This window comes from Comamonas thiooxydans (assembly GCF_002157685.2).
Taxonomy (GTDB): domain Bacteria; phylum Pseudomonadota; class Gammaproteobacteria; order Burkholderiales; family Burkholderiaceae_C; genus Comamonas; species Comamonas testosteroni_H.
Genome location: NZ_AP026738.1, coordinates 4,548,457 through 5,001,836, shown reverse-complemented (window position 1 = coordinate 5,001,836; position 453,380 = coordinate 4,548,457). Strand labels below are relative to the sequence as shown.

Sequence of the window (453,380 nt, the reverse complement as noted above, 5' to 3'; positions counted from 1 at the left end):
GCATTGCGCTGTTTGCGCGCACCGGCACCGGTGTGGCGCACTGTCCATGCTCCAACATGCGCCTGGCATCGGGCATCGCACCCATCCGCAGCATGCGCGATGCAGGCGTGCCTGTGGCCCTGGGTGTGGACGGTAGCGCATCGAACGACGGTGCCCACATGCTGGGCGAGGCGCGCCAGGCCATGCTTCTGCAGCGCGTGGGCTACGGCCCGGCGGCCATGAGTGCCCGAGAGGCGCTGGAGATCGCCACGCTGGGCGGTGCGCGCGTGCTCAACCGCGACGACATCGGCGCACTGGCTCCCGGCATGTCTGCCGACTTCGTGGCCTTCGACATGGAGGCTGTCGGCTATGCGGGTGCCGGCCACGACCCCGTGGCGGCGCTGGTGTTCTGCACGCCGGCCAATGTGTCCAGCAGCGTCATCAACGGGCGTGTGGTGGTCGAGGACGGGCGTCTGCTGACCGCCGACCTGCCCGTGGTGCTGGGCCAGCACCGCAGTCTTGCGCGCAGCCTGTTCGAGCGAGCCGCAGCAGGGCATTGAGACTTTTCGGTGACGGCCATCGCTGGTCCATTGCGATGGCCGGACATCGGTGTGAGAGAGATTCCAAGCCTTTGTGGCGCTGGAAGAAAAGTGGGCTCGGGACTGGTGTCAGGTGACTTGGAGTGCCAGAAGTTTTTTCTCGATGCCGGCCGGGCTATACGGCGCCGCGCATGGGCTGTATCGGCAATGGCATATGAGAACTCCCGGTTGCGTGCTTAGTCTTGTGGCCTTCGCGGGGAAGCCTATTCCCCGGCGATTGCATACCTAAAAAACAGGAGACAAGACCATGGAAAAACTGCTTTACGGGGTGGAAGACCGTCCGCCCAGCCTCATCACCACCACGCTGCTTTCGCTGCAGCATCTGCTCGCCGCGCTGGGCGGCATCATCGCCGTGCCGCTGGTGTTCGGCGGTGCGCTCAAGCTGCCGGCCGACCAGATCGTGGCCCTGGTCAATGCGGCTTTGCTGGGCTCGGGCGTGGTCACCATCATCCAGTGCCGCGGCGTGGGGCCTGTCGGCATACGCCTGCCTTGCGTGATGGGTACAAGCTTTGCCTTTGTCGGCGCGGGCATCAGCGTGGGGCTGGAGCATGGCGTGCCTGGCATCCTGGGCTCCTCGCTGGTGGGCTCGCTGGTGATGATCGTCGGCAGCTTCTTCATGCCAGTGATCCGTCGCTTCTTTCCGCATACCGTAACCAGCGTGGTCGTGACCATGATCGGGCTGTCGCTCACGCCCGTCGCCGTGGACTGGGCCGCAGGCGGTGTGGGCAGCGGCAGCTACGGCGCCGTGGGCAATCTGGCGATCGCCGGCTTTGTGCTGGCGCTGGTGATCGGCTTTGTGCAATGGGGCAAGGGCGTGATTTCGGCATCGGCCGTGGTGCTGGGAATTGCCTGTGGTTATCTGCTGTGCCTGGCCCTGGGACTGATCGACTTCACCCAGGTGCGCGAGGCGCCGATCTTCGCGATTCCTCAGCCGCTGCATTTCGGCATGAGCTTTCCGGTATCGGGCATCGTTGCCATGTCCATCGCCTTTCTCGTGACGATTGTCGAGACCACCGGAACATTCATGGCCCTGGGAGCGGCAACGCAGACGCCGATCCGTGGCAAGCGCCTGGCCAGCGGCATGTTGTGCGACGGCGTGGGATCGGCCTTTGCCGCCGTGATGTCGAGCCCGCCGGTTTCCACCTTTGCGCAGAACGTGGGCGTGGTTTCGCTCACCGGCGTGGCCAGCCGCCATGTGGTGATGCTGACCGGTGTGATGCTGTTGCTGGCCGGTCTGTTTCCGGTGCTGGGAGCGCTCGATTCCCCAGCCAGTGCTCGGCGGTGCGGGCCTGATGATGTTTGCCATGATCATCCTGGCGGGCATCCGCATGCTCAGCGGCGCAGAGCAGACGCGTCGCAGCGGCCTGATCATTGCAGTCTCGCTGGGCTGCGGTCTGGCCGTGACGGTGCGTCCCGATCTGCTCTCCAAGATGCCTGCCTTTGTGCGCGAGGTGTTCGGCTCGGGTATTACCGTGGGTGCGCTGGTGGCCGTGGGCCTGAACCTGCTGCTGCCGGGGCGCGAGTTCGATGCCCACGAGGAAGAGCTGGAGTCCGCAACGGCAGCCCCGGTTGCAACCAGTTCCGCCGCCGCCTGAAGCGCAGGCCCTGGGCGCTTAGAGCGTCATCTTGCTGTCGATGATGACCTTGCGCCAGCGCGCAAGGTCCTTGACGATGAGATCGGCAAAGACCTTGGGCGTGCTGGGCATGGGCTGGGCGCCTTCGCTTTGCAGACGCTCGAGGATGGCGGGGCTTCGGAGTGAGGCATTGATCTGCTGATTGATCTTGGCGACCACGTCGGCGGGCATATTGGCAGGGCCGACCACGCCATACCATTGGTCGGCCTCAAAGCCGGGCAAGCCTGCTTCGGCCACGGTAGGCACATTGGGTAGTGCAGGGATGCGTTGAGGTGATGAAACGGCGATCGCCTTGATCTGGCCGGAGCGAATTTGGGCCAGCACGGCAGGGATGCCGGTGAACAAGGCCTGAACCTGACCTGCCACCAGGTCATTGACGGCCGGTGCCGTGCCTTTGTAGGGCACATGCTGCATCTTCAGCCCGGCTTGCAGGCTCAGATAGGCCATGGTCATATGCGCGGCACTGCCGTTGCCCCCCGAGCTGAAATTCACCGCGCCCGGGTTGGCCTTGGCGTAGCTGATGAACGATGCCAGATCATTGACCGGCAGCGATGGATGCACGACCAGCACGTTGGGCACGCGCGCCACCCAGGCCAGAGGCGTAAAGCTCTTGATAGGGTCGTAAGGCAGCTTGGGGTAGAGAGTGGGTGTAACGGCCAGCGTGCCGACATGGCCCATGAGCAGGGTGTAGCCATCGGCACTGGCCTTCGCCACGCGGTCCGCGCCAATGCTGCCGCCTGCGCCGGCGACGTTTTCCGGCACCACGCTCTGGCCCCAGGCGGTCGTCAGCTCATGACCTATGGCGCGACCCAGAATGTCGGCGGAGCCGCCGGGCGTGAACGGAATGACCATGCGTATGGCCTTGCTGGGGTACCTCGAGTCCTGTGCCAGAGCAGTACCGGTCAGACTGCCCAAGGTGGTGGCCGCAGCCCATTGGCTCCATTGGCGACGGTTCAGGGTGAAGGATTCACGTGCGGTGAAAGCGGGCATATTGTCTCCTCATGATATTTTGCAGACAGTCTATGAGATGGCGCTCTGCCTGGCTCTGGCGCAGCCGGCATAGCTGCTATGCAGTGACTGCCTGCCAAGCCTTGGACAGGCACAGGCTCGCTACACTGCAGTCATGACTACAAGTACAGACACCCCCGTGAATCGCCCAGACATCACCATTTTTCACAACAGCCGCTGCAGCAATTCGCGCGGCGCGCTGGCGCTGCTGCGTGAGCATGGCATCGAACCCAATATCGTCGATTACATCGCCACGCCGCTGACGGCGCCAGAGTTGGCAGAGCTGGTTGCACACCTGGGCGTTTCGGTGCGTGACTTGCTGCGTACCAAGGAAGCTCAGTTCAAGGAACTGGGTCTGGATAACGCAGCGGTCAGCGATGTCCAGCTGATTCAGGCCGTGGCTGCGAATCCGGTGCTGCTCAATCGACCCATTGTGGTCACTCCCAAGGGGGCCAAGCTTTGTCGCCCGCCGGAACTGGTGCTGGAGCTGATCTGAGCGAGGTGGGTTTCAGATTGAAAATGGCCTGAACTCATTGAGCTGCAGAGGCAAGCAGCTTCTGGTCCAGGTGCATTGGTGAATACCGCAAACGCCTAAGTCTCGCCTAAGTGTGGACGTTCAAACTTCCTTTCAACGACACCGATCCGGTGCTTTTTTGAAAGGATGACCATGAACACAATTCTGTCCACACCCCGCCGACTGGTAATGGCTCTGGTGGCTGCAGGTGCGATTGGCGCACTGGGCGCAACCGGCGCCGGCCTGGTGGGAACTCGCAGCGCTGCCCAGGCGCAGGTGACGCAATCTACAGTGGCTGCGCAGCCCGCAGCCCTTAACCTGCCTGCGGTAAATGCTCCCAATTTTGCGGATATCACGGCGCGTAACGGCGCGGCCGTGGTCAATATCAGCGTGGTGGGTTCCTCTCGTGCCATGAGCGACGATGAAGGCGACCAGGCCAGCGAACATCAGCAACAGGGCCCGGGCATCAGCCCTGACGATCCCTTCTTTGAATTCTTCCGCCAGTTCGGCATTCCGGGCATGCCTGGCGGGCAGGGCATGGGGCCACGTGCGCAGCAGCCCGATACACCCATGCGCGGCCAGGGCTCGGGCTTTATCGTCTCCAGCGACGGCGTGATTCTGACCAATGCCCATGTGGTGCATGGCGCCAAGGAAGTGACGGTCAAGCTCAACGACCGCCGCGAGTTCAGGGCCAAGGTGCTGGGAGCCGATCCCAAGACCGATGTGGCGGTACTCAAGATTGACGCTGCCGGGTTGCCCACGGTCAAGCTGGGCCAGACCAGCCAGCTGCGTGTGGGCGACTGGGTGCTGGCGATCGGCTCGCCCTTCGGCTTTGAGAACAGCGTGACGGCTGGCGTGGTGAGTGCCAAGGGGCGTTCTCTTCCCGATGATTCCTTTGTTCCCTTCCTGCAGACGGATGTGGCGATCAACCCCGGCAACTCTGGTGGCCCGCTGTTCAACGCACAGGGAGAGGTCGTGGGGATCAACAGCCAGATCTATACCCGCTCGGGCGGGTATCAAGGGGTGTCGTTTGCGATTCCCATCGAACTGGCAACCCGTGTGCAACAGCAGATTCAGGCAACGGGCAAGGCCCAGCATGCCAAGCTGGGCGTGAGTGTGCAGGAGGTCAATCAGGCCTTTGCCGATTCCTTCAAGCTGGATAGGCCCGAAGGTGCATTGGTGGCCAGTGTCGAAAAGAATGGCCCTGCTGCCAAGGCCGGACTGGAACCAGGCGATGTGGTGCGCAAGGTGGATGGCAAACCCATTGTTGGTTCGGGCGATCTGCCGGCCTTTATCGGCCAGGCCTTGCCGGGGCAGAAAGTGACGCTGGAAGTCTGGCGCAAAGGTGAATCCAAGACTCTGAGTGCGACCCTTGGCGATGCCAGTGACAAGACTGCGAAGGTGGCCAAGTCCTCTCCGGACGCTGACAAGGGAAAGCTGGGGCTGGCTTTGCGCCCCCTGCAGCCTGAGGAAAAAAAGCAGATTGGCGTGGACTCCGGTCTGCTGGTAGCTCAGGCCAGCGGTCCGGCAGCAGCAGCAGGTATCAGCCAGGGTGACGTGCTGCTGTCCATCAATGGCGCACCTGCCGGAAATATCGATGAGGTGCGGGCCGCAGTCGCCAAAGCGGACAAGACCGTGGCCGTGCTGATCTGGCGCGATGGCAACAAAATCTTTGTGCCGGTGCGCTTGGGTTGAGTTGATCCCCAGCCATATGAAAGACCGCATCCTGATGGGTGCGGTTTTCTTCTTTGCTTTTATTGATTTAAAACAAAAAATATCTGAATAAATGAATATTCGGGGGATTTCCACATGATGTTGTCATGTTTCCAGAGGTAACGAGTTGCTGGAGATGTAATGCCATAGACTGCCGGGCCAAAGCATTCATTCGTCTTTTTGACGCCGTGTGGTGGCGATTCGGCGTGACCGCAAATACATCGTGACGGCCCTCGGAGCAGGCGCTGCGAGGGGAGGATTTCTTGGATCAGCAATACAGTCTGCAGGTGCAAGGCCTGGGTGCTTCATATGGTCCACGCGTGGTTTTGGCCGAAGTGGATTTCACACTGCCGCAATCAGGCGTAACCGCATTGCTGGGCCCTGCGGGTACAGGAAAATCCACGCTGCTGCGCACGCTGGCCGGACTGAACGCGGTCAATCCGCGTTTTCGCAGCTGGGGGCAGGTGGTCTATGCCGCTCAGCCATTGCGTATGCCTTTGAGCGCCGACGGCGTGCAGGCCTTGCCACGCCTGGTACAGCAGCATGCCCGGCTTATGCGCGCCAGTACCCTGGATGCTCTGATCGAGAAAGCACGTCAGACCGAGCAGCGTGCGCCACTGGAGTGGCGTCGGTGGGTGACTGAACAGCTGCAGCGCTATGGCTTTGCCGAGCTGGCTCAGGCTCTGGACAAGTCCACCATGCTGTTGAGCGCGGTGCAGCAACGCGCTGTAGCCATTTTGCGCGAGGCCTGGGCCCGGCCTGCGGTGTTGATGATCGATGAGCCCACGGCCGATCTGGAAGGCTATGAGGCATTTTTGCTGCTGGACTTGATCAAGCAGATCGGCCAGCAGTGCAGTGTGCTGCTGGTCACGCACCATCAGCAGCATGCCCAGGCTGCTGCCCAGCAGATGTTGTTGCTCGCAGGCGGACGTATCCAGGAAGCGGCGGTAATGGCGGAGTTCATCCAGCATCCGCTCAGCGCTGCCGGTCAGCAGTTTGTGCGCAGCGGCAGCTGTGCCGTCCCCATGCCGGGAACGCCTGTGAATGAGCTTGCCGACGATGTGCTGCCGCCACCTCCCTTGCCTGCCGCAGCCTTGGAGGCCATTGCCGAATTTTCCGACCTGCCAGCATCTTCGGCAGCGGTGCGTGAGGTCGCAGCTCCCTTCAAATTGGAACCCGTGCTGCCTGTACCAACGTCGGTCTCTGCGCCTGAACCTGCACTGTCACAACCAGCAGCGGTCGCGGTATCTGGCCTGTCCTTTGCAAACCGCCACCAGCCTCGCCCCGTCAATGCGGCCGTGCTGATGGAAATGCAGCCATTGCTGGCCGCCGAGAACGCCGTGCCAGCCAGCCGTGGTCCGAGCGGATTTTCCTGGCTGGTGCCAGGGCGGCTGGCCGGTACTCCCTGGCCGGGCGTGGTGCACGACATGGACGCCGACCTCAAGGCCTTGAGCCGCTGCGGCGTCACCATGCTGATCACGCTGACGGAGAGGGACTTCCCGCAGGAAGCCTTGGCCCGCAATGGGCTCAAGAACTTTCACCTACCGGTCTATGACCACGAGCCACCGACAGTGGCACAGATGCAGATGTTGCTGGCACGTATGTCGGTCGCCCTACGCCGTGGAGAGGTGCTTGCCGTGCACTGCCTTGCCGGATTGGGCCGCACCGGAACCGTGCTGGCCGCCTGGCTGGTGCGCGAGGGCCTGACTGCCGAAGAGGCGCTGCGCCGTGTGCGATTGATTGATGCTCAGTATGTGCAATCCGGGGCGCAGGAAGCGCTTCTTTATGAATTCGAAAACGCATTGCTGCAAAAGATGGCGTGATGTTTTCAAGACCGTTATGACATGTTCCCTGTCGACTTGAAAGGGGTTCATGAAACAAAAGCTAAGCAATAAGAAAGTGAGAACCTAATGAGTTTGGATGCTGTGTTGACGCAGGCCGTGGCTTCGGTGCCTGAATGTCTGGCTGCAGGTTATGTGGATGCTGCTTCGGGCATGTTGCTTTCGATTCGCACCGTGGACTCCCATCCGCGTGACGTGATTGATCTGGTGGCGGCGGCTACGGCCGACCTGTTCAACGGCCCCAATGTTTCCATGATCGAGACCTTGTTTAAGCGTTCGCGCGGTATAAGCGATGATGGTCACCACTACTTTCAGGAAATCATCATCAACAGTGACAACCTGATTCACGTCTTTCTGCGCAGCAAGGTGATGCCGGATTACGTCGCCGTCTTCGTCTGCCGCCGTACTGCCAACCTGGGCATGGCATTGACCAAGGCACGCATGGCGATGCCGGGAATTGAGGCTGCGGTGTAATCGACGGCAGTTTCCCCGAGGGCGCGATAGCTTCGCTGCACGGCGGCGCTTGTCTGTTGCCTCTTGTTTGTTTCCCTTGCTTTTAGGGCGTGCCGGCTTTTTGCGGTGCGCCCTTTGTTTTTTGGTGCTGGGCGTTCCGGCCGCAGCGGCGCTATCCTTCTACCATGCGTTTACTGCTCGTTGAAGATGACACCATGATCGGCCAGGCCGTGCTGGCGCTGCTGCGCCGTGAAGGCTATGTGGTGGACTGGGTTCAGGATGGAGCCCAGGCCGATATGGCTTTGCGGGGGCATCAGTACGATCTGGTTTTGCTTGATCTTGGGCTGCCAAAGCTGGATGGCCTGCAGGTGCTGCGTCAGTTGCGGGCCCGAAAGGATGCCACGCCAGTGCTGGTTGCCACTGCACGTGATGCTGTACGTGATCGCATCGCCGGTCTGGATGCCGGGGCCGATGACTATGTCGTCAAGCCCTATGACATGGATGAGTTGCTGGCGCGTATGCGTGCGCTTGCGCGTCGTGCGGCCGGACACCTGGAGGCGGTGTACGAACATGGCGGCGTCATGCTGAACCCCAATACTCGCGAGGCCAGCGTGAATGGCCAGCCGGTCACGTTGTCTGGCCGTGAATGGGCAGTGCTGCAGGCATTGCTGGCAAGGCCGGGGGCCACGCTGTCACGTCAGCAAATCGAAGACAAGCTCTATGGCTGGGGCGATGAGGTCAGCAGCAATGCGGTGGAGGTCTATATCCATGGGTTGCGTAAAAAGCTCGGCGCTGCCGCAGTGCTCAATGTGCGCGGCCTTGGTTATATGGTGCCCAGGCCATGAGCAAAAACCAGGCATTGCAGTGGTTGAAGCTGCCCGGCTCGCTGGGCGGGCGTCTGCTGCTTTTCATCGGTATGGCGATTTTGCTGGTGGCCGTGCTGCAAGGGGTATTTGCCTATCGCAATGCACTGGCGCAGACCGATACCTTGTTCGACTACCAGATGCAGCAGACGGCGTTTGCACTGCGGGCGGGTCTGCCGGTCGATGCCAAAGGCAGACCGCAGGGAACGCCTCCCGAAGATGAAAACAACGAGTTCATCGTCCAGGTCTGGACCAATGAGGGACTGAGAATCTTCGAGTCGGCTCTGGGTGATGCCTTGCCCCAGATGGCGGTGCTGGGCTTTGCCGATGTGCCTGCGCGTGGCACGACCTACCGTGTGTTTTCACTGCAGACACGCTCTCAGGTGATTCAGATTGCACAGGACATGCGCGTGCGTCAGATCCTCGCGCGCGAAGCCGCCTGGCGCAGCTTGTTGCCTGTGGTGTTGTTGTTGCCGCTGCTGGCGCTGGCCGTGTGGTGGGTGATTCGTCGTTCACTGACTCCCGTGCAGCGGGTGCGCAGGGAGTTGGCCCTGCGTCAGCCTCAGGATCTGGCACCCGTGGCGGAGCATGATCTGCCGGATGAGATGCGCCCGCTGGTAGAGGAGCTCAACAGCCTGCTGCAGCGCGTACGGCAGGCTTTTGAGGCACAGCAGAATTTCGTGGCAGATGCTGCGCATGAGCTGCGCTCGCCGCTGGCCGCGTTGCAGCTGCAATTGCAGCTGCTGCGCAAAGCAACGGACAGCTCCGAGCGCGAGTCAGCGCAGGCCCGTCTGGCGCAAGGCATCGAGCGCGCCAGGCGACTGGTGGAGCAGTTGCTTGCATTGGCCAGGCAGGAAGCCAGGCCGCAGACTGAAGATGCGCCGCTGGCTGACTTGCGCGTGCTGGTCGAGCAGGCCCTGGCTGATGCCGCGCCGGCTGCCCAGGCCAAGGGGCTGGACATGGGTCTTAGTGAAGACCCGCAGCAGCAGTCCGCATTCAGCGTGGCCGCAGACGCCGAGGCACTGGCGGTGCTGCTGCGCAATCTGCTGGACAACGCCATCAAATACGTGCCCACCGGGGGGCGGGTTGATGTGGGCTGGTTGCAGGACGAGCACGGATGTGCACTGGTGGTGGAAGATTCGGGTCCAGGCATTGCACCGGCCGAGCGCCAGCGCGTCCTGCAGCGCTTTGTTCGCGGTCAGGGGGCTGGTGGCATGGCTGGCGGCAGTGGCCTGGGGCTGGCCATTGCGCAAAGCATTGCGCAAAGCAGCGGTGCCCAGCTGTGGCTTGACGAGTCGCCGCAACTGGGCGGTCTGCGTGTCAGGCTCCTGTGGCCTCAGTCCTAGTCTGACAGTCGATTGCTTGAAAATACAAGCGCTGGGATCTGGCTTTCATTGCATGATTGAACGATAGTCTCAGTCGAATGAAAGTGATGATGCCTAGGCTTTAGGCTTTGCTTGAGCTGCCGCATTTGTCGTGCGGCCGTACCCCCAAATTGCACCATGCCATCAATTATTCAACGCCTTTCCCAGACCGTCTCCGCATCTCAGAATCTGCCCAGCTTCACGCGACCTCTTCTGGAAATCATGGTGGAAGTGACTGATCTGGAGTCGGCCTATCTCACCACCGTGGATGAGGCTCGCGGTATTCAGAATGTTCTGTATTCCCTCAATACGGGAGGGATGAAGATCCCCGAAGGGCTGGAGGTGCCCTGGCACGACACCTTGTGCAAACGGTCGCTCGACGAAGGGCGTACCTTTACTGACAATGTTGGCGAGTGCTGGGGCGACTCGGATGCAGCGCGTCAACTGGGTATCCAGACTTATGTGAGCACGCCTGTGCGTTTTTCCAATGGTGCGCTGTTCGGCACTTTGTGTGCAGCCAGCGACCATTCCGTCGCGCTGGCAGCGGAGGCCGAGGATCTGCTGCGCTTGTTTGCCAAGATCATTGCAGGCTTTGCCGAGCGCGAGCAACTGGTGAGATCGCTGCAGCATGCCAACGAGGAGCTGGCCTCGTTGGCCATGCTCGATTCCCTGACTGGATTGCCCAATCGCCGCTGCGTGACCGAGGAACTCAACCGACTCATTGCTCATTGCCGCCGCACCCGTGAATGGGTGCTGGTGGGCTTTGTGGATCTTGACCGCTTCAAGCAGATCAATGACCTGTTCGGTCATGAGGCCGGGGATGCATTGCTGCGTGCCATGGCCGAACAACTGCGATCAGGACTGCGCAGCAGTGACATGCTGGCTCGTTTCGGTGGCGATGAATTCGTCATGGTCGGCGGGGGGCCTTTGCTGGATGAAGACGCTGAGGCCGTGATCAGGGAGATGCAGCTGCGATTGAGCAAAGCCTCTGTTGCCAGCTTGCAATTGGCCGATGGGCGTGAGATCGAGTACGCAGGAGCCAGCGTGGGAATGGTCTGCTTGATGCCCGATGACACCGATGTGGATGATGCTTTGCAGAAAGCCGATGCCGCAATGTACAAGGTGAAAGCCGCAAGGCAGAGATTGCCTGAGGTGATCTGACCTGAAAAGACTCCACAGGGAGTCTTTTTCATGGCGGAGAGACAGTCGATCGACTCTTGCAAAAGAGGGCTGAGTGCAGGCTTGAAGTCTCGGTAATAATCGTTGGCGGAGGTATCGTTTGTGAAAAATTCGCTCGCAGAAGGTCTGGACTTCGAGGATATGTTCAACTTGGCACCTGTATCGCTCTGGATGGAGGATTACAGCGGCCTGAAACAGATTTTCGATCAATGGCGGGCGCAGGGGGTGAGCGATCTGCTCAGCTTTCTCAAAGAGGATCCGGAACGGCTCAGGCTTTGCAGTCAGTCCTACAAGGTGCTGCGGGTCAATCAGTACACGCTGGACCTGTTCAAGGCCGAAGATGAGGAAACCCTGAAGAGCCGACTCAGCGAGGTCTTTCGCGGCGACATGCTCGACAGCATCATGAATGAACTGGTCGCTCTCTGGGAAGGGGTGCTCAGTTTCGAGACCCGTTCGGTCAACTATGCCCTGGATGGACGGCGGCTCGATGTGCAGGTGAGGGCGCGTGTACTGCCGGGCTACGAGCAAAGCTGGAGCCGGGTGCTGGTCTCCCTGGAGGATGTGACGGCAGAGGTGCAGAGCACGGTGAAGCTTCAGCGCAGCGAGCAATACGCCAGAGACCTGTTCGAGCACTCTCCGGTGTCGCTGTGGGTCGAGGACTTCAGCGTGGTCAAGCGCCTGATGGACGATGTGCGAGCGCGCGGAATCACCGATTTCCGGACTTTTCTGAAAGTGCATCCGGAATTCGTGACCCGTTGCATGCAGGAAATCCAGGTGCTTGATGTCAATCGCCAGACGTTGCAAATGTTCGGTGCCGAGAGCAAGCAGCAACTGCTGCAGAATCTGTCCAAGGTCTTCAGGGGAGAAATGTACGATTCGTTTGCCGAGCAGCTGATAGACCTCTGGGAGGGTAAGCTGGTGCAGCAGCGGGAAGTGGTGAACTACGGGCTGGCTGGCGATGTGCTCCATATTCACATGGAGTTCGCCATCATGAGCAGCCATGCGGAAAAGTGGGGCTTGGTTCTGCTGTCACTCGTGGATATCACCGCTCGCAAGAAGGCTGAGGCTTATCTTGAATATCTGGGCAAGCATGATGTGTTGACCCAGTTGCGCAACCGCGCTTTCTATACCGAAGAGCTCAACAGACTGTCGCGCAAAGGGCCCTGGCCCTTGTCCATGCTTGCCATAGATATGAATGGACTCAAGGTCGTCAACGATGAGCATGGGCATACTGCAGGCGATGCCATGCTGAGGCGTATGGGAGAAGTTCTCTCCAAGGCAGTGGATGCGCCGGCCTGCGCCGCCCGCATCGGTGGCGATGAGTTCGTCGTGCTATTGCCGGGAACCGATGAACGCGGTGCCGTGGCATTGCAGGAGCGCATCTTGTCCTTGCTGGAGCTGAACAATCAGTTCTATCCGGGTCACAGCATCCAGGTCTCCATGGGCCATGCCTGTGGCCTGGAAGGCACGCCGATAGAAAGCATTGTTCAAGGGGCGGACAAGGCCATGTATGCTGAAAAAGCACGCCTTTATCGGGACAAGGAGCGAGACAGGCGTGTGAGCTCAGCCTGAGCTCAGATATGCGCCAATCAAGTTCCACTTTGCTTTGCAGTCTGACTCGCTGGCAAGAGCTTGTACCAGGTTGGGACATCCCAATCTGTCGAGACAAAGGTGATCTGCCAAGTGTTGGAAGTGCCACCAGACACAAGCGTTCTTCATGGCTGCTTGAGTCTTGCCTTGAAATATCGCGGGAGAAGTCTATGAAAGTCATCGGACTTGCCATGTTCGCCACAATCGCCGTCAGTGCCTGCAGTTCTGCACCGTCTCAAGATGCAGACCGTGAAGTGGCATTCACCTGTGCAAACGGAGAATCCATTTCGGTGCGTTTCTCGCCTGCCAACAGCAAAGCAGTCTTGATACGCGGTGGTCAAGGCATAGAGCTCCCACAGCAGCCAAGCGGCTCCGGATTTATTTACAGCAACGGGCCCAATACCATCCGAGGAAAAGGACTGGATCTGACGGTAGAGGTCGGCCGCATGGTGCCGATCCAATGCAAGGCCCGGTAAGAGAACCTCTGACTATCGCCGGAATTCAACCGCATCCATGCGCATGTGCTCGGTTGCAGGCGCAGACCTTTGAGGCGCATTTGGCGTTCGCCGTCATCTGACAGTGGAGTTTTCTTGAGTGGTTGGCCTTTGCCTCAGGGTTATGGTGCCAGCTGTTTTTGCAACTCCTCGACGAAGCATTGCGTGCGTTCCGAAGGTGCCGAATGACCGGGCAGTGCCAGCACCACCTCTACCGAGCACTCGGGCAGGAACGGTTTGATGCAGAGGCTTGAGGCAAACGTTGCCGCCACATAGGGGTTCACGACGCCCAAGCCCGTACCTTGCGCAGCGAGGCAGCAGATGGTGGAGGAGTAAGTGGTTTCGACGGTTGAGCCGGGGCGGACGTCATGCTCGAGCATGGTTCGCTGAAGCTGCAGGTAGATGTTGTCGTCCGAATTCAAGGTCAGCAGCAGCTGGTTCTCCAGGTCCTTGACATGCAGGCTGGAGCGCTGCGCAAGCGGATGGTCTGGATGCATGACGCACACTGCCCGGGTCTGATGCAGCACGCTGGCGTTGAGTTCAGGTGAGCCAATGGCCATGGTACTGACGACCAGGTCAAACTGGCCGTACAGCAGTCCTTCCCGAAGATGTGTAGTGCCTAGCGTCTGCAGGCTGATGTGTGTACCCGGGTAGTGCGTCAAAAAATTGTGCAGGGCTGCAGGAACGATGGAGAGTCCCAGTGCTGGGGTGCAGCCTATGCGCAGAGTGCCTGCACCGAACTGCCGCAGCCCCTGAAGGTCACGCTCAATGCGGTCCAGACCTACGAAATGTTGCTGCACCGTCGAAAAGAGCTCCCGTGCCTCTGCAGTCGGGCGCAGCCGCCCTTTATGTATATCAAACAGCTTCAGGTCCGCGCCGGTCTGCATCTGAGCCAGCAGACGGCTGATGGACGGCTGCGTGGTGTGCAGCAGCTGCGCAGCAGCGGTCGTGGTGCCGGTTTGCATCACGGCACGAAATGCTTCAATTTCTTTAAAACTCAAAGGACGTGACATGGCGCAGGCGGTTTGATGCTGAGGGGAAAGGGTATACCAACTGCGTATAGATGAGTTTGAAAAATGAATTTTTCCGAGTAAGTTAGGCTTTCTACACTGACTTCCATACGAATAAGTGCATGCGTTTTCAGGAATTGAGGGCGCATCAATCAATCCAAGGAGTCATTAGATGGTTTGCATTAACGCTCGTCGCTCTCTGTGTCTGGGAGTGCTGGCTGCCGCAACGTTGGCGAGCGTCGGCTCGGCCTGGGCTGAAGGCAGCTCCGCATATCCCGATCCTGCTCGTCAAATTCGCATCATCGTGCCGTTCACTGCGGGTGGCAGCTCCGACGTGCAGGCCCGTATGCTTGCCGACAGGCTCGGCCGTATGTGGAATCAAGCCGTGGTGGTCGAGAACAAGCCTGGCGCAGGCGGCCATCTGGGTGGGAAATACGTGTCCGATCAACCGGCGGATGGCTACACGCTGATGGTGGGCTCCATCGGATTGCATGCTGCTTACGCGGTCTACAAAAAACTGCCTTACGACCCTGCCAAGGAGTTGCGCGTTGTCACCGTGCTGGCAGAAATGCCTCATGTGGTGGTGGCAACCCCCAATCTGCCGGTCAAGAATCTGCAGGAGCTGACCGCGTTGGCCAAGAAGGATCCAGGCAGCATCAATTTTGGCTCTGCCGGCGTGGGATCGTCGGTTCACATGATGGGAGAGCTGTACAAGCTCCAGTCCGGCGCTCCCATTGTTCATGTCCCCTATCGTGGAAGCTCTGCAGCGCTCAACGATTTGCTTGGCGGCCAGATCCAGCTGATGTTCGAGAACCCTCCGACAGTGCTGGCTCATGTCAAGGGCGGCAAGCTCAAGGCGCTGGCGGTGACCGGCAATGAACGCCTGGCGGCATTGCCGGATGTGCCGACGACCAGCGAGGCCGGAATGAAGGACTATGTGGCCACATCATGGACCACGGTCGCCGTGTCTTCCAAGGTGCCTCAGGCCGTGGTGCAGAAGCTCAGCGAAGATATCCGCAAGGTGGTCAATACGCCCGAATTCCGCAAGGGTCTGCAGGATCAAGGGATGAGTGCCGTAGCCAATACTCTGGCAGAAGCGCAAAGCTTTGTGGCCAGGGAAAAGCAGCGTTGGGACCAGGTGATCGCTGCCGGAAAGATTACGGCGAACTGACCAGAGCCGGGCTTCTTCATGCCCTGCATCGCTTTCGAGTCGCAGCCAGTGGCTGCGACGCTACTGCTTGATATCCAATGACGACCTCTTCTCATTCTTCTTTTGCTCCCTGCCGACGCGTGGGTGACGGCAGCCTTCATCACTTCTTTGGCTACTACAACAAGTCCAACTGGGACAGAAGCAATAGCCTGCTGGCGGCCCAACAAACACCCTGGATGGACATTTACCTGACGCCAGAGGTCAAGGCCACGATTGGCTATTTCGACACTCAGGACGGTGACCGCTTTCACGCAGTGGGCGAGACCGGTGCCTGGAACTTCCAGATGGGCAGCCAGCTGCAGTGGCTAGACGGCGAACCGGGCCGCAAGCTGATCTATAACGATCGCACGGGCGATATGTCCGCTCGTTACCCGGGCTTTGGCGCCGTGGTGGTGGATGTGGATACGCAAGAGCGCCGAGTTTTGCCCATGCCCGTGTATGTGGTGGCACCCAGCAGTGCCTGGGCGCTGTCGGTCAACTACCGGCGCCTGTACATCACGCACGAGACCATTGGTTACAGCGAGCCGGGCCAGCCTTTCGAATTGCCTCTGGCGCCCGCCGATGACGGCATCTGGCGCATGGAGCTGGCGACAGGTGATTCCCGGTTGCTGGTCAGCTATGAGCAACTCAAGGCATTCCATCATGTGTCGTCGATGGACAAGGCCATCCACTGGGTCAGCCATATGGAGATCAACCCGGCTTCTTCACGCATCCTGTTTTTGCATCGTTGGACAGAGCGTGTGAAGGATGAGACCTGCTTTCTGCATCGCCTGATCACCATGAACCCGGACGGTTCGGACATGCGCTTGCTGGAGTGCTCTGACCATCCGCTGCCTCAACTGGCTGACGACTTCGACCCCAATGCCGTAGGCACGTTTGACTATGAAAAGTCGGAATACCAGATCTCTCATCCTCTGTGGCAGGACAACGAGCACATCATTGTCTGGGGGCCGCATGCCGGCGAGATTCACTACCACCTCTATCACGATGTTGAAGGAGGCGAGGTGAAAGTGATTGGCCGCGATGTACTGGTGGAAAACGGCCATATGACGTTCTCGCCGGTGAGTACCCGCTGGATGCTGAGTGACACCTATCCGGATGACAGGACGCACGAGCGCTTTCTGTTCCTTTTCGACATGCAGACCGGCGAGCGTCGCAATCTGGGCAGTTTCTATGCCACTCCGGAGCTGAGCAAGGAAAACCGCTGTGACCTGCATCCACGTTGGAGTCGTGATGGCAAGCAGGTATGCATTGACTCGGTGCATGAGAGCCGGCGTCAGATGTATGTGCTGGATGTCTCGTCGATTGTGAAGGCGGCCTGAAGGTTGAAAGCAGCGCCATCGGTGATGATGGTTCTGGTGATCCGAGCTACGGTGTTCTTCAAGGGCGGAATTCCGGCGCTCGATGCCTTCATCTGCGCGAGAGATCTGCCGCGAAGGAGCTCTGGGCGTTGGAGGCGGAGATGCATTTCCTTGTGGCGCACAGCAAGTACGGCTCTGCTCCATGTGCTGGCGCTGCTCTTGGCAGCTGCAGACTTTGTCCTCGGCGTGCATGAGATCTCGGGCGACTGGGCTAGAATTTCCACATCGGGAAAGCAGCCTCCCGTCCCGCAAGGGTAGACGGTGTCCCGTCCAAGAGCTGGATATTCTCTATGGAGTTTTTATGGACACCGCTTTGCCCAGGCCCACCGACCCGGTTGCGCCGGCCTCTCTTTCGCTTTCAGAAGCGCTGCGCTTCTGGTTGAAGCTGGGATTCATCAGCTTTGGCGGCCCCGCAGGTCAGATAGCACTCATGCATGAGGAGCTTGTAGACCGCCGTCGATGGATTTCCGAGAAGCGATTTCTCCACGCCCTGAACTATTGCATGCTGCTGCCGGGGCCCGAGGCTCAGCAACTTGCAACGTATCTGGGATGGTTGCTGCACCGGACATGGGGCGGCATTTTGGCAGGGGTTCTTTTTGTCCTGCCATCGTTGTTCATCATCATTGCTCTGGCCTGGCTGTATATGGCCCACGGGGACATGCCGGTCATTGCAGGCATTTTCTATGGCATCAAGCCCGCTGTGACGGCGCTTGTGGCACAGGCAGCCTACCGAGTGGGCTCCAGGTCGCTCAAGAGCAGCTGGCATTGGGGAATTGCGGCTGCTGCGTTTCTCGCCATTTTCGCGCTCAATGTTCCGTTTCCGCTCATCGTCATTGCGGCTGCAGCCATCGGCTTCATCGGCGGTAAATTGCGTCCCGAGGCCTTTGGTGGCTCCAGCCATGAAAAAAGCAATGTGCGTGAGCCAGTCGGGGCCGCATTGATCGATGACGACACTCCCACTCCACCGCATGCGCAATTTTCCTGGCGAGGATTCTGGATGGTGTCGCTGGTCTGCCTGACGCTGTGGGGCAGCACAATGGGCGTGCTCGCCACGGCGTTTGGTCTGGAATCACCGCTGGTACAAATGGGATGGTTCTTCACCAAGGCTGCGCTGATGACTTTTGGTGGCGCATATGCGGTGCTTCCCTATGTTTACCAAGGTGCGGTGGAGAACTTCCATTGGTTGACTGCAACACAAATGATCGATGGCCTGGCTTTGGGGGAGACCACTCCGGGCCCTCTCATCATGGTGGTGTCCTTTGTAGCTTTTGTGGGCGGCTGGACAAAAGCGATCTTCGGTGTGGATTCGCTGCTGCTCGCTGGAATCGTCGCAGCAGTGATCGTGACCTTCTTCACTTTTCTGCCGTCGTTCTTTTTCATTTTCCTGGGTGGTCCCTTTATCGAGTCCACCCACGGCAATCTGAAATTCACTGCGCCATTGGTCGGAATCACCGCTGCGGTCGTGGGTGTCATCCTGAATCTAGCGGTCTTCTTTGCCTACCATGTAGTTTGGCCCCAAGGCTTCGCAGGACACATAGAGTGGCCGTCGATTGCCATTGGTCTGGCAGCCGGTATCGCGTTGCTCCGCTTCAAGATCAATGTCATCTACGTCATTGTGGCGGCAGGGCTGACAGGATTGCTTGCGCAGTTGCTGTGATTGCTCAAGTCCCTGGTCTGGGGGCGAAGTCATGGGGCATTTTGCGACTGCCATGGGCTGGGAGCTCTGGTTAAACTTGTCTTACCCCACCATCAACTAGGCTCCTGCCTCAATGCTATGAGTCGCGCTGATGCACATGTCGCATAGGACCAGGTGATGCCTACCGTCAAATCCATAATCCCGCTCGAACTTGCACCAACCCTGTTCAAGAGCGCCAAAGCCTTCGAGGCCTGGCTGAAGAAGAATCACGCTACTTCCGAAGGCCTCTGGCTCAAGATCGCCAAGCGAGGCTCCAACGAGCCCAGTGTCACCTACCCCGAAGCGGTGGAGATTGCGCTGTGTTGGGGCTGGATCGATGGACAGAAGAAAAGTCTTGATGATCAACACTATCTTCAGCGCTTCACGCCGAGGCGCGCGCGAAGTGTTTGGTCGAGAATCAATGTCAACAAGGTACAGGCACTCATTGAAGCGGGGCGTATGCAGGCTCCGGGTCAGGCTCAGATAGAGGCGGCCAAGGCTGACGGGCGCTGGGCGCGGGCCTACGACGGTGCGCGTACGTCCACGGTGCCTGAGGATCTGCAGGCTGCACTGGAGGCCGAGCCGGCGGCCAAGACCTTCTTTGCAAGTATCAATGCCTCCAATCGCTACGCGATACTGTGGCGTATCCAGACTGCCGCGAAAGCCGAGACGCGCGCCAGACGCATCGCTCAGTTGGTGGAGATGCTTGCCCGCAGCGAAACCATCCATCTCTTCAAGCCGCGTGCCAAGGCTTGACTGCGAAGTTCGCATGCGTATGGGCGTTTTGCATTGAGCGGCCCGCGTTCCTGTTGCTACCTGGGGAGAAAAGCATGACTCATATACCAGCCGCCAGACAAGGGCTGGTCGATATTCACGCCGATGCGGGCAGGGGGTGGGCGACGGGGGGATGAAGCCTGGGGGCAAGAACTGGAGGCAGTTGGAATGTGCCCCCAGTTTGAAATTTTGTGCCTCCAAATGTACCCCCAGACACCTTCGGATTGCGGCACACTTCCACGGACTTCGGCACACTTCAAATTGAGGTCTATAGAGGGAAAAAAGAAAAAGGCCGGAAGGTTATGCACCTTCGCGGCCTTGAATTTGGTCCCCCCGACAGGAATCGAACCTGTATCTGTCGCTTAGGAGGCGACCGTTCTATCCATTGAACTACGGGGAGGGACGCTGGATTCTACCCGTGTTGCCAGCCTGCGGATTCCAACCGACTTATTTATGTCAGCTCTGTACTGTTGACTTCGACAGAGACGTGGGTGAGTTCTTCGTGTACCGACAGCAACTGGCGGATGTAGTCGGGGGTGACCGTGGCTGCGCCCTCGACTGCGATGATGCAGGCATAGTGGTTCTTGCCTACGCGCCAGACATGCAGGTCGGTGATGGTGACGGGTTGCGGACCTTGCGCAATGGCTTCACGCACTTCTTCCACGACGGGGGCATCCATTTCGGCATCGAGCAACACGCGGCTGCTATCGCGCAGCAAGCTTAAGGCCCACGCAGCGACCATCATGGAGCCGACCAGGCCCATGACCGAATCCAGCCAGGCAAAGCCCAGGAGCATGCCGCCCAGCAACGCTGCGATGGCCATGACCGATGTGGCTGCGTCTGCAATCACGTGCAGATAGGCGGAGCGCAGGTTCAGGTCGCCATGCGCATGGTCGTGTCCATGGTGATGATCGCTGTGGTGCTCATGGCCGTGGTGATGGTGGTGTCCGTCCTTGAGCAGCCAGGCACAGGCCAGATTGACCAACAGGCCAAGAGTTGCCACGCCTATGGCCTGCTGATAGTGAATGGCGGCAGGCGAGAGCAGGCGTTGTATGGATTCAAAAGCCATCAGGGCGGCAACCAGCAGCAGGCAGATGGCGCTGGTGTAGCCCGCCAGGATTTCTATCTTCCAGGTACCGAAGCTGAAACGTCTGTCATTGGCCAGCTTGCGCGCAGCGGCATAGGCGCTGACGGACAGACCCAGCGCCAGCGCGTGTGAACTCATATGCCAGCCATCGGCCAGCAGGGCCATGGAGTTGAAGTAATAGCCAGCGGTGATTTCCAGCACCATCATGGACAGCGTCAGCAGCATGGCCAGCTTGGCATTTTTTTCACCCAGCGGATTGCCTTGGTCAAAGCTGTGGGAGTGCTGCCGGGTCAGGGGGGAGTCGGTGTATGAGGTCATGATTGGCGTGTTTTCATATACTCTACCCCAGTATATTTTCCATGCCGGCATGAGGACTACAATTCCTGCTTATGTCGCATACCGTTTCGAATCAAAAGCCACTGCTCGCGCGCATTCGCCGTATCAAGGGACAGACACAGGCCCTTGAGCGAGCTCTGGAAGAAGGGCAGGACTGTGCCGTGGTGCTGCAGCAACTGGCGGCTGTGCGCGGGGCCGTCAATGGTTTGATGCTGGAGTTGCTCGAAGGCCATGTGCGCGAGCATCTGGGTGCCGAGGCCGCGACGGCCGAGCAGCGTGAGCAGGACCTGGAGCTGGTCGTGAAGGTGCTGCGTTCCTACGTCAAATAAGGCGTGGCAGCAGGCCGCTGAGGGCCTGTATAGATGGATCAGGACTGCAGTTGCTCGGCCAGGGCATTGACGAATGGCTGCACCTCAGGATGGCGGCGTAGCCATTCCCTGCCCAGAAATTCTTCAATCGACTGCTGCTGCAGCCCCTGGATGAGCCGGCCGGCCGATGCGGCCACAAGCAAGTCATGGGCGCGGTTCATGACTTGCTCGCTGTCTTCCGCCGCGGGCTCGCCCAGCTCCTGCATCCATTCCTGCTGGATGCGAAGTATGAGCTTGCCGGCGGCTTGCTCCAGCGTGGTGCGGCTGCGTGGCATTTCAGAATTGATAGCTGTTATCGATTAACAGTAAAGGGATAGAGGCATATTTCATGCTTAGTCCTTGCGAACGGTATAGACGATGTCCATGGCGCTGGTCATGCCGGTCTGGGCGCGCAAGGTGACGCTGCGCGACAGGTCGTAGAAGATGTAGATGATGCCCATGGCTCCCGACAGGCTCTGCTCGTAGGTCAGATAGAGCTTGTCCGAGATGCGCTTGCCCATGGTCAGCGCAGCGCCCGCTGCATCCGTACCGTCCCCGCCCCCCTTGAAACCAACTTCATCGAGACCCAGGCTGCCCGCGATCTTGCCGCTTGAGCTGTTGCCGCCAGCCAGCAAGGCCATGGCGGCCTGCTGGAGCAGTGCGCTGCTGGCCCCGCCGGAGGCGGGGTCGCGGCCCATGACTACCCAGGAGAGCTTTTCCGCGTCGGGCAGGGCCGGGTCAGAGTACAGCAGCACGCGTGGCGCACTGGCCGTGCCCAGCACCTGTACACCGGCCTTGACGGCAATATTCGGGCGCAGCGCCAGTATGTCCAGCGAGGGGTTGTTGTAGGGGCCATTGAAGCGGATCAGCCCGGTTTCCACATTCAGCGATTGTCCCCAGGCACGGTAGCGACCTTGCTCGGTACGGATCTCTCCGGTCACGCTGGGCGGGCCGCCGATGTAGCTGGCACCTCGCACTTCAAGCTGGCCCAGCAGTCGCGTGGTGATGCCAAAGCCTTGCAGCGCAAAGTCACGGCCCATGTCGAGCTTGACGAGAATGTCGGGCACCTTGCGCGGCGTGGCTCGGGCCTGATCCTTGCGGGCCTGCTGCTCGGCGCGCTGGCGCTCTTCCTCTTCGGCCTTGCGCGATGCCGCCGAGCGCACCACCACATCCTTGTCCAGCGACGGTGCGGATTCTTCGGGCAGGATGATGGAAGCTCTGTCGACGCTGAGGTCTCCGCGCAGCGTGAACTGGCCTTGCTCCAGTCTGGCCTGCAGATCGCCGGAGACGCTGACCTGACGGTCGGCGCGCACAAGCACCTGCAGCTTGCTGGCCTTGGCCTGCAGATTCATGCTCAGGCCTGATTCGCTCCCTGTACCCGGCGGTGTGAACTGGGCATATCCCGTGCCGGTGAGCTGGCCGCCGTCTTCGGGTGCACGGGTCAGATTGCCGCTATATCCCAGAATGCGCGCCTGACTACCCTTTCCGCCCTTGAGGCGCAGTTCGGTGATGTCCAGCCTGGTGCCTTGCAGCTTGGCGCGCAGAATGCCGTCGCGCAGGTCTACGCCATCGAGCAGAGACACGATATTGAGCCCATCGGCCTTGATATCGCCCTGCCACTTGGGGTCCTGCAAGGTGCCGCTGATGCTGGCGTCCGCCGCCAGCGTGCCCTGAATGCGCCAGCCCGGTGGCGCAAACAGGGCCCACAGTCCCATGTCTGGCATATTTGCGTGCAACTGACCGGACAGAGGCGCCGTGGCGGGCAGCGTCCAGCCGTCTTGCTGATAGCTGAGCTGGGTGCGCAGGTCGGCGCTGAGCGTGCCTGCACGCTCGCTCTCCCAGAGTAGCTTGGCGTTGACCTGATTACCCAGTGCCTGTACGTTGAGGCGAACGTCCTTGATGCGCGAGCGCATGCCTGCGCCGCCGATCTGGCGCGTACGTGTCCCGCCGGCGCGTTTGGCGGTGGGGCCGGTAGTCTGGATGACGGTAGTGCTGGAGCCATCGTCCACTGCCAGCCGCAGATCGCCTGCGGCGCGCTCGACCGTGAGATCGGCCTTGAGATCCTTACCCAATGTGTCCAGGTTCCAGCGCGCGTTGAAGCTCAGGTCGCCGGAAATGCCGGCCGCTTCCAGCGGTGGCTCATCATCGCCCAGACTGAATGCATCGACCCAGGCCAGCGGAATTCCAAGGGCCCGCCCTGCGCTGCGCAGCCCCCACTGGCCGCTGCCGGTACGGGTGAAGGAGCCCTCATCCCATGCCAGCTGCACAGGTGCCAGCGGCTCACTGCTGGTACGTCTGATACCCAACTTCGGGGGCGTGATCTGCAGCTTGCCGGCGCTGAACTGATAGACGGTGCTCAGCACCGTGCTGCCGCTGGTGCGCTGCTTGATCTGCACGGGGGCACCGGCTTGCAACTGCGCCACCCAGGGGCCGGGCTTGTTCTTGTCGGGTGTGAACTGGGCCTGCAGCTTTTCCAGACTGACCTGCCAGTCCAGCGGTGCCATGGTCTTGCCGCCTGTAAGGCCGGCTTGCAAAGCGGTGTCGATCTGTATGCTCTTGCCAGCTTGCTGGGCTTGTGTGGTCAGACCGATCCTGGCATTTTCGGGGCTGCCGTCAATGTTCAGTGCAAGCGCGGGCAAGACGGCGCCCTGGTCGACTGCGGTGCCGGCAGGAAGATAACGAATTTTCTCGGCGCGCAGCTTGGCCTGAATCTGCAAGCCGCTGGCGGGAATGGCTGCACCATGGGGGGCGCTCAAGCGCTTGAGCAGATTTTCCCAACCGCCCTTCAGAGCCAGTTGTAGATCTGCGCTGCCATCGAGTTGAGCACCGCCCAGCGGATCCTTGACGCCCGGCAGCTTGCGCAACCATTGCGTGAGTGTCCTCATGGAGCTGAGCTGCAGCTGGCTTTGGACAGCGCCGCTGGCAGGACTCATCTGCCCGTCAAAGTTCAGCTGCGCACCGGGCGCCGTAGCCTTGAGTCGAGCCTTGGCCTGCTGGGTTTCGGTATTGAACTCCACGGACTGGGCATTGACGCTGGCCTGCAGGGCTTCCAGCTGCAGCTTTTCCAGCTGCAGCAGCGGGGCCTGCCACTGACCTTGGGCAGTCAGTGTCTGAATGCGCAGCGCCTTGCTGTCGCGCTTGCCGCCCGCTGCCTGCAGATTGGCGGCAAACACAATCTTGTTGGCAGCGGCATCGCCGCTGCCAGGTTCGGCTTGCACAGCCTTGGCGCTGATCTCGCCTTCCAGAGGGGCTGCTTCCAGAGTGCTGTAGAGATCGGCAGGGTTGAGCTGTTCCACAACAGCCAGGCCTTCAAACAACTGGGTGCTCGGGGTGAACTGGCCGCCGAGTGCGATATGGCCCTTGCCGATCTGGATACGAGAGTCGTCGACCTGCCATCGCTGGCCATCGAAATCGATCCGGGCTGTCAGCTCGGACACCGGCAGGCGCTGCCGGTCCCAGGGGCCGGGCAGCGCGTTGCTGAAACTGGTGTTCAGATTCCAGGGCTGGGCCTCCAGGTTCGTAGCTGGAGCTACCGTTTCGTCGGGGCCCGCCTGCAATTGGCCGGTCAACAGGGTGCGGGGTCCTTGAGGCCAGAAGGCCGAGACATCGAGATTGTGGAGTCTGGCCTTGGCTGCCAGCAGCGGCTGGCTGCGCCAGGGCATGATGCTGGCCTCCACATCCGCCTGCACGGGGGCTGTATCTGCTGCTGGCCCGGACGTCGAGACTGAGGGCTGCGGGTTGCCTTTGAGTTTGGGGTCGAGAGCTGTTTTTACTTGAGTGTCTGTGCCGGAGCCGGAGGTCTCTGCGCTGGCACTGGCCTTGATCTCCAGCCGGGCCGCTTCGGTGGCCAGCGTGCCTTCTGCTGTCACCCTGGCCTGCACGGCAACGGTGTTGACTGCGTCATCGCTTTTGTCCAGCGGGTTGGGCATTTGCACATCGCCTGTTGCCTCGGCCTGCAAGGACATGGGTGCGGCACCCTGCAATTTCAGCTGTGCCTGGTAGGCGCCCTGGGCAAAGCGCAGGCTGCTGACTTTGAGTTCGTGGTCTGTGCCCGTGTATTCATAGCGACCGCGGAGGTCCTGAACCACGGCTTCAGGCGGGCCTTGCCAGATGATCTGATCGATCCTGAAGGGCAGCTCTATCTTCACGGGCAGAGTCAGCGACTGCAGTGGTTCGCTGGCGGGTTTGTCGGGGTCGGGGGTGCTGGCAATGCGCAACTCGGCGATATGGACTTCGCCCAGCTTGAGCGTGCGCGACAGCAGCAAAGGTCTGAACTGCCAGCCGATCTGTGCTTCATTGACCTCGACCTGCATGGTCGGGCTTTGCCATTTCAGCCAGCCGATACGGCCGCCGTTCTTGACGCTGCCCGTGACCTCCTTGGCCACCAGGCTCTGGTCGGCTGGCAGCCAGCCCGCCACGCGCTGCAGTGTCTGGTTGAGTGAGTCATCCCTGCCAATCCACCACAGCAGGCTGCCAAGTGCCAGCACCAGGGCGAGCAGGGCCGCTGCAATAGTCCAGCCCAGTGCGCGCAGCCAGCGGCGCCGTCTGGGGGCTGGGGAGGAGGTCTTGGCGCTAGGGGTTGTGTCTTGTTCTGCCATGCTTAAAACGTGAAGCCCAGACGCAGGTGCAGGCGCAACTGCTGCTCCTGAGCGCCCCAGGCGAGATCTGCTTGAATCGGACCGACCGGGCTTTTCCAGCGGATGCCGGTGCCAAAGCCGACGCGGGTGTAGAGCCGGTTGATGTCATCGCCCACGGTGCCGGCATCGATGAAGACGGCGTGCTCGAAGTCCTGCGTATTTCCCTTGATGGTGATGGGCCGCTGCCATTCCACGCTGCCCATTGCCAGATAGCGGCCCGCAATCACACGGCCGTTGTCGGTGCGTGCGCCAATCGATTGATAGCCGTAGCCGCGCACCGTGTTGTCGCCACCGGTCAGAAACATGATGGTGGTGGGCAGATCCACATCTTTCTTGGCCATGACGGCGCCGACTCCCGCCTTGAGCTGCAGGCGGCTGTGGCGCCTGGTTTCCTCGTCGCGCTCGCCCAGCGGTATCAGGCTGAGCCAGCGGCCCGTGAGGCGCCCGAACGGCGAGCGCTGCGGCGTCAGCGTGGTGCCGGCACCGGCTTCCAGGGCCAGACCGAAGCCCGAGGTAGGCAACAGGTTGTTGTCGAAATAGCGGGCCGTCCAGCCATAGTTGGCCAGCAGCGAGGAGGCGCCGGGCGGAGCACCTGCTCCCTGGGTCTTGGCGTAGTCGTACTGCAGGTACAAATTGCGCTCTATGCGGTCTTCTGCCTTGGAGCGGCCAAAGCGCATCTGCGCACTATTGGTGTTGAAGTCGCCTGCTGGCGCACGCTCGAGCTTGCCGCTGGCAAACCAGCGCCAGAGGTCTTCACCGGGCAGGCCGACCAGCTGGGTGGAGATCAGCGGGTTCTTCCTGTCCAGCTGCAGCTTGCTGACGGCGCGCCAGTTCAGACCGGGAACCTTGTTGTAAGTGTGATCGATGGACAGACGAGGTCCGGTGTCCGTGCTCAGACCCACACCAAACACCCATTTCTGCAGCTTGGCCTCGCGCACCTTGGCAATCACGGGCGAGGTGATGGCTGTGCCCTGATTCTTGCGCTGCTCGTCGCGCTCGGCCTCGGTAGCAGCCTGTTGCGGCGAATCGGCCAGCGAAAGAAATACCGAGTCGTAGTAGCCGCTGCTGACCAGGCGCTGCTGCGCATCGAGCATGCTTTGCAAGTCATATTCCTGGCCTTCCGGAAGGCGTGCAATACGTGCCGTGCGCACCGGGTCGTAGCGCTCGGCACCATCAATCTGCAGCGGACCGAAGGTATAGGCCGGGCCGGGGTCGTAACTCACGCTGACCTGGGCCTTGTTGGTGTCGGCATCCACATCGGCCAGACTGGTATCTATGCGGGCCAGCGGATAGCGGCGCTTTTGCAGTTCCTTGAGACCACCGCTCTTGGCGCTGCTCCAGGCCGATTGCGAGAATTGCTCGCCGCTCTGCAGCGGCCAGGTTTCCTCGATCTGCAGGCGCTGAGAAGTCCCTAGCTCGTCGCTGGCATTGACGCCGGTAAACCGCACCTCGGATTTGTCAATGATGGTGGGCGGGCCCGGATCGACCTTGACCACCACTTTGCGCGGTGCGTCTTCCTCGGGGGTATCGGTCAGCTCCACGGTCACCGTGGGACTGAAATAGCCCAGGGTGCCTATCAGCTCGCGTACGTTGGCATCGGTTGCGCCAAGCAGGCGCGTCAGCTCGCGGCGCTGCAGATCGGGCTGGTGGCGAAAACGTTTGAGTTCAAGATGCTGCTCCAGCAGCGCACGGACTTGTTTTGGGGCATCGACTTCCAGCGTGAAAGCGGGGGGACCGCTGGTGTCGATGCCCATGGCTTCGGCTTCTTTGTCTTTGGGGGAAAGCAGGCTGCAGCCGCTGAGGAGCAAGGCGGCTCCCAAAAGCAAAGCCGGCCTCAAGGCCGGCTTTTTCAAGGGCAAGGTCTGGGGCATGCCCCTATTTTGACAGCATGCGCATGGCGTCTTCCAAGCCTTTGAGCGACAAAGGGTACATGCGGTCCCCCATCAACTGCTGGATGATGCTGATGCTCTGGCGGTACTGCCATACACCTTGTGGCTCCGGATTGATCCAGGCAAAGTGTGGGAAGGCGTTCGTCAGGCGCTGCAGCCACTCGGCACCGGGTTCCTCGTTCATGTACTCGACCGAGCCGCCGGGCTGCAGGATTTCATAGGGGCTCATGGTCGCGTCGCCGACAAAGATCAGCTTGTAGTCCTTGTTGTACTTGCGAATGATGTCCCAGGTCGGGAATTTCTCGGCAAAGCGGCGGCGGTTGTTCTTCCACATGAAGTCGTAGACACAGTTGTGGAAGTAATAGAACTCCAGATGCTTGAGCTCGCTCTTCACGGCGGAGAACAGCTCCTCCACGCGCTGGATATGTTCGTCCATGGTGCCGCCCACGTCCATGAGCAGCAGCACTTTCACATTGTTATGCCGCTCGGGAATCATCTTGATGTCGAGATAACCCGCATTGGCTGCCGTGGAGCGGATGGTGTCCGGCAGATCCAGTTCCAGTTCGCTGCCCTGGCGCGCAAACTTGCGCAGGCGGCGCAGCGCGACCTTGATGTTGCGCGTGCCCAGTTCCTGGGTGTCGTCATAGTCGCGGTAGGCTCGCTGCTCCCAGACCTTGACGGCGCTCTTGTTGCGCCCCGGCCCGCCAATGCGTATGCCCGCCGGGTTGTAGCCGCCATGACCGAAGGGACTTGTGCCGCCCGTCCCGATCCATTTGCTGCCGCCTTCGTGGCGCTCCTTTTGCTCCTCCAGGCGCTTCTTGAGCGTCTCCATCAGCTCGTCCCAGCCCATGGCTTCGATCTTGGCCTTGTCCTCGGGGCTGAGCTCGCGCTCCAGAAGCTTTTGCAACCAGTCCTGCGGAATTTCCTTGGTCAGGTCGGCCAGCATCTCCACACCCTTGAAATAGGCGGAAAAAGCGCGGTCGTACTTGTCGTAGTGCTTCTCGTCCTTGACCAGAATGGTTCGGCCCAGGTGATAGAAATCGTCCAGGCTCCAGCGATCCTCGCTCTTGGGGCCGATGATGCCCGCGTCCAGTGCTTCCAGCAGGGCCAGAAACTCCTTGACTGACACAGGCAGCTTGGCGGCACGCAGGGTATAGAAGAAGTCGATCAGCATGAAAAATGTCTCCAGCGCTTATGCAGCGGGTGCATGCTGCTCCAGAAGATAGAGCAGTTGTGCACGGGCTTCAGGCCATTCGCCACTGCGCATGCTGTACATCACGGTGTCGCGAATCGTGCCGTCGCGGCGCAGCGCATGGCCGCGAATCACGCCATCTTTCTTGGCACCCAGGCGCTCGATGGCGCGCTGGCTGGCGAAGTTGAAGTTGTCCGTGCGCCAGCCCACCACATGGCAGCCCAGCGTACCGAAGGCATGGGCCAGCAGCAGTAGCTTGGCCGAGGTGTTGACATGGGTGCGCTGCACGCTTTTGGCATACCAGGTGTAGCCAATCTCCACGCGGCGAATGGCGGGAACGATGTCGTGATAACTGGTCGTGCCCAGCACCTTGCCGGTGGCATCGTCGAGCACGGCGAACGCAAAGCGGTGGCCCTGGTCGCGGCCTAGCAGCGCGGTTTCGATATAGCTGCGTACCTCGTCAGGCTCGGGCACGGAAGTCACTCGAATCTTCCACAGCTCTCCATCGGCAGCGGCCGCTGCCAGTCCAGGCTCATGGCTCAGATCCAGCGGCTCCAGTCGCACGCCGCGGTCGCGCAAGGTCACAGGTTCTACAAAAGTCATGACTTGCTCACTCAAAGTGGATTGCGCTTGCTGCGCCAGAGTCGGGCCAGCTTGAGCCCCAGGCCTCCGCCCAGCCCCACCATGGCGATGGCGGCAATGCTGCCCGCACCATAGCCCTGGGCAAACAGGTCAAGGCCCAGCACATGGGACAGGCCCCAGCCCAGCAGGGCTCCACCCACAAAGCCGATGGCGTCGGAGCCGCCTTCCAGCAGCAGTTGTTGTGCGGTGCTCATGGGCTGTGTCTCCTCGGTTCTGAAGGAAGGTTAGCGGTTGCGCTGGTTCATGAAGACCAGCTTTTCAAACAGGCTCATATCCTGTTCGTTCTTGAGCAGTGCGCCAACCAGGGGCGGTACGCTGACCTTGCCTTCCTCGGATTGCAGGGCCGATGCAGGAATTTCCTCGGCGACCAGCAGCTTGAGCCAGTCGATCAGCTCGCTGGTCGAAGGCTTTTTCTTGAGGCCGGGCAGATTGCGCACATCGTAGAAGACCTTCATGGCGGCGTTCAGCAATTCACCCTGCAGCTTGGGGAAGTGCACGGCCACGATCTGGCGCATGGTGTCGGCATCGGGGAACTTGATGTATTGGAAGAAGCAGCGGCGCAAAAATGCGTCAGGCAGCTCTTTTTCGTTGTTCGAGGTGATGAACACCAGGGGGCGGTGTTTGGCGCGGATCATCTCGTGGGTCTCGTAGCAATAGAACTCCATGCGATCGATTTCGCGCAGCAAGTCGTTGGGGAACTCGATGTCGGCCTTGTCGATCTCATCGATCAGCAGGGCCACGGGGCGCTCCGCCGTGAAGGCCTGCCAGAGCACGCCCTTGACGATGTAGTTGTGAATGTCCTTGACGCGCTCGTCACCCAGTTGCGAATCGCGCAGGCGGCTCACGGCGTCGTACTCATACAGGCCTTGCTGGGCCTTGGTGGTGGACTTGATATGCCACTGCAACAGTGGCATGTCCAGCGCCTGGGCCACTTCCTCGGCCAGCATGGTCTTGCCCGTGCCGGGCTCGCCCTTGATGAGCAGGGGGCGCTGCAGGGTAGCGGCAGCGTTGACGGCCAGCATCAGATCTTGCGTGGCCACGTATTTGTCGGAACCTTGAAACTTCATGGGCGGTATCAGCGTAAGTATTGATAAGCGTGCGAAATTCTCACTGCCATAATCGTTTGCACTGCAGCAAGGCATTTGAGCACCCGTCTGAACTCTTGAAGGATTGTGCGCGCAAAATGATAAAAACTTGGACCACGGTATTGGCAGTAGTTGTCGCATCAGTGACCGGCATCGCAAACGCCCAGGCTGTCAAGGGCGATGCAAAGGCGGGTGAAGGCAAGATCGCCATGTGCATAGGCTGTCACGGCATCACCGGCTATCAGGCCAGTTTCCCTGAGGTTTACAAAGTGCCGATGATCGGCGGGCAGAACGAGGCCTATATCGTCTCGGCCCTGAATGCCTATAAAAAAGGCGAACGAAAACACCCCACCATGCGTGGCATTGCCGACTCGCTGAGCGAGCAGGACATGGCCGATGTGGCGGCCTTCTATGCAGGTCATGGCAAGGCCAAGGATGGCAAGGCCAAGGAGGCGAACTCTGCTGTCACGGCGCTGCTGCAAAAAGGTGCCTGCTTCTCCTGTCACGGTGAAGGCTTTTCGAAACCCATTGACCCGTCCTATCCCAAGGTAGCGGGGCAGTATTCGGACTATGTTTTCCGCGCCTTGCAGTCATACAAAACCGATGGCAATCCGCTCGTCGGGCGCAGCAATGGCGTGATGGCGGGTATTGCCAAGCAGTTCAAGAACGACGAGTTGCAGCAGCTCGCCAAGTACATCGGTGGCCTGGACAGCGAGATGCAGGTAGTGGCGCAGCCGCACTTCCGCCTGGGCCAGAAATAGACCTTGTCTCAGAAAAAGCAAAAGCCCGTGAAGACGGGCTTTTGCTTTTTCTGAGCGGGATGCAGCTCAGGGGGGCGGTACCCAGGGCTTGGGGGGCAGAGCTGGAGCCACCCTGCCGCGAGTGTGTCATCCCCCACCGGAGGCTGCGCAGCGCATCAGGGGGTACTTTTAAAACTGCCGTCGGTGGTGGCCAAACGCTGCACTCCGGCGACATAGGCCTCGCCATCGGGCGGGCGTCCCGAGCGCTGACTTTCCCAGAGCATCTGGCCCAGGCATTCCATGGCGGCGTGATGGGCATCATGCAGATCACGCTTTCTGGTCAGCAGTTCTACGGCCTGGCGTATGCCGCGTGGCGAGTCCACGCTGCACTGCTCGCTGATGGACAGATGCATGGACAGGTGCAGAAACGGGTTGGTGCGCTCGGTCTCCGCATCGTAGTTGCGCGCCACCGCGGCATCCACGTCGGAGAGCTCGTCGAAGTACTCGGGGTGCTCGTCTATCCACAGGCTGGCCAGCGTCTCGATGGCCTCCATGGGCGCGCCGCTGATCATCTTGGCGCGCACACCGCAAAAAAATCGCCGTACATCGGCTTGACTGGGGTTGAACATGATGGCGCGCAGCGTATCACGGCTGCCGGGCGTCGGCCGGACTGTGGTCTTGCTCGCTGGCCAGGGGCGTATCGGGTGCATCGGCGTTGTCGGCCAGCAGATCGGCACGCTCCTTGGCCATCTGCTCCACCAGTTGCTGGCGGCCCTGCTTGGCCACCGCAATCAGCTGGTTCTTGTCCTTGTAATGCGGGTACATGCGCTCGGCCAGTGCCAGATTGTGCTCCCTGAAACGTGCCGTGATGCGTTTGGCTTCGGCCGGACTCTGACCCAGCAGCTCCAGCACCGACTGGGCCGAGATCAGGCTGGACTCGAACACTTCGCGCTGGGCATGCTCGACTCCAAGATCGCGCAGTTGGAACCAGTGATTGAGATCCCGGGTGCGGGCCACGATTTCGAGGTTGGGGAAATGCTTGCGCACCTGACTGGCTATCTTGAGGGACTGCTCGGTGGTGTCGACGGCAATCACCAGCACATGGGCCTGGGCCGCGCCTGCGATGCGCAGCAGGTCCATGCGTGTGGCATCGCCGTAGAACACGCGGTGGCCGTAGATCTGCGCGGCCTCCAGCATTTCCACGCTATGGTCCAGGATGGTCGGGCGTATGCCCTGGGCCAGCAACACGCGAGCCACGATCTGGCCGTAGCGGCCAAAGCCGGCAATGATGATGGGCGAGTCCTGAGGCTCGGAGATTTCCTGGGCCTTCTCCATGCCACATTCCTCGTCACTGATGGTGGAGAAGCGGCGCAGCAGCAGTTTGTCCAGCAGCACCAGCAGCAGCGGGCCCAGCAGCATGGACAGTGCCACGGCCGCGACCAGCATGGACGAGACGCTGTGGCGAAACACCTTGTACTGCGCCGCCGTCTGAAACACCACAAAGGCGAATTCGCCACCTTGCGCCAGCATCAGCGTGAACACCGGGCGCTCGCGCCAGGGGATCTGCATGAATCTGGCCAGACCGAAGATCATCACGGCCTTCAGCGCAATAAAGCCCGTCACCATGGCCGCCATGGTCCACGGGGACTGGAGGATGACGCCGAAGTCGATGCTCATGCCCACGGCCATGAAAAACAGGCCCAGCAGCAGGCCTTTGAACGGCTCGATATTGGTTTCCAGCTCACTGCGGTACTCGCTGTCGGCCAGCAGCACGCCGGCCAGGAAGGCGCCCAGCGCCATGGACAGGCCCACCTGCGTCATCAGCATGGCAATGCCCACGACCAGCAGCAGCGAGGTGGCGGTGAAGATCTCGGGGGTCTTGCTGCGCGCAATCCAGCGCAGCAGCGGTTGCAGCAGCAATCGGCCACCGATGATGACGGCACCAATCGTGCCCACGGTCTTGAGAATGGCCAGCCAGACATGGCTGTCTCCGTGGCTCGCATGGGCGACCTTGTAGGCGCCGAGAATCGGAATCAGCGCCAGGATGGGGATGGCTGCCACGTCCTGGAACAGCAGGATGGAGAAGGCTGCCTGTCCGCTGGGAGTACGCATCAGATTGCGCTCGGCCATGATCTGCAGGCAGACAGCGGTGGATGACAGGGCCAGGCCCATGCCCGCAATCAGGCTGACGCGCCACGACAGCCCAAAGGCCCAGGCAGCCAGGAACAGAATACCGGTGCAGACCGCCATTTGCGCCATGCCCCAGCCGAAGATGGGGCGGCGTAGCTCCCAGAGGCGCTTGGGCTGCAGCTCAAGTCCGATCACGAACAGCATCAGCACCACGCCGAACTCGGCAAAGTGCAGGATGTCGTCCACATTGCGCACCAGGCCAAAACCCCAGGGGCCCATGGCAATGCCGGCGCCCAGGTAGCCGATGATGGCTCCCAGGCCCAGGGCTCTGGCGATGGGGACGGCCAGAACCGCTGCCGTAAGATAGATGAAGCCGTAAGTCAGCCAGATGGGAGAGCCGTGTTCCATGGGAATGTTATGTGGTGTTAACCCTAGAGATATTCCATTTTGGCACCCGTAGCCAAGCGTCAGATTTTTGACAGAAAGAAAAAAGGCACGAATGTTTACCTGGTGCTTATAGCGCCTGCTCAACCCTGCGTCTGCAAGTTGACAGCGCAACTTTTAAGATGGGCGCTTTAGATCGGCGTTTGGAGTGAGTATGGATCTGCACACCTGGTTTGCTTTTTTTGTGGCCTCCTGGATCATCGCGGTCTCGCCGGGGTCGGGGGCTGTGCTGTCCATGAGTCATGGCCTGTCCTATGGCGTGCGCAAGACCAGCGCCACCATCATGGGTCTGCAGCTCGGGCTGCTGCTCATCTTGTTGATAGCAGGTGCCGGCGTGGGCTCGCTGCTCATGGCGTCCGAGTGGGCCTTCAATGCCGTCAAGATCGTGGGCGCCGGCTATCTCATCTATCTGGGCATCAGCCAGTGGCGTTCGGGCGGCTCGCCGCTGGCTGCGCAAGAGGCCGTGCCCGAGGCCAGTCTCAAAAAGCGCGTGCTGACGGGCTTTCTGACCAATGCCACCAATCCCAAGGGCATCATCTTCATGGTCGCCGTGCTGCCGCAGTTCATGACCACCAGCCGTCCTCTGGCCCCTCAGTTGGCGATTCTGGCCGTGACCATGCTGGCCGTGGACACCACGGTGATGCACAGCTATGCCGCAGGCGCCAGCGCCTTGCGCGGCCTGATGCGCAGCGCACGCGCCATGCGCAACCAGAACCGCGTGTTCGGCGGCCTGCTGATGGCCGTGGGTACAGGCCTGTTTTTTGTTCAGCGTTCCAGCGAAGCCTGATCTGCTTTGAAAAGCATAGCTGCCAGCGTATGAATAGATTGAGTCAGCGGCATATTTGATCGAATGATCTAGGGTAAGCCCCTTGTCCCGCGTCAGACATGGCGCAGGGCAGGGGGCTTCTACATTGGGGGGCATGAAAACCTTTCGCTCCTACTCCGAAGTGCTGGCCTCGATTGGGCAGGAAGTCGCCGTCAGCGACTGGATCACCATCACACAGGCCCAGATTCAAATGTTTGCCGATGCCACGGGCGATCAGCAATGGATTCATACCGATCCCGAGCGTGCAGCCCAGGGGCCGTTCGGCGCGCCGATTGCCCATGGCTTTCTCACGCTGTCCCTGCTGCCTCAGTTTTTCGAAGGCACTTTCAAGATCGAAGGCGCCAAGATGGGGGTGAACTACGGGCTCAACCGTGTGCGCTTCATGGCCCCGGTGCCCGTCAACAGCCGCTTGCGGGCCCGCATGACATTGCAGGCAGCGGAGCGCATCGAGCCGGCTGGCATCCAGATGACCTGGCTGGTGACGGTGGAGCGCGAGGGCAGCGACAAGCCTGTGTGCGTGGCTGAGTCGCTGGCGCGCAGCTTTGGTGCTGCGGCCTGATTCGCGGCGCAGTTTTCAAGCCATGAAAAAAGCCCCTTGGCATCGGCCTTGGGGCTTTGTTATTGAGCCGCACCTTGCACAGCAGGGTGCTGCGCAGAGGCCGTCATTCGCCATAGTTGTCCAGCAAACCGGCCTTGCCTGCGGCAATGGTTTCCTGGCGCACTTGCTCACGGCTGAGGTTGCTGGATTGCTGTTGCTGGGACAGAGGCAGATAGGCATCGCCAACGGGCTGCAGCTGACCCCTGGCCATGGCGTCCTGCACCTGGGCCTTGACCTGGGCACGGGTCAGGGTGGACTGACCTGCAACTTCGGGAGGGTAGTGGTCGCCGGTGAAGTCAAAGCCTGCGGCCTGTGCAGCGGCGGCAGACATGGCCAGGGCGGCAACGATGGCAAAGCGGTTGGCGTATTTCATGATTCGTCCTTTGGGTACATCGGGCCTGCAGTCCTGGCGGATATCGTCGGTCGGCTGCAAGTCCATGAGTCGTACTTTAGGACGATCTAATTGCGAGAAAAACCCCCTGTTGCGCAACTTATTGTTCCGAAATTAGAGACAATAGGCGGGAACTTAAAGCGCAGTCTTTGGCTCTGCAAGGGCAGCACCCGCGAAACCCTGCTGGCGCCAGGCTTCGAACACCGTCACGGCCACGGCATTGGACAAGTTCAGGCTGCGTTGAGAGGCCAGCATGGGCAGGCGCAGTCGCTGCTCGTTGGGGAACTGGGCGCGCACCTCGGGTGGCAGTCCTTTGCTTTCAGAACCAAAGACCAGCCAGTCGCCAGCTTTGAATTCCATGGCATGGGCCGGGCTGCTGCTATGCGTGGTCATGGCGAACATGCGCTCGCGCTGCGGCTGACAGGTTTCGAGGAAGGCTTCCCAGCTGGCGTGGCGGGCCACATTGGCGTACTCGTGATAGTCCAGTCCGGCGCGGCGCATATGCCGGTCTTCCATGGAAAAGCCCAGCGGCTCGATCAGATGCAGGCTGCAACCCGTATTGGCGGCCAGACGGATGACATTGCCCGTGTTGGGAGGGATCTCGGGCGCCACAAGAACGATATGAAACATGGGGCGCTATTGTGCAGCCCGGCTTTGACCCACGCTGCCGCCTCCGCAGTTCCAGACTGGCGAATATGGGTCAAGGCGTGCGTGCCAGCACGACTGCGCTGACCGATGCTGCGCCGGCCGACAGCAGGCAGCCTGCCAGTGCATCCAGCGTGGCACCGGTGGTCATCACGTCGTCGAGCAGCAAAATCTCCCGCCCTTTTACCAGAGCCTGTCGAGCCGGGACGAGGCTGAAAATGCCGCGTAGCTGGCGCAGTCTTTGTTCCCGACTGGAGGCATGTTGGGGCAGCTCCAGATGTTGGCGTTGCACAGCCTCGCTCAGCAAGGGTAAAGGCCTGCCATATTGCTCCGAGAGGGAGCGTGCCAGCAGCAGGCTGTGGTCAAAGCCGCGCTCGCGCACGCGCTGTGCGGAGGCCGGCATGGGCAGCAAGGCATCGCAGGCCCTCAGCTGCTCCCTGACTTCGGGGTGACTGGCCATCAGCCTGCCCAGACTGCGCACCAACCCCAGATCGGCCTGAAATTTGTAGCGTGTGATGAGGTTTTGCCAGGGGTAGGCATAGTCCAGCGCGGCGGTGCAGCGCTTGAGTTGGGGTGGTTGCTTGAGGCAGTTGCCGCAGAGGCTGACCAGAGCGGGCAGCGGCAGGGCACAACTGTGGCAGCGGTGCTTGTGCTGAGCCCAGCGTGCATGGCAGTCGCGGCAGATGCGTGGCCCCGGCCAGCGTCCACAGACTGCGCACTGGCTGGGCAAGGCATCCAGCCAACGCTGCTGCTGGCGGCGCAGGTGTGAAAGCCATGTCGCATGAAGGTCGGGCATGGAATCAATATACTCGCGCCGCATTGATCTTCACTCCGGCAGTTGGTGAGCGGCTCGCTTGCTCGACTCTCTGCCTGCTTTTGTCTGCCCATGTCCCACGTCCTGCCTCCCACAATTGATTCTGCAGCTGCAAACCATTGGCAAATGGCCGCTCCGGCCGAATCTCCCTGGTTGCACGAGGAGGTGGCCAGCCGCATGCAGCAGCGCCTGGACTGGATCGTGAAGCCGCCCGAGACCTGGTGCCACTGGGAGCCGGTTCGCGGTGGCATGCAGGCACACCATCTGCTGCGCGAGCGTTATCCGCAGGCCGAATGCACGATCTATGAACCCGTAGCCCGCCGCGAGGCGGTGGCCCAGGACAAGCTCGGCAGCCGCTGGTGGCAGCTCTCGCGCTGGAAGGGGGCTGCCGTGCAGATGGGGGCGCCCGCAGATGCCAGCATGGACATGCTCTGGGCCAATATGCTGCTGCATACCGCAGCCGACCCGCAGACCCTGATCGAGCGCTGGCACAAGGCGCTCAAGGTCGATGGCTATGTCATGTTCTCCTGCCTCGGGCCGGATACGGTGCAGCAGCTGCACAGGCTCTACGCCGAACTGGGCTGGGGGCCGGCAGGTCATACGTTTACCGATATGCATGACTGGGGCGACATGCTGGTGCACTCCGGCTTTGCCGAACCGGTGATGGACATGGAGCGCATCACCCTGACCTTCGCCACGCCGCAGCGTCTGCTGCAGGAGCTGCGCGAACTGGGCCGCAATTTCCACCCCGGGCGTTTTGCCGGCCTGCGCGGCCGTGGCTGGAAGGCCGGGCTGTTGCAGAAAATTGAGCAGCACTGGGCCGACAAGCAGCCCGATGGACAGCTCTCGCTGACCTTCGAGATCGTCTATGGTCACGCCTACAAACCGCAGCCCAAGCTGCGTCTGGAAGCCAATAGCGCCGTGTCGCTGGAAGACATGAAGGCCATGCTCAAACAGCCGCGCAACACGGGTTTGCGATAGCACATCTGTCGTTTTCCGGTCATTGATTCGACACAAAGCTGCCTACAATTTCCCCTAGTTACTTCATGGATAGCAGCAGTTCTTCGGGCTTCTCTCCTGCCTGAAGGAAAACAGACAGTGCGGCCCAAGCCGCCAGGGGAGATATCGGGTGTTTCGCTTTGCCAAGGGGACTGGCCAGCGGGTTCGACAGCGGCCGGTTTTCGCATTTCATCATCACCACAAGCCAGCTTCCTGCTGCGCTGATGCATCCCTGTGCCCGGCGGTAGCCGCGGTACAGCAGCGTCCCATCTCCCCTCTTTCTGTCCTGGCTGCCAGACCAGTTTCAGCCATGTCCGGCGTTTGCCGTGAGATGCGCTTGCCAGTACGAGTTTCAAGTCCGGTCAGGCTTGCCTGTGCAAGCCCGGTTGGCATGGGTTTCCGGTACATGCATTAGTGAATGCGCGCAGACAGTGCTATCAAATTCTGGGGCATGCTGCGTTGAAGTTCGCGAGGTAGTGTGAGTGTCACAGCCTTCCGGCCGGCAGCGGCGGAAGCGGTGTGAGCGAGTGGACAACTGAGGCTTAGAGGTAAGTGAAAACGATGAAAAACATTTCCACCAAGCTGGTTCCCTGGAGTTTGGCCTTGGCGGCGTGGGGCAGTTCCATGGCCTATGCGGCGCAGGATCTGCCGGGAGGCCCTGCCGTCAACCAGCTCAATCTGCATCCGCCTGTGACACGCATTGCCGTGGAGCAGCACTGGCTGCACTGGATGATGCTCATCATCTGCACGGTGATCTTCATCGCGGTGTTCGGGGTGATGTTCTATTCCATCTGGAAGCACCGCAAATCCCAGGGAGCCAAGGCCGCGAACTTCCATGAATCGGTCAAGGTGGAAGTGGCCTGGACGGTGGCTCCCTTCATCATCGTGATCCTGATGGCGCTGCCAGCCACCAAGGTGCTGGTGGCACAGAAAGACACGACCAATGCCGACCTCACCATCAAGGCCACCGGCTACCAGTGGAAATGGGGTTATGACTATCTGAGCGGCGAGGGCGAAGGCCTGGGCTTTGTGTCCACGCTGGATAACGCCCAGCGCCAGATGTCCAACAGCGGCGATGTGAGCAACGCGCCCAGCGACTATCTGCTGAGAGTCGACAACCCGCTGGTCGTTCCCGTGGGCAAGAAGGTGCGCATCATCACCACGGCCAACGATGTGATCCACTCCTTCATGGTGCCGGCCTTCGGCATCAAGCAGGACGCGATTCCCGGCTTTGTGCGCGACACCTGGTTCAAGGCCGAGAAGACCGGCGACTACTACGGCCAGTGTGCCGAGTTGTGCGGCAAGGAACATGCCTACATGCCCATCCACGTGAAGGTGCTGTCTGCGGAGGCTTACAGCGCCTGGGTGGCCGAAGAAAAGAAGAAGCTGGCCGCCAAGGCCGATGATCCGAACAAGGTCTGGGTACTGGCCGATCTGGTGGCACGTGGCGAAAAAGTCTATGCCGCCAACTGCGCTGCCTGCCACCAGGCCAATGGCAAGGGAGCCGGTCCCATCAAGCCGCTGGACGGCAGTCCCGTGGTGCTGGGCCCCACGGCCGACATGATGCATGCCGTGCTCGAAGGCCGCGCCAACGGTGCCATGCCGGCCTGGAAGCAGCTGAGCGACACCGAGCTGGCAGCGGTGGTGACCTTTGCCAAGAACCACTGGAGCAACCAGACCGGCCAGCTGGTGCAGCCCGCCCAGTTTGTGGCTGCGCGCGGCGGCAAGTTCCCTGAAGGCGGCGGAAGTGCGGCACCCGCAGCTCCGGCTGCCGACTCTGCTGCTCCTGCGCAAGGTGCAGCCGCTGCCGCCAGCGATGCAGGCCCTTATCAGGTCTTTTTCGAGACCGGCAAGAGCGCGCTCGACGATCAGGCTCAGGCTGCGGTGAAGAAGGCGGCCGAGTACTGGAAGGCCCACAAGGACGGCAAGATTGCTCTGTCGGGCTTTGTGGACTCCACCGGCAACGCCGACAAGAACGCGGAGCTGGCCAAGGAGCGAGCCAAGGCCGTGGCCAAGCTGCTGGAGGACAGCGGTATTGCGGGAGACCGCATCGAGCTGCGCAAGCCCGAGACCATCACGGCTGCGGCAGGCTCGGACCAGCAGGCACGCCGTGTTGACATCACGGCCGCGAAGTAAGCCCCGGGTATAGAGACCGATTGGAGAAAAGAATATGAGCGCCGTAGTTCCTCCCGTCCACACCCATGAGGGCCATGGTCACGACCATGGGCACGATGACCATCACCACGCCATGCCCTCGGGCTGGCGCCGCTGGCTGTTTGCCACCAATCACAAGGACATCGGCACGATGTACCTGCTGTTCTCCTTCACCATGCTGATGGTGGGAGGCATTCTGGCCATGCTGATCCGTGCCGAGCTGTTCGAACCCGGCCTGCAGATCGTCAATCCCGAGCTGTTCAACCAGCTCACCACCATGCACGGCCTGATCATGGTGTTCGGCGCCATCATGCCGGCCTTCGTGGGCTTCGCGAACTGGATGCTGCCGCTGCAGATCGGTGCTTCCGACATGGCGTTTGCGCGCATGAACAACTTCAGCTTCTGGCTGCTGATTCCCGCCGGCATCATGCTGGTGGGCTCGTTCTTCATGCCCGGCGGTGCGCCTGCGGCCGGCTGGACGCTGTATGCGCCGCTGACGCTGCAGATGGGCCCGTCCATGGACACCAGCATCTTTGCCATGCACATCATGGGTGCCAGCTCCATCATGGGTGCGATCAACATCATCGTCACCATCCTGAACATGCGCGCGCCCGGCATGACGCTGATGAAGATGCCGCTGTTTGCCTGGACATGGCTGATCACCGCCTATCTGCTGATCGCCGTGATGCCCGTGCTGGCCGGCGCCATCACCATGACGCTGACCGATCGTCACTTCGGCACCAGCTTCTTCAATCCTGCAGGCGGTGGCGATCCGGTGATGTACCAGCACATCTTCTGGTTCTTCGGCCACCCCGAGGTCTACATCATGATCTTGCCGGCCTTCGGCATCGTCAGCCAGATCGTGCCCGCCTTCAGCCGCAAGAAGCTGTTTGGCTACACCTCCATGGTCTATGCCGTGGCGGCGATTGCCATCCTGTCCTTCATCGTCTGGGCGCACCACATGTTCACCACCGGCATGCCGGTCACGGGTCAGCTGTTCTTCATGTACGCGACCATGCTGATCTCCGTGCCCACGGCCGTGAAGGTGTTCAACTGGACGGCCACCATGTGGCGCGGCTCCATGAGCTTTGAAACCCCGATGCTGTTCGCCGTGGGCTTCATCTTCGTGTTCACCATGGGCGGCTTCACGGGGCTGATACTGTCCATGGCGCCCATCGACATCCAGCTGCAGGACACCTATTACGTGGTGGCCCACTTCCACTACGTGCTGGTGGCCGGTTCGCTGTTCTCCATGTTCGCCGGCTATTACTACTGGTCGCCCAAGTGGACGGGCGTGATGTATTCCGAGACGCGCGGCCGCATCCACTTCTGGGGCTCGCTGATCTTCTTCAACATCACCTTTTTCCCCATGCACTTCCTGGGTCTGGCCGGCATGCCGCGTCGCTATGCCGACTACCCCATGCAGTTCGCCGACTTCAACATGGTTGCCTCCCTGGGCGGCTTTGGCTTCGGCCTGATGCAGGTGTATTTCTTCCTGTTCGTCGTCTGGCCCGCGATGCGCGGTCACGGCGAGAAGGCGCCGCAAAAGCCTTGGGAAGCGGCCGAAGGCCTGGAGTGGGAAGTGCCTTCTCCGGCTCCGTTCCACACCTTCGAGACGCCACCCAAGCTCGATGAAACCGCCACCAAGGTGATCGGTTGAGGAGGCGCGAATGACGACACAGGAGCAACGCAAGGCGAACCGGAGGCTGGGGCTGATCCTGGCCTCCACGGCTGCCGTGTTCTTTATCGGCTTTGTGGTGAAGATGGCCTGGCTGCATTGAGGCAGGCCGATGGCAACCGAGTGAAGGAGCTTGAGGTGAGCATAGCCAAGGAAAACGCGAAGATGGTGGGCAAGCTGGCGATCGTTGCCCTGGGCATGTTTGCGTTCGGCTATGTGCTCATTCCCATCTACAAGCATATCTGCGAGCTGACGGGCATCAACATCCTGTCGCTGTCCGAAAAGCAGGTGCCCGGTGCCGGCGTGGCGGGCCGCGACGTGAAGCTTCCGCCCAACAGCCAGATCGACACCAGCCGCACCATCACCGTGGAGTTCGATGCCAATGCACGCGGACCCTGGGACTTCAAGCCGGCCAAGCGTTCGGTGCAGGTCCATCCCGGCGAGCTGGCCACGGTGATGTACGAGTTCCAGAACGTGCAGAACCGGCGCATGGCCGCCCAGGCCATCCCCAGCTATGCGCCGCGTCAGGCCACGGCCTTCTTCAACAAGATGGAGTGCTTCTGCTTTTCGCAGTACACGCTGGAGCCCGGCGAGAAGCGTGAGTGGCCGGTGGCCTTTGTCATCGATCCGCGTATCTCCAAGGATGTGAAGACCATCACGCTGTCCTACACCTTCTTCGAGGTGGGCGGCAAGACCCCCGCAGCGCCTGAAGGCAGCACGGCTGCAGTCGTCACGCCCGGAGGCAGTTCATGACGCAGGATGCCAAGAAGACAGGCTTCTGGCGCAGCATTGTGGCCGTCGCCTGGGCCATGCTGGGCGTGCGCAAGGGCAAGGAGTACGAGAAGGATTTCGCCAGCATCACGCCGCTGCATGTGATTGCCGTGGGGCTGGTGGCGATTTTTGCCTTGGTATTAGCGTTGATATGGATCGTCAACCTGGTCGTTTAGCCTCTGGCTGAGGACAGGTGTGGCGAATGCAGTGCCATTGATAGTGGAGCGTCGGTCAAAACAACGATCAACAGAGTCAGGAGCCGAGTGATGAGTGCAATCCCGCAGGGCGCAACCCCTTACTACTATGTGCCAGCCGAATCCAGCCACCCCGTGATGGCGGCCATCGGCCTGTTCTTCGTGATCCTGGGTGCCGGCACCTGGATCAACGGCCACGAATGGGGAATGTATTCCCTGTTCTTCGGCCTGGTCTGGTGGCTGGCCGTGCTCTTCGTCTGGTTCCGCGATGCGGCGCGCGAGAGCGAGGCCGGGCTCAACAGCCGCAAGATCGATCTGTCCTACCGCTGGAGCATGAGCTGGTTCATCTTCTCGGAGGTGATGTTCTTCGGCGCCTTCTTCACTGCACTGTGGTGGGCGCGCGCGCACTCGGTGCCGGCACTGGGCAGTCTGGCCAACGAGCTGCTGTGGCCCAACTTCCAGGCCGTGTGGCCCAGCGTGGCTCCCGGTGCCACGGCATCGCCCGCGAATATCGTCGAGCCGTTCAAGACCGTGGGACCGTTCTGGCTGCCCACCATCAACACGGCGCTGCTGCTGACCTCGGGCGTGACGCTGACCATCGCCCACCATGCGCTGCAGGTCAACAACCGCGCGCGCTGCATCAGCTTCATGTGGATGACGGTGATTCTGGGCTTCGTCTTCCTCTGCGTGCAGGGCTACGAGTACCACCATCTCTACAACGACTACAACCTCAAGCTCAACTCGGGCGTATTCGGCTCCACCTTCTACATGCTGACAGGCTTTCACGGTTTCCACGTGCTGGTCGGCATGCTGATGCTGTTCTTCATCACCATCCGCCTGATGAAGGGGGACTTTACCGACAAGCACCATTTCGGCTTTGAAGGTGCGGCCTGGTACTGGCACTTTGTGGACGTGGTCTGGGTCTTCCTCTACATCCTGGTGTACTGGATGTAAGACGCAGAAATAGAAGCGCCTTGCGCAAGTCCAGAATTGATTTCAGCATCGAATAATGCTGAAATCAAAGAATGGAAAGCGCAAGGCGCTTTTATTTTGGTAGCGCCAAAAGGCGCTGCGTAGCACCGGCTATTGCCCGGGCTGCCAGCCCGTGGGCTGTATCCATCCCATCTTGGCGGCCAGCAGAACGCAGAGAAACAGCGCAATCGACAAAGCCACGCGAAGGGCCAGGGCGCGGAACATCTTGCGGCTGCGCTCGGCGTCGTCGGCCGCCGAATCTTCGCTGCCGTCGCCCCTGCGCATCATGAAGAACAGCGCACTGCCAAGGCTCGCCAGGATGGCGAGAAAAGCGAGAATGATCACGAATTTCATGAACGGATTATCTGGTGCGCATTTCCCGATTTCCAGACCTCTGGCGGTTTCTCCTGATCTCCCTGGCGGCCTTGGCATGCGTGGCCGTCACTGCATCGCTGGGCTTGTGGCAACTGGGCCGGGCAGCGCAGAAGCAGGCTGTTTTCGATGCCATCACGCGCCAGCAGGCACTGGAGCCCTGGCACAACGCAGAGCTGGCCGCCGAGGTGGCTTTGGCGGCCGAATCCTCCGGCGAGGCACAGAAGGCGACGCTGCTGCATAGACCCGTGCAACTGCAGGGCCAGTGGCTGGCCGAACAGACCATCTTTCTGGACAACCGCCAGATGCAGGGCCGCGCCGGCTTCTATGTGCTCACGCCATTCAGGCTGAGTGCACCTCACGCGAGCAGGGTTGTCGTCGTGCAGCGTGGCTGGGCACCACGCAACTTCATGGACCGCTCGGTTCTGCCCGAAGTGCAGACGCCTGCAGGCACGGTCAGCATCGAGGGCCGGCTGGAGGCACCGCCGTCCAGGCTGATGGAGCTGGAAGCGGCCCATGGCGGGGCAGACCCTGATGAGCAAAAGTCGCGCATCCGACAGAATGCAGACATTGCCCTGTGGGCCCAGCAAAGCGGCTTGCCGCTGCTGGCGCTGAGCGTGGTGCAAAGCGGCAGCGCCAGCGAAGGCTTGCTGCGCGACTGGCCGCAGATCAATGCCGGTGTGCAAAAGCACTACGGCTATGCTTTTCAGTGGTTCGGACTCAGTGTCTTGGTGGTGTTGCTCTATGTCTGGTTTCAACTCGTCCGACGCTTTTACCCCCGCCGCCGCGCAGCGCAGCCCGAGGGATGAACCGCTGAGCTTTGCGGTCCACAGCCTGCCCGATCCCGCGCAGAGCCAGACACGGCAGATGCAGGCACGCAGCGGTCGCTGGAAGATGCTGGCCGTGCTGCTGGTCTGTGCGGCGCCGGTGCTGGCCTCCTATTTCACCTACTACGTGTTGCGTCCCTCGCAGCAGCGCAGTTATGGCGAGCTGATTGCCGAGCAGCCCGGCCTGCCCGATGTGCAGGCGCAGACGCTGGACGGGCGCAGCGTGAATCTGGGCAGCCTCAAGGGCCAGTGGCTGTTGATCAGCACCAGTGCCGGGGACTGCGGGCAGCGCTGCCAGGACCATCTCTATCTGCAGCGGCAGCTGCGTGAAACCCTGGGTCGTGAAAAAGACCGGCTGGACTGGGTCTGGCTCATCAGCGACCAGCAGCCCGTGCCTGAAAAAATCCTGCCCGCAGCCGAGCAGGCCACAACGCTGCGTGTGCCCGCTGCGGTGATCGGCAACTGGCTCAAGCCCGAGGCCGGGCATGCGCTGGACGAGCATCTGTATGTGGTCGATCCGCAAGGCCACTGGATGATGCGCTTTCCCGCAAGCATGGAAAAAGCCACGGCCGGCAAGGCCAAGCGTGATCTGGAGCGGTTGCTGCGCGCCTCTGCCTCATGGGACGAGGCCGGGCGAGCCACGGCTGACACGGCGGAGAAATAGCTGTTGAAACCCGCGATAGCTCGCTCTCGCAAGCGCTATCAGCGATCTGAGTCATGGTCAGCGAGGAGGGCCGCATGCAGGCAGACATCTCGGAGTTGAAAGCGCTTGTTCCAGACGCCATGGCGGCTCCCTCGCGCTGGGCGCAGTACTACGCGCTGACCAAGCCCAAGGTGGTGCAGCTCATCGTCTTCTGTGCCTTCATCGGCATGGTGCTGGCCGTGCCGGGCGTTCCCGGCTGGCAGGACTGGGGCCGCATGCTGGCGGCCTGTGCCGGCATCTGGCTGGTGGCTGCGGCGGCAGCGGCCTTCAACTGCCTGGTCGAGCGCAGCATCGATGCGCGCATGAAGCGCACGGCCTGGCGCCCCACGGCGCGCGGCGAGCTCTCGCATTCCCAGGCCTTGCTGTTTTCGGTCTTGCTCTGCGCAGCAGGTGCAGCCATCTTGTTGCTGGCCGTGAATGCTCTCACGCTGTGGCTGACGCTGGCCACCTTCATCGGCTACGCCGTGATCTACACCCTGGTGCTCAAGCCTCTGACGCCGCAGAACATCGTCATCGGCGGGGCATCGGGTGCCATGCCGCCCGTGCTGGGCTGGGCGGCGATGACGGGACAGGTCGGCCATGAGGCCCTGCTGCTGTTTCTCATCATCTTCCTCTGGACGCCGCCACATTTCTGGGCGCTGGCGCTGTACCGCGTGGAGGACTACCGCCGCGCCGGCCTGCCCATGCTGCCGGTCACGCATGGCAATGCCTTCACGCGGCTGCAGGTGTTTCTCTACACCCTGGTGCTGTTTGCCGGCTGTCTGCTGCCGTTTGTGGTGGGTATGAGCGGCTATCTCTACCTTTTTGCCGCAGTGATTCTGGGGTTGGGCTTTTGCGGTTATGGTTGGGCATTGCTGCGCAACTACTCGGACGCGCTGGCACGCAAGACCTTCCGCTTTTCCCTGATCCACCTGAGCCTGCTGTTTGCCGCGCTGCTGGTGGATCATTACCTGGCCTGACCGATCATGGATAAACGAGGTGCGCTGCGCGTACTCGGCGCTTTGGGCGCCGCAACACTGGCCGGTGCGGCCACATTGACATTGACTGGCTGCAAGGACGATAGCAAGCCCAAATTTCAGGGCGTGGATGTGACGGGCGCAGACTACGCCAAGGACATTCCGCTCACCGATGTCCACGGAAAAAAGCGCAGTCTCAAGGACTTCTCGGGCAAGGTGGTGGCCGTGTTCTTCGGTTATACCCAGTGTCCTGATGTCTGCCCCACCACGCTGCAGGAACTGCTTGAAGTCAAGCAGGCCTTGGGAGCCGATGGCGACAAGCTGCAGGCCGTGTTTGTGTCTCTGGACCCCGAGCGTGATACGCCTGAGGTGCTCAAGGCCTATCTGGCCAACTTCGACGAGAGCTTTGTGGGACTCAGCGGTACGGCCGACGAAATTGCAGCCGTGGCCAAGGACTTCAAGATCTTCTTCAAGAAGGTGCCAGGCAAGGTTGAAGGGACTTACACCCTCGATCATTCGGCCGGTACCTATCTTTTCGATCCCCAGGGCCGGTTGCGCGTGTACGAGCGCTACGGCGCGGGGCCGCAGTTGCTGACTCAGGACGTCAAGGCACTGCTGGGCTGAAGCTGTCGCGACCAGCAGCATTGGTCTCGGATTCTGAAATTTATTGTTACATGTTGGTGTTTGATATAGCGCAAAGAGAGCGTGCGATGTCGCGCGCATAGTGAGCGACTTCAAACACTTGGCAAGGCTCGATCCGGCTTTCTAGAGTTGGGCATGCAGGCCGTTGATGCAGCATGGGGAGTGGCTGCACGCAGGGACGCCAGAGTGGATATCTGGAGTCCGTATATGGCCGAGTGCCCTTTTTCTTCAATGCTCAAACCGGTGTCTGAACCGGAGCTGGCGGACTGCCAGCGCCGGTTGCGACTGGCCATGTCGGCCTGGCAGGAGGGGGTGAGTCTTTCCGTCATGCTGAGCCAGCGTGAGCAGCAGGCGCTGGATGCCGCTCCGGACGGCATTTTGCTGGTGGACCGCGACGGTAACATCGTGACGGCCAATGCCGCCATGCAGGCCATTTCAGGCTACGGGCGCGGCGAGCTCGAAGGGCAGGCGCTGGACATGCTGCTGCCGCCCGAGTTTCAGGCCGGGCACGGTCATTATCTGCGCAGCTACTTTGCCCAGCCATCGCGCCGGCCCATGGGGCTTGGTGGCGTGCTGTGGCTGCAGCGCAAGCAGGGCAATGCCGTACCGGTGGACATTGCTCTTGGCTATTTTGGCGATGACGACAAAGGCCTGGCCATTGCCTTTGTGCGCGATGTGACGGAGCTGCATCAGATGCAGCAACGCCTGAAGTTCCAGGCCACCAAGGACACCTTGACCGGCCTCAACAATCGCTGGCAATTCGGCCAGGAGCTGCAGGAGCAACTCAAGCTGGCGCAGGCCGACGGCGAAGCACTGGCCTTGCTGCAACTTGATCTCGACAACTTCAAGGCCATCAATGACGGCTACGGCCATGCCGCAGGCGATCAGCTGCTGCGGGAAGTCGCCAGGCGGCTGAAGTCCCAGTTGCGCAGCGAGGGCGTGCTGGCACGCCTGGGCGGCGACGAATTCATGGTGCTGCTGGTGGGTGAGAATGCGGCCCGATCCCGCTTCTGGAGCGAGCAGATACTGGCGGCGCTCTCCATCCCCTTCAAGCATGACGGGCTGGCACTGGATTTTGGTGCCAGCGTGGGCATTGCCCTTTATCCCGACGATGCGCAGACCGGTGACGACCTGATGCGTTTCGCCGATATGGCAATGTATAGCGCCAAGGCCCAGGGGCGCGGCCATGCGGTGTTTTTCGAACCCGCCATGGGCAAGGAAATGGCCGAACGCGTGCAACTGGCCGAGCGCTTGCGCATGGCGCTCAGCTATGGTGGCTTGCAACTGCACTACCAGCCTCAGGTCAAGGTCGAGAGTGCCGCAGTGGTGGCTGTGGAGGCCTTGCTGCGCTGGCATGATCCCTTGCTGGGAAATGTCAGTCCGGCGCGCTTTATTCCGGTGGCCGAGGCCTCGGGCCAGATCGTGGCTCTGGGCAACTATGTGCTCGACGCAGCCTGCAAGCAGATCGCCTTGTGGCTCAAGGCAGGTACGCCGCTGCGGGTAGCGGTCAATCTTTCTGCCTATCAGCTGCGGCAGGTGAATCTGGTCGAGCAGGTCAGCAGCTGCCTGCAGCGCTATCAGGTACCGCCGCAATGGCTGGAGCTGGAGGTGACCGAATCCCAGGCCATGATCAACCCGGCTCAGGGGAGCGAAGTGCTGCAGGGGCTGGCACGGCTGGGAGTGACGATTGCGCTGGATGATTTCGGCACCGGCCATTCGTCATTGGCCTATCTGCAGTATCTGCCGCTGCAGCGCGTCAAGCTGGGGCGGGAGTTTCTGTTTCCCTCGCCTTGTCGGGACAGGCTGATGGGCGGCATTGTGCATATGGCCCATGCGCTGGATCTGGAGGTGGTGGCCGAAGGTGTCGAAGAGGCCGATCAGCTGCAGCTGCTGCGCGACATCGGCTGCGAGTTCTTTCAAGGCTGGCTGCATTCGCGCGCCATGCCTGCCGAGCAGGTGGTGGACTGGCTGGCGGCATGACCGGGCGAGCGCGGCTACTGCTTCCAGTCAGGCTCGGGAAAATGCTCGTTGGATGCGGTGACGATCAGGTCCAGCTCCGGCTTGCCATCTTCGTTGAAGCGCACTCCGGGGCCCCAACGCGCCTGCTGGCGCTGGCCCGAGAACCAGAACAGCTTGCGCTCCCAGCTGCCGGGCTTGGGCGGCTTGCGGTTGGCCTGAATCAGGTGCTCCTGTATGCGTTGCAGGCCTGCCGTGAGGCGCCAGGGAGCCAGTTGCAGAAGCGCCGCTTGCAGCTCTTGCGCCCAGGGCTCTGGCGCGGGCGAGAAGCGCTGGAATGACTGACCTGCGGCAAGTCTTCGCACGCGTTCGTGCAGCTCGATACCATACAGGGAGCAGGCCTCGCTGATCCTGCCCTGCGCCATCAGCTGGCGTGCCTTGCGCTCCAGTGCCGAGCCCTTGGGGGTGTCTGCTGTCGACCACAGCCAGCGAGCATCGCTCCATTGGTGGCGGCAGTTGTAGAGAAACTCGGACGACACAAGCAATTGCCAGCCCGGCATTTTTGACTGCATGACGGATCGGACCAGCAGGCAGGGTTGGCGCTTGCGAGTGGCGGGGCCGTAGGCCGCGAGTACGGCGGTGGTGCGTGCTGCAAGGCGCCCGCGATCATCGCGCGGCCAGGATTGAAGCAGACGCATGGGCTCGACAGCGGCCACATCGGCCTTGAGCTGTTCAAGCGCCTGCTGAGCATCAGCGAGCTTGTCCAGCAGACCGAAGTTCAGGTCCTGATCCATCGACGGGACAGGGGCTTCGGTCTTCGCAGGAGATGGGCTGCAGGCCATGGCCCGGATGGTGACCTGCGCCGGTGCCGCATCGGGTGCCGTGCGCCATTCGTGCAGCAGCTGTGCAAAGCGCCCGGGGTTGCAGCTGACTTCATGGTGGATGACTTCCGCGACCGCATCGCGCAGCGTGATCCAGGCATGAAGCCGATGCTCCGCACTCAGCTGCATGGCCGCCTCATACCTGGTGGCCGAGAAAGCGCCGTTGCCACCGTGGTGCACAAAGAATTCGACATCCAGGGAGCCGGCTGCCGCGCTGCTGGTAATGCGTGTTCTGGCTGCGTCCTTGTGTTCGGCCCGGCAATCCGGCAGCTGTAGCCATTGCTGCGAAATCTGGGTAATGAAGTCTTGCATGAAGAAGGTGGAAAAGCGTCTGAGTTGTGTCAGTCGTCAAAAAGGCCGATGTAGCTCAGTCCGTTGTAGAGCTTGTCCGGATCGGTGATCGGTTCGCTGGGGTCGGCATAGACAAACATGGCGTTGGCTGTGTGCATGCCCTGGGCCGCGCAGGCCTGCACGATGAGCGCGAGGGATGTGTCGGAGTCCAGAGTGCTTTGTCCCACGATGGTGGCGACAGGGACCGGCTCGGGCAGCCAGATCATCAGCAGCAGGTCTTCGTCGAACAGAAATTGTCTGCCCAGATCCTGGCAGAAGCCGCAGCCCGTGACATCTTCGCTGCTGCTTTCGATATCTTCGACTTCCAGCTCCCAGTAGCTGTCTGCATAGTCGAAGTAACGGCCAAACTCCGCCTCGCCCAGCGGCGTATTGCCTATCCAGAAATGCAATGCAGAAAAAGGTGCGGGCGGCGGTGCCGGGCCCAGTTCCTCGACCCAGTCGAACAGGGTTCCGGGCTTGAGACGGTGGCGCTTTTCCAGTTCCGGAAACCCGCCGCCAGGTGTGCGGTTCAGCGCTTCGTCCACCAGAGCCTTGCGAAACGCCAGCGAATAGGTCTTGCCGGATTTGTTCTCAGATTTCATTGGGCGGGTCCGTAGTGCATGACCACCAGCTTGTTCAGTGGCTCCGGGTAGTCCCAGAAGGCTTCTTCGAGCTCCTGCAATTGCTCATGCTCGGCATCCATCAGCAGTGCAGGCAGATCGGAGTAGTCCACATTTTCTGACGTCTCCTCGAAGCGCCTGAGCACCGCAAACATGTCTTGCAGACATTGATGCGTGAGAGGGGCGCCTATGGCCTGCAGAGCCTGCAGGGTGAGCTGATGGTTTTCCACTCCCCAGTTGCCCAGAAACTGCAGAAAGCCACCGTTGTTGATATCGGCTTCCATGCGCCATAGAGCCACCAGCTCATGCTGGACCGGGGATATCCGCGTAACGTCCCATTGGGCGGCGAGCAGCGCGCCCATGGCCTGGTTGTAGAGCCTGTCCTGATCCAGGTCCCAGACGCTGACCATGCCTTCGGGAGATGGCTGCCACAACGCCGGCCAGTTCAGACCGTGATCCTCGTCGCTCAGAACCCAGTGCAGCCTTTGCTCGGGTGTGGCGCTTTCCAGGCGGATATGCCGCTTGATGGGCTCGGCCAGTTCACGTCCGTCCGCGAGTGCCAGCCAGATGGTCTGCTCGTCGATACGAACGCCTGTGATGCGGTTGCTTCGTGGGTCCATGGCTCAGCTTTGTGCGGCGGTCTGATCCATCGCCTTCTCGGCGGCCTGGTGCATCTTGGCCAGTTCGCGCGCGGGAATGGGGTGCTCGCCATTGGCCATGCGTGTCAGCAGCGAGTGCAGCATCTCGGTGGAGAGGCCGTGCAGCACCAGGCGGTAGGCCGCATACAGCGTAGACAAGGGCACCATGGGGTGTTTGTTGTTGAGCAGCACCAGATGCTCTGGCGAAGCCAGAATCTTGGCGCAGTAGATGGCAACGGTTTCGTCGAGCTGCAGCGAGTTGCTGGCGCGCCAGAAGTCGTTGTCGGTCAGCAGCAACTGGTAGATGGGCGTGTACAGCTCGATGGCGCTTTGCAGGTCGATGACGTTGAAGCGCCCGCGAGGCATGTCTTCGAGCCTGAGATCGGGCTCGCGGATCATGGAGAAGTCGGGCTCGGCCACGGGTACCAGTTCCTGTCCGTTCTCACGCAGTGCCTTGTTCAGGCGAATCACGAAGTTGAAGAGGTTGAGGTCGTGCTTGAGAAACAGCTCGTCCTTCACATCGTCGATTTCCATGGGCATCAATGGCGCGGTGCTGACCTTGGTCGGGGCATTGGCGGCGACGAAGGCCAGTACCTGGGAGCCCAGATGAAAGTGGCGCATGATGAGCCAGTTGGCCTCTGGCGAGAGAAACTTCTTCATGCCGAAGGCCAGCAGGCGGTGCAGCAGCATGGAGTGCGACCAGCGCTTGGGCAGAAAGATCTTCAGCGCCTGAATGATGATCATGGACAGCCGCGCCAGTGGTCGCATGGCCGGCAGAAAGAACTGGCGCGAGCTGCTGCTGCAGTCGCGCAGCCAGGCGGCCTTGACGTCATCGGGCAGAGGGGTGCTCTGGTCGAGGTAGAGCGCCAGCCAGGGGCTGGGGTCGCGCTCGTCCCAGACATGGTCGTTGAATTCGTTCTTCATGGCTCCTCGCGGTGCTTCTTGCTGTTTCTGGTTATTGCTCGGTCAGCACATGCTGAAACTGCATCAGATACATGGCAGCCGTGTTGCGTGCGGTCTGCAGTATGGCCTGCTGGGCCGTGCCTTCGCTGTCCAGCTCCAGCGCCATCTGCACGGCCAGCAGCCAGCGCTCCAGATGGTTCTCGTCGTTGGCACCGTGGTATTCGAGAAAGCGGAAGGCATCGGGCGGCAGCGGCAGGCTCTGGCGCAGCAGGGGCAGCAGGCTGGGAACGATGCGCTGACCCGTGCCTTCGATGATGTAGATGGCGCCCAGCAGGCCGATCGGGTTGGGCGTGGCAGCCAGGCTGTGCAGATAGGCATTGAGCGCTTCGCCGCCAGGGTTGCGGCGCAGGCGGTTGATATCGGTCTCGGTGCCGCCGGCCTTCAGATAATCGCTGTGCAGAATCTTGAAGTCGTTCTGCTCCTCGCCTGCATGCAGGTCGATCAGCGAGGCCAGCGTGGCATAGTCACCGGTCAGCGAGGCCGCACCTTCGCGCATCCACAGACTGCCTTCGCGCACCTGGGGAATCCAGTGGCTCATCCAGCGCAGATAGTCGGTGATCTCCAGCCGGCGCGTGCGCATGCGCTTGAGAAGAGGCGTGCGCCAGACATTGCTGCGGTAGTCCTGCCAGATGCTGGCCAGCTCGGTCAGCAGCGGCGCCAATTGCGCAGGAGCGGTGGCCGGGTCATGCGGTGCGGCGATGCTCGAAACATCGGGAAGCGCGTCATCGGCTTGCACCGCAGTTTGCACGGATTTTTGAGGGGAATCGGCCTCAATCGTTTTCTGTGCATGCGTATCCAGCTCTACTTCCCATAGCATGTAGCCTGCGGTGAAGCGGCCCGATTCGGGGATGAAGCAGAGCACGGTGTCGCCGGCTTTCAGGCTCTGGCCCTGTTTTTGCAGAAACTCCGACAGCATGATGAAGATGGACGCCGCACCCGTGTTGCCGCGCCATGCCAGATTGCTCCACCAGCGCTCGCGTGGAATGCCGAGCTGGGCCTTGTCCAGCAGCTCGTCGACCACGGGGATGAAGCGCTCCGACGAGTAGTGGCAGAGAAAGTGGTCTATGCCGCGTTCGGGCACCCAGCCCTGGTGGGCCAGGGCTGCATATTCGTGAATGCAGACATCGAACAGGTGCGGCAGCAGACGAATGTCCTGGCGCAGTGCCAGAGCGCCTGCGGCCTCGGCATCGCTCCAGGCGGGGAAGTCCAGATGACTTGTGCCACGATCGGCTGTCAGGCCCAGTTGCATGCACACGGGGTAGTCGCCGGCAAAGCTGCGCTGGTGCGTCCACTTGAGCTTGAGGCGCAGTCCGTTGGCCTGGGGCAGGGCCTTGGGACCGCCCAGCAGCACGGCGCCCGCGCCGTCGGACAGCATCCAGCGTAGGAAGTGGGCGTCAAAGTCGGTGTCATAGCCCTGGGCCGCAAAGCGTGAACGCTTGAACAGACGCGAGGGCATTTCGCTGGCCACCGACAGGGCCAGCGCATGGGCACCGCTTTCCACGGCCATGGCAGCGGCTTGCATGGCGCCCACACTGGCGGCGCAGACCCCGTGCACGGACAGCGTTTCCATGGGCGGGGCGGCCATCTCGCCCTGAATCATGCTGGCAAAGCCGGGCATCAGCGCATCGCCCCCCGAGGAGCCGCTGGACAGAAAGCCGATGTCGGAGAGCTTCTTGCCAGCCAGGGCCAGGGTCTCCTCGATAGCGCCGGCTGCCATGCGGGCGTTGCTGAATACCGTCTGGCCTTCGCCATTGATGGCGTAGTGGCGGGTCTGAATGCCGTTCTCGGCTAGGATGCGGCGCTTGATGCGCTCGGAGATGCGGTTCAGCGGTGCGACAAACGCATCCATGCCAGCATTGTCCACCGGGGCACCAGGCAGAAACATGCCGGCAGATTGCAGATAGACGTTGGAATAGGCGACAGGCATAGATCCTCAACAGGTTTTTACTTCACAGCGTCGGGCGGCATCTGCGGCTCGGTTCTTGCCGCGGGCCAGACCAGACCCAATACAAACACGCGTCCCATATAAGGCAGCAGGCCACCTTCGTTCAATGCAGGAGTGACCCGTTGGCGGTAAATGCGCTCATGCAGTCCGCTCAGTTCGGACCAGTGGGCATGCGGGCATTCATGGTGCGCGGTGTGCAGGCCAATATTAAAAAGCAGGGGGTTGACCAGGCCTTCAAAGTTGCGTGCGTAGTTCAGCTCGATACCCGGAGTACTGCGCTGTGCTCTGGTCAGTGGCCTTCCATCGGCATGGGCATGCTGCAGATAGTTGGTAGCCAGCAGCCAGTGCAGGCCGTGCAACTGGGGAACGATGATGAAGATCAAGGCCTTCTGCCAGTCCAGCCAGAGAAAAAAGCCCCAGCTGCCCAGCCACAGCAGGTATTGCCCCATGCAGTAGCGAAAGGCGCCAGGCCAGTGACGGCGCAGATTGTTCAGCCAGCGAAAGAACAGTGGATACAGCACGAAAGCCGCCTGAACCGGGTGAAGCAGATAGCCCCATAGATGATTGGTATCACCGCCCCATTCAGGCCGGTAGGTGCGTGCCAGATCGCGCGGCCCATGGCGAAATCGATGATGATTGGCCACATGGGCGGGCCAGAACACAAAGGTGGGGTGACCTTGAAGCAGGGTCAGCCAGTAGTCGGTGAAGCGGTTGGTCCAGCGCCCCCACCACATGCGCACATGGGTGTGGTTGTGGTGAATCACGCCTACGCCCAAGGTCAGAAACAGCTCGATGCTGTAGAGAATGAAGCTGAAGCCATGCCTCCATTGCCACCACACGAGCAGCGGCAGCAGAAGCATGTAGAAGACGGATTGCCAGTCGCGCCAATGGCGCAGGACGGGATAGCGGCGCCTGCTCATTCAGCGATGGGTGCTTTGGGGAGCGCTGTGTCCGTCACCCGCGTACGCATGAGCTGGTCCATGAAGGCCAGCGCAAAGCCATAGTTGCCTGCCGGGCGCGCGTGGTGCAGATGGTGACGGCGGCTGGCAGCCAGTGGATGGGTATCTGAGACTGAGGGGAAAAAATCGTAGTTGGAGTGGCCGATCAGATTCAGGATCAGGCTCAGCACCGGCACCGAGGCCAGTGACCAGAAATAGAAGTCATGCACCAGCATGGGCAGCAAGATGATGTTGCCCAGCATCAGCGCCTCGATAGGGTGAAAACTGTAGGTGGACCAGGGTGTGGTCACCACGGAGCGATGATGGTCGCCGTGATAGCGCACCAGGCGGCGCGTGTGCAGCAGGCGGTGGTTGATCCAGAAGTGCACATCGTTCCAGATCAGCAGCGCAAAGATCTCCACAGTGATGCGTCCAGCACTGGCTGTGGGCGAGAGCTGGGCCCAGCCCAGTTGCAGAAAGCCCCAGGGAACGAGCATGCCTATGCCGAAGATCAGTATGGAATGAAAGGACTGGCGCCATTCACGGTGCAACTGGTCGGGCTTGAGCGGACGGATATCCAGCGGCCTGCCAATACCGGCACGGGCAAGAGATGCCGTCAGAGCGCCCATGAGCAGGCCGCCCAGCAGATAAATACCCCCGAAAAAAAACAGGCCCAATGCCATGACTTGCCAGGCATTGAGTTGCGTGAACCAGGTACCAGCGTCCATGAAGGCTCCAAAAGCGGTGGCGCTGCCCTAGATACAACAATGCGCCCGACGGCATAGCGTAAACCCATGCCTGTCGGGCGCATGATAAAGGACGCCGCAGTAGCTTCAGCCGATACCCGGAGTAGTGCTCAGAGCTCGGGACGTCGGAAAACTGGAGCTGCCCCAACCGGGAGATGGCCAGCAAGGTCCGCCCCGCAGCAAAGGCCTTCGTCCCCCGCTGGGGGAGGACGCAAAGCGGCTCAGGGGGAGACTTTTATTGTGCCGTGATGCCCTGCTCGCGAATGATGGTGCCCAGGGCCTTCACGTCCTGCTGGATGCGGTTGCTCAGGCCCTCGGGCGAACTGCCCACGGCTTGCCAGCCTTGCATGGACAGCTTCTGGCGCATCTCTGACGTGCGCACGATCTCGCTGACGGCGGCCGCCAGCTTGTCCACATGGGCCTTGGGCATGGACCTGGGCGCTGCCACGGCGTTCCAGATTTCCAGGTCGAAGTTGTTGACGCCGAGCTCCTTGAGGCTGGGAAGGCCGGGAGCCAGCGGGCTGCGTGCTGCAGAGGTCACTCCAATGCCGTGCAGCTTGCCAGCCTGAATCTGTGCCATAGCCAGTGCCGGAGGGAGCATGGATAGCTTCAAATCGCCGCCCTGAATGCCGTTGAACACTTGGGGATAGCCGGTATAGGGCACGTGCACGGCCTTGATGGCCGAGCGACTCTTGAGCAGTTCCATGCCCAGATGGCCCACGGTACCGACACCGGGCGAGCCATAGCTCCATTTGTCGCCAGCCTTGGCGGCAGCTTCCATAAAGGCCTTGCCTTGTGGGGCCGATGCAGGGGCCACCAGTACCAGCGGAGCCACGCCGATCAGGCTCACGGGCTGCAGGTCCTTGATGGGGTCATAGCGCACGGCAGGGTTGAGCATCTTGGCAATGGTCATATTGCCGTTGATCATCACGCTGAAGGTATAGCCATCTGCCTTGGCGACATATTCGCCGGCGATATTGCCGCCGGCCCCCACGCGGTTTTCCACGATGATGGTCTGACCCAGCTTCTTCTCCAATGGCTCGGCCAATGCGCGGGCTGTCAGGTCGGGCGAGGAGCCTGCGGGGAAGCCCACGATCAGATGCAGGGGCTTGTCGGGCCAGTTGTCGGCTGCCAGGACGGCCGGAGCCATTGCTGTCGCCACCATGGCGACTCCTGCCGCAACCAGGCTGCGGCGGGACAGGTTCTTCAAGATGCGCGAAGTGCGAATAGGCATGGCAGGTCTCTTTTGAATTCTTGATAGGCGATCGGTGTGCATGAGAACATGCATCAATGCCGAAAAATAAAAAACCCGGAAATTATCCGGGTTTGAGGTTCAGCATTTCAGCCTTTTAAAGGCTTGGAGCGCAAGTTGGCGTTTACGCAAACTCGGCCAGCGCTTTTTTCATCTTTTTCATGGCGGCTACCTCAATCTGGCGAATGCGCTCGGCGCTCACACCGTATTCGGCAGCCAGCTCATGCAGCGTCATGCCGCCAGAGCCGTCGTCATTGACCTTGAGCCAGCGCTCTTCAACGATGCGGCGGCTACGGTCATCCAGGCCCTCCAGTGCCATGACCAAGCCATCGGTGGCCAGATGATCGCGCTGGCGCGATTCGAGCATGGCTGTAGGCTCGTGACTGGCATCAGCCAGGTAGGCGATAGGGCCGAAGGCCTGTTCTCCATCATCACTGGGAGAGGGATCCAGCAGCACATCGCCACCAGCCAGACGGGTCTCCATCTCGATGACTTCCTCACGCTTGACGTTGAGCTTGGCAGCGACCGCGTCAATTTCGTTCGAGGTCAGCGTCTCGCGCAGGGCCAACTCTTCGTCCGCCATGGCGGCATCGGACTTCAGGTCATGCTTCATCGAGCGCAGATTGAAGAACAGCTTGCGTTGGGCCTTGGTCGTGGCGACCTTGACCATGCGCCAGTTCTTCAGAATGTATTCGTGGATTTCCGCCTTGATCCAGTGCATGGCGTAGCTGACCAGACGCACGCCCTGATCGGGGTCGAATCGTTTGACAGCCTTCATCAGGCCCACATTGCCTTCCTGAATCAGGTCGCCGTGAGGCAGACCATAGCCCAGGTACTGGCGCGAGATGGAGACGACCAGACGCAGGTGGGACATCACCAGACGCCCGGCGGCGTCCAGATCATTGTGTTCTTTGAGCTTGCGAGCGTAGTCCTGCTCTTCCTCAAGGGTGAGCATTGGCATACGATTGACCGCCGAGATATAGGCATCCAGGTTGCCCAGCGGAGGTACCAGCGCCCAGGGGTTCGCGGGCGCCAAGGCAGTAGCAATGGAGCCGGAGGCAGTTTTCATTGCAGGTTTCCTTTCTTCCATGATCTTCATATTAGCACTCCGTTAGAGAGAGTGCTAAAGACAAAGTTCCCACAGCTTTTGTTGGTTTTTTGACGGCGCAGGCGGCTTGTGTCGATTCGTGGAGAATTTTTTACATTCCCTTCGACCTCTCTCTTTTCCGGAATCTGCAGCAGTGCTCTAGCTTGAATGAGAGGCCAGGTTGTGCAGGCTCGCTCTGATTAACGCCTCCAATGCCTTGGCCGCCGAGCTTCGAGGTGCGTGGCGGCGCGTCACTATGCCCAAGGGACGTTGAATTCCAGGGGCCGACAAAGGAATCTGCACAAGGCGGTCAGCTTGTAACAGCGATACGGCTGTTTCAGGCAGTGCACTGATGCCCAGACCGGCACTGACCAAGGCTCCAATAGTTGCAATATGGTCAACTTCAAAGACAGGTGCGAAATAAAGCCCTTTTGAGTGCAGATCCGCATCAATGTACTGGCGGACGCTGGCAGAACTGGGCATGGAGACATGCGGGTAGTCCAGAGTGGTCTCGATCGGGACGTGACCTGTCTGCCTGGATAGAGGGTGGTCATCAGGACAGATGAGAAAGAACTGGTCCTCCATCAATTGCTCATATGCGAGGTCTTCTTGCTTGGGATCTGCTGCAGTGAGTGCAAAGTCAACTTTGCCGTCACGAACGAGATCAAATGCAGGGCCTGATAAGGTATCAAGCAAGGACAAGCGTACCTCGGGATGAATCCGCGTGAATTCGGCAAAGACCTTTGGCAGCAGCGAGGCGGCCAAAGAAGGAAGTGCGGCAACAGTCACCGATCCCGTTCTGAGTTGGACGGTGTCCGTCACGGCTCGTAGGGCACGCTGCGTATCTCGCAAGATCTCCTGGGCATGGGAAATAAAAACATGCCCCGCATCGGTCAGCTCGACAGCGCGAGTGGTGCGCTCAAACAGTCTTGCTCCGATCTGGGCTTCTACACGCGCAATCAGGGCCGACAGCGCAGATTGTGAGAGGTGAACCAGGAGGGCGGCTTGACCAAAGCTCTTGGTCTGGCTCAGGGCTACTACCGCTCTCAGGTCTTTGGTTGATAGGTTGGCTTCCACCACAGCAGTATAGGTAGCGGAGCTGCAGCGTCCGCAGCTCCGTTATCTTCGCTTATTCAGCCTTGATGTCGCTGTCTTTGATCAATCGGGCCCACTTGGCGTACTCGGCGTTGATGATCTTGGCCGACTCGTCCGGCGTGCTGTAGGTAGCAATAGTGCCCTGGGCGAGCATGGAGTCCTTGACATCCTGCTTGGACAGAATCACTTTCAGCGCTGAATTGATCTTCTGAATGACTGCACCTGGAGTTCCTGCAGGTGCCGAAAGTGCAAACATGGAGCTGACCTGCATGTCTGGAAATCCAGCTTCCACGACAGTAGCGATGTCTGGAATCGAGGCAACGCGTTCTTTGGTCGTGGTGGCCAGGGCCCGGAGCTTGCCTGCCTTGATCTGACTTTGTGCGGCAGGAACGGTGTCAATCATGGCATTGATCTGACCGCCGAGCAGATCGGAAAGAGCGGGTCCGCTGCCTTTGTAGGGCACATGAACGACTTCAACCTGTGTCTGACGCTTGAACATCTCGATCGAGAGATGCTGAGGCGAGCCATTGCCTGCGGATGCAAACGTGATGCTGCCGGGGCTGGCCTTGGCAAGGGCTACCAGTTCCTTGACGGATTTCGCCTGAACACTGGGGTTGACCACAAATACCAGCGGAACGGTGCCCACGACCGAGATGTGAGAGAAGCTCTTATGGATGTCAAAAGGAGTCGCAGCAGGCGTTAGCGCTGCATTGATGGTGTGGCTTGTGAATGCACCCATCAGCAAGGTGTAGCCATCGGCAGGTGATTTGGCGACTTGACCTGCACCAAGGCTGCCGCCAGCTCCGGCGCGATTGTCGACGACGAACTGCTGCCCGAGTGCGTCTGAAAGCTGCTTGGCAAGAACGCGGCCGATGACATCTGTCGCTCCGCCCGGCGCATAGGGAACCACCAGCCTCACGGGTTTGGTGGGGTAGTCAGTTTGCGCACAGGCTGCTCCCGATGCACCAGATGCGACGAGGGCGGTTGCAACCAGGTTAATGAGCTTGCGGCGGCGCATGACCGGATCAACGAGTTCTGTGGGTTTCATGAAGTCTCCTTTAGGGTTTTCAGGTATGCGCTTTCTTGTTTGAGCGCTCGATTTTTTCTTTAATCAATAATATTATTAATAATCAGTGCATCAACAATGGTTAACCCTCCCATGACGAACAAGCCAGACCAGCAAGCCACGATTCATCCGGAAGCCGCTTCGAGCGGCATTTCCAAAGGACTCACCAACTACGGTGATCGCGGTTTCTCTCTCTTTTTGCGCAAGGCCTTCATCAAGGGGGCGGGCTATACCGACAAGGCTCTGGATAGGCCTGTGATCGGTATCACGAACACAGGCAGCTCCTACAACCCTTGTCACGGAAACATGCCGCAGTTGATCGAGGCGGTGAAGCGCGGCATCCTGATGGCAGGTGGCCTGCCCATGGACTTCCCGACCATCTCGCTGCACGAGAGCTTTTCTCAGCCGACCAGCATGTATCTGCGCAACCTCATGTCCATGGACACAGAGGAGATGCTGCGAGCCCAGCCCATGGATGCGGTCGTGCTGATCGGGGGGTGTGACAAGACAGTGCCGGCTCAACTGATGGGCGCCGCTTCGGTCGGACTGCCGGCAGTGCAACTGGTCACCGGCTCCATGCTCACGGGATCGCATCGAAGCGAAAGAGTGGGGGCCTGCACCGATTGCCGACGCTACTGGGGAAAATTTCGTGCCGAAGAAATTGATGCGGAGGAAATTTCCGACGTCAACAATCAGCTCGTCGCCAGTGTGGGCACCTGCTCGGTGGCAGGCACTGCCAGCACGATGGCCTGCATTGCAGAGGCTCTGGGAATTGGCCTTCCTGGCAGTGCGACCCCTCCAGCGGTCACTGCCGATCGCATTCGAATTGCGGAGCGATCCGGTGAGGTGGCCGTGCATATGGCGCGTGCAGGGTTGAGCATTGACAAGATTCTCACGCCTGCTGCCTTCGAAAACGCCATGCGCGTGCTGCTGGCCATGGGGGGCTCGACCAATGCCATCGTGCATCTGGCCGCGATCGCGGGTCGTCTGGGCTACGAGCTGGATCTCAAGGCCTTGGACGTCATGAGTCGCAATACCCCGGTGTTGCTCGACCTCAAGCCGTCCGGTGACCACTACATGGAGGACTTTCATGCAGCAGGCGGCATGCATACCCTGCTTCGAGAGCTCAAGCCCCTGCTGCACCTGGATGCACTGACCGTGACGGGGCGCACCCTGGGCGAGGAACTGGAGGCGGCAGGTCCCGGCTTCAAGCAGCATGTGGTCAAGACTCTGGATGCCCCCTTGTATCCACAGGGAGGCATTGCCGTGCTGCATGGCAATCTTGCCCCAGCAGGAGCCATCATCAAGCAGTCCGCAGCCAACCCCGAGCTGATGGAGCATGAGGGCCGTGCCGTTGTCTTCGAGAATGCGGAGGATCTGGCGGCGCGTATCGACTCGCCCGAGCTGGATGTTCGGGCCGAGGATGTGCTGGTGCTCAAGAACATCGGCCCCAAAGGAGCGGCGATGCCGGAAGCGGGATACCTGCCCATTCCCAAGAAGCTCGCTGCCCAAGGCGTGAAAGACATGGTGCGCGTCTCCGATGGCCGAATGAGTGGCACCGCTTTCGGCACCATCGTCCTGCATGTGACGCCGGAGGCGGCGATTGGCGGACCCTTGGCCTGGGTGCAAACCGGGGACAGAATTCGCCTGTCGGTGCGCGAGCGCTGTATTGAATGGCTGGTCAGTGATGAAGAGCTGGCTATGCGTCAGAATGCCAAGCCTGTTCAAGTTCCTGCAGCGGAGCGCGGTTACGCGCATCTGTTCAAGAAAACTGTTTTGCAGGCTGACCGTGGCGCAGACTTTGATTTCTTGACTGCGACGGAACGCAAGGGTTCGATTCCAAGGAGTTAAGTTCATATGCCGACGGGCGCTTTTGCCAAGGAGCGCCGTCCATCCGAGGACGGTGCATCCGTGATTGCCGCGACATTGGAGGAAGACATTGTTCTGGGCCTCTTGGCTCCCAGAGTGCGTCTTGTTGAAGATGAGCTGATGGAAAGATTCGCAGCCAAACGCCATGTGGTGCGAGATGCGTTGGCTCAGCTCGAGAGTGCTGGCCTGCTTGAGCGCAGGCGCAATATCGGCTCCATGGTGAAGGCTTTCAGCAGAGAGGAAGTCGTTCATCTCTACGAAATGAGAGAACTGCTTGAGCTGGAGGCGATGCGCAGAATTGTGCTGCCTCTGGACCGTGACGCTCTGGAGCAGCTCAGGCGCATTCAGGCCGGGCACGACGCAGCGATCCAGCAACAGGACCCGCGCGGCATTTTTCGGACCAACCAGGAGTTTCATCGGCTTTTGTTTGCTCAATGCGGCAATGTTTTCTTGTCGCAATCCATCGAAGACTTCGCCCGCCAAACGCATGCGATTCGATTTGGAACGCTGATGTCCAGAGAGCGTCAGCTGCAATCCCAACAGGAGCATCACGAGTTGCTGGCGGTACTGGCGCAGGGGGAGGGGTCGAGGGAGCGCCTGATCCGTCTGACGGCAGAGCATCTTGTGCCTCCAAGAGACCACTACTTGAAGACACAAGAGGCGCTGCTGCCTTGAAGTGCTGATCAGTTCAGGAACAGGCTTCGAATATCGTGAGCCGTGGCCAGCGGACGGCCCAGCGCTGCGGCCCCCTGGCAGACCTGGGCGACCAAGGCTGCATTGCTTGCCGCCGGCTCACCGCTCTTCAGGAACAGGTTGTTCTCGAAGCCGACGCGCGCATGCCCTCCAAGGCTGGCAGCAGCCATCGCGCATGCATTTTCCTGAGGGCCGAAGGCGCACATTGCCCATGGATAGGTGTCGTCATGGGCATTCAGGAACGGCAGCAGATCGATGGGCGAAGAGGTCTGACCGGCAGAGTAGCGGCCCAGTACGAAAAGCAGAAACCATTTGTTTTCCGGGATGACGCCGCCTGCAAGCAGGTGCTGCCAGGCCTGCACGTCCGCCACGTCATACAAAATGATCTGGGTCATCACATTGCTCTGCTTGAGCCATGTGAAGAAGGACCGGATATCCGTTTCGGGAACTTCAGGTTTGAGTATTTCGCGCAAGCCGACGGAGATCGCTTCCGGCGCTGTTTCTCGTGCGACCCGCATCTGCTCGTATGGCTGATAGACCTGAGCCGCTTCAGTGGTGACCTGAACCACCAGTTCCTGGCCCACCGCTTTGCGCACTGCAGCAGTGGCTTCAAGATAGGCGTGGGCATCGAGCAAATGCTTGCCGTCAGGCTTGCGCACATGCATATGGATCATGGATGCACCGGATTCCAGGCATTCCTTGGCCGTCTGTGCCAGATCGCGAGCAGTCAATGGAACCTCGGGGTGCTGCTCCCTGGTCTTGTAGGCTCCGTTGGGAGCGACGGTGATGATCAGAGGTGTATTCATCATGCGCTCCTCTTACTGCACGGCAGCGTCGCCCACGGAAGGCAATTCGCTCTTGAGAAGTTCGAGACCTGCCAGCAGCGTCTTCTGGTAGCGCTGTTTCTCCTGCGCGATGCTCTCTGGAGTCCACTTGAAAAAACCTTCTCCGGACTTCATGCCGAATTTGCCCTCAGCCACTCTTTGCGAAAGGCATGGGCTTGGCTCCTTGTTGGCCGCCAGCGATGGATACATCGTTGCTCCAGCGGCGCAGTGGACTTCCAGACCTGCATGGTCGCGCTGAAGCACGGGGCCCGCTGCAAGAAAGCGAAAGCCGAAGCCAAAGCGCACGGCTGAATCCACGTCTTCGGCTGATGCAATGCCCGCTTCAATCAGTGCAAAAGCTTCGCGAGCCAGCGCGTGCTGCAGACGGTTCGCCAAAAAGCCTGGCAAATCCTTCTTTACCAGCACCGGCACCATGCCGCACTGGCGCATGAAAGCATGAAGGTTCTCTGCACATTCCATGCGGGATGCCTCGCCGCACACCACTTCAACAAGAGGCGTCAGATGCGCAGGCATGAAGAAGTGCAGACCCAACATGCGTTCCTGCGTTGCAAGGCCTTCTGCAATTGCCGTAATGGGGAAGCTCGAGCTATTGCTGGCCAGCAATGCATCTTTGCGGGCGTGCTGCTCGAGTTGCTTGAAAAGCGCTTGCTTGATGTCCAGGCGCTCCGGGATGCATTCGATCACAAGATCCACAGAGCTCCAGTCGAGGTCGTCCAATGACGAGACGACGGACAGGTGGGCAAGCTGCTGCGGCGCATCCAGTTGGGTCAAGCCGTGATGGACCAGCCCAGGGACTTTGGCAGCCCGGTCGGGATTGGACTCGACAACAGTCGTTTTGCAAGCGCCTCGGCAGAGGACGACCGCGACATCGGCTCCCATAGTCCCGCCGCCAATAACAACAGCATGTGAACGCGAGGGGCGGAAAAAGTGCCCAGGCGCACTGAAAATCTTTTGCTCCAACTGATGTCTCCAGGTTCTATGAGTCTTGGAGGGAGTCTGGAGGGTTTCAATAAATTTGTTAAACAAATTTATTGGGATAAATATCCTGATTTTTAAATATATTGTGATGTGACTCTTCTATCTGTGAAGAGCCGCCAACACGATTCAGCAAATCGCAGGCGGTGCAAAGTACGGCAGTCTTTGATCGACTTGGAGTCGTGTCATGAATTTGCCGCAGCAACGCATTGGGAAGCTATGCCGCACGCTGGCGCTACCGTGGACGCTACCTTGAGTGCTGCACTGGCATTCACCAGGAATAGAAACAAGGTGCATGGTGAAGAGATGCACCAGAGCGGGAAAGGCAAGCAGTGGTACTTCGGCATGGATGCTGATTCTGGCCTGGTGCACACAGCAGGTGGCACGGCTGCCAATGCCTGCGATGTTGTCGAAGCCTGCGGCTTGCTGCCTAGGCAGGAAGTCGATGTCCATGGCAATGCAGGCAACCAAGTTGCAGATCAGCGAGCAGATGCTTGCCCATCGGCTTGGACTGCCATACAGGTCACCGTGCTGCTCTGCGACCCGAGAAGATCACAAAGCTGCCCAGTGCCAGCAGCCACACGGCGATGGCCGCATAGAGCATTACGCCGCCAAAGCTGTACACCAATGCCTCGCGGGCAATGTCTGTCAGTGCCTGTGGCGAAGTGACGGCGCCAGCACCTGCCTGCAGGGCTTGCAGGTTGCCCGAGGCAATGCCGTTGGCCATCTCGCGCAGCGCTGCAGCATCGACAGGGTCGCGCAATGCGGTTTGCAGGTGCTGCTGTACGCCATGCACCAGCAGGAAACCCATCAGCGCGATATTGATCGACAGCGTAATCATGCGGGCACTCATGTCGATGCCGGATGCCATGCCGGCGCGTGTGCTCGAGACCGCTGCCGTGGTGGTATTTGTCACCGGGGTGTTGGTGATACCCAGCCCTGCGCCGGCAATCATGCAGCCCGGCAGCACGTAAAGCCAGTGGCTGTGGGCGAGCTGGCTGCCAGCGAGCATCAGCATGAATCCAAGACCGATGGCGAATAGCCCCAGCGGAATGGCGATACGCGGGCCATAGCGCATGGCGATGCGTTCTCCGACCACCGGGAACACCAGCGTGGGAAGGGTGTAGGCTAGCAGCGAGACACCGGCGGCCGTGACATCCTGACCTAGCGCACTCTGAAAATAGATGGGCAGGTAGATGATGAACGCCCAGAAGCTGAAGTTCATGCCCATGGAGCCCAGCAGCGCACCGGAGAAATTGCGCACCCGAAAGACGGAAAAGTCGAACATGGGATGCAGGGCACGCAGTTCCACCCACACAAAGGTCGCAAAACTCAGCAGACCCACAGCCATGGCGGACAGCGCAGACATGCTGCCAAAACCGGTGTCGGAGCCTTGCGTCACAAAGAAAGCCAGGCCGAATACCGCGAGGGACAGCGTGATGATGCCCGCAAGATCCAGCGCGCCGGCCTTGGGGTCATGCGATTCCTGCACGGCGATGGCGGCCAGAAAGAAAGTCAGCGTGGCAATCAGCACATGTACCCAGAACACCCAGCGCCAGTCCGATAGGGCGACGATCATGCCGCCAATCAGCGGGCCAAAACCCAAGCCTATGCCGAGCATGACTCCCCAGGTGCTGAAGGCGCGGCTGCGCTCGGCGCCGTGCGGAAATTGGTGCGAGAGGACGGCTACCAGGCAGATCAGCATGGCGCCACCGCTGGCCCCCTGGAACACGCGGCTGGCAATCAGCATCGGTGTGTTCCATGCCAGGCCGCACAGCAGCGATGAAAATGCAAAGAGGGCTATGGAGATCAGAAAGACCCGCTTGCGGCCAAACCGGTCCGCCAGTGTCCCGGTGGCCATGAGCACCGAGACGCAGGCGATGGTGTAGGCATTCATGATCCACTGAATGCCTTTGAAGTCACTGTGCAGAACGGACTCCAGCGTGGGAAGGATTACAGGCACGCTGGAGATTTCAAGGCTGAACATCAGTGCGGCCAGACAGACCGATAGCAGTGCGATGCGATTGCGCCGGGTCGGTGCCAGCTCCAGGCTGCTGGTGTTCAAGAGATCAACATCATTCGAGGACATGGTTGCGCACTCCAGAAAAGGGAAACGGCGTTCTGGCGCAGAACGTTCAATGCGAGTCTATGGGAATAAAATTCTTAAATTAACGCATTGATTTCCCATTTTTGGGGAATGAAAGGATTCAATAGACATGGCTGTGCAAGACCCTCTGGAAGGAGTTTCCACCTTTGTGCAGGTGGTGGAAGCGGGCGGCTTCACCCCTGCTGCCCAGCGGCTTGGTGTGACGCGCTCTGCCGTGGGCAAGGCCGTTGCCAGGCTGGAGGCACGTCTGGGCACGCGGCTATTGCAGCGCAATACGCGTAGCCAGACCCTGACCGAGGAGGGGCAGATCTACTATGAACGCTGCACTCGGGCACTCAAGGAGCTGGATGCAGCCGAGGCAGATCTGGACAGTGGCCGCATGGAGCCCATCGGCCGCCTGCGGGTCAGCGTGCCAGAAGGCTTTGGGCAACTGTGCGTGGCGCCAATACTGCTGAATCTGACGCGTCTGTATCCGCAACTGAACATCGATCTGTCGTTCGGCGACCGTACAGTGGATCTGATCGAGGAGGGATTTGACCTGGCCATACGCATAGGCCCGCTGCATGACAGCGGCACCTTGTCTGCGCGCCTGCTTGGCACACAGCACATCAGCATCGGAGCTTCCCCGGCCTATCTGGCACGCCACGGCACGCCCAGCCTCCTGGAGGAACTCGATGGTCATGCGGTCATCAGTTACTCGCGCTCGGGTGTCGTCGCTCCGTGGAGTGTTTCGCCAGTTGCTGGGCGAGACGGCAGCTCAGACTACCGCCTGCAAGTGCGTTCCCAGATCAGCATGGACGATATCCAGGCCATTGCCGCTGCTGCCGTGGCGGGCTACGGCATTGCGTGGGTACCCTGCTGGCTGCTGAGCAGCTATGCCAGGCGTGGAGAGCTAGTACATATCCTGCCGGACTATCGGGCCCGCTCCTATGAGATCCATGCGCTCTGGCCACAGGCACGGCAATTACGTCGCAAGTTGAGGGTGGCCATCGACGCACTGGTGGCTGAAATTCCGGCTTTGCTGAATGCCGATGATGATGCGGTGGCAAAAAACGACAGTTCAATCCGTTCTCGGTAAGGGCTGCGCTTTTCCACTAGCGGAGCATGTCCCAGGCGGATGTGTTTGTGCCGCAGAAGGATCACAGTGAGTGAAATGCTTCGAAGTGGTCCTGGCGGCGAAACGCGGAATTTCGCTTGATTGATGCCAATATCCGTTTGACAACCAGACTGTCGCATCCAGTTGTGTTCAATCGGCAGCGGAGCCCGCCTGAGGCAGAGATGGTTGGGCCGCTGACCTGAATTCCTGCCCCGCATCCCAAACAAGCCATTGAGCTGTTGTCCATGCACGGCATTCATCTCAATGGCTTGCTCCCACTTCTTGCTGGTTCACTGGCCGGTCAGCGAGCGAGAAAGTCTTGAACCATATTGTTGAAGACTTCGGCGTGCTCCCACTGTGCCCAATGGCCGCACTGACTGAACACGTGGAATTCTGAGTTGGGAATGCCCCATAGCAGGCGCAGGCCTATGTCCAATGGCACAAAGCGGTCGTCACGGCCCCAGATGATCAAGGTCCTGGCCTTGATTTCAGGCAGGCGTGCGCCGTAGTCGCTGAACTGCTTCGGGTTGATCTGGGTGCTCTTGACGAAGTTTTCGAGGTGATCGCGGCGGGCCAGGATATTGGCCAGACGCTGCTGATACAGCTCTTCGGTCAGGCTGCTGCTGTCGTATACAAACACATTCATCATGCGCTTGAGGTTCTCCACCGTGGGGTCGCGGTATAGCGCGCCGATGAGCTTGATGCCTTCGGCGGGCATGGGAACGAAGGCGCTGGGTCCGCCGGTGCCGCCGCCCATGAGGATGAGCTTGCCCACCATCTCGGGATTGGCCAGCGCAAAGCCCACGGCGCTATGACCGCCCATGGAGTTGCCGATGATGTGAACCTTGGCGATGTCCAGCGCGTCCAGCACCGCCTTGAGACAGCGTGCGTTCAGATCCGAACGCGAGCCTGTGCTGACGATTGTGTCGCTTTTGCTCCAGCCGGGGCAGTCCAGCAAGATGACACGGTATCCCGCATCCACCAGCGGTTCGATATTGCGGTGGAAGTTGGCCCAGCCGCTGGCGCCTGGACCGGAGCCGTGCAGCATGACCACGACTTCGTTGCCGGAGCCGACATCGTTGTAGTGCAGCCTCAGGGGCTGTCCCGCTTCGGTGATAGTGACAAAGCGACTGCTGGAGGCTTCCGTGTGGGGTGCGTTCATAAATGACTCCGTGAAGGCGGCAGCCACGGCTGGCTGACCGCGAGGATGGTGAAAAGATCAGAAGGAGGCAGCTTCGCGTTGCCTCAGCAGGTCCAGGGCGACGTCGACAATCATGTCTTCCTGACCGCCAACCATGCGACGCTTGCCCAGCTCCACAAGAATGTCCACGGCCTTGAGGCCATATTTGGCCGCCGCAGCTTCGGAGTGACGCAGGAACGAGCTGTAAACGCCTGCGTAACCCAGTGCCAGCGTCTCGCGGTCCACGCGCACAGGACGGTCCTGCAGCGGGCGCACGATGTCGTCGGCCGCATCCATGAGCTTGTAGAGATCCGTGCCGTGGTTCCAGCCCAGGCGCTCTGCGGCTGCGATGAACACCTCCAGCGGAGCATTGCCGGCACCCGCGCCCATGCCGGCCAGGCTGGCATCCACGCGGTCGCAGCCTTCTTCCACGGCCACGATGGAGTTGGCCACGCCCAGGCTCAGGTTGTGGTGGGCGTGCATGCCGGTCTGGGTTTCCGGCTTGAGGATGTCCTTGAAGGCCCTGAAGCGATCGCGCACATCGCTCATGCCCAGGGCTCCGCCGGAGTCCACAACGTAGCAGCAGGTGGCGCCATAGCTCTCCATCAGCTTGGCCTGTTCAGCCAGGGCCTTGGGCGAGGTCATATGGCTCATCATCAGAAAGCCCACGGCCTCCATGCCCAGATGGCGCGCGTATTCGATATGCTGTCTGGACACGTCGGCTTCGGTGCAGTGGGTCGCCACCCGCACCACGCGGACTCCGGCTTCGTAGGCGGCCTTGAGGTCGTGGACGGTGCCGATGCCCGGCAGCAGCAAGGTGGTGATCTTGGCATGCTTGACCACGCTGGCCACGGCCTCTATCCACTCCAGGTCAGTGTGGGCACCAAAGCCGTAGTTGAAGCTGGAGCCTTGCAGGCCGTCGCCGTGAGCGACCTCGATCGAGTCGACCCGGGCCTCATCCAGGGCCTGGGCGATCTGTCTGGCCTGCTCCACGCTGTACTGGTGACGAATGGCGTGGCTGCCGTCGCGCAGGGTCACGTCGGAGATGTAGATTTTCTTGGTTTGCGTCATGGTGTGTCGTCTCCTCAGGCGGCCACGGCGAGCGTCGCCAGCATGCGCTCGGCCATATGCTCGGCGGTGCGCAGGCCGGCGCTGGTCATGATGTCCAGATTGCCGGCGTAGGCGGGCAGATAGTGGGCCGCACCCTCGACTTCCAGAAAGATCGAGGTCTTCAGGCCCGTGAGGGCGTTGCCCACGCCGGGAATGCGGATCGGGCTATCGATACGGTCGAACTGCACCTGCTGCTTCAGGCGGTAGCCCGGCACGTAGGACTGCACGGCAGCGGCCATCTGCTCTACCGATGCGGCAATGGCGGCCTCGTCGGCCAAAGCGCTCAGGGTGTAGACCGTGTCGCGCATGATCAGGGGCGGCTCGGCCGGGTTCATGATGATGATGGCCTTGCCCTTGGTGGCGCCGCCCACGACCTCGATCGCCTTGGACGTGGTCTCGGTGAACTCGTCGATATTGGCGCGGGTGCCGGGGCCGGCACTCTTGCTGGCGATCGAGGCAATGATTTCGCCGTAATGCACCTTGGCCACACGAGAGACGGCAGCCACCATGGGGATGGTGGCCTGGCCGCCGCAGGTGACCATGTTCACATTCGGCGCATCCAGATGCATGTCGCCGTTGACCACGGGAATGCAGTACGGGCCGATGGCCGCCGGCGTCAGGTCGATCATGCGGATGCCGGGCTTGAGGCTGCGCAAGAAGGCATCGTTCTTCACATGTGCGCCGGCGCTGGTGGCATCGAATACAAAGTCGATCTCTGCAAACCCGGGCATGCGCGTGAGGCCTTCCACGCCTTCGTGGGTGGTGGCCACGCCCATGCGGGAGGCGCGGGCAAGACCGTCGGAGTGGGGATCGATGCCGACCATGGCGCCCATCTCGATGTTTTTGCCATGGCGCAGGATCTTGATCATCAGATCCGTGCCGATATTGCCGCTGCCGATGATGGCGGCCTTGAGTTTGCGCGTCATAGCGTTTACCTTCAGAGAAAAATCAGTCGATACCAGCTCCGCTGGACTGGATCAGCGGTGCCCAGCGTGCGATCTCGCTGTGGATGAATTGCTTGAATTGCTCCGGGGTTTGCGGATAGGCCTGCATGCCCTGGCTTTCGAAGCGTTTCTGTATGCCCGGGTCCTGCAAGGCTGCGACCAGTGCACGGTTCAATGTCTGGACCACTGTGGCAGGAGTTCCGCTTCGCACGGCTGCACCGAACCAGACGCCTGCATCGATTCCGGACACTCCCAGCTCCGCCATGGTGGGAACATCGGGCAGCTGGGGACTGCGTCTCGCAGAGGCAATCGCCAGCGCGCGCAGCTTTCTGCCCCGGATCAGCGCTTCGGTTGAACTTGTGGGATCGAACATGAAGTCGACCCGGTTTGTCATCACGTCCTGCAGTGCCGGCACCGAGCCTTTGTAGGCCACATGAGACATGCTTCCACCGGTTCTGCTGCGAAACAGCTCCCCCAGCAGGTGGCCGATGGAGCCCAGGCCTTGTGATGCAAATGTCAGGCCTTGCTTGCTGCTGCGGGAAAGCGCCACCAGCTCGCTCAGCGTCCTGACAGGACTGTCGGCCGCAACCACGAGCACCAGAGGAGAGGTGACCAGAGACGTTATCGGCTCGAAGTCCTTGACGGGGTCGTAGGCGAACTTGCGAAACAGCGTCTGGTTGATGGCAAACATGGCGGTGCCAGCCACATACACGGTGTGACCATCGGCTGCCTGCTGAAGCACGGCGCTGGCCGCAATCTGCCCTCCTGCACCAGGCTTGTTGTCAACAATCACGGGCTTGCCCAGCTGATGGGCCATGTGCTGACCGAGGGCTCGGGCCATGACATCGCTGATACCTCCGGCGGAAAACGGCAGCACGAGTGTGATGGGCTTGCTGGGAAAGGCCTGTGCCGCGCTGAGGCCGCCGATCGTCAGGCTGCCCAGGCCCAGGGCCGACTGCAAAAGAGTTCTACGATGCAAGATTGGCTCCCTGCTCACTCGATCGAAGCGCCGCTGGCCTTGACCAGAGGACCCCATTTGGTCAGTTCCGACTGCATGAAGCTGCCAAACTGGGCCGGGGTTGAGGGGAAAGCCTGCATGCCTTGATCGGCAAAACGCTTGACCACTTCGGGGTCCTTCATGGCCTGGTGGATGGCATCGTTCAGACGTTCAACCACAGCTGCGGTCGTGCCTGTCTTGACCACAGCCCCGAACCACACACCGGCATTCACGCCGGATACGCCGAGCTCGGCCAAGGTCGGCACCTCAGGCATTTGTGGCGAGCGCTTGTCGGCCGCAATCGCCAGGGGCTTGAGCTTCTTGCCGGCCACCAGAGGGGCGGTGGTGATGACCGGGTCGAACATGAAGTCCACCTGCCCCCCCATCACATCCTGCAGCGCGGGTGCCGAGCCTTTGTAGGCCACATGATTGAACTTTCCGCCCACCTTGCCCCGGAAGGTCTCTCCGAGAAGATGTCCGATGGAGCCCATGCCCTGCGAGGCGAAGCTCAGTCCGTCCTTGCGGCTCTTGGCCTGGGCTATGAGTTCCTTGACGCTGGTCAGTGAACTATTGGCAGGAACGACAAGCACCAAGGGCGAAGCAATCAGCGACGTGACGGGGGTGAAATCCTTCAGCGGGTCATAGGAGAAATGGCGAAACAACGAGGGGTTGATGGCAAACATCTCGGTGGCACCGACATACAGGGTATGGCCGTCGGCCGCTTGCTGGCGCACATAGGCGGCCGCAATCTGGCCGCCACCGCCGGGCCGGTTGTCAACGATGACAGGTTTGCCAAGCTGCTCCCCCATCTTGCTGGCCAGCGCACGCGCCACCGCATCGGTGATGCCTCCGGCCGGGAAGGGGACGACCATGGTCACGGCCCGATTGGGGAAATTCTGCGCGATGGCGGGTACACCCACGCAGGCAGCGAGCGAAGCAGCACCGGCTGCGATCAATTGACGTCGGTTCCACATGATTTGTCTCCTGAATAATCGTTATGAGCAATGGAAAACGGGGCGGGGAATGCTTTCGAGAAGATCTAGCCTTCAAACTGCGCGCACACCGAGCCGATGCCGCTGATGCGGGCTTCGAAACGATCGCCGGCATTCACGGTGACCATGGGACCCAGGGCACCGGTCAGCACGAGGTCGCCGGCTCGCAGCGGCTGGCCAAGGTTGGCGAGTCTGCGGGCCAGCCACACGGCTGCATTCAGGGGATGGCCCAGGCAGGCGCCACCGGAGCCGGTGGAGACGACATCGCCATTGCGCGTCATCTGCATCTGGCATAGCTTGAGATCCAGCGCGTTGAGCGCAGTCGGTACGGCGCCCAGCACGACCAGACCGCTGGACGCGTTGTCGGCCACGGTGTCAATGAAGCGGATGTTCCAGTCGGCAATGCGGCTGCCCACGATCTCGATGGCCGGGAGCACATAGGCGGTGGCGCTGATGACGTCCACCAGCGTGGTGTCGGGTCGCTCCAGATCCTTGGCCAGTACCAGCGCCACCTCGGCCTCGACCTTGGGCTGAAGCGTCCGCGACAGGGGAACTGCCTCATCGTCGCCATAGAGCATGTCGGCGAACAGCGTGCCGAAGTCGGGTTGGTCCACGCCCAGCTGCTTTTGCACGGCAAGGGATGTCAGCCCGATCTTGCGACCCACGATCCGGCGGCCCTGGCTCTGCGCATATTGCACATTGACCAGTTGCACGGCATAGGCGCTGTCGTTGTCGGTGATCTCCTCGCGCAGGGGAGCAATGGGGGTGGCGGTGGCTTCCGCGTGGCGCAGGCGTTCGGCCCAGACCTGTATTTGCGTGGTGGTCGGCATGGCAGTCATGAAAGGATGAGGATCAGTGGTGCATGAACATCACTCCATAGCCCGCAATGAGCGATGGAATGGCGCGGTAGGCCCTTACCGGGCAAGACAGACGGGTGTTGGCAGGCAGGGCGGACCGCGCCACCAGCCAGGTCTTGGACTCATGTGCAGAGTTGCCGGCCATGGCGCCGATCGAGGCTTCGCTCATTGCACATAAGCCGTCCAGCTGGCCGCTGGCCATAGCGTCCATCCATTGCAGATCCCATTCGGGGTTGAGCGGCTTCATCCAGCTGTCGCCATGGGCCAGGGCCAGTCCAGCAGCCTTGACGCGTTCGGTCTTGAGCTCACGTTCCTGCTCCGTAGGGATGGAACGGACGGTGATGCGTTCACGTACGGCTGGGTCAGGATGGGCCAGTGTCGGCACGGGAGGCTCGTGCGACAGCCCGCCGGAGCCGATCAGCAGCGTGCGCAGAGGCAACTGGTCGAGAAAGCTGCCAACGCCTTCTCCCAGTGCCTTGCATCGGGCCATGCGCGCAATACCGGGCTGGGCCACTGCGTTCATGAAGATGGGGATCACGGGCGGCGTGTCCATCTCGTCCCCCCACAGGAACTGCAGGGCCTGCGAAAAGCCGTGATCGACCAGCATGCGCCGCGACACCGCGATATCGAAATGTCTGTCCATCAGATGGTCGGCCAGCGCTATGGCCAGTTCTCCAGCCACATTGAGGGGACCGGCGGGAGACAGATAGTCGCCCACGGCCGTTGCCTGGCTGCCGATGCAGAACGGCGGCATCAGCTCATTGAAGAAGCCGTTGTAGTGATCCGGCCCCAGCAGCACGATGAGCTCCGGGGCGAACTCATGAACGGCCGCACGCGCCGCCGCAATCGCCTTGTCGATGGCGATCTGATCGTCCGCAGCGACAGGGTTCAGTCCGAGCAAAGGCGAGTGCGACATGCCGAGAAATGCCCGGCGTGCAGTGGCGATGGCGCTACCACTCATCTTCAGGCCTCCAGCGGGGAGTGCAGTACCCGTGCCATCTGACGCGTGACAGCGCTGACCTCTTGCGGAGATGCCAGCGCCGCGACAAAGCGGTCCGGGCGCACGAACACCACCGACTTGCCCTGGGCGCTGAACCAGTCCTTCAGGCGGCCTTGTTCGTCGCCAACGGTCAGCACACCATCGCGGGTCGGTGTCGGGTGAAGCAGCTGGCCAGCGGGCATGGCACGAATGAAGCGGGCGCCAAGGCGCTGCCAGAAATTCAGAGCCTTTTCGTCCATGCCATAGCTGGGGTCCGTACCCCAGGCCAGAATGCAGAAATTCAGCCCCACAAAGTCATCCAGCAGGCCAGAGTGGCCATTCGCAGTGGCAACACGAGGCTGAATGAACATCCGGCCTACGGGGCTGGACGCTGCCGTCTCCAGGCCATGCACCAGACGCCCCACCAGAGACTCCTTCTTTTCCGCCATCAGGCCCAGGAGGCGGCCCAAGGGCGTGTTACCCGAGCGGTCCAGCAGGCCAGCGAACGGCGTCCTGGCTCCTTGATTGCCGGAGCCGGTGTGGTGCAGCACCACGCCCTGCTCGTAGCGCGGCATGGGCTTGAAACGCATCTCGGCGAAGTATTGCTTGACTGGCGGCACAGCGTTCAGGGCAAGCATCACCGTGTCGCGCACTTTGGCGGCAGTATGGCTTTCAGGGGCGAAGATGTCGCCTGCCACTTCCGACAGATGGATCATGCTGCGCGCATGGTCGCGGCGTTCCTGCTCGTAGCTATCCAGCAGATCGCTGCGGGCCTCTCCCTTGACGACCATGGCCAGCTTCCAGGCGAGATTGCTGGCATCGCGCATGCCGCTGTTGTAGCCCTGGCCCTGCCAGACGGGCATGATGTGCGCGGCATCACCAGCCAGCAATATCCGGTCGACCCGAAACTGCGCCGCCAAGCGTGCGTTGTGCGTGTATACGCGCTTGCGGATGTAGTCGACCTTGTCTGGATCGGCGACGACCTTGCGCATCAGCTGGGCCAGATTCTCCGGTTTGGAGAGTTGCTCTTCGGTCTCCCCGGGCATGACCATGAATTCGAAGCGGCGAATGCCATGCGGCAGGGCTGCAGAGACATAGGGACGCTGCGGATCGCAATGCATGTCGATATGGGGCGTCCCCAGCGGGTCATTGCGCACATCGACCACGATCCATTGGTTGGGTTTGGTGCGCCCCTCAAAAGGCACGTTCAGCATGCGACGCACCAGGCTATTGCCGCCATCGCTGGCGACCAGGTACTTGGCGCGCAGCGTGCGCTCTACGCCATCGGCATCCTTGAGGGTGGCTGTGATGCCCGCATCGTCCTGGGAGAAGCTGTGCAGCTCATGACCCAGCAGTACCTGAACCTGATCAAAGCGCTGCAGCCCCCGGTACAGGATGTCGTCTACCTGAGGCTGGATGAAGGCGTTGCGACGGGACCATCCGTATTCATCGGTGCGAGGCTCGATCGAGGCAAAGCACTGGCCGCTGGCGGTGTAGAAGCGCATCCAGTGATGGGGAGTGATGTGTGCCTGTACCTGATCGGAAAGACCCGCTGCCTGCAGCGTCCGCAGGGATTCGTCGTCAATGCCGATGGCTCGGGGATAGTCGATGATCTGAGGCAGCTTCTCTGCCACGATGACGCGCACGCCAGCCATCCCCAGAGTGTTTGCCAGTGTCAGCCCTACCGGGCCGGCGCCAATGATCAGGACATCGGCATCGTCTTGACTCGCTTGGTTTTCTTGGGGGGCGTTCATTTTCAGTCTCCGTATTTGGTGAGTGCATCGAGTGCTGTTTTGATAATTGTCAAAACACTCGAGGAGTCTGAAAATGGTGTGCACCTGGTGCACATATTGCTAGGTGCATACCCTTGCTGCCGATGTTTTCGCCGGCTATCTGTCGAGGCCAGGCCTGCCAGATGGTCTTTGGAGCGATGGATGGCAGGGCCGCGCATGGCTGAGCATCGGATTGAGAATATTCATTGCGCGCAGCAGCAGAGCGCCTCGCAATTGCGCCCCATGGCTTGCGGTATTCATACTTGGGCACTCCCAAGAAATCTTCACTTTTGAGCACAGTCCCATGAATGACTACAAGGATGTACGCAGCTTGTCGCGAGGCCTGGCTCTGCTGCAGGCAATGAATAGAGCCCCTGGCGGCATTGCTTCAACCACGGCACTGGCACAGGCATGCGATATTCACCGCACCACCGTCAAGCGATTGATGGAGACCTTGCGGGCGGAGGGATTCGTGCGCAGGGGGGAGAAAGACGGGCAGTACTACCTGACTTTTGCAGTGCGCAGCCTGAGCGAAGGGCTTGTCGATGATGCCTGGGTGGAGCAGGTCGCATTGCCGCTGATGCGTGCTGCGGTGCCCGAGCTGCTTTGGCCTTGCGATCTGGGCACCGTGGAAGGCGGCTTCATGGTTGTGCGTGAAAGCACGCACCGTTTCAGCCGCTTGTCTCAGCATCGCGGCATGATCGGAGAAAAGCTGCCGCTGTTCTTCACCGCGATGGGACGAGCCTATCTGGCATCCTGCTCCACCGATGAGAAGGAAGGCTTGCTCTCACTTCTCGCGCAACGTGACGATGCCACGGGGGCTATGGCAAGAGACAGAGCGTCGGTGGAGCGTTTGATTGAGGAAACGCGACAGCGCGGATATGGCATCAGCGATGGTGACTGGCATCAACAGGCGCCCTTTGGCGCAGTGGCTGTGCCATTGAAGTGCGGACGTCGCCTGATCGGAGGCCTGAATCTGGTCTTCCCCAAGTCTGCTGTCGCCAGGGAAGAATTGCTTGCCCGCTATCTTCCCCGACTGAAGAAGCTGGCTGTGCGCATGGGCAAGGATGTGGCGCCTTGGCTGGACTAGATGTTCAACCGGGAAGGTCTTGTTTTCGTGGAACTTCATATCTTTTCAAGCCGCTCTCGAGTCTTCGTGCAAAGCAACTGCCTGCCTAGGGTATTTCTATAGTTGTCGCACCTTCATTGAGAACCAGTCATCCCGCAGATATTCACAGCTGACCGCTTCAGGCAGGTTCAAGCGTCAAAGCGAATGGCAGCTGATGCCGATATCAGACATTGAGCGCAGCAAAGAAAAATTCGACAGTCGATAGATGACGATCGATCTACAAAAAGCGGCTCAGTTTCAAGTGCGTCGAAGTCCCGAGTGGAAGCAGGTCTGCCGAGGCGCTGTCTCCTTGGAGGCGCGAGAGAAAAAATCCCGAGGGACTGCCGCCATCTGGAACATCAGCTTCGGGGAGCAGTCTGTGCTTCCCGGCAAGGCGTAGGCTTCATTGTTTTATGAATGAGATTCATTCTCAATCATGGATACAATCCACGTCTTCATCATGTCCAGCGACCCTCAAAGTATCTTCATTGCCCATCGCCGGGAATTGCTGGCCTGGCTCACCTACCGCGTGCACGATATGCATGTGGCTCAGGACATGCTGCAGGAGATTTTCCTGCGCTTCATCGAGGCCACGGCAGTTGCACCTGTGCATGATGCCCGGGCGTATCTGTTCCAGATGGCGCGCAATATGCTCGTCGACATGGCCCGCCAGCAGGAGGCGCGCAAGACCGCAGCGGTTGCGCCAGAGGAGCTGGTGCACATAGCGGACACCGCGCCTGGTCCGGATCAGTCGGTGGCTGGCCGCCAGCGTCTGCTACAACTGGCTGAGGCTTTGAAGGAGCTGTCGCCGCTCACTCAGGACATCTTCATGCGCGTGCGGGTGCAGGAGCAAAGTTATCAGCAGGTGGCGGATGCGCTGGAGATCTCCACCAGCTCGGTGCAGAAGCATCTGGCGCGGGCCTTGGCCCACGCCATGGCGCGCTTGCCGCTTCACTGAAGCTTTGCAGTGTGTCAGAGCGCCAGATGCTTGCCTTGGATGAAAATTACTGGTTTGCCAATGCTTGAACGTCTTCCCATCATGCACTCCAATTGTTTGCATTCAGACAGCAGTTTTTTGTGAATCCTTCATCTCAATCCACATCCCTTCACGATGCAGCTGAAGACATCCGCTTGCAGGCTGCCGCCTGGCTGGTGCGTCGTGCGGACGAGGGCTGGCTGCCTGAGGATGAACAGGCCTTGCAGCTTTGGCTGAATGCAGAGGCTTCAAATCGCCAGGCTTATGCCCATGCCCAGCGCATCTGGGCCGAACTGGGGGCGCTGGGACAGTCGGGGCTGCTGCCAGCGCAGGGCGCAGAAATGGTTTCGGAGACAAAACCTTTGCTGCAAGGAACCGTGCAGCGGCGCATGTTGTGGAAAGGTGCAGGGGCAGCAGTATTTGCTGCAGGCGCCTTGTGGATGGGGGCCGGCAGCCAGATCATGCTGGCTTTTGAGGCTGATTACCGCACCGGGGTGGGAGAGCGTCGCGAAGTGGCGCTGCCCGATGGCAGCCGCGTGCACCTGGGCGGCGACAGCGCCGTGGCCGTGCGATACGACACGCGGCAGCGACATGTGGCTTTGCTTCGCGGCGAAGCCTTGTTCGACGCGAAGCCTGTGGATGTGTCCGGTGGGCGCGATGCGGAGAAGCGGCCTTTTGTGGTTGCTGCGGCCGACGGGCGTACCCGTGCTCTGGGCACCCGCTTCATCGTCGAGCGATTGGACGAAAGAACTCAAGTGACCGGTGTGTTCCACCAGGTGGCGGTGTCGCTGGACCATGCGCCGCAGGATGCCGTGGTGCTATCGCCAGGTCAACGCGTCAGTTATGACAGGCGGGGCATAACGCCTGTGCAGGATTTGAGCGAGGATGCCGGCCAGTCCTGGGAGCGTGGGCTGCTGGTCTTCGAGCGCATGACGCTGGCTGATGTGGTGGATCGTCTCAATCGCTATCACTCGAGCCGCATTGTGGTGCGTGACCAGATGCTGGCGCAGCGGCGCGTCAGCGGCGTCTTTCTGCAGTCCGATGCGGCAGGGGCGGTGCAGGCCATCGCTCAGGAACTGGGGGCGAAACTGTTGCAACTACCAGGGGTGGTAGTGTTCTTTTGAAGTATTGAAAATAATTTTGATTCGTATTTACTGAATCTTGCGCGTCAACCGTCTTCTCTGAAGAGAGGCATCGCAGGCTGCATCCAGGAATTGGGTGTTGCGTCTGCCTTGCGGTCACCGAACTTCAGAGGACGCCATGAACCGATGGGCAACAGGAGCCGACAGTGCTCTGCTGCAGACATACAGTCGCCAAGTCAACGAGCACGCCAAGGGGCGTCGCACAGCCATCGCCATAGCGATAAGCATGGCCTTGCTGGGGCAGGCCTGGGCTGACGAGAAGCCGGCCCGGCCTGCTGCAACGGCACAGGGCGATGTGGCTCAGGAACGTGTGGAGTTCGATCTGCCCGGAGGAGACCTCGGTCAGGCGCTGGTGGCTCTCGGTGCGGCAGCCGGACTGCGTCTGGTCTTCGATCCGCAAAAGTTGCAAGGTCTGTCCGCTCCGGCCGTACGGGGTGTGATGACGTCGGGCGAGGCACTGACCCGGCTTTTGCAGGGCAGCGGCTTCGCGCATGTGTTCACGGGCAACGGGGTGGTACGGCTGAAGCCTGTGTCTGGATCCACCGCAGACACTGCTGCTGCACCGGATGCCGAAGAGGGCGAACCACCAGGCCGCGTCATGCCAACCGTGCTGGTTCTGGCCGATGCTGAACGGGATGAGAAGGATCGGCAGTACCGCACGGCAGGCTCCAGCAATGTGCTCAAGCGCGAAGACATCGAACGCTTTCGAGGAACCTCGGTGGGCGATATCTTTCAGGGCACTCCCGGTGTGCTGATTGGCGAGAACCGCAACAGCGGCGGTCTGGATGTGAACATCCGCGGCATGCAGGGGCAGGGACGTGTGCCTGTGCTCGTCGATGGTGCACGCCAGGAAACCACGGTCTACCGTGGCTATGCGGGCGTCGCTTCGCGCTCCTATATCGACCCCGATCTGATCGGTGGGATACAGATCGAAAAAGGGCCTGTCATGGGGGCGCAGGGCACCGGTGCGGTGGGGGGACTGGTCAGCGCCCGGACCCTGAATGCCGATGACATCGTGCGGCCGGGGCAGACCTTTGGCATCCGTCTGCGCGGCAGCCTGATCGGGAACAACAGCGGCTCGGCACCCGCGCCGGGGACCAAGGCAGGCTTCAATACCGGAGGCAGTTCCAGCAACGGAACGGGAGGCGTCTATCGCACCAACTGCGTGATTGCCAGCCTGTGTGGCGGGCCATTCGACATCGCCAATGTGGTGCCACCTACCGAGAGCATGAACCGGCCCGGCCTGATGCAGCCCAAGAGCTGGGCGGGAAGCATCGCGCTCGCCAAGCGTTTCGAGAAGGCCGATATTGTCGCGGCCTACGCACGTCGCAGCCAGGGCAACTATTACGCGGGAACCAAGGGGCCGGTGCCCACGCTGGATCTTTCGGAAACCTATAACCGCGGCTTCTATACCGAGGTGGTTCCCAAGGTGGTGGGGGCCACGCGTTTCCGTGGCGGCGAGCGCATTGTCAACACCAACCACGAGAACGAGTCGGTGCTGCTCAAGGCGCGCCTGTACCTGCCCAATGATCAGGAGCTGGAAGCCGGCTATATGCGTTACACCAGCACCTATGGCGAGCTGATGCCGTCCCAGCTGCTGTGGCTGGGGCAGGTGGCCCAGACTTCCAACAGCAAGGTGACTGCAGATACCTATACCCTGCGTCACCGCTGGAACCCCGAGAACAATGACTGGCTGAATCTGAGCAGCAATTTCTGGCACACCAACACGGACAGCCTGAATCAGAACTACTCGGAAGAAACCGTCAACGAGATGTTCGGCGCCGGCTCCGAAAACTACAAGCGCTGGGGCTTCGACGTCAGCAACAGCATGCGCTTTGGCAGCTCCGGCGGTATCAAGCTGGACTACGGGCTTGCCGCGCAGCTGGAGAAAGTCAACGGCGTTGCCACCGGCAATATGCTCAGCTCAGGCGGGCGCATGGGACGGCGCACGGAATGGAGCCTGTTCACCGATCTCCAGTGGAAGCCGCTGCCCAGCGTGACCCTGGGGGCCGGTCTGCGCCATACCCGCTTTGAGTCGCGCGATGACAAGCCCATGATGGTCAGCCCCGACAGCGCTTACTGCGTGGACAGCAAGGGCACGGGAAGCTGTGATCCCCTGATGATGAACAGCCGCAACAACGGCACATCACCCATGTTCAGCGCGCTATGGGATGTCACGCCCAGCGTGCAGCTGTATGCACGCCATGCACGTGCCATGCGCATGCCCAGCCTGTTCGAGACCACGGCGGGCTACTCCGTCTCTCCCTCGCAGGACATCCACCTCAGGCCCGAGCGCACGCTCAATCGCGAGATCGGCATCAACTTCCTCAAGGATGGGGTCTGGCGCAGCAGCGACAAGCTGCGCGCCAAGCTGGCTTACTTCAGCAACACCACCAAGGACTATCTCACCCGCACCTTCCCCAACACCTGGGAAGAAGGCTCCGGTCGCCAGTTCTTCACCCTGCGCAATATCGAAAGCGTGAGCTTCGACGGTTTCGAGGTCTCGGGCTCCTACGACATGGGGCCGGTCTTCATGGAGGCCAGCGGCACGCGCTATACCTTCATCGAGACCTGCCACTTTGGCAGCTTCCGGCGCTACACCTGCACTGACTACGGCATCGCCAACAGCTATGTCAACAACATGATTCCGCCCAAGTGGCACGCCAGTGCCCTGCTGGGTGCCCGTCTGCTGGAGCGCAAGCTCACCGTCGGAGTGCGCGGCACCTTCATGGGCAAGCGCAATCCGACACCGGAATTCAACAACGAAACCGCCCAGGGCTTCAACCAGGTCGTGCCGTGGCACTCGTATGTCCTCTGGGATGTCTTCGCCAGCTACAAGCTCAGCGACCGCGTGAATGTGGACTTCAACGTGGACAACGTGACGGACCGCTATTACCTGGACGCCCTGAGCCTGGGCATGGTCCCGGCGCCGGGACGCACGGCACGCCTGAGCGTGACCATGCAGTTCTGACAGCGCATTGCACGCCTGTCTGCGCGCCTTTTTCGATTCTTACGCAGCATCAGCCTGCTTTATTGCAAAGGAAATTTCAGCCATGAAATTCTTGTCTCGCCATGTCCTTTGGGGGATTGGCCTTTCCATGCTCCTGGCCGCCTGTGGCGGCGGAGGAGGCGGAGGTGATGATGGTGGCGGCACGGGCAATCTCAACCGTCCCACAGCCCGAGTCACGGCCTCTGCTGCCACTGCTAGCGCCGGTGATACCGTCACTTTCGACGGCTCTGCCAGCACGCCAGCCAGTGGCAGCACACTGACCTATCAATGGAAGCTCACGGAGCGCCCCGCTGGCAGCACAGCCGTGCTGATGACGCCGACTGCCGCAACGTCGAGTTTCACGCCCGATCTGCCTGGCAACTACAGCATCAGCCTGGGGGTGAGCGATGCGGTGACGTCGAGCAACGAGGTCAGCGTCAAGCTGGAAGTCCGCAACCCCAACCCGGTGGCTGTGGTGTTGCCCGAGCTGGCGCAACTGGTCAATACCACGGTGCAGCTGGACGGCACGGCCAGTCAGCCGCCCGCCGGGGGAAGTGCCGCGGACATGCGCTTCAACTGGACGTTGGTGGAAAAGCCGGACGGCAGCAAGGCCGCACTGGACAACCCTCATCTGTCGCAGCCGCGCTTTGTGCCCGATGTGGTGGGCCTGTACCGCGCAACGCTGGTGGTCACGCATGGCAGCAAGAGCAGTCAGCCGGTGACGATCAGGATCAACGCCAATCAGATGCATACCGCTCCGGTGGCCAAGGCAGGGGCCAATATCGACAATGCGGTGCGCGGCCAGCGTGTTCAGCTGGACGGCTCGGCCAGCACCCATGTGGAGGGCAGCACCCTGCAATACCGCTGGTTCTTCGCACCTGCGGGCCGGCCCTGGGGTTCGCAGGCCGTCATCGAAGGCAGCAATACGGCCAGGCCGGTACTGATTCCGGATTTCGCCGGCACCTACCGCTTGACGCTGGTGGTGTATGACGGCACGACCACGGCTTTCAGCGGGATTCAGATCAAGGTCAAGAAGCCGGACGGCGCGCCCAACACTAAGCCCGTGGCCGTCATTTCCCGTCCCTTCGCCAAGTCTTTCGAAGCTGAGCTGGGCACCTCCATCATCCCCACCGGCGTTTATTCGCAGGACAAGGACGAGGACACACTGACGCGTGAATGGACGCTGGTGTCCGCGCCTGCCGGCTTTGATGCCGCCACCAAATTCAACCCTACCTGGGGCAATTTCACGGGAACGCATTACGGCAACTACGTGGTGCAGCTGCGCGTGAATGACGGCAAGGAGTGGAGTGATCCGGTGACGCAGGTCTTTACCGTGCTCAATGGGGCCAATCGTCCGCCGATGGCCAAGGCCGCAGTCATGGGTGGCGCGAGTGCCATTGGCGTGGGCACCACGGTCACGTTGACGGGCGAGGCCAGCACCGACCCCGACAACAACCGCATGAGCTATGCCTGGACCATGCTGGACAAGCCCGATGGCAGCACCGCCAAGCTCAGCAATGCGGCAGCCATGAACCCCAGCTTCGTGGCCGACAAACCGGGTCCGTACTCCTTCTCGCTGGTCGTGACCGATGAGCATGGGACGCCCAGCTCCGACGGCGTCTCCACGCTGGACACGCAGCTCAGCGTGAACGTCAAGACCAAGAACAACGCGCCCATCGCACGCCTGGCAGTGGACGCCTTCTACACCCAGGAGCAGCCCCTGGTCATCGGAAAAACCGGCAGGCAGCTGCGCTTTGGTGATTCGCAAGACGCTGCGGAGATCTGGAACAGCTTCCTGTTCAACGGCAACGGCTATGACCCGGACGGTGACATGCTGACCTATCTGTGGACTCTGTCGCGTGAACCTGCAGGCAGCAAGCTCCAGGTGCCAGAAAACACCTATATGTGCGGAAACACCGGCAGCAGCCAGTGGCCTGGTGCGACTGTCTCCGCATTTGCCAGCTGGATCGAGAAGAGCCTGGCCCTGCGCCAATGGACCTGTCCTGACCGCATCGGCATTGCGCCCACGGTGGCGGGTGCCTATGAGCTGCAACTGGCTATCAGCGATGGCATGGCGTTTGCCGGTCCTTTTGCCATGACGCTGCACGCCGTGGAGCGCCAGAACTACCCCAGCCTGCTGCTGGAATACCTGGGGGCACCCACGATCTCGGGCACGCTGGGCGAGCAATCGCATCCCAACCGCCTGCCACAGCAATTGTTCCCCTATGCGTCCGTGCAGAGCCCCTCATTCCCCATCTGGCAGCATGAGCTGACAGGCGGTGTGCCGATGGCGGTGCAGCGCTATCGCCTGACGGCCTATGGCGGTGACTACACCATCGCCGATCTGGCCGCCACTTCGGTGCAGAGCGGCTATGCACTGAGCTTCCAGGGTCTGCGCAATGCTCAGGTGATTCGCAAGGGTGAGACGGTGGAATTCAGCCTGGTGATGCAGGTGCCGTCGCCCGTTCCTGCGGCTGCTGACCTGAACAAGGCCAGCGAAGGCATGCAGTGGTCCTTCCGCATTGCCGAGAAGAGCGGCTGGACCTTCAGCCACAAGCCCTTCATCTTCCCCTATTGATGAAAGCGCAGGCGGGCACCGGACCTGGAGCAGGCGGTGCCCGCCTTTTTGACGGAAGTGAAATTTCCCATGGATACATCGTCGATAGAAGCCCAGGCGCTGAGCGCTCTGCTGCGCTCGGCATCCCAGGCCGGCCACGGCTTGCTGGATCAACGCCTCATGGCCGCCCAACCGTTTGCCAGCCGTGATCGCTATGCGCAATTTCTGCAGGTGCAATATCGCTTTCACCGCGATGTGGCGGCACTGTTTGACAACCCGGAACTCAATCGCCTGCTGCCAGGCCTGGCCGGGCGCCAGCGGCTGAATGCGGTCATCCAGGACCTGAGCGATCTGGACCAGGCCCTGCCACAGAATCTGGACGCGCCGGCATTCGCACCAGGTAGTGCCGTGGACCTTGCCACGGCTCTGGGCTGGCTCTATGTGGAGGAGGGCTCCAACCTGGGGGCGGCCTTTCTGCTCAAGGCGGCTGCAGGGCTGGAGCTGAATGCCGAATTCGGCGCGCGTCATCTGGCACCGCATGCCCAGGGACGAGCCCCGAGCTGGAAGGCCTTCAGCGCCCAGCTCGATGCCGTGCCGCTGGACCCTGCGGCCAGGGGGCGTGCGGCAGCAGCCGCGCGAGCTGCGTTTGAGACGGTGCATGGCTATGTGCAAACGCATTGCGAGATTCATGTCTAGGCCAACGCGGCTGCCGTCCTGGACCGTGCTGGTGTCTCTGGTGCCGCTGGCGCTGCTGATCAGCGTGGTTGCAAGCCCGCCGTTGCTGGCCCAGACTGCGCAGTGGCAGGGCTTGTACGACAAGGCATTGCGCCAGCAGAACGAGCAGGCGTATGGGCCAGCCGAGCAGAGCGCGCGTCAGGCACTGGAGCTGGCCGAGCAGCAGCGCCAGGGGCAGCGGCCCTATATGGCCAGCAGCCTGAATCTTCTGGGTCTGATCCAGCAGGCCCGAGGCCACAAGGCCGAAGCCGAACAGTCTCTGCTCAAGGCGCTGGAGCTGAATCAGGCCAGCCTGGGCACGCATGCCAATACCGCATCCGTGGCCTGGAATCTGGGCAATGTGCAAAAGGCCATGCAGCAACCGCGCAAGGCAGTGCAGAGCTATCGGCGGGCTCTCGGAGTGGCACAGGCCCTGCCGGCAGATGCCGTCTCGCTGGCGCTGCGCGAAAAAGCGCTTCAGGCCCTGGGTGATCTGCACGCGAGTCTGGGCGAGCATGACCAGGCGCAAACCTATCTGCAGCAACTGTCGACCCTGCCGGTCGATGCTGCGGCCCAGACCGATGTGGCGACCCGCGTGCAAGCCCTGTTGGCCCTGGCGCACAGCCAGGAGCAGCAAGACCGCTTGCAGCCAGCGCAGCAGGCTTTGGACCAGGCAATGGCGCTGCTGCAGCAGGCAGGCAACGGCAGCGGGCGTCTGGTGCCGGTTTTGCTGGCCCGCGCCAGGCTGCACCACCGAGAAGGTGACGATGCGAGGGCCGCCGCGCAGTACGAGCACGCCAGGGAGCTGCTGATGCAGCAGGATCCTCAAGCCCTGGTTCTGGCTCAGGTGCTTAACGAGCTGGGCCTGTGGCGGGCGCAGAACAAGGACTATGCGCAAGCTCATGCATTGTTTGAGCAGGCGCAGGCCATTGCCGACCGGCATGCCCCCGATGTGCGGTGGCAGGCGCATCTTCTGGCCAGCCGTGCGCGCATGGCCGAAGCCCTCCGCCACGAGGAGCAGGCGCAGACGCTATATGCCCAATCGCTGGCGCTGTACCGGCAGCAGGAAAATACCGAGGCCCGGGTGGGCGAGGCAGGCGTGCTCAACGGCCTTGCCGGCCTGGCGTACCGCAAGCGTCGTTTTCAGGAAGCACAGCCCATGTTCATCGAGGCCTTGGGTCTGATGGAGCAGGCGCTGGGCGGCAGCGATGCACGCCTGCTGCCGCTGCTGGATAATCTTGCCGCCTTGCACCGCAGTCTGGGCCGACCCGGCGAGTCGGAGCATGCGCGCCGGGCGGCGGCATTGCGCCGGGAGCTGGGCCTGGACGGCTAGTACCCTTCGGGCCTGGATGCGCAGCCTCGAAGCCCGGTGCCGACCCTTGTTCAGGCCGCTGCGTCGTGACGGTGCAGCAGATCCAGGAACATCTGTGCCGAGCGGCTGATGGGCCTGTCCTTGCGCACCAGGCTGCCGTAGGCCTCCAGGCTGTGCTTGGTCCGATACGGCAGGATATGCAGCATGCCGTGGGTGGCATGGAGATCCGCCACCGTGCGCGGAATCACGCCCACCATATTCGAGCTGCGCACCAGATTGATGGTGGTGAGTATGGAGCCGGTTTCGATCAGACCGCGCGGCAGCGGCAGACTGTGCTCGCGGAACTCCTGCTCTATCAATGTGCGCATGGGACTGCCGGGCGGTTGCATCACCCAGCCATGCCCCTGCAAGGCCTGCAGACCGGGCCGCTGCAGCGACAGCAAAGGATGCTCCTCCCGCACGATGAAGGCCAGTTGCTCGTCGTCGATCGGGCAAAAGCGGCAATCGCTGCCCGCTTCGTTCGTCATGCGCCCGACGACTACCTCCAGCACCCCCTCACGCAGCTGGGCCAGCAGGCGATCGCTGGTGTCCACGGCCACTTCCAGCTCCAGCAGGGGCAACTGCTTTTTCAGCTCCAGAAGGGCCTGGGTCAGCCGACCGGGTGATGCCGCCATGATGCTGCCCACGGCCAGCCGCCCGGAGCTTCCCTGGCGCAGCTCGCCCAGTTCGCGATTCAGGGCCTCGATATTGCCGCGCAGCGAACGGAAATACTCCAGCACCCGCTCTCCTGCCGCATTGCGCTGCAGCCGGCGGCCCACGCGCTCGAACAGCGATTGACCCAGAGCGTCTTCGAGCTCCTGCAGCATTTTGGTGGCTGCCGGCTGGGTCAGACCGAGCTCGGCCGCTGCCGCGCGCAAGGTCTGGCGCTCGTCGATGGCCAGTATCAAGGCCACCTGACGCATGCGCAGCCGGTTCAGCAGCTGGGGCGTGTTGTCGCGTTTGTCTATCGATCCCATGGCATGGCTTCTTATTGCTTCAGGTTATCGATTAATCAATAACTTTCAGTTTACGCATATCAGCGGCTTCCCTAGGATCGGGCTGCAATGAAATAAAAAAGCCAAGGAGACCAATGTGCAAAGACGTCATCTACTTTCCATAGCCGCTTTGTGCGGCGCCGCCGTGCTGCCCTGGCAGGTCCAGGCACAGGACGCTGCGAACTGGCCCGTCAAGCCCGTGCGCATGCTGGTGGGCTCTGCGCCCGGAGGCGGCACCGATGCCATGGCCCGCGCCGTGGCCGACAGGCTGGGGCCGCTGCTCAAGCAGCCGGTGATCGTGGAGAACCGGCCCGGCGTCTCCAACACGCTGGCCGTGGACATGACGGCCAAGGCCACGGATGGTCACACCATGGTCATGGGCGTGGTCACGGCCCATGCCATCGCGCCGCATCTGCTCAAGCTGGGGTACGACAACAACCGGGATCTGGTGCCCGTGGCCTTTGTCGGCTCGGTGCCCAATGTGCTGGTGGTGGGCCAATCCGTTGCCGCCAACACCGTGGCGGAGCTGGTGGCCATGGCCAGGAAGAATCCCGGTCAGATCAATTTCGCCAGCAGCGGCACGGGCAGCACCCAGCACATCGCTGCCGAGGTGTTCAAGGATGCCGCAGGCATTCAGATCACCCATGTGCCCTACAAGGGCAGCGCCGCAGCTCTGGTCGATCTGGTCAGCGGCCAGGTGCAGATGAGCTTCGACACCATGCCCTCGGTCATAGGCCAGATCAAGGCCGGCAAGCTTCGCGCCCTGGCGGTCACTTCGCCCCAGCGCAACCCGCAGCTGCCCCAGGTGCCGACCATGGCCGAAGCGGGTCTGCGCGATGTGGAAATCAGCGCCTGGTACGGCATCTACATGCCGGCCTCCACACCCAAGGCAGTTCAGCAAAAAGTGCATGACGAAGTCAACAAGGTCATCGCCATGCCCGAGACCAAGACCCGTCTCGAAGCCGTGGGTGCCGAGCTGCGGCCCATGGCCCAGGCCGACTTCGGCAGTTTTCACCTCGCCGAGTACAAGCGCTTCGGCGACATCATTCGCAAGAACAACATCAAGCTGGACTGAGCATGAGCAAGGCTTCTCTTCCCGTTGTCGCTCTGACCCTGGGCGATCCTTCCGGCATCGGCGCAGAACTGATTGCACGTTTGCTGGCCAGGCCGCAGGCCGTGCAACAGGCGAACCTGGTGCTTATAGGTGATCCCTGGCTCTGGGAGCAAGGTCAGCGCATCGCCGGACTGCAGGTCGCAACGGTTCCGCTGGCCGGCCTGTCCGCTGCGCGCGAGCGTGCCGATACGCGGCTGCCGGCCTTTGTGGCCGTGGACACCGTCGCCCAGGCCGATGTGGTGCAGGGGCAGGTGGGGGCGGCAGGCGGCCGCTCGGTGCTGCAGGTGCTCGACCAGTGCATGGATGCGGCCCTGGCCGGCGATATCGACGCCATCTGCTTTGCGCCCTTGAACAAGCAGGCCATGAAGCTGGGCGGCCTGCGCCATGAGGACGAGCTGCACCACTTTGCCGAGTACCTGGGCGTGACCGGCTACTTCTGCGAGTTCAACACGCTGGGCGATCTCTGGACCTCGCGCATTTCCTCGCATGTGCCGCTCAAGGATGTGGCCGGCTATCTGAGCCAGGAGCGCATCAGCCAGGCGGCCGAGCTGATCTACAACGCCTTGCGCGCCAGCGGCCTGGCGGCGCCCAAGGTGGCGATTGCCGGCTTCAACCCGCACAACGGCGACGGCGGCACCTGCGGCCGCGAGGAAATCGACATCATCGCGCCCGCCGTGCAGGCCCTGCAGTCGCGTGACTGGCCCAGCGATGCGCCGTTCCACGGCCCGTTCCCGGCCGACACCATCTTCCTCAAGGCCCAGGCCGGCGAGTACCAGGCCATCGTGACCATGTACCACGACCAGGGCCAGATAGCGATCAAGCTGCTGGGCTTCTCGCGCGGGGTGACGGTGCAGGGTGGTCTGCCGATTCCCATCACCACGCCGGCCCACGGCACGGCCTACGACATCGCCGGTCAGGGCAAGGCCAATGTGGAAGCCACCTGGCAGGCGCTGCAGATTGCCGCGCGCATGGGGGCTGCCCACCGCGATCGCCAGGCTACCCCAGCCGTCTGAGCCCGTTTTCCGGGCGGCTTGGGCCGCCTGTCCCACTCACTCTTTGCTTCCGAGGTCTGTATGAAGATCAAGTCCGTCCGCGCCCGTGTCTATGAATGGAAGGGCAAGACCGTTCCGCCCCAGGGCAACTTCTGCTCCAACGCCATGGATCTCGTCTACTCCAAGACCGAGTCCATGAGCACCTTCCGCTTCCATTCGTGGACCGTGGTCGAGATCGAAACCGATGACGGCATCATCGGCCTGGGCAATGTGGCCCTGGCGCCAAGAATAGCCAAAGCCATCATCGACGAATACCTGGCGCCGCTGGTCGTCGGCCAGGACCCCTGGGACTACGAATACCTGTGGCAGCGCATGTACCGCGCCACCCATGCCTGGGGCCGCAAGGGCGTGACCATGGCTGCCATCTCGGCCGTGGATCTGGCCATCTGGGACATCCTGGGCAAGAGCGTGAACAAGCCCGTGTTCAAGCTGCTGGGCGGGCGCACCAAGGAAAAGATCCCCTGCTACTACAGCAAGCTCTACCGCACCGACCTGAAAGAGATGCAGGACGAAGCCCAGAAATTCCTGGATCAGGGTTTCAAGGCCTTCAAGATGCGCTTTGGCTACGGCCCGGCCCATTTGCAGGAGGGCGTGAAAGAGAACCTCAAGTCCGTCGAAGCCATCCGTGAAGTGATCGGCTACGACACCGACCTGATGCTGGAGTGCTACATGGGCTGGAGCCTGGAGTACGCCAAGCGCATGCTGCCCAAGCTCGCCAGGTTCGAGCCGCGCTGGCTGGAAGAGCCCGTGATCGCCGACGACATCGACGGCTACGCCGAGCTGAACGCCATGAACATCGTGCCCATCTCGGGCGGCGAGCACGAGTTTTCGCTCTACGGCTTCAAGCAGCTGCTGGACAAGAAGGCGGTCTCCGTCGTGCAGTACGACACCAACCGCGTGGGCGGCATCACGGCGGCGCACAAGATCAACGCGCTGTGCGAGGCCTACAGCGTGCCGGTGATCCCGCACGCCGGCCAGATGCACAACTACCACCTGACCATGAGCACGCTGGCCTCGCCCATGGCCGAGTACTTCCCCATCTTCGACGTGGAAGTCGGCAACGAGCTGTTCTGGTACATCTTCGACGGCGAACCGGTGGCCGACAACGGCTTCCTGCAGCTGCGCGACGACGTGCCGGGCCTGGGCCTCACGCTCAAGACCGAGTACCTCGACCAGTTCCACATCATCGAGTGAGGAGACGCAGCATGCCCGGACTCTCCAATCCCCGTTACCGGGGCATCTTCCCCGTCGTGCCCACCACCTTCCACGAAGACGGCACGCTGGACCTGGCCAGCCAGAAGCGCTGCCTGGACTTCATGATCGACTCGGGCGTGGACGGCCTGTGCATCCTCGCCAATTTCTCCGAGCAGTTCCTGGTCTCGGACGAGGAGCGCGAAACGCTCACGCGCACGGCACTGGAGCATGTCGCCGGCCGCGTGCCGGTGATCGTGACCACCACGCACACCAGTACCAAGGTCTGCGCCGAACGCAGCCGCCGCGCGCAGGACATGGGCGCTGCCATGGTGATGGTGATGCCGCCCTACCACGGCGCCACCTTCCGCTTCGGCGAGGCGGCCGTCCAAAGCTTCTACCAGGGCGTGTCCGATGCCATCGACATTCCCATCATGGTCCAGGACGCACCGGCCGCGGGCACGCCGCTGTCGCCCGCCTTTCTGGCCCGCATGGCCAGAGAGATAGCGCAAGTCAGCTACTTCAAGATGGAAACCGCCGGCGCCGCCAGCAAACTGCGCGAGCTGATCGCGCTGGGCGGCGAAGCCATCGAAGGCCCGTGGGACGGCGAGGAAGCCATCACCCTGCTGGCCGACCTGGAGGCCGGCGCGACAGGCGCCATGACCGGCGGCGGCTTCGCCGACGGCATACGCCTCATCATCGAGGCGCATCGTGCAGGCGATCAGGACAAGGCCTTCGAGCAGTACCAGCGCTGGCTGCCGCTGATCAATCACGAAAACCGCCAGGCCGGTTTCCTGGCCGCCAAGGCGCTGATGAAGGAAGGCGGCGTGATCGCCTGCGATGCACCGCGCTCGCCCTGGCCGCCCATGCATCCCGAGGTGCGCCGCCAGCTCATCGACATCGCACGCCGGCTCGACCCGCTGGTGCTGCGCTGGGCCCGTTGAGTCGACTATGAATACAGGAGCTCGCTGCGCCTGCTAATTCGGGAATTCAGCTGCTTTCAATGCTGAGATCTATGAATAACAGGCGCAACAAGCTCCTTTATCAAGAGCATATCCATGACCCCACATCTCAACCTGATCAACGGCCAGTGGACGGCTGCTGACAGTTATTCCCCCAACACCAACCCCAGCGATCTGTCCGATGTGATCGGCGCGTACGCCCAGGGCGGTGCGGGCGACGTGCAGGCCGCCGTGGCGGCTGCCGCTGCCGCTTTCCCGGCCTGGTCGACCTCGGGCATCCAGGCGCGTTCCGATGCCCTGGACAAGATCGGCACGGAGATTCTGGCGCGCAAGGCGGAGCTCGGCGAGCTGCTGGCCCGCGAGGAAGGCAAGACCCTGCCCGAAGCCATTGGCGAAGTCGGCCGTGCCGGCCAGATCTTCAAGTTCTTTGCCGGCGAATGCCTGCGCCTGAGCGGCGAGACCGTGCCTTCGGTGCGCCCCGGCATTGGCGTGGAGATCACGCGCGAGCCGATCGGCGTGGTCGGTCTGATCACGCCCTGGAACTTCCCCATCGCCATCCCGGCCTGGAAGATCGCCCCGGCCCTGGCTTTCGGCAACTGTGTGGTGCTCAAGCCCGCCGACCTGGTGCCCGGCAGTGCCTGGGCCCTGGCCGACATCATCCACCGCTCGGGCATTCCCGCCGGTGTGTTCAATCTGGTCATGGGCCCGGGCCGTGTGATCGGCGAGGCCCTGGTGAATCACGCCGATGTGGCCGCCATCAGCTTCACGGGTTCGGTGGGCGTGGGTCGCGGCATTGCCGAGGCCTGCGTGAAGAGCGGCAAGAAGGTGCAGCTGGAAATGGGCGGCAAGAACCCCCAGATCGTGCTGGACGATGCCGACCTGAACCAGGCCGTGGAGCTGTCGGCGCAAAGCGGCTTCTACTCCACGGGCCAGCGCTGCACGGCATCGAGCCGCCTCATCGTCACCGACAAGATCTACCCGGCCTTCATCGAGGCTCTGCAGGCACGCATGGCCAAGATCAAGGTCGGCGATGCTCGCGCCGCCGGCACCGACATGGGCCCCGTGGTCAGCCAGGCCCAGCTGGAGCAGGATCTTTCGTATGTGGAAATCGCCAAGGCCGAAGGCGCGCGCCTGGCCGCCGGCGGCGGCCGCGTCGCCTGCCACACAGGCAGCGGCAAGCAAGGCTTTTACATGGCGCCCACGCTGTTCGTGGACACCGAAGCCGGCATGCGCATCAACCGCGAGGAAGTCTTCGGCCCCGTGGCCAGCGTGATCCGCGTCAAGGACTATGAAGAGGCCCTGGCCATGGCCAACGACACGCTGTTCGGCCTGTCGGCCGGCATTGCCACCACCAGCCTCAAGTACGCCACCCACTTCAAGCGCCACAGCCAGGCCGGCATGGTCATGGTCAACCTGCCCACGGCGGGCGTGGACTATCACGTGCCGTTCGGCGGACGCAAGGGCAGCAGCTATGGCCCGCGCGAGCAGGGCCGCTATGCCCAGGAGTTCTACACCACGGTGAAGACGGCCTATACGCTGGCCTGAGCGAGAGTGTTGATTGCTGCTTCTCTTTTGCCGGGCCTTGTGCCCGGTTTTTTGATGGGTACGCCGCCCATCAGCCCAGCAGCGCTGCCCTGATGGTCTTGACACCGTCGGCGTTGTCCCAGACCCCTTCTTCCAGCGCATCGTGAATGGTCTTGTCCAGCGCGGCAGCCAGTTGCACGCGCGTCTGGGCGGCCTGGGGGCTGGCGTCCAGCACGATGCGCAAGGCAGTGGCCAGTGCCGTGATCTGGGCTGTGAGATTGACGACGGTGGTGTTGGAGCTCATGAATCGGTCCTTGAAAATGCGATGAACAGGGCAGCTGGCATGGTGCGCAGTGCGGGGTGCCCAGCTGTCAACGGCCTTCAGTGTCGCGCGGGTGGATACTGCTGTTAACGTATCAACAATGAACAGCGGCCGCGAAGATCTCGCCTGGATTCAAGGGTGAAGGTCTTCGGATGCTTTGCGGTAAAGCACCAGCTGCTACTGTTTTTGAGATTGATATAAGACAGGAGAGACAAGAGCATGAGTTTGAAGAAAGTCTGTATCTACGGTGCCGGCGCCATTGGCGGCTGGCTGGGCGTGGCGCTGGCCAGGGCCGGCTGCGAGTTGAGCGCCGTGGCGCGGGGCCAGACGCTGGCAGCACTGCAGCACACCGGCCTGACGCTGGTGCATGGCGAGGAGCGCGAGACCGTGGCCGTCAATGCGCAGCAGGACCCGGCCGCCCTGGGCGTGCAGGATGTGGTGGTGATTGCCGTCAAGGCGCCGTCCATGCCCGATGTGGCGCGTGCCGTCGCACCGCTGATCGGCCCGCAGACCCTGGTGCTGACCGCCATGAACGGCGTGCCCTGGTGGTTTCTCGCCGGTGGCGTGGATGCCGGCCTGCGCGGCCTGCAGCTCAAGGCCGTGGATCCGCAGGGCGAGATTGCGCGCGCCATTCCTACCGGACAGGTGCTCGGCTCGGTGGTGCATGCCAGCTGCTCGCTCGACGCGCCGGGCGTGGTGCGCCGGCATTTCGGCAACAGCCTCATCGTTGGCGAGCCCACGGCCCTGCCCGGCGATGCGCCCACGCCGCGCCTGCTGGCGCTGGCCGAGCTGCTGCGTGCGGGCGGCATCGAGGTCAGGCTCAGCGACAACATCCAGCGTGACGCCTGGTACAAGCTCTGGGGCAATATGACCATGAACCCCGTCAGTGCGATCACGGGCGCGACCACGGACAGGATTCTGGGCGATGAGCTGGTGCGCAACTTCATCACGGCCGTGATGCTGGAGGCTCGGGAAATCGGCGCGCGCATCGGCCTGCCGATTGCCGACAGCCCGCAGGACCGCCATCAGGTCACGCTCAAGCTGGGCGGCTTCAAGACCTCCATGCTGCAGGACGTGGAAGCCGGCAAGCCGGTGGAGCTGGACGCCCTGGTGGGCGCCGTGCGCGAGATGGGCGCCATGTGCGGCATGACCACTCCGTTCACCGATGCGCTGCTGGGACTGACGCGGCTGCGTGCGCAGCAACTGGGTCTGTATCCGGTGTAGGGCTGTGGCGGGCAGGGCGGTCTTGGGCCTAGACTAGGCGACATGAGCACCACATCTACCCAGACCGCCACACTCAAGTCTGCGTCCGCGCAGGACAGCCATTGGGCCACGCTGTGCGTGGTGACGACGACCGTTGGGCACTCGGCAGAGGCCGAAGACATGGCGCGGGCACTGGTCGCGGCCAAGGCTGCGGCCTGTGTGCAGACCGAGCGCATCACCTCGTATTACGAGTGGGATGGCGTGCTGCAGACAGCCCCCGAATGGCGCCTGATCTGCAAGACCCTGCCCGAGGCCCTGCCGCGGCTGACCGCGCTGCTGCGCAGCCATCACAGCTATGAAGTGCCCCAGATCACCATGCGCACCGAGCGCTGCCTGAACGACTATGCCAAATGGCTCAAGCAGCAGGTGCAGTCTTGAACGCTGAATAATAAAGGAGCGCCTTGCGCGCTCCTTTATTGGGCTTCAGTGTTTAATCTATCTGAAAACTCGATAGATAAAGCGCTGGCAGCTATGGTTCTTGTGCTTCAGGACAGCAGGGCCTGGGCGAACTCGCGTGCGCTGAAGGTTTCCAGATCCTCGATCTTCTCGCCCACGCCGATGAAGTAGACGGGCACGGGGCGTTCCTGTGCAATCGCGGCCAGGACGCCGCCCTTGGCTGTGCCGTCGAGCTTGGTGACGATCAGGCCCGTGAGCTGCAGCGCATCGTCGAAGGCACGCACCTGGGTCAGGGCGTTCTGGCCGGTGTTGCCGTCAATCACCAGCAGCACCTCGTGCGGCGCCGTGCCGTCGGCCTTGTTCACCACGCGCTTGATCTTCTTGAGCTCTTCCATCAGATGCAGCTGCGTGGGCAGGCGTCCGGCCGTATCGACCAGCACCACATCCTTTTTGCGCGCCTTGCCGGCGGAGACGGCATCGAAGCTCACGGCGGCGGGGTCGCCACCGTCCTGGCTGATGATTTCCACGGTGTTGCGATTGGCCCAGACGCCCAGCTGCTCGCGCGCGGCGGCGCGGAAGGTGTCGGCGGCGGCCAGCAGCACGGACTGCTCGCCGTCGGCCAGATGCTTGGTCAGCTTGCCGATGGAGGTAGTCTTGCCCGCACCATTGACGCCGGCCACCATGATGACGGTCGGTGTGTGCTCGCCGATGGTCAGCGGCTTTTCCAGGGGCCTCAGCAAATCGGTCAGCGCATCGGCCAGCAGCGCCTTGACGGCGGCGGGTTCGGTGGTCTTGGTGTCCTTGACGCGGCGCTTCAGGTCTTCCAGCAGATGCTGGGTGGCCTTGACGCCGGTGTCGGCCATCAGCAGCGCGTCTTCCAGCTCTTCATAGAGCCTGTCGTCGATCTGCGTGCCGGTAAAGACGGTGGCGATGCTGGAGCCGGTCTTGCGCAGACCGGCTTTCAGGCGTTCCATCCAGCTTTGACGGGAATTTGGGGCTTGCGGCTTTGCGGTAGGCTCGGGGGCTGCTACAAAATCCTGAGTGGCAGACCGATCTTCGGCGGCCTTGGCCGTCGAGCTGCCACCAAAGGGTTTGCGCCACCAGGAGCTGCTGCCGTTTTCGGCAGGCGTATCCTGTGGAGCTGGCCCGGTTTGCGGGGCAGGAGCGGGCGCCGCGGCTGCCTCGGCAGCGGGCGTGGTGTTCACTGCATCGGGTGAACTGGGCTTTTTCTTGAAAAAACTGAACATTGGCGGGTTTTTAGAATCGCATCATTCTATGAAACATGTACGCGCACTCCCTGTACTGGGCTTAATGGCCTGTTTGAGCGCTGGGGCAGCCTTGGCTGCGCCGGGCGCATCGTCGCAACCTGTGCCTGCTGCCGCCACGGCGGCCGCGTCGCAAGTGCAGCAGTTCACGCTGAAGAACGGCATGCAGCTGATCGTGCAGCCCGACCGGCGCGCGCCCACGGCCGTGCACATGGTCTGGGTACGCGTAGGCTCCATGGACGAGGTCGACGGCACCACGGGCGTGGCCCATGCGCTGGAGCACATGATGTTCAAGGGCTCCAAAAGCGTCAAGCCCGGAGACTTCTCGCGTCGCGTGGCGGCGCTGGGCGGCCAGGAAAACGCATTTACCTGGCGTGACTACACGGGCTACTACCAGCAGATTCCGTCCAACCGTCTGGAAGACGTGATGAAGCTGGAGTCCGACCGTTTTGCCAACAACCAGTGGCCGGACTCCGAATTCAAGAAGGAAATCGAGGTCATCAAGGAAGAGCGCCGCATGCGCACCGACGACCAGCCGCGTGCCATGCTGATGGAGCAGCTGATGGCGGCAACCTTCATGGCCTCGCCCTATCGCCGCCCCGTGGTGGGCTGGATGAGCGATCTGAACTCCATGACGCCCGGCGATGTGCGCGACTTCCACAAGCGCTGGTATGTGCCTGCCAACGCCGCCGTGGTGGTGGTGGGTGATGTGAACGTCAACCAGGTGCGTGCCTGGGCCGAGAAGTATTACGGCAGCATTCCCGCGCGTGCTCTGCCTCAGCGCAAGCCGCAGATCGAACCCAGGCAGATCGGCGTGCGCCGCATCGAGGTCAAGCAGCCGGCCGAGCAGGCCTTTATCGCCATGGCCTATCGCACGCCCACCTTGAAGAGCGTGGACAAGCTGCAGGCAGAGGACAAGGACGCGCTGGCGCTGCTGGTGCTGTCCGCCGTGCTGGACGGTTATGACGGCGCTCGCCTGGAGCGCGCCCTGGTGCAGGGCGAAGGCCAGGCCAATGGTCGTGTGGCCGATAGCGCCGGCAGCTCGGCCAACATCATGGGGCGCGGGCCCAGCCTGTTCATGTTGACCGGCGTTCCGGCCCAGGGCAAGACCGTGGCCGATGTGGAAGCTGCTCTGCGTGCCCAGATCAAGAAGGTGGCTGATGAGGGCGTGCAGGCCGATGAACTGGAGCGCGTCAAGACACAGTGGATGGCCTCCAACGTCTATGAGCGTGATTCCGTCATGGGTCAGGCCCAGAACCTGGGCAATTACTGGATCCAGAACATGCCGCTGGATGCCGAGGACAAGCTGCTGGCCGAACTGCGCAAAGTCACCTCTGACGATGTGAAGGCCGTGGCCGCCAAATATTTTGGTGACGACCAGCTCACTGTCGGCACCCTGGTGCCTCAGCCTCTGCCCGCGGGTAGCAAGCCCCAGCGTCCCATGTCGGGCAAGGCGGATGCAGATAAATCCATGCACTGAGCGCAGCGGAGAAACCTATGAAAACTATGAAAAAGATAGCTGCTGGCGCCTTTGTAGTAAGCGCTGGAATGGGTTTTTTAACCCAATCTGCCTGGGCCTTGCTGCCGATAGAGCATTGGACCCAGCCCAGTGGCGCCCAGGTCTGGCTGGTGCAAAGTCCCGGCATTCCCATGGTGGATGTGCAGGTGGACTTCGACGCCGGCAGCCGCCGTGATCCCGAGGACAAGGTGGGCCTGGCGACAGCCGTGGCCATGATGTCCTCCAAGGGCATCAAGGCGGCAGGCGATGCGCCTGCGCTGGATGAAAACGGACTGGGTCAGGCCTGGGCCGACCTGGGGGCCAGCTTTGGCGCCAGCGCGGGGCGTGACAGCTTCAGCTATGGCCTGCGCACCCTGACCGAGCCCAATCTGCAGCAAAAGGCCGTGGCCCTGGCGGCACGCCAGATTGCCTCGCCAAGCTGGCCGGAAGCCGTGTGGCAGCGTGACCGAGAACGCTGGAGCGCCTCCATCAAGGAAGCCGACACCCGTCCCGGCACCGTGGCTTCCAAGGCCTTCCGCAAGGCGGTTTTCGGCAGCTCGCCCTATGGCTATCAGACCACGGTCGACAGCCTGTCCCGGATCGATGTTTCGGCCATGCAGGACTTTCACCGCAAGCTGATTGCCGCCTGCCGCGCCAAGGTCAGCGTGGTGGGGGCGGTCAATCGCCAGCAGGCCGATGCCATGGTCAAGCAGCTGCTGGGGCCGCTGCAGGCCACCAATGGCAATGACTGCCCGCCGCTTCCTGCCGTGAGCAAGGTGCAGGACCTGCAGCAAGCCAAGGTCGAGAACATCCCGTTCGAGTCGGCCCAGGCCCAGGTGCTGATAGGCCAGCCCGGCATTGCGCGCAACAACCCCGATTTTCTGGCCGTGATGGTGGGCAACCATATCCTGGGCGGCGGCGGCTTCACCTCCAGGCTGATGGAGGAGGTGCGTGAAAAGCGGGGCCTGACCTACGGGGTCTCCAGCGACTTCTCGCCGGGACTGGATCGTGGTGCCTTCATCATCGGCCTGCAGACCCGTCCCGACCAGGCGGCCGAGGCACTCAAGGTCTCGCAGGACGTGTTGCGCAAATTCATAGCCGAAGGTCCTAGCGACAAGGAACTCAAGGCGGCCAAGGACAATCTGATCGGCGGCTTTGCCTTGCGCATAGACAGCAATCGCAAGCTGCTGGGCAATGTGGCCAACATTGCCTGGAATGGCCTGCCGCTCGACTATCTGGAGCACTGGACCGATCGCGTTCAGGCTCTGACCACCAAGGACGTGAAGGAGGCGATGCAGCGCATGCTCCAGCCCGAGCGCATGGTCACCATCACTCTCGGAGCCAAGCCATGAGCCGCAGCGCCATCAAGCTACACACCCCCGCAGGCCGCAAGGCGCTGGACAAGATGATTCACGAGTCCGAGCGCAAGGCGCAGGAGCTGGCGGCCAGCCGTCCGGCCCGCCCCGGAGCCAAGGCCGCCCAGCCTGCCGCCGCCAAGCCGGCGGCCACCGGGGCCGGTGAAATCCGCATCATCGGCGGGCAATGGCGCCGCACGCGTCTGGCCGTGGCGCAAAAGCCTGGTCTGCGGCCCACGCCCGATCGCGTGCGCGAGACCCTGTTCAACTGGCTGGGTCAGGACTTGAGCAACTGGAAATGCGTCGATGCCTTCTCGGGCACGGGGGCGCTGGGCTTCGAGGCCGCATCGCGGGGCGCCAGCAGCGTCATCATGAACGAGCAGGATGCCGCCCTGGTGCAGCAGCTGCAGCGTCTGCAGCAGAAGCTCGATGCCAGGATGGTCAAGGTGCAGCGCGGTGATGCGCTGAGCTGCCTGAAGACCGTGGCGGGGCAGGATCTGATCTTGCTGGATCCGCCCTTCGGTCAGACCGAGCTGTTCGAGCCCGCGCTCAAGGCGGCCGTTGCGGCCTTGAACGACGGTGGCTTCATTTACCTGGAAGCTCCCGAAGCCTGGGCCGAAGAGCGCCTGCTGGAAATGGGACTGGAGCTGCATCGCTATCTGAAGGCCGGCGCCGTCCATGCGCATCTGCTGAAGAAGCAGTAGACCTTTGCTATTGAACCGGGAGCTGCAGGCGCTTCGAGCAGAGGCGTCAGCAGCTCTTTTTTGCGTGGGTCAGCGCTGTGCAGGCCTGAATGCATAATCTCTTTACGCTGCACTGCAGCAGCCCTTACCCTCATCAAGACCCGCAGGAGAGAGATAAGCCATGAGCCAGGACCTGATTGCTGTTTACCCCGGAACCTTTGACCCGATCACGCTGGGGCATGAAGATGTGGTGCGCCGGGCTGCACAGCTGTTTGGCAAGGTCATCGTGGCCGTGGCGGCAGGCCATCACAAAAAGACGCTGTTTTCGTTGGAAGAGCGCATTGCCATGGTGCGCGAGTCCTGCGCCAACTATCCGCAGGTGGAGGTGGAGAGCTTTGACGGGCTGCTCGCGCATTTCGTGCTCGCGCGCGGCGCCAAGGCCATGGTGCGCGGCCTGCGCGCGGTGACGGACTTCGACTATGAGTTCCAGCTTGCCGGCATGAACCGCACACTGATGCCCGAGGTGGAAACCGTGTTCCTCACGCCCAGCGATCGCTATCAGTTCATCAGCTCCACCTTTGTGCGCGAGATTGCCACGCTCAATGGCGATGTGGACAAGTTCGTCTCCAAGGGCGTGCATGAGCGCCTGATGCTCAAGGTCGGCCGCAAGGCCTGAGCTTTCAGCCTCCCTGGCTAGTCACCCTGCTGCGATAGCTGCTGATGGTCTCGTGGACGAAGCGCAGCTTGTCCCAGGCCGCGCCGGAAATGGCAAAGGGATAGGCGTCGCCATGGCCGAGGCCGCGATTCAGGCTGTTGTGCAGCAGGGTCAGCGGCACCCACTGGGATTGCATCACCGAAAAATCGGGTGGCACCGGCCCCAGCGGGTTCTGAATGAGTTGCTGGCCCGTGCTGGGGATGTCCGGCACGGTAATGCAGGTGCCATAGCTGGCAGCGGTCTCCAGCAAGTCCACCATGTGCAGATAGTGAGCCCAGGTCTCGGCCCAGTCCTCCCAGGGGTGGGCCGTGGCATAGGCGCTGATGAACTGACCGCGCCAGCTGTTGTCCAGCGGGTCCTTGCCGTAATGGCGCTGCAGTGCCTGGGCATAGTCCTGATTCTCATAGCCAAACAATGCCCTGAAGCGCTCCAGATGCACGCTGTTTGCTATCAGCTGATCCCAGTAGAAATGTCCCGATTCGTGACGCAGATGTCCTATCAGCGTGCGATAGGGCTCGTGCAAGGCCTGACGGCGTTTGGCGCGCTCATCGTCGTCTGCCTCGACCACGTTGAGCGTGATCATGCCGCTGGCATGGCCGGTCATGACGGGGTTCTGGCCGGGAAGATCCGCGAGCAGGGAAAAGCGCGGCTCGGCCACGCGGTGCCCATGAGGGTCCAGCAGGCCCAGCCTGGCCAGGGTGTAGAACAGCCTGCGCTTGGCGACCTCGATCTTGGCCCAGCGCAGCTCATTGGCGGGATCGCCGCCGTCCGGCAGCCATTCGGTCTGTCGGCAGGAAACGCAGAGCGGCTGCGGGTCTGAGGCCTCGATCGCAAAATTGCACAGGCTGATGTTGTGGCGGTGGGCGCAGGCGCGGTAGCGTGCGTCGGGGCCCCCGGCCAGGGGCAGAATGCCGACGCGCAACTGGTCGGGCAGAAAGGCCTGGCTGGCCCCGCAATGCACGCATTGCAGGCTTTCAAAATAGATCAGGTGGCCGCAGGCCTCGCAGTTGAAAACTTGCATGCGGACACTTTAATGGCGAAGTCAGCGACCCGGTTGTAGGAAAAAACAAAGCCAGCTCAAAAGCTGGCTTTGGGGCTGGAAGCGCAGCCCTCGGACAGGGCTTTGCTTCATGCGGGCAGATCAGGGTCTGACCACGATGCTGTTGCGCACTTCGCGCACATGCTTGGTCGTGCGGGCAATTTCGCCGGCACGGGCCTTTTCTGCTTCGGATTTGGCAAAGCCCGACAGCTGTACGGTGCCGTTCATGGTTTCCACGCTGATGGCGGTTGCAGAGACATTCTTGTCTTCGGCCATCTTGGCCTTCACCGCAGTGGTGATGCCGGCGTCGTCCACATAGGAGCCCACAGTCTGCTGGTCACGAGCCACCGAACAGGCCGTGGTACCCAGCACGGTCGTTGCGGCGACCAGACTGAAAGCCAAAGCGCGAGTCAGATCCTTCATATGGTTCTCCCTTGGTTTTGAAAAGGCGCAAAGAACGCTTGTGAAAAACAGCTCAGAGTGAATTTCCGCTCACTTCCTGCGCGAGCGACCCAGAAAGAAGGCCGTCGCCAGGGCTGCGCCGGTCGCGGCGGCGATCAGCACGGAGCGCCCGGGTTGTTCGGACACATACTTGGTGGTCGCATCCGCTGCGGTGTTGAACTGACGGCGTGCGCGATGTGAGCTGTCGGCCCAGAAGTTGATACTGCGCTCGGCCAGATCCTGTGCCCGGTTGGCCAGGTTGTCGATCAGCGGGTTTTCGCTGTCGTCGATATTGCGCATATGACGCCCCGTGGAGTCGATGGCCTCGGAGGCTGTGCGGCGTGCGCGGCGTGCGGCGTCATGAACCTTGTCGGCGACGTCCTCTGCCACGTCCTGAGCTTCATTCACCATTTTCTGGGCGGTCTGCTTGCCGGAGTCCACTGCATCTTCAGCGGCATCGGCCACCTTGTGGGCCACATTCTGGGCGGATTGGGCGGCATGCTTTGCAGAGTCCTTGGCATCGGCAGCCAGCTCCTTGGCAGCGTCCTTGAGATCTTCAACCGTGTCCTTGGCGTCTTTTACGGCTTGGCTCATTGTTTGGAACTCCCTGAAATCTAGAAATTATCGTGACAGCGTGAAGTAACGCCAGTCTTCGTAACCCGGCCTCTCGGAGGCAGAAGCTGAGAGCGATCATGGCGAATACTGGTGGTTTGTGCAATGTGCAGGAACAAAGTTCTACACATTTGGCGCCAGTGCTATTTCTTCACGAGGCCCATCAGGAAGGTGATGACGGCCATGACCAGAAACACGAAAAACAGAATCTTGGCGATACCTACGGCGCTGGCCGCGATGCCGCCGAAGCCGAACACTGCAGCGATCAAGGCAATCACCAGAAAGACAATGGCGTAGTGCAACATGGTTTTCTCCTATCGAATGCAGGCCGACAGGCATTGCCGTGCGGCCATGTATTGAATGTAGAGAACTGAGCCGCCCAGGCTTGACGGTGAGCTTCTGTCACCAGGGTCGGGGTATTTAGGGACAGTCATGTAGGACTGCGTTGACATGTACACCCAGTTCAGGTGCTTGCCATTGTCAAAGGAATGACTGCCGAGATAGTGGTTCCCTTGCCGAGCTGGGATGCCACGGTAAGCCTGCCGCCGACAGCTTCAACACGGTGTTTCATGCCTGCCAGTCCATGGGAGTTGGGGCGCATGCTGGCCGTCTCGAAGCCTTGACCATCGTCCTGGATCTGCACGGCCACATAGGTGGGATAGTTGTGTACCGTGACGATGACATGACTGGCCCTGGCGTATTTCCCGATGTTGGTGAGCGACTCCTGTACGACGCGATAGACCGTCAGCTGCGTGGATTCAGGCAGGTCCACTTGCTCCAGGCTGCATTCCACCTCGATGTTGCTGCGTTCACCGAATTCCCGTGTCAGGATTTCCAGCGCGGTGGTCAGGCCCAGGTTGGATAGAGAAGAGGGTCGGAGGTCTTCAATGATGCGGCGTTTGAGTGCAATCCCGCTGTTGAGCGTCTCGATCAGATGGGTGATGCGTTCGGAGACGTCGGGTGTCGAGGTGTCGATCTTGGACTTGAGGCGGGCAACGTCCAGTTTCGCTGCGGTCAGCAGCGAGCCCAGTTCGTCGTGCAACTCGCGTGCCAAGTGCGCTCGCTCATCCTCGCGTACTTGCTGCAAATGGGTTGCCAGCTCGGTGAGGGCCGCTGTGCGGTCGCGAACGACTTCCTCCAGACGATTGCGTTCATCGCGCTGAATCTCCTGCTCGCGCTGATGTGAGTGCTGCAGCGCATTGGCCTGTCGCAGGTACATGAAGAAGCCCAGAATCCCCAGAGCGGTCACTGTCGCAATTCCCAGGCGTGACAGACCCAGCGTTTGTTCGATATCCGCGAGATTGGACTTGACGCGCTGGTCGATGCTGTCCATCAGGGTCTTGATGTGGCCCCGTATGGCATCCATGTTCTCCATGCCTACGTCGGTAAACATCACAAAGCGCCACGCTTCATCGTTGCCCTGGCGATAAAGGCGCAGGCTCAGCTCCATTTCGCTGGTCTTGCGCTCTACCTGGCGGGCCAGCGGAGTAAAGGTTGCCAGCTCCTTGGGATCCATGATGAAGATGCCGCGCAGGTCATCCATGCTGCTGCTGATGGCGGCGGAGGCAGAGTTATAGGGCTCGAGATAGCGCTCCTCTCCCGTCAGCAGGTAGCCGCGCAGGCCGGTTTCCGCATCCAGCATTTGCTGCATCAGCAAATTGAGCTTGGCTCTGGTGGCTTGCGTCTTGGTGAGCGTGTCCAGAGCGTGCAGCGAGCGCTTATAGCCTGCTTCATTAATGCTTACCATTAAGACTGCCGCAATGACTGCGATCGTCAGGCTGACTGCAATTTTGCGGATATTGGTCCAACGCATCTACATCCTCTCACCTACAAGGCAATTACCTGATATTCTGCATAACCGTAGCGTCAACGACTGACATCATAGTGCGGGTCTTAAAATGTGATGCGCCCTGGAGATGAGCGCAGTTTCATGAAAAGAGGTGTTCATGATAAAAGTAGGCATAGTGGATGACCATGCGATTGTTCGCTCGGGATTACGCCAATTCCTGTCGGAACATGTAGATCTGAGGGTCGTGGGAGAAGCGGGCAATGGGCGGGAGGCCATTGACTTGGTTCGGGAGCATGAAATTGACGTGCTGTTGATGGACTTGTCCATGCCAGGGCAAAGCGGCATAGATGCCTTGGCCATGCTCAGGGCCAAAGCACCTGATATGGGTATCCTGATACTAAGTGGATACCCTGAGGAGCATTACGCAATCAACTTGATTCGTCAGGGGGCCAGCGGATATCTCAACAAGGAGTGCGATCCTCAGGATATTGCAGAGGCCATCCGGACTGTGGCTCTGGGAAGGCGTTACCTGACGCCGGCAGTTGCAGATCTTTTGGCCCAGCAACTCAACCGCAAGGATGATGTTCCGGCACACGAGCAATTGTCGGAGCGTGAGTTTCAGGTATTCCTGAAGCTTGCGCGCGGCGAGACGGCTGGAGACATTGCCAAATCGCTTTCGTTGAGCGTGAAAACAGTGAGCACTTACCGGACAAGACTCATGGAAAAAATGGGCCTTTCCTCAAATAGCGATCTGACATACTATGCGTTGAAAAATCGATTGATCGATTAATGGAGACTCCAATAAAAAAGGCTTGAGATATTCAAGCCTTTTTTATTTTCATTATTTTCAAGATTTACTGGTATTTAAATCGATACAGAAATCGATAAGCGCATCGATTTCGTTGGATTTGTCAAATACGGCATCTGCGCTGAGTTCAAGGCAGCGCTGTCGTATATCGGCGGTCGCGTAATTGCTCAACACGAGCAGCTTTTTCTGCGGTGGTCGATGTTGAAGGCTTGTGACGATGCCGAGACCGCTGCCCTCGCGCAAGAACAAGTCTACGATGACCAGGTCCCAGGCGTCAGGGTTGTGGCTGAGCCAGCGTACAGCATCGGCTTCGGTCTCTGCCACCCCGACCGCTTCCACATCGGCAAGCTCCGCCATCGTCGCAATCAGGTTGTCGCGAATCGTGGGATTGTCTTCAACAAAAAAGGTACGCAGTTTCACGACGGTAGCAAGCTGATGAGGTGGACGCCAAGGATCAAGCGGTGAGAGTCATTTCAATTCTCAATGTGGAAAATCAATTACGGCCCATGAAAAAATCATTGTATTGTCATTTTTTGTAATTTGTGTTTGGCGTTCCGCAGATATCACAGGTTTTAACCCTAGCAATTTTCATCCTACTCCACTCCATGGAACGCGCATCAAGCATTTGAAGTTGTCCGACAGAAGATCGGCCAAAACCGACAATCAGCTTCAGTGCTTCTGCAGCTTGCTGGGTGCCGATCAGTCCAACCAGCGGAGCAAAGACGCCCATGGTCGAGCACTGAACCTCTTCAAATTCAGCCTCTGGCGGAAAGACGCATGCATAGCATGGGCTGTCGGGGTTGCGTGGATCAATGACCATCAGCTGGCCATCGACACGGATGGCAGCTCCTTCGACCAGGGGTATGCCGTGGCGTACGCAAGCCGCATTGATGGTCTGGCGGGTCTTGTAGTTGTCGGTGCAGTCGAGCACGATGCTTGCCTCAGGCAGCAGTTCATCGAGCAGGGTCTCGGTTGCACGCTGCTGGATGCAGCGAATCTCGATCCCGGGATTGATGGCATGTACGGCAGTGCGGATCGAATCCACCTTGGGCATGCCTATGCGCTCGGTCGTGTGGGCAATCTGGCGCTGCAGATTGGTCATGTCCACGACGTCGTTGTCGACGATGGTGATGCGCCCCACACCTGCCGAGCCCAGATAGAGTGCGGCAGGCGAGCCCAAGCCGCCGGCTCCAATGATCACTGCATGCGCTGCCAGAATGCGTTCCTGGCCTTCGATGCCGATTTCGTCGAGCATGATGTGACGGGAATAGCGTAGCAATTGATCGTCATTCATCGGTTTGCTTCCATGGTTCCAAGAAAAAAGCCGGGCAAGCCCGGCTGATTTTGAGCGGGTTCCATAACCCGGTGCTTATTTTTTGCTCTTGTCGGATTCGCCTTTTTCGGGCGCTTTCTTGTCAGCGGGCTTTTTGTCCGCGGCCGTCGCGTCTCCGGGCTTCTCTTCGATTTTGCGCTCCGTCAGGGTTTTGCTGACCTTGACAGGTTGGCCTTTGAGCTTGTTCAGCGCCTGTTGCAGCTGAAAGTCCTTTTCGGACCCGAATTCCGGCAGGCGGCGTTCGGCGGCTGGCTTCTTGGCTTCCTCTTCCAGGCGTTTGCGCGCTTCTTCGCGGGCCTTTTCAAGTGAATCGTTCTTGACCTCCGCACCCTGTCCACTGGACAAATGCTTTTCAAGGTCTGCTTCACGCATGCTCAGCGCAGCAAACAAATCGCCGTCTGCAGTCTCATCCACCATCACATCAGGCACGATGCCCTTGGCCTGAATGGATTTTCCACTAGGCGTGTAGTAGCGCGCCGTCGTCAGTTTGAGAGCCGTATCGGGTCCCAGGGGGCGCACGGTTTGCACCGATCCCTTGCCAAAGGACTGGCTGCCCATGACGGTAGCGCGTTTGTGATCTTGCAGAGCTCCGGCCACGATCTCGCTGGCCGAGGCCGAGCCTTCGTTGACCAGCACCACCAGAGGCAGCTTTTTCAGTGCCGCAGGCAGGCGTTGCAAGGGGTCGCCAAAACCGCGCTGGGCGTAGAACTCGGGCGATGCCTTGTAGACGGCCTTGCTTTCGGCCAACTGGCCGTTGGTGGAGACCACGGGAACATCGGGTGGCAGGAAGGCTGCGGAGATGGCTACGGCCGCATCCAGCAAACCGCCGGGATCGTTGCGCAGGTCCAGCACCAGTCCCTTGAGATTGGGCTCCTGCTTGTAGATTTCCTCGACCTTGCGGACAAAGTCATCCACGGTGCGTTCCTGGAACTGGCTCAGGCGGATCCAGGCATAACCGGGCTCGATCACCTTGCCCTTGACCGATTGGGTCTTGATTTCTTCGCGGGTGATGGTGACGGGGAAGCTGCGGCTTTCATCCTTTCGCAGGATGTTCAGGCGCACCTTGGTATTCGGTTCGCCACGCATGCGCTTGACAGCGTCATTGAGCGTCAGGCCCTTGACGGCCGTGTCGTCGATCTTGGTGATCAGGTCGCCGGTCTTGAGACCCGCGCGGAAAGCGGGCGAGCCTTCGATGGGGGAGACGATCTTGATCAGCCCGTCTTCCATGGTGATCTCGATGCCGACGCCAACGAACTTGCCGGAAGTGCCTTCCTTGAATTCTTTGTAGGTTTTCTTGTCGAAGTACTGGGAGTGAGGGTCCAGGCTGGAGACCATGCCGGAGATGGCGTCGGTGATCAGCTTCTTGTCGCTGACCTGCTCCACGTAATCGGTCTTGATCAGGCCGAAGACGGCCGACAACTGCTGGATTTCTTCAAGTGGCAGAGGCGTCACACCCCCGCGAGCCAGCGTCTGCAGGGATACGGTGGTCAACGCACCGGCGACCACGCCCACAGAGATCCAGCCTGCAATTTTGATTTTTTGACCCATAGCACCCCTTAAACCATTCGCAATATACACCTTGGACGGCGGAAGGCCCATGAGGTTCCACAGGCCTTTTGCCGTGTCAGTCCTGTTCAGACTGCGCAAGCGGCCTGAACAGGAGCGGTGAAGAGGTCTCTCTCAGGCCTTGCCCTGGGCTGCAACTGCCGCTGCTGCCTTGGCGGCGGCTTCGGCATCGCCCAGGTAGTAGTGGCGGATGGGCTTGAGATCGGCGTCGAGCTCATAGACCAGAGGAATGCCGTTGGGCACGTTCACGCCCACGATCTTGTCGTCGGCGATATTGTCCAGATACTTGATCAGGGCGCGGATGGAGTTGCCGTGGGCGGCAACCACCACGCGCTTGCCGGCCTTGATGGCGGGGGCGATGGACTCGTTCCAGAACGGCACGACGCGCTCGACCGTGTCCTTGAGGCACTCGGTCAGCGGGATCTGCTCGGGCTGCAGCTTGGCGTAGCGCACATCGCTGCGTTCGCTGCGGGGGTCGGTGGCTTCCAGGGCGGGAGGCGGCACGTCGTAGCTGCGGCGCCAGACCAGCACTTGTTCGTCGCCATACTGCTTGGCCATATCGGCCTTGTTCAGACCCTGCAGACCGCCGTAGTGGCGTTCGTTGAGACGCCAGCTATGCACCACGGGCAGCCAGGTGCGGTCCATTTCATCCTGCACATGCCACAGGGTACGGATGGCGCGCTTGAGCACGCTGGTATAGGCCACATCGAAGTCATAGCCTTCTGCCTTGAGCAGTTGGCCGGCCTTCTTGGCCTGTTCGACGCCGGTGGCAGTCAGATCCACATCGGTCCAGCCGGTGAAGCGGTTTTCAAGGTTCCAGGTGGATTCACCGTGGCGGATCAGAACGAGCTTGTACATGGATTCTCTCAAAGTAGCAAAGCAGTAATGACACAAAGTCAAAACCGTGCATTTTAGGGGCAGGTCTTTGTCCGGGCTTGAGGCAAGGTAAGCCGGTCGGCTCCAGCGGCGGCCGCCAAGCTATTCCTGTTGGGCCCTTCGGGGATTGTGCAGAGCACTCACTTGCGGCGTAAGGCATATAAACAGAGGGTTTTGGCTTGCGAGAGGAGGGGCTGTGGTCCTCTGGCGCGATCCGCCGGCAAGCCTGCCTCTAAAATCGTTCGGTTTGCCATCCCAAGGAATGACGTGAAATTCATCATTGATAACTGGTATTTGATCCTGATTGCCGTGGCTTCGGGTGTGATGCTGCTGCTGCCCGCACTGCGCGGAGCGACAGGTGGTTCGCTGTCGGCAGCGGCTGCCGTGCACCTGATCAACCGTGAAAAAGCCGTGGTGCTGGACGTCTGCGAGCCTGAAGAGTTTGCGGCCGGCCATGTCAACGGAGCCAGGAACCTGCCCCTGAGCCAGTTGGAGGAAAAGCTGCCCACTACCGTCAAGAACAAGCAGCTGCCCGTGGTGCTCGTGTGCGCATCGGGCGCCCGTGCTGCGCGTGCCGAAGCCGTGGCCAAGAAGCTGGGTTACGAAAAGGCCCAGGCGCTGGCTGGCGGCATGAAGGCCTGGCGCGATGCCGGCCTGCCGGTTGAAAAAGCCTGATTCGGCCGCAACTGAGAACTCTGACGACTGCAGCACAGCATGCTGCATTGCAAAAACACCAAGGAAGTTGCTCATGCAAGCCGTGAAGATGTACACCACCGCCGTCTGCCCCTATTGCATTCGTGCCAAGCAGATTCTCAAGTCCAAGGGCGTGGAGCAGATCGAGGAAGTGCGCATCGATTTCGATACCGCTGCCCGCGATCACATGATGCAGGTCACCGGCCGCCGCACCGTACCCCAGATCTTCATTGGCGATACCCATGTGGGCGGTTGCGACGATCTGATGGCACTGGATGCCAAGGGCGGTCTGCTGCCCCTGCTGCAAAGCTGATTACTTGCCGTGCCGCTGCCGCCAAACGGCATGAATTTGCGCTTTGTGCTGCCTGCTACGACGCAGCCTCTGGCTGTCACTGCATAATGCAAAGCGCTATTTCATGGAAATGCCTGCTGTGAGGATAGCTGTGTGCTAGTCCTCTGCGCAGGCATTTTCATTTCCCTCTCAAGATTTTCTGAAAGACCTAGCTCATCATGGCCGAACAAGACAACAGCCCCGTGTTCCAGATCCAACGCGTGTATCTGAAGGACCTGTCCCTGGAGCAGCCCAACTCTCCCGCCATCCTGCTGGAGCAAGAGCAGCCCAGCGTGGACATCCAGCTGGGTGTGGAAGCCACTCCCGTGGCTGAAGGCGTCTACGAAGTGGCCGTGACCGCCACGGTTCAGACCAAGATCCAGGACAAGACCGTGTTCCTGGTCGAAGCCAAGCAGGCCGGCATCTTCGAAATCCGCAACGTTCCCGAAGACCAGATGGGCGGCGTGATCGGCATTGCCTGCCCCCAGATCATCTACCCCTATCTGCGCGGCAACGTGGCCGACGTGGTGACCCGCGCCGGCTTCCCTCCCGTGCATCTGGCCGAAATCAACTTCCAGGCCATGTACGAGCAGCAGCAAGCGGCTGCCGCAGCACAGGCCGAAGGCCAGCTGCCCCAGTAAGCTGACGGCAATTGCTGATTCCTGCGATGTGCAAGAATCGGCGGCCAGGCAAGAAAGAGGCCCTCGAGGCCTCTTTTTCTTGTGGGTTGTGCGCAAACTGCTATCAAAATTCAGGTATGAAAATTCTTGTCATCGGCGCTGGCGCCTGGGGTACGGCCATGGCCATCAGCGCGGCCACCCATCCGGAGCAGGGCAGCGTCAGCCTCTGGGCGCGTGACCCGGCGCAGGCGCAGCTCATGCAGGCCGAGCGCGCCAACAGCCGCTATCTGCCTGGCATCCGATTCCCGGATGCGCTCACGGTGGTCAGCGGAGATGTGATGGCCCATGTGGCGGATGCCGATCTGATTGTGCTGGGCACGCCCATGGCGGCGCTGCGCCAGTGGCTGGGCCAGCTCAAGGATTGTCGCCGGCCCGTGGTCTGGCTGTGCAAGGGCTTCGAGGCCGTGGCCGCCGATGCACCTGCCGGCAGCTATGGACTGATGGCGCATGAAGTCTGCCAGCAGGTGGCGCCGCAGCTGCAAAGCGGTGCGCTCAGCGGCCCCAGCTTCGCGGCAGAGGTGGCGCGCCAGCAGCCTACGGCTCTGGTGGCAGCCAGCGCCCACGAGGGTGTGAGCGAGCTGCTGGTGTCGGCCTTTCACGGCGAGGCCATGCGCGTCTATGCCAATCACGACATCGTGGGCGTGGAAGTCGGCGGAGCCGTCAAGAATGTGCTGGCCATTGCCACGGGTCTTTGCGACGGCCTGCAGCTGGGTCTGAACGCGCGCGCAGCCCTTGTCACGCGTGGTCTGGCCGAGATGACGCGTCTGGGCGTGGCCCTGGGCGCGCGGGCCGAAACCTTCATGGGCCTGTCCGGCCTTGGCGATCTGGTGCTGACCGCTACCGGCGATCTCTCGCGCAACCGCAAGGTGGGCCTGTTGCTGGCCGAAGGCAAGAGCCTGGAGCAGGCCGTGACCTCGCTGGGCCATGTGGCCGAGGGCGTGTACAGCGCCCGCACCGTGCTCGCCCGGGCGCGTCAGGTCGGCGTGGAAATGCCCATCACCGAAACCGTGGTTGCCCTGCTGGACGGCCAACTGCCGGTCACCGAAGCCGTGCAGCATCTGATGGTGCGCGATCCGCGCGGCGAATAAGCCCATAGAACGATAGCTGTTAGCGCTTGATATTCATTGATTTCAGATACTTTTCTATCTGAAAGTCAATGGATGCAGGCGGTAGCAGCTATTGTTTTCCATGGTGCTGGCCGACGGATTCCGGCGCGCCCGGCGAGCTACTTCGCCTCTCTGACGCTGAGCCAGGCACTCGCGGCCCCGCACAGCGCAATGACGACCATGCCCAGCACGGCCCATTGGTCGGGGATATGGCCATAGACCAGCCAGCCTGCCAGCAGTGCGCAGGGAATCTGGCTGTAGAGAAACGGCGTGATGGTCGCAGGCTCGGATTTTTCATAGGCCTTGAGCAGCATCAGATGTCCGACGGCGCTGCCTGCGCCCATGGCCAGTGCGGCCAGCCAGAGCGCGGCGCTGTCCGGCAACTGCCAGGACCAGGGCAAGGCCATGCAGCTCAGGCTCAGGGCCACTAGGCTGGTGTAGATCTGCGTGGTCAGCGGGCGCTCCTTGCCCGCCATGCGGCTGCTCAGGATCTGATAGGCGGTGTTGGCCAGCAGCTGCAGCGCAGGCCAGACCAGGGCCCAGCCGCTGAACTGGCCGCCGCCCGGTCGCAGGATGACCAGCGTGCCCGCAAAGCCCAGCGCCACCAGCACCCAGCGCAAGGGGCTGACCTGTTGACCCAGCCAGAGCGCGGCCAGCAAGGTCAGGGCCAGCGGCGTCAGTGCCACGATGGCCGTGAACTCCGCCAGCGGCAGATAGCGCAGGCTGAGCATGGCCAGCGCATTGCTCAGGCAAAACAGAATGGCGCGCAGACACTGAAAGCCCGGGCGCTGAGTGCGAAAAATCTCCAGCCCATGTCTCGCCACGCCAAAGCCTACAGTCAGCACCGACTGCAGCGCATAGCGCAGCCACAACGCCATCAGCAGCGGCAGCACGGCGCCCGCATATTTGGAGCCCGTATCGAGTATCGAAAAACAGGCGCAGGCCAGCACCGTGAAGCCGATGCCCGTCAGCGTATGGCGATGGACCGAGGAGGCGGAGTGCTGTGACATGGAAGAACTTGCCGGGCACTGGGCGGTGCCGAGAGAAAAGATTTCAGGTGATTTTGGCCTGAAGCCCTTTAAAGATAAGCGCTAGCTGCTATTTAACTTGAAGATGCAATTGCTAAAGGGCGCGGGCCAAACAAGAGCAGCCAAGCAAGGGCCGCCCCGCAGCGATGGCTGCGTCCCCCTCCCATAGCGCGCAGCGCGTAGAGAGAGGGGGAAGCCGCAAAGCGGCTCAGGGGGAGCTTACAAGCCCAGTTCCAGGGCCAGCAGTTCTTCCACCGTCTGGCGACGGCGAATCAGCTGGGTCTGTGCACCATCAATCAGCACTTCGGCGGCCAGCGGGCGGGTGTTGTAGTTGCTGGACATGGAGCTGCCGTAGGCGCCCGTGTCGTGAATCACCAGCAGGTCGCCCACACTGGCGCCGGCCAGCGAGCGGGGCAGCACCACGCCGCCGTCGCCCTGGGTGAAGACGTCGCCCGATTCGCACAGCGGGCCGGCCACCACGCTGTCCTGCGCGGGCAGGCTCTGGCCGTCGCGGCGCAGCACTTCCATGCCGTGGTAGCTGCCATACATGCTGGGGCGCATCAGTTCGTTGAAGCCGGTGTCGACCAGCACGAAGTGGTTGCTGCCCGCATTCTTGGTGGCGCGCACGGTGCCCAGCAGCACGCCGGACTCGGCCACCAGGAAGCGGCCGGGTTCCAGTTCCAGACCCAGGCTGTGGCCCACCAGGCTTTCGGCCTGCTTGCGCGCCGCATCCCACAGGCCGTGGTAGTGGTTGGTGTCGATGGTGGCATCGCCAGCACGATAGGGGATGGACAGGCCGCCGCCGGCCGAAATCGCGTGCAGGTCCACGCCCGCTGCCTTGGTGCGCTCGACCAGCTTGACCATGGCGCCGCAGACTTCCTGCAGATGGCCGTAGTCCACGCCCGAGCCGATGTGCATATGCAGGCCGGCCAGCACCAGGCCGCCGGCCTTGATGGCGTCCAGCGCGGCTTCCAGTTCGCTGTGCCAGATGCCGTGCTTGCTGTGCTCGCCGCCGGTGTTGGTCTTGTTGCTGTGGCCGTGGCCGAAGCCGGGGTTGATGCGCAGCCAGACATGGTGGCCCCTGGACACGGCGGCCATCTGGTGCAGCATGTCGATGGAGCCCGCGTTCACAGGCACCTGGTGCTCCACCACGGTGGCCAGCGTGGCCTCGTCCATCACGTCGGCCGTGAAGACGATGTCGGCAGGCTCGCCGAAGCCGGGCGTGAAGCCCGCCGCCAGCGCGCGCAGGACTTCGCCGCGCGAGACCGCATCCACCTTCACGCCCTGCTCGCGCATCAGCTTGAGTATGTGGATATTGGAGCAGGCCTTCTGGGCAAAGCGCACGGTGTCGAAAGCCTTGAGCTGGGCAATGCGCTCGCGGATGGTGGCGGCGTCATAGACCCACAGCGGCGTGCCGTACTGGTCGGCCAGGTTCCAGAGCTGTGCGGGAGAGAAGGGGTTTGCCATGGCGGTCTCTTGAAAGGGAATAGTTCCGCGCATCATGCACGCGGCTATCTATTCAGTCCAATAGCTTGATTTTTGAAGATCATTCAATATTGATATGCTTTGAACATGACTGATTCAGAAGCTTCGCAGCGCATCACCCATCGCCATATCGAGGTGTTCCGTGCCGTCATGACGGCGGGCAGCGTCACGGGAGCGGCGCAACTGCTCTATACCTCGCAGCCCACGGTCAGCCGCGAGCTGGCGCGCATGGAGCAACTGCTGGGCTATGCACTGTTCGAGCGCGTGCAGGGCAGGCTGCGCGCCAATGCGCGGGCCTTGCTGCTCTGGGACGAGGTGCGGCGCAGCTGGCAAGGCCTGGAGCGCGTGATCGACCGCGCCGTGGAGCTGGGGCGCCCGCAGGGCGCGAGCATCAGCGTGCTGTGCCTGCCGGCACTCAGCCATGCCTTGCTGCCGGGCGCGCTGGCGCGTCTGCAGGCCAGTCATGGCGCCGTGGCCGTGAGCGTGAGCACCCAGGAGGCACCGCTGCTGCAGGAATGGATGGCGGCCCAGCGCTTCGATTTGGGCCTGTCCGAGCTGGCCGAGGCGCCGCCGGGCACACGCAGCCAGCCCTTGCCGGCCATGGACGAAGTGGCTGTGCTGCCTGCCAACCACCCGCTGGCGCAGAAAGCGCTGCTGAGCGAGCGGGACTTTGAAGGCGAGTCCTTCATCAGCCTGGCGCGCGACGACCCCTACCGGGCCCAGATCGATGCGGTGTTTGCCCGCGCCGGCGTACAGCGCCGGCTGAGCCTGGAGACCGCCAGCGCCGTTGCCGTCTGCGCCATGGTCCAGCATGGCCTGGGTCTGGCCATCGTCAACCCGCTGACTGCGCGGGCCTGTGCCGGCCCGCAGCTGGTGGTGCGGCCGCTGGCGTTTTCGATAGCGTTCCAGGTGCACATGTTGCTGCCGCTGCACCGGCCTGCCGATGCGGGCCTGCCCTGGCTGACGACGGCACTGGAGCAGGAGGCACTCAGCCTGCTTGGGCACAGGCGCTGAATTCGGCGATAGGGCTTTCGCCGGTAAGCTTGCGCAAACTTCTATGTTGCAGTGCACAATAAAACGCCTGAATGCAAGGAGTTACACATGCCTGAATCCGCCATCCCCCACCGCACGGCCAGCGAGCTGCTGGACATCAGCATGGCCGTGCCTCAGGTCATCAACCACCGGCTCACGCGCATGGCGCTCAGCGGTCCGGTGCTCTCTGCGCGCGATCAGAAGGAGTTCACGCGCATGGTGGTGGAAAAGCAGGTCGCCTTCAGCCAGGCCTGGCTGACCATGGGGGCTGAAATGTTCAAGGTGCAGCAGCAACTGTGTCTGGCCTGGATGCGCAACCCCTGGACCATGAGCCAGAAGCTGCCCGTGGCGGCCGACAAGGTGGCGGCCAGAAGCCTGGCGCCGATTCGCCGCAAGGCCGTGGCCAATGCCAAGCGCCTGTCGCAGACCAGCCTGAAATAAGCGGTCAGCAGCCGCCAAACCTAGACCCTGATGCGCTCTACCAGTCGTTGACTGGTCTCGTCCAGCCCCGTCAGCTCCACGCGGCAGCCATGCTGGCGCAGACGCTCCATCACCTTGTCCAGCGCGCCCACGGCAGTGATGTCCCAGAAATGAGCGCCACTCACATCGATGCGGGCCTGCTTGCCGGCTGCGGCACGCACGTCGAAGGCTTCGATCAGGGCATCGGCCGAGGCAAAAAACACCTGGCCGCTCACCGTCCAGGTATAGATATCGCCAGCCTCGTCCAGGCTGCCCCGGACCTGCAGCATATGGGCCACCTTGAAGGTGAAGAACACGCCCGAGAGCAGCACGCCTGCCACCACGCCGGCGGCCAGATTGTGGGTGGCGATGGTGATGACCACCGTCACCAGCATCACCGAGCTGGACAGGCGCGGGTGGCGCACCAGATTGCCCAGCGACTTCCAGTCGAAGGTCGAGACCGACACCATGACCATGATGGCCACCAGAGCAATCACCGGCACCTGGGACACCCAGGGCTTGAGGGCGACCATGAGAATCAGCAGAAATACCCCGGCAAACAGGGTGGACAGACGACCGCGGCCGCCGTATTTCACATTGCCAACGGCCTGGCCTATCATGCCGCAGCCCGCAATGCCGCCGAACAGGCTGGCCGAGACATTGGCCAGGCCCAGGCCCGTGCACTCGCGGCTCTTGTTGCTGGGCGTGCCCGTCAGGTCGTCCACCACGGCGGCCGTGAGCACCGACTCCAGCAGGCCCACCATGGCAATGGCCAGGGCCGGCAGGGCGATGATGCGCAGCGTCTCCAGACTCGCGGGGATTTCGGGCAGGGCGAACAGCGGCAGGCTGTCCGGCAGATGACCCAGATCGGCCACGGCCTTGAGAGGCAGACCCATGAAGCTGCCCAGCAGCGTCAGCACCAGCACGCAGATCAGTGGTGAGGGAATGGCGGTCAGTGCCTTGAGCTGAAGCCTCTGTCCCAGCCAGGGCAGGCCGTAGATCAGGGCCAGGCCCAGGGCCAGCATGGCCCAGGTGGCGGTGTTGGCTCCCTGCAGATGCGGCAGCTGGGCTGAAAAGATCAGAATGGCGAGCGCGTTGACAAAACCCGTGCGCACCGAGCTGGAGACAAAGCGCACCAGGCTGCCCATCTTGCACAGGCCGAAGGCGATCTGCATGGCGCCGGCCAGAAGGCCCGCGGCCAGCAGATATTGCAGACCATGCGATGCGACCAGCGGGGCCGCCACCAGGGCCACCGAGCCGGCTGCTGCCGAGACCATGGCCGGACGTGCACCGAACACGGCAATCACGATGCTGATGATGAAGGAGGCATACAGCCCCACGGCCGGGTCCACGCCCGCGACAAAGGAAAAGGCAATGACCTCGGGAATCAGCGCAAACGTGGCGACGGCGCCGGCCAGCAGCTCACGCGGCACGCTGGGCGCCCATTCGGCGCGCCATCGGCTCAGGGAAAAATGGGGATTCATATCGCAGCAGCAAGTGAGGCGCTGCCCATGCAGAGCAGGCAGCGCCGGTGGGCGATATTAAGCAGTGCCCCGGACTTTTGCTGCGCGAGGGTCAGGCCGGGCGCTTGAAGCACACCATCTTGGGCCTGAAGCGCTGCAGCACCTCGCCACGCTGGTTCCTGGTGTGGGAGAGCACGCGCACCAGGGCCCGGTTGGGTTTGGACTGGGAGGGAATGATCTCCACGATTTCGGACTCCACCTGCAGCACGTCTCCGGGGCGCGTGGGCTGGGGCCAGGCCAGCTCTTCCATGCCGCCGCCGATCACACCGTCGGCCAGGGGAATGCTCTGCGTCACCAGCAGCATGCTGATGGAGGCTGTGTGCCAGCCGCTGGCGGCCAGACCCTGGAAGAAGGTGTTCTTGGCGGCTTCGGGGTCGAGGTGAAAGACCTGGGGATCGAACTGCCTGGCATAGGTAATGATTTGCGCCTCATCCAGCGGGTAGCCCTCGCTGATGAACTTCTGGCCTACGTACAGGTCATCCAGATACAGTTTCTCGCTCATTGGCGTCCTCTTTCATGCCGGTGTATGGGGTGGCTGACAGTATGCGCGGCGGCGGTCCGGGCCGCTGTTGCCAAGGTGCCATGGCGCTATGCTCGGACGCATGAATTTCGAGTTTGAAGATTCCGAGGTTGCGGCAATCAGCCTGCAGAACGGCGCACTGCAGATCCGCTTTTCCGCCGCCCGTGTGCATGACGGTGACCGAACCGGGGCCGGTGAGGGCCTGTGGCAGCCATTGCTATTGATATGCAAGCAAATTGCGCAGGCTGACAAAGGGCTGGAGGCGGATTTGACTCCAATATTGGTCGCCGTGGGCAGCGTCCGGCAAGCGCAACTGCATATTGCCGGGCAGCGCCTGCGCAGCCTGCCCCTGCCTTTTGTCAGCGATGCCGATTTTGTGCTGGAGCTGGAAATGGGCAACGGCCTGTTCTGCAGCCTGCAGGGTCGGGGCCTGGAGTTGAGGGCGCCGGCAAGCCAATGCTCCGTGGGCTCCTATCAGTGCTAAGACCGATTCGAAGCTGCCTTGTTCTTGATGCCTGACTCTGAATCAGAGACACGGGGCCAGGGCTTGATCCTTGGTTGGCCGCTTGGCAGCGGGTGTGCCGCCCGCTGCCAAGTGCCTAAGAGAGCTTAGAACTCCAGGTTGTCTATGAGCCTGGTGCTACCCAGGCGTGCAGCGCCCAGGGCCACCAGTTCGCCGCTGCGCGCATCGACAGGTGTCTGCAGATCGCTGCGCTGGCGCACGCTCAGATAGTCGGGCTCCCAGCCCTTGGCGCGCAGCGCGGCCATGGCCTGCGTTTCGAGATCGGCAAGATTGCCGCCCTGGCGCGCGGCATCGGCCAGGGCCTTGAGCGCCTGGGACAGCGCCATGGCCTGCACGCGCTGCTCATCGCTGAGGTAGCCGTTGCGCGAGCTCAGTGCCAGGCCACTGTTGGCACGCGCCGTGGCGCAGCCGATGATCTCTATGGGCAGGGCGAACTGCTGCACCATGCGGCGGATCACCATCAGTTGCTGATAGTCCTTCTGTCCGAAAACGGCCGTGCCGCCGCCCGTGGTGGCAAACACGGCCTGGAACAGCTTCATGACCACGGTGCAGACGCCGGTGAAGAAGCCGGGGCGGAAGTGTCCTTCCAGAATGTCGGCCAACTGTGCATCGGGCAGGACCTTGAAGGTCTGCGGCTCGGGGTAGAGGTCTTTTTCCCTGGGGGCGAAGACGATGTCGCAACCCTCGGCCTCCAGCTTGGCGCAGTCGGCATCGAAGGTGCGCGGGTAGCTGTCGAAGTCTTCGTGAGGCAGAAACTGCAGGCGGTTCACGAAGATGCTGGCCACGGTCACATCGCCGTGCTGGCGGGCCTGGCGCACCAGGGAGAGATGGCCTTCGTGCAGATTGCCCATGGTGGGCACGAAAGCAGGGCGGCCGCGACCGGCCAGGGCGGCGCGCAGGTCGGCGATGGTGTGAACGATTTGCATGACTCAAACAATGGGGAAAACAAAAACAAAAACCCGGACTCACCAGGCGTGCAGGGCATTGTCGGGGAAGCTGCCATTCTTGACGGCCTGCACATAGGCCTCCATGGCGCCCTTGACGCTGCCTGCATCGGCCATGAAGTTGTGCACGAACCTGGCCATCTTGCCCAGGTTCACGCCCAGCATGTCGTGCAGCACCAGAACCTGGCCGGCAGTGCCATTGCCCGCGCCAATGCCTATGGTGTGGCACAGCGGCAGCTCTTGGGTCAGCTGGGCGGACAGGGCTGCGGGCACCATCTCCAGCACCAGCATGGCGGCCCCGGCGTCCTGTAGTTCCAGCGCATGCTGGCGCAGCGTGGCGGCGGCCTGTTCGTCCTTGCCCTGGACGCGGTAGCCGCCCAGTGCATGCACGGTCTGTGGCGTCAGTCCCAGGTGGGCGCAGACGGGCACGCCGCGATCGACGAGAAAGCGCACGGTGGGAGCGGTCCAGCCGCCGCCTTCGAGCTTGACCATATGGGCGCCGGCCTGCATCAGCTGGCAGGCACTGCGCATGGCCTGTTCGGGACTTTCGGCATAGCTGCCGTAGGGCATGTCGGCAATCACCCAGGCCGTGGCCTGGGCGCGATGCAGGCCGCGCGTGACGCTGGCCGTGTGATAGGCCATATCCTGAAGCGTCACGCCCACGGTGCTGTGCAGGCCCTGGCAGACCATGCCCAGCGAGTCGCCGACCAGGATGCATTCGACACCGGCAGCATCGGCCACGGCGGCAAAAGTGGCGTCATAGGCCGTGAGCATGGTGATTTTTTCACCGGCCGCGCGCATCTGGGACAGGCGCGGCAGGCTGACGGGGCGGCGCTGGGGCTGGGGCGAAGAAGGGGGGATGGTGCCGTAAGGCGTGCCGGTAGCGGTCATGGGATGTCTCCTGGTCTTGTCTATGGCGGGCCCCGCAGAAAAGCCTGCAGGCAAATTTGCCCGCGAGTCTATGCGATGCTGCGCTGCAGCGCCACGTTGAAAAAGGGTAGGGCTGCTGTCGGCCACCTTACTATGCTGTGTGGCCATGCATTGCATGGCCCTGCGTTCTGAGGCCTTCCATTTCTTTTTGCACAAGGTTGTTCATGCCCATGCTCGAGTCCCCGCTGCCCTCGGTTTCAGCGCCTGTGCCAGCCGTTGCCTGGCAGGGATTGCGCAACGTGAGCTGGCTGGAGTCGCTGTCCGACGAGAGGCTGTCGGTGCTGGCGGGGCAATGCCTTTGGCACCGGCTGGAGTCGGGACAGGTGCTGCACGGGGCCTATACCGATGAGCGCATGTACATGCTGATCAACGGCCAGCTCAGTGTCGGCAGCTACAGCACCAGCGGGCGGGCCATGATTCTGGGTTATCTGGAGCCCGGTTTCTTTTTTGGTGCTTTCGCCCCCAAGCCTCTGGTCAGGCATGTGTCCGTGCAGGTGCAGGCCACGCATGAAAGCCTGGTGGCATCGCTTTCCAGTGCCGAGCTCGAAGCCTTGATCATGAGCGATGTCCTGGTCATGCGGGCCGTGGTCCAGCGGCTTAGCGAGCTGGCCGGGGTGCTGGCACGGCGTGTGGTCAGCCTGGGAACCCTCACGGTGCGGGGCCGCCTGCATGCCCAGTTGCTGGAGCGGGCCGAGATGGCGGGAATCGAGAACGACGAGGCCCTGCTGTCGCCGGCTCCGCGCCAGAACGATCTGGCCTTGATGCTGGGCACCAGCCGCGAAGAGGTCGCACGCGAGATGTCGCGGCTTACGCGCCTGGGCCTGCTCAGACGTGAAGGGCGCAATTTGCGTCTTTGCCGCGTCGATGGCCTGCGGCTGCTGCTCGAAGAAGCACATTGATTTTTCGTAATATGAAATGAGTTTTTGCGTGAGAAAACGCACAGACGGCCCCTGGGGGCAGGGCGCATAGTTCAGTCGTGCAGCACGCGGCAGGTCTTCTTTCCGCCGCTGCGCCTTTGAAAGGATTGAAAATGCGCTCCCTCACCCGTTTGTTGACCGCCGCCGTGCTGACCGCCAGCGCAGCGGTTGCCATGGCTCAAGACCTCCCCCAAACTTCCGTAACCTCCAGCAAAAGTCGTGCCGAAGTGATGGCCGACCTTGAGATGTACCAGCGTGCAGGCCTGGGCTATATGCCCACGCCTGCGGCTTATGTCGAAACAGAATTCAGCACCGAGTACCGCAAGGCTTATGCCGAATACCAGCGTCTGCTGGCCAGCCCCGCCTACACGGCTGCCGTGGCCAAGTACCAGTCGCAACTGGGCGGCAAGTAATAGAGTTCTCTCTTAGCCATCCGATAGAGGTGGCCCATTGGTGGATGCGCGCTGAGGGATTCCTTCAGCGCGTTTTTTTATGCCGGCAATGCCAGGCTGATGGATATAGCAAGTTTGATAGCATTCAGCGCATATTGATAGTGTGCTTGCAGGTGATCTGACTTGAAAACCGTTCTTGATTTCACCGCTCCCTGGCAGACGGATGCTGCCCGTTTGCAGCATGGCTTTGGCGAGCCCGAGAAGGTCTTGCAAGCGTATCGGCCCGAGGACGTGCCTGCCGTGCTGGAAGCCGTGCAGCAGGCTGCCGAGCAAGGCCTGTGGTGCGTGGGCTGGCTGGCCTACGAGGCGGCCAGCGGGTTTGATCGCGCCTATGCCGAGACCGTGCATAGGAATTCCGCTGGCCAGCCGCTGGTCTGGTTCGGCCTGCATCGCGCGCCGTCGGCTGCCTGTGGGCAGAACCCGCCCGTGTCTTCTGCGGCAATACATTGGCAGACGGCTCTGAGCCGCGAACAGTTCGATGCCCATGTGGCGCGCATTCATGCGGCCATTGCGGCGGGCGACTGCTATCAGATCAATTACACAGCCCCCTTGACTGCAGAGCTTTCGGGTGAGAAAGAGTCCGACACTTCCGCACTGGCCCAAGAGCTGTTTGCAAGGCTGCAGCAGGCCCAGCCCGGAGGCTATGCGGCGCTGGTCGACAGTGGTGACATGCAGGTGCTGTCGCTGTCCCCGGAGTTGTTTTTCGACTGGGACGGCGAGCGGATTCTGACCCGCCCCATGAAGGGCACGGCGGCGCGTGGCAAGACCCCCGAAGCCGATGCACGGGCTGCTCAAGCCATGCGCGAATCGGCCAAGGAGCGGGCCGAGAACGTGATGATCGTGGATTTGCTGCGCAACGACCTGTCACGCATAGCCGTGCCGCACAGCGTGAAAGTGCCACAGCTGTTTCAGGTCCAGGCACTGCCGGCCGTCTGGCAGATGACCTCGGATGTGGTGGCACGCACGCGCCCGGATGTGCGACTGGTGGATGTATTCGGGGCGCTGTTCCCTTGCGGCTCGATTACCGGGGCGCCCAAACGCCAGGCCATGCGCCTGATTCGCGAGCTGGAGCCCGAGCCTCGTGGCGTCTACTGCGGTGCGCTGGGCGTGGTGCGACCCGGGGCCAAGCCGGGGAGTATTCACGCAACTTTCAATGTTCCCATTCGCACGGTGGTGCTCAAGAACGGGCGCCTGAGCTGCGGCATAGGCAGCGGCATCACGGCCAGCGCCAATGCGGCTGACGAATGGATGGAATGGCAGCACAAGCAGGCTTTTCTGAAGGTGCTTGAGCAAGGTGTTGGAGCATGAACACGAATCTTGAGATCCTCGAAACCCTGGCGCTCAAGGAAGGCCGCTGGCAGAACTGGGCCTTGCATTGGGCGCGCCTGCAGATCACGGCGCAGCATTTTCGCTATCCCTTGATGCAGATGCAGCTGGAGTCCGATATGGAGCGCATGGCAAGACAGACTCATGCCATGGGCGAGTGGCGAGTGCGGCTGGCGCTTTCGATCACGGGTGAAGTGCAGATCACGGCCGAGCCCCTGCCGCCCACGGTCCAGCCGGTGGCGCTGCAACTGGCGCATCAACCCATTGCAAACGCGGTGGCGCATAGCGATGTGGTGCGTTTCAAAACCTCGGTACGTCAGCATTACGACGCTTTCAAGCCCCGGAGCGCCGGCATTTTCGATATCGTGCTTTTCAACGAGGACGGTCAGATCACCGAAGGCACGCGCGGCAATATTGCCGTGCAGCTGGATGGGCGCTGGGTCACCCCGCCGCTGCAATGCGGGCTGCTGCCGGGCGTGGGGCGGGCACTGGCCCTGTCCCAGGGCCGGCTGACAGAGCAGGTGGTGACGTTGCAAGAGGCAAGCCATGCCAGCGGCTGGGCCTTTATCAATAGCCTGCGTGGCTGGCTGGATGCTCGTTTGATCGCCTAGGCCTGGTTTGTTATCGTGCGGATGTAAGCAACCTGGAGGAGTCTCAGCCATGGATGACGACGACTTTGATGCCCTGTATCTGGACCTGATGAAGGAATTCCTGGCCACTGCCACGCCCCTTCAGTGGCTGGCCGTGGTCACCACCATGAACTACGACAACGGCAGCGCGTTGCCCGATTGGATCAGCAAGCATCCCAAGCTGGAGCCGGCCGTTGCCAAGGCCTTGTACTGGTATCAGCAGCCGGGCTACTTCCAGCACTATGCTTCGCAGGACAAGGTTCCCAGCATCAATCGCTCAGGCTGGGCCCGTGTGCAGGCTCTGAGCCAGCGCTTTGAACAGGGCAATCTTGCTCCCGCCACCATTGGCTGGGATCCGGCCAACGATCTGGCCTCGCCCACGGGCAATGAAAAGCATCCTGGCTATGACTGGACCAGCGAAGCCGTCAAGGGCGATGAAGCCAAATGGCAGATTCCGGCCATCATGCTGCAGGCCGTGCCCGGCGAGCAACCCGATATCTATGCCTATGTCGACGAGCATGGCTGGGAAGACGGGATGCCGCCCCATGTCCAGGAGGAGCTCAATGCCGCCATGGATGGAGATGAGGTCGAGGATGAGGATTAGCGCCTGAGAGCCTGGTTGCTGCGCTCATGCAGGTTTCTGCTTTGGGCACTACGGCGCATGAAGTGGCAGATGGCCGTGCTCCGGATGAAGCCGCTGCCGCCGGGTTCGTAGCTGGGCCGGTTCAGGCAATCCAGTGGCTGATGAGTGAAACAGCTCTTTGGGTATCTTCTAACGATACCTTGTGAAGAAACTCTTGGCTTGAGAGAATGGATTTTCTACTATCCGTTCACCACAACTTTCGAGACAAGCTCATGAACTCTCAAGCCGTCACCAGCCACAAGCCTTCAACCGCCTTTGTCGGAGCATCCTGGGCCGCCTTGCTGCTGGGTGTCGTAGCCTTCATGGCCGGGCTGTGGAATGCAGCCATGCAGCTCAACGAGAAAGGCTTTTACTTTGCCGTGCTGGTGCTGGGTCTGTACTCGGCCATCTCGCTGCAAAAAACCGTGCGCGACAAGCTCGAAGGCGTTGCCGTGACCGGCATTTACTTCGGCATCAGCTGGGTGGCGCTGATCATCGCGGTGCTGCTTCTGGGCACAGGTCTCTTCAACGCCACGTTGCAGCTCAGCGAAAAAGGTTTCTATGCCATGGCTTTTGCACTGGCTCTGTTTGGCGCGATTGCCGTGCAGAAAAACACCCGCGACAGCCTGAGCGCCGACGATGGAACAGCAGAGCGCAAGCGCAGCAAGAACGAGCGCAGCGGCCCCGCTCTGGTGGTGACCGATCCCGCCAAGCCCGCCGATGTGCCCGAGCAGGTGGCCAACAACCGCTAAGCCGGGAAAGCGTTTGACGGCTGAAACTCAGGCGCTCCTTTGGGGCGCCTGATTGCGTTGGCACAACTGAAGCTGCTGCGCCACAAACTGCTTGAAGACTTCCTGCAACACTGCATGGGCCGTCGCATCTTCGGGCCGGGTCTGCAGCTGTGCCAAGGCCAGGGTCGCAGCCTCGAAGCTGGAGAGCTGCCCGGGCAGATGGGCCTTGCGGATGGCGTAGCCGGAGTCCTCCACGTCGAGCAGGGGCAGGCGGGGCAGGGCCTGCAGTGCAGGATTGAGATAGAGCATCTTGCGGCTTTTGCGCCAGGTGCCGTCGATGACCACCAGCCGAAGGCGCTCTGGCGGCTGTGGCCAGGGCAAAGGCAGGGGGCTGGCCGCAGCCAGACCCAGGGCGGCATCCTGCTCTGCGGTATCGGGGTAGAGCAGCAGGCTGTGGCGTGGCGCAGTATCGGTATCGGCCCAGTTGCCCCATCTGCCATGCAGAGCCGCTTCCAGCTCGGCAGCATCGAATTCCTCGCCCACCATGACCCTGCTGTGCGGCAGGCACAGATGCAGCAGATGCCCCGTGCCCTTGGCTTCGTGCACTTCCATGGGGTGCATGAGGATCAGCACCTCCACCTGGTGCGCAACCGCCTGAGCCAGCGAGCAGATGCAGGTGCGCAGCGCTCGGTGACAGTCGGGGCAGCGGGGGCGAGGGTCAGGTCTGCTCATGATTCAAGAACTGTTTGAGCCTTTGGTGCAAGGTGATTTCTATTCAAGCCGATGTCCCTGATACAACAACGCCCGCAAGCAAGAGCTGCGGGCGCTGTGGCGGGAGTCGTGAAGGACTTAGAGGCGACCCTTGAAGTAGGTGGCCTTGTCCATATCGGATACGTCCACGCTCAGTTGCACCATCACCTCGGCAGGCTGGGGCACGAGGCGGCGCAGCACTTCGGCAATACCGTCCGACATCTGCTTCTTGGCTTCGGTGCTGCGGCCTGCCATCAGCTGCAGGTGCACATGGACAAAGCCGCGCTTTTCGGGCTGGGTACCGATATAGACATGGTCCATGTTCAGGCAGGCAATACGGGCCTTTACATCGGCTTCATCGAGAACGGTGGGGTGGGAGCAGACCACTGCGTTGATGTCGCGCATCAGTTCGCGCTCGTTCAGGCCGGTCAGGTTGTCGGTGTATTCAATATGCAGATGAGGCATGGAGTTCTCTCGCTCGGTGTTGGAGGCAAAAGCCGTTTTTACAGCATCTGGGTGGGCACTTTGTGGCGCAGCTCGACCTGTTTGTTGCTGTCGTCCACAAAGACCAGCTGGGGCTGGTGCTCGGCCACATCGCTTTCATGAACCTGGGCGAAGGCGGCAATGATGAGCAGATCGCCCACGCTGGCCCGGCGGGCAGCCGAGCCGTTGACGGAAATCATGCCCGTGCCGCGCTCGCCCTTGATGGCGTAGGTCACGAAGCGCTCTCCGTTGTCGATATTCCAGATATGGACCTGTTCGTTTTCAGCAATGTTGGCGGCATCCAGCAGATCCTCATCGATGGCGCAGGAGCCTTCGTAGTGCAGCTCGCATTGCGTGGTCTTGACGCGGTGGATCTTGGATTTGAGCAGGGTGCGGAACATGGTTGTCTCTCTGGGGCGCTTTGCGCGTTGCTGGAATGGGGCAGGCCTGTGCTTGCGAAAAATCACGCAAGTCTAAATGCGATCGGCAAAACCCATGTAGTTCATTGAGGGCATTGACAGGGAAATGCGGCGCTAGCGCATTCCCGATGTCGATAGGCTCATGTAGGACGATGTGACGATTGTCGTTGTGATTGTTGTTTTATTGCGACTTTAAGGGTTGTAACTAATGTTTCATTTTCACTTTGTTTAATGACTTCAGTCCCAGACGGGGCCCGTCCAAGGCAGGCCGTAGCCGTACTGCATGGGCTTTCTCATTTCTACAAACACAGTGAACAGCATGAAACGAACTCTTCTCGCCCTTGCCGCCCTGACCGTCTCCGCCGGTGCCCTGGCCCAATCCAGCGTTACCGTCTTCGGCGTGGCCGACGTGTCGGTGGCCCACATCTCCACGACCGGCAAAAGCGTTTCCGGCCTGGCCAACGGCGGCAACTCCAGCAGCCGTCTGGGCTTCCGTGGCGTGGAAGATCTGGGCGGTGGCCTGAAGGCCGATTTCTGGCTGGAAGGCAGCCTGAGCGTGGATGACGGCACGGCTTCCGGCTTCAAGTTCGATCGCCGCTCCACCGTCAGCCTGCTGGGCAACTTCGGTGAAGTCCGCCTGGGTCGCGACAAGACTCCCGCCTACCAGAACCTGGAGACCTTCCACGCCTTCGGTGACACCGGCATGGGTGCCATCAACGGCCATAACCTGATCAGCGGTTCGGCTGCAGGTACTTCCGAGGGCTCCAACCCCAAGCGCAACTCCAACGCCATCAGCTATCTGCTGCCCAAGCTGGGCGGCGTTTACGGTCAGGTGACCCACAGCTTTGGCGAGCAGGCCGACGACCACAGCCTGGCCAGCTCCACCGGCCTGCGACTGGGTTATGCCAACGGTCCTCTGAACGTTGCTGCAGCCTACGGCATCGCACGCGGCGGTACGGCTGCCGCTGGCATGGACTACAAGACCATGAATCTGGGCGCCTCCTACAACTTCGGCATTGTCACCCCCATGCTGCTGATCGCTTCCGATCGAGGCAACGGCAAGCGTGTCGACCTGTACAGCCTGGGCGTGAAGATGCCTCTGGGAGCCGGCGAACTGCGCGCGGCCTACACCTGGTACAAGGACAAGAAGCAAAACGATGCGGACTCCCAGCGTCTGGCTCTGGGCTATGGCTACAAGCTGTCCAAGCGAACCGAAATCTATGCTGCTGTGGCACGCATGAGCAACGACGACAAGGCTTCCCGCAAGCTGGGTTCGTCGCTGAGCCCTACACCCGCTGTGGGCAAGAGCCTGACGGGTTACGAAATCGGCCTGCGCCACAATTTCTAAGAGCATGGGCATCAGAGAGCTGCGGCGGCTGCCGCGCTCTCCTGCCTGATGATCTTGCCGAGTTAGGCCTCCTGGTGGGGAAGCCGTCTGACTCTCAGCAAGCTGGCCCCGCAATAGCGGGGCCTTTTTTTGGGTTTGTTTTTGGGTTGATGCGGCGGCTGTCTTCAGGACAGATCGAGCACGCAGCCGTCGCCAATGCTGTCGCGCCAGACACGGATGCGGCTGGGCGCAGGCTCAAGGTCGGCCAGGGCGTTGGCGATGAAGAGACTGAGGTTTTCCAGCGTGGGCTTGCCCAGGCCAGGCACTTCATCGAGAAAGTGATGGTCGAGCTGGTCGCGCAGCAGCTCCAGACGCGCGCGCAGGTGGCCGAGGTCGATGACCATGCCGTTGTCCGGATTGCGCGGCCCGGTCACGCTGACTTCCGCCCAATAAGTGTGGCCGTGAATACGGCGGCTGCCCTCGGTCTCGATAGCGCGCTCCAGGGTATGGGCGGCATCGAAGAAAAAACGCTGGTGAACGGTGAACTGCATATCAGTGATCGGTGGCGCTGAGCATTGCCTTCGGCCTTTGAGCTGGGAACAGACCCCATGGCGCACGGCCAGCAAGGGCCGCCCCGCAGCAAAGGTCGTCGTCCCCCTGGGGGGAAGGCGCGAAGCGACTCAGGGGGGTCATCTAATGCCCGTGAGCTTGTGGGTTTGCAGGCTCAGGCGCCAGCCGGGGCGCTGCATGCATTGCGCGATACAGGCGGCAATATTGCTGCTCTGCTGGGCATTGTCCATGGGCTGCAGAAAATAGTGCTGGAACTCGGTGCTGGCTTCAATGGCCGCCAGATCGAATGTGGGCTGAGGCCAGACCAGCTTGAGCTCCTGGCCGCTGCGCTGAATCCAGTCGGCACCGGCCTTGGGGCTGATGCACAGCCAGTCTATGCCTTCGGGTGCGGCCACCGTGCCGTTGCTTTCCACCGAGATACGAAAACCGCGCGCATGCAGGGCTGCGATCAGGGCCTGGTCGACCTGCAGCAAAGGCTCGCCGCCCGTCAACACCACCATGCGGTGCTGGCTGTCGTCGGCAGGCCACTGGCTCAGAATGCGCTCGGCCAGTTCATCGGCCGTGGCGAACTTGCCGCCAAGGGTGCCGTCGGTGCCGACAAAATCGGTGTCGCAGAATTGGCAGGTGGCGTTGGGCCGATCCTGTTCACGGCCGGTCCACAGATTGCAGCCCGCAAAGCGGCAGAACACGGCGGGCACGCCGGCCTGGCCGCCTTCGCCTTGCAAGGTGTAGAAGATTTCTTTGACGCTGTATGTCATGTCGAATGTGTCGCGTCAAAGCGCGGTGGAACAAGGGGCCGCTACGCAGCAGCCCTGGATGTGAATGTAAGCCCTTGCTGAACTTCTGGTGGGCCATAGGGTTACAGGGCTGTTGCCTTGCAACCGGTTTCAAGCCTCACACCGGGGTATAGGCCAGACGCACATAAATGGGCGCATAGGCTTCGGCCTGGGTGATTTCGATCAGCGTTTCCTTGGCCAGCTCCAGCATGGCGATAAAGGTCACGACCAGCACGGTCGAGCCTTTTTCCGGGTTGAAGATGCGCTCGAACTCCACGAAACGCTGGCCCTGCAACTGCTTGAGGATCTGGCTCATGTACTCGCGCACCGACAGCTCTTCGCGCGTGATCTTGTGGCTTTGTACCAGCTTGGCGCGCTTGAGGATGTCGCGCCAGGCGGCTTGCAGCTCGCCGATTTCCACATCCGGAAAGCGCGGTTGCAGGCTTTGCTCGATATAGACCGTGGCCTTGAGAAAGTCACGTCCGTAGGTGGGCAGCTGTCCCAGCTGCTGGGCGGCCAGCTTCATCTGCTCGTATTCGAGCAGGCGGCGCACCAGCTCGGCGCGCGGATCCTCGGCTTCCTCGCCGTCCTCCTGCTTCTTGGGCGGCAGCAGCATGCGCGACTTGATCTCGATGAGCATGGCCGCCATCAGCAGGTATTCGGCTGCCAGCTCCAGATTGCGGCTGCGCACCTCGTCCACATAGGTCATGTACTGGCGCGTCACGTCCAGCATGGGGATGTCGAGGATATTGAAGTTCTGCTTGCGGATCAGATAGAGCAGCAAGTCCAGCGGGCCTTCAAAGGCTTCGAGAAAGACTTCCAGCGCATCGGGCGGGATATAGAGATCCTGGGGCAGCGCAAACAGCGGCTCGCCGTACAGGCGTGCAAGAGCCACCTGATCGACGACCGAAGGCGACGGGTCAGGAGCGTCCGGGTTCTGGCCCGGCAACAGGGTCTGTTCTTCAGCCTCGCTCATGGTCTGCTATGGATTGCAGAGCTGAGCGCGCTTGATGAGTAAGCGCTTGAGGCTGATTTCATCGAAAAGATCAGGAGTGGTTGGTCTGGTACACGTAGGGCTGCTGCTCCACGCGGCCGGCACGCAGATCTTCCCAGACTTCATAGTTCACGTCCTTGTCCCACAGCAGGGCGCGACCGGCTTGCTGTTGCTTGTCCAGCTCGGGCTTTTGCTGCTTCAGGTCGTTGATGAAGTTGGTGGTGTCGGAACGGTAGTCGGGGCGACGGAAGAAAGACATATGTGTAAAACCTCTCAGAACAGCGGATTTTAGCCCGTCGCGGACGCCAGGCCCGCTCCGGGCCTTTAGAACGTGCTTGCAATCTCCTCGCGCCGCGACAGAGGCTTTGCGCGGATGGCGAGCCATCGCTTCGAACTCATCCCGCTTGCGCTCCAACGCGGCTGCGCAGAGATCGCAAGCACGTTCTTATAGATCCTTGAGACAGATCTGCGCGAACTCCTTGCAGTCGTCCGAGGCCAGCGGCGAATCGACGATCTTGCGCAGCACGGCGGCAAATTCGCCGGCTCCGACCGGGTTTGGGTCATTGCGCTGGAAGTCCTCGTCCACGCGCATGGTGCGGTCCAGCCAGCCTATTACCTGCACGCTGGGTTGTCGCTCCAGCGACGCCAGCAAGGCCGGGGTGTAGGCGGCCATGGGGTGCTCCTCGATCAGGCTGCCGAACGGGCCGGGGCCGCCGTAGTCCAGTTCGGGATAGGTTTCAATCAGCGTCAGGATATGCGGCAGAACCTGCTCCAGTGCGGCGTCCTGCAGTGTCTCCAGGTGCTCGTAGACGGGATCGATGATCAGCCATTTGTCCTGCTGATCCCGGGCCGCCTGCGCAGCGTTGGTGAATTGGGAAAACAGTTGCTCAAGGGTTGTACTCACGAGGGATGGCTCCGTTTTAACAAGCGTTTGCAAAAGTGGCGCGCGTGCGCGGGTGGCTTGCTGTCAGAATTCGCATTCTGTCTGGCAAGCATTGTGATTCAAGCCCATGAATATTTTTTCCCGTGTGACGGCGGCCCTGGCGGCGGCTGCGATCAGCACCCTGGCACTGCTGGGCTGCGACGAGCAGAAGATCAAGGAGCTGGAGGAAGGCCTGTCCACCGAGGCCGATGTGCGCGCGAAGTTTGGCGAGCCCGAACGCATCTGGAACGAAGAGGATGGCTCGCGCACCTTTGAATACAACCGCCAGCCGGCCGGAGCCAAGAACTACATGATCACCATAGGCGCTGACGGCAAGATGAGTGCGCTGCGCCAGGTGCTGGCCCCGCATGTGTTTGCCAGGATCGTGCCCGGCATGCCGGAAAACGAGGTGCGCCGCATGCTGGGCAAGCCCGCCAAGATGATGACTTACCAGCTCAAGCAGGAAACCGACTGGGACTGGAACTACATCGATCCGCCCACACGCGAGATGCAGTTCACAGTGACCTTCGGCTCCGATGGCCGGGTGCTGCGCACGCTCAACCGCGAACGCCTGCCCGACGAGTCGCGCGGCTGATCGCCAGCAAAGTCCATGGATTTGTTCAAAGCCCTGTTTGCGATGATGCAGACAGGGCTTTTTTGCCTCTGGTCTGGAGAGGGCCTGAATGCTGTGGTGACGGGGGAGTTGAGGTGCTTCTGAATTGATAGCTTTTGGCGCTTTCCCTGTAAGCGATGGATGCCGAAAAGCTTGAATGCACAACGGAGTTGCGCCTGAAATTCCCCTTCGAGATTTGTTGCGTTGCAGCAAATCATGTGCATACAGCATGAGTCCATCCGTAAAATTAAGGGGTTTCCCGGTGTTATCCGCACCGGTTCGCCCCGGTCTTTATCGAGATCATGGGCATCAATCTTGCTGTCTTACCCGACATGTCCACACCGCTATCTTCTTCCGCCAGCTCTGCTCTGGTCGGCAGCATGGATGCCGCCGCTGCTGCTGCACCGGCCACTTCGGGCCTGCGCCATGGCCGCTTCGAGGACGCGCAGGCTCTGTTCACGGGCTCGCTGTTTGTCTCCATCACCATGATGCTGTTTGCGCAGGCGGGGCTGCTCACGGGCAGCACGGCGGGCGTGGCCTTTTTGCTGCACTATGTGACGGGACTGCCTTTCGGTGCCATTTTCTTCGTCATCAATCTGCCGTTCTACTGGTTTGCCTGGAAGCGCATGGGCGCGGAGTTCACGATCAAGACCTTTGTCTCGGTTGCCATGCTGGCGCTGATGGCCGATGTGGGCCCGCGCTTCATTCATATCGACTATCTGAATCCGCTCTATGCAGCCGTGGCTGGAGGCTTGCTGATGGGATCGGGTTGTCTGTTTCTGGCACGGCATCATTCCAGCCTGGGCGGAGCCACCATCGTCTCGCTCTATCTGCAGGACCGCTACGGTATTCGCGCCGGCAAGGTGCAGATGATGATCGACTGCACTGTTGTGCTGCTGGCGCTGGCCATCGTGCCGCTGGAGCGTGTGGCGTATTCGGTGCTTGCGGCGGTGATCATGAGCATGTTCCTGTGGATCAGCCATCGCCCCGGCCGCTATCAGGGTAACTGAGGCCTGTCCTCCATGAAAAAGCCCCGCCCTGGTGCAAACCGGGCGGGGCTTTTTCATGGGGCTTGCCATCAGGCGACGCTGATCGTCTTCTGCGCACTCAGCGTCTGGCCCTGCTCGTCCTTCCACTGCATGTTGAGCTCGCCACTTTCCCGGGCGACAAAGGTGAACTCGATATAGGGGTTCTGGGCAATCGAGATGCCTGGCTCCCAGCTGAACAGCAAGGTGTTGCCCAACCGGGCTTCGAAACGGCTCACGATATTGCGCGGGCGCACCTTGCCCGTGGCCGGATCGGTGCGCAGACCGCTTTCCATGACATGTTCCATCTGCGCGCGCACGCGCAGCACTTCGCCTTTCTTGGGGTTGGCATTGCTGACCCATACGCGAGCTGGTTTGTTCATAGTTATGTTCCTCTCACATGCCGCAGCCGCTGGCGGCTACCGTCGTTGCTTGCTTTGCTACCAGCACCTTGCCGCTTTTCATGCGTGCCAGAGCATGCACGGTCTGCGACTGGGACAGGCGTATGCGGGCCGCCGCTTCGGCCGTTCCGGCCGCTGCGGTGAACTGCATGCGGCAGGCCAGCGGCGAGGGGTTGAGTTCGGCCAGCACGATGATCTCCTCGCACCAGTCCTGCTCGGTGATGGGCAGCGTCACCTTGACCTTGACGGGCACGGCACTGGGGTTGTCGGCCAGCACGGGCACATCGAGCTGCAGACCATCGGCCTGAGTGGCCTTGCCGCCGGTGAATTGCTCCATGAGCTTTTTGAACTCGGCTGGGTTCGGCGCCAGCGGCCCGACCAGGGGAGTCTTGGCTGCGCTGCTGGCTTGCGCCAGAGCCGATGCGGGCAGAGCCAGACTGGCCCCGGCTGCCGCCGCGTTCAGCACCATGCTTCTACGGGTGGTGTTCTTGAACATTGCTTCTCTTCAATCCAATTAACAAAACTTCAAAACTCGCACCGGCTCCAAGTGAGAGACGCCAAGCAAGAGCCGCCTCGCGGCGGGGGCGCCTAGCAGAGGGCGTCGTCCCCCTCCCGAAGAGAGAGGGGGAAGCGGCAAAGCCGCTCAGGGGGAGATTTAAGTGCCCAAGAAATCACCGAATTTGCCGTTGATCCAGGCAAAGTCTTCCTTGACCAGATCGGAGGTGCGCACGTCCATGTCGATCTGGGTCTGGTTGACCTGGCCGCTGGCGTCCACCTCGTATTCGAACTTCACCGAAATTTCCTCCTGAGGGTCGCCGTTGACCATCATGTAGCAGAGGTTGTCGGGCAGTCGGGCCACGACCTCCTTGCCGGCCACGCGCTCGGCAATGTTTCGGGCGACGATCTTGCCGACGTAGTTGGCCACATGGCCGCTCTTGGGGTAGTGGCCGAACTGGGGCGAGATCGCGCCCATCAGATCGCCGACAAAATACACGCGGTCGTCGCTCCTGGCATGGAACAGGCGGTTGTGCATATCAGCCCAGCCCGTGGGCTTGCCGGTGGCGGCATCCTTGCCGATAAGATCGGCCTTCCAGACCATGTCCGCGGCCTGGTGGGGCGGCATGAGGATGGCGTCGTCAAACTTGAAGTCACCCGCAGCGGTCTTGATCTGCTTGTTGAAGGGGTCCACTTCCTTGACGCCGGCATTGGGCACATGGGTGATGATGTCTGCGTACAGCTCCTCGAAAGCCTGCTTGTAGCCCACGCCGATGGGGGCGATCTTGGGCTTGGGGTCGAGGATCAGGATCTTGCCGGGAATCTTGTTCTTCTTGATATGCCAGGCGATCAGGCAGGCGCGCTCATAGGGCGAGGGCGGGCAGCGATGCGGTGGAGGCGGCAGCGTCATCACCAGCGTGCCGCCCTTGAAGTTCTTGACCTTGCTCTTGAGCGAGAGCATTTCCTGATTGGGAATGTAGGCGTTGGGAAAGTGGGTGCGCGTGTAATCGATGGCGCGCTGGTCGTTGCCGAACCAGGCCTCGTAATCGTTGCGAATGCCGCCCGAGAGAATCAGGAAGTCGTACTCGATCAGGCCATGGGCCGTGCGCACCAGCTTTTTGTCGCGCTCGAAACCCGTGACTTCGGTCTGCAGCAGCGTGTAGCCGTATTTGTTGGCCGGGTGCAGCATGTCGCGGTTCACGAAGTCCGTGCCTACTATGTCCACTAGCCACTTGTTGCTCATGGGGCCGGACCAGAAGGTCGGATTGCGCTCCAGCAGCACGACGTCGGAAGCGGGAATCAGCTCGCGCAGATAGCGTGCCGCCGTGAGGCCGCCCCAGCCGCCGCCGCAGATCACGATGCGCGGACCCTTGCCCTTGCGCGGCAGGATGGGCGACTGGCTGCTGATGATGGCGGGTGCAGCCATTGCCGGGCCGGCAGCGGCGCCCAGGGCGAGTGCGGGCGGAGTCCAGAGGAAATGGCGACGTTGCATGAGCATTGCTCCTGTAATGGGAATGGGGCCTGATCCAGGCCTCGGATTCGGGGGAGGGAAGCAAGCTTGGGCGCAGCGCGATGGGATTGCCTCTCAGCCGACACGCGGCACAAGCAGAGCTGGTGGTTGGAGATTCTAGGAGCAGGCCCTGATCCGGAATCGGCGAATACCCAAGCGAAGCCAGCGCTATTGCCGGCGCAGCAGGCGCAGGCTGAGAAGCGCTCCGAGCAGGATGCCGGCAACGGCCGCAAAACTGGCCAGCGACAGCGTGGACAGCCCGCTCAGCCCCTGGCCGATGGAGCAGCCTGCGGCCAGCACGCCGCCAACGCCCATCAGCAGGCCGCCACCAGCGCTGGCTGCCAGGCGGCTGGTGCTGTCAAAGCCTTCCCAGCGCGCAGTGCGGCTGCCCAGTGCTGCGAAAAATGCACCGGCGAGCACGCCCGCCGTCAGCGCCAGGCCTATGCCGGGCTCGCGTCCCACGGACAGTTGCAGATAGAGCAGGGCCTCGGCGATCGGGCCGATGAAGCTCAGCGAGGTGAGGCGGGCCGGCTCGAACTCATCGACCCCGATATGAGCAGTCAGCCACCAGCCTGCGGCCACCAGCAGGCCTATGAGCAACGCGCTGCCCCACTGCACGCGGCTTTGGCGCAGGCCGGGACGCAGCAGGGCATAGGCCAGCAGCAGCAAGGCCAGCGCAAGCGTCAGCAGCCATGTATTCAAGGAAGACAGATAGGCGGGCAAGGTGGCGTGAGCCAGCGTGAGGGGGCTGAGGGTCTGCAGCCACAGGCGCAGAGGCGTCAGCACACCGGTCATGGCCAGTTGCGCACCCAGTGCCAGAAACACGAGGGTGACCAGAGAGCGCAGATTGCCTCCTGCCAGCAGCACCAGGGAGCGTGCTCCGCAGGCGCGGGCCAGCACCATGCCGATGCCGAACAGCAAACCACCAATCAGCACGCCAGCCATGGAAAAGCTGGGCCGCGCGATGGCGGCCAGGCTCAGATTGAGCATTCCCAGAGCCTGCAGCCCCTGCGAGGCCAGCAAGGCCACGGCCAATGCCAGGGCAAAGGCCTGCAATGCAGGTGCCTGGCCGGGTGCGGCTTCCGCGTCCAGCCCCATTTGCTGGCGCAGCCCGCGCAGCAGACAAAACCGCCCCAGCCGCGCCGCCACACCAAAGGCCATGCCCAGCAAAAAAACAGACCACAACAACATATCAATGACTCAAGCAAGGCAAGCGGCAGCGCCGCCTTGAAATACAGCTGCTGCCGGCTTGGGACACGCAAGGGAGGGCCACCAAGCAAGGGCCGCCCTGCCGCGATGGTGGCGTCCCCTTCCCGCAGTGCGAAGCACGTACAGAGAAGGGGAAGGCGCAAAGCGCCTCAGGGGGTGAGCCAGTTAACTACCCCAGATATCCGCGCTGATCGCCTTGTACCAGGCTGCGCCGTAGTCGGCCTCGGCCTTGCGGAAGGCGGCATCGCCGTTCATGGGGCTCACGCCGCCGGATTCGGGTACTTCGATCAGCTTGCCCGCTGCCGTGCGGTAGACGCCGGCCACGGAAATGCCGTAGTCGGTGCCGATCAGGCTGTAGCAGGTGTTGGCAAAGGCCGCCGCAGGCAGGGGGCTGCCGCTCAGCTCGGCGGCAATCGCGGCAGCGGCCACCTTGCCTTGTGTATTGGCGGCAAAGCCGGACTTGGGCATGGGCGCAGCAATCGTAGCGTCGCCCAGCACATAGACATGCTGGACCTGGGTGGACTCAAAGGACTCTGGCTTGACGGGCACCCAGCCGCTGGCGTTGGTCACGCCGGCGCGGTCGGCGATAAAGCCGGCCTTCTGGGGCGGAATGACGTTGAGTACATCGGCCTTGTGCCTGGTGCCGAACGCGGTTTCCACTTCCAGGTTCTTGGCATCCACGCGTGTGACCTTGCCGTCATCGGCCTGCTTGACCCATTCGATCATGTCGCCATAAAGCGCCTTCCAGCCCTGAATGAACAGACCTTGCTTGGAGAAGGCATCCTTGTCGTCCAGCAGCAGAATCTTGGACTTTGGTTTGTGCTTCTTGAGGTAGTGCGCCACCATTGCCGCGCGCTCGTAGGGACCGGGCGGGCAGCGGAAGGGGTTGGCAGGGATGACCATCACGAACTTGCCGCCGTCGGGCATGGCTTCGAGCTGCTTCTTGAGCAGTTGGGTCTGCGCTCCGGCCTTCCAGGCATGAGGGGCGAGCTGCGCGGCCGCCTCGTCATAACCTTCCAGTGCATTCCAGCGCATGTCGATACCGGGCGAGAGTACCAGCTTGTCATAGCTCAGCGCCTGACCGTTGGACAGCAGCACGCGCCTGGAGTCGGTCAGTACCTGGTCGGCCCGCGCGTGGACCACGTTCACGCCAGCCTTGCGCAGACCGCCGTAGCCGTGGCCTATGCTGTCCCAGCTGCGCAGGCCGGCCAGGTACAGGTTGGAGAAGGGGCAGGTATAGAAGCGCTCGGCTGGCTCCACCAGCGTGACCTGGATATGCGGCGCGAACTGGCGCAGATAGCGCGCAGCCGTGGCTCCGCCAAAGCCGCCTCCGATCACGACCACGTGGGCCGAAGCTGCCTTGGCCTGCACGATGGCGGGCACGGCGAAGCTGGCTGCGCCGGCGGCAGCACCACCGAGAATTTGACGACGATTGATCTGCATTTACGGGCCCTTCTTGCTGAACCACTGGGCCAGCGCTTTGAGTTGCTCATCGTCGTAGCCCTTGGCCAGACGGGTCATGACGGTGGCGTCCTTGGCGGTGCCGGCCTTGAAGGCCTGCAGGCGCTGCAGCAGATGGGCCTCAGGCAGGCCGCGCAGCTGGGGAATGACACCCGTCGAGCGGCCGTCCGGGCCGTGGCAGTTGGCGCAGCTGGCGGCCAGCACGGCCACATCCTGCACACGCAAAGAGGTGGCGGCAGAGTTGGCCAGGCTGGGCAGCGGTGCTGCCAGGGCAAAAGCCAGCCATAGCGCAGAGTGCGCTGAAGTGAGCAAGGGTTTCGATCGCATGGGGCCTCCCGTTGTCCCCACGCAAGGCCGCGTGGGGGATTTATGACCTCGATGCCTGAATGTGCGCGGCCTTTGTTATGTGTGGCGAATGTCGAGCATTCTTCTGGGCAGGGGCGGAGCAGGCAGAGCTGATGCAGTCGGATTCTAGAAAGCGGCCCCGTCCTGGCAAGCTCAATATCCCGGTGGTGTAACAGGAAGTTATTGGTTATTTAGTTATGCGCTGCGCTTGTGCTTGCGGGCGCGCACCGGGGCATGAAAAAACCGCATTGTGCTATTTAATATGTAGCGCAATACGGTTTTCTGTGAATGAATGCAGGTGGTTTGTCAGTATTGCGGCGGCAGTCCGTCAGAGGGCGTGGAAGGCGTGGTGTTGGCGGTCGTTGCCGGCATTTCTGCCGCTGCGGGAGCGGTGGCTGACGGATCGCGGTAGCGAATATTCACGCCGCTGGCATCGGGCGGGTCGTCATCCATCAAGGCGTCAGCTGCCTTGCCCACGCCCTTGCCCACGATCTTGGCTGTGCCGATAGCGGCATCGGCTGCCAGACCCACGGCCCCGGCCGTCACGCTGATGGCGGTGCCGGTGACGGCGATCACGGTGCAGCCCGGGAGCGCCAGGCATAAAAAAACTCCAGCCAGCCAGAAGCCGCAGGAGCTTGAGGAAGCACGCCCCCGCGAGGAAACACCGGGCAAGAGCCTAAGGCGGCCCCGCCGCCTCGCGGCGAAGGTGTCGTCCCCCCGGGGGGAAGGCGCCGAAGGCGACTCAGAGGGGATCATGGGATCAATGAATCCGCATGCCGGGCATGGCGCCAGGGAAGGGTTCCAGCACATAGATGCCGGGATGGGCCTTCTCGTCGGCGTGGCTGGCGGCCAGCACCATGCCTTCGGACAGGCCGAACTTCATCTTGCGCGGTGCCAGATTGGCCACCATCACCGTCAGCTTGCCCTGCAGCTGCTCGGGCTGGTACATGCTGCTGATGCCGCTGAACACATTGCGGGTCCTGGGTTGACCGTTCTCGTCCTTCTCGCCCACATCCAGCGTCAGCTGCAGCAGCTTGGTCGAGCCTTCCACCGCCCTGCATTCCAGGATCCTGGCGATGCGCAGATCGACCTTGGCAAAGTCGTCGATGCTGATGGTCTCGGCCAGCGGCTCGCCGCCGGGGGCATTGGGGTCGATCACGGGCTCGGCCTTCTTGGCGGCCTTTTTCTCGGCCTTGGCGGGTTCGGCGGCGGGGGCTGCCTGGCCCGCGGGCGCTTCGAACAGGGCTTCGAGCTGCTTGGGATCGACGCGTTGCATCAGATGCTGGTAGATGCCGATCTGGTGGCCCGCGCCCAGGGGCTTGACCACGTCGGCAAAGCTTTCGGGCGGCACGATGAGGAAGTTGGCGACTTCTGCGGCCACGCCGGGCAGGATGGGGCTCAGGTAGATGGTCAGGATGCGGAAGGCTTCGATGCAGGTCGTGCACACATCGTGCAGGCGGGCATCCATGCCTTCCTTCTTGGCCAGCTCCCAGGGCTTGTTGGCGTCCACATAGCTGTTGACCTTGTCGCACAGCAGCATGATCTCGCGCGCAGCACGGGCCGAGTCGCGGCCTTCGTAGGCGGCGACGATGGCGGCTTGCTGCTCGCGCAGCGCGGCCAGCAGGGTCTGGCCGTCTTCGCTGACCACGCCCAGCCTGCCGTCAAAGCGCTTGCTGATAAAGCCTGCGGCGCGCGAAGCGATGTTGACGTACTTGCCGATCAGGTCGGAGTTGACGCGCAGCATGAAGTCTTCGGGGTTGAAGTCGATGTCTTCGTTCTTGCCGTTGAGCTTGGCGCCCAGGTAGTAGCGCAGCCACTCGGGGTTCATCTTGAGCGACAGGTACTTGAGCGGATCGAGGCCGGTGCCGCGGCTCTTGCTCATCTTCTCGCCGTTGTTCACGGTCATGAAGCCATGCACGCAGATCCTGGTCGGCGTCTTGCGGCCGCTGAACTTCAGCATGGCAGGCCAGAACAGCGTGTGGAAGGTGATGATGTCCTTGCCGATGAAGTGGTACTGCTCCAGATCGGGGTCGGCCATGTATGCGTCGTAGTCTTCGCCGCGCTTGTTGAGTAGTTCCTTGAGCGACGCCAGATAGCCTACGGGCGCATCCAGCCAGACATAGAAGTACTTGCCCGGTGCATCGGGAATCTCGATACCGAAATAGGGCGCGTCGCGGCTGATGTCCCAGTCGTCCAGGCCTTCGCTGGTCGAGCCGTCGGGGTTGGTGCGCACGCCGAACCATTCCTTGATCTTGGCCGCCACTTCGGGCTGCACATGCTTGCCGTTCTGCGTCCACTCGGTCAGGAATTCCACGGCGCGCGGGTCGGAGAGCTTGAAGAAGAAATGCTCGGACGACTTCATCACCGGGGTGGCACCCGACAGGGCCGAGAACGGATTGATGAGGTCGGTGGGCGCGTAGACCGAGCTGCAGACTTCGCAGTTGTCGCCGTACTGGTCCTTGGCGTGGCAGCGCGGGCATTCGCCCTTGATGAAGCGGTCGGGCAGGAACATGTTCTTCTCGGGGTCGAAGAACTGCTCGATGGTGCGGGTTTCGATGAAGCCGGCCTTCTTCAGGTCCAGGTAGATCTGCTTGGACAGCTCGTGGTTTTCGGCGCTGTCGGTATTGCTCCAGTTGTCGAAGGCGATGTGGAAGCCGTCGAGGTACTGCTTGCGGCCGGCGGCGATGTCGGCCACGAACTGCTGGGGCGTCTTGCCGGCCTTTTCGGCGGCAATCATGATGGGCGCGCCGTGGGCGTCGTCGGCGCCCACGAAGTTGACCGCATTGCCCTGCATTCGCTGCGCACGCACCCAGGTGTCGGCCTGGATGTATTCCATGATGTGGCCGATGTGGAAGTTGCCGTTGGCGTACGGCAGGGCGGTGGTGACGAATAGTTTGCGTGCGGTCATGAGGAAACAGCTTTCACAGAGAACCCGTCATTCTAGAAGGGCTTGGCTCCAGGCTGCGGGCGCGGGTTTTGCGTCAGTGCCCGCCAGGTTCGTGCCGGAACGGCAGTTGCTTTGTTTTTTATAGCTTATTGCGCAGTATTTATATAGTTTTCAATATTAAAACTATAGAAATTTTATGAATATAAAGCGTCGGCAGCTTCAATATTGGAAGCGATAGCCTTCGGCTGCGCTCAGCCCGCCGAAGGCCTTTTGTTGCGATACATATCCTGGTCGGCCACCTTGAGCAGGCTTTGCGCATCCTGGGCATCTCTGGGATACAGGGCCTGCCCCACGGATGCGCCCACGGTCACGGCTTCGCCCTCGGGAATGCCTTGCAGCGTGCCCAGCGGCTGCTGCAGCGCATGCTCTATCTTCAGGCGCACGGCCTGTACCTGCTCCTCGTCGCTGACGCCGCGCAGGATGAGGATGAACTCGTCGCCGCCCAGGCGGGCAACGACATCGTCGGGGCGCAGCAGATTGCGCAGGCGCAGGCTGATCTCGGCCAGCGCCAGATCGCCGTTGTCATGGCCCCAGCGGTCATTGAGCGGCTTGAAACGGTCCAGGTCCACAAACAGCAGGGCAAATGGGGTGGCCATGTTCTGGCCGGGCAGGGGGCGGGTGAGAGTGGTCAGAATATGCTGCAGTGCGCTGCGGTTGCTGGCTCCGGTCAGTGGATCGGTAAACAGACTGTGGCGCATGCGGTGGAAATTGTGGGCCAGCTCGCCAATTTCATCGCGGCGCTGCACTTCGATAGGCGTGTCGATCTCGCCCTGGCCCACGCTGCGCACGGCGCGGGTCAGCGAACGCATATCGTTGGCCACGGCGCCGAAGATGCGGGTGCCGATGACGACGGCCACGACCAGGGCCAGCAAGCCCAGGCTGCCCACCAGGGCCATATGGCGATAGACGCCGGCCAGCATGTCCTTGTGCGGTACGGCCACCACGGCCATCCAGTCCTGACCGCCTCCATTGCTCAGGCGCCGGTAGGCAATGCGAATATGGTTGTGCCTGTCATCTTCGAGCAGGGCCGTGCCGGGGCCGTCGCTGGACAGCGAGGACTGGAAGGCGCCCTGGATCTTGTCGTACACCGCCTGGATCAGCGGGTCCTGGCTATTGGCGGCGCTCATGCGCTCCAGTTGGCCGTCTTCGCGCTGGTGGATGTTGGGCATGCCGGTGGCGGCGATCAGGGAGCCGCCGGCCTCGATGATGAAGGCTCGGCCATGTTCGCTCAGGTGCAGCTGGTTGACGAATTCGTTGAGTGCGCGCAGCGAAATATCAGTGGCAACCACACCCTCGAGACTGCCCTTGCTGGAAAGAATGCGGCGTGCGCGCGTGAGCACCAGGTCCTTGGCGCTGAAGTCGATATAGGCAGGAGTCCAGATCACATCGGCCGACTCCGCCGCAAGCTTGAACCAGGGGCGCTGGCGCGGCTCGAACAGATTGGTTTCGGTGGATTCGTAGATCGGCTCGGCATGCATGCTGGCGACCTTGAAGTAGCTGCGATGCTCGCCGGGCTGAGTCTTGAGGCGCAACTGACCCAGTTCTGGCGCCACTCGCTTGAGAGCAATGCCCTGGCCAGCGATATTGGCGTAGTAGACATAGTCGTTGGGCCGGGTATGCAGCGAGGTCGCCACCCACAGCCGGGAGATCAGGTCGGGAATATGTTCGCGGATATCGGCAGCTACGGGCTGGCCGCTGGGAAACGCAGCCTCCAGCACGGCGCTGGACGGGTGCAGGTGGCGATCCACGATCAGCGCGATACGCTCGGCTTTCTCTTCCATCACCTGCTCGGACAAGGCGGACACCGTGTTGCTGCCCGTCCAGTACCAGAGCATGCCCAGGGCAGATGTCAGCAGCGCAATCAGGGCAACAAAAGGCAGGATCAGCGAGAGCTTGAGCGATTTGGAAGCGCGGATGGGCTGTGGGGATGGAGTCACTAGACAGTTGTCGAAAAGATGATGGAGATCATGCAAAGTGTCTCACGCATCATTTGCCTGGCTGCTTTCACATTATTAACATTTGTTACATTCTTGAGGCCAACCCAGAAAGGCGCACAGCTCCTCACTTCGGGCCAGCGCGTCTTTGCGGCCCAGCGCTATCAGTTCACGGGTATAGCCTTGCTCAAACAGCAGGTAGCTGGCCAGCGCGCCATCGCGCATGGGGTTGCCCGTGCCGGCGCGCACGCCCAGCGTGGCCAGCAGGGTGCGCACCGGCAGCGGCAGCTTGTCGATGTGGCGCGTGGCAATATCGTCGATGCGCTCGCTGGGGGTGATGGCCAGTACCTCGATAGGGCGCAGCCGGCTGTGAATGCGCTCGGCCGGCGAAATCAGGCTCAGCGTGTGATTGATGCGTTCGGCACGCTCTATGTCCACAGCCAGCGTGTCCAGAAAAATGCTGGACAGCGCGTGCCCGGCCACCTGGGCCAGTGTGGGATAGCTGGCATCGACCTGCGGCTGGCTGCTCACAGGCTCGTGGCGTCTGCCCGCGCCGACGACCAGCAGTTTGCTGGCGCCCAGGTGAATCGCTGGTGCCAGGGGCGCAGTCTGGCGCATGGAGCCGTCGCCGAAATGCTCGAGATGTCCGTCCATGGGCAGCGGCATGGCTGGAAATATGAAGGGCAGGGCCGACGAGGCCAGCAGGTGATCGGCGGTCAGCAGGGTCTGCACGGCCTTGCGCTGGTCGCGTACCCAGGGGCTCAAGGCCTCGCGAGTCTGAAAGAAAGTGATGTGCTGACCGCTGCTGTAGCTGGATGCAGTAATGGCCAGGGCGTGCAGATGACCGCTGTCGATGAGTTGTGGAATGCGCTCGAAAGGCATGAGGCCGCTGTTCATCAGGGTTTTGAGTGGAGCGTTGTCCAGCAGCGAGCGTGGGCGCATGCGGCTCCAGCGGGCCAGCGCCCAGCCCAGCGACAACAGCGTCAGCCAGCGTGCACCGCTGCGCAGCACGCTGAGCGAGTCGGCCTTGTAGATTTGCTCGGTATGCATATGGCCCCAGACATGCAGCATGCGCCGCACTGCGCTGTCAAAGGCATCGGCATGGCAAGCCAGGGCTGCGACATTGATGGCGCCTGCCGATGTGCCTGCAAGCACTGGAAAGGGATTGGGGCCATGCTGCAGACCGCGAGCGCGGCGCAGCTCGGCGATGGCGGCCAGCACGCCGACCTGGTAGGCAGCCCGGGCGCCGCCGCCGCTGAGCAACAGGCCGGTCTGCCCGATGCTGGAGCTAGGGCCTATGGAGCTCTGCCGCTCTGCTTCGGCAAGACTGGGTGGGAGGGTGGGAGAGAACTGCACTGCCGCCATGGTTGCAGTGTGCCCGGATTGGGTCGCGGGCGGTAGGTGGGCCGGGCCATCGAACGGGCCGGCGGCGGCCCTGGTGACAGTCTGCGGCGGCCGTCAGCTCTTTTTCTGGTTCTTGGCAATCAGCGTGGCGATGGACTTGGCATCCAGCACGACCAATTGATTCTGCGCGGCCCAGCTGGCGGCATTTTCGCCCAGAGGCTGCAGAGCCACGTAGACGCAGAGATCGGCTTCCAGCTTGTGTTGTGCGGCCTGCAGCTCGCGCAGCGGCTCCACACCATGGGCGGCGGCTTTCCAGCGGCGCGCGCCGACCACGCTGGTCTGGCCGTTGCGTGTCAGCAGCAGATCGGCGCCGGCCTGGTTCAGGCGCTGAACCTCATAGCCTTCGGCTTGCCAGGCCGTCTGCAACTGTGCGCTGAAGTCGGCCCAGGACTGCTCGGCGATCACCTGCTGAATCTGCTCCAGCCTGGCCGGGCTGGGGGCCCGCAGCTGCTTGTAGCAGGCAATGCAGCCGACGACGAAGAACGGGAAGGCTCCCAGAGCGGCAAAAGGCGAAATGTCCTTGGGGAACACCGCCAGCGACACCAGCACCACCGCAGCGCAGATCGCAAAGCTGATCCACCAGCGTGAGCGCATCAGGACTGCAAACAGGGAATTTTCGGCCATCTTCAATTTCACGGGCGGTCTCTCAAATCTTGGGCAAAGGGCTGCATTGTCTCCTGTGCACAGGGGTTGGACAGCTTCGCTAGACTATCCCTCATTGAAGAAACCTCTGGAAAACTAAATCCAATGGCTGTTACAGAACAAGCGCTTCTGAGCGCGCTGGCCACCGTGCTTGATCCGCACACTGGCAAGGACTTTGTGAGCACGCGCGCCCTGCGCAATCTGCAGATTGCCGGTGACGACGTCTCGTTCGATGTGGAGATGGGCTATCCCGCCAGTAGTCTGCATCCTGCCCTGCGCAGCCAGTTCATCGCTGCGGCCAGGACTGTGGCGGGCGTGGGCAATGTCTCGGTCAACATCACCACCAAGGTGGCCTCGCATGCCGTGCAGCGTGGCGTGCAGTTGCTGCCCGGCGTGAAGAACATCATCGCCATCTCGTCCGGCAAGGGCGGCGTGGGCAAGAGCACGACCACCGCCAATCTGGCGCTGGCGCTGGCCGCCGAAGGTGCCCGCGTGGGCATTCTGGATGCCGACATCTACGGCCCCAGCCAGCCCATGATGATGGGTGTTTCGGGCAAGCCCGAAAGCCATGACGGCAAGACCATGGAGCCGCTGGAGAACCACGGCGTGCAGGTCATGTCCATCGGACTGCTGGTCAACAACGACCAGGCCATGATCTGGCGCGGCCCCATGGCCACCCAGGCACTGGAGCAGATGCTGCGCCAGACCAACTGGAAGGATCTGGACTATCTGCTGGTCGACATGCCGCCCGGAACCGGCGACATCCAGCTGACGCTGTCCCAGCGCGTGCCCATGACGGGTGCCGTGGTGGTGACCACGCCTCAGGACATCGCCCTGATCGATGCCAAGAAGGGCATTCAGATGTTCGAGAAGGTCGGCGTGCCGATTCTCGGCCTGGTCGAAAACATGGCCGCCCATGTCTGCACCAATTGCGGCCATGTCGAACATATCTTTGGCGCCGACGGCGGCAAGAAGATGGCCGGCGAGCAGAACATCGACTATCTGGGGGCGCTGCCCCTGTCGCTGCAGATCCGCCTGCAGGCCGACAGCGGCAAGCCCACGGTGGTGGCCGAGCCCGAGAGCGAAGCCGCCCAGGTCTACAAAAAGGTGGCGCGCGATCTGGCCGTGAAGGTGGCTCTCAAGGCCAAGGACTTCTCCAGCAAGTTCCCCACGATCACGGTTAGCAGCAATACCTGATGAACCTTCTGACCTCCATGCGTTATCTGGTGGCGCTCAATGAGCACCGCCATTTCGCAAGGGCGGCGCAGGCCTGTCATATCACGCAGCCTGCACTGTCCAACGCGCTCAAGGCGCTGGAGGACGAGTTCGGTGCCGTCATCGTGAGGCGCGGCCGGGTCTTCGGCGGACTGACCGCCGAAGGCGAGCAGGTGCTGGCCACGGCGCTGTCCATGCTCAGGGCCGAGGAGGTGCTACGGCAGGATCTGAGCGCTGCAGCCGGGCAGCTCAAAGGTCTGCTGCGCATGGCTGCCGTGCCTACGGCAATGCCCATGCTGACGCGCTTTGCCGCGCTGCTGCGGGCCCAGCACCCTGGCATCACGCCCATGGTGCTTTCCATGAGCTCGCTTGAGATAGAAACCGGGCTTGAAGACCTCACGCTGGACCTGGCCCTGGGCTACAGCGAAAGGCTGGAGTCGGGCAGCCGCACGGCGCGCAGCGCCCGCATCTCCGTCTGGCCGCAGTATCAGGAGCATTATTTCCTGCTCAGTCCTGCGGTTGAGGAGCAAAGCCAGAAGCCTGTGAAATGGTCTCAGGCAGCCAGGCTGCCGCTATGTCTTTTGACGCCGGACATGCATAACCGGCTGATTGTGGACCAGAGCTTCATGGCGGCCGGCTGCGAGGTCAGTGCGGCCATGGAAACCAATTCCGTGCTGAGCCTGATGCTGGCCGTGACCGAAGGCGGTCTGCACAGCGTGCTGCCTGGTGCGCTGGTGGCGACGCTGCCCGAGTCGGCCCGGATCTCGGTGCGTCCTCTGATTGCACCCAAGGTGCAGACGGCCATCGCTTTCCTGACCTCTTCGCAGGAGCAGGTGACCCGCGCGCAGCAGGCCGCGCTGGCGCTCATGCAGTCTCAGGTCTGGCGCCAGCAATGTGCCAGCTTTGCCGGAGCCGTACGCTGATTTGCAATTTGAATCGCGTCATCAATTCAAAGAATTTGACCTGAGATACGGCCGGGGCTGAAATACGGCATGAGACAAAGGGCGCTGGTGCGCCCTCATAACAAGGTCGCCCCATGCCCTATCACCCTATTGCGCAGCCGCAGGAGTCTGCGCCGCTGCTCAGCCCCGAACAGCAGGACGCCCTGACGCACTGTCTGGCCCGCTTTGGCCAGGAACCCGGTGGTTTGCTGCCGTTGCTGCATTCCCTGCAGGACAGGCTGGGCTTCATCCCGCGTGCTGCCGTGCCAGTCATTGCCGAGGCTCTGAATCTTTCGCGTGCCGAGGTCCATGGTGTTGTCAGCTATTACCCGCATTTGCGCGAGCAGCCGCATGGCAGGACGCTGATCCAGATCTGCCGGGCCGAAGCCTGCAAGTCGCGTGGCGGCGATGCACTGTTCGCCCATGCGCAAGAGACACTGGGTTGCCAGGCCCATGGCACGAGTGCCGATGGCAGCGTGACGCTGGAGCCTGTTTACTGCCTGGGGCTGTGCGCCCAGTCGCCGGCCGTGATGGTCGACGAGAGCGAAGTCCATGCACGGATGACTGCGGACCGGCTCGACGCCTTGCTGGAAGAAATACAGCAAAATCAGCTTGAAACCAATTCAGATAAAGCGCAGGCAGCTATCGAAAATGAAGCTGTCGATGCGGTGCGCATCTATGTGCCGCGCGATGCCGCTGCCCTGGCCGTGGGCGCGGATGCGGTGGCCCAGGCGCTGCAGCGCGGGTGCGCGGCGCGAGGCCTGACGGTGGAGTTGGTGCGCAACGGCTCGCGCGGCTTGCTGTGGCTGGAGACCCTGGTCGAGGTCGAGACTGCACAGGGCCGTGTGGCCTACGGCCCGGTCCAGGCGGCTGATGTGCCGGGTCTGCTGGATGCCGGCATGCTGCAGGGACGGCCCCATGCGCTATGCCATGGGCTGACCGAGCAGATGCCTTATCTGGCACGGCAGGAACGTCTGACTTTTGCACGCGTGGGCATCGTCGATCCGCTGAGTCTGCGGGACTACGAGGCCCATGGCGGCTGGCAAGGCCTCAGGGCCGCTGCGGCCATGGCGCCCGAAGCCATCGTCCAGCAGGTGCTGGACTCCGGCCTGCGCGGTCGCGGCGGGGCGGCATTTCCCGCAGGGATCAAATGGAAGACCGTTGCGGCTGCAGAAAGTGCGGGAACAGTGCCGCAGAAATACATTGCCTGCAATGCCGACGAAGGCGATTCGGGCACGTTCGCCGACCGTCTGCTGATGGAGGGCGACCCGTTCTGCCTGATCGAAGGCATGGCGATCGCAAGTCTGGCCGTGGGAGCGACTCAGGGCTACATCTATGTGCGCAGCGAGTATCCGCACTCGATTGCGGTGCTGAACGAGGCGATTGCACGTGCCAGTGCCGCGGGCTGGCTGGGCGGCAATGTGGCCGGCAGCGGCAAGGCGTTCTATCTGCAGGTGCGCAAGGGCGCGGGCAGCTATGTCTGCGGCGAAGAGACCGCCATGCTGGAGAGCATCGAAGGCAAGCGCGGCATTGTGCGCGCCAAGCCGCCGCTGCCCGCGATCGAAGGCCTGTTCGGCAAGCCCACGGTCATCAACAATGTGATCACGCTGGCGACCGTGCCCATCATCCTTGCCAGGGGCGCGGCCTTCTATCAGGGCTATGGCATGGGCCGCTCGCGCGGCACACTGCCGTTCCAGCTGGCAGGCAATATTGCGCAAGGCGGACTGGTGGAAAAAGCCTTCGGCCTCACGCTGCGCGAGCTGGTGCAGGACTTTGGCGGCGGTACGGCCAGCGGCCGCCCCGTCAAGGCCATTCAGGTGGGCGGCCCGCTGGGCAGCTATGTGGCGCCCGAGGACTGGGATGATCCGCTGGACTATGAGGCCTATGCCGGCAAGGGCAATGTGGTCGGCCATGGCGGTCTGGTCGTGCATGACGATCGGGCCGATATGGCGCAGCTGGCGCGCTATGCCATGGAGTTCTGCGCCATCGAGTCCTGCGGCAAGTGCACGCCCTGCCGCATCGGCTCCACGCGGGGAGTGGAGGTGATAGACCGCATCACGCGTCAAGGCGGCGCCGAGCATGCGGCCAATGTGGCGCTGCTCGAGAGCCTGTGCGACACCATGCAGCACGGCAGCCTGTGCGCCATGGGCGGCATGACCCCCTATCCGGTGCGCTCTGCGCTGCAGCACTATCCGGCCGATTTCGGTATCGAGCCCGTGCAGACCGTGAACCCCGCCTGAGGAGAGAGCCATGCTGGAACATCTGAAGAACACCGATTGCGGAACGCCTGCCAGCCTGTCCGAGGAACTGGTCACACTGCATATCGACGGCCGCGAGGTCACCGTGCCCAAGGGCACATCGCTGATGCGCGCCGCCGTCGATGGCGGCATCAAGGTGCCCAAGCTCTGCGCCACGGATTCGTTGGAACCCTTTGGTTCCTGCCGGCTGTGCCTGGTGCAGATCGAGGGGCGCAAGGGCTTTCCCGCGTCCTGCACCACGCCTGCCGAAGCAGGCATGAACGTGCGCACCCAGAGCCCGCAGCTGCAGGAGCTGCGCAAGGGCGTGATGGAACTCTATATCTCCGACCACCCGCTCGATTGCCTGACCTGCTCGTCCAACGGCGACTGCGAGCTGCAGGACATGGCCGGAGTGGTCGGCCTGCGCGAGGTGCGCTATGGCATGGATGGAGCCAACCACTTCAAGGGCGAGGCCAGGGCCGAGGTTGATACCTCCAACCCGTATTTCAACTACGACCCCAGCAAGTGCATTGTCTGCAATCGCTGCGTGCGCGCCTGCGAGGAAACGCAGGGCACGTTTGCTCTGACGATCAGCGGACGCGGTTTCGAGTCGCGCATCACGGCAGGCCAGGGCGATGGCTTCATGGCCAGCGACTGCGTGAGCTGCGGCGCCTGTGTGCAGGCCTGCCCCACGGCCACTTTGCAGGAAAAGACCGTGGTCGAGCTGGGCCAGAGCGAGCACAGTGAGATCACCACCTGTGCGTACTGCGGCGTGGGCTGCGGCTTCAAGGCCGAGATGAAGGGCGAGCAGGTGGTGCGCATGGTGCCCTGGAAGGACGGCAAGGCCAACGAAGGCCATGCCTGCGTCAAGGGGCGTTTTGCCTGGGGCTATGCCACGCACAAGGACCGCATCACCCAACCCATGATCCGTGCAAAGATCACCGACCCCTGGCGCGAAGTGAGCTGGGAGGAGGCGATAGCCCATGCGGCGAGCGAATTCCGCCGCATCCAGGCCAAGCACGGCAGGGACTCGATTGGCGGCATCACCTCGTCGCGCTGCACCAACGAGGAAACCTATCTGGTGCAAAAGCTGATCCGCGCGGCCTTCGGCAACAACAATGTCGATACCTGCGCGCGCGTCTGTCACTCGCCCACGGGCTATGGTCTGGGCCAGACCTATGGCACCTCGGCCGGCACGCAGACCTTCAAGTCGGTCGAGCACTCCGATGTGATCATGGTGATCGGCGCCAATCCCACGGCCGCGCACCCGGTGTTCGGCTCGCGCATGAAAAAGCGCCTGCGTGGCGACGCTCGGCGTGCCGGCGCCGGCCTGATCGTGATCGACCCGCGCGAGATCGAACTCGTCAGCTCGCCCCATGTCAAGGCCGACTACCACCTGCAGCTGAAGCCCGGCACCAATGTGGCCATGATCACGGCGCTGGCCCATGTGATCGTCACCGAGGGCTGGCTGGCCGATGCCTATATTGACGAGCGCTGCGACGCCAAGTCCTTTGCGCAATGGAAGGAGTTCGTCGCCAGGCCGGAGAACTCGCCCGAGGCCACGGCCGACATCACCGGCGTGGCTCCCGAGCTGGTGCGCGGCGCGGCGCGGCTGTATGCGCGAGGGGCGATGGATCATCCCGCAGGCAGGCAGGTCAACTCGGCCATCTACTACGGCCTGGGCGTGACCGAACATGCGCAGGGCTCGACCATGGTCATGGGCATTGCCAATCTGGCCATGGCCACGGGCAATGTGGGTCGCGAAGGCGTGGGCGTCAATCCCTTGCGCGGGCAGAACAATGTCCAGGGCTCCTGCGACATGGGCAGCTTTCCGCACGAGCTGCCGGGCTATCGCCATATCTCGGACAGCATCACCAGAGCCGAGTTTGAAGGCGCCTGGGGCGTGAAGCTCAGTCCCGAGCCGGGCTTGCGCATTCCCAATATGTTCGAGGCCGCGCTGGAAGGCAGCTTCATGGGCCTGTACTGCGAGGGCGAGGACATCGTGCAGTCCGACCCCAACACCCAGCATGTGACGGCAGCGCTGTCGGCCATGGAGTGCGTGGTGGTGCAGGACATCTTCCTCAACGAAACCGCCAAGTACGCCCACGTGTTCCTGCCCGGATCGTCCTTCATGGAAAAGGACGGCACGTTCACCAATGCCGAGCGCCGCATCTCGCGCGTGACCCAGCTCATGCAGCCGCTGGCTGGCTATGCCGACTGGGAAGTGACGCAACTGCTGTCCAAGGCGCTGGGCTACCCCATGAACTACGCCCATCCGCGCGAGATCATGGCCGAGATCGCGGCCCTGACTCCGACTTTCGCGGGCGTGAGCTACGAGAAGATAGAGCGGCTGGGCAGCGTGCAGTGGCCCTGCAACGAGGGCACCGAAGAGGCGGGCACGGCCATCATGCACCAGGATAGATTCGTGCGTGGCAAGGGCCGCTTCATCATCACCCAGTACGTGGCCACCGATGAAAAAGTCACGCAGCGCTTTCCGCTGCTGCTGACCACGGGGCGCATTCTCTCGCAGTACAACGTGGGCGCGCAGACGCGGCGCACGGCCAACAGCCAGTGGCATGGCGAGGACAGGCTGGAGATTCATCCGCATGACGCACAGGACCGTGGCATCCGCGATGGCGACTGGGTGGGCATTGAAAGCCGCTCCGGCCAGACGGTTTTGCGCGCCACGGTGACAGAGCGCATACAGCCCGGCGTGGTCTACACCACCTTCCATTTCCCCGAGTCGGGCGCGAATGTGATCACCACCGACAGTTCGGACTGGGCCACCAACTGCCCAGAGTACAAGGTGACGGCCGTGCAGGTATTGCCCGTGGCGCAGCCTTCAAGCTGGCAGCAGGGCTACAGGCGTTTCAACGACCAGCAGCTCGGTCATCTGGCTGCAGCTCAGCTGGAGATGGGAAGTCAGTGATGGATGTGAACAACCTGATCCGCATGGCCAATCGCATAGCCGAGTTCTTTGAGGCCATGCCAGAGCATGACGAGGCGCTGGATGGTGTGGCCCAGCATATTCAGAAGTTCTGGGAGCCGCGGATGCGGCTTCGCATCCTGGCGGCTTTGAATGAGCCTTCCGAGGCTGCGCAGCTGCGGCCTCTGGTGCGCGATGCGTTGCACAAGCATGCCGCGCTGCTGAGGCCTGTGCAGGCATAGCGCAGTGCGCCAGACGGTAGCGGCATGCACCCATCCGGAATGTGTTGCGGGTATATTGGGTCTTCAGATCCCTGATCTGAGCCGCTGCCCGCGATCGAATGGCCGCGGTTTTTTTGTTGGCTATCTTCATGACTTCCGAATCCGTCAAGAGCTCTTTGATGAGCGCACATCTGCGTCTTCTGGGCATGGCCCTGATGTGGGGCGCTTCCTGGCCGGCAGGCCGCATTCTGGCGCTCAATATGCCGCCGCTGGCGGCATCGGCGCTGCGCTTTTTGCTGGCTGCGACCCTGTTGCTGCCCTGGCTGTATTTCTCGGGCGGGCTGGGTGCTCTCAGGCACTGGCCTGTCAAAACCTGGCTGGGCATGTTTGCCGCAGGCGCGACCGGGGTGTTTGGCTACGCCAGTTTTTTCCTCACAGGTCTGCAGCATCTGCCTGCGGGCAAGGCGGCGTTGCTCATTACGCTCAATCCGGTGGTCACGCTGGCGTTTGCGGTGTGGCTTTTCAAGGAGCGCATCAACGCCACCATTGCCCTGGGCATGTTGCTGGCGGCCTGCGGTGCCGTGGTGGTCATCTCGCATGGCGATCCCATGCAATTGCTCAACGGAACGGTGGGAGCGGGCGAGATGCTGATTCTGGGCTGCGTGGCCTGCTGGGTTTGCTACACACTGATTGGCCGCGCCATGCTGGCAGGCGTGGATGCGCTGGCTGCGACCACGGTGACTTCCATTTTCGGCGCCTTGCTGCTTCTGGCCACCAGCCTGGTGCTGGAAGGCCCGCAGGGGCTGGTTTCGGCATTTCAGGCCAGCGGCACTGCCTGGACTGCCATGGTCTTCATGGCCTATGGATCCACGGCCCTGGCCTATGCCTGGTACTTCGCGGGCGTCAAATCGCTGGGCGCAGGTGCGGCCTCAGGCTATATCACGCTGGTGCCGGTGATCGGTGTGCTGCTTTCGGCCCTGCTGCTGGGCGAGAGCATTGAAGGCTCCATGGTGCTCGGCGGCGCCATGGCGGTGCTGGGTACAGCCGTGATGAACTGGGGGCGTCGGTCAAGCTGAGGTTGGCTCCCATATTTGATAGCATAAAGCGCTTGTAAATAAAGCATTTCAAGCCGATATTTCTAATATGGGCCTGGCTTGTTCAGGGGGTGAAAGTCGCTGCTGCCTGCGGCTCAAGCCTGGTTGATCGTGCCTGCGTTCACGATCATCTGGGAGATCACCTCCAACTGATGCTCGGCTGCTGCATCGTCGATCTCGAACAGGCGCATGACGGCCAGGCCTCGCAGCGCAGCAAACACCACAGATGCAAAGTGGCTGGGCTGAGGATGGCGCTCGGCGATTTCCGGGAAAACCTTCACGAAGTGCTCGAAGGAGGCGGGGTCATGCTGGGAGCGGTGCGCGTTGATGCGCTCGAATAGCGGTGTGCTCTTGCAGCCGAAAAACATGCTCCAGGTCGCCACATAGCTGGGTTGGGCATAGACGCTTTGCCAGGCCCTGCGCACGAATTCGCGAGCGCGCGGCTCCAGCGGCAGTTGCGCGGCATCCTCGGGCCAGCCTGCGCCCGCAGCCGCCAGCGGCGCCATGATTTCATCGACCACCTGCTCCATCAGCGCCTGGCGACTGCCGAATTGGTGCTGCACCGCCCCCAGCGTGACTTTGGCGCCACGCGCAATTTCCTGCAGATTGGTCTGCTGAAACCCAACCTTCTGTAGCAGCCGTATGGCGGATTTGATGATCTTGCGCTGGGTGGTCTGACTGCGTTCTGCCTGGGTACGGCGGGGGGCGGTTTTGCTTCCTGTTTGATTCATGGGCTGCGTGTGTGATTCATAAGGCGTCGATGACGCACCACACCAGATGCTACACGCTCCGGCACTGATGGCTGGATGGGCCTGCCTGGGTAATTCCACCTTCGGGTAATCCATGATAAATAAAGATTAAACGTTTAATGTTTTATGTTTTAGACTCCGCCTCCATTGTTGTTCATCAGCGACCTTGGAGAGCGAGTCAGCTTCCGAGGGCTCTTATTGGAAACCGCCATGTCACGCTCTGTTTACCGCCTTCCCGCCGACGACCGCACCAATGGATGGAGCGCGCTGCTGGGAACTCGCCAGCCGAAGGCGCAGCTGCAGGGCGATGTGGCGGTGGACTGGGTCATCGTGGGCGCCGGCTATGCGGGGCTAGCGGCAGCACGCCAGCTGGCACAACAGCAACCTGATGCTTCCATCGCTGTGGTGGATGCGGGCGTGGTGGGGGAGAACGCCTCGGGCCGCAACTCGGGCTTCGCGATTGATCTGCCGCACAGCTCGGCGCCATCGGACGCCGCCGTGGAGGCGGGCCGCCGCGTGATCCGCGTCAACCGCTTTGCCGTGGATGCCCTGGAGCGGGCAGTGACTGAGCACAGCATCTCCTGTGGCTGGCAAAAGCGCGGCCGCTACCACGTGGCAGTGACGGAGGAGGTGGCGCAGAAGTCGCTCAAGCCCTATGCACGCAATCTGGATGCCTGGCAGGAGCCCCATGAATACCTGGACCGTGATGCGCTGCGCCAGCGCATAGGCTCCGATTACTACGCGGCAGCGGTCTACACGCCGGGCACCCGCCTCATGAATCCCGCGGCGCTGGTGCGTGGTCTGGCCGACAGCCTGCCGTCCCAGGTGCAACTGTTCGAGAACTCGCCGGTCATCGAGGCGAAGCTCGAAGGTGCGGCTCCCTTTGTCCGTACGGCCCAGGGCAGCATCCGTGCGCGCAAGGCCATTTTGGCCGTCAATGCGTTCTCGCAGTCATTCGGCGTCTACCAGGAGCGCCAGGTACCGATTCTGCTGTTCGCCAGCCTCACTCACCCGCTCAGCGATGCCCAGATCGCCCAGCTGGGAACGGATGCCGCCTGGGGGGTGACGCCCGCGCATGGTGTGGCGGGTTCCACGGTACGCCTGACGCACGACCGGCGGCTGATGATCCGCCAGGGGTTCGAGTATTCACCCAGCCTGCGCACCACTGACGGGCGCCGCGCTAAGGCCAGAGCCATGAACCAGGCGCTGTTGCGCCGCCGCTTTCCACAACTCGGGGCCATCGAGCTCGAGCATTTCTGGATGGGCTGGCTGGCGGTCTCGCACAACCATGCGCCCGCCTTTGGCCGGATTGGCGACAACGCCTGGGCAGCGTCCTGCTGCAACGGCTCGGGCATCGTGCGCCACACCGCTGCCGGCATGCTGATCGCCGACCTGGCGCTGGGCCGCAAGAACCCGCTGATCGACGACTTCCTCGTCGAGGGCACTGCCAACTACATCCCGCCGCGCCCGCTGCGCGATGTCGGCGTGGGACTCACGCTGGCATGGGATATGTGGCGTGGCCGGGCCGAGCAGTAAGCGCTTTTCGGATTCGCATAGGTAGATATAGATAACAGGAGACAAACCATGCATACCCCTTCTCCCAACGGGCACCTGGAGCGCAAGCTCAAGAACCGCCATATCCAGCTGATTGCGCTGGGCGGCACCATAGGCACCGGGCTGTTTCTGGGCTCGGCCGGCATCATCGAGCTGGCCGGCCCTGGCGTGTTGCTGGGCTATACCATCGGCGGCCTGCTGATCTTCTTCATCATGCGTTTCTTGGGCGAGATGCTGGTCGAGGAGCCCTCTGCCGGTTCGTTCAGCTATTTCGCCAACCGATACGTGGGGCGCTTTGCCGGTTTCCTGTCGGGCTGGAACTGCGTGGCCCTCTATGTGCTGGTGGGCATGCTGGAGCTGACCGCCGTGGGCAAGTTCATCCAGTTCTGGTGGCCCGATATCCCGGTCTGGGTGACGGCCGCCGTTTGCTTTGTGCTTATCAACGGCGTGAACTTCATCAACGTCAAGGCCTATGGCGAGTTTGAGTTCTGGTTCGCGCTGATCAAGATCGTGGCCGTGGTGGCGATGATCGCCACGGGCATCTACCTGCTGTCCACCACGCACAACCCCACGCAGACGATCAGCAACCTGTGGACGCATGGTGGCTTCCTGCCGAACGGCTTCAAGGGTCTGTTCATGGCCTTTGCCTTCATCATGTTCGCTTTCGGTGGCGTGGAAATGCTGGGCTTTGCCGCCGCAGAAACCGAAGAGCCGCGCAAGGTCATCCCAAAGGCGATCAATCAGCTCATGGTGCGTGTGCTGCTGTTCTATGTGGGCTCGATGGCCGTGCTGCTGTCGCTGACGCCCTGGACCGATCTAGTGGCTCAGCTCAAGGCCGGTGGCGGTACCTACAGCAGCAGCCCCTTTGTGCTGGTGTTCTCGGGAATGGGCGAACACCTGGCCGCGCATATGCTGAATTTCGTGATCCTCACGGCCACGTTGTCGGTCTACAACAGCATGGTCTACAGCTCCAGCCGTCTGCTGTACGGCATGGCCCAGGAAGGCAACGCCCCCAAGTCGCTGGCCGAAGTCAACAAGCGCGGCGTGCCCGTGAAGGCCATCGTCTACCCCGGCATCGTCACTGCCTTCTGCGTGGTGCTGAACTATGTGGCGCCTGCCGGCGTGATCGAGCTGCTGATCTCGTTGATCACGGCTGCGCTGGTGATCATCTGGACCATCATCATCATTTCGCACCTGAACTACCGCAAGCTACATGATGCCAAGAACACGCCGCGCAGCTTCAAGGCACCGCTGTTCCCGCTGACCAACTACATCTGTCTGGCGGCCATGGTGCTGGTGGTGGTCGTGATGCTGCTCACTCCCGGAGTACGTGCCTCTGCCTATGCCATTCCGGTGTGGGTACTGGCGGTCTATGCCATGTACCGCATGGTTTTTCGCCAGCCCGCTCGGCTGGTGCAGACTGCGGTTTGATTGAAAGAGGACTTACGCAAACAAGGAGGCGCCAGGACTGTTTTTTTGAGGAAAAAGCTCTTGTCCGAACCTGATTTTCGTAAGTCGTGTGAATGTGGGCTTGCGCAGACTTTGCGTCAGCCTGTTGTAACCACCTGAACCTTGAGAGCACTGCGATGAACTCCACTGCAACCTTTTATCCCGCGCCCGGCGGCATGCCCTTCTCTTCCGCAGTCCGCGCAGGCGGCCTTCTGATGCTGTCGGGGCAGATCCCCTTCGGCGAGGACAAGCGCCCGCTCACCGGCCCCATCGAAGAGCAGACGCATGCCGTGCTCAAGGCCATCGCGGCGCGGCTGGAGGCAGTGGGCAGCTCTCTGGACGACGTGGTGAAGGCCAATATCTGGCTCAGCGACCTGGCTCATTTCGATGCTTTCAACAAGGTCTATGCCAGCTATTTCAAGGAAGGCCGTTACCCGGTGCGCAGCCTGGTGCAGGCCCAGCTGGTTTTTGGCGTTGGCGTTGAGATCGAAGTCCAGGCACTGGATAAAACCGACTGATCGCGCCATCATCAATTTCATTTTTTCAGGAAACCACCTCATGACCGATTTGTTCGAAAACCCCATGGGCCTGTGCGGCTTTGAGTTCGTCGAGTTCGCCTCGCCTGCAGACGGCGTGCTGGAGCCGCTGTTCGAGAAGCTGGGCTTCACGCTGGTGGCCAAGCATCGCTCCAAGGACGTGGTGCTGTATCGCCAGGGCGGCATCAATTTCATCATCAACCGCGAGCCCAAGAGTCAGGCAGCCTATTTCACGGCCGAGCACGGTCCCAGTGCCTGCGGCCTGGCCTTCCGCGTCAAGGATGCGCACAAGGCCTACAAGCGCGCGCTGGAACTGGGCGCCCAGCCCGTGGACATTCCCACCGGCCCCATGGAACTGCGCCTGCCAGCCATCAAGGGCATCGGTGGTGCGCCGCTGTACCTGATCGACCGCTACGAAGACGGCAAGTCCATCTACGACATCGACTTCGAGTTTCTGCCCGGTGTGGACCGCAATCCCAAGGGCCACGGTTTCCAGGTCGTCGATCACCTCACACATAACGTCTATCGCGGCCGCATGGCCTACTGGGCCGACTTCTACAACAAGCTGTTCAACTTCCAGGAGATCCGCTACTTTGACATCCAGGGCGAGTACACGGGCCTGACCTCCAAGGCCATGACTGCGCCTGACGGCCTGATCCGCATTCCTCTGAACGAAGAAGCCAAGCAGGGCGGTGGCCAGATCGAGGAATTCCTGATGAAGTTCAACGGCGAGGGCATACAGCACATCGCGCTGTTGTGCGAAGACCTGCCCACGGCCATCGACAGCCTGCAGATGGCCGGCATTCCGCTGCTGACTGCGCCCAACGACATCTATTACGAGAACCTCGCCAAGCGCCTACCCGGCCACGGCCAGCCCGTGGGCGAGCTGCAGTCGCGTGGCATCTTGCTGGATGGCACCACCGAAGGCGGCCAGCCACGCCTGCTGTTGCAGATCTTCTCCGAGCCGCTGTTGGGCCCCGTGTTCTTCGAGTTCATCGAGCGCAAGGGCAACTACCGCGAAGGCTTCGGCGAGGGCAATTTCAAGGCGCTGTTCGAGTCCATGGAACGCGACCAGATCAACCGCGGCGTGCTCGAAACCGCCAAGGAGTGAGCACCACGAAGATCGACCGCTCCATCACATGCCTACCTCCGAAGGCTTGCGCGCGGGCAGTACCCGGTACCCGGTAGCCGGCATGGGCGTCGGCACTGCTGCCACGGTCTGCCGTGGTGCTGGGCCAGCCTTGCGTGGTGGGTGACTACACCGACTTCTATGTAGATGTGTGGAGCATCTTTTTCCGACATGCCATGAGCTCACGAAATGGCGAACGTGCGTCTTCATGGCCTGATATTTTCCGGGCGCTACGGTGCAGGGCTTCTGCGGCCGTCATGAACTGGCGGTGGGTGCGTCGTAGCCTGAGCGCTTCAGCGGCTTGCTCAAAGCGGGTCGTAACGTGCGTTCCTGGTGTTGAACCAGCGCAGTTCCTGCTTGCCCAGGCTTTGCAGATGCTCCCGCGCCTGCTGGACAAGAGGGTTTTTCAGATCCTTGGGCTGCAGCGGGCGTGACTTTCCAGCTTCTTCCAGTCGCAGCACGTTGGCCTGCGCGCTGGTGTCGCTGTAGCTGCGCACCACCAGGCTCAGATTGCCCAGCCTGAAGCGGTAGATGTCGTATTCGTAGTAGTACTCGTAAAAGCCCTCGGCATCTGGCTCACTGGCGTCGATATGGTGGCTGCACTCCACCCGCATGATGTCCGTATTCATGCCTCAGGTGCAATCGGTATGCAGCCGGTGCGTGCCGCACTCCATACAGCGAAACAGATAGCCACCCACGGGATCGCCGGTCTTGCTGATGGCCTGCAGATAACGCTCGGGCATGCCGGCGATATCGCCTTGCAGCTCGGCCTGCAGAGTCTGGATTTCGGCGTAATCGGTGTAGCCGAGAAAGGCGCAGGGCTGATCGCAATGCACCAGCCATTGCTCCTGCTGCCAGCTGTGATAGCTGGGCGTGCGTTCGCAGACTTCCAGCAGCAGCACGTGATCCATGACGATGCTGTCAGGTTCGTCGGGATCGGCGCTCACGCCTTCAATGCCCAGGTAGTCGTTGAATTCACCCTCGTAGCGCTGGGCTGCGCTGCCGTCGGCAATGCACCAGGGGCAGAGATAGTCCGGCTCTTCGCGGCTGTAAAACGAGCTGTTGTACTTGAGCTCACGCGCTTGGCCGCAGCAGGAGCAGATACCGCTTTCGGTCACAAACAGATCCAGCGCATAGGCATTGGGGCTGAGACGAAATTTCGGCAAATCCATGGAGAGCTCCATTCAGGTCTGGCGATTCTGGACGATGTTTTGCAGCAGATTTCGGCAGGCATCTTCCACCAGATCGAGCACATGCTCGAAGCCGCGCTCGCCACCGTAGTAGGGGTCGGGCACCTCCTGGTCCCCGAAGTGCTGGCAGTAATCGGTCAGACGATGCAGGCGCTGCTGCTGTGCAGGGCTGGCCAGGCGGCGGGCGGCGGATTCATTGGCGCTGTCCATCACCAGTACCAGATCGAAAGCGTCGAAATCCTGCTTCGTCAGCTGCCGCGCACGCTGTCGGCTGAGGTCATAGCCCCGGCGGCGTGCATGTTGCTGGCTGCGGGCATCGGGCGCCTCGCCCACGTGATAGCCGTGCGTGCCGGCGGAGTCCACCTGCACCCGATGCTGCAGACCCGCATCCGCCACCATTTTTTCCAGCACGCCATGGGCCGTGGGGCTGCGGCAGATATTGCCGGTGCAGACCATCAGGACGCGGACGGGTTTGGCGGCGCTCATGGCTGATCCTGGCCGGTGGCCTGTGCCTCGGCCATCCTGGTTTCCAGTGTGCGGATCTGGGTCTTGAGCTGGCGCATGCTGCTTTGCATGGTCACGCCCAGAAGGCGGCGCATGCCTTCGAAGAACAGCACCATGAAGAGCACCACGGGCAGAACGCCCCAGCGCAGCCAGGGCGAGGCCTGGTTGAGCCAGGCCACGGCGCAGACCACCACGGCCATGGCCACTGCAAGATAGTTCCATTTCCTCGAACTTTGCATCTTGCTTTCGTACTTCTGCGCAGTGGCCTCGAGCTGCTGCTCGGTGACCCTGAGTTTGGCAATGGATGCCTGAATCTCTTCAAGGCTGGCGGGCTTGTCTGATGGCATAGGGCAGATGGTCGGTAGGAGAGGAGGCGGGCGTAATGCCTGTCTTAATCAATTTCTATAGCTTAAAGCGCTTGCTGGAAAAGCTATACGGCGATATTTGATCAGAATTGGTGTGTGCGGCTCAATGCATCGAACTCGGCACCCCACTGCTGGCGCAGGCTGCGCTTTTCGCTCTCGTCTATCCAGGCCGCATCGATGCCGTTGAGCATGAAGTCCCTGAGGTCGGCCATCGAAAAGCCGAAGTCGCTGACCATCTTGGTCCAGGCTCCCGTGGGGTTCACATGGTGCAGCGTGGGGTCGTCGGTGTTGGGGTGCACGCGAAGGCCCAGGCCGGGCATCTGGCGTATCGGGTGGTCCAGCGCCCAGCGCTCGGGTGCCAGCGTGCGCAGATAGTAGGAATTGGTCGGCACCACGGTGAACACAATGCCCAGGTCGGCGCAGCGCTTGGCCAGTTCGGGGTTGTCGATGACCGTGTAGCCGTGGTCGACGCGGTCCACCTTGAGAGTCTCAATGGCTGTTTGCAGATTGTTCCAGGGCAGGCCGAACTCGCTGGCATGGGCCGTGGTCTTGAGGCCGTTGCGACGCGCCAGCGCATAGGCTTCGACAAACAGCTCGGGCGGGCGCTCGTTTTCACGGTAGTCGATGCCGATGCCGGGCACATCGTCATGGCGGTTGTCCAGCATCCATTGCACCATCTGCACGGCAGCCTCGGCCGGGGCTTCGCGGTCGATGGATGGCACCAGGCGGCCACGTATGCCGCAATCCTTTTGCGCGGCTGCGGCGCCGGCGAGAATGGCTTGCTGGGCGACGGCATAGCTCATGCCCGAGCATTGGACCGTGCCCGTGGGGTTCCAGAAGAATTCGGCATAGCGCACATGGTGGGCGGCGGCATCCTGCAGATATTCATAGGTAATGCGCTCCAGATCGGCCGGCGTCTGCAGCAGCCACTCGTCGAGTGCGCGCAGCACGCGCAGCACGCCCACGGGCTTCTCGCCGCGCGTGTAGAAGGCCTCGATCTCTTCGGGAGTCAGCGGCGCTTTGGCGCGCTGCACCAGTTCGATGAAGGTGTTTTTTCGGACCGTGCCCAGCAGGTGGCAGTGCAACTCCATCTTGGGGATGGCATGGGCAAAGGCGGTCAGTTCAGGTGTGGGGGCGGTAGGCGCGGCATTCATGCCGCCGATGGTAGTGGCTTGCGATCAGCCTTGCCGTAGGCAGTTCTACGTTACGGTGCCAGGAACAGCCGCGGCACGGACGCCGCCAGCATGGCGATGCCCGAGCAGGTCAGCAAGCTCAGCACGATCTGGCGAAAGCGGGCATCGCTCACGCCCTTGTAGACACGGGTGCCGAAGATCACGGGCACCAGCACGGCGGGCAGCACCACGGCAAACGACTGCCACATGGCGGGCTTGACCATGCCGGTGGCCAGATAGCTGGCCATGGTGACGGCCAGCACCGAGAGGTTGAAGTTCTGGATCACCGTGCGCTGCACATGGCGCTCAAAGCCGCGCAGCGTGCACCACAGCGTGGGCACGGTGCCGCTGAAGCCGCCCAGTCCGCCCATGGCGCCACCGACGAGGCCCGCAACCGCATCGCTGCAGCGGGCCATCAGACCGCCGCCCAGCGTCAGCCGGGGCAGGTGGGCACTGAGCAGCATGGCGGGGCACCACAGCACCAGCAGACAGCCCAGGCCGAACTTGAACCAGTCCATATTGAGATGCGGCATCAAGGCCACGCCCATGGGAATGCCGGCCAGACCGCCGGCGATGAACGGCAGCAGCGATTTCCAGTGAAATTCGCGCCGCACGGTGAAGGCCGCAATGATCTGGCCCGTCAGCGAGCCGAACACCGAGAGCACGGCGGCCAGCTGCGGCTCCAGCACCCAGGCCCAGAACGACATGGCCACCATGCCGAAGGCAAAGCCCGACAGCCCCTGCACAAAGCCCGCCACCGCAGCCCCCAGGGCCACCACCAAGATCACTTCCACGTTCTGGTCTCCGTCTGAAGGCATCGATTATCGTCCCGCTCAAGCAGGGCATTGCCATGCAGTTTGGGCATGGCGGCAGGCCGCTGCGCTATCGTGCAGACCATGCAAGCATCATCTGTCTGGATTCTGGGGCTGCGCAATCTCTGGCGCGATCTGCGCGCTGGCGAGCTGCGCCTGATCATCGTGGCCGTGCTGCTGGCCGTGGCGGCACTGAGCTCGGTGGGCTTTTTTGCCGACCGCCTGCAGGCCGGCCTGCAGCGTGACGCCCGCCAGTTGCTGGGTGGCGATGTGGTGGTGGTCAGCGACAACCCCGCTCCCGCGGTTTTTGTGCAGCAGGCACAGCAGCAGGGGCTGCAGACCGTGGCCACGGCCAGCTTTCCGACCATGGCGCGGGCCGCTCAGGAGCAGGGTGGTGCCAGCCGTCTGGTGGCGCTCAAGAGCGTGGAGCCCGGCTATCCTTTGCGCGGCGTCCTGCATCTGAATCAGGGAGCGGGCCAGCCGGATCTGGAAGTGCGGGCGATTCCTGAACGCGGCCATGCCTGGGTCGACGCGCCGCTGCTGGAGGCGCTGGGCCTGAAGCTTGGCGACCGGCTGTTGCTGGGCGATGCGAGCTTTCATGTCTCGCACATCATTGCCATCGAGCCCGACCGTGGCGCGGGCTTCATGAGCTTTGCCCCGCGCGTGATGATCAACAGCGCCGACCTGCCCGCGACGCGCCTGGTTCAGCCCGCCAGCCGCATCACCTATCGGCTGGCCGTGGCGGCGCAGACAGACGCCGGGCGCGGCGCGCAGCGGGCCGCGCAGGACTATCTGGGTTGGGCGCAGGAACTGGCCAAGAGCCTGCATGGCGTGCGTGTGGAATCGCTGGAGAGCGGCCGCCCCGAGATGCGCCAGACCCTGGACAGGGCCGAGAAGTTCCTGAGTCTGGTGGCACTGCTCTCGGCGCTGCTGTCGGCCGTGGCCGTGGCACTGGCTGCGCGTGCTTTTGCCAACAGCCATCTCGATGCGTCTGCCATGCTGCGCGTGCTCGGCCAGAGTCAGCGCCGGATTGCCCTGGCCTATGTGGTGGAATTCGTGAGCATTGCTCTGGCCGCCAGCGCGGCCGGCGTGCTGCTGGGCTGGGCCGTGCACCATGTGTTTGTCTGGCTGCTGGCCGGACTGGTCGAGTCCGCTCTGCCTGCGGCGAGCCTGTGGCCCGCATTGTTCGGCATGGGCATGGGGCTGACCCTGTTGCTGGCTTTTGGCCTGCCGCCCGTGCTGCAGCTGGCGCAGGTGCCGCCGCTGCGCGTGATGCGGCGCGATCTGGGGGCGCTCAAGCCCGCATCGTGGCTGGTGCTGGGTGTGGGCGTTACGGGTTTTGCGGCCTTGCTGATGGTCGCCAGCCGCGACATCAAGCTGGGCCTGATTGCCGTGGGCGGCTTTGCCGTGGCCGTGCTGTTGTTCGCGGGCCTGGCCTGGCTGGCCGTCAAGCTGCTGCGGCAGGTGGTCAATGAGAGCACGGCGCCGCGCTGGCTGGTCATGGCCACGCGCCAGGTATCGGCCAAACCCGTGTATGCCGTGGTACAGGTCAGCTCGCTGGCCGTGGGGCTGCTGGCCCTGGTGCTGCTGGTGCTGCTGCGCACCGATCTGATTGCCAGCTGGCGCAAGGCCACGCCGGCCAATGCTCCCGACCGCTTTGTCATCAATGTCCAGCCCGATCAGGCGCAGGACTTTCAGGCCGCGCTGAAAAAGGCCGGCGTGCACAGCTATGACTGGTATCCCATGATTCGCGGCCGGCTGATTGCCGTCAACGGCAAGGCTGTCAGCCCCGAGGACTATGAGGAGGATCGCGCCAAGCGTCTGGTGGACCGGGAGTTCAATATCTCCACGGCTGAAACCATGCCGGATCACAACCAGATCGTGGGCGGCCGCTGGCAGGCGGGCGAGCAGGGTGCGATCAGCATGGAAGAAGGCATTGCCAAGACCCTGGATCTGAAGCTGGGCGACACGCTGCGCTTCGATATCGGCGGAGAGGAGAGCGAAGCCCGCATCACCAGCCTGCGCAAGGTGGACTGGAGTTCCATGCGCGCCAACTTCTTTGTGATCTACCCCGTGAAACATTTGGAGAATGTGGCCGTGACCTACCTGGCGGCCTATCGTGCGCCCGACATCAAGGGTTTTGACAATGCGCTGGTCAATGAATTTCCGAACATCACCAATGTCGACCTGAGCAGCACGCTGGCCCAGGTGCAGCAGGTGATGGACCAGGTCATACGCGCAGTGGAGTTTCTGTTCGGCTTCACGCTGGTGGCGGGTCTGGTCGTGCTGTTTGCCTCTGTCACCGGCACGCGTGAGGAAAGAGCGCGCGAGTACGCCATCATGCGCGCCGTGGGCGCTAGATCGGGCCTGCTGCAGCAGGTGCAGAGCGCCGAGCTGGCCGGCGTGGGCCTGATGGCTGGCTTTCTGGCCAGCTGCGTGGCCCTGGCCGTGGGCTGGGCGCTGGCGCGCTGGGTGTTTGATTTCGAGTGGAATGTGCTCTGGTGGGTGCCCCTGGTGGGCGCGCTGGCGGGCGCATTGCTGGCCTGGCTGGCCGGCTGGTGGGCGTTGCGCGAGGTGGTCAGCCGCCCGGTGATGATCACGCTGCGCCAGGCGGCCGAATAAGAACGTGTTTCTGATCTCTACGCAGCCGCGTTGGAGCGCAATCGGGATGAGTTCGAAGCGATGGTCCGCCGCTTGCACTGGGGTGCAAGCAAGGGCCAGCGTGCAGAAATCGCCCGATTTCGCGCTAACACTTCGGGACAGTGTCTTTGCGGAGCCCGATCGGGGGCGGTCTGCGGTGTTGCGCGCGGGGGCCGCCCCCTGGCATCCCATCCCGCAAAGCCACTGTCGCGGCGCGAGGAGATCGTAAGCACGTTCTAAGTGCTAGCCCTTGAACAGCCGCTCGCTTGCAAAGTCCACAAAGGCCCGGACCTTGGGCGAGAGCTGGCGGCTGGAGGGCCAGAGTGCGGAGAACTGCCCGCTATGCGTGAGCTGCTCGGCCAGCACCTGCTGGAGCTCGCCACGCGCCAGTGCGTCGCGGGCCAGGAAGTCGGGCATATAGGCCAGGCCCAGGCCGGATACGGCTGCGCCCAGCATGGCTTCCATGTTGTTGCAGACCAGGGCGATGGGCATGGTCGGCAGCCCGGGCAGCGTCCACTCCTCGAGCTTGCCGCTGTTCAGAAAGCGATAGCGCAGGCTGCTGTGTCCGGCAAGGTCGGCCGGCGTCAGCGGCAGGCCGCGCTCGGCCAGATAGGTCGGCGAGGCGGCGATAACGAAGCGAAACGGCCCGAGCCGGCGCGCCACCAGCCGCGAATCGGCCAGTTCGCCGCTGCGGATGACCACATCGAGGCCGGCTTCGACGACATCGACCAGATGGTCGTTGAAGTCCAGATCCAGCTCCACCTCGGGATAGCGGGCCTGGAATTCGGGCAGCACGGGCAGCAGAAAGCGGTAGCCGATGGTGGGCAGGCTCACGCGCAGCCGACCGCGCGGCGCTTCGGCGGCGGCCTGCATGGCCGCGCGTGCATCGTGCAGCTCGTCGAGGATGCGCCGGCAGCGTTCGTGAAACAGAGCGCCTTCCTGCGTGAGGCGCACCTGGCGTGTGGTGCGATGGAACAGGCGCAGGCCCAGTTGCTGCTCCAGGCGTGCCACGTTCTTGCCCACGGCCGAGGCCGAGATGCCAAGCGCGCGGCCGGCCTCGGCAAAGCTCAGAAGATCGGCGGCACGTACAAAGGACTCAAGTCCGCTGAAGCTGTCCATGGTGATTGGCAACCTTTGGTTGGGATTGTGGGGAGTTTCACGGCTATTTTTGTTTGATTGGATCGCTTTTATCGTCCATGCCTGATTGATTCACGAAGCCCTCCATGTCCTGCTCCTCTTCCTCATCCCGCCCGCAGGCGGACCTTGCTGTTTGCGCCCGCCGCGCATCGCCTGCCTGGGTGCTGCTGTCGGTTTGCCTGGCCGCACTGGCCATGCCGCTGAGCTTTACCGGGCCGGCCGTGGCGCTGCCGGCGCTGCGCGAGGCGCTGGGCGGCGGCCCTCTGGCGCTGAACTGGGTCACCAATGCCTTCATGCTGAGCTTCGGCGCCACACTGATGGCGGCAGGAGCGTTGGCCGACGTCTACGGGCGGCGGCGCGTGTTTCTGGCGGGGCTGGCCGTCGTGGTGGGCAGCGTGCTGCTGCAGGTCTGCCTGCAGGGCAAGGGGGCCATCATCGGCTTCGATCTGCTGCGGGCGCTGCAGGGGCTGGGCGCGGCCGCTGCACTGGCGGCAGGCACGGCCGGCCTGGCCCAGGCCTACGATGGTGCCCGGCGTACCCGGGCCTTCAGTTTCGTGGGCACCTCCTTTGGTGTGGGGCTGGCCTTCGGGCCCTTGCTGTCGGGCTGGTTGCTGCAAAGCTGGGGCTGGCGCAGCGTGGTGCTCAGCGCCGCCGTCGCGGCATTCGCTGCGCTGCTGCTGGGCCTGCGCCATATGCCGGAGTCGCGCAATCCGCAGGCACAGCGGCTGGACCTGCCGGGCGCACTGTCGTTCACGCTGGCGCTGGCTCTGTTGACCTGGGGCATGCTGCAAGTCCCGGAAACGGGCTGGTCGCATGGGCGCACATGGCTGCCCCTGGCGGCTGCCCTGCTGGCGGCAGCGGCCTTTGTGCAGATCGAGCGCCGCAGCGCCCACCCCATGCTGGACCTGTCGCTGTTCCGCTATCCGCGCTTTGTCGGCGTGCAACTGCTGGCTGCAGCACCTGCCTATGCCTTCGTGGTGCTGCTGGTGCTGCTGCCGCTGCGCTTCATCGGCGTGGAAGGCCTGGCGCCGCTCGCGGCCGGGCAGCGCATGTTCGTGCTGTCGCTGCCCATGCTGTGCGTGCCGTTGCTGGCGGGTTGGCTCTCGCGCTGGCTGTCGGCCGCCGTGTTGTGCGGGGCGGGGCTGCTGGTCTGTGCCACCGGCTTGCTGTGGCTGGGCCGTTGCGCGCCCGGCGCGGACCTGGCGCAGATGGCCGCGCCGCTGCTGCTGATCGGGTTGGGCATAGGCCTGCCCTGGGGGCTGATGGACGGGCTGGCCGTGACGGTGGTGCCGCGCGAGCGTGCCGGCATGGCCACGGGTATCTTCAGCACCGTGCGTGTGGCAGGTGAAGGCATTGCCCTGGCCGTGGTCGGGGCGGCGCTGGCAGCGCTGCTGGCGCGGGAGCTGGCGGCCATCTGGCCGTCCATGCAGCATGGCTCGGCCGTGGCCCAGATGCTGGTCACCGGCAATATGCGGGGAGCGCTGGCGCTGATGCAAGGCGCATCAGCCTCAGAGCTGCTCAAGGCCTATGGCCTGGCCTTTTCCAGCTTGCTCGATGTGCTGGCCGGCGTGACGGTGCTGACGGCTGTTGGCGTTTTCGCATTCCTGCGCTCGGGTACGGACATGCCGCATGTCCGACAATCGGGACTGACTCGCAAAGCCGCTACACATGCAGATTGAAGAAAAGCCCCCGTTTGATACCCCCTACGAATGGATAGGTGGCGAAGACAAAGTCCAGCAACTGGTAACCCGCTTCTATGACCTTATGGATCTGGAGCCTGGCTACAAGGAACTGCGCGCCGCCCATGGCAGCACGCTGGCCGACGCGCGCCAGAAGCTGTTCTGGTTTCTCTGCGGCTGGCTGGGTGGCCCCGACTATTACCAGGACCGTTTCGGCCATCCGCGTCTGCGCATGCGCCATATGCCGTTCTCGATCGGCATTCAGGAGCGCGACCAGTGGGTGGCCTGCATGGATCAGGCCATGGGCGAGACCGAGGTGCCCGAGGCCTTGCGCACGCGCCTCAAGGCCAGCTTCATGAACACGGCGGACTGGATGCGCAATCGCGGCGCCTGAGTTCTTGCCCTTGGCTTCAAAGCGTCAAATTTCCTTCATGACGCTGTAAAAAGCCCTGCCGACACTGCCTGTTTTTCAACAAGCAGGGTCAACCATGCAGGATTTCGATTTGCCCGGCGCAAAGCTGCGCTCGGGCGGTTTCTTCTCGGCATTGCAGCAACGCCGCCATGTGCTGACGGCGGTGGGCTGTGCAGCATTGCTGGCAGCCTGCGGCGGCAGCGACGACGGCAGCACAACGCCTGTCAGCGCGCAGCCTGCCACGGCGACGCTGGCCGTTCTGGAGACCACGGATCTGCACTTCAATGTGCGCAGCTATGACTATTTCAAGCTGGCGGAAGACAAGACCTATGGCTTCGAGCGCACGGCCACGCTGATCCGTGCGGCTCGCAAGGAATTTGCCAACACGCTGCTGGTGGACAACGGCGACACCATCCAGGGCACGGCCCTGGCCGACTACGAGGCCGAGGTAAAGCCCATACCCTGCACGCAGCAGCTGTCCATGTACAAGGCCATGGGCGCGCTGAGCTTTGATGCCGGAACGCTGGGCAATCACGAATTCAACTACGGCCTGCCCTTTCTCAACCAGGTGCTGGGCGGCGGTCTGGATGTGGATGGCGTGGATGCCAGCCAGAAATGCGCGGGCAATGGCTATCCGGCCGTACTGGCCAATGTCTACAGCAGCAAGACCAAGAAGCCGCTGGTCCAGCCCTATGCCGTGCTGGAACGCACCATGGTGGCCAAGGGCAGCGATGGCAAGGAAGTCAGGCTGCCCATCAAGATCGGCGTGATCGGCTTCACCACGCCGGGCATCATGAACTGGGACAAGCGCTATCTGGAAGGCAAGGTCTACACCGAAGGCGCGGTCGAGACGGCCAGCAAATATGTGCCAGAGTTGCGCGCCAAGGGCGCCGATGTGGTGGTGGCGCTGCTGCATGGTGGTCTGGATGGCTCGGCCTACTCGGCCACCATGGAGAACCCCGGCCTGTATCTGTCCAAGGTGGCGGGCATCGATGCCATGGTCATGGGCCATCAGCACAGCGTGTTCCCCGATCTGTCGGCCAAGCCCGCCTACAGCCAGAGTGGTGTGGACAACCAGGCTGGCACCATCAACGGCGTGCCTGCGGTCATGGCCAGCTCCTGGGGCAAGGCTCTGGGCGTGATCCAGCTGCCGCTGCAATGGGACGGCAAGAAGTGGAGCGTAGCCAAGACCGGTAGCAAGAGCGAGCTGCGCAACATCCAGAACAAGGATGCCGCAGGTGCCACGGTGTTTGTGGATGCCGATCCGGCCGTTGCGCCGCTGATCGAGGCACAGCATCAGGCGGCCATCAGCTATGTGAAGACGCCCATAGGCAGCACTGACTTCCGCATGAGCACGCTGTTTGCCGATGTAGGCGATCCCGGTGCGATCCAGATCGTCAACCAGGCACAGCAGGCCTATGTGGCCAGCTACATCAAGGCCAATCTGCCCCAGTACGCCAGCCTGCCCGTGCTGTCGGTGAGCGCGCCGTTCAAATCCGGCTTCCAGGGCGGCAAGGACTTCACCGACGTGGCAGCCGGCTCGCTCGCCATCTACAACGCGGCCGACCTGTATCTCTACCCCAACACCGTGTACGCGGTGAAGGTCAATGGCGCCGACATCAAGAGCTGGCTGGAAGCTGCTGCCAAGCGCTTCAACCAGATCGATGTGAACAAGACGGCCGAGCAGCCCTTGATCAGCAGCTTCCCGGGCTACAACTTCGATATGTTCACCACCGCCGATGTGCAGTACGAGATCGATGTGACCCAGCCGCTGGGCAGCCGCATCAAGAACCTGAGCTATCTGGGCAAGCCCATGGATACGGCGCAGGAGTTTGTGATCGCCACCAACAACTACCGTGCCACTAGCGGTGCCAGCTTCATCCCCAAGCTTGACGGCTCGTCGGCCATCTGGGCATCGCCCGATGCGAACCGCGATGTGGTGATCGAGTATGTGCGCAAGAACCCGCAGATCACCAGAGCGGCCAATGGCGCAGCCAAGAGCTGGCGCTTTGCCAAGGTGACGACGGCCGGCCCGGTGGTGTTCAGCTCCGGCACCAATGCCTTGAGCGTGGCCCAGGCCGCGGGCCTGTCGGGCGTGTCTATGCTGGCGGCCGATGACGGCTCGGGCAAGGGCATGAGCAAATATCAGCTCGATCTGTCCAAGTAAGCTGCGTTGTCGCAAACACTGCCGTCGTGGCCCCAAAGGCCACGGCGGCTTTTTTCTGGGACTGGCTATGATGCGAGAAAATTTTCAGGGAGAGGGTATGACGGCATATATCGCGCTGGCAGTGGTTGTGGTGATCGTGATCTGGGCAATTGCCCTCTACAACCGCTTGCGCACGCACAAGAACCAGGTGGAGAACGCGTTCGCGCAGATCGATGTGCAGCTCAAGCGCCGTCATGACCTGATTCCCAATCTGGTGGAGGTAGCACGCGGCTATATGCAGCATGAGGCCCAGACGCTGGAAGCTGTGATTCGCGCACGCGGCGAGGCCGTCAGCGCAGCCGACAAGGCGCGCCAGTCGCCGGGCAAGGCGCAGGCCATGGGGGCACTCATGGCTGTGGAGCAGGTGCTGGGAGGTCAGGTAGGCCGTCTGATGGCGCTGGCCGAGGCCTATCCCACGCTCAAGGCCGATGCCCGCATGCAGCAGCTCAGCGAAGAAATAACCAGCACCGAGAACCGCATCGGTTTTGCGCGTCAGTCCTATAACGACGAAGTGCTGGAATTCAACAACCAGGCCGGACAGTTCCCGGATCTGATCGTGGCGCGGCTGGTGGGTTTTGTGCATATGGACATGCTGGCTTCGACTCAGAGTGAGCAGGAACGCGCCGTCCCTCAGGTCCGGTTCTGAGCGCATGCGTTTCTGGGAGCGACAGCGCGAAGCCAGGCGCAGCACGCGCTGGTTGCTGCTGGTGTTCGGCCTGTGCGTGCTGGCTGTGGTGGCATCGGTGCATCTGGGCCTGATGCTGGCCTGGTGGCTGGGCACTCTGGCATTCGGCGGCTGGGACTATCCCACGGGCTTTGCGACGGTGAATATCGGCGTGACCTTGCTGCTGGTGCTGGGCGGTTGCTGGATAGAGCTGGACCAGCTGCGCCACGGCGGGCGCAAACTGGCCCAGCGCGTGGGAGCACGCGAGGCCAGACCCGGCAGCTCGCTGGCCGAGCAGCAACTGTGCAATATCGTCGATGAAATGTGCATTGCGGCACACTGGCCTGCGCCCCAGGTCGCGGTGCTGGCGCGGACCGAGGCCATCAATGCCTTTGCGGCGGGCTGGGATGCGCAGGACGCCGTCATCGCCGTGACCCAGGGGGCGCTGGACCAGCTTAGCCGCGAAGAAATGCAGGGCCTGGTGGCGCATGAGCTATCGCATCTGCGCGAGGGCGACACGCGGCTGAACATGCAGCTGGCCGGCATGGTCTACGGGCTGGAGCTGATTCACAACTTCGGCCAGAGCCTGCGCGAGCGCGACAGCATTCTTACGCAATGGTTCGGTCTCTTCATACAGGCCGCGGGCTTTGTCGGCTGGCTAGGCGGTCAGTTGCTCAAGGCCGCCGTATCGCGCCAGCGCGAATATCTGGCCGATGCCCGCGCCGTGCAGTGGACGCGCAGCAAGGATGGGTTGGGCGGCGTGCTGCGCAAGGTGCTCACGCAGCGTGAACTGGCCGAGCAGCAGTACGGCAGCTGGCAGCAGGACACGCGCAGCCACCAGGGACTGGACAAGCGCATCGTGTAGCACATGCTGCTGGCCGAAACACCCCATGCCAGCCGCCTCGAAGACTGGCTGGAGTCCCACCCCACGGTGCCCGAGCGCATACGCCGCATTTACGGTCGCAACATGCGACCGCTGCCCTTGCCGCTCAATACCGTGCCACAGGGAAGATGAGACTTCTGGGCTCAAACCCAATGGAGATAAGCACTAGCAGCTATCGGATTGGAAGCAAGGGGCTCAGAACAACTTGCGCTTGCCCGGCTGCAGCAACACCACCAGCGCGCCCGCGCCTCCTTCGGCCGGGCGGGCCTGGACAAAGGCCAGCACCTCTTTCTTCTGCACCAGCCAGCGCTGCACCTTGCCCTTGAGCACGGGGGTGCGGCCCGGCGATCCCAGGCCCTTGCCGTGGACGATGCGCACACAGCGCACGCCCGTGCGGTGCGACAGCCGGATGAACTGGCCCAGCGCCTCGCGGGCTTCGTCCGAGCGCAGGCCGTGCAGGTCCAGCTGGCGCTGAATGCTCCAGTGGCCGCCACGCAGCTTGTGTGTCACGTCGAGACCGATGCCGGGGCGGCGAAAGCTCAGCTGATCGTCCACGTCCAGCAAGGTGCTGACATCGAACTCGTCGCTCATGGCTTCGCGCAGCACGTTCTGCTCGTCCAGCACCATCTGCAGGGGCAGAGGGGAGGGGGCCGGCTCCAGAAAGCTGACTTCGTTGCGCGAACGCAGTGGCGTGACCTTGCCGACGCTGAGCGCAAACAGATTGCGCTCACGCTCGCGCGCTGCACGCGCCTCGGCTTGCGCAAGGGCGAGGGCTTCGGCCTGTTCGCGCATCTGCTTGAGATGGCGGGAGATGCCGGCCAGATCCTGCAGCGAGCGGTGTGCATGGCTCATAGCAGACCCTCCTCGGCCATGGAGCAGGCAGCGCCCGGCCCGACGATGATGTGGTCGAGCACGCGAACATCGATCAATGCCAGGGCTGCCTTCAGTATGGTGGTCAGAGAGCTGTCGGCACTGCTGGGCTGCGCGTTGCCGCTGGGGTGGTTGTGTGCCAGTATCACCGCGCCGGCCTGATGGTGCAGGGCGCGCAGCACGACTTCACGAGGGTAGACGGAAGTTTGCGTCAAGGTACCGCGAAACATTTCTTCAAGAGCCAGCAAGCGGTTCTGGCTGTCCAGAAACAGCACGGCAAACACCTCGTGCGGCCTAGCCGCCAGATGCAGCTGCAGATAGTGCTTGACGGCCTCGGGGGAGGAAAAGACTTCCCGCTCGCGCAGCTGCTGAGCCGTGGCACGGCGGGCCAGCTCCAGCACGGCCATCAGCTCGGCGCGCTTGGCCGGACCCAGGCCTTTGACGGTTGTCAAAGCCTGGTAGTCGGCAGCCAGCAGTCCGGCCAGACCGCCTGTTCCCTGGCGATCACCGGGCAGCTCCAGCAATTCCTGCGCCATCTGCAGCACCGTCTTGCCGGCCATGCCGGTGCGCAGAATGACGGCCAGCAGCTCGGCATCCGAGAGCGCAGCCGCACCCCGCTGCGCGAGCTTTTCGCGCGGCTGGGCATCCAGGGGCAGGTCTTTGATGGGCATGGGTGTCAGTGCTCGCTTGCACAAGGCGGGGAAGGAGCGGGCCGGCCATCTCAACGCGGCGGCGAAGAGGTTATAGGCTCGCTCTTACAATGCAGCCCAGTTTATCGGGACTTTCATGACCACAAGCGCAACCCCTTCGGATCTGCCCGTCGTGCAGGCAGGCTCTTTTCTCACGCTGCATTACCGCCTGGCGGGCCCTGCGGGCGATGTGATCAATACCTTCAACGAAAAGCCGGCGACGCTGTCGCTAGGGGCGGGCGAGCTGTCGCCGGCCATGGAAGACAAGCTGATCGGCCTGGCCGAAGGCACGCACACGACTTTCGAGCTGCCCGCAGGCGAGGCTTTTGGCGAGCGCAACCCCGACATGATGCAGTGGGTGGCCCGCAAGCTCATGAACGAGCTTGGCGACCCGCATGAGCAATACACCGCTGGCGATGTGGTGCAGTTCCCCACGCCCGACGGCAGCGGCAGCTACGCCGGCGCCGTGGTGCAGGTGCGCGAGGACGGCGCCGTGCTGTTCGACTTCAACCACCCGCTGGCCGGCCAGCCCGTGACGTTTGAAGTGAAGCTGATCGGGGTACTTTGAAGTGGTGGGTGCCAAGGAAGTCCTGCTGGCCGAGCCGCGCGGCTTTTGCGCCGGGGTGGATCGCGCCATCGAGATCGTGGAGCGGGCGCTGGCCAAGTTCGGTGCGCCCATCTATGTGCGCCACGAGATCGTGCACAACACCTTTGTGGTCAACGACCTCAAGGCCAAGGGCGCCATCTTCATCGAGGAGCTGGACGAAGTGCCGCCCGGCGCCACGCTGATCTTCTCGGCCCATGGCGTCTCCAAGGCCGTTCAGCAGGAGGCCGAGCGCCGCGGCTTTGCCATCTTCGATGCGACCTGCCCGCTGGTCACCAAGGTGCATGTGGAAGTCGCCAAGCTGGCCAAGGAAGGCTACGAGTTCCTCATGATCGGCCACAAGGGCCATCCCGAGGTCGAAGGCACCATGGGCCAGCTCTCCGAAGGCATTCACCTGGTCGAGGACGAGGGCGATGTGGCCAGGGTTGCGCCGCGCCAGACCGAGAAGCTGGCCGTGGTGACGCAGACCACGCTGTCGGTCGATGATGCCGCAGGCATCAAGGCCGCCATCAAGGCGCGCTTTCCCATGGTGCGCGAGCCCAAGCAGCAGGACATCTGCTACGCCACGCAGAATCGCCAGGACGCCGTCAAGGTGCTGGCACCCCAGGTGGATCTGGTCATCGTCGTCGGTAGCCCGACCAGCTCCAACAGCAATCGCCTGCGCGAGCTGGCCGATCGCCTGGGCACGCCTGCCTATATGGTGGACAACGCGCTCGAGCTCAGGGAAGAGTGGTTTGCCGATGCGGCCCGCGTGGGCCTGACGGCCGGGGCCTCGGCGCCCGAAGTGCTGGTCGACGAGGTCATCGCACGCATCAAGCAGCTGGGGGCCGTCGCCGTGCGCAAGATGGACGGTATCGAGGAAACCATCAAGTTCCCGCTGCCCAAGGGTCTGAAGATTGACGCGGCCACGGGCCTGGAAATCGAAGTGCGCAAGGCGCCCGAGACCGGACATTGAGTCACAGCAAGCTGATTGCTTGTAACTTCATAGCGCCTTGCGCACGGTATTCAATGACTTCAGATGGCTTTTATCTGAAAATCTATGAATAGCCCGCGCAAGGCGCTTTGCTTTTGATAGCTGACTGCTGCCATCCCCCGTGTATCGGCCGGGTGCGGCCAGTCGCTCTAAAATCCCCCTCTATGCTCGACATTCAACTTCTCCGCAAAGACCTGGATTCAGTCGTCGCCCGACTGCAAACCCGCAAGAACCCCCAAGCCTTCCTGAACGTGGAAGCCTTCAAGGCGCTGGAATCCGAACGCAAGTCCATCCAGACGCGCACGGAGGAGCTGCAGTCCAAGCGCAACCAGTTGTCCAAGCAGATCGGCATGTTGATGGGCAAGGGCGAAAAGGACGCCGCAGAAGCCGCCAAGGCCGAAGTGGCCGCCATGAAGACCGAGCTGGAGCAATCGGCCACGCGCCTGGACCAGATCCAGACCGAGCTGCAGGCCATGCTGGTGGCCGTGCCCAATCTGCCTCATGAGTCCGTGCCCGTGGGCGCCGACGAAGAAGGCAATGTGGAAGTGCGCCGTTTCGGCACGCCGAGGAATTTCGACTTCGAGATCAAGGATCACGTCGATCTGGGCGCGCCCATCGGCCTGGACTTCGAAGCCGGCGTCAAGCTCTCCGGTGCCCGCTTTACCGTGATGCAGGGCCAGATCGCGCGCCTGCACCGTGCGCTGGCCCAGTTCATGCTGGATCTGCAGACCGAGCAGCATGGCTACACCGAATGCTATGTGCCCTATATCGTCAACAGCGATTCGCTCAAGGGCACGGGCCAGTTGCCCAAGTTCGAAGGTGATCTGTTTGCGGCCCAGAAGGGCGGCCAAGATGCCGAGCCCCTGCCCGACACCGCGGCTCTGTACCTGATTCCCACGGCCGAAGTCCCGCTGACGAATCTGGTGCGCGACGAAGTGCTGGCCGAAGATCGCCTGCCCATCAAGCTGACCGCACACAGCCCCTGCTTCCGTTCCGAAGCCGGCTCCGGCGGTCGCGACACGCGCGGTCTGATCCGCCAGCACCAGTTCGACAAGGTCGAGATGGTGCAGATCGTGCATCCCGAAAAAAGCTATGAAGCGCTGGAAGAGATGACCGGCCATGCCGAAGCCGTGCTGCAGAAGCTCGGCCTGCCGTACCGCGTGATGAGCCTGTGCACGGGCGACATGGGCTTTGGCGCTGCCAAGACCTACGACCTGGAAGTCTGGGTGCCGGCACAGGGCACCTATCGCGAAATCAGCTCGGTCTCCAACTGCGAAGCCTTCCAGGCGCGCCGCATGCAGGCCCGCTTCAAGAATGCGCAGGGCAAGAACGAGCTGGTGCACACGCTCAACGGTTCCGGCCTCGCCGTGGGTCGTACGCTGGTCGCCGTGCTGGAGAACTATCAGAACGCCGACGGCTCGATCACCGTGCCCGAAGCACTGGTTTCGTACATGGGTGGCAAAACTTTGCTGAAGGCCTGATTTTTTAGGCTACAATAGATGCTTCGACACAGGAGAGGTGGCAGAGTGGTCGAATGTACCTGACTCGAAATCAGGCGTACGTGCAAACGTACCGTGGGTTCGAATCCCACCCTCTCCGCCATATAGCATTTAAGCCGTTGATTTCATGGGATTTCCCATAAAATCAACGGCTTATTTCTTTTGTTTTCTACACAAAGGTGCTACACAAAATGTCGAATAGGGATTCGGTCTCCGTGGACGAACCGAACATGCCTCAACTCCCTACAGGCCTAGTGCGCCACGACAATGGTCGCTACTATCACCGCCGCAGAATCCCCGAAGATCTGCTCCAGGCCGATGGCAAGAAGGAACACCTTAGGTCTCTAAAGACCTCCGACTACCGGCTCGCTGTAGAACGTTTCCACGTTGCCGACGCTAAGCTGCAGGCGGAGTGGCGCAAGCTCAGGCAACGCAAAACAGACTTCTTTGCGGCGCGGCAGGTCCAGGCAGCCATAGTGCTCAAGGAGTTGACGGCCGAAGACATCGACCGGATCGCTCAGCATGTCGAGGCAGCGGCTCTGGCTGGAGATGAAAAGCGGCGCGAGACTGGCACTTACGACGTCTCGGAGATTGAGGACTACCAACGCGCTTACACTGACGCCCTGCCAGAGATGAAGGCAGCTGTGGCCGTTGGTGACATTGAGGTGTTGGGGCCAATGCTCCGGCAATTTTTGTACCTGCATCGGTACGAAGATCACTTGGGCGAAGGCGACTTCAGACGCCTTGCCATCGCCTACGGCCGGGCAGTCATCAGAACCAACGAGAAGCTTTTACGTCGCTATGAAGGCGAAGACGTGCCGACGCCCAAGACCGCTACGCACGAACAACACCTGCTGTCGGAAGTCATTAACGACTACATCGAGAAGTACCAGGCCGACAAGTTTGAAGCCATGTACAAAAAGGTCTGTGCGGTGCTTCCGATGCTCTTGGATGTAGTCGGCAACAAGCCCATCCACACTCTGCGACAGACTGACCTCAATCGCTTTTTTGAAGTAGTCAATCGCCTTCCACCCCGCTGGAAGGATGTGGCACGTCAGAAGAAGCTGACGGTACTAGAGGTCGCAGGTCTTGGGCTGGGTGAGATGTCGCCCGCTACCTTCGAAGGCACTTACAAAGCCGTCGTAACGCCTTTCCTGGGTGCCGCGCGGACCAACTGGCAAGACAAAGGCTTCCCAACGACACTGACCACCGAGAGGATCCGCTACACGGGGAGTCGTGAAGAAGGGGAAGGGCATCAGCGAGCCTTTCGTCCTCAAGAGCTGGAACGCCTATTCATGGGGCCTGAGTTGGCTGGCTACGCCAAACGGCCTGAAGAACTGCACATGTTCTGGCTGCCACATTTGGGGCTGTACACAGGTGCACGAGTCAACGAGCTATGCCAGTTGAACCCGGTAGTCGACATTCTCAAAGACGAAACTTCAGGTGCCTGGTACTTGAACATCACCGAGCAATCTGAAGCTGCCGAGAACGTCAAGAAACGCGTCAAAACCAAATCTTCAAGGCGCAGGGTACCCATTCATAGTCAGCTAATCGGAATGGGCTTTCTTGATTATGTGGATGCACTCAAGAAACAAGGAAAAAAGCTTCTGTTTCCAGGTTTCGAGCCCGGTAAGGGACGTGCAGCGACCGAGGCCGAAAAATGGTTTCGCCTGTTCTTGCGTGACACAGGCTTGCGTGACGAGACGCCTAGTGCGCGGATCGTAGGCATGCATGCGTTTCGTTCAACGCTACTAAACCGTGCGGCCAATTTGGGAGTTGTGAACGCTGAATCCCTAACAGGCCACGCCCAGAGTATGACCAACCTGTCTCAGGCGCAAGACTCGGTCGTCGGTGGCGAGACATCATTGGTGGTCAAGAAGTATCAGGGCGAACTTGATATCGGAGTAAAAAGTGCAATCCTGGAGCGCATCGTGTACCCAAACCTCAAGTTCTTCACCCCTGTAAAGCCCTCGGCACTGTAAGGCTCTGAATACGCTGCTCGTAGCCACAATGTTTCCTAACAGTCAGTCGTTATCGAACATGCGAGCATCGACCTAGGCAACCGCCCAGCGACGGTTTTCAGGTGTGTAGCGGGCTACGGCCGGCACGACACACGCGCAACTGGGAGCGTGTGTTGGTGGTCACACTCAATCCGGGAGCGGTCAGTCTATGAGCTTGGCTGCCAGGCCTGAAAAGTTATCCATCAACGTCGCATGAGGCAGGCGACAGCTACCTTGACATTCATAGCTACCGCATGCGGTCTTTAGCTTTAGATAACGCTGAGATTTTGAGCGGTTCCCGCAAGTCTGAAGCCATGTAAATCAAAGGATTCATAAACGCTTTTGTAACTTTTGTTACTCAATGTATTTTTGAGGCTATGATTACAGCGAGGAACATCCTAAATCGCTAAATTTAAATCATTAAATATGAAAAATAAGCTGAGATCTCTTGCAGGAATTGCAACTGTTTTTGTCTTAACCGGATTCTCCGCAGTCAACGCGCAGCAAAATTTCAAGTTGACAGTTGTGAATTCAGGTGAATATCTCGGTTACCCTAATTTTTGCTCTGATTTTTATCTGAAAAAGACCAATGATAATTGGTCTGTGGCGACTGATGGGAACATTAAAAATTCTGATTATGAATATCTAAAAGGATGCTTTGTAAAATCGTCTTCTGATAATAAAGCATTGGAATTTTATATTGCGCTGAATACCAGAAAAGGTTGCGATTATAGGGGTAATATTCCAATACAGGGCGCTAAAAATAGAACAGATGATTACTATCAGTGTAATTCTAATTTCGCCAAATTAAACATTTTTGGCGGCGGATTTTCAAATAATGAACCGATAAATTTTGATCTACTTAATAAAGCTTTAGAAAATTCAGAGGTTGCGATTATTGCCAATGATACCTATCGCAAAGGAATGGAAAAGTCAATTGATTCGGCAACAGCGACAAATGGAAATATTGAGTATTTTTTTACTAAATATGCCATATATTTGAATCATGAGGAGCAGAGTGAAATTGCAGAAAAATATTTAATTAACAACTCTCGCATCCAACCAATAGAGTTAGTACGAAAACTTGTTACACCAGCGACGCTTGAACGAGTTGCCGAAAATCACAAAAAAACTTCCTATGCAGACTATTTACGGGAAGTTGAGGCGGTTTTTGTAGGTAACCCTACCCAACTAGAAATTTGGAAATTAAAACAGCGGCAACCTTTAGCTACTGCAACTCATTGGGCTCAGGTCGATTTCGATAACATGGTTCCAAAGATTGACAATCATTTTCAGAAAATAAAAAATTCTCAACAAAAAAAGGCAGAAGATTATTTGTCTAGTTTTAGAAAGTCAATCAAAGTTGGAGTAGACACACATTGCGGGACCGTAATCGAAATGCGTCCTCCTATGATTAAGCTGGCGCTAAATGCGCCACTTGCCGGTTACACAAGTGAGCCGTGGATAAAAGTATCCGAAGCATTTCCTCCTGAGTATGGCTGCACCAATACAAACGGCCGACTCTCCCCGCGCAGTTAAGGACATTCTGCATAAATCCGCATTGGGGCGGCACCGCCAGTTCGTCACTCATAAAAACTGCTAATGACCTGTGTGGAGCTACGGAACTTGGTCATCCTTGCGAGGGCTCTGCAGAATGGCTGGACTGGCTGGCGCAGTAGCCACTAGCAAAGCGACAAGTCCAATAGATCGGTATCGGTAGCAGCTGTCGTCGGCTCACCGTGACGGCAGCAAGCTTAAGGCAGTCATTGGATTGCAGCGATTTCGTGATGCGCATCTTTCCGCGTATCCAGCTTTCAAGCCCGACAGCTGTAGCGGTTGCACGAGCACCGTTGATGTGCACCGCTTCTTCGGCATACAGCATGTCAATGCCCCGCGGCAGAATCTGCTATCAGTGTATCATCGATAGCAAAAATCAATTGATTCGATAGAAAATATCAATAATGGAAAAACGACCTTTGTTTGAAGACAGTTTTTGAAAACTTCAATGCTTCAAGATTTGAAGCGACCATCTTGCAGCCTTGTTGGTCTACCAAACTGATGAACAATCTGTTTTTCGACAAAACTTGGAGGCCCTATGGCGACTCTGTCTTTCAATGCCTTTGCTAAGCCTTCTAACAAGCATTACGAAGCCATAGCTGCTTGTCTTCAAAGCATGCTGGACCTCGCTGAAAGAAATAGTGGGCAGTCAGCCTGCGCCCAACGAATATTGCTCTCGATCTACAGCCCTGGTGATTACAAAATGAGCGGATCTGATTTCACTGGTCTTGATATTCCGCACATTCACAACGCAATTCACTTACTTCATGAACATGGAATGTGTCGCAAAGACATTTTCAATCTCGTAGAGGGAGGTGAAGCGCGTGTTCTCAGGCTCGCAGAGCTTACCCATCTGTATCCATAAAACGATGGGTTTCTGCACAGCGCAGGAACCCGTCGTTCTGGGTGCTTGGAGCTATACAGAAATGTGCAAGAAGCCATCCATTAATCAACATACAGAAAAGGGGGACTATGGCGGAAATTGGATATGCGCGGGTCAGCACCCACGAGCAGAGTCTGGACCTTCAGCGCGACGAGCTGAAGCGCGTAGGAGCGGAAGTTATTTACGAAGACTGCGCGAGTGGCAAGACAGCCGAAAGGCCCGAGCTTCAGCATTGCCTGAAAGCCCTGCGGGCAGGGGACACACTGACCGTTTGGCGGCTGGATCGACTCGGCCGCAATCTGCAAGACCTTATTCGCATCGTCACCGAACTGGAAGCCAAGGGCGTGACGTTCAAGTCCCTCAAGGAGTCGATTGATACCCGCGGGCCTGCTGGTAAGCTGGTATTCCACCTGTTCGCGGCCTTGGCTCAGTTTGAGCGTGAGTTGCTGCGTGAACGAACTATGGCCGGGCTGGATGCAGCAAGATCCCGGGGGCGCAAAGGCGGCAGGCCTCCCAGCTTGTCACCCGCACAAAAAAACATGGCTCTGTCGCTGATAAAAAGTGGTGACCTGGGCATTTCCGAGATTGGTAAGCAGTTCGGCGTGTCACGTTCGACGCTATACAACCTCATGACGAGCAGCCGAAACGCTGCTTGAGCCAAAAAAATGGGCCTGGAAACACCCCCCAAGGCCCATGGAATTAAGCCGGTGCTATCCGGCTTTCATCGCTGTGTCCAACTACTGGAACTATCCAAATCAGTATAGGGCAGTTCAACAATAACTCGCTCGCAATTGAGGGCAACAAATTAGTACCGGCATGCCGGTTTGAGGACAGATGGTGGCGAGCGCTCTTTGGAGCGCACCATGCATCACAACACCACAAGTCTCGGTGGGTCTCGTCGACTCGCTGAACTTGTCAATAAGATTGAAACAAGTGCGTCGGCACTCAAAAAGCGCTTACGCATTTGTCGAAAAAAGCTCAAAAGGCTGACCAAAGAGTATCGCCGTATTGCAAAAGCCAAGGGCTTGTACGCTGTGGCTGTTACCTTGACATTCGCCAAGGATACGGATTTTTGTGCGAAGCACATCACGCGGTTCCTCAACTGCTTACGCTCTAAGCTCAAACGCAAGGGCCATCAGCTGCTTTATGCATGGGTGCTTGAGCGTGCAGGCGCTTTGCACTACCACTTGGCACTGTGGTTGCCGCGAGGTTTCAAATTGGACTGTACGGAATTGGCCAAGTGGTGGCCTTGGGGTAGTACCTGGAATGAGGCATGTCGCAAAGTTTCTGCCTGGATTCACTACATCAGCAAGCGCAATTGCAAGACTGATCTGCCCACAGGGGCACGAGCTTTTGGCTACGGAGGCTTGGATGAACAAGCCAAAGAAGCGGTACAGCATGCAATGCTTCCTGAATGGCTAAAGACCTTGCTATCTTCAAATGCAAAGGTAAAGCGAGTGCCAAAGGTGGGCTGGCTGAATTTGGGGACAGGGGAGGTCTACGAATCTCCATGGCTATGGTCACCGAGAGGTTGCAGACTCAAAGCGCAAGCGGCAAGTACCCAGTAATTTCATCTACGATGCTGGCTTAGCAATCAGGCAGCAGCCTAGATCAGGATGCAGGCACGCTGAAGGTGTGTCCTGGGCGTCAACCCATTCAACATGCATTTGAAGTCAGGCAGCTTCAACTTTATGCCAGCACGCTATACCGAGTGGTGCGCCGACTTGCTGCTCAACACGGAGCATCCCCGAAAGGGGTGTTGAGAAAAGCGCCGTATCGTGAGCGCAAAAAAGCCCGGGAATGAACCCGGGCCAAACGTGGAAACAACTACGAAACTTTGAGCCATTTGAGACCTTTGTTCGTCAAGCGTTGACCTCTGCCAAACATTGCTCTCATTCATGTATAGCTTGTGCAGTGATCGATGATGGACTGTTGAGGCAAATATTTATATTCCTATACATCCTATTGTGACGCCCTAGCATTCGCAGAGAGATGTCCTAGAGTTATTGAAGGTGCTGGCCATCGTTGACCGTCAGTCCGTTCGGTGCTGACCTGAATTTTTGAACTGACCTACGGCAGCATTCGACTGCGGATTCAACCCGTTGCTGCCCTTCGTGCATCGACAACAGATGTCTGCTGAGCAGCGTGTGCGGTCTTAAACCTTGCAGAACTCGAAGCTCAAAAGCTGTCGTTCAACGCTCAAATTAAGCCGCGAACCGAGGCTTGCCGAGCCTCCTCGATACCCGGGGCGATTCACTGTGGCATAGCTACGTCTGGGGTTGGGGGAGGTTGGCCTGGGACTGATTTATGCAACAGCGCCCCTTCAAAACCTAACCTAAATCTTTGAAATACACGGATGCTCAGGAAAATTAAGCACAAATTCCTCAGCAATGGCCCTAACACCAGCCGCCCAGTTAGCCCCTTTCACCACACGATTCGTATTTTCAAAATTTCTTAAAAAAGTCTTTGTTATGTGAGGATTATTAAGAGTCGCGCCTCTTTGTGCTATATAGCTCAAACGCAACTGCAGAATTTCCAGCATCTTATTCGGAGATATTCTTGGTTCTCCTTCGACAACTAAATCTAGAGCAGCCTGATATTCTTCCGCAGTCCACTGCTGCTTATGCAGGCGTTTCGCATCCTCTATCGAGTAAGAATCTTGTGTTCCACAAACTTCATACAAATCCGCGAGAACTAATCGACGTGAAGCCCAGACTGCGAGCTTGAAATCAATCGATATTTTCTCCTCGATTGATGCGATCCAAGGCTCCATATCAACGGGTGTCAAGCATAGACAATACTGAAGCTCAGGCCTTCTAGCTTCTTTCGAGTAGAACCCAATCACAAAAATCATTCGCCGCCATTTTTTGATGTGATCCATTCCCACATCCCGCGCTGTCGAAACAGTCGTGCCTGTCGAAGACTTTACTTCAACATCAAAGCGGACACGCTGTCCATTGACTTCCATATCTAGGACTGCGTCAACGCCGGCGCGCTGATGAGCAGGATCCCAATTGAGGTTGAACATCCTCACAAGCTCGCGCTCGCGCTCATCATCTTGTACTGGCATTATTTCCCTGTCAAAGCTCTAGCAACCTGTCTTGCTACAGCATAACCTACCGGAGGGCACACGCTATTACCAATTTGCCCGAGCGCTTGATATACCGCACCCTCGAAGCGCCAGGAGGCAGGGAATCCCTGAAGCAAGGCACAATCATCCACTGCCATCCGGAAATGGCCATTCTCCGGAGGGTAGGCTGCGGCGATAGCATGGGTCGGCTGGACACCGTTGGGCCAGATGTGCAAAGCGTTCCAAATTTCTAGCGCGGCTTTGCTGTTTAAGACTCCAGTTGTATTCCTTGGTCCCGTGAAACCTGAGCGCAATGTTGGCGCTACCACATCGTAGCCTTTGGGTGGCAATCCCAGGCTGCGACGAGCAGTGTTACGCGGCAAAATCGGCCCAAAGACACCCTCCACATCTCCATGTGTTGGCTCTGGCTCAGCCCACCGCGCAGCATCACGTGCAGCCCGGAATCCGACAAAGAAAACACGACGGCGTGCTTGAGGCACACCAAAGTCATGAGCCGCAAGTTTGAACTTGAAGATCGTGTACTTTTCCTCCAAGGGCTGAAGAATGTTCTCTTGAACGAATCCCTCAAACTTTCGATCCAGAAGTCCCGGTACGTTCTCGGCAACGAAGGCACGCGGCCGGGTCTGGAGTACACACCGGATGAAGTCAGGCCACATGTTGCGAGGGTCGTCAGCGCCGGCCTGCTTTCCTGCAATAGAAAACGGTTGGCAAGGCGGACCTCCATGAACAATATCGACCCCCCTGAAGTTGCTGAACGGAGCTGTGCGAACGTCACCAGCCTCTGCACCAGAGTACACGGTCCACTCTGGTCGGTTGGAGCGCAAGGTCTCGCCACAAACGTCGAGGATCTCAAATGAGGCAGTATGGCTGAAGCCTGCGCGCTCGAAGCCGAGGTCGAGGCCACCGCCACCGGCAAACAGCGATAGAGAAGAAAGCCCGTTGCATTCAAGTTGAGGCATCAGATCGTCTACATCTAGACGATCTCCAAATTCTGCATTGAGCCGGGGGTTGTCTTCATGGGCCTGTAGCAATCGGAGCTTTCGCTGCTGTGAACGAATAGACGTTTCCCTATAGCGATCCCGCTGCTCATCAGTCAATTCATACGGCATAAAACTCCTAATGCAAGCAATCACTCGCATCCCATGCGAGCAACCTGTAAATAAATACAGTATACAAGCCCGCTTCAAACATCCTGTATGGCGGGAATTATCGTAGAGCTTCTCGATGCCCTCCGCGGCCAAGGTGAAAAGTAGGGCGTTGCTGAGCGCTATTGCATAGCCCGACATGAGGATGCGCCTCACCCTGAATCGCACCGGTTCCCGTAGACACCTTCGAGCCTCCGAGCGACTGAAAACGATCAAAGCGGCCACTCAGGCTCACGAACTCGAACGACTGAGTTCAGCCTGGACCTGCCGTTCGTAGTCACGTACTGGGCGATAGCTCCTGGCCGAACTCAGCCAGTCACGACCAGCAGGCTAGTAAGTCGTAACCGGCACAGGGTCAGTTCAACCGGAGTACGCATTATCGAACTGGCCTGCTGCCCCCTATGCTTCAGAGCTACAAAGAAACCTCCTTAAGCATCAGAGTATCTTGATCGAGCACTGAGACTTTGATGTGCTTCTCAAGAATGCGTGCATCAAGTGCACGTACAGGCGCAGACCAACCCGAATTGGGTCCGTGCGTAAGCTTCTTTTTTAACCGCTTGCCGATAGTCTTAGCTCCTTCTATAGTCACAACGAAGTGCATACAGTCGATGCGTGTGAGTTCATCGCTGAACATTGCACGTAAACACGCTATGACTTTTGAGAGATCTTTGTCGCTGCGCCAAGAGTTTTCTACTTCGATCCACGTCAGCTGCTCGCTTCCTGCGATCAGATCAGGAATTTTTTGCAGCTCTTGCCCGTCCAAGCGATATGTGAAGCTTGGCAGCGGACAGTCGCCTGTTCGGACTTGTAGTTCTGTAAAAATTTCATCAGAAGGCCAAGCGACATACACGCTATTGGATGCGGTCCGGTGATCGTGAGCATGCCTTAAGTAATCACGCGCATGCACCTTTCCGGCAACTAGCGGCATACCGTGTTCGCGCGCAACGTTAGCACCAGCGGCCGTCAATGCATAGAGTAGCTCGTAGTTCACTCTGTTGATCCCATTGCCGTCTCGTTTTGCAACGATCCAGCGTCGAGCCAAAAGCCAGCGCAGTGTTCTTCCGATCATCTTTCGCGTTGATAGATCGCAGCGTCCACAGACGCCCTTTGCAAGCTGTCGGGTGCTTGCGTAGCCCATGACAGAAAGCAGCTGAACTACATGTCGTCGGTATGCTGCGCCAAGTTTTCGTTTGTCCATTTCACCGCTCCCTAAAGCTGATACTTTGTATAGCTCCCGGGGCGGAAACATGAATTTTGCGCAGCCTCCCTTTGTTCCAAAATGAGCCTGCAATCAAGCTACTTGTTTTTGCAATCCTGTCGGACGACAGGGCTAGGCTGGACTAACTCTAACGTCGGACAACACGCCTACCCTATTTGTATACATGCACGTTACCCTGGGTTCATACACAAGTTGCAAAGCAGCGCAAACAGCCAGCGTCACTCTAAAGAGTGCCGTTGAAATCAGGGCTTTGCCCTGATTGGCCAACGTACCGGGCTTCACGGCCTGGACGGCCTACCCGGTACTCATCGTCTATGGCCGATGTGTCCTGCGGTCTCGCTGCGCTCGGGCAAACGCCTTCTCCGTGCGCTTACAGCACACCGCATTTCGCACCGGCTACGCCGGGGGCTTATTGCTCTCCGAACGCATTTGCCCGAGCGCGTCGGGACCGGGGCTGTACGCCCCCGGATCTAGGCAGCGCGGCTGGGGCCGCTCTCGGCTAGAGCCTCGTGCCTAGCCCGGCTCCCCCTGGTGCACGTCCCGCCCTGGGGGGCAGGACGCTGCTACGGGCGCCGGCCCTACGCAGCCGTTCCGGTGCTCTGCATGCCCTAGGGGGCCTGCACGTAGCGTCCACCGATCCTCGGCGTCCTTGCTCCTTACCAGCATCCGGCCCCTGTCGCTCAAAGGTCGTTGTGCACATCTCATGATGGATGACAACTGCCTTGAGTCCGCCATCAAAGACACATGTTTGGTTGGTTACTTGCGCACTGACGAAGGCACGAAGATGCGGAAAATTTTCTACACAGAGCTTCTACACACAAGCATTTCATTTGAGCCCTAAGGTTTTGATATACAATATCGGAATCGAGAGGGTACCGAATCCCACCCTCTCCGCCAATGCGGCTGTAGCTCAGCTGGATAGAGTACTTGGCTACGAACCAAGGGGTCGTGGGTTCGATTCCTGCCAGCCGCACCAAACGTTAAGCCTCAGAGTAGAAATACTCTGAGGCTTTTTCGTTTCTGGCGTCTGCGGGAGATATGCGTTTGGCAGAAAGGCCCGGCCATGGTGGTGTCCGGCCAGGCCTTGATCGGGTCTTGCGCTATGCCTGCATTCCTGCGCTGGCCAGCACGGCCAGGGCGCAGGAAGCGATGCGGCTGGCCACCGAGTCGGAGCGACTGGTCAGCACGATGGGTACGCGCATGCCCAGCACCAGGCCCGCGCATTCGGCGTTGGCCATATAGACCAGCTGCTTGTAGATCATGTTGCCGGCTTCCAGATTGGGGGCCAGCAAGATATCGGGGCGACCGGCGACATCGGAGACTATGCCCTTGTTGTGCGCCGAATGCAGGGAGATAGCGTTGTCGTAAGCCAGCGGACCGTCAAAAATGCCGCCCGTGATCTGGCCGCGGTCGGCCATCTTGCACAGGGCTGCCGCATCGATGGTGCCGGGAATGGCCGGGTTGACGGTCTCTACCGCCGACAGCAGGGCCACGCGGGGCTGGACTATGCCGATGGCATGGGCCAGATCGACCGCGTTCTGGGCGATATCGCGCTTTTCCATCAAACTGGGGAAGATGTTGACCACGCAGTCGGTCATCAGCAGCGGGCGGTCGTAGCCCGGGATGTCCATGATGAATACATGGCTGGCCCGGCGGCTGCCGCGCAGACCGGCTTCGCGCGCCACGGCCGCGCCCAGCAGGTCGTCGCTGTGCAGGCTGCCCTTCATCAGGGCCCGGGCCTGGCCATCGCGGCACAGGGCTGCGGCTTGGGCCGCAGCGACGCGAGAGTCGTCCGCCGTGGCGTGGATCTCGGCGGCAGACACGTCGAGACCCGCAGAGCGGGCTGCGGCTTCGATACGCTGGCGCGGCCCTACCAGCAGGGGCCTGATCAGACCGGCTTCCGCCGCCTGCATGGCTGCCTGCACAGAGCCTGCGTCACAGGGATAGGCCACGGCCACAGGAATCGGGCCGCGGGCCCGGGCCTGGTCGATCAATTGCTGGAGATGGGGGCGGGGCGTGGCGGGCGCATCGTCGGCGGCCACGGCAAGTGAGAGTGGGGGAGTCATGAAAGCTCCTGCGGGAAGTACAGGGCCCGGCGCGAACAACGCAGGGGTCTGGGAGTCGGCTTTCGAGGGCCTTGCGCTTTACCCAGGCGCATGAAGCCGGCGCGGCCCAACACAGGGACACCGAGGAAGGGCCGCCCCGCACCGAGGGTGTCGTCCCCCTCCCCTGCGTAGCGGGTAGAGAGGGGGAGGGCGCGCAGCGCCTCAGGGGGTGTCAGACGGCGTCAGACAAAGTCCTTGTACTTGTCCAGCATGCGCACGGGCTTGGACAAGGCGTCGCGGCGGAAGGGATCGCCGAGCTCGCGCGTGCACATGATCTCGATCACGCAGGTCTTGCCTTCCTTCATCTGCATGTCGATGGCTTTTTGCAGTGCCGGGCCTACGTCCTCGATGTGGTCCACCACGATGCCTTCGGCGCCCATGGCCTTGGCGATGTCGGAGAAGCTTTCGCTCTCCAGCTCGCCCGCCACGAAACGGCGGTTGTAGAAGTCCACCTGGTTCTTCTTTTCCGCGCCCCACTGGCGGTTGTGGAACACCACGGCGGTCACGGGGATGTCGTGGCGCACGGCGGTCATGATTTCCATCATGCTCATGCCCCAGGCACCGTCACCTGCATAGGCGATGGCCGGGCGATCGGGTGCTGCGCACTTGGCGCCGATGATGGTGGGAAGGGCATAGCCGCAGTTGCCGAAGCTCATGGGAGCGAAGAAGCTGCGTGGCTCGTCGAAGCGCAGATAGCTGTTGGCCACCGAGTTGATATTGCCGATGTCGGTGGACACCATGACGCGCGCCGGCATGGCTTTTTCGAGTTCTCGCAGTACCTGGCGGGGATGCAGATAGCTGCCACCGGTAGGCGTGCGTTCGCCCTTGGCCTCTTCGATCATGTCCAGGCTGTAGGGGTCGCGCTCGTGGGTCCAGCCGTCGAGCTCTTTCTCCCAGGCGGCCTTCTCCGTGGCGATGGTGTCGGCGCGCGCAGCCTTGGTGGCATCGCAGCCCAGCGTCACATCGGCCAGGCGCCTGCTCAGCTCGGCCGCGACGGCCTTGGCGTCGCCGTTGATGCCTACGGCGATCTTCTTGACCAGGCCCAGATTGGTGTGATCGGCCTCGATCTGGATGATCTTGGCGGTCTTGGGCCAGTAGTCCATGCCATGCTGGGGCAGGGTGCCGAAGGGACCCATGCGCGAGCCCAGCGCAATCACGACGTCGGCCTGGGCGATCAGCTTCATGGCAGCCTTGGAGCCCTGGTAGCCCAGAGGGCCGGCCCACAGCGGGTGCTTGGCGGGGAAGGCGTCGTTGCGCAGATAGCCGGTGGCCACGGGCGCACCCAGGCGCTCGGCCAGCTGCCTGGCTTCCTCCACGGCATCGCCCATGACCACGCCGCCGCCGGCCAGGATCACCGGGAACTTGGCAGTCTTGAGCAGCTCCACGGCGGCCTGCAGGCTGGCTTCGCCGCCATGGCCGCGGTCCACGCGCATGGGCTTGGGGATCTCGCACTCGATCTCGCCGTAGAAGTAGTCACGCGGAATATTGAGCTGGGTCGGGCCCATCTCGGAGATGGCGCGGTCGAAGACGCGACCCGTGAACTCGGCCATGCGTTTGGGGTTGCAGACATGGCCCTGGTATTTGGTGAATTCCTGGAACATGGGCAGCTGATTGGCTTCCTGGAAGCCGCCCAGGCCCATGCCCATGGTGCCGGTCTCGGGAGTCACGATCACCACCGGGCTGTGCGCCCAGTAGGCCGCGGCAATCCCGGTCACGCAGTTGCTGATGCCGGGGCCGTTCTGGCCGATCACCACGCCGTGGCGACCCGAGACGCGGGCATAGCCGTCGGCCATGTGGGCCGCACCTTGCTCATGCACCACCGGGATCAGGCGAATGCCCGCAGGGGCGAAGATGTCCATGGCATCCATGAAGGCGGAACCCATGATGCCGAACATCTCGCTGACGCCATTGGCGACGCAGGTTTCCACGAATGCTTCCGAAGGGGTCATCTTGTGAACGCCTTCAACCACTTTACGATTGTCCGTTGCAGCCATCTCTGTCTCCTTGAAAATTTGAAACCCATGGTTCCGAAAAAAGAAATAACGATGTCAGTCTATGGCATTTTTTTGTTTTCGTGCAAATAAATTTCTTTTTATGGAATAAATTGACTCGAAAAATGGAAATTAATATGATCGACAACGATATGAAGCACAGCGAAGACACCCCCTCGGCTCGCCTGGACGGAGACACGCCCAATCTGCGTTTGTTTGCGCTGCTGGAAGCCGTGGCGCAGAAGAGCCAGCCCTTCACCTTGCAAACCATGGTGGAAGAGACAGGGCTGCCCAAGCCGACCATGCATCGCATGCTTGCGCAGCTGGAAAGCGCCGGAATCCTGCAAAGAGATGGCAACGGCCGCCACTACGGCACAGGCCAGCGGCTGATGCGGCTGGCGGAGAACGTGCTGCTCAACAACACCACGCATGGCGCGCGCCACGCAGTGCTGACCCAGCTGGTGCACGAGCTCGGCGAGAGCTGCAACATCACGGCTTTTTCGGGCAGCGAGGTCCTGTATCTGGACCGTGTGGAGACGCCGGCCCCGCTGCGCTTTTATCTGCATCCGGGCTCGCGCGTGCCCGCGCACTGTTCGGCCACGGGCAAGCTGTTCCTGAGCCAGATGTCGCCTGCCCAGCGCCGCCGGCTGCTGGCCAATGTGCCGCTGGAAGCGTTCACCGGCAACACGCTGACGACCTTCGAGGCACTTGACCAGGAGCTCGATCAGGTGAGGGCGCAGGGCTATGCCTTCGACAACGAGGAGTTTCTGCCCGGGCTGCTGTGCCTTGGTGTGCTGGTGCCCGCGCCCCATGGCAACTCCAATATGGGGCTTGCCGTGCAGGCGCCCATCATGCGTTTTTCCAAGGAGAAGGCCTTGTCCTTTCTTCCCAAGCTGCAGGCGGCCGTCGCGGCGATCGCCCGCATTAACGACGACGTTCCACCGGAAGCCGATGATGACTGACCTGAGCCTGCTGCAGCCCACCCGCACCGTCAGCGTGCGCGATGTATTTGGCATCGATACGGACATGAGCGTGCCGGCTTTTGCCGAGCCGAGCGAGCATGTTCCCGCCATTGACAAGGCCTACCGCCTGAATCCGCAGGTGACGCAAGCCATCCTGGCGGGCTTCTCGCACAACCGGCGCGTCGTCATTCAGGGTCTGCACGGCACGGGCAAATCCACGCATATCGAGCAGGTGGCGGCGAGGCTGAACTGGCCTTGCGTGCGCGTGAATCTGGACGGTCATATCAGCCGCCTGGATCTGGTGGGCAAGGACAGCATCGTGCTGCAGGAAGGCAAGCAGGTGACCCAGTTCCAGGAAGGCATCCTGCCCTGGGCGCTGCAGCGGCCCGTGGCCATGGTGTTTGACGAGTACGATGCCGGACGCCCCGACGTGATGTTCGTCATCCAGCGGGTTCTGGAGCGTGAGGGCAGCTTTACCCTGCTCGATCAGAAGCGGGTGATCCAGCCGCATCCCTGCTTTCGGCTGTTTGCCACCATGAACACCCTGGGCCAGGGCAATCTCAACGGGCTCTATCACGGCACCCAGCAGCTCAACCATGCCCAGCTCGATCGCTGGAATCTGGTCACCAGCCTGAACTATCTGCCTCCGGCCGAGGAAGCGGCCATTGTGCTGGCGCGCGTGCCCGACCTGGCCACGGCCGACGGGCGCCGCAAGGTGGACGCCATGGTGGCGCTGGCCGGGCTGACACGCAAGGGCTTTGCGGTGGGCGATCTGTCCTTGCTGATGTCTCCGCGCACGGTGATCAGCTGGGCCGAGAACATCGCCATCTTCCACGACCTGAAGCTGGCCTTCGAGCTGTCCTTCCTCAACAAATGCGAGCCTGCCGAGCGCGCCATCGTGAGCGAATATTTCCAGCGCTGCTTCGCCCAGGAGCTGGCGCCGCCCGCGGAATCTGCACTGGCGTTGCTGGCATGAGCGCCGGGACCTCCGGCCCTGCCTCGTTGTCCCGCATGGAGGCCTGGGGCGGCGCCATGCTGCGCACTATCGCCGGCGACGCCAGCCTGCAATGGAGCGGCCAGACGCTGTACCGAGGCACCACGCCCATACCCCAGGCGGCGGCCCACCATAGCCAGGTCCCGGTGCAGCAGACGGATCAGCGCGGCCTGCTTGACAGCATGGGGCTGTGTCTGCATTGGAGCGACCAGGCCCTGTTCCAGACTCACCTGCCCCAGGACCCGGTGGAGCGCATGGTGTTCGAGCTGCTGGAGCAGTTGCGAGTGGAGAGCCTGGTTCCCGAGGCCTGGCCCGGAGCGCGCGAGAACATGCGTCAGCGCTTTGTGAACTGGTGCCAGGCCTTCATGGATTCCGGCCTCACGGAAAGCAGTCTGGGAATTTTGCTGTTTACGGTGGCCATCACGGCCTGGAGCCGGTTGACCGGGCATGAGATACCGGAGCGCATGGCCGATCTGGTGGAGTCCACGCGAATGTCCATGGCTTGCCCGCTGGGCCGGCACTGGGATGGGCTGCGGCGCTTCAGAGACCGGCAGCAGCAGTTTGTCGAGCCTGCCCTGGCCGTCAGCCGCTGGGTCGGCATGGCGGTGCGTGCGGCGCAGGAGGATGCACCGCGCGGTGCCGGCGGCCCCAGGCGGCGCAGCAGTTTTGCCCTGCCTCTGCATTTTGAGTCCCAGAGTCAGGACGGCATGCCCGTGGCTCAAAGCGGCGACAGTCGGGCCTGGGCCGGCACCGCGCAAAGCTACCGGGTGTTCACGCGCGAGTTCGATAGGGAAGTGCAGGCCGCTGAGCTGATCCGCGCGCTGCAGCTGGCCCAGTTCCGGGAGCAGATGGACGAGGAGCTGGCGCGCTCGGGATTGCTGCAGGCCGGGCGGCTGGCGCGCTATCTGCAGCAGCGCCTGGCCAGCACGCAGCGCAATGGCTGGAACTTCGGGCTGGAGGAAGGCCATCTGGACGGCAGCCGCCTGTCCCAGCTGGTGACGGACCCGCAGCAGCACGCGATCTTCAAGGACGAAATGCAGCGTCCCGTCAACGAGACCGCCGTCACGATTCTCATGGACTGCTCGGGTTCCATGAAAACCTTTGCCAAGCCCCTGTCGCTGTTGCTCGACGTGCTGGGGCGAGCGCTGGAGATGGCCGGTGCCAGCGTGGAGATACTGGGTTTTTCCACGCAGGCCTGGAATGGCGGCAGAACGCGCCGTCGCTGGCAGCGCGCCGGCCAGCCCCAGTTTCCGGGGCGTCTCAACGAGCGTCTGCACATTGTCTTCAAGGACGGGGCCAAGCCCTGGCGTCACGCCCGGCAGGGCATTGCGGCACTGCGCAAGCCCGACATCTTTCGGGAAGGCATGGACGGCGAGGCCGTGGAATGGGCGTGCCAGAGGCTGCGCGCAAAGACCGCGCAGCGTCGCATCCTGCTCGTGGTCTCCGATGGCTGCCCCATGGACACGGCGACTCATCAGGCCAATGACGAGCATTATCTGGATCAGCATCTGCGGCAGGTTCTTGCCGCCCAGGAACGCATGGGAGGTGTGAAGGTCTGCGCCCTGGGCGTCGGGCTGGACCTGGGGGTCTTCTACCGTCAAAGGCTTGCCGTCGATCTGCAGCACGACATCGACGAGGCCTTGCTGTTTTCGGTGGCCGAGATGCTGTGCCGGCGATGACCGGGATGCAAGGTGCGACAGGTATCGCACAAGGCCGAGCAAGCTCAGGCGACAAGCCGAAAAAACGGAGAACAGAAAAGCGGGAAGGCGCAATGCCTGCCCGCTGTCTGCTTGCCGGAGCCACCTCCGCCGGGGAAGCGGCCGGACTTACATGCGTCCCTTCCATGGAACCAGGCGCTTTTCGACCCAGCGCATGAACAGGTCGAATACATAGGCGATCACACCGATGACGATGATGCCCATGATCACGATGTCGGTGCGCAGGAAGTTCGAGGCGTTGAGCACCATCTGACCCAGACCCACGTTCGCCGCCACCATTTCGGCGGCAACCAGAGTCGTCCAGCCAAAGCCGATGGCAATGCGCATGCCCACCAGAATGTCGGGCAGGGCCGCCGGGAGAATCACATGGCGGATCACCTGGAAGTAGCTTGCTCCCATCGAATAGGCGGCATTGATCTGCTCCTGTGCTGCGCTGCGCATGCCAGAGCGGGCTGCCAGGGCCAGGGGGGCAAAGCAGCTCAGGAAGATCAGCAGAATCTTCGGCGTTTCATCGATGCCGAACCAGATGATGATCAGCGGCAGATAGGCCAGTGGCGGCAGGGGGCGGTAGAACTCGATGGGGGGGTCGAAGATGCCGCGTGCAAAGCGTGACATTCCCATCGCAATGCCCAGCGGAACCGCAATCATGAAGGCCAGCCAGAATGCCACGGTCACACGCAGCAGACTTGCGGAAAAATGCTGCCACAGCGGCTTGTCGTTGGCCTGCCCGGTCAGGTATTCATAGAACTGCTGGAACACCGCCTGCGGGCTGGGCAGGAACAAGGGCTTGATCCAGCCGAGATTGGTGGCGGCGAACCACAGTGCCAGCAACAGGGCCACGGTGACGATGCTGATGCCGAGGCTGGAGCCTTCGCCGGGGGTCTTGAAGCGACTGGTCTTCACCGGTCCTGACGCCTGCGGGGCAGTGGTCTTGGGCTGCACGCGCGCTGTCGTGGCGGGCAGATGGTTGATTTGGACTGCTTCAGACATTGGCAGGCTCCCGGTGGTGAATCAGACTCAGAACTTCTTCGCGCATCCTGATGAAGTCGGGGCGCGACTTGACGGCACGTGCATCGCCGGTGCGCAGAAACTCATGGCAGAACGGCATCTCGTCGTAGACATGGGAGATGCGGCCCGGGCTGGGGCTCATGACGATCAGCCGGCTGGCGAGAAACAGCGCCTCCTCCACCGAATGGGTGATGAAGAACACCATCTTGTGGGTTGCATGCCATACGCGCAGCAGGATTTCCTGAACCTGCTCGCGCGTGAAGGCGTCCAGCGCACCCATGGGTTCGTCCATCAGCAGCAGTGCGGGGTCGTTGGCCAGCGCGCGGGCAATGCCGACCCGCTGCTGCATGCCGCCCGAGAGCTCGTAAACGGCACGCCTGGCGTAGTCCTGCAAGCCGACGAGGCCCAGTTTCTCTTCGGCGATTTGCGTGCGCTGCTTCAGGTCCATGCCGCGCATGCGCAGTCCCAGTGCGACGTTGTCGATCACATTGAGCCATGGCATCAGCGCATGCTTCTGAAACACCACACCTTGGTTGGCTCCGGGGCCCTGAATGGGTTTGCCGTCCAGCAGGATCTGGCCGCTGGAGGGCGCGAGAAAACCTGCCATGCAGTTGAGCAGCGTGGTCTTGCCGCAGCCGGATGCCCCCAGAGCGACTACGAAGTCGCCTTCATGCATGATCAGGTTGACAGGCGCCAGGGCCTGCAAGTGTCCGCCCTTGACCTCGTAATTGACGGTCAGGTCGCGTATATCCAGAGTCGGCATGACATTGCCCTCCTATGTGAAACAAAGCGGGGAGCCACGACGGGGTTGGCCGTCGTGGGCGGGCAGTCAGCGGCCGAGAGCCTGCTTGACATAGCTGCTGGTCACGTACGCGGCGTAGTCGGGCCTGACCTCCTGGATTCGTCCCTGCGACTTCAGAAACGTTGCGGTATTGGTCATGGCCTTGGCCGCACCGCCTTCCAGCCATTGCGCGCCGAGCTGCTCCTCGGCGCTGGGAAAACGGTACAGCGCCATGGCTGCGGGCACGTCCTTGGGGTCGGCCTTGCTCCATTTGGCAATCGCCTTGATCTCGGGCGAATCGGGAGTCCACTTGGCCAGGTTGTCGCGCACCTGGGCGCTGGCCCGATTCAGGGCCTTGATGAAAGCCACCATGAACTGGGGATTTTCCTGGGCAAACTTGCTGCTCACGGCAATGCCCTCGAAGGTGGGATAGCCCATCTGAGCAATGGAGCCGGAGGTGGCAATCACCTTGCCCTTTTGCTTGACCTTGGCCAGTACCGGATCCCAGACAAAGGTGGCATCGATATCGCCGCGTTCCCAGGCCGCGGCAATCTCTGGCGGGCGCATATTCATGATGTTGACCTTGCGCGCATCAACGCCCTCCTTGCCCAGGGCCGCGACCAGTTGGTAGTGCGCGGTGGAGACGAACGGCACGCCTATGCGCTTGCCTTCCATGTTCTTGAAATTGCTGATGCCGCCGCCATCGCGTGCCACCAGGGCTTCGGCACCGGCGATGTCCGCAGAGATCCAGAGCAGCTTGATGTCCTGCCCCTGGCTGGCGGCAGCGGTCAGCGGGCTGGAGCCCACCTCTCCCATCTGCACGTCGCCCGAGGCCATCGCCCGTATCACGTCGCCGCCGCCCGAGAACATGCGCCAGTTGATCTTGTAGCCCGTCTCCTTTTCCACCTCGCCCGATTCCATGACCAGGCGCAGAGGCACCAGCATGTCCTGGTTGGCGAAGGTCACGGTTTTCTGCTGCGCCAGGGCGAAGCCGGTCATGGCCAGTGCGGCTGTTGCGGCACCCGCTTTCAGCATCCATCGTTTTTGCATTTTCATTGCCAATTTCTCCATGGTTAGAGCGATATCGGTTGAAGACTTAGACCAGAGAACCCTTGCTGTGCTCACTCTTGCTGACTTGCTTTTCCATTCCCGCTTCTGGCTGAACCGGTAGAAAGCCGCATCGCGAGGCTCAAAGAGCTTTCTCAGCGGATCGTAGTGAGCAACCTTGCGCAGCCAGTAGGGCCAGTTGATGTGAATCGTTAGGTCCAGTCGCGTACGGCCCCGGATGGTGCGCGCAGCATGGGTTGGCGTGCACCGCGACCGTGCATTGCAAAGCCTTGCATGGCGCGGCTTGCGCGGGATATCTCGGTCCTGGTGAAGGGCGTTTTTGCGGCGTCTGCATGGGCTTAGGTGGTTTCACTGATCGCAGACAGACACGGGAGGATTGGGCTGTCCGAGAGGCATGAATGCTTGCGCAATATGCGTGCCAGAGAGGCGGTTTTTCCTGTGGCCGGGGCGCCGGGGTGTGTGCTGCACCGCATCCGTAGATCGAATGAAAAAGAGCACCTTCCTGGCGGAAGGTGCTCTTCGTTGCGCGAAGCCCGAACGGCGGCTGGCAGGGTCAGTTCTTCTCGTCGTTCATGTGATACCAGTGGTAGAGAAAGCGCTGGCCCATGCGGCGAAATGGTGCAAATACCTCCGAACGCACCATATTGAACACATTCGGATATTCGAGCGATGAGTTGTAGATTGGCAACTCGAAGGCCTTGAGGTTCTGGCCTGCGATGCGCTGGGCCATGCGACGGCCTGCATGCGCAGAGAACGACACGCCGTTGCCGCCATAGCCGACCGCATAGAAGACGCTTTCCCTTGGATCGGGCTGGGTGATGCGCGGCATCATGTCGTGACTTACATCGACCCATCCCCACCAGGAGTAGTCCACCTGGATTCCCTTGAGGGCCGGGAACTTGTGGTGCAAGCCCTCGACCAGCTTGGCCATATGGACCGGATTGGGCGCATCGGCGCCGGTGATGGCGCTGCGGCTGCCGATCTGCACGCGGTTGTCGGGCAGCTTGCGGTAGTAAAAGCGCAGCGTACGGGTGTCGGTGATGACTTGCGTGGTCTTGAAATTGGTGGCGGCCAGCTCTTCTTCCGTCAAGGGCCTGGTGACCAGCGAGTTCGAGAGAATCGGCATGATCTTGGAGCGCAGACTGCGGTGAAGGCCGTTGCTGGTATAGCCGCCGGTGGCAAAGCCGACGGCGCGTGCCTTGACCGTGCCGCCAGGTGTCTGGAGGTAATGCACGCCGTTGCGTGTCTCCATGCCCAGCACCGGACTGGCGGGATGCACCTTCACTCCCAGCTCGCGGGCCTTGCGCAGATAGCCGAATGCCAGCTTGAGCGGATGCACGCCAATGCCGTCGGGCTCATGCATCGCGCCACGGCAGTCGGCGTCATCGACATAGTCGCGGCGTACAGCGTCGACGCTGAGTACGCGGGCGTCGTAGCCGAAGACTTCGCGCATGACGCGGGTCTCGTTGCGCAGAAAATCCATTTTTCTGTCGCGGTGGGCAATATACAAATGCCCTCCCGGTTGCGGCTCGCATTCTGGAAACTCCGCAACCAGTTTTTTGAACGTGTCGAATCCTTCGCGGATTTCTGCATCCAGCTTCAGGGCTGTGTCCTTGCCCCAGCGCTCTATCCACTGCGAGCGATAGAGGCGGCCGCTGGCATTCTGGCCCTGGCCGCCGTTGCGGCTGGTGCAGCCCCAGGCGCTCTGGTTGGCCTCGAGAACCACGGCGCGAATGCCGTGTTCGCGGGCCAGAAACAGCGCAGTGGACAGGCCCGTGAAGCCCGAGCCCACGATGACCACATCGGCTTCCATGTCGCCGCAGACCGGACCATCATCCTCGGGTGGCCGGCCCGCCGTCCCTACCCAGTAGGTCGGAGCGTAGCCGGCACCGTGTCCGGGGCTTCTTGCAACCAGGGGGTCGTACTGCGGGTCGTATGGATTCAGATGGCTGGGGCGGATGTCCTCGGCTTTCATGGCGGTCGTCTCCTGGTGTGGCTGCGTTTGAAGCGGCGCTCTATTGCTATGGAATTGATGGACGCAAAGTCAATGCAGATGCACTGCTTGCGGTGTCCAGAGCAGCATAGCCAGCCCCCTGTGTCGCTGGTTAGGGCCACGGCACAGGTTTTGATGGAGCCAGCGCGCAAGCCTGGCCATCCGAATCTCCGGATTGCCTCAGACGGGCTGCGGCGAGTCTCTTGCAAACCGGGTGACCCGCCGAGTCGTGCTCGCCGGGCGTGGCCGTGAACTTTCCCTGTGCCTGTGGCAGCGATGACCGTATTGAGCGAGTTGGTGTTCTCCTATCGTTTTCACCTAAATGAAGCGGCAGAAGAGGCATTTGTCGGCGGGCTTCGGTCTGCATCCGCAAGAGCTGCGGCAGAGCGTCGCGCTCAGAGGAGAAACGGACTTTCTCAAGGCATTTTTCGGTGCACGCCGACGTCATCTCGCGGGGGACCAGTGCCCTGCGCGGAAAGGCCTTGGACTTAACGATAGCCGGCAACTGGCCCTACGGAATGGAGCCAGTGCTACCTACCATGAGTCATCGGAATTTCAGGCATTTTTCGATAGAAAGGGGTCGCTTTTGCAATGGCCGACCCCCATGACATGACAGCAATCTGGAGAGCATATGAACAAGCAAGAATCCCAACCCGATGTCCAGTTTCTGGCGCGTTTCTCCGACGCGTGGAATCGGCATGACATTGACGCATTGATGGACTTCATGGCTGACGAATGCGAGTTTCACGCCGTTGCCGGCCCTGATCTGATGGGTCGCAGCTTCGTGGGTCGTGAAGCCGTGCGTGAGGGCTTTCAGCTGGCCTGGCAGGCATTCCCCGATGCGGCCTGGGTGGATGGAGAGCATTTTGTCCAGGGAGCGCGCGGAGTTTCGGAGAGCACCTTCAAGGGCACCAAGGCCGACGGCCTGCGTGTAGAGGCACGCATGGTCGATGTGTTCACCTTCCGCGACGGCAAGATCGCCGTCAAGAACGCCTACCGCAAGGATCGTCCACCCGTAGCGCTTTCCTGACACGAGCCTGGTTTGCGTGCGCGCATCCTTGTCTCGCGGCAAGGGGTGCTGCACGCATGGCTTCGCGCAACAATTTTCAAGCAGATAACTGAACGACCACGGCAACGGCCTGCATGAGCAGCAAGGCACAACCAGATACATAAAGTCGTGGCGACCGGCATTTCCAGGCCGGCAAGACAGGAGACAAAAATGATTGGAAATCCGCATTCGTCGCCGGACGGGCTGTCGCACAGTCTCAAGCAGCGGCACATGACCATGATTGCCCTGGGCGGCGTCATCGGTGCCGGGCTCTTCGTAGGCAGTGGCGTGGTCATCAAGTCGGCCGGACCGGCGGCCGTCATCTCTTTTCTGATCACCGGCCTGCTGGTGGTGCTGGTCATGCGCATGCTGGGCGAGATGGCCTGCTCCATGACAGGTGGCTCGTTTTACGAGTACGCCCGGGAAGCCTGGCGCGACCGGCCAGCCGTGGGCCAGCTGGCGGGGTTTCTCACGGGCTGGATGTACTGGTATTTCTGGGTCATCGTCGTGGCGATCGAAGCGGTGGCAGGGGCCGAGCTGGTGCGCTACTGGCTGCCCGACGTTCCCGCCTGGAGCATCAGCCTGGTCCTGCTGATCATGATGACGCTGACCAATCTGGTCTCGGTCAAATCCTTTGGCGAGTGCGAGTTCTGGCTGGCGTCCGTGAAGGTGGCCGCCATCGTGGTGTTTCTGTTCATCGCCGGCGTCTATGTGCTGGGCCTGACACCGGGCGGCAGCGGAATGCATGTCGCCAACCTGAGCCAGAACGGCGGTTTCATGCCCAACGGCATTGTTCCAGTGCTCACGGGCGCCGTGGCCGCGACCGGCTTCTATTTCGGCGCGGAGATCGTGACGATTGCGGCCGCCGAAACCGCGGAGCCCCAGAAGGCCGTGGCCAAGGCCACGAATTCGGTCATCCTGCGCGTGCTGGTGTTCTATGTGGGATCGGTGCTGCTGGTGGCCTGCCTGGTGCCATGGAACTCCAGCGGCATGTCCACGCCCTATGTCAGCGCTCTCGATGCCATGGGTGTGCCGGCCGCTGCCCAGATCATGAATGCCGTGGTGCTGACCGCCGTGCTGTCGGCGCTCAACTCCGGGCTCTATGCCTCTTCGCGCATGCTGTTTGCGCTGACGCGACGCGGCGATGCGCCCAAGGTGCTGGCCCAGGTCAGCCGCAACGGCGTGCCCGTGTACGCGATTCTGGTGGCCACCTTGTTCGGCTACGGCGCCATCGTCATGTCCTATCTGTCTCCCGACAAGGTGTTCGCCTTTCTCGTGAACTCCTACGGAACGGTTGCCATCTTTGTCTATATCCTGATTGCAATCTCCCAGCTGCGCCTGCGCTATCGATTGGAGAACGAGGCTCCGCATCTGCTCAAGGTGCGCATGTGGTGCTTTCCTTATCTGACCTGGCTGGCGATTGCGGGCATGCTGTCCATCGTGGTGGCCATGGGCTTCATTCCCGAACAGCGCACTCCGCTGGCCCTGGGTGTGGCCAGTCTGTGCATCTTGCTGATTGCCTATCGCGTGCGCCAGGCGTTGCGACGCGGAATCAGTCCCGATGGCCTGATCGACGAGCTGGCTCCGCCCAAGCTGCGCAAGAATTGATGAGACCAAAAAAGACAAAAAGCCCCGGACCCTGAGTCCGGGGCTTTTTGTTTTGCGCCTCTACATGCAGTGCATGGCTTCTGCCAGGGCCTTGATGCCCTGGGCGATTTGTCCCGCGGGAATGGATTGATAGCCCAGGCGTATGAAGTTGCCCGTGTTGCGAGGGGAGGTGAAGAACACATCGCCGGGCTCGATCAGCACCCCATGCTCGGCGGCCTGGCGTGCCAGTGCCTGCGCGGGCACATGGTCGGGCAGTTGCACCCAGCACGAGCCGCCACCGCGTACCGGCGTGATGCGGCATTGGGGCAGGTAGCGAGCCATGGCTGCCGTCAGCTCGGCATGACGCTCTTTCTGGGCCTGGCCGAGGCGGCGCAGCTGGGCCTCGTAGTGGCCCAGCGAGATGAACATGGCCAATGTGCGCTGGATGAAGGTGGACGGATGGCGGATCATCAGGCGGCGCAGGGCACGCAGTTCCTTGATCAGCTCGGGCGGGGCCACGATATAGCCCACGCGAAGGCCGGGTGCCAGGCTCTTGGAGAGGCTGCCGATATAGATCACGCGGTTGTTGCGATCCAGGCTCTTGAGTGCCGGGATGGGTTGTTCATCGAAGCTGCTTTCGCTTTCGTAGTCGTCCTCGATGATGATGAGGTCATGCTTCTGTGCGGCTTCGAGCAAGGCTTCGCGACGCTCCAGCGGCATGGTGACGCCGGTGGGGCACTGATGGCTGGGCGTGACGTAGAGGTACTCGAGCTTGCGCATGGCACTGACGATAGGCAGTCCATCGCCATCCACGCCAATGGGGATGACCTGCGAGGTGCGGCTGCTGAAGATATTGCGCGCATCGGGGTAGCAGGGGTTTTCGATGCCGATGGATGTGCCCTCGCGCATCAGCAGATCGGCCACCATGTACAGCGCATGCTGGGCGCCGACCGTGATGATGATTTCGTCGGGTGACGCCCAGACGCCGCGGCGTGGCAGGATCTTGGTCTGCACCTGCTGGATGAGGCTGTCGTCGTCGCGGGTGATGTGATCGGGCGCCCACATGCGGATGTCCACCACGCCCAGGGACTTGAGGCAGCATTCGCGCCAGGCGGCCGTGGGAAACAGCTCCTTGTCGAACTGGCCGTAGAGAAACGGATAGGGGAACCGCTGCCAGTCATCTTCCTTCACGATGCTGCGCTGCAGGCTGGGGCGTAGCCACAGGCGGCGTGACCAGTCCGTGTGCGCCTCGGCGTCCGTGCTCCTGCCCGGCGTGCGTTCGGCCGTGCGGCCCTGCAGCACATCGGGGTGGATGAAATGGCCTTTTCTCTCGCGGCTCAGCAAGAAGGCCTCTTCGGTCAGCTGCTGGTAGGCCATGACCACGGTGATGCGACCCACGCCCAGCAGCTTGGCCAGTTCTCGGCTTGAGGGGATAGCGTCGCCGGGCGCGAGAATGCCGCTGAGGATGGCATCGACCAGCATTTCGCGAATCTGGCCCTGAAGGCTCAGAGAGGGCCTGGCGCTGCGGCGAAACAGCTGCTCCCACATGGCCACGGATGGAGGAATGGAAGGCGAGGCCGGTTGTCTGTCTGTCGTCATTGATGGTTCTGAATGCACTGCCGCAGCGTGCGGCGGCCTGGAGCGACCGGTTGCCCTGACGCGCGAGGCCTGGCTTTTTGGGGCCATGAACACGGCATCGCAGAGGTCGACAGCAGCTTGCTGGCGGACCGGTTTCAGCGCTCAAGATTAGCGCATATGCATGTGCTTGGAATCAGGCTTTTCATGTGGTCGCAGGCTTGAAGCAGCGCGCGGGATCTGAAATTCCTGGAGACCTTTTCCGCAGGCTCAAAAATCTGTATATAATTTGAGGCTTAGCGGCTGTAGCTCAGCTGGATAGAGTACTTGGCTACGAACCAAGGGGTCGTGGGTTCGATTCCTGCCAGCCGCACCAAACGACAAGCCTCAGAACTGAAAAGTTCTGAGGCTTTTTCGTTTTTGCCTTGCCTGTTTCAGCAGGCCTGACGAGGCTGGAACGCTTTTGAAGAAAAATCCGGGTTTTCACCGAGTGGCTCAAAAATCTGTATATAATTCGAGGCTTAGCGGCTGTAGCTCAGCTGGATAGAGTACTTGGCTACGAACCAAGGGGTCGTGGGTTCGATTCCTGCCAGCCGCACCAAACGACAAGCCTCAGAACTGAAAGGTTCTGAGGCTTTTTCGTTTTCGGGCTTTGACGAGTCCTGGCCTGCTCAGGCCCGGAACTGTGTGAAGATCGGTCTCATGAGCAAGGCTTTCACCAAAGAATCGGATGGCGACGACGATGACGACGTCGGCGCTCTGCCGCCACTGCCCGCCGGCGGCAAGAACTACATCACGCCACAGGGCTACCAGCGCATCAAGGACGAGCTGCTGGATCTGATCGACAACGAGCGCCCCAAGATCGTGGAGATCGTGCATTGGGCGGCCAGCAACGGCGACCGCTCCGAGAACGGTGACTATCTCTACGGCAAGAAGCGTCTGCGCGAGATCGACCGCCGCATTCGCTTTCTCACCAAGAGACTGGAAATCGCCGAGGTGGTCGACCCTGCCGTGCACTCAGGCAGCGATCAGGTCTTTTTTGGCGCCACGGTCAGCTACGTGGATGACGAGGGCGTGGAGCGCACCATCACCATCATGGGCATTGACGAGGCGGACAGTGCGCAGAACCAGGTCAGCTGGATTGCCCCGGTCTCGCGTGCACTGCTCAAGGCGCGCGTGGGCGACGAGGTGGCCTTGCCCACGCCGGCCGGGGTGCGCATGCTGGAGATTCTGGACGTCAGCTATCCTCAGCCTGCGACGCGCTCCTGAGTTCACGAGCTGTAAAAAAGCGCGGCTTCCGATGTGGAAGCCGCGCTTTTATTTTGTGAGCTGTACTTGCCTGATTTTCAATGATTTCAGGTGGTTTTAATATTGAAATTGTTGATCAACAAGCGCTGAAAGCTATTGTTTTTGAGGCTGATTGCCAGTCTGCAGGCGTTGCAGCAGCTCCAGCGTGGGGTAGCCGTCTGCCGCCAGACCCTGGCTCTGCTGGTACTGACGAAGCCCGGCACGGGTGGCCGGCCCCATCACGCCGTCGGCCGCTCCGGTGGCAAAGCCGCGCTGGCTGAGTGCGGTCTGCAGCGCCTTGGTCTGCTCACGCGTGAGTGCGCCGAGATCGCGCGGCCATTCGGCGCTGACACCGCCATTGCCTGCCAGCTGCGAGGCGAGCAGGCTCACGGCCAGTGCATAGTTGGTGGAGTTGTTGTAGCGCAGGATGGCGCGGAAGTTGCTGCCCACCATGAAGGCCGGACCACGGGCTCCGGCCGGTGCAATGATGCTGGCTCCGGCCATCGCAGGCAAAGCCTGACCGTTCATGCTTTGCACGCCTTCTGCAGCCCAGGCATTGCTGTTCTGGCGTGTGGAAAGCTCGGTGCGCGCGTAATCGAAATTGGCTGGCAGGCGCACTTCCACACCCCAGGGCTCGCCGGGGTTCCAGCCCGAGCTTGCAAGATAGTTGGCCGTGGAAGCGGCCACATCGGCCATGGAGCCCCAGATGTCGCGGCGGCCGTCTCCATCGGCATCGACTGCATATTGCAGGAAGACCGAGGGCAGAAACTGGGTGTTGCCCATGGCACCGGCCCACGAGCTGATCATATGCGCGGCGTCGATATCGCCGTTGTCGATGATGCGCAGCGCGGCAATGAGCTCCTTCTGCGCCCATTCGGCACGGCGGCCGTCGAAGGCGAGAGTGGCCAGCGCATCCACGGCCGAGAAGCTGCCGAAGTTGCTGCCGTAATTGCTCTCCATGCCCCAGATGGCTGCAATCACGGGCGCCGGCACGCCATATCGCTGGCTGGCCGCCTGCAGACTGGCTGCGTGTTCCTGCATCTTGAGCTTGCCGGTCTTGATGCGCTGTGCGGAGACGGCGCTATCCAGATACTGCCAGGGCGTGCGCGTGAACTCGGGCTGTGAGCGGTCGAGCCTGACGATGCTGGGCTGGAGTCTGGCACCGGCCAATGCGCTGCGCAGAGTGCGCTCCGAAATACCTGCTGCGCGTGCGCGTGGGGCAAATTCCTGCTTCCAGTGTGCGAAGTTGCTGGCCTGTATGGGACTTTCCATCGCTGCTTCGTCAGTGCCTTGCTCTGCTTTGGCGGGCTGTGCCGGCTCGGACACCGCCGCTGCTGGAGGCTCGGACCGGGTGGCGCAGCCTGCGAGCAGGGCTGCTGCGATGGCGGTGATCAGCAGCGGCTGACGGACATTCAGAAGCGAAGGTGCGGTTTGGAGCATGAATGCCATTGTCGCTTGCTGCCGTGGCCTGGGGACTGTTGCATGGCGGGATAGCGCCCGCAGAATGCAACAAAATCTTTCGCCCATGAAAAAGGCCGCCCGAGGCGGCCTTTTGGAGCATGGGAGAGGTCAGGCCATGACGCGGCTGGCGCGAATGACCGAGTGCAGGCGGCGCAGATTGCGCAGCGCATTCTCCAGCTGAACGCTGTTCTGCACGGAGATGACAAAGCGCAGGTCGGTGGTGCCGATCGCGGCTTCATCGGTCATCTCGACGCGCACGATATCGGCTTCGGCATTCGATAGCTCGGCCGCCACACGGGCCAGCACGCCCTTGTTGTTTTGCACCGTGACCACGATGCCTGCCTCGAACAGGCGCGTGATGTCGTCGGACCAGTCCACGGTGATGAAACGGTCGGCATCCTTTTCACGCAGCTTGATGGCATTGTTGCAATGGGCGTGGTGCACGACTAGGCCCTGACCGCCCAGGTAGCCCAGAATCGGGTCGCCAGGCACGGGGCGGCAGCAGTGCGAGTAATAGACCGAGCTGCTCTCGTCGCCGTTGAGCGTGACCGCACCCTGGAAGGGGCGGTTGTGCGTATTGAAGCGCTCCTGCGTGATGAGCAGGGCATCCGGGCGCACCCCCTGCTTGGTCATGAAGGCGGTCATGCGCGCCGCCACCAGCGAGGCGATGCGGCGGCCCATGCCGATATCGACCATGAGGTCTGCGGGCGTGCGGTTGCCCGTGATGCGCAAGATCTCGTCCCAGACGTTCTTGTTGGCATCGTCCTGCGCCGGTACGCTGTCAATGCCTTCGGCACGCAGAGCCTGGGCCAGCAGCGTTTCTCCAAGCTGACCGGCTTCGGTCTGGGCCGCATTCTTGAGGTAGGAGCGAATCTTGGAGCGCGCGCGTCCGGTTTTTACAAAGCTCAGCCAGGCCGGATTGGGCGTGGAGGTTTCGGAGGTGATGATCTGCACCACATCGCCGCTCTTGAGTTCGGTGCGCAGCGGCACTTCTTCGTCATTGATCTTGGCCGCTGTGGTGCGATGCCCGATCTTGCTGTGGATGGCGTAGGCAAAGTCCACCACCGTGGCACCGCGCGGCATGGCCATGATCTCGCTCTTGGGCGTGAACACGTACACGGCATCGGGAAAGAGATCGACCTTGACGTGATCCCAGAACTCCGCTGCGTCGCGGGTCTCGTTCTGGATATCGAGCAGGGACTGCAGCCACTGGGTGGACAGATGCTCGGAGTCATGACCTTGCTGCGCCTTGTACAGCCAGTGGGCCGCGACGCCGGCCTCGGCCACGATGTTCATCTCTTCCGTTCGAATCTGGAATTCGATGCTGACACTGGAGGGACCGACCAGCGTGGTGTGCAGCGACTGGTAGCCATTGCTCTTGGCAATGGCGATGTAGTCCTTGAAGCGGCCCGGCATGGGCTTGTACTTCTGGTGCAGCACGCCCAGGGCGGTGTAGCAGTCCAGCGTCTTGGGGACGATGATGCGAAAGCCGTAGATGTCGGTGACCTTGGCAAAGCTCAGCTGGTTCTTCTGCATGCGCTGGTACAGCGAATACAGCGTGCTCTCGCGGCCCAGCAGGCGCACCGACAGGCTGTGCGTGGCAAAAGCGGTGCTGACTTCATCCTGCACACGATGGACCAGATCACGGCGGCGTGTACGCGAGCGACCGATGGCTTTTTCCAGTGTGGCATAGCGCCAGGGGTGCAGATGCTTGAACGACAGGTCCTGCAGCTCGCGATAGGTCTGGTTCAGACCCAGCCGATGAGCGATGGGTGCGTAAATTTCCAGCGTTTCGGATGAAATACGGCCCCACTTGCTGCGCGGCATGTCGCTCATGGTGCGCATATTGTGGGTGCGGTCGGCCAGCTTGATCAGGATGACGCGCACATCGCGCGCCATGGCCAGCAGCATCTTGCGAAAGGATTCGGCCTGGTTTTCCTCGCGGGTGTTGAACTGCAGCTTGTCCAGCTTGGTCAGCCCGTCCACCAGTTCGGCCACATCCTCGCCAAAGCGTTCCTTCAGGTCCAGCTTGGTGATGCCGCAATCCTCCATGGAGTCATGCAGCAGGGCCGCCATCAGGGCGGGGGCATCGAGCTTCCAGTTGGCGCAGATTCCCGTGACCGCGATGGGGTGGGTGATATAGGGGTCTCCACTGCTGCGCCACTGATCGGTATGTGCTTGATCTGCGTAGATATACGCTTGGCGCACGCGCTCGGCGCTGTCGGCATCCAGATAGCCGAGATGCTCCATCAAGCCCTCAAAAGCAGCAGCCGACACACGTGCAGCCTGATCAGCGGGCATGCGCTGAGGCTTGGCCGGTGCCGGAGAGGAAGGAGCAATCGTCGAGTTCTGGGCCGCTGTCATATTCCTTAAATGTAGCCTGCAAGTATGGAGTGCAAGCTGCTAGGCACAAAAAAGCACCGACGAGCGGTGCTTAATTGTCTATTTTGGTGCTGCGATGCAACAGCTCAACCCGGCACCTTCTTCAGCATTTCCAGGCCTACCTTGCCGTCTGCGATTTCACGCAGGGCGGTGACGCTGGCCTTATTCTTGGTTTCAATCTTGGGGGTATGGCCTTGATTGAGCATGCGGGCGCGATAAGTCGCGGCCAAAACGAGCTGGAAGCGGTTGGGGATCTGCTCCAGGCTATCTTCAACAGTAATGCGTGCCATCAGGAACTCCGGGAACGGTCAGTTGGATTCAGGGATATTGAGCGACTCGAAGGTGTCGGCGCGAAGGCGCCGCTGGGCCGCATATTTGAGGCGTTGCGCGTGAATGATCGCCTTGAGATCAAAGAGCGCACTCTCAAACAGTTCGTTGATTATAACGAAGTCGAATTTTGCGACCTGCGCCATTTCCTCTTCGGCGTTCTTCAGGCGCAACTCGATGACTTCGGGAGCGTCCTCGCCACGATTTTCCAGGCGGGCGCGCAGCTCGTCCCAGCTGGGCGGCAGGATGAAGATCAGCACGGCATTGGGAAAGGCCTGCTTGACCTGCAGGGCACCCTGGTAGTCGATCTCGAGCAGCACATCGGTGCCGCTCTGGATGCGCTCTTCCAGAGACCTCTTGGCCGTGCCGTAGCGGCGGCTGTGCACATTGGCCCATTCGACGAAGCCGTTGTTGGCGACCATGGCGTCGAATTCGGCATCCGAGACGAAGTAGTACTCGCGGCCGTGTTTTTCCTGGCCGCGCGGTGCGCGCGTGGTGTGAGAGACGGAGGGGTAGACGCGTGCGTCGAATTCACGCAGGGCGCGTACCAGGGAAGATTTGCCGGCACCGCTGGGTGCCGACACGACAAATAGATTTCCGGGATGGTCCATGACTTTGGGCATGACTTTGGGCATGAATCGAGCGTACGGGGTCGGTACGCCCAGGGCTTGCTTACTCGATGTTCTGCACTTGTTCGCGCATTTGCTCGATCAGCACCTTCATGTCGACGCTGATGCGGGTCAGCTCCAGCGTGGCTGATTTGGAGCCGAGGGTGTTGGCTTCACGGTGCAATTCCTGGATCAGGAAGTCCAGACGCTTGCCGATGTCGCCACCCTTTTTGAGCAGACGCTCGATTTCGTCGAGGTGAGAGCCCAGGCGCGTGACTTCTTCAGCCACGTCGATGCGGATGGCAAAGGCCGTGGCTTCGGCCAGGGCGCGGTCCTGGGCGGCCTCGGGTGCAACCGAGCCTTCGCCGAGGGCCATGGCCTCCTTCCAGCGCTCCAGGAATTTCTGGCGCTGCTGCTCAACCAACTGCGGCACCAGCGGCACTGCGGTCTTGGCCAGTTCGCGCAGTTGCTTGATGCGGTCGAGCAGCATGTCGGCCAGGCGCTCGCCCTCGCGGGCGCGGGCGGCGAGCAGCTCGGTGATGGCCTGTTCGGCCAGGGCCGGAGCGATCTCGCTCCAGTCCGTGGTGGCGGAGGCGGTGCCGCTGCACAGGCGCAGCACATCGGCCACGGACAGGTCGCGTGCCTTGGGCAGCCAGGCCTGAACCGAGTCCTGCAGGGTCACCAGGCGTTGCAGCTGGGTGGCTGAGGGAAGGGGCAGGGATTGGTTGCTGGAGACGTCGATGGCGGCTCGTACTTCCACCTTGCCGCGCTTGAGGCGCGCGGTGAGCAAGGTGCGCAGGGCCGGTTCAAGGGCGCGCAGTTCGTCGGGAAGGCGGAAGGACAAATCCAGAAAGCGGCTATTGACCGCGCGGATCTCAAGGCCCAGACGGCTGTTGGACTGGGACTCTTGACCACCCTCAACGGATGCGCTGTGCTGGGCACTGGCGTATCCGGTCATGCTGTAAACTGGCATTGGACTTTTGATGGATGCTTGCAATTTCCCGATTATCCGGGTTTCGAATCATCCTTGAGGTTTACCGGTAAAAAATGTCTACAAAAACCAAGCCAGCACCCCTACCGTCGGGCAGCACAATAGGTGGATACCGGGTGGTGCGCAGGATTTCCTCGGGGGGGTTCGGGATTGTCTACCTGGCTCTGGACGCCGATGGCCAGCAGGTCGCGATCAAGGAGTACCTGCCGGCTTCGCTTGCCACCCGGGCGCCTGCCGAATTGCAGCCCATGGTGGCGCCAGAAAAGTTGTCCCTCTATCGCCTCGGGCTCAAGAGCTTTTTCGAGGAAGGGCGCTCGCTGGCGCAGATTTCGCATGCCTCCGTGGTGAGCGTGCTGAATTTCTTTCGCGAAAACGAAACCGTCTACATGGTGATGAACTACCTGGAAGGGGCGACCCTGCAGGAGTTCATCGTCACGGCGCGCGAGCTCAAGGCCGACAAGGTGTTCAGGGAGTCGACCATCCGCTCTCTGTTTGACGAGGTGCTGCGCGGCCTGCGCATCGTGCATCAGCACAAGATGCTGCATCTGGACATCAAGCCCGCCAATATCTTCATCACCAATGACGACAAGGCCGTGCTGATCGATTTCGGCGCCGCGCGCGAAGTGCTGTCCAAGGAGGGCAACTTCATTCGTCCCATGTACACGCCAGGCTTTGCTGCCCCGGAGATGTACCGGCGCGATTCCCAGCTGGGTCCCTGGACCGATATTTACGCCATTGGCGCCTGCATCTATGCCTGCATGCAGGGCATACCGCCCAATGAAGCTCCGCAGCGTCAGGACAAGGACCGACTGGCCCTTGCCTTGAACAAGCTGCGCGGCGTGTATTCGGACAATCTGATCGAGGTGGTGGAGTGGTGCATGGCCATGGATCCGCTCTCGCGCCCGCAGTCGGTGTTTGCTCTGCAAAAAGAGCTGAGCCGCGAAGGCGAGCGTCGCTATACCAAGCTCAGCATGCAGGAACGCATGCGCATGCAGTTTGACAACATGGTGCATGACGCCAGGAAGAATCTTCAGAAACTCGGCGGCTCCGAACGTGGAGCGGTGACCGACAGCAATCGCAAACCATGAAATTTTCCGTCTTCCAGCTCAGCCGCCGCGGAGGCCGTGCCCTCAACGAAGACCGCATGGGCTACTGCTATACGCGAGAGGCGGCATTGTTCGTGCTGGCGGACGGCATGGGCGGGCATCCGGACGGCGAAGTGGCCGCACAGATAGCATTGCAGGTGGTTTCCACGCTTTTTCAGCAAAAGGCCAAGCCCATGCTGGAAGAGCCTGCGCTGTTTCTGGAAGAGGCGCTGCTGCAGGCCCATCGCCAGATCCTGCGTTATGCCAGCACCAAGGGCATGATGGACACGCCGCGCACCACGCTGGTGGCGGCGGTGCTGCAGGACGGCAAGGTGACCTGGATTCATTGCGGCGACTCGCGCCTGTACTGGGTGCGCGAGGGGCAGCTTGTGGAGCGCACGCGCGACCACTCGTACACCGAGATGCGCAAGGTCTCGGCCGTGCTCGCGCAGGCCAACCGCAATGTGCTGTTCACCTGCCTGGGGTCGCCCTCCAAACCCATCTTCGATGTGAGCGAGACCAGGCGGCTGGAGGAGGGCGATCAGCTGATGTTGTGCTCGGACGGCCTCTGGGGGGCGGTCCCGACACCGGAAATTCTCCAGATCATGAACGGCAAGGCCGTGGCCCACTTTGTGCCCATGCTGGTCGATACGGCACTCAAGCGCGCCGGGGACGGCAGCGACAATGTCACCGTGCTGGCACTGGTATGGGAAACACCGAATAATTTCGAGCCGTCTTCCATTTCCACGCAGGAGATCGAGGATCAGGGCTTCGAGTCCACGATACAGGTGGGGCCGATCGAAGACTGCGAGGATGAGCTCGATGACGAGGCCATCGAGCGATCGATTGCCGAAATCAACGAGGCCATACGCCGCTCGGCACAGCGCCAGAAAGCCAAGACCTGAATCGGGTTGCAGGCCGCAGCAGGCCTGGGCTTGAAACTACTGAATCAATAGCTGATTGCGCAAGCGCCATAAGCGCTTCCATGGATTTTTATTATGAAAATTGTGCTGGCATCCAACAACCGCGGAAAGCTCGTCGAGTTGCAGGCCATGTTTGCCCCGCTGGGCGTGGAGCTGATTCGCCAGGGCGATCTGTTCGAGGGAGAAGCTCCCGAGCCCTATGGCACGTTTGTCGAGAATGCGCTGTCCAAGGCGCGCTTCGCGGCAGAGAAGAGCGGCCTGCCCGCCATTGCCGATGACGCCGGCATGTGCGTGGATCATTTCGGCGGTCTACCCGGCGTGGACACGGCCTACTATTGCACCCAGTTCGGCTACGAGAAAAGCGACGACAACAATGTGCGTGCGCTGCTCGAACAGATGCAGGGCGTGGCCAACCGCCGTGCCGCCATGGTCAGCACCCTGGTGGGCGTGCGCTCGCCCAAGGACCCCGAGCCGCTGATTGCCGTGGGTCGCGTGCAGGCCTTGCTCACGACCGAGCGCCGAGGCAGCAATGGCTTCGGCTTTGACCCGGTACTGCTGATCCCCGAGCTGGGCCTGACCTTTGCCGAGATGGAGCCCGAGCTCAAGCATGCACACAGCCATCGTGGTCGTTCTTCGCGCACCATGATCGAGATGGTGAAAGAGAGATGGCTGTAACCCCCTGAGGCGCTTTGCCTAGGCGGCCCCGCACCTTTCCCTTTTCTCTACGCGCTGCGCGCTATGGAAGGGGGACGATGCCCTCGCTGCGGGGCGGCGGGGCCGCCTAGCCCTTGCTCGGCATCTCTGAGCTGGGGCTGTGCTAGTTTTAGCAGTATCGGTTTTTTGCTGAGCCAGAGAAAAGTACGTCCCCCCCATGATCCCCATCCAGCCTCAATCCGAGACGGCCGAAGCCGCGGTGCAGCGCGACATTCAGCACTACATGCGTCCCGGCACGCTGCAGCTGGGCAGTCTGCCGCCGCTGTCGCTGTATGTGCATCTGCCCTGGTGTCTCAAGAAATGCCCGTATTGCGACTTCAACTCGCATGCCTGGGCCAAGGGGGATGCACTGCCCGAGGACCGCTATATCGATGCCCTGATGGCCGATCTGGAGTCGGCGCTGCCGCTGATCTGGGGGCGCACGGTGCACAGCGTCTTCATGGGCGGTGGAACGCCCAGCCTGTTCTCGCCCGAGTCCATAGACAAGCTGATTGCCGGTCTGCGCGCGCGTCTGCGCATGGAGCCCGATTGCGAGATCACCATGGAAGCCAACCCCGGCACCTTCGAGAAGGACCGCTTCAAGGCTTTCCGGGCGGCCGGCGTGAACCGCCTGTCCATAGGGGTGCAGAGCTTTGACGACCGCTATCTGCAGGCCGTGGGACGCGTGCACGACGCGGCGCAGGCCCAGGCTGCGGTGCGCGAGGCGGCCGACAATTTCGAGACCTTCAATATCGACCTGATGTATGCGCTGCCCGGCCAGAGTCTTGCCGATCTGCAGCGCGATGTGGACACGGCGCTGTCGTTTGCGCCGCCACATCTGTCGATCTATCACCTGACCATCGAGCCCAACACCTATTTCGCCAAATATCCGCCCGTGGTGCCGGAGGATGACACTGCCTATGAGATGCTGGACCTGATCACGGCCAGCACCCAGGGAGCCGGCATGCAGCGCTACGAAGTCTCGGCCTATGCCAAGGAAGGCCACCAGTGCTTTCACAACAGCAACTACTGGCAGTTTGGCGACTATCTGGGCATTGGCGCCGGTGCGCACAGCAAGCTGAGCTTTGCCCACCGCATCGTGCGCCAGGTACGTTTTCGCGATCCGGCCCGCTATATGGACATGGCGCTGGCCGGCACGCCGCTGGCGCAGGACAACGAGGTCAAGCGAGCCGAGCTGCCGTTCGAATACATGCTCAACGCGCTGCGCCTGCGTGGCGGTTTTGCGCTGCAGGAGTTCATGGAGCGCACGGGCCTGCCCATGTCAGCCATTGCCAAGGGACTGGATCAGGCGCAGGCCAAGGGCCTGATCACCCGCGACCTGGGCCGCGTGGTGCCCACCGAACGCGGCTTTGACTTTCTGAGCGACCTGCAGGAAATGTTCCTGTAAGTCCTGGCGGGGGCTCAGCCGCAGCGCAGTGCCGTGATCTTGCCTGCGTCATTGGTGATGACGTTCAGGCGCTCCTGGTTGTATTCCATGGTGGCGGGCTGACCCTCGCGCAGCACGCGCAGCAGGTATGAGCCGGATTTCTGGCGGATGGTTTCCAGCGTCGACGCCACGGTGTTGTGGCCGATATAGATCTGTACCGGCTCCGCGTGGCATACCTGCAGCTGACGCGCAGGCGGGGCGGTCGTGCCGCCTGCGACCATGCCGTTGCTGGCGCAGCCAGCCATCAGCAGAGCCATGCCGGCAGCTGCCATGCCGAGCAAAGGGCGGGTGGAAATATGCAGAGTGGGTGTTCGATGCTTCATGCCCCACACCATAGCGCCCCCAGGTGCTCGCGCATGCCAGACCAAGCCTTGATGTGCAAGCGGGTGCAACAAAGCAATGCGAAAATTTGATAGCTTCATGCGCAATTCCATCAAGGGGATAGTGGCATTTTGGCTGTGAATTTTCAGCGCCTGAGTCTATGGCTTGTGGGCGCCTTCTGCACTTTGAAAGATGCTGGCATCGATATTCGCGGCCTGCAGCTTGCGCGCAGCCTTTTCAGCGCGCTTTCGGCTCTCGAAGGGGCCGCTGCGTACCCGGGTGACCTCCCCCTTGTTGCTGGCCATCTTCTGCGTCAGCGCAGGTAGTCTGGACTTTTGCAGCTGTGCCAGCACCTTGTCGGCATTGCCGGCCTCGGAATAGACGCCCAGATTCAGATAGAACTTGCCAGGAACCAGATCCGAGCCGGCATGGGGTGTCGAGGGGGCATCTTTGACGGGCTGCTCCTTTGTATCTGTCGCCGGCCTGGCTGGCGGCTTTTCGCTCGGCTCGGCCTTGACCGCCGCTTTGCTCGGCACTGAGGCAACTGCGTCGGGCGCAGCTTGCTCTGCGCGTGTGTCTGTCTCGGTGGCGCTCGTAGGCGCTGGCTCTGCCCGGCGGTTTTCTGGCTGGACGGCAGTGGAGGCCGCTTCGGGGGCGGGCTTTGCCAGGTCCGGGCTGGCCGCTGGACGATTGACCACTGCGGTGGTTGCAGGCTCCGCGCTCTTGGACGGTGCCGGGCCGTCGGCGGGCAGCAAGGCCAGGCCCGCGCCTGCGGCCGCTGCCACAGGCAGGGCCAGCACCAGCATGGCTGCGGTTCTGTTGCGAGGAGAGCCGACCTGCGCCTGCAAGGCGGCATGGGCGGCGGCCATATTGGGCGCGTCAGTGATCGCCTGCAGCGTCTGGGCCCTGATCTTGCGCCAGTACCAGCCATTGCCCAGCAGGCCGGGCACGGCCACGGCCACCAGCCAGAGTGCAATGCCCAGGCCCAGAGCCATGGCCTCGGGCAGAGCCGGGCGCAGGCCAAACCACCAGATCAGCGCGGTTGCCGTGACGGCTGCGAGGTATTTGCCAGCCTCGCGCCATAGACCGTGCAGGCAGCACCAGGCCAGGGTCAGGAAGGCTGCCGCCATATTCCAGCTGGGCAGGCTGCGGTCCAGGGCATCGAAGCGCTTGAACTGGGCCAGGTAAAAGTCGCGTGAACGTGGGCTCAGGCGACTGGCATAGAGTTGGGGCAGCAGGCCGCTGTCCTCCTCCTCGGGTGCAGCGGTCTGTTCGGCCTCGTGCTGCAGACTGTGCTGCATGGAATAGGCTGCGGCTGCAAATGCTCCTGCAATGGAGGCAGGCAAGGGGCTGGCATCCGAGCGCGCAGGCTGGTTCAGCACGGGCTCCTGGCGCTGGTTTCGGCCAGCAGGGGCGAGCGCAGGGGTGGGGGTGTCCGAAGCGGAAGGCATGACTGCAATTGTGTCACGGCGTTACGAGCAGGCCGAAGGCAGATTCCCAACAAAAAACCGGCGCCAGGCCGGTTCTTTGCGGGATGGCCGAGGCAGACTCAGGCCTGGTGCGCGGGCAGAACGGTGGCACGGCATTCGCCAAAGCCGATGCGTGCGGCACCGGGCTTTTCGCACCAGCCGGCAAAGACCACGGCGTCTCCGTCGAGCAGGAAGGTGCGGGTTTCGCCGTTGCTCAGGCTCAAGGGCTTTTTGCCGCCTTCGGTGATTTCCAGCAGGGCGCCGGCTTCGGCCATGGTGGGGCCGGACAGCGTGCCTGTGCCCAGCAGGTCACCGGGTTGCAGATCGCAGCCGTTGACGGTGTGGTGGGCAATCAGCTGGGCCATGGTCCAGTAGGCGTGGCGGTAGCTGGTCCGGGTGATCTGCTCGGCGGCCTTGCCTTCGGCGCGCATCTTCTCGGTCTGGATGGCAACCGTGAGCTGCACATCGAGCGCACCGCGCTGCGAGTTGGCTTCGGAGCTGAGGTAGGGCAGGGGTTGTGGGTCCTCGGACGGGCGGACAAAGGCCGTGCGATAGGGCTCCAGTGCTTCCAGCGTCACAATCCAGGGCGAGATGCTGGTGGCGAAGTTCTTGGACAGGAAGGGGCCCAGTGGCTGGTATTCCCAGGCCTGAACGTCGCGTGCCGACCAGTCGTTGAGCAGGCACAGGCCGAAGATATGGTTTTCAGCGTCCTCGATGCCGATGGCCTCGCCCCAGGCATTGGCCGAGCCTGCATAGATGCCCATCTCCAGCTCATAGTCGAGGCGGTTGCAGGGCTTGAGCACGGGGTCGGCATCGGGCGCCTTGAGCTGGCCGTTGGGGCGCTTGAAGTCCACGCCCGAGATGCGGATGCTGGAGGCACGACCGTGGTAGCCGATGGGCACCCACTTGTAGTTTTCCATCAGCGGGTTGGTAGGGCGGAACAGCTTGCCCACATTGGTGGCGTGATGCACGGAGGTGTAGAAGTCCGTGTAGTCGCCCACCTGTGCGGGTACGCTGTACTCTACATCGGCCTGGGGCACGAGGCAGGCCTTGAGGGCGGCTTCCTGGGCAGCGCCGGCACGCAAGGCGCGCGACAGGGCCAGGCGCAGGGCCGACCAAGACGCCGGGCCCATGGCCATCAAGCTGTTGAGTTGACCTTGCGCTGCTGCTTCGACCAGGGCCTGCACATCGCTGCCCAGTGCCTTGGCATCGCGAACAGCCGCCATGTCCAGCACTTGGTCGCCAATCGCCACGCCGCCGCGAAAGGCCTCGTTGCCGTTCTTGCGACGAAAGACTGCAAACGGCAGGTTCTGGATGGGGAAATCGCTGCTGCCTGTGTTGGCGCTGGCGACCCAGCTTTGCAGGCCGGCGTCGTGGGTTTCGTTCAATGCCATGTTCGTCTCCTTAAACGATTTGAATAAAAACGGGCTGCAGCGCTGATCTGCTGTGCGCTGTCAGCCATCGATCTATGACTGCTCTATGGGGTCTGGCTTTTGGATCCTTCATGCAGCGGTAAAGCCTCCATCCATATTCCACTGTGCACCACGCACCTGGGCGGCGTTGTCGCTGGCCAGAAAGCCGACCAGTGCAGCGACCTGTTCCACCGTCACAAAAGCCTGCGAGGGTTGCTTGGCGCCCAGCAGCCTGGCGCGGGCTGGCGCCTCGTCCAGCTGCTCGCGCTGAGCTAGGGCATCTATCTGGGCCTGAACCAGCGGCGTAAGCACCCAGCCGGGGCAGATGGCGTTGCAGGTCACGGGTGTGGTGGCCAGCTCCAGTGCCACGGATTTGGTCAGGCCCAGCAGGCCGTGCTTGCTGGCCACATAGGCGGGCTTGTGGGGCACGCCGACTAGGCCGCTGACGGATGCCATATTGATGATGCGCCCCCAGCCGTGCTCCAGCATGGCCGATGTGCAGGCCTGTATGGTGTGAAACGGTGCGCTCAGGTTGACGGCCAGCATGGTGTTCCATAGGTCTGGCGGAAAGCTGAGCACGGATTCCACATGCTGCATGCCCGCGTTGTTGACCAGAATGTCCACCGCGCCTAGCTCGGCGGCGATGCGCCGGGCCAGCGGGGCAATGGCCAGGCCGTCGCTCAGATCCAGTGGGTAATAGCGGGCGGCCACACCCAGTGCGTGCAGCTCGGCCAGCTGTGCATCGGTGCTGGCAGACGCTTGTGCGCTGCCATGCAGGGCAATGGCGGCGCCTTCGCTGGCCAACTGTCTGGCAACGGCCCAGCCTATGCCGCTGGTGGAGCCGGTGATCCAGGCCACACGGCCGCTATGGGGCCTGGAGAGCTGCTGGACTTGGGGCAGGACGGTGGTCATTTGAGCAGGTCCATTTCGATATGCACGTATTCGCTGATGAAGCGTACCTTGGCCCAGTAGACGATCAAGCCCTGTGGATTGCAGGCCCAGCGCAGCGCCTGCATCAACGGCGTGCCCAGCGGCACGCCCAGATGCTCGGCAATCAGTTCGTCGGCCGGGGCTACGCTCAGGTACTGGCGGGCCGTGGCGATCTGCGCTGGATCATTTCCCAGCGCCTGAGCAAGCGTGGTGCGCTCCAGCTGCTCCTGCAGCCTGGGGTAGAGGTTTTGTTCCAGGTACAGCTCGGACAGGCAAAAGCGTGCATCGCCGTGCTTGTGTACGCGCAAAAAATAGGTATAGGCAGAGGCCAGTTCGCCAGGGGAAGGGAAGCCGGCCGGAATGGGCGGCACGCAGTCATTCGCTTGCTGCAGCGTGGTTTGTTGAATCTGCTCACCAAAGGCCACCAGCTCCTGCCAGGTCGTTGGCAGCAAAAAGGACGGGGGCTTGTAGGGCTGGCCAACGACCTTGGTGCCGCCGCGCTTGCGGGTCTCCAGCAGGCCTTCATCGACCAGCGCATGTACGGCCATGCGCACCGTGGTGCGCGAGACGCTGTGCAGGGCCTCGAGCTCCTCGACCGTGGGAATGCTTTGTCCGATCGGCCACTCGCCCGTCGCTATCTTGTTGCGAAACAGCCGGGCCAGTTGCAGGTGCAACTTGTCGCGGGTTTGGGGGGCGGTGGACGTCGCAGTCATAGGCACGGTTTTGCGGTGCAGTGTAGCAAATAAAGTATCTAAAAAAGTACTTTATCGAAAAAGACCAGCAGGCACTCAAGATGGCGCAATAAGGCAGCGGGCAGGAGTGCAAACCAGCCCAAGGAAGCGCAAGAGTTCACAAATGTCACCATTCATAAGGGGTAAATGACTTTTAAACTCCTCGCTTTTGATAGCGGATAGTGCAGGCAGCCATTGGTTGCAATGTGCTTTGACAAGGGCAATCCTTGCCTGGGAGTTGGTAGTTTCATGCAGAAGCAGTACGAGTGGCAGTTTTTCCGCGCCGGCGAGGTGGACCAGGTGGTGATTCGCACGGGCCAGGACATTGCCCATATTGGTGAGCTGGATCAGAAGCTGTGGGTGGCTCTGGCCTGTCCCACGCGAGGTATCGAGTTCGACAGCGCAACACTGGATTTGATTGACGAAAGCAAGGACGGCCGTATTCGCCCCCCGGAGCTGGTCGCAGCCTGTGAATGGGCCGTGGCAAGAGTGCGTGATCCGCAGGTTCTGGCCGATGGCGGCGATGTGTTGCAACTGAACAGCATCAACGATGCGACGGAGGAAGGCGCACTGCTGCTGGCAGAGGCCAGACGCGTGCTGGAGCTTGCGGGCCTGCCCGATGCCCAGGCCATCACGCTGGCCCAGGTGCAGGAGCGCATGGCTTCGCTGCAGGCCCTGCGTTTCAATGGCGACGGCGTCGTCAGTGCGGCCACGGCGGAAGGCGATGAGGCTCTGGCCGCTCTGATTGCGCGCATTCAGGAGCTTTACGGCGCGGTGGACGGCAGCGATGGCGTTCCAGGCATCGATCGCAGCAAGGCCGAGGCCTTCTGGGAGGACGTGCAAGCCCTGCAGACCTGGTTTGCCCAGGCGGCAGAGCTGGGTTGCCATCTGCAGCCGCGTGCACTGGCACTGGCGGCGGCCGAGGCTGTGAACGCCGTGCAGGCCAAGGTCGATGACTTTTTTGCCCGCACGCGACTGGTGGAGTTCGATGCCAATGCGCGGGCACCGCTCAACCCCACGGAAGAAGGCTATGCCGCTCTGGGGGCGCAGGTGCTCAGCAATGCCTCGGAGTCTCTGGCCGCGCTGCCACTGGCTGCAGTGACCGGCGAGCGCAGCCTGCCACTGGCGCATGGCGTCAACCCGGCCTGGGCGGCTGCCTTGCAGACCCTGCGCGAGCAGGCCGTGCAGCCCGTATTCGGCGAGGCCCTGAGCGCGTTGACCGAAGCGCAGTGGGAGCAGCTCAAGACCATGCTGGCCAACTGCCAGCAATGGCTGGCGGAGTGCCCGGCCACGCCGCTGGGGCAGGTCGGCGAGGCCGAGGTGCAGCAGCTGCTGGCCAGCGGCCTCAAGGACGCGCTGATGCAGCTGCTCGACCAGGACGATGCTGAGAAGGAGCACGCCGTGCAGGCCATGGCCCTGGAAAAGCTGATCCGGCTGCAGCGCGATCTGCTGCCTCTGCTCAACAACTTTGTCTCCTTCTCCAGCTTCTATCGCCGCGAAGGCGCGGCCTTCCAGGCCGGAACCCTGTTCCTGGACGGCCGCAGCTGCGATCTGACCGTGGAGGTGGCCGATGCCGCCGCCCACTCGGTGCTGGCCGCCATGGCGAAAACCTATCTGGCCTATTGCGAGTGCAAGCGCGAGGGGCAGAAGAAGATCATCGTGGCGGCCTTCACGGCAGGCGATGTGGATTTTCTGTTCGTGGGGCGCAACGGCGTGTTCTACGACCGTGCGGGCCAGGACTGGGATGCGACCATCGTCAAGCTCATCGACAACCCGACCAGCATCGGCCAGGCCTTCTTCTCGCCCTACAAGAAGTTCCTGCGCATGATCGAGGAGCAGGTCGCCAAGCATGCCGCGGCCAAGAACGATGTGGTGAACACCAGCCTCGGCGACAACGCGACCAAGCTGGTGACGGCGCCCAAGGAATTGGCCGCGCCACCGGCTGCCGCAGCCACCCGCAAGACCGATGTCGGCACGGTGGCCGCCATCGGCGTGGCGCTGGGCTCGCTGAGCGCCGTGATCGTGGGCATCTTCGGCAAGTTCATCGAGCTGGGGCCCTGGATTCCGGTGGCCATACTGGGCCTGATCCTGGCCATCTCCGGCCCCAGCATGCTGATTGCCTGGCTCAAGCTGCGCCAGCGCAGCCTGGGACCGATTCTGGATGCCAGCGGCTGGGCCATCAACGGCCGCATGAACATCAATCTGGGCCTGGGGCGCAGCCTGTCGCAGACGGCCAAGGTGCCGGTCAACGCCAAGCGCAACTATGCCGACCCTTATGCGGACAGTCACGGCCTGCGCAACAGCCTGTGTGTGCTGGCACTGATGGCAGCTGCCGTGCTGCTGGCCTGGCGCATGCACTGGCTGGACGCCGTGCTGCCCGCCAGCTGGCAGCATGTCCCGGCGGCGGCCAGCGCGCCAGCGGTCGGCGCGCCGGCAGCGGCCGCAGCAGAATCCGCAGCCAGGTAAGCCGGGGGTGCCTGCCGTCTGCAGATGCCGGCGGCCGGCCCATCGCTTCGCTGTGGGGCCCAATACCGCTTGCATGGGTGCGGTATTGGGGGCAGGGGCCGGAATCTATCCTAGAGTGCTGTTCTGTACTCACCGAAGCATCTTGGATGTGCATGCATTCAAGGTGCTTTTTCATTGCATTTGATGACAGGAGCAAGCCATGGGACGTGCCATCCATTCCGCACATGAACTTCTCGCCACCAATGAGCGTGAGCTCTATGATCTTTCCCGGTCCGATGCGGCCCTGGTCAGGCTGAGCCCGGCCCAGCGTCGCCTGCAGCTGCAGCGCGCCCGCGCCATGCGCGACCGGGCGCGTGCGCTGTACCGCCGACAGGTCGGCCATACGCTGCACCACACGGCCACCAAGCGTGGCTTCACGGGCACGGCCAATGAGCGCACCCGCCAGAAGGCCCAGGTGCTGTCCGAGGTGGTGCGACGGCTGGCGGGCGAGCCGGCCTGAATTCCCGTAGTCGCTACGGAGCTGTGTAGCTATTGAAAAATGAGCTTGTTGCGCTCGTCATTCATGGATTTCAATATCAAATGCTATTGAAACCATTGAATGACTTGCGCAGTCAGCTCATTTTTTATGCCTGGGGCAGATGCACTGCCGACAGCAGCGGCATGCCGGTGCGGCGCGTGAACTCCTCGTAGCTGATGGGCGGGCCCATGCGGGTGTCGGGGCTATTGGCCTGCCAGTACACCCAGCTCTTGCCGGTGCTGGCGTCATAGACCAGCTTGAAGAGGTGCTCGGGCACCGCCACCTTGCTCTCTCCGATGGTGGAGGCGTTTTTGCTGAAGACGGGGCCGGTGAAGACAAAGACATCGCCCCGGGCGCGCAGCGCATATTTGCGCGTGGCCTGTTCCACCTGGCTCCAGGCACCCGCGTTGTGCACCTGATTCTGCGGCACCATGTTCGCGAGGCTGAAGCTCTGGGCCATGGCCTCGGGCGTGCTCATATCGGCCGCCGGGGCCATGTGGCCGCGCGAGAAGCCGGAGCGCTTGTAGTCGTCAAGCTCGGAGCGCTCGGCGCGCGGCAGGCGGGCATCGGCATAGAACTTGTCGCTGCGCTGCAAGCCCTGGGCCTGCTGCAGCATCTGGCGATTCAGGCGCTCGGCCACAAACACCGGGGTCTTGGTGCTGCCGTTGTGCAGCACGGCAAAACCCGAAAAGCACAGCTCGCGCTCACGGGGTTGAAGCTGCAGTGCCGGAGCCTTGCCGCCGGGAAAGAACTGCGGGCAGCGGGCAAAGTGCGTGGGCTGGGCTGTGGCCGTGACATCGGCCTTGTCCACCTTGCCGCCCACGCTGGGCGTGTGGGCGCCGGAGCCGGAACGCAGGTCATCCAGATCCGGCCAGCCGTTCTTGCGAAAGGCCTGCAGGGTCTGGCCGAGCGCATCCAGTGCGGGAATATGCAGGGCTGCCAGCGCCTGGCCCAGCAGTCTCTCGGCGGAGACACTGGGATTGAAGCTGCAGCTGGCAATCTGGAAGCTGGCCAGTGCCGCAGCGCCCGCAGACAGGGCAAAGCGCCTGATGCGGGAGAAGCGGTAGCCGGCAGTCTTGGAGGCGGTGCCGCGCTTGCGCGCAGGCGTTTTCTTTTTCTTGGCGGTCGTCATTCAGGCGGCAATGGTACGCCGCCTGAATGCTGCTCGAAGCGTGCTGCGGGCCGCCGGCCGCACTTTGTGTGTCCGGCAATGAAACCGTATGTGAACTGCCTGCCCGCAGGCAGGCGATTCAAGGGGTCGGGCCCTGCTGCTGCCGGTACTGGCCTGGCGTCAGGCCCAGGTGTTTGCGAAACACATGGCCCATATGCGACTGGTGGTTGAAGCCGCAGTCCAGTGCAATCTGCGGGAGGGGCAGATCAGAGGCCTGAATCATGGCGCGGGCCGCCTGCAGCCGGGTCTCCGTGATCCAGGCATGCGGCGTCATGCCCGTGAGCCGTGTGAACTCGCGCAGAAAGCGCAAGGGGCTGGTGCCCACCATGGCGGACAGATCGGCAATGCTCAGCGGCCGCTCGAACTCGGCGGCAATGCGGTCCAGCACGCGCGCGTAGCCGGCGCCGGGGTGGGCGTCGGCCTCGCTGGTGCGACTCTCCTGGCAGGCCATGAACCGCAGCGCAGCCTGCTCGATGGCCAGGGCGTCCGGCCTGGGGCTGAGCAGCAGCCGACGCAGATGCAGCGCCATCTGCAAGGCCGCGCGCTGGCCATGTCGCGAGATGCGCTGCGACGGCCTGGGCGCGTCAGCTTCATGGGCGGCATAGCGCAGCACCAGATATTCACCGCCGGTGGCCGATTCGGAAAAGACCTCGACGCCTGGCGGCGTATAGCTCAGCGTGCCGGGCCAGGTGTCGAAGTCCTCGCGCCTGTCGGAGGCAATGGCGTGCACGCCTTGCTGTCTTTGCAGCGCAATGCCCAGCGCATGCACGCGCACCGGGTCGCGGCTGCTGTAGGCGGCGCGGCCGAGCAAATGGATCTGCACGGCCGGCATATCGGTTGCCGAAGGCTGAATCAGGTGGGTCTTCATGGCTTGCTGAAATTTCATGATAGACGATGGCGACCGGACGCCCTCACACTGGTGCTCATGAATCAAGACCTGCAAACAAGCGCCGGGCCGCAGCGCGTCATCGGCCTGATCGGCGGCATGAGCTGGGAGTCCAGCGCCGAGTACTACCGCCTGATCAACCAGGGTGTCCGGGACCGTCTGGGGGCGCTGCGCTCGGCCAGGCTGCTGATGTACAGCGTGGACTTCGGTCCTGTCGAGCAGGCCCAGCATGAAGGCCGCTGGCATGATGCGGCAGCGCTGCTGGCCGATGCCGCCCGGCGCCTGCAAGCCGGGGGCGCCGACTGCGTGCTGCTTTGTACCAACACCATGCACAAGGTGGCGGATCAGGTGGCGGCAGCCGTGTCGATTCCTTTTCTGCACATAGCCGATCCGGTCGGGGCGGCCGCGCGCGCAGCCGGTGTGCAGGCGCTGGGGCTGCTGGGCACGCGCTTCACCATGGAGCAGCCGTTCATGCGCGAGAGACTGGAGCAGCAGTTCGGCCTGAAGGTGCTGGTGCCAGGCGAAGCCGAGCGCGCGCTGGTGCATCGCATCATCTATGAGGAGCTTTGCGCGGGGCAGATCAGCGATGTGTCGCGCAAGCTCTATCAGCGTGCCATCGAGTCATTGGCGGCCCGTGGCGCGCAGGCCGTGGTGCTGGGGTGCACGGAGATCGGCTTGCTCATCAAGAGCGAAGACAGCGTGCTGCCGGTGCTGGACACCACGGCCTTGCATGCCGCAGCGGCCGTGGACTTTGCGCTCCAGGCCTGAGCTGCCGGATATCAGTGCGCCGAGCCCGGCTGGAGGATTTCCGGAATGGCGCAATGCGTGCTGGCCTCGTTCATGGCGATGTCATGCTCGTGCTTGGCCACTTCCACCGACATGGCCTGGGGCAGCGGCACGGCGTTCTTCACGGCCAGAATCTCGGCCATCACGCTCACGGCGATCTCTGCCGGAGTCTTGCTGCCGATATAGAGGCCGATGGGGCCGCGCAGCCTGGCCAGCGAGGCTTCGGTCTCGCCGAAGTGCTCCATCATGCGCTCGCGCCTGGAGTGGTTGTTGCGGCGCGAACCAATGGCGCCCACATAGAAGGCCGGGCTGTGCAGGGCTTCGAGCAGGGCCAGGTCGTCGAGCTTGGGGTCGTGGGTGAGGGCGACGATGCAGCTGCGCGCATCGGGCCTGAAGGCCGTGACGGCATCGTCTGGCATGTCGGTGACGGTGTTGACCTGGGCCACGGACCAACTGCCCATGTATTCCTCGCGCGGGTCGCAGACGGTGACCGTGAAGCCGTTGAACAAGGCCATGGTGGCCAGGTATTCGGCCAGGGCACCTGCGCCGATCAGCAGCATGCGGTAGCCGGGGCCGAGGTGGTTGACGAGTTGCTGGCCGTCGAACTCCAGCACATCGGGGTACTCGGCCGTCTGCAGGCTGACTTCGCCGCTGCTGCAGTCGACGCTGCGTTTCACCAGTGATCCTGCTTCAAGCTCGGCCACCAGCTGCTGCAGACTGGCCGCATCGGGGTTGAATTCCAGCAGCAGCTCCAGCGTGCCGCCGCAGGGCAGGCCGAAGCGGTGGGCTTCGTCGGCGCTCACGCCATAGCGCACCAGCTGCGGCGGGCCGTCCGGAATGCCCAGGTTCTGGTTCAGGGCCTTGGTGTGGCGAGCGATCAAGTCGTCCTCGATGCAGCCGCCGGATACCGAGCCAATGGCGCGTCCGTCCTCGCGCAAGGCCATCATGGAGCCCACCGGGCGCGGGGACGAGCCCCAGGTGCGCACCACGGTGGCCAGCAAGGCGTGCTGACCGGCCGAGCGCCAGTCACGCAGTGCCTTGAGTACCAAGACGTCGATATTGTCCATTGCTTGCTTTCTCTGTTTCTCTCGCTCGCCGCAATTTTGAAGCATCAGGCGGGAACCGGGTAGCGGCGCTACCCGTAAATGATCACGCGCAAAAAGGCCTTCCGAGGCCTGAAGGACAGGGAAGGCCGGCTTGTGCAGAGCTGTGCAGCGCTTTGGCAGCGCCTGCTGTCAATGCGCCTGGGTCTGCTTGCGCAGCTGGCCTACCTTGGCAGGCAGGTCCTTCCACTCGTCCACGCCGTACTGGGCACGCATGGTGTTGAGCAGCGTGGCGATCTGTGCATCGCTGAGCGCATGGCGGAAGGCCGGCATGGTGCCCAGATCGGCATGGGCCGGATGCTGCACGCCTTCGAGCACGGCCATGATGGCGTTGTCGGGCGATGCGGAGTGCAGGCTGGTGCTCAGGGCCAGCTGGGGGCGCACGCCGAAGCTGCTGCCCGAGGGGTCTGCCTTGTGGCAGGCCATGCAGGCGCCCTGGTACAGGCGGTAGCCTTCGGCATCGAGTGCCAGCTTGGGCTTGGCGGTCTTCTCTTCGATGAGTGCCTTGGCATCGCCAGGGGCAGTGTCGGCCTTGCGGTAGCTCATCAGATAGGTGGCAATGGCGTCGAGGTCGGCATCGCTTTGCTGCGACAGGCCGTGGGCCACAGGAGCCATGGGGCCGGCTGCCACGCTGTGACGGGCCGAGAAGCCGGTCTTCATATAGTCGACCAGATCCTGCTTGGTCCAGGGCAGGGGCGAGGCCGTCTTGTCCGTCAGGGCGGGAGCATCCCAGCCTTCGGCGCTGCCGCCGGTGAGGTGGAACTCACCCGTTTTTTCAGCGGCCAGGCCGTTGCGCGGGGTGTGGCAGGCGCTGCAGTGACCCAGGCCTTCGACCAGATAGGCACCGCGATTCCACTCGGGAGCCTGCTTTTCATCGTCCTTGACGACGCCGGGCTTGAGGTAGAGCCAGTTCCAGGCCGCAATGCCGCGGCGCACGTTGTAGGGGAAGTTCAGCGCCGTCTTGGGCGGCTGGTTTTCCACGGCGGGCTCGCTCATCAGAAAGGCGTACAAGGACTTCATGTCCTCATCCGTCACGCGGCTGAAGGCCGTGTAGGGGAAGGCGGGGTAGAGGTACTGGCCTTCGCGGTCCACGCCGTGGCGCATGGCGCGCTCGAAGGCTTCATAGCTCCAGCTGCCGATGCCGGTCTGCAGATCGGGCGTGATGTTGCTGGTGTAGATGGTGCCGAAGGGGCTGGGCATGGCCAGACCGCCCGCGTTGGTCTTGCCGTTGGCAGCCGTGTGGCAGACGGCGCAGTCGCCCATGGCGGCCAGCAGCTTGCCCTTGGCAATCTGCTGGGGCGTGAAGTCGGCAGCGGGAATGGCTGACTGGGGCGCAATCTCGCCCTGATGGGTGAGTGCCAGGCCGGCGGCAGCCAGCACGACCACTACAGCCGCACCACCCGTCAGAATCTTTTGGAACGTTCGCATATCTATGTTCTTTATCGGTGGAGTCACTTGGACGAGGCGCCGCCGCTCTTGGCGGCCTTGAGCGCGGCCAGCACGCGGCTGGGCGTGAACGGCACTTCCAGCAGGCGCACGCCGGTGGCGTCGAAGATGGCGTTAGCCACGGCGGCGGCGCTGGGCACGGAGGCCGATTCGCCGGCGCCCATGGGCGCCTCGTTGGGGCGCTCGACCAGCAGCGAGTCGATCTCGGGCAGCTCGTCGAAGCGCAGGATGGGGTAGCCGCCCCATTCCACGGAGGTGACGCCGCTCTTGTCGAAGGTGACGAATTCCTTGAGCACGCGGCTGGTGGACTGCACCACGTTGCCGTGCACCTGATGACGCACGCCAGCGGGGTTGACCATGGCGCCGGTGTCCTGGGCGACAAAGACCTTGTCGACCTTGACTTCGCCGGTTTCGCGGTCCACGGTCACATCGACCACCCAGGTCGCCCAGGCCGCACCATAGCCGGGGAACTTGCTGTGGAAGTAGCGGGCATAGGCAAAGCCGCGACCCTTGACCAGGCGCTGATCGTCGGCAGCCGCATTGCGGCGCGCCGGGCCTTCCTGCCAGTTGCACTGCTTCTTGGCTTCGGCAATCAGCGCCACGGCACGCGGGTCCTTGAGGTAGCGCAGGCGGTACTCGATGGGGTCGGCCTTGGCCAGGTAGGCGCATTCGTCGATCCATGACTCATGAGCGAACACATTGGGCAGGGCCGAGACGCCGCGCATCCAGGAGGCGCGCACGATGGGCACGGCGTCCTGGGAGATCACGCGCATCTTGGGGTACTCGTACTGCGGAATGGCAGTGCGGTCGCCCATTTGCTGAGCCTCGATCTTGGCGGAGACCTTGCCCGTCAGGATCAGGGCCAGCGCCGTGGCGTTGTTCGAGGGGTAGCAGGTGCGCAGCTCGTAGGCGGCCACATTGTTTTGCTCGTCCAGGCCGCCGCGCACGCGGATCAGCTGGCCTGTGCCCTTGGGTTCCCAGCCGGCTTCCTGCTCGCGCATCAGCTGCACGCGCACAGGCTTGCCCACGGCGGCAGACATCAGCACGGCATCCGAGCAGACGTCGTCCGCGCAGTTGCGGCCGTAGCAGCCAGAGGCCTCGAGGCGGGTGACGTTGATGTTGTCGGCATTCACGTCCATGAGCTTGGCAATGTCCTTGCACACGTCGTGAGGGTTTTGCGAGCCGGTCCAGACCTGAATCTGGCCGTTGCCCACTTCGGCAATCGCGCAGGACGGGCCGATGGAGCCGTGAGCGTGATAGGGCCAGACATAGTCGCGGGTCAGTGCAGTCTTGACCTGCTCGATGGCCTGCAGTGCGCCCTCGTCTTCCTGCAGCACGCGGTCGGTCTTGGCGTGGTCCACCAGGGTCTGGTGCAGGCCGCTCAGCGACATATCGGGCAGGCCGTTCCATTCCTTCCAGGTGACCTTGAGCTGACGCATGGCGGCAATGGCCTGCTCTTCACGCTCGGCCACCACACCCACGAAGTCGCCCTTGACCACGACCTTGACGATGCCGGGCAGATGGGCGATGGACTTCTCGTCCACCGACACCAGGCTGGAGCCCAGGGGCGCCGTGGCATCGGCGCCGGTGTAGGGAGGGCGGATCACGCGGCCGTGCAGCATGCCGGGCACGCGCAGGTCATGGATATAGGTCAGCGCGCCCAGCACCTTGTTGGGGATGTCCACGCGCTGCACGGACTTGCCGATGTACTCGAAGCCGGACTTGCGCAGCTCGATCTTGTCGTCGACCTCGATCTGCAGATCCTGGCCCTGAACCAGTTCGCCATAGCCGTAGCGCTTGCCGCCGGCGATGACAACGCCTTTCTGGGTGGTGATGCGGTCAGCGGGAACACCGGATTTCTCGCTGGCCAGCTTGATCAGCAGCTGGCGCACCTGCGCTGCGGCATGGCGCATGGGCAGGGACGACACCTGGATGGTGTTGCTGGCAATGGTGGGGCCCAGGTCCGGGGTGCGGGCAGTGTGGCCCAGCACCATGGTCACGGCGGCAAAGTCCACATACAGCTCGTCGGCCACCAACTGGCCCAGAGCCGTACGCACGCCCGTGCCCAGGTCCACGTGGCCGTTGTAGGCCGTGACGGAGCCGTCGGCACCGATTGCGATGAAGCTGTCCACCAGCTTGGCCGAAGGAATGGGGAACGCGCCCTTGGCAGCCGCTTCGGGGGCGGTCTGGGCCATCAGCATATGGCCGCCTGCCACGGAGCCGACCATTAGCATGCCGCCGGCCTTGAGCAGCTGGCGACGGGTCAGTTGAGCGTGATTGTCTTTGGTGAAGAATTTCATGATCAGGCAGCCTTTGCGGTGGTGGATGCGCCGGCGGCGGGAAGGGCCGGGCTGTGGCCCTTGGCAATCAGCTCGCGGGCGCGGGCGGCGGCCTGCATGATTTCCACATGGGTGCCGCAGCGGCACAGATGGCCGGACAGGGCATGCCTGATTTCTTCGTCGCTGGCCTTGGGCTGCTGATTGAACAGGGCGACCAGCGCCATGATCATTCCGTTGGTGCAATAGCCGCACTGCGCAGCCTGTGCGTCGACAAAGGCTTGCTGCACCACATGCAGGGTGTAGGTGCGTGCGGTGGCAGGCGCCTTTGTCTCGGCGGCGCTGACATCCAGCACGGCGCGGTCCTGCAGGGCCTGCGCGTTGGCGGCCTTGCTGGCGTCAGGCGACAGGCCTTCCAGCGTGGTGACCTTTTTGCCGTCGACGGCCTTCAGGGGCACGGAGCAGGAGCGCGCCACCTTGCCGTCGATCAGCACGGCGCAGGCACCGCATTCGCCCAGGCCGCAGCCGAACTTGGGGCCGTTGAGCTGCATGTCGTTGCGCAGCACATACAAAAGAGGTGTGTCGGCAGTGGCGCTTTGCGCGTCCACTTCCTGGCCGTTCAGAGTGAATTTCATGACGTCAACAAATCGTAGGGTTCAAGGAGTCAGTCTTGTATATGTGTAGTCAATTATATGACTAGACAAAAATAAAATGCATTGGCTTGATCTAAAGCAGATTCGATTGCTCTGGTGTGCGCGGGCGAGGCAAGGCTGGGCCGATGCCGAAAAGTGGCTTATGAGCCCGGATCTGCGACAGCAGGGCAGGACTGGCGTGGTTCCGGAGGCGGCCTCGGCCGGCCTTGAAACCGGCAGGGCTGATGCAGCCCGATCCATTTCCGGTGTCTTCGTGAGAGCAGAGGCGCCATGGCCATATCGGGGGGGATGGCCCTGCACCGCCCGACATGGGGATTGAAGTGCTGGAGAAATGCGGCTTCAATGCACAGACGCCTACGCCGCCAATGCACCGGCGCATCGATAGAGAGGGGTTCGCGGTCTGCGGGTTTGCAGACATTCATCAGTTCCTGTTCAGGAGAGCCAAGATGGTCAGCAAAAACACGATTTGTCTCTGGTACGAAAGCGAGGCACTGGAAGCCGCCAGGTTCTACGCCCAGACTTTTCCCGACAGCGCCGTGGGCGCGGTTCACCATGCGCCGGGCGACTACCCGTCCGGCAAGCAGGGCGATGTTCTGACGGTCGAATTCACGGTCATGGGCATTCCCTGCCTGGGCCTGAACGGTGGCCCTGTCTTCAAGCACAACGAGGCGTTTTCGTTTCAGGTCGCGACGGACGATCAGGAGGAAACGGATCGCCTGTGGAACGCAATCGTCGGCAACGGTGGCCAGGAGAGTCAGTGCGGCTGGTGCAAGGACCGCTGGGGGCTGTCATGGCAGATCACGCCCCGTGTGCTGACCACGGCCATTGCCGACCCGGACCGCGCCGCCGCGAAACGGGCTTTTGAAGCCATGATGGAGATGAGGAAGATCGATATCGCCACCATCGAGGCTGCATGGCGCGGATAGGCGGGCGGCTGCGATAGCAAGGCGGCAGGCTGGCGGGCGGTCCGATGCAAGGGCGTATCGGGGCGCCCGCGTGCTCTGGCGCACTTTGCCAAGCTTTGAGCGTCCTAGGGCAAACGCTTTGCAGACAGCTCTCCTACAGTGAAATGGCTTTCAATTTCGACGATCCGGTGCCTGCTGCCCGGTGTTGCCCATGTCTTTTGAATGCCTGGCGGCATTGCACAGAGCGGGCAAGCCGCGGCTGTGGCTGTGCGTCGAAGCCCGCATCCACTTGGAGACATGTCATGAACTTTCTCGACGGCCATCTGTTCCCCGAAAACCAGCAACCCCTGATCATCACGGCGGCGCCCTATGCCCCGGGCTGGCTGCCTTCGGATTTTCCCGAAGACATTCCCGTCACCATGGAGGCGCAGATCCAGAAAGCCGTGGACTGCTATAACGCGGGCGCCACGGTGCTGCACCTGCATGTGCGCGAGCTTGACGGCAAGGGCAGCAAGCGCCTGTCCAAGTTCAACGAACTGATCGCCGGCGTGCGCAAGGCCGTGCCCGAGATGATCATCCAGGTCGGCGGCTCCATCAGCTTTGCTCCCGAAGACGAAGGCCAGGCGGCCAAATGGCTCTCCGACGACACCCGCCACATGCTGGCCGATCTGGACCCCGTACCCGATCAGGTGACCGTGACGGTGAACACCTCGCAGATGAATGTGACAGACCAGGCCGAAGACGCGGATTTTGCGGGCACCTCGCGCGCCAATCCCACGTTGTTCAATGCCTACAAGGAAATGACCGTGCCGGCCCAGCCGGGCTGGGTGGAGGAGCATGTGCGCCGCCTGACCAAGGCCGGCATCCAGAGCGCCTTCCAGTGCTACAACCTCAACAGCTTCGAATCGGTGGAGCGCCTGATGCGCCGCGGCTTCTACATGGGCCCGCTGGTGATGAACTGGGTGGCGATTGCCGGCGGCATGGATACGCCCAGCCTGTACAGCCTGGCCAACTTCGTGCGCGCCGTGCCCGATGGCGCCGTGCTGACCGTGGAAAGCAATGTGCGCAACGTGCTGCCCGTGAACATGTGGGGCATTGCCGCCGGTGTGCATGTGCGCTGCGGCACTGAAGACTGCCTGTGGAACCAGGCGCGTACCGAGAAGGCCAGCACCGTCTCGCAGATCGAGCAGCTGGTGCGCATCTCGCGCGAATTCGGTCGTCCTGTCGCCACCGCTAAGGAGGCGCGCGAGATCAGCAAGATCGGCGTGTTCTACGACAGCGTGGAGGAAAGCCTGGCCGCCAACGGCTTTGCGCCCAACCGGCCCGGTGCCAATCAAGGTTTCCTCAGGAAGACCTCCTGATCCTCTGGAGCCGGCTTTGCCGAATCTGAACCGACATGCGCGAGAGGCCTCCATCTGGAGGCCTTTTTCATTTCACCATGACTCCAGCACCGAACTTCGCTGGACTACGCCGAAGCCCGATACAGCAGGTTTATCAATAACTTAGGCGAGTTCAACATATGCCGGTGCTTTCCGAAACCTGACCTGGCTTCCCCTCTGCTGGCCCCTACAAGGCTCCTGGGAATCGGGTCTTTCCGAGGAGTCATCATGGCGAAAATCAAGCTCACCAAGTCCGCAGTCGATGCGGCACAACCCCAAGCGCAGGCCGTCGAACTCCGGGACACGCTGGTGCCCGGCTTCCTGTGCAAGGTTACACCAGCGGGCCGCAAGGTGTTCATGCTCCAGTACCGCACGAACGCTGGCGAGCGGCGCAAGCCAGCCCTGGGCCTGTATGGGGAACTGACGGTCGAACAGGCCCGCTCGCTGGCCCAGGAATGGCTGGCCGAGGTTCGCCGAGGCGGCGACCCCAGCGCGGCCAAGGCCGCCGCCCGTTCAGCCCCCACGGTCAAGGAGCTGTGCACCAAGTTCATGGAGGACTACTCCAAACAGCGCAACAAGCCCAGCACCCAGCGCGGGTATCAGGCCGTCATCGACCGCTGCATCGTTCCGATGCTGGGCCGTTTGAAGGTTCAGGACGTGAAGCGGCCGGACGTGGCCACGGCGATGAAGAAGATGGCCCACAAGCCCGCCGAGGCCAACCGTGCTTTCAGCGTGATGCGCAAGATGTTCAACCTGGCCGAGGTGTGGGGCCACCGGCCTGATGGCACCAACCCCTGCCGCCACGTCCCGATGTACCCCAACGGCAAGGCTACCCACCTCATCAGCGACGAGGACATGGGCAAGCTGTTTCGGCGACTGGAGCACATCGAAGCCGAGGGTCTGGAGAACTACGTCATCCCGCTGGCGATCCGTCTGCAATTCGAGTTCGCTGGCCGCCGCTCCGAAATCGTGACGCTCCAATGGGATTGGGTGGACATGGACAACCGCCGCGTGGTCTGGCCGGACAGCAAGACGGGTGGCATGTCCAAGCCCATGAGCGAGGAAGCCTATCGGCTGCTCTCGACGGCGCCACGGCAGGAAGGCATTCCCTACGTGCTGCCGTCTCCAAGCCATCCGGGCAAGCATCTGACCACGGGCGAGTATTACAACGGCTGGAGCCGCGCCCTCAAGGCGGCGGGCGCCACGCACGTCGGCACGCACGGTATCCGCCACCGTTCTGCGACCGACATTGCTAACTCGGGCATCCCGGTCAAGGTCGGCATGGCGCTGACGGCGCACAAGACCGTGGCGATGTTCATGCGCTACGTCCACACCGAGGACGATCCGGTGCGCAAGGCGGCTGAACTGGTGGCGAACCGGCGCAAGACGATCACCGAGGCGCAACGTCCCGCAGAGGTGGCAGCATGACCAAGAAGACGCCTGCGGCGGCGGGAGCCGCACCCGCCGCTTTGCCTGCCGGCTACGCCGGCATCCACGGCGGTATCGTGGAAATGCTCGACGCTGCCCGCCAGGCGGCGGCGCGCAGCGTCAATGCGCTGATGACGGCCAGCTACTGGGAGATCGGCCGCCGCATCGTGGAGGCCGAGCAACAGGGCAAGCGGCGTGCGGGGTATGGCGAACAGTTGATGGCCCGGCTGTCCGCCGACCTGACCGCTCAGTTTGGGCGGGGCTTTGGCGTGAACAACCTGGAGAACATGCGGCGGTTCTTCCTCGCATACCCAGTCTCCGAGATTTCCCAGACACTGTCTGGGAAATTGGACAACGAGCTGCCTGATGAGAAATCCCAGACGGTGTCTGGGAAATTGAGCCTCGCCGAGCTGGCGCAAGTGTTCACGCTGCCGTGGTCGGCCTATGTCCGGCTGCTGGTGGTCAAGGATACCCATGCCCGGCGCTTCTACGAAACCGAGGCACTACGCGGCGGCTGGAGCGTGCGCCAGCTTGACCGGCAGATTGGCAGCCAGTTCTACGAGCGCACCGCCTTGTCCAAGGATAAGGCGGCGATGCTGGTCAAGGGAGCTGTGGCGAGGCCCGAGGATGCCGTCACGCCCGACGACGCGATCAAAGACCCGTATGTACTGGAGTTCCTGAACCTCAAGGACGAGTATTCGGAATCCGATCTGGAGGCCGCGTTAATCCAGCGGCTGGAGGATTTTCTGCTGGAGCTGGGCGAAGGCTTCACCTTCGTCGGCCGGCAGCGGCGCTTGCGCATTGACCAGACTTGGTATCGGGTCGATCTGCTGTTTTTCCATCGCAAGTTGCGTTGCTTGGTCATCATCGACTTGAAGCTGGGCAGCCTGACCCATGCGGACGTGGGCCAGATGCACATGTATTGCAACTATGCCAAGGAGCATTGGGCCTATCCCGATGAGAACCCGCCCGTGGGGTTGATCCTCTGCGCCGACAAGGGCCACGCGCTGGCGCGGTATGCCTTGGAAGGTTTGCCGACGAAGGTGATGGCGGCGAACTACCGTACTGTGTTGCCCGATGCCGAGCTGTTGCAGAAAGAGCTGGAAACCACGCGGCGCTTGCTGGAGTCGCGTGTGGTGAAGCAGCCCAAGAAGCTCCGGCAATAACCGGGCGTCCCGGCGTGCCGCCGTCGGGCTCGCGGGCTGCGCCCCGCGCTTCGTGCCGAATCGCGGCCATTCGGCTTTGATCCCTGACGCCTCCGGCCCTCTCGGGCCTGCGCGCTCCGCTTGCCCCCAAAGCCAACTGTGTGCAGTGGGCGGGTGTGGGCGGTCTTGCTGTTCCCTTCACCGTATCACGGCGTTCTCGCCGTCAAGGGCGGCGCGCGCGGGTGCGCGCTTGCGTCCTGGCGGCCGTCTGCGACCCCTGACTGCTTGCGCTGCGCCGTGCTCCCGACGGTTCCGGGCAATTCCGCCCGAGCAACCGGAGCACGATCATGTCGCAACTGTCCTTTTCCTCGTTCGATGCCTCGCTGATGGTGCGTGATGCGCAGGGCGGCTACCTGCTGGCGACGACTGACCAGATTCTGGAGGCTGCGCGCCAGGCCATCGAGCACAAGATGCAACGCGGTGAAGCGTTCAGTTCGCCGGCGGCGGTCAAGGAGTACCTGTGCGCCAAGCTGGCCGGCTACGAGCACGAAGTCTTTGCGGTGCTGTTCCTCGATTCGCAGCATCGCCTGATCGAATACGCCGAGATGTTCCGCGGCACCATCGACAGTGCATCGGTGTACCCGCGCGAGCTGGTCAAGGAGGCACTGCGGCTCAATGCGGCGGCGGTCATCGTGTCGCACAACCATCCGAGCGGGAACCCGGAGCCAAGCGCGGCCGACAGGGCGCTGACCCAGCGGCTCAAGGAGGCGCTGGCGCTGGTGGACGTTCGCACGCTGGATCACGTCATCGTCGCGGGAAGCAGCACTACGTCATTCGCCGAATGCGGTCTGATTTGACCGAGGGGGCTTCGGCCCCCTTTTTGCTGTGCCCGGCGGTGCAACTCTGGCCCGCGCGGGCCTGCGCGTGCTGCGCACTTGCCGAAAACCGGGTTGCGTGGAGGTGAGAGGGAGGCGGTCTTGCTGTTCCCTTCATCGTGCCACGGCGTTCTCGCCGTCAAGGGCTGCGCGTACTTGCACGCTTGCGGCCTGCGGCCGTCGTTGACCCCTGACTGCTTGCGCTGCGCCGTGCCCCGGAAGGGTCGGGCAATTCCGCCCGGCATCCTGTCAGGAGTTCATCGTGAACAACGCACTCATCACTAACGAGCAGCGCATCGTGCTGCTGGCCAACGGCCGCGAATCCTTGGAGAACCCCGACTTCGATCCGGCCCCCGTGGTCAAGCTGTTCACGCCGGACGCCGGCGCGACCTGGCTGCTGACCGAGATTGATCCCGATGACCACGACCACGCCTTTGGTCTTTGCGACCTGGGCCTGGGGGCGCCGGAAATCGGCTGGGTCAGCCTGGGCGAACTGGCGACGGTGCGCGGGCGGCTGGGCTTGCCGATCGAGCGCGACCTGTCTTTCCACGCCGAGAAGCGGATGAGCGTCTATGCGTGCGATGCGCGGCTGGCCGGGCGAATCGCTGTCTGATCCCGCATTTGGGCTGCATTGAGCAGCCTCTTGCTCTAGGCGTCAGCCTGCGGCTCAGGCCACCTGCAAAGAGCCTACGGCGCCCATCAGCATATCGACCACATCGGGAGCAGTGATGATCTCGAAGCGCGCGTCCATCTGTTCGGCAGAAAGGCCATTGTGCAGCATGCACGACTTGCAAATGGCCACCCGGCCACCTTCGGCCAGGTATTTGCTCAGCAGGTCGGCCGCGGGCTCGAAGGGCTGACCAATATTGATGCCGTCGGCCGTGCCCGGAACGCCCAGTGCAACGCCCTCGGCCATGAGGATCAGGCAAGCCGAATGGCCCTTGAGCCGCGCGTTAAGCGCCATAGTCAGCGCGACGGTCATCTTGTCGGCGTTGCCAGGGCCGTGGAACAAGGTTGAAACAAAGGCTGCTGTCTGAAGCATGCGTTTTCTCCTTCGCTCAAGCTTGGGCCGGTGCGGAAAATTCATTGAATGCGGCCACTGCATTGGCCGCGTACATGGCCACTGGGCCACCACCCATGTAGATGGCAACGCCCAGGGCCTCGTGGACTTCCTCGGTGCTGGCACCCAGGCGCGCCAGCGCCTTGGTGTGAAACCCGATGCAGCCATCGCAGCGCGCAGCCACCCCCACGGCCAAGGCGATCAGCTCCTTGGTTTTGGGGTCGATGACACCTCCCGCCATGGCGGCCTTGCCCATGTCGCCAAAGCCTTTCATCACGCTCGCCTGGGTCTTGTGCAGTTGGGCCAGGTTGGTCGAGATGGTCTGAGTGAGTGATTTGTAGTGCGGGACGGTCATGGGATAGCTCCTGGTTTCGGGTTGATGAAGTGGATGGGCGCCCCCTGTCCTGCCGCGCGGACAGGGGCTTTCCTGAAAGATATAATTTAGTGCTAGCTAAATTAGACAATGCTAAACTATATGCGTCAACTTCCCCTGAAGACATGACCCAGCGCAAATCCGACATTGAGCTGTTGCAGGACAGCGCCGAGCAGGCAGCGGCATTGCTACAGGCGGTGGGAAACCCCAGCCGGTTGGTGATGTTGTGTCTGCTGATCGTCCACGGTGAGATGACCGTGGGAGCCCTCAACGAGCAGGTGCCTCTGAGTCCATCGGCGCTCTCGCAGCATCTGGCCCGGATGCGCGAGGAAGGTCTGGTGACTTACCGGCGTGAGGCGCAGACGCTGTACTACCGCATCGAAGACCCGAACGTGGCCAAGCTCATCGCCACGCTGAAGGACATCTTCTGTCCTTGATTCCTTTCATTCTGGAACCCACACGATGACCTTGAAGACGCTTTCTCCCGACGCTGCTGGCGCGCTCCTCGCGCAGGGTGCTGTCCTGGTGGACATTCGCTCCGCCAACGAACATGCGCGTGTGCGCATTGCGCAGGCTCGCCACATCCCTTTGGCGAAATTGGCGCAAGGCGCCATGCGCTTCGAGGGGGCGAGCGCCGTCATTTTCCATTGCCGCTCGGGTGCTCGCACGCTGATGAATGCGCAGTTGCTGGACGGCTGTGCGGCCTGCGATACCTACCTGCTCGAAGGCGGGCTCGATGCGTGGAAGCGCGCCGACCTGCCCATCGTCACCGACGCTCGCCAGCCGCTGGAGTTGCAGCGGCAGGTGCAGATCGCCGCTGGCGCAGCGGTGTTCGCGGGGACGGCACTGGGCGCCACGCTGTCGCCGTGGTTTTACGCACTGTCCGGTTTCATCGGTGCCGGCCTGGTATTCGCGGGCGTGAGCGGATTCTGTGGCCTGGCGCGCTTGCTGATGAAGGCGCCTTGGAATCGGAGGGCGTTGTCCAGTTGATTCGTTTCCCTTTTATCTTTCATAGGAGAACTCATGAAATCGAATGTTGGCGGAATTGACCGCGTACTGCGCATTGTGGTGGGCGTCGTGCTTATTGCCTTGGCTGCAACCAATACCGTGGGCTGGTGGGGTTGGCTTGGGGTGGTGCCACTGCTGACCGGGTTGATGGGCGCTTGCCCGGCCTATCGGCTGTTGGGCTTGAACACCTGCCCATTGAAGAAAAGCAAGTAAGCCGACCAGTGCCTCAATACAAAGGCCGCCCTCCGGGCGGCCTTTGCCGCTTTTATCGGCATCAATTACGCCGAGATGTTCCTGGGCTTCATCGACATTGCATCGGTGTATCCGTGCGAACTGGTCAAGAAGGTGCTGGGTCAGTGCCCGACGGCTTGGCGTGATGCCTTCGCGCCCCTGAATGCGGCGACCCGGCCTGTGCCGAATCGCCTCGGTCAACGGTGGCTCTCGGTCGGATGGGCTTCCAGCGTTTCGGGCTGTGAAGTTGCCAGCCATTCCATGAGGGTGTCGATGTCACCGTCCAGTTGATTGCGCGAGGTTTCGGCCATCAAGTACCAGGTCGCGCATCCGTCCGATCCGGCGGCCTTGTTCACCACGGCGTTGAGCTGCGCGCGCCACCTCAGCAATCGCTGCATTTCATCGCCGACTTGCTGGCGGTCGGTCGTCCAGGTCATCGTGGGCAGGAAGATGCCTCGCGGTGGCGGCATGGGCGTTACGGCTTCGGTGTGCGTGTGATCTGACATGCTGTTTCTCCAGAAGTTAGAGATCCCACGGTAGGCATCTGGCTGCAATCGAGCCATCCGAAATGTGCGCTATCTATCTGGTGGAGCTTTCGGCATTGGCGCGTTCGGCTGCCATGTCTGTCGATGCAAGCCCCATGAGCTGCCATTGGGCGTCCCCGGCCCCTGGGAGATGGCCGGTCGCGCTGTCGTGCGCGTGGCGCATCGAGCCGCCTGCGGCGTCTCGCCCCCGTCGGGCTTCCATCGTCCCCTCCCTCCGGTCGGCTGACGCCTCCGGCCCGGATTTCCAGATCCGGGCCTGCGCGCTTGCGCTTGCCGTGCGGTCGGCACACAGGGAAGGCCGTTGCCATGTCCAGCCGTCTTCCCTGACTCCATCACCTTGTCCGCGACTGTAGCCCGCGGCCGTGTGCCGTCAAGGCGCGCAGGGCCGTGTCCTCGCTGCGCTGCGGGCCGCACCAACCCTGCGCTTGTCTCCTTGACGGCCCCCGTCCACGGGCTCCCTTTCGTCGCGGGCGATGAACTCAGGAAAGACGGTGGCAACAGGGCCAACCGGGTTCCTCGTGCCGACCGCACCGAACAGCCGAAAGGCTGGGCTCCGAATCTTGGAATCCGGTGTGCGGTGTGAACAGCAAACCTCTTTTATCAGGAGAAAGACCATGCAACTCGCATCCCGCTTCGCTTCCCGTTCCCCTTCGCTGCGCAGCGACTACCCGCTGTCCGATGACCAGATTCGCAGCGTGGCCCCGTCCATCTTCGCGGACGCCCCGCACGAGAGCCGTTCCGAACGGTACAGCTACATCCCCACCGCCGCCGTCCTGACCGAGCTTCGCAAAGAAGGCTTCCAGCCTTTCATGGTGACGCAAACCCGCGTGCGCGATGAAGGCAAGCGCGAGCACACCAAACACATGCTACGCCTGCGCCATGCCAGCCAGATCAACGGCGCGGAGGCCAACGAAATCGTGCTACTGAACTCGCACGACGGCACGAGCAGCTATCAGATGCTGGCCGGAATGTTCCGCTTCGTTTGCAGCAATGGCCTTGTGTGTGGTGACACCGTGGCCGATGTGCGCGTGCCCCACAAAGGCGACGTGGCCGGTTCCGTCATCGAAGGCGCTTTCGAGGTGTTGAGCGGCTTTGAGCGGGTGAAGGAATCGCGCGACCTGATGCGTGGCATCACCTTGGACGATGGCGAATCCGAAGTGTTCGCCCGTGCTGCGCTGGCGTTGAAGTACGACGACCCCGACAAGCCCGCGCCCATCACTGAATCGCAAATCCTGATGCCGCGCCGGTTCGATGACCGCCGCCCCGACCTGTGGAGCGTGTTCAACCGCACGCAGGAGAACTTGACCAAAGGCGGATTGCATGGCCGCAGCGTCAACGGACGCCGCCAGCAAACCCGACCCGTGCAGGGCATTGATTCCGATGTGCGCCTCAATCGCGCCCTCTGGATGCTGGCCGATGGCCTGCGCCTGTTGAAAGCCTGAATCCCCATGCGGCAGAGGCAGGCAGCAGCCTTTGCCGCGTTCTTCGCTGCTGCATTTCCTAACCGCAAGGAGCTATCACCATGAACGCCATCACCCAAACCGCAGCCCGCGCCATCCAAGCCCCCGCGCTGGAAGCTGCCGACCCGACCAAGAACCTGATTCTGGTTCCGCTGTCGCGGCTGGTGCTGCGCCCCACGGGCCGCAACGTGCGCAAGATCCCGCGCATGTCCATCCCTGAACTGGCCGCGAGCATCCAGCGCGTGGGCCTGCTGCAAAACCTCATCGTGATTGCATCCGCCGATGGCGAGCATTACGAAGTCGTGGCCGGTGGCCGTCGCCTCGCGGCCCTCAAGCTGCTGGCGAAAAAGCACCGCATCGGCAAGGAATGGGAGGTGCCTTGCCTGCTGGTAGCCGATGGCACGGCCCGCACCGCCAGCCTCACCGAGAACGTGCAGCGCGAAGCCATGCACCCGGCAGACCAGTTTGAAGCCTTCGCGGCGCTGGTGGCCGAAGGCCGACCCATCGAGGACATTGCGGCGGATTTCAGCGTTACGCCGCTGGTGGTGCAGCGTCGCTTGAAGCTGGCGAATGTCTCGCCGCGCCTGATGGCGGACTATCGGGCCGATGCCGTCACGCTCGATCAGTTGATGGCCTTGTCCATTACCGACGACCACGCCGCGCAGGAAACCGCGTTCTACGATGCCCCGCAGTGGCAGCGCCAACCGTCCGCGCTGCGCGAACGCCTCACCGAGCGCGAAATCGACGCTTACCGGCATCCGCTGGTGCGCTTCGTCGGGCTGGACGGCTACGAAGCCGCAGGCGGCGGCATCCGCCGCGACCTGTTCGCGGAAGGCGATGCGGGCGTGTACCTCAACGACGCCGCGCTGCTGGAACGGCTGGCGCAAGACAAGCTGGCACGCATCGCCGCCGCTGTCCGCGCCGAGGGTTGGGCGTGGGTGGATGCCACGCCGGGCGTGACCCATGCCGATCTGCACGCCTTCCAGCGTGCTCCGAGGGAACGGCGCGAGCCGAATAAGCGGCAAGCCGCACGCATCGAGAAGCTGCAAGCCAAGATGCAGGAGGTTGCCGAAGCGGTGGATGCTGCGATGGACGCCGACGATGAGGACAAGGCCGACGTTTTGCAGGAGGAAGGCGAAGCCCTGGGCGAGCAGCTGCAGGCACTGGAAGATGGCTTGCAGGACTACGGCGCGAACGTGAAGGCCGCAGCCGGTGCCATCGTCACCATCGACCGCAACGGCGAGGCCGTTATTTATCGCGGCCTGATGCGCGAGGCCGAGGCCAAGGCGCTGCGCACGCTGGAACGGCTGCGCCAAGGGTTCAGCGGCGAGAGCGCCGAGAACGACGACGAAGGCGACACGGAGGATGAGACGCAAGCCCCAGCCATGTCCGACCGGCTGGCACAACGCTTGAGCGCCCACCGTACCGCCGCGCTGCAAATCGAAGTCGCACGACATCCGCAAGCTGCGCTGGCTGCCGTGGTGCATGGCATGGTGCAGGCCGTCTTGCAGGAAAGCCGCTATGGCTTCAAGCGTAGTTCCTTGCCGCTGGGCGTGAGCCTGAAACCGCAAGACCGGCTGGAAGGCATGGCCCCGGATTGGCCTCACTCCGCCGCCGCCGTGGCGCTGCGCGAACTGCAACAGGTGGCGGGCGAAGCCTTGCCGGAGGACAGCGCCGAACTGTTCGCCGCGCTGCTGGCGATGGAGCAAGGCGAACTGGTCAAGCTGCTGGCCGTGTGCGTGGCTTCCACGGTGGACGTGGTGACGCCCCGCGCCACGCCGCACCAGCCCGGCGAGGAACTGGCGCAGGCCGTTAGCCTCGACATGGCCGCATGGTGGCAGCCGACCGCCGAGGGGTATTTCAAGCACGTCCCGAAGGCGGCAGTTCTGCAAGCCGTGGGCGAGTACGCTCCCGATCAGGTTTCCCGGCTGGCGAAGCTGAAGAAGACCGACATTGCCAGCGAAGCCGAGCGGCTGGCCGATGGCACGGGCTGGATGCCTGCCATCTTCAAGGCCCAAGGCCCGCAGGATGCCGCGCAGGAGGTTGGCCCGGAGCAGGACGCCCCGGAGGATGCCGAAGCAATGGCGGATGAACCCGCCGAGGCGCTGGCCGCTTGACCCGCACCGATGGCAAGCGCCCCCAGCCTCGACGGGGGCGCTTCGCTGGAAGGAGAAGCCCACATGAACCGCACCACCACCAGCCGCTCGCGCATGGCGGCGATCTACGCCTCCGGCACGGTACGCGCCCGCCGCTGGCACTGCGATGGTGACGTGCGCGGCTACCGCCCGCCCTCGGGCTGGTCGGCCCGCGCTGACCTCACCGACATTCATCCCATCACGGGCCGCGCCTTGCCGCGTGCCGTGTGGTGGCTCATCGAGACGAAAGAATAACCGCGATCAGCACCGCGCCCAGGCCCTTCCGACCTGGGCGCGGTGAAATGCAAATCCGGGCGCGGCAGTGGCCGCGCCCGGTGTTGAAGCCGAACATCACGCCGCCGCCTTCGCTGGCACTCAGGCGGCGGCGTTGAAGGCACCGCTGTAGTGCGCGATGCCCTCGGGCACAGGCCCATCGAAGGCCAGTGCCATGAAGTAGCCGGGCGGCACGCCCGGCAGTTGCAGGCCCGCATGGGCCTGAAAACCAAAACGCGCGTAGTACGCGGGTTCGCCCAACAGCACGCAGCCTGCGGCCTGCATGGCCCGCAGTTCGGCCAGCGCCTGTTCCATCAGGCGCGAGCCGATGCCTTGCCCCTGTCGTTGCGGCAGGACGGAGATCGGCCCCAAGCCGTACCAGCCTGCGGCCCTGTGGCCGTGGCCATCGGTGATGCTCACCGGCGACAGGGCCACATGGCCGACAACCTGGCCCTGTTCTTCGGCCACGATGGAAAGCGTCAGTTCGTTTGCGTCGCGCAATGTGCGCACGATGAATTGCTCCGCGTGGCTGGTGTGCGGTGCATTGGCGAAAGCGACAATGGTCAGAGCCTCGATGGCCGCGATGTCGTCCGGGGTTTCGTGTCGGAGCTGGATGGTCATGGTGTTCTGCGTTCCCTTCTCAAAATATAGAACGGCCGGGGCGTGTCGGCGCACAGCGCCGCCGGGCTTTGCGGGCTGCGCCCCGTGCCGTCTTCGCCGTCACGGTCATTCGGCTTCAATCCCTCACGCCTTCGCGCCTGCGGCGCTGCGCGCTTTGCTTGCCTCCGGGGGATCGGCACACGGCCCATCCCCGCCGCGCAGGCTTGGCGCCCCTCAATGCCGCCGAACCGGCGATGCCGGATCGGCCCGGCAAGCACCCCGCCGCAATGGACGGGGTGCTGGCGAATACGCTGACGCTTGCTGCGGCAGGTTGCACGGATGCGTGCCGCCTTCCACGCTGGCGGTTCCTGCCCGTCACGTCACGAAGGACGGTTCACGGACAACCTGCCCGGCATCGCCATGAAGTTTCCACGCCACGCCTCAAGACCGGCGCCGCAAGGTGCGGCAGGGGCGTTCTCGCTTGTCGTCGGACGGTTGACCTTGTCCGCGTCAGGAAGCGCACCGGCGAAGCCTTCGGGCGGGGATGCCGAGTCGGCCCTATCTCCTTTCGGAGCGGTTCGGCCCAAGGCGTCCTTGTGTTGTTGTGAATCCTGGCGGTGGCGCGGCTGCGCCTCGGGCTTCATGGCTGCAACCGTCCGGCGAAAACAATTTCCCCGCCGCTGCGCGGCTTCCTCGCGCAGCAAATTCTTTTCGCCTCCCGACTCTCCACTGCGTTGCGACCGCAAGCGGTGCAGCCAGCCCGTCCCCCGCCGGCCGGATCACAACAAGGACGCGATGGGCGCGAACCTTGTTCAACCGAACGGAGAAAACATCATGGCCAACATCGGCACCTTCACCGCAGACAAAGACGGCTTCACCGGCACGCTTCGCACCCTGACGCTCAACGTCAAGGTCAAGCTGGTTCCCAACGACAAGGGCGACAACGAGAAAGCCCCTGACTTCCGCGTCCAGGCCGCCAGCCACGACATCGGCGCAGCGTGGAAGAAGACCAGCGAGGCCGGGCGGGAATACCTGTCCGTGGCCCTCGACGACCCTTCGTTCGCGGCAACGGTCTATGCCCGCCTGATCGAAGGAGAGAACGGCACGCACGACCTGATCTGGTCGCGCAGCAAGCCCCAGGCGGCGTAACCGCCGCAGCGCCCCGCCCGTTGTGGCGGAGCGCGAGGCCCCGCCCTACGTCCTCGTAGCCGCGAGCTGGCCTTCCGTCGCGGCCATCAGCACCGCGGTACTGCATTCAAGCGCGCCGGCGATCTTGAAGATGATCGCCAGCGTGGGCATGTGTTCGCCGCGCTCGACCTTGCCCATGTGGGAGCGCTCGATGCCGGCGAGGTGCGCCAGCGATTCCTGCGCGATGCCGCGCTCCGTCCGCAGCGCGCGCACCGCCGCGCCGAAGGCTTGCGCCAGCTCGGCATCGTAGGTGGTGGCGCCCGCTGGTCGGCCGCGCTGGATGGATCGCCTCTGCATAGACAGAAGCGTCAATTCGCAGCACAATTAAAACCACGTTATCTTTAACTCATTCATGCTTTTGGCCCTTATTCGTGCTTTTACGGAAATCCGCTTCTGCGGATTCCGGCAGAACCGGAAAACCGCCAACGTTCCTTTGCAGATTTCTACAATTGAGCCTTTGCGCTTTCGTGTTTCCACGCTTTGGCGTGGATGTGCAAAACCGACTTTCCGCGTTGGAACAGGAGCACCACGATGAATGCTCCCCTCGACACCGATGCGCAGCGTGCCGCGCTGCTGGAGAACGGGCGGCGGGCCGCCGCCGGTGAACCGTACGACCCGTTGCCGGTTGTGCGGCTGTTCACTCCCGACGCGCACGCCACCTGGCTGCTGACCTCGCTCGATCCCGTCGATGGTGACACGGCCTACGGCCTGATCGACCTGGGAATCAGCATGCCCGAGCTGGGGACGGTGAAACTTTCCGACCTGGCTTCCATCGTCGGGCCGAACAAGCTGCCCGTGACGCGAGATTTGTATTTCCAGGCGATGCGCCCGCTGTCGGAATATCTGCGCCTGGCGCAGGAAAACGGTTCCGTCGTCGATTGAACCGCTCGCGCTACGACCAAGCCGGGCGCATTCAGACTATTTCGGTCTTGCTCCAGACCTTTCCAGTCTGAATCAGCACTCTTGCACCAAACCTGTGCGTGCGTGGCGGAATCAGCCACGATCTCTCATGCGGCTTGCGGCACGGTGTCAGTACCGCATGACGTTTTTGGTGCCATGCGGCCGTCGCATTCGGACGGATTACGCAATATGCCGGAGCCAACCAGTCTTGACACCAACCGTTACAGCTTAACCGGATTTTCACCTTGATTTAATGCTCCCGCATGTTTGACGCCGTGGCGACGTTCCTGCTGTTCGACGGGAGCTTTGGTCATGGTCAATCCTCATCATGTCGCGCACTGGTATCCCACTGCGGCTTACCTCTATGTCCTCTGGCTGGATGCGCTTGCGCTGGCTTGGGAGTACCTGCGCAGGCACCCCGAATACCGGCTCGACTGGCTGCGCCGTGCACGCCGCCCCGATGCGGCGCATCGCTGGGGCTTGCGCGTGCTGGAAGACCCGGCGCTGGATGCGCGCGACGCGCATCCGGCATGGCAGCCCCGCCAAGCTGATGTGGTGCAGCTCTACCCCGATGCCGATCCGCCTGTGGATGCCGAGCCCTTCACGTTCTGGCGTATCCCCGGCCACAAGCAACTTCTCCACGATGGCAAGGGACTGGCGCTGATCGCGTGCAGCCCCGGCCAGTGCCTGCGCTTCGCGCTCGCGGCTGGCCTCGAAGATGGCATGGCCGTGGCCTATGCCCAGCGGAGCGGCACTGCCGTGCCTGTGCGCGCTCATGCACGCGGCGCGACCTTCGCCGCTACCACACCCAGACCAGCACCTTCCGCGCTGCTGGAGCTGCACACCTTGCAGGCGCTCGACGCGACCCTGGCGGGCGCATCCTTGCGCGACGTGGCCGAAGGCTTGTTCGGCGTGGACGCCGCAGCCGGTTGGTACAGCGATGGCGGCTTGCGCTCCAAGGTGCGCCGCCTGGCGCGGCGCGGCGATGCGCTGATGCGCGGCGGCTATCACCGCTTAGCACAGCTTGCGCCGCTTGAGAAGGGTCGTTTTGATGAGGATGCAAAACGACCCTGAGCAGAAGGGCCTCGTTTTCTGAGACTGCCTCCATCCGGTTGCGCTGTGTGGCCGGAGCTTTGAAAGCTATGGAGGTACACACCATGCGTCCCGCTCCCTTGCGGCCTGCCGCCGCTTCCGCCACTGCCTCGACCACCGCTGCGCAGCCGCAGCGTTACCTCACCAACGACGAAGCCGCCGACTACCTGCGCCTGTCGCCGCGAACGCTGGAGAAACAGCGCGTGCTGGGTGGTGGCCCCAAGTTCCGCAAATTCGGCCGCCGCGTCATGTACGCCGTGGCCGACCTCGATGCCTGGGCTTCAGAGCGCAGTTTCGAGAGCACATCCGATCCCGAATACGCCGAGCAGCATTCGGCGGACAGCCGTGCGCGCTGATCGCTTGCGCGCGGATGGCCTTCGCCATGTCCAGCCCTGCGCTGCCGTCCCGGCAGCGGCCCGTGCCAGAGCGCGAACAGCTCGACCTGTTCCGCGCCTTGCCGGGCGACATGGCGCCGCGCGACAGCCAGGACTTGATGGCCTTTCCGTTCTTCTCGCTAGCGAAGTCGCGGCGCGTGGCGCCGATCGACTTCCGCGCCAGCGGCATCACGATCCGCGTGGAGGGCACGCAGGAGCACGGCATCGCCACCATTTGGGATGCGGACGTGCTCATTTGGGCAGCTTCGCAGATCGTGGAAGCACGCGACGCGGGCTTGCGCCCGTCGCGGCTGATGCAGGCCACGCCCTACGAGATCCTGCGCTTCATCGGGCGCGGTACGTCGCTGCGCGACTACCAACGCCTCAAGGCGGCCTTGGATCGCCTCCAATCCACCACGGTGGCCACGTCCATCCGGGAGACCACGGGAAGACGGCTGCACCGCTTCTCGTGGATCAACGAGTGGAAGGAACTAGCCGATGCCAAGGGCACGCCCTTGGGGCTGGAGCTGATCCTGCCGGACTGGTTTTACGCGGGCGTCATGGATGCCGCACTGGTGCTGTCCATCGACCCAGCGTATTTCCGGCTCACGGGCGGGATCGAGCGCTGGCTGTACCGGCTGGTGCGCAAACACGGCGGGCGCCAGCCGGGCGGCTGGCAATTCGATTTCCGGCACCTGTATCGGAAATCGGGCAGCGCCACGCGCTTCTCGGATTTCGCCTACGACCTGCGTGCGCTGGTCGCGCGGCAGTCGATGCCCGGCTACGTCCTGGGCATCGAGCGAATGCCGGACAACGGCGCCGAGCTGCTGACCTTTCGGCCCGTGCCGTTCATGGCACGGGGATAAACGGTGCGTTGCCTGTGGACAGACTCGTGCTATCAGGAGTACGGGGTATCGTGCTATCGGGAGTACGACTCTCGTGCTATCAGGAGTACGAATCGCCCGCAAACCCAATAACGGCGCGGGTTTGCGGCCCTTCTAACTTCCCTAACTTAAAACCTCTAACTGGTAGTAGAAGCGCCGCGCGCCGGTGGAAAACCGCTGAGCGGCACCACGCACAGCAGCAACAGCCGGGCTTTCCAACACGGAGGGCCAGGCCATGATCGTCGCGCTGCTCAACCAGAAAGGCGGCGTGGGCAAGACCACGCTCGCCACCCACATCGCCGGTGAGCTGGCGATGCGCGACCAGCACGTCGTTCTGCTGGACGCCGACCCGCAGGGTTCATCGCTGGACTGGACACAGCGCAGAAGCCAGCAAGGCTTGCCACGGCTGTTCAGCACCGTGGGCCTCGCACGCGAAACGCTGCACCAGGAAGCGCCAGAACTGGCCCGTCGCGCCGATCACGTCGTCATCGACGGCCCGCCACGCATCGCGGCGCTGGCGCGCTCCGCGCTGCTGGCGGCCGAGCGCGTGCTGATCCCCGTGCAGCCCAGCCCCTACGACCTGTGGGCCAGCGCCGAGATGGTGGCGCTGATCCGCGAAGCGCAGGTGTTCCGGCCTGCGCTACGCGCGGCCTTCGTCATCAACCGGCGCGTGAGCACCACCGTGATCGGACGCGAAGCGCGCCAGGCGCTCGCCGACCAGCCGCTTCCTGCGCTGCGCTCGGAAGTGCATCAGCGCATCGTGTTCGCCGACAGCGTGGCCGCTGGTCGGCTTGCCCGCGAGACGGCGCCCGACAGTACCGCCGCGCGAGAAATCACCGCGCTGGTGGACGAACTTCTGCGGTGGCCGACATGACTGCGAAGCCGCCACCCAGCAGCAAACGCACGGCCAAGCATGTCTGCATCGGCGCGCGTCCGCCTGCGAATCCGCACGCCGAGGCGTGGATTCGCCAAGGCGATGCCGATGCGCTGGGTAAGGGCGACCTCTACACGGCCCGCCTGACCCTCGACATCACGCCCGCGATGCGGGCGCGCATCAAGGTATCGGCCTTCACGCAAGGCGTGACAGTGGCCGACTTGCTGCGCGCGCTGCTGGAGCGGGAGTTTCCAGAACACCGCAGGGAGAACACACCATGATCGCATCCGCTTTGCCTGCCGCTGACGCGGCCACGGCTGCAACGTCGCCATCACTCCCAGCACGTGCGGCGCGGCCTATCTCAACGCCGCTGACGCGCGTTTCGCTGGCCTTCCTGGAGCACCGTTTCAAGCTCTATCTGCGCTTTGGCGAACCGGCGCGCACGCTGCGGCTCGATCGCTGGCGCAGTCTCGCCGTGTTCATGCCCAACGCCGTGTTCTGCCGCATTCGCTGGCAGGCCAACGACTACGGCACCGTGCGCTGGCAGCTCATGGTCATGCAGGCGTGCACGCCGCTCGATGCAGCGCAGCGCATCCCCGGCGTGCAGCCGGGCGCGCGCCTGGTGCTGCACGCCGAGGGCGAGAACCAGGTGCGCGCCGTGCTGGAATGCATCGACGCCATCGAGGCGCTGGGCATCACGCCCGCTGCCGCTTCGCCCGCGTACTGGCGCACGCTCGCCAACCGGCTCGCTGCGCGCCTGCCGCTGCCCGAATACACCGCCGAGCGGCACTCCGCTTGGCTCGCCGGGAGGGCACTGCCATGACCGCCGTTTCCACTTCCGGCACCACGCCGCATCCTCGCTCGCACCGCGCACGTTTGCGCGCTCGCCTCGTGTTGGCGGGCCTGTCCGCCTGCGGCCTCGCTGCGCTGGCCTGGGCGTCCTTCGTGCATCCACTGCCGCGCCTGACCTACAACCCGTCCGACAGCGTGGCGGTCGGCTGGTATCGCGTCGATCCGCTCGACCCTCGCGCCAGCTCGCCGCCACGTCCGTTGTCCGTGGGCAGCATCGTGCTGGTGCCGCTGCCCGCCGAGGCTGCCGCGCTCGCTGCGCAGCGCGGCTACCTACCAACGCGCATCTCGCTGCTCAAGCGCGTAGGTGCGGTGGCGCCGCAAGAGGTGTGCATCGCTGACGGCAGCGTCCGCATCAACGGCGTGCCTTCGGCCGCCGTGCTGCCTGCCGACCGCTGGGGCCGCCCGCTGCCATCCTGGCAGCAGTGCCGCCGCCTTCGGCCTGGCGAGCTGTTCCTGCTCAGTGTCACCAATCCGGCGTCGTTCGACAGCCGGTATTTCGGGCCGGTCAGCGCATCCGCCGTGATCGGCGTCGCGCATCCGGTCTGGCTGGAATCCCGCCCATGATGGCCGTCGATTCGCTGCACGTTGCCGTGCATCTCATCGTGCCATCGGGCGTGTCGTCCTGCTGGTCGTCGCCGTGTCGTCGCGCGTGCAGTGCGGGTGCCAATCCTGCGCATTGGGCACCGCACTTCGCGCTGCCTTCGGCGCAGCCGTCCAACGTGCAGGCGTCTTGCCTCGAACGCGCCCGGCCTGCGGCCGTGTCCGCGTTCGCCGGCGCGCTGGCTGCTCGCGCAGCAGCGCCGCCGGGCCGCCGCTGCTCCGAGCGACAGCGAGGGGCAAAGGCGGAAGGCAAGACAAAAGGGGGCGGCACCTGTCGGCCCGCACAGCCAGTCTGCACGTGGGGGTGGCGCAGCACGGCGCGGCTTCGCCGCCGTGCCGCTTATGGCGCGAAGCCCGCGCCAAGACAGGGCTACCCGCGTGCTTTGCACGACCGGACACGCCAGAGCTTTCAGGGAGAGAAGCCATGACCACCCGCCGCGACGACGATTTCCGCATCCGCCCCAGCGCGCCAAAGAACCGGGGCCAGGGCTTCATTGCCAAGGTGCTCCAGCAGACCGGCAAGGCCAGCGGCGGCAAGTCTTCGGTGCGCCGACCGGCATCGGCGGGCAGCGGCAAGACCACCGGCCAGCGGCCCGGCTCGCGCCTAGGGCGCGGCCATACGGCGGCGCGGTTCGCGGGCGCGACGCTCACGCCCCTATCTCGGCGCGTAACCATCAAGACCTTGCTGGTGAACCAGCAGCGGGCCAGCCCGCAGTCGCTCGCCAAGCACCTGCGCTACATCGAGCGCGACGGCGTGGGCCGCGACGGCGAACCTGGCCGTGCCTACGGGCCGCAGACCGATGCCGCCGATCTCGATGCCTTCAAGGAACGCTGCGCCGATGACCGGCACCATTTCCGCTTCATCCTCTCGCCCGAGGATGGCGCCGAGCTGGTGGAAGACCTGCGCACCTACACACGGCACCTCATGGGCCGCATGGAAGCCGACCTGGGCACGGGCCTCGATTGGGTGGCCGTCAACCACTGGAACACCGACAATCCGCACACGCACATCGTCGTGCGTGGGCGCGACGACACTGGCAAAGACCTCATCATCGCGGGCGACTACATTGCCGATGGGTTTCGGCATCGAGCGTCCGAGCTGGCGACCGAATGGCTGGGGCCGCGCACCGAGCTGGAGATCCAGCAGACCTTGCAGCGCGAGGTGGAGCAGGAACGGTGGACGAGCCTGGATCGAACGCTGAAGCGCGAGGCTGGCGAGGACGGCCGGGTGCAGATCGAACGCTTCAACGAACCATGGCTGCAACGCCAGCGTTTGCTGCTGATCGGCCGCCTGCAACGCTTGCAGCGGCTGGGCCTGGCCGACGAGACGCAGCCCGGCACCTGGGCCGTCCATGCCGATGCCGAAAAGACCTTGCGGGCCCTGGGCGAGCGTGGCGACATCATCCGCACCATGCACCGGGCCATGAGCGGCGAGCCGCGCGAGCTGGCGGTGTTCGAGCCGGGCGACGATGGCCGTACGATCGTCGGGCGTGTCGCCGCGAAAGGGCTGGCCGACGAACTGCACGACCGGGGCTATCTAGTCATCGACGGCGTGGACGGCAAGGCCCACTACGTCGCGCTCAATGCCCGTGACGAGTTGGCGAACTACCCGGCTGACGCCGTGGTGGAGGTGAAGGGTTCGGCCGACGTACGTGCGGCCGATAAGAACATCGCCGCGCTGGCGAACGATGGCTTGTACCGCACCGATCATCACCTCGCCATCGCGCAGGGTCAGGCCGTGCCCGGCCGCGATCCGCAAGAGGTGGTAGCAACCCACGTCCGCCGGCTGGAAGCCCTGCGCCGCGCTGGCATCGTGGAGCGCGTGGTCGAGGGGCTATGGAAGGTCCCCGGCGACCTGCCCGAGCGTGGCCGTCAGTACGACGCGCAGCGCCTGGGCGGCGTGGCCGTGGAGCTGAAATCGCACCTGCCCATCGAGCGGCAGGCCCGCGTGATCGGGGCAACCTGGCTCGACCAGCAACTGATCGGCGGTGGCTCGGGCCTGGGCGACGTGGGCTTTGGTGCAGAGGCCAAGCAGGCCATGCAGCAGCGCGCCGATTTCCTGGCCGAACAGGGACTGGCCGAGCGGCGCGGGCAGCGCGTGATCCTCGCGCGCAACCTGCTGGGCAAATTACGTAATCGGGAACTGGCGCAGGCCGCGAAGGACATTGCCGCCGACACCGGCCTGGAGCATCACCCGGTGGCCGATGGGCAGCGCGTGGCCGGCATCTACCGGCGCAGCGTCATGCTCGCCAGCGGGCGCTACGCCATGCTGGATGACGGCATGGGATTCAGCCTGGTGCCGTGGAAGCCGGTGGTCGAGCAACGGCTAGGACAGCAGATCGCTGCAACGGTGCGCGGCGGTGGGGTGTCGTGGGAAATCGGGCGGCAAAGAGGGCCCTCGCTGGGATAGTCGCCGTTAATGAATGTCCGTAATTTGAATTGCCCGAGTAGCACTGCGTCGGCCACCATCATGTTGTGGTCACCCCCGATAGAAAGTCGATGGTGGCATGCCGAAATAGCGTTTGAACATAACTGTGTACGCGCTCTGGCTGCTGTAGCCATGTTCAAGCGCAACCTGCACGATCGGCGTGCCTTCGGCCAGACTTTCCAGTGACAACAGCAGGCGTGCCAATTGACGCCATTGTCCGAAGGTGATGCCCGTGTGGTGCTTGAACTGGCGATGAAACGTCTTCTGGCTCATGGCTAGCCGCTCCGCCCACTCAATGACTGTTGCGGACACATCCGGCTGCTGCGCCAGTTGCGTGCAAACCTGACTCAGACGTTTGTCTTCCGGCCACGGCAGATGAAAAGGCAAGACTGGGAGCGCCTGAATCTCGTCGAGCAGCAGGCGCATGAGGCGTCCATTGCGGCTGTCAAGGTCGTAATCCATCGGTATCCGCGAGGCTTCCAGTACCAGCTCGCGCAACATGGGTGACACGCTGACGACGCAGTTCTCTGTTGGTAAATGCGGCGCGGCATCCTGGTCCACGAACAAGGTTCGCATGCTGACCGGCCCACGCATGCGGACGGTGTGTTCTACATGCGCCTGCAGCCAGACGCCGCGCGTAGGTGGGACTACCCAGCGTCCGCGACTGGTACCAATCACCATCACGCCTTGCGTGGCGTACAGAAACTGCGAGCGCTTGTGCTTGTGCGTGGCGATGACGTGTCCACGCGGATATTCCACCGCCAGACCGGTCACCGGACGCGAGGCGGTCTCGAAGGGCAGATGATGTCGGGGATCTGCCACCATGGGAGTGACTCTTTCAAGATAAAGATTGCCACTTTATCTGAAGACAGCCAACCCGGCGTAATCCATCATGGAATTCTTTGAATGCAATTCGCAGAGGCCGGGTATGAGATTTTGGCTGTTTCCTTTATTTGCCATGGCCCTTTGGGCTGGCAACGTCATTGTTTCCAAGCTGGCAGCGGGCAATATTTCCCCGCTGGCGATCACGTTTTATCGACTGGCGCTGGCGGTTGCCGTCATGAGCCTGTTCCTGGCTGGCCCCACCTGGTGCAATCGCGTCGTCGTCAGGCGCTCCTGGCCCAAGCTCATGTGTCTCGGCTTTCTCAGCATGGCGTTCTACCAATGCCTGTCGTACTGGGCAGCAGACACCTCGACAGCGACCAATATGGCGATCATCACGGCCTTGACCCCATTGCTGACCATGCTGGTCAGTTCGCTGCTGCTCGGAGAGCATCCTTCGCTGGGCATGGTATTGGGCGGTGCCATTGCCCTGTGGGGAACGGCCTACCTTATCAGCGGAGGCGCACCCGCCGAATTGCTCAAGGGCCATTACCGCGTCGGGGACATGTTGATGCTGGGGGCTGCGCTTTGTTATGCGTTCTACAGCGTCCTGCTGCGCAAATGGCGTATTCCCTTGCCAGCGTGGCAATCGACTTACTTGCAGGCCACATCGGCCTTGCTCTTCATGCTTCCAATGCAACTTCTGGTCCCCGCTGGACAGGCTTCGCTGGATGCATCGACCATACCGCTGATCCTTTATGCAGGCATCCTGGCTTCCGTTGTCCTGCCATTCTTCTGGATCAGAGGCATCGAACACCTGGGACCAAATCGTTGTAGCGTATTCATGAACGTGCTGCCCGTCATGACGGCTGGATTTGCGATCGTGCTGCTGAATGAGCGGTTGGGATGGCATCACCTTGTTGGCGGAGGCGTTGCCCTGTTCGGAGTGTTCATCGCTCAGACGCTGCGGATTGGCGCATCTGAAAGGAAAGCAGCATGAGTTCTCCGCTTTTCACACCGGAGCAGGCCACCAACCTTGCGCAAGCTCTGAATCGTCTGTCGGCGGCATTTGAGCGTTTCACGCCTGAAAGCTTGTCACCGGACGACCGCGCCCTTCCAGAAGCACTGGCCTACCGCTGGCAGCCCGAGCGCAGCTTCTTCATGCAGGGGCGGCTGGTTCCGGTCGACTCGCCACAACTGATCTCTTTTTCGGATTTGCGCAATATCGACCGGCAAAGTGAGCGTCTGTACCAGAACACCACGCAATTCGTGCAGGGCCACCCGGCCAACAATGTGCTGATGACGGGTGCGCGCGGGACAGGGAAGTCCTCTTTGGTGCGAGCTTGCCTTGCAGCCTTTCATCCCGAGGGATTGCGCCTCATCGAAGTTGAAAAGCAATCACTGGATGCGCTTCCGTATATCGTGAATCAAATCCGGTATGACGCAAGAAAATATTTGATTTTCTGTGACGATCTGTCGTTCGAGGAAGGCGAGCATGGTTACAAGGGATTGAAGACCGTGCTTGATGGCTCCGTCGCGGGGCCATCGCCTAACGTGCTGGTCTATGCAACCTCCAATCGGAGGCACATAGTCAGTGAACGCATGAGTGACAACCGTGAATGGAGCAACGACGACCAGGGCGAAATTCATCCTGGCGATTCGATTGAGGAAAAGATCTCCTTGTCGGATCGCTTCGGACTCCATCTTCACTTTTACTCGTTCAGCCAGGACGAGTATTTGGATGCAGTGGCCCATTGGTTTTGCCAATTCGGACTGAAGTTTGAATCGAAAGGGGAAATGAGGGTTGAAGCATTGCAATGGGCTACGCAGCGTGGAACGCGTTCCGGACGTGTTGCGTGGCAGTTTTCTAGAGATTACGTGGGCCGACAAATGGCAACCCGGGATCACCTCTAAGATGTACATCCATCAGATTTCTATTGGCGCATCCTTGATCTGCAAAGCGCTTCCATTCGCTGCCTAAGAACTGAAGCTAGACTACCATTGAGACCAAGCGCCCACTATAGTCAGCGCATTTTCCTCAGGTGCTTTGGTCGAATCCACGTTTAGATCGTATGAGACGAAATCATGGGTCCGCAGATGATAAAGCGCTTCACCAATTCCTCTGTCGCCTCTTGCAATTTCACGACGTTGCAGCTCCTCCTGCGGAGCTTGGACGCCAACCCAGAACACTTGATGTCTTGACAGCAAGTGTTGGAGCATTTGAGCCCATTCAATAGATTCAACAATATGCTCAACGATGAGTTGGCTTCCCGCATCGGCAAAAGCTGCAATGGAATAATGGAAGCCAGCAAAGAATCGCTCCCGTTCTTCAGGAGTGCGTGTGAGCGGACGGAATCCGGCTTCTGCCAACTGATCGGAGGCGAAGTAGGAGAAAGAAGGAAGCTTTTCACGCAGAGCGCGTGCGATTGTTGACTTGCCAGAGCTGGAGGTTCCGTTTAGAAAGATGATATCTGACATGGATGTTGTAAAAATTGTGAATGCATTCGGCATTCTTAAATTTTCTTAATTTAAAGAAAATGATATATAACCACATTGCATTTGATTATCATTTTCTGAAATTCTCCCTGGAGCCTTCTCGCTCTAATTATTAGAACTGACCAACAGAGGTGTCCTACCGTCTTTTTTATTGCGAATATATTCACTTTCCAAGGATGCCGTCGTCTGGAACGTAGATGATTTCTCCGCTTTCCAGCCTGTAAGCAGTACCCACTCGCTGGCCCTGGCGGGCTTGTTGCGAGTTCGTGCGATTGTCCTGGGCATCGCCAGCAACGTAACGTGAGACCTTGCCACCCTCACGTGTGATGATTTCCATGTTTGGCTGGCCGGGATTCTTAACCATGGTGAAGTCCTTCGTTGTGAGCATGTCGGCGATGCGCAGGTTAGATACCAGCGCGATCATCAACGCCAGGGAAAAAACCAGAGCCACGTCAAATAGATTGATCAAGAAACCCATAGGATCCATGTCGTCACTGTCACTGCCTAAGCCGGCCCCGCGCAACAGAGAGCGACGGCGTTTCATTTCGCTTTCTCCCATTCAGTGCCCTGCAGGCGTGCGCTAACGAATTCCAGCAGCGATAAATCATCCATCGCCCAACGCTGCGCGGCTTGATACAGCAGGAAACCGATGGCGCCGATCACGAGACCGACCACGGTGGTGGCAAAGGCGACCTCCATCTTGCGCGCCAGCACTGCGATGTCGCCAGCGGCCAGCGCCACCAAGGCGGGTCCCAGCGGGATCAGAGTTCCCATCAGTCCCAGCAGTGGGCCGATGCGCGTCATGGTGCGAAGCAGTGCCAGTTGACGATCGATAGCGAGTTCGAATTCCGTCACCACACGCTCATGCCACACAGGGTCGGTGGGGGCTTGACGCAGAGCGGCCAATGCCTGGTGTAGCGCGTCGGCCTTGCGCGGGGTTGCGTGCTCCAGCGTGTCGAGCAGTTCACCCGTCGGCACCGTGGCCAATGCACCGGTGTTTCGCCGCCGGCGTAGCCGGTCGCTCCAGCGGCCGTAGAAGCCGCCCAGCGCCAGCAGGCCGCGAACGAGCAGGTAGAGGATGGCGACCACCACCGGCACCTGCAGCGCGGTTGAGATCCAGGAGAGGGTTTGTATGAGCGATTCCATGTGTTTTTCTTTGATTGATTCAACGTCGCCGCTGCAGCAACCAGCCCAGAGCGGCCAGCGCGGTGACTACAGCGGTCAAGATGGCCAAGCGGTCACCCCACAGCGGTACGGGGTCGATGGCGATCTGGAAGGTGGGCCGTGCCAGCCACAACCCGGCAACGGCCTGTGCACCATGCAGGCCCACGCGTAGCGCGCCGCGTGTGGCGGCATCGGGCAAGGCCCAGCGCAGCAGCGCCGTGGCGGCGGCCAGCAGCAGGGCAAAGACCAGCGAGCAAAGCCAGGCCAGCGTGCCGTAGTCCCAGCCATCGACCAGTAGCATCACGGCCACTTGGGCAAAGAACAGCGACAGCAGCGCAGAGGGCGGCGGCAGCCAGCCCAGCCAGCGCCACCAGCGTGTGGCCTGTCCCTGCGCTGCACGCACGGCCTGACTACCGAAGAGCAGCGCCTCCGTCAATAGCAGTGCCGCCAAGTCCTGCCGCCGTTGGGGCGACGCGATCCAGCGCAGAATCTCGGCGGTGCTAGTGCGGCTAGCCAGTTCGCCCGATGCGGCCAGCGCGCCAGCCAGCGCCAGAACCATCACCGCTTGCAGCGGCCGGGGCCATTCGCTGGCCTGCAGGGCCGCGAGGACCATGCAGCAGGCGGCTAGCAGGAGCAGGATGCTGCCGTCCAGGCTCATGCCCTGACTCCAGAATGGCGGCGGCGTAGCCGCCACACCAGCGCCCCCAGCACCAGTAGCGCGCCTGCCAGCACGGCGATGGCGGTGGCCCCAGGACGCAATGCGATGGACTGTTCCTGCGTGGCCTCACCGGCTGCGCGACCTTGCTCGGCGGCTTGGTCTCCCGCGTGCTGGGCCGCCGGCCGGTCATCAGCCTTGCGCAGCACTGTGGCTTTGTCAGCAGTGATAGCCGCGCCCTCGTTGGCGTTCTGCAGCGCATCGTCATAGGCTTGGCGAGCTTCGGGGGCCACCTGCTCAGCGATGAAGCCGCGCAGCGCCCGGTTGTCGTTGACGAAGCCCGTGCCGCTGGCGCCAAAGCGAGCGACCAGGTCGGCATGCAGGCCGGCCACCTCGCGTAGGCGTGCGTCACCGGGCCGCCAGTAGCCTTTGCGCGCGGTCTCCAACATCACCGCCGTCATCTCCTGCAGCGCATAAGGATTGGCGCGCTCGAAGAACTGGCGTGTGCCCATACCGTGCGTATCACGGACATAGGTGTCGTGCAGCGCATCCCACATCTCGGTCGGGATGGCATCGGGCTTCATCACATTCCAGCCATAGAGATTGCGGAACGTCTCGGCGAACACCTCGGCGGACGAAGCACCGCCCTGGGCCATGGCCTCGATATAGGCTGGATTCAGCATCGTGGCACGCGCTTCCACGGCAATGGCTGTCTTGGCCTCGCGCACGGTGGGCCGCGAAGGGTTACGGTAGTCGCTGAAGTACGCGGCCGGCTCCTGCCCGGTGACCTCGCGCACCGCCAGGTTCAGCCCGCCCATGAATTCATAGACATGGTCGAGTGATATCGGCCCCCAGGTGTTGGATTCGAGCGGCTGCACCACCACCTGCGTGCCGGCCAGGGCGGCCTCGAACGCGCCGCTCTGGAAAGCGCCCCACAGGTCGCCCTCGCCGAAAGCTGCACCCATGTTGGCCAGATAGGTGTGGGCGACTTCGGATCGGTCCTTCCAGCGGTCGCCGGCCTCGACCATGCCCATGATGCCGCTGCCGTAGTTGCCATTGACGCCGCCAAACACGCGCACGGCGGCAAAGCGGCGCGCATCGGCGGGGGAAGCACCGCGCTCTTTGAGCGCACGTTCCACGGCCTGTACGCCCTGGGCGACGGCATTGTCTTGCTCGCGCGCTTGGGCGGCCATCGTCACGGCCTTGTTGATCAGATACAGACGCGAGGCTGCCAAGTCGCGCAATTGGCCCGAGGTCTGCACCACCACGTCAATGCGCGGGCGGCCCAACTCCTCCCGCGGAATCAGGCGCAGGCCCGACACGCGCCCGAACGGGTCGCGCACCGGCGCCACGCCCAGCAGGTAGAGGATCTGCGCGACGCTGGTGCCCTCGGTGTGGATAAAGTCGCCAGCCCATAGCGTGAAGGCCACCTTGCTCGGCCACTGGCCTTCGTGGGCTGCGCGGTGCTGGGTCAGCATCTGGTCAGCCAATTGCCGTCCCACGGTCCAAGCCTGTTCGGACGGGGTTTTTTCGGCGTCGATGGCGAACAGGTTGCGTCCGGTGGGCAGCGCTGCCGGGTTGACGAGCGGGTCGCCGCCCGACGAGGGCGGCGTGAAGCCGCCGGCCAGTGCATTGGTGAGCGCGGTCAACTCGCGTGCCGGACTTTCAGCCAACTGGCCGCGATAGTGAGGAATGGCCTGCAGGCGCTCGCGCAACGTAAGCACGGCCTGGGCGAAGCGCCATTCGTCCTCGGCGCGTCGGGTGGCGCTGCGCTCCAGTGCTTGTGTGAGATGGGCGATGCCGACCGCCGCGTCCTGTCGGCGTGCCTGCCAGGAGTCCTGCAGTGCCGGTGCCTGCTGCCAAAAACGCAGCTCGGCGAGCAGCCGGTCTTGTGCAGGCGCATCCAGACCCTGGATGCGCTGCTGCGCCGCCTGCGCGTCGGGTGTTACCTCGGCCGTTTCCAGCGCGCCCTGGTGTTCGCGCGCCTGAGCTTGCAGGACCTCCGTGGCACGGCCGGCCTCGGCCTCGGTGCGCGCCTGAAGCTCCGGGTCGACCAGCCAGCCCAATATCTTGCGGCGCATAGGCTCGTTCTGCATGGCGGACAGCAAGGGCTTCACATCGGAGTCGGCGGCGATCTCGAGCGCCTGGGCCATAGCGGGAATGGCCTTGGCGACAGTGCGCGCGCTCTGCAGAGATTCTGGGTCCAGCGAACGCAGCGCCTGCTTGAGTTTCTGGTCGGAACGCAACCCTTCCAGGAACTCACGCTTCTTCGGATCTGCCAGCGCACGCGCCAGGTGCTGGCGCAGTGCGCCATCGTCGGCCACTGTTTCGGAGGCAGGCGCGCGACGGGCGCGTGAATCACCCATGGCGATCAAGCCTCGCACCAGTTCGTCGTCACCAGGGCGGCGCTGCGCTTTTTCCCAGTCCAGGGCGCGTTGCAACTCGCCGGGCTGCACCACCTGGGCCATCAGGGATGTAGCTGCTTCGCCGCGCTCGGCGCGCGCAACCAAGGTCTCAGCGTGGGGCCGGTAGGTGCGCGCCAGCCACGCTGAATGGTCGAGTTGCTCACGCCGTACGGTGCCGCGCGCTACATCCAATTCGGCCAATGCCTGTACCACCGCATCCAGGCCCATCAACCGCGCGGTGGCGTCCAGCGCGGGCGGCGCATACGGGTTGCCCAGTGTGTACAGACCGGCGGTGATGCGCGCATCCTCCACAGTTTCCATGTGGTCGGCCAACTGCTCCAGCTGGGCATCGCTCCAGGGCTGCTCTGCAGCGAACGACAGGTCGCGGTGCAGGCCCAGTGTCACGGCCTGGCGCTGAATGTCCTGCGCGTACTGGTGCTTGAGCGCGGGGCTGCCAGTGGCACCCCAAGTTTGCAGGCGGTCTGCGAGCTGCTTGTAGCCGGACTGTGCGCCGCCTTCGCGCAGCGGCGGTGTCAGGTGCGAGACGATGGTAGCGTAGCTGCGGCGCTTGGCGATCATGGCCTCGCCGACGTTGCCCATGGTGTACAGGTACAGATGCGGCACCTGGCCTATCAAGGCGTCGGGCCAGTCGTTGTCGGACAGCGCGACTTGCTTGCTGGGCGTGAACTCCAAGCTGCCGTGGGTGCCGAAGTGCATCACCGCGTCCGCACCAAAGACCTCGCGCGTCCACAGGTACGAGGCCACATAGGGCCAAGGCGGTGCGAGCTGAGTGCCGTGCACGATCTTGAAAGTGTCGTCACCCACGCCGGACAGCGGCTGCGGCAGCAGCACCACGTTGCCCAGCGACACGCGCGCCACAGCGACGCGGCCCTCATCGCCGGCTCTATCGCTCAGGTAGGCGCCGGGCGCGGGGCCGAACTGCCGGGCCACCTGATCACACAACAGCTGCGCGATCTGCCGGCCGCACCAGTTCTTCAGTTGCCCAGTCTGCACCCAGGCCGGATCGGCCTCGCCCAGGAATTTGGCGAGATCGCCCTTAGCATAGGGTCCGATGTTGGGGCCGCGCCGTTGCAGCAGACGAGCAAAATCAGCCTCGGTGGCAGGCAGTCCATCCACGCGGTAGCCATCGGCCCGCAGGCGCTTGAGCAAAGCGTAGAGTGAGGGCGCGACCTCCAGGTCGCCTGCGGTCATCGCGCTTTGGCCGGGGCCTTTGTAGTAGTAGATGGCCAGCTTCTTGTCGGCATTGGCCTTGACCTTGAGCGCCACGGTGCGCTGCACCAGATCGGCAAAGCGTTCCAGCCGCTGCGGCAGCGCGCGGAACACGCGCAAGCCGTCCTGGTCGCGGAACTGCGCGGCGATCGCCAGCGGCGTAGTCGCGCCGTCGATCTCGGGCAGAGTGACGGACATCGTCAGAAGGCCGCCATCGAAACTGCGCTGATCGGCCAGCCATTCGCTCTCCTCGGTGAAAACGCTCACTGGCGCGAACAGCGGGATATTGCGCTCAGTGAGCCACTGCCGTGCCTCATCGGCTTGCCCCACAGTCAGTCTCCCATGGGGCATATACACCACGGCGGCCGGATCGGCCTGCCGCAACAAGGCCAGACGCTGGCGCACGGCGGAGATGGGCACGACTTCAAAGCCACGCGCTTCAAAGACTCGGATGGCAGCGTCCACATGGTCTCGGTTGGCGTTGAAGGGCCCAGGCACGCTAGTCAGCAACGCCAGGCGCGGGCGACCTGGCTTCCAGCCTGCCTGCTTTTGCAGGTACTGCTCGAAACTCGCGAAGTCCGCAAAGACCGCTTCGTCACTCAAGTGGAAAAACACATCCTGCGGCATCGGTTGGGGTGGCTCCACCTGGTTCGCGAACAAGCGCTTTCCGTCCAGCACGCGGCGGGTGTAGGTCTGCAGGCGCGCATAGTTCACCGGACCGCCGCCGCGCAGGTAGGCCGAGACGGCATCGAGATCGATGCCCTGCAGGCTGGTGAGCATGTCATGTTGCGGGTTGGTGGCACCGTCCACATAGACGGGCGTTCCTGACTGTGTGGCGGCGCGCAGCTGCTGTACCTGTGCATCGTCGAGCTTCAGGCCGCGGCCAAAAACCAACACGAGGTCATAACGCCGCGCCTGGTTCAGCCGCTCCAGCGGCAGGACCTCGGCGCGGGTGAAGGCGCCGGGGCTGGCCTTGAGCAGGCGCGCCGCCTGGAAGTCCGGGTAATGCACCAGCGCCACCCGCGTGGGCGCCAGCCAGGCGCTCCAGGCCATCCATAGCGCGGCAGCGGCCACGAGGAACAGCACCGCAGCCAGCAGTGTGCTGCGCCAGTTCCAGACTGTTTTGATTGAGCCACGAGCCCATCCCATTTTTCTCTGCCAATCTCCAAAACCAAAGTGTGATGTTATAACATTCATAAATACTTTGTTTTATGAGGATGGAATTTCCATGTTTCGTTTGAAGCGGCTGCACGCAGCCATGTGGGGGGTATGGGCAGCCGCAGGCGCGGTGTGGGCGCAGGAGGCGCCGGCGAGCACACCGGCCCAGGCCATTGCTAGCGAAGTAGCAACATTGCCTTCCGTTGTCATCAATGCCACACGTCGGCCTACGGCGGCACTAACTACGCCAGCGACGGTGTCGGTGATCGACGAGATACAGCTACAAGAAAACCTAGTGACGGACTTCAGCGAGATGTTCCGCTATGAACCTGGTATCTCGGTCAGCCGTGAGGCGCGCGGACGCGGAGGCGAAGCTGCGATCCAGGTGCGTGGCATTGGTGCCCAACGCCTGGGCATGTTCCTCGATTGCGTGCGCCTGCCGGGCGGCTATGTAGCGGCGGGAGCCAACTCCGGCCAACTTCGCGTGGATCCACTGTCACTGAGTCGTGTGGAGGTACTCAAGGGGCCGGCCTCCAGCCTGTACGGCAGCGACGCATTGGCCGGCGTGGTGTTGTTCCGCACGCTGTCGCCGCAGGACTTCCTGGACAGTTCCAGAGGTTTTGCCGGCTCTGCCTCCACGGGCTATGATGGCCGCGACAACGGCCGCTGGGGCCATGCCGACCTGGCGTTTAGGGCCGGCCCAACGCAGAACCTGCTGTCCTTCACGGAGCGTGACGGACGCCAGCTCAAGAATCACCCGGACAGTGACTTACATCCCAACCCGCAAGACACGCAGATGCGCAATCTGCTGTTCAAGTCTGTGCTCGACATCGATTCTGCGCAGTCGCTGACGTTCACGGGTGAGCATTACGAGCAGTCGATCCGCACCGACCAGCAGTCGCTGATGGGCCCCATTGCAGGTGGCACACGCATCACCGGCAGCCAAGCGGACGACATCAGTCGCCGCGACCGGCTGGGCCTGGCTTACCGCTATGCACCCAGCAGCGCCTGGTTCGACAATTTTTCGGCGCAGATCGACTACCAGCACAGCCGCAGCGAAGAACGCACGCACGAAGGACGCAAACCTCCGGGCGCCGCCCCGGCGTTGCTGCGTGACAGCACCATGTCCTACCGCGAGCCTCAGTGGTCTGGTAGCCTGCAATTCGACGGACATGCCGACACGGGCAGCGTGGCCCACCGTTGGGTGACGGGCATGGATGTGCTATCCAAATCGGTCAGCCTCTACAACAATGCCGTGCAGCGCACTGTGGCGGGAACCGGTGCTACGAGCGTCATCGATGGCGAGATCTTTCCGCGCCGCACCGCGCCTGAGGCCGACGTGCGCAGCCTCGGCCTGTTTGTCCAGGACGAGATGGCGTTCGGCGACGGCAGGCTACGCCTGACACCGAGTCTGCGTTTCGACACCTACCGGATCTCACCCAAGCCCGACGCTCTGTTCGCTAACGCCAACGTGGGTGGTACCACCCCGGTGGCTCTATCCAAGACCGCATGGACGCCGCGCCTGGGGTTGAGCTACGAGTGGCAGCCCCGCCAGGTTGCCTATGCCAACCTCGTGACGGGCTTTCGCATGCCCACGCCGGAGCAACTCAACCGTGCCGGGCAGACCGCCGTGGCGACATTCATCCACGACTTCATCCCCAACCCCAACCTCAAGCCCGAGCGCAGCCGGGGTGTGGAGTTGGGCCTGCGTGGTGAGTCGAACATGGGTTCGTATGAGCTGTCGGCCTTCTACAACCGCTACACCGACTTCATCGATACCCAGATGATCGCATTCATCCCTCCAGGGCAAAGCGGCGGCCCACGCGCGATACGGCGCTTTCAGTCGCGCAACCTCGGAGAGGTGGAGATCTACGGCATCGAGGCCAAGGGGCAGATACCGATCAGCCACTGGTTCAACGCAGCTGACCGCTGGCGCCTGATCGGCGCCATGCAGTGGTCGATGGGCAACGATAAAACCGCTGACCAGCCGCTCAACAGCATTCAGCCCGCGCGGCTGGTTGCCGGGCTGCGCTGGGATGAGCGCGGCGGGCGCTTTGGCGGGCAACTCACGAGCAATTTCGTGGCGGGAAAGCGGCGTGTCAACGAGGCGTTGGCGCAGACCGGACCGACTGCCCCCGTGCCACTCAAGACCGCCGGCTATGCCACGATGGATATAACAGCCTACTGGCGCATCGGCAAGCAGGCCACACTGAACCTGGCGATCTACAACTTGTTCAACCGGCAATACTACGATTGGTCCACAGTGAGCGGGTTGACGGGCAACGATGCGCGGTTGGCCGCCTATACGGCGCCGGGGCGCACAGCCTCAATCAGCATGCGCGTGGATTTCTGACGAATTGTTGAGAAGGTCGGGCCGCGCGGCTATAGGCCGTGCGGGGCCGACTCCACGGCGGGCGGATGGTCGCAGCGGCCACAGGTACCGTGCATCTCGACGGAGGCCTTGCTCAAGCGAAAAGCGTGGTCTTTCGACCAGCCATTGAGACGACGTTCGATGGCTTGGTCTGAGAACTCCTCCACCTGCCCGCACTGATCGCAAATGGCGAAGACGACCAGCCCATGCCGGTGGTCATGGGGGTGAGCGCATGCGACGAAAGAATTCAGCGTTTCCACGCGGTGCACAAGCCCGTACTCGATCAGCTTGTCTAGCGCACGGTACACCTGTTGCGGCGCGCGCAATCCCTCCGCTCGCAGATGGTCGAGTAGCGTGTATGCGCTCGCAGGATTCTCCTCACGCGCAAGCGCGTTGAGCACGAGTGACTGGTGCTTGGTCAGCTCATGAGAGTGCGGCTTGGCAGAGGGCGACATTGCTTCAAGCGTTATGTTGTAACGCCCAACAGTTTAGCGCTTCTAGCCCACGGAGGAAATATCAAACCTTGCCTCGGGCTGCGGCATTCAATGACGCCAATGCTCCTGGGAACGGGGCGATCCCAAAGTCCATTCACATGGCCTGATCGAGCGGATTGACGAGCCAACCTGGTGCCATTGCAATTTTCACTCTAGTTTAAGTTATGTTATAACATTACATAAATTTCGATGTTAATCCCTGTGCATATCGCGATCCACGGAGAGTTCTGTGCAACTGACCACCAACCAGCAACGAGTCCTTACGGCCCTTCGGCAAGCCAGCGAGCCGCTCAGCGCATATGCGCTTCTTGAACGATTGCGCGAGCACGGTTTCAGTGCACCCATGCAGGTCTATCGAGCTCTGGAGCGTTTGGCCAACGATGGATTGGTACACCGTCTTGCGACCTTGAATGCGTACGTGCCCTGCAATCACGCGGTGGACTGCCAACAAGGCCTCAGGGCTTTCGCCATCTGCGATCAGTGTGGCCATGTAGACGAGTTCTCTGAGCGTGATTTGGGTCGCTGCATCGGCCGCTGGACGAAGAACAACGCCTTCTCGCTGCGCAGTTCGACCATCGAATTGCACGGCAAATGTGCAGCTTGCGCAGGGTCGCATTGACGTCTCGTCAAGCTGATTGCCCATGAAGATGAAGAAATCAACATGAAAACCGCAACCCTAGATCCCACGAAAAAACTCCCCGTCACTGTCCTGTCCGGCTTTCTGGGCGCGGGCAAGACCACCCTGCTCAACCATATCCTGAACAACCGTGAGGGCCGGCGCGTCGCGGTCATCGTCAACGACATGAGCGAGGTCAACATCGACGCCGCGCTGGTGCGCGACGGCGGGGCCGAACTCTCGCGCACCGACGAGAAGTTGGTGGAGATGAGCAACGGCTGTATCTGCTGCACGCTGCGCGAGGATTTGCTGCTTGAAGTGGATCGTCTTGCCAAAGAAGGCCGCTTCGACCAACTCGTGATCGAATCCACGGGGATTTCTGAGCCGTTGCCCGTGGCTGAGACCTTCACCTTCGAGGGCGAGGACGGCCGCAGCCTGGGCGACGTGGCCCGGCTCGACACGATGGTCACGGTGGTCGATGCGTACAACTTCCTGCGCGACTACAGCTCGCGCGACAGCATTCAGTCACGCGGTGAGTCGCTGGGCGAGGAAGACCAGCGCACGGTGGTGGACCTGTTGATCGAGCAGATCGAGTTTTGCGACGTGATCGTGCTTAACAAGGTTGACCTGATCAGCGACGATGAGCGTGACCGGTTGATGGCGATTTTGCGCAGCCTCAACCCGCGCGCCCGAATCGAGATCGCTGCGTTCGGTCAAGTGCCGCTCGACCGCGTGCTGGATACCGGTCTGTTCGACTTCGACGAGGCTTCCAAGGCGCCCGGCTGGCTGCAAGAACTGCGCGGCACGCATACGCCGGAGACCGAGGAATACGGCATCCGCAATTTCGTCTATCGGGCGCGCAGGCCATTCCATCCGCAGCGCTTCTTCGATTGGGTGGAAAGCGAATGGCCGGGCGTGGTTCGCTCCAAGGGCTTCTTCTGGCTTGCCAGCGATCCGACGCTGGCGGGCAACTGGTCGCAGGCGGGTGCGGTGGCCCGGCATGGCGTGGCCGGCTACTGGTGGGCTGCGGTGCCGCAGGAGCGCTGGCCGCAAGACCCCGAATCCGTCGCTCTGATCCGCGAGAAATGGGACGAGAACGTGGGTGACGCCCGCCAGGAACTGGTGCTCATCGGCATGGGCATGGACGAAGCGGCGCTGCGCGCGCGCTTCGATGCCTGTCTGCTGACCGACGAAGAAATGGCCCAGGGCCCGAAGGCGTGGACGACCTGGCACAACCCGTTCCCCGACTGGCACTGATTTGACCGCGCTCCCCATGCTCTGAACCGGGTGGGGGCGCACCCCAACTGGATTTTGAGCATGAATGCAGCGCTTCCCGACGTTTCACTGACCGACATTGCCCCCAGCCTCAGTCCGCTGGCATGGGTTGGCATGCAGGGCATCGACCTGCCCATCACCGTGGCCGAGCCAGGCTGCCGGCGCGAGCTGCATGCGCGCGCTGACGTGCAGGTCGATTTGCCGGCCCCGCATGTCAAGGGCATCCACATGTCCCGGCTGTACCGGCTGCTGGATACGTTGGGCCAGGGCGAAGCGCTCTCGCCAACGGGCCTGTGCCATCTGCTCCAAGACATGATCGCCAGCCATCAGGATTGCGACAGCCGTTGCGCACGGCTGCGCCTGAACTTTGCGCTGTTGGTGCGGCGTCCGGCGCTGGTCACGCAGGGGCTGTCCGGCTGGAAGTCCTATCCCGTCCGTCTGGATGTTTCCCTCATCGACGGTGTGTTCAGGTGCCGCGTGCAGGTCACGGCGGGCTATTCCTCGACCTGTCCCTGTTCGGCCGCGCTGTCGCGGCAGATCATCGAACAGGGCTTTCTGAAAGCCTTCGACCGGCAGTCCCCCGTGGAGCCGGCCGACGTGGCGGCCTGGCTGCACCAGCATGCGACGCTGGCGACGCCGCACAGCCAGCGCAGCGAGGCGCAGGTCACGGTGGACGTGCCCAGCGACGCCGACACGCTCGGGCTGCTGGCGCTGATCGACCGCATCGAGCAGGCCGTGGGCACGCCCGTGCAAACAGCGGTAAAGCGCGCCGACGAACAGGCGTTCGCGGCGCTCAACGGCCAGAACCTGATGTTCGTCGAGGACGCAGCCCGGCGCATCGAGGCGGCATTGAGCGGCTACGTCCGCCCCAGCGTCCATGTCCGGCACCTGGAGAGCCTGCACCCGCATGACGCGGTGGCGTGGGCGGCTCCGATATCCGAAGGAGTTTTTGCATGACTGTCGAATCCCCCTCCAGCCTGATCCCCGTCACCCTGCTGACCGGGTTCCTGGGCAGTGGCAAGACGACCGTGCTCAATCATCTGGTGCGCAAACCTGAGCTGGCCGACGCGCTGGTCATCATCAACGAGTTCGGCGAAATGGCACTTGACCACCTGCTGGTCGCCCACAGTACCGAGAACCTGGTGATGGAGATGAGCAGCGGTTGCCTGTGCTGCACCATCCGCGGTGATCTGGTCAAAACCCTGCGCGACATCACCTGGCGCTTTTCACGCAACGGCCAGCGGCAGTTCCGGCGCGTGCTGATCGAAACCACCGGTCTGGCCGACCCGGCACCCATCATCCACACGCTGATGACTCATCCGCAAATCGCGCCGAAATACCGGCTCGATGGCATCGTCGCGACCGTAGACATGGCCACCGGCATGCACACCCTCGACCAGCACCCGGAGGCCGTCAAGCAGGCGGCCGTGGCCGACGCGCTGCTGCTGACCAAGGCGGATCTGGTCTCTGACGAGCAACGCAATACGCTGTTGCGCCGACTGGACGGCATCAACCCGGCCGCCCCGCGCTGGGAGGTGCGGGGCGGTGAAATCGCCCCACAGAAGGTGCTGAATCTCGGGCTGTTCTCTGCGGACGGCAAGACCCCCGACGTGGCGCGCTGGCTGCGAGAGGAAGCCTATGCGCCAGCGCATGAACACGCACATGTACATCACGATCACGGCCACGCGCACGACCACCACGACGTGAACCGCCACGATGACCACATCCGCGCGTTCTGCTTCCACGTCGATGACCCGATACCCGACGAGGTACTGACCAACTGGCTCGAACTGCTTATGGCCTTCGTGGGCAGCAACATCCTTCGCGTGAAAGGCATCCTCAACGTGGAGGGCAGCGCGCAGCCGATCGTCGTGCATGGCGTGCAGCACATCTTCCATCCGCCCGTGCCATTGCCCGCCTGGCCGAGCGAAGACCGCCGCTCGCGCCTGGTCTTCATCACCCAGGACGTTGACCGGGAGGTGGTTGAGCGCACGTTCGAGGCGCTGAGGCAGGCGCTGCCACAAGCGGGAGAGCCGACCGCATGAATCCGCCCATCCAGCTTTACAACACGCTCGTGCGCAAGAAAGAACCCTTACGCACCGGGCAGCCCGACCGGGTGACGATGTACGTGTGCGGCCCCACGGTCTACAACTTCGCCCACATCGGCAACGCACGGCCTGCCGTGGTGTTCGACGTGCTGGCCCGGCTGCTCCGGCAGGACTACCGCGAGGTGGTCTATGCCCGCAACTTCACTGACGTGGACGACAAGATCAACTCGGCGGCGGCCACCGAGGGGGTGCCCATCGGCACCATCACTGGCCGCTACATCGACGCTTACCACGAGGATATGCGGGCGCTGGGGGTGCTGACACCCGACCTGGAGCCGCGCGTCACTGAGCACATTCCCGCGATCATCGACCTGATCCGGGAACTAATGGCACGGGGCCACGCCTACGCCGAACAAGGGCATGTGCTGTTCCATGTGCCGTCGTATCCGGCCTATGGACAGCTCTCGGGGCGGCGCACCGAGGACATGCTGGCTGGTGCCCGCGTGGAAGTGGCGCCCTACAAGCGCGACCCGATGGACTTTGTGCTCTGGAAACCCTCGACACCGGAGCAGCCGGGCTGGGACAGCCCCTGGGGCCAGGGCCGCCCCGGCTGGCATGTCGAATGCTCGGCCATGATCGGCCAGCACCTGGGCCACACCATCGACATCCACGGCGGCGGGCAGGATCTGATATTCCCCCACCACGAGAACGAAGTCGCCCAGGGCACCTGCGCCCACGGCGCGCTCTACTGCCGCACCTGGGTACACAACAGCTTCGTCACGGTGGATGGACAGAAGATGTCCAAGTCGCTGGGCAACGTGCTGCTGGTGCGCGACCTGCTGCAACAGGCGTCGGGCGAAGCCATCCGCCTGGCGCTGCTGTCCACCCACTACCGCCGCCCGCTGGACTGGAGCGCCCAGCGGCTGGCGGCGGCGCGGCAGGCGCTGACGCGCTTCTATGCCAGCCTAGCGAAAGTCGAACACGTTTCTGCGTTGGCAGACACCACCCCCGATGCACAGGTGCTGGAGGCACTTCGCAACGACCTCAATGTTCCTGGGGCGCTGACCCGCCTGCACGCACTGCGCACGGAGCTTGACGAAGCGGCGACGGACACGGCGCGGGTACAGGCCAAGTCGCGCCTGCTGGTTTCAGCCGGTGTGCTCGGCTTGTTGCAGCAGGCTCCGAGCATGGCAATGGAGGCGCTTGCGCCATCGGACTGGGCGCGGACGGTCAATGCCAACCGTGTCCGAGAACTGTTGGACGAGCGCCAGCAAGCACGGGAGCGCCGGGACTTTGCCCGCGCCGATGCGCTGCGGGGCGAACTGGAGGCAGCCGGCTTCATCGTGGAAGACACGCTCAAAGGCATGGTGGTTCGCCCCAAAGGAAAGGAACTGGCATGACGCGCTGGCCCGCCCGCATGCTGGTGCTGCTGGTGCGCGGCTACCAGTTGTTCATCAGCCCGATGCTCGGCCCGCGCTGCCGGTTCCACCCCACTTGCTCGCAGTACGCCGTCGAAGCCTTGCAAACGCATGGGGCCATCAAGGGAGGCTGGCTGGCACTGCGGCGCGTGCTGCGCTGCCATCCGCTGCACCCAGGCGGGCATGACCCCGTGCCACCCGCCCAACCAACAACATCACGGCCCAACCCACCATGATCCGCAAGAACCCACGCGGCGACCTGCCACAGATTCATCCCAGCGCCTTCGTCGATCCGACCGCCATCCTGTGCGGCCTCGTGGTCGTCGAGGAAAACGTGTTCATCGGCCCTTATGCGGTCATCCGTGCGGATGAGATGGATGCCGATGGGCACATCGACCCCATCGTGATCGGCGCCCACTCTAACATCCAGGACGGCGTGGTGATCCATTCCAAGTCCGGTGCCAGCGTGCGCATCGGGCAGCGCACTTCCATTGCCCATCGCGCCATCGTGCATGGCCCCTGCGCCATCGGCAACGGCGTCTTCATCGGCTTCAACAGCGTGCTGTTCAACTGCACGGTCGATGACGGCTGCGTGGTTCGCTACAACGCCGTGGTCGATGGCGTGCATCTGCCTGCGGGGTTCTACGTGCGCTCCACCGAGCGCATCGGCCCTGACACTGATCTTGCATCGCTGCCGCAAGTGCCTGCTGCCGCCAGCGAGTTTTCCGAAGACGTGGCGCGCACTAACAACGAGCTGGTGCTTGGCTACAAGGCCATTCAAAACGAGTTCTGAACATGGACATCACACTCCCTCAACAAGCCATCACGCTGACCTTGCCGGATGGATCGCAGCGCCATTTCGACCATCCTGTCACCGTGGCCGAGGTCGCCGCCACGATTGGTGCCGGGCTGGCCCGGAACACGGTGGCGGGCAAACTCGACGAGCAGCTCGTTGATGCGTGCGCGGTCATCGACCACGACGCAGCCTTGCAGATTATCACCCCCCAGGATGAGGAGGGACTGGAAATCATCCGGCACTCCTGCGCGCATCTGGTCGGCCATGCCGTCAAGCAGCTCTACCCGAGCGCGAAGATGGTCATCGGCCCAGTCGTCGAAGGCGGCTTCTACTACGACATTGCCTACGAACGTCCCTTCACGCCCGAAGACCTGGCCGCGATCGAAACGCGCATGAAGGAGCTGATCTCGCAGGACTACGACGTGATCAAGCGCGTGCTGCCGCGCAATGAGGTCATGGGACTCTTCCAACAGCGCGGCGAGGACTACAAGCTGCGGCTGATCGAGGACATGCCGGACGAGCAGCAAATGGGCATGTATTTCCACCAGGAATACGTGGACATGTGCCGTGGGCCGCATGTGCCCAATACGCGCTTTCTCAAGGCGTTCAAGCTCACCAAGCTGGCCGGAGCCTACTGGCGCGGCGATGCCAGGAACGAACAGCTCCAGCGAATCTACGGAACAGCCTGGGCCGACAGGAAGCAGCTCGATGCCTATCTCCGACGGATCGAAGAGGCCGAGAAGCGCGACCACCGCAAGCTGGGCCGCGAACTGGATCTGTTCCATTTTCAGGAAGATGCGCCCGGAGCCGTGTTTTGGCATCCGCGCGGCTGGGCCGTTTTCCAGGAGTTGATCGCCTACATGCGCCGCCGACAGCAGGACGCAGGCTATGTGGAGGTGAATTCGCCCGACGTGATGGATCGCAGCCTGTGGGAAATCTCCGGCCACTGGCAGAACTACCGCGACCATATGTTCACCACCGAAACCGAGGATGGCCGCGCCCTCGCGCTCAAGCCCATGAACTGCCCCGGCAGCGTGCTGCTGTATCGCCTCGGCCTCAAAAGCTACCGCGATCTGCCGATTCGCATGGGCGAGTTCGGCAAGGTGCATCGCTACGAACCTTCCGGCGCGCTGCACGGACTGCTGCGCGTGCGCCACTTCACGCAGGACGACGCCCACATCTACTGCACACCGCAGCAGATGGACGCCGAGTGCCGCGAGGTCGTGGCCCTGGTGCTCGACATCTACCGCCAGTTCGGCTTCGAGGATGTGCGCATCAAGCTCTCGACCCGTCCTGAGAACCGCATGGGCGATGAGGCAACGTGGGACTTGCTCGAAGGCGCGCTGGTTCAGGCGCTGGACGGCATGGGCCTGGCCTACCGCATTAATCCAGGCGAAGGCGCCTTCTACGGCCCCAAGCTCGAATTCGTGCTGCGTGATGCCATCGGCCGCGACTGGCAGTGCGGAACCCTCCAGGTGGACATGAACCTGCCTGAACGCTTCGGTATCGAGTACGTCGATGAAGACGGCCAGCGCAAGCGCCCGGTCATGCTGCACCGTGCATTGTTCGGTTCGCTGGAGCGTTTCACCGGCATTCTGATCGAGCACCACGCGGGCAAGCTGCCGGCCTGGTTGGCGCCGATGCAGGTGATGGTGTTGTCGATCACCGAGGAACATGCCCCCTACGCACAGGACGTGGCACGGCTTCTGCGGAGTGCCGGGCTGCGCTGCGAAGCCGATGTGCGCAACGAGAAGATCGGCTACAAGATCCGCGAGCAGACTTTGCAGCGCATCCCCTTTCTGCTGGTCGCCGGGGCCAAGGAGCGCGACACAGGCTCCATTGCCATCCGCAGCCGTGACGGGCAAGACCTGGGCGTGTTGCCCTTGATGGATGCCGTGGCGCTGCTGTTGCGGGCATCGCAGGCACCGGACGCCGCTGCACGCAGCGAGGCGCAACGCCGCCTGTGCCTTCGTCTGAACCGCCAGCACACCGCTGGCGAAGCTGTGGTTGACCCGCTGGAGACTGCCCCATGAATGTCACCGGCAACGTCATCACGCCATCGGCGAGCCGACACGGTGATCTTCTGGTGCGGGGTGCAACCGTCATGACGCCCAGCGGGGCCGAGCGCATCGACGTGGCCTGCGCGCAAGGTCGGATCGTTGCGCTTGGCGATCTTCGTGACACATGGAGCGCCAACACCACGCTGGATGCTGCCGGCCTGCATGTATTGCCCGGTGTCATCGACAGTCAGGTGCATTTCCGCGAACCGGGCCTGATGCACAAGGAAAACCTGGAGGCGGGCACGCGCGGGGCGGTGCTGGGCGGCGTCACCACCATCTTCGAGATGCCGAACACGGCCCCGCTGACCCTGAGCGCAGCCGACCTGCAAGCCAAGCTGGACGCCGCCAAGGGACGCGCGTGGTGCGACCACGCTTTCTACGTCGGCGGATCGGCAGTGAACGCTGAGCAGCTGGCCGAGCTGGAGAACTTGCCCGGCTGCGCCGGCGTCAAGATCTTCATGGGCAGTTCCTTCGGCGATCTCCTGGCAGACGACGAAGAGGTGCTGCGGCGCATCCTGCGCCATGGCCATCGGCGCATGGCCGTGCATGCGGAGGACGAAGCCCGGCTGCGCGAGCGCAAGCACGTTGCCCTGGAAAGCACGGACGTGTGCCAGCACCCCGTCTGGCGGGATGTGGACAGTGCGTTGATGGCGACGCAGCGCATCGTGCGGCTGGCCGCCGAGTGCGGCCGACGCCTGCATGTCCTGCATGTCTCCACCGCCGAGGAAATGGCGTTCCTGGCTGGTCGCAAGCATCGTGTCACGGTGGAAGTCACGCCCCACCATCTGACTTTGCAAGCACCCGAATGCTATGAACGCCTTGGCAGCCTGGCACAGATGAATCCGCCCGTGCGCGAGCAGCATCATCAGGATGCCCTATGGCGGGCGATCCGCAATGGTCTTGTCGATGTCATCGGCAGCGACCATGCGCCCCACACGCTGGTTGAGAAAGCGCGGCCATACCCCGAATCTCCCAGCGGAATGACAGGCGTACAGACGCTGCTGCCCATGATGCTCGACCATGTGCATACCGGGCGCTTGAGTCTGCAACGGCTGGTGGATTTGACCAGCGCAGGGCCGGCCCGCATCTTCGGCATCGAGGGCAAGGGGCGCATCGCGCTGGGCTACGACGCGGATTTCAGCATCGTTGATCTACGGGCACAGCGTGTTATCCACAACGACTGGATCGCCAGTGTCAGCGGCTGGACGCCGTATGACGGCCAGGCTGTCACGGGCTGGCCCATTCACACGGTGGTGCGAGGGTGCTGTGTCGTTCGGGATGAAGCCCTGACCGGAGAGCCGCAAGGCACGGCGGTTCGGTTCCTGGAATCGTGGTCACAGGAAACCAGAGGAGAGTCTGATGCCTGATTCAACCGAACTCAGAAACCGAGGCTTGAAGGCCACGCTGCCTCGGCTGCAAATCCTGGAAATGTTTCAGAAAGCAGATGTACGTCATTTGACAGCCGAAGAGGTGTATCGCCTGCTGTTCAAGCAAGGTCACGAGGTCGGTCTGGCTACCGTGTACCGCGTGCTCACACAGTTGCAGCAATCCGGCCTGCTCAAGCAGGCGCACTTCGAGGCAGGGCGAGCCGTTTATGAGCTGGATGACGGGATGCACCATGACCATCTCGTGTGTACGACCTGCGGCCGCGTTCAGGAATTCCATGATGAAGCGGTGGAACAGCGACAGCGGTTGATCGCTTCGGAATATGGCTTCGAGGTCGTCGAGCATTCCCACATCCTTTACGGCCGCTGCACCACACCTCAATGCGAACATCGCCGCCGTACTGGATAAGTCATAACGAGGAAAACACATGAACTCCAATACTGATACGTCCCGCTCCACCAAGGCCTCTGCGCCAGTGGCGTTGCACGCCAGAACGTCCGTTGAACAGGTCGAGGAAGGCCGGGAACTGGCGCCCAAGTTCGATCAGGATGGCCTGATCGCTTGCATTACCACCGATGCCGACAGTGGCGACGTGCTGATGCTGGGCTACATGAACCACGAAGCCTTGGTGAAGACTGTTCAAACTGGGGAAGCGCACTACTGGAGTCGATCGCGGAAAACGCTGTGGCACAAAGGGGCAACCAGCGGCTTGGTGCAAGTAGTCGAAGAAATGCGCATCGACGATGACCAAGATGCGGTATGGCTACGTGTTCGCGTATCCGGCTCCGGTGCGAGTTGCCACGTCGGCTATCGCTCATGCTTTTACCGGCGCATTCCAGTTGGCAAAGAGCATGAAGCAGGAAAGGAACTGGTATTCACCGAGTCGAGCAAGACCTTTGATCCCAAACTGATCTATGGAGATGTACCCAACCCGACACTTCTGTAAGCAGAACGTCGCACTTGATGATGTAGGGGGGGGGAGCAGAATGGAAATTCGCCATCTTCGTTGCTTTCTCGCAGTGGCTGAAGAACTTCACTTCGCCCGCGCTGCCGAGCGGCTGCATATCGACCAGTCGCCTCTGTCGCGCACCATCAAAGAGTTGGAGGAAGAACTTGGCGCTCGTCTTTTCGTGCGCACGACTCGCAGTACACAGCTGACACGCGCGGGACGGCTATTCCTGGAGCATGTTCCGCGTGTCTTCTCGGCAGTAGATCAAGCCCGCGATAGCGTCAAGTCTGTTACCAACGGCTTTCACGGCCAACTGCGCATCGCGTTGTCTGACGGCATCACACCATCGCGGCTCCCAGCATTGCTAGCACGTAGCCGTGAAGAAGATCCCGAAGTGGAGATTCGACTATTTGAAGTTCCACTGGCTCAGCAACTCAAGGGTTTGCACGACGACCTGTACGATGCTGGCTTCTCCATGGCTGCAGATGCAGGCGATGGCATCATCGCCACTCCCGCGTGGGAGGACGAACTAATGGTTGCGGTGCCGGCTCGCCATCCAGTGCTCACCTTCAAGCGAGTTCCACTGCAAGAAGTACTGCGATACCCATTGGTGCTGGGCGACCCAGCCATCTGCGAGGGTCATGCGCGTCAGGTTGACCGGCTTCTTCGTAAGTGCGAACAAGAGCCACTTATCGTCCAGAGGGTAGCGACCTTCGACGTGATGATGACCTTGGTTTCCGCCGGCATCGCTTTGGGTTTGGCAGGTGCGGCGCATATTTCTTCCAGTCGCGAGTCTGGCGTCGTCCCTCGACGCATAGCTGGTACGCCAACCATGCTCACAACCTATCTTCTGCGACGTGATGCAGCGCCGACTGAGATGCTGATCCGGTTCATTGAACGTGTGGCCTTCATTGATTCGGGGGATGACCTAAATACCGGCAATGACGCCTAGCCCATCCAATGAAAGGACTGGAACCATGAACAAAGTGATGTTGCTGATGTTGGCCGCCACCTTGACTGCATGCGGCCCCTCTCACCCCTCGGAAACCGTGGATACGCTCGTCGCCAATCCCGAGCGCATCAAGGAGATTCAACGGCAATGCAAAGAGGGTCGAGCAAAGGTCAGCGACGAACTTTGTTTGCGTGCCGCCGAAGCTGCTAAACGGCGATTTTTCGGGGATCGGCCCGAGCAAAAATCCAAGTAGTCCCCTCGCAGTCGTTTCGCAGCGACAAACTTCTCGCTGTTACCTAACCACGCCGCAGCGCGCTTGCGCTTGCGGCGTTTTTATTGTCTTCGCCACAGCAAGAAGTCTGGCTCATTCGGCCTCAATCCTCGCCACAACGGTCTTTGACCGGCACTTCCCACGGCATTGATCCTGATGCCTGCGGCACGTTCCTGTGCCGCGATGGGAGGTCAGTCAATGCAAGGGACGAACGTGCTGTTCGGTCAGATCGCCGTGGTATTCGGCATCGTGATCGTCGGCGTGTGGGCAGCCACACAATGGACAGCCGCCGCCCTGGGCTATCAGCTACGCCTTGGCTCGCCCTGGTTCGACTTCTTCGGCACGCCGGTCTATCACCCCTGGCGGCTGTTCGAGTGGTGGTTCTTCTTCGATGCCTACGCTCCGCGCGTCTTTGACATTGGCGGTGCCATCGCGGGCGGCAGCGGCCTGGTGGCCGTGCTGGTCGCCATCGGCATGTCGATCTGGCGCTCGCGGCAATCGCGCCTGGTCACGACCTACGGCTCGGCACGCTGGGCGAACGCGGATGACATTCGCAAGGCCGGCCTCACGCAGCCGGCCGGCGTGTTCCTCGGCCAGCACGAACGCCAGTACCTGCGCCACGAAGGCCCGGAACATGTCCTGACCTTCGCGCCCACGCGCAGCGGCAAAGGTGTCGGCCTGGTAGTGCCGACCTTGTTGAGCTGGCCTGCGTCCGCTGTCATCCACGACATCAAGGGAGAGAACTGGAGCATCACCGCAGGTTGGCGCTCGCGCTTCTCGCACTGCCTGCTGTTCAACCCCACCGATGCGAAGTCGGCAGCCTACAACCCGCTGCTGGAAGTCCGGCGCGGCGCGCATGAAGTGCGCGACGTGCAGAACATCGCGGACATCCTGGTCGATCCCGAAGGCGCGCTGGAGCGGCGCAATCACTGGGAGAAGACTTCGCACGCGCTGCTGGTCGGGGCCATCCTGCATGTGCTTTATGCCGGCCAAGACAAGACGCTACGCGGCGTCGCTAACTTCCTTTCCGATCCGGCTTGCCCATTCGAGCTGACGCTGCACCGGATGATGACCACGCCGCATTTTGGCGATGGGCCGCACCCTGTTGTTGCGTCTGCGGCCCGTGAGGTTCTGAACAAATCGGACAACGAACGCTCGGGCGTGCTGTCCACGGCCATGTCGTTCCTGGGCCTCTACCGCGACCCTACGGTGGCCGAAGTCACGTCGCGTTGCGACTGGCGCATTGCCGACCTGATCGCGGCCGAGCATCCGGTGTCGCTGTATCTGGTGGTGCCGCCTTCGGACATTTCGCGGACGAAGCCGCTCATTCGGCTGATCCTCAATCAGATCGGGCGGCGACTCACCGAATCGCTCGACGGCTCCGACGGTATCGAGCGCCGCCACAAGCTGCTGCTGATGCTCGACGAGTTCCCCGCACTCGGGCGGCTCGACTTCTTCGAGACGGCACTGGCCTTCATGGCCGGCTACGGCATCCGCAGCTTCCTCATCGCGCAGTCGCTGAACCAGATCGACAAGGCGTATGGGCAGAACCATTCGATCCTCGACAACTGCCATGTGCGCGTGACGTTCGCCACCAACGACGAACGCACCGCCAAGCGCATCTCCGAGACGCTGGGCACAGCCACCGAGCTGCGCGCCCAGCGCAACTACGCGGGCCACCGGCTCGCGCCGTGGCTGGGCCACCTGATGGTGTCGCGCCAGGAAACCGCGCGCCCACTGTTGACGCCGGGCGAGGTCATGCAGCTTCCGCTCGACGAAGCCGTGGTGATGGTGGGAAGCAGTCCGCCGATCAGGGCCAAGAAGCTGCGCTACTACGCAGACGGCAATTTCAAGCGGCGCGTGCTTCCGCCGCCCGTGCTCACGGCCGGGCGTTATACCGACGTGCCGCCCTCGCGGGCCGATGACTGGAGCGGGCTGGCGATTCCCGCTGTGCCTGCCGTACCGGCTTCGGCTCCCGTTCCCATTGATGAGCTGGGCAGTGCCGACGACGGCGGCGGCCCGCGCCGTCAGCCCGAACTCTCCGAAACCGTCGCCTACGCCCCCGAGCTGGCCGCGTCCGCAGCCGACCTCAGGTTGCTCGATGACGACGACCTGCCGCTTCCCCTTCCTCGCCAGCTTGATCCGGCCATGCAGCGCACGGCCCGGCTGGCTTCCCTCGACCCCAACGACGGAATCGAGCTATGAGCCACTACCGCCTCAACCTGTTCATCCAACCGGAGCACGCCAAGCGCCTGGACGAGCTGGCCGCCAAGAAAGGCGTATCGAAATCCAGCATCGTCGCGGCGGCGCTTGCATCGTGGCTATCGCCCGATGCCGCCGACCAGCGCGAGGCGGCCATTGCCAAGCGGCTGGATCGCCTTTCGCGCCAAGCCGAGCGCATGGGGCGCGACCAGAACATCCAGATCGAAACGCTGGCGCTGTTCATCCGCTACTACCTCACGGTCAGCACGCCAGTTCCCGAGGTGCACCAAGACGCGGCGCGTGCCCAGGGCAAGGCGCGGTTCGAGCAGTTCGTGGAGCAGTTGGGCCGTCACCTGCTGCGCGGGCGCAGCCTGGTGCGTGACGTGGTGGAGGAACTGCACCCCCAGGATCGTGAGTTTGGGATGCGCATGGATGACGCGGCGGCAGTTGCCGAAGCGCAGGAGCGCGTCTCATGAGCGCCGCGCCTTCGTCCTTCGTCACCTCGCTCGACCGCCGTATTCAGATGCTGCGCACGGCGATGGGGCCGCTGATCGCCGCCGCGCTCGAAGACCCGGACGTGGTGGAAGTGATGCTCAACCCCGACCGGACGCTATGGGTGGATCGCCTGTCCTCGGGCCGCGCGCCGATGGGCGTGGAGCTGTCCGAGGCCGACGGCGAGCGAATCATCCGCCTTGTCGCCGCCCACGTTGGCGCAGAAGTCCATCGCGGCCAGCCGTTGCTGTCGGCCGAGCTGCCCGAAACCGGCGAACGCTTCGAGGGCATCTTGCCGCCGGCAGCGCCGGGGCCGGCCTTCGCGCTGCGCAAGCGCGCCATCGGCGTGATTCCGCTGGAGCGGTACGTCATCGACGGAATGATGACCAGCGCGCAGGCGGGCTTTCTCGTTCGCGCCGTGCGCGAGCGGCAGAACATCCTGATCGCCGGGGCCACCAGCAGCGGCAAGACCACGCTCGCCAATGCGCTACTGGCCGAGATCGCAGCCACCGGCGACCGCGTGCTGGTGCTCGAAGACACGGTGGAGCTGCAATGCGCGGCCCGCGACCACGTACCGCTGCGCACGCGCGCAGGCGTCGTATCTATGACCGACCTGGTGCGCTCGTCCATGCGCTTGCGCCCGGATCGCGTCGTGGTCGGCGAGGTGCGCGGCGCCGAGGCGCTGGATCTCATCAAGGTCTGGGGCACCGGCCATCCGGGTGGCATCGCCACCGTACACGCCGGCTCCGCGCTGGGCGCGCTGCTGCGCCTGGAGCAACTGATTCTCGAAGTGGCGGTGAACCCGCCCCGTGCGCTGATCGCGGAAGCGGTCAACGTGGTCATCCACATCGCCGGGCGCGGACGCAAGCGCCGCATCGAGAGCATCGCCCGCGTCGTCGGTTTCGACGGCGTGGGCTACCAACTGGCGGACGCGCTGGAAGCGCCGTTTCCCGAGCTGCTGCCGCAGTCCGACCTTTCCTCCCTGTCCCCTGACCACTCTGGAGAACTTCCATGACGCACGTTGATGCTTTCCGTATTTCCGTAAATCCGCTTGCCCGGCCCGCGCGCCTGGACGGTCTGGCTCGCCCGGCCATGCAAGGCTTGATGCTCGCTGCCTTCATGTTGCTGCTTGCGGGCACCGCGCAGGCTGCGGGTTCCTCGATGCCGTGGGAAGGCCCGCTGCAATCCATCCTCGAATCCATCCAGGGGCCGGTGGCGCGCATCGTCGCGGTCATCATCATCATTGCCACTGGCCTTGCGCTCGCCTTCGGCGACACGTCCGGCGGCTTCCGCAAGCTGATCCAGATCGTCTTCGGTCTATCCATCGCCTTTGCGGCTTCGAGCTTCTTCCTGTCGTTCTTCAGCTTCTCCGGCGGGGCCGTCGTATGAGTGCCCCGGACACCTTCGCGGCCGGGTTCGAGGTGCCGCTGCATCGCTCGCTCACCGAGCTGATCTTGCTGGGCGGCGCACCGCGCACCGTGGCGATCGCCAATGGCACGTTGGCCGCCGCTGTCGGGCTGGGCCTGCAACTGTGGATTCCCGGTGTCGTGCTCTGGATCGTCGGCCATTCGCTGGCGATGTGGGGCGCGCGCGTCGATCCGCAGTTCATGGCCGTGTTCGCGCGGCACATCAAGCACCGCCCGTTGCTGGACGTGTAGGGGAGGACGCCGCGATGCTGAACCTCGCCGAATACCGCCAGCGCCCGGCCTTGCTCGCCGACTGGCTGCCCTGGGCCGGGCTGGTGGCGCAGGGCGTCGTCTTGAACAAGGACGGCAGTTTCCAGCGCACGGCGCGCTTTCGTGGCCCCGACCTCGACAGCGCGACGCAAGGCGAGCTGATCGCCACATCGGCGCGCTTGAACAACGCGCTGCGCCGCCTGGGTTCGGGCTGGGCGCTTTTCATCGAAGCCGAGCGCCGGCCTGCCGCCGACTACCCGCACTCCGATTTTCCCGAACCGCTGTCCTGGCTGGTCGATGAAGAACGCCGCGCCGCTTTCGAGGATTCTGGCAACCACTTCGAGAGCAGCTATCACCTGACGCTGGCCTACCTGCCATCCGAGGAATCCCGTGCTCGGGCCGCGGGCCTGCTATACGAAAACCGGCCGACCGAAGGCGTGGATTGGCGCGAACGGCTGCACGCATTCGTCGCTGAAACGGATCGCATCTTCGACCTGCTCGATGGCGTGATGCCGGAAATCGCGTGGCTCGATGACAGCCAGACGCTGACCTACCTGCACGCGACCGTCTCGACGCGACGCTATCGCGTCGGCGTTCCCGAAGTGCCGTTCCACATCGACGCGCTGCTGACGGACTCCGCGCTGGTCGGGGGCTTTGCACCCATGCTGGGCGACCAGCACTTGCGTGTGGTGTCGGTGCGGGGCTTCCCGACCTCAACCTGGCCGGGGATTCTGGACGACCTCAACCGCCTGGGCTTTGCGTATCGCTGGAGTACGCGCTTTCTGTGCCTGGACAAAGCCGAGGCGGAAAAAGAACTCACCCGTCTGCGCCGCCAGTGGTTTGCGAAAAGGAAGAACGTCATCGCGCTGCTGCGCGAAACGATTTTCCAGCAGGAAAGCCCGCTGGTCGATACCGACGCCAACAACAAGGCCGCCGATGCGGATGCTGCGTTGCAGGAGCTGGGCAGCGATCAAGTCGCCTTCGGCTACCTGACGGCGACCGTCACTGTCATGGATGCAGACGCTACTGTGGCCGACGAGAAGCTGCGGATGGTGGAGCGTGTGATTCAGGGCCGGGGTTTCGTGACGATCCCCGAAACCTTGAACGCCGTGGATGCGTGGCTGTCCTCGATCCCCGGCAACGCCTATGCGAATGTGCGCCAGCCCATCGTCTCGACGCTGAACCTGGCGCACATGATGCCGGTGTCGGCGGTATGGGCCGGCCAGGAGCGCAATGCGCATCTCGATGGCCCGCCGCTGATCGTCACGCGCACAGACGGCGCGACGCCGTTCCGGCTGGTGACGCACATCGGCGACGTGGGCAACACGCTGGTGGTTGGCCCCATCGGCATGGGCAAGTCGGTGTTGCTGGCGACGATGGCGATTCAGTTCCGCCGCTATCGCGGCTCGCGCATCTTCGCCTTCGACATGGGGCGTTCGATCCGTGCGGCCATCCTGGGCATAGGCGGCGAGCACTACGACCTGGGCGCGGATGACGAGATCGCCTTCCAGCCGCTCGCACGCATCGACCGCGAGGGCTACCGCACCTGGGCCAGCGAATGGGTGGAAGGCCGCCTGCTGCACGAAGGCGCGGCCGTCGGCCCGGACGAGAAGGCGGCCATCTGGTCTGCGCTGGGGAGCCTGGCCAGCGCGCCGGTGGAGCAGCGCACGCTCACGGGCCTGACGGCGTTGCTGCAATCGAACACGTTGCGCCAGGCACTCGCGCCCTACGTCCTGGGCGGCGCGCACGGCAGGCTGCTGGATGCCGACCATGACCGCCTCGGCACGGCCGATGTGCAGGCGTTCGAGATGGAGGAGCTGATGCACAGCAAGGCCGCTGTGCTCGCGGTGCTGCGCTATTTGTTCGCGCGTTTCGAGGAGCGGCTGGATGGTGCGCCCACCTTGCTGATCCTCGATGAAGCGTGGTTGTTCCTCGATGACCCGGTGTTTGCGGCGCGCATCCGCCAGTGGCTCAAGACGCTGCGCAAGAAGAACGTCAGCGTCATCTTCGCCACGCAGTCGCTCGCGGACGTGAAGGACTCGGCCATCGCGCCGGCCATCATCGAAAGCTGCGCGAGTCGGATTTTCTTGCCGAACCCGCAAGCGACCGAACCGCAGATTCGCACGATCTACGAGGGCTTCGGCCTCAACAGCCGGCAGATCGAGATCGTAGCCACCGCGCAGCCCAAGCGCGACTACTACTACCAATCCCGCCTCGGCAACCGCGTGTTCGACCTCGACCTGGGGCCGGCGACGCTGGCCTTCGCGGGCGCTTCCACGCCGCAAGACCAGCGAGACATGGACCGCGTGCTGGCCGACGCCGGCGTGCCCGGCTTCGCGGGCGCCTGGCTGCGCCATCGCGGCCTCGATTGGGCGGCTGACCTGCTGCCCTCGTTCCCCGGCCTCGCGCCGGGTTCCCTCCGTACCGCTGACCACCCCCAGGAGAACCAGCCATGAAATTGCATACCCCCAAACTCGCCGCGCTGACCGCTGTCTGCGTGCTCGCCTTCGGCATCGCGCAGCCCGCGCATGCCTTGTTCGGCGTCGGCGACATCGTGCTCGACCCGACCAATCTGGTGCAAAACACGCTCACCGCCGTTCGCACGCTGGAGCAGATCAACAACCAGATCCAGCAACTCCAACACGAAGCGCAGATGCTCATCAATCAGGCGCGCAATCTGGCCAGCCTGCCGTCCAGCGTGGTGGGCCAGTTGCGCGCGAACCTGGCGACCACCCAGCGCCTCATCGCGCATGCCAAGGGCCTGGCCTACGACGTGACGAGCATCGACCGGGAGTTCGCGCGCCTGTATCCCGAGAAGTACGCCGCCACGGTGAGCGGCAATCAGATGTACCTCGATGCGCAGGAGCGTTGGAAGAACACGCTGGGCGGCCTGCAAACCACCATGCAGATGCAAGCGCAGGCGTCGCAGAACCTGAGCGACGACGAAAGCGTGCTGGCCGACCTCGTGGGCAAGAGCCAGTCGGCCGAGGGCGCGCTGCAGGCGATGCAGGCCATGAACCAGTTGCTGGCCTTGCAGGCCAAGCAGTCGATCCAGACACAGCGGCTCCAGATCACGCAGGATCGGGCTGCCGCGCTGGAACTGGCGCGGCAGGCGGCCGCCACGGAGCGCGGGCGCGAGGTGACGCGCCGGTTCCTGGGCAGTGGTACGCCGTACACGCCGCAAGCCGTCGATTTCTACAACCACTGACGAGGTGCGACATGAAGCACGCGCCCGTCCTGCTCGCCGTCGCTGTTCCTGCGCTCCTGCTGGCCGGCTGCGACCGGCCGCAACCGCTGTCGGTGGACACGCTGGCCACCGATCCGTCCCGGCTGCACGCGCTGCGCGCGCAGTGCCGCGCGGGCAACCACGACGGCGCGTTTTGCGCGCAGGTAGCCAAAGCCGACCTGCGGCGCTTTCTCTCTGGTCAGGCCGGGCCGGACGAGTACCAGACACTGGCCGACCTGCCGCCAATCCCGCCCAGCTTCGATGAACCCACCGATGGCAGCGCGGCAATCGCTTTGCCTGGGCAGGAGGACTCGCCATGAACGACGTAACGATCATCGACCGCTTCCTCGATACCTTCTCGCGCTATATCGACTCGGGCTTTGGCTTGCTGCATGGCGAGGTGGCGTTTCTGACCACCACGCTGATCGTCATCGACATGACGCTCGCCGGGCTGTTCTGGGCGATGAGTCATGCCACCGGCCAGGGTGAGGACGTGATCGTCAAGTTGATCCGCAAAGTGCTGTATGTGGGCGCCTTCGCCTACATCATCGGCAATTTCAACTGGTTGACGGGCATCGTTTTCCGCTCATTCGCGGGCCTGGGCCTGACGGCCAGTGGTTCGACCCTGAGCATGGAGAACTTCCTGCAACCGGGCCGGCTGGCGAAAGTCGGCATCGACGCCGGGGCGCCGATCCTGAAACAGATCGGCGACATGGCGGGCTTTCCCGAAGTGTTCGTGAACATCACGCCCATCGTCGTGATGTTCCTCGCGTGGCTGATCGTCCTGCTGTGCTTCTTCGTGCTGGCGATCCAGCTTTTCATCACGCTGATCGAGTTCAAGCTGACCACGCTCGCCGGCTTCGTGCTGGTGCCGTTCGCGCTGTGGAACAAGACCGCGTTTCTGGCCGAGAAGGTACTGGGCAACGTGGTGTCCTCGGGCATCAAGGTGCTGGTGCTCGCCGTCATCGTCGGCATCGGCACGGGTCTGTTCGCGGAGTTCCAGACGACACCGAACGAGCCATCCATCGACCATGCGCTGGTCGTGATGCTGGCCTCGCTCGCCATGCTCGCGCTCGGCATCTTCGGGCCAGGCATCGCCACGGGCCTTGTGTCTGGCGGCCCGCAGCTCGGCGCGGGCGCAATGGCCGGCGCGGCGCTGGGCGCGGCCGGCGCTGTCGTGGCCGTCGGCGCCGCAGCCACGGGCGTCGGCGGCGCGGTAGCCGCTGGAGCGCGCATGGCGCCTGCTGTCGCCAAGCTGGCCGGCAGCGGAGCGCGGGCCGCTACCGGAGCGGCTAGCAGCGCACGGTCAGCGTTTCAGGCGGGTTCTGCATCCGCCGGCGGCGGCCTCAAGGGCGCTGCCGCTGGTGTCGGCAATGTCGCCAAGACCGGCGCGCAGGCGACCGGGCAGAAGGTGGCTGAGGGCGCGCGCTCGATGAAGGAGCGCGTCGCCGCTGCCTTCCGGCCCGATGACGCCGGATCGGCGTCGGGGGCCGGTGCCGCGCAGGCGGCAACCGAGTCAACCCCATCCGCTGCGCAACCCGCCTGGGCCAAGCGCCTGCACCGCAGGCAACAGCTCACCCATGCCGCGACCACGGCCGCCCACACGCTGCGCGGTGGCGACGGTGGCAGCTCCAGCCAAGGGCCAAGCCTTCGTGATTCCGATTCCTGATCCTCAAGGAGAACTCCCATGCGATTCAAACGACCGCAGGTGCGCTACGCCGATACGCCGCAGCCTGCCACCCCGTACCAATCCGCCGCCCAGGTCTGGGACGAACGCATCGGCTCGGCCCGTGTGCAGGCGAAGAACTGGCGTTTCATGGCCTTCGGCTGCCTCACGCTGGCCGTGCTGATGGCGGGCGGCCTGGTCTGGCGCTCGGCGCAATCCATCGTCACGCCCTACGTCATCGAGGTGGACAACGCGGGTCAGGTGCGTGCTGTCGGCGAGGCCGCCACGCCGTACCGGCCCAGCGATGCGCAGATCGCCTACCACCTGGGCCGCTTCATCGACCTGGTGCGCTCGCTGTCCATCGACCCCATCGTGGTGCGGCAGAACTGGCTCGATGCCTACGACTACACGACCGACAAGGGCGCCGTGGTGCTCAACGAGTACGCCCGCGTGAACGATCCGTTCGCGCGCATCGGCAAGGAGTCGGTGACGGTGCAGATCACCAGCGTGACCCGCGCCAGCGACACGTCTTTCAACGTGCGCTGGACGGAGACGCGCTTCGTCAATGGCGCGCTGGATCGCACCGAACGATGGAACGCGGTGATTTCCACGGTGCTGCAAACCCCGCGCACCGAGCAGCGCCTGCGCAAGAACCCCTTGGGCATCTACGTCAACGGCCTGTCGTGGAGCCGCGAACTGGAAGCGAACGAAGGAGCAAAACCATGAATGATCTTTTCCGTAAATCCGCCTTGCCGGTGATGCTTCTGGCTTCGACCGTGCTGTTCTCAGGCTGCGCTACGCAGGGCAAGCCGCCGCCGTCCATCTCGCTCGATGAGCCGGTACAGGCCCAGCCGCTGCCGGAGTCGCCTGCGCCTGTGGAGGTGGTGGCCGTGCCGCAGGTGCTGCCGATGCCTGCGCAGATGAAACCTGTGCCGGATGCCAAGCCCACGCCAGAACCCGCCGATGAAACCTTGCGCGTATCCCGCGCGAATGCCGAAGCGCGCATTGCACCGACGCGCGAGGGCTACGTCAACGCGATTCAGGTGTGGCCTTTCACCGATGGCGCGCTGTATCAGGTCTATGCGGCCGTGGGCCGCGTGACCGTGATCGCGCTCCAGCCGGGCGAGGAGCTGGTGACGGTGGCCGCTGGCGATACCGTGCGCTGGATCGTCGGGGACACATCGAGCGGCAGCGCTGACGCGCTGCGCGTCAATGTGATGGTCAAACCGATCCGCTCGGGCCTGAAGACCAATCTCGTCATCACCACCAGCCGGCGCACCTACCTGCTGGAACTGACCTCGACCGAGAAGACCTGGATGGCTTCGGTGTCCTGGGAGTACCCGAAGGACAAGATGCTGGCCCTGCAGCGCCAGGCGCAGGCGGCCAGCGCCGCCGCGCCGGTCGATAGCGGCCTGTCGCTGGAGAAGATCCGTTTCCGCTATGCCATCAGCGGCAGCAATCCGCCGTGGAAGCCGCTGCGTGCTTTCGATGACGGCGAGAAGGTCTACATCCAGTTCCCGCCCGGCATCGCCCAGGGCGAGCTGCCGCCGCTGTTCGTGATCGGCGCACAAGGCGACGGGCAACTGGTGAACTACCGATTCCGTGCGCCGTACTACATCGTTGATCGCCTGTTCGGCGCGGCCGAACTGCGCCTGGGCGGGGACAAAGGCGACGTGGTGCGGATTGAGCGCACGGACGGCACACGGAGGAACTGACCATGAGCCAGGACGATTCCCCTGATCTTGCTCCGCAGGCGGGCAAGGTCGCGCCCGAGGCGGTGGCGCTGCGCGCCCAGCCGCGCCCGGTCACGCGCCTGAACCGGCGCACGCTGGCCATCCTCGTCGGCGTCCTGTCGGTCGCCGTGCTCGGGGCCACGATCTGGTCATTGCAGCCGCACCGGCGCGGCACGGGCGAGCAGACCGAGCTTTACAACGTCGATCGCGTGTCGAAGTCCGAGGGGCTGGATGGCCTGCCTTCCGACTACTCGAAGCTGCGCAAGGCGCCGGAGCTGGGGCCGCCGCTGCCGGGCGACCTGGGGCCGGCCATCGTGAAGTCGCAGCAGCCGGTGACGCCGACGTATGCGCCGCCGGGACATGATCCGGCGGATGCGTGGCGCAAGGAGGCCGATGCGGCGGCGAACTCGTCGGTGTTCTTCCGCTCGGGCAACCAAGGCAAGGCCACCGCGCCGGTCACGGCGCAAGCCGCTGCGGCTGCGCCCGGCAGTGCCTTGGCGGGTTTCGACCCGCTGGCCGCTGGCCCGGCCTCGACGGCGGCCCAGCCATCCGACCCCACCGCCGTGCAGAACCGGCAAGACCAGAAAGAGGCTTTCCTGAAAGGCGGCTCTACGGAAACCCGCAATTCCGGCAATCTGCAAATGCCATCGTCGCCGTATCAGGTCATGGCCGGAACGGTGATCGCCGGGGCGTTGGTGACGGGCATCAAGTCGGATTTGCCCGGCGACGTGATCGCCACGGTGACGGAGCCGGTCTATGACACGGCCACGGGCAAGTTCCTGCTGATCCCGCAAGGATCGCGCATCCTGGGCAAGTACAACAGCCAGGTGAGCTATGGGCAAAGCCGCGTGCAGGTGGTGTGGAGCCGCGTCATCTTGCCGGACACGTCTTCGCTGAAGCTCGACAACCTGGCAGGCACCGATGCCGCCGGCTACGCTGGCCTGGAGGATGGCGTCGATTGGCACTGGGATCGCGTCTTTGCCGGCGCGGCGCTGACCACGCTGCTGGGCGTGGGCGCCGAGCTGGCCGCGCCGCAGAACCGGCAGGGCGGCAACCGCATCGTGATCGCCGGGCGCGATAGCGCACAGGACAGCATCAATCAGGTCGGCCAAGAGATGGCCCGGCGCAACATGAACATCCAGCCGACGCTGACCGAGCGTCCGGGTCTGCCGGTGCGCATCATCGCCAACCGTGACCTCGTGTTGCGGCCGTACCAGCCTATGTTCTTCAACCGTGGAGTTGCGAAATGAACACCACCAGGAAGTTGCGGCTTGGGCCGCTGCCCAAGGTCGAAAGCGTCAAGCTGGCCTTTGCGTGCCCGGTCAGCCTGAAAGCCGACCTCGACCGTTACGCCGCGCTGCACGCGCAGGTGTACGGCGAAGCGGTCGATGCCACGACGCTGATCCCGCACATGCTAGAGGCCTTCATGCAAGGAGACCGTGGGTTTCAGAGAAACAGCGCTAGTAAACACGCATTGCAAAACGCTGGTGGAGTAACCATCTCCGGTTGCCGTACGCCGTGAGCATTTTGGCTATGCGTGACCTAGGTTGCGGGAGTTGGCATCGCGGCTTCGAATTTCGAGGGCTGCAAGCGGTGGGGTGAGCTACAGGTGCGCCATTCACCCACCCGCCAAGCGCTTCAGTGCTTGTGGCCGCCCTGGGCATCGTGGCCAGCCGGCTGGGCGCTGGCGTTGAGCGCACGCACGGGGGCCTTCACTTCGACCGATTCGCGCTTGCCGTCTGGGCCCTCGATGACGAGCGTCAGCGGCACCGTGTCGCCCTCCCTCACCTGCTGCTTCAGGTCCATCAGCATCACGTGGTAGCCGCCGGGCTTGAGTTCCACGGTCTTGCCCGCGGGCAGCTCGACGGCCGGCACTTGGCGCATCTTCATCACGTTGTCCTGCATGGCCATCTCGTGGACCTCGACCGCGGGCGTGAGCGGCGAGCTGGCCGAGACCAGCTTGCTGTTCTTTGCGGCCTGCAACTGCATGAAGGCGCCCGTGGCTTTCTGTTGCGGTACGGTGGCACGCACCCAGGCGTCTTTCACGGTGACCTGGGCTTGGGCGGCGGCTGCGAGCAACGAGGCAGCGACGATGGCGGTGCGGATGACGAGTTTCATGGTGTTCTCCTTGAGAGGGTTGAGGGTCAGGTGGGATTCAGGAGCCTGCGGATGTCGTCCGCGTAGTCCTGGGCGGGTTGCTCATGACGCAGGGCCAGGCGCAGCTTGCCCTGCGGGTCGTAGACGTAGCTGAGCGACGTGTGGTCCATGGTGTAGGACGCTCCCGTCGGCACTTTCTTGTAGTAGACCTTGAAGTCCTTGGCGATCTGTGCGGTGCGTTCTAGGTCGCCGTACAGCCCGATGAAGCTGGGGTCGAAGGCGGCCGTGTAGGCCTTGAGCACCTCGGGCGTGTCGCGCTCGGGATCGACCGTGACGAACAGCGTCTGGAAGCGCTCGCCATCGGGGCCGAGAAGCCGCTTGACCTCGGCCGCCCGCGCCAGGGCGGTCGGGCAGACATCGGGGCACTGGGTGAAACCGAAGAAGATCAGGATGGCCTTGCCTCGGAAGCCCGCCAGCGTGCGCTCCTTGCCATCCGGATCAGTGAGCCGGAAGTCGGTGGCGTAGGTGGCGCCGGTCAGGTCAATGCCGTGGTAGGCCGCGGATGACTTGCGCTCACACGCGGCCAGTGCAATGGCGCCAAGTGCTGCGACAACCAGTAGGATCCGTCTTCTGATTTTTTGGCTCATGCGAATTCTTTCTTTGCTCACTGCTGACTCTTAGTCAGATTGACGTCGATTGACCAATCGACCCGCAAGAAGCCGCAGTGGTTTTTCCTGAGGTTCCTAAGTCGGCTGAGTTTCATGGGTTGCCCGGCGCGGAATCCTGGCCCCTTCGCTTTTGCCAACCGAGACCAACGCCTCCCACCGCCAGGAACAGCAGCGCCAATGCCACCATGTCGTTGACGTTCAAGGCATTCATGCCACCCAGCCAACGGCCGTCGTGAAGGATGAAGTTCAGTGCCTGTCGGTCGTTGCGCCAATCCGTCATGCGGTGAATGCGCATGGTGGTCATGTCCATCCACACCGACTGGCCGCCAATGCCGTCCCCGGCCTCGGAGAATTTGGTGTCCCGGCCGCCATCGCGGATGAACACGGCCCTGGGCTGCGTGCCGGTGGCCTGGTGCACCAAATCCCTGGCCTGATCTAGGGAATTCGGATGCACGGTGCCGACCGGCTGCACAGCCGGAATCGGGTGAGACGCGTCGGGCGCACCATGCCCGAAGACACCGAACTCCAAATGCAGAGTGGTCAGCACGATGACTAGCAGGAGCAGACCGCTGACACGCCCCACGCACACATGCCATTTCACGGCGGCACGGTATGCCACGCCGCGCCGGCCGTCCAGCCACGCCATCAGACCGCCAGTGAGCAGCAGAACGGCCAGGGCCACCGTGGTCACCATCGACACCGTCAGCCAGGAAATGCCAAAGAAGTGGTAGGCATGAACGGCGTGCGCCTGCGTCACCAAAGAACTGGCCCTGTCGGTGATGCGAACGACGCGCATGTCGCGCAAATCGACGTGAACCTTGACGTGCCTGTTGCGGCTGGCCACGGCAGGGTCGTGCGTATGCGCCTCGAAAGCCTGCACCACCGCAACGTGGTCGCCGGACAGCGTGATGACCTGACCTTTTCGGCCAACGGCCTGCCGGGCCAGTTCGTGCGCCTGGTCCCATGAGCCCACGCGCACAGGCTCTTGCAGCGCCACGTGGGGAATCGCCTGCGACGGGTAGATTCGCTCGGAGAAAGCATCGAGCAGGTCAGGATGGGTCAACCCGATGCCGAGCAGAATCGACACCAATATGAAAGGCAGGGACAGCAGCCCGGTCCAGCGATGCAGGCGGGACAGCCAGCATCGCAGCGGCGAAGAAAGTGGCGAAACGGAATGCGCAGGCATGTCGTGCTCCAATGGTGCATGGTCCACGGGTCAGAAGCGGCCTGTCAGGCCCACGGTGAAGGTGCGCCCATCCGTCCATTCCCCCTTGTTGAAGGCCTCGTAGGTCTTGCCGGTCAGGTTGTTGACCGCGAAGAACACCTCCGTCTGATGCCCCAGCGCCGGCAGTTTCGCGCTCAGCTTGGCGTCGACCTGGGTGTACCCACTGGCCCACTGGGCTTCGCTCAGGCTGTTGAAGTACAGGCCACTGACGTAGCGCGCATTGAGCGTGGCCGCCCACGCGGAGCTTGGGGCATAGGTCAGGCCTGCATTGAACTTGCGCGGGGCGACGCGAAGCGACTGGGTGCCGACCGCCCCGGGCGTGGCATGGTCACGGGCCCGCGTGTAGGAGAAATTGGCGTAGGGTTTCCATCCGTTCCCCAGGTCGCCCTGGTAAGCCAGCTCGATACCCACCACCTTGACCGCGGCGATGTTCTGCCATTGGCGCAGGCCGCTGCCCGCGTCGGTCGCGAGCGTGATCTTGTCCTCGTAGTCGGTCTGGAACAGCGACGAGCGCAGCGAGCCGCTAGGCCACCGATGGTTGACGCCGACTTCAAAGGTAGCCGAAGTCTCGGGCTTGAGGTCCGGGTTGTCCACGCGGGTGGTCGAAGGCTGCACGAACTTGAAGCTGTTCGTGGCCGGTAGGTAGGCCGTGCCGTACGAGGCATACAGGGACGTGACATCGTCAACGTGGTAGCGCACACCCAATCGAGGGTTGACGACGTGGTCTACCGAGGCCTTCCCGTTGACTGGAATGCCGTTGTCGGTCACCGGCGAGAGGACGATGCGGTCGTAGCGCATGCCGGCGGTGAGCACGAACTGGCCCAGCACCTGCTCATCCTGAACGAACAGACTGTCCACCCGGCTCTTGCTGCCCGTAACCCAGCGATCGCCGCCGACTGGCTGGCCCCATTGGTCGTGCTTGCCGGTATCGTGCGCGTACCCCGCCACCAGTTGGTTGCCAGTCCAGGGCCGGGTGTCGATGCTGGCCTGGAAGAAGGTCGAGTCGCTGATGCGCCCGCCCCGGCTGGCCAACGCCAGGTCGCCGACAGACACCACCCCCGGCTGCGTCAGGCCGTCCCAACTCCAGCGGTCGAATCCGTAATGCTGCTTCAAGCGTGTCGAGCGCAACTGGGCCTTGACCTGCGTCTGTTCGCTCAAGTCATGGCGGTACGCCAGGGTGGCAGAGCGGCCGTCCATGTTCTGATAGGCATTGGGCCGCCCGCCGTCGCTGAACGAGGCCGTGTCGTATTGCTGCAGGCCCAGACTCAACTCGTGGTCCTTGTTCGGGCGCAGATTCACCTGCAGCCCGAGTTTCCGGTCTTTCCAGCCACGCGGACCGAGATCCCATTGCCCGTATGGATTTTCTACCGGTGTGGCAACGTAGCCATCGCTGCGGCTGTCGTGCATTGACAGACGGACATCGAACACCTCTCCCGACGTGCCAACGGCCGCCGCAATCGAGCGCGTGTCGTGCGAGCCGTAGGCAGCGGAGAACTCGCCCCCAGGCCCACCTTTCCAGCGCTTGGGAATGACGTTGATGACGCCGCCGACGGTGCTGGGGCCGTACAGTGCCGATGCGGGACCGCGCAGCACCTCCACGCGCTCCACGTCCAGCAAAGAGGTGAAATTCAGCCCCCCACGCCCCATCACACTGGACACCAGAGAATCCAGTGCCAGCCCATCGACCAGGACCTGCGTCGTCGCACCGGCGGAAGAGCCGCCGACACCGCGAATCGTCGGGTACACCTGATGGGCGACACCAGGTTGGCTGACGAAGTCCAGACCCTCGAAATCGCGCAAGGCCTCGTATACGTTCTGGCGTTGCTTGGTGGCGATGGCAGAGCCGTTCAGCACGCTGATGCTCGCGGGCACCTCGTCAACCTGGCGCTCTGTTCGCGTCGCCGTCACAACGACTTCGGGCAACACGCCGTCCTTGGGCGATGCGCCGGAAGCAACGGGCGTCGGCGTCTCTGGAGAAGCCATCAACGCCGGGGAATGCAGCGCCAGCAAGGCAGCGATGGGGGTGAGCGCAGCTCGGATCGTTTTCATTTTTTCCTTTCAAGCTTATGGGTGCGTGTGATGCGCGTGCGTATCGGACTGATGCTCTCTGGACGTTTGCATCCACACAACCGCCTCGCGTTCGCCCGCACGCTCGAACGTCAGGAAGATGGAGAAGTGGTCTCCCCAATGGTCAGCCCGCGCGAGGCCAGCGTGATGGTGCTCAAAGCCGTGGCGGTCAGCAGCGCGCGCCGGGTGAGGGTGTGGTCCATGCCGAAGCTCCTGTGGATCAGGGTGTGCGCCAGGTCAGTCCGGCATAGACGGACCGGCCATCCCCAGGGAAGTAATAAGCGCCGTCGAGACCCCGGGCGTTGGCCTGCACGGCGGTCGTGGCCGCGTAGCGGCGATCGGTGAGATTGCGTCCTTCGACGAACCAGCCCCAGCCGCCACGCAAGGTGCCGCTGAGCGTGAGATTAAGCAGCGCGAAGCCGTCTGCCGCCACGGTGTTGGCATGGTCGATCCAGGTGCGCGAGGGCTGCCAGTCGAGGCTGGGTGCCACCTTGATCCAGGGTGCCGCCTGCCACTGCAGCTCGGCGCGCAGCAGGTGCGGCGGGACGCCGGCCAGGCGCTTGTTGCCATACACGGCGTCGCCGTCGAAGCGGAAGTCGTTGTAGAGGTACTGGCCGCGCAGCGTCCAGCCGGGCGCGAGCGTGCCTGTGGCCGACAGTTCCAGGCCCTGGTGGATGGTGCGATCGGCGTTGACCGTGCCCAGCGCTACGCCGCTGGCGTTGGTCATGGCCAGCAACTCGCGCCGCACGTTGGAGCGGTACAGCGCCGCGTCCCAGGTCCATTGATCGGTACGGCCACGCCAGCCAAACTCGACCGTGGTCGCGCCTTGCGCCCGTGCCAGCGGGTTCGTCGCGTTGTAGGCCACCTCGCCGAACGGAGCGGCCTCAAAGCTGCCGCTGATATTGGCGAACCACTGCGACTGCGGGGACGCGGTGTACAGCACGCCCAGCTTGGGCGACGTGCTCTCGAACTTGACGTCGTAGCTCGCGGCCGGGTTCATCAGGTTGTCCAGGCGGCGGCGTGCCTGCACGCTTTGCACGCCCGCCTGCAAGGCCCAGCGTTCGTTCAAGCCGTGCGTGTACTCGGCATAGACCGTGTTCTGGCGGCCGTCCAGTTGCGTGCGCCCTGTGGCGGCCCCCGGACTACCCGCCACGTTGGCATTGCGCCGCTCTTCGCCGTCCAGCCGAGCGAAGGAGAAGCCCGCGACCAGACGGCGCGTCAGCACGGGCGTGCCGAACTCGACCGCGACCCGCGAGTCGAGGCCGGTGTCCTGCATGTCCTGCTGCAGAATGCCGACGGTCATCGCGTGATAGCGGTCTCGGTCTGCGCCGTACAGCGAGGTCGTCCAGCGAACGTCGGCACTGGGCTGCCAGGTCAGCCGCAGCGCTGCGCGCTTCTGCGTGTAATCGTTCGTGGCTTTGAGCGCGGCGTAATTGGTGCCGGCCTGGCGCGGGTTGGCGTTCATCGCCGCCAGCGAGAGGCTGCCCGGCATCTGCATGGTCGAATCGACGTACGAGAGGAAGCCGCGCAACTCCAGCGTGTCCGACAGGCGCAGACCGACATTGCCCGAAAGCCGGTCGGCCCGATAGCCCGACTGTTCGCGCCAGCCGTCCTGTTCACCCCGGCTGACGCTGAGGAATCCATCGACCACCTCGCCACGGGCCGCCAGGTTGGCTTGTGCCTGCCGCTGGCCGAACGACCCGGCCTGGACCCGCAGCGCCGCCGTGGGCGCCGTCAGGCCGGTGGGCGAAACGAAGTTGATGGCACCTCCCAGGCCGTTCGCCCCGTACTCCAGCGCATTGGCACCACGCCAGACCTCGATGTACTGCAGGGCTGCGGGGTCGATGGACTGGAAGTCGGCGGCGCCGTCGGTCTGGTTCAGCGGAATGCCGTCCTGGTAGAGCTGGATGCCGCGCATCAGGAAGCTGCGTTGGATGCCGGAGCCGCGGATCGACAGCCGAGCGTCTTGTCCGTGGCGCGTTTGCGCGACGACGCCAGGGGCGTAGGCCAGCGCATCGACGGCCGTGGCGGCGCGGCCGCTGGTGTAGCTCTGCGCATCAATGACGGCGGTTGCGCCCGCGCGCCGGTTGAGTTCCTCTCGTGCGTTCTTCAACGCTTCTGCCGCCTGGGCATCCGGGGAGGTGGAGGCCCGAACTTCGACGGTCGGAAGTGTGGCGATCGCCGATTGCGCCCAGACACTGGGCACCTGAGCCAAGGTGAGCAGGCCCGCTGCGGCAAGGGCAATGGAGAGAGGTGAAGCGTGTTGGTGCATGCGATTTCTTCTTGGGGGTATTGATGGGGTGGAGTCAGCGAGGGGGCACGGGACCTTCCGTGCGTTCCTTCTTTTGGCTTTCGAGGCGCTTGATCAGCGGATCGACACCCGCGTCGTACATGGCTTTCACCATCCACTCGACCAGCCAGCCGGTCTTCTCGGGCGTGCCGCCCTGGATCGGCGGCGCGGGGTCGTACTCCATGTCCAGCATCACGCCTTGCGTGTAGCGCTGACCCCAGTTGTCGTTGAGCAAGGCCAGGGACATGTCCATGCCGGCGGTGACGCCCGCCGAGGTCCAGTACTTGCCGTCGCGCGTGTAGCGCTCGTTGGCCGGGATGGCCTTGTATTTCTTGAGGAACTCTTCTTCGCGGTACCAGTTGGTGGAAGCGCGCCTGCCCTCCAGCAGCCCGGTGGCGCCGAGGATCCACACCCCCGTGCAGATGGCGCCGGTGTAGGTGGTGCCTCGGTCGATGGCGCGGATCCAGTCGAGGACGCGGTCGTCGTAGGACGCCTCGATGGTTCCGGTGAAGCCGCCGGGGATGATCAGGATGTCGAGTTGCTTCACGTCGTCGATCACTGTGTCGGGAATGACCTGCACGCCCATCACGGTCCTGATCGGGCCCGGTTTCACGCCAATCAGCCGCGTGGTGGCGCCTGCCTGGCCCAGGATGTAGCGCGGCCCCGTGAAGTCCAGGTCGTTGACACCGTCGTAGACCAGGATGCCGATCTGCCGAATGGGATGCTTGGGCTTGCCCAGAATCGCATCCATGACCATGGAGTGGTTCTCGGGCGTGATGTCCTGGGGCAGTTGCTGCTTCAGCGCCGCATCCTCGGCCGACAGCCGTTCAATGGCAGGCGGTTCGGCGCGCGGCGGCGCCTTGTCGCCGCAGCCGCCCAACGCCAACGCACAAGCAGCCATGGCGATGCACCATGCTCGCTTCGGAGCGCATCCAAGCGTGGACTGAGCCGCGCGCCGGGCCCACAGCCTCGGCAGGTACTGGTTCGCGTGGTCGAAATTCATCACCGATTCAGCGGCTCGACGCAGGCCGGGAGACCTTGGTCCGGGCCAGAGCGGCGTGGGCCTGCAGCTCGAAATCCTTGAACATGTCCGCCACCATGGTGGTGACGGCCGGTGGCGCCGTGCGCGGCGTCCCAGCGTCGAAGGGCGGCTCGGGGGCGTACTCGGCCAGCAACTGCACGGTCTGCGCGTAGGCTGGGTCGCGCAGCATGCCCACGATGGCCAGGCCCAGGTCCAGGCCCGCGCTGACCCCGGCACCGGTGATGCGGTTGCGGTCGCGCACCACGCGCGCTTGCACGGAAATGGCACCCGCTTCCTTCAGCAGTGCGTGCGTCGCCCAGTGCGTGGTCGCCTTGTACCCCTGCAGCAGGCCGGCCGCGCCCAGCACGAGCGAGCCGGTGCAGACGCTGGTCACGAGCTTCGCGCGCCGGCCTCTGTCTGCGACAAAGGCCAGAATCTGCGCGTCGCGCATCGCGTCGATGGTGCCCGCGCCACCGCCGGGGACGAAGAGGATGTCCAGGTCGCGCGGGCAGTGCTCCAGCGTCACCGTCGGCGAGAGAGCGAGTTGGGTGTCGCTCACCACCGGGTCCAGGGTCTTGGCGACGTGGTGCACCTTCGCCCCCATCAGTGCCGCGAACATGTGCTGCGGCCCCACGAAGTCCAGGGCGGTCATGCCCGGATAGAGCAGCATGCCGATCTGTTCCTTGCCGGTCCAGGACGCGGGCATGGCGCTCATATCGTGCGGCGCGGGCGTCTGCGCGGACACCTGGGCCGATTGGCCTTGACCCGCGTGGGTCAGCCACGGCGAGGCGGCCAGCGCGGCGGTGGCTGCGCGCAGGAAGCTGCGCCGTTCAGTGATCATCATGGCCACGTCCTGGCACTCAGTAGTCCACGCGCAGCGTGAGCTTGGCCGTGCGCGGGTTGCCCAGCTTGATCCAGTCCTGCAGGAACTGGTGGCTGCCGGTGTAGTACTTGCGGTTGAAGACGTTGTCCAGGTTGAACTGCAGAGACGCCTTGCTGGCACCGAGTGCGAATCGGTAGGCGACCATCGCATCCACGCGCGCGTAGCCCGGCAACTGGAAGGTGTTGCCCGAGTCGCCCTGGCGTTGGCTCTGTGCGAACACGCCGCCGCCGACCGTCCACTGGCTGTCAACGGCGTAGCGTGCCCAGAGGCTGGCAGTGTGCCGTGCCACGTTGGCCAGCTTCATACCCTGGTAGGTCGGGTCTTCGGTGACCTTGGCGTCGGTGTAGGCGTAGGAGCCAATCAGCGACAGCTTCTTCGTGAGCTGGCCCGACACGTCCCATTCCAGGCCGCGCGCGACCGCTTTGCCAATGGTGACCACGTTGGTCAAGGTGGGGGACAGCGGATCGGGCACGGTGGCGCCTCGGTTTCGCTTGGTCAGCTCGAACAGGGCCACGGTGGAGCTGAGCTTGCCGTCAAACAGTTCGATCTTGTGGCCGATCTCGATCTGGCGGGCGCGCTCGGAATCCAGTGCGGCGCCGGTGACCGCATCGCGGCCGTTGTTCGCGGCCACCGAGTCCTGGTATTGGGCGTAGATGGACTGGTTGGGTGCGAACTGCCACACGGCGCCCAGGCGGGGCGTGGTGAAGGATTGCTTGTTCGGCTCCGTGCCCGGCATGCCGAACACCGCGTTCGTGCGGTCATGCCGCAGCGCGCCGGTGAGGAAGACGCCGTTGCCCAGGGCGAGCTGATCCTGCACGTAGAAGCTGGTCCAGCGGCTGTGGTCGTCGTAGTCCTGTGGCATGGACATCATCGGATCCAAGCCGGGCGTGTTGCCCAGGGACGGGTTGTAGACGCTGACAGCGTCCACCTGCTGCGTATAGGTCGTTCCGGTTTTCTTGGTGCGGTAGGTGTCAAAGCCCACCAACACGGTGTGCCCGATGCCACCGGTCTGGAACTTGCCCGTGAGGTCCACGTTGACCTGATCGACCTTGTAGCGGCCATCAGGGCGCACGCCGAAGTAGTAGCGGCACATCGGGTCGCCAGTCCCGGGGCAGGTCTGGCTGGGCAGCATGGCCATGCCCATGTCCACGCGGTAAGGCGCGATGTCCATCTCGGAGGTGTCGCTGCGCAGGCTCAGCAGGCGGCCCTTGATCTGCCAGGCGTCGTTGAGTTGGTGGGAGGCATCGAGCTTGAGGCTCGTGGTCTTGGCGCTGGAGAGATAGGGCGAATCGTTGTACTGGCGCGACCACGGGAGATCGGCAGGCCGGTTGCCAACGGCCGGGATGCCGTAGTCGGTGCGGTAGCGGTTGTCGGAGTAGTCCAGCGTGGCCGTGACGTTCGTGCGCGCATCGGGCACCCAGGCCAGGCTGCCCGTGAAGCTGCTCAGCCGGTCCTCGACGAAATCGCGGATGGAATCCGCGGTGTAGTGCGACGCGGCCACGCGGCCGCGCAACGTCTGGTCGGCATTGAGGCTGCCCGAGGCTTCGATGGCGGTGCGCGAGAGGCCGCGCTGGCCGATGGTCTGCTCGAAGCTCAGCTCGGACACGCTGGAGATTGGCTTGGTGACCACGTTGACAAGGCCGCCCGGTTCCGAGCGGCCGTACAGCACGCTGGCCGGCCCCTTGACGACTTCGACCGACTGTACATTGGCCATGTTGATCGGCACGCCCATGACTTTGGAGCCGTCCAGGTAGTAGCTGGAACTGCCCGACATGGAACCCATGGCTGTCATCGACGTGCTGGGGAACCCGCGCAGGATCAGCAGCGGCTGCATGGACCCGTTGAACCCGAAGTCGTACTGCACCCCCGAGACGTTGCGCACGGCATCGGTCAGCGTGAGCGCGTTCTGGTCTTCGATGACCGCGCGGGGCACGACTTGAACGCTTTGCGAGGTCTGCAGCGAAGGCGTGTCTGTCCGCGTGGCGGTGCTGGTGGCTGGCGGCCGGTAGTCGTCCGGCGCCCCGGTGACCGTGACGGCGGGCAGTGTGGATGTGACCGTCGACTCTTGCGCAACGGCGCTGGTCGCCATGGCGATGAGGCTGGCGGCGGCCAAGATGGTGAGAGACACTGGCGGATGGGCTTGCATGACGATCCTCGAAAGCGGTTCTGATGGATCTGGGCGTAGAGAGAGAAGCGAGTCCGCGTGGACTCGGATGAACCATCTCGGCCGAGGCAAGGTCGCGTCGATGCCAGCGCAGTCGTGGCCGATGGGCATGCCATGGGCCGCAGCGGGCAGGAGCCCTTCAGGACGTGTGCGCGGAGCCGTTGCGCCGATCAGCGGCCATTAGGCATACTCACGTACGCTTCTGGCCGAATCGCTTCAGCAGCCGGATGTCAGGCGCGCGAGGGAGGGCCGCGAGGCGGCAGGGGCGCTCCGACGAGGGCGGCGATGCGCGCCTCCTCAATCGGAGTCAGGGCATGCGCCAGCGGCTGCGGCTGGGTGAGCTGCCGGGTGGTGGCAGGTGCAGGCAAAGATGCCGGCAGACACATCGCACAATCGAGCGTGTGCTGGCCGGCTTCGACGACTTCACCGTTCTTGTCGACCACGATGAGTCTCATCGTGCCGCCGTCCGAGCAGATCATCTCCATCGTCTTGGGCGCGACAAGGGGCGATGCCATGGCGACGCCCAGCGTCAACGCAAACCACGCCAAAACCAGGCGGATGAGCGTTGAGGATGTGCGCAAGGCGTGCATGTTTCGCATTATGGCTTGTTTCAACATGATTCATGTCATACTTTCCGAATTCTCTGAAAACTCGAAAACTGCACCTTACCCATGAGCCCCCTCGTCCACAGCTTCGTCAGCCACTTTGGCGAGATGGGCAGCCGCTGGGGGATCAACCGCACGGTGGGGCAGATCTACGCCTTGTTGTTCGTGACGGAGCGGCAACTGCATGCGGACGACATCGGCGAGCAGTTGGGCATTTCCCGCTCCAACGTGAGCATCGGACTCAAGGAACTGCAGTCCTGGGGGCTGGTTCGGCAGAGTCGTATTCCTGGCGACCGGCGCGAATACTTCTCCTCGTTGGGTGATGTGTGGGAAATCTTCCGCGTGGTGGCCGCCGAGCGCCGTCGGCGTGAGGTAGCGCCTACGCTCTCGGTGCTGCGCGAGTCGCTGTTGGCCGACACCACCTCGCCCGAAGACGCCTTCGCTCAGCAGCGCATGCGCGAGATGCACGATCTGGTGGATCTGGCCAACAACTGGTTCGATGACTTACAGCGGCTCTCGCCCGAGTCCATGGCGCAGTTGATGAAGATGGGCTCCAAGATGCAGAAGCTGCTCACGGCCAAGGACCGATTGTTTGGATCCTCGACGGGCACCGACGGCTGATATGACCCTGGTCCTGCGCCGGCTCCGCACCCGAATCCTCTGGATCGCCGCACTGGCGGTCCTGTTTGGATCGGTTGCGCCGTCGTTGACCACCTTCCTGGCTTCGTCTTCCGGCCAAGCCTGGATCGAAGTCTGTACCTCCACCGGCACCAAACTGGTCGCGGTGGATGTGGACGAAACACCCGACGACCAGAAGAACAGCATCCACACGGGCGTGCATTGCCCGTACTGCCGTCTCCAGCAGGACCTGCCCGCCGTCGCCCATGCGCCCGGCGTGCTGGTGCTGGCCGATGGCACCGTGCGCGGTGTGCCCGCGCCGCCCGCACTGACGCCGCCCCTGCCGGCGGCCGTCTGGCCCGCGCACCACAGCCGCGCGCCGCCTCGATTCTCCTGACCCCTCGCTTCCACGCGGCTCGCCACGCCTGAGCCTCTGCGCCCCTCGCGCAGGGTTGTCGTGCGCGCGTGCCGCTCCCCGCGATACCTGTCTGGAGAATTCCATGCCTTTCCTCGAAAAGGCGATGCGCGCCATGACGCACCTGAACATCGGTGCCGCCATCGCCATGTTTGTCTGGATCCTGTGGTCCGGCCAACAGATCGTTCGTGGCGACGTGCCCGTCGCCTCCCGTTCCTCCGTCGCATCGCCGGCTCAGTCCAAGCCCGTGGCCGAGTCGAGCCTGCGCGCACCTGCGGAGGCCAAACCATGAGCCGTTGGCTTTCCGTACGCGGCGCCCGCCGCGGCATGAAGTTGTCCGCGCTGGCCGTCGCGCTCTGGCTCAGTTGGGCCGTCGGCTTCACGCAAGGCAGTGCGCCTGTGCCGCCGGGTGCCGCCCACGCCGCGCCTCCGTCCTCCTCGCCGCCGTGCTGCCAGCCGGTGCCCAGCACCTGAAGCCGCTCGGCATCCAAGGAGACAGCCATGGACATCATCGGGTTCTATCCCACCTTCTACATGCCCTGGATCGGTTCGGCCTGGGTCATGGGCATCATCGGCGTGATCCACGTCGTGGCCTCTCACACATCGGTCGGCGCATCCTTCCTGTTCGCGCTGCTGGAGACCAAGGCCTACCGCGAGAACAAGCCGGAGCTGATGGACTTCATCAAACGCTACGGCAAGTTCCTGCTCGTGTTCTCGTACATCGTCGGTTCCGTCACCGGCGTGGGCATCTGGTACGCCATCACCATCGCCAGTCCGCGCGGTACGGCCGGGCTGATCCACAGCTTCGTCTGGGTGTGGGCCGCCGAGTGGGTGTACTTCACCGTGGAGGTGATCGGTGTCTATGCACTGGTCTACCTGATCGGCAAGATCGACGCGCGCACGCACCTCAAGCTCACCTGGGCTTTCGCGCTCGCGTCGTGGGCGACGATGCTGCTGATCGTCGGGATCATCTCTTTCATGATGTGGCCGGGCAACGACGCCTGGTACCAGACGGGCTCGACCAACGACGCCTTCTACAACATCAACTTCTTCGCGCACCTGGGCGTGCGCACGGGGTCGATGCTGGTGATGGCGGCCATCGTCGGACTGATGGTGGTCGCGGGCATGAAGGACAAGCCCGAGGCGCTGCGCAAGAGCGTGGTGCGCACCATCGCGCCCATGGGCCTGATAGGCGGTGCGGTCGCCGTAATCATGTTCTTCTACTACCTCCAGACCCTGCCGCACAACGCGCTGGTGATGCTGGATTCGCACCTGCTGCCGCGCTATGCCTGGGGCATGATCGCCGTCGTCGCGGTGACCGTGGCCTACCTGGTGTTTGCCTGGTGGCGTCCGCTGTGGGTCACGACCTGGGTGGCCGTGCCCCTGTTCCTGTTCATCGGCATCGTGGGCGTCTGGCCGGAGGAACGCATGCGAGAGAGCATGCGCAAGCCTTATGTGGCAGGCCAGTACATCTACGGCAACCAGGTGATCGCGCGCGACGTGCCCGGCAAGGGCATCCAGGGCGAGGTGGACGTGATCGCCGAGAAAGGGCTGCTCAAGCTGCATCCCTTCATTCCGGACCGGTTGCGCACCATCACGCCGGATAACCAGATCGAGGTGGGCCGCGTGCTGGCCAAGATCTCCTGCGCCAACTGCCATGCGCTTGAGCCGGGTGCGCCGCTGCGCAACATCCCGGACAAGTTCTACGGGTCCACCGACAAGGACTTGATCGCGGCCTTCATCAATGGCCCGCTCAAACACGGTGCCGTCACCTACATGCCGCGCATCGACCTGCCGGCCGAAGAAGTCGAGGCCATCGCCGCGTTCCTGGCCGATGCCAATGCCCGCCGCGCCGCTGGCCACCCCCCATCCACCGTGTCGGCCCAGGCCGGCGTGAAACAGGAGTAAGACCATGGACATCGGGACCGTTCTGCATGCCATGCGCGATCCGGCGGGCATACCGTCCCACCCGGTCATCTTCCAGGTGCTGATGATCGTCACCTGGCTCTTCCACATCGCCTTCGTCCACATGACGCTGGGCACGGCTGCGTTCGCGATCTATGCTTTCTGCAAGCGCGCTCCCGGCACGCACTGGGAGCAGCTCTCGATGGCGATGACCAAGGCCGCCAAGGTCGGGGTCTCGCTGCTGATCGTGCTGGGCGTCGCGCCGCTGCTGTTCACCCAGGTCATCTACGACCCGCAGTGGTACACCGCCAGCGTGCTGTCGGCGCGCTGGCTGATCGCGTTCATCTTCACGCTGATCATCGGTTATTGCTCGTGGTTCGTTTTCTACTACAGCAACCACGAGGGAGCGAAAAAGCGGCTGGGTGTGTTTGCGTTGGTTGGCTTGGGGTTGTTCCTGCTCGACGGCCTGATCATGCATGTGCTGGCCTACCAGTCGCTGCTGCCGGATCAGTGGATGAACTGGTACGCGCCGGGCGGGGTGGTGGACAGCCGGGGTGCCACGCTGCACGCCATCCAGTGGCCGCGCTACCTGTTCATCATCAGCCTGTCACTGCCGGCGTTGGGGTTGTACCTCATGGCCTACGCGGACTACTTCCGTGGTCGGCCGGATCGAGCACCCGAGTACCTCGCGCTCGCGCGCAGCCTCGGCCATCGGTTGGCCATGCGGGGCCTGGTGATCTCGTTCGTGCTGCTGCTGGCCTGGCAGTTCGTGCATCCGGCCAGTACCCGGCTGAGCTGGCACCCGGTGGGATGGGCGCTCGGAGCTTCGCTGCTGGCACTGGCCTGGTGGGTGCAGCGCCGAGGCCTGCAGGTGCACGGCTATCTCCCGATGCTGGCCGGCCTGGGCGTGCTCGGGGTGCTGGCCGTGTGGCGAGAGCTGATCCGCATCCGCTACATGCTGCCCTTTGGCTACGACATCACGGACTACACCGTGCATGCCGACTGGCCGTCCATGGTCCTGTTCTTCTCCACCTTCATTGGCGTGGGTGGTCTGGTGGGCGGCTTCTTTCTCACCACCATTTACCGCGCCGGCCGCGTGCAGGGCCTGTACACCGCCGAGCGTGGCGTCGCGCGCCTGGGAACCGCCGCAGTGGCGGTGCTGGGCGTGTGGATCACGGTCTTTTTCGCGTACGGCATCACGATTTGGATGCGCAACGCCTTCACCCTTTGAACGCAGGAGACTCACAATGACAACGATTGCACGGCGGGCCACCACGGCCCTCATATTCGTGGCCGCTTGGCTGGGACTGGCTTCCACCGCGTCGGCACAGCTTCCCGACATCGCAGCGGGCAAGAAGCGGGCGCAGGTCTGCTTCGCCTGCCATGGCGAGAACGGCGTGTCCAAGATCAGCGGCACGCCACATCTCGCGGGGCAGGACCGCGCCTACCTGATCAAGGCGATGCAGGCCTACCGCAACGGTCAGCGGCAAGATCCGACGATGGTCGCTATGGTCAAGCCGCTGAGCGATACGGACATGGTGAATATCGCCACCTATTTCCATCTGGCGGTGAAGAACGCGCGCGGTGAGACGCTGGCTTCGGTGATCGAGACCAACGAGCGGATCAAGCCTGTGGCGAGCGTGGCTGTGGCCGAGGCGCCTGCTGCTCCGGCTGTGCCACGATCCGCGGACGCGGTCTACAACGCGAGCTGCGCAGCGTGCCACGCCAGCGGCGTTGCAGGTGCGCCCAAGGTCGGAGACAAGGCTGCGTGGAGCGCCCGAATCGCGCAAGGCAGCGACAAGCTGCTGGAGCATGCGATCAAGGGTTTAAATGCCATGCCCGCACGCGGGGGCTGCTCAGACTGCTCCGATGAGGACATCAAGAAGGTTGTCGACTACATCGTGGGAAAGAGCAGGTGAACATGCTGGCAGTCGTCGCACATTACAGAACGGGTCTGCCCGATCGGATCATGGTCACGCACCGAGTACGGCCCGCTCCGCATGCGCGCAAAAGGGTTTGGATGAGTCGGCGCATGCGAGAAGCGTTGAAAATCCGAAGGAGATACCCTGCCCGGTATGCCATGTCCGCAGTAGCATTTGTGGCGGTGGTGGTCGGGATGCTCGCAGCAATGCGCCCCTCGCCGCAAGAGCTGAATACTGACGTGTGTACCAAGGCTCCCTATGTCGGGCCGCTATTTGATAACGGACTGGATCTGGAAGCTCCTGGGGGGAATGACTTCGGCAGGCTCGCCATCACCATTGCTAAAGGGAAGTAGACCCAGTCTGAGGGCCGGGGGCGATTCAAGCCTCAGATCTGATCGCTTGGACCTACTGCCCGCCTAGTATCTGTAAGCAACCTCGGGCATCGCGCGACCACAATCATCATGGATAGAGTGAAAGCGGCGCGTGACTCGCTGGTGAAGTTCGTCGGGCCTGCCGACGTGATACATGCGTTGGATATGTCGCGCCGCCGACGGCGGCTCGACCAGGATGGCTGGTCGCTACTAGCCGGTGAACTTCAAGCCGCGGCGAACCGCTCCTTGGCCAGCTTCGTGCCTTCTGCCAGCGCTTGCAGCTTGCGCCACGCCACGTCCCGCCCCATCGGTGCCAGGCCGCAATTGGTACATGGGAACAGCCGCTCCTTCGGCACGAACTCCAGCGCCCGGCCGATGGTGTCGGCCACTTCCTCGGGGGTCTCGACCACGTCGCTGGCCACATCGATCACGCCAACCATCACGTCCTTGCCGGCCAGCAGCTTCATCAGGTCGGGCGGCACATGGGAGTGGATGCACTCCAGGCTCACCTGGTCGATGCGGCTCTTGGCCAGCGCGGGAAACACCGCCTCGTACTGGCGCCATTCGTCGCCCAGGGTGCTCTTCCAGTCGGTATTGGCCTTGATGCCGTAGCCGTAGCAGATGTGCACCGCCGTGGTACAGGTCAAACCCTGCGCCGCGCGCTCAAGCGCCTGCACGCCCCAGTCGGCGGCATCCTTCATGTAGACATTGAAGGCGGGTTCATCGAACTGGATGATGTCCACGCCGTCGGCTTGCAGCGCGAGCGCTTCCTGGTTGAGCAGTTCCGCAAACGCGAAGGCCATCTTGACCCTTCCTTCGGTGTCTCCGCCGTAGAAGCGGTCTGCCACGGTGTCGACGATGGTCATGGGGCCGGGCAGGGTGAACTTGAGCTTCTTCTTCGTGTGCGCACGCGCCAGCTGCGCCTCGAATGCATGCACACGGCCCTTCAGGCGCAGGCTTGAGACCACCTGCGGCACCATCGCGTCGTAGCGGTTGTCGCGGATGCCCATCTTCACCTTGTTCTCGAAGTCGATGCCCTCGACCTGTTCGAGGAAACCATGCACGAAATGCTGGCGCGATTGCTCGCCGTCGCACACGATGTCCAGGCCTGCGTCTTCCTGGGCCTTGATCCACAGCAGGGTCGCATCGGCTTTCGCCTGGAGCAGTGCATCGCCTTCGGCCCTCCACTGGGGCCAGAGCTTGTTGGTTTCAGCCAGCCAAGCAGGTTTGGGCAGGCTGCCGGCGATGGAGGTTTCAAACATCCGAGAAGTCCTTTAAAGAAAAATGGGTGCGGCGAGCGTACTTCGGGCCGCTATGCCCGGGTGAAAAATGGTCTGTGTATTTTTGAAGGGTCAGAGTGCGCAGCTGGCAGCCCATTGCTCAAGCACGTTCTTGTACGGCTTGATGAAGTGCTCCTCCGCAAATTTCCCCTGCTTGACGGCCAACTGGCTGCGTTCTTCCCGGTCATAGACGATTTGCGTTGACGAGTAATCCTGATTTTTCAGGCTTGGCTGATAGATATTGCCCGCCGCAGCATTGGCGTTGTAGATTTCCGGGCGGTAGATCTTTTGAAAGGTCTCCATCGTGCTGATGGTGCCGATCAACTCGAGATTCGTGTAGTCGCCCAGCAGGTCGCCGTGAAAGTAGAAAGCTAATGGGGCAACGCCATTCGGTGGCATGAAGAAGCGCACTTGCATCCCCATCTTGGCGAAATACTGGTCGGTCGACGACAGTTCATTCTGCTGGTACTCGATGCCCAGTATTGGGTGCCGGTTGTCGGTCTGCCGGTAGGTCTTGCTGGTCGAGGCGCTGATGCAGATGACAGGCGGCTTGCCAAAGCGCTCTCTGTACACGCTCGAGTTGGCAAATTTCCTGAACAGCTTTCCATGCAAATCGCCAAAATCATCCGGAGTGCTGAACTCCGCGCGATGGGCGTTGTACTCTGGAAGCAGGACGCTGAAGTCGTAGTCGCGTACGTAGGAGGAGAAGTTGTTTCCCACAATGCCATCGATGCGCCTGTTCGCCCGCTTGTCGATGATGTGGGTCTTCAGTATCTCGATCAACGGAAATGCACCATCGCTGCTTTGGGCATCGATGTTCATCTCGACAGAAATGATCTCGAGTTCGACGGCGTAGCGATCTCCCGCCGGATTGTCCCAATGCGCCAGCTCATTGAAGCGGTTGTCGATCATCCGAAGGGTGTTGCGCAGGTTCTGCTGCCGGCTCTTTCCACGGGCCAGGTTGGCAAAGTTGGTGGTGATGCGCGTGTTGTCCGATGGCTCGTAGTTCTCATCGAAGCGGATGCTCTTGAGGTCAAAGCGAAATTCTTCGTGCATGGCGATGGGGTTTGATGTTTTTGAAATAAGACGATGGCTGCTTCAGGCCAGGGCCATTTCGTCGGCGCGCAAGGGATTGGTGCGGCGCGTCAGTTCGACGAGTGGCAACGCCCGTTGAACCGCCAGCCTGGCCCGCTCGATCAAGGCCTCGTCCCGCAGGCTGTAATCCACGAAGTCCTTGTCGGTGGCATAGACGCCCAGCGGCAAGGTGCGTACCTGAAAAAAGCTGAACAGCGGCCGCAGCTGGTGGTCGATCACCAGGGCATGGCGCTCGCTGCCGCCGGTGGCCGCCAACAAGACGGGCTTGTCGATCAATGCGTCCTGGTCAATGAAGTCGAAGAAGTGCTTGAACAGTCCCGTGTAGGAGCCGCGGTAGACCGGTGTTGCCACCACCAGGACATCCGCCTGCTCGACCGCCGCCAGCTCCCGCTCCACCGTGTCGGGCAGTTGAGACCGCCAGACCGCACCGGCCAGCTGCGGCGCGAGCTGGCCCAGTTCGACCAGATGTTGGTGGCACGGAATTTCGTCGGCGATCAGATCCAGCAGGTGCTCTGCCAGGGCCGCAGCCTTGGAGGGGCGCTGCAGCCCGCCGGAAACCGCTACTACCCGAAGTGGACGTGTCATTTTTGCTTTCATAGGGCTGCAACCGAACAATGGGTGTGAATGCTATTGATGTATGTCAATGAAGTAAAATGGTCTTATTTCACAAATCCATGAATGAGATTCATTGAATGCTTGAGCGCATCCACCTCAGCATCGTTCAGCAGGTCGAGAAGCAAGGGTCGTTGACGGCCGCCGCGGGCGTGCTGAACCTGACCCAGTCGGCCCTGAGCCACAGCATGAAGAAACTGGAGCAGCAACTGGGCACCGACATCTGGCTGCGCGAGGGCCGCAGCCTGCGGTTGACGCAGGCAGGCCAGTACCTGCTGGCGGTGGCCAACCGAGTGCTGCCGCAGCTGGACTTGGCCGAGGAGCGCCTGGGTCAGTTCGCGCAGGGCGAGCGCGGTGCGCTGCGCATCGGCATGGAATGCCACCCTTGCTACCAGTGGCTGCTCAAAATCGTTGCGCCTTATCTGGCGTCTTGGCCCGATGTCGAAGTGGACGTCAAGCAGAAGTTCCAGTTCGGCGGGATCGGCGCGCTCTTCGGTTACGAGATCGACCTGCTGGTCACGCCCGACCCGCTGTTCAAGCCGGGGCTGAAGTTCGAGCCCGTGTTCGACTACGAGCAGGTGCTGGTCGTGGCCAAAGACCACCCCCTGGCTTCAGCGGCCTACGTGAAGCCCCAGCAGTTGACCCGGGAAGTGCTCATCAGTTACCCCGTGGACATCGAACGTTTGGACATCTACAGCCAGTTCCTGTTGCCGGCCGGCGTGACGCCCAAGCGCCACAAAGCCATCGAAACCACCGACATCATGGTGCAGATGGTGGCCAGCGGCCGCGGCGTGGCCGCGCTGCCGCGCTGGCTGGTCGAGGAATATGCGGCCAGGATGGACGTGGTGCCTGTGCGGCTGGGCGCGCGCGGTATTGCCAAGCAGATCTTCCTGGGCGCACGCGAGGCGGATACGGCCATCGACTACGTGCGGGCCTTCGTCGAACTGGCCCGCCAGCCTGCAACTGCCGCCGCCACCGACACCGCCATTGCCCAAGGAACCAAGAGATGAACACTACCGTCGAACGCAAACCGCTTGCGCTGCCCGGAGGCCACGACAAGGTGCTGCTGCATTCGTGCTGCGCGCCGTGCTCAGGCGAGGTCATGGAGGCCATGCTGGCCTCGGGCATTGACTACACCATCTTTTTCTACAACCCCAACATTCATCCGCTCAAGGAATACGAGCTGCGCAAGAACGAGAACATCCGCTTCGCGGAGCAGTTCGGCGTGCCCTTCGTCGATGCGGACTACGACCGGGACAACTGGTTCGAGCGCGCCAAGGGCATGGAGCACGAGCCCGAACGCGGCGTGCGCTGCACCATGTGCTTCGACATGCGTTTCGAGCGCACGGCGCTGTATGCGCATGAGCACGGCTTTCCGGTGATCACCAGTTCCCTGGGCATCTCGCGCTGGAAGAACATGCAGCAGATCAATGACTGCGGCGTGCGTGCGGCGGCCAAGTACTCTGGCCTGATGTACTGGGAATACAACTGGCGCAAGGGCGGCGGCTCGGCGCGCATGATCGAGATCAGCAAGCGCGAGAACTTCTACCAACAGGAATACTGCGGCTGCGTCTACTCGCTGCGCGACACGAACCGCCACCGCGTGGAAAGCGGCCGCGAGCGCATCCAGCTCGGCGTGACGTTCTACGGTGACGAACAGCCCCCCAAAGATTGATGCGCCTTGCCGGGTGAGCGATGCCGCTCCATGGCTTCCAACCGACCCGATCAGCGCTGGCGGGTCGGAACTCTCCCAACAGTCGCCAGATATGGCAAGCCCCTTGCTTCATTCCGACAAGTCCAAGCCCATCGGCAACATCACCGACGCCTATTCGTTAGAGGTCAACGCGAAGGATATCTCTGCGCTGACCGCAGCGGCGCCGCGTGTATTGCCCGGGTCAACCATTTCCATTCCCTACCTGGCGAACCAGGACAACGACGCGCGACTGGCCGCAGCGCAGGCCGTTCGCGGACTCGGCTTTGAGCCCATGCCTCACCTCGCTGCACGCCGTATCGCCTCGTTCGCAGAACTGGAGTCGTTCATCCAGCGCGCGGTCGCGGAAGCCGGCGTCAAGCGTTGCTTCGTGATCGCTGGAGATCCGTCCACCCCGCTGGGGCCGTTTGCCGACAGCTCCTCACTGATCGAATCAGGCGTGTTCGAGCGCTCGGGCATTCAGATGGTCGGCGTGGGTGGCCATCCCGAGGGCCATCCGGTCATGAGCACATCTGATCGTTGGAAAGTGCTCGAACACAAGTGTCGCTGCATCGAAGGGCGCGGCATGGCGCCCTTGATCGTCACGCAATTTGCCTTCGATGCCGACATCGTGCTGGCCTGGCTGGAAGCCCTGCGCGGGCGTGGCGTCGAACATCCCGTACGCGTGGGCGTGCCGGGCCCTGCAGGCGTGGCGGTGCTGGCGCGCTATGCCGCCTTGTGTGGCGTTAGCGCATGCGCGTCGATGTTGTCCAAGTACGGCATCTCGATCAGCAAGCTGTTCGGCATAGCAGGCCCGGATCTCTTTGTGGATCGTCTGACCACCCGCCTGACCGAAGCACATGGAAAGGTGAGCCTGCATTTCTTTCCATTCGGAGGCATCGCTCAGTCCGTGAAGTGGGTAGAGCAGTACTGCTCGCGTGCCGAGCCTGAACAACCCATCGACACGGCTCCCATGTGATTACTGCGCCTCCAGCAGTCGCTTGCACTGGCATGCCCCATAGAAGCAGACCTCGTTGGGGCGAACGCTTCGAGAGCATCCTACCGCCCGCCTCAGCCTTCGCGTTGCGCAAGCGCCCCATGGGCGCGATCCCATTGGCACAGGACACACGCGGCCAACATCACCGGACGCAGGCGCAAGTGCCACATCGAAATGGATCGCCCGCATCATCGGCTTCGACGGTGCGAGCTATCGATTGGCAGATTGGGGGGGCAAACACGATAAACGCCCTTCTCGAACTGCCTTCTGTAGGAAGATGGTGATAGACCGAAACTTTGATGATGCGACTTTGCTCGCTGAGACATCCTTACGTTTGCCACTGCAAAGCGCCTATGTGGCACCTAGCTCGCAAATCAGCAAGGATGCGTAGCGACCAAAATATGGACTAACCTGTTATTCCATAAGACCTTTTACGGAACTGTCCGTCTACATCAAAGACTTGACAGCGGACATTTTTCATGTCCGGCTGATGATGCTGGGCAGGCTCGCAAGAATGGCAGCGGCAAGGTCGGGGCCGGGCCTGATGCCGGTGCCCGAGCGCGCCTGGGCCGGGTCAGGCCCTGTCCACCGGAACGGGGAGCACGGCATGCATGCCGGGCGCCGTGGTGCGGTCGACGCAAGACAGAGCCGCTCAGGGTCTGGCGAGCCGTGTATTCATGCTGTGGGAGATGAAGGGAAAAATAATAGCTGCCTGCGCTTGTTTTCAAAGCGTTTCAGGCAGCTATGGCTTTGCTTTCAAGAATAAGCAAGCGATGCCGGCTATTGTTTTTGTGCAGCGCCGGTGGCTGGCAATGGCTGGTCAAAAAAGCGGGTCAGATAGCTCGCTCAAAAAGGCTTGTCGCCGATGATGGCTGCGCGCTCCATCTTGCGCGCGGCGGGCCAGTAATCCTGCACGGCGTAATGCTGGGTGCAGCGGTTGTCCCACATGGCGACGCTGCCGGGCTTCCAGCGAAAGCGCACCTGGTACTCGGGGATGGCCGCCTGACTGATCAGGTAGTTCAGCAGCATGCTGGCACCGGGCGTCTTGTCCTGACCATAGCGCACGTTCTCGGGCGTGTGGTAGTTGGCAAAGTGGGTGGTGAAGCTGCAGACGTAGAGAATCTTCTCGCCGGTTTCGGGGTGGGTGCGCACCACGGGATGTTCGACCGGAGGATGCTGGCGGCCCAGTTCCAGGCGCTTTTCTTCGGGCATGACGGCGCCGAAGCCGTGCTCGATGCTGGACTTGGCCTTGAGACCGTCAATCTTTTTCTTGATGTCCTCGGGCAGATTGCGGTAGGCCTCGGCCATATTGACCCAGATGGTGTCGCCGCCGACGGCCGGGCCTTCGATGCAGCGCAGCACGCAGCCCATGGTCGGGTTCTCGCGCCACTGACCGTCGGTGTGATAGGTGTTCTCGTAGTTTTCGCGCTTTTCGCTGCGGTAGATCTGCACCAGACCGGGGTGGTCGGGATCGCTGCCGGCCACGGGGTGGTCTTCCAGATCGCCGAAGTGGCGGGCAAAGCCCACATGCTCGGCCCGCGTGATGTTCTGATCGCGGAAGAACAGCACCTTGTGCTGCAGCAGCAGCGCGCGAATTTCCTCGGCCAGGCCCTTGTCGCGGGACGCATCGCCGAGGTGGATGTCGGAAACCTCAGCGCCGATGCTGCAGGTCAGTTGTTCGACTTTCATGGTCTTCTCCTAAGTTCCCGGCAAGGCCTTGATGCAGGACGCCGCCGTCTGATGGAAAAATTCTCGGCGCAGCAACAGCCCCGGGGCTTGACCGATCACGTCAGCTTGTTGCCCTCTTGGGTGGGTGCAAGGAAAACCCTAGGGCCGGGCCTGGGGCGTCTTGAAGTGGACGCATCTGCGCGTCGAACCGTCATATCTGCAGTGATCTACTGGTATCCATTGATTGACTGCTTGTTGTGATATTGATAAACATCAACACCCGAAATGCAGGTTGCCCCTGGAGCCTGTTTCCATCCATGAAATCCGGGCCTGTTGCGCAGTACCCGGATCAACCGTTTTCCTGGTCACGATGAAGCCCCGTATCCGAAGTGTGAGCCTGTGCAAATACGCCAAGGTGGCGAACGAGCTCGGCATCGACCCGCTGCGCATGTTCCGCCAGGTGGGGCTGGACCACAGTTGCCTGAATTCTCCCGACCTCATGGTTCCAGAAGCTGCGTTTGCGCAGTTGCTCGAGGCTTCGTCCGCCCAGGCCGGGCATGCCTCACTGGGCCTGCTCATGGGCTCGCATTGGCGTCTGTCCGACTTCGGGCCGATCAGCCTGCTGCTGCAGCATCAGGCCAGCCTCTCCAGCATGCTCAAGACCTTCAAGGACTATGACCACATGATCAGCACCACCGTGGGCACGGAGGTGGTGACCCAGGGGCGTTATTCCATCATCCAGCTGAACCTGGATACCGAGCGCGAGAGTCCGGGGCGCCACCCGGTGGAGCTGGGGATCACGGCGCTGATGAGTCTGTGCCGATATCAGCTGGGCAGGGGCTGGAGCCCGGCCAGCATTCACTTCTCGCACAGCTCGCCGGGCAGCACCATGAGCCATCGCCGCGTGCTGGGCAGCGAGATCGTGTTCGGCTCGGACTTCGATGGCATCGTGGTGAGCAACGAGGATCTGGAGGCCATCGATGCCGACCACGACAGCCTCATGGAGAGCCACGCCCGCAGCCTCATGGAGAGCCACGCACCGCGGCCCATGGCCAGATCGCTGGAGCAGCAGGTGCGCAGCACCTTGCAGTCGCTGCTGCCCCACGGGCGCCACAGCATTGCCCATGTGGCCGGCGCGCTTGGCTATACGGCCCGCTCGCTGCAGCGGCACCTCGAAACCCAGAACACCAGCTTTCAGGAAACGCTGGACGCCGTGCGCAGCCAGGCCGCGCTGCGTGCGCTGCAGAATCCGCAACTGTCGGTGAGCGAAGCGGCCGCTCAGGCCGGCTTTGCCGAGAACAGCTCGTTCACGCGCTGGTTCAGCAAGCATTTTCAGCAAAGCCCCAGCAGCTGGCGCCAGCAGAACCTGAATCGCAGCCTGTCCTGAGGCCTCCGTCCCAATGAAAACGCCAGCCTGCGCGCTGGCGTTTTGCATTGCGCCTCAGTGCTGGGGCGTCACGGCCAGCCGGGTTGCCTCGGGCTGGGCCTTGGCCAGCAGAAAATCGATGCAGGTGCGCACGGCCTTGGTCTGATGCCGGTTGGGCAGGTAGAGCAGATACATATGGGTGCCGAAAATGCTGAGCCGGTACTCGTCCAGCGTACTCAGCACCTCGCCCGTGGCCAGCTTGTCCTGCACCACGTAGTCGGGCACCAGGCCCACGCCCAGGCCGGCCAGGATGCCGTCGCGCAGAAAAGGGAAATGCTCGGAGATCATGGTGGGCTCCAGCATCACCTCGTGGCGCTCGGCACCCAGATAGGCGGCCAGCCGCAGTTGCCGCCCCGTCACGCCGGCGGTGATCAGCGGGCTGGCGCGCAGGGCATGCAGGGTTTTGGGCAGGCCGTGGGTCTGCGCATATTCACGGGAGGCACAGGCCAGATAGCGCACCGTGCCCAGGCTGCGCGCCACCAGGGACAGGGGGGGCTCCTGGATCACGCGCACGATGATGTCCACATCGTCACGCAGATTGTCGGCCCGGTTCTCGAACAGCACGTCGAGCACGATGCCCGGGTACAGGCGCTTGAACTCGATCAGCCATTCGCTCATCACGATCTGGCCGTAGCCGCTGGGCACGCTGATGCCCACGCGGCCCTGCAGACTTTGGCCCAGCGTCGTGATGGCCTCGCGCGCGGCCAGCATTTCGTTGTGGATGTTGCGCCCGTGCTCATAGAGGCGCATGCCGATCTCCGTGGGCTCCACGCGGCGCGTGGTGCGCTTGACCAGCTGCACGCCCGCAGACTTCTCCAGCTGGGTCAGGTGATAGCTCACATTGGCACGCGTCATCTTGAGCTTGCGCGCTGCCTGGCTGAGATTGCCGCTATCAATGATTTCGACCAGCAGGGTCAGTGATTGGGAGTCCATGGTGTGTTTGTCCAATTTCCTTTGACAGTCTGTCAATGATTCATGGGATTGTTAGAAAACATTGTCGTCGTAAAAATAAAGCCCATTCCATAAAGAGATTCAGGAGACACGCATGACCGCCGAAGCCAGCACTTCTGTCGTTGAACTCAAGCAAGACGGTGACGTCCTGCTCGTCAGCGTCAACAATCCGCCCGTCAATGCGCTGGGCGCTGCCGTGCGCCAGGGTCTGATGGCGGCCATGGAGCAGGCCGATGCCAGTGCTGCGGTCAAGGCCGTGGTCATCGTGGGTCAGGGCAAGGCTTTCATCGCCGGTGCCGATATCCGCGAATTCGGCAAGCCTCCGGTCCAGCCTTTCCTGCCCGATGTCTGCAACCGTATCGAGGCCTGCAGCAAGCCCGTGGTGGCCGTGATTCATGGCGCGGCACTGGGTGGCGGTCTGGAGATCGCCATGTCGGCGCATTACCGCCTGGCGCTGCCGGGCGCGAAGCTGGGTCTTCCCGAAGTCTCTCTGGGTCTGGTGCCCGGCGCCGGCGGCACGCAGCGTGCACCGCGCCTGATGGGCGTGAAGGCCGCGACCGAGCTGATGCTCAGCGGCCAGCAGATCGGCGCCAAGGCCGGACTGGCAGCCGGTCTGGTGGACAAGCTGGAAGAGGGCACGGACCCCGTGGCTGCGGGCCTGGCCTATGCGCGTGAATTGCTGGCGCAGGGCGCACCGCTGCGTCCCGTCAGCGCCACGCCGGGTCGTCTGGCCGACAAGGCAGCCGCCCAGGCGGAACTCGATGTGCTGCGTGCCGACACGGCCAAGAAGTCGCGCGGTCTGTTCTCGCCCCTGAAGATCATCGATTGCGTGCAGGCCGCGCTGGATCTGCCTTTTGCGGAAGGCCTGAAGTTCGAGCGTGCCCAGTTTCTGGCCTGTATCGACAGCCCGCAGCGCGCCGGCCTGATCCACGCCTTCTTTGCCGAGCGCGAGACGGCCAAGATTCCCGAGGCCCGCGCTGCCCAGCCGCGCGCCTTCAGCAAGATCGCCATCATCGGTGGCGGCACCATGGGCGCGGGCATCACCGTCTCGGCGCTGGATGCCGGCCTGGTCGTGACCATGATCGAGCGCGATGCCGAATCCATCGCACGCGGTCAGGCCAATGTGGAGAAGGTCTACAACGGCCTGATTGCCAAGGGCCGCATGAGCGAGGAAGCCAAGGCCGCCATCATGGCTCGCTATACGCCCTCGACCCGCTATGACGACATTGCCGATGTGGATCTGGTGATCGAGGCGGTCTTCGAAGACCTGGAGGTCAAGAAGGCCGTGTTCAGGGAGCTGGACCGCGTCTGCAAGAGCGGCGCCGTGCTGGCCACCAACACCTCGTATCTGGACATCGACGCGATTGCCGCCGTCACCAGCCGCCCGCAGGACGTGATCGGTCTGCACTTCTTCAGCCCGGCCAACATCATGAAGCTGCTGGAGATCGTCGTGCCCGCCAAGGTGGCCCCCGATGTGGTGACCACGGCCTTCGAGCTGGCCAAGAAGATGAAGAAGGTGCCGGTGCGCGCCGGCGTCTGCGACGGCTTTATCGGCAACCGCATTCTGGCCACCTACAAGCAGGCCGCCGACTACCTGATGGAAGACGGTGCCAGTCCCTACGAGATCGACGAAGCCGTGCGCGGTTTCGGCTTTGCCATGGGCCCCTTCCAGGTCACCGATCTGGCCGGCGGCGATATCGGCTGGGCCACGCGCAAGCGCCGTGCTGCCACGCGCGACCCCAAAGCCCGTTATGTGGAGATTGCCGACCGCATCTGTGAAAACGGCTGGTTTGGTCAGAAGACGGGACGCGGCTTTTACCTCTATCCGCAAGGCGCGCGCATCGGTCAGCCCGACCCCGAAGTGCTGGCGATTGTGGATGCCGAGCGCGCCAAGAAGGGCGTGACACCGCGCCCGTTCACGGCCGAGGAAATCATGCGCCGCTACATGGCCGCCATGGTCAACGAAGGCGCCAAGGTGGTGGGCGAGGGCATTGCGCTGCGCCCGTTGGATGTGGATGTGACCTTTATCTCCGGCTACGGCTTTCCGCGCCACCGCGGCGGCCCCATGAAGTGGGCCGATATGCAGGGCCTTCCCAAGGTGCTGGCCGATATCGAAGCCTTTGCCAAGGAAGACGCGCTGTTCTGGAAGCCTGCGCCGCTGCTGCAGAAGCTGGTGGCCGAGGGCAGGGACTTCGAAAGCCTGAATAAGTAACACCCCCTGAGGCGCTGACGCGCCTTCCCCCTCTCTCGCTTCGCGGGAGGGGGACGATGCCTTCGCTGCGGGGCGGCCCTTGCTGGGCATCCCTTGCTTGAGTTGCGTCCATTGCTAAGAAAAAAGTAGCTGCTAGCGCTTGATTTGCATGGGTTTCAGTATGAAAAGAATCTGAAATCAATGAATGACAAGCACAGATAGCTATCAAAAGTAGTTTTCAACATTCACAGAGACAAGCACCATGCGTGAAGCCGTTATCGTTTCCACCGCCCGCACACCGCTGACCAAGTCGCATCGTGGCGAGTTCAACATCACTCCTGCGGCCCAGCTGGCTGCTTTCTCCGTCAAGGCGGCGGTGGAGCGCTCGGGCGTCGATCCCGAAATGATCGAGGACCTGATTCTGGGCTGCGGCAATCCCGACGGTTTCCAGGGCCGCAATCTGGGTCGCCAGACCGTGTTGCGCGCCGGGCTGCCGCTGTCGATCGCCGGCACCACCATCACGCGTTTTTGCGCTTCGGGTCTGCAATCCATCGCCATCGCTGCGGGGCGCGTCGTGGCCGAGGGCGTGGACGTGATGCTGGCCGGCGGCATCGAAACCATCTCCGGCATCCGGGCCGGCAACAATCTGCCCACCGACATGGACCCCTGGCTGGTGGAGCACAAGCCCGAGCTCTACATGGCCATGATCGACACCGCCGATGTGGTGGCCAAGCGCTACGGCATCACGCGTGAAGACCAGGATGCATTCTCGCTGCAAAGCCAGCAGCGCACGGCTGCGGCCCAGGCCGCCGATCTGTTCAAGGACGAGATCATTGCCTGCTCCACACGCATGATGGAGAAGAACAAGGAAACCGGCGAAGTCACCTACCGCGACGTGGTGGCCACGCAGGACAACTGCAACCGCGCCAGCACCACGCTGGAGGGGCTGGCCAAGCTGGAGCCTGTGAAGGGCCCTGGCAACTTCATCACGGCCGGCAATGCCTCGCAGCTGTCCGACGGCTCCAGCGCCTGCGTGGTGATGGAAGCCCGGCTGGCAGAGCGCCTGGGCCTCAAGCCCCTGGGCGCTTTCCGCGGCTTTGCCGTGGCCGGCTGCGAGCCTGACGAGATGGGCATTGGCCCCGTGTTTGCTGTGCCCAAGCTGCTCAAGCGCCACGGCCTCACGGTGGATGACATCGACCTGTGGGAGCTGAACGAAGCCTTTGCCTCGCAGGCCCTGTATTGCCAGCGTCAGCTGGGAATTCCCAACGAGCGCCTCAACGTCAACGGCGGCGCGATTGCCATCGGCCACCCCTTCGGCATGACGGGTGCACGCCTGACCGGCCACATTCTGCTCGAAGGCCAGCGCCGCAAGGCCCGCAACCCCAAGGTCAAGTACGGCGTGGTGACCATGTGCATCGCCGGCGGCATGGGTGCTGCGGGCCTGTTCGAGATCTTTTGACGCCCCCTGAGGCGCTGCGCGCCTTCCCCCAAGGGGGACGGCTGCATCGCTGCGGGGCGGCCCTTGCTTGCAGCCTCTGGCGCAAGGGCATGCCAGTTTGAAGATTAAAGGCGCAAGAAGCCGCGCCATGGATTACCAGGAAATAGCAATGGATTTGCAATTCACCCCCCAGGAAGAGGCGTTTCGCGCCGAGGTGCAGAGCTTTCTCAAGGAAAAGCTGCCCAAGCATATTTCGGCCAAGGTCAAGGCCGGCCAGCGTCTGAACAAGGCCGATCAGGACGAGTGGCACGCCATCCTCAATGAGCGCGGCTGGTATGCGAATCACTGGCCTCAGGAGCATGGCGGTCCGGGCTGGGGGGCGGTCGAGAAGTTCATCTTCGACACCGAGTGCGCTCTGGCCGGCGGCCCGCGCATCGTGCCCTTCGGCGTGAACATGCTGGGGCCGGTGCTCATCAAGTACGGCAACGAGCAGCAAAAGAAGTACTGGCTGCCGCGCATTCTGAGCGGGCAGGACTGGTGGTGCCAGGGCTATTCCGAGCCCGGCGCGGGCTCCGATCTGGCCTCGGTGAAGACCACGGCCGTGCGCGATGGCGACTTCTACATCGTCAACGGCCAGAAGACCTGGACCACCCAGGGCCAGCACGCCAACATGATCTTCTGCCTGGTGCGCACCAACCGCGAGGCCAAGGCCCAGGCCGGCATCAGCTTTTTGCTGGTGGACATGAACAGCCCCGGCGTGGAGCTGCGCCCCATCCGCACGCTGGACGGCGACAAGGAAGTCAACGAAGTCTTCTTCACCGATGTGAAGGTGCCTGTCGAGAATCTGGTGGGCGAGGAAAACAGGGGCTGGACCTATGCAAAGTATCTGCTGACCTACGAGCGCACCGGCATTGCGGGCGTGGGCTTCTGCATCTCGGCCCTGGCCAAGCTCAAGGTCATCGCCGCCAAGGTGCACAAGAACGGTCAGCCGCTGAACCAGGACCCGTTGTTTGCCGCCCGCATGGCGCGCGTCGAGATCGACCTGGAGAACATGAAGACCACCAATCTGCGTGTGATCGCTGCCGTGGCCGGTGGTGGCGTGCCCGGTGCGGAAAGCTCCATGCTGAAAATCCGTGGCACCGAGATCCGCCAGGAGATCCTGTCGCTGATCCGCCGGGCCATGGGCGTGTATGCCGTGCCCTATATCGACGAGGCCCAGTACGAAGGCTATGACCAGGCGCCTGTGGGCGGCATCGACGAAGCCGCCACGGCCTCGGCCAACTACTTCAACTACCGCAAGCTGTCGATCTTCGGTGGCTCCAATGAAATCCAGAAGAACATCATCTCCAAGATGATTCTGGGCTTGTGAAATCCCCCCTGAGTCGCTGCGCGCCTTCCCCCCGGGGGGACGACGCCCTCGCTGCGGGGCGGCCCTTGCTGGGCGTCCCTGGCGAACCGGGCGGTGGCATGCGACACCGATTCGTTCGATTGGGTAGAGAGAATTTGTCATGAACTTCACACACACCGAAGACCGCCGCATGCTGGCGGACAGCCTGAACCGCTTTGTTTCTGAGCAGTACGGTATCGAGCAGCGCAACCATTTGGCCTATGGTGCAGAAGGTCACAGCCCCGCGCTGTATGCGCAATTTGCCGAGCTGGGCGCAATCGGCGCGTTGTTCCCCGAAGCGGAGGGCGGCTTTGGCGGCTCTGGCTTTGACATCAGCGTGGTGTTCGAGTCGCTGGGCCGCGGCCTGGTGGCCGAGCCTCTGCTGGGGGCGCTGGTCGTGGGCCAGGCCCTGATTGCGGCCGGCACCGAAGCGCAGAAGCGCCAGCTGGAGGACATCATCGCCGGCAGCGTGATCGCCGCCCTGGCGCACGACGAACCGGGCAGCCACTACGAGCTCAACAAGGTCACGGCCACGGCGGCCAGGAGCGCCACGGGCTGGGTGCTCAACGGCGCCAAGAGCGTGGTCGCCTTTGGCGAAAAAGCCGGTCTGCTGCTGGTGTCGGCGCGCACTGCAGGGGGCATGTTCGATACTGCCGGCATCAGCCTGTTCCTGGTCGACGGCAATGCCGCCGGCATTGCCAAGCGTGGCTATAGCCGCATGGAAGGCGGCCGTGCCGCCGAGCTGACTTTCGAGAACGTGCAACTGGCCGAGGATGCGCTGCTGGGCGCCGAGGGCCAGGGTCATGCCGTGCTCGAGCATGTACAGGGTTTTGCCCTGCTGGCGCTGGCTGCCGAGGCGCTGGGAGCCATGGATGTGGCCAAGCAGAGCACGCTGGAATATCTGCAGACGCGCAAGCAGTTCGGCGTGGCCATCGGTAGCTTCCAGGCGCTTCAGCACCGCATGGCAGATCTGTTGCTGGAGGTGGAGCAGGTGCGCTCCACCGTCATCAATGCGGCCGATGCCATCGACAACGCCCAGGGCACGCAGCGCGAGAAGATGCTGTCTGCCGCCAAGTACACCGTGGGCTCCGTGGGGAGCCTGGTAGCCGAGGAAAGCATACAGATGCATGGCGGCATCGGCATGACCTGGGAGCTGCCGCTGTCGCATTACGCCAAGCGGCTGATCATGATCGACCACCAGTTTGGCGACGAGGATCATCACCTGGCGCGTTTCATGGCCTTGGGCTGAAATGAGCTACCCCCTGAGTCGCTTCGCGCCTTCCCCCTCTCTCTACGCGCTGCGCGCTAGGGGAGGGGGACGACAGCCTCGCTGCGGGGCGGCGCGGCCGGCCCAGGCCCTTGCTGGCTGTCCCTGGCGGAGGGGGGCGGCTACAGGCGGTAAGTGCTGCCTAAAACTGGAGAACGAAGATGAGTGAAGTCCTGCTGACCCGCCGCGAAGGTGCCGTGCTGGTGCTGAGCAACAACAACCCGGCTGCGCGCAATGCGCTGTCGCCCGCGTTCTACGCGGCCGTCACGACCGCGCTGGCGGATGCTGCGGCCGATGTCGGCGTGGGCGCGGTCGTTCTCACAGGCGAGGGCGGGCATTTCTGCGCCGGTGGCGATTTGCGCCAACTGGCCAGGCGCCGCGAACTGCCCGTGGAGCAGCGCCGAGAAAAGCTCGAAGGCCTGCACGATCTGATTCGCGCCGTGCGCGACTGCCCCAAACCCGTCATCGCCGCCGTCGAAGGCGCGGCAGCGGGCGCGGGTCTGTCGCTGGCACTGGCCTGCGATATGCTGGTGGCCGCCCGCGACAGCCTGTTCTCCGTGGCCTATGTGAAAGTCGGTCTGACGCCCGACGGCGGCGCCACGGCCTTTCTGGCCGAGTTCGTCTCGCGGCAGGTCTTGACTGAGCTGTGCCTGACCGGCGAGCGCATCAGCGGCGAACGCCTGCACGCCCTGGGGCCCGTCAACCGGCTGGCCGAGCCCGGCCAGGCTTTGGCCGATGCCGTCGCGCTGGCCGCCCAGATCGCTGCCGGCCCGGACCAGGCCATGGCCTTGATCAAGGACCTGTGCCGGCAGGCGCCGCGCAATACGCTGGAGCAGCAGCTGGAGCTGGAAGCGCAGCACATGGTGAACTCGCAAGGTAGCGAGGAGTCCCGTGAAGGCATTGCAGCCTTTCTCGAAAAGCGCAGCGCCGATTTCACCAAACTGCGTGCCTGAGCACCTGACAGAACCAAGATTTTCCAAGGAGACAAGGCAGATGGCCGACAGCAATACCGAACAGAACCAGGACATCGACTTCCCGCTGGAGGGAGTGAAGGTACTCGATCTGTCCCGCGTCTTCGCCGGGCCGCTGTGCGGCATGGTACTGGCCGACTTCGGCGCCGAGGTGGTCAAGGTCGAGCACCCGGGCCGCGGCGACGACACGCGTGACTGGGGCATTCGCATCGGCAAGACCGAGACCACCTACTACAACAGCATGAACCGCAACAAGCGGTCCATCACGCTGGATCTGCAAACGCCCGAGGGCGTGAAGATCCTCCATGAACTGCTGCCTCAGTTCGACGTGCTCATCCACAACTTCAAGACCGGCGGCGCTGAGAAGCTGGGCCTGGGCTACGAGCAGCTCAAGGCCATCAAGCCGGACCTGATCTACTGCGCAGTGGCTGGCTATGACAGCAGCGGCCCCGAAGCCAAGCGCCCCGGCTACGATCTGGTGATCCAGGGCGAGGCGGGCCTGATGGCGCTGAACGGCGAGGCAGGCATGCCGCCGCTCAAATTCGGCGTGGCCGTGGTGGATCTGGTAACCGGCATGTATGCAGCCCAGGCCGTGCTGGCCGCCTTGTTCCGCCGCGAGCGCACGGGCAAGGGCCGGCTCATAGAGATGGCGCTGTACGACAGCGGCATCACGGTCACCGGCTACTACGGCCTGGATGCCCTGCAACTGGGCCATGATCCCGAGCGCTACGGCAATGCCCACCCCTCCATCGTGCCTTACGGCATGTACGAGTCCGCCGACGGCCCGCTGATCATTGCCGTGGGCAACAACAGTCAGTTCGACAAGTTCTGCCGTCAAGTCATCATGCGCCCCGACATCGTCGAGGACCAGCGCTTCTCCACCAACGTCAACCGCGCCAGGAACCGCCTGGAGCTGCTGCCCATGCTCAAGGAGCTGATCCAGAGCTTCCCGCGCGATCTGCTGCTGGAGCGCCTGACGGCCGCCGGCATTCCCTGCGGCCGTGTGGCCGGCCTGCACGAGGCCCTGACCAGCGAGCGCACGCGCCGCAGCGGCCTGCTGCGCGACATGCCCCATCCCGTGGTCGGCACCACCCCCGTGTTCGCGCCGCCCTACCGCCTGGACGGACAGCGTCTGCCCATCCGCCATGCACCGCCCACGCTGGGTGAGGGCACGCGAGAAGTGCTGCAGCGCCTGCTGACGCTTGATGATGCGCAACTGCAGGACCTGCAAGCCAAGGGCGTTCTCACGCTGCCCCAGGAGCCTGCATCGAGTTGATTCCATAGGCCGGCCACCGGACCACATCAAGCCGCATAAGACGGCAGATAAAGACAGCGACTTCATAGGAGACAAACCATGAGCATCCCAGTCACACGCCGCGATCTTCTGCAAGGACTGGCCGCCATCGGCGGCGGCAGCCTGCTGGCCACGGGCGCCACCAGCGCCCTCGCACAGTCCGGAAAGCCGGCCTGGCCCACCAAGCCGATCCGTGTGGTCGTGCCCTTCAATGCGGGTGGCGCCACCGACATCATGGCGCGCACCATCGGCGAGGTGCTGGCCAAGCGCGTGGGCCAGCCCGTGGTGGTGGACAACCGCGCCGGCGCGGCCGGCATCCTCGGCACCGATGCCGTGGCCAAGGCGGCGCCCGACGGCCATACGCTGCTGCTGTCGCTCAGCACCTCGATGCTGATCAACCAGTTCCTCTACACCAAGCTGCCCTACAACCCGCAAAAGGACATCGCCCTGATCAGTCAGATCGCCGCGGCGCCCGTCACGCTGGTCGTCCACCCTTCGGTGCCGGCCAACAACATGAAGGAACTGCTGGCCTATGTGAAGGCGCACAAGGGCAAGCTCTCGTACGGCTCCTGGGGCGTGGGCTCGTATGCCCATCTGGCCGGTGCCTACATGAGCAAGACCATGGATGCCGACATGAACCACGCTGCCTACAAGGGCGAGGCGCCCATGATCCAGGAGCTGATCGGCGGACAGCTGCAGCTGTGCTTTTCCAGCGCGCTCAACACCAAGCCTTTCATCGATTCCGGCCGTCTCAAGGCCATCGGCGTGACCGGCAAGGAGCGCATGGAAATCCTGCCCAAGCTGCCGACCATCTTCGAGCAGGGAGTGACCGACGACGCCTATTCGATCTACGGCTGGGTGGCCATGGGCGCGCCGGCCGGCGTGCCCAAGGAGATCGTGGACCAGCTCTACGGCCACCTGCGCGAAATCATCAAGGACCCCAAGGTGCTGGAGCGCATCACGGGCGCCGGCTTCATCCCCATGATGAACAGCCCTCAGGCCTTCCGCGACAACTACCAGCGCGATATGCCGGTCTGGAAAGCGCTGGTGGAGCAAGCCGGCGCGAAACTGGATTGACCCCCTGAGTCGCTTCGCCTGGGCGGCCCCGCGCCTTCCCCCTCTCTGCCCGCTACGCGGGGGAGGGGGACGACAGCCTCGCGGCGGGGCGGCGCGGCCGGCTCAGGCCCTTGCTCGCTGTCCCTGGCGTCGGGCTGCGCCGGTTTCATGAGCTGGGGGTGGCGCGTAGCGCCATGGATCACTGGATGACTGATTTTTACGGCCTGCGGTAGCGGGCCACCACCGACGACTGCTTAGACAGCTTAGACAGGAGACTTCATGCACACGCGCACCACCGTACCCCAGGCCCGCGTCACCCGGCGCACCGCTCTGGCACTGGCCGCCGCGCCGCTGCTGGCCGGCCTGGCAGGCCGCGCACTGGCCGAGACCGACTGGCCCGCCAAGATGCTGCGCCTGGTCGTGCCGTTCCCCGCCGGTGGCCCCACCGACACGGCATCGCGCATCGTGGGTCAGAAGCTGGGCGAGCGCCTCAAGCAGACCGTGGTCGTGGAAAACCGTCCCGGTGCCTCGGGCTCCATCGCGGCCGTGCAGGTCGCCAGGAGCCCGGCCGACGGCTACACGCTGATGATGCTGGCCACGCCCACGCTGCTGGCTCCCCACCTGTACAAGAAGGCCGGCTACGACACCGTCAAGGATTTCGCGCCCGTGGCCACGGTCTATGACCTGCCCATCGTCATCGTGGTCAACCCTGCGCTGCTGCCCGATGTCACCGACCTCAAGAGCCTGATCGCCCACGCCAAGGCCCAGAAATCAGTGCTCAACTACACCAGCTCGGGGGCCGGCAGCTTCGGCCACCTGAGCATGGAGCTGCTCAAGCAGATGGCCGGCTTCGACATGCAGCATGTGCCCTACAAGGGCGGCGTGCCCGCCATCACCGACACCATCGGCGGCCAGGTGCCCATCATGTATGCCGACCTCGTAGCCGCGCTGCCCCACATCCAGGCCGGCAAACTGCGCGCCATCGCCGTGGGCTCGCCCCAGCGCGTGAGCATGCTGCCCGACATCAAGACCATTGCCGAGCAGGGCATCAAGGGCTATGACGCCGTTTCCTGGGGCGGCCTGCTCGCGCCCAAGGGCACGCCCAAGGCTGTGGTCGAGCGCATCGCCTCCGAAGTCCAGCAGATACTGGCCGACAAGGACGTCCAGAGCAAGCTGCTCCACGCGGGCGCCATCGCCACCTTCCAGAATCCAGCCCAGCTGGGCCAGCGCATCCAGCAGGACTACACGCGCTGGGGCCAACTGATCCGCGACAAGGGCATTGCTGTGGAGTGACAACGACATGAAGACACGCATCACCGAACTCTTTGGCATACAGCACCCCATCATCCAGGGCGGTATGCACCATGTGGGCCTGGCCGAGCTGGCCGCCGCCGTCTCCAACGCCGGGGGACTGGGCATCATCACGGGCCTGACCCAGCGCACGCCCGAGCTGCTGGCGCGCGAGATCGCGCGCTGCCGCGAGATGACGGACAAGCCCTTTGGCGTCAACCTGACCTTTCTGCCCTCGGTCAATCCGCCCGACTACCCCGGCTATGTCAAGGCCATCATCGAAGGCGGCGTGAAGGTCGTGGAGACGGCCGGCAACAACCCGCAGAAATGGCTGCCTGCGCTCAAGGAAGCCGGCATCAAGGTCATCCACAAGTGCACCTCGGTGCGCCATGCGCTCAAGGCCGAGGCCATCGGCTGCGACGCCATCAGCGTGGACGGTTTCGAATGCGGCGGTCATCCGGGCGAGGACGACATCCCCAACTTCATCCTGCTGCCGCGCGCAGCCGAAGAACTCAAGATTCCCTTTGTCGCTTCGGGCGGCATGGCCGATGGCCGCTCGCTGGTGGCAGCGCTGGCGCTGGGCGCCGAAGGCATCAACATGGGCACGCGCTTCATCGCCACGAAAGAGGCCCCTGTACACGACAAGGTCAAGCAGGCCATCGTGGCGGCCAGCGAGCTGGACACCCGCCTGGTCATGCGTCCCTTGCGCAACACCGAACGCGTGCTGACCAACGCCGCCACCGAGCGCCTGCTGCAAAAGGAACGCGAGCTGGGTGCGGCCATCACCTTTGCCGACATCGCACCCGAAGTGGCCGGTGTCTACCCACGCATCATGCATGACGGCGACATGGACGCAGGCGTCTGGTCCTGCGGCATGGTTGCGGGCCTGATCCGCGACGTGCCCACGGTCCAGCAGCTGATAACCGGCATCATGGACCAGGCCCATGCACTGATCAACGAGCGGCTCGCAGGCTTTGCCCGCTAAGCCTTCACTCTTCAAAACCAGGAAAGAGCTTTCTCATGAAAATCCTTGTACCCGTCAAACGTGTCGTGGACTACAACGTCAAGGTCCGCGTGAAGTCGGACGGCACGGGTGTGGACATCGCCAACGTCAAGATGAGCATGAACCCCTTTGACGAAATCGCCGTCGAAGAAGCCGTGCGCCTGAAGGAAAAAGGCGTGGTGACCGAAGTCATCGCCGTCTCCTGCGGCGTGGCCCAGTGCCAGGAAACCCTGCGCACGGCCATGGCCATCGGTGCCGATCGCGGCATTTTGGTCGAGACCGATGTCGAGCTGCAGCCCCTGGCCGTGGCCAAGCTGCTCAAGGCCCTGGTGGACAAGGAGCAACCCGGTCTGGTCATCTGCGGCAAGCAGGCCATCGACGACGACGCCAACCAGACCGGCCAGATGCTGGCGGCCCTGGCCGACCTGCCCCAGGCCACTTTTGCCTCCAAGGTCGAAGTCGCTGGCGACAAGGTCAACGTCACTCGCGAAGTGGACGGCGGCCTGGAAACCGTGGCCCTGTCCACGCCCGCCGTCATCACCACCGACCTGCGCCTGAACGAGCCCCGCTACGTCACCTTGCCCAACATCATGAAGGCCAAGAAAAAGCAGCTGGACACCTTCAAGCCCGAAGACCTGGGCGTGGACGTGACGCCTCGCCTGAAGACCGTGAAGGTCTCCGAGCCTGCCAAGCGCGGCGCTGGCGTCAAGGTGGCCGATGTGGCCGCCCTGGTCGACAAGCTGAAAAATGAAGCGAAGGTCATCTGACTCCCCCTGAGTCGCCTGCGGCGCCTTCCCCCAAAGGGGGACGACGGCCTTGGCTGCGGGGCGGCCCTTGCTGGCCGTCCCTCGCCAGGCTGCGCTGCTGCCAAGGGCTGATGTCCTCTCTCGGACTTCGCCAGAACGTAAAGAAATTTAGAGGTTGAATATGACTTCTCTCGTTATTGCAGAACACGACAACGCTTCGATCAAGACCGCGACCCTGAACACCGTGACGGCCGCCAAGGCCTGCGGTGGTGATGTGCATGTGCTGGTGGTTGGCGAAGGTGCAGCCGCTGCAGCAGCCGCTGCCGCCCAGATCGCCGGAGTCTCCAAGGTCATCCATGCCGACGGCGCCAGCCTCAAGGACGGCCTGGCCGAGAACGTGGCGGCCCAGGTGCTGGCCATCGCCGGCAACTACAGCCACATCCTGTTCCCCTCGACCGCCTCGGGCAAGAACGTGGCGCCTCGCGTGGCCGCCAAGCTGGACGTGGCCCAGATCAGCGACATCACCAAGGTCGACTCCGCCGACACCTTCGAGCGCCCCATCTACGCGGGCAACGCCATTGCCACCGTGCAGTCCGCCGATGCCGTCAAGGTCATCACCGTGCGTACCACGGGCTTTGACGCAGCGGCTGCCACTGGCGGCTCTGCGGCGGTGGAAACCGCAGCTGCCGTGGCCGACTCCGGCAAGAGCGCCTTTGTGGGTCGCGAAGTGACCAAGAGCGAGCGTCCCGAACTGACGGCCGCCAAGATCATCGTCTCCGGCGGTCGCGCGCTGGGCTCGGCCGAGAAGTTCCAGGAAGTCATGTCGCCGCTGGCCGACAAGCTGGGAGCGGCCATCGGCGCCAGCCGTGCAGCCGTTGATGCGGGCTACGCCCCCAATGATTTGCAAGTGGGCCAGACGGGCAAGATCGTGGCGCCGCAGCTGTACATTGCCTGCGGCATCTCGGGAGCGATCCAGCATCTGGCGGGCATGAAGGACTCGAAGGTGATCGTGGCGATCAACAAGGACCCCGAGGCACCGATCTTCTCGGTGGCCGATTACGGTCTGGAAGCCGATCTGTTCCAGGCAGTGCCGGAGCTGGTGAAGACGATCTAAGCGTTGCCATGGCACCGCGCAACAGGGCGGTGTCAACGGGCTCGGGCAACGGTGTCCGGGCCCTGGCCAGAGCGGCACACAAGGCATGTGCCCCGGCCCCACCTGGTTCAGAGATTCAGGAGACAAAGACATGCAGATTTCCCTTGACCGCCGCAGCCTGATGCTCGCCACGGCCGCCTTTGTGACTGCTGCTGGCACTGGCGCATCAGCCTGGGCACAGTCCGGCGACTATCCTGCGCGGCCGGTCACGCTGATCGTGCCGTTCCCGGCGGGCGGCCCCACCGACCGCCACATGCGTACGCTGGCCGACATTGCGGGCAAGCAGCTGGGCCAGCCCATCATCGTCGAGAACAAGCCCGGCGCTGGCGGCACGCTGGGCCCCGGCGCCATGGCGCGCACCGCCAAGCCCGACGGCTACACCATCACCCAGTTCCCCATGTCCATGCTGCGCATGGCGCATATGCAAAAGACCGCCTGGAATCCGGTCACGGACTTCACCTACATCATCGGTGTCTCGGGCTATACCTTCGGTTTCACGGTGCGCTCGGACTCTCCCTACAAGAGCTTCAACGAGTACATCGCCGCCGCACGCAAGACTCCCGGAAAGATCGAATACGGCTCCACGGGCATAGGTTCCTCGCCGCATCTGCTGATGGAGGAGCTGGCCGAGAACGCCAAGGTCACTCTCAATCATGTGCCTTTCAAGGGCAACGCCGACCTGCAGCAGGCCCTGCTGGGCGGCCATGTGGCAGCGCAAAGCGATGCCTCGGGCTGGGACACCTATGTGAATGGCGGCCAGATGCGCCTGCTCATGACCTTTGGCGAAAAGCGCACCCAGCGCTGGCCCGACGTGCCCACGGCCAAGGAGCTGGGCTATGGCGTGGTTTCCACCTCGCCCTACGGTCTGGCCGGCCCCAAGGGCATGGACCCGGCCGTGGTGCGCAAGCTGCACGATGCTTTCAAGAAGGCCATGGACGACCCGCGCCACATCGAGGTGCTCAAGCAGCTCAACCAGGACGCCTGGTACCGCTCGGGTGCCGACTATGCGCAATGGGCCAGGGAGGCCTTTGCCAAGGACAAGGTTCTGATCGACCGCCTGGGTCTGGCTGCCAAATAAGCCACCGTCTGCCCAAGCGCCTGCAGGGCCGGGGGCTCGCAGGCGCAGCCTGCTTGCAATTCCTGAATCGGAGCTTTCATGACTGTCTGCCTGCCTTCTCCCGATGCCCCCTTCACCACGCTGGCTGCGCTGATCCGCAGCCATGCACGCCAGCAGCCCGGTCATGCCGCGCTGCGCGACGACCAGCAGACGCTGAGCTACGCCCAGCTCGATGCCCTGATGGACCGCGTGGCCGCCGCCTTGCAACAGGGCGGCGTGCAGCCCGGCCAGGCCATCGCCATCTGCGCGTTGAACTCGGTGCGCTATGCCGTGCTGTTCCTGGGCGCGCTGCGCGCGGGCGTGGTGGTCGCGCCGCTGGCGCCGTCGTCCACGGCCGAAAGCCTGGCTTCCATGCTGCGCGATGCCCAGGCGCGTCACCTGTTCCTCGACAAGGCAGCCCAGGACCTGGTGCCTGCCGACGCCGGACTGCAATGCATCTCGCTGGACGGCGTGGCGCCGGGCAGTGCCTTCGAGGACTGGCTGGCGCCGGAAGGTACGCAGCCCGCTGCCGTGAGCGTGGAGCCCGCCGCGCCGTTCAACATCATCTATTCTTCGGGCACCACAGGGACCCCCAAGGGCATCGTGCAATCGCACGGCATGCGCTGGGCCCACATCAACCGGGGCAGCGTCTACGGCTATGGCCCCGAGGGCACGACGCTGCTGGCCACGCCGCTGTACTCCAACACCACCCTGGTGGTGTTCTTCCCCACGCTGGGTAGCGGCGGCTGCGTGGTGCTGATGCCCAAATTCGACGCGGCCCGCTACCTGCAGCTGGCCCAGCAGCACCGCGTCACCCACACCATGCTGGTGCCCGTGCAGTACCAGCGCATCATGGCGCTGCCGCAGTTCGGCGAGCATGACCTGTCCAGCTTCCGCGCCAAGTTCTGTACCAGCGCACCGTTCCGCGCCGAGCTCAAGGCCGACGTGGTGGCACGCTGGCCCGGCAGCCTCACCGAGTTCTACGGCATGACCGAAGGCGGCGGCACCTGCATCCTCGAAGCCCACCTGCACCCGGACAAGCTGCACACCGTGGGCAAGCCCGCCGAGGGCCATGACATCCGCCTCATCGACGAGGAGGGTAGCGAGGTCGCCCCCGGCGCGGACGGGGAGGTCGTGGGCCACTCGGCCAGCATGATGACCGGCTACCACGGCCAGCCCGCCAAGACGCGTGAAGCCGAATGGTTCGATGCCACGGGCAAGCGCTTCATCCGCACGGGCGATGTGGGCCGCTTCGATGCCGACGGCTTCCTGACCCTGTTCGATAGACGCAAGGACATGATCATCAGCGGCGGCTTCAACATCTATCCCAGCGACCTGGAGTCCCAGCTGCGTGCTCACCCGGCCGTGGACGACGTGGCCGTTGTCGGCGTGCCTTCCGATCAATGGGGCGAGACGCCCGTGGCCTACGTGGTGTCGCGCACGGGCCAGCCGGCCCGGCCCGAAGAGATCATGGGCTGGTACAACCAGCAGGCCGGCAAGACCCAGCGCCTGGCGGACCTGCGCTTCATCGCCGAGCTGCCGCGCAGCGCCATCGGCAAGGTGCTCAAGCGCGAGCTGCGCGATCAGTACGCGGCGGGACGCTGAGCCTGTCTTCCATTCCACGATGCCCATCACGAGACCTATCCCATGAGCCATGACACCACGATGTCCGAAGTCCGCCGCCAGGTGACTTCCGAGGAGTGGCAGACCCGCGTCGAGCTGGCTGCCGCCTACCGGCTGGTCGCCCACTTCGGCTGGGACGACCTGATCTTCACCCACATCTCGGCACGCGTGCCGGGCCAGTCCGGCCAGTTCCTGATCAACCCCTACGGCATGCTGTTCGACGAGATCACGGCCTCCAGCCTGGTCAAGGTCGATCACGAAGGCCGGCCGCTGATGGAGACCGAATACGACGTCAACCCGGCCGGCTTCGTCATCCACAGCGCCATCCATGACGGTCGCCCCGAGGTGCAGTGCGTGCTGCACACGCATACGCGCTACGGCGTGGCCGTCTCGGCGCAGAAGGATGGGCTGCTGCCCATCTCGCAGCAGTCCATCTTCCCGCTGGCACGCCTGGCCTATCACGACTACGAAGGCGTGGCCCTGCGCGACGACGAGAAGCCGCGCCTGGTCGATGACCTGGGCGCCAGCAACTTCCTCATCCTGCGCAACCACGGCCTGCTGACCTGCGGCCGCAACGTGGCCGAGGCCGTGCTGGCCATGTACACGCTGGAGTCGGCCTGCCGCATCCAGATCCTCGCGCAGTCGGGCGGCGGCGAGCTGACTCGCATCCCGCAGGACATCATTGCCGACGCGGTCAACCAGTCGCGCCAGGTCACCAAGGGCAAGGGCGCAGGCCTAGCCTGGCCGGGCCTGCTGCGCCGCCTGGACCGCATAGACCCTTCTTACAAGCACTAACACCCCCTGAGTCGCTGCGCGCCTTCCCCCGTTGCACGGCGCCTCTCTACTCGCTGCGCGAGGGAGGGGGACGACACCCTCGCTGCGGGGCGGCGCGGCCGGCATAGGCCCTTGCTCGGTGTCCCGCACTTGGGCTGCTACCGTTTCGCAGGCAGCGAACAGTGCTTAGATTCATGGAGAAATCAATGGGAATTCTGGTCAACATCCACCCCAGCATGGGTGCGCCCATCGCCGATGCGCTGCGCGCGCTGGCGCCCGACGTACCCGTCTGGGCGAACCGCGAAGAGGCACCGGCCGACGCGGTCGAGGCCATGCTCGCCTGGAGCCTCAAGCCGGGCGTGCTTCCGGCCTATCCGCGCCTGAAGCTGCTGTGCGCGCCCAGCGCGGGCGTGGACAAGCTGCTGGCCGTGCCCGACCTGCCGGCCGGCCTGCCCGTGGCGCGCACCGTCGATCCGCAGCAGCATGTGGAGATCGCCCAGTACGTGGTAGGCACGGCGCTGCGCCACACGCGCGAGCTGGACCTGTTCGCGCGTCAGCAGCAGGCCGGCGACTGGCTGCGCCGCCCCGTCCGCGCGAGTGCCGACTGCCGCGTGGGTATCCTGGGCCTGGGAGAGGTCGGCCGCTTCGTGGCCGGCGCCATGCAGGCCATAGGCTATCCGGTCGCAGGCTGGAGCCGCAGCGCCAAAAGCATTGCCGGCCTGGCCACATACAGTGGTGCCCAGGGCCTGGAGCAACTGCTGTCCACCAGCGACATCCTGGTCTGCGCCTTGCCGCTCACGCCCGAGACGCGCGACCTGCTGAACCGCCGCACCCTGTCCCTGCTGCCGCGCGGCGCCTACTTCATCAACGTGGGGCGCGGCGAGCAGGTGGTGGAAGACGACCTGCTGGCCCTGCTCGACGAAGGCCACCTGGCCGGCGCCGCGCTGGACGTGCTGCGCGAGGAGCCGCCCCAGCCGGGAAACAAGGTCTGGGCGCATCCCAAGGCCTTTGTCACGCCGCATATCGCGGCCCAGGCCTCGGCCGACACCGTGGCCCGCCAGTGCCTGGAGAACCTGCGCCGCCTGCGCGCGGGCGAGCCCTTGCTGAATCTGGTGGACGTGGCCCGCGGATACTGAGACATGTTTCCCTTTACCTGTCGCGCTGGCGCGCGGCATTTTTGCCCCAAGAACCAAGAGACACTCATGCCTTCGACATCTCGCCGCAGCTTTCTGCAATCGGGCGCCGCAGCCGGCGCCGCCATGCTGGCACCTTCGGCCTGGGCCCAGAGCCCCTGGCCCTCCAAGCCCATACGCATCATCGTTCCCTACACGGCGGGCGGCTTCACCGATCAGATGGCTCGTCTGCTGCAAGTGGGTTTGCAGAAAGCGCTGGGCCAGCCCATCGTCATCGAAAACAAGCCGGGTGCGAACAGTCTCATCGGTGTGGATCAAGTGGCCAAGTCCGCACCTGATGGCTACACGTTCGGAGTGGTGATTGCCGCTTATGCGGCCAACACCACGCTGTATCCCAAGCTGCCCTACAACCCTGGCAAGGATCTGGTCGGCGTGTCACTGATGGGGATCTCGCCTCTGGTTGCAGCGGTGTCCACCAATGCACCGTTCAAGACCACGCAGGAGCTGATTGCCTATGCCAAGGCGCATCCTGGCAAGGTCAGCTTTGGCTCCTCGGGAAGTGGCTCCAGCGCGCATCTGACAACCGAGCTGATGAAGCTGTTGACCAAGACGGACATGACCCATGTGCCTTACAAAGGGGCCGCACCGGCACTGACCGACCTCATGGGCGGTCAGATCCCCTTGTTCCTCGATCCTCCGCCCAATCTGATCCAGCCTGCCAAGGCCGGTCGCATTCGTCTGATTGGCGTGGCTAGCGACAAGCGACTGGCGGTTTTGCCCGATGTACCGACATTTGCCGAGCAAGGCATCCCCGACCTGATGGGCAGCACCTGGGCTGCAATGATTGCACCGGCAGGAGTGCCCAAGGAGATCGTGCAGCGCATGTCCGCCGAAGTCGCTCGCATCATCCGCAGTCCTGAGATTTCGCAGCGTATGCAGCAGACCATGGGCACGTTTGCAGAAGGTTCCACACCGGAGGAGTGCGATCGTTTCATCGCCGCTGAAACTGCCAAATGGGGCAAGGTCATTCGCGAGGCCAAGGTCACGTTGGACTGATGGCAGCGCCTGCAGCGGGTCATACGCGGATGGCCGCGATCGTTGCCAAGCCGTTTTTCACGGCTTGCTTCATCGCAGCGCGCCATGCAGGCGGTCGCAGATCTGGCATCTGGCGCGGCCGCAAGTCAGGCCGGTTTAGCTGCCGCGAAGCGTCTGGCTGGCATTGAGCGTTTTCGCCTTCAGGCCCTGATCGCCGGAGTTCTCTCAAAGTTGGGAAAACCGCGCTATAATCGCTTTCTCTTTAGGGGAGTCGCCAAGCTGGTTAAGGCACTGGATTTTGATTCCAGCATGCGAAGGTTCGAATCCTTCTTCCCCTGCCAAGATATAAAAGCCCCGGTTGTTTATGCAGCCGGGGCTTTTTCTTTGTGCTCGAGGCGCATCTGCCATCTTTGGACGCTGGCCTGCTACCTCCATCGAGTGACGCTCATGCCGTGCATCTTCTATGCGCCAGAAGCAAGCGGCATTTCGCAACAGTCCACTTTTCAATCGGAACCTCGCTGGGCTAGGCGCCAAGCAGCGCCAGACCGCCTCGTTGCGACAGTGAATCCGGCTTGATGCCGGTGTGTGAATAGCACCAGCTGGCTATCGGCCAGGCAACAGGCTGGCAGATGCGCAGCGATACAGCCGCAGAGACAGGCGCTATTGTTTTACAAAACAGTGGCAATTTTTTTACCTGGGCTTTACAATTCGCGCAGAAATAGAACTGAGATTGATTCTCGTTCTGATTATTTGCTGCCAGCCCCTATACGGTGTCTCCGTTCCAGCCACAGCGTCATTCGTTCTTCGGCACTTCTTGCCTGAAGAGAACACCCAGGCTTGTTTTTTACGCTCATGCTGGAACGCTCGTTTTTCCCCGTAGCCGGGGTTTTGCCATTTCGTCTTCATGCCACGGCTGTGGCCGTCAGCGTGGTCTGCCTGCTGCCTGGTCTCAGCCATGCACAAGAGGATGCCGCCTCGACACTTGCGGAAGTGACGGTGCAGGAAAAGGCCATTCCCAATGTCTATGGAGAGTCGAGTGATTCCTACGCGGCTGGCGGAGTCGAGGTCGGCAAGGCGGCGCAGTCTCTGCGCGAGGTTCCGCAGTCGGTGACTGTGGTGACCCGTCAGCGCATGGACGATCAGGCCATGCGCACGCTCGATGATGTGATGAAGTACACCACCGGGATCACACGCGAAGAGACCTGGCTGGATACGACCTATCTGTCCCGCGGCATGAACATCACCAATTTCCGGTTCGATGGCGGTGCTGCCAGTTCCTCTCGCTCGGGCAGTCGCAGCCTGGACATGGCGCAGTTCGACAGCGTCAGCGTGCTGCGCGGGGCCGACGGCCTGTTTGGTGCAGGCGAGGCTGGCGGGGTGCTGAACTTCACCTACAAAAGGCCCCAGGCCAAACGTCAGACGCAGGTTCTGCTTTCCGGCGGAACCATGAGCAACTATCGCGCCGAGCTCGACACGACGGGCGCGTTGAACGAAAGCGGAACTCTGCGTGGTCGTTTCGTGGCCGTGAACCATGACCGCAAGGAGATGGCAGCACCATCCAAGCTCAAGCGGCAGATGCTGTATGGGGCGCTGGAGATGGACCTGACGTCCAGCACGGTCGCCACGCTGGGTGCCAGCTATCAGAAAGACAGAAATACGGGCTTCAATGCCAGCCTGCCGCGCTATGCGGACGGCAGCGATATCGGCTTTGCGCGCAATACCAACTTTGGTGCACCCTGGAACTGGATCAATCGCGAGAACACCACGGTCTTTGCCAAGCTGGAGCAGCAGCTCGGCAATGACTGGCTGCTCAAGACCCAGCTCAGACACACCCGCTTCAATGAGGGCGTGAATGGCGCGGAGATCGAAAGTTCGCCGGATCCCGTCACGCTGCAGGGGGCGGACTGGTGGATCCATCAAGCCAAGTCACGCGAGCGTGAAACCAGCTTCGATATCAATTTGCAGGGTAGCTTTGATGCCTTGGGTCAGCGCCACGATGTGATACTGGGTCTGGATCAGCACCGCAACAGCAATACCAATCGAAGCCTGTGGCCCAGAGTGGGGCCTGCCGACGTCTTCAACCGGATTCCACCGCAGGATCCGGGCTATCCGCTCGGTGACTGGACCAGTGGCTCGCAGACCAAGACGCAAAAGAGCGGCCTGTATGGTTCCGTTCGTCTGCGTCCCGTGGAGCGTTGGTCTGTGATTCTTGGTGGACGCTATGTGCTGCAGGATCGCAATACCCAGCATGACATGAACGGTGCGCTCACGGCCAGTAGCCGGGAGTCGAATGTCTTTGTGCCCTATATGGGGCTGATGCATGAGCTGACCAAGTCGACCAATCTGTATTTCAGCACCGCCGAGATCTATCAGTCTCAGGCCGGCAAATTCTCTGCACCGCTGCCTGGAACGCCTCTGGATCCTGTGCGTGGTCGTACCTACGAGCTGGGCGTCAAAAGCGAGCTGACTCCCCATCTGATCGCCAGTGCTGCATTGTTTCGTACCGATAAAAAAGGCGAAGCCGTTTACGACCCCGCTTACCCCCAGACCGATTGGCGCGGCGGTTGCTGCTACTTCCGCGACGGCTTCAAGCTGAGCCAGGGCATCGATCTGGAGATGACGGGGCGAATCACTCCCAATCTCCAACTGGCGGTGGGCTATACCTACAACAGCAACGAAGACAGACGCAAGGACAGCGCTCAGTTCAGCACGGTCACGCCGCGCCATCTGTTCAAGGCCTGGGCGGACTATCGCTTGAGCGGTGATTTGCGCGGCTGGAGCGTGGGCGGCGGTGTGGTGGCTCAGAGCTCGAACTACCGGGCCTCTGGCATCAGCGCCTACAACCCGGCAACGGGCCGTTATGACGGAGCCTGGACGCCTTACAACTTCACTTCCCCGGGCCAGGCGGTCTGGTCGGCACGTGTGGCCTATGCATTCAGCAAGGACTGGAGCCTTGCGATGAATGTGGGGAACTTGTTTGACAAGACTTACTACAGCACGGTCGGTTATGCGGGTTATGGCAACTTTTACGGCGAAAAGCGTACGGTTACCGTGTCGCTCAAAGGCCGTTTCTGACAGGGCATAGCAATGTCGCAATCTGATGGGCTGCGCTCTGACTGGGGACTGGGATCGCGCCTGGCTGCGGCAGTGCTGGGAGGCTATGCCGTCTCCAGTGCCTGGGTGGTTTTATGTGGTGCGATGAGTCAATCTCGTGTGGAGACCATTCTGGGGGGCATGCAGTCCAGCTGGCTGTGGTACGTGGCTGTGGTGATCGGGGCCTTCAGTCCGGCATCGCCGCGTCGAATCTGGGGCGTGCTGCTCATTCTGGCTTTCGCCATGCTTGCAGCCACTGCAGCCTTGATCTTGCTGAAGGGGCGCTGATGCAGCCGGCAAAAAAGGAATCGGGTGCGGGCAAGGGCAGCTTCCGTCAGGCTCAGGCATGGTTGCATACCTGGTGCGGCCTGTGGTTCTCCTGGCTGTTGTATGCCGTTTTTCTGACGGGTACCCTGGCCGTCTTCGAGGAGCCCATCACCCACTGGATGACCCCGGAGCATCATGCGCATGAGCACGCCGAGGCCAGGCAGGCAGGCACTGTGCCGCAAGCACAGGCTTCCATGAGCCAGCGTCTGCAGTGGAGCATGGGATATATGCAGCGGCAGCACCCGGGGGCGGACATGTGGGAGCTGTGGCCTGCAGACGCCAAAGGAGGCGGGGACTTGCGCGTCTACTGGTTCGATGGCGACGGCCAGTATGCGGCGGCCCAGCTGGATCCTGCGTCCGGAAATGCCTTGGATGCTTCCGAAGCACCCAAGGTGCGCCAGACATTGGGCGGTCATCATTTTGTGGATTTCCACTATCAGCTGCACGCGGGCCAGCTCGGTCTCTGGATCGTGGGCATCGCCGCGCTTGCCATGCTGGTGGCACTGGTCAGCGGAGTGATTACCCATAGACGGATCTTCAAGGACTTCTTCACCTTCCGTGCCCGCAAAGGGCAGAGAAGCTGGCTGGACATGCACAACGCCGTGGCGGTGCTGACGCTTCCGTTCCAGCTCATGATCGCCTATACAGGCATCGCCATATCTTGCTCGACCTTCATGCCTGCCGGCATTGCGGCCTACTTCGGCAGCAGTGCCGAAGCCGTCAAGTCTTTTCAAGTGGCGCTGAATGAACCGGGCAAGCCGCAGCGTTCGGGCCAGGCCATGCCCGTACCGGATCTGGAGTCCTTCGTGCTGCGCGGGCAGGCCTTGATCGGGCAACCGGTGCGCGCGGTGGTGATTGATTACCCGGGTGATGCGGCTGCACGCATCGGCATCTATGGATGGAATGAAGCCGACGATCTGAGCAAGCGTCTCAGCCCCAGCAGCGGCATGGCCATGTTCTCTGCCGCCACTGGAGAGTTGCAGCAGTTGCGCTTGCCCGGAGGTGTGGATGGCGGTGCGGCATCACTTGCGCAATCGGTGATCGGCGGGCTGCATATGGCGACTTATGGCGGGCTGCCGCTGAAGTGGATGTACTTCATTTGCGGGCTGGCCGGAAGCGCCATGATGGCCACTGGGGCGATTCTCTTCATGGTCAAACGGCGGGGCAAGCATCAGGGGGAGTTTGGCTCCAGCACCTCCACGGTCTACCGGATGATTGAAGCCGCAAATGTGGCGGCCATTGTGGGACTGGGCATCGCCTGTGCGGGATTTTTGGGGGCCAATCGTTTGCTGCCTGTCGAGATTTCGCAACGCTCCAGATGGGAGTTGGTGGTGTTCTTTGCGCTGTGGATTCTGGCTCTCATACATGCGTTGCTGAGGTCGCCGCCATTGGCATGGCGTGATCAGATGGCAGCGCTGGCTGTGCTCTGTCTTCTGTTGCCCTTGCTGAATCTCGTGACGACCGGAGAGCAACTTGCTTCATACCTTCTCGATGGTGACTGGGAGAGCGCGGGGGTTGAGCTTTTCGCCGTTGCTGTCGGAGTGGCGGCGGCTGGTGCCTGGGCCTGGATGCGCAAGGCATCGAACCTGAAACCTGCGCGAAAGCAAATGGCTTGTGAATTGTCGACAGACCTGCCTGTGGCTACGGACGCAAATGCCGCGAAGCAAGGGAGCCTGTCATGACTTTGTGGCAGTCATCGTTGCAGGCCTTTGCTCTTTCGATGGGAGGCATGACGGCTCTCGCTTTTGCCATGGACCGCCATTACGCGCAATTGACATCTCTGGACGAGGTGCCGGCAGCGCATCGTATGGCGCTGCGTGTGCTGGGGGGACTGCTTTTGCTAGCCGTCTGGCTGCCGAGCACCCGCGGATGGAGCGCAACGGTCAGCACCTTGCTCGTGCTGGGCTTCTGGAGTCTGGGGGCTCTCGCGACGGTCGCGGGGCTTTCCTGGTCGGCTCGACACCTGGCTGTGGCAGCCGCCGTGGCGGTGCTGCTGGGGAACGTCAGCTGCCTCTGAATCCCTTGGAGCTCGCAAGGCTTCTGATCTTCAATCGCTCCAATTCATGCCGTGGCCATGGGTTTCAGCAGCGACTGCGAATTGTTTTCTGGAAAGTGCAACGTTCATGACGGTGGGACAAATCAAACGCTGGGGCAGCCTCGGGCTGCTGCTGTTCTGTGCTGGGGGTATTGCCTTGTGGTGGGGGAGTCGGCCCAGGGTCGAGTACCAAAGTGTTGCGGTGCAGCGCGGCGATGTGGAGTCCACCGTCACTGCCATCGGTACTTTGCAGCCCAGAACCTATGTGGATGTAGGGGCGCAGGTCTCGGGTCAGATCACCCGTTTGCTGGTCAGCCCAGGAGCCAGGGTCGAGAAAGGTGCATTGCTGGTGGAGATCGACCCCAGCGTGCAGCGTGCCACCGTGGATGCCGGCAGGGCATCGCTGGCGAGCCTGCGGGCCCAGATCGCGGAGCAGCAGGCGCAACTGAAGCTGGCCGGCCAGCAGTTGAAACGACAGCAGCAACTGGCCGCCGAAGAGGCCACAAGGCAGGAGGATGTGCAGATTGCCGAGGCCCAGGTCGCCGGGGCTGCAGCGCGCATCGACCATCTCAAGGCTCAGATGCAGCAAACACAGGCCAGCCTCAAGGCTGACGAAGCGCGTCTGGGCTATACCCGCATCTATGCACCGATGTCCGGCACGGTGGTATCCGTCGACGCGCGTGAAGGGCAGACCTTGAATGCGACCTATCAGACACCCAATATTTTGCGTATCGCCGATCTGACTGCCATGACGGTCTGGACCGATGTGTCGGAAGCCGACGTGCGGCGCGTGAGAGCGGACATGTCCGTGTATTTCACGACTTTGGGGAGTGCCGGTCAGGAACAGGCGCGTCGGTGGAACAGCCGAGTGAGGCAGGTGCTGCCTGCGCCGCCGGCCAGCGTTGCCCCCGCAGCGGGCAATGCGGCGGCGCCTGCGGCGGCCACCAAGGCCGTGACCTATACGGCATTGTTCGACGTGGATAACAAGGACGCGGAACTGCTGCCGCAGATGACGGCCCAGGTGGTCTTTGTGACCGGCAGTGCGCAGCAGGCATTGACGGTTCCATTGACAGCTCTTCAGTCTGAGAAAGATCCGCAATCGCAGAGCGTTTGGGTGCTGACAGCCAAGCGGCAGCCTGAGCAGCGAAACGTGAAGCTCGGAGTACGAAGTCGCCATCAGGTGCAGGTGCTCGACGGCGTGGCTGAGGGCGAGCGGGTCATCGTTGGCGAAACCCTGATTCCTGGCGGTCTGCGGTGGCTGCAATGGTGAGTGTGACGGAGCAGGCTGCGCTGATTTCGCTGCGTGGCATTCGCAAGCACTATGGCGGAGTGGGCGAGCAGCCGTCGGTGACCGTGTTGCACGGTATTGATCTGGATATTCGCGCGGGTGAGTATGTGGCCGTCGTCGGCAGCTCCGGCTCGGGCAAATCCACTTTGATGAATATCCTGGGTTGCCTTGATAAGGCAAGCGAAGGTTGCTATCAATTTCAAGGGAAGGATGTATCCACGCTGGACTCGGATGCCCTGGCCTGGTTGCGTCGCGAAGCCTTTGGTTTCGTGTTTCAGGGCTATCACCTGATTCCCAGTGAAAGCGCTTCGGAAAATGTGCAGATGCCTGCGATCTACGCAGGCCTGGCCAAGGAGCAGCGGGTGCACAGAGCCCAGCTCCTGCTCGAGCGTCTGGGGCTGGGGTCGCGTCTGGAAAATCGTCCCAATCAGCTGTCGGGCGGTCAGCAGCAGCGGGTGTCCATTGCGCGGGCGTTGATGAATGGCGGCCACATCATTTTGGCCGACGAGCCCACCGGGGCGCTTGACTCGCATAGCGGCGCCGAGGTGATGGCTTTGCTGCGCGAGCTGGCCGATGCGGGACACACCATCATCGTTATCACGCATGACCGCGAAGTTGCGGCTCAGGCAAGGCGTGTCATCGAAATCAGCGATGGACGTGTCGTCAATGACAGTGCTCCCGATGGCATTCCGAACCGAGCAGAGGTTCCTCTTCTGACCCCGCAGCGCAACACCGCAACGTCGGCGATATCCTGGGTGGCTGAGATTTCCGAAGCTGCACGCAGTGCCTGGCGCGGCATGCGCATGAACCGGGTACGCACCAGCCTGACCTTGCTGGGAATCGTGATCGGCGTGGCCTCGGTGATCGTCATGCTGGCCATAGGCGAGGGCGCGCGGCGCAAAGTGGTCGAGCAGATGGGCACCATGGGAACAGCCATTCTCTATATGGGCAGCAAACCACCGGCCAGCGGTGGACCTGCGGGCCAGATCACCGAAGACGATCTGGCCGCCATGCGGGAGTTGCCGGCGATACGCAGAGTCATGCCCGTCATCGGAGACCCTGTCACGGTGCGCTATGGCAAGGCCGACAAGCAGGTCTATGTGTTTGCGGCCAGCGAGGAGATGCCGCTGGTTCACCACTGGAGGGTGGCCCAGGGGCGCTACTTCACGGATGTGGAGGACCGCGATCTGGCTCCGCTGGTGGTGATAGGCCACAAGGCGCATCAGCATTTTTTCCCGGAGGTGGCCAATCCATTGGGGCTGCAGCTGATCATCGGGAACTCGGCGTTCGAAGTCATCGGCGTCATGAGCGAGCGTGGGGCTGACTCCGGCGCCCAGGACTATGACGACATGGTCTTCATTCCCTATCAGTCGGGGCGCGCGCGAGTCTATCAGGCGCAGACACAGCCCGATTACGTGGTCGTGGAGGCCAGCTCCTCGGAGCTGGTCCATGAAGCCGAGGGATCGATCCGCAGCCTTCTGCTGGCGCGGCACGGGGGGCGGGAAGACTTCGGCATCGGCAATGCCGCAGCTCGTATTCAGGCCGAAGCAGCAACTCGCCAGAGCATGGCCGTGATGCTGGGGCTGATTGCGGCAGTTTCACTGGTGGTCGGAGGTATCGGAGTCATGAACGTGATGCTGATGACAGTGCGCGAGCGGACCAGGGAGATCGGCATTCGCATGGCGGTTGGGGCTCGACAGCGTGACATCCTGCGCCAGTTCCTTACGGAAGCCAGCATGGTGACCATTGTGGGTGGGGGCGTCGGTCTGCTTGCGGGGCTGGGCATCGGAATGACGCTTCTTGTCTCGGGCGTACCTGTGATTTTTTCGGTGAAAGCCATGCTGGGGGCATTTGCCTGTGCAGTGCTCACCGGCCTGGTTTTTGGCTTCATGCCTGCCAGGACGGCGGCCCGCCTGGAGCCCGTGCGAGCATTGGCGGGAGAGTAGGCATGTACAAATGGAACACAGTGCTGGCGGCTCTTGCTCTGGCTGGATGTGCGACAACGCAATCCAGTGACGAGGCCCGGGGAATGTCTCTCGATATTCCTCATGCCTGGGCGCAGGAGCAGGGGGCGGAAAACGAACAAGTCAGCGCCAGTTGGTGGCACGGTTTTGGCAGCCCGGAGCTAAGCGCACTGGTTGAGCAAGCCAGGAATCAAAGTCTGGATGTGGCGGCTGCCGTCGCAAGAGTGCAGCAGGCGGATGCCCGGGCAGCTTATGCACGTGCCGCCCTGGTACCGGATTTGAATGCAGATTTCGGTGCCACAAGATCTGCAGCGATGGACAGTCATACGGAAAGAGACGCCAGCACTTGGCGAGTGGGTCTGTCGAGTAGCTACGAGCTGGACTTCTGGGGGCGTCAGCGTGCTTTGAGAGACGCCGCAGAGTCCAACAGGCAGGCCAGCGTGTTTGACCGTGAGACCGTGAGACTGACGGTCACTGCCTCAGTCGCCCAGGCATGGCTCCAGTGTGTGGGCTTGCGCGAGCGCGCCGCGATTGCCCAGCTCAACCTGGAGATTTCGGAGCGGCTCTTGAAGCTGGTCGAGTCCAGAGCCCGTTATGGGGCTGCGACCTCCGTGGAACTGGCTCAGCAGCGTGGCCAGGTTGCTGCACAGCAGCGTGTTGTGGCGTTGCTCCGAAAACAGATTGCAGATGCACACGCGGTGCTGGCACTGTTGTCGGGGCAATGGACTATGGATCTTGTGAGCGAGACCAGTCTTTCGAATCTGGCGATTCCAGGCGTTCGCCAGGGTGCGCCCGCGGATCTGATAACACGCAGGCCGGATGTGGCGAAAGCGGAGGCTCAATTGCTTGCTGCGGATGCGAATCTTGCCGCTGCCAGAGCAGCCATGCTGCCCCGCGTGACGCTGACTGCGGGCCTGAGCTCAGAGAGCGAAAAGCTCGGCAGGCTGCTGGAGAATCCCCTGTCTTCTCTGGCTGCTGGAATTCTGGCTCCGATTTTTGATGCAGGGCGACTTGCTTCGAACCGGGAGCTGGCTGCAGCACAAAAGCAGGAGCTTGTGATCGGCTACCGCAAAGCCATTCTGCAAGCCTTCAATGATGTTCAAACTGCATTGAATGCGGTTGACGGCGCAGAAAAACAAGCGGTAGTTCAGGCGGAGGAAGTGGTTCAGGCGCAGAAGGCGCTTTCGCTGGCGGAAAGCCGATACAAGGCTGGTGCGGACAACTTGCAGACCTTGCTGGATGTGCAGCGTGTGGCCTATCAGAGCAGGGACCTGGCAGTTCAAATGCGACAGGAGCGCCTTCAGGCAAGCATCGCGCTTTACAGAGCCTTGGGAGGAGGCTGGAGGCGGTTGCCGGAAGGGCCCGAGAGTTGAGGAACGTAAGCGTAATGCAACAGTTGAGGGCAGCAGGACTGCGTCCAACCGTCGCCAGAATTGGCGTGCTTCAAGTCCTGCTGAGTTCTGCTCCCCATGCTCTGAGCAGAGATGAGATATATCGTCAGCTATACCTTCGGGGGACTCCTGTCAGTGTGGGAACCGTCATGCAGGTGGTGGCCCAGCTGAGCAGGCTGGGTGTCGTACATCACAACGGCAGACAGGGGCGCGAGTCCGGCTATCTGCTCTGCGCAACCTAATTCAGCAGTCGCACCACATACCCACCGCCCATGCCCTGGCCTGGAGCGATGTCCACGCACCTGTGTGCGATTGCAGACTGGCTCATAGAACTGCTAGGCAAGTTCATGTTATCTGCTGTTTTTGATGATGCGCCACAATGCGGAATCATCATGTGCGGCAGATTTGCCGTGGTTCTTTGCTTCGTCACCACCCATGCGCGACCTCAATGATTTGTACTACTTCGTCCAGGTAGTGGACTATGGTGGTTTTGCTCCGGCAGGCCGAGCTCTGGGTATGCCCAAGTCCAAACTCAGCCGCCGTATTGCTCTGCTTGAGGAGTCTTTGGGCGTGCGACTGCTGCAGCGTTCAAGCCGGCGCTTTGCTGTGACGGATATTGGCCAAGAGTATTACCAGCGCTGTCAGGCCATGCTGGTGGAGGCGGAGTTTGCGCAGGAAGTCATTGATCGTACCCACGAGGATCCTCAAGGCATCGTGCGTCTAAGTTGCCCGCTGGCGCTGCTGGACTACCAAGTCGGTGACATGTTGGCGCGCTTCATGGTGCAGCATCCGCGTGTTCAACTTCAGGTGGACAGCACAAACCGCCGGGTAGATGTGATCCGTGAGGGACTGGACCTGGCTCTGCGTGTACGTTTTCCGCCGCTCGAAGACAGCGAGTTGGTAATGAAGACTTTAGGTGAGAGCACGCAATTTTTGGTGGCTAGTCCCAAGCTCGTGAGCGCAATGGGCGGGATGCCTCAACTGGCGGATCTTTCGCAGTGGCCAAGCCTGGGCGACGGTCGGCTGCAACGCAGTGAAATTTGGCAGTTGCAGGGGCCACAAGGCGCAACGGCGGAGGTGCATTACCAGCCTCGTATGGTTTGCGAAGACCGTATTGCCTTGCTTCAGGCGGCTTTGCATGGCGTTGGCGTAGTGCAGTTGCCGGCCATGATGATCCTGGATGATTTGCGTAGCGGGCGCCTGGTCGACGTCATGCCCGGCTGGAAGCCTCGTGCTGGCATCGTTCACGCCGTATTCCCGTCCCGCCGTGGGCTGCTGCCTTCGGTAAGGTTGCTGCTTGACTTTCTTGGCGTGGAGTTCACTGCTTTGCAGGCACAAATCAAGCAGGCATGACGTCCAGGACCAGCTCAAAAGGGACGATGCACTATCGTTCCAATTAATGAACGCTGGTGGCAAGAATTCCAGGCTATTCAGCGCTCGTGTGCGTCTCTACAGTTACTTCTAACTCGTTCGCAAGTCCTACGTTCTTGCGCACTTCAGGAGAAGTCAATGCAAAAGACCATTCAAGGAATCTACAGCGCACCTCAGCAGCACTGGGTCGGCGATGGATTCCCCGTGCGCTCCCTGTTTCACTACAGTCAGCACGGAACCCAGCTGAGTCCTTTTCTACTGCTGGACCATGCTGGTCCATACAGCTTCGCGCCTACCAGCAAACGTAGGGGTGTGGGTCAACATCCGCATCGTGGATTTGAGACGGTAACAATCGTCTACGAGGGGGAGGTCGAGCATCGTGATTCCACAGGTGCAGGTGGAGTCATCGGCCCCGGTGACGTGCAGTGGATGACTGCTGCTAGTGGCATCCTGCATGAGGAATTCCATTCATCTGCCTATGCCGAGAGTGGTGGCCCCTTCCACATGGTTCAGTTGTGGGTCAATCTGCCATCCAGCGACAAGATGGTCAAGCCTGGTTATCAGTCGATCACCAATGCAGAAATTCCCGATGTCCCACTTCCCGGCAATGCCGGGCGAGTGCGAGTCATTGCCGGAAACCATCAGGGTCATACAGGCCCGGCACATACCCATACGCCCATCAACGTCTGGGATGTACGGATGACAGCCGGCAAGTCCGCAATGCTGCATATGCCGGAAGGGCACACACTGGCTGTGGCGATGCTGCAAGGCTCGTTGCTGATCAATGGCCGGGATGCTGTTCGTACCGACCAAGTGGCACATCTGAGTGTGGACGGTACGCAGGTGTTGCTGGAGGCGAACAACGACAGCTCGTTGCTTGTTCTCAGCGGGATACCGATCTCGGAGCCCATTGTTGGATATGGCCCGTTTGTGATGAATAGCGAGGAGGAAATTCGCATGGCCATCACAGACTTCAACAGCGGCAGATTTGGCCAGATCCATGTTCCAGCCTCCTAGACCGCACAGCGCATGAAATCAGCCAAGGGCTGATGTTATTGCCACCTCTTTTCTCAATCCTTGCCAGCCGTGTTTCGTCTTCAACTTCGAAGCGTGGGAGAGCCGCGCCTTTACCTGGGATAAACAATGAACGCCAAACTTTCAGCTGCCGCCGCAGCCATTCTCTGGGGATTCACCTATGTGCTGACCACTACGTGGCTGCCTCCGCATCCCCTGTTCCTCGCTGCATTTCGTGCTCTGGGAGGAGCCCTGGTCTTGCTGGCCATTGTTCGCTGCGTGCCTCCGCGTGTCTGGTGGGGACGACTGGCGGTGCTGGGCACGTTGAACGCTGGGCTTTTCTTTGGCCTGTTCTTTGTGGCTGCAACCCGCTTGCCGGGCGGCGTCGCCGCAATCTTCCAGGCCTTGACGCCATTGGCGGTGATCTTCATTGCCTGGGGCATTCTGGGAGCACGCCCCACCGCTACCAAGATTGGTTCAGTTTTGCTAGGTGCTTTGGGTGTTTCGCTGGTCGTTCTGTCAAGTAACGCGCAGCTTGATTCGCTGGGTATTGCAGCCGCCATTGGAGGCATGCTGTCCATCGCCGCTGGTGGCGTACTGTTGAACAAGTGGGGGCAGCCACCCATGCCTTTGCTGGGCTTCACAGGCTGGCAGTTGCTGATTGCCGGTGTGGAGTTGTCTCTTGTTGCAGCTGTCGCTCAAGATGTGCCTGCACAACTGAATGCGGCCAATGTTTTGGGCTTGGGTCTACTGGCTGTGGCACTGACTGCCGTTCCCTTTGCCTTGTGGTTCGGAGCCATTGAGCGAGCCGGTGCGGTGGCGGTTGCGCCTTTCATGCTGCTGGTGCCGGTCACAGCTTTCGTGCTGGACGCACTGGTCAAAGGGGTTCAACCCACGGCTTTGCAAGTAGCTGGGGCGGTACTGGTCATGGGGGGCCTGATGCTGAGCCAAAAATCGGCCGGTAAGCCCGGTAACAAATCCACACGTCATGTGCGCAACACCGTGGCGCAAGATTAAATAAAGCCGTTATCAGTTTGGAGCTTGCCATGAATGCCTTGATTGACAACATGCTGCGTTCCCGTTTTTTCTACCTGTTGGCTACGACCTTGCTGACCTATATCTTTTGGTGGAGTGGCTTGAACAAAGTTGTTGACTTTCAAGCTGCCATCGGAGAAATGGAGCACTTCGGTCTTCAGCCTGTCACCCTGTTCGCGATAGTCACCATTGCAGTCCAGCTTGTGGCTCCACTGGCGATCATTACCTGCAGCCGCTGGGCATGGCTGGGCGCCGCAGCGCTGGCGGGCTTCACTTTGGCCACGATTCCCATTGCCCACCGCTTCTGGGAAATGAGTGGCATGGAAGGCTTTCTCGAAAAAGCTCTAGTGCAGGACCACATGAGCGTCATAGGTGGGCTGGCGGTGGCGGCCATCCTGGCTCACCAGCGACGTCAGTCTTTGAGCAAACACTGAGCCGCTACCTCCGCGTTTCAACCATCGGTTTCATCCTGACCTCAAAAGGGCCAGGCTTCCCCGCCCATCTGGGCATCCATGCTCTCCAAGGAGATTTCCATGAGCAACAAACCTTATGTCCGCCTCGACAAGAACAACGCTGCCGTGCTGATGGTCGATCACCAGACCGGCCTGCTGTCCCTGGTGCGTGACATCGACCCCGACAAGTTCAAGAACAACGTGCTGACCCTGGCCGATATGGCCAAATACTTCAAACTGCCCACAATTCTGACCACCAGTTTCGAGAACGGCCCCAACGGGCCTCTGGTGCCTGAATTGAAGGAGATGTTTCCTGATGCCCCATATATTGCCCGTCCCGGCCAGATCAATGCCTGGGACAACGAGGACTTCGTCAAGGCCGTCAAGGCCACGGGCAAGAAGCAGCTCATCGTGGCCGGCGTGGTGACCGAGGTCTGCGTGGCCTTCCCCGTGCTGTCGGCCCTGGCCGAAGGCTTTGAGGTGTTCGTGATCGCCGATGCCTCGGGCACCTTCAACTCCATGACCCAGCAGGCCGCCTGGAGCCGCATGGAGCAGGCCGGTGCTCAACTGATGACCTGGTTCGGAGCAGCCTGCGAATTGCACCGCGATTGGCGCAACGATATTGAAGGTCTGGGGACTCTGTTCTCCAACCACATCCCTGACTACCGCAACTTGATCACCAGCTACAACACGCTGACGAGCGCCAAGTAAAGCTGTTTGACGCCTCGCCTTGACAATGCTGTCGAGCGGGGCGATTCGGCCTGATTAATCAACAGAGTGCTATGCAGAACACTATTGAGTTTGTGAACTCGCTGGGCGACGTGATCTTTCGCACCGCCGATGGAAGTTACGTGCTGGCTCAGCAGATTGACGCCAAGCCGTTGAGTGCGGCGCAGGTTCTGGATGGCGCGCTGGATACCATCGGCATCGAAGCTGCAACAGACCCAACAACTGGGGCGACATACGAGTTTTTCATTGCAGCCTACGGCCTGTCACGTGATGCTGCGTTCGATGGCTTTGTATGAAGGCAGATCCCTTGCTCAGGGCCCTAATGAGCTATGCCAAATCTACAGTTGTAGGTGCTGTGGCTTACCAGATGCCTTGCCAATTGGTGCTGAAGCGCGGAAGCTATTGCCACCATCAACGATCAAGGAGACCGTCATGACTCAGTGGATCGAAGCCATCAGGCTCGCCGAGCTTCCAGAGGGCTCTATGCGCGCCATCAACGTTGGGAATGTGGAGGTTTTGCTGACCCATGTTGACGGATCCATCCATGCAGTGGGTAATCGATGTGGACATATGAATGCTTCACTGGCCGAAGGCGCGCTGGTCGGTCATGTTGTGACCTGCGCGTTCCACTCTGCGCGCTTCGATGTCACAACGGGAAGAAAAGTGTCGGATGCTGTTGTTCTTCCTCCGCCTGGCATCGAAAAAGCCCCGGCGGAAATGTTGCCGTACTTGCAAAAGGCGGGACGCCTCTCTGCACCGATCAGGACTCATGACTGCCCACGCTATGACGTTATGGTGGATGGTGAAATGATCAAGGTATGCATCTAGTAGCCAATGGGTAGTGATATCGCGGCTACTTCTACTTCGTCCCAAGAGGCTGTGGGAATGAGAGCGAGCAAGCTCAGGAGCAATCCTGGCCTCGATATGTTTTTGTGCTCACCAACAATTGATATCTATGTCCGATAACTTCTTTCGCTTTCACGACTTGTTTGCTCAACTGGGTCTTCCCAATTCGCCAGATGCGATCGCAGCTTTTCTCAACCAGCACCGACCATTGCCCAATGACGTGCTTCTGGCAGACGCTGATTTTTGGGATGAACCACAAGCACAGTTCATTCGTGAAAAAAAGCTCGAAGACTCGCCGGAGTGGACTCAACTGATCGACCAGCTCAGTGAAGCGCTTCGGGAAAATTCGGGCAACCGGAACATGTTCGGTACCTGTCGCGTACTAGCTCTCTCGGGAAGTTTGCGTCATTCATCATTCAATACAGCCCTGGCCCGTTCAGCGCAGGCAATGGCACCACAAGGTATGAATATCGAAGTCGCAACCTTGCACGGAATTCCGCTCTATGACGCGGACCTGGAAGCCAGTGAAGGCATTCCGGCCGCGGTACTCAAATTGAAAGCGCAGATTCTGGATGCAGACGCTTTGCTGATGGTCACCCCTGAGTACAACAACGGCGTACCGGGTGTGTTCAAAAATGGCATTGACTGGCTCTCGCGTGCAGATATGAAAGCCGTTTTTGCCAGGCGTCCAACAGGCATGATTGGCGCATCGATGGGGGGCTTTGGTACTTTGTCGTCCCAGGCCGCCTGGTTGCCCACTCTCAAGATGTTGGGCGTTACGCTGTACAGCGGTAGCTCCGTACTGGTGTCTCGTGCACAAAATGCGTTCGATGCTCAAGGTGAGTTGATGGATGAATCGAGTCGGAAAAATCTGAGCACGTATCTCAATGGTTTCAACGAATTTGTGCAGCTCATCAAAATTGCAAAATTGAAATCCCGGTGAAGGGCGCATCGGATGGCGGCAGGTTCGTTTTCTGAAATGTGAAACCCAGTGCTAGATGTGAACCGTCAAGAGGTTATTTGCAGATTTGAGCCTGGACATCGGAGCAATGTGACCGATGCCGCTGTGCGGCCTGTGCCAGTTGTAATGGTGCTGCCAGTTCGCCAGGGCATGGGTCCGCTCAGCTGAGTTCTGGTAGGTCCAGCCATAGGCCCATTCCCGTAGTGCTGACTGGATGAATCGCCCCGCCTTGCCATTGGTCTGTGGCCGGTACGGTCTGGTGAACTTGTGCTGCATGCCCAAGGCTTTGCAGGCGGCAGCAAACTCCTTGGAGCGGAAGGCTGCGCCGTTGTCGGTCAGCAGGCGCTTGATGCGTACACCCAACCCCGCGTAGTACGCCACCGCGTTGTGCACAAACGCGACGGCTTCGTGCTTCTTCTCGTCGCGATGCATGGCAGTGAAGGCGATGCGTGCGTGGTCGTCGATAGCCACAAACAACGTCTCCCAGCCTGCACCCTCGACCGAGTCGCGCAGGTTGCCGGTTACGCGGTGACTGGGTCTGACGATGCGCCCGAGCTTCTTGGTGTCGATGTGCAGCATGTCACCAGGAGCCTCGTGCTTGTGGCGAATCACCGGCTCAGCAGACTGCAGGTCACTGAGGCGAGACAGGCCTGCACGGGTCAGCACACGGCTGACGGTGGTGGCCGAGATACCGGCATAGCTGGCAATGCGCGACTGAAGCATCCGACGACGGCGCAACTCGACGATGAGCAGTGCCTTGGACTGGTCAATAGTCCGGGGCGAGCGCGCGGGCCTGGAGGACGCATCGACCAGGGCGGCTTCGCCACCGGTCAAATACCGGCCCAACCACTTCCTGGTTGTCTGCGCCGTGACGCCTTGGCAAAGACCAGCCTGGGCGACGTCCAGGCCATGAATGGTCATTTGTTTAGCCATCCCAAGTCGGCGGGCGAAGGTAGGCCGGGCTGCTTATGGGTGTTCATCCGGTTGGGTGTCCTGAGTAGGTTGGGTGTTTGGCGACTTCCAGTCTCTCAAATCCAACCCGGATGAACACCGGATACAACCTATTGAAGCTTCACAGCTAGAGGGCAGCGATCACCAAGCTTGTAGCGGGCGCGCAGGTCGCTTGACCTGCGATGCGGCTCTCATTGGGTGGATTGAGCATCTGTTGGTCCTTATCGGCCCCTATCCATGACGAGCCTGAAGCCTACATTGTTGCTTGCACTCCATGGGGCCTGTCCCTGTCGGGCGCTGACCCGGTAGCCTTCGCAATAGTCTTCATTGCACAAGAAGGATCCTCCACGGATGACACGTTTGGGAGCATCGCTGCGCAAACCGTCGAGGTCGAAGGAGCCTTTGGGGTTGCTGACGTGCTTCAAGCGAGCTTGCATGCCGAAGGCGTCATAGCGGTACCAGTCTGCCGTCCATTGCCAAGCATTGCCAGCCATGTCGAATAGACCATATCCATTGGACTCGTAGCTGGCGACGGGCTCGGTTCCCGGAAGGATCTTGGGCTGGGCTTGAGGGAAGCTACCTGTTTGATCCTTCCAGATGCTGGCCATGACGTCGCCATTGGGTTCCTTAAGGGCTCCCCAGGCATAGCGCTGTTGCTCCAGTCCGCCTCGGGCAGCGTACTCCCATTCGGCTTCAGTCGGCAGGCGCTTGCGCGTGTTCTTGGTGGAGAGGTTGAGGCCGGATTTCCTTACTTATGAAACCTCTCATGTGAAACCTTGCTGCTGTGTAGTTTGTCCACAGAGTGGACAAAAACAATAAATTTGACACAGATCAGATAATCCATAAGATGGACATTGGTCTCATCAGACGAACATGATCGAAATCAAACCACCTCACGGAGACAAGGCATGAACAAGGAAATGTCCGAGACGCTCACCCGCGTCGGCCCCAATACACGAATGGGAAATTTGCTGCGCCGCTACTGGGTGCCGGCATTGATGTCCAGTGAGATCGCCGAAGCGGACGGTCCGCAGGTGCGAGTCCAACTTCTTGGCGAGAAACTTTTGGCTTTTCGCAATACGGATGGCAAGGCCTGCTTGATCAGCGAGTTCTGCTCTCATCGCGGCGTGTCGCTGTACTTTGGTCGTAACGAGGAGAACGGCATTCGCTGCGCCTACCATGGCGTCAAGTTCGATGGCGATGGCCAGTGCGTGGACGTTCCCTCGTCGCCGCAATCCTGCGCCCGCATGCACATCAAGGGCTATCCGTGCGTGGAGCGTGGGGGCATCGTCTGGACCTACATGGGCCCCGAGGAGCACAAGCCATCTCCTCCAGAGCTGGAGTGGTGCACCCTGCCACCGGAGCATGTATTTGTCTCCAAACGCCTGCAATACAGCAACTGGCTGCAGGCCATGGAAGGCGGTATCGACACCGCCCATGTGTCATATGTGCACCGCTTCGAGGTGGATACCGATCCCATGCACCAGGGTGTCAAGGCGCTGGATTACATCAAGGCCGATGGCAATGTGAAGTTCGAGATAGAGCAGACGCCATTCGGTCTGAGCCTGTTCGGGCGCCGCAATGGCGAGCCAGATTCCTACTACTGGCGCATCACGCAGTGGCTGTTCCCCTGGTTCACGCTCATTGCACCGTTCGGCAACCATGCGCTGGGCGGCCATGTGTGGGTGCCTATCGACGACCACAATTGCTGGGCCTGGAGCATCAACTGGCAGCCGGACCAGCCGCTTACCGAAGAAGAACGTACATCCATGGAGGAGGGCAAAGGCATACACGTGGAGTATGAAGCGCCCGGCAGCTTCATCCCCAAGGCCAATCGCAACAATGACTACGGCATGGACCGCGTTGCGCAGCGCGAGGAGCGCTCCTACAGCGGCATCTTTGGCTTTTCCGCACAGGACTATTCGCTGCAGGAAAGCATGGGTTCCATCCAGGACCATGCCGCGGAGAGGCTGCTACCCACGGACAAGGCCATTGTGATGGCCCGCCGCATGCTCAATGAAGCTGCTTTGGGCCTGGAGCAGGGCGAGACACCTCCTGCCCTTGACGCGAGCGAACAGCATGTGCGCCCAGCAGGCGTTTTGCTGCCCAGAGAGCAGGATCCCGTGGCCTGGGCCCGCGAGGAACTGGCGGACGCGACAAAGAAGCCGGTCTTCAGCCTCTGAACGAGAAGTACCAAGACAAGAAATGACGGAGACAAAGCAACATGAAGTTCCCCACGAAACTCAAGGCCGCCCTGGTCGCAGCAGCCTGTATGGCGACTGCGGCCTGGGGCCAGGCCACCGCAGCAGCGTCCGAATGGCGCCCCACCAAGCCTGTGCGCATCGTCGTGCCCATTACGGGCAGCACGAATGATGTACTGGCGCGTCTGATTGCGCCCAAGCTACAGGAGGCATTGGGACAACCCTTCGTGGTAGAGAACAAGCCTGGAGCTGGCGGGAACATTGGAGCTTACGAAGTCAGCCGCTCGGTTCCGGACGGCCATACCTTGCTGATCGGCTACAACGGGCCTTTGGCCATCAATGTCACCCTGTTTGACAAGATGCCCTATGACCCGCTCAAGGATTTGGTGCCCATCACGCTGGCGGTGAAGTCGCCGCAGTACCTGGTGGCCAATCCCGACGCTGGCTTCAAGGATGTGAAGGACTTCATTGCCAAGGCGAAGGCGAATCCCAGCAAGTACTCTTATGGCTCCGTGGCCATGGGCAGCGCCTCGCACCTCACCATGGAGATGATGAAATCGGCGGCGGGCTTTCAGATGACTCATGTGCCTTACCGTGGCGCAGGGCCTGCGGTGACGGACCTGATTGCAGGCAATATCCAGGGCGGCTTCTTTGTTCCGGGCAATGTTCAGGGCTTCGTCAAGGAAGGGCGCCTGAAGCTGCTTGCCTCCACGGGAACAAAGCGCTTTCCAAGCACGCCCACGATTCCTACGCTGGCCGAATCCGGCCTCAAGGACTTCGAGGCCACGTCCTGGATCGGACTGCTAGCGCCTGCCGGAACGCCGCCTGTGGTCATCAATACCTACCACCAGGCCATGGTTCGCATCCTCAACTCGCCGGATATACGCAAGCACTTGGACGAGATGGAGTTCGAGACCATTGCCAGCACGCCCAAGCAGTTCAGCGACTGGATAGCCACTGAAATCGTGCGCTGGGGCAAGGTCATCAAGGCAACGAATGCAAAGGCGGATTGAACAATGAGTGAATCCAGAATGGCGGGACGCACCGCCTTGATTACCGGCGCCGGTGCGGGCATAGGCGCCGCCGCCTCCCATCTCTTCTGCCAGGAAGGAGCTGCGGTGCTGATGCTGGACGCGAATGCCGAGGCTCTGGAGCGCACACGTGAGGCCATTTTGCAGGCTGTGCCGGGAGCCCGATTGGCCTGCGCTACGGCCGATGTGTCGGACGAATCGGCTGCAGCAGCAGCCGTAGGGCAGTGCGTGCAACAGTGGGGCGGTCTCGATACCCTGGTGAATAACGCAGCCATGCGTAACTACAGTGCCGCAGCCGATGCCACTGCAGCCGAATGGCAGGCCATGGTCGGCGTCAATCTGGTGGGCATGTCCAACTACTGCAGGGCTGCGCTTCCTGCGCTGAGGCAGTCGGGAACAGGCAGCATCGTCAACGTGTCCTCCTGCTACGCGGTCACGGGTCGCAAGGGCATGGCCCTGTATGACGCGACCAAGGCGGCGCAACTGGCCTATACCCGTAGCCTGGCATTCGAGGAAGCCGCTCACGGCGTGCGCGCCAATGCGGTGTGCCCGGGCTCCACGTTGACCGACTTCCACGTCGGCAGGGCACGGAGCACAGGCAAGAGCGTGGAGCAGCTCAGGACGGAGCGCAAGGACACATCGCTCATAGGGCGCTGGGCGTCGCCGGAGGAAATCGCCTGGCCCATCCTCTGGCTGGCTTGCCGCGAGGCGTCTTTCATCACCGGGACCACCCTGATGGTCGATGGTGGCCTGCATATCATGTAACGCCATGGCCTCTACATATCTTCAGGCGCGCGTCCACCAGATGCGCTACGAAGCGGCAGGCATCCTCAGCGTGGAGCTGCGGCCGCTTGCTGCGGCACAGGAGTTTTCCCAGTCTGTGCAGGCGGGTGCCCATATCGACCTCCACCTGGCCGATGGGTTGATCCGAAGCTATTCGCTGACCAATCCGGGGGAACGCCATCGCTATGTGGTGGCGGTGTCCCTCGACCCGACCAGCCGTGGCGGTTCACGCTTTGTCCATCAAAGGCTGAGGGTCGGGGACGTCATCCAGATTGGCGGGCCGCGCAATCATTTCCCCCTGGTCGAGACTGCCCCCCATAGCGTGCTGGTAGCCGGAGGGATCGGCATCACGCCTGTTCTTGCCATGCTCAGGAGGCTGAATGCCCTGGGCAGGACGGCGCACCTCATCTATTGCGCATCCAGCCGCGCGAGCGCCGCCTTTGTGCCGGAGATCGAGGCCATTGCAGCCCAGGCCGGCGGCAGGGTGACACTCGACTGGCACTTCAAGGAAGAAAAAGGCGTGCGTGCCGATCTGCACAACCTTCTCCAGGAACATGCCGAAGGCACGCACTTCTATGCCTGCGGGCCCCTGGCCTTTCTGGATTCGTATGAAGACAGTTGCGGGAAACTGGGGCTGGCGCATGTGCACCTGGAGCGCTTTGCTGCCGCACCACTGGCCGCCCCCCGGACGCCGGAAGTCGGCTATGCCGTCGAATTGCGCAGGACCGGCAGGACCGTGCAGGTGGCTGCGGGGACTTCCTTGCTGGATACCCTGATCAACGCGGGCATGAACCCCGAGTACAGCTGCCGTGAAGGTGTATGCGGGGCCTGCGAGGTCCGGGTCATTTCCGGCGATGTGGAGCACCGCGACCAGATACTGAGCGAGCAGGAGCGGGCCGTGAACAAGAGCATGATGATCTGCGTCTCTGGATGCCGTTCAGGCAACCTGGTCCTGGATTGCTGAGCGACATCGGAACAGTGTGCGGATGGCAGGAAGGGGTGGCAGCGTCCAGGGAATACCGCCAGCCTCTTGCTCTGCCCATGTTTGCTGTCCATCAGGTGGACAATTGCGGGTAGAGTATCGGCATGAATCAGAAAACCGTTGACATGGCCGAATCCGATAAATCCGAAGGCGGGGTGCGCGCAGTCCAGCGGGCTCTTGACGTGCTTCTCGCTTTCAGGCCTGGAGACGATGGATTGCTGGTGGCCGAACTGCTAAAGCGGGTCGACCTGAGCCGGCCGACCCTCTATCGCTTGCTCGATACGCTCAACACTAAGGGGTTTCTCGTTTCCGAGGGCGAACCCCAGCGTTTCCGGCTCGGCCCGGCAGTCGCGCAGGTGGCCCATGCCTGGTCCGCAGGCATGAGCTACGAAACCGTTGCCCAACCCATGATGCGCCGCCTGTGGGAGAAAACCCGTGAGACCGTTTCCCTGCATGTGCAGGAAGGTGTCTCCAGGACATGTGTTGCCGAACTCCCCAGTACACAGCCCCTGAGTTTCAAGCGCGGCGTGGGCTATCGTGAGAATCTGGTGCGGGGGGCCAGTGGACGGTCCATTCTCGCCTGGCTGAACGTGGACAAGCAGGATCTTTCTGTCTACGGCGCGGAAAGTACCGAAGAAGCCAAGCGGTGCACGGAGCAACTGAGGCAAATTCGCATCGAAGGCTATGCAACAAGCCGTGATGAGCTGATTCAGGGAGCTGTCGCCATTGCCGCACCATTTTTCGACAGTAGCGGTCGTGTGGTGGGATCACTTGGGTTGTTTGGCCCTAGCGCAAGACTCAGCGAAGAGGTTGTTCGGGGCTATGCTGTGCTCCTCAGGGAGGAGGCGGCCCAGCTTTCAGCGGCACTGGGATTCAAGAGCCTGGAGCCATGATGTCCAGTCTCATACTGGACGGTGTTGCCGTTTCGGAAATCTTTACCGATCTCTTTTTCCAAGAGGGATCTGCGAAGACCACGCTCTAGGTGCTGCAAATTTAGCTGAGGGTTTGAGACCGCCTAGCTGTTGGAGTCGATCGGACGCTCTTGGATGTATGACGCTTATCTTTTATCTCCTAGAGACGGGTAGCAACGGCGCCCAGTCTGCTATTCGAGGAAACCTTGAGGTTAGAGCGCACAATACTAAGAGTCTGTTCAAAGTCTTTTGAGCAATAGAACCCAGAAGGCCAAATGGACAAACTGCAAGCTAGCATTGAGCAGCCGCTCGCAGTCCTTCCATATTCCACAGGACTTAAACGTCCCAGAGATACCACGATACGTTTTTTCGTTGTACCAACGAATGCAAGTATCGACAGCTTCGATGAACTGCCCAATCGTCGTTGATTGCCAATTGCCGGGATAAAACAGCTCCATTTTCAGCCTTCCGAAGAAGTCTTCACATGCAGCATTGTCTGGCGAGCACCCTTTGCGGGACATCGAGCGAACCAGCTTTGCATCATGGCCCCTCAAGAGCCAGCCTGATCAGCGATAGTGAGCTTCACGACCAGAATGAATCAAAGGGCGGCTCTCGCTGCCTTGAACAGCATCAATGGCCGCATCCAGCATTGTGTTGGATTTGCATTGGGATGAGTCCCTATCGACTAGCTCGCCACCAGCCTGTCAAAGCAATCAATGACTGGCGACAGGTAAAACTTGCCAGCAGGAATCTGGAATTCAGTAGTGCCGGTGATTCATCTCAGCGGGTCAGCTTTGCGTGTAAATCAACAGGGCGGATATAGCTTTTTTTCCAACTCATTGCGAGCGCGCTTCAACGGCATCAAAAAAGTCTCTTTGAACTCGCTCATGCTGAGTCTCTCGGCCCTGACTGCAATGCTCATGGCAGCAATAGTGTTGCCTTGAGGGTCGCGCACCGGCGCTGCCATAGAGCGCACCCCCAGCTCCAGCTCTCCGTCGCTGCATGACCACCCTGATTGCCGGCAAGTTTCAAGCAGACCTAGCAGCTCCTCCAAGTCAGTCACCGTCTGAGGGGTCAGAGCCACCCGCTCGATCATCTCCAGCCTTGCACGCGCCTCATGTTGAGGCAGTCCTGACAACAGCATCCGACCAATCGCAGAACAGTACACCGGCAACCTGGATCCTATTCCTAGACCCGTGCTCAAGCTGCGCCGAGCGGTCGAGCGGCCAATGATGATGGCATCGTCCTCCAACAAAGTACCAAGCGAAGCGGATTCTCTGGTGCGCTCCGACAGTGCATCCAGTAGAGGCTGAGCCAACGCAGGCATGGGGCGCGATGACAGAAATGAATAGGCAATCAGCAACGATTTGGGCTGCATCCAGAACAGTTTCCCGTCGCTCTCTAGATAGCCAAGCTGTACCAGTGTACTGAGCGAGCGTCTAGCCGATGCTGGTGTGGACTGTGTGAGCCTGGCTACCTCTGACAGCGTCAGCCGGGTATGCCGACGGTCAAAGCAGGTCAGCACCTCCAATCCCTTGCGCAGCGATTCCACAAAGTTCTTGTCCTGCATAGCAATCAAATCAAGGTGTTTTCAACATTTTTGCGCATAGCGCAAAAACAGGTTTAACACAAAGTACGACATCCCCATACTGCAGCTCCACACACAAGAAGGAGACAAGATGCGCAACGCATCCATTCGCAGACGCGAAGCATTGATCTGCATTGCCGCAGCGGTTGCGGCAACCGGCAGCCTGGCTCAGTCAAATCAACCTCTCAAGATCGTCGTGCCTTTCTCGGCCGGAGGTACCGCCGATGTACTGCCGCGTCTAGTAGCCGAAAAAATCCGCACGGACTACGCAGGTGGCGTGATCATTGAAAACAAGCCCGGGGCGGGCGGAAACATCGGCGCGGATCTAGTGTTCCGAGCACCGCCGGACGGCATGACGGTGCTGGCTTCCCCTCCGGGCCCCATCGCTATCAACCACAACCTCTATCAAAAGCTCAGCTTCGACCCGACTCGCTGGGTTCCTGTGACGATTTTGGCCACAGTGCCCAATGTCTTGGTCATCAACCCCAAGTTACCTATTAAGTCCCTTGGCGAGTTCATTGCATACGCCAAAGCCCACCCCAAAACAGTGACTGTGGCTACGCAAGGTGACGGATCGACATCCCACCTGACTGCAGCCATGTTCATGCAGCTGACTGGTGTTGAGCTAACCGTCGTTCCCTACAAGGGAACGGCCCCGGCATTGATCGACCTGATTGGCGGCAATGTGGATGTGTTTTTCGACAACATCAGCTCATCGGCCACCTATCACCAGGCCGGCAAAGTGCGCATTCTGGCCATTGCCGACGAGCAGCGTTCTCAAATATTGCCCCAAGTCCCTACCTTCGTCGAGCAGCAATGGCCAGCCATGCAAGCCGTGACTTTCTTTTCTGTCGTCGCTCCCCCAGGCACGAGCTCAGAAATCGCTCAGAAGCTTCAGAAGCAGATGGCCCTGGCTCTGTCATCGAACGACATCCGCAAGCACTTTCAGGAGCAGGGCGCCGTGCCCTGTGGCTGGGATCCAACCAAGACTGCTCAGTTCCTCCGTCAGGAAACCGAGAAGTGGAAGAAGGTGATGAAGGCCGCCAACGTCAAGCTCTAATCCCAGGAACCAACATGCAAGAATCCATCATCCAGTGGCATGGGGCCACTAATACACGTGTGCCTTTCGGTATCTACACTGACACAGCCAATGCTGATCAGGAACAGCAGCGAATCTATCGCGGCGAGGTCTGGAACTACCTGTGCCTGGAATCTGAAATTCCCGGGGCCGGTGATTTCCGCACTACCTTTGCCGGTGAAACACCGATAGTTGTCGTACGGGATGCCGACCAGGAAATCTACGCCTTCGAGAACCGCTGCGCGCATCGCGGCGCTCTCATCGCTCTGGAGAAATCGGGTCGTACGGATAGTTTCCAGTGCGTCTATCACGCCTGGAGCTACAACCGACAGGGAGATCTGACCGGCGTTGCCTTCGAGAAAGGTGTCAAGGGCCAGGGTGGCATGCCGGCCTCGTTCTGCAAAGAAGAGCATGGCCCGCGCAAGCTCCGCGTGGCTGTCTTTTGCGGTTTGGTCTTTGGCAGTTTTTCCGAGGATGTACCCAGCATTGAGGATTACCTTGGCCCTGAGATTTGCGAGCGCATAGAGCGCGTGCTGCACAAGCCCGTAGAAGTCATCGGTCGCTTCACGCAAAAGCTGCCTAACAACTGGAAGCTCTACTTCGAGAACGTGAAGGACAGCTATCACGCCAGCCTCCTGCATATGTTCTTCACCACCTTCGAGCTGAATCGCCTCTCACAAAAAGGCGGTGTCATCGTCGACGAGTCGGGTGGTCACCATGTGAGCTATTCCATGATCGATCGCAGCGCCAAAGACGACTCGTATAAGGACCAGGCCATCCGCTCCGACAACGAGCGTTACCGGCTCAAAGATCCCAGCCTTCTAGAGGGCTTCGAGGAGTTCGAGGACGGCGTGACCCTGCAGATCCTTTCTGTGTTCCCTGGCTTTGTGCTGCAGCAGATTCAGAACAGCATCGCCGTGCGTCAGTTGCTGCCCAAGAGCATCTCCAGCTCGGAACTCAACTGGACCTATCTTGGCTATGCAGATGACAGTGCCGAGCAACGCAAGGTCAGACTCAAACAGGCCAACCTTATCGGCCCGGCCGGATTCATTTCCATGGAAGACGGAGCTGTCGGTGGATTCGTGCAGCGTGGCATCGCAGGCGCTGCCAACCTTGATGCAGTCATCGAGATGGGCGGAGACCACGAAGGCTCTAGCGAGGGCCGCGCCACGGAAGCCTCGGTACGCGGCTTTTGGAAGGCCTACCGCAAGCATATGGGACAGGAGATGCAAGCATGATCAATGAAATTCAAATCGCGGCCTTCAATGCCGCCTACGCGAAGACCATAGACAGTGATGCAATGGAGCAATGGCCAACCTTTTTCACCAAGGATTGCCACTATTGCGTCACCAATGTCGACAACCATGATGAGGGACTTGCTGCCGGCATTGTCTGGGCGGATTCGCAGGACATGCTCACCGACCGAATTTCTGCGTTGCGCGAAGCCAATATCTATGAGCGCCACCGCTATCGCCATATCCTGGGTCTGCCTTCGATCCAGTCAACCGATGCAACACAGGCCCGTGCTTCCACGCCGTTCATGGTGCTGCGCATCATGCATACCGGGGAAACGGAGGTCTTTGCCAGCGGTGAGTACCACGACAAATTCACCACGATCGATGGCAAGTTACGTCTGCAAGAGCGCGTCGCGGTTTGCGACAGCACGGTGACGGACACGCTGATGGCATTGCCGCTATGACAATAGTGCACCGTAGATTGGCTTTGGCCATCGGCGATCCCCACGGTATTGGCCCAGAAATCGCACTGAAAGCTCTCCAGCAGCTGTCTGCCACCGAAAGGTCCCTTATCAAGGTCTATGGACCGTGGAGCGCTCTTGAACAAGCAGCGCAGATCTGCCAAATGGAGTCCCTTCTTCAAGACCTCATTCATGAGGAAGCCGGCTCGCTTGCACAACCAGCGCAATGGGGAGAGATCACCCCGCAGGCAGGCCTATCCACGGTGCAATCCGCAACAGCAGCCATCCGGGCGTGCGAAAACGGCGAGGTCGATGCCGTCATTGCCTGCCCCCACCATGAAACGGCCATTCACCGCGCAGGCATAGCGTTCAGCGGCTACCCATCTTTGCTCGCCAATGTTCTTGGCATGAACGAAGACGAGGTATTCCTGATGCTGGTGGGTGCTGGCCTGCGCATAGTGCATGTCACTTTGCATGAAAGCGTGCGTAGCGCACTAGAGCGGCTCTCTCCTCAGTTGGTGGTCGACGCGGTGGATGCCGCCGTGCAGACATGCACCTTACTCGGAGTGCCTAAACCACAAGTCGCTGTATTCGGGATCAACCCTCATGCATCTGAAGGACAGTTGTTCGGCCTGGAGGACTCCCAGATCACCGCTCCTGCCGTCGAGACACTGCGCAAGTGCGGCCTGGCGGTAGATGGTCCCATGGGGGCCGACATGGTTCTGGCACAGCGCAAGCACGACCTGTATGTGGCCATGCTGCATGACCAAGGGCACATCCCCATCAAGCTGCTGGCTCCTAACGGAGCCAGCGCGCTCTCCATCGGCGGCAGGGTGGTGCTTTCCAGCGTGGGCCATGGCAGCGCCATGGACATTGCCGGCCGGGGCGTGGCCGACTCCACGGCCCTCCTACGCACGATCGCCCTGCTCGGAGCCCAACCGGGCTGAGGACCCTCCATGAACCACCAGATCCATATCCACGACTCTGACATCGCGTTCACCTGCGCGCCCGGGCAATCCGTACTGGATGCAGCCCTGCAGGCAGGCATCGAGCTGCCTTATTCCTGTCGCAAAGGTAGCTGTGGCAACTGTGCGAGCGCCTTGCTCGACGGAAATATTACTTCTTTCAATGGCATGGCCGTGCGCAGCGAACTCTGCACCTCGGAGCAGGTATTGCTGTGCGGCTGCACCGCCGCCAGCGATATACGTATCCAGCCGAGCTCCTTTCGCCGCCTTGACCCGGAAGCCCGAAAACGTTTTATGGCCAAGGTGTACAGCAATACACTGGCGGCTCCCGATGTGTCACTGCTGCGCCTGCGCCTGCCTGTGGGCAAGCGCGCCAAATTTGAAGCCGGCCAATACCTGCTGATTCACCTCGATGACGGGAAAAGCCGCAGCTACTCTATGGCCAATCCACCCCATGAGAGCGATGGCATCACGCTGCATATCAGGCATGTGCCGGGTGGCCGCTTCAGTGCCATCGTCCAGCAACTAAAGTCTGGTGACACATTGGAGATCGAACTGCCATTCGGTAGCATCGCGTTGAAGCCTGACGACAGCAGACCCCTAGTTTGCGTTGCAGGAGGTACCGGATTTGCACCCATCAAGTCCGTTCTGGATGACCTGGCCAAACGCAAGGTACAGCGCGACATCACGCTGATTTGGGGTGCTCGCAACCCCTCTGGCCTGTATCTTCCTAGTGCCATCGACAAGTGGCGCAAAGCTTGGCCGCAGTTTCGCTACATTGCAGCCATCACTGACCTAAGCAATGTGCCTGCGGATGCTCACGCCGGTCGGGTGGATGACGCGCTACGCATGCACTTTGACAACTTACACGATCATGTTGTGCACTGCTGTGGCTCAGCCGCCCTCGTTCAATCCGTGCGCACAGCAGCCTCCAATATGGGGCTGCTAGCACAAGACTTTCATGCGGATGTGTTCGCTACAGATCCGACTGGCAACCATTAGAAGTAGCTATTCATTCGATATCAACACGGCGGGATTGAGGCAGGTATAAATGCATTCACGGCATTGATAACGTACTTGCTTCCTTGCAGCCTGTGTTGATATTGACCCCAATGGTCGGGCCTTTCTAGCTAGCCCGGGTTACAGGTTTTTCCGCAGCAAACCGTAGCCGCTCTCGAAGCGGCTGCTGCACTGTTCGACGACCGCTTGCGTGCTGACGACCCCCCCTCTCTTGAAATTCGTGTTGCCCTTGTCAGTGCAGATGTTCAGGATGGGCACTCTAGACAGGAGGACTCGAATGTCAGGAAGCTATTTCTTCATTCCCCTGTACCTGTTGAAAAGGCTGGTAGCCCATCCGGACTCCGAATTGAGCCGCAGCGCAGCCCAGACCCTACTGCCGGACCAGCAGATTCGCACACAGCGTGCGCAGACAAGCTCCAGATCATCGGTGCGACGGCAAGGAATAGCGGAAAGCCCAGAGCTGGAGCGTGCGATTCATGACGCCAAGAACGGTACTGCGCTGCCTGGTACTCTGGTGCGTACGGAAGGAAAGCCTGCCACCGGAGACGAGGCCGTAGACGAAGCCTATGACTACATGGGTATGACCCGGCAGATGCTTCATGACGTGTACGGTCGCAACTCCATCGATGGAGCTGGCATGCCCCTGGTGGGAAGCGTGCATTATGGACAGGACACCATGACAATGCCTTCTGGAATGGACGCCAGATGGTGTTTGGTGATGATGACGGACGGATATTCAACCGTTTCACCGTGGCGCTGGACGTGATTGCTCATGAGCTTACGCATGGCGTGATTGACCGCGAAGGTGGCCTGAGCTACCAAGGTCAGTCAGGCGCGCTCAACGAGTCACTGGCCGATGTGTTCGAGATCCTGACCAAGCAATTCCATCTACAACAAAGGGTGAGCAGTGCGGATTGGCTGATCGGCGTTGGCTTGTTTCTTCCCGATATGAACGCACGAGGACTGCGCTCCATAGCTGCGCCGGGCAGCTCTTATGACGATCCGGTACTGGGCAAAGACCCGCAGCCCGGCCATATGCGGGACTATGTAAAAACCCGGGAAGACAATGGCGGCGTGCACATCAATCCAGGTATTCCCAATCATGGGCTGCTGCCGGTTTCGTTGATACCGACCTAAGCTTCTTGAGCTTGTTCGAACAATACGGGACTGACGTAGCCGGCGTCGAATGCCGACGCGTTGGGTTGTAGAAGTGCTCGATATAGTCGAGCACGTCGGCGCGAGCCTGCTCCCTGCTGCGGTCACCTTCCTGGCCGTGCGCTCGGTCTTCATTGAGCTGAAGAAGCTCTCCATGGCCGAGTTGTCCCAGACCTCACCTGCTCTGCTCATGCTGTGGGTAATGCCCTGCTCGAGCAGCAACTGCTGGAAGTGCGCGCTGGTGTACTGACTTCCTTGGTCCGAGTGATGCAGCAGTGCCACCGGTTTTCCCTGGCGCCATACGGCCATCATTAGCGCGTCCATCACCAACTGCGAGGTCATGCTCTCTTGCATCGACCAGCCCACGATGCGACGCGAGTACAGGTCCAGCACCACTGCCACGTACAGCCAGCCTTCGGCTGTCCAGATGTAGGTGAAGTCGGCCATCCACTTCTGGTTCGGTGCATCGGCCTGGAACTGGCGGTCCAGTGCGTTGTCGGCCACCGCGCAGATCTCTCCGCGGTCCTTGGGCAAGCCTCTGCGCCAGGGACGGGCACGAAGAGCCTGCTCTCGCATGAGCCGCTCGATGCGGTGCAGGCCACAAGGTTGACCCTGCGCCAGCACACCGCGCCACACGCGTCTGGCGCCGTAGGTAGGGCGCGCTGCGCATGAAGCTCTGGTGCACCTGCGCGTCCAGCTTCTCATCCTCAAGGCTGCGTCGGCTTCTGGGATGTATGAGCCAGGCATAAAAGCCACCTCGCGAGACACCGAGCGCATCGCACATCAGATTGACCGGCCAGGCCCCTCGGTGCTTCGCCACGAAGCCGAACTTCACATCGACTCCTCGCGAAGTAGGTCGCAGCTTTTTTCAAGATGTCGCGCTCCATCTTGAGCTTGGCCACTCACTTGCGCAGCCGGGCTATCTCAGCGTCCTGGGCCATCTGCTTGCCGTTGCCCGGCAAGGCCTCCTGCAGCGCCTCATGCAACTCGCGAACCCATTTGCGCAACACGTTCTCGTGCACGTCCAGGTCCTTGGCTGCCTGGGCCACTCTCATCTCACGCTCGGTGACCAGCTTGACTGCCTCGAGCTTGAACTCTCGACTGAATGCCCTTCCTCTCTCCAGGAGCCACCTCCGGTTTCATCTTCCACCTTGACAAGGTGTCATCGAAACCGGCTGCAGCCCATCTGCCCCAAGTGTGGGCGAAGATGGGTGCTGGGACTGAACTATTCAAACTCCCTGCGAGCTATGAAAAAGCCATCAACGGCGTTCGAATCAGTTTCTACAACCCAGCGATGGCCGCGAAGGCTTCGACGTGGGGGCGCGTCTGATTTCTCCTAGTACCGTGGGACTTTGCCCGGCCTTGCGCCGGGTTTTTAGTTCGTGCAGTAGCGATTCCAAGCTCTATGAAAATCTTTGACCTCTTTCTCAAGAAAGGTCAGCTCGGCCGATCCACCTGACACGAAATGCTGAAATCCGCTAAATCCTCCAAAGGAATTCTTAGAGTTGACTTGACCGCATGTCATGGGAATGTTGTCTTTCCCTCGGAAAAAATACACCTCTCGAAATTTAGCTGAGTCTGGGTCCTTGAGCCTAGCCTTTACTGCATCTTTTCCCTTTTCGACCCATACCATTTCTTTAATTTCATTGTCTCGCGCAGCGTTCTTTGCTGCATCTTCTTGTTCTTCCTTCGCTTTTGCTGCGGCACGTTCAGCTTTGCGCTGTTCCCTTGCTGCCTGCTCTTCGGGTGTGACGTCTTGATTTGCCGCCACAATTACGAATACAACGAAGACGCCAAGCACCCAAGGCCAGATGCGGCGCTTTTTCTTCTTTTGTGGTGGTACGGTGAACTTGGGTGAAAAAACCTCGGGTGCAGGCGACGGTTCAGCGCCGCAATGTGGACATGCCTTTGCGGTAGAGCTTACTTTCCCGCCGCATTCTGAGCATTTCAAAAGAGCCATTAGTCCCCCTTGTTCTCCGTCGTTCTGCAACGTAGCTGAGATGGCAACCGGCCAGAATTGTCCCTTGTATCAGTCTATGCGACTTGGGCTTCCAACGAAGCTTTGCCCGACTTGGACGAAAAAAAACCGACACACGGTCGGTTTTGTCGCCGCATTCGGCATTCGTCAATTGGGCGCTGAAGAAATGGCAATAAATCGTCAATAGGCTTACGTTAAAAAGAAAAAGCCATTGAAAATCAATGGCTTATCTTTTTATCTGGCGGAGGCTGTACCTAAAGGACAGACTTCGACGGACTTCAAGAGCGGTAATCAGGCTTTGTCTTCTTGTAGACAAGGCGCTTCACGACCGAATCAGAAACTCCAAATCGCTGAGCCACACCCTTCAAGGTATATAGGCCAGTAGCGTAAGCATCCACAATCGCAACAGCAGTTGCAGCATCGACCGAAAGAGCACGACCACAGTGCACCCCTCGGGACATGGCCTCCTTCTGACCGGCCATGCATCGCTCCCGAATCAAAGAGCGCTCAAATTCCGCCATAGCTCCCAGAATCTGAAGCATCAATCGTCCAGTTGGCGTAGTGGTATCAATTGGCTCTGTCAGCGAACGAATTGCGGCCCCGGCCCGTTCCACTCGATCAAGAATTTTCAACAGATCCGACAGAGATCGTGCAACGCGATCGAGCTTATAAAAAACGAACTGATCTCCCGTTTTCAACGAGGCAAGACACTGCCGAAGAACAGGACGATCAAACTTTGCACCACTAGCTTTCTCTTCAAATATCGTGTGAACTCCTGCAGCATTTAACGCAGCAATCTGCACTGAAGTGTCCTGCTCCTGAGTGCTAACGCGAGCATATCCAATCAGCAATTTCTCTCTCCGTTGTTTTGATAGTTGGAATGCTATTGAGACAGGCAATTCTTGAGGCCTGAATTAGCGTTGCAGCTTCTCTTTTCATAGCGAAAATGCGCTACCAAAAAGTGAGCACAATCACTTGCTGGGGATTGAGCGCCTACGGCGGTTGTTCTCAGGACACGGAGCGAAGGCCCGATCTTTGCCAGAAGCGCGCCACGCGAACCAGGTCCATGTAACTGCGGAAGGTGCCGCTTGCAGCCAGGTCGGTGTAACTGGCAATGCCTGATCGACGGTTGACATCAGGGGCGCAGCCCCCGATACCCCCATCAGCTGGAGTTTTTGACGCCTGCGACTCGCATCCCCACGCTGGGTGAATCGCAGACTACGGCCCGCATAACGCCGTCCCAGCTCAGATGCGCGGCGCAGTGGCCTAGGTACTTAAACTGAAACCCGACCTGTTCCAGCTCTTTATTCGTGATGTGGAATATGGGCATGCCGTTCTGGCTCACCGTCAGAGTGCAGACGCGATCATGTGTCTTGCTGCTCTCCATACAGCCCGTCAGATGAATTAAACGGTTTTCGAGAGGGTCAGGCCCCATTGAGCGCCTCGACGGTGCCTCTGGAGCCTTCGAAGCCTCCTGCGAAGGCACTGACGCGGGCGCAGGCGCGATTTGTGGCTGCGCCGGCTTCATGGATGGCAGGAGCGGCTTAGGCGTGTTTGCGGTCTGCAGCGCGGCCATTTTGGGCTTGCTGTCGGCAAAGAAGATCTTGTAGAGCGTCCAGCCCAAGAACAGAGCGCCCAGGACAAAGAAAATCCGGCTCCATTTGCGCCATTTCAGATAGGCAGGGTTTACGTCCTGCACAGATGCTTCCTTGACTGTGCTGCCTTGCGTATGGCTCTTGTACAGTGGGAAATATTGGCTCAGGTACTCACGCTCTTCGCTGCTGACTTCACCGCCCTTGAGGCCCGCGAAGGTCTTGCGCACATAGTTCTGCGGACGCCCCAGAAATGCCGCTTTACGAACCCGCACATGGAATTCAGCCAGGCCGGCAATGTCTTCATCCAGCGCGCCCATACGCTGGGTCATCAGTAGCACATCAGCGCCGAAGTGACGGCTGATTTTGAACCACTGAATGATCTGCTCTGGCGTGCCCATCGGATTGCGCCTAGTGATCTTTGGAAAGCTCACATGGCATTCATCAATGACATACAGCGGGCCAATATTGTTCTTACCGCGCCATGTGCTGTAGAAGTCCCAGACGGAACCAAACAAGCGCGTGTTAGCCGGAGGCTGCTGACAAGGCAAATCGTCTTCTGTCTTGCCTGTAGCCTCACCATCAAACTCACCGACGATATAAGCCTGCTCACCTCTGTTTGCAGCCTCAGCATCCCACTTTCCAAGGACTGGCGCGCTTGATCTACGCAGCTCAATGAGTGGCACCAAATCGGGATACAGGAACTGCCACGCTTCCATAATGAGCGGCAGGTTTGTGATGACCTTGCGACCACTCTGCAGCGCTGGCAGCACGTGGTAGACCACGGCCTCATAGCTCTTGCCTGAGCCGGGAACGCCTTCAAGCAGGTTGATCATGAGCCAAGCCTTACGAACGGTATGAGCTGCATTGAGATGCGAATCAGGATACCCAGCACCACGATGCTGAACGCCGATGGAACCCCGATGACTTGCATCATTGCAATGACCTCCGGCGGAATCTGGTTCCAAACGTTCAAGAACGTGCTCTTAAGCTCTGCAAATCCGAAGCCATCAGCGACACCATCAAGCAGGCCGGCCGCCAGCTTGAACACACCTTCTAGCAACCATACGAAGGCATCCGTAATCATGTCCCAGAGGGCAGAGAACACCTCCAAGAATATTTTCCCGAGCCAATCAACGAACTTCTTGATGCTCTCAAAGATGCCCTTGATGTAGGCGACAACCTGATCGATGGCCGCAGATATCTTGGACAGTATTCCCGTGTTCGCGTCGCCTGAGCCGCTATCGCCTGCGGACCATGCAGGCATGGCGAGCAGCATCAAAATCAGCGTTATCAGTAGCTGCATTTCTAGCCTCCAAACACCAGAGCGCGGAACAGGAGCAGCGCGCCAACTTGCATGCAAACCCAGATGAAAAGCCAGATAGAGCAAGGCGGCGAGAAGTCGTGCCGGCCAAAGCTCACGAAGCCCACATCAACGCTCATTCCAAAGCTCTGACACTGGCCTTTTGCATCCTGCCAAGGCGGCACAAACGCAGCTGCAAGCGCCTCAAATTTGCCTGATGCAGCCTTGATTCCCGAGCTATTCCAAGCACTCTTAATGCCCTCTGGGTACTTGCGCTCATAGAGCTTTTTCACCTCGATATCCGGCACTTCCACAGTGGTCGAGCCGTTGCCGCTTCCATTACCGTTTCCCTCGCACTTATCACCCGTGCAATTGCCGCTGCCGTCGCCATTGCCAGACCCGGTCCCAGAGCCGCTCCCGGAGCCAGAACCAGACCCACCAGAGCCAGGATTCTTGCCACCGTTTGCAGCCGCACAGACAGTGCTCGTAGGGTTCTTGGAGCAATAGCTGTTCTGGTCTTGAGAGGTCTTGGAAGAGTCCACACTCTTGCTTCCGTCTGCATTAGTTTTGGTGGTGGTTTTGGTGGTTTCGCAGACGCCGTTTTCGCACTTGGTTTCTGTCTTCACCGTCTCTTTTGAGCCGTCTGCTTTTTCGGTGGTTTTCTCTTTGGTGTCGCCCTTTGCTGCCTCGGCAGGAACGCACTTTTTGACGCCGTTCATCTCGGCATAGCCGCCAGCGCAATCGGTATCTTTTTGGGCCGGCTGATCGGACTCAGGAGGCACATTGCAAGTGCCGCCCGTAACCTTCAATTCCTGCGCGCTCATCCACTGCCCAGCATTGTTTTTGTACTGCACGCCCATGCCGACCGCGGAGGTCGCGCACCCCTGGCTGCAGCTTTGAAAATCGGGAGCCTTCAAGCAGGAGCCGCCGGACATATCGACTTGCCCCGGCCTCTCAAACATGGCAACACTGCCCTTCAATGTGGAGCAATAGGACGAAACACCGGAGCACTGTTGAGAAGCAACACACTGCCCCGCCGTTTTGTCGAAAGTCTGACCGGAAGGACAAACCGGGCACGGGCGAACGCTGTAATCGGCATACAGCTTCACTACGTCAACAGTAGAGCCATCACCCTGCTTGCTTGGCCCCCGGCACTCAATTTGTGAGTTCACAATTCGGAAACTTGTGACACTAAGCGGAGGGTTGTATCGGGAAGCCGCTGTACTGCAAATATTCATTTCGCCATAGACCATCACGCCACCGATCTGACTGGACGCGATTTGACAAGTCTGTGCCAAGGCTGAACAACCCAGCAGAGCCAATGTCAACGAAATAAGAAACCTGAATATGCGCTTCATGGCCGCACCATCAAGCAAAAGACAAGGGCACTGATTGCCCCAATCAAGGCCGCAATGACCTTTATGAAAACAATCAGTGCCCCTGTAAGCATGGCCTACCCCTTAGGCCTTCTTCACGCCACGCTTGCCCAGATCAATGCCCTTGTAGGACATGGTGATGGCCATCACCACCACGCCAATGCCGATGACGGCGGTTGCCACAGTGCTCAGGTCGATTGCTGCAAAGATTTCGGTCATGATTTTTCCTTTACTAAGGTTGAAGTTTGAAAATCGGTGCTCAAGAAAGCGCACCCGGAGTGAGCCTGCAAAGGCCCCTACCGGCTAAGCTTTGTTGACAGCTTTGATTGCGACCGCCAAGGCATAGCCAAAGCCCCACCACGTAGCGACAGACCCAGCTCCAAACGCATAGGCTTGCGCAATGGACGCGGCATCAATCTGGGCGACTGCTTCTGCCACCAGCTCAGCCAGCGACACGAGCTGCTGTTGATCCAGAGGGCAAGGCAGTACATCAGCGGCGCAGGTGATGAATTTCACGAATGAATTTCCTTGGAGCCACACTCAGAACATTGACCTTCGATGTCATCACCATCGCCCTCCATGTCCCAATCAATGTCTTCGGCGTCAAACTCAGCCCCACAGTTGTCGCAATTCATCTAACCGTCTCCTCATGTCATCCAAAGAACCACCTCATCGAATGAGGCACCTCCCCGCAAGCGGGGGCCCCTCCTCATTCAATGAGCCGAGGCATCGGGAAGCCACTCGAACGGCCCCCCGACGTTTTCAAGCCGTCTAGGCGTTGTCCTGACGCGCACAAATCGCGTAAAACCGCCGCCCGTTGGCACGAACTCAGACCGTAAGAGTTCGCCCGTCTCAGCATTGAGATAGCCGCCTCCCGGCGCAGGTCTGAACTTGTCTTTGATCGAAGCATTGCCCTGCACATACGCAGGCCACAGAACCCAGCGACGGCAACCACGGCCAACTTCATCAAGCCCACCAACACCACTGATGCGAGCGCCATGCGGAAACTTCCCTTCTGATGTGCCTTTGCTGGCGTACTTCATGAGGTACGCAACGGGATGTGTTGCACGTACCCGGTTTGACATGCCATGTGCCCACATGGGCGCTTGAAATGCGCCCTTCTTCTTCCAGGCGCTATCTGGCTTTGGAGGGGTCAGGCCGTTGTCCAGCCACACGCACACGTGGTAATGGATGACGCCTCGCTTTTGCAGCTCAGCGACCCAGACATAGCGAACCTTTTTGCAGCCGGTGCGGCTGTAGTGCCACTTGCGCAGGCCATCGAGATAGCGGCTGATGTGCTCTGCTCTCCAATCGCGGTTTGTGCCGCGATAGGTCAGCGTGAGCATCCAAACGCGCTGATTTTTCTTGCCCAGGTTGTGCAGGGCTTTGGCCGAGATACCCACACTCTTTTGCATGCGCGTGATGCGGGCCTTTTGGTGGTCAATCTCTATGCTCTCTTGAGCCAAGAAATCAACAGCCGAAAGACCTGAATTTCCACTCTTGCAAGTTGTTGATAGTGAGACAAGCCCGCGCGCTTCGCGCGCTGCCTGCGCCTCGCCCAACAACGCGGCCATGCGTGCATGCTGGACACGCGCATTAGCCTCAGAACGGGCCACGTAGCGCGCACGAGCAGCCGCCATGCGTGGAGACACACCCTTGTATTGAACGTGCGCCCAGGGCTCAAATTTCGACTCATCGAATTTGAATGGCCCCTGAGGCAGGGCTTCGACTCTTTGAATCCAGTTCATGCGCCCGCCCATGCACGGAATGCCGCACGTTTTGCCGCAGCGGATTGCGCAGCCAGGTCGCTGTTACTGCGAGCTGGAGCCACTGTTACACCGACCTGGCTGACACTGGCGAGGCCGACGAGAAACTGCGCGAAGGCTATCGGCGTGCGTTCGCGTTCAGCAGCGGAGAGTGCAACCGTCCGGCCTCCAGCTCGGTGTAACTGAACAGGCAACTCACCGACCTGCTCGCGTGTGATTCCGACCATGTAGAGGTATGTCGGCTTAGGCGCTGGGTGACCCCACCAGCCCTGATCTACGCGAAGAGTCCAGCCACCGAATTCATCCACCAACCCAGGTACGGGCAGGCCAGCCTCAGGCCAAAGCGCAGAACCGAGCGGATGCTCGAGAACTCCACCGCAACGACGAACCTGCTCAACCGCAAAGAGAGCCAAGGCCTTTTCGTCGGGACGGGGTTTTGCCAGATGACGCAGACGACCCCAGCCACGGCAAGGAGGATGGCAAACGACCGGGTTGCTACCGGCGTAGTTGCGGGCATCGCGACGGATGTCCCACACATCTGCAGCCAGGTCGTTGTAACAAGAGTCGGAGCGCGCGAAGAGAACGGAGACCTCAGTCATGCTTTCCACCCCCAGCCGCAGACACCTGAGCAATAAGCGCCTGAAATCAGATAACCAGCTTCACGCTGGCACTCTTGACGCCAGAAAATCGTCCACGAATGAGAAGGGCCAAATCTCTTCGACACGGACTCAAGCATGTGACGGGTTTTCTCAAGAAAACGAGCCTGCTCAGACATGGCGCACCCCCACTTCGATCAGGTACACCGCATGACGACGCAAAGCGCAGTGCGCTTGGTAGCACTGCTGGTCGTAGTCGGGCGGGAGGTTTTTACGAGCTGGAGGGAAGTCCAGCTCATGGGCACGAGCGCGCAGATAGTCGAGGTATTGCGCCCCATTGCTGGGGGCAAATTTGAGCCGTTCAGGCACGGGGGCAATGCGGCCAATCTCACTCATGCAACCACCGGAAAACGAGTGATGACCCAGAGAAAGGCCACAAAGCAGAAGCCAACAAATGAGTTGCAGGCAACCATTCCAAGGCCCAGAAGCGCAAAAGCGAGATCGAGAGCGCTCATCAGAAGCCCTCACCGCCGATAGCGTGATCACCGGCCCAGTACGTGACCTCGCTGTACGTCACGCCGTCATCAATGTGCAAAGTGACCGTCACGCGGTCTGCCTTGACGCCGGGCGGCTGGTGTTCGTTCCATGCAAAAAGGAGCGCCAGAAGCGCCCCTTGAGCCATGGCCTCGCGTGCTGCGGTTTCCATGACGCGACCCTTTACTGCGCAGAGACAGCTTTAGGCTTGATCGGCACCAGCTTGGGGCTGAGAGCCAGATCGCCAGTGCGGGACACGTAGATCGATGCTGGAGCGAACGTGTATTCGCCCACGGGATAAAACAGAGCTGCGCCCTGTTCGTTCTTTTCGAGGATGACCTCGGTTTTTTCGGGGTACGGATTGGGGTTGCCATTGCGGTCAACCGTGTGAACCCAGACGGTCTGAAAGTTCAGGCTGTAGGGCTTGCCGGAGGCTTTTGCATTGCCGCTTTGGTTGCGGACGTCGGTCGACTTCACCGAGACTTGAATCATTGATCGCTCCTGTAGACTTTGCGTAACCAAATTGATCAAATTATCAAATTGGCAACTGGATGCTACAGAGGATTTATCAAAATGGCAACAAACGAAGAAATTAGTCTACTGATCGAAAAAGCGGCAGAGGCAGTAGGAAGTCAGACACGACTAGCCGACATCACCGGAATACCGAAGAGCCACATCACGCAGATGAAGCAAGGCAAGCGCCATGTGAACTGGAGAGTGAGGGGAAAGCTGCGGGCGGTACTGGGCGAAGACCCTGCACACGCGTTCACGAGCGCGATGCTCGAAGACCTCGAAGGCTCTGAGAACGAGGACGAAAAAAAAGCCGCCGAGGGCCTGAAGGCCATGCTGGCAGCTTTTCCTAACGACTGGCGGAGGCTGTGAGATTCGAACTCACGGAAGGATCACTCCTTCGGCAGTTTTCAAGACTGCTGGTTTAAACCACTCACCCAAACCTCCGGATGGCAGGATTCTACACAAGGATTGTGTGCTGTTTGGCATTGTGCGCATTTTGCTTTGTCTATGAAAACCATAGCGCATGGCGCTTGCGGTATCTCGACTGGCGTTCACTTTTCACCATGGCGTTTGCCATGATCGTTTGCTGCGTGCGTTATAGGCCGCCGTGAATGAGCGCAGGGTTCAAAGCTCAAGGCTCGGCATGGGGCAAAACAAAACGCCCCTAAGGGCGTTCTGTTGCTGCCTCGGGCGGGATGCCCGAGAGATTGCGCAGGATCAGCTGCGCAGTGCGATGGCCTGAGCTGCTGCCAGAGCGGTCATGTTGACCACGCGGCGCACGGTGGAGGAGGGGGTCAGCACGTGGGCGGAAGCCGAGCAGCCCATCAGGATGGGGCCGATGGTGGTGCCATGGCCGCCCGTGGTCTTGAGCACGTTGAACAGAATGTTCGCGGCGTCGAGGTTGGGGCAGATCAGCACGTTGGCTGCGCCGGTCAGCGAGGACTCCAGCAGGGAGTGGCTGCGCACGTTGGCGTCCAGGGCCGCATCGCCATGCATTTCGCCATCGCATTCGATGCCGGGGTTGGCGGCAGCGAACAGGTCGCGTGCAGCGCGCATCTTGCGGGCCGAGCCGCGTGTGGACGAACCGTAGTTGCTGTGCGAGAGGAAAGCAACCTTGGGTGGCAGGCCGAAGCGGGCCACTTCGTCGGCAGCCATCTTGGCGATCTCGGCCAGTTCTTCGGCGCTGGGGGCGTCGTTGATGTAGGTATCGGCCACGAACAGCGTGCCGGATTCCAGCATGACAGCGTTCACGGTTGCGAACTCGTTGGCACCCTTCTTCAGGCCCAGCACGTCTTCCAGATGGGCCAGGTGGCTGTCGAAGCGACCCACCAGGCCGCACAGCATGGCGTCGGCATCACCCAGGTGCACCATCAGGGCGGCGATCAGGGTGTTGGAGCGGCGCACGGCGGCCTTGGCGGCCTCGGGGGTGACGCCGTTGCGGCCCATCAGCTTGTGATAGGTTTCCCAGTACTGACGGAAGCGGGGATCATCTTCGGGGTTGCAGATTTCCACGTCCTTGCCCAGCTGCATGCGCAGGCCGGCCTTGGCAATGCGGGCTTCGATGACGGCAGGGCGACCGATCAGGATGGGCTTGGCCAGGCCGTCGTCCACGGCAACCTGCACGGCACGCAGCACGCGCTCGTCTTCACCTTCGGCATAGGCCACGCGTTGCAGATTGGCCTTGGCGGCTGCAAACACGGGGCGCATGAACATGCTGGTCTGGTAGACGAAGCGGGTCAGGCTTTCGCGGTAAGCGGCGATGTCCTCGATGGGGCGGGTGGCGACACCGGATTCGGCGGCAGCCTGGGCCACGGCGGGAGCGATGCGCAGGATCAGGCGCGTATCGAAGGGCGTGGGGATCAGGTAGTCGGGGCCGAAGGTCAGCTCCTTGCCCTGGTAGGCGGCGGCGACTTCGTCGCTGACGTCCTGCTTGGCCAGCGCGGCGATTTCACGCACGCAGGCCAGCTTCATGGCTTCGGTGATCTTGGTGGCGCCGCAGTCCAGCGCGCCACGGAAGATGTAGGGGAAGCACAGGACGTTGTTGACCTGGTTGGGATAGTCGGAGCGACCGGTGGCCACGATGCAGTCCGGGCGGATGGCCTTGGCCAGTTCGGGGCGGATTTCGGGCTCGGGGTTGGCCAGGGCCAGGATGATTGGCTTGTCGGCCATGGTCTTGACCATGTCGGCAGTCAGCACGCCGGGAGCGGAGCAGCCCAGGAACACGTCGGCACCGTCGACCACGTCGGCCAGGGTACGGGCTTCGGTGTTCTGTGCGTAGCGCTGCTTGGAGGCGTCCAGGCCACCGGGGCGGCCTTCATAGATCACGCCCTTGGAATCCACCATGTAGACGTTGGAGCGCTTGATGCCCAGGCCCACCATCACGTCGACGCAGGCAATGGCAGCCGCGCCGGCGCCGGAAACGGCCACCTTGACGGCGCCGATGTCCTTGCCAACCAGTTCCAGGCCATTGAGCAAAGCAGCGCTGGAGATGATGGCCGTGCCGTGCTGGTCGTCATGGAACACCGGAATGTTCATGCGCTTGGACAGCTCCTGCTCGATGTAGAAGCACTCGGGAGCCTTGATGTCTTCCAGGTTGATGCCGCCCAGGGTGGGCTCCATCGAGGCAATGATGTCGATGAGCTTGTCGGGATCGCGCTCGGCCAGTTCGATGTCGAACACGTCCACGCCGGCAAACTTCTTGAACAGGCAACCCTTGCCTTCCATCACGGGCTTGGAAGCCAGCGGGCCGATATCGCCCAGGCCCAGCACCGCAGTGCCGTTGGTGATCACGCCGACCAGGTTGCCGCGCGAGGTGTACTCGGCTGCAGTGGAGGGGTCCGCCTCGATGTCCAGGCAGGGATAGGCCACGCCTGGCGAGTAGGCCAGGGACAGGTCACGCTGGTTGGACAGGGGCTTGGTAGGGGTGACGGAAATCTTGCCTTTGACGGGGCTGCGGTGGTATTCGCGGGCCGCATCGCGCAGGGCTTGTTCGGCGGAGGACAGGTTTTGTGTCATACGAAATATTTATCAGCAAGTTGCTTCTCGGAGCTTACCGGATGGCAAGAAGCATTTTGAGTCAGGTCTGTTTTGCTTCAACTGTATCGACAACAAACCCCCTGGCGCACTGTGGGGCGGCAGGGGGCTTGGGCTGGCGGGTAAGCCAGCGTTCGCTTGGGGCTGGCGTTTAGTGAGCGTCAGCCTCACGTGCTGCGTTGATGGCAGCGCTGTTGTCTTTGGCGGCTCCGTTAAAGAAAAGATTCAATGCCACGGCGGTAATCGAGGACAGCAGGATACCGGATTCAATCAGTGGATGGATGGAATGGGGCATCCACTGACGGAAATTAGGGGCAACCAGAGGAATCATTCCCACGCCGATGGACACTGCCACGATCATGGCGTTGTTCTTGTTGTTGCGGAAATCCACGTTGGCCAGGATGCGGATGCCGGTGGAAGCCACCATGCCGAACATCACCAGACCCGCACCGCCCAGCACCACGGTGGGCAGGGATTCGATCAGCGCACCCATCTTGGGCAGCACGCCCAGAACGATGAGGATCACGCCACCGGCCACGCAGACCCAGCGGCTGAGCACGCCAGTCACGGCCACCAGGCCCACGTTCTGGGAGAAGCTGGTGTAGGGGAAGGTGTTGAAGATGCCGCCGATCAGGGTGCCCAGACCGTCGGTACGCAGACCGCGGGTCAGCTCGTCCTGCGTGATGTCGCGCTTGGCCATGTCGCCCAGGGCCAGGAACATGCCGGTGGACTCGATCATCACCACCACCATCACCAGGCTCATGGTCAGGATCAGGATGGGGTCGAACACGGGCATGGCGATCTGGAAGGGCAGCACCAGGGTGAACCACTCTGCCTTGGCGACCTTCTCGAAGTTCATCAGACCCATGGCCACGGAGATCACGCCGCCGATCAGAATGCCCATCAGCACCGAGATATTGGCCAGGAAGCCCTTGGCAAAGCGTGCGATCAGCAGGATGGACAGCAGCACGATGCCGGATACCGCAGCGCCTTGCAGATCGGCGTACTTGGGGTTGGGCATGGTGGGCAGCACCGAGAAGCCCTTGGGGATGGCGGGCAGCGAGGAGCCGGGAGCGCCGGCCATGGCCTGGGCCTCGGCCAGCCACTTCAGGTGCTCAGGGTTGGGCACGGAGGGGGCGGTCGGGCCCACGGGGTTGCCGAAGATCCAGTTGATGCCCACACGCATCAGGCTGATGCCGATGACGGCGATGATGGTGCCGGTCACGACCGGTGGGAAGAAGCGCAGCATGCGGCTGATGAGCGGAGCAATGAGGATGGAGATCACCCCCGCGCCTATCACCGAGCCAAAGATCAGGCCTGCGCCGGCATTGCCGCCGGTGCTCTGTGCCATGGACACCATGGGGGCCACGCTGGCAAAGGTCACGCCCATCATCACGGGCAGCTTGATGCCGAACCACTGGGTTGCGCCCATGGCCTGGATCAGGGTGACCAGGCCGCAGACGAACAGGTCGGCGGAGATCAGGTGCGCGACCTGCTCAGGGGGGAGGTTCAGGGCACGGCCCACGATCAGCGGCACGGCGACGGCGCCGGCATACATGACCAGAACGTGCTGCAGACCTAAGGCGGTGAGCTTGCCAAATGGCAGAACCTCATCCACGGGATGCACTTGGGATGTCATAAAAACATGTCTCCTCACTCGATATTGGCTTCAGGTTGGCATGCGATTCGCGAATGGCATGCAATCCATACAAAAAGTGTATACAGCTCATAACGCACAGCATCTAGCGGTAAACCCTGCTCAAAATTCAGTTTCCGGATGGGATGTCAATAGTTATGTTTTTCGCGCATAACCATCTAAGGTAATTACTGATTGCTATTAAATATGTAGCTTCTGACTCTTTGTTTTTCTAATTTTCAGAATAAAACATATTGAAACCTTTTGATATCAAGCGGTAGGTGCTTTGTTTTTCATAGCAAATCTTGCGCGATATGCAATCGGCGCAGATCTGGCTTCGGTTATGCGCGCCCAGGTTTCGGGTCTTGAAACATCTAGTGAAAGAAAGCGGGCAGCCAGGCGGGGATCGCTCGCATGCATTAGCGTTGAAGAAGGTGCAAAAAAAGGCATCAAGTCCAGAATTGGTGCACCGCTGTGCAAAAGCGTGCATGGGGCCTGCAAAGAGCTCATGCCTTGCCATGGGACCTCAATCAGTGCAAAAACCATGCCGAGCTGCAGCACAAGCAAAAAAGGCGACCTTGCGGTCGCCTTGGAGTGGGGGTCGTTTGCGCTGCTGCAGGGCAGGCTGCCGCCTTGTGCCGTCTTGGTGCCGCGCCTGAGTTTCAGTGCATGCCCGCCGCCATGGCCGAAGTCTGAACTGGACTGCTCTGGCGTGGCGCGAAGCTGGCCATGAGCAGCGCTGCGGCCGCTGGCAGGGCTGCAGCCCAGGCCAGCGAAGTCAGGCTCAGGCCCTGCGCGATCACCGCTCCGCCCAGCCAGGCACCGAGGGCATTGCCCAGATTGAAGGCCGCGATATTGAGGCTGGACGCCAGATTCATGCCGGCCTCGCCCGCAGATTGCAGCACGCCCATCTGCAGCGGCGCCACGGTGGCAAAGGCGGCAATGCCCAGCAGCAGCACAAAGGCGATGGCCAGGGGCGTGCTGGCAAACATCCAGCGGCCCGCGATCAGCACCAGCATCAAGGCAGCCAGCGACACCCAGAGTGCACGCTGCACGCCAAAGCGGTCGGCCAGCTTGCCGCCCGCATGGTTGCCCAGGGCCAGGCCCGCGCCGAACAGCAGCAGGGTGAAGGCGATCATGCGGTTGTCCATTCCCGTGATCTGGGTCAGCAGCGGCTCTATATAGGTGTAGAGGGTAAAGACGCCAGCAAAGCCGATCACCGTCAACAGCAGGCCGCGCCACATGGCGCGATTGCGCAGCACGGCCAGTTCCTGCGTCAGGCCCTGAGGGCTGGGCATGCTGAGTGCGCGTGGCACATGGCGCAGCAGGATCAGCAGCGCGATCACGCCGATGCCGCTGACGCTGGCAAAAGCCATGCGCCAGCCCCAGTGCTGGCCGATCCAGGTGCCGAAGGGAACGCCCAGCAGCGTGGCCAGGGTCAGGCCGGAAAACATCAGTGCAATGGCCGAGGCTTTCTTTTCGGGCGCCACCAGTTGCGTGGCGACGACCGCACCCACGCCGAAGAAGGTGCCGTGGGTCAGCGAAGTCAGCACGCGTGCCGCCAGCAGCCAGCCATAGCTCGGCGCCAGGGCGGCGGCGGCATTGCCGGCGATGAACAGCAGCATCAGGCTCAGCAGCAGCAGCTTGCGTGGCCAGCGGCGCGAGGCCAGCGTGAGCACGGGTGCGCCCACGGCGACGCCCACGGCATAGCCCGAGATCAGCGTGCCCGCCGTGGGGATGGAGATATGGAGATCCTGGCTGACCTGGGTCAGCAGGCCCATGATGATGAATTCCGTGGTGCCGATGCCGAAGGCACCGGCGGCCAGAGCAAGCAATGCTGCAGGCATGGAGAACCGTCCTTGTGAAAATTCCGCGAAAGGCTGAACTGTGAACCTGCGGCAGAAGGCACGCTAGCCCTTGATGCGGACATGCATTTGTTCCTGTGCGGAATAAATGGCATATTTATGATGTGATTCATGAAGAAATCAACGGCTATGCCTTCGCTGCAGGAGCACAGCGCGGACCGCTTTGCGGAGCTGCAGACCTTTGTGCTGGTGGCCCAGCAGGGAAGCTTCTCGGCGGCGGCGCGTCTGCGCGAAGTCTCGCCCTCGGCCGTCAGCAAGATCGTGGCCCGGCTCGAGGCCCGGCTGGGCGTGCAGCTGCTGCGTCGCAGCACCCGGCGGCTGGAGTTGACTGCGGAAGGAGAGCAGTTGCTGGACCAGGGCCGGCAGCTGCTGGCGGACTGGCTGGCGCTGGAGTCCTCGGTCACCCGGCAGGGCCAGCCCACCGGCGTGGTGCGCATCAATGCCAGCTCCTCCACCGGCAATCGCCTGCTGGTGCCGTTGGTCGGCCCGCTCATGCGGACCTGGCCGGGCCTGCAGTTGGACCTCAGCTTTACCGATCACGTCGTGGACCTGATAGCGGCTCGCGCCGATATCGCCTTGCGCTGGGGGGAGCTTCCGTCTTCGGACATGGTGGCGCGCAAGCTGGGTCACACGCGCCAGGTGATCGTAGCCTCGCCGGACTATCTGCAGCGCTTTGGCAGACCGGCGCATCCCGATGAGCTGTCAGGCCATGTGCGCATTGGCTGGAACTACCCGCGGGCCATACCGCACTGGCCGTTTGTGGTGGCGGGCAAGGCGGTGACGGTGAGCATGGGGGAGGTACTGCGCGTCAACGATGGCGAAGCCATGGCCAATCTTGCCAAGGCCGGGGCGGGTCTGGCGCGGCTGTCGCTCTATCACGCCTGGGACGATTTGCATGCAGGCAGGCTGCAGGCATTGCTGGAGGATTTCAATCCCGGCGATCTGCAGCCCATCCATGCCGTGTATGTGGGCAAGCCCGGCCAGTTGCCGGTGAGGACGCGGGCGGTGCTGGATTTTCTGGCCAGCCATGTGGACCTGAGCCATGCCGAGCAAATGCCCGCCGGCCTGCTCTCTGGGCGCGCATAAAAAAAGAGCCCGGACGAATCCAGGCTCCTTGAAAAACCTCCATCCAGACAGAAGAAGGCTAGGCGTTCAAACGGTAGTTGAGGCTCAGGCAGTCAGGTCCACCAGAGAGCGTGCCACCACCTTGGTGGCACGGCGCAGGTCTTCCAGCACCAGGCGCTCGTCGGAGCGCTTGGCATGCGATTCCAGCACGGTGCGGGGGCCGGCGCCGTAGATCACGCCGGGGATGCCGCGCTCGACATACAGGCGCACATCGGTGTACAGAGGCGTGCCCACTGCAGGAGGCACTTCGCCGAAGATGGCTTCGCCATGCTTCTGGATGGCGTCCACCAGGGGCTTGTTGCCGTCCAGGGGAGTCATGGCGTTGGCCAGCAGCAGGCGCTTGATGTCCACGCGCACGGCGTCTTCACCGGTGTAGCCGCCCTGGGTATTGAAGTCTTCGATGGCCTTGGCGATCACAGCACGGATGCTGGCTTCCACTTCCACGGGATTCTCTTCAGGAATCATGCGGCGGTCGATCTTGAGCATGACCTTGCCGGGCACCACGTTGGTGTTGGTGCCGCCGTCGATGCGGCCGACGTTCAGGTAGGGGTGCTTGATGCCGGGCACTTGCGAAGTGACTTGCTTGTACTTGACGTTTTCGCCGTACAGAGCGGTCAGCAGCACGGCCGTGGCTTGCAGTGCGTCCACACCGGTGTGGGGCACGGCGGCGTGAGCCATCTTGCCCTGCACGGTGATTTCCATCTGCAGGCAGCCGTTGTGAGCGGTAACTACTTCGTAGCTGAAGCCCGCCGCAATCATCAGGTCAGGCTTGGTCAGGCCCTTTTCCAGCAGCCAGCCGGGGCCCATGATGCCGCCGAACTCTTCGTCGTAGGTGTAGTGCAGTTCCACGGCGCCCTTGCTGGGCTTGGCCACGGCTTCCAGGGCACGCACGGCGAAGGTGAAGGATGCGAAGTCGCTCTTGCTCACGGCAGCGGCGCGGCCATAGAGCTTGCCGTCTTCGATTTCGGCGCCATAGGGGTCCTTGGTCCAGCCTTCGCCCGGAGGCACCACGTCGCCGTGGGCGTTCAGGGCGATGGTGCGGCCACCGTCACCGTAGGGGCGGCGCACGATCAGGTTGGTGATGGACTCCATGCCGTAGGCCTTGACGTCGGCTTCGGGAACGACGTGCTTCTCGGCGTCGAAGCCAAAGCCCTTGATCAGCTCGGCAGTGCGTTCCGCGTGGGGTGCGTTGTTGCCGGGAGGCGTGTCCGTGGGCACTTGCACCATGGCCTGCAGAAACTTCACTTCTTCGTCGAAGTGCTCGTCAATCCATGCATCGATGGCGGCGTAGGTGGCTTGCTTGTCTTGATTCATATTGGTCATTGCTGTTCTTGAGCCAGTTGGTGGAGGAGGTGGGTGAAGGCGTCCACGGACAGTTGCATGTCGTCGGAGGTGGAGGCTTCCAGCGGGTTGTGGCTGATGCCGGCGTTCATGCCGCGCACGAACAACATGGCCTGGGGCATGATTTCGTGCAGCTTCATGGCGTCGTGACCGGCGCCGCTGGGCATGCGGAACAGGGGCACGCCCAGTGCGTCTACAGCGTTTTCCCAGCGTTTCTGCCATTCGGGAGCGCTGGGTGCAGCCGCTGCCTTCATGGACAGATCGGTGGTGTAGCGCAGGCCACGGCGTTCGGCAATCGCCGCCATCTCGGCCATGATGTCGTTGATCATTGCGTCGCGCTGCTCGTTGGTTGGCGCGCGCAGGTCCAGCGAGAACTGGCAGCGGCCGGGCACCACGTTGACCGAGCCCGAGGGGACGTTCAGCTGGCCGATGGTGGCCACGCTGTCGCCATCCTGGCCGGCGCGCTTTTCGATGTACAGCGACAGCTCGGCCACGCCGGCTGCGGCGTCGCGGCGGCGGTCCATGGGTGTGGTGCCGGCGTGGCTGGCCATGCCGATGAATTCGCAGACATAGCGGGCGCTGCCGTTGATGGAGGTGACGATGCCCAGGGGGATGTCCAGCTCGTTGAGCACGGGGCCCTGCTCGATGTGCACCTCCACAAAGCCCAGGTACTTGGCCGGGTCACGCTCCAGCTTGGGGATATCGTCGATGCACAGGCCGGCATGCAGCATGGCTTCGCGCAGCGTGATGCCATCCGCATCCTTTTGCTCCAGCCATTCCTGCTTGAAGTCGCCCACCAGGGCGCCAGAGCCCAGGAAGGTGGCCTTGTAGCGCTGGCCTTCCTCTTCCGAGAAACCCACCACTTCGATGTTGAAGGGCAGACGCTTGCCTTGCTGGGCCAGTTGCTTGACGCAGGCCATGGGCACAAAGATGCCCAGACGGCCGTCGTACTTGCCGCCGTTGCGCACGGTGTCGTAGTGGCTGCCGGTCAGCAGGGTCTTGGCGCCTTCGGTGGCGGCCTTGTAGCGGCCCACCACATTGCCCACGGCGTCGATCTCGACCTCGTCGAAGCCGATTTCACGCATCCAGTGGCTGATGCGCTGGGCGCAGGCGCGGTGGGCGTCGGTCAGATAAGTCACCGTCAGCTGGCCTTTTTCGGCGTAGCCGGGGTCGCTGTTGGTGGACAGGCGTTCCTGCCAGTCCCAGACTTCGTTGCCTTCGACGGGCTCATAGCCGAACTTGTCGTTCAGGCGGATCTCGGCGATGCGGTGGATGTTGCGCAGTGCCTCGGCCTGTTCGTAGGCCGGATGGTTGAACATGCGACGCTCGAAGGTCGCAATGATCTCGGCCTTGCTCAGACCCAGACCGCGCGCGCCGCGCACGGCCAGGATGAAGGGGAAGCCGAAGCGCTTGCCATATTCGGCGTTGAGCTTGCGGATGTGCTCCAGCTCTTCGGGCGTGCAGTTGGTCAGGCCTGCCTTCTTCTGCTCATTCGTCGATTCGGCGGTGAGCGTGTTGGTCTCCATCTGCTTGCCGGCCAGCTCCGGGTGAGCGCGGATCAGATCGAGCTGTGCCTGCTCGCTGGACTCGGCCAGCACCTTGGCCATGGCGTGCTTGATATGCGCCATGGACTTGAAGGGGCGCTGCTCCAGTGCCTTGGCGGCAATCCAGGGCGAGTGCTCGTACAGGCCATCGAGCAGGTCGGTGGCGGTTGCCGCATCGGCGGCATTCAGTTGTTCCAGGGTCAAAGCCATGTCGCAATCAATCCTTGCAGGGGAAACGCTCGGCCCAGTGACGAGCCAAATCAATACGGCGGCACACCCACACGTTGTCGTGCTTCTGGATGTGGTCGAGGAAGCGCTGCAGCGCTGTAATCCGGCCGGGGCGGCCCAGCAGTCGGCAGTGCATGCCGATGCTCATCATCTTGGGGGCGTTGTCGCCGCTGGCATTGCCCTCGGCGTACAGGACATCGAATGTGTCCTTCATGTACTGGAAGAACGGATCGGCATGCGAATAACCCTGGGGCAGGGCAAAGCGCATATCGTTCACGTCCAGCGTGTAGGGAACGATCAGCTGCTGGTGCGTCGTGCCGTCGCTCTTGGCAACCTTCATCCAGAAGGGCAGGTCGTCGCCGTAGTAATCGCTGTCGTAGGTAAAGCGACCTGCGTCCGCCACGATGCGGTGGCTGTTGGGGCTGTCGCGGCCGGTGTACCAGCCCAGGCCGTGGTCGCCGCCCGCGCCGTACAGCTCTTCAAAGATGTCCACGCATTGCTGCATGTGGGCGCGCTCGATCTCCTCGGGCACGTTCTGGTAGTGAATCCACTTCAGGCCGTGGCAGGCCACTTCGTGGCCGAGCTCGTCAAAGGCCTGGGCCAGCTCGCGATGCTTTTGCAGCGCTGTGGCCACGCCGAACACGGTCAGCGGCAGACCGCGCTTCTCGAACTCCTTGAGGATGCGCCAGACGCCGGCGCGCGAGCCGTATTCATAGATGCCGTCCATGCTCATGTGACGGGCCGGGTAGCTGGCGGGATTGAACATCTCCGACAGAAACTGCTCGCTGCCGGGGTCGCCATGCAGGATATGGTTCTCACCGCCTTCTTCGTAGTTCAGCACGAACTGAACGGCCACGCGGGCTTTGCCGGGCCATTCGGGATGGGGCGTGTTGCGGCCGTAGCCAATCAGGTCGCGTGGGTAGGAGGCGGTGGAATCGTAAGTCATAGGGATACGGATGAAAGTGCCATCGACAAATCGTTCGTTGGCAAATCGCGGTCGAAGGTCAGGCCTGCTTCCACGTGGTCCAGGTGCAGCTGCATCAGCTGCACCGCATGTTCGGCATCGCCCGCAGCCAGCGCGGTCACGATGTCGGCATGTTCTTCGTGCGAATGCTCGGCCGCCGATGCAGACTGGTACATCAGGGTGATCAATGCGCAGCGGGAAATCAGCTCGCCCAGCAGCTGAGCCAGCACCTCGTTGCCCATGAGTTCGGCCATGCGCACGTGGAAGTCGCCCAGCAGCTCGGTGCGCTGGCCCACGTCATTGGCTTCCATGGCCTTCTTCTCGGCAGCCACATGCTGCTTGAGGGCGCGAATCTTGGCGGCGCTGCTTTGCTTGACAAAGCTGCGCACCATCTCGGCCTCGAGCATGCGACGCACGGCAAACACCTGGCGCGCCTCGTCCACCGAAGGCGTGGCCACAAAGGCGCCGCGGGCGGGCTCGAGCCGGATGAGACGGTTCTGTGAAAGCTGGAACAGGGCCTGGCGAACCAGGGTGCGGGAAACTCCAAAGTGGTCGGCCAGCTTTTGCTCGGCCAGCTTGGTGCCGGGCATCAGGCGATGCTCGACGATGGCCTTGGTCAGGCTTTCGACAATGAAACTGGTGGTGGAAGTTTCCATAAATCCATCATAGCGGTTGAAGACAAGTTTTGTATACAGTTTCTGTTCACCAAACATGGTGTTTGTATCGATGTTCAGGCGCAGAAAGCTGTGCGCAAGCGCGCAAACCCAATGGGAGCAAGGGCTTGCAACATTGGTATTGCAAAGATCAGCAGTGTTGTGACTGGGGGGCCTCTGTAAGGGAAAAAAGCCCGAATGCACAATGCGCAGCTATGCAAGCACAGAATACATCCTCGCGCGCGCAGGCCGCGGCAACGCCTGTTCCCCAGCAAGACCCGGCTGGCTTTCTGCGTCATCTGTATGACGTGGCGGTGCGCAATGCCCTGCCTATCGAGGGTCTGGCGCGTCATCTGCCCAAGCCGCCCAAGGGGCGCACGCTGGTGCTGGGTGCCGGCAAGGCCGGCGGCTCCATGGCGCAGGCGCTGGAAGCTCTGTGGCCGCAGGATGCTCCGCTGTCGGGTCTGGTGGTGACGCGCTACGCGCACATTCCCCCACGCCCCGAAGGGCTGGCCCAGCGCCTGGAGGTGGTGGAAGCTGCTCACCCGGTGCCGGATGCGGCAGGTCTGGCTGCGGCCGAGCGCATTCTGGCGCTGACCGAGGGCCTGACGGCCGACGATCTGGTGATCTGCCTGATCTCCGGCGGCGGCTCCTCCCTGCTGACGCTGCCCGCCGAGGGCATCGACCTGGCCGAGAAGCAGCGCATCAACAAGGCGCTGCTGGAGAGCGGCGCGGCGATTGGCGAGATGAACTGCGTGCGCAAGCATCTGTCGCGCATCAAGGGCGGTCGTCTGGCTGCGGCCTGCCATCCCGCCAAGGTGGTGACGCTGACCATCAGCGATGTGCCCGGTGACGATCCTTCGGTGATTGCCAGCGGACCCACGGTGCCGGACGCCTCGACCTGTGCCGACGCACTGGCCATCCTGGACCGCTACCAGATCGGGATTCCCGAATCCGTGCGCGCTGCGCTGCAAGCTGGCGAGCTGGAGACGCCCAAGCCCGGCGATGCCCGCTTTGAAGGCCATGAGGTGCATCTGATCGCCACGCCCCAGCAGTCGCTGGAAGCGGCCGCGGCTGCCGCCCGCGCGGCCGGCATTGCCGTGCATGTGCTGTCCGACGAGATGGAAGGCGAGTCGCGCGAGGTGGGCAAGGTCCATGCAGCACTGGCGCGTGCCGTGGCCAGGCATGACCAGCCTTTTGCCAGGCCCTGCGTGATTCTCTCGGGTGGCGAGACCACGGTGACCATCCGCCCGCGCCAACCCGGTGCGGCCAAGGGGCGCGGCGGGCGTGCCGGCGAGTTCTGCCTGGGTCTGGCCCAGGCCCTGCAGGGTCAGGAAAAAGTCTGGGCACTGGCGGCGGACACCGATGGTATCGACGGTGTCGAGGACAATGCGGGAGCCCGCGTCTCGCCCTGCACGCTCAAGCGCGCGGCAGAGCTGAATCTGCGCATCAGCGATCACCTGGACCGCAACGATGCCTATGGCTATTTCTCGGCACTGGGCGATCTGGTGATCACCGGTCCCACGCACACCAATGTCAACGACTTCCGCGCCATTCTGATTCTTTGAAACCATCAAATTGGATAGCTGCTTGCGCAGGCTATTCAGCGGTTTCAAATAGAAAAATATCTGCAGCCACCGTTCATCAAGCGGTAGCTGCTATTTTTATATAGCTGCAGTGTAAAACTGGCGCTACCCATCCCAGTGCTCCGAGCAAGAGCCGCCTCGCGGCGAAGGAGCAGTCCCCCTCCGTTAGCGCGCAGCGCGTACAGAGAGGGGAAGGCGGGGCCGCCTAGGCGCGAAGCGCCTCAGGGGGGAGCTAGCCCCCTCTTGGCAGATCCTCCCACCAGGCATCGTCGAACTTGCCCTGCAAAAAGGCGATGAAGGACTGCACCTTCTGCGGCACCAGCCGCGGTGAGGGGTAGACGGCGTGGATTTCCTGCTCGGGCAGGCGGCAGGTCTTGAGCACTTCCACCACGCGACCGTCCTTGAGCGAGTCCTGGGCCACGTAGCGCGGCAGGGCCGCAATGCCCATGTGCGAGCGGGCCGCGGCCAGCAGGGCCGAGAGATTGTTGGAGCGCAGCCGCCCGGTGACGGGAATCGACACCGGCTCGCCGCTGGCATTGCGCAGACGCCAGATATCGTTGCCCTGCACGCTGCTGTAGATCAGCGTGGAATGCTCCTTGAGGTCCGAGGGGCGGCGCGGCGTGCCGTGCTTGCGCAGATAGGTGTTGGAGGCCACCAGCACCCAGGGATTGACGCCCAGCATGCGCGCGCCCAGTGAAGAGTCGGCCAGCTTGCCCAGGCGCAGCGCCACATCGATACCGTTGGCCACCAGATCGGTGTAACGGTCCTCGAAGCTCAGATCGACCTGCACCTGCGGGTTGTGCTTCATGAAATCCATGGCCAGCGGAATGAGTACACGGCGCCCGAAGGCTACCGAGCTGCCGATGCGCAACTGACCCTGAACCTGGGTCTGGCGTACCTTGACCACGTTCTCCGCCTCCGCCACGTCGCTGACGATGATCTTGCATTTTTCGTAGTACAGCGCACCGGCTTCGGTCAGGCTCACGCCGCGTGTGTTGCGGTTGAGCAGGCGCACCTTGAGGCGCGCTTCCATGGCCGCGACCTGCTTGGTGACGGTGGGCTGGGTGGTGGCGAATTCCTGTGCGACCTTGGTGAAGCTGCCGGTCTCCACCACGCGCACAAACATGTGCATCGCGTCGAGTCTGTCCATGGATTTGTCTCCTATTTATTCTTGGGTGGAATAAATTTTATGGTCTGAGGGCGGCTTCCAGCAAGCAAAGGTCTTGACTAAAGTTCAACCAAGTTTTTAGGAGACCCTCATGGCCAAAATGAAAGCAATCGACGCCGCAGTCCTGGTGCTCGAAAAAGAAGGTGTAACCGTGACGTTTGGTGTGCCCGGCGCGGCCATCAACCCGCTGTACGCTGCAATGAAGAACCACGGCGGCATCGGTCACATTCTGGCCCGTCACGTCGAAGGCGCCAGCCACATGGCCGAAGGCTACACCCGTGCTGTGGCCGGCAATATCGGCGTGTGTATCGGCACCAGCGGCCCTGCCGGCACCGACATGATCACCGGTCTGTACTCGGCCAGCGCCGACTCCATTCCAATCCTGTGCATTACCGGTCAGGCACCTCGCTCGCGTCTGCATAAGGAAGACTTCCAGGCCGTGGACATCGCCTCCATCGCCAAGCCCGTGACCAAGTGGGCCACCACCGTGCTGGAACCCGCCCAGGTGCCCCGCGCCTTCCAGCAGGCTTTCCACCTGATGCGCTCCGGCCGCCCCGGCCCCGTGCTGATCGATCTGCCCATCGACGTGCAGCTGGCCGAGATCGAGTTCGATATCGACACCTACGAGCCCCTGCCTGCCTACAAGCCAGCAGCTTCGCGCAAGCAGGCCGAGAAGGCCATCGAGATGCTCAACGAATCCGAGCGTCCCCTGCTGGTCTCCGGTGGCGGTGTGATCAACGCCGATGCTTCCGATCTGATGGTCGAGCTGGCCGAGATCCTGAACGTGCCCGTGATCCCCACCCTGATGGGCTGGGGCACCGTCCCTGACGATCACCCCCTGATGGTCGGCATGTGCGGTCTGCAGACCAGCCACCGCTACGGCAACGCCAACATGCTGGCTTCGGACTTCGTGTTCGGTATCGGCAACCGCTGGGCCAACCGCCACACCGGCTCGGTCGAGGTCTACACCAAGGGCCGCAAGTTCATCCACGTGGACATCGAGCCCACCCAGATCGGCCGCGTGTTCGCGCCTGACTACGGCATCGTCTCCGACGCCAAGGCGGCTCTGGAGCAATTCGTTGCCGTCGCCAAGGAGTGGAAGGCTGCCGGCAAGCTCAAGTGCCGCAAGGCCTGGGTGGCCGAGTGCCAGGGTCGCAAGAACAGCGTCGAGTACCTGCGCAAGACCAACTTCGACAACGTGCCGATGAAGCCCCAGCGCGTCTACCAGTGCATGAACCGCACCCTGGATCGCGACACCACCTATGTGTCCACCATCGGTCTGTCGCAGATCGCCGGTGCCCAGTTCCTGCACGTGTACAAGCCCCGCAACTGGATCAACTGCGGCCAGGCCGGCCCTCTGGGCTGGACCACTCCCGCCGCCCTGGGCGTGCGTGTGGCTGACCCCCAGCGCAAGATCGTGGCGCTGTCCGGCGACTACGACTTCCAGTTCATGATCGAAGAGCTGGCCGTGGGCGCTCAGTTCAAGCTGCCCTATGTTCACGTGCTGGTGAACAACAGCTACCTGGGTCTGATCCGTCAGGCACAGCGCGCTTTCTCGATCGACTATTGCGTGCAATTGGCGTTCGACAATATCAACATGGATGAGGGTGATGCGACCCGCGGCTACGGCGTTGACCATGTTAAGGTCGTTGAAGGTCTGGGTTGCAAGGCCATCCGCGTTCATCGCGCCGAAGACTTTGCCCCTGCCATGCAGCAGGCCGAAGCCTGGATGGCCGAGCACAAGACCCCTGTGGTGATCGAGTGCATCCTGGAGCGTGTGACCAACATCTCCATGGGCGCCGAAATCGACAACGTGGTCGAGTTCGAAGACCTGGCGACCGAAAAGGCCGACGCGCCCAGCGCATTGGCCCTGCTGGACTGATAGGAAACTCCCCCTGAGCGGCTTTGCCGCTTCCCCCTCTCCCAGTGGGAGGGGGTGACGCCTTCGCTGCGGGGTGGCGCGGCCGGCTTAGGCCCTTGCTTGGCGTCTAGCGCCTGCAACTATTAACGATTACCGGAGACTTTTATCATGCCCCGTTTTGCAGCCAACCTGAGCATGTTGTTCACCGAGGTGCCTTTCCTCGAGCGTTTTGAGCGTGCCGCAAACGCAGGCTTTGAAGCCGTGGAGTTTCTCTTCCCCTACGCTCACACCGTGGAAGAGATCAAGGAGCGCCTGGACGCCACCGGCCTGAAGATTGTTCTGCACAACCTGCCAGCAGGTGACTGGGACGCGGGCGAGCGCGGCATTGCCTGCGACCCCAAGCGCGTGGACGAGTTCCGCGCCGGCGTGGCCAAGGCGGTGACCTATGCCCACGCCCTGGGTGTGCCCCAGCTCAACTGCCTGGCCGGCAAGGTTCCTGCCGGAGTGGACGCTGCCGTGGTGCGCCGCACTTTCGTGGAAAACCTGCGTTTTGCTGCCGCCGCCCTGAGCGCCGCCAACATCCGCCTGCTGATCGAGCCCATCAACCCCTTCGACATCCCCGGCTTCTACCTGAACCGCACGGACGATGCCCTGTCCATCCTGGACGAAGTGGGTGCACCCAACGCCTTTGTGCAGTACGACATCTACCACGCCCAGCGCGTGGAGGGCGAACTGGCTGCCACCATGCAAAAGCAGCTGGGCCGCATCGGTCACATCCAGCTGGCTGACAACCCCGGTCGCAACGAACCCGGCACCGGCGAGATCAACTACCCCTTCCTGTTCGCACACCTGGATCGCATCGGCTACGACGGCTGGATCGGTTGCGAATACAAGCCCGCCAACGGCACCGAGGCCGGCCTGGGCTGGCTGCAGAAAATCGGCGGCTGGAACAAGGTTGCCGTGGCTGCATGAATGGATGACCAGGCCTGTGGCGCTTACTCGCCAAGCGCCATCGGCCATCGAATTTGAGTATCAAGAAAACTGAGGAGTACAACCATGAACGCATCGTCTCTCAAGCTGGGCTTTATCGGTCTGGGCATCATGGGCGCGCCCATGTGCGGTCACCTGATTGCGGCCGGCCACCAGCTGTTCGTCAACACCGTGGGCAAGGTGCCTGCCAACATCGCCGAAACCAGCGCCACCCAGTGCACCACCGCTCGCGGTGTGGCCGAGCGTGCCGACATCATCTTCATCATGGTGCCCGACACTCCCGACGTGGAGAAGGTGCTGTTCGGTGAAGACGGCGTGGCAGCCGGCCTGAAGGGCAGCTCCGGCAAGATCGTGGTCGACATGTCCTCGATCTCGCCCGTGGCCACCAAGGACTTCGCCAAGCGCATCGAAGCCGCAGGCGCCCAGTACCTGGACGCTCCCGTCTCCGGCGGTGAAGTCGGCGCCAAGAACGGCACCCTGTCCATCATGGTCGGCGGCCCCGATGCAGCCTTCGAGCGCGTCAAGCCCCTGTTCGACAAGATGGGCAAGAACATCACCCTGGTGGGCGGCAACGGCGACGGCCAGACTGCCAAGGTGGCCAACCAGATCATCGTGGCTCTGAACATCGAAGCCGTGGCCGAAGCCCTGCTGTTCGCATCGCGCGCCGGTGCCGATCCAGCACGTGTGCGTGAAGCCCTGCTGGGCGGTTTTGCTTCTTCCAAGATCCTGGAAGTGCATGCCGAACGCATGATCAAGCGCACCTTCGATCCTGGCTTCCGCATTGCCCTGCACCAGAAGGACCTGAACCTGGCTCTGTCCAGCGCTCGTCAGCTGGGCGTGTCCCTGCCCAACACCGCACAGGCACAGGAACTGTTCAACAGCTGCGTGGCTCACGGCGGCGCTGGCTGGGATCATTCGGGCATGGTGCGTGCCCTGGAAATCCAGGCCAACTTCGAAATCGGTCAGAAGGCTGAATAAAGAGAGGTGGGGAGGGCGGCCACTGGCCACGCGTACGGCCAGCAGCCGCCTCAAGTAAAAGCCGCGCTCGGGGGAGCGCGGCTTTTTTGTTCGGCGTCAGAACCCCATGGCCTTTCCATCGGGGTTGCGCGGGTCCGAAGCGCCGCGAAGCAGGCCGTCGCGGATCTCGATGGTCTGCGTGCGGCCCATGGATGCCTTCAGTGCCACCTTGTGGCCCCATTGCCTGAGCAGGGCCAGTGTATCGGGACTGAAGCCCTTTTCAACGCGCAACTCGTCAGGCGTCCACTGGTGATGAAAGCGCGGCGTGGCCGCAGCCTCGGCCGGGTTCATGCCGAAGTCGATGTGATTGACGACTTGCTGCAGCACCGTGGTGATGATGCGCGCTCCGCCCGGACTGCCGGTGACCAGAACCGGCTTGCCGTCCTTGAGCACCAGGGTCGGTGTCATGGAGGACAGCGGCCGCTTGCCAGCCTGCACGGCATTCGCATCGCCGCCCACCAGGCCGTAGGCATTGGCCACACCGGGCTTGGCCGAGAAGTCGTCCATTTCGTTGTTGAGCAAAATCCCCGTGCCCCTGGCGACGATGCCGCTGCCGAAATTGGTGTTCAGCGTGTAGGTCACGGCCACCGCGTTGCCGGCCTTGTCCACCACGGAGTAATGGGTGGTCTGGTCGCTTTCATAAGGCTGGGGTTTGCCGGGCCGGATGTCCTTGGCAGGCCTGGCCTGCTGGGGCCTGATGCTGGCGGCCAGCTCGCTGGCATAGCTCTTGGAGATCAGTCCCTTGAGCGGAATCTTCACGAAGTCCGGGTCGCCCAGATACTCGGAGCGGTCGGCATAGGCGAGCTTCATGGCCTCGGTCATGTAGTGCACGCTTTGCGCGCTGTCGGCCCCCCATTGATTCATGGGCCAGTGCTCCATCATGTTCAGGATCTGAATCAGGTGCGCGCCGCCCGAAGAGGGCGGAGGCATGGTCACGATCTGGTAGCCGCGATAGCTGCCGCGCACGGGCTCGCGCTCTGCCACCTTGTAGTCGCGCAGGTCCTGCAGGCTGAGGGCATTGGCGTGCGGCGCCATCTCCGCCACGATCTTCTGCGCGATCGCCCCTTCGTAGAAGGCCTTGGCACCTTGCTGGCTGATCAGGCGCAGGGACTGCGCCAAATCCTTTTGCACCAGCCTCTCGCCGCTTTGCAGCGGCGTGCCGTTCTTCCAGAAAACGGCCTGGGTGGCGGGCCAGTGGCCCATATTCTTTTTTTCCTGCTCCAGGGTCTTGGCCAGGGTGATGCTGACGGGATAGCCCTTGTCCGCCAGCGCAATCGCCGGTGCCATGACCCTGGCCAGCGGCATGCTGCCCCAGCGCGAGAGCGCGTGCGTCATGCCGGCCACGGTGCCGGGCACGCCCACGGCGTAGTGGGTGTAGAGCGATTTTCCGTCGATGACCTTGCCGCCTGCATCCAGATACATATTGCGTGACGCGCCCCTGGGTGCCACTTCGCGGAAGTCCAGTGCAATGTCCTTGCCGCTCTTGGCGTCGTGCACCATCATGAAGCCGCCGCCGCCGATATTGCCGGCATTGGGCAAGGCCACGGCCAGCGCAAAGCCTACGGCCACGGCGGCATCGACGGCATTGCCGCCCGCCTTGAGAATGTCCACGCCGATCTGCGTGGCCAACTCCTGCTCCGAGGCCACCATGCCGTTCTTGGCGATGACGGGGTGAAAGACATCCAGCTCGAAGTCATATGCGGCAGCGGCTGCCTGGGCGGCGGCGGTCTGGGTGACGGCAGGCGCTGCAGCCTGAGCAGTGGCATCGTTACGGATGGCCGCGCGTTCGTTGCTGGCGGGCTCTAGCGTTGCCGTGCTGCTGCAGGCGCTCAGGCCGGCCAGGGCGATGAGCAGGCTGGCTGCCAGGGCGGTGGTGCGCAATTGCATGCGTTGTCTCCTGTTCGCTTGATGAATCGGGCCAGTGTATAGAGGCTGAAAAGAGGCCAACCAGGCAGAGCTGGCTATGTGCCTGAAAGTCAAGGCAGAAAAGCCTTTGATGGAGTACAGAAACTGTATACACTTTAGAAATCAAAGCGCTGCGCTCGCGCGCGGGCAGACTTTGTGATGGCATAGATGTTTCAAGGCTTACGCAAACAGGAATGCAACAACGGCCTGCCGTCTGAGGCAGTCGTCCTGCCTGAACCCGTTTTGCGTAAGTCGTGTGTTTGATACAACCAAGGGCAGTGGCAAACTGCCTGTGAGGAGATTTCCATGGGCCTGAGCACCCACGTTCTCGACACCATGAATGGCTGCCCCGCCGCAGGCATGGCCGTCGAGCTGTTTTCCACCGAAGGCGACAAGGCCACGCTGATCAAGAGCCTGGTGCTCAATCATGACGGCCGCACCGATGCGCCGCTGTTCGACAACAACACGCTCAAGGTCGGCACTTACCGCCTGACCTTTGATGTTGCGGCCTACTTCAAGGCCCGTGGCGTGCAACTGCCCGAGCCCAGCTTCCTGAACAAGGTGAGCCTGGACTTTGGCGTGGCCAATGTGGAGCAGCACTACCACGTGCCTTTGCTGGTCAGTCCCTGGAGCTACTCCACCTATCGCGGCTCCTGACCGGGTCGCGGGTCTCTCGACGAGGGAGACATGGCAAAAACAAGAGCGGCTTGCGCACGTCATCTCAAGGTTTCAGCATTAAAAGGCATTGAAACCTAGATATGACAGGCGCAAGCCGCTCCTGCTTTTAAGGACTTATTTGCCCTTGGAATAGGCCATGGCCACCACCAGGGCGCTCACAAAATAAAAGGCCTGCAGCTCCAGTGCCCAGCCGCCGGTGTTGTTGAGCATCAGAATCTGCCGGGTGTGCATCAGCGCAAATGCCACCACCATATTCACCGCAATCACCAGTGCGGCGGGTACCACCCATAGGCCCACCAGCAACAGCAAGGGGGCGACCACTTCGCCCAGATAGACCGCATAGGCGAGAAAGCCCGGTGCACCCAGACTCTCGATCTTCGCCTCGATGCTGCCTATGCCATAACGAATCTTGGCCCAGCCGTGCAGCAGCATGAGCAAGGCCAGCGTGACACGCAGCACAACCAGCGCTGCCTTGGGGTGGTGAAAGTAATTCCAGAACTTCATGAACTTCCTGTCGTCCGCGCGATGCTTATATCAACAATGCTAGCGCCTGTTTCAGGCAATTCGTCTGATTGCCTATGGATGGGGCCAAGTCTTGTTTTATGTTCATGTTGTAGGTCTTTTTCGACAACTGCTCTTGCCTTCTGTAGGCCAATGGCGCAAGCTGTAACTGCTGAGTTTTATCGGCAACGCTGCGCACTAGCATCGTGCCAACCCTGTTTCTGACAGCTTTGCATCGGGGGGATGTGCAAAAGCGACTCAATGTTGGACTGCAGGACCTTCTACCTCTGAAATGTGTCTACACATTCATCCCATGAAAGGATATAGGTATGCGTCAAATTTCTCTGCGTTCTGTTGCGATGGCTGCTGCACTGGCTGCCGGTGCCATGACCATGACGGCCTGCACCACGACCAAGCCTGACACGGCATCGGCTCCCCGTGCCGATTCCACAACGGTCAATACCCGTGCCAATGCAGCTCTGGAGCGCCTGTACCAGACCGCACCAGGATCCAAGGAGATGGTGCAACGCGCCAAGGGGGTGCTGATCTTCCCGTCGGTGATTGGCGGCAGCTTTGTGGTCGGGGTGGAGCATGGACGCGGCGTGCTGCGCGTGGGCGGTCACAACCGTGGTTTCTATAGCACGACAGCGGCCTCTATCGGATGGCAGGCTGGTGGTCAGTCCAAGGCTGTGATCTATGTGTTCAACACACAGGAAGCACTGGACAAGTTCCTCAAGAGCGACGGCTGGTCCGTGGGGGCTGATGCCACCGTGGCTGCAGGCAAGATCGGAGCCAACGGCAGCGTGGACACCACGACCGCCCAGGCTCCCGTCACCAGCTATGTGCTGACCAACGCGGGTCTGGAGGCGGGCGTGTCGCTGCAGGGCACCAAGATCACCAAGGTGGTCGAATAAGCCTCGTCTGGCTTGTCGCAACAAAAAACCGGCCTTGGCCGGTTTTTTTGTTGTCCGATGCAGCGGGCTGCATCGCTGTGCGCTTTACTGGCCCAGCTGACCTTCGGTCAAGGTGTCGAGCTGGAAGCGTCCCGACTTGTCCCACAGCCAGGTGTCGGTATAGGTCACGCTGCGGCCCGGGGCAGGGAAGGGGGCAGCGGAGCGCACGGCTCGCTCGATCTCGGCCACCACTTCGGGGGCATGGCTTGGCTTGCGCATCCAGTGCAGGTTTTTCACGCGACCCTGGCCGTCGAGCTGAACTTGGAGCACGCCGATCGCATACAGCATAGGCGGCAGCATGCCCTGGTAGATGCGGCCGGAGTTGCGTTCATACAGATGCTGGGCAGCCTGCTTGCGATAGCCGGGGCTGGCCTTGTCGGCAGGCGTTATGCCGATGGATGGGCTTTGAGGTGCGATCTGACAGGCGGTCAGTACCGCTGCAACGGCAGCCATCATCCCGGTCCGCAGCCACTTCAGGGGGCGGCGGGCTGGTGTGGCGCGGGTGGGGTCGTGGGTTTCAGACATGCCGCCAAGCGTAGCCGCAAATGAATGGAGGCAGCTGTCCGGAGGCACAATTCTGACGCCTCCTCGTGAAAAATCTGCAACGACTCGTCAAATCCGGTCCGGATATGCATCCGATTAATGTGCTCATACGCTTGTCTGTCTATTGCGACTCGCAAAATGCATGAACATCGGTCATCAAAGCAATCGGCGTTCGGTCATGTGGAGTGAAACACAGCAAGGAATCTTGAACCGTCTGGCGCAGCAGCCGCTGTGCTGGGTGCAGGTACAGGCCACTCGTGGCTCCGTGCCCCGTGAGGAGGGGGCCTGGATGGCGGTGTTCGCCGATGAGGTGATGGGGACGATCGGCGGTGGTCATCTGGAGTGGCAGGCCATTGCCCAGGCGCGCCAGTTGCTGGCGCAGTGGGACGCAGACCCCGCAGCCTTGCGCGAGCATATCCAGCAGTATGCACTTGGCCCCAGTCTGGGCCAATGTTGCGGCGGTGCGCTGGAGCTGCACTTTGCATGGTTTGACGTCCGCGATGCTCAACGTCTACGAGCCTTGATGCCCGAGCCGTCGCAATGCGTGGCCTTGTTCGGCGCGGGCCATGTGGGACATGCGCTGGTGCGCATTCTGCGCAGCTTGCCGTACCGCGTGGTCTGGGTGGACAGCCGTGATGCAGTCTTTCCCGTGGAGGAGCAGATAGGGGTGCAGTGCGAGCATTCCGATCCGGTGCAGGCCGCGGTGGCAGAGTTGCCGCCGCAGTCGCAGGTGCTCATCATGAGCTTCAGCCATGCCGAAGACCTGGAGGTGGTGGCGCAATGCCTGTTGCGCCAGCGCGAGCGAGGAGATCTGCCTTTTGTGGGGTTGATTGGCAGCAAGACCAAATGGGCCAGTTTCAGCAGTCGCTTGCGCAGACGAGGGTTCAGCGATGCAGAGCTGGCTCATATCACCTGTCCGATCGGCGTGCCGGGCATTACCGGCAAGGAACCCGAGGTGATCGCTGTGGCGGTGGCGGCACAGCTTCTGCAGCGCTTGTCTGCGAGCTGATGGTGCAATGAATGCCCTGATCTGATGCGTGTTGCCGCAAACATGCTGTTACCTGCCCTAAAAATCAGGCCCGATCCTTGCATATCGCTCTTGTATTAGGGAAATCTCTAGGGTGGTTTATCCCTGATTCGAGAGTTGCGGCAGCAAAAATTGCATACACTTTCGGTCGACAGAATGGTCGCAGCGGTGCCCCGTGTGTAACGTCCGGGAGCGCGGCCTTTTCTTCTGCTCAGAGCGCCCGCAGTGGTGAGCAGGTTGTTCGGCAGCCCCACGCTGCCAAGGTTGAGAGCTATGGAAAGCTACATTCTCGACTGGGCCGGCCTGCTGTTGCGGTGGCTCCACGTCATTACCGCGATCGCCTGGGTCGGTTCCTCCTTCTACTTTGTGTTCCTGGACAGCAGCTTGACGCCGCCCGTGGATGACGACCTGAAGAAGCAGGGCGTTAACGGCGAACTCTGGGCTGTGCACGGTGGCGGTTTCTACCACCCCGTCAAGTTCAATGTGTCTCCTCCCAAGATGCCGGATCACCTGCACTGGTTCTACTGGGAAAGCTACACCACGTGGCTGTCCGGTTTTGCCCTGCTGACGGTCTCCTACCTCTGGAACGCCAATATCTATCTGGTCACTCCCGGCGACCCCAATGCCATGAGCACCGGCGCTGCCGTGGCTTCGGCTCTGGGATTCCTGGTGGTTTTCTGGCTGCTGTATGACTTCATCTGCCGCACTTTCGGCCAGAAGAAGAATGGCGACGCCACCGTCGGTGCCATGGTTCTGGTTCTGGTGTGTATCGCCGCCTACCTGGCCTGCCACATCTTCCCCGGCCAGGCCGCCTTCCTGCTGATGGGCGCGATGATCGCGACGTCCATGAGCGCCAACGTGTTCTTCTGGATCATCCCTGGCCAGCGCAAGGTGGTGGCCTCGCTCAAGGCTGGCGAGCCTGTGGACCCACGTCATGGTCAACGTGCCAAGCAGCGCAGCGTGCACAACACCTATTTCACGCTGCCCGTGCTGTTCGCCATGCTGTCCAATCACTATGGCTGGTTGTACAGCCACAAGCTGAACTGGCTGGTGCTGATCGGCATGATGTTTGCCGGCGCTGCCATTCGCCAGTTCTTCGTGATGCGCCATGGCTACAAGCTGGGTCGCAACAGCCACCCCTGGCCTTACGCTGCTGTCGGCGTAGCTGCTCTGCTGGCCGTGTTTGTCTGGCTCAAGCCTGCTCCTGTGGCTGCAACTGCTCCAGTAGCGGCTGCTCCTGCGGCCCCCGCAGCCCCTGCAGCTGAAGTCGCAACTCCTGCCGCCGAAGCCGCGTCACCTGCTGCAGCTCCCGCAGCCGCTGGTGGAGAAGGCTTTGCCAAGGTCAATGCCATTTTCCAGCAGCATTGTGTGGTGTGCCACGGCACGGCCATCCAGCAAAAAGCGGTTCGCCTGGACTCCCCCGAAGCGGTGAAGTCGCACGCTCAGCAGATCTACCAGCAGGTGGTTCAGCTGAAGAAGATGCCTTTCGGCAACCCTGCGGCTCTGTCGGATGACGAACGCAACCTGATCAAGACCTGGTACGAGTCCGGCGCTGCCGTGAACTGACCATCAGCTGTGAAGTCATAGGGAGCGATCTGGTATCCATGCGGCTTTCTACGGAGCTAGGTTGCGTCAGCAAAGCCTAGATTCCTTCTCCTCGTAAAAAGCGCTCCTTGTGAGCGCTTTTTTGATTGAGATTCAACACTCAAGCTTCGGTGATGCGGTGTTGAGCGAGACGACTGCAGCAAATGAAAGTGCGAAGTCTGCCTTGGGCTGAGGACTCAACCGATCCTTGCTAAACGTCTTTCAAGCGTGATCGGTAACATGCCGGCGTTTCACCGAAGGTCCGGCGAAACAGGCTGATGTAGGCGCTGATACTGGCATAGCCGAGATCAAGTGCAATGGCTGTAATGCTTATGCCTTCGGCCAGCATTTCAAGTGATCGCAATAGGCGTACGCGCTGGCGCCAAGCAGTGAAATTAAAGCCTGTCTCACTGACAAACCTGCGACTGAGAGTGCGCGAGCTGATGGCCCCGAAACTTGCCCAGTCATCGATGTTGCGCTCGTCGGCTGGATTGGCTATCAACGCTCTGGCGATACGTTGCAGACGCGCATCTGCTGGTATGGGCAGGCCAAACTCCTCAACCGGCAGGCTTCTGATCTCGTCCAGAACCACAGCGCATATATGTGAGTGTGCTTGACTCGATAGATCGGAGGCTTGCGGCATGGAGCCGGCAATACGCAGCACCGCTTCGCGCAGCAGGCCCGATACCCTGATGATGCAGGGTTGTGCCGGCAAATTGGCGCATGCGGCTTCTGTCACATAGGCGCTCCAGCCATGGTAGGGGCCGAAAGAGCGCCCCGCGTGAGCATGATGGGGAGGAAGCCAAACGGCATGTATGGCCGGCACCACCCAGAGACCGCCATCGACCTGCACGGAGATCAAGCCTTTGATTGAACCAAACAATTGACCGCGTGCATGCTGATGCATCTCGGAAGACAGCTCACTTTCCAGCATCCGAGTGGCTGCTACAACACTGGGTCCATCAGGGGAGTCCATATAGGAGCCCAACAGGTGCATGAGATCAGGCATGGCGGATTTGAGTTATCTAATGGCCGATAAATTCTACAGCCGCCATATCACCTAGGCCTACGCTTGCAACTTTCCTCAAACACAGGAGTTGCACGTGCCTTCATCAAAAGACTCGGCGGATCAAAGGTTGCAGAAGAGCAGTCAGTCAGATGCGGTTGATCTGAATCGGCTATACGCGCGCCCAACGGAGCGAATTCAAAAAGCGGTTCTCGATCACTTGATGGATTTCCACAAGGAATACTTGGCAAAAGCTACGTTTTTCTGTCTTGCCACGGGAGATGGGAATGGCTTGGATGCGTCGCCACGCGGAGGCCCTCCCGGCTTCGTGCGGGTACTGGATGCTCGCACCTTGGCTTTTGCGGACTGGCCCGGCAACAATCGCATTGCCTCGTTGCGCAATCTTCAGAATGACGACCGGTTGGCGATGCTGTTTCTCTTCCCCGGTCTGGAAACCTTTTTGCGAATCAATGGACGTGGTCGAGTTTCATCGGACAGTGACTTGATGCAAGAGTTGCGAGAAGGGATCAAGTTGCCAAAAACTGCAATAGTGATTCGGATCGATGAGGTGTTGTTCCACTGTGGACGAGCCATCAATCGCGCCCGGTTGTGGCGCGGCGAGAGTCATCTGGACCCAAATCATCTGCCTACAGTCGGAGACGTGATGGCTGGCTTGGCCCAATTGCAGGGTGACGCTCAACTCACACCAGAACAGATCGTTCACGCCAATGAGCGCTACTCAAGTGCCGTAAGAACCGAGCTTTATTGAGCGGTCACAGCTTCGCTCCATCTCTGTCCATCTCTGCCGCCTGCCCTCCGGTCTCGCAGGGCTCGAATTTCTGGTTGATGCGAGCGCCGACCCTGGGGTCTGGCCTGCTTTCGAGCAGACCCAGGGCTCCTGCTATCAGGGCATGAGTTCCCTCAAGCAATTCTGCCTCCATCTCTGCCTCTTGCAGTTGCCCGTCCGCTTCGTCAAGCGGCTCCAGGCGGGCTGCGGCATACACCGTGTCGGCCGCAGAGATGCAAAAGAAGGTCACGGTGGAGAGCAGCCAGCGTGATTGTTCCTTGGTGATGCCGTAGGCCTGTGCAATATGGGCCTGATGGGCGCTGATCTTCTCCAGCATGGCCGGTGTGGCCGCCAGGCGGCGAATCACGAAGGGAGTGACGCCGGGGTGCGCTTTTACGAACTGTCGTGTGGACGCAGTGAACCCCATAAGGTATTGCTCCAGCCCGATCTGCTGAGGGCTTGTTGCCTGCGGCAACTCCCAGCGCTTGAAGATTTCCTCTGCAATCAGGTGCTTGAGTGCTTCCAGGCTTGGCACATGCTTGTAGAGCGCCATGTGGCTGACGCCCAGAGCAGCGGCAACGCCGACGAACGTGATGCCAGGAAGGCCGATGGAAATTCCGGCGTCTGCAATTTTCTCTCTGGTGATGGAGCGTGGTCTCCCACGAGTCGAGGGCTTGGATGTGTGGGGCATACGCTTGTTCTCAGTCTCTGGGCGAGATTGTCGGTGATTCACATCACTTGTCGTAGACCTATTGCTTGAATCGTTTTGAATTAGTTTATCATCATGCAACTAATTCTCGTAAAGCTTCTCGTTCGCATCTTTGTGAGAGATAGCCTTCTTCCATATCGAATGTCTACCTCTGAATCGCTTGCAGTTGCTGCCAGACCCGCGCAGCCGATTGCCCGGATATTCGCGCCTGTTCGCGGGCGCCTGATGCTTGCTGGCCTGAGCGCTGCGGTCGGCACCATGTTCACGCTGGTGCCACTGGCGGTCATCGCGCATATCGTCAAGCAAGCCATGCTTGATGACTTGGGAAGCATATGGGTCAGCATCGCTGTCGGAGTGCTGTGCATGTTTGTGGGCATGGGTTTGGTGATCGTCGCCGAGCTGATCGCGCATCTGGCAGACAACCGCCTCACTTACGATCTGCGCATTGCTGTAATCAAGCGGCTATCGCAAGTGCCTTTGGGCTGGTTTACTGCCCGCGCCTCGGGGGAGGTCAAGCAGGCACTGCAGGACGATATCGCGACGCTGCACAGCCTGACCGCGCATTTCTATACCGCCGTGGGGCGTGCGGCCGGGGCGATTGTGATTGCAGTGATTTATCTGTTTGTGCTGGATTGGCGCATGGCGATCTTTGCGCTTCTGCCATTTCCCGGGTTCTTCGTTTTTCTCAGGCGCGCAATGAAAGCCAGCAATGCGCACATGCAGGAGTTCGTTGCACGGCTGGGGCGGATCAACAGCGCTACGGTGGAGTTTGCGGGCGGGATTCCGGTCATCAAGGCCTTTGGTGGAGCGAGTCCGGTCCACGCCGGTTACAGAGATGCCGTGGATGGATTTGCCAGTGCCTTTACGGATTTCACTCGCCCGCTGGTGATCTCCATGGCTCGTGCGCATGCATTGATTGCGCCTGTGACCGTACTCGGTGTGGTGCTGGCTTCTGGCGCTGCGTTTGTCGCCATGGGCTGGATGCAGCCTCTTGATGTATTGCCGTTCGCACTCGTCGCGCCCGGTATTTGTGCACCGCTTTTGCTGTTGCATACCTTGTTGCATGACCTGCAGGGTGCAACCGGTGCGGCCCAGCGCGTGCTGGCATTGCTGGACACTCCGGTGCTGCCGCAACCGGCGCCGGGACAACCATCGCATCCAGAAGGCAATGCCGTGCGTTTCGAGCAAGTGGGCTATGCGTATGCGGCAGAGCATCAGGTGCTGTCCGGCATCAGCTTCGGCATGCAGCCCGGCACCGTCACGGCCGTGGTCGGCCCTTCGGGGTCCGGAAAATCCACGCTGGCACGTTTGCTGTTGCGGTTTTTCGATCCCGCGCAAGGGCGCATCACTCTGGGTGGAGTCGATTTGCGGCAGATCACCAGCGCAACCTTGTATCAACGCATTGGCTTTGTGCTGCAGGAAGTGCAGCTGATTCACGCCAGTGTGCGCGAGAACATTGCGCTGGCCCGTCCATCGGCCACCATGCAGGAAATCGAGGCCGCAGCCCGTGCAGCCCACATCCACGATCGCATTCTGGCGTTGCCGCGTGGCTACGAGTCCGTGGTGGGCGAAGATGCGCAGCTCTCCGGTGGTGAACGCCAGCGCCTGAGCATTGCCCGGGCAGTGCTGCTGAATCCGCCCATCCTCGTGCTGGATGAAGCTACCGCATCGGCAGACGTGGAAAGCGAAGCCTTCATTCAGGACGCACTTTCGCGCTTTGCACGCGGACGCACCTTGCTGGTGATTGCACATCGGCTCGACACCATCGTGCATGCGGATCACATTCTGGTGCTGCGCGATGGAGAGATTGCGCAGCAGGGCAGGCATGCGCAACTGCTGGCCGAAGACGGTCCCTATGCGCGGCTGTGGCAGCTTGGTGCTTATGCCGGCCCGATGCCAAAGGGTGAGCTGACATGCTGAAGACCTTTTTGAAGTTGCTGGGTGATGATGCACGCCTGCTGCGCCGCTACGCATGGCTGGCTGTGGCCTACGGTGTGCTGTGTGGTCTGACGATGGCGGCGCTGCAACCGTTGCTGACGCATTGGTTGCAAGGTGACTGGCGTGCAGCCATGGGCTGGCTATGCGTGCTGCTGCTGGGTGTGCTGCTGTCATGGATTGCCAGACGCGTAGTGGAGCAGGCGGGCATCCGTGTCGGCGTGGCGGTTCTGCAAAGCGGACGCCATCGCCTGGGCCGCCATATGGCGAGCCTGCCCATAGGCTGGTATACGCCGAAAAATACCGCGCGCATCGGCCATGTGGTGACGCAGGGGATGATGAGCATTGCGCAACTGCCAGCGCATGTTTTCACTCCACTCATCAGTGGTGCGGCCACGGCCTTGATCGTGCTGATTGCACTTCTGGTTGTGAATCCTGTGCTGGGGCTGACTGCGCTGATTGCGCTGCCATTGCTTGCAGGATCGTTCGCATTGACATCGTCCATGTCGGCGCGCGCCAATACCGCTTTCCAGCGTGACTTTGCCGAAGCCAGTCAGCGTGTGGTGGAGTTCGCACAGGCCCAATCCGTGCTGCGCGCGTTCAGCGGCGATGGCCGCAGCACGCGCTTTGTGGAGCAGGCTATCACCGAACAACGTCAATCCGGACTGCGGCTGGTGGTGTTGTCATCGCTGTCCTCCGTATTCTGCGTATGGACGGTGCAGCTGATCTTTGCCGTGCTGCTGGTGGTCGCGATATCCGGTTTGAACGCAGCATCCGGTGGCTCTTTGTCCACAGCGCAAATCATTGCCCTGACGGTTTCGTTATTGCTGGTGGTGCGTTTTATCGAACCCTTGCAGGAAATCGCCGGCTACGCAGAAGTGCTTAGAAGTGCAGGCTCGCAGCTGGAAGCTGTACAGGAGCTATTTGCCGTGCAGCCGTTGCCGCAAGCGAAGCAGGCAGCTCTTGTCGGCGATTCTTCCGTGGAGTTGCGTGATGTACGGTTTCAATATCCCGGGTCTGCAGATGAAGTGCTGAGCGGGGTGAGCTTGCATGTGCCGCCGCGCAGCATGACGGCGCTGATAGGAGCATCTGGTTCCGGCAAGTCCACGGTGATGCGATTGATCGCCCGTTTCTTCGATACCACGCAGGGCGAGGTCTTGATCGGAGGCGTGGATGTCCGTGACATTGGCGATGCGCAACTGGCCGGGCAAATCAGTCAGATCTTTCAGGATAGCTATCTGCTTTGCGGCAGCATTGCCGACAACATCCGCATTGGCAAATCGGACGCCAGCGATACGCAGGTTCTGCAAGCTGTGCAGCAGGCCGGACTTGATGAAGTCATTGCGCGATTGCCAGACGGGGTGCAGACGATGGTGGGCGAAAACGGCGCACGCCTTTCCGGGGGCGAACGCCAGCGCATAGCGATTGCCCGGGCCTTGATCAAGGAGTCTCCCATCTTGCTGGTGGACGAAGCCACTGCAGCGCTGGATGCGGAAAACCAATCCATCATCGCTCAAACACTTGCACGGCTGAAGGGGCAGCGCACGCTCATCGTGATCGCACATCAGCTTTCCACCATTGCCATGGCCGATCAGATTGTGGTGCTGGAAGACGGCGGCGTGGTAGAGAACGGATCACCGGTGCAGTTAAAGGCAAGCCAGGGTCGCTATGCCCAATTTCTTGCGCAGAGCCGCGCTGCGAAGGGCTGGCGCATGGATGCAGTGCAAATGTCCGGGGATGCCGTGTGATGCGCAAGCGTTGGTTGCTGGTGTTTGCTGTGCTGTGCGTGGTGTCCGTGCTGCTGGGGGCGCGGCAGATGGTGTGGTCGGATCTGCTTTCATTCTCTGGCGATGCCTGGCTCACCCTGACTGCAAGCCGCTTGCCACGTTTGGCGGCGCTGGTGCTTACGGGGGCGGGTCTGTCGGTGTGCGGCGTGATCCTGCAGCATATCGTGCGCAACAAGTTTGTAGAGCCGGGCACCACAGGAGGGCTGGATGCGGCCAAGCTCGGTATCTTGGTGGCGCTTACCGTGATGCCTGCTGCGGGAACCCTGAGCCGGATGCTGTTTGCGCTGGTGTTCTGCCTGATGGCAAGTCTGCTGTTCATCGCCGTGATCCGGCGCATCCAGTTTCGCAATCTGGTGCTGGTGCCCGTTGTCGGTCTGATGTACGGCAGCGTGCTCACTTCCATTGCCGAGTTCTATGCATACAGCCACAACATCCTGCAAAGCATGCAGGGCTGGTTGCTGGGTGACTTTTCCCGCGTGGTGCAAGGCCATTACGAGATTCTCTACATCATTTTGCCGGTGGTGATGCTGGCCTATCTGTATGCGCACCGCTTCACTGTGCTGGGCATGGGCGAAGACATGGCCACGAGTCTGGGCCTGGGTTATGCCGCCACGGCCATCATCGGTTTGGTGCTGGTGGCATTGACGGTTTCTGCCACGGTGATTGCCGTGGGGGCGATTCCTTTTGTGGGCCTTGTCGTGCCACAGCTTGTTGCCATGCGTTGTGGTGAGAACTTGCGACGCACATTGCCCTTGGTGGCTTTGGGAGGTGCATCCCTGCTGCTGGCCTGCGACATCGCAGGCCGCCTGGTGATGTATCCGTTCGAGGTGCCTATCGGCCTTACTGCCGGTGCGGTGGGCGGTGTGATGTTCCTGGCGCTGATTGTGCGGGGACTTCGCTGATGCGCATGTCGTTGACCAAGACCTGCTGGCTCGCAGCACTGTCGATTGCACTCCTGGCGCTTGCTTTTGTGCTGCTGGGCTCCGGACTGGATACGGATTATGTGATCCCCAAGCGCCTTGTACGCCTTGCGTCGATTGTCATTGGCGGCATCTGCGTGGCAGTGTCGGCCATAGTGTTTCAGGCGCTGGTGAACAACCGCATTCTGACGCCCTCCATCATGGGTTACGAGGCCGTGTATCTGCTGTGGCAGGCCATGCTGCTGTTGCTGCTGGGTACACATGGCTTGAGCATGCTTGGCGTACACGGGAATTTCCTCGTCTCCGTGCTGCTGATGCTGACCTATTCATGGGCACTGCAGTGGTGGCTGTTGCGCCGCGGCCGCAATGATGTCTATGTGCTGCTGCTGCTCGGTCTGGTGCTGACCATGGTGATCGGCACGTTCACCCAGTTTGTGCAACTGCGCATCAGCCCCGGCGAGTTTGCAGTGTTTCAGGGCGTGAGCTACACATCCTTCAATCGTGCCAAACCAGCGACTTTGCTCTATGCCGCCATTGCGGTGGCGGTTGCCTGTGCCGTGGTCCGCAAGACGCTGGCGGTGCTGGATGTGCTGGCTCTGGGGCGTGAGCAGGCCATTTCCCTGGGCGTGCCGCATGGCCGGTATTTGCAGCTCTACCTGGCGCTGATCGCCATTCTGGTGGCGCTCTCCACCAGTCTTGTGGGGCCTACGGCCTTCATGGGCATCTTTGTGGCCAACATCGTCTACGCCCTGGTGCCGCATGCACGTCACCGCGTCACGCTGCCGCTGGGGTGTGCGGTTGCCATTGCCATTTTTCTTGCCGCTCAACTGCTGGTCGAGCATGTTTTCAACTACAAGACCACCGTCAGCATTCTGGTGAATCTGGTGTGCGGTGTGTATTTCCTGGCACTGATTGTGCGCAAGCGGGGTGCAGCATGATGGGTGTCCACCATCTTTCCAAACAATATGGCGCCAGGGCGGTGTTGTCAGACGTGAGCGTGGAGTTTCCGGCTCAGCGCGTCACATCGCTGATCGGACCCAATGGTGCGGGCAAGTCCACGCTGCTCATGCTGATGGCGCGCTTGCTGGAGCCCAGCAGCGGTGCGATTCAGTGGCAGGCACGTGACGTCAGCCGAATTCCCGTTGCCGAATACGCACGGCATGTTGCCACGCTGCGCCAGGCCCCCGGCTTCAATATGCGCCTGACGGTGGAAGAACTGGTCGCTTTTGGACGTTTCCCGCATAGCCGTGGCGCGCTGACTGTGGAGGATCGCCGAGCCGTGGATGAGGCGATCGCCTTTCTGTCTTTGGAGTCGCTGCGTCACGCTTTCATCGATGAGATCAGTGGCGGTCAGCGGCAGATGGCATTTCTCGCAATGACGATTGCGCAGCAGACAGATGTGCTGCTGCTTGACGAGCCACTCAACAACCTCGACATGAGGCATGCCGTACAGATCATGCGCGCGCTGCGTCGCCTCTGTGACGAACAGGGCCGCACCGTGATTCTGGTGATTCACGACATCAACTTTGCGGTCAATTACTCGGACCACATAGTCGCTCTCAAGAACGGAGCCCTGCGCTTTTGCGGCCCCGCTCAGGACGTGGTGACCGAGACGCGCATGGCCGATCTGTACGAGCTGGATTTCGAGATCACGCGCAATCCGCGTGGCTGTTTCTGCAATTACTTCACATCCAGGGAAGATCACTCATGAATTTGTTGCGCAGGCAACTCCTGCTCTCTGTTGGCGGCATGGCGGCTTTGTCCTCCGTGCCAGGCATGGCTCACGCCTATGAACCTGTTTCCATCCGTCACAAACTGGGTACCACGCTTATCAAGCGTCTGCCGCAGCGTGTGGCGGCGCTGGAAATGAACGAGGTGGACTTCCTGGATCAGCTTGGCGTGCCTGTTGCGGGAATGGTGAAGGACTACGTTCCCCATTTCCTCGCCAAGTACAAGGGCGACGCCAAGGTGCAGGATCTCGGCGCCATCGTACAGCCCAACCTGGAGCGTGTGCATGCGCTGCGACCGGATCTCATCCTGATGACATCGCTGCAGGCCGGCAAATACGAGGAGCTGGCTGAAATTGCCCCCGCCTTGTACTACGAGGTGGACTTCAAGAACAGCGAGAAGGGACATATCGAAGTCGTCAAGAGTCATCTGCTGACCCTGGGCCGCATATTCAACAAGGAAGGGCTTGCCAGCGCCAAGGCTGCAGAGCTGGATGCACAGGTTCAGCAGGTGCGGCGCATCACGCAAGGTCGGCCGGAGCGGGCCATGATCGTGCTGCACAACAACGGAGCTTTCAGCTCCTTCGGTCTGCAGTCGCGTTATGGCTTTGTGTTCAGCGCGCTGGGCGTGAAGCCCGCAAGCTCTGCGCTGGAAACCAGTCTGCATGGGCAACCCATCTCCAGCGAATTCATCCAGCAGGCCGATCCGGAGATCCTCTATGTGGTGGATCGCACCGCGGTGATGGAGCGCCGCCCCGTCATCAATGCCGATGGCATTGCCAATCCCTTGCTGCGCCAGACCAAGGCCTGGAAGAACGGACGCGTGGTGTTTGTCGATGCAGATGCCTGGTACACCACGGGCGCCAGCCCAGGCTCACTGAAGCTGTTGTTCAGCGATGTGCTCAAGGGCTACTCGCGCTGATTGCTTCTCTCTTTGTCATAGCCAGGTTCATACCCAGCCAGCAGTTCTATTCAGCATGCGATGCACAAGCGCCATGCATATATCGACAGGAATCGGGTATGCCCAAGAACCCAGGCCTCATTTCACAAAACTCTCTGAAGACTCCTCCATTTGTGCGCCGGCACAGCGTGGTGTGCCCCCATGTGCTGCTGGGACTGGCCATGGGCAGTCTGCTGGCGGGAACGGCGCATTCCCAAGTGCAGACCAGCGAGGCCGAGGCCACGCTGCCACAGGTCATCGTGCAAGAAAAAATCGCTCCCGTCACCGCTCCCTATGCGGGTGGCCAGGTCAATTCCGGCGGTCGTGTCGGCCTGTTGGGCGACAAGGACTTCATGGAGACGCCCTTCAACACGATCAGCTATACCGAGAAGTTCACGCAGGATCGTCAGGCGCAGACCATTACCGATGTGATCTCTGCCACCGATCCCACGGTGTTCAGCAATGGGGTTGCAGCGTCATGGAGCGAGAATTATTCGATTCGCGGCTTCTCTTCCGGCAGCTCCGACATGACGCTGGGCGGTCTCTATGGCATGGCACCGTACTATCGCACCACGCCGGAGATGTTCGAGCGCATCGAAGTCCTCAAAGGACCGTCCGCATTGCTCAATGGCATGCCCCCTGGAGGATCAGTAGGCGGCTCCGTCAACCTGGTTCCCAAACGCGCTGCCAGCGATCCCATCACGCGGCTGACCACCACCTATATGTCGGATTCGCAGTTTGGCGGCCATATTGATCTGGGACGCAGGTTTGGCGCGGACAAGCAGTTTGGCATCCGCTTCAATGGTGTTTACCGTGGAGGTGAAGGGGCGGTAAACCAGCAGGACAAGAAATCCAGGCTTGCATCGCTGGGCCTTGACTGGCGCGGCGACCGAGTCCGGATCTCCGCCGACTTCTACTCCAGCGATGACCGCGTGAACGGCGTGACACGCGGCATCAGTCTGGCTCCGGGTGTGGCCATTCCCAGGCCGCCCAAGCCTGAGACCTTGCTGAACCCCAACTGGTCACATGTGCACAACCAGGACAAGGCTGCGATGGTGCGCGGTGAATTCGATGTGAACGATCAGGTAATGGCCTACGCGGCCTTCGGCGTCAGCAAAACCGACTATCAATACAACGGTGCGATGTCGGCTCAGGTGCTCAACGCTGCGGGCGATTTCAAGACAGCGATGGGACAACTGGCCTTCGAGCAGAAAAAGCGTTCGGCTGAAATGGGTCTCAAGGGAAGGCTCCAAACCGGAGCCATCAAGCATCAATGGGCGCTCAATGCAACGCACTATGCTCACAAGCAGGACGACTATGGTCGCCGCAGCGTGCCGGGCGCAGACTGGACCACCAACCTCTACAACCCGGTCTGGGGACCGGAAGCGCCCTTTGTTGCGCCGCATATCTCGCACACCGAGGTGCGCCTGACCAGCTATGGCCTGGCGGACACCATGTCATTTGCCGAAGATCGCGTGCAGCTCACTCTGGGTGTGCGCCGCCAGCAAGTAGTCAGCGACGCCTTCAACATCGGAACCGGTGCGCGCACCTCGCGCTATGACCAGAGTGCGACATCGCCTGCTGCAGCATTGCTGTTCAGGGCGACAGAGCATGTTTCGGCCTATGCCAATTACATTGAAGGCCTGAGCCAGGGCGCAACCGCTCCAATGACTGCCGCGAATGCGGGCGAAGTATTTGCGCCTTACAAGACCAAGCAGAAAGAAGTGGGTGTCAAACTTGATCTTGGGGAATTCGCGCACACGCTCAGTCTGTTCGAGATCACACGCCCCAGCAGCTATACGGACCCGGTCACCAATATCTTCTCGTTCGGCGGAGAGCAGCGCAATCGCGGCATCGAATGGGGTTTCTGGGGATCACCGCTGCGTGGCGTGCGCATGATGGGCGGGATTGCCTATACCGCCCCCAAGCTGACGCAGACCGCAGGCGGCGTCAATCAGGGCAAAGTCGCCACGGGTGTGCCCAAGCTGCAAGGAAAATTGGGTGCTGAATGGGATATTCCTGCCATTCCCGGGCTGACTGTTACGGGTAATGCAACGGCGGTGTCCAAGCAATATATCAGCGCGGACAACAGCCTTTGGGCGGCAGGTCGTGTGACCTACGACCTCGGTGCACGCTATGCAACCAAGGTTGCAGGCAACCCTGTCACGTTTCGCGCGACGCTGCTGAACGTTTCCAACAAGGCCTATTGGGGCATGCCGCTGCTGTCCAGCTTGGCACTGGGGGCACCACGCACGTTGGCGCTGTCGGCAACGGTTGACTTCTGACGCGGGTGTGCTGAAGTTTGCAGCCGGTCTCTGGTCTCCAGGTCGACGACGCTCTTGCTAATTCCGAGCAGATATGGATCCGAGATCCTTTGACGGCGGCTGCGCAGTTGATGCATCTGCGCGGCTGCTTTGCATGGCTGCTATGACTCTTGGCCGGACCGGGTCTGGCTTGCGGAGGGCTGTGGGGCTTTTCTATAGTTGAGAATGGGTATCATTTATGTAGAATCGTTGCATTTCCAATGCACGAGAGACTTCGGTGCCTACCCACGCCAATAGCATCGCCAGTGAAGCACTTGGCAGCATGTACACACTGCACAACCGCTGGCTGGTCTCCTGGCTGCAGCGCAAGCTTGGTAACCGTTGTGATGCGGCAGACATTGCGCAGGACACATTCACGCGCATTTGGACAACTGCCAGAACGCAAGCAATCGAAGACATCAGAGAGCCCAGGGCTTATCTGACAATCGTCGCCAGGCGATTGATGATCAATCACCTGGAACGGCGCTCGCTCGAACAGGCATATCTTGCCTCCTTGCAGCTATTGCCTGAAGCCACCGCGCTCTCCGCAGAGGCCCGAGCCATCTTGCTGGAGACCCTGGAGGAACTGGATGCATTGCTGGGAGAGCTTCCAACGAAAGTTCGCACTGCATTCCTGCTTTCACAGCTCGAAGGGCTTGCTTATGAGGAGATCGCCACGCAGATGCAAGTAAGCGTGCGTACGGTCACCCGCTATATGGCGCAGGGCTTCCGGCAATGCCTGCGCGTGATGCTGGACGCCTGAAATGAGTGCCATCGATGCAAGCATTCTCGATGAGGCCGCTCAATGGCTGGCTCGTCGGCACGCATCGGATTTCAGCGAGGCAGAGCAGGCCGAGCTTGCTCGATGGCGCAGCCTCAGTGCAACCCACGAGGAAATCTGGCAACGCATAGAGCAACTGAAATTCCGAATGGATAGTGTTCCCTCGGCAGTTGGCATGGCTGTTCTGGATCGTCCACGTGCTGCAGGAAATCGCCGGCAGATTCTGCGTGCATCGGCACTCGCTCTGGCAACTCCAATGCTTGGCTGGTTCTCCTACCGCTATCTGCCATGGCACATCTGGAATGCGGACTTCAGAACAGCAACAGGCGAAAGACGCGAACTGACATTGGCTGACAACAGTCAGGTGTTGTTGAATACGGCTTCTGCAATAAGCGTTCAGTTCGATGGCAAGGAACGTCTGATCCAGCATCTTGCAGGTGAGATTCTGGTGGAAACTGCACACCTCAGCGAATACAAGACCTTGCCCTTTGTTGTCCAGACTGCCGATGGACGGCTGCAGGCACTGGGCACCAAATTCATCGTTCGAAAGCATGCACGGAGCACGACGCTGTCGGTGCTGCAAGGCGCGGTGCAGGTAATGCCTGCGCATTCCAGGCAATCCCTTGTCGTGCAGGCTGGCGAGCAAGTGAACTTCGATGCGCACAAGGCGGGGGCCTTCACCTCGCTGCCATCCCACGCCGATGCCTGGACTCGGGGTGTGCTGTATGCCGAGAACATGCGCTTGGCTGACTTCCTGGAGGAGTTGCAGCGCTATCGCGAAGGAATCCTGCGCTGCGATCCAAGTGCTGCTGAGCTGCTCGTGTCCGGCACGTTCCATTTGCGCGACACAGATCGTATTCTCGAGCTGCTGGCTCGGACCTTGCCAATCCATAGGCAGCAACGCACCCGTTACTGGATAACCGTCACGCGTTCCTGAGGTTTCTCGGGATCAGGTTCTCGCGTGCTGCCCTCCGAAATTCAGGCCGGAGCGATGATTCTTTGAAATCGCTGTCCTGTTTTTCAATCTCGCCTGTCAAGTGCATCAAGACCCGTTTATTGACAGCCAGGAGGATTGAGCAGATGCCCGAAAAGTACGTCCGGAAACTCAACAGGAACGCCAATGCGATGCGACTGCGCCCGGTCGCAACGGCAGTCAGAGGGATTTTTGTCGCCATCGTCGGCACGGCCGCTATCGGTTTGCACATACCAGAGGCTTTTGCTGCAGATCCGGTTACCAGTCCTGCGCAGAAGTCCTATCAGGTGGCCGCTGGCCCAATGGGCCCCGCGCTGATGGACTTTGCGGCTCAGGCGGGCATCAATCTCAGCATGGATCTGAGCAAGCTCAAGGACAAGCGTACTCCTGGCCTGTCTGGGTTCCACACCGTCGATGGCGGTTTTGCACATTTGCTGGAAAGCTCGGGACTGAGTGCACGTCGTCTAAGTGAAGGCAACTATGCACTGGAAGTCCCGGGGACCACCAAGGCATCCATCGAACAAAAGAGCAGTGCTTCCGCGCCCGCCAGCGACCAGGGCTCTCCGGAGCTTGCCGCCGTTACGGTGACGGCACGTACCCAGAATAATCTCGTTGCGCCGTCCCGGCAGGTCAGTATTCTCGAAGCTGAAGAAGTTCAGCAACTCCGGCAAGGCTCCGACAGTCTGGCAACCATGCTCAGCAAAGTCGTCCCGGGGATGGCAGATTCCAGCCACACAATCACCGACTATGGGCAGACTCTGCGCGGCCGGAACATGCTTATCCTGGTGGACGGGGTTCCACTGAACACCAATCGCGACTCATCCAGAAACCTCGCCAACATCAATCCTGCAGACATCGAACAGATTGAGGTGCTTCGCGGCAGCAGTGCCATCTACGGCAGCGGCGCAGCTGGCGGCATCATCTCTGTGCGTACCAAACGCCCCTCGGGTGAGACCAAAGCAGAGACCATCGTGACGGGATCTGCACCGCTGTCCCAACTCAGAGGCGCCGGACTTGGAGCCGAAGTCCAGCACTATCTTTCTGGCGGCGGCGATGTGGTCGACTATTCCGTCAGCCTGGGTGCCAAGCATGTCGGAGGCTCTTTCGATGCCAAGGGGAACCGCATTGCACCAGAGCCCAGTCAGGGAGACCTGTTCGACTCCAATATCTACAACGCGTCGGCCAAGATCGGCTTCAAGCTGGACGCAAATCAACGGCTTCAATTCTCCGCGAGCCACTACAACGCCAGCCAGGACACCGACTATGCATCCGATCCGTCAGTGGCCCGCTTGCCCGCAGGTACGGCTGCCGCCAGGCCTATCAAGGGCTTGGTACTTGCAGATCAAAACCAGATCAAGAACACCATGCTGGGTCTTGACTATGAGAACCGCGATCTCGCAGGCAGCGCCGTGGCGGCTCAACTCTATTACCGGGATTTTTATACGCGCTTTGCGCCCTTCGATGCACGGGCCGTTCCTGTGCGAGGCGCCAACGTCGATCAGTCCATGCAGAACTCCGATGTGTTCGGTGGTCGCCTGACCATCAAAACACCTCTCGGACAAGAGAAGAACACCTTGCTGATCTGGGGGGCAGACTTCAATCACGAGCGCACCGACATGCCGATCGATATCTTTGATCCCAAGGCCTATGACGCCAGTGGAGGTCTGGTGTTCAACAAGATTGGCCGCTTGATCTATATGCCTCAGGTCACGACCCGAAGCATTGGCGCCTTTGCCCAGTTGCAACACAAATTCAACGATCAATGGTCTGTGGAAGGAGGAGCGCGCTACGACCGAGCTCAGGCCAGCTTCAACGACTTCACCCCTTTGTCGCAATCGAGATTGCCCAGCCCCCAGTCCGTGGCTGGCGGGACTGTTAAATACGGCTCATGGACTTACAACCTGGGCACGGTCTTTGCGCCTACCAAGGGACACGAGTTCTATGCGTCCTACAGCCAGGGCTTTGAGCTACCGGATATCGGGGTCGTGGTACGCAATGCCACAGCGGGCTTCAACATCGGCAATTCCAACCTGCAGGCCGTCAAAACAGATACCGTAGAAGTCGGTTGGCGCGGCAAGTTTTCCAATGTCATTGCCAACCTGGGAGCCTTTCAATCGAGCTCCGACCTCGGTGCGGTGCAGAGCTTCAACAACGGGCTCACGCTGCTGCGAACCAAAGAAAAAATCCGGGGGATCGAAGGTGGCCTTGATTACTTCAGCGACGATGACCGCTGGAGCGGCGGTGGGAGCTTTACCTGGATGAAAGGGCGTGAACTTCCGCAGGGCTCAAGCCTTTATCAGGACATGACGGGCTATCGTATTCCGCCCCTCAAACTGACTGCATATGTGGAATACCGTCCCAGTGCCAGCTGGAGCCACCGCATCCAGGCAAGCGCATATGCCTCCAAGGATTACCGCCTGGATGGCAAGACCAGCTTTGGGCGCCACGACACCAGGGGCTACACCACGGTGGACTTGATCAGCCAATGGAAAATCGATTCCAAGAACCGCGTATCGCTCGGTGTGGAAAACCTGCTCAACCGCAACTACTTCCCGCTATACAGCCAGCTGCTTCGCAATAACAACAACACCAGCCGCCTCCCCGCAGCGGGCACAGTGTTGCGAGTCAGCTATGCACACACTTGGTAGGTGCAGGTCATACAGGCCGGTCGACGAATGGCGGTGCTTTGCGACAGCAGCGCCTGATCTGGTTGAGCTGTCTCGACGTCGGGGCACTGCGGCGACTGCTTGCCGTTTTTTGTCAGCGCTCCCCGAGAATCTGCTGCCTTTAGCTGACTTCCTGCGTCCGGTAAGGAATGACAGCCATCGGCAGCCCATGGTCGACTGGAAAAAAGATGCAGCGATATGAGGCGCCTGGACGAGTCTGTTTCCGGGGGCTGAGTTGTGTTTACGACGTTGCCGATCTGGAATATTGATTGGTCAGGTCCAAAGGGCGGCAGTTTCGACTGCGGCCCTTTTGGCAGGCCGGCCTGGCTTGTTGACTTGGCTCAATATGAGCCGGAGCAAAGCCCGGCACAGTGTGGCGCATATGTTCACCATGCCCTCCATGTCGCAAATCGCTTCCACGTTTGGGCAGCCTGAGAGCTTTGCTCCAGGCTCTTGGCTCAGGCAACGTCGCCACCCCCTCGATTCGGTGCTGTATCTGGAAAGCGGCAGCGTGATGCTCGGGGTCGGGCAGGATTCGGCCATGCGCCATCAGCTGGGGCAGGTGGACGGGCCGACCTGGCTGGATGCCGCTTTTGCGCTGCAAGAGCGTCCTTCCTGCCTCGATATGCAGGCGCAGACGGCTGGGCGCATCTACATCATTCCTTTGGCGCGCTTTCTGAGCTCTGTGGCGGAGCTTGCACCCGCCGTGCAGCACTTGCTCAAAGATCTGGCCAGGGCCTATTGCTCGCAGACCGAGCTGGCGGTCAGTCGCCTGGCTCAGGACGCCGAAGCGCGCTGTGCCCAGTGGCTGCTGAACCATGCGAGCCCGGGAGGAAATGGCAATGCCCTGCATGTCACCCTCAAGGCACGCAAACGCCTGATTGCAGCGCAACTGGGTATTGCGCCGGAAACATTCTCGCGCGTGCTCCGGCAGTTGCGAGAGCATGGGCTGATTGCCGGGCGAGGCAATGTCATTGAATTACCCAAGCCCGGCGCACTGGAGGTGCTGGCGCTGGGGTAAATACCGGGCCGGGTTGCAGGCCATGCAGCGCTTGGCTTCTGCTCTGAGCAGGAGCTTACGGCGTAGCATTTATCGACAATCTCCGGGGTTTCCTCTCGTTGGGTTGCAGACATCGGCTCTCTATATTGAGGCCCATGTCAGATGCTGTCTTCTCCCTGCAAGCAGAGCCGCCATGGGTTGCGCCGTCGCAGCCGGAGGAGGTTGCTGCCGCGACACAGTCTGGGCGGATACGCAGAGGCCCAGGCCCCATGCTGCGCAGCATGGTGCTTGTTGCCATGATTGCAGTGCTGCTGGCTGGAGCTGGCGCTGCGGGCTGGGTGGCTTACTCCCTGCGCCGGGCGGTCATGGACGGAGCGTTGCCGGCGCAGACCAAGGCGCTGGAATACGCGGCCCGTTCGCTGGCCTTCAGAGTCGAGCAGCAGCAAAAGCCCCTGCATAGTCTGTCTTTTGTGCTGGCGGGCCATATGCGTGATTCTCAGGAGTCACTGGAGGCCATGCTCAAGCAACCCACATCCATGGCACAGCAGTATGAGCAACTTCAACTGGCCGATGGAAAAGGGCAGTTGCTGGTCAATCTGCATCAGGAGCAGGCGCTGGCCGCAGAACAGCTTGAAGAGCCGCTGCGTGAAGTGCTCAAGCGCTCGTTGGCAGAGGGCAAGCCGGTCACCCAAGCCTGGGTGCGTCCCGGTGAGGCAGGCCTGCAGCTGGAGTTTCAGAATGTCGTGCCGGTGCGTGATCTGCAAGGCAAGTTGGAGGGCGTTCTTGGCGGCAGCTACCGGACGCCTTTGTCGGTATTGTTTTCGCTGGAAGTTGCCTCAGCCGAAGCGGGTAGCCAGCTGCTGCTGATCGACCGTGACCTGCGTCCGCTGGCTCTCAGCAGCAAAGGGCAGTGGCAATTGCCCCCTGCCTTGGGCGATGCTGCGCTACCTCGCGGGCTGGATCAAGCTTGGCTCAAGACGGCCCAGACCGGTGCGGTCAGTGAGCAGAGAAATAACCAACTCTGGAGCGCCATGCCGCTGCCTTGGGCGCAATGGACTCTGCTGAAGGTCAGCAACGTTCAGGAATGGGTGCCGGGAGTCTCGGTCAAGATGATGGGCTGGCTGGCTACGGCCCTGCTGCTACTGGCTGGACTGCTGGGCGCGGTGCTTTGCCTGATCGCCTATCCGCTGACGGCCTTGTTCCGTTCGGCGGAGCAGGCTTCTCGACGTGGGCTGATGCTGGAAGTGGATTTGGCCAGCCGGGGGGGCAACTGGTGGCATGGCCTGTCCGATCATGACTGGGGAGAGGCTCAGACCCTGCGCACTGCCTTGCAGGCCCTGGGCGGTGGATATGAGGCGCATGGCGAGCTGGAGCGTGATTTGCAGATGCAGTTGCAGACCTTGATGGACTATGCCCCCGTAGGTTTGATCGTGACGCATGGCTCAAAGGTGCAGCGTGTGGGTATGCAGGCAGCCAGAGTACTTGGCTATCAGCCTCAGGAAATGCAGGGCCTGGCTGTGCGTGATTTGTGTGCCAGCGATGCCGACCATGAGGATCTGATGGGGCGGGTCCGGCGGGCTCTGGATACTTATGGACAATTTGATAGCGAAGTCTGCTTGGTACGCAAGGATGCAAGGCCGATATGGGTGCGAATTCACGGTCAGAGCATGCAGCGCATGCACAGGGCCTGGGAGCAGTCGGGCAAGGCGCTGGATGGTCAATACCTGGTCTGGGAGCTGGAGGACGTGACCACGCAGCGGCAGTTGCGCGAGCAATCGAGCTGGAAAGCCATGCACGATCCCTTGACCCGTTTGCCCAACCGAACGGCGTTTGCTCTGCGGCTCAAGGAATGGCTGCGCGAATATACGACTCCCGACTATCTGGAGAGCCTGGGAGGCGCGAATGTGATCGCCCGTTCGCAGAGCGAGCCCAAGGCGCATGGCATCGTGCTGTATGTGGACCTGGACCACTTCTCTCAGGTCAATCGCCAGGGGGGGCGTGAAGTGGGTGACGAGGTGCTCGGCCATATCGCCCGGTTGATCGAATCAACGGTACGCCCTCATGGCTGGGTGGCCAGGGTTGGGGGCGATGAATTTGCCATTCTCATGGCCGGAATCAGCCGTGAGGAAGGAATGCGCCATGCGCAACTGCTGTGCATGGCCATTCAGGACTGGGAGGGCTCCTACCAGGGGCAGCGCTATATGTTGAGTGCCAGCATCGGCATGTTGTTGCTGGATGCCAGCTACCACACGGCGGCCAGCGCCTTCAAGGGAGCCGATATGGCCTGCTACGCCGCCAAGCGCAAAGGGCGCAACCGTGTGGAAGTGATGACGGCGGCGGTCTGAGCCGGATTGCGCATGCTGAATTCAAGGCAGATATGACGGCCTAGAGGGCAATCCCTTGGCTGCTCAAAGGGGCTGACTGAGTTACGCTCTGCGGCTGCTTTGTATACAAAATGGATGAGGCTGGCCGTGCCAAAGCGCCCGGATGGCCGTGACCTATGCGTGACCAGACCTTGTTCGACAAGATAGATTTGCACCTGATCAGGGTGCTGCACACGGTGCTGACGGAGCGCAGCGTCTCCAGGGCAGCGCTGCGACTGGGCATGCACCAGCCGGCGGTGTCTGCAGCCCTGCGGCGTCTGCGCGAGCTCGCTGGCGACCCTTTGCTGGTGCGTTCCGGGGCACAGATGCAGCCTACCGATGTGGGGTTGCGCATGGTGCAACCCTCGGCAGACATTCTGCGTGCAGCCGAGGGGTTGTTCAGCGATGCACGGCAGTTTGACCCACGTACCTCGACTCGTACCTTCCGCATTGCGGCCAGCGACTATCTGGATCCCCAGTTCCTGCCGCGGCTGATGTCGGCCATGAAGGCGCAGGCCCCGCATTGCCCGGTGGACTTTCTGCCGCTGAGTGCCGAGGCGCATTACGAGGGGCAACTGGCCGATGGCGAGATCGACGTCGTCATCGGGAACTGGCCGCAGCCACCGGAAGGCCTGCACATGGCCAAGCTGTTCGAGGACGAGGTGGTCTGTCTGGTCAGTCCCAAGCATCCGGCAGTGCGCAGGGGTTGGGATGTACAGCAATGGCTGCAGGCCGAGCATATTGCGCCAACCCCGGCCTATCCCGGTGCCCTGGGCGTGATAGACGAACAGTTGGCGGGCATGGGTCTGAGTCGCCAGGTGGTGGCACGCTGCGCGCATTTCAGTCTGATTCCCGACATGGTGGCATCAAGCTTGCTTGTCATGACTTCGGGCCGATTGTTCTGCGAGCGTTTCAGCGAACGTCTGTCCCTGGCCATACTGCCTTGTCCTGTGGAATTCCCTCCGCTGGTCTATTACCAGCTCTGGCATGCGCGTTCGCATGCTGGTGCCGCCACACGCTGGCTGCGAGAGGTGGTTCGCAATGTTGCACTAACGCTGCGAAATCAATAGCTTGTATCGTATTCCTGTTCAGCGCATAGAGCCTGTTTGAGTCAATTTGTTATTTGAATTGAGAGACAATCCAGCGATGAATCCCCCCCCGACACATTCCCCATCTGCGAGTGCGCCTGCGCGTTTGCAGCTGGAGGGTATTACCAAGCGGTACCCAGCTGTTGTTGCAAACAGCAAGGTATCGCTGAAAGTTAAGCCCGGCGAGATCCACGCCATTCTGGGCGAAAACGGCGCTGGCAAGTCCACGCTGATGAAGATCATCTACGGTGCGGTCAAGCCTGATGAGGGAGCCATCCTGGTCGACGGCAAGCCGGTGCAGATCCGCAATCCGCAGGAAGCCCGGGCTCTGGGCATTGCCATGGTGTTCCAGCATTTCAGCCTGTTCGACACGCTGACCGTGGCAGAGAACGTCTGGCTGGGCCTGGACAAGAGCATTGCACTGGCCAAGGTGATCGAGAACATTCAGGCCACGGCCCGCGATTACGGGCTGGAGGTGGACCCGCATCGCCCCGTGCACACGCTTTCCGTCGGCGAAATGCAGCGCGTGGAAATCATCCGCGCCCTGCTGACCAATCCCCGCGTGCTGATTCTGGACGAGCCCACCTCGGTGCTCACGCCCCAGGCTGTGGAGATGCTGTTTGTGGTGCTGCGCCGCCTGGCCGCGGAAGGCTGCTCCATCCTCTATATCAGCCACAAGCTGCATGAAATCCGCTCGCTGTGCACGGCTTGCACGGTGCTGCGCGGCGGTGTGGTGACGGGGGAGTGCAACCCGGCCAACGAGACCAATGCTTCTCTGTCGCGCATGATGATCGGCTCGGAGCCGCCGGAGCTGGAGCACCGTAGTGCGAATACCGGCGATACCGTGCTGCGCGTGCAGGGGCTGTCACTCAGAAGCCAGGAACCCTTCGGTGTCGATCTGCAGAGCATTGCGCTGCAGGTGCGTGCGGGCGAAGTCGTCGGTATTGCAGGCGTTTCCGGCAACGGTCAGAAAGAGCTCATGTATGCGTTGTCCGGCGAGGACACACGCTCCGAGGCAGAGGCCGTGCAGTTGCTGGGCAAGGGCGTAGGACGCATGGGGCCGAGCCGGCGCCGTGGCATGGGCCTGCATTTCGTGCCTGAAGAGCGGCTGGGGCGCGGAGCCGTGCCCAGCATGGGCCTGGCCCACAACCTGTTGCTGACGCGCAAGACCGCTGTGGGCAAGGGCGGCTGGATTCGCATGGCGGCTCTGCAGGCGCAGGCGCGGGACATCATCGGCCGCTTCAACGTCAAGGCCGGCGGTCCGAACTCGGCCGCGCAGTCGCTGTCGGGCGGCAATCTGCAGAAGTTCATCGTGGGTCGTGAAATTGATGCCAAACCACGTCTGCTCATCATCTCTCAGCCCACCTGGGGGGTGGACGTGGGGGCTGCGGCGCAGATTCGGGGCGAGATTCTCAAGCTGCGCGACCAGGGGTGCGCCGTGCTGGTGGTCAGTGAGGAGTTGGACGAGTTGTTTGAGATTTGCGACCGCCTGCATGTGGTGGCCAAGGGTCGCCTGAGCCCCTCGGTGGATAGAGCGGCTGCCACGGTGCAGCAGATAGGTGAATGGATGAGCGGCCTGTGGGATGCGGCGGCGGTGCAGGGAGGTGCCCATGCTTAAGCTGGAACAACGTCCCCAGGCATCCAGGTTCTGGACCTATGGCTCGCCAATTCTGGCGTTGCTGATTACCGTGCTGGTAGGGATTTGCCTGTTCGCCCTGCTGGGCAAGGACCCGGTCAAGGGCTTGCAGGCCTTTTTCTGGGAACCCATCAAGTCGGGCTATGCCCTGGGCGAGCTGGCCGTGAAGGCCACGCCTTTGCTGCTGATAGCGCTGGGGCTGGCCGTATGCTTTCGCTCCAATGTCTGGAATATCGGTGCCGAAGGCCAGTTCGTCATCGGTGCGGTGGCTGCAGGTGGCATTGCCTTGCTGGCCGACAAGACCACAGGGCCCTGGATCGTGCCAGCCATCCTGATCGCCGGCATGCTGGGCGGCATGGTCTGGGCGGGCATAGTCGCCTTGCTGCGCGACCGCTTCAACGCCAACGAAATTCTGGTCAGCCTGATGCTGGTCTATGTGGCCACGCTGGTGCTGGGCTATCTGGTCTATGGTCCCTGGAAGGACCCCATGGGCTACAACTTCCCGCAGACCAAGAGCTTTGAGCGCGTCACACAGATTCCTCGGCTGGTGCAGGGCATGCGCATGAATATCGGCGTCATCATCTCGCTGGTGGGGGCTGGTCTGCTGTGGGCATTTCTGTTTCGCACGCGTGCAGGTTTTGCCCTGCAGGTCGGCGGCCTGGCGCCGTCGGCGGCACGCTATGCCGGTTTTTCCTCGCGCAAGGCACTGTGGACGGCGCTGCTGATCTCCGGCGCCACCGCCGGTCTGGCGGGAGCACTGGAAGTCGCTGGCCCTCTGGGTCAGCTCACGCCCTATGTGCCCGCCGGCTACGGCTTTGCGGCCATCATCGTGGCCTTTGTGGGGCGCCTGCATCCTGTGGGCATGATTTTCTCGGCCATTCTCATGAGCATGTTTTATATCGGTGGCGAGCTGGCGCAGTCGCGTCTGGGCCTACCCAAGGCGCTGACCGGCGTCTTCCAGGGGCTGCTGCTGTTCGCGCTGCTGGCCTGCGACACGCTGGTGGCCTATCGCATCCGCTGGGTGGCGAAAAGAGCCGGCAGCGCCATTTCTGCAGTGAAGGGAGCCTGATCCATGGAATCCTATGCACTGCTGCTGGGCTCCACCCTCAGCGCCGGCACCGTTCTGGCGCTGGCGGCCCTGGGCCTGCTGATCAATGAAAAATCGGGCATCGTCAATCTCGGTGCCGAAGGCATGATGCTCTGTGCTGCCATTGCGGGTTTTGCCGCTACCGTGCACACCGGCAGTACCTGGCTGGGCTTTGGCGCGGGCATGCTGGCAGGGGCCTTGCTGGCTGCCATCTTTGGGGGACTGGTGATCTGGTTCAACACCAACCAGTACGCAACCGGTCTTGCGCTTTCGCTGTTCGGCGCGGGCTTCTCGGCTTTTGTGGGCCTGGGCTATGTACAGGCCAAGCTGCCCGAGCTGCCCAAGTACTCGATCCCGGGCCTGGCAGATCTGCCGCTCGTGGGCCCGGCCTTGTTCACGCTGCACCCGCTGGTCTACGGCGCCATCGTGCTGGCGGCCCTGATGGTCTGGTTTCTGTATCGCACGCGTGCGGGTCTGGTGCTGCGCTCGGTCGGCGAGTCGCCCTCGTCAGCCCATGCCCTGGGCTATCCCGTGCGCCGCATCCGTCTGATGGCCGTGATGTTTGGCGGTGCCATGTGCGGGCTGGCGGGTGCCTTCATCTCCGTGGTCTACACGCCGCTGTGGGTGGAGAACATGGTTTCGGGTCGAGGCTGGATCGCTCTGGCGCTGACGACTTTCGCGACCTGGAGGCCGGCCCGCGTCCTGCTGGGCGCCTATCTGTTTGGCGGCGTGACCATGTTGCAGTTCCATCTGCAGGCCACGGGGGTTCAGGTGCCCAGCCAGATTCTCTCCATGCTGCCGTATCTGGCCACCATCGTGGTGCTGGTGCTGATCTCGCGCAATCCGACCTGGATTCGAGCCAATATGCCGGCCTCCCTGGGAAAACCCTTCTACCCTGGAGCGTGATGCCCAAATGTGGTGCAATCCGCTTTTCAAAAATAATGAGAGGACAACTTCAATGACAACTCTGGGCAAACGCGCTCTGATCAAGATGATCGGCCTGTCGGCTGTTTCCATGGCTGTGCTGACCGCTTGCGGCAAGAAGGAAGAAGCACCAGCGGCTCCTGCCGCAGCACCTGCGGCTGCTCCAGCTGCCGACAAGCTCAAGATCGGCTTCATGTATGTGAGCCCCATCGGCGACGGCGGCTGGACCTACCAGCACGAGCTGGGCCGCAAGGCCATCCAGGAGAAGTTCGGCGACAAGATCGAGACTTCCATGGTCGAGAGCGTGCCAGAGTCTGCCGACGCAGAGCGCGTGATGCGCGACATGATCGGTCAGGGCAACAAGCTGGTCTTCGCCACCAGCTTCGGCTATCAGGACTTTGTGCAGAAAGTCGCCGCCGACGTCAAGGATGTGAAGTTCGAGCACGCCACCGGCTACAAGACGGCCGACAACGCAGCCGTGTACGACACCAAGACCTTTGAAGGTGCTTATCTGGCCGGCATCGTGGCGGGTGCCATGACCAAGACCAAGACCGTGGGCGTGGTGGCTTCGGTGCCAATCCCCGAAGTGGTGCGCAACATCAACAGCTTTGTGCTGGGCGCTCAGAGCATCGACCCCTCCATCAAGGCCAAGGTGGTCTGGGTGAACGAGTGGTTTGCCCCTCCCAAGGAATCCGAAGCTGCCAACAGCCTGATCAATGGCGGCGTGGACGTGATGTACCAGAACACAAACTCTCCCGCCGTGCTGAAGACAGCCGAGGAGCGCGGTGCCCGTGCCTTCGGCAAGGACGGCGACATGAGCGGCTTCGCGCCCAAGGCTCATCTGGGCTCTGCCGTGATCGACTGGACCCCCTACTACAGCAAGGTGGTGGAAGACACGCTGGCAGGCAAGTGGCAGACCGGCAACTTCTGGTGGGGTGTGAAGGAAGGCGCCATCGACCTGAAGAAGATCGCTGACGACGTGCCCCAGGAAATCAAGGACAAGGTGGAGAAGGCCCGCGCCGGCCTGAAGGACGGCTCCTTCGCCGTCTGGACAGGTCCCATCAAGGACAACACCGGCAAGGAACTGCTGGAAGCCGGCAAGGTGGCGGACGACGCCTGGCTGCGCAGCATCAACTTCTATGTGAACGGTATCGAGGGCAAGGTGCCCGGCGCCAAATAAGCACTGTTTGCGGGACGTCTGACCAGCGTCCGATCAAAGGCCCCGAGGGGCCTTTCTTTTTGCGCTGTCGTTTTCAGGATACCTATCTGCAATTTGGCGCAGTTTATGCATATATTGCCCAAGGTGTAACCGGTATCCATGGGCTTGCGCTCCTATCGGTTTCAAACCTCACTCTTTGTTCCAAGGAAACTTTAATGACTGATTTGCACAAGCGTTCATTGATCAAGGTCGCCGCACTGACGGCGATTGCCTCGGCCGCTCTCGTGGGCTGCGGCAAGAAGGAAGAAGCAGCTGCGCCGGCAGCAGCCCCGGCTGCTGCTCCTGCGGCCGCTGCTCCGGAACCTCTGAAGATTGCTTTTGCTTATGTCGGCCCGGTGGGCGACGGTGGTTGGTCCTTTGCCCATGACCAGGCCCGCAAGGCCCTGGAAAAAGAGTTTGGTGACAAGATCAAGACCAGCTATGTGGAGAGCGTGCCCGAAGGTGCCGATGCCGAGCGCGTGCTGCGCGACATGGCTTCGCAGGGCAACAAGCTGGTGTTCGGTACCACCTTCGGCTATATGGACGTGATCCAGAAGCTGGCCCCCGAATTCGCCGATGTGAAGTGGGAACACGCCACCGGCTACAAGACCGCCGCCAATGTCAGCACCTATGACAGCCGCACTTACGAAGGAGCCTATCTGGCCGGCATCATTGCAGGTGGCATGACCAAGTCCAACACCCTGGGCGTGGTGGGCTCTGTGCCGATTCCCGAAGTGATCCGCAATATCAACAGCTTCACCCTGGGCGCACAGTCCGTGAATCCCAAGATCAAGACCAAGGTGGTCTGGGTCAACGAATGGTTCAGCCCTCCCAAGGAAACCGAGGCTGCAACCAGCCTGATCAACGGCGGCGCCGACATCCTGTTCCAGAACACCGATTCGCCGGCCGTGCTGAAGACGGCCGAGGAAAAAGGCAAGCGTGCCTTCGGCTGGGATTCGGACATGACGGCCTATGGTCCCAAGGCTCACCTGGGCTCGTCCATCATCAACTGGGCGCCTTACTACATCGACTCCACCCGCAGCGCGCTGGAAGGAAAGTGGACCAGCCGTCAGACCTGGTGGGGCGTCAAGGAAGGCGTGATCGACATTGTTTCACTGGCTGACGACATTCCTGCCGAACTCAAGGCAAAGGTTGAGGACGTGAAAAAGGGACTGAAGGAAGGTACATTCACCATCTGGAAGGGCCCTATAACCGGCCAGGACGGCAAGGAACTGATCGCTGCCGACAAGGTTGCCGATGACGGTTTCCTCAAAGGCATCAATTTCTACGTCAAGGGCGTGGAAGGCAAAGTGCCAGGTGGCGACGCCAAGTAAGCACTGCCGATCGGGCATCGCGCCGCACCGATTGCGGCCTGTGGCGCATGTCTTCAAGGCAGACCCCGGGTTTGCCGGGTAGTGTTGGCTGTTGACAGTCGTCCAGGCACGACTTGCAGCGACAGGGCCGCCGCAGAGCGGCCCTTTGTATTTCGATAATGACGAGTATCCCCATGACTGAACGTACCCTCTGGCATCCTGTTGCCCAATCCTCCGATGTGGTGAGCGCGCCGTTTTCCGTGCTGCTGCTGGAACAGCCGCTGGTGCTGTGGCGCAATGCTGAGGGACTGGTTCAGTCCTTCGTGGACCGCTGCCCGCATCGCGGTGCACGCCTGTCCATGGGCCGTGTGGAGAACGGACGTCTGGAGTGCCCCTATCACGGCTGGCAATTCTCTTCCGGTGGCCAATGCGTGAAAGTGCCCGCCGTGCCCGATTTCACACCCCCCGCATCGCAGCGCGTGCAGGCCTTCGAGGTGCAGGAAGCCTATGGGCTGATCTGGGTACGACTTGAGCCTTCCGACAGCCAGCTGCCCGTGTTCGCAGCCGAGACGGATGAGCATCTGCGCAAGGTGAACTGCGGGCCCTACGATGTGGCGGCCAGTGCACCGCGCATCATCGAGAACTTTCTCGACATGTCTCACTTCGGCTTTGTGCACGAAGGCTGGCTGGGCAGCCGTGACGCCACGGCCATTGCCGCCTACAAGGTGGAGACCACTGCCACCGGCGTGCTGGCGACGGGTTGCAAGGCCGTGCAGCCCCAGTCCAATCTGCACTCCACCCAGGCCGCCGAGGTGGAGTACACCTACGAGGTGACCGCTGCTTACACCGCCGTGCTGACCAAGATTCCCGAAGAGGGTAGCTCCAAGCAGGGCTGGCGCGAGCAGATCGGCCTGTTCATCTGCCCTGTCACTCCCGAAAGCAGCCGTGTCTGGTTCCGGCTGGCGGTCGCGGACTTTGAATCGACCGACGAGCAGTTGCAGACCTTCCAGCACACCATCTTTGTGCAGGACCAGCCGGTGCTGGAGTCGCAGCTGCCCAAGGCCCTGCCGCTGGACCCGCGTGCGGAAATGCATTCGGCGGCCGACCGCATGTCGTCGGCCTATCGCCGTTTCCTGAAGGCCCAGGCGATAGGCTTCGGAACCTGCTGATACCGGCTTGCCGCATGGGCGTCCATGCGGTTGAGCCACGGGCTTGCGGCGGCAAGGCCGAAGTCGCAGACCTGTCGGGGCTGGCCATATGGCTTGAGCTGCGCCGGTTTGATAGGCTAGACATTGAATGGCGCGTAGCGCCAAGGAGAATAAAGATGAACACCGTGCCTGCCGTAGATGTTTCCCGTCTGCCACAGCTGCTGCGAGCCATGCCCAAGGCCGAGCTGCATATGCATATCGAGGGTTCGCTGGAGCCCGAACTGATTTTTGCGCTGGCGCAGCGCAACAAGGTGGCTCTGGCCTATGACAGCGTCGAGGCGCTGCGCGCGGCCTATGCCTTCACCGATCTGCAAAGCTTTCTGGACATCTATTACGCGGGCGCCAGCGTGCTGCTGCATGAGCAGGATTTCTACGACATGGCGCGCGCCTATCTGGACCGCGCCGTGGCCGACAATGTGGTGCACACGGAAATCTTCTTTGACCCCCAGACCCACACCGAGCGCGGCGTGGCCATGGAGACCGTCATCAACGGCCTGTATCGGGCCTGCCGCGACGCGCAGATCGAGCAGGGCATTTCCTCCTCGCTGATTCTGAGCTTTCTGCGCCACCTGAGCGAAGAAAGCGCCCTGCAGACGCTGGAGGCCGCGCTGCCGCTGCGTGATCGCTTTATCGGCGTGGGGCTGGACAGCAGCGAGCTGGGCAATCCGCCCGAGAAGTTCGCCCGCGTGTTTGCACGTTGCAAGCAACTGGGCCTGCATCTGGTGGCCCATGCGGGGGAGGAGGGTCCGCCCGCCTATATCTGGGGTGCTCTTGATGTGCTGAATGTGGAGCGCATCGACCATGGCGTGCAGTCGGAGCAGGATGCGCTGCTGATGCAGAGGCTGGTCAAGGAGCAGATTCCGCTGACGGTCTGCCCTTTGTCCAATCTCAAGCTCTGCGTGATCAAGGATCTAGCCGATCACAATCTGCCGCGGCTGCTGGCGGCCGGGCTCAAGGTGATGATCAACTCGGACGACCCGGCCTATTTCGGCGGCTATGTCAACGAGAACTACACCCAGCTCTTTGCCGCCACGGGCATGGGTGCGCCCGAGGCTTACCAGCTGGCGCGCAACAGCCTGGAAGCGAGCTTTGCCGGTGAGGCGCAGAAGGCCGAATGGATTGCAAAGCTGGATGCAATATTCGCGCAATTTGCGGCTTGAAAATAGGAGCTTCCAGCGCTTTCTACATCAGGGTTTTAGATAAATTTCTATCTGAAATCGATGAATATCAAGTGCTGGTTGCTCTTTTTTTATCAGTGACTTGCTTCAGGAAAGCTGGGCCTTGATGCGCTCAGCCAACTCTCCCAGTGCCGCAAAGCCCGGCTCTTCGCGCTTCCAGACCACGGACAGGCCATCGCCCTCGAAACGCGGCAGCACATGCAGGTGAAAGTGAAACACCGTCTGCCCCGCTGGCGCGCCATTGGCCTGGAAGATGTTGATGCCGTCGGGATCGAAAGCCTTGTTCACCGCGGCCGCCACGCGCTGGGCCGTCTGCATCACGGCACCGGCTTCCTCAGGCGTCAGCTCCAGCAGATTGACGGCATGGCGCTTGCTGGCGACCAGCACATGGCCGCGCGTGGCCTGGCCGATGTCCATGAAGGCGATGGTCAAATCGTCCTCATAGACCTTGGCCGATGGAATCTCCCCTTTGACGAGCTTGCAGAAAATGCACTGGCCAGGGGGCGAGTGGTCTACAAACATGGGCATGACGCTCTCCTTTTTTATGGTTCAAGCGTTCTATCTTAGAGGCTGAGCGGTTTCAGGCCCGCGTCGCGCGCAGGCAGTCGCGGGTGATCTCGGCCATGGAGGTCGCGCCCAGCATGGCCATATTGCGGTCCACCTCGTCACGCAGCAAGGTGATGGCGTGATGAACGCCCTGCGCACCGCCAACTGCGGCGGCGTACATGAAGGGGCGGCCCAGAAACACCATGCGCGCGCCCAGGGCCATGGCCTTGAGTACATCGCTGCCGCGGCGAATGCCGCTGTCCATCATCACGGCCGTGCGGTGGCCCACGCGGTCCACCACATAAGGCAGCATTTGCAGCGGGGCGACCACGCCGTCGAGCTGACGGCCGCCGTGGTTGGAGACCACGATGCCTTGCGCGCCGATATCGGTGGCCATCACGGCATCGTCTTCGTTGAGGATACCCTTGATGACCAGGTTGCCCTTCCAGCGCTGGCGAATGCGTTCGATGTTCTTCCAGTTCAGGTGGTCACGGCCCGAGGTGTCGCGGATGGCGGTGCCCGACAGCAAAGGCGCGCCGCGCGTGGCAAACGAATTCTCGAAGTGCGGCATGCCGTGGTTGATCAGCGTGCGCAGCATGGTGCCCACCATCCAGCGCGGGCGGGTGATGCCGTCATAAGCCAGGCGCAGCGAGGGGCGCAGCGGCATCGAGAAACCGGTGCGCACATTGTTTTCGCGGTTGGCCCAGACCGGGATGTCCACGGTGATGACCAGGGTGCCAAAGCCTGCGGCTTCGATGCGGTCGATCAGGCCGTCGATGCGGCTGGTATCGCCGGGCAGATAGGCCTGAAACCAGGTCGATGGTGCAGCCTTGGCTACATCTTCCATGGGGATCAGCGAGGTGCCGCTCATGATGGCGGGAATGCGATTCGCTGCAGCGGTCTGAGCCAGCACCAGATCGCCACGGTAGGCGTTGATGGCGCTGATACCCACGGGGGCCACGCCGAATGGCGAGTCCCAGGTCTGGCCGAACAGCTCGACCTTCTGGTTGCGCTGCGACACATCCACCATGACCCTGGAGCTGAAGCCGTATTGCTGGAAGCTGTCACGGTTGGCCTGCAGCGAGACGCAGTCTTCAGCCGCGCCGGAGACATAGCCAAACAGAGGGCGGGGCAGGTGCTTGCGCGCTGCGGCCTCGAAGTCATGCAGCGACAGAATGTTCTGCAGATGACGGGGAAGCCCTGCGCGTTGGCCGTAGGCGGCTTGCGCTTTGGGGGCGGAGGCTGCGTTTGCAGCAGGGGCTTGTGACGATGCCATGGTAGGGCGCCTCGGGAGCGAAATTCAGGGGTTTAACTGGCTACGCCCCCGCACACTTGCGGTGCACGGGGGCGTGACAGAAACATCAGGTGTTCAAGGTTTACTGAGCGAATGTACCGCGCTGACGCATCAGCTCGCGGTGCAGTTGCTCGTTACGTTCGAACGGTGCGCGGCCGTGCACATAGAAGTAGTTGTTCAGAACCACCAGGTCGCCAGCGGGCAGGCTGACGGTGCGGGTGCCGGGCGAATTTTCCATCGATTCGGACAGATTCTGCAGATATTCGGCTTCGGCGTCGTTGGCAGGCTGCACGAACTGGTCGATGAAGGAGATCGACAGGCCGAACTCGCCGTGGAAGAACACGGGGCGTTCCACGCGCTCGTTCACGTTCTTGGAGCCGGGAGCCTTGTACAGCAGGGGCTTGGCGCCCAGCGGGTCTTGCACGAAGCAGTCCAGCTCGCTCCAGTCGTCCAGGTGCAGAAAGCGCGACTCACCGCCCACGGCGTTTTGCTCGTCGAACTTCATCATCAGCAGCCAGTCGGTGGCTTCGGTCACGAAGGTGCCGTCGGTGTGCATGGTGAAAAGACGATAGGCCTGGCGCAGATAGGAGTCGCTGGCGTCGGTGTGCTTGACCAGGAAACGTGCGTAGTACTTGTTGGACATGGAGTCGTGGTTGGCCGGGCCCAGGATATGGCCGATGGCGGTGCCGAACTTCACATAGTCGTCGCTATCCTGGCTCACGCCTTCCAGACCCAGCACAAAGCCGCCATGCTTGCGGTCCTTGATGATGTTCACCAGGGTCTCGCCAAAGTCGGCACCCATGTGCGCCTTCAGGCGGCGCGCCAGATGAAAGCGCATGAAAGGCACGTACTCGAGGTTCTGCACGTCGATATCGCGCACATCGGCCAGGAAGGCGTTCAGGGCTTCGGTGTTCAGCGTCAGCTTCAGCAGGCGAGGGTGCTCGGGGTGAGCGGCGATCTCGTAGGCGACGGGCTGAATCAGTTGCTGGGGGGTGGTAGCGTTCATGGTGGGTGGGGCCTTCAATCAGGAATGGGCTGATTTGACGCTTCTTGTTTGATACGATCTACGGGGTTAAACGCATTTTTTGATAAGAATTTCAGATTAAATCCATGCTCAGCTACCGCCAACTCGAGCACTTCGTCACCGTGGCCCAGGAGCTGCACTTCTCTCGTGCCGCCGACAAGCTGGGCGTGGCCCAGTCCGCCGTCAGCGTGCAGGTGCAGCAGCTGGAGCAGCAACTGGGCGTGCGCCTGCTGCAGCGCAACAAGCGCAAACCCATCACGCTGACCGATGCGGGCGAGCTGCTCTATGAAGAGGCCGTGGCCGTGCTGCGCCATATGGAGCGGGCCCAGCAGATCGGGCAGCTGGCGGCCCAGGGCATGAGCGGCCATGTCAAGCTGGGCTATATCTCCTCGTCCGTGACTTCGGGCGTGCTGGCGCGCATGCTCACGCAGTTCCGCCCCGGCCATGAGCAGGTGCACATGCAGGTGCTGGCCATGGAGACGCCGCGCCAGTTGCAGGCGCTGCAGCAGGGCGAGATCGATGCCGGGCTGCTGCGGCCGCGCCGTCGCTACCCCGAGGGCGTCAAGGCGGTCATCGTGCACAGCGAGCCCTTCATGGTGGCGCTGGCCGAGAACCACCCACTGGCACGCCATGAGTCCATCAGCGTGGCCGATCTGCGCGGCCAGACCTTTATTGCGCCGCAGTTCATCAATGAAAGCGAAGGCTTTGCCGAGGTGCTGGCACGGCTGGCCGAGACGGCCGGGTTTTCGGCCCGCGAGGCCTATCGCGTCAACGACTTCGTCACGGCGACCAGCCTGGCGGCTGCCGGGTATGGGATTGTGGTGCTGCCCGAGTCGAACCGCCTGCTCAATCAGCCGGGCGTGGCCTTCAGGCCGCTGCGCGACTTCAAGGAAAACGTGCACATGGCGCTGGCCTACCGCGAGCGCGAGAACTCACCCGCAGTGCGCGCCTTTCTGGCCGTTGCCAGAAGCTGCGCCACCTAGCCACGCGGCTGCGGGCCGGATGGTGTTGCAGTGCTGGTTTCAAACCTGTTGAACTAGCAAAAATGCTAGCTTCTGTCGCTTGCTGATACTGGATTGGGTGCATGAATAGTATTGAATTCAATGACAGGAGAGAGAAACCAGCTTTGTTATCGATAGCGATAGGCCTGGCCTGCGTGCAGTCGTATAGCCTCTATAAGCGCTGCCGTGTTCCGCAGGCGAGAGCAGGCGCGTAAGCTCTGGTCCATGAAAATCTATCGTAGTGCCCTGCTGCGCTTCGCCGATGACGGCCAAGCGGTTTATGACTCCGACGCCTTGCTGGCGATTGCTCCCGATGCCGCGGGTGTGCAGCGTGTGGTGGCTGCGGGCAGCTGGCAGGCGCTGGCCGACCAGTATCTTGAGCGCGAAGGTGTGCAAGTCATTCACCTGCCCGGCAAGCTGCTGGCACCGGGTTTTGTCGACCTGCATATCCACTACCCGCAGACCGATGTGATCGGCGCGCCGGCCCCGGGCCTGCTGCCTTGGCTGGAGAACTACACCTTCCCGCACGAGTCGCGCTTCCATGATCGCGAATATGCCGATGGCGTGGCCGATTTCTTCATGAACGAGCTGCTGCGCAACGGCGTGACCACGGCGCTGGCGTTCGCAACCTCGCATCCGGCATCGGTGGACGCCATCATGACGGCAGCGCAAAAGCGCAGCATGCGCATGATTGCCGGCAAGGTGCTGCAGGACCGCAACAGCCCCGACGGCGTGCGCGACGACACCGAGCAAGGCCTGATCGACACCGAAACCCTGATCCAGCGCTGGCATGGCGTGGACCGCCTGGGCTATGCGATCACGCCGCGCTTTGCGCCCACCAGCACGCCCGAGCAGCTGCGCGGTGCGGGCGAGCTGGCAGCCAGGTATGGCGATGTCTGGATCCAGTCCCATGTGGCCGAGAACCTCGACGAGATTGCCTGGGTCAAGGAGCTGTTCCCTGCCGCGCGCAGCTATCTGGCGGTCTACGACGACTTTGGCCTGATGCGCGAGCGCGCCGTCTATGCGCACAGCATCTGGCTCGATGAAACCGATCGCCAGCTCATGCACGACACGCGTTCGGCGGCGGCCATCAGTCCGACCAGCAACCAGTTTCTGGCCAGCGGCTATTTCGACTACCTCAAGGCCGACCAGGCGGGCATGCTTTACGGGCTGGCCAGCGATGTGGGCGGCGGCATGAGCTTCTCGCCGTTTCGCACCATGCAGGCCGCCTATGTGGTGGGGCGCGAGGGCCATGCCAAGCAGGGCCAGAGCCTGTCGCCGCAAAACCTGTGGTGGCAGCACACGGCAGGCGCTGCGCGAGCCTTGGGCCTGCAGGGCGTGATCGGCAATCTGCAGCCCGGCTGCGAGGCCGACCTGGTCGTCATCAACCCCGGCTGCACGCCGTTGCTGGCGCGCAAGACGGCCCAGGCGCGCAATCTGGACGAGCTGCTGTTTGCCATGATCATCCTCGGAGATGACCGCCTGATTGAGCAAACCATTGTTTCTCAAGCAAAATAGCGGTCTTGCGCTTGATTTGTGAGCGCACAACGCTATGAAAAATCAAGCGATACAGGATTTCTAATGAGCATCAAGAGCGACAAATGGATCCGTCAGATGGCGGAGCAGCACGGCATGATCGAGCCTTTCGAGCCTGGCCAGGTGCGCCAGGTCGACGGCAAGAAGATCATCAGCTACGGTACCTCGAGCTACGGCTACGACATCCGCTGCGCCCGCGAATTCAAGGTCTTCACGAATATCCACAGCACGGTGGTGGACCCCAAGAACTTTGACGAGAAGAGCTTTGTCGACTTCGAGGGTGACTATTGCATCATCCCGCCCAACAGCTTTGCACTGGCCCGCACGGTGGAGTATTTCCGCATCCCGCGCGACGTGCTGACCGTCTGCCTGGGCAAGAGCACTTATGCGCGCTGCGGCATCATCGTCAACGTGACGCCCTTCGAGCCCGAGTGGGAAGGCTATGTGACGCTGGAGTTCTCCAACACCACGCCGCTGCCGGCCAAGATCTATGCAGGCGAAGGCTGCGCCCAGGTGCTGTTCTTCCAGGGCGACGAGCAATGCGAAGTCAGCTACAAGGACCGCAACGGCAAGTACCAGGGCCAGCATGGCGTGACCCTGCCCAAGGCCTGAGGCCTGTTGCTTCGCCAAAAAAGCCCGCTGCGGATACAGCGGGCTTTTTGCTTTCCAGGGAGGCTGCTGGGCGAGATCAGGCGGCTGCCGCTTCGAGGGCCGGCCAATCCAGATTGCAGTGCGCGCCAACGCTGGCGTGGCGCTGCAGTGCCGCGTCGACCATCAGGCTGCACAGGGCCAGCTGGTTGCGCAGGGCTGGGTCGGCACCGCGCCATTGGGCACGCCACAGCACCAGTTGCTTGGCCGCTGCAATCAGGCTGTGGTTGCTGCGCACAATGCCCACGTTGTGCAGCATGAGCTGCTGCAGCGACTGGCGCATCTCCTGCTGGCTTTCAGCGCTCAGGTTCTTGCCGGGCTTGCGCTGCCTGCCTTGGACGGCCGCGGGCTTGTGCAGGGACTGCTCGGCCATGCGCAGCGCGGCAGACCTGCCCATGACCACGCACTCCAGCAGCGAATTGCTGGCCAGGCGGTTGGCGCCATGCAGGCCGGTACGGGCAACCTCGCCAATCGCCCATAGCCCGGCTACGGCAGTGCGGCCGTCTACATGGGCCTGCACGCCGCCGCAGGCATAGTGGGCACAGGGAGCCACAGGGATGGGCTGGGTGGCAATGTCTATGCCGTGCGCCGCGCACAGAGCCATGACGCCGGGGAAATGCTGCTCCAGCCAGTCACGGCTGCGGTGTGTGATGTCCAGCAGCACATGGGGTAGTTGATGTGCACGCATCTCGCCATCGATGGCGCGGGCCACGATGTCGCGCGGTGCCAGCTCGGCGCGCGGGTCGTGGCGCAGCATGAAGCGCTCGCCGGGTCGGCCATCGCGGTCAGGCAGGCACAACAGGGCTCCTTCACCGCGCAGCGCTTCCGAGACCAGGCCCACGGACCGGCCGCCCACTTGCAAGGCCGTGGGGTGGAACTGCATGAACTCCAGGTCGCGCACGACACAGCCCGCACGCCAGGCCATGGCAATGCCGTCGCCGGTCGCCGTGGCCGGATTGGTGGTGCTGGGGTAGATCTGGCCCATGCCGCCCGTGGCCAGCACGGTATGACTGGCCAGCATTGGCTGCTGCTGGCCATCGGCATTGCGCACGCTGGCGCCCACGCAGCGCTGCTGCACGTCCTGCAGCAGTTCCATGGCGGTGCAATGCTGCAGCAAGGTGATGTGCTTCAGACGCCGGCAGGCCTGCAGCAAGGTCTGGTGCACGGCCTGCCCGGTGCGGTCGGCCGCATGCACAATGCGCCGCGCGCTGTGGCCGCCTTCGCGCGTCAGGTGCAGGCGGCCGTCTGCATCGGTGCTGAAGGGCACACCCAGGGTCTGTAGCCAGGCGATAGCCTGGGGGCCTTGCTCCAGGATGCGGCGCACGGCGCCTTCGTCGCAGAGGCCGGCACCGGCGATCAGCGTGTCCTGAACATGGGCTTCCAGGCTGTCGGCGGGATCCAGCACGGCGGCAACCCCGCCTTGGGCCCAGGCGCTGGCGCATTCGTCGGCACGGCTTTTGCTGAGCACGGTGATGCGCAGTGTGCTGGGCAGGCTGAGCGCCAGCGTCAGGCCGGCCAGTCCAGAGCCGATGATGAGCACATCGCTGCAAGTCTGAGATTGGGGCATGGTGCTTGTCCTTTCTCAGGCCGGACCGAAGTTCTGGAACAGGGCCGCGTCGCGTTCCAGCTCGCCGCTGGCGCGTACCGGCTGGCGCTGGGCAGCGGCAAAATCCAGCATGCGCTGTATGGGCCTGCGGGCGGCCAGGCCCAGCATCGTGTCAAGCTCGATGGCACCGCTGCCTTGCAGCAGGGTCCGCTCCACGCCCGGCAGGCTGTTCATGGCCATCCAGGGGCAGAAGGCACAGCTTTTGCAGCTGCCACCCGTGCCAGCCGTCGGGGCAGCCAGAAAGTGCTTGCCCGGATAGCGCTGGCGCATGTCGTGAAGAATGCCTTGATCGGTGGCCACGATGAAGGTGTTGGTGGGCAGTTTGCCCACGGCGGCAATCAGCTGAGTGGTGGAGCCCACCACATCGGCCAGCGCAGTGACGGCGGCCGGCGATTCGGGGTGAACCAGAATCGCGGCCTCGGGGTGGGCATGGGCCAGGGCCTGCAGCTCGTCGGCCTTGAATTCGTCATGGACCACGCAACTGCCCTGCCACAGCAGCATGTCGGCGCCGGTTTGTTGCTGGATGTGGCTGCCCAGATGGCGGTCGGGTGCCCAGAGGATTTTCTCGCCACGCGCGTGCAGGGCGGCCACGATGTCCTGTCCTACCGACGAGGTGACCACCCAGTCGGCCCGGGCCTTCACGGCAGCGCTGGTGTTGGCATAGACGACCACGGTGCGGTCGGGATGGGCGTCGCAGAAGCGGCTGAACTCGTCGGCCGGGCAGCCCAGGTCCAGCGAGCAGGTGGCATCGCCGTCGGGCATGAGCACGGTCTTCTCGGGGCTGAGGATTTTTGCGGTCTCGCCCATGAAGCGCACGCCGGCCACGATCAGGGTCTTGGCGGGATGGTTGGCACCAAAGCGCGCCATCTCCAGCGAGTCGCCCACGCAGCCGCCGGTATCGCGTGCCAGATCCTGCAGCGCACCGTCCACATAGTAGTGGGCAACCATGACGGCATTGCGTTCCTTGAGAAGAGCCTTGATGCGCTGCGCCGTCTCGCGCTGCTGCTGGCGGTCCTGCTGCGGCAGCACCCTGGCCCAGGCCTGGCCTGTGCTGCACTGGCTGCTGCTGCCCGGTGCGGGCTGGTCGAATTCCACGGTTCTGATCGTCATCGTCTCCATCCTGAGTTGTGCTGTTAAATATTTATACTCAATATGAGTATTATTAAAACCGCTTTTTTTGAATTTGTCACCAGGGAGACAAATTAGGCTGGATGGCGTCGCTTTTCAGCGCAGTCAGTGCTCGGGATGGCAATCCAGAGAGTGGATGGATCGCTTATTCATCAATGACTTGATGCTTCTGAAAAATGAGCAAATGGAGGATGTTCAGGCGTGCTGCCTGAGCAGGTGCTGGCGCAGGGCCAGGCGGGTGGCAGCCAGATCCCAGCCGCCCCAGCCGCAGGATTTGAAGAGTACAGGCTTCGTGGAGCGCGACCAGTCCTGATGCACCACGGTGGCCAGCGTGGGCAGGGTGTCGACCTCGATGCCGGCCTGGAGCAGGTCGCCGGCTTCGTGCGCAGCATCGGCGGTGTCGACGACGATCTGGCCCTGATGCAGAAAGCGCCGGCACAACTCGGGATCCAGCTCCACCATTTGCGGCGTGAAGGCGCCGACAGCGCAGACAAAGGCATCGGGTCTTGCGGCCTCATGCAGCACCACGGCCTGCGCGGGCGTGCAGGTCACAATCAGCGGGCAGTGCTGGGCGGCCTCCTCCAGGTCGTCGGTGATGCGCGCATGCAGACCCAGGTCGCGGGCCTCGTCTGCAAGCCGCTGCGCGCTGCTGGCACTGCGCGAGTGAATCCAGACCTCCTGCGTGCCAAGGCCCTGGGAAAAAGCCTGCAGATGGGCGCTGCCCTGCACGCCGGCGCCGACGATGAGCAGCGCGCCTTGAGGCCTGGGGGCCAGGCGGCGCGCTGCCAGCAACGATACGGCTGCGGTGCGTCTGGCCGTGACGGTGGGGCCGTCCAGAATCAGTTGACGCACTCCGGTCGCTGCATCAAAAACCACGATATCGCCCTGAATGGTAGGCCTGCCCATCCGGGCATTGCCTGGCGTGAAACTGATGAGCTTGGTCATGACCACCTAGCCATCGGTGGCCGGCATGCAGAACAGGCAATTGCCCGCCGCCGTCGGCATGACGATGCGTGGCGGAACCGAGACACTGCAACTGTTTTGCAACTGGCGCAAAAGTGCTTCGATCTCATCGGCCAGGGCGGACCATGGCAGCAGTGCGGCAGTGGCGCGGGCGTCCAGAGACGCTGTCGAGGGCTGGGTCTGGGCATTCATGGGCAGTCGTATGGGGGGCAGCGGACAAGCCTCTGAGCTTACAGAATTGCAAGCCCGGCCCGGCGTTGACCGACAGAATGTCGCAGCACGAACGCTTCTGGCGAAGGCTGCCAGCGCGCACAATAGCCACTGTCTTATCCATCGATTTTGTCGTACACATGTTTGGCTTTTCTCCCCGCTCCGGGCAACGCAAGGACCCTACCTGGACACAAGCGCCTTCCAGCCGTGGTCATGTCGAGCCGGTCTGGCGGGATGGCGGCTCGGCTGCGAGCTACGAGCCGACCCAGCAGCAGGCGGCAGCACCGCGCAAATCCTCTTCGGCCAAGCTCTGGGCATCGGCCGTCCTGGCGGTGGTGGGCCTGCTGGCAGTGGCCTTTCTGTTTCTGAGCATGGTCGATGTGGTGGAGGAGCAGGTAGCCCGCAACCAGCCTCAGTCCACGCCTGTCGGCCGCTGAACAACAGGCCAAACGTCAACAATGCTGCGCTGCAGCTTGACTGAGGTGGCAAAAGCACAGCTTGATACCTGCATTCGGAGCCACAGCCCTTAATATCGCCACCCGGCGCAGGCCGCGTGCAACACAGCTAAGGAGTAAGCACCATGAGATGGGAAGGTAACCGCGAGTCGGACAACGTCGAGGATCGCCGTGGAGACGGTGGTGGTGGCGGTGGTTTTCCCATTGGTGGTCGCAGCATCGGCATCGGCACCGTGGTGCTGGCGCTGATTGGCTGGGGCGTGTTCGGCATCAACCCGCTGACCACGATTGGCGTTCTCTCCGGTGGTGGCTCCCCCCAGGTGCAGCAGGCTCCAGCGCATCGCCCGGCTGGCGATGACCAGGGGGCCAAGTTTGTCTCCACGGTGCTGGCTTCTACCGAGGATGTCTGGACTCAGATCTTCCGTGAAGGCGGTGCTCAGTATCAGAACCCCAAGCTGGTGCTGTTCACCGGCGTGACGCGCACGGCCTGCGGCACGGGGCAGTCGGCCATGGGGCCGTTTTACTGCCCAGGTGACTACAAGGTCTATCTGGACATGGACTTCTTCAACACCATGAGCCGTCAGCTTGGTGCTCCCGGTGAGTTCGCGCGCGCCTATGTGGTTGCCCATGAAGTGGGCCATCATGTGCAGAACCTGCTCGGCATCTCTGGCAAGGTGGACAGCATGCGTGGCCGTGTCAGCGAACGCGAGCAAAATGCCATGTCCGTGCGCCTGGAGCTGCAGGCCGACTGCTTGGCCGGCATCTGGGCCAACAAGTCGCAGCAGGCCAAGAACTGGCTGGAGCAGGGCGATATCGAGTCGGCGATGAATGCTGCACAGCAGATCGGCGACGACAAGCTGCAGCGCGAAGCCACGGGCACGGTGCGTCCTGACAGCTTTACCCATGGCTCCAGCGCCCAGCGTGTGCGCTGGTTCACCCAGGGCTACAAGACCGGCAGCGTCAAGGCCTGCGATACCTTCGCCGCTCAGTCGCTTTGAGCCACAAGCTGGCTTGAGTCAGGCGTGTGCACTGTCACACGCCTTTGTTTTTGGGGCGGCAGAATGTGAAAATCCGGGTTATCCCGATAGATTGCACGGGATATTGGCAAGGCTTTTTACGCGTGAAAACAGAGGGGGCGAAGGCTTTTCATCTGCAGAAAATCACAAAGCCAACGCGAAAAACCCACTCGGTGCGACAATAACGCCCTCAATGACAAGCTCTTTCTCCAATCTTCACTTGGCTGAGCCCCTGGCACGCGCAGTGGCCGACATGGGCTATGAGTCCATGACTCCGATTCAGGCGCAGGCCATTCCGGTGGTATTGACCGGCAAGGACGTCATGGGCGCAGCCCAGACCGGCACAGGCAAGACGGCGGCTTTCTCCCTGCCCCTGCTGCAGCGCCTGATGCGCCATGAAAACGCCTCGGCATCGCCTGCCCGCCATCCGGTGCGCGCCCTGGTGCTGCTGCCCACGCGTGAGCTGGCCGACCAGGTGGCACAACAGATTGCCCTGTACGCCAAGCACACCAAGCTGCGCAGCACCGTGGTGTTTGGTGGCATGGATATGAAGCCCCAGACCATCGAGCTGAAAAAAGGCGTCGAGGTGCTGGTGGCCACGCCCGGTCGTCTGCTGGACCACATCGAGGCCAAGAATGTGGTGCTCAATCAGGTGGAGTATGTGGTGCTGGACGAGGCCGACCGCATGCTGGATATCGGCTTTCTGCCCGATCTGCAGCGCATCCTCTCCTATCTGCCCAAGAGCCGCACCACGCTGCTGTTCTCGGCCACGTTCTCGCCCGAGATCAAGCGTCTGGCCGGCAGTTATCTGCAGGATCCCGTGACCATCGAGGTGGCTCGTCCCAACGAGACTGCGTCTACCGTGGAGCAGCGCTTCTACAAGGTCACGGATGACGACAAGCGGTATGCGATTCGTTCCGTGCTCAAGGAGCGCGACATTCGCCAGGCCTTCATCTTCTCCAACAGCAAGCTGGGTTGTGCGCGTCTGACGCGTGCCCTGGAGCGTGACGGTCTGCGTGCCGCCGCACTGCATGGAGACAAGAGCCAGGACGAGCGCCTGAAGGCACTGGAAGCCTTCAAGGCCGGCGAGGTGGATCTGCTGGTCTGTACCGATGTGGCCGCGCGCGGTCTGGACATCAAGGATGTGCCCGCAGTCTTCAACTACGACGTGCCTTTCAACGCCGAAGACTATGTGCACCGCATCGGCCGTACCGGCCGCGCAGGCGCATCGGGTCTGGCCGTGACGCTGGTGACCGACCATGACAGCCGCAATGTGGCCGACATCGAAAAGCTCACCAAGAAGAAGATCGAAGTCGAACCCGCGCCCATGCAGGACTTCCGTCCGGCACGCCGCAGCCGCAGCGATGAGGAATATCGTCCGCGTCGCGAGCGCGAGTTCGATGCAGCGCCCCGTGGCGGCTATGCGCATCGTCCATCGCGCATGGCCCAGCGCCCTGTCAACGTGGATCCCTTCTTTGACAAGCCCTATGAGGCCAGCAGCGCGGCCGAGACCGCATCCTGGGACAGCAAGCATGTCGCCCCGGTCAAGAGCGTGAGCGTCAAGCCCAAGCGCAAGGTCGCTGCCTTGTTCAGAGCGCCTGTAGTGGCTTCCTGATCACGGTGACCGATCACCCGGAAAAACGCCTGCCGCATGCAGGCGTTTTTCTTTGGTCTATCCCTTGGCGCCGGGTACCTGGGCCTGCGGGCACTGCAGCTGTATCAGCTCTCGCTCGTCCATGCGCTCGCCGATTCTCATCATGCTGAGACAGCCGCCCCAGACGCAGCCGGTATCCATGGCCATCAGATCGGGCCGGTTGACATGGCCCAGGGTGGACCAGTGACCGACAGCCATGGGTGTATCTGCAGTGAGCCGGCCCGGCACATCGAACCAGGGCATCAGTCCTTCGGGTGCGTGGTCGGCGGATTCCGCGCTCTCAAAATCCATGACGCCGTCGGCACTGCAAAAACGCAGACGGGTAAAGGCGTTGACGATGCAGCGCAGTCTGTCATCGCCTTGCAGGTCGGCGGACCAGCGATCGGGCTGGTTGCCATACATATTCTGCAAAAAGCGTGCATGGTCGGCATGCTGAAGCACGGCCTGAACTTCGATGCTCAAGGCCACGGCATCCTGCACACCCCATTGAGGAAGTACGCCGGCATGCACCATGAGAAGGTTTTCACCCAGCGCATTGGTGTGCAGGCGAGCCAGAGGCTGCTGGCGCAGCCAGTGCAGCAGGGCATCGCAATCGGGTGCGCTCAGAACCTGGGCCAGAGTGTCGCGCTTGCTTTGACGGCGAAGGCCCCGGGCTGCGGCCAGCAGGTGCAGGTCGTGATTGCCGAGCAGAGGGCGAATGGCATCGCCGCCCTGCATGCAGCGGCGCAATACCTCGGCGGATTTTGGGCCGCGATTGACAAGGTCGCCGAGCACGTAAAGTGTGTCCCGACTTGCGGAAAAATCCACAGTTTGCAGTAAACGCTCGAAAGCGTCATCGCAGCCCTGGATGTCTCCGATACAGTAAAGTGCCATGGTCTTCTTTCTGATGGACGAGTCAGGGATTTTCTGCTGTTTGCATTGCTGACACTGCTTAACGGGGTGTTTGTAATGTCGAAACTGGCAGTGGCCTTCCGGTTGCCGGGCAGGATTGCCGGCTTTGACAAAGCTCGTGAGCAAGGATGCCCAAGCTGTGCTGGAGTTGCTTGAGAGTCCACACCGTTTCTGTCTTTCGTGCAGTCTGGAATTGCCTCCATCGGACGCTCAACGGTATTTGGCTGGGGTTGCGATCAGCGATGGATTGGCCGTTTGGCTGATATCTCCGGGAATATTGGAAAAGATAGCAACCATTTCGGCAGCGACTATCGTCGTAACTGCTATTACATTTATAACGATTATCTTTGGAGGGCCGGCTCAAAAGCCTATCGGTAAGCCCTATTCAGAGTTGGTTTCGGCATGGCAAGGCGCTCCATGGCCTGGGTTGCATCTATCGCAAAGTCCTTTGTGCGTTTGTTGTCATTTCCAACGCATGTCATATTGACTTTGTTGCGGATTAGTGAGTTCGCCTGTGCAGCAATGACCGAGGAAGAAATCGCAGCTGGTTTGGTGCGAGGGCGCCAGCCAGGTTTGATGGAGGTGCATGAACACTAGGCGGCGTAAACGTATTTCATTTAGACGATATTTATGTGACGTATTCAATGTTGTTTACGCCGATATGTATTGTCTGGATGGCGAAATGGCGATGCATCAGGTTCTGCAAGCCTGTGCCTGGCTGTTGCCCGGATGGAGAGCAGGGAAGACATTCCTGGTTGCTGCACGCCGCAGCTCGCTGGACGAGATGCAGGGCATCATCGGCGTGCCCAATAGGCCGCTGGTCGCTGAGAAATCACAGGACCTGCAGGAAGAGCAGGCGCTGGCTTTGAAATTTTTGCCTGAGACTTGGTGCGAGATGAGGCGGCCGGATCGGTTGCGTGCCAATGCAGGGAGCGGGGTGTTTGTCGTCGAGGAATATGGGGCGGAGCAGGGCATCACGAAACCGCATGGTTGGCTCTAAGTCAGTGCCAGAGAGCTGGAGGAGGCTGAGGCCTGGGCAACTCGCAGAGAAGACGGATTCCGACTGCTCAAGGGTCCGGTGCCTATTCAGGATTGAAGGCCAGGCTGACTATTTGAGTATTGCCAGATGAAGGCTGGGGGGCAGCCATAACACGCCGGCCGGTTTATTCCTTGCCAAAGCCGCCATTTGCCCGTTCTGGGCGAGAAGGTCTTGTGCGGTGGCTGGATATTCGCGGTGATCGATTTGGACGAAAGCGTATCGACAGGATATTGGCAGCTCCTGAGGCTGAATAGCTATTTATTAACACGTAGTTGCATTTTATAAATATTCTGAATTGTGGTTTTTGCTTACTCGGAAAATCATGAATTTGAAATTCCGGCATTTATAATGAGTCCACTTTAATCAACCAAGAAGCGCAAATCATGAGCACTTACAAGGAACTCCTGAAGCAGAGAGAAGAGCTGGAACAGCAAATCAACGAAGCCCGTTCGCGTGAACTGGCTGAAGCTGTGAGCAAGGTTCGCGGCCTGATTGCCGAGTACGGCTTGACTGCTGAAGATGTTTTCCCTCCCGCTCGCGCGCGCTCTTCCGCCAATGCGGGCGCCAAGGTGGCCCCCAAGTATCGTGATCCTGCTACGGGTCAGACTTGGACCGGTCGTGGCAAGCCGCCAAAGTGGATTGCAGACCAGGATCGCGAAAAGTTCGCTATTTGATCTGCTTTTGCGCACGTTGAAAGAGCCCGCCTTGGCGGGCTTTTTTCATGGCTGCAAGGTTTGCGGCAGCGCAAACAAGAGTTCTCTTCGAAGCTGGCGACTAAGCGGCACAATAAGAGTCCATGAACAAGCAGGTGTTGATTGCGGGTGGCGGTATTGGCGGTCTGGCAGCTGCCATTGCGGCGGTGCGGGCTGACTGGGACGTGCGCCTGTTCGAGCGTGCAGCGCAGTTTTCCGAAGTCGGAGCCGGTATTCAGCTGGGACCCAATGTGGTGCGCTGTCTTCAGGCATGGGGGCTGCAGCGATCGTTGCAGCAGGTCGTGGCCTGCCCTTCGTCCTTGCGAGCCTGCAGTGCCGTGACGGGGCAGGAGCTGGGGCGATTGCCCCTGGGCGCAGATATGGTGCAGCGCTATGGCGCCAGCTACCTGACCATTCATCGCGCCGACCTGCACCAGATTCTGCTGGAGGCCTTGCAGGCTCTGCCAGAGGCTCACCTCAACCTCGACCAGTTCGTCAGCAGCTATAGCCAGCAGGACGGTGTGGTCACCATTCGAACCAGTACCGGCAAGCTCATCGAGGGCGATGCCCTGATCGGTGCTGATGGCGTGCGCAGTGCTGTGCGCGCACAGATGCTGGGTGATGGCCCGCCGCGCGTGACCGGACAATTGGCCTACCGTGCCCTGGTGCATCAGGCCAATCTGCCCAAGCGCTTGCGCACCAGCGAGGTCACGGCGTGGCTGGGCCCGCAGCTGCACGCCATTCAGTACCCCGTGCGCCGCGGCGAGCTGCAGAATCTGGTGGTCATTGTGCAGGGGCCGGCCCCCGAGGATCTGGACAACTGGGATCACTCGGCCAATCTGCCCGATCTGCTGCAGCATCTTCAGGGCGCATGCGCTTACCTGCAGGATCTGGTTCAACATGTTCCCGATGTGGGTGGTGAATGGCGTTTGTGGCCGGTGGCCGACCGGCAGCCGGTATCGTCAGGGACCCAGATGGCGCAGGGCCTTGTAGCCCTGCTGGGCGATGCGGCCCATCCCATGCGTCCCTATCTGGCGCAGGGGGCGGGCATGGCCATCGAGGATGCAGCCGAGTTGCAGAGCGCTCTGTCCATGCATGATCTGGATGTCAGTCTGCGGCTGCGCCGCTATGCGCTGAATCGCTGGCAGCGCAATGCCAAGGTGCAGGAACGCTCGCTGCGCAATGGCCGGATCTTCCATGCGACAGGGCCTATTCGCTGGGGGCGCGATCTGTCGCTGCGCGCCCTGGGCGGGCGCATCATGGATGTGCCCTGGCTCTATGAGGGCGCGCTCTAGCAACCGGTTGCCATAGCCGGAATGGTTTTCGCGCCGGTGCCTGCCTGGCAGATAGACTGCTTCAGTTGCTGGCCTTGTGCAGCAATGGCGAAGGCTTGATGAGCTGGTACGCCAGCACACCGCTGCCCAGCATGGCGGCAATCATCAGCATCACGGCCTGATAGATGTCGGCATTCTGGCGTTCCGCAACGCCTGCGACCAGCCCGGACAGCCACTGCATGAGCGCGGCTCCGAGAAACATGGCCATGGTGAAGATGGACAGTGCGCGTCCAGTCGTGGCGGGTGGGTAGGAGGAGCGCACATCGGCATAGATCAGCGTGCCGTAGCCTGAAAGCACACTCATGACCAGCAGCAGCAGCACGCTGCCTACGGATTGGTGGAGCAGGGCCAGGGCTACAAAAACGGCAGCCATGAGCAGCGCAAAGCGTGCAATGCGCTGGCGACGCCTGGCCGGACCAGGGTCCAGCCGGCCGAACATGGAAGGCACAAACAGCGAAATGACGGAGCAGGCCAGGGCCACATTGCCGGTCGTGACCAATGAAAACTGGTAGCGGTCCATCAGCATTGGACTGAGCCAGAGGCCGCGCACGGTGAGAAACGAGGCATAGCTGACCATGCCCAGCAGCACAATGCCCCAGGTATGGGGCAGCAGCAGCAGGCTGCCAAAACCTTGCAGTGCCTGCATGAAGCCGGGCTTGGGCTGGGAGTCCCCAGGAAGCTCGGGCTCGTGCACCTTGAAGAAAATCAGCAGCCAGGACAGCGCACTCAGCACCGCCAGCAGCGCAAAGCCGGCGCGCCAGCCCATGTGCTGCACCAGCCAGGCCATGGGCGTGCCGGTAAACAGCAGGCCCAGCCCGCCCAGGCCAAGGCCTATGCCCGAGAGGTAGGCAAATTTATCGGCCGGAAAGTGGCGCGCGATGAACATGGTGCTGGCCAGAAAGGCGGGCGAGCAGCCCACGCCGATCAGCAGCTGGCCCAGCATCAGCCAGGAATAGCTGGGTGCCAGTGCGGATAGAGCAGCCCC

At 61.9% G+C, this 453,380-nt stretch carries 419 protein-coding genes, 7 tRNA genes and 9 pseudogenes (2 of these 435 only partly in view); 257 read left to right on the top strand and 178 right to left on the bottom strand.

Annotated features, from left to right (window positions below; genetic code table 11):
• Together CTR2_RS23330 and CTR2_RS23325 are read left to right on the top strand one after the other, a co-directional pair.
• Positions 1–539, top strand: partial view of an 8-oxoguanine deaminase gene (locus CTR2_RS23330; protein ID WP_087080587.1) — the final stretch only. It extends 850 nt beyond the left edge of the window; the window shows 539 of its 1,389 coding nt (coding positions 851–1,389); the start codon falls outside the window, past its left edge; it ends in the stop codon at positions 537–539.
• A 286-nt stretch (positions 540–825) separates the two neighbouring features.
• Positions 826–2,173 (top strand): annotated as a pseudogene (locus CTR2_RS23325) (nucleobase:cation symporter-2 family protein).
• Between the two features lie 18 nt (positions 2,174–2,191).
• On the opposite strand, the gene CTR2_RS23320 reads toward CTR2_RS23325, so the two are convergent.
• Complete coding sequence (locus CTR2_RS23320) at positions 2,192–3,202, bottom strand: Bug family tripartite tricarboxylate transporter substrate binding protein (RefSeq protein ID WP_087080589.1); 1,011 nt, start codon at positions 3,200–3,202, stop codon at positions 2,192–2,194.
• Positions 3,203–3,335: 133 nt separating this feature from the next.
• Here CTR2_RS23320 and arsC point away from each other — a divergent pair, with 133 nt between their 5' ends.
• From arsC to CTR2_RS23275, 9 genes are all read left to right on the top strand, one after another.
• Complete coding sequence (gene arsC, locus CTR2_RS23315; protein ID WP_149354399.1) at positions 3,336–3,716, top strand: arsenate reductase (glutaredoxin); 381 nt, start codon at positions 3,336–3,338, stop codon at positions 3,714–3,716.
• Positions 3,717–3,887: 171 nt separating this feature from the next.
• Positions 3,888–5,429, top strand: coding sequence for a Do family serine endopeptidase (locus CTR2_RS23310; RefSeq protein WP_087084444.1), 1,542 nt, complete (start codon positions 3,888–3,890; stop codon positions 5,427–5,429).
• Positions 5,430–5,710: 281 nt separating this feature from the next.
• Positions 5,711–7,270: a phosphatase domain-containing protein gene (locus tag CTR2_RS23305; RefSeq protein WP_087080593.1), complete on the top strand. Its 1,560-nt coding sequence runs from the start codon at positions 5,711–5,713 to the stop codon at positions 7,268–7,270.
• Between the two features lie 87 nt (positions 7,271–7,357).
• Positions 7,358–7,762, top strand: coding sequence for a roadblock/LC7 domain-containing protein (locus CTR2_RS23300; protein WP_087080595.1), 405 nt, complete (start codon positions 7,358–7,360; stop codon positions 7,760–7,762).
• A gap of 164 nt (positions 7,763–7,926) precedes the next feature.
• Positions 7,927–8,586 (top strand): response regulator, encoded by a 660-nt coding sequence (locus tag CTR2_RS23295; protein WP_087080597.1) that lies wholly within the window; start codon positions 7,927–7,929, stop codon positions 8,584–8,586.
• Positions 8,583–9,950, top strand: coding sequence for an ATP-binding protein (locus CTR2_RS23290; RefSeq protein WP_087080599.1), 1,368 nt, complete (start codon positions 8,583–8,585; stop codon positions 9,948–9,950). The genes CTR2_RS23295 and CTR2_RS23290 overlap by 4 nt, the downstream gene beginning before the upstream one ends.
• A gap of 156 nt (positions 9,951–10,106) precedes the next feature.
• The gene (locus CTR2_RS23285; RefSeq protein WP_087080602.1) at positions 10,107–11,129 is read left to right on the top strand and encodes a sensor domain-containing diguanylate cyclase; all 1,023 of its coding nucleotides are present in this window, start codon (positions 10,107–10,109) and stop codon (positions 11,127–11,129) included.
• 120 nt (positions 11,130–11,249) lie between these two features.
• Positions 11,250–12,719, top strand: a complete 1,470-nt coding sequence (locus CTR2_RS23280; RefSeq protein WP_087084445.1) for a sensor domain-containing diguanylate cyclase — start codon at positions 11,250–11,252, stop codon at positions 12,717–12,719.
• A 188-nt stretch (positions 12,720–12,907) separates the two neighbouring features.
• Positions 12,908–13,213 carry an MliC family protein gene (locus tag CTR2_RS23275; protein WP_087080604.1) on the top strand — a complete coding sequence of 102 codons (306 nt, stop codon included), beginning with the start codon at positions 12,908–12,910 and terminating at the stop codon, positions 13,211–13,213.
• Positions 13,214–13,353: 140 nt separating this feature from the next.
• On the opposite strand, the gene CTR2_RS23270 is transcribed toward CTR2_RS23275, so the two are convergent.
• On the bottom strand, positions 13,354–14,244 hold the full coding sequence (locus CTR2_RS23270; RefSeq protein WP_087080606.1) for a LysR family transcriptional regulator: 891 nt from the start codon (positions 14,242–14,244) through the stop codon (positions 13,354–13,356).
• Positions 14,245–14,413: 169 nt separating this feature from the next.
• Between CTR2_RS23270 and CTR2_RS23265 the strand changes: the two genes are divergently transcribed.
• The 4 genes from CTR2_RS23265 (at position 14,414) to CTR2_RS23250 (ending at position 19,243) form a co-directional block, all read left to right on the top strand.
• Complete coding sequence (locus CTR2_RS23265) at positions 14,414–15,412, top strand: Bug family tripartite tricarboxylate transporter substrate binding protein (RefSeq protein WP_087080608.1); 999 nt, start codon at positions 14,414–14,416, stop codon at positions 15,410–15,412.
• A gap of 77 nt (positions 15,413–15,489) precedes the next feature.
• Positions 15,490–16,773 (top strand): TolB-like translocation protein, encoded by a 1,284-nt coding sequence (locus CTR2_RS23260; RefSeq protein ID WP_087080610.1) that lies wholly within the window; start codon positions 15,490–15,492, stop codon positions 16,771–16,773.
• Positions 16,774–17,113: 340 nt separating this feature from the next.
• The gene (gene chrA / locus CTR2_RS23255) at positions 17,114–18,469 is read left to right on the top strand and encodes a chromate efflux transporter (protein ID WP_087080614.1); all 1,356 of its coding nucleotides are present in this window, start codon (positions 17,114–17,116) and stop codon (positions 18,467–18,469) included.
• A 156-nt stretch (positions 18,470–18,625) separates the two neighbouring features.
• Positions 18,626–19,243: a YdeI/OmpD-associated family protein gene (locus tag CTR2_RS23250; protein ID WP_176391587.1), complete on the top strand. Its 618-nt coding sequence runs from the start codon at positions 18,626–18,628 to the stop codon at positions 19,241–19,243.
• A gap of 343 nt (positions 19,244–19,586) precedes the next feature.
• Here CTR2_RS23250 and CTR2_RS23245 read toward each other — a convergent pair.
• Both CTR2_RS23245 and dmeF read right to left on the bottom strand, forming a co-directional pair.
• A tRNA-Arg gene (locus CTR2_RS23245) sits at positions 19,587–19,661 on the bottom strand.
• Between the two features lie 51 nt (positions 19,662–19,712).
• Positions 19,713–20,666 carry a CDF family Co(II)/Ni(II) efflux transporter DmeF gene (dmeF, locus tag CTR2_RS23240; protein ID WP_087080618.1) on the bottom strand — a complete coding sequence of 318 codons (954 nt, stop codon included), beginning with the start codon at positions 20,664–20,666 and terminating at the stop codon, positions 19,713–19,715.
• A 71-nt stretch (positions 20,667–20,737) separates the two neighbouring features.
• Here dmeF and CTR2_RS23235 point away from each other — a divergent pair, with 71 nt between their 5' ends.
• Positions 20,738–21,013: a metal/formaldehyde-sensitive transcriptional repressor gene (locus tag CTR2_RS23235; RefSeq protein ID WP_003075449.1), complete on the top strand. Its 276-nt coding sequence runs from the start codon at positions 20,738–20,740 to the stop codon at positions 21,011–21,013.
• Positions 21,014–21,051: 38 nt separating this feature from the next.
• On the opposite strand, the gene CTR2_RS23230 is transcribed toward CTR2_RS23235, so the two are convergent.
• From CTR2_RS23230 to CTR2_RS23200, 7 genes are read right to left on the bottom strand one after another with little or no spacing between them, the layout of a single operon-like run.
• On the bottom strand, positions 21,052–21,327 hold the full coding sequence (locus tag CTR2_RS23230; RefSeq protein ID WP_087080620.1) for a hypothetical protein: 276 nt from the start codon (positions 21,325–21,327) through the stop codon (positions 21,052–21,054).
• A gap of 57 nt (positions 21,328–21,384) precedes the next feature.
• Positions 21,385–25,629 (bottom strand): translocation/assembly module TamB domain-containing protein, encoded by a 4,245-nt coding sequence (locus tag CTR2_RS23225; protein ID WP_087080622.1) that lies wholly within the window; start codon positions 25,627–25,629, stop codon positions 21,385–21,387.
• A gap of 2 nt (positions 25,630–25,631) precedes the next feature.
• Positions 25,632–27,539: a BamA/TamA family outer membrane protein gene (locus tag CTR2_RS23220; RefSeq protein ID WP_476390647.1), complete on the bottom strand. Its 1,908-nt coding sequence runs from the start codon at positions 27,537–27,539 to the stop codon at positions 25,632–25,634.
• 4 nt (positions 27,540–27,543) lie between these two features.
• Complete coding sequence (locus CTR2_RS23215) at positions 27,544–28,731, bottom strand: vWA domain-containing protein (RefSeq protein WP_054074862.1); 1,188 nt, start codon at positions 28,729–28,731, stop codon at positions 27,544–27,546.
• Between the two features lie 18 nt (positions 28,732–28,749).
• Positions 28,750–29,352 (bottom strand): GNAT family N-acetyltransferase, encoded by a 603-nt coding sequence (locus CTR2_RS23210; RefSeq protein ID WP_087080626.1) that lies wholly within the window; start codon positions 29,350–29,352, stop codon positions 28,750–28,752.
• A gap of 11 nt (positions 29,353–29,363) precedes the next feature.
• Entirely contained in the window at positions 29,364–29,585 is a 222-nt protein-coding gene (locus tag CTR2_RS23205) for a hypothetical protein (protein WP_003071240.1), read from the bottom strand.
• 30 nt (positions 29,586–29,615) lie between these two features.
• Positions 29,616–30,458 (bottom strand): AAA family ATPase, encoded by an 843-nt coding sequence (locus CTR2_RS23200; protein ID WP_087080628.1) that lies wholly within the window; start codon positions 30,456–30,458, stop codon positions 29,616–29,618.
• Between the two features lie 116 nt (positions 30,459–30,574).
• Here CTR2_RS23200 and CTR2_RS23195 point away from each other — a divergent pair, with 116 nt between their 5' ends.
• Positions 30,575–31,237, top strand: coding sequence for a c-type cytochrome (locus CTR2_RS23195; RefSeq protein WP_087080630.1), 663 nt, complete (start codon positions 30,575–30,577; stop codon positions 31,235–31,237).
• A gap of 155 nt (positions 31,238–31,392) precedes the next feature.
• Here CTR2_RS23195 and CTR2_RS23190 read toward each other — a convergent pair whose 3' ends face one another.
• Together CTR2_RS23190 and kefC are read right to left on the bottom strand one after the other, a co-directional pair.
• On the bottom strand, positions 31,393–31,845 hold the full coding sequence (locus tag CTR2_RS23190) for a DUF1841 family protein (RefSeq protein ID WP_053281877.1): 453 nt from the start codon (positions 31,843–31,845) through the stop codon (positions 31,393–31,395).
• Between the two features lie 16 nt (positions 31,846–31,861).
• Positions 31,862–33,754, bottom strand: a complete 1,893-nt coding sequence (gene kefC / locus CTR2_RS23185; RefSeq protein WP_087080632.1) for a glutathione-regulated potassium-efflux system protein KefC — start codon at positions 33,752–33,754, stop codon at positions 31,862–31,864.
• Positions 33,755–33,944: 190 nt separating this feature from the next.
• Between kefC and CTR2_RS23180 the strand changes: the two genes are divergently transcribed.
• A complete protein-coding gene (locus CTR2_RS23180; protein WP_034366236.1) occupies positions 33,945–34,577 on the top strand; it encodes a LysE family transporter in 633 nt (210 codons plus the stop codon).
• Between the two features lie 133 nt (positions 34,578–34,710).
• A complete protein-coding gene (locus CTR2_RS23175) occupies positions 34,711–35,175 on the top strand; it encodes a MaoC family dehydratase (RefSeq protein ID WP_003071260.1) in 465 nt (154 codons plus the stop codon).
• A 103-nt stretch (positions 35,176–35,278) separates the two neighbouring features.
• On the opposite strand, the gene CTR2_RS23170 is transcribed toward CTR2_RS23175, so the two are convergent.
• The 3 genes from CTR2_RS23170 to CTR2_RS23160 form a co-directional block, all read right to left on the bottom strand.
• Positions 35,279–35,653 carry a DUF4148 domain-containing protein gene (locus CTR2_RS23170; protein WP_254913215.1) on the bottom strand — a complete coding sequence of 125 codons (375 nt, stop codon included), beginning with the start codon at positions 35,651–35,653 and terminating at the stop codon, positions 35,279–35,281.
• An 87-nt stretch (positions 35,654–35,740) separates the two neighbouring features.
• Complete coding sequence (gene trmL, locus CTR2_RS23165; protein ID WP_087080634.1) at positions 35,741–36,235, bottom strand: tRNA (uridine(34)/cytosine(34)/5-carboxymethylaminomethyluridine(34)-2'-O)-methyltransferase TrmL; 495 nt, start codon at positions 36,233–36,235, stop codon at positions 35,741–35,743.
• 70 nt (positions 36,236–36,305) lie between these two features.
• Positions 36,306–37,046 (bottom strand): ComF family protein, encoded by a 741-nt coding sequence (locus tag CTR2_RS23160; RefSeq protein WP_254913216.1) that lies wholly within the window; start codon positions 37,044–37,046, stop codon positions 36,306–36,308.
• Positions 37,047–37,190: 144 nt separating this feature from the next.
• Here CTR2_RS23160 and CTR2_RS23155 point away from each other — a divergent pair, with 144 nt between their 5' ends.
• The 7 genes from CTR2_RS23155 (at position 37,191) to CTR2_RS23125 (ending at position 43,814) form a co-directional block, all read left to right on the top strand.
• Complete coding sequence (locus CTR2_RS23155) at positions 37,191–38,045, top strand: class I SAM-dependent methyltransferase (RefSeq protein ID WP_409021347.1); 855 nt, start codon at positions 37,191–37,193, stop codon at positions 38,043–38,045.
• A 579-nt stretch (positions 38,046–38,624) separates the two neighbouring features.
• Positions 38,625–40,199, top strand: a complete 1,575-nt coding sequence (gene coxB / locus CTR2_RS23150; protein ID WP_087080640.1) for a cytochrome c oxidase subunit II — start codon at positions 38,625–38,627, stop codon at positions 40,197–40,199.
• A 34-nt stretch (positions 40,200–40,233) separates the two neighbouring features.
• Positions 40,234–41,877 (top strand): cytochrome c oxidase subunit I, encoded by a 1,644-nt coding sequence (gene ctaD, locus CTR2_RS23145; RefSeq protein ID WP_087080641.1) that lies wholly within the window; start codon positions 40,234–40,236, stop codon positions 41,875–41,877.
• Between the two features lie 10 nt (positions 41,878–41,887).
• A complete protein-coding gene (locus CTR2_RS23140; RefSeq protein WP_003075487.1) occupies positions 41,888–41,998 on the top strand; it encodes a cytochrome oxidase small assembly protein in 111 nt (36 codons plus the stop codon).
• A 35-nt stretch (positions 41,999–42,033) separates the two neighbouring features.
• Complete coding sequence (locus tag CTR2_RS23135) at positions 42,034–42,648, top strand: cytochrome c oxidase assembly protein (RefSeq protein WP_003075489.1); 615 nt, start codon at positions 42,034–42,036, stop codon at positions 42,646–42,648.
• Positions 42,645–42,842, top strand: coding sequence for a DUF2970 domain-containing protein (locus tag CTR2_RS23130; protein ID WP_003051791.1), 198 nt, complete (start codon positions 42,645–42,647; stop codon positions 42,840–42,842). The genes CTR2_RS23135 and CTR2_RS23130 overlap by 4 nt, the downstream gene beginning before the upstream one ends.
• Before the next feature lie 90 nt (positions 42,843–42,932).
• Positions 42,933–43,814 (top strand): cytochrome c oxidase subunit 3, encoded by an 882-nt coding sequence (locus tag CTR2_RS23125; protein ID WP_003051795.1) that lies wholly within the window; start codon positions 42,933–42,935, stop codon positions 43,812–43,814.
• Positions 43,815–43,943: 129 nt separating this feature from the next.
• On the opposite strand, the gene CTR2_RS23120 is transcribed toward CTR2_RS23125, so the two are convergent.
• Complete coding sequence (locus CTR2_RS23120) at positions 43,944–44,186, bottom strand: twin transmembrane helix small protein (RefSeq protein WP_087080643.1); 243 nt, start codon at positions 44,184–44,186, stop codon at positions 43,944–43,946.
• A gap of 14 nt (positions 44,187–44,200) precedes the next feature.
• Between CTR2_RS23120 and CTR2_RS23115 the strand changes: the two genes are divergently transcribed.
• The 5 genes from CTR2_RS23115 (at position 44,201) to CTR2_RS23095 (ending at position 49,312) form a co-directional block, all read left to right on the top strand.
• Entirely contained in the window at positions 44,201–45,013 is an 813-nt protein-coding gene (locus CTR2_RS23115) for an SURF1 family protein (protein ID WP_087080645.1), read from the top strand.
• The gene (locus CTR2_RS23110; protein WP_140400973.1) at positions 44,949–45,695 is read left to right on the top strand and encodes a hypothetical protein; all 747 of its coding nucleotides are present in this window, start codon (positions 44,949–44,951) and stop codon (positions 45,693–45,695) included. Before CTR2_RS23115 ends, CTR2_RS23110 begins: the two co-directional genes overlap by 65 nt.
• Positions 45,696–45,769: 74 nt before the next feature.
• On the top strand, positions 45,770–46,693 hold the full coding sequence (gene cyoE / locus CTR2_RS23105; protein ID WP_087084448.1) for a heme o synthase: 924 nt from the start codon (positions 45,770–45,772) through the stop codon (positions 46,691–46,693).
• A gap of 6 nt (positions 46,694–46,699) precedes the next feature.
• Positions 46,700–47,314 carry an SCO family protein gene (locus CTR2_RS23100; RefSeq protein WP_039050833.1) on the top strand — a complete coding sequence of 205 codons (615 nt, stop codon included), beginning with the start codon at positions 46,700–46,702 and terminating at the stop codon, positions 47,312–47,314.
• Positions 47,315–47,467: 153 nt separating this feature from the next.
• Positions 47,468–49,312: a putative bifunctional diguanylate cyclase/phosphodiesterase gene (locus tag CTR2_RS23095; RefSeq protein WP_310221924.1), complete on the top strand. Its 1,845-nt coding sequence runs from the start codon at positions 47,468–47,470 to the stop codon at positions 49,310–49,312.
• A gap of 14 nt (positions 49,313–49,326) precedes the next feature.
• On the opposite strand, the gene CTR2_RS23090 is transcribed toward CTR2_RS23095, so the two are convergent.
• From CTR2_RS23090 to CTR2_RS23040, 11 genes are all read right to left on the bottom strand, one after another.
• The gene (locus CTR2_RS23090; RefSeq protein ID WP_087080647.1) at positions 49,327–50,481 is read right to left on the bottom strand and encodes a hypothetical protein; all 1,155 of its coding nucleotides are present in this window, start codon (positions 50,479–50,481) and stop codon (positions 49,327–49,329) included.
• Between the two features lie 29 nt (positions 50,482–50,510).
• A complete protein-coding gene (locus CTR2_RS23085) occupies positions 50,511–51,101 on the bottom strand; it encodes an immunity 22 family protein (protein ID WP_087080649.1) in 591 nt (196 codons plus the stop codon).
• The gene (locus CTR2_RS23080; protein WP_087080651.1) at positions 51,098–51,739 is read right to left on the bottom strand and encodes a DMP19 family protein; all 642 of its coding nucleotides are present in this window, start codon (positions 51,737–51,739) and stop codon (positions 51,098–51,100) included. Before CTR2_RS23080 ends, CTR2_RS23085 begins: the two co-directional genes overlap by 4 nt.
• Before the next feature lie 3 nt (positions 51,740–51,742).
• The gene (locus CTR2_RS23075) at positions 51,743–52,681 is read right to left on the bottom strand and encodes a DUF6999 family protein (RefSeq protein WP_087080652.1); all 939 of its coding nucleotides are present in this window, start codon (positions 52,679–52,681) and stop codon (positions 51,743–51,745) included.
• Positions 52,682–52,712: 31 nt separating this feature from the next.
• A complete protein-coding gene (locus CTR2_RS23070; protein ID WP_087080654.1) occupies positions 52,713–54,647 on the bottom strand; it encodes a StlD/DarB family beta-ketosynthase in 1,935 nt (644 codons plus the stop codon).
• A gap of 17 nt (positions 54,648–54,664) precedes the next feature.
• On the bottom strand, positions 54,665–55,585 hold the full coding sequence (locus CTR2_RS23065; RefSeq protein WP_087080656.1) for a fatty acid desaturase: 921 nt from the start codon (positions 55,583–55,585) through the stop codon (positions 54,665–54,667).
• The gene (locus CTR2_RS23060) at positions 55,582–56,331 is read right to left on the bottom strand and encodes a sterol desaturase family protein (protein WP_087080658.1); all 750 of its coding nucleotides are present in this window, start codon (positions 56,329–56,331) and stop codon (positions 55,582–55,584) included. The genes CTR2_RS23065 and CTR2_RS23060 overlap by 4 nt, the downstream gene beginning before the upstream one ends.
• 253 nt (positions 56,332–56,584) lie before the next feature.
• Positions 56,585–57,583, bottom strand: a complete 999-nt coding sequence (locus tag CTR2_RS23055) for a Bug family tripartite tricarboxylate transporter substrate binding protein (protein ID WP_087080661.1) — start codon at positions 57,581–57,583, stop codon at positions 56,585–56,587.
• 142 nt (positions 57,584–57,725) lie between these two features.
• On the bottom strand, positions 57,726–58,670 hold the full coding sequence (gene rpoH / locus CTR2_RS23050; protein WP_003071304.1) for an RNA polymerase sigma factor RpoH: 945 nt from the start codon (positions 58,668–58,670) through the stop codon (positions 57,726–57,728).
• A 177-nt stretch (positions 58,671–58,847) separates the two neighbouring features.
• A complete protein-coding gene (locus tag CTR2_RS23045) occupies positions 58,848–59,768 on the bottom strand; it encodes a LysR family transcriptional regulator (RefSeq protein ID WP_087080663.1) in 921 nt (306 codons plus the stop codon).
• Between the two features lie 49 nt (positions 59,769–59,817).
• Positions 59,818–60,831 (bottom strand): tripartite tricarboxylate transporter substrate binding protein, encoded by a 1,014-nt coding sequence (locus tag CTR2_RS23040; protein ID WP_087080665.1) that lies wholly within the window; start codon positions 60,829–60,831, stop codon positions 59,818–59,820.
• Between the two features lie 111 nt (positions 60,832–60,942).
• On the opposite strand from CTR2_RS23040, the gene CTR2_RS23035 reads away from it, so the two are divergent.
• Both CTR2_RS23035 and CTR2_RS23030 read left to right on the top strand, forming a co-directional pair.
• Positions 60,943–62,700 carry an IlvD/Edd family dehydratase gene (locus CTR2_RS23035; RefSeq protein WP_087080667.1) on the top strand — a complete coding sequence of 586 codons (1,758 nt, stop codon included), beginning with the start codon at positions 60,943–60,945 and terminating at the stop codon, positions 62,698–62,700.
• 60 nt (positions 62,701–62,760) lie between these two features.
• The gene (locus CTR2_RS23030) at positions 62,761–63,393 is read left to right on the top strand and encodes a GntR family transcriptional regulator (RefSeq protein WP_254913217.1); all 633 of its coding nucleotides are present in this window, start codon (positions 62,761–62,763) and stop codon (positions 63,391–63,393) included.
• A gap of 8 nt (positions 63,394–63,401) precedes the next feature.
• Here the strand turns inward: CTR2_RS23030 and CTR2_RS23025 are convergent, their stop codons facing one another.
• The gene (locus tag CTR2_RS23025) at positions 63,402–64,217 is read right to left on the bottom strand and encodes a beta-keto acid cleavage family enzyme (protein ID WP_087080671.1); all 816 of its coding nucleotides are present in this window, start codon (positions 64,215–64,217) and stop codon (positions 63,402–63,404) included.
• Positions 64,218–64,229: 12 nt separating this feature from the next.
• Positions 64,230–65,135, bottom strand: coding sequence for a 3-hydroxyacyl-CoA dehydrogenase family protein (locus CTR2_RS23020; protein WP_238707567.1), 906 nt, complete (start codon positions 65,133–65,135; stop codon positions 64,230–64,232).
• A 324-nt stretch (positions 65,136–65,459) separates the two neighbouring features.
• On the opposite strand from CTR2_RS23020, the pseudogene CTR2_RS27605 reads away from it, so the two are divergent.
• Positions 65,460–65,726: pseudogene (locus CTR2_RS27605) on the top strand (IS5/IS1182 family transposase); the annotation flags it as partial.
• 28 nt (positions 65,727–65,754) lie between these two features.
• Here CTR2_RS27605 and CTR2_RS23010 read toward each other — a convergent pair.
• Positions 65,755–67,320 carry an MFS transporter gene (locus tag CTR2_RS23010; RefSeq protein ID WP_087080673.1) on the bottom strand — a complete coding sequence of 522 codons (1,566 nt, stop codon included), beginning with the start codon at positions 67,318–67,320 and terminating at the stop codon, positions 65,755–65,757.
• A 133-nt stretch (positions 67,321–67,453) separates the two neighbouring features.
• Between CTR2_RS23010 and CTR2_RS23005 the strand changes: the two genes are divergently transcribed.
• Positions 67,454–68,416, top strand: coding sequence for a LysR substrate-binding domain-containing protein (locus CTR2_RS23005; RefSeq protein ID WP_087084451.1), 963 nt, complete (start codon positions 67,454–67,456; stop codon positions 68,414–68,416).
• A gap of 319 nt (positions 68,417–68,735) precedes the next feature.
• Here CTR2_RS23005 and CTR2_RS23000 read toward each other — a convergent pair whose 3' ends face one another.
• The 8 genes from CTR2_RS23000 to mhpA form a co-directional block, all read right to left on the bottom strand.
• A complete protein-coding gene (locus tag CTR2_RS23000) occupies positions 68,736–69,596 on the bottom strand; it encodes an alpha/beta fold hydrolase (protein WP_087080675.1) in 861 nt (286 codons plus the stop codon).
• A gap of 57 nt (positions 69,597–69,653) precedes the next feature.
• Positions 69,654–70,685 (bottom strand): 4-hydroxy-2-oxovalerate aldolase, encoded by a 1,032-nt coding sequence (gene dmpG, locus CTR2_RS22995; RefSeq protein WP_087080677.1) that lies wholly within the window; start codon positions 70,683–70,685, stop codon positions 69,654–69,656.
• 14 nt (positions 70,686–70,699) lie between these two features.
• Entirely contained in the window at positions 70,700–71,650 is a 951-nt protein-coding gene (locus tag CTR2_RS22990; protein ID WP_087080680.1) for an acetaldehyde dehydrogenase (acetylating), read from the bottom strand.
• A 22-nt stretch (positions 71,651–71,672) separates the two neighbouring features.
• Positions 71,673–72,647 (bottom strand): Bug family tripartite tricarboxylate transporter substrate binding protein, encoded by a 975-nt coding sequence (locus CTR2_RS22985; protein ID WP_254913218.1) that lies wholly within the window; start codon positions 72,645–72,647, stop codon positions 71,673–71,675.
• Between the two features lie 14 nt (positions 72,648–72,661).
• On the bottom strand, positions 72,662–73,639 hold the full coding sequence (locus CTR2_RS22980) for a Bug family tripartite tricarboxylate transporter substrate binding protein (RefSeq protein ID WP_176391589.1): 978 nt from the start codon (positions 73,637–73,639) through the stop codon (positions 72,662–72,664).
• 65 nt (positions 73,640–73,704) lie between these two features.
• Positions 73,705–74,496: a 2-keto-4-pentenoate hydratase gene (gene mhpD / locus CTR2_RS22975; protein WP_087080684.1), complete on the bottom strand. Its 792-nt coding sequence runs from the start codon at positions 74,494–74,496 to the stop codon at positions 73,705–73,707.
• 13 nt (positions 74,497–74,509) lie between these two features.
• Positions 74,510–75,475: a 3-carboxyethylcatechol 2,3-dioxygenase gene (locus tag CTR2_RS22970; RefSeq protein ID WP_254913219.1), complete on the bottom strand. Its 966-nt coding sequence runs from the start codon at positions 75,473–75,475 to the stop codon at positions 74,510–74,512.
• 2 nt (positions 75,476–75,477) lie between these two features.
• Positions 75,478–77,247, bottom strand: a complete 1,770-nt coding sequence (mhpA, locus tag CTR2_RS22965; RefSeq protein WP_087080688.1) for a bifunctional 3-(3-hydroxy-phenyl)propionate/3-hydroxycinnamic acid hydroxylase MhpA — start codon at positions 77,245–77,247, stop codon at positions 75,478–75,480.
• Between the two features lie 322 nt (positions 77,248–77,569).
• Between mhpA and CTR2_RS22960 the strand changes: the two genes are divergently transcribed.
• The 7 genes from CTR2_RS22960 to CTR2_RS22930 all read left to right on the top strand — a co-directional run bounded on the left by CTR2_RS22960 (position 77,570) and on the right by CTR2_RS22930 (position 88,084).
• Complete coding sequence (locus tag CTR2_RS22960) at positions 77,570–78,355, top strand: DNA-binding transcriptional regulator (protein ID WP_087080690.1); 786 nt, start codon at positions 77,570–77,572, stop codon at positions 78,353–78,355.
• A 454-nt stretch (positions 78,356–78,809) separates the two neighbouring features.
• Positions 78,810–79,331 (top strand): RNA polymerase sigma factor, encoded by a 522-nt coding sequence (locus CTR2_RS22955; protein WP_087080692.1) that lies wholly within the window; start codon positions 78,810–78,812, stop codon positions 79,329–79,331.
• Between the two features lie 119 nt (positions 79,332–79,450).
• Positions 79,451–80,473 carry a FecR family protein gene (locus CTR2_RS22950; protein WP_176391590.1) on the top strand — a complete coding sequence of 341 codons (1,023 nt, stop codon included), beginning with the start codon at positions 79,451–79,453 and terminating at the stop codon, positions 80,471–80,473.
• Positions 80,474–80,609: 136 nt separating this feature from the next.
• Complete coding sequence (locus tag CTR2_RS22945) at positions 80,610–83,462, top strand: TonB-dependent receptor (protein WP_254913220.1); 2,853 nt, start codon at positions 80,610–80,612, stop codon at positions 83,460–83,462.
• Positions 83,463–83,544: 82 nt separating this feature from the next.
• Positions 83,545–86,058: a PKD domain-containing protein gene (locus tag CTR2_RS22940; protein WP_087080696.1), complete on the top strand. Its 2,514-nt coding sequence runs from the start codon at positions 83,545–83,547 to the stop codon at positions 86,056–86,058.
• Positions 86,059–86,127: 69 nt separating this feature from the next.
• Complete coding sequence (locus CTR2_RS22935) at positions 86,128–86,733, top strand: biliverdin-producing heme oxygenase (RefSeq protein WP_087084454.1); 606 nt, start codon at positions 86,128–86,130, stop codon at positions 86,731–86,733.
• Positions 86,726–88,084, top strand: coding sequence for a tetratricopeptide repeat protein (locus CTR2_RS22930; RefSeq protein WP_176391591.1), 1,359 nt, complete (start codon positions 86,726–86,728; stop codon positions 88,082–88,084). The genes CTR2_RS22935 and CTR2_RS22930 overlap by 8 nt, the downstream gene beginning before the upstream one ends.
• A gap of 50 nt (positions 88,085–88,134) precedes the next feature.
• Here the strand turns inward: CTR2_RS22930 and CTR2_RS22925 are convergent, their stop codons facing one another.
• Positions 88,135–89,079 carry a LysR family transcriptional regulator gene (locus tag CTR2_RS22925; RefSeq protein ID WP_087080700.1) on the bottom strand — a complete coding sequence of 315 codons (945 nt, stop codon included), beginning with the start codon at positions 89,077–89,079 and terminating at the stop codon, positions 88,135–88,137.
• Positions 89,080–89,194: 115 nt separating this feature from the next.
• Here CTR2_RS22925 and CTR2_RS22920 point away from each other — a divergent pair, with 115 nt between their 5' ends.
• The 5 genes from CTR2_RS22920 to CTR2_RS22900 all read left to right on the top strand — a co-directional run bounded on the left by CTR2_RS22920 (position 89,195) and on the right by CTR2_RS22900 (position 94,961).
• Positions 89,195–90,172, top strand: a complete 978-nt coding sequence (locus CTR2_RS22920) for a Bug family tripartite tricarboxylate transporter substrate binding protein (protein WP_087080702.1) — start codon at positions 89,195–89,197, stop codon at positions 90,170–90,172.
• A 2-nt stretch (positions 90,173–90,174) separates the two neighbouring features.
• On the top strand, positions 90,175–91,224 hold the full coding sequence (locus CTR2_RS22915) for a 4-hydroxythreonine-4-phosphate dehydrogenase PdxA (RefSeq protein ID WP_087080704.1): 1,050 nt from the start codon (positions 90,175–90,177) through the stop codon (positions 91,222–91,224).
• A gap of 60 nt (positions 91,225–91,284) precedes the next feature.
• Positions 91,285–92,457, top strand: a complete 1,173-nt coding sequence (locus CTR2_RS22910; protein ID WP_087080706.1) for an L-rhamnonate dehydratase — start codon at positions 91,285–91,287, stop codon at positions 92,455–92,457.
• A gap of 11 nt (positions 92,458–92,468) precedes the next feature.
• On the top strand, positions 92,469–93,398 hold the full coding sequence (locus CTR2_RS22905; RefSeq protein ID WP_087080708.1) for a dihydrodipicolinate synthase family protein: 930 nt from the start codon (positions 92,469–92,471) through the stop codon (positions 93,396–93,398).
• A gap of 114 nt (positions 93,399–93,512) precedes the next feature.
• On the top strand, positions 93,513–94,961 hold the full coding sequence (locus tag CTR2_RS22900) for an aldehyde dehydrogenase family protein (protein WP_087080710.1): 1,449 nt from the start codon (positions 93,513–93,515) through the stop codon (positions 94,959–94,961).
• 70 nt (positions 94,962–95,031) lie between these two features.
• Here CTR2_RS22900 and CTR2_RS22895 read toward each other — a convergent pair whose 3' ends face one another.
• Positions 95,032–95,244, bottom strand: coding sequence for a hypothetical protein (locus tag CTR2_RS22895; RefSeq protein WP_087080712.1), 213 nt, complete (start codon positions 95,242–95,244; stop codon positions 95,032–95,034).
• A 237-nt stretch (positions 95,245–95,481) separates the two neighbouring features.
• On the opposite strand from CTR2_RS22895, the gene CTR2_RS22890 reads away from it, so the two are divergent.
• Both CTR2_RS22890 and cutA read left to right on the top strand, forming a co-directional pair.
• Positions 95,482–96,486, top strand: coding sequence for a 2-dehydropantoate 2-reductase (locus tag CTR2_RS22890; protein WP_087080713.1), 1,005 nt, complete (start codon positions 95,482–95,484; stop codon positions 96,484–96,486).
• A 42-nt stretch (positions 96,487–96,528) separates the two neighbouring features.
• Complete coding sequence (gene cutA / locus CTR2_RS22885) at positions 96,529–96,903, top strand: divalent-cation tolerance protein CutA (protein ID WP_087080715.1); 375 nt, start codon at positions 96,529–96,531, stop codon at positions 96,901–96,903.
• A 107-nt stretch (positions 96,904–97,010) separates the two neighbouring features.
• Here the strand turns inward: cutA and ftsY are convergent, their stop codons facing one another.
• Positions 97,011–98,168, bottom strand: coding sequence for a signal recognition particle-docking protein FtsY (gene ftsY / locus CTR2_RS22880; protein WP_087080717.1), 1,158 nt, complete (start codon positions 98,166–98,168; stop codon positions 97,011–97,013).
• Between the two features lie 64 nt (positions 98,169–98,232).
• Here ftsY and CTR2_RS22875 point away from each other — a divergent pair, with 64 nt between their 5' ends.
• The 4 genes from CTR2_RS22875 to coaD all read left to right on the top strand — a co-directional run bounded on the left by CTR2_RS22875 (position 98,233) and on the right by coaD (position 102,398).
• Entirely contained in the window at positions 98,233–99,666 is a 1,434-nt protein-coding gene (locus CTR2_RS22875; RefSeq protein WP_087080719.1) for a M16 family metallopeptidase, read from the top strand.
• A 17-nt stretch (positions 99,667–99,683) separates the two neighbouring features.
• Positions 99,684–101,036, top strand: coding sequence for a M16 family metallopeptidase (locus tag CTR2_RS22870; protein ID WP_087080721.1), 1,353 nt, complete (start codon positions 99,684–99,686; stop codon positions 101,034–101,036).
• The gene (rsmD, locus tag CTR2_RS22865) at positions 101,033–101,743 is read left to right on the top strand and encodes a 16S rRNA (guanine(966)-N(2))-methyltransferase RsmD (RefSeq protein ID WP_087080723.1); all 711 of its coding nucleotides are present in this window, start codon (positions 101,033–101,035) and stop codon (positions 101,741–101,743) included. Before CTR2_RS22870 ends, rsmD begins: the two co-directional genes overlap by 4 nt.
• Before the next feature lie 160 nt (positions 101,744–101,903).
• Entirely contained in the window at positions 101,904–102,398 is a 495-nt protein-coding gene (gene coaD, locus CTR2_RS22860; RefSeq protein WP_003066712.1) for a pantetheine-phosphate adenylyltransferase, read from the top strand.
• A 4-nt stretch (positions 102,399–102,402) separates the two neighbouring features.
• Here coaD and CTR2_RS22855 read toward each other — a convergent pair whose 3' ends face one another.
• The 5 genes from CTR2_RS22855 to CTR2_RS22835 form a co-directional block, all read right to left on the bottom strand.
• Positions 102,403–103,458 (bottom strand): zinc-binding metallopeptidase family protein, encoded by a 1,056-nt coding sequence (locus CTR2_RS22855; protein ID WP_087080725.1) that lies wholly within the window; start codon positions 103,456–103,458, stop codon positions 102,403–102,405.
• 120 nt (positions 103,459–103,578) lie between these two features.
• Positions 103,579–103,899 (bottom strand): BON domain-containing protein, encoded by a 321-nt coding sequence (locus tag CTR2_RS22850; protein WP_087080727.1) that lies wholly within the window; start codon positions 103,897–103,899, stop codon positions 103,579–103,581.
• Between the two features lie 69 nt (positions 103,900–103,968).
• Positions 103,969–104,511 (bottom strand): YtxH domain-containing protein, encoded by a 543-nt coding sequence (locus CTR2_RS22845; RefSeq protein WP_087080729.1) that lies wholly within the window; start codon positions 104,509–104,511, stop codon positions 103,969–103,971.
• A gap of 161 nt (positions 104,512–104,672) precedes the next feature.
• A complete protein-coding gene (locus tag CTR2_RS22840; protein ID WP_003051882.1) occupies positions 104,673–104,834 on the bottom strand; it encodes a DUF1328 domain-containing protein in 162 nt (53 codons plus the stop codon).
• A 158-nt stretch (positions 104,835–104,992) separates the two neighbouring features.
• A complete protein-coding gene (locus tag CTR2_RS22835; protein ID WP_087080731.1) occupies positions 104,993–106,342 on the bottom strand; it encodes a sensor histidine kinase in 1,350 nt (449 codons plus the stop codon).
• A 133-nt stretch (positions 106,343–106,475) separates the two neighbouring features.
• On the opposite strand from CTR2_RS22835, the gene CTR2_RS22830 reads away from it, so the two are divergent.
• Positions 106,476–107,108: a response regulator gene (locus CTR2_RS22830; RefSeq protein WP_003051886.1), complete on the top strand. Its 633-nt coding sequence runs from the start codon at positions 106,476–106,478 to the stop codon at positions 107,106–107,108.
• 57 nt (positions 107,109–107,165) lie between these two features.
• On the opposite strand, the gene CTR2_RS22825 is transcribed toward CTR2_RS22830, so the two are convergent.
• The 4 genes from CTR2_RS22825 to gpmA all read right to left on the bottom strand — a co-directional run bounded on the left by CTR2_RS22825 (position 107,166) and on the right by gpmA (position 110,883).
• Positions 107,166–107,546 (bottom strand): response regulator, encoded by a 381-nt coding sequence (locus tag CTR2_RS22825; RefSeq protein ID WP_003066723.1) that lies wholly within the window; start codon positions 107,544–107,546, stop codon positions 107,166–107,168.
• Positions 107,547–107,652: 106 nt separating this feature from the next.
• Positions 107,653–108,420: a HesA/MoeB/ThiF family protein gene (locus CTR2_RS22820; protein ID WP_087080733.1), complete on the bottom strand. Its 768-nt coding sequence runs from the start codon at positions 108,418–108,420 to the stop codon at positions 107,653–107,655.
• Between the two features lie 75 nt (positions 108,421–108,495).
• Positions 108,496–110,007 carry a S41 family peptidase gene (locus tag CTR2_RS22815; protein WP_003072649.1) on the bottom strand — a complete coding sequence of 504 codons (1,512 nt, stop codon included), beginning with the start codon at positions 110,005–110,007 and terminating at the stop codon, positions 108,496–108,498.
• A gap of 132 nt (positions 110,008–110,139) precedes the next feature.
• Positions 110,140–110,883, bottom strand: a complete 744-nt coding sequence (gene gpmA / locus CTR2_RS22810) for a 2,3-diphosphoglycerate-dependent phosphoglycerate mutase (protein WP_087080735.1) — start codon at positions 110,881–110,883, stop codon at positions 110,140–110,142.
• Between the two features lie 285 nt (positions 110,884–111,168).
• On the opposite strand from gpmA, the gene CTR2_RS22805 reads away from it, so the two are divergent.
• From CTR2_RS22805 to CTR2_RS22790, 4 genes are all read left to right on the top strand, one after another.
• Entirely contained in the window at positions 111,169–111,576 is a 408-nt protein-coding gene (locus CTR2_RS22805) for a rhodanese-like domain-containing protein (RefSeq protein WP_087080738.1), read from the top strand.
• A gap of 73 nt (positions 111,577–111,649) precedes the next feature.
• Complete coding sequence (gene grxC, locus CTR2_RS22800; RefSeq protein WP_087080739.1) at positions 111,650–111,907, top strand: glutaredoxin 3; 258 nt, start codon at positions 111,650–111,652, stop codon at positions 111,905–111,907.
• A gap of 197 nt (positions 111,908–112,104) precedes the next feature.
• Positions 112,105–112,566: a protein-export chaperone SecB gene (secB, locus tag CTR2_RS22795; RefSeq protein ID WP_003066740.1), complete on the top strand. Its 462-nt coding sequence runs from the start codon at positions 112,105–112,107 to the stop codon at positions 112,564–112,566.
• A 116-nt stretch (positions 112,567–112,682) separates the two neighbouring features.
• Entirely contained in the window at positions 112,683–113,693 is a 1,011-nt protein-coding gene (locus CTR2_RS22790) for an NAD(P)H-dependent glycerol-3-phosphate dehydrogenase (protein WP_087080741.1), read from the top strand.
• Positions 113,694–113,830: 137 nt separating this feature from the next.
• Here CTR2_RS22790 and CTR2_RS22785 read toward each other — a convergent pair whose 3' ends face one another.
• The gene (locus CTR2_RS22785; RefSeq protein ID WP_087080743.1) at positions 113,831–114,721 is read right to left on the bottom strand and encodes a DMT family transporter; all 891 of its coding nucleotides are present in this window, start codon (positions 114,719–114,721) and stop codon (positions 113,831–113,833) included.
• Between the two features lie 237 nt (positions 114,722–114,958).
• A complete protein-coding gene (gene lysA / locus CTR2_RS22780; RefSeq protein WP_087084455.1) occupies positions 114,959–116,206 on the bottom strand; it encodes a diaminopimelate decarboxylase in 1,248 nt (415 codons plus the stop codon).
• A gap of 105 nt (positions 116,207–116,311) precedes the next feature.
• Here lysA and CTR2_RS22775 point away from each other — a divergent pair, with 105 nt between their 5' ends.
• Both CTR2_RS22775 and CTR2_RS22770 read left to right on the top strand, forming a co-directional pair.
• Entirely contained in the window at positions 116,312–117,238 is a 927-nt protein-coding gene (locus CTR2_RS22775) for a LysR family transcriptional regulator (protein WP_087080745.1), read from the top strand.
• A gap of 87 nt (positions 117,239–117,325) precedes the next feature.
• Positions 117,326–117,697 (top strand): polyhydroxyalkanoate granule-associated phasin, encoded by a 372-nt coding sequence (locus tag CTR2_RS22770; protein ID WP_003066750.1) that lies wholly within the window; start codon positions 117,326–117,328, stop codon positions 117,695–117,697.
• A 20-nt stretch (positions 117,698–117,717) separates the two neighbouring features.
• Here CTR2_RS22770 and CTR2_RS22765 read toward each other — a convergent pair whose 3' ends face one another.
• A complete protein-coding gene (locus CTR2_RS22765) occupies positions 117,718–119,199 on the bottom strand; it encodes a SulP family inorganic anion transporter (RefSeq protein ID WP_087080747.1) in 1,482 nt (493 codons plus the stop codon).
• 91 nt (positions 119,200–119,290) lie between these two features.
• A complete protein-coding gene (locus CTR2_RS22760; RefSeq protein WP_087080749.1) occupies positions 119,291–119,740 on the bottom strand; it encodes a MaoC family dehydratase in 450 nt (149 codons plus the stop codon).
• Between the two features lie 100 nt (positions 119,741–119,840).
• Here CTR2_RS22760 and CTR2_RS22755 point away from each other — a divergent pair, with 100 nt between their 5' ends.
• Complete coding sequence (locus tag CTR2_RS22755) at positions 119,841–120,242, top strand: hypothetical protein (RefSeq protein WP_087080751.1); 402 nt, start codon at positions 119,841–119,843, stop codon at positions 120,240–120,242.
• A gap of 125 nt (positions 120,243–120,367) precedes the next feature.
• Here the strand turns inward: CTR2_RS22755 and panC are convergent, their stop codons facing one another.
• Both panC and panB read right to left on the bottom strand, forming a co-directional pair.
• Positions 120,368–121,207: a pantoate--beta-alanine ligase gene (panC, locus tag CTR2_RS22750; RefSeq protein ID WP_087080753.1), complete on the bottom strand. Its 840-nt coding sequence runs from the start codon at positions 121,205–121,207 to the stop codon at positions 120,368–120,370.
• A gap of 39 nt (positions 121,208–121,246) precedes the next feature.
• Positions 121,247–122,116 (bottom strand): 3-methyl-2-oxobutanoate hydroxymethyltransferase, encoded by an 870-nt coding sequence (gene panB / locus CTR2_RS22745; protein ID WP_087080755.1) that lies wholly within the window; start codon positions 122,114–122,116, stop codon positions 121,247–121,249.
• Positions 122,117–122,319: 203 nt separating this feature from the next.
• Between panB and CTR2_RS22740 the strand changes: the two genes are divergently transcribed.
• From CTR2_RS22740 to yiaA, 6 genes are all read left to right on the top strand, one after another.
• Positions 122,320–123,054: a Crp/Fnr family transcriptional regulator gene (locus CTR2_RS22740; protein ID WP_087084456.1), complete on the top strand. Its 735-nt coding sequence runs from the start codon at positions 122,320–122,322 to the stop codon at positions 123,052–123,054.
• A gap of 131 nt (positions 123,055–123,185) precedes the next feature.
• Positions 123,186–123,485 (top strand): DUF4148 domain-containing protein, encoded by a 300-nt coding sequence (locus CTR2_RS22735; protein ID WP_034355729.1) that lies wholly within the window; start codon positions 123,186–123,188, stop codon positions 123,483–123,485.
• A 162-nt stretch (positions 123,486–123,647) separates the two neighbouring features.
• Positions 123,648–124,832 (top strand): aminodeoxychorismate synthase component I, encoded by a 1,185-nt coding sequence (gene pabB / locus CTR2_RS22730; protein WP_087080757.1) that lies wholly within the window; start codon positions 123,648–123,650, stop codon positions 124,830–124,832.
• The gene (locus CTR2_RS22725; RefSeq protein ID WP_087080760.1) at positions 124,829–125,461 is read left to right on the top strand and encodes an aminotransferase class IV; all 633 of its coding nucleotides are present in this window, start codon (positions 124,829–124,831) and stop codon (positions 125,459–125,461) included. The genes pabB and CTR2_RS22725 overlap by 4 nt, the downstream gene beginning before the upstream one ends.
• 49 nt (positions 125,462–125,510) lie before the next feature.
• Positions 125,511–126,083, top strand: coding sequence for a DUF4274 domain-containing protein (locus tag CTR2_RS22720; protein WP_003065778.1), 573 nt, complete (start codon positions 125,511–125,513; stop codon positions 126,081–126,083).
• Between the two features lie 251 nt (positions 126,084–126,334).
• Positions 126,335–126,853 carry an inner membrane protein YiaA gene (gene yiaA / locus CTR2_RS22715; RefSeq protein WP_087084457.1) on the top strand — a complete coding sequence of 173 codons (519 nt, stop codon included), beginning with the start codon at positions 126,335–126,337 and terminating at the stop codon, positions 126,851–126,853.
• A 27-nt stretch (positions 126,854–126,880) separates the two neighbouring features.
• Here yiaA and CTR2_RS22710 read toward each other — a convergent pair whose 3' ends face one another.
• The 3 genes from CTR2_RS22710 to panD form a co-directional block, all read right to left on the bottom strand.
• A complete protein-coding gene (locus tag CTR2_RS22710) occupies positions 126,881–127,564 on the bottom strand; it encodes a tRNA-uridine aminocarboxypropyltransferase (protein ID WP_087080762.1) in 684 nt (227 codons plus the stop codon).
• Positions 127,565–127,681: 117 nt separating this feature from the next.
• Complete coding sequence (locus CTR2_RS22705; RefSeq protein WP_087080763.1) at positions 127,682–128,047, bottom strand: 5-carboxymethyl-2-hydroxymuconate Delta-isomerase; 366 nt, start codon at positions 128,045–128,047, stop codon at positions 127,682–127,684.
• A 38-nt stretch (positions 128,048–128,085) separates the two neighbouring features.
• A complete protein-coding gene (panD, locus tag CTR2_RS22700) occupies positions 128,086–128,466 on the bottom strand; it encodes an aspartate 1-decarboxylase (protein ID WP_003051941.1) in 381 nt (126 codons plus the stop codon).
• A gap of 337 nt (positions 128,467–128,803) precedes the next feature.
• Here panD and CTR2_RS22695 point away from each other — a divergent pair, with 337 nt between their 5' ends.
• Complete coding sequence (locus tag CTR2_RS22695; protein WP_087084458.1) at positions 128,804–129,832, top strand: porin; 1,029 nt, start codon at positions 128,804–128,806, stop codon at positions 129,830–129,832.
• A 164-nt stretch (positions 129,833–129,996) separates the two neighbouring features.
• Here CTR2_RS22695 and CTR2_RS22690 read toward each other — a convergent pair whose 3' ends face one another.
• The 5 genes from CTR2_RS22690 to CTR2_RS22670 all read right to left on the bottom strand — a co-directional run bounded on the left by CTR2_RS22690 (position 129,997) and on the right by CTR2_RS22670 (position 133,055).
• A complete protein-coding gene (locus CTR2_RS22690) occupies positions 129,997–130,362 on the bottom strand; it encodes a 6-pyruvoyl trahydropterin synthase family protein (protein ID WP_087080765.1) in 366 nt (121 codons plus the stop codon).
• A 138-nt stretch (positions 130,363–130,500) separates the two neighbouring features.
• On the bottom strand, positions 130,501–131,139 hold the full coding sequence (queE, locus tag CTR2_RS22685) for a 7-carboxy-7-deazaguanine synthase (RefSeq protein WP_087080767.1): 639 nt from the start codon (positions 131,137–131,139) through the stop codon (positions 130,501–130,503).
• A gap of 136 nt (positions 131,140–131,275) precedes the next feature.
• Positions 131,276–132,133 (bottom strand): segregation and condensation protein A, encoded by an 858-nt coding sequence (locus CTR2_RS22680; RefSeq protein WP_003051948.1) that lies wholly within the window; start codon positions 132,131–132,133, stop codon positions 131,276–131,278.
• A gap of 70 nt (positions 132,134–132,203) precedes the next feature.
• Entirely contained in the window at positions 132,204–132,410 is a 207-nt protein-coding gene (locus tag CTR2_RS22675) for a DUF3460 family protein (protein WP_003051953.1), read from the bottom strand.
• Positions 132,411–132,596: 186 nt separating this feature from the next.
• On the bottom strand, positions 132,597–133,055 hold the full coding sequence (locus CTR2_RS22670; RefSeq protein WP_087080769.1) for a hypothetical protein: 459 nt from the start codon (positions 133,053–133,055) through the stop codon (positions 132,597–132,599).
• Between the two features lie 106 nt (positions 133,056–133,161).
• On the opposite strand from CTR2_RS22670, the gene CTR2_RS22665 reads away from it, so the two are divergent.
• The gene (locus CTR2_RS22665) at positions 133,162–133,668 is read left to right on the top strand and encodes an outer membrane protein assembly factor BamE (protein WP_087080771.1); all 507 of its coding nucleotides are present in this window, start codon (positions 133,162–133,164) and stop codon (positions 133,666–133,668) included.
• 320 nt (positions 133,669–133,988) lie between these two features.
• Entirely contained in the window at positions 133,989–134,696 is a 708-nt protein-coding gene (locus CTR2_RS22660; protein ID WP_087080773.1) for a YitT family protein, read from the top strand.
• A 68-nt stretch (positions 134,697–134,764) separates the two neighbouring features.
• On the opposite strand, the gene soxZ is transcribed toward CTR2_RS22660, so the two are convergent.
• From soxZ to CTR2_RS22605, 11 genes are all read right to left on the bottom strand, one after another.
• On the bottom strand, positions 134,765–135,094 hold the full coding sequence (gene soxZ, locus CTR2_RS22655; protein WP_087080775.1) for a thiosulfate oxidation carrier complex protein SoxZ: 330 nt from the start codon (positions 135,092–135,094) through the stop codon (positions 134,765–134,767).
• Between the two features lie 13 nt (positions 135,095–135,107).
• A complete protein-coding gene (locus CTR2_RS22650) occupies positions 135,108–135,608 on the bottom strand; it encodes a thiosulfate oxidation carrier protein SoxY (RefSeq protein ID WP_012839633.1) in 501 nt (166 codons plus the stop codon).
• A 159-nt stretch (positions 135,609–135,767) separates the two neighbouring features.
• Positions 135,768–137,099 carry an NAD(P)/FAD-dependent oxidoreductase gene (locus CTR2_RS22645; RefSeq protein ID WP_087084459.1) on the bottom strand — a complete coding sequence of 444 codons (1,332 nt, stop codon included), beginning with the start codon at positions 137,097–137,099 and terminating at the stop codon, positions 135,768–135,770.
• A gap of 186 nt (positions 137,100–137,285) precedes the next feature.
• Complete coding sequence (locus CTR2_RS22640; protein ID WP_087080777.1) at positions 137,286–138,308, bottom strand: YeeE/YedE family protein; 1,023 nt, start codon at positions 138,306–138,308, stop codon at positions 137,286–137,288.
• A gap of 183 nt (positions 138,309–138,491) precedes the next feature.
• The gene (locus CTR2_RS22635; RefSeq protein ID WP_087080779.1) at positions 138,492–139,769 is read right to left on the bottom strand and encodes an NAD(P)/FAD-dependent oxidoreductase; all 1,278 of its coding nucleotides are present in this window, start codon (positions 139,767–139,769) and stop codon (positions 138,492–138,494) included.
• A complete protein-coding gene (locus tag CTR2_RS22630) occupies positions 139,770–140,099 on the bottom strand; it encodes a c-type cytochrome (RefSeq protein WP_087080782.1) in 330 nt (109 codons plus the stop codon).
• A gap of 339 nt (positions 140,100–140,438) precedes the next feature.
• Positions 140,439–140,708, bottom strand: coding sequence for a hypothetical protein (locus CTR2_RS22625; RefSeq protein ID WP_254913222.1), 270 nt, complete (start codon positions 140,706–140,708; stop codon positions 140,439–140,441).
• Positions 140,709–140,892: 184 nt separating this feature from the next.
• Positions 140,893–143,040, bottom strand: a complete 2,148-nt coding sequence (metG, locus tag CTR2_RS22620) for a methionine--tRNA ligase (protein WP_087080784.1) — start codon at positions 143,038–143,040, stop codon at positions 140,893–140,895.
• A 230-nt stretch (positions 143,041–143,270) separates the two neighbouring features.
• Complete coding sequence (locus CTR2_RS22615) at positions 143,271–145,016, bottom strand: GGDEF domain-containing protein (protein WP_087080786.1); 1,746 nt, start codon at positions 145,014–145,016, stop codon at positions 143,271–143,273.
• Between the two features lie 75 nt (positions 145,017–145,091).
• Positions 145,092–146,378 (bottom strand): patatin-like phospholipase family protein, encoded by a 1,287-nt coding sequence (locus tag CTR2_RS22610; RefSeq protein ID WP_087080788.1) that lies wholly within the window; start codon positions 146,376–146,378, stop codon positions 145,092–145,094.
• 93 nt (positions 146,379–146,471) lie between these two features.
• On the bottom strand, positions 146,472–147,041 hold the full coding sequence (locus tag CTR2_RS22605) for a restriction endonuclease (protein ID WP_087080790.1): 570 nt from the start codon (positions 147,039–147,041) through the stop codon (positions 146,472–146,474).
• Positions 147,042–147,164: 123 nt separating this feature from the next.
• On the opposite strand from CTR2_RS22605, the gene apbC reads away from it, so the two are divergent.
• The 6 genes from apbC to CTR2_RS22575 all read left to right on the top strand — a co-directional run bounded on the left by apbC (position 147,165) and on the right by CTR2_RS22575 (position 155,675).
• On the top strand, positions 147,165–148,256 hold the full coding sequence (gene apbC, locus CTR2_RS22600) for an iron-sulfur cluster carrier protein ApbC (protein WP_034368879.1): 1,092 nt from the start codon (positions 147,165–147,167) through the stop codon (positions 148,254–148,256).
• A complete protein-coding gene (locus tag CTR2_RS22595; protein ID WP_087080792.1) occupies positions 148,256–149,197 on the top strand; it encodes a LysR family transcriptional regulator in 942 nt (313 codons plus the stop codon). Before apbC ends, CTR2_RS22595 begins: the two co-directional genes overlap by 1 nt.
• Positions 149,198–149,310: 113 nt before the next feature.
• Positions 149,311–151,455 (top strand): formate dehydrogenase subunit gamma, encoded by a 2,145-nt coding sequence (locus tag CTR2_RS22590; protein ID WP_087080794.1) that lies wholly within the window; start codon positions 149,311–149,313, stop codon positions 151,453–151,455.
• Positions 151,456–151,465: 10 nt separating this feature from the next.
• Positions 151,466–154,381: a formate dehydrogenase subunit alpha gene (gene fdhF / locus CTR2_RS22585; RefSeq protein WP_087080796.1), complete on the top strand. Its 2,916-nt coding sequence runs from the start codon at positions 151,466–151,468 to the stop codon at positions 154,379–154,381.
• The gene (locus tag CTR2_RS22580) at positions 154,381–154,620 is read left to right on the top strand and encodes a formate dehydrogenase subunit delta (RefSeq protein WP_034377791.1); all 240 of its coding nucleotides are present in this window, start codon (positions 154,381–154,383) and stop codon (positions 154,618–154,620) included. Before fdhF ends, CTR2_RS22580 begins: the two co-directional genes overlap by 1 nt.
• Before the next feature lie 128 nt (positions 154,621–154,748).
• Positions 154,749–155,675, top strand: coding sequence for a DMT family transporter (locus tag CTR2_RS22575; protein ID WP_254913223.1), 927 nt, complete (start codon positions 154,749–154,751; stop codon positions 155,673–155,675).
• Positions 155,676–155,788: 113 nt separating this feature from the next.
• Here CTR2_RS22575 and CTR2_RS22570 read toward each other — a convergent pair whose 3' ends face one another.
• Positions 155,789–156,424 carry a TetR/AcrR family transcriptional regulator gene (locus CTR2_RS22570; protein ID WP_034355669.1) on the bottom strand — a complete coding sequence of 212 codons (636 nt, stop codon included), beginning with the start codon at positions 156,422–156,424 and terminating at the stop codon, positions 155,789–155,791.
• A gap of 228 nt (positions 156,425–156,652) precedes the next feature.
• Here CTR2_RS22570 and CTR2_RS22565 point away from each other — a divergent pair, with 228 nt between their 5' ends.
• The 4 genes from CTR2_RS22565 (at position 156,653) to hppD (ending at position 161,092) form a co-directional block, all read left to right on the top strand.
• A complete protein-coding gene (locus CTR2_RS22565; protein WP_087080798.1) occupies positions 156,653–157,978 on the top strand; it encodes an NAD(P)/FAD-dependent oxidoreductase in 1,326 nt (441 codons plus the stop codon).
• Between the two features lie 48 nt (positions 157,979–158,026).
• The gene (locus CTR2_RS22560; RefSeq protein ID WP_087080800.1) at positions 158,027–159,427 is read left to right on the top strand and encodes an amino acid permease; all 1,401 of its coding nucleotides are present in this window, start codon (positions 158,027–158,029) and stop codon (positions 159,425–159,427) included.
• 155 nt (positions 159,428–159,582) lie between these two features.
• Positions 159,583–159,963 (top strand): RidA family protein, encoded by a 381-nt coding sequence (locus CTR2_RS22555; protein ID WP_087080802.1) that lies wholly within the window; start codon positions 159,583–159,585, stop codon positions 159,961–159,963.
• A 40-nt stretch (positions 159,964–160,003) separates the two neighbouring features.
• Positions 160,004–161,092, top strand: a complete 1,089-nt coding sequence (gene hppD, locus CTR2_RS22550) for a 4-hydroxyphenylpyruvate dioxygenase (RefSeq protein WP_087080804.1) — start codon at positions 160,004–160,006, stop codon at positions 161,090–161,092.
• Positions 161,093–161,415: 323 nt separating this feature from the next.
• Here hppD and CTR2_RS22545 read toward each other — a convergent pair whose 3' ends face one another.
• The 6 genes from CTR2_RS22545 to CTR2_RS22520 form a co-directional block, all read right to left on the bottom strand.
• Positions 161,416–161,739, bottom strand: coding sequence for a hypothetical protein (locus CTR2_RS22545; RefSeq protein WP_087080806.1), 324 nt, complete (start codon positions 161,737–161,739; stop codon positions 161,416–161,418).
• A gap of 3 nt (positions 161,740–161,742) precedes the next feature.
• The gene (locus CTR2_RS22540; RefSeq protein WP_087084462.1) at positions 161,743–162,282 is read right to left on the bottom strand and encodes a CbrC family protein; all 540 of its coding nucleotides are present in this window, start codon (positions 162,280–162,282) and stop codon (positions 161,743–161,745) included.
• A gap of 12 nt (positions 162,283–162,294) precedes the next feature.
• Positions 162,295–162,786 (bottom strand): low molecular weight protein-tyrosine-phosphatase, encoded by a 492-nt coding sequence (locus tag CTR2_RS22535; protein ID WP_087080808.1) that lies wholly within the window; start codon positions 162,784–162,786, stop codon positions 162,295–162,297.
• Entirely contained in the window at positions 162,783–163,151 is a 369-nt protein-coding gene (locus tag CTR2_RS22530) for a hypothetical protein (protein ID WP_087080810.1), read from the bottom strand. Before CTR2_RS22530 ends, CTR2_RS22535 begins: the two co-directional genes overlap by 4 nt.
• A 101-nt stretch (positions 163,152–163,252) precedes the next feature.
• Positions 163,253–164,323, bottom strand: coding sequence for an adenosine deaminase family protein (locus CTR2_RS22525; protein WP_087080812.1), 1,071 nt, complete (start codon positions 164,321–164,323; stop codon positions 163,253–163,255).
• A gap of 50 nt (positions 164,324–164,373) precedes the next feature.
• Positions 164,374–165,159 carry a sulfite exporter TauE/SafE family protein gene (locus tag CTR2_RS22520; protein WP_087080814.1) on the bottom strand — a complete coding sequence of 262 codons (786 nt, stop codon included), beginning with the start codon at positions 165,157–165,159 and terminating at the stop codon, positions 164,374–164,376.
• A 45-nt stretch (positions 165,160–165,204) separates the two neighbouring features.
• On the opposite strand from CTR2_RS22520, the gene CTR2_RS22515 reads away from it, so the two are divergent.
• Entirely contained in the window at positions 165,205–167,775 is a 2,571-nt protein-coding gene (locus CTR2_RS22515; protein WP_087080816.1) for an ABC transporter permease, read from the top strand.
• A gap of 261 nt (positions 167,776–168,036) precedes the next feature.
• On the opposite strand, the gene CTR2_RS22510 is transcribed toward CTR2_RS22515, so the two are convergent.
• On the bottom strand, positions 168,037–168,912 hold the full coding sequence (locus CTR2_RS22510) for a LysR family transcriptional regulator (RefSeq protein WP_087080818.1): 876 nt from the start codon (positions 168,910–168,912) through the stop codon (positions 168,037–168,039).
• Positions 168,913–169,124: 212 nt separating this feature from the next.
• Between CTR2_RS22510 and CTR2_RS22505 the strand changes: the two genes are divergently transcribed.
• The 5 genes and pseudogenes from CTR2_RS22505 (at position 169,125) to CTR2_RS22485 (ending at position 174,906) form a co-directional block, all read left to right on the top strand.
• Positions 169,125–170,609 (top strand): MFS transporter, encoded by a 1,485-nt coding sequence (locus tag CTR2_RS22505; RefSeq protein WP_409021400.1) that lies wholly within the window; start codon positions 169,125–169,127, stop codon positions 170,607–170,609.
• Positions 170,599–171,003, top strand: coding sequence for a group II truncated hemoglobin (locus CTR2_RS22500; RefSeq protein WP_087080822.1), 405 nt, complete (start codon positions 170,599–170,601; stop codon positions 171,001–171,003). Before CTR2_RS22505 ends, CTR2_RS22500 begins: the two co-directional genes overlap by 11 nt.
• A 94-nt stretch (positions 171,004–171,097) precedes the next feature.
• On the top strand, positions 171,098–173,188 hold the full coding sequence (locus CTR2_RS22495; protein ID WP_140400975.1) for a bifunctional 2',3'-cyclic-nucleotide 2'-phosphodiesterase/3'-nucleotidase: 2,091 nt from the start codon (positions 171,098–171,100) through the stop codon (positions 173,186–173,188).
• A gap of 97 nt (positions 173,189–173,285) precedes the next feature.
• Positions 173,286–173,873 carry a LemA family protein gene (locus CTR2_RS22490; protein WP_087080824.1) on the top strand — a complete coding sequence of 196 codons (588 nt, stop codon included), beginning with the start codon at positions 173,286–173,288 and terminating at the stop codon, positions 173,871–173,873.
• Between the two features lie 4 nt (positions 173,874–173,877).
• Positions 173,878–174,906, top strand: a pseudogene (locus CTR2_RS22485) (M48 family metalloprotease).
• A 63-nt stretch (positions 174,907–174,969) separates the two neighbouring features.
• On the opposite strand, the gene CTR2_RS22480 reads toward CTR2_RS22485, so the two are convergent.
• Both CTR2_RS22480 and radC (CTR2_RS22475) read right to left on the bottom strand, forming a co-directional pair.
• Positions 174,970–175,626, bottom strand: a complete 657-nt coding sequence (locus CTR2_RS22480) for a Smr/MutS family protein (RefSeq protein ID WP_087080826.1) — start codon at positions 175,624–175,626, stop codon at positions 174,970–174,972.
• Positions 175,623–176,315 (bottom strand): RadC family protein, encoded by a 693-nt coding sequence (radC, locus tag CTR2_RS22475; RefSeq protein WP_087080828.1) that lies wholly within the window; start codon positions 176,313–176,315, stop codon positions 175,623–175,625. Before radC (CTR2_RS22475) ends, CTR2_RS22480 begins: the two co-directional genes overlap by 4 nt.
• Positions 176,316–176,430: 115 nt before the next feature.
• Between radC (CTR2_RS22475) and CTR2_RS22470 the strand changes: the two genes are divergently transcribed.
• From CTR2_RS22470 to CTR2_RS22430, 9 genes are all read left to right on the top strand, one after another.
• Positions 176,431–176,901: an FKBP-type peptidyl-prolyl cis-trans isomerase gene (locus tag CTR2_RS22470; protein ID WP_003052041.1), complete on the top strand. Its 471-nt coding sequence runs from the start codon at positions 176,431–176,433 to the stop codon at positions 176,899–176,901.
• Position 176,902: 1 nt separating this feature from the next.
• A complete protein-coding gene (ispH, locus tag CTR2_RS22465; protein WP_087080830.1) occupies positions 176,903–177,892 on the top strand; it encodes a 4-hydroxy-3-methylbut-2-enyl diphosphate reductase in 990 nt (329 codons plus the stop codon).
• Between the two features lie 182 nt (positions 177,893–178,074).
• Positions 178,075–179,391, top strand: a complete 1,317-nt coding sequence (gene serS / locus CTR2_RS22460; RefSeq protein ID WP_003072786.1) for a serine--tRNA ligase — start codon at positions 178,075–178,077, stop codon at positions 179,389–179,391.
• A 31-nt stretch (positions 179,392–179,422) separates the two neighbouring features.
• Positions 179,423–179,512: transfer RNA gene (locus tag CTR2_RS22455), tRNA-Ser, on the top strand.
• Between the two features lie 112 nt (positions 179,513–179,624).
• Entirely contained in the window at positions 179,625–181,391 is a 1,767-nt protein-coding gene (locus CTR2_RS22450) for a site-specific integrase (protein WP_237704453.1), read from the top strand.
• 444 nt (positions 181,392–181,835) lie between these two features.
• Positions 181,836–182,948 carry a hypothetical protein gene (locus CTR2_RS22445; protein WP_140400976.1) on the top strand — a complete coding sequence of 371 codons (1,113 nt, stop codon included), beginning with the start codon at positions 181,836–181,838 and terminating at the stop codon, positions 182,946–182,948.
• A 556-nt stretch (positions 182,949–183,504) separates the two neighbouring features.
• On the top strand, positions 183,505–183,831 hold the full coding sequence (locus CTR2_RS22440) for a DUF7673 family protein (protein WP_131361324.1): 327 nt from the start codon (positions 183,505–183,507) through the stop codon (positions 183,829–183,831).
• A gap of 107 nt (positions 183,832–183,938) precedes the next feature.
• Complete coding sequence (locus tag CTR2_RS22435; RefSeq protein ID WP_003065914.1) at positions 183,939–184,505, top strand: recombinase family protein; 567 nt, start codon at positions 183,939–183,941, stop codon at positions 184,503–184,505.
• A gap of 207 nt (positions 184,506–184,712) precedes the next feature.
• Complete coding sequence (locus CTR2_RS22430; protein ID WP_003065916.1) at positions 184,713–185,417, top strand: rolling circle replication-associated protein; 705 nt, start codon at positions 184,713–184,715, stop codon at positions 185,415–185,417.
• 767 nt (positions 185,418–186,184) lie between these two features.
• Here CTR2_RS22430 and CTR2_RS22425 read toward each other — a convergent pair.
• The 3 genes from CTR2_RS22425 to CTR2_RS22415 form a co-directional block, all read right to left on the bottom strand.
• Entirely contained in the window at positions 186,185–186,919 is a 735-nt protein-coding gene (locus CTR2_RS22425; RefSeq protein ID WP_003065918.1) for a hypothetical protein, read from the bottom strand.
• Entirely contained in the window at positions 186,919–188,226 is a 1,308-nt protein-coding gene (locus tag CTR2_RS22420) for a DNA cytosine methyltransferase (protein ID WP_176391593.1), read from the bottom strand. Before CTR2_RS22420 ends, CTR2_RS22425 begins: the two co-directional genes overlap by 1 nt.
• A 271-nt stretch (positions 188,227–188,497) precedes the next feature.
• Positions 188,498–189,283, bottom strand: a complete 786-nt coding sequence (locus CTR2_RS22415; protein WP_140400977.1) for a hypothetical protein — start codon at positions 189,281–189,283, stop codon at positions 188,498–188,500.
• Positions 189,284–190,203: 920 nt separating this feature from the next.
• Here CTR2_RS22415 and CTR2_RS22410 point away from each other — a divergent pair.
• A tRNA-Arg gene (locus CTR2_RS22410) sits at positions 190,204–190,280 on the top strand.
• Between the two features lie 124 nt (positions 190,281–190,404).
• Here CTR2_RS22410 and CTR2_RS22405 read toward each other — a convergent pair.
• On the bottom strand, positions 190,405–191,370 hold the full coding sequence (locus tag CTR2_RS22405) for a bifunctional enoyl-CoA hydratase/phosphate acetyltransferase (RefSeq protein ID WP_087080834.1): 966 nt from the start codon (positions 191,368–191,370) through the stop codon (positions 190,405–190,407).
• A 221-nt stretch (positions 191,371–191,591) separates the two neighbouring features.
• On the bottom strand, positions 191,592–193,403 hold the full coding sequence (gene xsc / locus CTR2_RS22400; protein ID WP_087080835.1) for a sulfoacetaldehyde acetyltransferase: 1,812 nt from the start codon (positions 193,401–193,403) through the stop codon (positions 191,592–191,594).
• Between the two features lie 134 nt (positions 193,404–193,537).
• Here xsc and CTR2_RS22395 point away from each other — a divergent pair, with 134 nt between their 5' ends.
• From CTR2_RS22395 to CTR2_RS22385, 3 genes are read left to right on the top strand one after another with little or no spacing between them, the layout of a single operon-like run.
• Positions 193,538–194,362 carry an IclR family transcriptional regulator gene (locus CTR2_RS22395; protein ID WP_087080837.1) on the top strand — a complete coding sequence of 275 codons (825 nt, stop codon included), beginning with the start codon at positions 193,538–193,540 and terminating at the stop codon, positions 194,360–194,362.
• Positions 194,355–195,338, top strand: a complete 984-nt coding sequence (locus CTR2_RS22390) for an AAA family ATPase (protein WP_087080839.1) — start codon at positions 194,355–194,357, stop codon at positions 195,336–195,338. The genes CTR2_RS22395 and CTR2_RS22390 overlap by 8 nt, the downstream gene beginning before the upstream one ends.
• Entirely contained in the window at positions 195,335–197,035 is a 1,701-nt protein-coding gene (locus CTR2_RS22385) for a cobaltochelatase CobT-related protein (RefSeq protein WP_087080841.1), read from the top strand. The genes CTR2_RS22390 and CTR2_RS22385 overlap by 4 nt, the downstream gene beginning before the upstream one ends.
• A gap of 147 nt (positions 197,036–197,182) precedes the next feature.
• On the opposite strand, the gene CTR2_RS22380 is transcribed toward CTR2_RS22385, so the two are convergent.
• From CTR2_RS22380 to CTR2_RS22365, 4 genes are all read right to left on the bottom strand, one after another.
• Complete coding sequence (locus tag CTR2_RS22380; protein ID WP_003062703.1) at positions 197,183–198,064, bottom strand: ABC transporter permease subunit; 882 nt, start codon at positions 198,062–198,064, stop codon at positions 197,183–197,185.
• Entirely contained in the window at positions 198,057–198,845 is a 789-nt protein-coding gene (locus CTR2_RS22375) for a taurine ABC transporter ATP-binding protein (protein WP_087080844.1), read from the bottom strand. The genes CTR2_RS22380 and CTR2_RS22375 overlap by 8 nt, the downstream gene beginning before the upstream one ends.
• Positions 198,846–198,911: 66 nt before the next feature.
• The gene (gene tauA, locus CTR2_RS22370) at positions 198,912–199,919 is read right to left on the bottom strand and encodes a taurine ABC transporter substrate-binding protein (RefSeq protein WP_087080846.1); all 1,008 of its coding nucleotides are present in this window, start codon (positions 199,917–199,919) and stop codon (positions 198,912–198,914) included.
• A gap of 565 nt (positions 199,920–200,484) precedes the next feature.
• The gene (locus CTR2_RS22365) at positions 200,485–201,906 is read right to left on the bottom strand and encodes an NAD(P)/FAD-dependent oxidoreductase (RefSeq protein WP_087080847.1); all 1,422 of its coding nucleotides are present in this window, start codon (positions 201,904–201,906) and stop codon (positions 200,485–200,487) included.
• A 649-nt stretch (positions 201,907–202,555) separates the two neighbouring features.
• Between CTR2_RS22365 and CTR2_RS22360 the strand changes: the two genes are divergently transcribed.
• A complete protein-coding gene (locus tag CTR2_RS22360) occupies positions 202,556–202,954 on the top strand; it encodes a nuclear transport factor 2 family protein (RefSeq protein ID WP_087080851.1) in 399 nt (132 codons plus the stop codon).
• A gap of 189 nt (positions 202,955–203,143) precedes the next feature.
• Positions 203,144–204,580 carry an amino acid permease gene (locus tag CTR2_RS22355; protein ID WP_087080853.1) on the top strand — a complete coding sequence of 479 codons (1,437 nt, stop codon included), beginning with the start codon at positions 203,144–203,146 and terminating at the stop codon, positions 204,578–204,580.
• Positions 204,581–204,640: 60 nt separating this feature from the next.
• Here CTR2_RS22355 and pdxR read toward each other — a convergent pair whose 3' ends face one another.
• Complete coding sequence (pdxR, locus tag CTR2_RS22350; RefSeq protein ID WP_087080855.1) at positions 204,641–206,158, bottom strand: MocR-like pyridoxine biosynthesis transcription factor PdxR; 1,518 nt, start codon at positions 206,156–206,158, stop codon at positions 204,641–204,643.
• Positions 206,159–206,433: 275 nt separating this feature from the next.
• Here pdxR and CTR2_RS22345 point away from each other — a divergent pair.
• The 3 genes from CTR2_RS22345 (at position 206,434) to greB (ending at position 207,403) form a co-directional block, all read left to right on the top strand.
• Positions 206,434–206,510: transfer RNA gene (locus tag CTR2_RS22345), tRNA-Arg, on the top strand.
• Positions 206,511–206,658: 148 nt separating this feature from the next.
• Positions 206,659–206,735 (top strand) — tRNA-Arg (locus CTR2_RS22340).
• Positions 206,736–206,836: 101 nt separating this feature from the next.
• On the top strand, positions 206,837–207,403 hold the full coding sequence (gene greB / locus CTR2_RS22335; RefSeq protein WP_087084465.1) for a transcription elongation factor GreB: 567 nt from the start codon (positions 206,837–206,839) through the stop codon (positions 207,401–207,403).
• Positions 207,404–207,535: 132 nt separating this feature from the next.
• Here greB and CTR2_RS22330 read toward each other — a convergent pair whose 3' ends face one another.
• The 5 genes from CTR2_RS22330 to CTR2_RS22310 form a co-directional block, all read right to left on the bottom strand.
• Complete coding sequence (locus tag CTR2_RS22330) at positions 207,536–208,870, bottom strand: lytic murein transglycosylase (RefSeq protein ID WP_087080857.1); 1,335 nt, start codon at positions 208,868–208,870, stop codon at positions 207,536–207,538.
• 120 nt (positions 208,871–208,990) lie between these two features.
• Positions 208,991–211,246 (bottom strand): RelA/SpoT family protein, encoded by a 2,256-nt coding sequence (locus tag CTR2_RS22325; RefSeq protein WP_087080859.1) that lies wholly within the window; start codon positions 211,244–211,246, stop codon positions 208,991–208,993.
• A gap of 104 nt (positions 211,247–211,350) precedes the next feature.
• Positions 211,351–211,554, bottom strand: coding sequence for a DNA-directed RNA polymerase subunit omega (gene rpoZ, locus CTR2_RS22320; RefSeq protein WP_003052081.1), 204 nt, complete (start codon positions 211,552–211,554; stop codon positions 211,351–211,353).
• 18 nt (positions 211,555–211,572) lie between these two features.
• Entirely contained in the window at positions 211,573–212,202 is a 630-nt protein-coding gene (gene gmk, locus CTR2_RS22315) for a guanylate kinase (protein ID WP_087084466.1), read from the bottom strand.
• Between the two features lie 61 nt (positions 212,203–212,263).
• Positions 212,264–213,157 (bottom strand): YicC/YloC family endoribonuclease, encoded by an 894-nt coding sequence (locus tag CTR2_RS22310; protein WP_310224462.1) that lies wholly within the window; start codon positions 213,155–213,157, stop codon positions 212,264–212,266.
• An 89-nt stretch (positions 213,158–213,246) separates the two neighbouring features.
• On the opposite strand from CTR2_RS22310, the gene CTR2_RS22305 reads away from it, so the two are divergent.
• From CTR2_RS22305 to hemW, 4 genes are all read left to right on the top strand, one after another.
• Positions 213,247–214,278, top strand: coding sequence for a serine/threonine protein kinase (locus CTR2_RS22305; protein ID WP_034358139.1), 1,032 nt, complete (start codon positions 213,247–213,249; stop codon positions 214,276–214,278).
• Positions 214,275–215,180, top strand: a complete 906-nt coding sequence (locus CTR2_RS22300) for a PP2C family protein-serine/threonine phosphatase (RefSeq protein ID WP_087080863.1) — start codon at positions 214,275–214,277, stop codon at positions 215,178–215,180. Before CTR2_RS22305 ends, CTR2_RS22300 begins: the two co-directional genes overlap by 4 nt.
• A gap of 93 nt (positions 215,181–215,273) precedes the next feature.
• Positions 215,274–215,873: a non-canonical purine NTP pyrophosphatase gene (locus CTR2_RS22295; RefSeq protein WP_087080865.1), complete on the top strand. Its 600-nt coding sequence runs from the start codon at positions 215,274–215,276 to the stop codon at positions 215,871–215,873.
• A 196-nt stretch (positions 215,874–216,069) separates the two neighbouring features.
• On the top strand, positions 216,070–217,299 hold the full coding sequence (gene hemW / locus CTR2_RS22290; RefSeq protein ID WP_087080867.1) for a radical SAM family heme chaperone HemW: 1,230 nt from the start codon (positions 216,070–216,072) through the stop codon (positions 217,297–217,299).
• 14 nt (positions 217,300–217,313) lie between these two features.
• On the opposite strand, the gene CTR2_RS22285 is transcribed toward hemW, so the two are convergent.
• From CTR2_RS22285 to CTR2_RS22265, 5 genes are all read right to left on the bottom strand, one after another.
• Entirely contained in the window at positions 217,314–217,673 is a 360-nt protein-coding gene (locus CTR2_RS22285; RefSeq protein ID WP_087084467.1) for an I78 family peptidase inhibitor, read from the bottom strand.
• Positions 217,674–217,817: 144 nt separating this feature from the next.
• Complete coding sequence (locus CTR2_RS22280; RefSeq protein WP_087080869.1) at positions 217,818–219,110, bottom strand: SPOR domain-containing protein; 1,293 nt, start codon at positions 219,108–219,110, stop codon at positions 217,818–217,820.
• 98 nt (positions 219,111–219,208) lie between these two features.
• Positions 219,209–220,522 (bottom strand): fumarylacetoacetase, encoded by a 1,314-nt coding sequence (gene fahA, locus CTR2_RS22275; protein WP_087080870.1) that lies wholly within the window; start codon positions 220,520–220,522, stop codon positions 219,209–219,211.
• Positions 220,523–220,630: 108 nt separating this feature from the next.
• Complete coding sequence (locus CTR2_RS22270; protein WP_087080872.1) at positions 220,631–221,452, bottom strand: 3-hydroxybutyrate dehydrogenase; 822 nt, start codon at positions 221,450–221,452, stop codon at positions 220,631–220,633.
• Positions 221,449–222,183 (bottom strand): GntR family transcriptional regulator, encoded by a 735-nt coding sequence (locus CTR2_RS22265; protein ID WP_087080875.1) that lies wholly within the window; start codon positions 222,181–222,183, stop codon positions 221,449–221,451. Before CTR2_RS22265 ends, CTR2_RS22270 begins: the two co-directional genes overlap by 4 nt.
• 267 nt (positions 222,184–222,450) lie before the next feature.
• On the opposite strand from CTR2_RS22265, the gene CTR2_RS22260 reads away from it, so the two are divergent.
• Both CTR2_RS22260 and CTR2_RS22255 read left to right on the top strand, forming a co-directional pair.
• Entirely contained in the window at positions 222,451–224,667 is a 2,217-nt protein-coding gene (locus CTR2_RS22260; protein WP_087084468.1) for a hypothetical protein, read from the top strand.
• Positions 224,668–224,866: 199 nt separating this feature from the next.
• Entirely contained in the window at positions 224,867–225,166 is a 300-nt protein-coding gene (locus CTR2_RS22255) for a hypothetical protein (RefSeq protein ID WP_087080876.1), read from the top strand.
• A 124-nt stretch (positions 225,167–225,290) separates the two neighbouring features.
• Here the strand turns inward: CTR2_RS22255 and CTR2_RS22250 are convergent, their stop codons facing one another.
• Together CTR2_RS22250 and CTR2_RS22245 are read right to left on the bottom strand one after the other, a co-directional pair.
• Entirely contained in the window at positions 225,291–226,316 is a 1,026-nt protein-coding gene (locus tag CTR2_RS22250; RefSeq protein WP_087080878.1) for a DNA/RNA non-specific endonuclease, read from the bottom strand.
• Positions 226,317–226,434: 118 nt separating this feature from the next.
• Positions 226,435–227,223 carry a helix-turn-helix domain-containing protein gene (locus CTR2_RS22245; protein WP_087080880.1) on the bottom strand — a complete coding sequence of 263 codons (789 nt, stop codon included), beginning with the start codon at positions 227,221–227,223 and terminating at the stop codon, positions 226,435–226,437.
• Between the two features lie 57 nt (positions 227,224–227,280).
• Here CTR2_RS22245 and CTR2_RS22240 point away from each other — a divergent pair, with 57 nt between their 5' ends.
• The gene (locus tag CTR2_RS22240) at positions 227,281–228,009 is read left to right on the top strand and encodes an aspartate/glutamate racemase family protein (protein WP_087080882.1); all 729 of its coding nucleotides are present in this window, start codon (positions 227,281–227,283) and stop codon (positions 228,007–228,009) included.
• A gap of 11 nt (positions 228,010–228,020) precedes the next feature.
• Here CTR2_RS22240 and CTR2_RS22235 read toward each other — a convergent pair whose 3' ends face one another.
• The 4 genes from CTR2_RS22235 to CTR2_RS22220 form a co-directional block, all read right to left on the bottom strand.
• Positions 228,021–229,094, bottom strand: coding sequence for an XdhC family protein (locus tag CTR2_RS22235; RefSeq protein WP_087080884.1), 1,074 nt, complete (start codon positions 229,092–229,094; stop codon positions 228,021–228,023).
• Between the two features lie 168 nt (positions 229,095–229,262).
• Positions 229,263–230,558 (bottom strand): c-type cytochrome, encoded by a 1,296-nt coding sequence (locus tag CTR2_RS22230; RefSeq protein ID WP_087080886.1) that lies wholly within the window; start codon positions 230,556–230,558, stop codon positions 229,263–229,265.
• Between the two features lie 23 nt (positions 230,559–230,581).
• Entirely contained in the window at positions 230,582–232,876 is a 2,295-nt protein-coding gene (locus CTR2_RS22225) for a xanthine dehydrogenase family protein molybdopterin-binding subunit (RefSeq protein ID WP_087080888.1), read from the bottom strand.
• A 2-nt stretch (positions 232,877–232,878) separates the two neighbouring features.
• Positions 232,879–233,487 (bottom strand): (2Fe-2S)-binding protein, encoded by a 609-nt coding sequence (locus tag CTR2_RS22220; RefSeq protein ID WP_003072903.1) that lies wholly within the window; start codon positions 233,485–233,487, stop codon positions 232,879–232,881.
• Positions 233,488–233,951: 464 nt separating this feature from the next.
• Here CTR2_RS22220 and CTR2_RS22215 point away from each other — a divergent pair, with 464 nt between their 5' ends.
• The 6 genes from CTR2_RS22215 (at position 233,952) to CTR2_RS22190 (ending at position 239,850) form a co-directional block, all read left to right on the top strand.
• Positions 233,952–234,431 carry a VOC family protein gene (locus CTR2_RS22215; protein ID WP_087080889.1) on the top strand — a complete coding sequence of 160 codons (480 nt, stop codon included), beginning with the start codon at positions 233,952–233,954 and terminating at the stop codon, positions 234,429–234,431.
• 281 nt (positions 234,432–234,712) lie between these two features.
• The gene (locus tag CTR2_RS22210; RefSeq protein WP_087080891.1) at positions 234,713–235,771 is read left to right on the top strand and encodes a beta-keto acid cleavage family enzyme; all 1,059 of its coding nucleotides are present in this window, start codon (positions 234,713–234,715) and stop codon (positions 235,769–235,771) included.
• Between the two features lie 246 nt (positions 235,772–236,017).
• Positions 236,018–237,217: a tyrosine-type recombinase/integrase gene (locus tag CTR2_RS22205; protein ID WP_087080893.1), complete on the top strand. Its 1,200-nt coding sequence runs from the start codon at positions 236,018–236,020 to the stop codon at positions 237,215–237,217.
• Positions 237,214–238,383 (top strand): PDDEXK nuclease domain-containing protein, encoded by a 1,170-nt coding sequence (locus CTR2_RS22200; protein WP_087080895.1) that lies wholly within the window; start codon positions 237,214–237,216, stop codon positions 238,381–238,383. Before CTR2_RS22205 ends, CTR2_RS22200 begins: the two co-directional genes overlap by 4 nt.
• A gap of 326 nt (positions 238,384–238,709) precedes the next feature.
• Entirely contained in the window at positions 238,710–239,219 is a 510-nt protein-coding gene (gene radC, locus CTR2_RS22195) for a RadC family protein (protein ID WP_087080897.1), read from the top strand.
• Positions 239,220–239,499: 280 nt separating this feature from the next.
• Positions 239,500–239,850, top strand: a complete 351-nt coding sequence (locus CTR2_RS22190) for a DUF2958 domain-containing protein (protein WP_087080899.1) — start codon at positions 239,500–239,502, stop codon at positions 239,848–239,850.
• Positions 239,851–239,904: 54 nt separating this feature from the next.
• On the opposite strand, the gene CTR2_RS22185 is transcribed toward CTR2_RS22190, so the two are convergent.
• Together CTR2_RS22185 and CTR2_RS22180 are read right to left on the bottom strand one after the other, a co-directional pair.
• Entirely contained in the window at positions 239,905–240,279 is a 375-nt protein-coding gene (locus CTR2_RS22185) for a DsrE family protein (protein ID WP_087080901.1), read from the bottom strand.
• A gap of 16 nt (positions 240,280–240,295) precedes the next feature.
• Positions 240,296–240,652, bottom strand: a complete 357-nt coding sequence (locus CTR2_RS22180; protein ID WP_087080903.1) for a carboxymuconolactone decarboxylase family protein — start codon at positions 240,650–240,652, stop codon at positions 240,296–240,298.
• A 143-nt stretch (positions 240,653–240,795) separates the two neighbouring features.
• Here CTR2_RS22180 and CTR2_RS22175 point away from each other — a divergent pair, with 143 nt between their 5' ends.
• From CTR2_RS22175 to CTR2_RS22165, 3 genes are read left to right on the top strand one after another with little or no spacing between them, the layout of a single operon-like run.
• Positions 240,796–241,107 carry an ArsR/SmtB family transcription factor gene (locus CTR2_RS22175; protein ID WP_087080906.1) on the top strand — a complete coding sequence of 104 codons (312 nt, stop codon included), beginning with the start codon at positions 240,796–240,798 and terminating at the stop codon, positions 241,105–241,107.
• A 25-nt stretch (positions 241,108–241,132) separates the two neighbouring features.
• Positions 241,133–241,660 carry a rhodanese family protein gene (locus CTR2_RS22170; protein ID WP_087080908.1) on the top strand — a complete coding sequence of 176 codons (528 nt, stop codon included), beginning with the start codon at positions 241,133–241,135 and terminating at the stop codon, positions 241,658–241,660.
• Between the two features lie 33 nt (positions 241,661–241,693).
• Positions 241,694–241,891 carry a YgaP family membrane protein gene (locus CTR2_RS22165; RefSeq protein ID WP_087080910.1) on the top strand — a complete coding sequence of 66 codons (198 nt, stop codon included), beginning with the start codon at positions 241,694–241,696 and terminating at the stop codon, positions 241,889–241,891.
• A gap of 215 nt (positions 241,892–242,106) precedes the next feature.
• Here the strand turns inward: CTR2_RS22165 and CTR2_RS22160 are convergent, their stop codons facing one another.
• The gene (locus CTR2_RS22160) at positions 242,107–242,415 is read right to left on the bottom strand and encodes a hypothetical protein (protein ID WP_087080912.1); all 309 of its coding nucleotides are present in this window, start codon (positions 242,413–242,415) and stop codon (positions 242,107–242,109) included.
• Positions 242,416–243,068: 653 nt separating this feature from the next.
• Between CTR2_RS22160 and CTR2_RS22155 the strand changes: the two genes are divergently transcribed.
• The 3 genes from CTR2_RS22155 to CTR2_RS22145 all read left to right on the top strand — a co-directional run bounded on the left by CTR2_RS22155 (position 243,069) and on the right by CTR2_RS22145 (position 246,304).
• Positions 243,069–243,896: a DUF932 domain-containing protein gene (locus CTR2_RS22155; protein WP_087080914.1), complete on the top strand. Its 828-nt coding sequence runs from the start codon at positions 243,069–243,071 to the stop codon at positions 243,894–243,896.
• Positions 243,897–243,976: 80 nt separating this feature from the next.
• Positions 243,977–246,031: a ParB/RepB/Spo0J family partition protein gene (locus CTR2_RS22150; RefSeq protein ID WP_087080916.1), complete on the top strand. Its 2,055-nt coding sequence runs from the start codon at positions 243,977–243,979 to the stop codon at positions 246,029–246,031.
• Between the two features lie 63 nt (positions 246,032–246,094).
• The gene (locus CTR2_RS22145; RefSeq protein ID WP_087084469.1) at positions 246,095–246,304 is read left to right on the top strand and encodes a hypothetical protein; all 210 of its coding nucleotides are present in this window, start codon (positions 246,095–246,097) and stop codon (positions 246,302–246,304) included.
• A 120-nt stretch (positions 246,305–246,424) separates the two neighbouring features.
• On the opposite strand, the gene CTR2_RS22140 is transcribed toward CTR2_RS22145, so the two are convergent.
• Positions 246,425–246,943 (bottom strand): GNAT family N-acetyltransferase, encoded by a 519-nt coding sequence (locus tag CTR2_RS22140; RefSeq protein ID WP_087080918.1) that lies wholly within the window; start codon positions 246,941–246,943, stop codon positions 246,425–246,427.
• An 813-nt stretch (positions 246,944–247,756) separates the two neighbouring features.
• On the opposite strand from CTR2_RS22140, the gene CTR2_RS22135 reads away from it, so the two are divergent.
• Positions 247,757–248,071: a DUF736 domain-containing protein gene (locus CTR2_RS22135; RefSeq protein WP_087080920.1), complete on the top strand. Its 315-nt coding sequence runs from the start codon at positions 247,757–247,759 to the stop codon at positions 248,069–248,071.
• A 45-nt stretch (positions 248,072–248,116) separates the two neighbouring features.
• On the opposite strand, the gene CTR2_RS22130 is transcribed toward CTR2_RS22135, so the two are convergent.
• On the bottom strand, positions 248,117–248,407 hold the full coding sequence (locus CTR2_RS22130) for a helix-turn-helix domain-containing protein (protein ID WP_087080922.1): 291 nt from the start codon (positions 248,405–248,407) through the stop codon (positions 248,117–248,119).
• A gap of 234 nt (positions 248,408–248,641) precedes the next feature.
• On the opposite strand from CTR2_RS22130, the gene CTR2_RS22125 reads away from it, so the two are divergent.
• From CTR2_RS22125 to CTR2_RS22085, 9 genes are all read left to right on the top strand, one after another.
• A complete protein-coding gene (locus CTR2_RS22125) occupies positions 248,642–248,992 on the top strand; it encodes a DUF2958 domain-containing protein (protein WP_087080923.1) in 351 nt (116 codons plus the stop codon).
• Between the two features lie 330 nt (positions 248,993–249,322).
• Positions 249,323–250,084 (top strand): DUF2285 domain-containing protein, encoded by a 762-nt coding sequence (locus CTR2_RS22120; RefSeq protein ID WP_087080925.1) that lies wholly within the window; start codon positions 249,323–249,325, stop codon positions 250,082–250,084.
• A gap of 83 nt (positions 250,085–250,167) precedes the next feature.
• Complete coding sequence (locus tag CTR2_RS22115; protein ID WP_087084471.1) at positions 250,168–250,458, top strand: helix-turn-helix transcriptional regulator; 291 nt, start codon at positions 250,168–250,170, stop codon at positions 250,456–250,458.
• Positions 250,459–250,484: 26 nt separating this feature from the next.
• Positions 250,485–251,342, top strand: a complete 858-nt coding sequence (locus CTR2_RS22110; RefSeq protein WP_087084470.1) for a replication initiator protein A — start codon at positions 250,485–250,487, stop codon at positions 251,340–251,342.
• Between the two features lie 253 nt (positions 251,343–251,595).
• Positions 251,596–252,234 (top strand): ParA family partition ATPase, encoded by a 639-nt coding sequence (parA, locus tag CTR2_RS22105; RefSeq protein WP_087080929.1) that lies wholly within the window; start codon positions 251,596–251,598, stop codon positions 252,232–252,234.
• Positions 252,231–252,515 (top strand): chromosome partitioning protein ParB, encoded by a 285-nt coding sequence (locus CTR2_RS22100; RefSeq protein WP_087080931.1) that lies wholly within the window; start codon positions 252,231–252,233, stop codon positions 252,513–252,515. Before parA ends, CTR2_RS22100 begins: the two co-directional genes overlap by 4 nt.
• Complete coding sequence (locus CTR2_RS22095; protein ID WP_087080933.1) at positions 252,512–253,057, top strand: DUF2840 domain-containing protein; 546 nt, start codon at positions 252,512–252,514, stop codon at positions 253,055–253,057. Before CTR2_RS22100 ends, CTR2_RS22095 begins: the two co-directional genes overlap by 4 nt.
• Complete coding sequence (locus tag CTR2_RS22090) at positions 253,054–253,650, top strand: S26 family signal peptidase (RefSeq protein WP_041014141.1); 597 nt, start codon at positions 253,054–253,056, stop codon at positions 253,648–253,650. The genes CTR2_RS22095 and CTR2_RS22090 overlap by 4 nt, the downstream gene beginning before the upstream one ends.
• Positions 253,651–254,110: 460 nt before the next feature.
• The gene (locus tag CTR2_RS22085; protein ID WP_087080937.1) at positions 254,111–256,096 is read left to right on the top strand and encodes a relaxase/mobilization nuclease domain-containing protein; all 1,986 of its coding nucleotides are present in this window, start codon (positions 254,111–254,113) and stop codon (positions 256,094–256,096) included.
• 69 nt (positions 256,097–256,165) lie between these two features.
• On the opposite strand, the gene CTR2_RS22080 is transcribed toward CTR2_RS22085, so the two are convergent.
• Positions 256,166–256,939, bottom strand: coding sequence for an AraC family transcriptional regulator (locus CTR2_RS22080; protein WP_087080939.1), 774 nt, complete (start codon positions 256,937–256,939; stop codon positions 256,166–256,168).
• Positions 256,940–257,006: 67 nt separating this feature from the next.
• On the opposite strand from CTR2_RS22080, the gene CTR2_RS22075 reads away from it, so the two are divergent.
• Positions 257,007–257,936 carry a DMT family transporter gene (locus CTR2_RS22075; RefSeq protein WP_254913226.1) on the top strand — a complete coding sequence of 310 codons (930 nt, stop codon included), beginning with the start codon at positions 257,007–257,009 and terminating at the stop codon, positions 257,934–257,936.
• Positions 257,933–258,850 carry an ATP-binding protein gene (locus CTR2_RS22070; RefSeq protein WP_087080943.1) on the top strand — a complete coding sequence of 306 codons (918 nt, stop codon included), beginning with the start codon at positions 257,933–257,935 and terminating at the stop codon, positions 258,848–258,850. The genes CTR2_RS22075 and CTR2_RS22070 overlap by 4 nt, the downstream gene beginning before the upstream one ends.
• 81 nt (positions 258,851–258,931) lie before the next feature.
• Here CTR2_RS22070 and CTR2_RS22065 read toward each other — a convergent pair whose 3' ends face one another.
• The 5 genes from CTR2_RS22065 to CTR2_RS22045 all read right to left on the bottom strand — a co-directional run bounded on the left by CTR2_RS22065 (position 258,932) and on the right by CTR2_RS22045 (position 266,035).
• Entirely contained in the window at positions 258,932–259,447 is a 516-nt protein-coding gene (locus CTR2_RS22065; protein WP_087080945.1) for a chloramphenicol phosphotransferase CPT family protein, read from the bottom strand.
• 148 nt (positions 259,448–259,595) lie between these two features.
• Positions 259,596–259,976, bottom strand: coding sequence for a DUF2149 domain-containing protein (locus tag CTR2_RS22060; protein WP_087080947.1), 381 nt, complete (start codon positions 259,974–259,976; stop codon positions 259,596–259,598).
• Positions 259,973–260,578: a MotA/TolQ/ExbB proton channel family protein gene (locus CTR2_RS22055; protein WP_087080949.1), complete on the bottom strand. Its 606-nt coding sequence runs from the start codon at positions 260,576–260,578 to the stop codon at positions 259,973–259,975. The genes CTR2_RS22060 and CTR2_RS22055 overlap by 4 nt, the downstream gene beginning before the upstream one ends.
• Positions 260,579–260,597: 19 nt before the next feature.
• The gene (locus tag CTR2_RS22050) at positions 260,598–261,254 is read right to left on the bottom strand and encodes a hypothetical protein (RefSeq protein WP_087080951.1); all 657 of its coding nucleotides are present in this window, start codon (positions 261,252–261,254) and stop codon (positions 260,598–260,600) included.
• Positions 261,251–266,035, bottom strand: a complete 4,785-nt coding sequence (locus CTR2_RS22045) for a cobaltochelatase subunit CobN (protein ID WP_176391594.1) — start codon at positions 266,033–266,035, stop codon at positions 261,251–261,253. The genes CTR2_RS22050 and CTR2_RS22045 overlap by 4 nt, the downstream gene beginning before the upstream one ends.
• A gap of 79 nt (positions 266,036–266,114) precedes the next feature.
• On the opposite strand from CTR2_RS22045, the gene CTR2_RS22040 reads away from it, so the two are divergent.
• Positions 266,115–268,397, top strand: a complete 2,283-nt coding sequence (locus CTR2_RS22040; protein ID WP_087080955.1) for a TonB-dependent hemoglobin/transferrin/lactoferrin family receptor — start codon at positions 266,115–266,117, stop codon at positions 268,395–268,397.
• 29 nt (positions 268,398–268,426) lie between these two features.
• Here CTR2_RS22040 and CTR2_RS22035 read toward each other — a convergent pair whose 3' ends face one another.
• A complete protein-coding gene (locus tag CTR2_RS22035) occupies positions 268,427–268,870 on the bottom strand; it encodes a Fur family transcriptional regulator (protein ID WP_087080957.1) in 444 nt (147 codons plus the stop codon).
• Between the two features lie 268 nt (positions 268,871–269,138).
• Between CTR2_RS22035 and CTR2_RS22030 the strand changes: the two genes are divergently transcribed.
• The 26 genes from CTR2_RS22030 to CTR2_RS21905 all read left to right on the top strand — a co-directional run bounded on the left by CTR2_RS22030 (position 269,139) and on the right by CTR2_RS21905 (position 293,197).
• Positions 269,139–269,528, top strand: coding sequence for a Fur family transcriptional regulator (locus CTR2_RS22030; protein WP_087080959.1), 390 nt, complete (start codon positions 269,139–269,141; stop codon positions 269,526–269,528).
• A gap of 42 nt (positions 269,529–269,570) precedes the next feature.
• A complete protein-coding gene (zigA, locus tag CTR2_RS22025; RefSeq protein WP_087080961.1) occupies positions 269,571–270,782 on the top strand; it encodes a zinc metallochaperone GTPase ZigA in 1,212 nt (403 codons plus the stop codon).
• A 60-nt stretch (positions 270,783–270,842) separates the two neighbouring features.
• On the top strand, positions 270,843–271,757 hold the full coding sequence (folE2, locus tag CTR2_RS22020) for a GTP cyclohydrolase FolE2 (protein ID WP_087080962.1): 915 nt from the start codon (positions 270,843–270,845) through the stop codon (positions 271,755–271,757).
• Positions 271,754–272,845 (top strand): CobW family GTP-binding protein, encoded by a 1,092-nt coding sequence (locus CTR2_RS22015; protein ID WP_087080965.1) that lies wholly within the window; start codon positions 271,754–271,756, stop codon positions 272,843–272,845. Before folE2 ends, CTR2_RS22015 begins: the two co-directional genes overlap by 4 nt.
• Entirely contained in the window at positions 272,842–274,248 is a 1,407-nt protein-coding gene (cysS, locus tag CTR2_RS22010) for a cysteine--tRNA ligase (RefSeq protein WP_087080967.1), read from the top strand. Before CTR2_RS22015 ends, cysS begins: the two co-directional genes overlap by 4 nt.
• The gene (yidD, locus tag CTR2_RS22005; RefSeq protein WP_087080969.1) at positions 274,245–274,502 is read left to right on the top strand and encodes a membrane protein insertion efficiency factor YidD; all 258 of its coding nucleotides are present in this window, start codon (positions 274,245–274,247) and stop codon (positions 274,500–274,502) included. Before cysS ends, yidD begins: the two co-directional genes overlap by 4 nt.
• On the top strand, positions 274,499–275,059 hold the full coding sequence (locus CTR2_RS22000) for a gamma carbonic anhydrase family protein (RefSeq protein WP_087080971.1): 561 nt from the start codon (positions 274,499–274,501) through the stop codon (positions 275,057–275,059). Before yidD ends, CTR2_RS22000 begins: the two co-directional genes overlap by 4 nt.
• A 2-nt stretch (positions 275,060–275,061) precedes the next feature.
• A complete protein-coding gene (gene thrS, locus CTR2_RS21995) occupies positions 275,062–277,095 on the top strand; it encodes a threonine--tRNA ligase (RefSeq protein ID WP_087080973.1) in 2,034 nt (677 codons plus the stop codon).
• Positions 277,092–278,489 carry a dihydroorotase gene (locus CTR2_RS21990; RefSeq protein WP_087080975.1) on the top strand — a complete coding sequence of 466 codons (1,398 nt, stop codon included), beginning with the start codon at positions 277,092–277,094 and terminating at the stop codon, positions 278,487–278,489. Before thrS ends, CTR2_RS21990 begins: the two co-directional genes overlap by 4 nt.
• Complete coding sequence (fur, locus tag CTR2_RS21985; RefSeq protein WP_087080977.1) at positions 278,482–278,916, top strand: ferric iron uptake transcriptional regulator; 435 nt, start codon at positions 278,482–278,484, stop codon at positions 278,914–278,916. The genes CTR2_RS21990 and fur overlap by 8 nt, the downstream gene beginning before the upstream one ends.
• A 19-nt stretch (positions 278,917–278,935) precedes the next feature.
• Positions 278,936–279,454: a phosphoribosyl-AMP cyclohydrolase gene (hisI, locus tag CTR2_RS21980; protein ID WP_087080979.1), complete on the top strand. Its 519-nt coding sequence runs from the start codon at positions 278,936–278,938 to the stop codon at positions 279,452–279,454.
• Positions 279,455–279,494: 40 nt separating this feature from the next.
• A complete protein-coding gene (locus tag CTR2_RS21975) occupies positions 279,495–280,409 on the top strand; it encodes a LysR family transcriptional regulator (RefSeq protein WP_087080981.1) in 915 nt (304 codons plus the stop codon).
• Between the two features lie 25 nt (positions 280,410–280,434).
• The gene (locus CTR2_RS21970) at positions 280,435–280,662 is read left to right on the top strand and encodes an EexN family lipoprotein (RefSeq protein ID WP_087080983.1); all 228 of its coding nucleotides are present in this window, start codon (positions 280,435–280,437) and stop codon (positions 280,660–280,662) included.
• A 216-nt stretch (positions 280,663–280,878) separates the two neighbouring features.
• On the top strand, positions 280,879–282,885 hold the full coding sequence (locus CTR2_RS21965; RefSeq protein WP_087080985.1) for a conjugal transfer protein TraG: 2,007 nt from the start codon (positions 280,879–280,881) through the stop codon (positions 282,883–282,885).
• Entirely contained in the window at positions 282,882–283,358 is a 477-nt protein-coding gene (locus tag CTR2_RS21960; protein ID WP_087080987.1) for a ribbon-helix-helix protein, CopG family, read from the top strand. Before CTR2_RS21965 ends, CTR2_RS21960 begins: the two co-directional genes overlap by 4 nt.
• Entirely contained in the window at positions 283,355–284,389 is a 1,035-nt protein-coding gene (gene trbB / locus CTR2_RS21955) for a P-type conjugative transfer ATPase TrbB (protein WP_087080989.1), read from the top strand. Before CTR2_RS21960 ends, trbB begins: the two co-directional genes overlap by 4 nt.
• Positions 284,386–284,763 carry a TrbC/VirB2 family type IV secretion system protein gene (locus CTR2_RS21950; RefSeq protein ID WP_087080991.1) on the top strand — a complete coding sequence of 126 codons (378 nt, stop codon included), beginning with the start codon at positions 284,386–284,388 and terminating at the stop codon, positions 284,761–284,763. Before trbB ends, CTR2_RS21950 begins: the two co-directional genes overlap by 4 nt.
• Complete coding sequence (locus CTR2_RS21945; RefSeq protein WP_087080994.1) at positions 284,760–285,032, top strand: VirB3 family type IV secretion system protein; 273 nt, start codon at positions 284,760–284,762, stop codon at positions 285,030–285,032. Before CTR2_RS21950 ends, CTR2_RS21945 begins: the two co-directional genes overlap by 4 nt.
• A gap of 14 nt (positions 285,033–285,046) precedes the next feature.
• Positions 285,047–287,506, top strand: coding sequence for a conjugal transfer protein TrbE (gene trbE / locus CTR2_RS21940; RefSeq protein ID WP_087080996.1), 2,460 nt, complete (start codon positions 285,047–285,049; stop codon positions 287,504–287,506).
• Positions 287,503–288,258 (top strand): P-type conjugative transfer protein TrbJ, encoded by a 756-nt coding sequence (trbJ, locus tag CTR2_RS21935; protein ID WP_087080998.1) that lies wholly within the window; start codon positions 287,503–287,505, stop codon positions 288,256–288,258. Before trbE ends, trbJ begins: the two co-directional genes overlap by 4 nt.
• A gap of 11 nt (positions 288,259–288,269) precedes the next feature.
• The gene (locus tag CTR2_RS21930; RefSeq protein ID WP_087081001.1) at positions 288,270–288,596 is read left to right on the top strand and encodes an EexN family lipoprotein; all 327 of its coding nucleotides are present in this window, start codon (positions 288,270–288,272) and stop codon (positions 288,594–288,596) included.
• A complete protein-coding gene (trbL, locus tag CTR2_RS21925; protein ID WP_087081003.1) occupies positions 288,593–289,945 on the top strand; it encodes a P-type conjugative transfer protein TrbL in 1,353 nt (450 codons plus the stop codon). The genes CTR2_RS21930 and trbL overlap by 4 nt, the downstream gene beginning before the upstream one ends.
• Positions 289,946–289,963: 18 nt before the next feature.
• A complete protein-coding gene (gene trbF, locus CTR2_RS21920; protein WP_087081005.1) occupies positions 289,964–290,668 on the top strand; it encodes a conjugal transfer protein TrbF in 705 nt (234 codons plus the stop codon).
• The gene (trbG, locus tag CTR2_RS21915) at positions 290,665–291,657 is read left to right on the top strand and encodes a P-type conjugative transfer protein TrbG (protein ID WP_087081007.1); all 993 of its coding nucleotides are present in this window, start codon (positions 290,665–290,667) and stop codon (positions 291,655–291,657) included. The genes trbF and trbG overlap by 4 nt, the downstream gene beginning before the upstream one ends.
• A gap of 2 nt (positions 291,658–291,659) precedes the next feature.
• On the top strand, positions 291,660–292,925 hold the full coding sequence (locus tag CTR2_RS21910; protein ID WP_087081009.1) for a TraB/TrbI/VirB10 family type IV secretion system protein: 1,266 nt from the start codon (positions 291,660–291,662) through the stop codon (positions 292,923–292,925).
• On the top strand, positions 292,922–293,197 hold the full coding sequence (locus tag CTR2_RS21905) for a DUF2274 domain-containing protein (protein WP_003056116.1): 276 nt from the start codon (positions 292,922–292,924) through the stop codon (positions 293,195–293,197). Before CTR2_RS21910 ends, CTR2_RS21905 begins: the two co-directional genes overlap by 4 nt.
• Positions 293,198–293,313: 116 nt before the next feature.
• Here the strand turns inward: CTR2_RS21905 and CTR2_RS21900 are convergent, their stop codons facing one another.
• The 9 genes from CTR2_RS21900 to CTR2_RS21860 all read right to left on the bottom strand — a co-directional run bounded on the left by CTR2_RS21900 (position 293,314) and on the right by CTR2_RS21860 (position 304,680).
• Positions 293,314–293,793, bottom strand: coding sequence for a copper chaperone PCu(A)C (locus CTR2_RS21900; protein ID WP_087081011.1), 480 nt, complete (start codon positions 293,791–293,793; stop codon positions 293,314–293,316).
• Positions 293,794–293,819: 26 nt separating this feature from the next.
• Entirely contained in the window at positions 293,820–294,419 is a 600-nt protein-coding gene (locus tag CTR2_RS21895) for an SCO family protein (RefSeq protein ID WP_087081013.1), read from the bottom strand.
• Positions 294,420–294,531: 112 nt separating this feature from the next.
• Positions 294,532–295,626 carry a PepSY-associated TM helix domain-containing protein gene (locus CTR2_RS21890; RefSeq protein WP_087081015.1) on the bottom strand — a complete coding sequence of 365 codons (1,095 nt, stop codon included), beginning with the start codon at positions 295,624–295,626 and terminating at the stop codon, positions 294,532–294,534.
• A 30-nt stretch (positions 295,627–295,656) separates the two neighbouring features.
• Complete coding sequence (locus CTR2_RS21885) at positions 295,657–297,714, bottom strand: TonB-dependent receptor (protein ID WP_087081017.1); 2,058 nt, start codon at positions 297,712–297,714, stop codon at positions 295,657–295,659.
• A 238-nt stretch (positions 297,715–297,952) separates the two neighbouring features.
• Positions 297,953–300,004 carry a TonB-dependent receptor family protein gene (locus CTR2_RS21880; protein ID WP_087081019.1) on the bottom strand — a complete coding sequence of 684 codons (2,052 nt, stop codon included), beginning with the start codon at positions 300,002–300,004 and terminating at the stop codon, positions 297,953–297,955.
• 34 nt (positions 300,005–300,038) lie between these two features.
• Positions 300,039–300,923: a DJ-1/PfpI family protein gene (locus tag CTR2_RS21875; RefSeq protein ID WP_176391595.1), complete on the bottom strand. Its 885-nt coding sequence runs from the start codon at positions 300,921–300,923 to the stop codon at positions 300,039–300,041.
• 109 nt (positions 300,924–301,032) lie between these two features.
• Positions 301,033–301,887 carry a DJ-1/PfpI family protein gene (locus CTR2_RS21870; protein ID WP_087081024.1) on the bottom strand — a complete coding sequence of 285 codons (855 nt, stop codon included), beginning with the start codon at positions 301,885–301,887 and terminating at the stop codon, positions 301,033–301,035.
• Positions 301,888–301,903: 16 nt separating this feature from the next.
• On the bottom strand, positions 301,904–304,072 hold the full coding sequence (locus CTR2_RS21865; protein WP_087081026.1) for a TonB-dependent siderophore receptor: 2,169 nt from the start codon (positions 304,070–304,072) through the stop codon (positions 301,904–301,906).
• 248 nt (positions 304,073–304,320) lie between these two features.
• A complete protein-coding gene (locus CTR2_RS21860; protein WP_087081029.1) occupies positions 304,321–304,680 on the bottom strand; it encodes a DUF2946 family protein in 360 nt (119 codons plus the stop codon).
• Between the two features lie 81 nt (positions 304,681–304,761).
• Here CTR2_RS21860 and CTR2_RS21855 point away from each other — a divergent pair, with 81 nt between their 5' ends.
• From CTR2_RS21855 to CTR2_RS21825, 7 genes are all read left to right on the top strand, one after another.
• Positions 304,762–305,316 carry a GbsR/MarR family transcriptional regulator gene (locus CTR2_RS21855; protein WP_087081031.1) on the top strand — a complete coding sequence of 185 codons (555 nt, stop codon included), beginning with the start codon at positions 304,762–304,764 and terminating at the stop codon, positions 305,314–305,316.
• Between the two features lies 1 nt (position 305,317).
• The gene (locus tag CTR2_RS21850; protein WP_087081033.1) at positions 305,318–305,710 is read left to right on the top strand and encodes a DUF2946 domain-containing protein; all 393 of its coding nucleotides are present in this window, start codon (positions 305,318–305,320) and stop codon (positions 305,708–305,710) included.
• Between the two features lie 103 nt (positions 305,711–305,813).
• The gene (locus tag CTR2_RS21845) at positions 305,814–306,020 is read left to right on the top strand and encodes a hypothetical protein (protein ID WP_087081035.1); all 207 of its coding nucleotides are present in this window, start codon (positions 305,814–305,816) and stop codon (positions 306,018–306,020) included.
• Between the two features lie 209 nt (positions 306,021–306,229).
• The gene (locus CTR2_RS21840) at positions 306,230–307,636 is read left to right on the top strand and encodes a cytochrome ubiquinol oxidase subunit I (protein WP_087081039.1); all 1,407 of its coding nucleotides are present in this window, start codon (positions 306,230–306,232) and stop codon (positions 307,634–307,636) included.
• 4 nt (positions 307,637–307,640) lie between these two features.
• Positions 307,641–308,864 (top strand): hypothetical protein, encoded by a 1,224-nt coding sequence (locus CTR2_RS21835; RefSeq protein ID WP_087081041.1) that lies wholly within the window; start codon positions 307,641–307,643, stop codon positions 308,862–308,864.
• A gap of 16 nt (positions 308,865–308,880) precedes the next feature.
• Positions 308,881–309,552: a c-type cytochrome gene (locus CTR2_RS21830; RefSeq protein ID WP_217896225.1), complete on the top strand. Its 672-nt coding sequence runs from the start codon at positions 308,881–308,883 to the stop codon at positions 309,550–309,552.
• A gap of 113 nt (positions 309,553–309,665) precedes the next feature.
• The gene (locus tag CTR2_RS21825) at positions 309,666–309,908 is read left to right on the top strand and encodes a hypothetical protein (protein ID WP_140400978.1); all 243 of its coding nucleotides are present in this window, start codon (positions 309,666–309,668) and stop codon (positions 309,906–309,908) included.
• 242 nt (positions 309,909–310,150) lie between these two features.
• Here CTR2_RS21825 and CTR2_RS21820 read toward each other — a convergent pair whose 3' ends face one another.
• The 3 genes from CTR2_RS21820 to msuE form a co-directional block, all read right to left on the bottom strand.
• On the bottom strand, positions 310,151–311,188 hold the full coding sequence (locus CTR2_RS21820) for a methionine synthase (RefSeq protein ID WP_087081045.1): 1,038 nt from the start codon (positions 311,186–311,188) through the stop codon (positions 310,151–310,153).
• Positions 311,189–311,278: 90 nt separating this feature from the next.
• Entirely contained in the window at positions 311,279–312,262 is a 984-nt protein-coding gene (locus tag CTR2_RS21815) for a DUF1852 domain-containing protein (protein WP_087081048.1), read from the bottom strand.
• 42 nt (positions 312,263–312,304) lie between these two features.
• On the bottom strand, positions 312,305–312,886 hold the full coding sequence (gene msuE, locus CTR2_RS21810; protein WP_087081051.1) for an FMN reductase: 582 nt from the start codon (positions 312,884–312,886) through the stop codon (positions 312,305–312,307).
• A 107-nt stretch (positions 312,887–312,993) separates the two neighbouring features.
• Here msuE and CTR2_RS21805 point away from each other — a divergent pair, with 107 nt between their 5' ends.
• The 3 genes from CTR2_RS21805 to CTR2_RS21795 all read left to right on the top strand — a co-directional run bounded on the left by CTR2_RS21805 (position 312,994) and on the right by CTR2_RS21795 (position 315,582).
• Positions 312,994–313,923 carry a LysR family transcriptional regulator gene (locus CTR2_RS21805; protein WP_087081053.1) on the top strand — a complete coding sequence of 310 codons (930 nt, stop codon included), beginning with the start codon at positions 312,994–312,996 and terminating at the stop codon, positions 313,921–313,923.
• On the top strand, positions 313,920–314,588 hold the full coding sequence (locus CTR2_RS21800) for an epoxyqueuosine reductase QueH (protein ID WP_087081056.1): 669 nt from the start codon (positions 313,920–313,922) through the stop codon (positions 314,586–314,588). Before CTR2_RS21805 ends, CTR2_RS21800 begins: the two co-directional genes overlap by 4 nt.
• 91 nt (positions 314,589–314,679) lie before the next feature.
• Complete coding sequence (locus CTR2_RS21795; RefSeq protein ID WP_087081058.1) at positions 314,680–315,582, top strand: methylenetetrahydrofolate reductase; 903 nt, start codon at positions 314,680–314,682, stop codon at positions 315,580–315,582.
• Positions 315,583–316,446: 864 nt separating this feature from the next.
• On the opposite strand, the gene CTR2_RS21790 is transcribed toward CTR2_RS21795, so the two are convergent.
• The gene (locus tag CTR2_RS21790; RefSeq protein ID WP_087081060.1) at positions 316,447–317,289 is read right to left on the bottom strand and encodes a TauD/TfdA dioxygenase family protein; all 843 of its coding nucleotides are present in this window, start codon (positions 317,287–317,289) and stop codon (positions 316,447–316,449) included.
• 349 nt (positions 317,290–317,638) lie between these two features.
• Here CTR2_RS21790 and CTR2_RS21785 point away from each other — a divergent pair, with 349 nt between their 5' ends.
• A complete protein-coding gene (locus CTR2_RS21785; protein ID WP_053284237.1) occupies positions 317,639–318,655 on the top strand; it encodes an AraC family transcriptional regulator in 1,017 nt (338 codons plus the stop codon).
• 54 nt (positions 318,656–318,709) lie between these two features.
• On the opposite strand, the gene CTR2_RS21780 is transcribed toward CTR2_RS21785, so the two are convergent.
• On the bottom strand, positions 318,710–319,627 hold the full coding sequence (locus CTR2_RS21780) for a LysR family transcriptional regulator (protein WP_087081062.1): 918 nt from the start codon (positions 319,625–319,627) through the stop codon (positions 318,710–318,712).
• Positions 319,628–319,739: 112 nt separating this feature from the next.
• On the opposite strand from CTR2_RS21780, the gene CTR2_RS21775 reads away from it, so the two are divergent.
• The 33 genes from CTR2_RS21775 to CTR2_RS21620 all read left to right on the top strand — a co-directional run bounded on the left by CTR2_RS21775 (position 319,740) and on the right by CTR2_RS21620 (position 355,590).
• Positions 319,740–321,857, top strand: a complete 2,118-nt coding sequence (locus CTR2_RS21775; protein ID WP_087081064.1) for a 3-hydroxyacyl-CoA dehydrogenase NAD-binding domain-containing protein — start codon at positions 319,740–319,742, stop codon at positions 321,855–321,857.
• A 241-nt stretch (positions 321,858–322,098) separates the two neighbouring features.
• The gene (locus CTR2_RS21770; protein ID WP_003062624.1) at positions 322,099–323,295 is read left to right on the top strand and encodes an acetyl-CoA C-acyltransferase; all 1,197 of its coding nucleotides are present in this window, start codon (positions 322,099–322,101) and stop codon (positions 323,293–323,295) included.
• Positions 323,296–323,443: 148 nt separating this feature from the next.
• Positions 323,444–324,643, top strand: coding sequence for an acyl-CoA dehydrogenase family protein (locus tag CTR2_RS21765; RefSeq protein WP_087081066.1), 1,200 nt, complete (start codon positions 323,444–323,446; stop codon positions 324,641–324,643).
• A gap of 139 nt (positions 324,644–324,782) precedes the next feature.
• The gene (locus CTR2_RS21760) at positions 324,783–325,910 is read left to right on the top strand and encodes an acyl-CoA dehydrogenase family protein (protein ID WP_087081068.1); all 1,128 of its coding nucleotides are present in this window, start codon (positions 324,783–324,785) and stop codon (positions 325,908–325,910) included.
• Between the two features lie 179 nt (positions 325,911–326,089).
• Positions 326,090–326,881, top strand: coding sequence for an oxepin-CoA hydrolase, alternative type (locus CTR2_RS21755; RefSeq protein ID WP_087081070.1), 792 nt, complete (start codon positions 326,090–326,092; stop codon positions 326,879–326,881).
• Positions 326,882–326,921: 40 nt separating this feature from the next.
• Entirely contained in the window at positions 326,922–328,175 is a 1,254-nt protein-coding gene (locus CTR2_RS21750; protein WP_087081072.1) for a CaiB/BaiF CoA transferase family protein, read from the top strand.
• Positions 328,176–328,253: 78 nt separating this feature from the next.
• Complete coding sequence (locus tag CTR2_RS21745) at positions 328,254–329,270, top strand: Bug family tripartite tricarboxylate transporter substrate binding protein (RefSeq protein ID WP_087081074.1); 1,017 nt, start codon at positions 328,254–328,256, stop codon at positions 329,268–329,270.
• A 258-nt stretch (positions 329,271–329,528) separates the two neighbouring features.
• Positions 329,529–330,542: a Bug family tripartite tricarboxylate transporter substrate binding protein gene (locus CTR2_RS21740; RefSeq protein WP_087081076.1), complete on the top strand. Its 1,014-nt coding sequence runs from the start codon at positions 329,529–329,531 to the stop codon at positions 330,540–330,542.
• A gap of 7 nt (positions 330,543–330,549) precedes the next feature.
• Positions 330,550–331,524: an NAD(P)H-dependent flavin oxidoreductase gene (locus CTR2_RS21735; protein ID WP_087081078.1), complete on the top strand. Its 975-nt coding sequence runs from the start codon at positions 330,550–330,552 to the stop codon at positions 331,522–331,524.
• 35 nt (positions 331,525–331,559) lie between these two features.
• On the top strand, positions 331,560–332,309 hold the full coding sequence (locus tag CTR2_RS21730) for an electron transfer flavoprotein subunit beta/FixA family protein (protein ID WP_003052181.1): 750 nt from the start codon (positions 331,560–331,562) through the stop codon (positions 332,307–332,309).
• Positions 332,310–332,469: 160 nt separating this feature from the next.
• Positions 332,470–333,402: an electron transfer flavoprotein subunit alpha/FixB family protein gene (locus CTR2_RS21725; protein WP_087081080.1), complete on the top strand. Its 933-nt coding sequence runs from the start codon at positions 332,470–332,472 to the stop codon at positions 333,400–333,402.
• 130 nt (positions 333,403–333,532) lie between these two features.
• Positions 333,533–334,519 carry a tripartite tricarboxylate transporter substrate binding protein gene (locus CTR2_RS21720; protein WP_087081082.1) on the top strand — a complete coding sequence of 329 codons (987 nt, stop codon included), beginning with the start codon at positions 333,533–333,535 and terminating at the stop codon, positions 334,517–334,519.
• Between the two features lie 78 nt (positions 334,520–334,597).
• Complete coding sequence (locus CTR2_RS21715; RefSeq protein ID WP_087081084.1) at positions 334,598–336,142, top strand: class I adenylate-forming enzyme family protein; 1,545 nt, start codon at positions 334,598–334,600, stop codon at positions 336,140–336,142.
• A 42-nt stretch (positions 336,143–336,184) separates the two neighbouring features.
• Positions 336,185–336,955: a class II aldolase/adducin family protein gene (locus CTR2_RS21710; protein WP_087081086.1), complete on the top strand. Its 771-nt coding sequence runs from the start codon at positions 336,185–336,187 to the stop codon at positions 336,953–336,955.
• A 185-nt stretch (positions 336,956–337,140) separates the two neighbouring features.
• On the top strand, positions 337,141–338,070 hold the full coding sequence (locus tag CTR2_RS21705) for a 2-hydroxyacid dehydrogenase (protein ID WP_087081088.1): 930 nt from the start codon (positions 337,141–337,143) through the stop codon (positions 338,068–338,070).
• Positions 338,071–338,136: 66 nt separating this feature from the next.
• On the top strand, positions 338,137–339,123 hold the full coding sequence (locus tag CTR2_RS21700) for a Bug family tripartite tricarboxylate transporter substrate binding protein (protein WP_087081090.1): 987 nt from the start codon (positions 338,137–338,139) through the stop codon (positions 339,121–339,123).
• Positions 339,124–339,366: 243 nt separating this feature from the next.
• Positions 339,367–339,443, top strand: a tRNA-Gln gene (locus tag CTR2_RS21695).
• 547 nt (positions 339,444–339,990) lie between these two features.
• A complete protein-coding gene (locus tag CTR2_RS21690) occupies positions 339,991–342,177 on the top strand; it encodes a TonB-dependent siderophore receptor (RefSeq protein ID WP_254913227.1) in 2,187 nt (728 codons plus the stop codon).
• 12 nt (positions 342,178–342,189) lie between these two features.
• Complete coding sequence (locus CTR2_RS21685; RefSeq protein WP_087081094.1) at positions 342,190–342,483, top strand: hypothetical protein; 294 nt, start codon at positions 342,190–342,192, stop codon at positions 342,481–342,483.
• Positions 342,483–344,204 (top strand): PepSY-associated TM helix domain-containing protein, encoded by a 1,722-nt coding sequence (locus CTR2_RS21680; RefSeq protein WP_087081095.1) that lies wholly within the window; start codon positions 342,483–342,485, stop codon positions 344,202–344,204. Before CTR2_RS21685 ends, CTR2_RS21680 begins: the two co-directional genes overlap by 1 nt.
• On the top strand, positions 344,201–344,539 hold the full coding sequence (locus CTR2_RS21675) for a DUF3325 domain-containing protein (RefSeq protein ID WP_087081097.1): 339 nt from the start codon (positions 344,201–344,203) through the stop codon (positions 344,537–344,539). The genes CTR2_RS21680 and CTR2_RS21675 overlap by 4 nt, the downstream gene beginning before the upstream one ends.
• A 106-nt stretch (positions 344,540–344,645) precedes the next feature.
• A complete protein-coding gene (locus CTR2_RS21670; protein WP_087081099.1) occupies positions 344,646–345,827 on the top strand; it encodes an efflux RND transporter periplasmic adaptor subunit in 1,182 nt (393 codons plus the stop codon).
• Positions 345,821–347,791: an ABC transporter permease gene (locus CTR2_RS21665; protein ID WP_087081101.1), complete on the top strand. Its 1,971-nt coding sequence runs from the start codon at positions 345,821–345,823 to the stop codon at positions 347,789–347,791. Before CTR2_RS21670 ends, CTR2_RS21665 begins: the two co-directional genes overlap by 7 nt.
• A gap of 2 nt (positions 347,792–347,793) precedes the next feature.
• The gene (locus CTR2_RS21660; protein WP_087081103.1) at positions 347,794–349,182 is read left to right on the top strand and encodes an efflux transporter outer membrane subunit; all 1,389 of its coding nucleotides are present in this window, start codon (positions 347,794–347,796) and stop codon (positions 349,180–349,182) included.
• A 14-nt stretch (positions 349,183–349,196) separates the two neighbouring features.
• Entirely contained in the window at positions 349,197–349,442 is a 246-nt protein-coding gene (locus tag CTR2_RS27600) for a transcriptional repressor (RefSeq protein WP_087081105.1), read from the top strand.
• 193 nt (positions 349,443–349,635) lie between these two features.
• Entirely contained in the window at positions 349,636–350,553 is a 918-nt protein-coding gene (locus CTR2_RS21655; protein ID WP_012839542.1) for a LysR family transcriptional regulator, read from the top strand.
• 156 nt (positions 350,554–350,709) lie between these two features.
• A complete protein-coding gene (locus CTR2_RS21650; RefSeq protein WP_087081106.1) occupies positions 350,710–351,588 on the top strand; it encodes a pirin family protein in 879 nt (292 codons plus the stop codon).
• A gap of 126 nt (positions 351,589–351,714) precedes the next feature.
• Positions 351,715–352,602: a DMT family transporter gene (locus CTR2_RS21645; RefSeq protein WP_087081108.1), complete on the top strand. Its 888-nt coding sequence runs from the start codon at positions 351,715–351,717 to the stop codon at positions 352,600–352,602.
• 29 nt (positions 352,603–352,631) lie between these two features.
• Positions 352,632–353,054, top strand: a complete 423-nt coding sequence (locus tag CTR2_RS21640) for a DoxX family protein (protein ID WP_087081110.1) — start codon at positions 352,632–352,634, stop codon at positions 353,052–353,054.
• A 99-nt stretch (positions 353,055–353,153) separates the two neighbouring features.
• A complete protein-coding gene (ycaC, locus tag CTR2_RS21635) occupies positions 353,154–353,783 on the top strand; it encodes an isochorismate family cysteine hydrolase YcaC (protein ID WP_003070244.1) in 630 nt (209 codons plus the stop codon).
• Between the two features lie 71 nt (positions 353,784–353,854).
• Positions 353,855–354,097: a hypothetical protein gene (locus tag CTR2_RS21630; protein ID WP_176391596.1), complete on the top strand. Its 243-nt coding sequence runs from the start codon at positions 353,855–353,857 to the stop codon at positions 354,095–354,097.
• Positions 354,098–354,233: 136 nt separating this feature from the next.
• Positions 354,234–354,629, top strand: coding sequence for a Rieske (2Fe-2S) protein (locus tag CTR2_RS21625; RefSeq protein ID WP_176391597.1), 396 nt, complete (start codon positions 354,234–354,236; stop codon positions 354,627–354,629).
• A 127-nt stretch (positions 354,630–354,756) separates the two neighbouring features.
• Positions 354,757–355,590: a DUF2789 family protein gene (locus CTR2_RS21620; protein ID WP_087081114.1), complete on the top strand. Its 834-nt coding sequence runs from the start codon at positions 354,757–354,759 to the stop codon at positions 355,588–355,590.
• Positions 355,591–355,641: 51 nt separating this feature from the next.
• Here CTR2_RS21620 and CTR2_RS21615 read toward each other — a convergent pair.
• Together CTR2_RS21615 and CTR2_RS21610 are read right to left on the bottom strand one after the other, a co-directional pair.
• Positions 355,642–356,588, bottom strand: a pseudogene (locus CTR2_RS21615) (IS481 family transposase).
• Positions 356,589–356,780: 192 nt separating this feature from the next.
• The gene (locus CTR2_RS21610) at positions 356,781–357,263 is read right to left on the bottom strand and encodes a formylglycine-generating enzyme family protein (RefSeq protein ID WP_254913412.1); all 483 of its coding nucleotides are present in this window, start codon (positions 357,261–357,263) and stop codon (positions 356,781–356,783) included.
• A gap of 204 nt (positions 357,264–357,467) precedes the next feature.
• Between CTR2_RS21610 and CTR2_RS21605 the strand changes: the two genes are divergently transcribed.
• From CTR2_RS21605 to CTR2_RS21585, 5 genes are all read left to right on the top strand, one after another.
• A complete protein-coding gene (locus tag CTR2_RS21605; RefSeq protein WP_087081117.1) occupies positions 357,468–358,742 on the top strand; it encodes an aromatic ring-hydroxylating oxygenase subunit alpha in 1,275 nt (424 codons plus the stop codon).
• A 41-nt stretch (positions 358,743–358,783) separates the two neighbouring features.
• Positions 358,784–359,773 carry a Bug family tripartite tricarboxylate transporter substrate binding protein gene (locus CTR2_RS21600; protein ID WP_087081119.1) on the top strand — a complete coding sequence of 330 codons (990 nt, stop codon included), beginning with the start codon at positions 358,784–358,786 and terminating at the stop codon, positions 359,771–359,773.
• Positions 359,774–359,776: 3 nt separating this feature from the next.
• Entirely contained in the window at positions 359,777–360,556 is a 780-nt protein-coding gene (locus tag CTR2_RS21595) for an SDR family NAD(P)-dependent oxidoreductase (RefSeq protein WP_087081121.1), read from the top strand.
• A gap of 4 nt (positions 360,557–360,560) precedes the next feature.
• Positions 360,561–361,538 carry a PDR/VanB family oxidoreductase gene (locus CTR2_RS21590; protein ID WP_087081123.1) on the top strand — a complete coding sequence of 326 codons (978 nt, stop codon included), beginning with the start codon at positions 360,561–360,563 and terminating at the stop codon, positions 361,536–361,538.
• A 122-nt stretch (positions 361,539–361,660) separates the two neighbouring features.
• Positions 361,661–362,449, top strand: coding sequence for an IclR family transcriptional regulator (locus tag CTR2_RS21585; protein WP_087081125.1), 789 nt, complete (start codon positions 361,661–361,663; stop codon positions 362,447–362,449).
• A 257-nt stretch (positions 362,450–362,706) separates the two neighbouring features.
• On the opposite strand, the pseudogene CTR2_RS21580 reads toward CTR2_RS21585, so the two are convergent.
• The 3 genes and pseudogenes from CTR2_RS21580 to CTR2_RS21570 form a co-directional block, all read right to left on the bottom strand.
• Positions 362,707–362,790: pseudogene (locus CTR2_RS21580) on the bottom strand (IS5/IS1182 family transposase); the annotation flags it as partial.
• Positions 362,790–363,242 (bottom strand): annotated as a pseudogene (locus CTR2_RS21575) (transposase); the annotation flags it as partial. The pseudogenes CTR2_RS21575 and CTR2_RS21580, both read right to left, overlap by 1 nt.
• A 30-nt stretch (positions 363,243–363,272) precedes the next feature.
• Complete coding sequence (locus tag CTR2_RS21570; RefSeq protein ID WP_087081127.1) at positions 363,273–364,037, bottom strand: IclR family transcriptional regulator domain-containing protein; 765 nt, start codon at positions 364,035–364,037, stop codon at positions 363,273–363,275.
• A 109-nt stretch (positions 364,038–364,146) separates the two neighbouring features.
• Here CTR2_RS21570 and CTR2_RS21565 point away from each other — a divergent pair, with 109 nt between their 5' ends.
• From CTR2_RS21565 to CTR2_RS21540, 6 genes and pseudogenes are all read left to right on the top strand, one after another.
• Positions 364,147–365,115 (top strand): Bug family tripartite tricarboxylate transporter substrate binding protein, encoded by a 969-nt coding sequence (locus CTR2_RS21565; RefSeq protein WP_087081129.1) that lies wholly within the window; start codon positions 364,147–364,149, stop codon positions 365,113–365,115.
• A gap of 14 nt (positions 365,116–365,129) precedes the next feature.
• Complete coding sequence (gene tphA2I / locus CTR2_RS21560) at positions 365,130–366,371, top strand: terephthalate 1,2-dioxygenase terminal oxygenase subunit alpha TphA2I (RefSeq protein ID WP_087081131.1); 1,242 nt, start codon at positions 365,130–365,132, stop codon at positions 366,369–366,371.
• Positions 366,368–366,832 carry a terephthalate 1,2-dioxygenase terminal oxygenase subunit beta TphA3I gene (gene tphA3I, locus CTR2_RS21555; protein ID WP_087081134.1) on the top strand — a complete coding sequence of 155 codons (465 nt, stop codon included), beginning with the start codon at positions 366,368–366,370 and terminating at the stop codon, positions 366,830–366,832. The genes tphA2I and tphA3I overlap by 4 nt, the downstream gene beginning before the upstream one ends.
• A complete protein-coding gene (tphBI, locus tag CTR2_RS21550; protein WP_087081136.1) occupies positions 366,829–367,776 on the top strand; it encodes a 1,2-dihydroxy-3,5-cyclohexadiene-1,4-dicarboxylate dehydrogenase in 948 nt (315 codons plus the stop codon). The genes tphA3I and tphBI overlap by 4 nt, the downstream gene beginning before the upstream one ends.
• A 9-nt stretch (positions 367,777–367,785) precedes the next feature.
• The gene (gene tphA1I / locus CTR2_RS21545; protein ID WP_087081138.1) at positions 367,786–368,796 is read left to right on the top strand and encodes a terephthalate 1,2-dioxygenase reductase TphA1I; all 1,011 of its coding nucleotides are present in this window, start codon (positions 367,786–367,788) and stop codon (positions 368,794–368,796) included.
• 295 nt (positions 368,797–369,091) lie between these two features.
• A pseudogene (locus CTR2_RS21540) lies at positions 369,092–369,915 on the top strand (M4 family metallopeptidase); the annotation flags it as partial.
• A 32-nt stretch (positions 369,916–369,947) separates the two neighbouring features.
• Here CTR2_RS21540 and CTR2_RS21535 read toward each other — a convergent pair.
• From CTR2_RS21535 to CTR2_RS21475, 13 genes and pseudogenes are all read right to left on the bottom strand, one after another.
• Positions 369,948–371,093: pseudogene (locus CTR2_RS21535) on the bottom strand (IS3 family transposase).
• A 251-nt stretch (positions 371,094–371,344) separates the two neighbouring features.
• A complete protein-coding gene (locus CTR2_RS21530; RefSeq protein ID WP_140400979.1) occupies positions 371,345–371,929 on the bottom strand; it encodes a hypothetical protein in 585 nt (194 codons plus the stop codon).
• 296 nt (positions 371,930–372,225) lie between these two features.
• Complete coding sequence (locus CTR2_RS21525; protein ID WP_087081144.1) at positions 372,226–372,798, bottom strand: recombinase family protein; 573 nt, start codon at positions 372,796–372,798, stop codon at positions 372,226–372,228.
• A 311-nt stretch (positions 372,799–373,109) separates the two neighbouring features.
• The gene (locus CTR2_RS21520) at positions 373,110–374,375 is read right to left on the bottom strand and encodes a zonular occludens toxin domain-containing protein (RefSeq protein ID WP_087081146.1); all 1,266 of its coding nucleotides are present in this window, start codon (positions 374,373–374,375) and stop codon (positions 373,110–373,112) included.
• Positions 374,372–374,845, bottom strand: coding sequence for a DUF2523 family protein (locus CTR2_RS21515; RefSeq protein ID WP_087081148.1), 474 nt, complete (start codon positions 374,843–374,845; stop codon positions 374,372–374,374). The genes CTR2_RS21520 and CTR2_RS21515 overlap by 4 nt, the downstream gene beginning before the upstream one ends.
• A gap of 2 nt (positions 374,846–374,847) precedes the next feature.
• Complete coding sequence (locus CTR2_RS21510) at positions 374,848–376,200, bottom strand: hypothetical protein (RefSeq protein WP_140400980.1); 1,353 nt, start codon at positions 376,198–376,200, stop codon at positions 374,848–374,850.
• A 102-nt stretch (positions 376,201–376,302) separates the two neighbouring features.
• Positions 376,303–376,437: a membrane protein gene (locus tag CTR2_RS21505; protein ID WP_034392467.1), complete on the bottom strand. Its 135-nt coding sequence runs from the start codon at positions 376,435–376,437 to the stop codon at positions 376,303–376,305.
• A gap of 84 nt (positions 376,438–376,521) precedes the next feature.
• The gene (locus CTR2_RS21500) at positions 376,522–376,734 is read right to left on the bottom strand and encodes a hypothetical protein (protein WP_087081152.1); all 213 of its coding nucleotides are present in this window, start codon (positions 376,732–376,734) and stop codon (positions 376,522–376,524) included.
• A 197-nt stretch (positions 376,735–376,931) separates the two neighbouring features.
• Complete coding sequence (locus CTR2_RS21495; RefSeq protein WP_254913228.1) at positions 376,932–377,966, bottom strand: rolling circle replication-associated protein; 1,035 nt, start codon at positions 377,964–377,966, stop codon at positions 376,932–376,934.
• Positions 377,963–378,583 (bottom strand): hypothetical protein, encoded by a 621-nt coding sequence (locus CTR2_RS21490; protein WP_217896226.1) that lies wholly within the window; start codon positions 378,581–378,583, stop codon positions 377,963–377,965. Before CTR2_RS21490 ends, CTR2_RS21495 begins: the two co-directional genes overlap by 4 nt.
• Positions 378,584–378,751: 168 nt before the next feature.
• Positions 378,752–378,976, bottom strand: a complete 225-nt coding sequence (locus CTR2_RS21485; RefSeq protein ID WP_087081154.1) for a hypothetical protein — start codon at positions 378,974–378,976, stop codon at positions 378,752–378,754.
• Positions 378,977–379,094: 118 nt separating this feature from the next.
• Entirely contained in the window at positions 379,095–379,286 is a 192-nt protein-coding gene (locus CTR2_RS21480; protein ID WP_140400981.1) for a hypothetical protein, read from the bottom strand.
• A gap of 11 nt (positions 379,287–379,297) precedes the next feature.
• Positions 379,298–379,606: a single-stranded DNA-binding protein gene (locus CTR2_RS21475; protein ID WP_087081156.1), complete on the bottom strand. Its 309-nt coding sequence runs from the start codon at positions 379,604–379,606 to the stop codon at positions 379,298–379,300.
• A gap of 81 nt (positions 379,607–379,687) precedes the next feature.
• Between CTR2_RS21475 and CTR2_RS21470 the strand changes: the two genes are divergently transcribed.
• Positions 379,688–379,996 (top strand): helix-turn-helix domain-containing protein, encoded by a 309-nt coding sequence (locus CTR2_RS21470; protein ID WP_087081158.1) that lies wholly within the window; start codon positions 379,688–379,690, stop codon positions 379,994–379,996.
• Here the strand turns inward: CTR2_RS21470 and CTR2_RS21465 are convergent.
• From CTR2_RS21465 to CTR2_RS21450, 4 genes are all read right to left on the bottom strand, one after another.
• Positions 379,982–380,071: transfer RNA gene (locus CTR2_RS21465), tRNA-Ser, on the bottom strand. The two genes, CTR2_RS21470 and CTR2_RS21465, sit on opposite strands and share 15 nt — an antisense overlap.
• A gap of 273 nt (positions 380,072–380,344) precedes the next feature.
• The gene (locus CTR2_RS21460) at positions 380,345–382,642 is read right to left on the bottom strand and encodes an NADP-dependent malic enzyme (RefSeq protein WP_003063708.1); all 2,298 of its coding nucleotides are present in this window, start codon (positions 382,640–382,642) and stop codon (positions 380,345–380,347) included.
• A 169-nt stretch (positions 382,643–382,811) separates the two neighbouring features.
• Positions 382,812–384,299, bottom strand: a complete 1,488-nt coding sequence (locus CTR2_RS21455) for a nucleobase:cation symporter-2 family protein (RefSeq protein WP_003063711.1) — start codon at positions 384,297–384,299, stop codon at positions 382,812–382,814.
• A 659-nt stretch (positions 384,300–384,958) separates the two neighbouring features.
• The gene (locus CTR2_RS21450) at positions 384,959–386,143 is read right to left on the bottom strand and encodes an MFS transporter (RefSeq protein ID WP_087081160.1); all 1,185 of its coding nucleotides are present in this window, start codon (positions 386,141–386,143) and stop codon (positions 384,959–384,961) included.
• A gap of 129 nt (positions 386,144–386,272) precedes the next feature.
• Between CTR2_RS21450 and CTR2_RS21445 the strand changes: the two genes are divergently transcribed.
• Complete coding sequence (locus CTR2_RS21445; RefSeq protein ID WP_087081162.1) at positions 386,273–387,247, top strand: LysR family transcriptional regulator; 975 nt, start codon at positions 386,273–386,275, stop codon at positions 387,245–387,247.
• An 84-nt stretch (positions 387,248–387,331) separates the two neighbouring features.
• Here the strand turns inward: CTR2_RS21445 and CTR2_RS21440 are convergent, their stop codons facing one another.
• Genes CTR2_RS21440 through CTR2_RS21425 form a run of 4 tightly spaced genes read right to left on the bottom strand, consistent with a single transcriptional unit; the run spans position 387,332 to position 392,019 of the window.
• Positions 387,332–388,609 (bottom strand): M20 family metallopeptidase, encoded by a 1,278-nt coding sequence (locus tag CTR2_RS21440; RefSeq protein WP_003063718.1) that lies wholly within the window; start codon positions 388,607–388,609, stop codon positions 387,332–387,334.
• Entirely contained in the window at positions 388,606–390,381 is a 1,776-nt protein-coding gene (uraD, locus tag CTR2_RS21435; RefSeq protein WP_003063720.1) for a 2-oxo-4-hydroxy-4-carboxy-5-ureidoimidazoline decarboxylase, read from the bottom strand. Before uraD ends, CTR2_RS21440 begins: the two co-directional genes overlap by 4 nt.
• Positions 390,382–390,388: 7 nt before the next feature.
• Positions 390,389–391,345, bottom strand: coding sequence for an allantoinase PuuE (gene puuE, locus CTR2_RS21430; RefSeq protein ID WP_310221681.1), 957 nt, complete (start codon positions 391,343–391,345; stop codon positions 390,389–390,391).
• On the bottom strand, positions 391,342–392,019 hold the full coding sequence (locus CTR2_RS21425) for a GntR family transcriptional regulator (protein ID WP_019043607.1): 678 nt from the start codon (positions 392,017–392,019) through the stop codon (positions 391,342–391,344). Before CTR2_RS21425 ends, puuE begins: the two co-directional genes overlap by 4 nt.
• 212 nt (positions 392,020–392,231) lie before the next feature.
• Between CTR2_RS21425 and CTR2_RS21420 the strand changes: the two genes are divergently transcribed.
• Complete coding sequence (locus CTR2_RS21420) at positions 392,232–393,584, top strand: glycerate kinase type-2 family protein (protein ID WP_003063997.1); 1,353 nt, start codon at positions 392,232–392,234, stop codon at positions 393,582–393,584.
• Between the two features lie 250 nt (positions 393,585–393,834).
• On the opposite strand, the gene CTR2_RS21415 is transcribed toward CTR2_RS21420, so the two are convergent.
• Positions 393,835–394,752, bottom strand: coding sequence for a LysR family transcriptional regulator (locus tag CTR2_RS21415; RefSeq protein ID WP_003052436.1), 918 nt, complete (start codon positions 394,750–394,752; stop codon positions 393,835–393,837).
• Between the two features lie 109 nt (positions 394,753–394,861).
• Between CTR2_RS21415 and gcl the strand changes: the two genes are divergently transcribed.
• From gcl to glxR, 3 genes are all read left to right on the top strand, one after another.
• A complete protein-coding gene (gene gcl, locus CTR2_RS21410) occupies positions 394,862–396,652 on the top strand; it encodes a glyoxylate carboligase (protein WP_012839516.1) in 1,791 nt (596 codons plus the stop codon).
• A 147-nt stretch (positions 396,653–396,799) separates the two neighbouring features.
• Positions 396,800–397,603: a hydroxypyruvate isomerase gene (hyi, locus tag CTR2_RS21405; protein ID WP_087081166.1), complete on the top strand. Its 804-nt coding sequence runs from the start codon at positions 396,800–396,802 to the stop codon at positions 397,601–397,603.
• An 84-nt stretch (positions 397,604–397,687) separates the two neighbouring features.
• Positions 397,688–398,599, top strand: a complete 912-nt coding sequence (glxR, locus tag CTR2_RS21400; RefSeq protein WP_003073277.1) for a 2-hydroxy-3-oxopropionate reductase — start codon at positions 397,688–397,690, stop codon at positions 398,597–398,599.
• A gap of 96 nt (positions 398,600–398,695) precedes the next feature.
• On the opposite strand, the gene ggt is transcribed toward glxR, so the two are convergent.
• Positions 398,696–400,525 carry a gamma-glutamyltransferase gene (gene ggt, locus CTR2_RS21395; RefSeq protein WP_087081168.1) on the bottom strand — a complete coding sequence of 610 codons (1,830 nt, stop codon included), beginning with the start codon at positions 400,523–400,525 and terminating at the stop codon, positions 398,696–398,698.
• A 324-nt stretch (positions 400,526–400,849) separates the two neighbouring features.
• Here ggt and uraH point away from each other — a divergent pair, with 324 nt between their 5' ends.
• Positions 400,850–401,200, top strand: a complete 351-nt coding sequence (gene uraH / locus CTR2_RS21390) for a hydroxyisourate hydrolase (protein ID WP_003070903.1) — start codon at positions 400,850–400,852, stop codon at positions 401,198–401,200.
• A gap of 135 nt (positions 401,201–401,335) precedes the next feature.
• Here uraH and CTR2_RS21385 read toward each other — a convergent pair whose 3' ends face one another.
• Entirely contained in the window at positions 401,336–401,725 is a 390-nt protein-coding gene (locus CTR2_RS21385; protein ID WP_003052449.1) for a DoxX family protein, read from the bottom strand.
• 326 nt (positions 401,726–402,051) lie between these two features.
• On the opposite strand from CTR2_RS21385, the gene CTR2_RS21380 reads away from it, so the two are divergent.
• Positions 402,052–402,636: a BPSL1445 family SYLF domain-containing lipoprotein gene (locus CTR2_RS21380; RefSeq protein WP_003073282.1), complete on the top strand. Its 585-nt coding sequence runs from the start codon at positions 402,052–402,054 to the stop codon at positions 402,634–402,636.
• Between the two features lie 84 nt (positions 402,637–402,720).
• Here CTR2_RS21380 and CTR2_RS21375 read toward each other — a convergent pair whose 3' ends face one another.
• Positions 402,721–403,131 carry an energy transducer TonB gene (locus CTR2_RS21375; RefSeq protein ID WP_087081170.1) on the bottom strand — a complete coding sequence of 137 codons (411 nt, stop codon included), beginning with the start codon at positions 403,129–403,131 and terminating at the stop codon, positions 402,721–402,723.
• Positions 403,132–403,396: 265 nt separating this feature from the next.
• Between CTR2_RS21375 and xdhC the strand changes: the two genes are divergently transcribed.
• Entirely contained in the window at positions 403,397–404,227 is an 831-nt protein-coding gene (xdhC, locus tag CTR2_RS21370; RefSeq protein WP_087081172.1) for a xanthine dehydrogenase accessory protein XdhC, read from the top strand.
• Between the two features lie 291 nt (positions 404,228–404,518).
• Positions 404,519–405,811 (top strand): urate hydroxylase PuuD, encoded by a 1,293-nt coding sequence (locus tag CTR2_RS21365; RefSeq protein ID WP_087081174.1) that lies wholly within the window; start codon positions 404,519–404,521, stop codon positions 405,809–405,811.
• A gap of 229 nt (positions 405,812–406,040) precedes the next feature.
• On the opposite strand, the gene CTR2_RS21360 is transcribed toward CTR2_RS21365, so the two are convergent.
• Entirely contained in the window at positions 406,041–406,838 is a 798-nt protein-coding gene (locus CTR2_RS21360; RefSeq protein WP_087081176.1) for an AraC family transcriptional regulator, read from the bottom strand.
• 94 nt (positions 406,839–406,932) lie between these two features.
• Here CTR2_RS21360 and CTR2_RS21355 point away from each other — a divergent pair, with 94 nt between their 5' ends.
• Entirely contained in the window at positions 406,933–407,604 is a 672-nt protein-coding gene (locus CTR2_RS21355) for a pyridoxamine 5'-phosphate oxidase family protein (protein ID WP_254913229.1), read from the top strand.
• A gap of 4 nt (positions 407,605–407,608) precedes the next feature.
• Here CTR2_RS21355 and CTR2_RS21350 read toward each other — a convergent pair whose 3' ends face one another.
• Positions 407,609–408,313, bottom strand: a complete 705-nt coding sequence (locus CTR2_RS21350) for a TetR/AcrR family transcriptional regulator (protein ID WP_254913230.1) — start codon at positions 408,311–408,313, stop codon at positions 407,609–407,611.
• Positions 408,314–408,556: 243 nt separating this feature from the next.
• On the opposite strand from CTR2_RS21350, the gene CTR2_RS21345 reads away from it, so the two are divergent.
• From CTR2_RS21345 to CTR2_RS21250, 20 genes are all read left to right on the top strand, one after another.
• Positions 408,557–410,251, top strand: coding sequence for an ABC transporter ATP-binding protein (locus CTR2_RS21345; RefSeq protein WP_217896247.1), 1,695 nt, complete (start codon positions 408,557–408,559; stop codon positions 410,249–410,251).
• Positions 410,245–412,014, top strand: coding sequence for an ABC transporter ATP-binding protein (locus CTR2_RS21340; RefSeq protein WP_087081179.1), 1,770 nt, complete (start codon positions 410,245–410,247; stop codon positions 412,012–412,014). The genes CTR2_RS21345 and CTR2_RS21340 overlap by 7 nt, the downstream gene beginning before the upstream one ends.
• On the top strand, positions 412,014–412,955 hold the full coding sequence (locus CTR2_RS21335; protein ID WP_087081181.1) for an ABC transporter permease: 942 nt from the start codon (positions 412,014–412,016) through the stop codon (positions 412,953–412,955). The genes CTR2_RS21340 and CTR2_RS21335 overlap by 1 nt, the downstream gene beginning before the upstream one ends.
• Positions 412,955–413,911: an iron chelate uptake ABC transporter family permease subunit gene (locus CTR2_RS21330; protein ID WP_087081183.1), complete on the top strand. Its 957-nt coding sequence runs from the start codon at positions 412,955–412,957 to the stop codon at positions 413,909–413,911. The genes CTR2_RS21335 and CTR2_RS21330 overlap by 1 nt, the downstream gene beginning before the upstream one ends.
• Entirely contained in the window at positions 413,908–414,684 is a 777-nt protein-coding gene (locus CTR2_RS21325) for an iron ABC transporter ATP-binding protein (protein ID WP_176391599.1), read from the top strand. The genes CTR2_RS21330 and CTR2_RS21325 overlap by 4 nt, the downstream gene beginning before the upstream one ends.
• The gene (locus CTR2_RS21320) at positions 414,681–415,622 is read left to right on the top strand and encodes a siderophore ABC transporter substrate-binding protein (protein ID WP_087081185.1); all 942 of its coding nucleotides are present in this window, start codon (positions 414,681–414,683) and stop codon (positions 415,620–415,622) included. The genes CTR2_RS21325 and CTR2_RS21320 overlap by 4 nt, the downstream gene beginning before the upstream one ends.
• A 98-nt stretch (positions 415,623–415,720) precedes the next feature.
• The gene (locus tag CTR2_RS21315; RefSeq protein WP_087081188.1) at positions 415,721–417,925 is read left to right on the top strand and encodes a TonB-dependent receptor; all 2,205 of its coding nucleotides are present in this window, start codon (positions 415,721–415,723) and stop codon (positions 417,923–417,925) included.
• A gap of 301 nt (positions 417,926–418,226) precedes the next feature.
• On the top strand, positions 418,227–418,706 hold the full coding sequence (locus CTR2_RS21310; protein ID WP_087081190.1) for a sigma-70 family RNA polymerase sigma factor: 480 nt from the start codon (positions 418,227–418,229) through the stop codon (positions 418,704–418,706).
• Position 418,707: 1 nt separating this feature from the next.
• On the top strand, positions 418,708–419,661 hold the full coding sequence (locus tag CTR2_RS21305) for a FecR domain-containing protein (RefSeq protein WP_087081192.1): 954 nt from the start codon (positions 418,708–418,710) through the stop codon (positions 419,659–419,661).
• Between the two features lie 188 nt (positions 419,662–419,849).
• Entirely contained in the window at positions 419,850–422,345 is a 2,496-nt protein-coding gene (locus CTR2_RS21300; RefSeq protein WP_176391701.1) for a TonB-dependent receptor, read from the top strand.
• A gap of 400 nt (positions 422,346–422,745) precedes the next feature.
• Positions 422,746–423,384 (top strand): Crp/Fnr family transcriptional regulator, encoded by a 639-nt coding sequence (locus CTR2_RS21295; RefSeq protein ID WP_087081196.1) that lies wholly within the window; start codon positions 422,746–422,748, stop codon positions 423,382–423,384.
• Positions 423,385–423,632: 248 nt separating this feature from the next.
• Positions 423,633–425,708 (top strand): sensor domain-containing diguanylate cyclase, encoded by a 2,076-nt coding sequence (locus CTR2_RS21290; RefSeq protein WP_087081198.1) that lies wholly within the window; start codon positions 423,633–423,635, stop codon positions 425,706–425,708.
• Positions 425,709–425,863: 155 nt separating this feature from the next.
• Positions 425,864–426,796 (top strand): LysR family transcriptional regulator, encoded by a 933-nt coding sequence (locus tag CTR2_RS21285; RefSeq protein WP_003067150.1) that lies wholly within the window; start codon positions 425,864–425,866, stop codon positions 426,794–426,796.
• Between the two features lie 76 nt (positions 426,797–426,872).
• Positions 426,873–428,432: an ABC transporter ATP-binding protein gene (locus CTR2_RS21280; RefSeq protein ID WP_087081200.1), complete on the top strand. Its 1,560-nt coding sequence runs from the start codon at positions 426,873–426,875 to the stop codon at positions 428,430–428,432.
• Positions 428,425–429,519: an ABC transporter permease gene (locus CTR2_RS21275; protein ID WP_087081201.1), complete on the top strand. Its 1,095-nt coding sequence runs from the start codon at positions 428,425–428,427 to the stop codon at positions 429,517–429,519. Before CTR2_RS21280 ends, CTR2_RS21275 begins: the two co-directional genes overlap by 8 nt.
• A 3-nt stretch (positions 429,520–429,522) precedes the next feature.
• Positions 429,523–430,443 (top strand): ABC transporter permease, encoded by a 921-nt coding sequence (locus tag CTR2_RS21270; RefSeq protein WP_087081203.1) that lies wholly within the window; start codon positions 429,523–429,525, stop codon positions 430,441–430,443.
• A 52-nt stretch (positions 430,444–430,495) separates the two neighbouring features.
• Positions 430,496–431,641: a BMP family ABC transporter substrate-binding protein gene (locus CTR2_RS21265; RefSeq protein WP_003073334.1), complete on the top strand. Its 1,146-nt coding sequence runs from the start codon at positions 430,496–430,498 to the stop codon at positions 431,639–431,641.
• 194 nt (positions 431,642–431,835) lie between these two features.
• Positions 431,836–432,993: a BMP family ABC transporter substrate-binding protein gene (locus CTR2_RS21260; protein ID WP_087081205.1), complete on the top strand. Its 1,158-nt coding sequence runs from the start codon at positions 431,836–431,838 to the stop codon at positions 432,991–432,993.
• Between the two features lie 173 nt (positions 432,994–433,166).
• A complete protein-coding gene (locus CTR2_RS21255) occupies positions 433,167–434,141 on the top strand; it encodes an aromatic ring-hydroxylating dioxygenase subunit alpha (RefSeq protein ID WP_087081207.1) in 975 nt (324 codons plus the stop codon).
• Positions 434,142–434,296: 155 nt separating this feature from the next.
• The gene (locus CTR2_RS21250; RefSeq protein WP_087081209.1) at positions 434,297–435,340 is read left to right on the top strand and encodes an adenosine deaminase; all 1,044 of its coding nucleotides are present in this window, start codon (positions 434,297–434,299) and stop codon (positions 435,338–435,340) included.
• A gap of 105 nt (positions 435,341–435,445) precedes the next feature.
• On the opposite strand, the gene CTR2_RS21245 is transcribed toward CTR2_RS21250, so the two are convergent.
• The 3 genes from CTR2_RS21245 to glaH all read right to left on the bottom strand — a co-directional run bounded on the left by CTR2_RS21245 (position 435,446) and on the right by glaH (position 438,204).
• The gene (locus CTR2_RS21245) at positions 435,446–435,886 is read right to left on the bottom strand and encodes an HIT family protein (protein ID WP_087081211.1); all 441 of its coding nucleotides are present in this window, start codon (positions 435,884–435,886) and stop codon (positions 435,446–435,448) included.
• Positions 435,887–435,938: 52 nt separating this feature from the next.
• Positions 435,939–437,180, bottom strand: a complete 1,242-nt coding sequence (locus CTR2_RS21240; protein ID WP_087081213.1) for an alpha-hydroxy acid oxidase — start codon at positions 437,178–437,180, stop codon at positions 435,939–435,941.
• 100 nt (positions 437,181–437,280) lie between these two features.
• The gene (gene glaH, locus CTR2_RS21235; RefSeq protein WP_087081215.1) at positions 437,281–438,204 is read right to left on the bottom strand and encodes a glutarate dioxygenase GlaH; all 924 of its coding nucleotides are present in this window, start codon (positions 438,202–438,204) and stop codon (positions 437,281–437,283) included.
• A gap of 104 nt (positions 438,205–438,308) precedes the next feature.
• Here glaH and CTR2_RS21230 point away from each other — a divergent pair, with 104 nt between their 5' ends.
• From CTR2_RS21230 to dcd, 3 genes are all read left to right on the top strand, one after another.
• Entirely contained in the window at positions 438,309–439,205 is an 897-nt protein-coding gene (locus CTR2_RS21230; protein WP_087081217.1) for a LysR family transcriptional regulator, read from the top strand.
• A 243-nt stretch (positions 439,206–439,448) separates the two neighbouring features.
• A complete protein-coding gene (guaD, locus tag CTR2_RS21225) occupies positions 439,449–440,741 on the top strand; it encodes a guanine deaminase (protein WP_087081219.1) in 1,293 nt (430 codons plus the stop codon).
• Positions 440,742–440,804: 63 nt separating this feature from the next.
• Complete coding sequence (gene dcd, locus CTR2_RS21220; protein ID WP_003052512.1) at positions 440,805–441,371, top strand: dCTP deaminase; 567 nt, start codon at positions 440,805–440,807, stop codon at positions 441,369–441,371.
• A 76-nt stretch (positions 441,372–441,447) separates the two neighbouring features.
• On the opposite strand, the gene nadB is transcribed toward dcd, so the two are convergent.
• The 3 genes and pseudogenes from nadB to CTR2_RS21205 all read right to left on the bottom strand — a co-directional run bounded on the left by nadB (position 441,448) and on the right by CTR2_RS21205 (position 445,296).
• Entirely contained in the window at positions 441,448–442,974 is a 1,527-nt protein-coding gene (gene nadB / locus CTR2_RS21215; RefSeq protein WP_087081221.1) for an L-aspartate oxidase, read from the bottom strand.
• Positions 442,975–442,989: 15 nt separating this feature from the next.
• Positions 442,990–444,123, bottom strand: coding sequence for a quinolinate synthase NadA (gene nadA, locus CTR2_RS21210; protein ID WP_087084475.1), 1,134 nt, complete (start codon positions 444,121–444,123; stop codon positions 442,990–442,992).
• Between the two features lie 213 nt (positions 444,124–444,336).
• Positions 444,337–445,296 (bottom strand): annotated as a pseudogene (locus tag CTR2_RS21205) (delta(1)-pyrroline-2-carboxylate reductase family protein).
• 158 nt (positions 445,297–445,454) lie between these two features.
• On the opposite strand from CTR2_RS21205, the gene CTR2_RS21200 reads away from it, so the two are divergent.
• The 3 genes from CTR2_RS21200 to CTR2_RS21190 all read left to right on the top strand — a co-directional run bounded on the left by CTR2_RS21200 (position 445,455) and on the right by CTR2_RS21190 (position 448,400).
• Positions 445,455–445,751, top strand: coding sequence for a hypothetical protein (locus CTR2_RS21200; protein WP_087081223.1), 297 nt, complete (start codon positions 445,455–445,457; stop codon positions 445,749–445,751).
• A gap of 143 nt (positions 445,752–445,894) precedes the next feature.
• Positions 445,895–446,767 (top strand): KPN_02809 family neutral zinc metallopeptidase, encoded by an 873-nt coding sequence (gene ypfJ, locus CTR2_RS21195; protein ID WP_087081225.1) that lies wholly within the window; start codon positions 445,895–445,897, stop codon positions 446,765–446,767.
• A gap of 211 nt (positions 446,768–446,978) precedes the next feature.
• The gene (locus CTR2_RS21190; RefSeq protein ID WP_087081227.1) at positions 446,979–448,400 is read left to right on the top strand and encodes a DEAD/DEAH box helicase; all 1,422 of its coding nucleotides are present in this window, start codon (positions 446,979–446,981) and stop codon (positions 448,398–448,400) included.
• 57 nt (positions 448,401–448,457) lie between these two features.
• Here the strand turns inward: CTR2_RS21190 and CTR2_RS21185 are convergent, their stop codons facing one another.
• Positions 448,458–449,312 carry a symmetrical bis(5'-nucleosyl)-tetraphosphatase gene (locus tag CTR2_RS21185; RefSeq protein WP_087081229.1) on the bottom strand — a complete coding sequence of 285 codons (855 nt, stop codon included), beginning with the start codon at positions 449,310–449,312 and terminating at the stop codon, positions 448,458–448,460.
• Positions 449,313–450,012: 700 nt separating this feature from the next.
• On the opposite strand from CTR2_RS21185, the gene CTR2_RS21180 reads away from it, so the two are divergent.
• The 3 genes from CTR2_RS21180 (at position 450,013) to CTR2_RS21170 (ending at position 452,356) form a co-directional block, all read left to right on the top strand.
• A complete protein-coding gene (locus tag CTR2_RS21180; protein WP_254913231.1) occupies positions 450,013–450,330 on the top strand; it encodes a TlyC in 318 nt (105 codons plus the stop codon).
• A gap of 422 nt (positions 450,331–450,752) precedes the next feature.
• On the top strand, positions 450,753–451,043 hold the full coding sequence (locus CTR2_RS21175; protein WP_003052529.1) for an H-NS histone family protein: 291 nt from the start codon (positions 450,753–450,755) through the stop codon (positions 451,041–451,043).
• Between the two features lie 122 nt (positions 451,044–451,165).
• Complete coding sequence (locus CTR2_RS21170; protein WP_087081231.1) at positions 451,166–452,356, top strand: FAD-dependent monooxygenase; 1,191 nt, start codon at positions 451,166–451,168, stop codon at positions 452,354–452,356.
• 61 nt (positions 452,357–452,417) lie between these two features.
• On the opposite strand, the gene CTR2_RS21165 is transcribed toward CTR2_RS21170, so the two are convergent.
• Positions 452,418–453,380, bottom strand: partial view of an MFS transporter gene (locus CTR2_RS21165; RefSeq protein WP_087081233.1) — the 3' portion only. The gene runs 303 nt beyond the window's last position; the window shows 963 of its 1,266 coding nt (coding positions 304–1,266); its start codon lies beyond the right edge, outside the window; it ends in the stop codon at positions 452,418–452,420.

Excerpts from the sequence above, each read along its gene's own strand:
- CTR2_RS23320 (WP_087080589.1), bottom strand. The coding sequence starts at position 3,202 with ATGCCCGCTTTCACCGCACGTGAATCCTTCACCCTGAACCGTCGCCAA.
- arsC (WP_149354399.1), top strand. The coding sequence starts at position 3,336 with ATGACTACAAGTACAGACACCCCCGTGAATCGCCCAGACATCACCATT.
- CTR2_RS23310 (WP_087084444.1), top strand. The coding sequence starts at position 3,888 with ATGAACACAATTCTGTCCACACCCCGCCGACTGGTAATGGCTCTGGTG.
- CTR2_RS23300 (WP_087080595.1), top strand. The coding sequence starts at position 7,358 with ATGAGTTTGGATGCTGTGTTGACGCAGGCCGTGGCTTCGGTGCCTGAA.
- CTR2_RS23295 (WP_087080597.1), top strand. The coding sequence starts at position 7,927 with ATGCGTTTACTGCTCGTTGAAGATGACACCATGATCGGCCAGGCCGTG.
- CTR2_RS23290 (WP_087080599.1), top strand. The coding sequence starts at position 8,583 with ATGAGCAAAAACCAGGCATTGCAGTGGTTGAAGCTGCCCGGCTCGCTG.
- CTR2_RS23285 (WP_087080602.1), top strand. The coding sequence starts at position 10,107 with ATGCCATCAATTATTCAACGCCTTTCCCAGACCGTCTCCGCATCTCAG.
- CTR2_RS23275 (WP_087080604.1), top strand. The coding sequence starts at position 12,908 with ATGAAAGTCATCGGACTTGCCATGTTCGCCACAATCGCCGTCAGTGCC.
- CTR2_RS23270 (WP_087080606.1), bottom strand. The coding sequence starts at position 14,244 with ATGTCACGTCCTTTGAGTTTTAAAGAAATTGAAGCATTTCGTGCCGTG.
- CTR2_RS23265 (WP_087080608.1), top strand. The coding sequence starts at position 14,414 with ATGGTTTGCATTAACGCTCGTCGCTCTCTGTGTCTGGGAGTGCTGGCT.
- CTR2_RS23260 (WP_087080610.1), top strand. The coding sequence starts at position 15,490 with ATGACGACCTCTTCTCATTCTTCTTTTGCTCCCTGCCGACGCGTGGGT.
- chrA (WP_087080614.1), top strand. The coding sequence starts at position 17,114 with ATGGACACCGCTTTGCCCAGGCCCACCGACCCGGTTGCGCCGGCCTCT.
- CTR2_RS23250 (WP_176391587.1), top strand. The coding sequence starts at position 18,626 with ATGCCTACCGTCAAATCCATAATCCCGCTCGAACTTGCACCAACCCTG.
- dmeF (WP_087080618.1), bottom strand. The coding sequence starts at position 20,666 with ATGACCTCATACACCGACTCCCCCCTGACCCGGCAGCACTCCCACAGC.
- CTR2_RS23235 (WP_003075449.1), top strand. The coding sequence starts at position 20,738 with ATGTCGCATACCGTTTCGAATCAAAAGCCACTGCTCGCGCGCATTCGC.
- CTR2_RS23230 (WP_087080620.1), bottom strand. The coding sequence starts at position 21,327 with ATGCCACGCAGCCGCACCACGCTGGAGCAAGCCGCCGGCAAGCTCATA.
- CTR2_RS23225 (WP_087080622.1), bottom strand. The coding sequence starts at position 25,629 with ATGGCAGAACAAGACACAACCCCTAGCGCCAAGACCTCCTCCCCAGCC.
- CTR2_RS23220 (WP_476390647.1), bottom strand. The coding sequence starts at position 27,539 with ATGCCCCAGACCTTGCCCTTGAAAAAGCCGGCCTTGAGGCCGGCTTTG.
- CTR2_RS23215 (WP_054074862.1), bottom strand. The coding sequence starts at position 28,731 with ATGCTGATCGACTTCTTCTATACCCTGCGTGCCGCCAAGCTGCCTGTG.
- CTR2_RS23210 (WP_087080626.1), bottom strand. The coding sequence starts at position 29,352 with ATGACTTTTGTAGAACCTGTGACCTTGCGCGACCGCGGCGTGCGACTG.
- CTR2_RS23205 (WP_003071240.1), bottom strand. The coding sequence starts at position 29,585 with ATGAGCACCGCACAACAACTGCTGCTGGAAGGCGGCTCCGACGCCATC.
- CTR2_RS23200 (WP_087080628.1), bottom strand. The coding sequence starts at position 30,458 with ATGAAGTTTCAAGGTTCCGACAAATACGTGGCCACGCAAGATCTGATG.
- CTR2_RS23195 (WP_087080630.1), top strand. The coding sequence starts at position 30,575 with ATGATAAAAACTTGGACCACGGTATTGGCAGTAGTTGTCGCATCAGTG.
- CTR2_RS23190 (WP_053281877.1), bottom strand. The coding sequence starts at position 31,845 with ATGTTCAACCCCAGTCAAGCCGATGTACGGCGATTTTTTTGCGGTGTG.
- kefC (WP_087080632.1), bottom strand. The coding sequence starts at position 33,754 with ATGGAACACGGCTCTCCCATCTGGCTGACTTACGGCTTCATCTATCTT.
- CTR2_RS23180 (WP_034366236.1), top strand. The coding sequence starts at position 33,945 with ATGGATCTGCACACCTGGTTTGCTTTTTTTGTGGCCTCCTGGATCATC.
- CTR2_RS23175 (WP_003071260.1), top strand. The coding sequence starts at position 34,711 with ATGAAAACCTTTCGCTCCTACTCCGAAGTGCTGGCCTCGATTGGGCAG.
- CTR2_RS23170 (WP_254913215.1), bottom strand. The coding sequence starts at position 35,653 with ATGGACTTGCAGCCGACCGACGATATCCGCCAGGACTGCAGGCCCGAT.
- trmL (WP_087080634.1), bottom strand. The coding sequence starts at position 36,235 with ATGTTTCATATCGTTCTTGTGGCGCCCGAGATCCCTCCCAACACGGGC.
- CTR2_RS23160 (WP_254913216.1), bottom strand. The coding sequence starts at position 37,046 with ATGCCCGACCTTCATGCGACATGGCTTTCACACCTGCGCCGCCAGCAG.
- CTR2_RS23155 (WP_409021347.1), top strand. The coding sequence starts at position 37,191 with ATGGCCGCTCCGGCCGAATCTCCCTGGTTGCACGAGGAGGTGGCCAGC.
- coxB (WP_087080640.1), top strand. The coding sequence starts at position 38,625 with ATGAAAAACATTTCCACCAAGCTGGTTCCCTGGAGTTTGGCCTTGGCG.
- ctaD (WP_087080641.1), top strand. The coding sequence starts at position 40,234 with ATGAGCGCCGTAGTTCCTCCCGTCCACACCCATGAGGGCCATGGTCAC.
- CTR2_RS23140 (WP_003075487.1), top strand. The coding sequence starts at position 41,888 with ATGACGACACAGGAGCAACGCAAGGCGAACCGGAGGCTGGGGCTGATC.
- CTR2_RS23130 (WP_003051791.1), top strand. The coding sequence starts at position 42,645 with ATGACGCAGGATGCCAAGAAGACAGGCTTCTGGCGCAGCATTGTGGCC.
- CTR2_RS23125 (WP_003051795.1), top strand. The coding sequence starts at position 42,933 with ATGAGTGCAATCCCGCAGGGCGCAACCCCTTACTACTATGTGCCAGCC.
- CTR2_RS23120 (WP_087080643.1), bottom strand. The coding sequence starts at position 44,186 with ATGAAATTCGTGATCATTCTCGCTTTTCTCGCCATCCTGGCGAGCCTT.
- CTR2_RS23110 (WP_140400973.1), top strand. The coding sequence starts at position 44,949 with ATGTCTGGTTTCAACTCGTCCGACGCTTTTACCCCCGCCGCCGCGCAG.
- cyoE (WP_087084448.1), top strand. The coding sequence starts at position 45,770 with ATGCAGGCAGACATCTCGGAGTTGAAAGCGCTTGTTCCAGACGCCATG.
- CTR2_RS23100 (WP_039050833.1), top strand. The coding sequence starts at position 46,700 with ATGGATAAACGAGGTGCGCTGCGCGTACTCGGCGCTTTGGGCGCCGCA.
- CTR2_RS23095 (WP_310221924.1), top strand. The coding sequence starts at position 47,468 with ATGCAGGCCGTTGATGCAGCATGGGGAGTGGCTGCACGCAGGGACGCC.
- CTR2_RS23090 (WP_087080647.1), bottom strand. The coding sequence starts at position 50,481 with ATGCAAGACTTCATTACCCAGATTTCGCAGCAATGGCTACAGCTGCCG.
- CTR2_RS23085 (WP_087080649.1), bottom strand. The coding sequence starts at position 51,101 with ATGAAATCTGAGAACAAATCCGGCAAGACCTATTCGCTGGCGTTTCGC.
- CTR2_RS23080 (WP_087080651.1), bottom strand. The coding sequence starts at position 51,739 with ATGGACCCACGAAGCAACCGCATCACAGGCGTTCGTATCGACGAGCAG.
- CTR2_RS23075 (WP_087080652.1), bottom strand. The coding sequence starts at position 52,681 with ATGAAGAACGAATTCAACGACCATGTCTGGGACGAGCGCGACCCCAGC.
- CTR2_RS23070 (WP_087080654.1), bottom strand. The coding sequence starts at position 54,647 with ATGCCTGTCGCCTATTCCAACGTCTATCTGCAATCTGCCGGCATGTTT.
- CTR2_RS23065 (WP_087080656.1), bottom strand. The coding sequence starts at position 55,585 with ATGAGCAGGCGCCGCTATCCCGTCCTGCGCCATTGGCGCGACTGGCAA.
- CTR2_RS23060 (WP_087080658.1), bottom strand. The coding sequence starts at position 56,331 with ATGGACGCTGGTACCTGGTTCACGCAACTCAATGCCTGGCAAGTCATG.
- CTR2_RS23055 (WP_087080661.1), bottom strand. The coding sequence starts at position 57,583 with ATGCCTATTCGCACTTCGCGCATCTTGAAGAACCTGTCCCGCCGCAGC.
- rpoH (WP_003071304.1), bottom strand. The coding sequence starts at position 58,670 with ATGAAAACTGCCTCCGGCTCCATTGCTACTGCCTTGGCGCCCGCGAAC.
- CTR2_RS23040 (WP_087080665.1), bottom strand. The coding sequence starts at position 60,831 with ATGAAACCCACAGAACTCGTTGATCCGGTCATGCGCCGCCGCAAGCTC.
- CTR2_RS23035 (WP_087080667.1), top strand. The coding sequence starts at position 60,943 with ATGACGAACAAGCCAGACCAGCAAGCCACGATTCATCCGGAAGCCGCT.
- CTR2_RS23025 (WP_087080671.1), bottom strand. The coding sequence starts at position 64,217 with ATGAATACACCTCTGATCATCACCGTCGCTCCCAACGGAGCCTACAAG.
- CTR2_RS23020 (WP_238707567.1), bottom strand. The coding sequence starts at position 65,135 with ATGGGAGCCGATGTCGCGGTCGTCCTCTGCCGAGGCGCTTGCAAAACG.
- CTR2_RS23010 (WP_087080673.1), bottom strand. The coding sequence starts at position 67,320 with ATGTCCTCGAATGATGTTGATCTCTTGAACACCAGCAGCCTGGAGCTG.
- CTR2_RS23000 (WP_087080675.1), bottom strand. The coding sequence starts at position 69,596 with ATGAACGCACCCCACACGGAAGCCTCCAGCAGTCGCTTTGTCACTATC.
- dmpG (WP_087080677.1), bottom strand. The coding sequence starts at position 70,685 with ATGACGCAAACCAAGAAAATCTACATCTCCGACGTGACCCTGCGCGAC.
- CTR2_RS22990 (WP_087080680.1), bottom strand. The coding sequence starts at position 71,650 with ATGACGCGCAAACTCAAGGCCGCCATCATCGGCAGCGGCAATATCGGC.
- CTR2_RS22980 (WP_176391589.1), bottom strand. The coding sequence starts at position 73,639 with ATGTGGAACCGACGTCAATTGATCGCAGCCGGTGCTGCTTCGCTCGCT.
- mhpD (WP_087080684.1), bottom strand. The coding sequence starts at position 74,496 with ATGACTGCCATGCCGACCACCACGCAAATACAGGTCTGGGCCGAACGC.
- CTR2_RS22970 (WP_254913219.1), bottom strand. The coding sequence starts at position 75,475 with ATGAGTGGTAGCGCCATCGCCACTGCACGCCGGGCATTTCTCGGCATG.
- mhpA (WP_087080688.1), bottom strand. The coding sequence starts at position 77,247 with ATGAACGCCCCCCAAGAAAACCAAGCGAGTCAAGACGATGCCGATGTC.
- CTR2_RS22960 (WP_087080690.1), top strand. The coding sequence starts at position 77,570 with ATGAATGACTACAAGGATGTACGCAGCTTGTCGCGAGGCCTGGCTCTG.
- CTR2_RS22955 (WP_087080692.1), top strand. The coding sequence starts at position 78,810 with ATGGATACAATCCACGTCTTCATCATGTCCAGCGACCCTCAAAGTATC.
- CTR2_RS22945 (WP_254913220.1), top strand. The coding sequence starts at position 80,610 with ATGAACCGATGGGCAACAGGAGCCGACAGTGCTCTGCTGCAGACATAC.
- CTR2_RS22940 (WP_087080696.1), top strand. The coding sequence starts at position 83,545 with ATGAAATTCTTGTCTCGCCATGTCCTTTGGGGGATTGGCCTTTCCATG.
- CTR2_RS22935 (WP_087084454.1), top strand. The coding sequence starts at position 86,128 with ATGGATACATCGTCGATAGAAGCCCAGGCGCTGAGCGCTCTGCTGCGC.
- CTR2_RS22930 (WP_176391591.1), top strand. The coding sequence starts at position 86,726 with ATGTCTAGGCCAACGCGGCTGCCGTCCTGGACCGTGCTGGTGTCTCTG.
- CTR2_RS22925 (WP_087080700.1), bottom strand. The coding sequence starts at position 89,079 with ATGGGATCGATAGACAAACGCGACAACACGCCCCAGCTGCTGAACCGG.
- CTR2_RS22915 (WP_087080704.1), top strand. The coding sequence starts at position 90,175 with ATGAGCAAGGCTTCTCTTCCCGTTGTCGCTCTGACCCTGGGCGATCCT.
- CTR2_RS22910 (WP_087080706.1), top strand. The coding sequence starts at position 91,285 with ATGAAGATCAAGTCCGTCCGCGCCCGTGTCTATGAATGGAAGGGCAAG.
- CTR2_RS22905 (WP_087080708.1), top strand. The coding sequence starts at position 92,469 with ATGCCCGGACTCTCCAATCCCCGTTACCGGGGCATCTTCCCCGTCGTG.
- CTR2_RS22900 (WP_087080710.1), top strand. The coding sequence starts at position 93,513 with ATGACCCCACATCTCAACCTGATCAACGGCCAGTGGACGGCTGCTGAC.
- CTR2_RS22895 (WP_087080712.1), bottom strand. The coding sequence starts at position 95,244 with ATGAGCTCCAACACCACCGTCGTCAATCTCACAGCCCAGATCACGGCA.
- CTR2_RS22890 (WP_087080713.1), top strand. The coding sequence starts at position 95,482 with ATGAGTTTGAAGAAAGTCTGTATCTACGGTGCCGGCGCCATTGGCGGC.
- cutA (WP_087080715.1), top strand. The coding sequence starts at position 96,529 with ATGAGCACCACATCTACCCAGACCGCCACACTCAAGTCTGCGTCCGCG.
- ftsY (WP_087080717.1), bottom strand. The coding sequence starts at position 98,168 with ATGTTCAGTTTTTTCAAGAAAAAGCCCAGTTCACCCGATGCAGTGAAC.
- CTR2_RS22875 (WP_087080719.1), top strand. The coding sequence starts at position 98,233 with ATGGCCTGTTTGAGCGCTGGGGCAGCCTTGGCTGCGCCGGGCGCATCG.
- CTR2_RS22870 (WP_087080721.1), top strand. The coding sequence starts at position 99,684 with ATGAAAACTATGAAAAAGATAGCTGCTGGCGCCTTTGTAGTAAGCGCT.
- rsmD (WP_087080723.1), top strand. The coding sequence starts at position 101,033 with ATGAGCCGCAGCGCCATCAAGCTACACACCCCCGCAGGCCGCAAGGCG.
- coaD (WP_003066712.1), top strand. The coding sequence starts at position 101,904 with ATGAGCCAGGACCTGATTGCTGTTTACCCCGGAACCTTTGACCCGATC.
- CTR2_RS22855 (WP_087080725.1), bottom strand. The coding sequence starts at position 103,458 with ATGCAAGTTTTCAACTGCGAGGCCTGCGGCCACCTGATCTATTTTGAA.
- CTR2_RS22850 (WP_087080727.1), bottom strand. The coding sequence starts at position 103,899 with ATGAAGGATCTGACTCGCGCTTTGGCTTTCAGTCTGGTCGCCGCAACG.
- CTR2_RS22845 (WP_087080729.1), bottom strand. The coding sequence starts at position 104,511 with ATGAGCCAAGCCGTAAAAGACGCCAAGGACACGGTTGAAGATCTCAAG.
- CTR2_RS22840 (WP_003051882.1), bottom strand. The coding sequence starts at position 104,834 with ATGTTGCACTACGCCATTGTCTTTCTGGTGATTGCCTTGATCGCTGCA.
- CTR2_RS22835 (WP_087080731.1), bottom strand. The coding sequence starts at position 106,342 with ATGCGTTGGACCAATATCCGCAAAATTGCAGTCAGCCTGACGATCGCA.
- CTR2_RS22830 (WP_003051886.1), top strand. The coding sequence starts at position 106,476 with ATGATAAAAGTAGGCATAGTGGATGACCATGCGATTGTTCGCTCGGGA.
- CTR2_RS22820 (WP_087080733.1), bottom strand. The coding sequence starts at position 108,420 with ATGAATGACGATCAATTGCTACGCTATTCCCGTCACATCATGCTCGAC.
- CTR2_RS22815 (WP_003072649.1), bottom strand. The coding sequence starts at position 110,007 with ATGGGTCAAAAAATCAAAATTGCAGGCTGGATCTCTGTGGGCGTGGTC.
- gpmA (WP_087080735.1), bottom strand. The coding sequence starts at position 110,883 with ATGTACAAGCTCGTTCTGATCCGCCACGGTGAATCCACCTGGAACCTT.
- grxC (WP_087080739.1), top strand. The coding sequence starts at position 111,650 with ATGCAAGCCGTGAAGATGTACACCACCGCCGTCTGCCCCTATTGCATT.
- secB (WP_003066740.1), top strand. The coding sequence starts at position 112,105 with ATGGCCGAACAAGACAACAGCCCCGTGTTCCAGATCCAACGCGTGTAT.
- CTR2_RS22790 (WP_087080741.1), top strand. The coding sequence starts at position 112,683 with ATGAAAATTCTTGTCATCGGCGCTGGCGCCTGGGGTACGGCCATGGCC.
- CTR2_RS22785 (WP_087080743.1), bottom strand. The coding sequence starts at position 114,721 with ATGTCACAGCACTCCGCCTCCTCGGTCCATCGCCATACGCTGACGGGC.
- lysA (WP_087084455.1), bottom strand. The coding sequence starts at position 116,206 with ATGGCAAACCCCTTCTCTCCCGCACAGCTCTGGAACCTGGCCGACCAG.
- CTR2_RS22775 (WP_087080745.1), top strand. The coding sequence starts at position 116,312 with ATGACTGATTCAGAAGCTTCGCAGCGCATCACCCATCGCCATATCGAG.
- CTR2_RS22770 (WP_003066750.1), top strand. The coding sequence starts at position 117,326 with ATGCCTGAATCCGCCATCCCCCACCGCACGGCCAGCGAGCTGCTGGAC.
- CTR2_RS22765 (WP_087080747.1), bottom strand. The coding sequence starts at position 119,199 with ATGAATCCCCATTTTTCCCTGAGCCGATGGCGCGCCGAATGGGCGCCC.
- CTR2_RS22760 (WP_087080749.1), bottom strand. The coding sequence starts at position 119,740 with ATGAGCGAGAAACTGTATCTGGATGACCTGTACGTAGGCCAGAAGTTC.
- CTR2_RS22755 (WP_087080751.1), top strand. The coding sequence starts at position 119,841 with ATGAATTTCGAGTTTGAAGATTCCGAGGTTGCGGCAATCAGCCTGCAG.
- panC (WP_087080753.1), bottom strand. The coding sequence starts at position 121,207 with ATGCAAATCGTTCACACCATCGCCGACCTGCGCGCCGCCCTGGCCGGT.
- panB (WP_087080755.1), bottom strand. The coding sequence starts at position 122,116 with ATGACCGCTACCGGCACGCCTTACGGCACCATCCCCCCTTCTTCGCCC.
- CTR2_RS22740 (WP_087084456.1), top strand. The coding sequence starts at position 122,320 with ATGCCCATGCTCGAGTCCCCGCTGCCCTCGGTTTCAGCGCCTGTGCCA.
- CTR2_RS22735 (WP_034355729.1), top strand. The coding sequence starts at position 123,186 with ATGCGCTCCCTCACCCGTTTGTTGACCGCCGCCGTGCTGACCGCCAGC.
- CTR2_RS22725 (WP_087080760.1), top strand. The coding sequence starts at position 124,829 with ATGAACACGAATCTTGAGATCCTCGAAACCCTGGCGCTCAAGGAAGGC.
- CTR2_RS22720 (WP_003065778.1), top strand. The coding sequence starts at position 125,511 with ATGGATGACGACGACTTTGATGCCCTGTATCTGGACCTGATGAAGGAA.
- yiaA (WP_087084457.1), top strand. The coding sequence starts at position 126,335 with ATGAACTCTCAAGCCGTCACCAGCCACAAGCCTTCAACCGCCTTTGTC.
- CTR2_RS22710 (WP_087080762.1), bottom strand. The coding sequence starts at position 127,564 with ATGAGCAGACCTGACCCTCGCCCCCGCTGCCCCGACTGTCACCGAGCG.
- CTR2_RS22705 (WP_087080763.1), bottom strand. The coding sequence starts at position 128,047 with ATGCCTCATCTGCATATTGAATACACCGACAACCTGACCGGCCTGAAC.
- panD (WP_003051941.1), bottom strand. The coding sequence starts at position 128,466 with ATGTTCCGCACCCTGCTCAAATCCAAGATCCACCGCGTCAAGACCACG.
- CTR2_RS22695 (WP_087084458.1), top strand. The coding sequence starts at position 128,804 with ATGAAACGAACTCTTCTCGCCCTTGCCGCCCTGACCGTCTCCGCCGGT.
- CTR2_RS22690 (WP_087080765.1), bottom strand. The coding sequence starts at position 130,362 with ATGCAGTTCACCGTTCACCAGCGTTTTTTCTTCGATGCCGCCCATACC.
- queE (WP_087080767.1), bottom strand. The coding sequence starts at position 131,139 with ATGACATACAGCGTCAAAGAAATCTTCTACACCTTGCAAGGCGAAGGC.
- CTR2_RS22680 (WP_003051948.1), bottom strand. The coding sequence starts at position 132,133 with ATGAGCGAGGCTGAAGAACAGACCCTGTTGCCGGGCCAGAACCCGGAC.
- CTR2_RS22675 (WP_003051953.1), bottom strand. The coding sequence starts at position 132,410 with ATGTCTTTCTTCCGTCGCCCCGACTACCGTTCCGACACCACCAACTTC.
- CTR2_RS22665 (WP_087080771.1), top strand. The coding sequence starts at position 133,162 with ATGAATATTTTTTCCCGTGTGACGGCGGCCCTGGCGGCGGCTGCGATC.
- CTR2_RS22660 (WP_087080773.1), top strand. The coding sequence starts at position 133,989 with ATGGGCATCAATCTTGCTGTCTTACCCGACATGTCCACACCGCTATCT.
- soxZ (WP_087080775.1), bottom strand. The coding sequence starts at position 135,094 with ATGAACAAACCAGCTCGCGTATGGGTCAGCAATGCCAACCCCAAGAAA.
- CTR2_RS22650 (WP_012839633.1), bottom strand. The coding sequence starts at position 135,608 with ATGTTCAAGAACACCACCCGTAGAAGCATGGTGCTGAACGCGGCGGCA.
- CTR2_RS22645 (WP_087084459.1), bottom strand. The coding sequence starts at position 137,099 with ATGCAACGTCGCCATTTCCTCTGGACTCCGCCCGCACTCGCCCTGGGC.
- CTR2_RS22640 (WP_087080777.1), bottom strand. The coding sequence starts at position 138,308 with ATGTTGTTGTGGTCTGTTTTTTTGCTGGGCATGGCCTTTGGTGTGGCG.
- CTR2_RS22635 (WP_087080779.1), bottom strand. The coding sequence starts at position 139,769 with ATGCAGATCAATCGTCGTCAAATTCTCGGTGGTGCTGCCGCCGGCGCA.
- metG (WP_087080784.1), bottom strand. The coding sequence starts at position 143,040 with ATGACCGCACGCAAACTATTCGTCACCACCGCCCTGCCGTACGCCAAC.
- CTR2_RS22610 (WP_087080788.1), bottom strand. The coding sequence starts at position 146,378 with ATGGCGGCAGTGCAGTTCTCTCCCACCCTCCCACCCAGTCTTGCCGAA.
- CTR2_RS22605 (WP_087080790.1), bottom strand. The coding sequence starts at position 147,041 with ATGGCCGAAAATTCCCTGTTTGCAGTCCTGATGCGCTCACGCTGGTGG.
- apbC (WP_034368879.1), top strand. The coding sequence starts at position 147,165 with ATGGCTGTTACAGAACAAGCGCTTCTGAGCGCGCTGGCCACCGTGCTT.
- CTR2_RS22595 (WP_087080792.1), top strand. The coding sequence starts at position 148,256 with ATGAACCTTCTGACCTCCATGCGTTATCTGGTGGCGCTCAATGAGCAC.
- CTR2_RS22590 (WP_087080794.1), top strand. The coding sequence starts at position 149,311 with ATGCCCTATCACCCTATTGCGCAGCCGCAGGAGTCTGCGCCGCTGCTC.
- fdhF (WP_087080796.1), top strand. The coding sequence starts at position 151,466 with ATGCTGGAACATCTGAAGAACACCGATTGCGGAACGCCTGCCAGCCTG.
- CTR2_RS22580 (WP_034377791.1), top strand. The coding sequence starts at position 154,381 with ATGGATGTGAACAACCTGATCCGCATGGCCAATCGCATAGCCGAGTTC.
- CTR2_RS22575 (WP_254913223.1), top strand. The coding sequence starts at position 154,749 with ATGACTTCCGAATCCGTCAAGAGCTCTTTGATGAGCGCACATCTGCGT.
- CTR2_RS22570 (WP_034355669.1), bottom strand. The coding sequence starts at position 156,424 with ATGAATCAAACAGGAAGCAAAACCGCCCCCCGCCGTACCCAGGCAGAA.
- CTR2_RS22565 (WP_087080798.1), top strand. The coding sequence starts at position 156,653 with ATGTCACGCTCTGTTTACCGCCTTCCCGCCGACGACCGCACCAATGGA.
- CTR2_RS22560 (WP_087080800.1), top strand. The coding sequence starts at position 158,027 with ATGCATACCCCTTCTCCCAACGGGCACCTGGAGCGCAAGCTCAAGAAC.
- CTR2_RS22555 (WP_087080802.1), top strand. The coding sequence starts at position 159,583 with ATGAACTCCACTGCAACCTTTTATCCCGCGCCCGGCGGCATGCCCTTC.
- hppD (WP_087080804.1), top strand. The coding sequence starts at position 160,004 with ATGACCGATTTGTTCGAAAACCCCATGGGCCTGTGCGGCTTTGAGTTC.
- CTR2_RS22545 (WP_087080806.1), bottom strand. The coding sequence starts at position 161,739 with ATGAATACGGACATCATGCGGGTGGAGTGCAGCCACCATATCGACGCC.
- CTR2_RS22540 (WP_087084462.1), bottom strand. The coding sequence starts at position 162,282 with ATGGATTTGCCGAAATTTCGTCTCAGCCCCAATGCCTATGCGCTGGAT.
- CTR2_RS22535 (WP_087080808.1), bottom strand. The coding sequence starts at position 162,786 with ATGAGCGCCGCCAAACCCGTCCGCGTCCTGATGGTCTGCACCGGCAAT.
- CTR2_RS22530 (WP_087080810.1), bottom strand. The coding sequence starts at position 163,151 with ATGCCATCAGACAAGCCCGCCAGCCTTGAAGAGATTCAGGCATCCATT.
- CTR2_RS22525 (WP_087080812.1), bottom strand. The coding sequence starts at position 164,323 with ATGAATGCCGCGCCTACCGCCCCCACACCTGAACTGACCGCCTTTGCC.
- CTR2_RS22520 (WP_087080814.1), bottom strand. The coding sequence starts at position 165,159 with ATGCCTTCAGACGGAGACCAGAACGTGGAAGTGATCTTGGTGGTGGCC.
- CTR2_RS22515 (WP_087080816.1), top strand. The coding sequence starts at position 165,205 with ATGGCGGCAGGCCGCTGCGCTATCGTGCAGACCATGCAAGCATCATCT.
- CTR2_RS22510 (WP_087080818.1), bottom strand. The coding sequence starts at position 168,912 with ATGGACAGCTTCAGCGGACTTGAGTCCTTTGTACGTGCCGCCGATCTT.
- CTR2_RS22505 (WP_409021400.1), top strand. The coding sequence starts at position 169,125 with ATGCCGCTGAGCTTTACCGGGCCGGCCGTGGCGCTGCCGGCGCTGCGC.
- CTR2_RS22500 (WP_087080822.1), top strand. The coding sequence starts at position 170,599 with ATGCAGATTGAAGAAAAGCCCCCGTTTGATACCCCCTACGAATGGATA.
- CTR2_RS22495 (WP_140400975.1), top strand. The coding sequence starts at position 171,098 with ATGCAGGATTTCGATTTGCCCGGCGCAAAGCTGCGCTCGGGCGGTTTC.
- CTR2_RS22490 (WP_087080824.1), top strand. The coding sequence starts at position 173,286 with ATGACGGCATATATCGCGCTGGCAGTGGTTGTGGTGATCGTGATCTGG.
- CTR2_RS22480 (WP_087080826.1), bottom strand. The coding sequence starts at position 175,626 with ATGAGCCATGCACACCGCTCGCTGCAGGATCTGGCCGGCATCTCCCGC.
- radC (WP_087080828.1), bottom strand. The coding sequence starts at position 176,315 with ATGCCCATCAAAGACCTGCCCCTGGATGCCCAGCCGCGCGAAAAGCTC.
- CTR2_RS22470 (WP_003052041.1), top strand. The coding sequence starts at position 176,431 with ATGACCACAAGCGCAACCCCTTCGGATCTGCCCGTCGTGCAGGCAGGC.
- serS (WP_003072786.1), top strand. The coding sequence starts at position 178,075 with ATGCTCGACATTCAACTTCTCCGCAAAGACCTGGATTCAGTCGTCGCC.
- CTR2_RS22445 (WP_140400976.1), top strand. The coding sequence starts at position 181,836 with ATGAAAAATAAGCTGAGATCTCTTGCAGGAATTGCAACTGTTTTTGTC.
- CTR2_RS22440 (WP_131361324.1), top strand. The coding sequence starts at position 183,505 with ATGGCGACTCTGTCTTTCAATGCCTTTGCTAAGCCTTCTAACAAGCAT.
- CTR2_RS22435 (WP_003065914.1), top strand. The coding sequence starts at position 183,939 with ATGGCGGAAATTGGATATGCGCGGGTCAGCACCCACGAGCAGAGTCTG.
- CTR2_RS22430 (WP_003065916.1), top strand. The coding sequence starts at position 184,713 with ATGCATCACAACACCACAAGTCTCGGTGGGTCTCGTCGACTCGCTGAA.
- CTR2_RS22425 (WP_003065918.1), bottom strand. The coding sequence starts at position 186,919 with ATGCCAGTACAAGATGATGAGCGCGAGCGCGAGCTTGTGAGGATGTTC.
- CTR2_RS22420 (WP_176391593.1), bottom strand. The coding sequence starts at position 188,226 with ATGTCGGGCTATGCAATAGCGCTCAGCAACGCCCTACTTTTCACCTTG.
- CTR2_RS22415 (WP_140400977.1), bottom strand. The coding sequence starts at position 189,283 with ATGGACAAACGAAAACTTGGCGCAGCATACCGACGACATGTAGTTCAG.
- CTR2_RS22405 (WP_087080834.1), bottom strand. The coding sequence starts at position 191,370 with ATGACTCCCCCACTCTCACTTGCCGTGGCCGCCGACGATGCGCCCGCC.
- xsc (WP_087080835.1), bottom strand. The coding sequence starts at position 193,403 with ATGGCTGCAACGGACAATCGTAAAGTGGTTGAAGGCGTTCACAAGATG.
- CTR2_RS22395 (WP_087080837.1), top strand. The coding sequence starts at position 193,538 with ATGATCGACAACGATATGAAGCACAGCGAAGACACCCCCTCGGCTCGC.
- CTR2_RS22390 (WP_087080839.1), top strand. The coding sequence starts at position 194,355 with ATGACTGACCTGAGCCTGCTGCAGCCCACCCGCACCGTCAGCGTGCGC.
- CTR2_RS22385 (WP_087080841.1), top strand. The coding sequence starts at position 195,335 with ATGAGCGCCGGGACCTCCGGCCCTGCCTCGTTGTCCCGCATGGAGGCC.
- CTR2_RS22380 (WP_003062703.1), bottom strand. The coding sequence starts at position 198,064 with ATGTCTGAAGCAGTCCAAATCAACCATCTGCCCGCCACGACAGCGCGC.
- CTR2_RS22375 (WP_087080844.1), bottom strand. The coding sequence starts at position 198,845 with ATGCCGACTCTGGATATACGCGACCTGACCGTCAATTACGAGGTCAAG.
- tauA (WP_087080846.1), bottom strand. The coding sequence starts at position 199,919 with ATGAAAATGCAAAAACGATGGATGCTGAAAGCGGGTGCCGCAACAGCC.
- CTR2_RS22365 (WP_087080847.1), bottom strand. The coding sequence starts at position 201,906 with ATGAAAGCCGAGGACATCCGCCCCAGCCATCTGAATCCATACGACCCG.
- CTR2_RS22360 (WP_087080851.1), top strand. The coding sequence starts at position 202,556 with ATGAACAAGCAAGAATCCCAACCCGATGTCCAGTTTCTGGCGCGTTTC.
- CTR2_RS22355 (WP_087080853.1), top strand. The coding sequence starts at position 203,144 with ATGATTGGAAATCCGCATTCGTCGCCGGACGGGCTGTCGCACAGTCTC.
- pdxR (WP_087080855.1), bottom strand. The coding sequence starts at position 206,158 with ATGACGACAGACAGACAACCGGCCTCGCCTTCCATTCCTCCATCCGTG.
- greB (WP_087084465.1), top strand. The coding sequence starts at position 206,837 with ATGAGCAAGGCTTTCACCAAAGAATCGGATGGCGACGACGATGACGAC.
- CTR2_RS22330 (WP_087080857.1), bottom strand. The coding sequence starts at position 208,870 with ATGGCATTCATGCTCCAAACCGCACCTTCGCTTCTGAATGTCCGTCAG.
- CTR2_RS22325 (WP_087080859.1), bottom strand. The coding sequence starts at position 211,246 with ATGACAGCGGCCCAGAACTCGACGATTGCTCCTTCCTCTCCGGCACCG.
- rpoZ (WP_003052081.1), bottom strand. The coding sequence starts at position 211,554 with ATGGCACGCATTACTGTTGAAGATAGCCTGGAGCAGATCCCCAACCGC.
- gmk (WP_087084466.1), bottom strand. The coding sequence starts at position 212,202 with ATGGACCATCCCGGAAATCTATTTGTCGTGTCGGCACCCAGCGGTGCC.
- CTR2_RS22310 (WP_310224462.1), bottom strand. The coding sequence starts at position 213,157 with ATGACCGGATACGCCAGTGCCCAGCACAGCGCATCCGTTGAGGGTGGT.
- CTR2_RS22305 (WP_034358139.1), top strand. The coding sequence starts at position 213,247 with ATGTCTACAAAAACCAAGCCAGCACCCCTACCGTCGGGCAGCACAATA.
- CTR2_RS22300 (WP_087080863.1), top strand. The coding sequence starts at position 214,275 with ATGAAATTTTCCGTCTTCCAGCTCAGCCGCCGCGGAGGCCGTGCCCTC.
- CTR2_RS22295 (WP_087080865.1), top strand. The coding sequence starts at position 215,274 with ATGAAAATTGTGCTGGCATCCAACAACCGCGGAAAGCTCGTCGAGTTG.
- hemW (WP_087080867.1), top strand. The coding sequence starts at position 216,070 with ATGATCCCCATCCAGCCTCAATCCGAGACGGCCGAAGCCGCGGTGCAG.
- CTR2_RS22285 (WP_087084467.1), bottom strand. The coding sequence starts at position 217,673 with ATGGTGTGGGGCATGAAGCATCGAACACCCACTCTGCATATTTCCACC.
- CTR2_RS22280 (WP_087080869.1), bottom strand. The coding sequence starts at position 219,110 with ATGCCTTCCGCTTCGGACACCCCCACCCCTGCGCTCGCCCCTGCTGGC.
- fahA (WP_087080870.1), bottom strand. The coding sequence starts at position 220,522 with ATGGCATTGAACGAAACCCACGACGCCGGCCTGCAAAGCTGGGTCGCC.
- CTR2_RS22270 (WP_087080872.1), bottom strand. The coding sequence starts at position 221,452 with ATGACCACCGTCCTGCCCCAAGTCCAGCAGCTCTCCAGGCCCCATAGC.
- CTR2_RS22265 (WP_087080875.1), bottom strand. The coding sequence starts at position 222,183 with ATGACTGCGACGTCCACCGCCCCCCAAACCCGCGACAAGTTGCACCTG.
- CTR2_RS22260 (WP_087084468.1), top strand. The coding sequence starts at position 222,451 with ATGCAGAAGCAGTACGAGTGGCAGTTTTTCCGCGCCGGCGAGGTGGAC.
- CTR2_RS22255 (WP_087080876.1), top strand. The coding sequence starts at position 224,867 with ATGGGACGTGCCATCCATTCCGCACATGAACTTCTCGCCACCAATGAG.
- CTR2_RS22250 (WP_087080878.1), bottom strand. The coding sequence starts at position 226,316 with ATGACGACCGCCAAGAAAAAGAAAACGCCTGCGCGCAAGCGCGGCACC.
- CTR2_RS22245 (WP_087080880.1), bottom strand. The coding sequence starts at position 227,223 with ATGAAGACCCACCTGATTCAGCCTTCGGCAACCGATATGCCGGCCGTG.
- CTR2_RS22240 (WP_087080882.1), top strand. The coding sequence starts at position 227,281 with ATGAATCAAGACCTGCAAACAAGCGCCGGGCCGCAGCGCGTCATCGGC.
- CTR2_RS22235 (WP_087080884.1), bottom strand. The coding sequence starts at position 229,094 with ATGGACAATATCGACGTCTTGGTACTCAAGGCACTGCGTGACTGGCGC.
- CTR2_RS22230 (WP_087080886.1), bottom strand. The coding sequence starts at position 230,558 with ATGCGAACGTTCCAAAAGATTCTGACGGGTGGTGCGGCTGTAGTGGTC.
- CTR2_RS22225 (WP_087080888.1), bottom strand. The coding sequence starts at position 232,876 with ATGAAATTCTTCACCAAAGACAATCACGCTCAACTGACCCGTCGCCAG.
- CTR2_RS22220 (WP_003072903.1), bottom strand. The coding sequence starts at position 233,487 with ATGAAATTCACTCTGAACGGCCAGGAAGTGGACGCGCAAAGCGCCACT.
- CTR2_RS22215 (WP_087080889.1), top strand. The coding sequence starts at position 233,952 with ATGGTCAGCAAAAACACGATTTGTCTCTGGTACGAAAGCGAGGCACTG.
- CTR2_RS22210 (WP_087080891.1), top strand. The coding sequence starts at position 234,713 with ATGAACTTTCTCGACGGCCATCTGTTCCCCGAAAACCAGCAACCCCTG.
- CTR2_RS22205 (WP_087080893.1), top strand. The coding sequence starts at position 236,018 with ATGGCGAAAATCAAGCTCACCAAGTCCGCAGTCGATGCGGCACAACCC.
- CTR2_RS22200 (WP_087080895.1), top strand. The coding sequence starts at position 237,214 with ATGACCAAGAAGACGCCTGCGGCGGCGGGAGCCGCACCCGCCGCTTTG.
- radC (WP_087080897.1), top strand. The coding sequence starts at position 238,710 with ATGTCGCAACTGTCCTTTTCCTCGTTCGATGCCTCGCTGATGGTGCGT.
- CTR2_RS22185 (WP_087080901.1), bottom strand. The coding sequence starts at position 240,279 with ATGCTTCAGACAGCAGCCTTTGTTTCAACCTTGTTCCACGGCCCTGGC.
- CTR2_RS22180 (WP_087080903.1), bottom strand. The coding sequence starts at position 240,652 with ATGACCGTCCCGCACTACAAATCACTCACTCAGACCATCTCGACCAAC.
- CTR2_RS22175 (WP_087080906.1), top strand. The coding sequence starts at position 240,796 with ATGACCCAGCGCAAATCCGACATTGAGCTGTTGCAGGACAGCGCCGAG.
- CTR2_RS22170 (WP_087080908.1), top strand. The coding sequence starts at position 241,133 with ATGACCTTGAAGACGCTTTCTCCCGACGCTGCTGGCGCGCTCCTCGCG.
- CTR2_RS22165 (WP_087080910.1), top strand. The coding sequence starts at position 241,694 with ATGAAATCGAATGTTGGCGGAATTGACCGCGTACTGCGCATTGTGGTG.
- CTR2_RS22160 (WP_087080912.1), bottom strand. The coding sequence starts at position 242,415 with ATGTCAGATCACACGCACACCGAAGCCGTAACGCCCATGCCGCCACCG.
- CTR2_RS22155 (WP_087080914.1), top strand. The coding sequence starts at position 243,069 with ATGCAACTCGCATCCCGCTTCGCTTCCCGTTCCCCTTCGCTGCGCAGC.
- CTR2_RS22150 (WP_087080916.1), top strand. The coding sequence starts at position 243,977 with ATGAACGCCATCACCCAAACCGCAGCCCGCGCCATCCAAGCCCCCGCG.
- CTR2_RS22145 (WP_087084469.1), top strand. The coding sequence starts at position 246,095 with ATGAACCGCACCACCACCAGCCGCTCGCGCATGGCGGCGATCTACGCC.
- CTR2_RS22140 (WP_087080918.1), bottom strand. The coding sequence starts at position 246,943 with ATGACCATCCAGCTCCGACACGAAACCCCGGACGACATCGCGGCCATC.
- CTR2_RS22135 (WP_087080920.1), top strand. The coding sequence starts at position 247,757 with ATGGCCAACATCGGCACCTTCACCGCAGACAAAGACGGCTTCACCGGC.
- CTR2_RS22130 (WP_087080922.1), bottom strand. The coding sequence starts at position 248,407 with ATGCAGAGGCGATCCATCCAGCGCGGCCGACCAGCGGGCGCCACCACC.
- CTR2_RS22125 (WP_087080923.1), top strand. The coding sequence starts at position 248,642 with ATGAATGCTCCCCTCGACACCGATGCGCAGCGTGCCGCGCTGCTGGAG.
- CTR2_RS22120 (WP_087080925.1), top strand. The coding sequence starts at position 249,323 with ATGGTCAATCCTCATCATGTCGCGCACTGGTATCCCACTGCGGCTTAC.
- CTR2_RS22115 (WP_087084471.1), top strand. The coding sequence starts at position 250,168 with ATGCGTCCCGCTCCCTTGCGGCCTGCCGCCGCTTCCGCCACTGCCTCG.
- CTR2_RS22110 (WP_087084470.1), top strand. The coding sequence starts at position 250,485 with ATGTCCAGCCCTGCGCTGCCGTCCCGGCAGCGGCCCGTGCCAGAGCGC.
- parA (WP_087080929.1), top strand. The coding sequence starts at position 251,596 with ATGATCGTCGCGCTGCTCAACCAGAAAGGCGGCGTGGGCAAGACCACG.
- CTR2_RS22100 (WP_087080931.1), top strand. The coding sequence starts at position 252,231 with ATGACTGCGAAGCCGCCACCCAGCAGCAAACGCACGGCCAAGCATGTC.
- CTR2_RS22095 (WP_087080933.1), top strand. The coding sequence starts at position 252,512 with ATGATCGCATCCGCTTTGCCTGCCGCTGACGCGGCCACGGCTGCAACG.
- CTR2_RS22090 (WP_041014141.1), top strand. The coding sequence starts at position 253,054 with ATGACCGCCGTTTCCACTTCCGGCACCACGCCGCATCCTCGCTCGCAC.
- CTR2_RS22085 (WP_087080937.1), top strand. The coding sequence starts at position 254,111 with ATGACCACCCGCCGCGACGACGATTTCCGCATCCGCCCCAGCGCGCCA.
- CTR2_RS22080 (WP_087080939.1), bottom strand. The coding sequence starts at position 256,939 with ATGGTGGCAGATCCCCGACATCATCTGCCCTTCGAGACCGCCTCGCGT.
- CTR2_RS22075 (WP_254913226.1), top strand. The coding sequence starts at position 257,007 with ATGGAATTCTTTGAATGCAATTCGCAGAGGCCGGGTATGAGATTTTGG.
- CTR2_RS22070 (WP_087080943.1), top strand. The coding sequence starts at position 257,933 with ATGAGTTCTCCGCTTTTCACACCGGAGCAGGCCACCAACCTTGCGCAA.
- CTR2_RS22065 (WP_087080945.1), bottom strand. The coding sequence starts at position 259,447 with ATGCCGAATGCATTCACAATTTTTACAACATCCATGTCAGATATCATC.
- CTR2_RS22060 (WP_087080947.1), bottom strand. The coding sequence starts at position 259,976 with ATGAAACGCCGTCGCTCTCTGTTGCGCGGGGCCGGCTTAGGCAGTGAC.
- CTR2_RS22055 (WP_087080949.1), bottom strand. The coding sequence starts at position 260,578 with ATGGAATCGCTCATACAAACCCTCTCCTGGATCTCAACCGCGCTGCAG.
- CTR2_RS22050 (WP_087080951.1), bottom strand. The coding sequence starts at position 261,254 with ATGAGCCTGGACGGCAGCATCCTGCTCCTGCTAGCCGCCTGCTGCATG.
- CTR2_RS22045 (WP_176391594.1), bottom strand. The coding sequence starts at position 266,035 with ATGGGATGGGCTCGTGGCTCAATCAAAACAGTCTGGAACTGGCGCAGC.
- CTR2_RS22040 (WP_087080955.1), top strand. The coding sequence starts at position 266,115 with ATGTTTCGTTTGAAGCGGCTGCACGCAGCCATGTGGGGGGTATGGGCA.
- CTR2_RS22035 (WP_087080957.1), bottom strand. The coding sequence starts at position 268,870 with ATGTCGCCCTCTGCCAAGCCGCACTCTCATGAGCTGACCAAGCACCAG.
- zigA (WP_087080961.1), top strand. The coding sequence starts at position 269,571 with ATGAAAACCGCAACCCTAGATCCCACGAAAAAACTCCCCGTCACTGTC.
- folE2 (WP_087080962.1), top strand. The coding sequence starts at position 270,843 with ATGAATGCAGCGCTTCCCGACGTTTCACTGACCGACATTGCCCCCAGC.
- CTR2_RS22015 (WP_087080965.1), top strand. The coding sequence starts at position 271,754 with ATGACTGTCGAATCCCCCTCCAGCCTGATCCCCGTCACCCTGCTGACC.
- cysS (WP_087080967.1), top strand. The coding sequence starts at position 272,842 with ATGAATCCGCCCATCCAGCTTTACAACACGCTCGTGCGCAAGAAAGAA.
- yidD (WP_087080969.1), top strand. The coding sequence starts at position 274,245 with ATGACGCGCTGGCCCGCCCGCATGCTGGTGCTGCTGGTGCGCGGCTAC.
- CTR2_RS22000 (WP_087080971.1), top strand. The coding sequence starts at position 274,499 with ATGATCCGCAAGAACCCACGCGGCGACCTGCCACAGATTCATCCCAGC.
- thrS (WP_087080973.1), top strand. The coding sequence starts at position 275,062 with ATGGACATCACACTCCCTCAACAAGCCATCACGCTGACCTTGCCGGAT.
- CTR2_RS21990 (WP_087080975.1), top strand. The coding sequence starts at position 277,092 with ATGAATGTCACCGGCAACGTCATCACGCCATCGGCGAGCCGACACGGT.
- fur (WP_087080977.1), top strand. The coding sequence starts at position 278,482 with ATGCCTGATTCAACCGAACTCAGAAACCGAGGCTTGAAGGCCACGCTG.
- hisI (WP_087080979.1), top strand. The coding sequence starts at position 278,936 with ATGAACTCCAATACTGATACGTCCCGCTCCACCAAGGCCTCTGCGCCA.
- CTR2_RS21975 (WP_087080981.1), top strand. The coding sequence starts at position 279,495 with ATGGAAATTCGCCATCTTCGTTGCTTTCTCGCAGTGGCTGAAGAACTT.
- CTR2_RS21970 (WP_087080983.1), top strand. The coding sequence starts at position 280,435 with ATGAACAAAGTGATGTTGCTGATGTTGGCCGCCACCTTGACTGCATGC.
- CTR2_RS21965 (WP_087080985.1), top strand. The coding sequence starts at position 280,879 with ATGCAAGGGACGAACGTGCTGTTCGGTCAGATCGCCGTGGTATTCGGC.
- CTR2_RS21960 (WP_087080987.1), top strand. The coding sequence starts at position 282,882 with ATGAGCCACTACCGCCTCAACCTGTTCATCCAACCGGAGCACGCCAAG.
- trbB (WP_087080989.1), top strand. The coding sequence starts at position 283,355 with ATGAGCGCCGCGCCTTCGTCCTTCGTCACCTCGCTCGACCGCCGTATT.
- CTR2_RS21950 (WP_087080991.1), top strand. The coding sequence starts at position 284,386 with ATGACGCACGTTGATGCTTTCCGTATTTCCGTAAATCCGCTTGCCCGG.
- CTR2_RS21945 (WP_087080994.1), top strand. The coding sequence starts at position 284,760 with ATGAGTGCCCCGGACACCTTCGCGGCCGGGTTCGAGGTGCCGCTGCAT.
- trbE (WP_087080996.1), top strand. The coding sequence starts at position 285,047 with ATGCTGAACCTCGCCGAATACCGCCAGCGCCCGGCCTTGCTCGCCGAC.
- trbJ (WP_087080998.1), top strand. The coding sequence starts at position 287,503 with ATGAAATTGCATACCCCCAAACTCGCCGCGCTGACCGCTGTCTGCGTG.
- CTR2_RS21930 (WP_087081001.1), top strand. The coding sequence starts at position 288,270 with ATGAAGCACGCGCCCGTCCTGCTCGCCGTCGCTGTTCCTGCGCTCCTG.
- trbL (WP_087081003.1), top strand. The coding sequence starts at position 288,593 with ATGAACGACGTAACGATCATCGACCGCTTCCTCGATACCTTCTCGCGC.
- trbF (WP_087081005.1), top strand. The coding sequence starts at position 289,964 with ATGCGATTCAAACGACCGCAGGTGCGCTACGCCGATACGCCGCAGCCT.
- trbG (WP_087081007.1), top strand. The coding sequence starts at position 290,665 with ATGAATGATCTTTTCCGTAAATCCGCCTTGCCGGTGATGCTTCTGGCT.
- CTR2_RS21910 (WP_087081009.1), top strand. The coding sequence starts at position 291,660 with ATGAGCCAGGACGATTCCCCTGATCTTGCTCCGCAGGCGGGCAAGGTC.
- CTR2_RS21905 (WP_003056116.1), top strand. The coding sequence starts at position 292,922 with ATGAACACCACCAGGAAGTTGCGGCTTGGGCCGCTGCCCAAGGTCGAA.
- CTR2_RS21900 (WP_087081011.1), bottom strand. The coding sequence starts at position 293,793 with ATGAAACTCGTCATCCGCACCGCCATCGTCGCTGCCTCGTTGCTCGCA.
- CTR2_RS21895 (WP_087081013.1), bottom strand. The coding sequence starts at position 294,419 with ATGAGCCAAAAAATCAGAAGACGGATCCTACTGGTTGTCGCAGCACTT.
- CTR2_RS21890 (WP_087081015.1), bottom strand. The coding sequence starts at position 295,626 with ATGCCTGCGCATTCCGTTTCGCCACTTTCTTCGCCGCTGCGATGCTGG.
- CTR2_RS21885 (WP_087081017.1), bottom strand. The coding sequence starts at position 297,714 with ATGAAAACGATCCGAGCTGCGCTCACCCCCATCGCTGCCTTGCTGGCG.
- CTR2_RS21880 (WP_087081019.1), bottom strand. The coding sequence starts at position 300,004 with ATGCACCAACACGCTTCACCTCTCTCCATTGCCCTTGCCGCAGCGGGC.
- CTR2_RS21875 (WP_176391595.1), bottom strand. The coding sequence starts at position 300,923 with ATGGCTGCTTGTGCGTTGGCGTTGGGCGGCTGCGGCGACAAGGCGCCG.
- CTR2_RS21870 (WP_087081024.1), bottom strand. The coding sequence starts at position 301,887 with ATGATGATCACTGAACGGCGCAGCTTCCTGCGCGCAGCCACCGCCGCG.
- CTR2_RS21865 (WP_087081026.1), bottom strand. The coding sequence starts at position 304,072 with ATGCAAGCCCATCCGCCAGTGTCTCTCACCATCTTGGCCGCCGCCAGC.
- CTR2_RS21860 (WP_087081029.1), bottom strand. The coding sequence starts at position 304,680 with ATGCACGCCTTGCGCACATCCTCAACGCTCATCCGCCTGGTTTTGGCG.
- CTR2_RS21855 (WP_087081031.1), top strand. The coding sequence starts at position 304,762 with ATGAGCCCCCTCGTCCACAGCTTCGTCAGCCACTTTGGCGAGATGGGC.
- CTR2_RS21850 (WP_087081033.1), top strand. The coding sequence starts at position 305,318 with ATGACCCTGGTCCTGCGCCGGCTCCGCACCCGAATCCTCTGGATCGCC.
- CTR2_RS21845 (WP_087081035.1), top strand. The coding sequence starts at position 305,814 with ATGCCTTTCCTCGAAAAGGCGATGCGCGCCATGACGCACCTGAACATC.
- CTR2_RS21840 (WP_087081039.1), top strand. The coding sequence starts at position 306,230 with ATGGACATCATCGGGTTCTATCCCACCTTCTACATGCCCTGGATCGGT.
- CTR2_RS21835 (WP_087081041.1), top strand. The coding sequence starts at position 307,641 with ATGGACATCGGGACCGTTCTGCATGCCATGCGCGATCCGGCGGGCATA.
- CTR2_RS21830 (WP_217896225.1), top strand. The coding sequence starts at position 308,881 with ATGACAACGATTGCACGGCGGGCCACCACGGCCCTCATATTCGTGGCC.
- CTR2_RS21825 (WP_140400978.1), top strand. The coding sequence starts at position 309,666 with ATGCGAGAAGCGTTGAAAATCCGAAGGAGATACCCTGCCCGGTATGCC.
- CTR2_RS21820 (WP_087081045.1), bottom strand. The coding sequence starts at position 311,188 with ATGTTTGAAACCTCCATCGCCGGCAGCCTGCCCAAACCTGCTTGGCTG.
- CTR2_RS21815 (WP_087081048.1), bottom strand. The coding sequence starts at position 312,262 with ATGCACGAAGAATTTCGCTTTGACCTCAAGAGCATCCGCTTCGATGAG.
- msuE (WP_087081051.1), bottom strand. The coding sequence starts at position 312,886 with ATGACACGTCCACTTCGGGTAGTAGCGGTTTCCGGCGGGCTGCAGCGC.
- CTR2_RS21805 (WP_087081053.1), top strand. The coding sequence starts at position 312,994 with ATGCTTGAGCGCATCCACCTCAGCATCGTTCAGCAGGTCGAGAAGCAA.
- CTR2_RS21800 (WP_087081056.1), top strand. The coding sequence starts at position 313,920 with ATGAACACTACCGTCGAACGCAAACCGCTTGCGCTGCCCGGAGGCCAC.
- CTR2_RS21795 (WP_087081058.1), top strand. The coding sequence starts at position 314,680 with ATGGCAAGCCCCTTGCTTCATTCCGACAAGTCCAAGCCCATCGGCAAC.
- CTR2_RS21790 (WP_087081060.1), bottom strand. The coding sequence starts at position 317,289 with ATGAAAGTCGAACAACTGACCTGCAGCATCGGCGCTGAGGTTTCCGAC.
- CTR2_RS21785 (WP_053284237.1), top strand. The coding sequence starts at position 317,639 with ATGAAGCCCCGTATCCGAAGTGTGAGCCTGTGCAAATACGCCAAGGTG.
- CTR2_RS21780 (WP_087081062.1), bottom strand. The coding sequence starts at position 319,627 with ATGGACTCCCAATCACTGACCCTGCTGGTCGAAATCATTGATAGCGGC.
- CTR2_RS21775 (WP_087081064.1), top strand. The coding sequence starts at position 319,740 with ATGACCGCCGAAGCCAGCACTTCTGTCGTTGAACTCAAGCAAGACGGT.
- CTR2_RS21770 (WP_003062624.1), top strand. The coding sequence starts at position 322,099 with ATGCGTGAAGCCGTTATCGTTTCCACCGCCCGCACACCGCTGACCAAG.
- CTR2_RS21765 (WP_087081066.1), top strand. The coding sequence starts at position 323,444 with ATGGATTTGCAATTCACCCCCCAGGAAGAGGCGTTTCGCGCCGAGGTG.
- CTR2_RS21760 (WP_087081068.1), top strand. The coding sequence starts at position 324,783 with ATGAACTTCACACACACCGAAGACCGCCGCATGCTGGCGGACAGCCTG.
- CTR2_RS21755 (WP_087081070.1), top strand. The coding sequence starts at position 326,090 with ATGAGTGAAGTCCTGCTGACCCGCCGCGAAGGTGCCGTGCTGGTGCTG.
- CTR2_RS21750 (WP_087081072.1), top strand. The coding sequence starts at position 326,922 with ATGGCCGACAGCAATACCGAACAGAACCAGGACATCGACTTCCCGCTG.
- CTR2_RS21745 (WP_087081074.1), top strand. The coding sequence starts at position 328,254 with ATGAGCATCCCAGTCACACGCCGCGATCTTCTGCAAGGACTGGCCGCC.
- CTR2_RS21740 (WP_087081076.1), top strand. The coding sequence starts at position 329,529 with ATGCACACGCGCACCACCGTACCCCAGGCCCGCGTCACCCGGCGCACC.
- CTR2_RS21735 (WP_087081078.1), top strand. The coding sequence starts at position 330,550 with ATGAAGACACGCATCACCGAACTCTTTGGCATACAGCACCCCATCATC.
- CTR2_RS21730 (WP_003052181.1), top strand. The coding sequence starts at position 331,560 with ATGAAAATCCTTGTACCCGTCAAACGTGTCGTGGACTACAACGTCAAG.
- CTR2_RS21725 (WP_087081080.1), top strand. The coding sequence starts at position 332,470 with ATGACTTCTCTCGTTATTGCAGAACACGACAACGCTTCGATCAAGACC.
- CTR2_RS21720 (WP_087081082.1), top strand. The coding sequence starts at position 333,533 with ATGCAGATTTCCCTTGACCGCCGCAGCCTGATGCTCGCCACGGCCGCC.
- CTR2_RS21715 (WP_087081084.1), top strand. The coding sequence starts at position 334,598 with ATGACTGTCTGCCTGCCTTCTCCCGATGCCCCCTTCACCACGCTGGCT.
- CTR2_RS21710 (WP_087081086.1), top strand. The coding sequence starts at position 336,185 with ATGAGCCATGACACCACGATGTCCGAAGTCCGCCGCCAGGTGACTTCC.
- CTR2_RS21705 (WP_087081088.1), top strand. The coding sequence starts at position 337,141 with ATGGGAATTCTGGTCAACATCCACCCCAGCATGGGTGCGCCCATCGCC.
- CTR2_RS21700 (WP_087081090.1), top strand. The coding sequence starts at position 338,137 with ATGCCTTCGACATCTCGCCGCAGCTTTCTGCAATCGGGCGCCGCAGCC.
- CTR2_RS21685 (WP_087081094.1), top strand. The coding sequence starts at position 342,190 with ATGTCGCAATCTGATGGGCTGCGCTCTGACTGGGGACTGGGATCGCGC.
- CTR2_RS21680 (WP_087081095.1), top strand. The coding sequence starts at position 342,483 with ATGCAGCCGGCAAAAAAGGAATCGGGTGCGGGCAAGGGCAGCTTCCGT.
- CTR2_RS21675 (WP_087081097.1), top strand. The coding sequence starts at position 344,201 with ATGACTTTGTGGCAGTCATCGTTGCAGGCCTTTGCTCTTTCGATGGGA.
- CTR2_RS21670 (WP_087081099.1), top strand. The coding sequence starts at position 344,646 with ATGACGGTGGGACAAATCAAACGCTGGGGCAGCCTCGGGCTGCTGCTG.
- CTR2_RS21665 (WP_087081101.1), top strand. The coding sequence starts at position 345,821 with ATGGTGAGTGTGACGGAGCAGGCTGCGCTGATTTCGCTGCGTGGCATT.
- CTR2_RS21660 (WP_087081103.1), top strand. The coding sequence starts at position 347,794 with ATGTACAAATGGAACACAGTGCTGGCGGCTCTTGCTCTGGCTGGATGT.
- CTR2_RS27600 (WP_087081105.1), top strand. The coding sequence starts at position 349,197 with ATGCAACAGTTGAGGGCAGCAGGACTGCGTCCAACCGTCGCCAGAATT.
- CTR2_RS21655 (WP_012839542.1), top strand. The coding sequence starts at position 349,636 with ATGCGCGACCTCAATGATTTGTACTACTTCGTCCAGGTAGTGGACTAT.
- CTR2_RS21650 (WP_087081106.1), top strand. The coding sequence starts at position 350,710 with ATGCAAAAGACCATTCAAGGAATCTACAGCGCACCTCAGCAGCACTGG.
- CTR2_RS21645 (WP_087081108.1), top strand. The coding sequence starts at position 351,715 with ATGAACGCCAAACTTTCAGCTGCCGCCGCAGCCATTCTCTGGGGATTC.
- CTR2_RS21640 (WP_087081110.1), top strand. The coding sequence starts at position 352,632 with ATGAATGCCTTGATTGACAACATGCTGCGTTCCCGTTTTTTCTACCTG.
- ycaC (WP_003070244.1), top strand. The coding sequence starts at position 353,154 with ATGAGCAACAAACCTTATGTCCGCCTCGACAAGAACAACGCTGCCGTG.
- CTR2_RS21630 (WP_176391596.1), top strand. The coding sequence starts at position 353,855 with ATGCAGAACACTATTGAGTTTGTGAACTCGCTGGGCGACGTGATCTTT.
- CTR2_RS21625 (WP_176391597.1), top strand. The coding sequence starts at position 354,234 with ATGACTCAGTGGATCGAAGCCATCAGGCTCGCCGAGCTTCCAGAGGGC.
- CTR2_RS21620 (WP_087081114.1), top strand. The coding sequence starts at position 354,757 with ATGTCCGATAACTTCTTTCGCTTTCACGACTTGTTTGCTCAACTGGGT.
- CTR2_RS21605 (WP_087081117.1), top strand. The coding sequence starts at position 357,468 with ATGAACAAGGAAATGTCCGAGACGCTCACCCGCGTCGGCCCCAATACA.
- CTR2_RS21600 (WP_087081119.1), top strand. The coding sequence starts at position 358,784 with ATGAAGTTCCCCACGAAACTCAAGGCCGCCCTGGTCGCAGCAGCCTGT.
- CTR2_RS21595 (WP_087081121.1), top strand. The coding sequence starts at position 359,777 with ATGAGTGAATCCAGAATGGCGGGACGCACCGCCTTGATTACCGGCGCC.
- CTR2_RS21590 (WP_087081123.1), top strand. The coding sequence starts at position 360,561 with ATGGCCTCTACATATCTTCAGGCGCGCGTCCACCAGATGCGCTACGAA.
- CTR2_RS21585 (WP_087081125.1), top strand. The coding sequence starts at position 361,661 with ATGAATCAGAAAACCGTTGACATGGCCGAATCCGATAAATCCGAAGGC.
- CTR2_RS21570 (WP_087081127.1), bottom strand. The coding sequence starts at position 364,037 with ATGCAGGACAAGAACTTTGTGGAATCGCTGCGCAAGGGATTGGAGGTG.
- CTR2_RS21565 (WP_087081129.1), top strand. The coding sequence starts at position 364,147 with ATGCGCAACGCATCCATTCGCAGACGCGAAGCATTGATCTGCATTGCC.
- tphA2I (WP_087081131.1), top strand. The coding sequence starts at position 365,130 with ATGCAAGAATCCATCATCCAGTGGCATGGGGCCACTAATACACGTGTG.
- tphA3I (WP_087081134.1), top strand. The coding sequence starts at position 366,368 with ATGATCAATGAAATTCAAATCGCGGCCTTCAATGCCGCCTACGCGAAG.
- tphBI (WP_087081136.1), top strand. The coding sequence starts at position 366,829 with ATGACAATAGTGCACCGTAGATTGGCTTTGGCCATCGGCGATCCCCAC.
- tphA1I (WP_087081138.1), top strand. The coding sequence starts at position 367,786 with ATGAACCACCAGATCCATATCCACGACTCTGACATCGCGTTCACCTGC.
- CTR2_RS21530 (WP_140400979.1), bottom strand. The coding sequence starts at position 371,929 with ATGGCTCTTTTGAAATGCTCAGAATGCGGCGGGAAAGTAAGCTCTACC.
- CTR2_RS21520 (WP_087081146.1), bottom strand. The coding sequence starts at position 374,375 with ATGATCAACCTGCTTGAAGGCGTTCCCGGCTCAGGCAAGAGCTATGAG.
- CTR2_RS21515 (WP_087081148.1), bottom strand. The coding sequence starts at position 374,845 with ATGCAGCTACTGATAACGCTGATTTTGATGCTGCTCGCCATGCCTGCA.
- CTR2_RS21510 (WP_140400980.1), bottom strand. The coding sequence starts at position 376,200 with ATGAAGCGCATATTCAGGTTTCTTATTTCGTTGACATTGGCTCTGCTG.
- CTR2_RS21505 (WP_034392467.1), bottom strand. The coding sequence starts at position 376,437 with ATGACCGAAATCTTTGCAGCAATCGACCTGAGCACTGTGGCAACCGCC.
- CTR2_RS21495 (WP_254913228.1), bottom strand. The coding sequence starts at position 377,966 with ATGAACTGGATTCAAAGAGTCGAAGCCCTGCCTCAGGGGCCATTCAAA.
- CTR2_RS21490 (WP_217896226.1), bottom strand. The coding sequence starts at position 378,583 with ATGACTGAGGTCTCCGTTCTCTTCGCGCGCTCCGACTCTTGTTACAAC.
- CTR2_RS21485 (WP_087081154.1), bottom strand. The coding sequence starts at position 378,976 with ATGAGTGAGATTGGCCGCATTGCCCCCGTGCCTGAACGGCTCAAATTT.
- CTR2_RS21480 (WP_140400981.1), bottom strand. The coding sequence starts at position 379,286 with ATGGAAACCGCAGCACGCGAGGCCATGGCTCAAGGGGCGCTTCTGGCG.
- CTR2_RS21475 (WP_087081156.1), bottom strand. The coding sequence starts at position 379,606 with ATGATTCAAGTCTCGGTGAAGTCGACCGACGTCCGCAACCAAAGCGGC.
- CTR2_RS21470 (WP_087081158.1), top strand. The coding sequence starts at position 379,688 with ATGGCAACAAACGAAGAAATTAGTCTACTGATCGAAAAAGCGGCAGAG.
- CTR2_RS21460 (WP_003063708.1), bottom strand. The coding sequence starts at position 382,642 with ATGACACAAAACCTGTCCTCCGCCGAACAAGCCCTGCGCGATGCGGCC.
- CTR2_RS21455 (WP_003063711.1), bottom strand. The coding sequence starts at position 384,299 with ATGACATCCCAAGTGCATCCCGTGGATGAGGTTCTGCCATTTGGCAAG.
- CTR2_RS21450 (WP_087081160.1), bottom strand. The coding sequence starts at position 386,143 with ATGCCTGCAGCATTGCTTGCTCTGGCCGCCGGTGCCTTCGGCATCGGC.
- CTR2_RS21445 (WP_087081162.1), top strand. The coding sequence starts at position 386,273 with ATGAAGAAATCAACGGCTATGCCTTCGCTGCAGGAGCACAGCGCGGAC.
- CTR2_RS21440 (WP_003063718.1), bottom strand. The coding sequence starts at position 388,609 with ATGACCAATATGAATCAAGACAAGCAAGCCACCTACGCCGCCATCGAT.
- uraD (WP_003063720.1), bottom strand. The coding sequence starts at position 390,381 with ATGGCTTTGACCCTGGAACAACTGAATGCCGCCGATGCGGCAACCGCC.
- puuE (WP_310221681.1), bottom strand. The coding sequence starts at position 391,345 with ATGACTTACGATTCCACCGCCTCCTACCCACGCGACCTGATTGGCTAC.
- CTR2_RS21425 (WP_019043607.1), bottom strand. The coding sequence starts at position 392,019 with ATGGAAACTTCCACCACCAGTTTCATTGTCGAAAGCCTGACCAAGGCC.
- CTR2_RS21420 (WP_003063997.1), top strand. The coding sequence starts at position 392,232 with ATGCAAGCACAGAATACATCCTCGCGCGCGCAGGCCGCGGCAACGCCT.
- CTR2_RS21415 (WP_003052436.1), bottom strand. The coding sequence starts at position 394,752 with ATGGACAGACTCGACGCGATGCACATGTTTGTGCGCGTGGTGGAGACC.
- gcl (WP_012839516.1), top strand. The coding sequence starts at position 394,862 with ATGGCCAAAATGAAAGCAATCGACGCCGCAGTCCTGGTGCTCGAAAAA.
- hyi (WP_087081166.1), top strand. The coding sequence starts at position 396,800 with ATGCCCCGTTTTGCAGCCAACCTGAGCATGTTGTTCACCGAGGTGCCT.
- glxR (WP_003073277.1), top strand. The coding sequence starts at position 397,688 with ATGAACGCATCGTCTCTCAAGCTGGGCTTTATCGGTCTGGGCATCATG.
- ggt (WP_087081168.1), bottom strand. The coding sequence starts at position 400,525 with ATGCAATTGCGCACCACCGCCCTGGCAGCCAGCCTGCTCATCGCCCTG.
- uraH (WP_003070903.1), top strand. The coding sequence starts at position 400,850 with ATGGGCCTGAGCACCCACGTTCTCGACACCATGAATGGCTGCCCCGCC.
- CTR2_RS21385 (WP_003052449.1), bottom strand. The coding sequence starts at position 401,725 with ATGAAGTTCTGGAATTACTTTCACCACCCCAAGGCAGCGCTGGTTGTG.
- CTR2_RS21380 (WP_003073282.1), top strand. The coding sequence starts at position 402,052 with ATGCGTCAAATTTCTCTGCGTTCTGTTGCGATGGCTGCTGCACTGGCT.
- CTR2_RS21375 (WP_087081170.1), bottom strand. The coding sequence starts at position 403,131 with ATGATGGCTGCCGTTGCAGCGGTACTGACCGCCTGTCAGATCGCACCT.
- xdhC (WP_087081172.1), top strand. The coding sequence starts at position 403,397 with ATGTGGAGTGAAACACAGCAAGGAATCTTGAACCGTCTGGCGCAGCAG.
- CTR2_RS21365 (WP_087081174.1), top strand. The coding sequence starts at position 404,519 with ATGGAAAGCTACATTCTCGACTGGGCCGGCCTGCTGTTGCGGTGGCTC.
- CTR2_RS21360 (WP_087081176.1), bottom strand. The coding sequence starts at position 406,838 with ATGCCTGATCTCATGCACCTGTTGGGCTCCTATATGGACTCCCCTGAT.
- CTR2_RS21350 (WP_254913230.1), bottom strand. The coding sequence starts at position 408,313 with ATGCCCCACACATCCAAGCCCTCGACTCGTGGGAGACCACGCTCCATC.
- CTR2_RS21345 (WP_217896247.1), top strand. The coding sequence starts at position 408,557 with ATGCTTGCTGGCCTGAGCGCTGCGGTCGGCACCATGTTCACGCTGGTG.
- CTR2_RS21340 (WP_087081179.1), top strand. The coding sequence starts at position 410,245 with ATGCTGAAGACCTTTTTGAAGTTGCTGGGTGATGATGCACGCCTGCTG.
- CTR2_RS21335 (WP_087081181.1), top strand. The coding sequence starts at position 412,014 with ATGCGCAAGCGTTGGTTGCTGGTGTTTGCTGTGCTGTGCGTGGTGTCC.
- CTR2_RS21330 (WP_087081183.1), top strand. The coding sequence starts at position 412,955 with ATGCGCATGTCGTTGACCAAGACCTGCTGGCTCGCAGCACTGTCGATT.
- CTR2_RS21325 (WP_176391599.1), top strand. The coding sequence starts at position 413,908 with ATGATGGGTGTCCACCATCTTTCCAAACAATATGGCGCCAGGGCGGTG.
- CTR2_RS21320 (WP_087081185.1), top strand. The coding sequence starts at position 414,681 with ATGAATTTGTTGCGCAGGCAACTCCTGCTCTCTGTTGGCGGCATGGCG.
- CTR2_RS21315 (WP_087081188.1), top strand. The coding sequence starts at position 415,721 with ATGCCCAAGAACCCAGGCCTCATTTCACAAAACTCTCTGAAGACTCCT.
- CTR2_RS21310 (WP_087081190.1), top strand. The coding sequence starts at position 418,227 with ATGTACACACTGCACAACCGCTGGCTGGTCTCCTGGCTGCAGCGCAAG.
- CTR2_RS21305 (WP_087081192.1), top strand. The coding sequence starts at position 418,708 with ATGAGTGCCATCGATGCAAGCATTCTCGATGAGGCCGCTCAATGGCTG.
- CTR2_RS21300 (WP_176391701.1), top strand. The coding sequence starts at position 419,850 with ATGCGACTGCGCCCGGTCGCAACGGCAGTCAGAGGGATTTTTGTCGCC.
- CTR2_RS21295 (WP_087081196.1), top strand. The coding sequence starts at position 422,746 with ATGTTCACCATGCCCTCCATGTCGCAAATCGCTTCCACGTTTGGGCAG.
- CTR2_RS21290 (WP_087081198.1), top strand. The coding sequence starts at position 423,633 with ATGCTGCGCAGCATGGTGCTTGTTGCCATGATTGCAGTGCTGCTGGCT.
- CTR2_RS21285 (WP_003067150.1), top strand. The coding sequence starts at position 425,864 with ATGCGTGACCAGACCTTGTTCGACAAGATAGATTTGCACCTGATCAGG.
- CTR2_RS21280 (WP_087081200.1), top strand. The coding sequence starts at position 426,873 with ATGAATCCCCCCCCGACACATTCCCCATCTGCGAGTGCGCCTGCGCGT.
- CTR2_RS21275 (WP_087081201.1), top strand. The coding sequence starts at position 428,425 with ATGCTTAAGCTGGAACAACGTCCCCAGGCATCCAGGTTCTGGACCTAT.
- CTR2_RS21270 (WP_087081203.1), top strand. The coding sequence starts at position 429,523 with ATGGAATCCTATGCACTGCTGCTGGGCTCCACCCTCAGCGCCGGCACC.
- CTR2_RS21265 (WP_003073334.1), top strand. The coding sequence starts at position 430,496 with ATGACAACTCTGGGCAAACGCGCTCTGATCAAGATGATCGGCCTGTCG.
- CTR2_RS21260 (WP_087081205.1), top strand. The coding sequence starts at position 431,836 with ATGACTGATTTGCACAAGCGTTCATTGATCAAGGTCGCCGCACTGACG.
- CTR2_RS21255 (WP_087081207.1), top strand. The coding sequence starts at position 433,167 with ATGACTGAACGTACCCTCTGGCATCCTGTTGCCCAATCCTCCGATGTG.
- CTR2_RS21250 (WP_087081209.1), top strand. The coding sequence starts at position 434,297 with ATGAACACCGTGCCTGCCGTAGATGTTTCCCGTCTGCCACAGCTGCTG.
- CTR2_RS21245 (WP_087081211.1), bottom strand. The coding sequence starts at position 435,886 with ATGCCCATGTTTGTAGACCACTCGCCCCCTGGCCAGTGCATTTTCTGC.
- CTR2_RS21240 (WP_087081213.1), bottom strand. The coding sequence starts at position 437,180 with ATGGCATCGTCACAAGCCCCTGCTGCAAACGCAGCCTCCGCCCCCAAA.
- glaH (WP_087081215.1), bottom strand. The coding sequence starts at position 438,204 with ATGAACGCTACCACCCCCCAGCAACTGATTCAGCCCGTCGCCTACGAG.
- CTR2_RS21230 (WP_087081217.1), top strand. The coding sequence starts at position 438,309 with ATGCTCAGCTACCGCCAACTCGAGCACTTCGTCACCGTGGCCCAGGAG.
- guaD (WP_087081219.1), top strand. The coding sequence starts at position 439,449 with ATGAAAATCTATCGTAGTGCCCTGCTGCGCTTCGCCGATGACGGCCAA.
- dcd (WP_003052512.1), top strand. The coding sequence starts at position 440,805 with ATGAGCATCAAGAGCGACAAATGGATCCGTCAGATGGCGGAGCAGCAC.
- nadB (WP_087081221.1), bottom strand. The coding sequence starts at position 442,974 with ATGCCCCAATCTCAGACTTGCAGCGATGTGCTCATCATCGGCTCTGGA.
- nadA (WP_087084475.1), bottom strand. The coding sequence starts at position 444,123 with ATGACGATCAGAACCGTGGAATTCGACCAGCCCGCACCGGGCAGCAGC.
- CTR2_RS21200 (WP_087081223.1), top strand. The coding sequence starts at position 445,455 with ATGTTTGGCTTTTCTCCCCGCTCCGGGCAACGCAAGGACCCTACCTGG.
- ypfJ (WP_087081225.1), top strand. The coding sequence starts at position 445,895 with ATGAGATGGGAAGGTAACCGCGAGTCGGACAACGTCGAGGATCGCCGT.
- CTR2_RS21190 (WP_087081227.1), top strand. The coding sequence starts at position 446,979 with ATGACAAGCTCTTTCTCCAATCTTCACTTGGCTGAGCCCCTGGCACGC.
- CTR2_RS21185 (WP_087081229.1), bottom strand. The coding sequence starts at position 449,312 with ATGGCACTTTACTGTATCGGAGACATCCAGGGCTGCGATGACGCTTTC.
- CTR2_RS21180 (WP_254913231.1), top strand. The coding sequence starts at position 450,013 with ATGGCGATGCATCAGGTTCTGCAAGCCTGTGCCTGGCTGTTGCCCGGA.
- CTR2_RS21175 (WP_003052529.1), top strand. The coding sequence starts at position 450,753 with ATGAGCACTTACAAGGAACTCCTGAAGCAGAGAGAAGAGCTGGAACAG.
- CTR2_RS21170 (WP_087081231.1), top strand. The coding sequence starts at position 451,166 with ATGAACAAGCAGGTGTTGATTGCGGGTGGCGGTATTGGCGGTCTGGCA.